Source organism: Pseudomonas shahriarae (assembly GCF_014268455.2).
Classification (GTDB): Bacteria; Pseudomonadota; Gammaproteobacteria; order Pseudomonadales; family Pseudomonadaceae; genus Aquipseudomonas; species Aquipseudomonas shahriarae.
In genome coordinates this window covers 3,084,090-3,545,462 of the sequence record NZ_CP077085.1, presented here as the reverse complement: position 1 = coordinate 3,545,462, position 461,373 = coordinate 3,084,090, and the positions used below count along the sequence as shown (strand labels likewise).

Annotated in this window: 380 protein-coding genes and 2 riboswitches (1 of these 382 cut by a window edge); of the genes, 178 read left to right on the top strand and 202 right to left on the bottom strand. The window is 61.4% G+C overall.

Annotated elements, in window-relative coordinates; all coding sequences use genetic code 11:
* The 3 genes from HU773_RS15680 to HU773_RS15670 all read left to right on the top strand — a co-directional run.
* Positions 1–188: the 3' portion of a CaiB/BaiF CoA transferase family protein gene (locus HU773_RS15680; RefSeq protein ID WP_057440908.1), read on the top strand. Its footprint begins 1,042 nt before the window's first position; only the last 188 of its 1,230 coding nucleotides appear in the window; its start codon lies beyond the left edge, outside the window; it ends in the stop codon at positions 186–188.
* The gene (gene scpB / locus HU773_RS15675; protein ID WP_186625656.1) at positions 185–979 is read left to right on the top strand and encodes a methylmalonyl-CoA decarboxylase; all 795 of its coding nucleotides are present in this window, start codon (positions 185–187) and stop codon (positions 977–979) included. Before HU773_RS15680 ends, scpB begins: the two co-directional genes overlap by 4 nt.
* An 88-nt stretch (positions 980–1,067) precedes the next feature.
* Positions 1,068–2,420, top strand: a complete 1,353-nt coding sequence (locus HU773_RS15670) for an SLC13 family permease (protein ID WP_057440912.1) — start codon at positions 1,068–1,070, stop codon at positions 2,418–2,420.
* Between the two features lie 3 nt (positions 2,421–2,423).
* Here the strand turns inward: HU773_RS15670 and HU773_RS15665 are convergent, their stop codons facing one another.
* Both HU773_RS15665 and HU773_RS15660 read right to left on the bottom strand, forming a co-directional pair.
* On the bottom strand, positions 2,424–3,044 hold the full coding sequence (locus HU773_RS15665; RefSeq protein WP_186625657.1) for an FMN-dependent NADH-azoreductase: 621 nt from the start codon (positions 3,042–3,044) through the stop codon (positions 2,424–2,426).
* Positions 3,041–3,487: a GNAT family N-acetyltransferase gene (locus HU773_RS15660; protein WP_115128400.1), complete on the bottom strand. Its 447-nt coding sequence runs from the start codon at positions 3,485–3,487 to the stop codon at positions 3,041–3,043. Before HU773_RS15660 ends, HU773_RS15665 begins: the two co-directional genes overlap by 4 nt.
* 87 nt (positions 3,488–3,574) lie before the next feature.
* Between HU773_RS15660 and pdxR the strand changes: the two genes are divergently transcribed.
* Together pdxR and HU773_RS15650 are read left to right on the top strand one after the other, a co-directional pair.
* Positions 3,575–4,978, top strand: a complete 1,404-nt coding sequence (gene pdxR, locus HU773_RS15655) for a MocR-like pyridoxine biosynthesis transcription factor PdxR (RefSeq protein WP_115128399.1) — start codon at positions 3,575–3,577, stop codon at positions 4,976–4,978.
* Positions 4,979–5,091: 113 nt separating this feature from the next.
* Complete coding sequence (locus HU773_RS15650; protein WP_057959289.1) at positions 5,092–5,586, top strand: DUF2165 family protein; 495 nt, start codon at positions 5,092–5,094, stop codon at positions 5,584–5,586.
* 148 nt (positions 5,587–5,734) lie between these two features.
* Here the strand turns inward: HU773_RS15650 and HU773_RS15645 are convergent, their stop codons facing one another.
* A complete protein-coding gene (locus HU773_RS15645; RefSeq protein ID WP_115128398.1) occupies positions 5,735–6,259 on the bottom strand; it encodes a ClbS/DfsB family four-helix bundle protein in 525 nt (174 codons plus the stop codon).
* Between the two features lie 351 nt (positions 6,260–6,610).
* On the opposite strand from HU773_RS15645, the gene HU773_RS15640 reads away from it, so the two are divergent.
* A complete protein-coding gene (locus tag HU773_RS15640) occupies positions 6,611–7,468 on the top strand; it encodes an SDR family oxidoreductase (RefSeq protein WP_057959291.1) in 858 nt (285 codons plus the stop codon).
* 154 nt (positions 7,469–7,622) lie between these two features.
* On the opposite strand, the gene HU773_RS15635 is transcribed toward HU773_RS15640, so the two are convergent.
* Together HU773_RS15635 and HU773_RS15630 are read right to left on the bottom strand one after the other, a co-directional pair.
* Positions 7,623–7,877: a DUF1652 domain-containing protein gene (locus HU773_RS15635; protein ID WP_115128397.1), complete on the bottom strand. Its 255-nt coding sequence runs from the start codon at positions 7,875–7,877 to the stop codon at positions 7,623–7,625.
* 178 nt (positions 7,878–8,055) lie between these two features.
* On the bottom strand, positions 8,056–8,997 hold the full coding sequence (locus HU773_RS15630; protein ID WP_057959292.1) for a LysR substrate-binding domain-containing protein: 942 nt from the start codon (positions 8,995–8,997) through the stop codon (positions 8,056–8,058).
* A gap of 249 nt (positions 8,998–9,246) precedes the next feature.
* Between HU773_RS15630 and ycaC the strand changes: the two genes are divergently transcribed.
* The gene (gene ycaC / locus HU773_RS15625; RefSeq protein ID WP_032861405.1) at positions 9,247–9,873 is read left to right on the top strand and encodes an isochorismate family cysteine hydrolase YcaC; all 627 of its coding nucleotides are present in this window, start codon (positions 9,247–9,249) and stop codon (positions 9,871–9,873) included.
* Between the two features lie 198 nt (positions 9,874–10,071).
* On the opposite strand, the gene HU773_RS15620 is transcribed toward ycaC, so the two are convergent.
* From HU773_RS15620 to HU773_RS15570, 11 genes are all read right to left on the bottom strand, one after another.
* Positions 10,072–11,409, bottom strand: a complete 1,338-nt coding sequence (locus HU773_RS15620) for a cation:proton antiporter (protein ID WP_057440923.1) — start codon at positions 11,407–11,409, stop codon at positions 10,072–10,074.
* A 24-nt stretch (positions 11,410–11,433) separates the two neighbouring features.
* Positions 11,434–12,906, bottom strand: a complete 1,473-nt coding sequence (locus HU773_RS15615) for an amidase (RefSeq protein WP_225923792.1) — start codon at positions 12,904–12,906, stop codon at positions 11,434–11,436.
* A 5-nt stretch (positions 12,907–12,911) separates the two neighbouring features.
* Positions 12,912–14,582, bottom strand: a complete 1,671-nt coding sequence (locus tag HU773_RS15610; protein ID WP_057959293.1) for an NAD(P)/FAD-dependent oxidoreductase — start codon at positions 14,580–14,582, stop codon at positions 12,912–12,914.
* 63 nt (positions 14,583–14,645) lie between these two features.
* Positions 14,646–15,287 (bottom strand): peroxiredoxin-like family protein, encoded by a 642-nt coding sequence (locus HU773_RS15605; RefSeq protein ID WP_057959294.1) that lies wholly within the window; start codon positions 15,285–15,287, stop codon positions 14,646–14,648.
* A gap of 19 nt (positions 15,288–15,306) precedes the next feature.
* Positions 15,307–16,071, bottom strand: a complete 765-nt coding sequence (locus HU773_RS15600; RefSeq protein ID WP_057440929.1) for a hypothetical protein — start codon at positions 16,069–16,071, stop codon at positions 15,307–15,309.
* 11 nt (positions 16,072–16,082) lie between these two features.
* Positions 16,083–17,705 carry an FAD-binding oxidoreductase gene (locus tag HU773_RS15595; RefSeq protein WP_186625219.1) on the bottom strand — a complete coding sequence of 541 codons (1,623 nt, stop codon included), beginning with the start codon at positions 17,703–17,705 and terminating at the stop codon, positions 16,083–16,085.
* Positions 17,695–18,561, bottom strand: coding sequence for a class I SAM-dependent methyltransferase (locus HU773_RS15590; RefSeq protein WP_057440933.1), 867 nt, complete (start codon positions 18,559–18,561; stop codon positions 17,695–17,697). Before HU773_RS15590 ends, HU773_RS15595 begins: the two co-directional genes overlap by 11 nt.
* Positions 18,562–18,595: 34 nt before the next feature.
* Positions 18,596–19,525, bottom strand: a complete 930-nt coding sequence (locus tag HU773_RS15585; protein ID WP_057959296.1) for a GNAT family N-acetyltransferase — start codon at positions 19,523–19,525, stop codon at positions 18,596–18,598.
* A gap of 50 nt (positions 19,526–19,575) precedes the next feature.
* Positions 19,576–20,088, bottom strand: coding sequence for a MarR family winged helix-turn-helix transcriptional regulator (locus HU773_RS15580; protein ID WP_057440936.1), 513 nt, complete (start codon positions 20,086–20,088; stop codon positions 19,576–19,578).
* A gap of 119 nt (positions 20,089–20,207) precedes the next feature.
* The gene (locus HU773_RS15575) at positions 20,208–21,953 is read right to left on the bottom strand and encodes an ABC transporter ATP-binding protein (protein ID WP_186625216.1); all 1,746 of its coding nucleotides are present in this window, start codon (positions 21,951–21,953) and stop codon (positions 20,208–20,210) included.
* Positions 21,950–23,671 (bottom strand): ABC transporter ATP-binding protein, encoded by a 1,722-nt coding sequence (locus HU773_RS15570; RefSeq protein ID WP_169989776.1) that lies wholly within the window; start codon positions 23,669–23,671, stop codon positions 21,950–21,952. Before HU773_RS15570 ends, HU773_RS15575 begins: the two co-directional genes overlap by 4 nt.
* 440 nt (positions 23,672–24,111) lie before the next feature.
* On the opposite strand from HU773_RS15570, the gene HU773_RS15565 reads away from it, so the two are divergent.
* Genes HU773_RS15565 through HU773_RS15555 form a run of 3 tightly spaced genes read left to right on the top strand, consistent with a single transcriptional unit; the run spans position 24,112 to position 30,272 of the window.
* Positions 24,112–24,996: an ABC transporter ATP-binding protein gene (locus HU773_RS15565; protein WP_029300575.1), complete on the top strand. Its 885-nt coding sequence runs from the start codon at positions 24,112–24,114 to the stop codon at positions 24,994–24,996.
* Positions 24,993–28,097 carry an ABC-2 transporter permease gene (locus HU773_RS15560; protein ID WP_169989777.1) on the top strand — a complete coding sequence of 1,035 codons (3,105 nt, stop codon included), beginning with the start codon at positions 24,993–24,995 and terminating at the stop codon, positions 28,095–28,097. Before HU773_RS15565 ends, HU773_RS15560 begins: the two co-directional genes overlap by 4 nt.
* A gap of 33 nt (positions 28,098–28,130) precedes the next feature.
* A complete protein-coding gene (locus tag HU773_RS15555) occupies positions 28,131–30,272 on the top strand; it encodes a TonB-dependent receptor (RefSeq protein WP_169989778.1) in 2,142 nt (713 codons plus the stop codon).
* Positions 30,273–30,391: 119 nt separating this feature from the next.
* Here HU773_RS15555 and HU773_RS15550 read toward each other — a convergent pair whose 3' ends face one another.
* A complete protein-coding gene (locus tag HU773_RS15550) occupies positions 30,392–32,419 on the bottom strand; it encodes a TonB-dependent receptor (protein WP_178118069.1) in 2,028 nt (675 codons plus the stop codon).
* A 256-nt stretch (positions 32,420–32,675) separates the two neighbouring features.
* On the opposite strand from HU773_RS15550, the gene HU773_RS15545 reads away from it, so the two are divergent.
* A complete protein-coding gene (locus HU773_RS15545; RefSeq protein WP_169989779.1) occupies positions 32,676–33,659 on the top strand; it encodes a helix-turn-helix transcriptional regulator in 984 nt (327 codons plus the stop codon).
* Positions 33,660–33,665: 6 nt separating this feature from the next.
* Here HU773_RS15545 and tatC read toward each other — a convergent pair whose 3' ends face one another.
* Genes tatC through tatA form a run of 3 tightly spaced genes read right to left on the bottom strand, consistent with a single transcriptional unit; the run spans position 33,666 to position 34,917 of the window.
* Entirely contained in the window at positions 33,666–34,412 is a 747-nt protein-coding gene (gene tatC, locus HU773_RS15540) for a twin-arginine translocase subunit TatC (RefSeq protein WP_169989780.1), read from the bottom strand.
* Positions 34,409–34,702 (bottom strand): Sec-independent protein translocase protein TatB, encoded by a 294-nt coding sequence (tatB, locus tag HU773_RS15535; RefSeq protein WP_057440939.1) that lies wholly within the window; start codon positions 34,700–34,702, stop codon positions 34,409–34,411. The genes tatC and tatB overlap by 4 nt, the downstream gene beginning before the upstream one ends.
* Positions 34,702–34,917, bottom strand: coding sequence for a twin-arginine translocase TatA/TatE family subunit (gene tatA, locus HU773_RS15530; protein WP_115128392.1), 216 nt, complete (start codon positions 34,915–34,917; stop codon positions 34,702–34,704). The genes tatB and tatA overlap by 1 nt, the downstream gene beginning before the upstream one ends.
* 161 nt (positions 34,918–35,078) lie before the next feature.
* On the opposite strand from tatA, the gene gspK reads away from it, so the two are divergent.
* Entirely contained in the window at positions 35,079–36,044 is a 966-nt protein-coding gene (gene gspK, locus HU773_RS15525) for a type II secretion system minor pseudopilin GspK (RefSeq protein WP_057440944.1), read from the top strand.
* Positions 36,045–36,503: 459 nt separating this feature from the next.
* Here gspK and HU773_RS15520 read toward each other — a convergent pair whose 3' ends face one another.
* Positions 36,504–38,534 carry a PhoX family protein gene (locus HU773_RS15520; protein ID WP_186625214.1) on the bottom strand — a complete coding sequence of 677 codons (2,031 nt, stop codon included), beginning with the start codon at positions 38,532–38,534 and terminating at the stop codon, positions 36,504–36,506.
* Positions 38,535–38,764: 230 nt separating this feature from the next.
* On the opposite strand from HU773_RS15520, the gene HU773_RS15515 reads away from it, so the two are divergent.
* From HU773_RS15515 to gspN, 12 genes are read left to right on the top strand one after another with little or no spacing between them, the layout of a single operon-like run.
* On the top strand, positions 38,765–40,417 hold the full coding sequence (locus HU773_RS15515; protein WP_115128388.1) for a bifunctional UDP-sugar hydrolase/5'-nucleotidase: 1,653 nt from the start codon (positions 38,765–38,767) through the stop codon (positions 40,415–40,417).
* Entirely contained in the window at positions 40,414–40,833 is a 420-nt protein-coding gene (locus tag HU773_RS15510) for a general secretion pathway protein GspB (protein ID WP_225923791.1), read from the top strand. The genes HU773_RS15515 and HU773_RS15510 overlap by 4 nt, the downstream gene beginning before the upstream one ends.
* 7 nt (positions 40,834–40,840) lie before the next feature.
* Entirely contained in the window at positions 40,841–42,790 is a 1,950-nt protein-coding gene (gspD, locus tag HU773_RS15505) for a type II secretion system secretin GspD (RefSeq protein WP_120733350.1), read from the top strand.
* Positions 42,791–42,795: 5 nt separating this feature from the next.
* A complete protein-coding gene (locus HU773_RS15500; RefSeq protein ID WP_081044222.1) occupies positions 42,796–44,244 on the top strand; it encodes a GspE/PulE family protein in 1,449 nt (482 codons plus the stop codon).
* Complete coding sequence (gspF, locus tag HU773_RS15495) at positions 44,244–45,446, top strand: type II secretion system inner membrane protein GspF (protein WP_120733348.1); 1,203 nt, start codon at positions 44,244–44,246, stop codon at positions 45,444–45,446. The genes HU773_RS15500 and gspF overlap by 1 nt, the downstream gene beginning before the upstream one ends.
* A gap of 29 nt (positions 45,447–45,475) precedes the next feature.
* A complete protein-coding gene (gspG, locus tag HU773_RS15490; RefSeq protein ID WP_269835616.1) occupies positions 45,476–45,934 on the top strand; it encodes a type II secretion system major pseudopilin GspG in 459 nt (152 codons plus the stop codon).
* 2 nt (positions 45,935–45,936) lie between these two features.
* A complete protein-coding gene (gene gspH, locus HU773_RS15485; RefSeq protein ID WP_169989783.1) occupies positions 45,937–46,386 on the top strand; it encodes a type II secretion system minor pseudopilin GspH in 450 nt (149 codons plus the stop codon).
* The gene (locus HU773_RS15480) at positions 46,383–46,748 is read left to right on the top strand and encodes a type II secretion system protein (protein ID WP_057440952.1); all 366 of its coding nucleotides are present in this window, start codon (positions 46,383–46,385) and stop codon (positions 46,746–46,748) included. Before gspH ends, HU773_RS15480 begins: the two co-directional genes overlap by 4 nt.
* The gene (locus HU773_RS15475) at positions 46,745–47,335 is read left to right on the top strand and encodes a prepilin-type N-terminal cleavage/methylation domain-containing protein (protein WP_057440954.1); all 591 of its coding nucleotides are present in this window, start codon (positions 46,745–46,747) and stop codon (positions 47,333–47,335) included. The genes HU773_RS15480 and HU773_RS15475 overlap by 4 nt, the downstream gene beginning before the upstream one ends.
* 14 nt (positions 47,336–47,349) lie before the next feature.
* On the top strand, positions 47,350–48,459 hold the full coding sequence (locus HU773_RS15470) for a GspL/Epsl periplasmic domain-containing protein (protein ID WP_186625212.1): 1,110 nt from the start codon (positions 47,350–47,352) through the stop codon (positions 48,457–48,459).
* Positions 48,456–48,887, top strand: a complete 432-nt coding sequence (gene gspM / locus HU773_RS15465; protein WP_115128383.1) for a type II secretion system protein GspM — start codon at positions 48,456–48,458, stop codon at positions 48,885–48,887. Before HU773_RS15470 ends, gspM begins: the two co-directional genes overlap by 4 nt.
* Positions 48,884–49,555, top strand: a complete 672-nt coding sequence (gspN, locus tag HU773_RS15460; protein WP_186625210.1) for a type II secretion system protein N — start codon at positions 48,884–48,886, stop codon at positions 49,553–49,555. The genes gspM and gspN overlap by 4 nt, the downstream gene beginning before the upstream one ends.
* Before the next feature lie 64 nt (positions 49,556–49,619).
* On the opposite strand, the gene HU773_RS15455 is transcribed toward gspN, so the two are convergent.
* Entirely contained in the window at positions 49,620–50,540 is a 921-nt protein-coding gene (locus HU773_RS15455) for a LysR family transcriptional regulator (RefSeq protein WP_057959324.1), read from the bottom strand.
* A 127-nt stretch (positions 50,541–50,667) separates the two neighbouring features.
* Between HU773_RS15455 and HU773_RS15450 the strand changes: the two genes are divergently transcribed.
* The 10 genes from HU773_RS15450 to HU773_RS15405 all read left to right on the top strand — a co-directional run bounded on the left by HU773_RS15450 (position 50,668) and on the right by HU773_RS15405 (position 66,572).
* Positions 50,668–52,419, top strand: a complete 1,752-nt coding sequence (locus HU773_RS15450; RefSeq protein ID WP_186625208.1) for a DUF1302 domain-containing protein — start codon at positions 50,668–50,670, stop codon at positions 52,417–52,419.
* Positions 52,420–52,453: 34 nt separating this feature from the next.
* Positions 52,454–53,815, top strand: coding sequence for a DUF1329 domain-containing protein (locus HU773_RS15445; protein ID WP_057959305.1), 1,362 nt, complete (start codon positions 52,454–52,456; stop codon positions 53,813–53,815).
* Between the two features lie 3 nt (positions 53,816–53,818).
* Entirely contained in the window at positions 53,819–55,123 is a 1,305-nt protein-coding gene (locus tag HU773_RS15440; RefSeq protein ID WP_120733338.1) for an MFS transporter, read from the top strand.
* Between the two features lie 35 nt (positions 55,124–55,158).
* Entirely contained in the window at positions 55,159–56,337 is a 1,179-nt protein-coding gene (locus tag HU773_RS15435; RefSeq protein WP_186625206.1) for a M20 aminoacylase family protein, read from the top strand.
* 44 nt (positions 56,338–56,381) lie between these two features.
* Positions 56,382–57,806, top strand: coding sequence for an amidase (locus tag HU773_RS15430; protein WP_057959308.1), 1,425 nt, complete (start codon positions 56,382–56,384; stop codon positions 57,804–57,806).
* Positions 57,807–57,810: 4 nt separating this feature from the next.
* On the top strand, positions 57,811–59,712 hold the full coding sequence (locus HU773_RS15425) for an acyl-CoA synthetase (protein WP_186625204.1): 1,902 nt from the start codon (positions 57,811–57,813) through the stop codon (positions 59,710–59,712).
* A 127-nt stretch (positions 59,713–59,839) separates the two neighbouring features.
* Positions 59,840–62,404 (top strand): bifunctional diguanylate cyclase/phosphodiesterase, encoded by a 2,565-nt coding sequence (locus HU773_RS15420; protein WP_186625202.1) that lies wholly within the window; start codon positions 59,840–59,842, stop codon positions 62,402–62,404.
* Between the two features lie 80 nt (positions 62,405–62,484).
* The gene (gene feaR / locus HU773_RS15415; protein ID WP_057440965.1) at positions 62,485–63,426 is read left to right on the top strand and encodes a transcriptional regulator FeaR; all 942 of its coding nucleotides are present in this window, start codon (positions 62,485–62,487) and stop codon (positions 63,424–63,426) included.
* Between the two features lie 113 nt (positions 63,427–63,539).
* A complete protein-coding gene (locus HU773_RS15410) occupies positions 63,540–65,639 on the top strand; it encodes a PQQ-dependent dehydrogenase, methanol/ethanol family (RefSeq protein WP_186625200.1) in 2,100 nt (699 codons plus the stop codon).
* An 87-nt stretch (positions 65,640–65,726) separates the two neighbouring features.
* Positions 65,727–66,572, top strand: a complete 846-nt coding sequence (locus HU773_RS15405; protein ID WP_186625198.1) for a transporter — start codon at positions 65,727–65,729, stop codon at positions 66,570–66,572.
* 43 nt (positions 66,573–66,615) lie between these two features.
* Here HU773_RS15405 and HU773_RS15400 read toward each other — a convergent pair whose 3' ends face one another.
* Positions 66,616–66,951, bottom strand: a complete 336-nt coding sequence (locus HU773_RS15400) for an ArsR/SmtB family transcription factor (protein ID WP_186625196.1) — start codon at positions 66,949–66,951, stop codon at positions 66,616–66,618.
* A 58-nt stretch (positions 66,952–67,009) separates the two neighbouring features.
* On the opposite strand from HU773_RS15400, the gene HU773_RS15395 reads away from it, so the two are divergent.
* The 3 genes from HU773_RS15395 (at position 67,010) to HU773_RS15385 (ending at position 70,604) form a co-directional block, all read left to right on the top strand.
* Complete coding sequence (locus HU773_RS15395) at positions 67,010–68,101, top strand: NADH:flavin oxidoreductase/NADH oxidase (RefSeq protein WP_186625195.1); 1,092 nt, start codon at positions 67,010–67,012, stop codon at positions 68,099–68,101.
* A gap of 337 nt (positions 68,102–68,438) precedes the next feature.
* Positions 68,439–69,608 (top strand): p-hydroxyphenylacetate 3-hydroxylase oxygenase component, encoded by a 1,170-nt coding sequence (locus HU773_RS15390; protein ID WP_186625194.1) that lies wholly within the window; start codon positions 68,439–68,441, stop codon positions 69,606–69,608.
* A gap of 63 nt (positions 69,609–69,671) precedes the next feature.
* Entirely contained in the window at positions 69,672–70,604 is a 933-nt protein-coding gene (locus HU773_RS15385) for a p-hydroxyphenylacetate 3-hydroxylase reductase component (RefSeq protein ID WP_115128375.1), read from the top strand.
* A gap of 10 nt (positions 70,605–70,614) precedes the next feature.
* Here HU773_RS15385 and HU773_RS15380 read toward each other — a convergent pair whose 3' ends face one another.
* Positions 70,615–71,508, bottom strand: coding sequence for a LysR family transcriptional regulator (locus tag HU773_RS15380; protein ID WP_186625193.1), 894 nt, complete (start codon positions 71,506–71,508; stop codon positions 70,615–70,617).
* Between the two features lie 131 nt (positions 71,509–71,639).
* Between HU773_RS15380 and HU773_RS15375 the strand changes: the two genes are divergently transcribed.
* On the top strand, positions 71,640–72,062 hold the full coding sequence (locus HU773_RS15375) for an ester cyclase (RefSeq protein ID WP_057440981.1): 423 nt from the start codon (positions 71,640–71,642) through the stop codon (positions 72,060–72,062).
* A 148-nt stretch (positions 72,063–72,210) separates the two neighbouring features.
* Entirely contained in the window at positions 72,211–72,864 is a 654-nt protein-coding gene (nfsB, locus tag HU773_RS15370) for an oxygen-insensitive NAD(P)H nitroreductase (RefSeq protein WP_186625192.1), read from the top strand.
* A gap of 159 nt (positions 72,865–73,023) precedes the next feature.
* Here the strand turns inward: nfsB and HU773_RS15365 are convergent, their stop codons facing one another.
* Both HU773_RS15365 and HU773_RS15360 read right to left on the bottom strand, forming a co-directional pair.
* Positions 73,024–73,905: a glycine betaine ABC transporter substrate-binding protein gene (locus HU773_RS15365; RefSeq protein WP_186625191.1), complete on the bottom strand. Its 882-nt coding sequence runs from the start codon at positions 73,903–73,905 to the stop codon at positions 73,024–73,026.
* 35 nt (positions 73,906–73,940) lie between these two features.
* A complete protein-coding gene (locus HU773_RS15360; RefSeq protein ID WP_186625190.1) occupies positions 73,941–75,104 on the bottom strand; it encodes an L-dopachrome tautomerase-related protein in 1,164 nt (387 codons plus the stop codon).
* Between the two features lie 402 nt (positions 75,105–75,506).
* Here HU773_RS15360 and HU773_RS15355 point away from each other — a divergent pair, with 402 nt between their 5' ends.
* A complete protein-coding gene (locus tag HU773_RS15355; protein WP_186625188.1) occupies positions 75,507–76,928 on the top strand; it encodes an FAD/NAD(P)-binding protein in 1,422 nt (473 codons plus the stop codon).
* A gap of 964 nt (positions 76,929–77,892) precedes the next feature.
* Here the strand turns inward: HU773_RS15355 and HU773_RS15350 are convergent.
* Genes HU773_RS15350 through HU773_RS15335 form a run of 4 tightly spaced genes read right to left on the bottom strand, consistent with a single transcriptional unit; the run spans position 77,893 to position 82,528 of the window.
* Positions 77,893–79,161: an efflux RND transporter periplasmic adaptor subunit gene (locus HU773_RS15350; RefSeq protein WP_057959327.1), complete on the bottom strand. Its 1,269-nt coding sequence runs from the start codon at positions 79,159–79,161 to the stop codon at positions 77,893–77,895.
* The gene (locus HU773_RS15345) at positions 79,151–80,632 is read right to left on the bottom strand and encodes a TolC family protein (RefSeq protein WP_057959328.1); all 1,482 of its coding nucleotides are present in this window, start codon (positions 80,630–80,632) and stop codon (positions 79,151–79,153) included. The genes HU773_RS15350 and HU773_RS15345 overlap by 11 nt, the downstream gene beginning before the upstream one ends.
* Positions 80,625–81,824 (bottom strand): ABC transporter permease, encoded by a 1,200-nt coding sequence (locus tag HU773_RS15340; RefSeq protein ID WP_120733315.1) that lies wholly within the window; start codon positions 81,822–81,824, stop codon positions 80,625–80,627. Before HU773_RS15340 ends, HU773_RS15345 begins: the two co-directional genes overlap by 8 nt.
* Positions 81,821–82,528, bottom strand: a complete 708-nt coding sequence (locus HU773_RS15335; RefSeq protein ID WP_186625186.1) for an ABC transporter ATP-binding protein — start codon at positions 82,526–82,528, stop codon at positions 81,821–81,823. The genes HU773_RS15340 and HU773_RS15335 overlap by 4 nt, the downstream gene beginning before the upstream one ends.
* 354 nt (positions 82,529–82,882) lie before the next feature.
* Between HU773_RS15335 and HU773_RS15330 the strand changes: the two genes are divergently transcribed.
* Complete coding sequence (locus HU773_RS15330) at positions 82,883–83,638, top strand: TetR/AcrR family transcriptional regulator (RefSeq protein WP_057445041.1); 756 nt, start codon at positions 82,883–82,885, stop codon at positions 83,636–83,638.
* A 141-nt stretch (positions 83,639–83,779) separates the two neighbouring features.
* On the opposite strand, the gene HU773_RS15325 is transcribed toward HU773_RS15330, so the two are convergent.
* Positions 83,780–84,844, bottom strand: a complete 1,065-nt coding sequence (locus HU773_RS15325) for an FUSC family protein (RefSeq protein ID WP_169989792.1) — start codon at positions 84,842–84,844, stop codon at positions 83,780–83,782.
* A 139-nt stretch (positions 84,845–84,983) separates the two neighbouring features.
* The gene (locus tag HU773_RS15320) at positions 84,984–86,609 is read right to left on the bottom strand and encodes an NADP-dependent glyceraldehyde-3-phosphate dehydrogenase (protein ID WP_186625184.1); all 1,626 of its coding nucleotides are present in this window, start codon (positions 86,607–86,609) and stop codon (positions 84,984–84,986) included.
* Between the two features lie 139 nt (positions 86,610–86,748).
* Between HU773_RS15320 and HU773_RS15315 the strand changes: the two genes are divergently transcribed.
* Positions 86,749–87,615: a Dyp-type peroxidase gene (locus HU773_RS15315; RefSeq protein WP_057959333.1), complete on the top strand. Its 867-nt coding sequence runs from the start codon at positions 86,749–86,751 to the stop codon at positions 87,613–87,615.
* Positions 87,616–87,656: 41 nt separating this feature from the next.
* Here the strand turns inward: HU773_RS15315 and HU773_RS15310 are convergent, their stop codons facing one another.
* Positions 87,657–88,178 (bottom strand): DUF3087 domain-containing protein, encoded by a 522-nt coding sequence (locus HU773_RS15310; protein ID WP_057959334.1) that lies wholly within the window; start codon positions 88,176–88,178, stop codon positions 87,657–87,659.
* Positions 88,179–88,328: 150 nt separating this feature from the next.
* Between HU773_RS15310 and HU773_RS15305 the strand changes: the two genes are divergently transcribed.
* On the top strand, positions 88,329–88,532 hold the full coding sequence (locus HU773_RS15305; protein ID WP_128592965.1) for a DUF6021 family protein: 204 nt from the start codon (positions 88,329–88,331) through the stop codon (positions 88,530–88,532).
* Between the two features lie 50 nt (positions 88,533–88,582).
* On the opposite strand, the gene HU773_RS15300 is transcribed toward HU773_RS15305, so the two are convergent.
* Positions 88,583–88,825, bottom strand: a complete 243-nt coding sequence (locus HU773_RS15300) for a DUF6555 family protein (protein ID WP_057436926.1) — start codon at positions 88,823–88,825, stop codon at positions 88,583–88,585.
* 159 nt (positions 88,826–88,984) lie between these two features.
* Between HU773_RS15300 and HU773_RS15295 the strand changes: the two genes are divergently transcribed.
* From HU773_RS15295 to HU773_RS15275, 5 genes are all read left to right on the top strand, one after another.
* The gene (locus HU773_RS15295; RefSeq protein WP_057959335.1) at positions 88,985–89,818 is read left to right on the top strand and encodes an arylamine N-acetyltransferase family protein; all 834 of its coding nucleotides are present in this window, start codon (positions 88,985–88,987) and stop codon (positions 89,816–89,818) included.
* A gap of 148 nt (positions 89,819–89,966) precedes the next feature.
* Positions 89,967–90,719, top strand: coding sequence for an outer membrane beta-barrel protein (locus HU773_RS15290; RefSeq protein ID WP_057436922.1), 753 nt, complete (start codon positions 89,967–89,969; stop codon positions 90,717–90,719).
* A 156-nt stretch (positions 90,720–90,875) separates the two neighbouring features.
* A complete protein-coding gene (locus tag HU773_RS15285; protein WP_169989796.1) occupies positions 90,876–91,244 on the top strand; it encodes a c-type cytochrome in 369 nt (122 codons plus the stop codon).
* Positions 91,245–91,321: 77 nt separating this feature from the next.
* Positions 91,322–92,650, top strand: a complete 1,329-nt coding sequence (locus HU773_RS15280) for a D-arabinono-1,4-lactone oxidase (protein ID WP_186625223.1) — start codon at positions 91,322–91,324, stop codon at positions 92,648–92,650.
* A gap of 68 nt (positions 92,651–92,718) precedes the next feature.
* Positions 92,719–93,930 (top strand): DSD1 family PLP-dependent enzyme, encoded by a 1,212-nt coding sequence (locus tag HU773_RS15275; protein ID WP_170044296.1) that lies wholly within the window; start codon positions 92,719–92,721, stop codon positions 93,928–93,930.
* A gap of 77 nt (positions 93,931–94,007) precedes the next feature.
* Here HU773_RS15275 and HU773_RS15270 read toward each other — a convergent pair whose 3' ends face one another.
* Positions 94,008–94,952 carry a SphA family protein gene (locus HU773_RS15270; protein WP_120733302.1) on the bottom strand — a complete coding sequence of 315 codons (945 nt, stop codon included), beginning with the start codon at positions 94,950–94,952 and terminating at the stop codon, positions 94,008–94,010.
* Positions 94,953–95,169: 217 nt separating this feature from the next.
* On the opposite strand from HU773_RS15270, the gene HU773_RS15265 reads away from it, so the two are divergent.
* Together HU773_RS15265 and HU773_RS15260 are read left to right on the top strand one after the other, a co-directional pair.
* Positions 95,170–96,195: an AraC family transcriptional regulator gene (locus HU773_RS15265; RefSeq protein ID WP_120733300.1), complete on the top strand. Its 1,026-nt coding sequence runs from the start codon at positions 95,170–95,172 to the stop codon at positions 96,193–96,195.
* A gap of 88 nt (positions 96,196–96,283) precedes the next feature.
* A complete protein-coding gene (locus tag HU773_RS15260) occupies positions 96,284–97,105 on the top strand; it encodes an aldo/keto reductase (protein WP_057959341.1) in 822 nt (273 codons plus the stop codon).
* Between the two features lie 56 nt (positions 97,106–97,161).
* On the opposite strand, the gene HU773_RS15255 is transcribed toward HU773_RS15260, so the two are convergent.
* A complete protein-coding gene (locus tag HU773_RS15255; protein WP_029291189.1) occupies positions 97,162–97,677 on the bottom strand; it encodes an Hcp family type VI secretion system effector in 516 nt (171 codons plus the stop codon).
* Positions 97,678–98,241: 564 nt separating this feature from the next.
* Between HU773_RS15255 and tssA the strand changes: the two genes are divergently transcribed.
* The 15 genes from tssA (at position 98,242) to HU773_RS15185 (ending at position 117,561) form a co-directional block, all read left to right on the top strand.
* A complete protein-coding gene (gene tssA, locus HU773_RS15250) occupies positions 98,242–99,795 on the top strand; it encodes a type VI secretion system protein TssA (RefSeq protein WP_169989798.1) in 1,554 nt (517 codons plus the stop codon).
* Positions 99,796–99,826: 31 nt separating this feature from the next.
* Positions 99,827–100,324: a type VI secretion system contractile sheath small subunit gene (gene tssB / locus HU773_RS15245; RefSeq protein WP_057959343.1), complete on the top strand. Its 498-nt coding sequence runs from the start codon at positions 99,827–99,829 to the stop codon at positions 100,322–100,324.
* Between the two features lie 27 nt (positions 100,325–100,351).
* Positions 100,352–101,827 (top strand): type VI secretion system contractile sheath large subunit, encoded by a 1,476-nt coding sequence (gene tssC / locus HU773_RS15240; protein WP_057959344.1) that lies wholly within the window; start codon positions 100,352–100,354, stop codon positions 101,825–101,827.
* Positions 101,828–101,841: 14 nt separating this feature from the next.
* On the top strand, positions 101,842–102,261 hold the full coding sequence (gene tssE, locus HU773_RS15235) for a type VI secretion system baseplate subunit TssE (RefSeq protein WP_115128358.1): 420 nt from the start codon (positions 101,842–101,844) through the stop codon (positions 102,259–102,261).
* Positions 102,251–104,020 carry a type VI secretion system baseplate subunit TssF gene (gene tssF / locus HU773_RS15230; protein WP_186625182.1) on the top strand — a complete coding sequence of 590 codons (1,770 nt, stop codon included), beginning with the start codon at positions 102,251–102,253 and terminating at the stop codon, positions 104,018–104,020. Before tssE ends, tssF begins: the two co-directional genes overlap by 11 nt.
* The gene (gene tssG, locus HU773_RS15225; RefSeq protein ID WP_057959347.1) at positions 103,984–105,000 is read left to right on the top strand and encodes a type VI secretion system baseplate subunit TssG; all 1,017 of its coding nucleotides are present in this window, start codon (positions 103,984–103,986) and stop codon (positions 104,998–105,000) included. The genes tssF and tssG overlap by 37 nt, the downstream gene beginning before the upstream one ends.
* A gap of 2 nt (positions 105,001–105,002) precedes the next feature.
* Positions 105,003–107,576, top strand: coding sequence for a type VI secretion system ATPase TssH (gene tssH / locus HU773_RS15220; protein WP_057959348.1), 2,574 nt, complete (start codon positions 105,003–105,005; stop codon positions 107,574–107,576).
* On the top strand, positions 107,576–109,102 hold the full coding sequence (locus tag HU773_RS15215; protein WP_120733288.1) for a sigma-54 interaction domain-containing protein: 1,527 nt from the start codon (positions 107,576–107,578) through the stop codon (positions 109,100–109,102). Before tssH ends, HU773_RS15215 begins: the two co-directional genes overlap by 1 nt.
* A 67-nt stretch (positions 109,103–109,169) precedes the next feature.
* Positions 109,170–109,307: a type VI secretion protein TagU gene (locus HU773_RS27440; RefSeq protein WP_115128353.1), complete on the top strand. Its 138-nt coding sequence runs from the start codon at positions 109,170–109,172 to the stop codon at positions 109,305–109,307.
* 15 nt (positions 109,308–109,322) lie between these two features.
* Positions 109,323–110,441 (top strand): type VI secretion system-associated FHA domain protein TagH, encoded by a 1,119-nt coding sequence (tagH, locus tag HU773_RS15210; RefSeq protein ID WP_128592972.1) that lies wholly within the window; start codon positions 109,323–109,325, stop codon positions 110,439–110,441.
* A 5-nt stretch (positions 110,442–110,446) separates the two neighbouring features.
* Complete coding sequence (gene tssJ / locus HU773_RS15205) at positions 110,447–110,947, top strand: type VI secretion system lipoprotein TssJ (RefSeq protein WP_186625180.1); 501 nt, start codon at positions 110,447–110,449, stop codon at positions 110,945–110,947.
* Complete coding sequence (tssK, locus tag HU773_RS15200) at positions 110,934–112,265, top strand: type VI secretion system baseplate subunit TssK (protein WP_186625178.1); 1,332 nt, start codon at positions 110,934–110,936, stop codon at positions 112,263–112,265. The genes tssJ and tssK overlap by 14 nt, the downstream gene beginning before the upstream one ends.
* Positions 112,266–112,269: 4 nt before the next feature.
* Positions 112,270–113,136 carry a type IVB secretion system protein IcmH/DotU gene (icmH, locus tag HU773_RS15195; protein ID WP_057959353.1) on the top strand — a complete coding sequence of 289 codons (867 nt, stop codon included), beginning with the start codon at positions 112,270–112,272 and terminating at the stop codon, positions 113,134–113,136.
* A 15-nt stretch (positions 113,137–113,151) separates the two neighbouring features.
* Positions 113,152–116,538 (top strand): type VI secretion system membrane subunit TssM, encoded by a 3,387-nt coding sequence (tssM, locus tag HU773_RS15190; RefSeq protein WP_186625176.1) that lies wholly within the window; start codon positions 113,152–113,154, stop codon positions 116,536–116,538.
* Positions 116,539–116,679: 141 nt separating this feature from the next.
* A complete protein-coding gene (locus HU773_RS15185) occupies positions 116,680–117,561 on the top strand; it encodes a serine/threonine-protein kinase (protein ID WP_225923882.1) in 882 nt (293 codons plus the stop codon).
* Here the strand turns inward: HU773_RS15185 and HU773_RS15180 are convergent.
* Positions 117,558–117,896, bottom strand: coding sequence for a DUF6388 family protein (locus HU773_RS15180; protein WP_057959356.1), 339 nt, complete (start codon positions 117,894–117,896; stop codon positions 117,558–117,560). The two genes, HU773_RS15185 and HU773_RS15180, sit on opposite strands and share 4 nt — an antisense overlap.
* A gap of 32 nt (positions 117,897–117,928) precedes the next feature.
* Positions 117,929–118,189, bottom strand: coding sequence for a hypothetical protein (locus HU773_RS15175; RefSeq protein ID WP_057436888.1), 261 nt, complete (start codon positions 118,187–118,189; stop codon positions 117,929–117,931).
* 366 nt (positions 118,190–118,555) lie between these two features.
* Between HU773_RS15175 and HU773_RS15170 the strand changes: the two genes are divergently transcribed.
* The 3 genes from HU773_RS15170 (at position 118,556) to HU773_RS15160 (ending at position 123,529) form a co-directional block, all read left to right on the top strand.
* A complete protein-coding gene (locus HU773_RS15170) occupies positions 118,556–120,658 on the top strand; it encodes an EAL domain-containing protein (protein WP_186625172.1) in 2,103 nt (700 codons plus the stop codon).
* Between the two features lie 818 nt (positions 120,659–121,476).
* Positions 121,477–121,986 (top strand): alkane oxidation protein activator PraB, encoded by a 510-nt coding sequence (gene praB / locus HU773_RS15165; protein WP_057436883.1) that lies wholly within the window; start codon positions 121,477–121,479, stop codon positions 121,984–121,986.
* Between the two features lie 100 nt (positions 121,987–122,086).
* Complete coding sequence (locus HU773_RS15160; RefSeq protein ID WP_186625171.1) at positions 122,087–123,529, top strand: outer membrane protein transport protein; 1,443 nt, start codon at positions 122,087–122,089, stop codon at positions 123,527–123,529.
* A gap of 100 nt (positions 123,530–123,629) precedes the next feature.
* Here HU773_RS15160 and HU773_RS15155 read toward each other — a convergent pair whose 3' ends face one another.
* The 11 genes from HU773_RS15155 to HU773_RS15105 all read right to left on the bottom strand — a co-directional run bounded on the left by HU773_RS15155 (position 123,630) and on the right by HU773_RS15105 (position 132,676).
* Entirely contained in the window at positions 123,630–125,090 is a 1,461-nt protein-coding gene (locus HU773_RS15155) for a cytochrome D1 domain-containing protein (RefSeq protein ID WP_186625169.1), read from the bottom strand.
* Entirely contained in the window at positions 125,087–125,920 is an 834-nt protein-coding gene (gene cobA, locus HU773_RS15150) for a uroporphyrinogen-III C-methyltransferase (protein WP_115128345.1), read from the bottom strand. The genes HU773_RS15155 and cobA overlap by 4 nt, the downstream gene beginning before the upstream one ends.
* Positions 125,921–125,987: 67 nt before the next feature.
* Entirely contained in the window at positions 125,988–127,166 is a 1,179-nt protein-coding gene (gene nirJ, locus HU773_RS15145; protein WP_115128344.1) for a heme d1 biosynthesis radical SAM protein NirJ, read from the bottom strand.
* Between the two features lie 57 nt (positions 127,167–127,223).
* Positions 127,224–127,754, bottom strand: a complete 531-nt coding sequence (gene ahbB, locus HU773_RS15140) for a siroheme decarboxylase subunit beta (RefSeq protein WP_169989810.1) — start codon at positions 127,752–127,754, stop codon at positions 127,224–127,226.
* Positions 127,729–128,172, bottom strand: a complete 444-nt coding sequence (locus HU773_RS15135) for an Lrp/AsnC family transcriptional regulator (RefSeq protein WP_169989811.1) — start codon at positions 128,170–128,172, stop codon at positions 127,729–127,731. Before HU773_RS15135 ends, ahbB (HU773_RS15140) begins: the two co-directional genes overlap by 26 nt.
* Complete coding sequence (ahbB, locus tag HU773_RS15130) at positions 128,165–128,680, bottom strand: siroheme decarboxylase subunit beta (RefSeq protein ID WP_057436868.1); 516 nt, start codon at positions 128,678–128,680, stop codon at positions 128,165–128,167. Before ahbB (HU773_RS15130) ends, HU773_RS15135 begins: the two co-directional genes overlap by 8 nt.
* A complete protein-coding gene (locus HU773_RS15125) occupies positions 128,677–129,135 on the bottom strand; it encodes an Lrp/AsnC family transcriptional regulator (protein ID WP_186625167.1) in 459 nt (152 codons plus the stop codon). Before HU773_RS15125 ends, ahbB (HU773_RS15130) begins: the two co-directional genes overlap by 4 nt.
* Before the next feature lies 1 nt (position 129,136).
* Positions 129,137–130,309 carry a cytochrome D1 domain-containing protein gene (locus tag HU773_RS15120; protein WP_115128341.1) on the bottom strand — a complete coding sequence of 391 codons (1,173 nt, stop codon included), beginning with the start codon at positions 130,307–130,309 and terminating at the stop codon, positions 129,137–129,139.
* Complete coding sequence (locus tag HU773_RS15115; RefSeq protein WP_169960664.1) at positions 130,306–130,632, bottom strand: c-type cytochrome; 327 nt, start codon at positions 130,630–130,632, stop codon at positions 130,306–130,308. Before HU773_RS15115 ends, HU773_RS15120 begins: the two co-directional genes overlap by 4 nt.
* 16 nt (positions 130,633–130,648) lie before the next feature.
* On the bottom strand, positions 130,649–130,963 hold the full coding sequence (locus tag HU773_RS15110) for a c-type cytochrome (RefSeq protein ID WP_057436867.1): 315 nt from the start codon (positions 130,961–130,963) through the stop codon (positions 130,649–130,651).
* A gap of 24 nt (positions 130,964–130,987) precedes the next feature.
* Entirely contained in the window at positions 130,988–132,676 is a 1,689-nt protein-coding gene (locus tag HU773_RS15105) for a nitrite reductase (RefSeq protein WP_186625166.1), read from the bottom strand.
* A gap of 188 nt (positions 132,677–132,864) precedes the next feature.
* Here HU773_RS15105 and HU773_RS15100 point away from each other — a divergent pair, with 188 nt between their 5' ends.
* From HU773_RS15100 to HU773_RS15070, 7 genes are all read left to right on the top strand, one after another.
* Positions 132,865–133,641: a CbbQ/NirQ/NorQ/GpvN family protein gene (locus HU773_RS15100; protein WP_186625165.1), complete on the top strand. Its 777-nt coding sequence runs from the start codon at positions 132,865–132,867 to the stop codon at positions 133,639–133,641.
* Positions 133,625–134,191, top strand: a complete 567-nt coding sequence (locus tag HU773_RS15095; RefSeq protein ID WP_120733274.1) for a cytochrome c oxidase subunit 3 — start codon at positions 133,625–133,627, stop codon at positions 134,189–134,191. Before HU773_RS15100 ends, HU773_RS15095 begins: the two co-directional genes overlap by 17 nt.
* Positions 134,188–134,409, top strand: a complete 222-nt coding sequence (locus tag HU773_RS15090) for a cytochrome C oxidase subunit IV family protein (RefSeq protein WP_057959367.1) — start codon at positions 134,188–134,190, stop codon at positions 134,407–134,409. The genes HU773_RS15095 and HU773_RS15090 overlap by 4 nt, the downstream gene beginning before the upstream one ends.
* Positions 134,410–134,562: 153 nt before the next feature.
* Positions 134,563–135,081 carry a sigma-70 family RNA polymerase sigma factor gene (locus tag HU773_RS15085; protein WP_057436856.1) on the top strand — a complete coding sequence of 173 codons (519 nt, stop codon included), beginning with the start codon at positions 134,563–134,565 and terminating at the stop codon, positions 135,079–135,081.
* Positions 135,078–136,013: a FecR domain-containing protein gene (locus tag HU773_RS15080; RefSeq protein ID WP_186625164.1), complete on the top strand. Its 936-nt coding sequence runs from the start codon at positions 135,078–135,080 to the stop codon at positions 136,011–136,013. The genes HU773_RS15085 and HU773_RS15080 overlap by 4 nt, the downstream gene beginning before the upstream one ends.
* Before the next feature lie 161 nt (positions 136,014–136,174).
* Positions 136,175–138,565 carry a TonB-dependent receptor gene (locus HU773_RS15075; RefSeq protein ID WP_128592979.1) on the top strand — a complete coding sequence of 797 codons (2,391 nt, stop codon included), beginning with the start codon at positions 136,175–136,177 and terminating at the stop codon, positions 138,563–138,565.
* 117 nt (positions 138,566–138,682) lie between these two features.
* A complete protein-coding gene (locus HU773_RS15070; RefSeq protein WP_003173733.1) occupies positions 138,683–138,898 on the top strand; it encodes a TOBE domain-containing protein in 216 nt (71 codons plus the stop codon).
* 33 nt (positions 138,899–138,931) lie between these two features.
* Here the strand turns inward: HU773_RS15070 and HU773_RS15065 are convergent, their stop codons facing one another.
* From HU773_RS15065 to HU773_RS15055, 3 genes are read right to left on the bottom strand one after another with little or no spacing between them, the layout of a single operon-like run.
* Positions 138,932–140,080 (bottom strand): MalY/PatB family protein, encoded by a 1,149-nt coding sequence (locus HU773_RS15065; protein ID WP_057959370.1) that lies wholly within the window; start codon positions 140,078–140,080, stop codon positions 138,932–138,934.
* 49 nt (positions 140,081–140,129) lie between these two features.
* Complete coding sequence (locus HU773_RS15060; protein ID WP_057959371.1) at positions 140,130–140,810, bottom strand: Crp/Fnr family transcriptional regulator; 681 nt, start codon at positions 140,808–140,810, stop codon at positions 140,130–140,132.
* Positions 140,811–140,857: 47 nt separating this feature from the next.
* Positions 140,858–141,745 (bottom strand): LysR family transcriptional regulator, encoded by an 888-nt coding sequence (locus tag HU773_RS15055; RefSeq protein WP_057436851.1) that lies wholly within the window; start codon positions 141,743–141,745, stop codon positions 140,858–140,860.
* Positions 141,746–141,858: 113 nt separating this feature from the next.
* On the opposite strand from HU773_RS15055, the gene HU773_RS15050 reads away from it, so the two are divergent.
* Complete coding sequence (locus HU773_RS15050) at positions 141,859–142,719, top strand: DMT family transporter (RefSeq protein ID WP_057445050.1); 861 nt, start codon at positions 141,859–141,861, stop codon at positions 142,717–142,719.
* Between the two features lie 89 nt (positions 142,720–142,808).
* On the opposite strand, the gene narL is transcribed toward HU773_RS15050, so the two are convergent.
* Together narL and HU773_RS15040 are read right to left on the bottom strand one after the other, a co-directional pair.
* Positions 142,809–143,456, bottom strand: coding sequence for a two-component system response regulator NarL (gene narL / locus HU773_RS15045; RefSeq protein WP_081044232.1), 648 nt, complete (start codon positions 143,454–143,456; stop codon positions 142,809–142,811).
* A gap of 11 nt (positions 143,457–143,467) precedes the next feature.
* Entirely contained in the window at positions 143,468–145,273 is a 1,806-nt protein-coding gene (locus HU773_RS15040) for an ATP-binding protein (protein WP_115128332.1), read from the bottom strand.
* Positions 145,274–145,583: 310 nt separating this feature from the next.
* Here HU773_RS15040 and HU773_RS15035 point away from each other — a divergent pair, with 310 nt between their 5' ends.
* The 13 genes from HU773_RS15035 to HU773_RS14975 all read left to right on the top strand — a co-directional run bounded on the left by HU773_RS15035 (position 145,584) and on the right by HU773_RS14975 (position 162,865).
* Positions 145,584–146,849 (top strand): MFS transporter, encoded by a 1,266-nt coding sequence (locus HU773_RS15035; RefSeq protein WP_081044233.1) that lies wholly within the window; start codon positions 145,584–145,586, stop codon positions 146,847–146,849.
* The gene (locus HU773_RS15030; protein ID WP_057959377.1) at positions 146,846–148,243 is read left to right on the top strand and encodes a NarK family nitrate/nitrite MFS transporter; all 1,398 of its coding nucleotides are present in this window, start codon (positions 146,846–146,848) and stop codon (positions 148,241–148,243) included. The genes HU773_RS15035 and HU773_RS15030 overlap by 4 nt, the downstream gene beginning before the upstream one ends.
* Positions 148,244–148,313: 70 nt before the next feature.
* Entirely contained in the window at positions 148,314–152,087 is a 3,774-nt protein-coding gene (locus HU773_RS15025) for a nitrate reductase subunit alpha (protein WP_186625163.1), read from the top strand.
* Position 152,088: 1 nt separating this feature from the next.
* Positions 152,089–153,627 carry a nitrate reductase subunit beta gene (gene narH / locus HU773_RS15020; protein WP_057959379.1) on the top strand — a complete coding sequence of 513 codons (1,539 nt, stop codon included), beginning with the start codon at positions 152,089–152,091 and terminating at the stop codon, positions 153,625–153,627.
* Positions 153,628–153,630: 3 nt separating this feature from the next.
* Positions 153,631–154,386 carry a nitrate reductase molybdenum cofactor assembly chaperone gene (gene narJ / locus HU773_RS15015; protein ID WP_057436843.1) on the top strand — a complete coding sequence of 252 codons (756 nt, stop codon included), beginning with the start codon at positions 153,631–153,633 and terminating at the stop codon, positions 154,384–154,386.
* Positions 154,379–155,056 (top strand): respiratory nitrate reductase subunit gamma, encoded by a 678-nt coding sequence (gene narI, locus HU773_RS15010; protein ID WP_057436841.1) that lies wholly within the window; start codon positions 154,379–154,381, stop codon positions 155,054–155,056. Before narJ ends, narI begins: the two co-directional genes overlap by 8 nt.
* Before the next feature lie 10 nt (positions 155,057–155,066).
* Complete coding sequence (locus HU773_RS15005) at positions 155,067–155,981, top strand: peptidylprolyl isomerase (RefSeq protein WP_186625162.1); 915 nt, start codon at positions 155,067–155,069, stop codon at positions 155,979–155,981.
* A 1-nt stretch (position 155,982) separates the two neighbouring features.
* Positions 155,983–156,969 carry a GTP 3',8-cyclase MoaA gene (moaA, locus tag HU773_RS15000; protein WP_186625161.1) on the top strand — a complete coding sequence of 329 codons (987 nt, stop codon included), beginning with the start codon at positions 155,983–155,985 and terminating at the stop codon, positions 156,967–156,969.
* Between the two features lie 120 nt (positions 156,970–157,089).
* Positions 157,090–158,142, top strand: a complete 1,053-nt coding sequence (locus HU773_RS14995; protein ID WP_128592999.1) for a PDDEXK nuclease domain-containing protein — start codon at positions 157,090–157,092, stop codon at positions 158,140–158,142.
* A gap of 96 nt (positions 158,143–158,238) precedes the next feature.
* On the top strand, positions 158,239–160,233 hold the full coding sequence (locus HU773_RS14990; protein WP_186625158.1) for a ribonucleoside triphosphate reductase: 1,995 nt from the start codon (positions 158,239–158,241) through the stop codon (positions 160,231–160,233).
* A gap of 64 nt (positions 160,234–160,297) precedes the next feature.
* Positions 160,298–160,453 (top strand): anaerobic ribonucleoside-triphosphate reductase, encoded by a 156-nt coding sequence (nrdD, locus tag HU773_RS27560; protein ID WP_038441552.1) that lies wholly within the window; start codon positions 160,298–160,300, stop codon positions 160,451–160,453.
* Positions 160,450–161,145 (top strand): anaerobic ribonucleoside-triphosphate reductase activating protein, encoded by a 696-nt coding sequence (locus tag HU773_RS14980; RefSeq protein WP_057436833.1) that lies wholly within the window; start codon positions 160,450–160,452, stop codon positions 161,143–161,145. Before nrdD ends, HU773_RS14980 begins: the two co-directional genes overlap by 4 nt.
* A gap of 100 nt (positions 161,146–161,245) precedes the next feature.
* The gene (locus HU773_RS14975; RefSeq protein WP_186625156.1) at positions 161,246–162,865 is read left to right on the top strand and encodes a methyl-accepting chemotaxis protein; all 1,620 of its coding nucleotides are present in this window, start codon (positions 161,246–161,248) and stop codon (positions 162,863–162,865) included.
* A 194-nt stretch (positions 162,866–163,059) separates the two neighbouring features.
* Here HU773_RS14975 and HU773_RS14970 read toward each other — a convergent pair whose 3' ends face one another.
* The 4 genes from HU773_RS14970 to HU773_RS14955 are packed head-to-tail and all read right to left on the bottom strand — an operon-like array spanning position 163,060 to position 166,132.
* A complete protein-coding gene (locus HU773_RS14970) occupies positions 163,060–164,385 on the bottom strand; it encodes a 4Fe-4S binding protein (RefSeq protein ID WP_186625222.1) in 1,326 nt (441 codons plus the stop codon).
* 32 nt (positions 164,386–164,417) lie between these two features.
* Entirely contained in the window at positions 164,418–165,260 is an 843-nt protein-coding gene (locus tag HU773_RS14965) for an FTR1 family iron permease (protein WP_115128327.1), read from the bottom strand.
* Between the two features lie 17 nt (positions 165,261–165,277).
* On the bottom strand, positions 165,278–165,601 hold the full coding sequence (locus tag HU773_RS14960; protein WP_057436827.1) for a cupredoxin domain-containing protein: 324 nt from the start codon (positions 165,599–165,601) through the stop codon (positions 165,278–165,280).
* Positions 165,602–166,132, bottom strand: a complete 531-nt coding sequence (locus HU773_RS14955; RefSeq protein ID WP_186625154.1) for an iron transporter — start codon at positions 166,130–166,132, stop codon at positions 165,602–165,604. It abuts the gene before it with no gap.
* Positions 166,133–166,308: 176 nt separating this feature from the next.
* Between HU773_RS14955 and HU773_RS14950 the strand changes: the two genes are divergently transcribed.
* A complete protein-coding gene (locus HU773_RS14950; RefSeq protein ID WP_057436825.1) occupies positions 166,309–166,518 on the top strand; it encodes a DUF3079 domain-containing protein in 210 nt (69 codons plus the stop codon).
* Positions 166,519–166,623: 105 nt separating this feature from the next.
* Complete coding sequence (locus HU773_RS14945) at positions 166,624–166,836, top strand: PLDc N-terminal domain-containing protein (protein WP_057959387.1); 213 nt, start codon at positions 166,624–166,626, stop codon at positions 166,834–166,836.
* A gap of 202 nt (positions 166,837–167,038) precedes the next feature.
* Here the strand turns inward: HU773_RS14945 and HU773_RS14940 are convergent, their stop codons facing one another.
* Together HU773_RS14940 and HU773_RS14935 are read right to left on the bottom strand one after the other, a co-directional pair.
* Positions 167,039–167,923: an alpha/beta hydrolase gene (locus HU773_RS14940; RefSeq protein ID WP_186625153.1), complete on the bottom strand. Its 885-nt coding sequence runs from the start codon at positions 167,921–167,923 to the stop codon at positions 167,039–167,041.
* Positions 167,924–167,997: 74 nt separating this feature from the next.
* Positions 167,998–169,167 (bottom strand): GGDEF domain-containing protein, encoded by a 1,170-nt coding sequence (locus tag HU773_RS14935; protein WP_057436819.1) that lies wholly within the window; start codon positions 169,165–169,167, stop codon positions 167,998–168,000.
* 183 nt (positions 169,168–169,350) lie between these two features.
* Between HU773_RS14935 and HU773_RS14930 the strand changes: the two genes are divergently transcribed.
* Positions 169,351–169,947 carry an NUDIX domain-containing protein gene (locus tag HU773_RS14930; RefSeq protein ID WP_186625151.1) on the top strand — a complete coding sequence of 199 codons (597 nt, stop codon included), beginning with the start codon at positions 169,351–169,353 and terminating at the stop codon, positions 169,945–169,947.
* Positions 169,948–170,044: 97 nt separating this feature from the next.
* A complete protein-coding gene (locus HU773_RS14925) occupies positions 170,045–170,632 on the top strand; it encodes a LysE family translocator (protein ID WP_057445062.1) in 588 nt (195 codons plus the stop codon).
* Position 170,633: 1 nt separating this feature from the next.
* Here the strand turns inward: HU773_RS14925 and HU773_RS14920 are convergent, their stop codons facing one another.
* The 11 genes from HU773_RS14920 to gloB form a co-directional block, all read right to left on the bottom strand.
* Positions 170,634–171,455: a helix-turn-helix transcriptional regulator gene (locus HU773_RS14920; protein WP_057436815.1), complete on the bottom strand. Its 822-nt coding sequence runs from the start codon at positions 171,453–171,455 to the stop codon at positions 170,634–170,636.
* A gap of 110 nt (positions 171,456–171,565) precedes the next feature.
* Positions 171,566–174,034: a TonB-dependent siderophore receptor gene (locus HU773_RS14915; protein WP_186625149.1), complete on the bottom strand. Its 2,469-nt coding sequence runs from the start codon at positions 174,032–174,034 to the stop codon at positions 171,566–171,568.
* 227 nt (positions 174,035–174,261) lie between these two features.
* Positions 174,262–175,230, bottom strand: coding sequence for a FecR domain-containing protein (locus tag HU773_RS14910; RefSeq protein WP_186625148.1), 969 nt, complete (start codon positions 175,228–175,230; stop codon positions 174,262–174,264).
* The gene (locus tag HU773_RS14905; protein WP_186625147.1) at positions 175,227–175,757 is read right to left on the bottom strand and encodes a sigma-70 family RNA polymerase sigma factor; all 531 of its coding nucleotides are present in this window, start codon (positions 175,755–175,757) and stop codon (positions 175,227–175,229) included. The genes HU773_RS14910 and HU773_RS14905 overlap by 4 nt, the downstream gene beginning before the upstream one ends.
* Positions 175,758–175,933: 176 nt before the next feature.
* Positions 175,934–177,544 (bottom strand): ABC transporter ATP-binding protein, encoded by a 1,611-nt coding sequence (locus HU773_RS14900; RefSeq protein ID WP_057959392.1) that lies wholly within the window; start codon positions 177,542–177,544, stop codon positions 175,934–175,936.
* 1 nt (position 177,545) lies between these two features.
* Positions 177,546–178,565 (bottom strand): ABC transporter permease, encoded by a 1,020-nt coding sequence (locus HU773_RS14895; protein ID WP_057436809.1) that lies wholly within the window; start codon positions 178,563–178,565, stop codon positions 177,546–177,548.
* A gap of 1 nt (position 178,566) precedes the next feature.
* The gene (locus HU773_RS14890; protein ID WP_057436807.1) at positions 178,567–179,640 is read right to left on the bottom strand and encodes a microcin C ABC transporter permease YejB; all 1,074 of its coding nucleotides are present in this window, start codon (positions 179,638–179,640) and stop codon (positions 178,567–178,569) included.
* A 1-nt stretch (position 179,641) separates the two neighbouring features.
* Positions 179,642–181,480, bottom strand: coding sequence for an extracellular solute-binding protein (locus HU773_RS14885; RefSeq protein ID WP_186625146.1), 1,839 nt, complete (start codon positions 181,478–181,480; stop codon positions 179,642–179,644).
* Entirely contained in the window at positions 181,477–183,306 is a 1,830-nt protein-coding gene (locus HU773_RS14880; RefSeq protein ID WP_057959395.1) for an extracellular solute-binding protein, read from the bottom strand. The genes HU773_RS14885 and HU773_RS14880 overlap by 4 nt, the downstream gene beginning before the upstream one ends.
* 168 nt (positions 183,307–183,474) lie before the next feature.
* Positions 183,475–184,887, bottom strand: a complete 1,413-nt coding sequence (locus HU773_RS14875) for a lytic transglycosylase domain-containing protein (RefSeq protein WP_057959396.1) — start codon at positions 184,885–184,887, stop codon at positions 183,475–183,477.
* Positions 184,888–184,985: 98 nt separating this feature from the next.
* On the bottom strand, positions 184,986–185,753 hold the full coding sequence (gene gloB / locus HU773_RS14870; protein WP_057959397.1) for a hydroxyacylglutathione hydrolase: 768 nt from the start codon (positions 185,751–185,753) through the stop codon (positions 184,986–184,988).
* 65 nt (positions 185,754–185,818) lie between these two features.
* Here gloB and HU773_RS14865 point away from each other — a divergent pair, with 65 nt between their 5' ends.
* Together HU773_RS14865 and rnhA are read left to right on the top strand one after the other, a co-directional pair.
* The gene (locus HU773_RS14865) at positions 185,819–186,577 is read left to right on the top strand and encodes a class I SAM-dependent methyltransferase (protein WP_057436800.1); all 759 of its coding nucleotides are present in this window, start codon (positions 185,819–185,821) and stop codon (positions 186,575–186,577) included.
* 84 nt (positions 186,578–186,661) lie between these two features.
* Positions 186,662–187,114, top strand: a complete 453-nt coding sequence (gene rnhA / locus HU773_RS14860) for a ribonuclease HI (RefSeq protein WP_057436798.1) — start codon at positions 186,662–186,664, stop codon at positions 187,112–187,114.
* Positions 187,115–187,169: 55 nt separating this feature from the next.
* On the opposite strand, the gene HU773_RS14855 is transcribed toward rnhA, so the two are convergent.
* Positions 187,170–187,475: a DUF2388 domain-containing protein gene (locus HU773_RS14855; RefSeq protein ID WP_057436795.1), complete on the bottom strand. Its 306-nt coding sequence runs from the start codon at positions 187,473–187,475 to the stop codon at positions 187,170–187,172.
* 200 nt (positions 187,476–187,675) lie between these two features.
* Here HU773_RS14855 and dnaQ point away from each other — a divergent pair, with 200 nt between their 5' ends.
* The 3 genes from dnaQ (at position 187,676) to HU773_RS14840 (ending at position 191,461) form a co-directional block, all read left to right on the top strand.
* Positions 187,676–188,416, top strand: coding sequence for a DNA polymerase III subunit epsilon (gene dnaQ, locus HU773_RS14850; RefSeq protein ID WP_162947798.1), 741 nt, complete (start codon positions 187,676–187,678; stop codon positions 188,414–188,416).
* 217 nt (positions 188,417–188,633) lie between these two features.
* Entirely contained in the window at positions 188,634–190,889 is a 2,256-nt protein-coding gene (locus HU773_RS14845) for an Orn/Lys/Arg family decarboxylase (protein ID WP_115128315.1), read from the top strand.
* An 8-nt stretch (positions 190,890–190,897) separates the two neighbouring features.
* Positions 190,898–191,461 (top strand): GNAT family N-acetyltransferase, encoded by a 564-nt coding sequence (locus HU773_RS14840; protein ID WP_057436789.1) that lies wholly within the window; start codon positions 190,898–190,900, stop codon positions 191,459–191,461.
* 19 nt (positions 191,462–191,480) lie between these two features.
* Here HU773_RS14840 and HU773_RS14835 read toward each other — a convergent pair whose 3' ends face one another.
* Both HU773_RS14835 and HU773_RS14830 read right to left on the bottom strand, forming a co-directional pair.
* Positions 191,481–192,380, bottom strand: coding sequence for a LysR substrate-binding domain-containing protein (locus HU773_RS14835; RefSeq protein ID WP_057959400.1), 900 nt, complete (start codon positions 192,378–192,380; stop codon positions 191,481–191,483).
* A 92-nt stretch (positions 192,381–192,472) separates the two neighbouring features.
* The gene (locus HU773_RS14830; protein ID WP_057436787.1) at positions 192,473–192,697 is read right to left on the bottom strand and encodes a hypothetical protein; all 225 of its coding nucleotides are present in this window, start codon (positions 192,695–192,697) and stop codon (positions 192,473–192,475) included.
* 227 nt (positions 192,698–192,924) lie between these two features.
* On the opposite strand from HU773_RS14830, the gene HU773_RS14825 reads away from it, so the two are divergent.
* The 6 genes from HU773_RS14825 to HU773_RS14800 all read left to right on the top strand — a co-directional run bounded on the left by HU773_RS14825 (position 192,925) and on the right by HU773_RS14800 (position 201,807).
* Positions 192,925–193,482, top strand: a complete 558-nt coding sequence (locus HU773_RS14825; RefSeq protein WP_057436785.1) for an NADPH-dependent FMN reductase — start codon at positions 192,925–192,927, stop codon at positions 193,480–193,482.
* A 366-nt stretch (positions 193,483–193,848) separates the two neighbouring features.
* Positions 193,849–195,363, top strand: coding sequence for a class I adenylate-forming enzyme family protein (locus HU773_RS14820; RefSeq protein WP_057959401.1), 1,515 nt, complete (start codon positions 193,849–193,851; stop codon positions 195,361–195,363).
* The gene (locus HU773_RS14815) at positions 195,353–195,964 is read left to right on the top strand and encodes an HAD family hydrolase (protein ID WP_057959402.1); all 612 of its coding nucleotides are present in this window, start codon (positions 195,353–195,355) and stop codon (positions 195,962–195,964) included. The genes HU773_RS14820 and HU773_RS14815 overlap by 11 nt, the downstream gene beginning before the upstream one ends.
* Before the next feature lie 57 nt (positions 195,965–196,021).
* Positions 196,022–197,374, top strand: a complete 1,353-nt coding sequence (locus HU773_RS14810; protein ID WP_152987929.1) for an FAD-dependent monooxygenase — start codon at positions 196,022–196,024, stop codon at positions 197,372–197,374.
* 117 nt (positions 197,375–197,491) lie between these two features.
* Entirely contained in the window at positions 197,492–198,349 is an 858-nt protein-coding gene (locus HU773_RS14805; RefSeq protein ID WP_128592989.1) for a polyketide synthase, read from the top strand.
* A gap of 41 nt (positions 198,350–198,390) precedes the next feature.
* Entirely contained in the window at positions 198,391–201,807 is a 3,417-nt protein-coding gene (locus tag HU773_RS14800; RefSeq protein WP_186625145.1) for a polyketide synthase family protein, read from the top strand.
* Positions 201,808–201,899: 92 nt separating this feature from the next.
* Here HU773_RS14800 and HU773_RS14795 read toward each other — a convergent pair whose 3' ends face one another.
* Together HU773_RS14795 and HU773_RS14790 are read right to left on the bottom strand one after the other, a co-directional pair.
* Entirely contained in the window at positions 201,900–202,394 is a 495-nt protein-coding gene (locus HU773_RS14795; protein ID WP_029291397.1) for a DUF934 domain-containing protein, read from the bottom strand.
* Positions 202,378–204,036, bottom strand: a complete 1,659-nt coding sequence (locus HU773_RS14790) for a nitrite/sulfite reductase (RefSeq protein WP_057959405.1) — start codon at positions 204,034–204,036, stop codon at positions 202,378–202,380. Before HU773_RS14790 ends, HU773_RS14795 begins: the two co-directional genes overlap by 17 nt.
* A gap of 452 nt (positions 204,037–204,488) precedes the next feature.
* Here HU773_RS14790 and HU773_RS14785 point away from each other — a divergent pair, with 452 nt between their 5' ends.
* Complete coding sequence (locus HU773_RS14785; protein WP_186625144.1) at positions 204,489–205,568, top strand: ABC transporter substrate-binding protein; 1,080 nt, start codon at positions 204,489–204,491, stop codon at positions 205,566–205,568.
* A gap of 6 nt (positions 205,569–205,574) precedes the next feature.
* Here the strand turns inward: HU773_RS14785 and HU773_RS14780 are convergent, their stop codons facing one another.
* Complete coding sequence (locus tag HU773_RS14780) at positions 205,575–205,790, bottom strand: DUF2970 domain-containing protein (protein ID WP_057959407.1); 216 nt, start codon at positions 205,788–205,790, stop codon at positions 205,575–205,577.
* Between the two features lie 136 nt (positions 205,791–205,926).
* On the opposite strand from HU773_RS14780, the gene HU773_RS14775 reads away from it, so the two are divergent.
* Positions 205,927–213,039 carry an NEL-type E3 ubiquitin ligase domain-containing protein gene (locus HU773_RS14775; protein ID WP_186625143.1) on the top strand — a complete coding sequence of 2,371 codons (7,113 nt, stop codon included), beginning with the start codon at positions 205,927–205,929 and terminating at the stop codon, positions 213,037–213,039.
* A 50-nt stretch (positions 213,040–213,089) separates the two neighbouring features.
* Here the strand turns inward: HU773_RS14775 and metH are convergent, their stop codons facing one another.
* The gene (metH, locus tag HU773_RS14770; protein ID WP_057959409.1) at positions 213,090–216,800 is read right to left on the bottom strand and encodes a methionine synthase; all 3,711 of its coding nucleotides are present in this window, start codon (positions 216,798–216,800) and stop codon (positions 213,090–213,092) included.
* 165 nt (positions 216,801–216,965) lie between these two features.
* Between metH and HU773_RS14765 the strand changes: the two genes are divergently transcribed.
* Positions 216,966–219,257, top strand: a complete 2,292-nt coding sequence (locus tag HU773_RS14765; RefSeq protein ID WP_186625142.1) for a fatty acid cis/trans isomerase — start codon at positions 216,966–216,968, stop codon at positions 219,255–219,257.
* A gap of 86 nt (positions 219,258–219,343) precedes the next feature.
* Entirely contained in the window at positions 219,344–219,928 is a 585-nt protein-coding gene (nfuA, locus tag HU773_RS14760; RefSeq protein ID WP_057436766.1) for a Fe-S biogenesis protein NfuA, read from the top strand.
* Between the two features lie 1,079 nt (positions 219,929–221,007).
* On the opposite strand, the gene cobM is transcribed toward nfuA, so the two are convergent.
* The 4 genes from cobM to HU773_RS14740 all read right to left on the bottom strand — a co-directional run bounded on the left by cobM (position 221,008) and on the right by HU773_RS14740 (position 223,146).
* Positions 221,008–221,754 (bottom strand): precorrin-4 C(11)-methyltransferase, encoded by a 747-nt coding sequence (gene cobM / locus HU773_RS14755; protein ID WP_057436764.1) that lies wholly within the window; start codon positions 221,752–221,754, stop codon positions 221,008–221,010.
* An 80-nt stretch (positions 221,755–221,834) separates the two neighbouring features.
* A complete protein-coding gene (locus HU773_RS14750; protein ID WP_057959412.1) occupies positions 221,835–222,248 on the bottom strand; it encodes a cobalamin biosynthesis protein in 414 nt (137 codons plus the stop codon).
* A complete protein-coding gene (locus tag HU773_RS14745; protein ID WP_169989672.1) occupies positions 222,245–222,946 on the bottom strand; it encodes a CbtA family protein in 702 nt (233 codons plus the stop codon). Before HU773_RS14745 ends, HU773_RS14750 begins: the two co-directional genes overlap by 4 nt.
* Before the next feature lie 11 nt (positions 222,947–222,957).
* Positions 222,958–223,146: a CbtB domain-containing protein gene (locus HU773_RS14740; RefSeq protein ID WP_057436758.1), complete on the bottom strand. Its 189-nt coding sequence runs from the start codon at positions 223,144–223,146 to the stop codon at positions 222,958–222,960.
* Positions 223,147–223,242: 96 nt separating this feature from the next.
* Positions 223,243–223,449: riboswitch (cobalamin riboswitch) on the bottom strand.
* A gap of 88 nt (positions 223,450–223,537) precedes the next feature.
* A riboswitch (cobalamin riboswitch) is annotated at positions 223,538–223,737 on the top strand.
* A gap of 93 nt (positions 223,738–223,830) precedes the next feature.
* Here HU773_RS14740 and cobW point away from each other — a divergent pair.
* Genes cobW through HU773_RS14720 form a run of 4 tightly spaced genes read left to right on the top strand, consistent with a single transcriptional unit; the run spans position 223,831 to position 230,310 of the window.
* Positions 223,831–224,892, top strand: coding sequence for a cobalamin biosynthesis protein CobW (cobW, locus tag HU773_RS14735; protein WP_057436756.1), 1,062 nt, complete (start codon positions 223,831–223,833; stop codon positions 224,890–224,892).
* 2 nt (positions 224,893–224,894) lie between these two features.
* Positions 224,895–228,656 carry a cobaltochelatase subunit CobN gene (cobN, locus tag HU773_RS14730; protein WP_186625420.1) on the top strand — a complete coding sequence of 1,254 codons (3,762 nt, stop codon included), beginning with the start codon at positions 224,895–224,897 and terminating at the stop codon, positions 228,654–228,656.
* Entirely contained in the window at positions 228,656–229,654 is a 999-nt protein-coding gene (locus tag HU773_RS14725) for a magnesium chelatase ATPase subunit I (RefSeq protein WP_115128301.1), read from the top strand. Before cobN ends, HU773_RS14725 begins: the two co-directional genes overlap by 1 nt.
* A gap of 53 nt (positions 229,655–229,707) precedes the next feature.
* Positions 229,708–230,310, top strand: coding sequence for a vWA domain-containing protein (locus tag HU773_RS14720; RefSeq protein ID WP_186625422.1), 603 nt, complete (start codon positions 229,708–229,710; stop codon positions 230,308–230,310).
* A gap of 125 nt (positions 230,311–230,435) precedes the next feature.
* Here the strand turns inward: HU773_RS14720 and HU773_RS14715 are convergent, their stop codons facing one another.
* Positions 230,436–231,383 (bottom strand): DUF1853 family protein, encoded by a 948-nt coding sequence (locus tag HU773_RS14715; protein WP_057959417.1) that lies wholly within the window; start codon positions 231,381–231,383, stop codon positions 230,436–230,438.
* A gap of 154 nt (positions 231,384–231,537) precedes the next feature.
* Between HU773_RS14715 and HU773_RS14710 the strand changes: the two genes are divergently transcribed.
* From HU773_RS14710 to HU773_RS14675, 8 genes are all read left to right on the top strand, one after another.
* Positions 231,538–232,428: an NAD(+) kinase gene (locus tag HU773_RS14710; protein ID WP_010210870.1), complete on the top strand. Its 891-nt coding sequence runs from the start codon at positions 231,538–231,540 to the stop codon at positions 232,426–232,428.
* A complete protein-coding gene (locus HU773_RS14705) occupies positions 232,425–233,402 on the top strand; it encodes a metallophosphoesterase (RefSeq protein ID WP_164844814.1) in 978 nt (325 codons plus the stop codon). The genes HU773_RS14710 and HU773_RS14705 overlap by 4 nt, the downstream gene beginning before the upstream one ends.
* Positions 233,395–234,264, top strand: coding sequence for a rhomboid family intramembrane serine protease (locus HU773_RS14700; RefSeq protein ID WP_115128297.1), 870 nt, complete (start codon positions 233,395–233,397; stop codon positions 234,262–234,264). Before HU773_RS14705 ends, HU773_RS14700 begins: the two co-directional genes overlap by 8 nt.
* A gap of 30 nt (positions 234,265–234,294) precedes the next feature.
* Positions 234,295–234,555 carry a YeaC family protein gene (locus HU773_RS14695; RefSeq protein WP_057436741.1) on the top strand — a complete coding sequence of 87 codons (261 nt, stop codon included), beginning with the start codon at positions 234,295–234,297 and terminating at the stop codon, positions 234,553–234,555.
* Positions 234,552–235,382, top strand: coding sequence for a DUF2797 domain-containing protein (locus HU773_RS14690; protein WP_186625418.1), 831 nt, complete (start codon positions 234,552–234,554; stop codon positions 235,380–235,382). The genes HU773_RS14695 and HU773_RS14690 overlap by 4 nt, the downstream gene beginning before the upstream one ends.
* Before the next feature lie 13 nt (positions 235,383–235,395).
* On the top strand, positions 235,396–238,053 hold the full coding sequence (pepN, locus tag HU773_RS14685; protein ID WP_186625416.1) for an aminopeptidase N: 2,658 nt from the start codon (positions 235,396–235,398) through the stop codon (positions 238,051–238,053).
* Entirely contained in the window at positions 238,050–239,156 is a 1,107-nt protein-coding gene (gene zapE, locus HU773_RS14680; RefSeq protein WP_057959421.1) for a cell division protein ZapE, read from the top strand. Before pepN ends, zapE begins: the two co-directional genes overlap by 4 nt.
* Positions 239,157–239,306: 150 nt before the next feature.
* Positions 239,307–239,798 (top strand): GNAT family N-acetyltransferase, encoded by a 492-nt coding sequence (locus HU773_RS14675; protein WP_057436733.1) that lies wholly within the window; start codon positions 239,307–239,309, stop codon positions 239,796–239,798.
* Positions 239,799–239,921: 123 nt separating this feature from the next.
* On the opposite strand, the gene HU773_RS14670 is transcribed toward HU773_RS14675, so the two are convergent.
* From HU773_RS14670 to HU773_RS14660, 3 genes are all read right to left on the bottom strand, one after another.
* Positions 239,922–240,143: a hypothetical protein gene (locus HU773_RS14670; RefSeq protein WP_057959422.1), complete on the bottom strand. Its 222-nt coding sequence runs from the start codon at positions 240,141–240,143 to the stop codon at positions 239,922–239,924.
* A 150-nt stretch (positions 240,144–240,293) separates the two neighbouring features.
* On the bottom strand, positions 240,294–242,027 hold the full coding sequence (locus HU773_RS14665; RefSeq protein WP_057959423.1) for a phosphoethanolamine transferase CptA: 1,734 nt from the start codon (positions 242,025–242,027) through the stop codon (positions 240,294–240,296).
* A gap of 105 nt (positions 242,028–242,132) precedes the next feature.
* The gene (locus tag HU773_RS14660) at positions 242,133–242,282 is read right to left on the bottom strand and encodes a DUF6026 family protein (protein WP_220172963.1); all 150 of its coding nucleotides are present in this window, start codon (positions 242,280–242,282) and stop codon (positions 242,133–242,135) included.
* 278 nt (positions 242,283–242,560) lie between these two features.
* On the opposite strand from HU773_RS14660, the gene gnd reads away from it, so the two are divergent.
* From gnd to HU773_RS14645, 3 genes are read left to right on the top strand one after another with little or no spacing between them, the layout of a single operon-like run.
* Positions 242,561–243,541 carry a phosphogluconate dehydrogenase (NAD(+)-dependent, decarboxylating) gene (gnd, locus tag HU773_RS14655; protein ID WP_057959424.1) on the top strand — a complete coding sequence of 327 codons (981 nt, stop codon included), beginning with the start codon at positions 242,561–242,563 and terminating at the stop codon, positions 243,539–243,541.
* Positions 243,538–245,061 carry a glucose-6-phosphate dehydrogenase gene (gene zwf / locus HU773_RS14650; RefSeq protein WP_057959425.1) on the top strand — a complete coding sequence of 508 codons (1,524 nt, stop codon included), beginning with the start codon at positions 243,538–243,540 and terminating at the stop codon, positions 245,059–245,061. The genes gnd and zwf overlap by 4 nt, the downstream gene beginning before the upstream one ends.
* Entirely contained in the window at positions 245,058–245,882 is an 825-nt protein-coding gene (locus HU773_RS14645) for a Cof-type HAD-IIB family hydrolase (protein WP_057959426.1), read from the top strand. The genes zwf and HU773_RS14645 overlap by 4 nt, the downstream gene beginning before the upstream one ends.
* A gap of 182 nt (positions 245,883–246,064) precedes the next feature.
* Here the strand turns inward: HU773_RS14645 and HU773_RS14640 are convergent, their stop codons facing one another.
* Entirely contained in the window at positions 246,065–246,331 is a 267-nt protein-coding gene (locus HU773_RS14640) for a hypothetical protein (protein ID WP_032861167.1), read from the bottom strand.
* Between the two features lie 340 nt (positions 246,332–246,671).
* Here HU773_RS14640 and HU773_RS14635 point away from each other — a divergent pair, with 340 nt between their 5' ends.
* Complete coding sequence (locus tag HU773_RS14635) at positions 246,672–247,997, top strand: sigma-54 dependent transcriptional regulator (RefSeq protein WP_057959427.1); 1,326 nt, start codon at positions 246,672–246,674, stop codon at positions 247,995–247,997.
* Between the two features lie 83 nt (positions 247,998–248,080).
* Here the strand turns inward: HU773_RS14635 and fapF are convergent, their stop codons facing one another.
* The 7 genes from fapF to HU773_RS14600 all read right to left on the bottom strand — a co-directional run bounded on the left by fapF (position 248,081) and on the right by HU773_RS14600 (position 254,129).
* A complete protein-coding gene (fapF, locus tag HU773_RS14630) occupies positions 248,081–249,367 on the bottom strand; it encodes a fibril amyloid transporter FapF (protein WP_120733208.1) in 1,287 nt (428 codons plus the stop codon).
* Between the two features lie 49 nt (positions 249,368–249,416).
* Positions 249,417–250,163 (bottom strand): fibril amyloid subunit FapE, encoded by a 747-nt coding sequence (gene fapE / locus HU773_RS14625; RefSeq protein WP_057959429.1) that lies wholly within the window; start codon positions 250,161–250,163, stop codon positions 249,417–249,419.
* A gap of 37 nt (positions 250,164–250,200) precedes the next feature.
* Entirely contained in the window at positions 250,201–250,881 is a 681-nt protein-coding gene (gene fapD, locus HU773_RS14620) for a fibril amyloid maturation endopeptidase FapD (RefSeq protein ID WP_186625415.1), read from the bottom strand.
* Positions 250,882–250,946: 65 nt separating this feature from the next.
* The gene (fapC, locus tag HU773_RS14615) at positions 250,947–251,705 is read right to left on the bottom strand and encodes an amyloid-like fimbrin subunit FapC (protein ID WP_057959430.1); all 759 of its coding nucleotides are present in this window, start codon (positions 251,703–251,705) and stop codon (positions 250,947–250,949) included.
* 68 nt (positions 251,706–251,773) lie between these two features.
* Positions 251,774–252,328 (bottom strand): fibril amyloid subunit FapB, encoded by a 555-nt coding sequence (gene fapB / locus HU773_RS14610; RefSeq protein ID WP_057436711.1) that lies wholly within the window; start codon positions 252,326–252,328, stop codon positions 251,774–251,776.
* On the bottom strand, positions 252,325–252,786 hold the full coding sequence (fapA, locus tag HU773_RS14605; protein WP_057959431.1) for a fibril amyloid chaperone protein FapA: 462 nt from the start codon (positions 252,784–252,786) through the stop codon (positions 252,325–252,327). The genes fapB and fapA overlap by 4 nt, the downstream gene beginning before the upstream one ends.
* Before the next feature lie 344 nt (positions 252,787–253,130).
* Positions 253,131–254,129, bottom strand: coding sequence for a FecR family protein (locus HU773_RS14600; protein ID WP_057959432.1), 999 nt, complete (start codon positions 254,127–254,129; stop codon positions 253,131–253,133).
* A gap of 151 nt (positions 254,130–254,280) precedes the next feature.
* On the opposite strand from HU773_RS14600, the gene HU773_RS14595 reads away from it, so the two are divergent.
* Both HU773_RS14595 and HU773_RS14590 read left to right on the top strand, forming a co-directional pair.
* A complete protein-coding gene (locus tag HU773_RS14595) occupies positions 254,281–254,550 on the top strand; it encodes a PepSY domain-containing protein (protein WP_057436705.1) in 270 nt (89 codons plus the stop codon).
* 339 nt (positions 254,551–254,889) lie between these two features.
* On the top strand, positions 254,890–255,921 hold the full coding sequence (locus tag HU773_RS14590) for an Ldh family oxidoreductase (RefSeq protein ID WP_186625414.1): 1,032 nt from the start codon (positions 254,890–254,892) through the stop codon (positions 255,919–255,921).
* Positions 255,922–255,960: 39 nt separating this feature from the next.
* Here the strand turns inward: HU773_RS14590 and HU773_RS14585 are convergent, their stop codons facing one another.
* Positions 255,961–256,281 (bottom strand): ElaB/YgaM/YqjD family protein, encoded by a 321-nt coding sequence (locus tag HU773_RS14585; RefSeq protein WP_186625413.1) that lies wholly within the window; start codon positions 256,279–256,281, stop codon positions 255,961–255,963.
* Between the two features lie 164 nt (positions 256,282–256,445).
* Between HU773_RS14585 and HU773_RS14580 the strand changes: the two genes are divergently transcribed.
* Complete coding sequence (locus HU773_RS14580; RefSeq protein ID WP_038441493.1) at positions 256,446–256,697, top strand: hypothetical protein; 252 nt, start codon at positions 256,446–256,448, stop codon at positions 256,695–256,697.
* Between the two features lie 18 nt (positions 256,698–256,715).
* Here the strand turns inward: HU773_RS14580 and HU773_RS14575 are convergent, their stop codons facing one another.
* Genes HU773_RS14575 through HU773_RS14565 form a run of 3 tightly spaced genes read right to left on the bottom strand, consistent with a single transcriptional unit; the run spans position 256,716 to position 259,173 of the window.
* Complete coding sequence (locus tag HU773_RS14575) at positions 256,716–257,264, bottom strand: GNAT family N-acetyltransferase (RefSeq protein ID WP_120733204.1); 549 nt, start codon at positions 257,262–257,264, stop codon at positions 256,716–256,718.
* A 5-nt stretch (positions 257,265–257,269) separates the two neighbouring features.
* Positions 257,270–257,737: an LEA/WHy family protein gene (locus tag HU773_RS14570; RefSeq protein WP_057959435.1), complete on the bottom strand. Its 468-nt coding sequence runs from the start codon at positions 257,735–257,737 to the stop codon at positions 257,270–257,272.
* 8 nt (positions 257,738–257,745) lie between these two features.
* Positions 257,746–259,173: a nucleobase:cation symporter-2 family protein gene (locus tag HU773_RS14565; protein WP_057444103.1), complete on the bottom strand. Its 1,428-nt coding sequence runs from the start codon at positions 259,171–259,173 to the stop codon at positions 257,746–257,748.
* 235 nt (positions 259,174–259,408) lie between these two features.
* On the opposite strand from HU773_RS14565, the gene HU773_RS14560 reads away from it, so the two are divergent.
* Positions 259,409–261,034, top strand: coding sequence for a methyl-accepting chemotaxis protein (locus tag HU773_RS14560; RefSeq protein WP_057959436.1), 1,626 nt, complete (start codon positions 259,409–259,411; stop codon positions 261,032–261,034).
* 181 nt (positions 261,035–261,215) lie between these two features.
* Here the strand turns inward: HU773_RS14560 and HU773_RS14555 are convergent, their stop codons facing one another.
* The 5 genes from HU773_RS14555 to HU773_RS14535 all read right to left on the bottom strand — a co-directional run bounded on the left by HU773_RS14555 (position 261,216) and on the right by HU773_RS14535 (position 266,352).
* On the bottom strand, positions 261,216–262,193 hold the full coding sequence (locus tag HU773_RS14555) for a 2-hydroxyacid dehydrogenase (protein WP_057959437.1): 978 nt from the start codon (positions 262,191–262,193) through the stop codon (positions 261,216–261,218).
* Complete coding sequence (locus HU773_RS14550) at positions 262,193–263,491, bottom strand: MFS transporter (RefSeq protein ID WP_057959438.1); 1,299 nt, start codon at positions 263,489–263,491, stop codon at positions 262,193–262,195. Before HU773_RS14550 ends, HU773_RS14555 begins: the two co-directional genes overlap by 1 nt.
* A gap of 57 nt (positions 263,492–263,548) precedes the next feature.
* Entirely contained in the window at positions 263,549–264,493 is a 945-nt protein-coding gene (locus HU773_RS14545; RefSeq protein WP_186625412.1) for a sugar kinase, read from the bottom strand.
* Positions 264,486–265,268, bottom strand: a complete 783-nt coding sequence (locus HU773_RS14540; RefSeq protein WP_057959439.1) for a sugar phosphate isomerase/epimerase family protein — start codon at positions 265,266–265,268, stop codon at positions 264,486–264,488. The genes HU773_RS14545 and HU773_RS14540 overlap by 8 nt, the downstream gene beginning before the upstream one ends.
* Positions 265,269–265,332: 64 nt before the next feature.
* A complete protein-coding gene (locus HU773_RS14535) occupies positions 265,333–266,352 on the bottom strand; it encodes a LacI family DNA-binding transcriptional regulator (protein ID WP_057959440.1) in 1,020 nt (339 codons plus the stop codon).
* Between the two features lie 257 nt (positions 266,353–266,609).
* Here HU773_RS14535 and HU773_RS14530 point away from each other — a divergent pair, with 257 nt between their 5' ends.
* From HU773_RS14530 to HU773_RS14520, 3 genes are all read left to right on the top strand, one after another.
* Positions 266,610–267,857 (top strand): hypothetical protein, encoded by a 1,248-nt coding sequence (locus tag HU773_RS14530; protein WP_057959441.1) that lies wholly within the window; start codon positions 266,610–266,612, stop codon positions 267,855–267,857.
* Between the two features lie 225 nt (positions 267,858–268,082).
* Positions 268,083–270,074 carry a hypothetical protein gene (locus tag HU773_RS14525; protein WP_057959442.1) on the top strand — a complete coding sequence of 664 codons (1,992 nt, stop codon included), beginning with the start codon at positions 268,083–268,085 and terminating at the stop codon, positions 270,072–270,074.
* A gap of 288 nt (positions 270,075–270,362) precedes the next feature.
* Positions 270,363–272,627 (top strand): autotransporter outer membrane beta-barrel domain-containing protein, encoded by a 2,265-nt coding sequence (locus HU773_RS14520; protein WP_057959443.1) that lies wholly within the window; start codon positions 270,363–270,365, stop codon positions 272,625–272,627.
* A 67-nt stretch (positions 272,628–272,694) separates the two neighbouring features.
* Here the strand turns inward: HU773_RS14520 and HU773_RS14515 are convergent, their stop codons facing one another.
* The 4 genes from HU773_RS14515 to HU773_RS14500 all read right to left on the bottom strand — a co-directional run bounded on the left by HU773_RS14515 (position 272,695) and on the right by HU773_RS14500 (position 278,407).
* On the bottom strand, positions 272,695–273,156 hold the full coding sequence (locus HU773_RS14515; protein WP_057959444.1) for a hypothetical protein: 462 nt from the start codon (positions 273,154–273,156) through the stop codon (positions 272,695–272,697).
* 260 nt (positions 273,157–273,416) lie between these two features.
* Positions 273,417–274,058: a DUF1345 domain-containing protein gene (locus HU773_RS14510; protein ID WP_186625421.1), complete on the bottom strand. Its 642-nt coding sequence runs from the start codon at positions 274,056–274,058 to the stop codon at positions 273,417–273,419.
* A gap of 80 nt (positions 274,059–274,138) precedes the next feature.
* Complete coding sequence (locus tag HU773_RS14505) at positions 274,139–277,231, bottom strand: multidrug efflux RND transporter permease subunit (RefSeq protein ID WP_057436669.1); 3,093 nt, start codon at positions 277,229–277,231, stop codon at positions 274,139–274,141.
* A gap of 18 nt (positions 277,232–277,249) precedes the next feature.
* Entirely contained in the window at positions 277,250–278,407 is a 1,158-nt protein-coding gene (locus tag HU773_RS14500; RefSeq protein ID WP_057959446.1) for an efflux RND transporter periplasmic adaptor subunit, read from the bottom strand.
* Between the two features lie 198 nt (positions 278,408–278,605).
* Here HU773_RS14500 and HU773_RS14495 point away from each other — a divergent pair, with 198 nt between their 5' ends.
* The 4 genes from HU773_RS14495 to nudC all read left to right on the top strand — a co-directional run bounded on the left by HU773_RS14495 (position 278,606) and on the right by nudC (position 282,398).
* Positions 278,606–279,307: a response regulator gene (locus HU773_RS14495; RefSeq protein WP_057436665.1), complete on the top strand. Its 702-nt coding sequence runs from the start codon at positions 278,606–278,608 to the stop codon at positions 279,305–279,307.
* A 4-nt stretch (positions 279,308–279,311) separates the two neighbouring features.
* Positions 279,312–280,607 carry an ATP-binding protein gene (locus HU773_RS14490; RefSeq protein ID WP_120733192.1) on the top strand — a complete coding sequence of 432 codons (1,296 nt, stop codon included), beginning with the start codon at positions 279,312–279,314 and terminating at the stop codon, positions 280,605–280,607.
* A gap of 138 nt (positions 280,608–280,745) precedes the next feature.
* A complete protein-coding gene (locus HU773_RS14485; protein ID WP_057959447.1) occupies positions 280,746–281,558 on the top strand; it encodes a crotonase/enoyl-CoA hydratase family protein in 813 nt (270 codons plus the stop codon).
* Positions 281,559–281,564: 6 nt separating this feature from the next.
* Positions 281,565–282,398, top strand: coding sequence for an NAD(+) diphosphatase (gene nudC, locus HU773_RS14480; protein ID WP_057959448.1), 834 nt, complete (start codon positions 281,565–281,567; stop codon positions 282,396–282,398).
* On the opposite strand, the gene HU773_RS14475 is transcribed toward nudC, so the two are convergent.
* Positions 282,366–283,145: a TSUP family transporter gene (locus HU773_RS14475; protein WP_057436653.1), complete on the bottom strand. Its 780-nt coding sequence runs from the start codon at positions 283,143–283,145 to the stop codon at positions 282,366–282,368. The genes nudC and HU773_RS14475 overlap by 33 nt on opposite strands.
* 267 nt (positions 283,146–283,412) lie before the next feature.
* On the opposite strand from HU773_RS14475, the gene sfnG reads away from it, so the two are divergent.
* Positions 283,413–284,519, top strand: coding sequence for a dimethylsulfone monooxygenase SfnG (gene sfnG / locus HU773_RS14470; RefSeq protein ID WP_057436652.1), 1,107 nt, complete (start codon positions 283,413–283,415; stop codon positions 284,517–284,519).
* Here sfnG and HU773_RS14465 read toward each other — a convergent pair.
* Positions 284,508–285,599, bottom strand: coding sequence for a GNAT family N-acetyltransferase/peptidase C39 family protein (locus HU773_RS14465; RefSeq protein ID WP_186625411.1), 1,092 nt, complete (start codon positions 285,597–285,599; stop codon positions 284,508–284,510). The genes sfnG and HU773_RS14465 overlap by 12 nt on opposite strands.
* Before the next feature lie 92 nt (positions 285,600–285,691).
* Between HU773_RS14465 and HU773_RS14460 the strand changes: the two genes are divergently transcribed.
* Positions 285,692–287,278: a RimK family ATP-grasp domain-containing protein gene (locus HU773_RS14460; protein WP_057959451.1), complete on the top strand. Its 1,587-nt coding sequence runs from the start codon at positions 285,692–285,694 to the stop codon at positions 287,276–287,278.
* A complete protein-coding gene (locus HU773_RS14455; RefSeq protein WP_057959452.1) occupies positions 287,272–288,213 on the top strand; it encodes a magnesium transporter CorA family protein in 942 nt (313 codons plus the stop codon). The genes HU773_RS14460 and HU773_RS14455 overlap by 7 nt, the downstream gene beginning before the upstream one ends.
* Before the next feature lie 33 nt (positions 288,214–288,246).
* Here the strand turns inward: HU773_RS14455 and map are convergent, their stop codons facing one another.
* Both map and HU773_RS14445 read right to left on the bottom strand, forming a co-directional pair.
* On the bottom strand, positions 288,247–289,002 hold the full coding sequence (gene map, locus HU773_RS14450) for a type I methionyl aminopeptidase (RefSeq protein ID WP_057436952.1): 756 nt from the start codon (positions 289,000–289,002) through the stop codon (positions 288,247–288,249).
* Positions 289,002–289,202, bottom strand: coding sequence for a ParD-like family protein (locus tag HU773_RS14445; protein WP_057436650.1), 201 nt, complete (start codon positions 289,200–289,202; stop codon positions 289,002–289,004). Before HU773_RS14445 ends, map begins: the two co-directional genes overlap by 1 nt.
* Positions 289,203–289,453: 251 nt before the next feature.
* On the opposite strand from HU773_RS14445, the gene ilvA reads away from it, so the two are divergent.
* The gene (ilvA, locus tag HU773_RS14440; protein ID WP_128593050.1) at positions 289,454–290,476 is read left to right on the top strand and encodes a threonine ammonia-lyase, biosynthetic; all 1,023 of its coding nucleotides are present in this window, start codon (positions 289,454–289,456) and stop codon (positions 290,474–290,476) included.
* Between the two features lie 363 nt (positions 290,477–290,839).
* Here ilvA and eco read toward each other — a convergent pair whose 3' ends face one another.
* Positions 290,840–291,322, bottom strand: a complete 483-nt coding sequence (gene eco / locus HU773_RS14435; protein ID WP_057436648.1) for a serine protease inhibitor ecotin — start codon at positions 291,320–291,322, stop codon at positions 290,840–290,842.
* 267 nt (positions 291,323–291,589) lie between these two features.
* On the opposite strand from eco, the gene HU773_RS14430 reads away from it, so the two are divergent.
* A complete protein-coding gene (locus tag HU773_RS14430; RefSeq protein WP_057436646.1) occupies positions 291,590–291,847 on the top strand; it encodes a DUF1652 domain-containing protein in 258 nt (85 codons plus the stop codon).
* Here the strand turns inward: HU773_RS14430 and HU773_RS14425 are convergent, their stop codons facing one another.
* Positions 291,848–292,228: a hypothetical protein gene (locus tag HU773_RS14425; RefSeq protein WP_057959453.1), complete on the bottom strand. Its 381-nt coding sequence runs from the start codon at positions 292,226–292,228 to the stop codon at positions 291,848–291,850.
* Positions 292,229–292,362: 134 nt separating this feature from the next.
* Between HU773_RS14425 and aqpZ the strand changes: the two genes are divergently transcribed.
* Positions 292,363–293,049, top strand: coding sequence for an aquaporin Z (gene aqpZ / locus HU773_RS14420; RefSeq protein ID WP_120733182.1), 687 nt, complete (start codon positions 292,363–292,365; stop codon positions 293,047–293,049).
* A gap of 6 nt (positions 293,050–293,055) precedes the next feature.
* On the opposite strand, the gene HU773_RS14415 is transcribed toward aqpZ, so the two are convergent.
* From HU773_RS14415 to HU773_RS14385, 7 genes are all read right to left on the bottom strand, one after another.
* Positions 293,056–293,997 carry a carbohydrate kinase family protein gene (locus HU773_RS14415; protein ID WP_186625410.1) on the bottom strand — a complete coding sequence of 314 codons (942 nt, stop codon included), beginning with the start codon at positions 293,995–293,997 and terminating at the stop codon, positions 293,056–293,058.
* 12 nt (positions 293,998–294,009) lie between these two features.
* Positions 294,010–295,491 (bottom strand): xylulokinase, encoded by a 1,482-nt coding sequence (gene xylB / locus HU773_RS14410; RefSeq protein WP_057959455.1) that lies wholly within the window; start codon positions 295,489–295,491, stop codon positions 294,010–294,012.
* Positions 295,492–295,542: 51 nt separating this feature from the next.
* Positions 295,543–297,015 carry a mannitol dehydrogenase family protein gene (locus tag HU773_RS14405; RefSeq protein ID WP_186625408.1) on the bottom strand — a complete coding sequence of 491 codons (1,473 nt, stop codon included), beginning with the start codon at positions 297,013–297,015 and terminating at the stop codon, positions 295,543–295,545.
* 17 nt (positions 297,016–297,032) lie between these two features.
* Positions 297,033–298,136 carry an ABC transporter ATP-binding protein gene (locus HU773_RS14400; protein ID WP_057959457.1) on the bottom strand — a complete coding sequence of 368 codons (1,104 nt, stop codon included), beginning with the start codon at positions 298,134–298,136 and terminating at the stop codon, positions 297,033–297,035.
* A gap of 27 nt (positions 298,137–298,163) precedes the next feature.
* Positions 298,164–298,994, bottom strand: a complete 831-nt coding sequence (locus HU773_RS14395; protein ID WP_057436636.1) for a carbohydrate ABC transporter permease — start codon at positions 298,992–298,994, stop codon at positions 298,164–298,166.
* A 10-nt stretch (positions 298,995–299,004) separates the two neighbouring features.
* Positions 299,005–299,892 (bottom strand): carbohydrate ABC transporter permease, encoded by an 888-nt coding sequence (locus HU773_RS14390; protein WP_057436634.1) that lies wholly within the window; start codon positions 299,890–299,892, stop codon positions 299,005–299,007.
* 100 nt (positions 299,893–299,992) lie between these two features.
* Positions 299,993–301,303, bottom strand: coding sequence for an ABC transporter substrate-binding protein (locus HU773_RS14385; RefSeq protein ID WP_128593054.1), 1,311 nt, complete (start codon positions 301,301–301,303; stop codon positions 299,993–299,995).
* Positions 301,304–301,563: 260 nt separating this feature from the next.
* On the opposite strand from HU773_RS14385, the gene HU773_RS27645 reads away from it, so the two are divergent.
* The gene (locus HU773_RS27645) at positions 301,564–301,845 is read left to right on the top strand and encodes a chitin-binding domain-containing protein (protein WP_081044227.1); all 282 of its coding nucleotides are present in this window, start codon (positions 301,564–301,566) and stop codon (positions 301,843–301,845) included.
* Positions 301,846–301,934: 89 nt separating this feature from the next.
* Here HU773_RS27645 and HU773_RS14375 read toward each other — a convergent pair whose 3' ends face one another.
* The 3 genes from HU773_RS14375 to HU773_RS14365 form a co-directional block, all read right to left on the bottom strand.
* Positions 301,935–305,690 carry a hypothetical protein gene (locus HU773_RS14375; protein ID WP_128593055.1) on the bottom strand — a complete coding sequence of 1,252 codons (3,756 nt, stop codon included), beginning with the start codon at positions 305,688–305,690 and terminating at the stop codon, positions 301,935–301,937.
* Between the two features lie 121 nt (positions 305,691–305,811).
* Positions 305,812–306,717, bottom strand: a complete 906-nt coding sequence (locus tag HU773_RS14370) for an AraC family transcriptional regulator (RefSeq protein ID WP_057436628.1) — start codon at positions 306,715–306,717, stop codon at positions 305,812–305,814.
* Between the two features lie 72 nt (positions 306,718–306,789).
* The gene (locus HU773_RS14365; RefSeq protein ID WP_169989687.1) at positions 306,790–308,082 is read right to left on the bottom strand and encodes a glycosyltransferase; all 1,293 of its coding nucleotides are present in this window, start codon (positions 308,080–308,082) and stop codon (positions 306,790–306,792) included.
* A gap of 167 nt (positions 308,083–308,249) precedes the next feature.
* On the opposite strand from HU773_RS14365, the gene tpx reads away from it, so the two are divergent.
* The 7 genes from tpx (at position 308,250) to HU773_RS14330 (ending at position 321,092) form a co-directional block, all read left to right on the top strand.
* On the top strand, positions 308,250–308,750 hold the full coding sequence (gene tpx, locus HU773_RS14360; RefSeq protein WP_057436626.1) for a thiol peroxidase: 501 nt from the start codon (positions 308,250–308,252) through the stop codon (positions 308,748–308,750).
* A 233-nt stretch (positions 308,751–308,983) separates the two neighbouring features.
* Complete coding sequence (locus HU773_RS14355) at positions 308,984–310,288, top strand: MdtA/MuxA family multidrug efflux RND transporter periplasmic adaptor subunit (RefSeq protein ID WP_057959461.1); 1,305 nt, start codon at positions 308,984–308,986, stop codon at positions 310,286–310,288.
* Positions 310,285–313,383, top strand: coding sequence for an MdtB/MuxB family multidrug efflux RND transporter permease subunit (locus HU773_RS14350; protein WP_120733168.1), 3,099 nt, complete (start codon positions 310,285–310,287; stop codon positions 313,381–313,383). The genes HU773_RS14355 and HU773_RS14350 overlap by 4 nt, the downstream gene beginning before the upstream one ends.
* Positions 313,380–316,487, top strand: a complete 3,108-nt coding sequence (locus tag HU773_RS14345; RefSeq protein WP_186625406.1) for an efflux RND transporter permease subunit — start codon at positions 313,380–313,382, stop codon at positions 316,485–316,487. Before HU773_RS14350 ends, HU773_RS14345 begins: the two co-directional genes overlap by 4 nt.
* Positions 316,484–317,935 (top strand): efflux transporter outer membrane subunit, encoded by a 1,452-nt coding sequence (locus tag HU773_RS14340; RefSeq protein ID WP_169989688.1) that lies wholly within the window; start codon positions 316,484–316,486, stop codon positions 317,933–317,935. Before HU773_RS14345 ends, HU773_RS14340 begins: the two co-directional genes overlap by 4 nt.
* 241 nt (positions 317,936–318,176) lie before the next feature.
* On the top strand, positions 318,177–320,258 hold the full coding sequence (locus tag HU773_RS14335; protein WP_169989689.1) for a putative bifunctional diguanylate cyclase/phosphodiesterase: 2,082 nt from the start codon (positions 318,177–318,179) through the stop codon (positions 320,256–320,258).
* Positions 320,259–320,345: 87 nt separating this feature from the next.
* On the top strand, positions 320,346–321,092 hold the full coding sequence (locus HU773_RS14330; RefSeq protein WP_169989690.1) for an SDR family oxidoreductase: 747 nt from the start codon (positions 320,346–320,348) through the stop codon (positions 321,090–321,092).
* A gap of 18 nt (positions 321,093–321,110) precedes the next feature.
* Here the strand turns inward: HU773_RS14330 and HU773_RS14325 are convergent, their stop codons facing one another.
* The 4 genes from HU773_RS14325 to HU773_RS14310 all read right to left on the bottom strand — a co-directional run bounded on the left by HU773_RS14325 (position 321,111) and on the right by HU773_RS14310 (position 325,002).
* Complete coding sequence (locus HU773_RS14325) at positions 321,111–321,470, bottom strand: hypothetical protein (RefSeq protein WP_225923789.1); 360 nt, start codon at positions 321,468–321,470, stop codon at positions 321,111–321,113.
* Between the two features lie 198 nt (positions 321,471–321,668).
* A complete protein-coding gene (gene mapR / locus HU773_RS14320) occupies positions 321,669–323,078 on the bottom strand; it encodes a GntR family transcriptional regulator MpaR (RefSeq protein WP_057436622.1) in 1,410 nt (469 codons plus the stop codon).
* Between the two features lie 73 nt (positions 323,079–323,151).
* Positions 323,152–324,567 carry a cytochrome c oxidase accessory protein CcoG gene (ccoG, locus tag HU773_RS14315; RefSeq protein WP_115128259.1) on the bottom strand — a complete coding sequence of 472 codons (1,416 nt, stop codon included), beginning with the start codon at positions 324,565–324,567 and terminating at the stop codon, positions 323,152–323,154.
* A 195-nt stretch (positions 324,568–324,762) separates the two neighbouring features.
* Positions 324,763–325,002 (bottom strand): DUF3203 family protein, encoded by a 240-nt coding sequence (locus HU773_RS14310; protein ID WP_057436618.1) that lies wholly within the window; start codon positions 325,000–325,002, stop codon positions 324,763–324,765.
* A 119-nt stretch (positions 325,003–325,121) separates the two neighbouring features.
* Between HU773_RS14310 and HU773_RS14305 the strand changes: the two genes are divergently transcribed.
* On the top strand, positions 325,122–325,616 hold the full coding sequence (locus tag HU773_RS14305) for an MgtC/SapB family protein (RefSeq protein WP_057959468.1): 495 nt from the start codon (positions 325,122–325,124) through the stop codon (positions 325,614–325,616).
* An 11-nt stretch (positions 325,617–325,627) separates the two neighbouring features.
* Here the strand turns inward: HU773_RS14305 and HU773_RS14300 are convergent, their stop codons facing one another.
* The 3 genes from HU773_RS14300 to HU773_RS14290 all read right to left on the bottom strand — a co-directional run bounded on the left by HU773_RS14300 (position 325,628) and on the right by HU773_RS14290 (position 327,543).
* Positions 325,628–325,786: a hypothetical protein gene (locus HU773_RS14300; RefSeq protein ID WP_162947732.1), complete on the bottom strand. Its 159-nt coding sequence runs from the start codon at positions 325,784–325,786 to the stop codon at positions 325,628–325,630.
* Between the two features lie 318 nt (positions 325,787–326,104).
* A complete protein-coding gene (locus HU773_RS14295) occupies positions 326,105–326,899 on the bottom strand; it encodes a M10 family metallopeptidase C-terminal domain-containing protein (protein ID WP_057959469.1) in 795 nt (264 codons plus the stop codon).
* A 485-nt stretch (positions 326,900–327,384) separates the two neighbouring features.
* Positions 327,385–327,543 carry a hypothetical protein gene (locus HU773_RS14290; RefSeq protein ID WP_169989693.1) on the bottom strand — a complete coding sequence of 53 codons (159 nt, stop codon included), beginning with the start codon at positions 327,541–327,543 and terminating at the stop codon, positions 327,385–327,387.
* Between the two features lie 200 nt (positions 327,544–327,743).
* Here HU773_RS14290 and HU773_RS14285 point away from each other — a divergent pair, with 200 nt between their 5' ends.
* The 4 genes from HU773_RS14285 to HU773_RS14270 all read left to right on the top strand — a co-directional run bounded on the left by HU773_RS14285 (position 327,744) and on the right by HU773_RS14270 (position 339,845).
* On the top strand, positions 327,744–329,717 hold the full coding sequence (locus tag HU773_RS14285; protein ID WP_057959470.1) for an alpha-1,4-glucan--maltose-1-phosphate maltosyltransferase: 1,974 nt from the start codon (positions 327,744–327,746) through the stop codon (positions 329,715–329,717).
* A gap of 92 nt (positions 329,718–329,809) precedes the next feature.
* Positions 329,810–333,124: a maltose alpha-D-glucosyltransferase gene (treS, locus tag HU773_RS14280; protein ID WP_057959471.1), complete on the top strand. Its 3,315-nt coding sequence runs from the start codon at positions 329,810–329,812 to the stop codon at positions 333,122–333,124.
* 146 nt (positions 333,125–333,270) lie between these two features.
* Positions 333,271–335,499, top strand: a complete 2,229-nt coding sequence (gene glgB, locus HU773_RS14275) for a 1,4-alpha-glucan branching protein GlgB (RefSeq protein WP_057959472.1) — start codon at positions 333,271–333,273, stop codon at positions 335,497–335,499.
* Between the two features lie 608 nt (positions 335,500–336,107).
* A complete protein-coding gene (locus tag HU773_RS14270) occupies positions 336,108–339,845 on the top strand; it encodes a hypothetical protein (RefSeq protein WP_217883904.1) in 3,738 nt (1,245 codons plus the stop codon).
* Positions 339,846–339,854: 9 nt separating this feature from the next.
* Here HU773_RS14270 and HU773_RS14265 read toward each other — a convergent pair whose 3' ends face one another.
* The 16 genes from HU773_RS14265 to HU773_RS14190 all read right to left on the bottom strand — a co-directional run bounded on the left by HU773_RS14265 (position 339,855) and on the right by HU773_RS14190 (position 360,344).
* Positions 339,855–342,431, bottom strand: a complete 2,577-nt coding sequence (locus tag HU773_RS14265; RefSeq protein WP_186625402.1) for an autotransporter family protein — start codon at positions 342,429–342,431, stop codon at positions 339,855–339,857.
* A gap of 247 nt (positions 342,432–342,678) precedes the next feature.
* Positions 342,679–343,440: a PIG-L deacetylase family protein gene (locus HU773_RS14260; protein WP_057959509.1), complete on the bottom strand. Its 762-nt coding sequence runs from the start codon at positions 343,438–343,440 to the stop codon at positions 342,679–342,681.
* 183 nt (positions 343,441–343,623) lie between these two features.
* Positions 343,624–344,283, bottom strand: a complete 660-nt coding sequence (locus HU773_RS14255) for a glycosyltransferase family 2 protein (RefSeq protein ID WP_057436603.1) — start codon at positions 344,281–344,283, stop codon at positions 343,624–343,626.
* Positions 344,280–344,879: an SAM-dependent methyltransferase gene (locus HU773_RS14250; protein ID WP_057959475.1), complete on the bottom strand. Its 600-nt coding sequence runs from the start codon at positions 344,877–344,879 to the stop codon at positions 344,280–344,282. The genes HU773_RS14255 and HU773_RS14250 overlap by 4 nt, the downstream gene beginning before the upstream one ends.
* The gene (locus HU773_RS14245; RefSeq protein ID WP_186625400.1) at positions 344,876–345,634 is read right to left on the bottom strand and encodes a PIG-L deacetylase family protein; all 759 of its coding nucleotides are present in this window, start codon (positions 345,632–345,634) and stop codon (positions 344,876–344,878) included. Before HU773_RS14245 ends, HU773_RS14250 begins: the two co-directional genes overlap by 4 nt.
* Entirely contained in the window at positions 345,631–346,632 is a 1,002-nt protein-coding gene (locus HU773_RS14240; RefSeq protein WP_186625398.1) for an acyl-CoA dehydrogenase family protein, read from the bottom strand. The genes HU773_RS14245 and HU773_RS14240 overlap by 4 nt, the downstream gene beginning before the upstream one ends.
* 1 nt (position 346,633) lies before the next feature.
* On the bottom strand, positions 346,634–348,775 hold the full coding sequence (gene glgX, locus HU773_RS14235; RefSeq protein WP_057436597.1) for a glycogen debranching protein GlgX: 2,142 nt from the start codon (positions 348,773–348,775) through the stop codon (positions 346,634–346,636).
* Positions 348,776–348,887: 112 nt separating this feature from the next.
* Positions 348,888–349,118, bottom strand: a complete 231-nt coding sequence (locus HU773_RS14230) for a DUF2934 domain-containing protein (RefSeq protein ID WP_057444084.1) — start codon at positions 349,116–349,118, stop codon at positions 348,888–348,890.
* Positions 349,119–349,141: 23 nt separating this feature from the next.
* Positions 349,142–351,895, bottom strand: a complete 2,754-nt coding sequence (locus tag HU773_RS14225) for a malto-oligosyltrehalose synthase (protein WP_186625396.1) — start codon at positions 351,893–351,895, stop codon at positions 349,142–349,144.
* A complete protein-coding gene (gene malQ, locus HU773_RS14220; protein WP_186625392.1) occupies positions 351,892–353,976 on the bottom strand; it encodes a 4-alpha-glucanotransferase in 2,085 nt (694 codons plus the stop codon). The genes HU773_RS14225 and malQ overlap by 4 nt, the downstream gene beginning before the upstream one ends.
* On the bottom strand, positions 353,973–355,730 hold the full coding sequence (treZ, locus tag HU773_RS14215; protein ID WP_186625391.1) for a malto-oligosyltrehalose trehalohydrolase: 1,758 nt from the start codon (positions 355,728–355,730) through the stop codon (positions 353,973–353,975). The genes malQ and treZ overlap by 4 nt, the downstream gene beginning before the upstream one ends.
* Before the next feature lie 14 nt (positions 355,731–355,744).
* Positions 355,745–357,304, bottom strand: a complete 1,560-nt coding sequence (gene glgA / locus HU773_RS14210; protein WP_186625390.1) for a glycogen synthase GlgA — start codon at positions 357,302–357,304, stop codon at positions 355,745–355,747.
* Positions 357,305–357,862: 558 nt separating this feature from the next.
* Positions 357,863–358,816: a D-2-hydroxyacid dehydrogenase family protein gene (locus HU773_RS14205; RefSeq protein WP_186625389.1), complete on the bottom strand. Its 954-nt coding sequence runs from the start codon at positions 358,814–358,816 to the stop codon at positions 357,863–357,865.
* Positions 358,817–358,849: 33 nt separating this feature from the next.
* The gene (locus HU773_RS14200) at positions 358,850–359,278 is read right to left on the bottom strand and encodes a YqaA family protein (protein ID WP_057436587.1); all 429 of its coding nucleotides are present in this window, start codon (positions 359,276–359,278) and stop codon (positions 358,850–358,852) included.
* A gap of 3 nt (positions 359,279–359,281) precedes the next feature.
* Positions 359,282–359,728 carry a DUF411 domain-containing protein gene (locus HU773_RS14195; RefSeq protein ID WP_057436586.1) on the bottom strand — a complete coding sequence of 149 codons (447 nt, stop codon included), beginning with the start codon at positions 359,726–359,728 and terminating at the stop codon, positions 359,282–359,284.
* A gap of 166 nt (positions 359,729–359,894) precedes the next feature.
* Positions 359,895–360,344, bottom strand: coding sequence for an SRPBCC family protein (locus HU773_RS14190; RefSeq protein ID WP_186625388.1), 450 nt, complete (start codon positions 360,342–360,344; stop codon positions 359,895–359,897).
* Positions 360,345–360,607: 263 nt separating this feature from the next.
* On the opposite strand from HU773_RS14190, the gene HU773_RS14185 reads away from it, so the two are divergent.
* Positions 360,608–361,033: a Coa1/Tim21 domain-containing protein gene (locus HU773_RS14185; RefSeq protein WP_170059165.1), complete on the top strand. Its 426-nt coding sequence runs from the start codon at positions 360,608–360,610 to the stop codon at positions 361,031–361,033.
* 51 nt (positions 361,034–361,084) lie between these two features.
* On the opposite strand, the gene HU773_RS14180 is transcribed toward HU773_RS14185, so the two are convergent.
* The 12 genes from HU773_RS14180 to arnC all read right to left on the bottom strand — a co-directional run bounded on the left by HU773_RS14180 (position 361,085) and on the right by arnC (position 374,106).
* The gene (locus HU773_RS14180; RefSeq protein WP_057436580.1) at positions 361,085–362,236 is read right to left on the bottom strand and encodes an acyl-CoA dehydrogenase family protein; all 1,152 of its coding nucleotides are present in this window, start codon (positions 362,234–362,236) and stop codon (positions 361,085–361,087) included.
* Between the two features lie 3 nt (positions 362,237–362,239).
* Positions 362,240–363,346 carry an enoyl-CoA hydratase/isomerase family protein gene (locus HU773_RS14175; RefSeq protein ID WP_169989701.1) on the bottom strand — a complete coding sequence of 369 codons (1,107 nt, stop codon included), beginning with the start codon at positions 363,344–363,346 and terminating at the stop codon, positions 362,240–362,242.
* 158 nt (positions 363,347–363,504) lie between these two features.
* On the bottom strand, positions 363,505–364,209 hold the full coding sequence (locus HU773_RS14170) for an HPP family protein (protein ID WP_120733143.1): 705 nt from the start codon (positions 364,207–364,209) through the stop codon (positions 363,505–363,507).
* Between the two features lie 200 nt (positions 364,210–364,409).
* Positions 364,410–364,616, bottom strand: a complete 207-nt coding sequence (locus tag HU773_RS14165; protein ID WP_225923788.1) for a type VI secretion system contractile sheath small subunit — start codon at positions 364,614–364,616, stop codon at positions 364,410–364,412.
* 190 nt (positions 364,617–364,806) lie between these two features.
* Complete coding sequence (locus HU773_RS14160; RefSeq protein ID WP_186625386.1) at positions 364,807–366,414, bottom strand: ArnT family glycosyltransferase; 1,608 nt, start codon at positions 366,412–366,414, stop codon at positions 364,807–364,809.
* A gap of 3 nt (positions 366,415–366,417) precedes the next feature.
* Positions 366,418–367,791 (bottom strand): UDP-glucose 6-dehydrogenase, encoded by a 1,374-nt coding sequence (locus tag HU773_RS14155; protein ID WP_186625384.1) that lies wholly within the window; start codon positions 367,789–367,791, stop codon positions 366,418–366,420.
* Entirely contained in the window at positions 367,788–368,192 is a 405-nt protein-coding gene (arnF, locus tag HU773_RS14150; protein WP_057959489.1) for a 4-amino-4-deoxy-L-arabinose-phosphoundecaprenol flippase subunit ArnF, read from the bottom strand. Before arnF ends, HU773_RS14155 begins: the two co-directional genes overlap by 4 nt.
* Complete coding sequence (gene arnE, locus HU773_RS14145) at positions 368,189–368,539, bottom strand: 4-amino-4-deoxy-L-arabinose-phosphoundecaprenol flippase subunit ArnE (protein WP_186625382.1); 351 nt, start codon at positions 368,537–368,539, stop codon at positions 368,189–368,191. Before arnE ends, arnF begins: the two co-directional genes overlap by 4 nt.
* A complete protein-coding gene (gene arnT / locus HU773_RS14140; RefSeq protein ID WP_186625381.1) occupies positions 368,536–370,191 on the bottom strand; it encodes a lipid IV(A) 4-amino-4-deoxy-L-arabinosyltransferase in 1,656 nt (551 codons plus the stop codon). The genes arnE and arnT overlap by 4 nt, the downstream gene beginning before the upstream one ends.
* The gene (arnD, locus tag HU773_RS14135; protein WP_169989721.1) at positions 370,188–371,075 is read right to left on the bottom strand and encodes a 4-deoxy-4-formamido-L-arabinose-phosphoundecaprenol deformylase; all 888 of its coding nucleotides are present in this window, start codon (positions 371,073–371,075) and stop codon (positions 370,188–370,190) included. The genes arnT and arnD overlap by 4 nt, the downstream gene beginning before the upstream one ends.
* The gene (gene arnA / locus HU773_RS14130) at positions 371,072–373,075 is read right to left on the bottom strand and encodes a bifunctional UDP-4-amino-4-deoxy-L-arabinose formyltransferase/UDP-glucuronic acid oxidase ArnA (RefSeq protein ID WP_057959493.1); all 2,004 of its coding nucleotides are present in this window, start codon (positions 373,073–373,075) and stop codon (positions 371,072–371,074) included. The genes arnD and arnA overlap by 4 nt, the downstream gene beginning before the upstream one ends.
* Positions 373,072–374,106: an undecaprenyl-phosphate 4-deoxy-4-formamido-L-arabinose transferase gene (gene arnC, locus HU773_RS14125; RefSeq protein WP_057959494.1), complete on the bottom strand. Its 1,035-nt coding sequence runs from the start codon at positions 374,104–374,106 to the stop codon at positions 373,072–373,074. The genes arnA and arnC overlap by 4 nt, the downstream gene beginning before the upstream one ends.
* Positions 374,107–374,559: 453 nt before the next feature.
* Between arnC and HU773_RS14120 the strand changes: the two genes are divergently transcribed.
* Both HU773_RS14120 and HU773_RS14115 read left to right on the top strand, forming a co-directional pair.
* Positions 374,560–375,345 carry a M949_RS01915 family surface polysaccharide biosynthesis protein gene (locus tag HU773_RS14120; protein WP_169989706.1) on the top strand — a complete coding sequence of 262 codons (786 nt, stop codon included), beginning with the start codon at positions 374,560–374,562 and terminating at the stop codon, positions 375,343–375,345.
* A gap of 108 nt (positions 375,346–375,453) precedes the next feature.
* On the top strand, positions 375,454–376,368 hold the full coding sequence (locus HU773_RS14115) for a site-specific integrase (RefSeq protein WP_057436550.1): 915 nt from the start codon (positions 375,454–375,456) through the stop codon (positions 376,366–376,368).
* Here the strand turns inward: HU773_RS14115 and HU773_RS14110 are convergent, their stop codons facing one another.
* From HU773_RS14110 to HU773_RS14070, 9 genes are all read right to left on the bottom strand, one after another.
* Positions 376,369–378,834: a fimbria/pilus outer membrane usher protein gene (locus tag HU773_RS14110; RefSeq protein WP_225923875.1), complete on the bottom strand. Its 2,466-nt coding sequence runs from the start codon at positions 378,832–378,834 to the stop codon at positions 376,369–376,371.
* Between the two features lie 196 nt (positions 378,835–379,030).
* The gene (locus tag HU773_RS14105; protein WP_186625379.1) at positions 379,031–379,777 is read right to left on the bottom strand and encodes a fimbrial biogenesis chaperone; all 747 of its coding nucleotides are present in this window, start codon (positions 379,775–379,777) and stop codon (positions 379,031–379,033) included.
* Positions 379,778–379,850: 73 nt separating this feature from the next.
* Positions 379,851–380,453 (bottom strand): fimbrial protein, encoded by a 603-nt coding sequence (locus HU773_RS14100; protein ID WP_057436544.1) that lies wholly within the window; start codon positions 380,451–380,453, stop codon positions 379,851–379,853.
* A 148-nt stretch (positions 380,454–380,601) separates the two neighbouring features.
* Positions 380,602–381,249 (bottom strand): response regulator, encoded by a 648-nt coding sequence (locus tag HU773_RS14095; protein WP_057436542.1) that lies wholly within the window; start codon positions 381,247–381,249, stop codon positions 380,602–380,604.
* Positions 381,250–381,322: 73 nt separating this feature from the next.
* Positions 381,323–384,511, bottom strand: a complete 3,189-nt coding sequence (locus HU773_RS14090; protein ID WP_186625378.1) for a hybrid sensor histidine kinase/response regulator — start codon at positions 384,509–384,511, stop codon at positions 381,323–381,325.
* A gap of 82 nt (positions 384,512–384,593) precedes the next feature.
* Positions 384,594–385,787: a response regulator cyclic di-GMP phosphodiesterase PvrR gene (gene pvrR / locus HU773_RS14085; protein WP_057959499.1), complete on the bottom strand. Its 1,194-nt coding sequence runs from the start codon at positions 385,785–385,787 to the stop codon at positions 384,594–384,596.
* Positions 385,774–388,584, bottom strand: a complete 2,811-nt coding sequence (locus HU773_RS14080) for an ATP-binding protein (RefSeq protein WP_186625377.1) — start codon at positions 388,582–388,584, stop codon at positions 385,774–385,776. Before HU773_RS14080 ends, pvrR begins: the two co-directional genes overlap by 14 nt.
* A gap of 64 nt (positions 388,585–388,648) precedes the next feature.
* On the bottom strand, positions 388,649–389,635 hold the full coding sequence (locus HU773_RS14075) for a fimbrial protein (RefSeq protein ID WP_186625376.1): 987 nt from the start codon (positions 389,633–389,635) through the stop codon (positions 388,649–388,651).
* A 23-nt stretch (positions 389,636–389,658) separates the two neighbouring features.
* Complete coding sequence (locus HU773_RS14070; RefSeq protein WP_186625374.1) at positions 389,659–390,384, bottom strand: fimbrial biogenesis chaperone; 726 nt, start codon at positions 390,382–390,384, stop codon at positions 389,659–389,661.
* Between the two features lie 483 nt (positions 390,385–390,867).
* Between HU773_RS14070 and HU773_RS14065 the strand changes: the two genes are divergently transcribed.
* Positions 390,868–391,242, top strand: a complete 375-nt coding sequence (locus HU773_RS14065; protein WP_225923874.1) for a C40 family peptidase — start codon at positions 390,868–390,870, stop codon at positions 391,240–391,242.
* A gap of 119 nt (positions 391,243–391,361) precedes the next feature.
* Here HU773_RS14065 and HU773_RS14060 read toward each other — a convergent pair whose 3' ends face one another.
* The 3 genes from HU773_RS14060 to HU773_RS14050 are packed head-to-tail and all read right to left on the bottom strand — an operon-like array spanning position 391,362 to position 393,653.
* A complete protein-coding gene (locus HU773_RS14060) occupies positions 391,362–391,622 on the bottom strand; it encodes a hypothetical protein (protein ID WP_128593072.1) in 261 nt (86 codons plus the stop codon).
* Between the two features lie 38 nt (positions 391,623–391,660).
* Complete coding sequence (locus tag HU773_RS14055; protein ID WP_186625372.1) at positions 391,661–392,053, bottom strand: hypothetical protein; 393 nt, start codon at positions 392,051–392,053, stop codon at positions 391,661–391,663.
* Between the two features lie 58 nt (positions 392,054–392,111).
* Positions 392,112–393,653, bottom strand: coding sequence for a catalase (locus tag HU773_RS14050; protein WP_057959504.1), 1,542 nt, complete (start codon positions 393,651–393,653; stop codon positions 392,112–392,114).
* A 448-nt stretch (positions 393,654–394,101) separates the two neighbouring features.
* Here HU773_RS14050 and HU773_RS14045 point away from each other — a divergent pair, with 448 nt between their 5' ends.
* From HU773_RS14045 to HU773_RS14035, 3 genes are all read left to right on the top strand, one after another.
* Entirely contained in the window at positions 394,102–401,379 is a 7,278-nt protein-coding gene (locus tag HU773_RS14045; RefSeq protein ID WP_217883903.1) for an Ig-like domain-containing protein, read from the top strand.
* Between the two features lie 124 nt (positions 401,380–401,503).
* Complete coding sequence (locus HU773_RS14040; protein WP_057959649.1) at positions 401,504–402,424, top strand: OmpA family protein; 921 nt, start codon at positions 401,504–401,506, stop codon at positions 402,422–402,424.
* A gap of 328 nt (positions 402,425–402,752) precedes the next feature.
* The gene (locus tag HU773_RS14035) at positions 402,753–403,691 is read left to right on the top strand and encodes an OmpA family protein (protein WP_057959642.1); all 939 of its coding nucleotides are present in this window, start codon (positions 402,753–402,755) and stop codon (positions 403,689–403,691) included.
* 167 nt (positions 403,692–403,858) lie between these two features.
* Here the strand turns inward: HU773_RS14035 and HU773_RS14030 are convergent, their stop codons facing one another.
* From HU773_RS14030 to HU773_RS14015, 4 genes are all read right to left on the bottom strand, one after another.
* The gene (locus tag HU773_RS14030) at positions 403,859–407,473 is read right to left on the bottom strand and encodes a transporter substrate-binding domain-containing protein (RefSeq protein ID WP_186626234.1); all 3,615 of its coding nucleotides are present in this window, start codon (positions 407,471–407,473) and stop codon (positions 403,859–403,861) included.
* A 181-nt stretch (positions 407,474–407,654) separates the two neighbouring features.
* Positions 407,655–409,466, bottom strand: coding sequence for a TolC family protein (locus tag HU773_RS14025; protein WP_225923787.1), 1,812 nt, complete (start codon positions 409,464–409,466; stop codon positions 407,655–407,657).
* A gap of 2 nt (positions 409,467–409,468) precedes the next feature.
* Positions 409,469–410,713 (bottom strand): HlyD family type I secretion periplasmic adaptor subunit, encoded by a 1,245-nt coding sequence (locus tag HU773_RS14020; RefSeq protein ID WP_057959644.1) that lies wholly within the window; start codon positions 410,711–410,713, stop codon positions 409,469–409,471.
* Positions 410,710–413,037 carry a type I secretion system permease/ATPase gene (locus tag HU773_RS14015; protein ID WP_202883633.1) on the bottom strand — a complete coding sequence of 776 codons (2,328 nt, stop codon included), beginning with the start codon at positions 413,035–413,037 and terminating at the stop codon, positions 410,710–410,712. Before HU773_RS14015 ends, HU773_RS14020 begins: the two co-directional genes overlap by 4 nt.
* Positions 413,038–413,534: 497 nt before the next feature.
* On the opposite strand from HU773_RS14015, the gene HU773_RS14010 reads away from it, so the two are divergent.
* Positions 413,535–414,236, top strand: coding sequence for a response regulator transcription factor (locus tag HU773_RS14010; protein ID WP_186626232.1), 702 nt, complete (start codon positions 413,535–413,537; stop codon positions 414,234–414,236).
* Between the two features lie 18 nt (positions 414,237–414,254).
* Here the strand turns inward: HU773_RS14010 and HU773_RS14005 are convergent, their stop codons facing one another.
* Positions 414,255–414,890 (bottom strand): response regulator transcription factor, encoded by a 636-nt coding sequence (locus HU773_RS14005; RefSeq protein WP_057959646.1) that lies wholly within the window; start codon positions 414,888–414,890, stop codon positions 414,255–414,257.
* Between the two features lie 195 nt (positions 414,891–415,085).
* Positions 415,086–415,460: a cell wall hydrolase gene (locus tag HU773_RS14000; protein ID WP_186626231.1), complete on the bottom strand. Its 375-nt coding sequence runs from the start codon at positions 415,458–415,460 to the stop codon at positions 415,086–415,088.
* Between the two features lie 478 nt (positions 415,461–415,938).
* Between HU773_RS14000 and HU773_RS13995 the strand changes: the two genes are divergently transcribed.
* Entirely contained in the window at positions 415,939–416,439 is a 501-nt protein-coding gene (locus HU773_RS13995; RefSeq protein WP_186626230.1) for a HEPN domain-containing protein, read from the top strand.
* Between the two features lie 377 nt (positions 416,440–416,816).
* Here the strand turns inward: HU773_RS13995 and HU773_RS13990 are convergent, their stop codons facing one another.
* Positions 416,817–417,341: a DUF3833 domain-containing protein gene (locus HU773_RS13990; protein ID WP_057959648.1), complete on the bottom strand. Its 525-nt coding sequence runs from the start codon at positions 417,339–417,341 to the stop codon at positions 416,817–416,819.
* A gap of 359 nt (positions 417,342–417,700) precedes the next feature.
* Between HU773_RS13990 and folE the strand changes: the two genes are divergently transcribed.
* The 3 genes from folE (at position 417,701) to HU773_RS13975 (ending at position 420,139) form a co-directional block, all read left to right on the top strand.
* Positions 417,701–418,261, top strand: a complete 561-nt coding sequence (gene folE / locus HU773_RS13985) for a GTP cyclohydrolase I FolE (protein WP_057436461.1) — start codon at positions 417,701–417,703, stop codon at positions 418,259–418,261.
* Between the two features lie 202 nt (positions 418,262–418,463).
* Positions 418,464–420,002: a cryptochrome/photolyase family protein gene (locus tag HU773_RS13980; RefSeq protein ID WP_186626229.1), complete on the top strand. Its 1,539-nt coding sequence runs from the start codon at positions 418,464–418,466 to the stop codon at positions 420,000–420,002.
* Positions 419,999–420,139, top strand: coding sequence for a DUF2256 domain-containing protein (locus tag HU773_RS13975; protein WP_186626228.1), 141 nt, complete (start codon positions 419,999–420,001; stop codon positions 420,137–420,139). Before HU773_RS13980 ends, HU773_RS13975 begins: the two co-directional genes overlap by 4 nt.
* A 146-nt stretch (positions 420,140–420,285) precedes the next feature.
* Here HU773_RS13975 and HU773_RS13970 read toward each other — a convergent pair whose 3' ends face one another.
* A complete protein-coding gene (locus tag HU773_RS13970; RefSeq protein WP_057959652.1) occupies positions 420,286–421,065 on the bottom strand; it encodes an EAL domain-containing protein in 780 nt (259 codons plus the stop codon).
* Between the two features lie 319 nt (positions 421,066–421,384).
* Positions 421,385–421,945 (bottom strand): chalcone isomerase family protein, encoded by a 561-nt coding sequence (locus HU773_RS13965; protein WP_225923786.1) that lies wholly within the window; start codon positions 421,943–421,945, stop codon positions 421,385–421,387.
* 168 nt (positions 421,946–422,113) lie between these two features.
* On the opposite strand from HU773_RS13965, the gene HU773_RS13960 reads away from it, so the two are divergent.
* From HU773_RS13960 to HU773_RS13950, 3 genes are read left to right on the top strand one after another with little or no spacing between them, the layout of a single operon-like run.
* A complete protein-coding gene (locus HU773_RS13960; RefSeq protein WP_186626227.1) occupies positions 422,114–422,578 on the top strand; it encodes a thiol-disulfide oxidoreductase DCC family protein in 465 nt (154 codons plus the stop codon).
* 10 nt (positions 422,579–422,588) lie between these two features.
* Positions 422,589–423,299: an SDR family NAD(P)-dependent oxidoreductase gene (locus HU773_RS13955; RefSeq protein WP_186626226.1), complete on the top strand. Its 711-nt coding sequence runs from the start codon at positions 422,589–422,591 to the stop codon at positions 423,297–423,299.
* Positions 423,300–423,313: 14 nt separating this feature from the next.
* On the top strand, positions 423,314–423,619 hold the full coding sequence (locus tag HU773_RS13950) for a DUF6482 family protein (protein WP_115128216.1): 306 nt from the start codon (positions 423,314–423,316) through the stop codon (positions 423,617–423,619).
* Here the strand turns inward: HU773_RS13950 and HU773_RS13945 are convergent.
* Both HU773_RS13945 and HU773_RS13940 read right to left on the bottom strand, forming a co-directional pair.
* On the bottom strand, positions 423,614–424,231 hold the full coding sequence (locus HU773_RS13945) for a dTMP kinase (RefSeq protein WP_120733108.1): 618 nt from the start codon (positions 424,229–424,231) through the stop codon (positions 423,614–423,616). The two genes, HU773_RS13950 and HU773_RS13945, sit on opposite strands and share 6 nt — an antisense overlap.
* Positions 424,228–424,557 carry a lysozyme inhibitor LprI family protein gene (locus tag HU773_RS13940; protein ID WP_057959657.1) on the bottom strand — a complete coding sequence of 110 codons (330 nt, stop codon included), beginning with the start codon at positions 424,555–424,557 and terminating at the stop codon, positions 424,228–424,230. Before HU773_RS13940 ends, HU773_RS13945 begins: the two co-directional genes overlap by 4 nt.
* Before the next feature lie 112 nt (positions 424,558–424,669).
* Between HU773_RS13940 and HU773_RS13935 the strand changes: the two genes are divergently transcribed.
* Positions 424,670–425,323 carry a TetR/AcrR family transcriptional regulator gene (locus HU773_RS13935; RefSeq protein ID WP_198799261.1) on the top strand — a complete coding sequence of 218 codons (654 nt, stop codon included), beginning with the start codon at positions 424,670–424,672 and terminating at the stop codon, positions 425,321–425,323.
* A 10-nt stretch (positions 425,324–425,333) separates the two neighbouring features.
* On the opposite strand, the gene HU773_RS13930 is transcribed toward HU773_RS13935, so the two are convergent.
* Genes HU773_RS13930 through HU773_RS13920 form a run of 3 tightly spaced genes read right to left on the bottom strand, consistent with a single transcriptional unit; the run spans position 425,334 to position 427,198 of the window.
* The gene (locus HU773_RS13930; protein WP_057438472.1) at positions 425,334–425,801 is read right to left on the bottom strand and encodes an Atu1372/SO_1960 family protein; all 468 of its coding nucleotides are present in this window, start codon (positions 425,799–425,801) and stop codon (positions 425,334–425,336) included.
* A 24-nt stretch (positions 425,802–425,825) separates the two neighbouring features.
* Positions 425,826–426,728 (bottom strand): glycine betaine ABC transporter substrate-binding protein, encoded by a 903-nt coding sequence (locus HU773_RS13925; protein WP_186626225.1) that lies wholly within the window; start codon positions 426,726–426,728, stop codon positions 425,826–425,828.
* Complete coding sequence (locus HU773_RS13920) at positions 426,728–427,198, bottom strand: VOC family protein (RefSeq protein ID WP_115128212.1); 471 nt, start codon at positions 427,196–427,198, stop codon at positions 426,728–426,730. Before HU773_RS13920 ends, HU773_RS13925 begins: the two co-directional genes overlap by 1 nt.
* Before the next feature lie 142 nt (positions 427,199–427,340).
* Here HU773_RS13920 and HU773_RS13915 point away from each other — a divergent pair, with 142 nt between their 5' ends.
* Both HU773_RS13915 and HU773_RS13910 read left to right on the top strand, forming a co-directional pair.
* A complete protein-coding gene (locus tag HU773_RS13915; protein WP_057438469.1) occupies positions 427,341–427,721 on the top strand; it encodes a RidA family protein in 381 nt (126 codons plus the stop codon).
* 94 nt (positions 427,722–427,815) lie between these two features.
* The gene (locus HU773_RS13910) at positions 427,816–429,819 is read left to right on the top strand and encodes a peptidase U32 family protein (protein WP_128593867.1); all 2,004 of its coding nucleotides are present in this window, start codon (positions 427,816–427,818) and stop codon (positions 429,817–429,819) included.
* 34 nt (positions 429,820–429,853) lie between these two features.
* Here HU773_RS13910 and HU773_RS13905 read toward each other — a convergent pair whose 3' ends face one another.
* Complete coding sequence (locus HU773_RS13905; RefSeq protein ID WP_186626224.1) at positions 429,854–430,768, bottom strand: DMT family transporter; 915 nt, start codon at positions 430,766–430,768, stop codon at positions 429,854–429,856.
* 131 nt (positions 430,769–430,899) lie between these two features.
* Between HU773_RS13905 and HU773_RS13900 the strand changes: the two genes are divergently transcribed.
* On the top strand, positions 430,900–431,343 hold the full coding sequence (locus HU773_RS13900) for an Lrp/AsnC family transcriptional regulator (protein WP_057438466.1): 444 nt from the start codon (positions 430,900–430,902) through the stop codon (positions 431,341–431,343).
* Positions 431,344–431,414: 71 nt separating this feature from the next.
* Here the strand turns inward: HU773_RS13900 and HU773_RS27555 are convergent, their stop codons facing one another.
* The 3 genes from HU773_RS27555 to HU773_RS13890 form a co-directional block, all read right to left on the bottom strand.
* Positions 431,415–431,546, bottom strand: coding sequence for a hypothetical protein (locus HU773_RS27555; protein ID WP_258571511.1), 132 nt, complete (start codon positions 431,544–431,546; stop codon positions 431,415–431,417).
* A gap of 4 nt (positions 431,547–431,550) precedes the next feature.
* Positions 431,551–431,778: a hypothetical protein gene (locus HU773_RS13895; RefSeq protein WP_081044249.1), complete on the bottom strand. Its 228-nt coding sequence runs from the start codon at positions 431,776–431,778 to the stop codon at positions 431,551–431,553.
* 85 nt (positions 431,779–431,863) lie between these two features.
* Complete coding sequence (locus HU773_RS13890) at positions 431,864–432,409, bottom strand: hypothetical protein (RefSeq protein WP_186626223.1); 546 nt, start codon at positions 432,407–432,409, stop codon at positions 431,864–431,866.
* 375 nt (positions 432,410–432,784) lie between these two features.
* Between HU773_RS13890 and HU773_RS13885 the strand changes: the two genes are divergently transcribed.
* From HU773_RS13885 to HU773_RS13875, 3 genes are all read left to right on the top strand, one after another.
* Positions 432,785–434,194, top strand: a complete 1,410-nt coding sequence (locus HU773_RS13885; RefSeq protein WP_057959664.1) for a circularly permuted type 2 ATP-grasp protein — start codon at positions 432,785–432,787, stop codon at positions 434,192–434,194.
* Between the two features lie 2 nt (positions 434,195–434,196).
* The gene (locus tag HU773_RS13880) at positions 434,197–435,147 is read left to right on the top strand and encodes an alpha-E domain-containing protein (RefSeq protein ID WP_029299950.1); all 951 of its coding nucleotides are present in this window, start codon (positions 434,197–434,199) and stop codon (positions 435,145–435,147) included.
* A gap of 621 nt (positions 435,148–435,768) precedes the next feature.
* The gene (locus HU773_RS13875) at positions 435,769–436,200 is read left to right on the top strand and encodes a nuclear transport factor 2 family protein (RefSeq protein WP_120733094.1); all 432 of its coding nucleotides are present in this window, start codon (positions 435,769–435,771) and stop codon (positions 436,198–436,200) included.
* Between the two features lie 3 nt (positions 436,201–436,203).
* Here HU773_RS13875 and HU773_RS13870 read toward each other — a convergent pair whose 3' ends face one another.
* From HU773_RS13870 to HU773_RS13860, 3 genes are all read right to left on the bottom strand, one after another.
* On the bottom strand, positions 436,204–437,139 hold the full coding sequence (locus HU773_RS13870; protein WP_186625760.1) for an alpha/beta fold hydrolase: 936 nt from the start codon (positions 437,137–437,139) through the stop codon (positions 436,204–436,206).
* A gap of 80 nt (positions 437,140–437,219) precedes the next feature.
* On the bottom strand, positions 437,220–439,472 hold the full coding sequence (locus HU773_RS13865; RefSeq protein WP_186625758.1) for an ATP-dependent DNA helicase: 2,253 nt from the start codon (positions 439,470–439,472) through the stop codon (positions 437,220–437,222).
* Positions 439,469–441,118: a VRR-NUC domain-containing protein gene (locus tag HU773_RS13860; protein WP_169960305.1), complete on the bottom strand. Its 1,650-nt coding sequence runs from the start codon at positions 441,116–441,118 to the stop codon at positions 439,469–439,471. The genes HU773_RS13865 and HU773_RS13860 overlap by 4 nt, the downstream gene beginning before the upstream one ends.
* Before the next feature lie 188 nt (positions 441,119–441,306).
* Between HU773_RS13860 and HU773_RS13855 the strand changes: the two genes are divergently transcribed.
* Positions 441,307–441,531, top strand: a complete 225-nt coding sequence (locus HU773_RS13855; protein WP_057438460.1) for a YgdI/YgdR family lipoprotein — start codon at positions 441,307–441,309, stop codon at positions 441,529–441,531.
* Between the two features lie 44 nt (positions 441,532–441,575).
* On the opposite strand, the gene HU773_RS13850 is transcribed toward HU773_RS13855, so the two are convergent.
* From HU773_RS13850 to HU773_RS13805, 10 genes are all read right to left on the bottom strand, one after another.
* On the bottom strand, positions 441,576–443,423 hold the full coding sequence (locus HU773_RS13850; RefSeq protein WP_186625756.1) for a polyurethane esterase: 1,848 nt from the start codon (positions 443,421–443,423) through the stop codon (positions 441,576–441,578).
* A gap of 101 nt (positions 443,424–443,524) precedes the next feature.
* Entirely contained in the window at positions 443,525–446,656 is a 3,132-nt protein-coding gene (locus HU773_RS13845) for an autotransporter outer membrane beta-barrel domain-containing protein (protein WP_186625754.1), read from the bottom strand.
* Between the two features lie 31 nt (positions 446,657–446,687).
* On the bottom strand, positions 446,688–449,612 hold the full coding sequence (gene eprS / locus HU773_RS13840) for an autotransporter serine peptidase EprS (protein ID WP_186625765.1): 2,925 nt from the start codon (positions 449,610–449,612) through the stop codon (positions 446,688–446,690).
* A gap of 66 nt (positions 449,613–449,678) precedes the next feature.
* Positions 449,679–451,016, bottom strand: a complete 1,338-nt coding sequence (locus HU773_RS13835) for a TolC family outer membrane protein (protein WP_057959670.1) — start codon at positions 451,014–451,016, stop codon at positions 449,679–449,681.
* 2 nt (positions 451,017–451,018) lie between these two features.
* Positions 451,019–452,341: an HlyD family type I secretion periplasmic adaptor subunit gene (locus HU773_RS13830; RefSeq protein WP_186625752.1), complete on the bottom strand. Its 1,323-nt coding sequence runs from the start codon at positions 452,339–452,341 to the stop codon at positions 451,019–451,021.
* A complete protein-coding gene (locus tag HU773_RS13825) occupies positions 452,338–454,089 on the bottom strand; it encodes a type I secretion system permease/ATPase (RefSeq protein ID WP_057959672.1) in 1,752 nt (583 codons plus the stop codon). Before HU773_RS13825 ends, HU773_RS13830 begins: the two co-directional genes overlap by 4 nt.
* Positions 454,090–454,266: 177 nt before the next feature.
* Complete coding sequence (locus HU773_RS13820) at positions 454,267–454,635, bottom strand: AprI/Inh family metalloprotease inhibitor (RefSeq protein ID WP_081044256.1); 369 nt, start codon at positions 454,633–454,635, stop codon at positions 454,267–454,269.
* A 72-nt stretch (positions 454,636–454,707) separates the two neighbouring features.
* Positions 454,708–456,156 carry a serralysin family metalloprotease gene (locus HU773_RS13815; RefSeq protein ID WP_057438454.1) on the bottom strand — a complete coding sequence of 483 codons (1,449 nt, stop codon included), beginning with the start codon at positions 456,154–456,156 and terminating at the stop codon, positions 454,708–454,710.
* Between the two features lie 428 nt (positions 456,157–456,584).
* The gene (locus tag HU773_RS13810) at positions 456,585–457,682 is read right to left on the bottom strand and encodes a DmpA family aminopeptidase (protein ID WP_057438453.1); all 1,098 of its coding nucleotides are present in this window, start codon (positions 457,680–457,682) and stop codon (positions 456,585–456,587) included.
* Between the two features lie 9 nt (positions 457,683–457,691).
* A complete protein-coding gene (locus HU773_RS13805) occupies positions 457,692–459,056 on the bottom strand; it encodes an APC family permease (RefSeq protein ID WP_057444785.1) in 1,365 nt (454 codons plus the stop codon).
* A 212-nt stretch (positions 459,057–459,268) separates the two neighbouring features.
* Between HU773_RS13805 and HU773_RS13800 the strand changes: the two genes are divergently transcribed.
* Positions 459,269–460,063 carry a helix-turn-helix transcriptional regulator gene (locus tag HU773_RS13800; protein ID WP_186625750.1) on the top strand — a complete coding sequence of 265 codons (795 nt, stop codon included), beginning with the start codon at positions 459,269–459,271 and terminating at the stop codon, positions 460,061–460,063.
* 200 nt (positions 460,064–460,263) lie between these two features.
* On the opposite strand, the gene HU773_RS13795 is transcribed toward HU773_RS13800, so the two are convergent.
* Positions 460,264–461,343: a polyamine ABC transporter substrate-binding protein gene (locus HU773_RS13795; protein ID WP_186625748.1), complete on the bottom strand. Its 1,080-nt coding sequence runs from the start codon at positions 461,341–461,343 to the stop codon at positions 460,264–460,266.
* Between the last annotated feature and the right edge of the window lie 30 nt (positions 461,344–461,373).

Genomic DNA, 461,373 nt, shown 5'->3' with positions numbered 1-461,373 from the left:
CCCCGGTGTTTGGCAGCACTGCCAGCGGTGCCAGCCGCCCACCGCCACTGCTGGGTGAACACACCGTCGAAATCCTGCGTGAAACCGGCTTCGACAGCGCCTCGATCAACGCACTGCTCGACGCAAAGGTCGTGTTCCAGAACTCCGTCGACAGCCCCTGCACCCAATCAACAGGAACCGCACAATGAATCCCGCTGCTACTGCCACCGTGACCGTCCACCCAGTCGATGAGCGCATCGCGCGACTGGTCTTCAGCAACCCCGCACAACGCAATGCACTCAGCGCACAACTATTGCAGTCACTCGATGAGAGCCTGCAGACCCTGGCGGCACAACGCATCCCGGTGGTGATCCTGGGCAGCGAAGTCGGCCACTCGGTATGGAGTGCCGGCCACGACATCCGTGAACTGCAACACGACCGCGACCCGATTGCCTACGGCAAGCCGCTGGAGCGGGTCATACGTCGCATCCGTGCTTATCCCGGTGTGGTGATCGCCCTGGTATCCGGCTCGGTGTGGGGTGGTGCGGTGGACCTGGTGATGAGCTGCGACCTGGTCGTCGCGGACCCCAGCGCCAGCTTTGCCATGACCCCGGTGAATATTGGCTTGCCGTACACCACCAGCGGCTTGCTGCGCTTTTTCAACAATTTGCCGATTCATGTGTTGAAGGAAATGTTCTTCACGGCGCACAAGCTTGATGCGCAGCGTGCGGAACGCTTTGGCCTGGTCAACCGCCTGGTCGACAGCGATGTATTGGAAGCGACTGCGCTGGAGCTGGCGCAAGGTATTGCCAGCAAGGCGCCCCTGGCGGTTGCGGCGGTCAAGGAACAGCTGCGCATCCTTGAAGACCTGCAACCGATGCCGGTGCAGGCGATGGAACAGATTGCCGAACTGCGCCGACAAGCCTGTGAAAGCGCCGACTTTGGCGAAGGCCTGGCAGCCTTTGCCGAGCGCCGGCCGGCGGTGTTCAGCGGTCGCTAGAACACGCGTGCGGTAGCGCCACATCCCGAAAAAATAATAACAAGGGCGGTACCTGCGGGGCCGTCCGACTGCGGGGAGTCAGATTGCAATGAATAATGAGCTTCTGTCGATTCTGGTGTTGGTGGTCATCTTCGGCATCGCCAGCGTGTTGCCCATCAACATGGGTGCGCTGGCCTTTGCGGCGGCCTTTGTCGTCGGTTCGGTGATATTGGAAATGACCCCGGCGACGATCTTTGCCGGGTTTCCCAGTGACCTGTTCCTGACGCTGGTCGGGGTCACCTATCTGTTCGGCATCGCGCAGAACAACGGCACCATCGACTGGCTGATCGAGCGGGCGGTGTTGATGGTGCGTGGACGCGTCGCCTGGATCCCCTGGGTGATGTTCGTGGTGGCGGCATTGCTGACCGGTTTCGGCGCGCTGAGCCCGGCGGTGGCCGCGATCCTGGCGCCGATTGCGCTGAACTTCGCCGTGCAGTACCGCATCAACCCGGTGTTGATGGGGCTGATGGTGATTCATGGCGCCCAGGGCGGCAGCTTTTCGCCGGTGAGCATTTTCGGTGGCATCACCAATCAGATCGTGGCGTCGTCCGGGCTGCCCTATGCGCCGTTCACGTTGTTCATCACCAGCTTGCTGTTCAACCTGGGGATTGCCATGGTGGTCTTCGTCGTGTTCGGCGGTTTGCGCAGCGCGCGCCTGTCGCTGGCACCGGTCTCGTTCGGCCCCACGTTGCATGCGGCGGGTGCATCCCTGGCGATTCTTGGCCATGGCGGTACGCCGGCTTCCCCGGCCTATCACCGCACCGACCTGACCGGCGCCGGTGCGCCGCTACAGGCTGTCAGTGGCCTGGACGGGGCCAAGCTGTCGACACTGATCGGCTTGTTGGCCCTGGCGATCTCGGCGCTGGTGTTCAAGTTCAATATCGGCCTGGTGGCGATGACGGTCGCGGTGGTGTTGGCCATGTTCGCACCCACGGCGCAGAAGGCGGCCATCGACAAGGTCAGTTGGTCGACGGTGCTGCTGATCACCGGGATCATCACCTACATCGGCGTGATGCAGACCATCGGCACCATCGACTATGTCGCCCATGGCATCTCCGGGCTGGGTGAGCCGCTGCTGGTGGCGTTGCTGCTGTGTTTTACCGCCGCGATCATCTCGTCCTTTGCGTCGTCCACGGCGTTGCTGGGGGTGATCATTCCCCTGGCCGTGCCCTTCTTGAGCCAGGGCCATATCAGTGCGGTCGGCGTGGTCGCGGCCATCGCCATTTCCACCACCATCGTCGACACCAGCCCGTTCTCCACCAACGGCGCACTGGTGGTTGCCAATACACCGCCGCAGGAGCGCGAAAAAGTCTTGCGCAGCCTGCTGATCTACAGCGCAGTGATTGCCCTGGTCGGGCCGTGTGTTGCCTGGCTGACCCTGGTGGTGCCGGGCCTGCTGTGACGATCAGGTACCCATCAGTGGGTTGAACAGTGACTCCAGTGACAGCCGGGCACGGCTCTCCTGGAGCGCTGCTTGGACCGCTTCCTCACCGAATACCAGGCCCTGGAGGTAGGTGAAGTGCGGGTCGAACAGCCCGAGGGTGCCCAGTACCTGGCGCAGGTAAGGTGTCAGGAAGTCCGGTTGCCGTGCCGACGCGCCCTGATGAAAACCACCGGAACCCACCAGCACATACACCGCACGGTTGTTCAGCAGACCGGTCTTGCCCTCGGGCCCTGAGCTGAATGTGCGGTGAATACGCAGGACGTAGTCGATCCACAGCTTGAGTGCAGCGGGCAGCGTGAAATTGTGCATTGGCGTGGCAATCAGCAGGATATCGCAACCTTCCAGCTCGCGGATCAGCGTTTCGGAAACCTCGAAAGCCGGCGCGTCGAACGGCGTGGTCGTCGCCAGGCCCCGGGCGTAATCCATGCCGAGCGGTGGCAGTGGGTGTGTGCCCAGGTCACGTTCGACCAGTTCGAGCGTCGGGTGGCGCTGGCGAAGGGTGTCCACCAGTTCCAGTGCCAACTGGTTCGCATGGGAAACCTGGCCATTGGGGCTGGCGTTGATCAATAGAACACTCTTCATGCCGGACTCTCTGTGTGAAGGCGTTGGGTGAAGTGCATGCCGTGGGCCAGCAGCCCTTGGCGAAAGTAGAAACGTTGGGCCAGCGGCATATGCAGCCCGGTGTCCAGCACAAAATGCGCGCAACCGCGCTGCACGGCTTCTTCGCGCACGGCGTCCAGCAGCCGTGCGCCGAGGCCACCGCGCTGCAGGTCGGGGTGTACCACCAGGTCATCGACGTAAATGAAGCGCCCGTAGAGCAGGTTCTCCAACTCGCGGTAACCGGCCAGGCCCACCACCTGCCCAGCTTCCCATGCAGCCAGTAGGCGGTAGCCTTGCCCGACCTGGCGCAGCAATTGCGCGACATAGTGGGCCGGGTTGGCGACATGGGGTCGCAGTACGCGCATCAGGTTGAAACTGGCCGCGAAGGCCTGCTGGTCCTCCAGATGCCCAAGGGTATAAGCCATGTCGGTCTTCCGCTGTAGGGAGGTAGCTGACCTTAAAGCCCCGATGACTTAAGCTACAGGGCCGAAAAGTGCATAAATGACTAGGCCATGATTCCTCCCTTTACGCTGGACCGTAGCCAGAGCGCGCCGATGTATCGCCAGCTTTACCAGCGATTTCGCGAATCCATTGCCGATGGCCGCCTGCGCCCGGGGGATCGCGTGCCTGCCGTACGCGCGTTGGCGGCGCAGTTGAACCTGGCGCGTGGCACGGTAGAAGCGGCTTACCAGTTGTTGATAGGGGAGGGTTACCTGATTGCGCGGGGCGCCGCCGGGACGATTGTCACGCCGCAACTGGCTGCCGTTGCCTCGCCCGTACTCCCGGCCCCGGTTGCTGCGCCGCAGTACTCGTCCAATCATTGCGGGGCGCTGCCGTTGGCACTGCAGATGGGGCTGCCCGCACTGGATGCATTTCCCCGCAAGCTCTGGACCCGGCTGGCCGGTCGTCAACTGCGCCAGGCCGGCCTCGAGGGGCTGGTGTACCCGGACCCGCGTGGCCATGCAGCATTGCGCACAGCCATTGCCAGCTACCTGGGGATTGCCCGAGGGATTGCCTGCCGCCCGGAACAGGTGTTCGTCTGCGCGGGCTATCGCGCGTGCCTGGACCTGATCAGCCACACGCTGATGCGCCCCGGCGATCGCTGCTGGCTGGAAGAGCCGGGCTACTTCATGGCGCGCAACACACTCCGGGAGGCCGGCGTGCAGTTGGTGCCGGTTGCCGTGGATGAGCAGGGGCTTGATGTCGTGCAAGGCATCGCCCGCTGTGCGGATGCACGCTTTGCCGTGGTCACGCCGACCCACCAGAGCCCGCTGGGTGTATCACTGTCCCTGCCGCGCCGGCTGGCACTGCTGGACTGGGCCAGTCGCCAAGGCAGTTGGATCATCGAGGATGATTACGACAGCGAATACCGCTATCAGGGCCGGCCCTTGCCTGCGCTCAAGAGCCTCGACCAGCAGGGGCGGGTGCTCTATACCGGCACCTTTAGCAAGGTGTTGTTTCCGGGCCTGCGCCTGGCCTATCTGGTGGTGCCGCAGGCGCAAAGCGACGCCTTCGCCCGCCAGGCTGACCGCCTGCACAACCACTGCCCGCAGCTTCTCCAGGCGACGGTCAGCGCCTTCCTCTACGAGGGGCACTTTGCACGGCATTTGAAAAAAATGCGCACGCTCTACGCGCGCCGCCGCCAGTGGCTGGTCGATGCGCTGCAGCAACAGTTCGGCGAACGGCTGTCGATCAACCTCCAGGCCGGAGGCATGCACCTGATTGCGGGCCTGAGTGAAGGGGATGATGTTGAACTCGCTCAGCGCGCCCGGGCCATTGGCCTCGCTGTCGAGCCGCTGTCGCAGTGGTACCTCGAGGCCAGGCCCAGGCACGGCCTGGTACTGGGTTTTACCAACATCGCCAGCGCTGAACAGGCTGCCGCGGTGGCGCTTCGATTGGCTCAAGTCATCACCTAGGTGGTGTGCCGGAAAAAAGGCTTTTATCGCTAGGTAAAACCCTACAACTGTGTGTCTCGAAGGCACTCAAAGGACGTGCTAGCGTAGCCCTTTCATTGCCCTGGGAAGCAAACATGACCACCCGCTACGCAAAAATCGTCCTGACCCTGATGCTGGCGGCCTTCGCCGCGCTGGTGGCGTTCAACAACCTTACCGATTACGGCTCCAACTTTGCCTTCGTCAAGCATGTGTTGAGCATGGACACCACCTTTCCGGGTAATACGGCCATGTACCGGGCAATCACCACACCCTGGCTGTGGCATGGCGCCTATGGGCTGATCATCGCCGGCGAAGCCTTGACTGCCGTATTACTGGCCCGTGGGGCGCTGGCAATGTGGCGGGCCAGGCTAGGCACTGGCCGGCAGTTCGATGCCGCCAAACAGGTGGCCATTGTCGGTTTTACTGCGGGCCTGCTGGTGTGGTTTTTCGGCTTCATGGTGATTGGCGGTGAGTGGTTCCTGATGTGGCAATCCCATCAGTGGAACGGCCAGGAAGCGGCATTCAAGTTCTATATGGCGCTGCTTGGGGTGCTGATTTTTCTCAACCAGGCGGAGGCTGATCGCGACTGAAGCGCCTCATACGGTCAGCGAACGAATTTGACGAACATCCGTTCAGGGACGTGTTCGTCAAGGTGCTCGATGCTCCCGCTGGGGACAAACCGGGCCTTTGCGATCAATGCCTGAGAGGCAATGTTGGAGACATGGTGCGACACCGTCCCTATGCAGGCTGAGAACTGGGGCCTTCTGCCTTAAGCCATTTGCGCAAGCGCCCACGTGCATTGTCATAGGGGGAGGCGGTGTTGAACTGGATCATCCGCCCCATCGTCCAGTGCTCGTACCACGGGCATTCATACAGCTCGGCATTCTCGCGGCTCTGGATGCTGGACACGATCCGCTGCTTTGCGCTGTCGAGCCGCTCGAGCAATTGCTCAAAAGGGATGCCTTGGTAGTCGCGGTAGAACTTCTGTGCAAGCTGGCCCAACTGGTTCCACTTGAAGCCGGTTTCCGGGAAGTCGATGACAGTGCCGGCGGCGTCCGCGTCCAGCCACTTGAGCACCAATTCATTCCAGCCCACCAGGTAGGCGACCAGATTGGCGACGCTCATCTGCGTCCCCTTGGCATGCCCCTCCAGGCTGCATTCGTTGACCCGGGGCATGGGTACCCGCCGGATGACGCTGAGTAATTTTTCATAGGTTGCATTAATGGCATCGAGCAACTCTTGTTTGTCTTGAGGGACCGCCATAACTCACCCGCACTGTAAAACTGCATCCTGCCTCAGCGTGGGGGGCGAGATCTACACCCACTGCCCTCGATCCTGCCCCATGACCGTCTGCGTGCCCCGTGCCCCGTGTGCCGGTCCGAGGCGCCTGTATCGGCCGGACTTGAGTCGGCCGCAGACGACTGCCTTTCTCAACGGCGTTTCGAGAGACTGCTGGTCGATGACGACCCATTGGTACTGATCAGCAGTGGGGCGATGCCGGATATGACGGGTAGACACCGGCCGCCCTGACGCTAATCCGGATTTCGCAATTTGATCTGAACTAACGCCCCCGGGGTGTCCTCGCAAGAAGAGGAAAACCCAGGAGGAACACTGATGATCAACTATCCAAAACCCCCTTTCGCACCTCAACAGCAACCTGTGCCGGGTGATCAACGCCGAATGGATCCCCAGCCCGATTGCGGTGAACAAACCTATAAAGGCTCAGGCCGGCTTGCCAACAAAATCGCCTTGATCACCGGGGCTGACAGCGGCATCGGGCGCGCCGTGGCCATCGCTTTTGCCCGGGAAGGCGCTGACGTAGCGGTGTCATACCTGGACGAACACGAGGACGCAAAAGAGACTGCGCGCTGGGTCGAGGCGGCCGGGCGCCAATGCCTGCTGCTGCCGGGAGATCTGAGGAACCTGGCGCAGTGTGCGGCCATCGTGAATGACACGGTGGAGACGTTCGGGCGCATCGACATCCTGGTCAACAATGCTGCGTTCCAGATGTCCCACGAAACCCTTGAAGAAATCAGCGATGAAGAATGGGTAATGACATTCGATGTCAACGTGACAGCGATGTTTCGCATCTGCAAGGCCGCGCTGCCCCACATGGCCGAGGGCAGTTCCATCATCAACACCAGCTCGGTCAACTCCGACACCCCCAACCCGACGCTGTTACCTTACGCGGCCACCAAAGGCGCCATCGCGAACTTCACCGCCGGGCTGGCGCAGTTGCTGGGTAAGCGCGGTATCCGCGTCAACAGCGTTGCACCGGGGCCAATCTGGACGCCCTTGATCGTATCGACTATGTCGCAGGAGGCGGTGAAGCATTTCGGTGCCAATACGCCCCTCGGTCGGCCAGGCCAACCGGTCGAGGTGGCGCCGATTTACGTACTGCTGGCGTCGGACGAGGGCAGTTACATCTCCGGTGAACGTTATGGCGTGACCGGCGGCAAGCCGATTCTCTGACGCGCCCCTGGTGCAGAACGAAGCGGCGCAGGTCACTGATCCGCCGCGACTTTCAAGGCCTCGGCGCACCCCCAATTCACCGCCGAATTGTGGGTGTGTATCGCCACCTCCGAGCCGGGGATCGGTCACTATCCGGGCATTCTCGCCAAGGCGATTACCCCTCCGGCGGCAGGTGGGATGATTGCCGGGATACCACCATTTCCTCGAGGATCTCCCGGACAAGCCTATTGATTCCCGACTCGGCGTGATACTGGGCACGATTGATGCTCGCGATGGTGAATTGATTGGCATCTGGCGCTAAAACAGTCACTGAGAGGCTGCCGTCCGGGTTGATCAGGCAGGTGACGACACAGTTGGGTAGGCGACTGGAAAGAGCACTTTCGATCTCTGTTTTGGTGAGCGTTTCCATGAGTTCACTGTGTAAGAAGGAGCGGCAGGGCAAGGCTAGCTCAAAAAGACGCTGCGTAAATACTGGCAGGGTAATGGCAGTGCCTGATGGCGCCACGGTGCGGATTTGTGTGGCGCGATAGTGGACGTTTCGTTGTGCCTCGCCCGGGAGTAAAACAGCGGCCAGGCGCTTCGTGGCTCTAGCTGGACTCATCGAAGTTTGACGTTCTCGCGGCCTGGCTTTGCTGGTGTTTTTCAAACGCCTGCGCCAGAAAGTCGATCAAGGTGCGCACCGACGGTAACAGCCCGCGCCTTGAAGGGAAGACAGCGCTGATCACACCTTCGGTGGGTTGCCAGTCGGGGAGCAGGCTGACCAGGCGGCCGTCGTCTATCTCATCCTTGACCACGGCCAGCGGCAGGTTGGCGATGCCCACGCCCAGCAGTACCGCGCTTTTCAGGGTCGGCATGTCGTCACTGACCAGCCGTGGGGTGTGGCAGATCTCAGCCCTCATGCCTTCTGGCCCGGTCAGCCCCCAGGTGTATTGCAACAGCGGGCTGCCCCAGTTGATGGTCGGCAGCCCGGATAAATCCGCAGGGAGTAGGGGCAGTGGATGCGCCTGCAAAAACGCCGGGCTCGCTACCAACACCTGGGGGCTCCTGGCGAGCAGTTTCATCACCAGGTCGCTGCTTTCCAGGGGCGGGAAGCACAGGTTCAGCGCAATGTCATAGCCCTCGCTGATCACATCGACCTTGCGGTTGAAACTCTTCACATTGAGTTCAACGCTGGGGCACTGCGCCATGAACTGGCCCAGCATCGGCGCTACCCAGTAATTGAGCAGCGCGGTGGTGCAACTCAGGCGAATCACTCCGCGCGGCTCGGCTTTGTTGAAGGCGATCAGCTCCTCGGCGGACTCTGCCTCGGCGGTCATTGCCACGCAGTGGCGGTAGTAGGCCTGGCCAATATCAGTGACCTGGAACTGACGGGTGGAGCGTTGTATCAGGCGTGCCCCCAGCCGCGCTTCCAGCTGGCTGACCCGGCGGCTCAAGGTCGACTTGGGCATGTTCAGCGCCCGACCGGCCGCTGCGAAACCACCATGCTCAACCACCTTGGCGTAGAGGAAGAGCTCATTCAGGTCGAACATGGGTATCGTTCCATTTTTGAGATGGTGAAGTTTAATTCAACCACTACCGAGCACCTAGTGTGATGACTAAAGTGGGACCCTGGTTTTTTCCTACAACCATCAGCGGGGCACGCGAGGACGGTCAATAGGCGGGTTTTGTCAGTGAAAGTGGTTCAGTGACGACGAGCTAGACTCCCAGCGCCATAAACACCGTTGACTCTTTCCGGTGCGGCCCATTTCGGGAAACACCTTTTTACCAGGAGCATCATGATGTCTAAACCCTACGTTCGCCTGGACAAAGACAACGCAGCTGTCCTGCTGGTTGACCATCAGGCTGGCTTGCTGTCACTGGTCCGCGATATCGAGCCCGACAAGTTCAAGAACAACGTACTGGCCCTGGCTGACCTGGCCAAGTACTTCAAGCTGCCGACCATCCTCACCACCAGTTTCGAAACCGGCCCCAACGGCCCGCTGGTGCCCGAGCTCAAGGCGCTGTTCCCGGACGCGCCGTACATTGCCCGCCCTGGCCAGATCAACGCCTGGGACAACGAAGACTTCGTCAAGGCCATCAAGGCTACCGGCAAGAAGCAACTGATCATCGCTGGCGTGGTGACCGAGGTGTGCGTGGCGTTCCCGGCGCTGTCGGCCCTGGCCGAAGGCTATGACGTGTTTGTGGTGACCGATGCCTCCGGCACTTTCAACGAACTGACCCAGCAATCGGCCTGGGCCCGCATGACCGCCAACGGCGCGCAACTGATGACCTGGTTTGGCCTGGCCTGCGAGCTGCACCGCGACTGGCGCAACGATATCGAAGGCCTGGGGACCTTGTTCTCCAACCACATCCCGGACTATCGCAACCTGTTCACCAGCTACAACGCGTTGACCGAGGGCAAGTAAGCCCCAGCCCCCACCTCCTGCAGGAGCCGGCTTGCCGGCGAAAATCGTCAACGATAATGCGGGCAACCTGCAGAAACGCAGCCAGTTTGCGTTTTTCGCTGGCAAGCCAGCTCCTACAAAAAGCCGGGGCTCATCTGACCCTGTAGGAGCCGGCTTACCGGCGAAAACCGTCGACGATGACGCCGGGTGTCAGGTCTCTTATTTCACCGCAGGTTGGCCCACCGGTATACGTCGCTCTTCACTCGTCAGCAGGCGGATCAGGGGCGAGGCGATAAAGGTACTGATGATGGCCATGATCACCAGCATGGTGAAGTACTCCTTGGGCAGCACGCCCAGGTCATAGCCCACGTTGAGCACCACCAGTTCCATCAGCGCCCGGGTGTTCATGCACACGCCGATCAGCGCGCTGTTGCGCGGTGTCTCGCCCAGCCAGCGGCTGGCGCCGTAAGCCCCGAAGAATTTGCTGGCGAACGCCACCAGGCACACCAGAAAGCAATTGAGCAGCGCCGTGTCGCCGTTGAGCGAGCCGATGTCGGTGCGCAGGCCGGTGTAGGCAAAGAACACCGGCAGGAAAAACGCATTGACCAGACCACTGACCTTGGCATTCCACTGTGTGACAAAGGGCCGGTGGGTGTGCAGGGCGACGCCGATGATAAAACCGCCAATGATCGAAAATACGCCGATCAGGTTGGTAATCACTGCACTGCCAAACAGCACGATCAGCATCAGGGAAATACCCTGGGCCGACAGCGGCTTGCGCTCCAGGTCGCCGATGATCCAGCGCAGCACCAAGGGCCGCACCACCCACAGCACCAACACGATAAACACCGCCAGCGCGAGGATCCTGCCCAGGGAGGCCCACACACTGAAATTGGACGCGATGATCGACGTTACCCCACCGAGGATCAGCCAGCCGCACACATCATCGATGGCCGCCGCGCCAATCGTCAGGGTGGCCACGCGGGAGCGGGACAGCCCCAGTTCCATGAAGATCCGCCCAAGGATCGGCAAGGCGGTGATCGACAACGCCGTGGCAAAAAACAGTTGGAAGGCCAGCAGTGGCGGCTTGTCGCCGACGATCTGTTGCCAGAAATACTCGGCCACCAGGAAGCCACTGGCAAATGGCACCAGCAGTCCACCCAGGCTGATCGCCATGATCGAGCGTTTACGCCCCTTGAGGTGGGCGCCGAATTCAAATTCCAGGCCCACCTGGAACATCAACAGAATCAGGCCGACCTGGGCCGTGGCGACAAAGGCGGTGGAGGTTTGCGGCACAAAGATACTGCTGAGCAGTTCCGGGAAAAAATACCCCAGCAGGCTCGGGCCCAGGACCAGCCCGGCGAGAATCTCCCCGGCCACCGGGGTTTGCCCCAGGCAGCGGGTGCTGAGCCAGGAGATCAGGCGGCTGGCGCTGAAAATCACGATCAGTTGGATCAGGAACAACAGGGTCAAATGCTCGGCCTGGGAGCCCACGGCCGATTGCCCGCCCGCAGGCGCAGGGGCTTGTAGCGTGATAGCGCTGGTGTTGGTTTGCATGGGGAGGTCCTAGTACTTGAGGTGTCAGAGCGGGGGCTTGCGCCAGCCGCCGAATTCCATTTCCAGAAAGCGCGCGGCTTCCAGTAACAACGCGTCCTGGCCCAGCCCGGCCACCAGTTGCACGGCCACCGGGCAGCCCTGGTCGAGGCGCCCCATAGGCACGCAAAGGGCCGGAAAACCGAGGACATTGAACAGCGCGCAATAGCCGATATCGAACGGGCGCTTCAGGGCACTGCCATGGGCCGGCGCCACGCTCGGGGTGGCCGGCAACACCAGAATGCTCTGGCCGTCGAACAACCCGGCCAGGGCCTGCTGCAAGTGATCGCGCTGCTTCAGGAACCGCGCGAGCCCCGGGTTGCCCAGCTGATCGCCGCAGCTGTCCATCAAGCTGGCAAGCAGTGGCCCCCGGGAGAACTGCGGCCTGCCAGCCAGGGCTGCATACAACGCCCGTGGATAATTCAGTGGCTGCCCATCCCCGAGGTAGTCGGCCAGGTGAATATGGGTCTCGCACTTGAGTACGGCCAGCCAGATAAAAAACGCGTTGGTTAAACAGCTTTCACTCCAGGCTTGCACCTCCACACCTTGGTCCGCATAACGCTGGCCGGTCTCGATCACCGCAGCAGTCACGGCGGGCGAGAGTGGCGTGCCCCATTTGACAGGGGCCGGCAGGCAGATGAATACGCGCTTGAGCGGTGTCGCCTGGGGCGGTTGCTGGTAGCCGGAGTGGATATTGCGGTCGATCCCGTCGCTGCCGGCGATGACCTCCAGCACTACGCCCAGGTCCTCTGCGTACCGGCACAGGGGGCCCGCTGCAAAGTGGCCGGCAACGGCTTGGGACACCGGCAATGACCACCGCTGGTCATCCAGCGGCAGGTGCCCACTCAGCGGCACCAGCCCCCGTGACGGCTTCAAACCAAAAATCCCATTGAACGCCGCCGGGATGCGGATCGAGCCGCCGCCGTCGGTGCCCAGGGCAAAGGGCACGCATCCGCTGGCGACCATCACTGAGTCACCGCCGCTGCTGCCACCGGCGGTGCGTGAGGTGTCGTAGGGGTTGAGTGTGCGGCCATACACCAGGTTGTCCGTTTCGGGCCACAACGCCATCTCTGCCTGATTGCCCAAGGCCAGGGGGATGGCGCCGGCCGCCAGCAGCCGCGTGGCCACCGTGGCGGTGCTGCGGGCGCGGGTGTTGCTGCGCAGGCGTGAGCCGCAGGTCTTGGGGGCCCCCGCAAGACCCAGGCCTTCCTTCATGGAGAAGGGCACGCCGTGCAAGCGTCCCAGTGGCCGCCCCTTGAGCACATCCTCTTCGGCCCGGCGGGCAGCGTCGCGGGCAGCCTCGAACAGGTCGACCGCCATCGCATTGCACAGTGGCTGGACCTGCTCCAGGCGCGCAATGCATTGCTCGATCAGTTCCACCGGCGATATCTGCTTGCCGCGAATCAACCACGCCAGTTGCACGGCACTCAGGTCCAGCAGGTCAGTGCGGACCTGCGCCATGCCGTTCATCCGCGACGTACCAGGTCGAGGAAGCCACCTTCCTTGCCAAACGGCGACTTCAGCAGCTCCGGCGACTCGCCATATTTGTAGAACAGTGAAGGGCGCAGGCGCAGGACCGCAGCCCGTGCCAGGTCCTGCACGGCGCCACCGCCATGGCGCAGCAACAACTTGAAGTGGCGTGCGGACAGCGACCACTTGACCATTTTCATCAGCCGCACCCGCAGCAGCGCCGAGCGCAGGTAATAGTTGGAGGCGTAGATCGGCCGTGCGCGGTTCTCCGCCCTGTACAGGTCGAAGTTGATGGTGCGTGAGTAGAGGTTGGGCATCATCTCCGGGCTCAAGCCCGGGTTCGAGCGACGGATCTCTTGCAGCAGGCAGGCAAACGGCAGGGGCGAGGGTTGCATCTCGCGGGTGTAGCGCGGCAGCAGGTCGGCAAATTGCTGGGCCTGATGACCATCGAGAAAATCCCCGGTCATGTACATCGGCAACACCACGTGGAAGTACGCCATGTTGGCGAACAGCAGGGTCCAGCCCATCATGAACGGGTCGTCCATCACCTCGTACCACTTGCTCCAGGTGTCCTGCAGGGCCAGTTGCGCCTGGATGTGCGACTCCAGGCAGTTGACGTAGGCGGGTGTCAGGCTGCCGTGGATATCCTTCTCGATCATCGCAGCGACTTGCGGGATCTGCTGCGCCACATAGGCCAGCCCGGCGCTGTTGGCCGGGTCGAAGGTAAAGGCTGCGTCGCCCAGCAGGAACCAACCTTCGGTCGAGTAGTATTGCCGCGCCTCGTACATGTAGTTGTGCATGGCCTGGGTATCGACCAGTTGGCCCGACTCGATCAACTCGGTAATCACCGGATGGTCGGCCATGACCTTTTCCTTGAAGGCCTCCAGGGTGCCGATTTTCTGCTCGATCATGTCCGGCCGGTAGGTGATGCCGATGCTGATCATCTCGTTGCCGTCGTCGCTGCGCATCGGGATCATCCAGATCCAGTAGCCCTTGCCATAAAAATGATGGGTCACGTAGTACGGGTCGTAGCAGTGATGCTTGTCCTTGTGCGCGGTGATGCTGGACAAGATGCTGCGGTCGAAGTCCTTGAGCCTGAGCCAGAAGGTACTGCGCTGGTACGTCGCTTCTTTGTGCAGCTTGAGCTTTTTCGCCATGAAGCGATTGCGGCCGGTGGCGTCCACCACCCAATCGGCGGTCAGTTGCTGTTGCTCATCGGCGGCACTGCGCAGGGTCAGCAGGTGGGTGGCGTGCTCACCGGCATTGAGGTCGACGGCAGTGACATCGGCCTCAATCATTTGTACCTGCTGATCACCGACAATCTGGCGCAGGTCCTTGTCGAAACTGAAACGGTTGAGATTGTAGGCCGGCATGCGGATCACGCCCGGAGCCTCGTGCACCACGTAGTTGCGGCACTCGGGGTTGTTGCGCAGCTTCAGGTAATAGGTCAGGCCGTACTTGTGGTAGTGCTTTTCTTCCAGCAGGCGCCCCAGCCCCAGGCCCTTGAAGAAGTGGGTAGTCAACTCGACTGTGGACTCGCCGACGATCGGGCGCTTGCGGTCCGGACGCCCGATCAGGATGACTTCGACACCCGGTAACCTTTTTTTGAAGTACAGCGCGGCCAGGTGACCGGCTACACCGGCCCCCATGATTGCGATTCGTTTCATGTCGTCAGTCCCTGAACAAGTGGGTTCGCCAAAGGCGTGGGTACCTTCGGCGAGGGTTGCCGGTTATACGCGGCTGGCGGCCGTGATCAATGCCTGTGGCTCTACCCGTTGCGAGTAGTCCACGTTGACGAAGGCGGCGCGGATCAGCCCGTCCTGGCCGATCACAAAGGCGCTGGCCAGGGGCAAGGTCAGGGCGTCGGAGCCGTTGAATAGCTTGAGGTCGGCACCCAGGGAGCGGTAGACCTCATCCAGCTCGTCTTCGAGCTTGAACACGATGCCGTACTGGCGCGCCAGCTGGTTATCGGTATCGCTGAGCAACAGGTATTTGATGCCGAGGGCTTCGCGGGTCTTGCGCGTGAACTCCGGCGTTTGTGCCGACACGGCCACCAGGGTGGCGCCCGAGGCGGCAAGGTCCCCGACCATCTGCTGGTAGGCGGTCAATGCCTGGCCGCAGAAGGGGCACCACAGGCCTCGGTAGAACACCAGCACCAATGGACCTTTATCCAGCAACTGGCGTAGGTCCACATCCTGCTCGTCAGCATCCTTGAGCACCGCCAGGGGCGCCTTGTCGTTGACCTTCAGAGCCTTGTCGCCCAAATGGCTGTCGAGCAGCGTCTGTAGCGATGCCTGGAACTTGTGCAGGACCTCGGCAGGCAGCTGGGCCATCTGGTCCTTGACGGTTTGTAGCTTTTCTTTGAGCGACATTTGTGACTCCTGTTCACATCTATTGAGAAAGGCTGCGGGTAGCCCGGGTAAAAATCCTGGTGGCGGCTTTGCCGCTGGGTGGGTAGCGCTCGAACAAATGCTGCACCCAATCCGGCCGGGTCTTGCTGGCGTCGTTGATCCAGTTGGCGACCGAGTCCTGGGCGTATTTGTCGGTTTCATCGAGCATGGCAATCAGCAAGGGTTCGGCCATCTGCGGCTCGGCTTTGAGCGGGGCGATGTGCTCGCACCAGACCCCACGCGGGCGCAGGATTTCAACGCAGAAACGGCGGATCAGCGGGTCATCGCTGCGGGCATGGCGGCGTAGCATCTCCAGTGCGCCCGTCAGGTCCCGGGCCAGCAACGGTCGCAAGGCAATCCAGGCCCATTCGCGCACGCCGAAATGCGGGTCGGTGGCGAATCGGAACTGGCTCAGCAAAGCCTGCTCCGGTTCGCTGTTGCGTTGGCAGTAGGCGTTGGCAAAGGCCGCCCAACTGCGCACGGTGTCCGACGGATGCTCCAGCAGCAGGCCCCAGGTCTGCTCGCGCAGGGGCAGGGCGGCGCTCTCCAGCCACTGCCCCAGCGCAAGGCCCAGGGCGGCGACTTTCTTGGAAATGCCCAGGGCCTGGCCGGCCTGGGCTGCGCTGTAAAGTGTTCGCGCCAGAGACGGCTCCAACTGCGCGCCAAGGGCCGCTGCCAGCGCTACCTGGTCAACGGCCAGACACTCGCCCAGATTGCGGGTGGCCAGGCGGCCCTGGTCAATCAGGTCCTTGCGTTCCTCACTCATCTCGATACCACCTACGCGGTCATGGCCTGGTCAGGCGTTGGGTTTGTGGCGCAGTAACGCCCTGGTGAAAGCAGGTTGCCCGGATCCAATGCGGCCTTGATCCGCGCCCCGAGCTGCCAGGCGGGCCCCTGAGCGTCGGTCAGCAGGTGCATGAAGCTGGCGGGCACGCGATACGGCAATACGCCCTGTGCCTTGCCTTGGGCGAACAGTTGGCGATAGCACTCATGGGCCCGGGTTGACGCCTGGGCGTCCGCACGATCGAACAGCAGCGGTACGGTGCAGTCGATGGCACGACTCGACAGGCTGGTCAGCGTCACCGGGCAAGGCATTTGCTGCTGGCGGCACCGACGCTCCATGGCGCGCACAAAATCGGCGACCTCCTGGATTTTCAGCGGCAGGATCGGTGCGTACCAGATCAGCCCGCAGTTATCCCGCGCCGGGTTCAGGGGCGCATCGGGCAGCGGCTTGGCGCCGGCAGTGTAGGCCAACGGCAGGGCCACTTCGCTGGGCTGGCCTTCCATCAGGTCGATGCCTTGCAGCATCTTGCCCAGGGTCCGCTGCCAGCGCCGGGACCAGCCGCCGGGCAGATGGCCTAGCAAGCGTCGAGCGGTGGTCAACTGACCACGGCTCTTGAACATCGATTTGCTGGCGAAAGCCTCAAGTTCACGGTTGATCATGTGTTTGAGCGGGGCGTACTGGGCTTTCTGGCAATAGATCGAACCGACGCCCATCCACGCCGGCAGGCCCAGGGCTTCGGCGGCGGCCCGTTGCTGCTCTTCACTCATGCCCACCACCTGGGTGTCTTCGCTGGCCATGGTCAATAGCCGTGTGCGGTTCATCAGGTTGATACCTCCAATCTGCCCGGGGGCCAGGTCCAGCATGCGCTTGATCCCTGCCAACGCGGCTTCCAGCCCTTGCTCTTCATCCACCCAGAAATAAAACGGCTGGATAACCTCGGGCTTGCGCACCAGGGCAATCGACATTTGCGTCACCACGCCCAGCCCGCTCTGGCTGAACAGCCCGTCCAGGTACGGCCCCACACCCCATTTGAAGCAGGGCGCCGTGACCCCCAGGGCCATTGGCGAGCGGTACAGCGTGCCGTCTGCCAGCACCGCTTCGATGCCGAGTACCGCCTGAAAGTGATCGGTATGGGGGGTGATGCCAAAACCGCGCTCCAGTGCATTGCCCAGCACGCTGCAGGTCGGGCCCGCGCCGGTGACGGGTGTCAGCCAGGGCAAGTTGTGCTCCTGTAGATAACGGGCGAGATCGCCCTGGGTCACCCCTGGCTCCAGGGTCACCACCGACAGCTCCTCATCGAACCCCAGAACCCGGTCCATCCCGGACAAATCCATCAGCACACAGCGGGCGTCGCTGGTCGAGGCGCTGCCATAACCCCAGTTGTGCCCGGTGCTGATCGGATGCACGGCAACCCCATGACGCTGTGCGATCACCATACATGCCGAGACTTGCTCGGTTGAGCGTGGCGCAATCACCACCCTGGCATACGCGGGGGAACACATGGTGTCTTGCCCGAAACGCTCGATGCTTGCCGGGTCGACGCGCACACCCGCGTCACCGAGAACCTCGCGCCATTGTTGCTGGGCAAATGTCAGGTGGGCGGATTCAAAAGGCACTGGCCAGGCCTCCCAGGCGCAGGAACAGGCGCAACTGGTTCACATCCGCCTGGCGACTGGCGGGTAGCGCAGTGTAGCGGCGGCGGAACTCGGGTTTCATTACCTTCACGCAGCGTCGCTTGGGCGTGCGAATCACCATCATCAACGGGCTGAACGCGGTGCTATAGACCTTGGCACACGGGCCCAGGTAACTGGCGGCCAGGGTCTGGAACTCTTCCAGCGAGAAAGCCGCGAGCAGCGAGTTTCGATAGTCCAACAGGGTTTCCGCGTCCGCGCCGTCGCTGGCGCGCTGGACAAAGTAGTCGACGGACTCGATGGTTTTCAGGCGCCCGAAGTCATTCAGGTAAATCGCCCGGTCATTGCGCAGTACCCGGGAGATATTGCGAAAAGTACCTTCCAACTGGCCAAGGTTTTCCAGGTGATGCAGGGCCATCGACGAGATCACTACATCCACGCTGCGGTCAGCGATCATGCTGAGCCGAGTCATGTCATCTTCAACCAGTTGCACGTTGTCGATGCCTTGCTGATGACACGCTTCACGCGCCACTTCCAGCATGTTCTGCGACAGGTCCATGCCAATGAATTCGGCCCGTGGGTTGAGCCGTGCGACTTGCAGCAACAGGGCCGCTGGGCCGCAGCCGATGTCCAGCACCACGTCGCCGGGCTTGATCAGCGCGCACATCTGCGCACAGTGATAAAGGTGGGTGCCGGACAAGGCCTGGCCCTGGGCCGCACTGTCGGCATAGGACGCCACACTCTGTTGTGCTTCCATGACCAAGGCCGGTTCGGGTATGCGCTCGAACGGTTGCTTGATCGTTATTTCCCTGAATATCGCGCGCAGCAATCCGCTGTCCATACTGCTTCCTCCATGAAATGACGTTTGAACGTGCTTACGCCAGGGCCAGTGCTCGCTGGACCCGTGGCGACAGGTTTCGGCCATGCACGCCACAGCGCGCCATATGCGTCAGCACTTCTTGCGCGTCCCAGCGGCGTACGCTGCCGGTAGCGGGCAGGCGGATATGGGCGTAGTCACTGCGGCAGAAAAAATCGAAGAAGTGCGTGCGCTGGCCTTCGACGGAAAACCCCAGGGTGGGGCGCTGATAAGCCTGCTGAAAAATCGCCGGCGCGTTGCCCAGATCCAGACACAAGGGCAGCGACAGGGCGTTGTTTAGCTTGGTGTAGGGCTGCACCCGGCCCATGGGGGAGAAGAACAATACATTGCGATAAAACGCCCCCGCCCGCGGATGCACGGCGATCAGCAAGCGCTGTACCCCGCGAAAATGCATGGCCCAGCGAAACATCGCATTGTAGAGCATCAAGGGCACCCCTTTGCCTCGGTAACCTGCAGCCACCGCCAGGGTGCCGACCTCTGCCAGCCGGCCGCCGGCCAGGCGCTGCATGACGACCTCGTTGCCATGGACTTCTTCCAGGGGCAAACCGAGCATGGAATCCTCGATCAACGAGACGGTGCCGACGATCTGTTGATCCTTGATAGCCACAAAGGTGGTGGTGCCCGGCAACAGGTGGAACGCCGAAAAGCGCATTCCGGCCCGGCACACTGTGGAGATACCGCGCCGTGCATAGCTGTCGTTGACCAGGCGCAAGGCCTCTTCCAGTTCGAACAGACTTTGCACCGGGCGAAACTCAAAGCCTTCGATGGCCAGGGAATGGCGGGCGATACGCTTGATAAACAAGCGCCGGTAAAGCGTGGGTGGGATGTAGCGTTCCAGGGAAACCATGCTGTGGCGGATGACATCGACGCCACTGTGGATCCGTGGCTTCCTGCCGAAATTGGTCATCACTCGCTGACTGTGCAGCATCAAACACCTCCTTGTGTGACTACCGCGATTGAAGCAATTGAAACCCGGGCCTAATGCTCATCCGGCAGTTGCTGGGACAGTGCGTGGCTGGCCGAGATGCAATAAATCGACTCGGACAATGCCTGGCGCTGCTCAATGCTCAAGCCCTGGATGATGCCGCTGATCCAATCCGTGTGTTCGGCAAACACCTCATCGACCACGCGTTTACCGTCGGTGGTCAGGCTGATAATCAGCTTGCGTCGGTCGGTCGGGTCGGTTTTGCGCTTGATAAACCCGTCGCCCTGCAAGCCATCGAGCAAGCCGGTAACGGTGCCGGTGGTAATTGAAAGGCGGGTCGCCAACTCCAGCGGCGACAGCTTCCCGCCGGCACTCTTGAGGGTGAGCATGATGACGAAGCGGCCCTCCGACAGGTTGTAGCGAGCCAGGCGGATGGCACACACACGATTGATCGCGGCCGCGGCCGACAGCAGCTCGAAGCACAGCTTGACACTGTCCCTGACCTCGGCTGGCACCCCATCAAGCTCGCGCAGCATGATGTGGTGTTTGTTCTCTAAAATATTCATAAGGCGCAGTTTATCTTGGCGCCTTACTAAGTCAACATTTTGTTTAATGTCGATGCTGGGCGCCTTCGTCACCGGGATGCGTGTCGCTTTATAGGGCGCCATCGCGGGTAAGCCGGCTCCTACAATGAGGGCCGCTCCTGTTTCAGTCGCCAGCCGCCGGCCCGTTGACGCTCGTGCCAAAAACCGGCGTAGCGCCCGTTGTGGGTGAGCAACTGACGGTGAGTACCCGACTCCACGAGGCGACCTTCATCGAGCACCAGGATCTGGTCGGCAGCCATGATGGTCGGCAAGCGATGGGCGATCACCAGCACGGTGGCACGCTGGATCAGCGTGCCAATGGCGGCTTGCACGTAAGCCTCATTCTGCGGATCGAGTGCTGCCGTGGCTTCATCCAGCAGCACAATCGGCGCGCGCTTGAGCAGGGCACGCGCCAGGGACACGCGTTGGCGTTCACCGCCGGACAGGCTGGAACCCCCTTCACCGACCGGGGTGTCCCAGCCTTGTGGCAGGCGCGCGACGATCTCATCGACGCCAGCCAATGTTGCCGCTTGCGCCAACTGCCGAGGGCTGGCATCCGGGTTGCCGACGCGGATGTTGGCCTCCAGGCTGCCGCCGAACAGATACACGTCCTGCATCACCAAAGACAGCTGCCCCATCAGGGCTTCGCTGGACAGCGCGCGCACATCCACGCCGCCCACCTTGACGCTGCCCTCGCTGGCATCGAAGAAGCGCATCAGCAGGCGGGTGACAGTGGTCTTGCCCGAGCCCGACGCGCCGACAATCGCTGTCATCGTGTTGGGCTGGGCGCTGAAACTCAGGTTCTTGAGCACCGGCGGGCCACTGGGGTAGGTAAAGCCCACGTGTTCAAATTCGAGGCTGCCGGGGGCGCTCATGGGTTGGCTGTGCGCCGGTTCCGCCAGAGGTGGTTGGCGCAGGATGCTCACCAGTTGCTCCAGGTCGTTGCCGGCCATACGCAACAAACCACTGCGCGCAGCGGCCTCCGCCAGGGGCCCGACAAACCGCGCGGCCAGGGCCAGCAAGGCCACCAACTCGATGGCGTCGATCTGTTGGGTCACGGCCAGGGCAATGCCCGCGCCAACCAGCAGGGCGAACGCCAATTGCACGCTCAGGCCTCCGGCCAGCAACTTGGGAAAGGTCTGCGCCAGCACCGAGCCCCCGGCCTGTTGTTGTGCGTGGTTGGCCGCCTGCAACGGCTGATAGCCGCCCTGGGCCCGGCCAAAGGCGCGCAGCACTTGCTGGTAGCGGGCAAATTCCACCACGCGGTTGCCGGCTTCGCTGGCGGCGGCTTCGACCCGCGCGTCATTGGCGCCAATGGCATTGGCCGACCAGTGATGGGTGAAATAGATCAGCGGCGCGCACAGCAGCGCCGTCAGCCCCAGTCGCCAGTCAAACACAAACAGGGTCAGCGCGACTGTGGCAGGTACCACCACGCCGGATACCACCGGGCCCAGATAATGGGCAAACAACCCGGTGACCATCAGCGTGCCGCTGGTGGCGCTGCGCGACAGTTGGCCGACCTTCTCGCTGTCGAACCAGCCCAGGGGCAGGCGCATCAGGTGCTGGCCAAGGCGCTCATGCAAAGTGGTAAGCACCAGCAGCGCCAGGGCGAACCCCTGCATCGCCTGCTGGTAGTGGGCAATGCAGGTCAGCACCACCATCGCCGCGAGGCCGGCGAGCCAGGTCATGGCCGTCGGCAGGTCGCCGGCAAACAGCGCGTGGAGGATCGGCACCAGTAACGCCACCGCCAAGCCTTGCAGCATGGCACTGGCCACCAGCCAGGCGAGGTAGCGATACAGGCGCGTGGCGTGGGCCGGGCCCAACAAGGTCGACAGGCTGCGGATCATAACGAGGCCTCCAGCGCACTGGCGTGCCATAACCGAGAGTAGGCGCCGTTGGCCTGCAGCAGTTGCTGATGGCGACCACATTCCACAACGCGACCCTGATCGAGCACGACGATTTGGTCGACATCGCGAATACTCGCCAGGCGATGGGCAATCACCAGTACCGTGCGCCCTCGCGCCAGCGCAGAAAGCGCATCCTGGATCAGCGCCTCGGATTGCGGATCGGCGTGGGAGGTGGCTTCGTCGAGGATCAGCACCGGGGTATCCGCCAGCAGCGTACGGGCGATTGACAGGCGCTGGGCCTCGCCGCCGGAAAGAATCGCGTCTTCGCCAATCACGGATTGATAACCTCGGGGCAGGGCCAGGATGCGCTGATGAATCTGCGCCGCGCGGGCGGCGGCCTGCAATTGCTCATCGCTGGCACCGGGGCAGCCCAGGCGCAGGTTATCGGCCACGCTGCCATGCACCAGTTGCGCATCCTGCAAAACAAAACCGACGTGCCGGTACAACTTGCCCGGGTCGATCTGCCGCACATCGACACCGCCCACCAGCACCCGGCCAGCGTTGACGTCATGAAAACGCGGCACCAACTTGGCCAGGGTCGATTTACCGGCACCGGAACTGCCCACTAACGCGGTGACCGTACCGGCCGGGCAATACAGGTCGATGCCCTTGAGGATCGGGTGCGCTGCGTCGTAGCCAAACTCGACCTGTTCGAACCTCACATCGTGCCCCGCCGGTTCGCGGCAGTGGGCTGGCGTGGGCAGTTCTTCTACGTTCAACAGGGCTTCGATCCGCCCGGCGGCGGCCTGGGCAGTACGCTGGGCGGCCAGGCTCTGGTTGATCACCAGCAGGGACTGTGGAATGACCACCGCCACCAGCGTTTCGGCAAACAATTGCAGTGGGGTGATCCAGCCGCGACTCAACCACAGGCTGCCCACCCCCAGGCTCACCAGCAGAATCACCGGCACGCTCAGGGCCATGGACGAAATGGCTTCCAGGCGCAGCAAGGGCCGCACCCAGTCGGCGTACTGCTGGCCGAACTGGCTGACTGCCTGTTGATAGCCGTGATGGGCCTGGCCGACGCGACCGAATGCCTTGACTACGGAAATCCCGTGGACGAACTCGACAATGGCTGCGCTGATACGGGTCATGCTCTGATCCAGCAACTGCATCTTGCTGCCGAAGCCGCGCATCATCAGGGCATAGGCCAGGCTATAGAGCGGCAGGGTCAGCACTGCCAGCAGCGCCAGTCGCCAGTTCAGGCTGGCCAGCCACACCAGCCCTGCCAGGGGCGTGACGATGGCGGCGGTACGTTCCACGGCGTGGTGGGCGATCAGGTGATGCAGGTCTTCAAGATCGTCCTGGACTACCTTGCGCACTGCGCCGGAACTCGACTCGGTGTACCAGCCCAGCGGCACGCGTGCGAGCTTGCCAACCAGCGCTTCGCGCAGGCTGGCTTGCAAGCGATGGTCGGCCAGGTGTGTCAGCCACAGGGCGGCGCCGCAGGCCATCCAGCCGACACTCAGGGCAATCACCACCCAGCTGGCGCACAGCCACAGGGCTTGCTGCTCAGCAGTGCCGGCCAGTAGCAGGCGCGCCAGCTCGGTCAAGGCAATAGAGGGCACCAGGTTCACCAAGGCCCCGACGGCGGCGAGCGCCACGCCAAGGCGAATCAGGTGGTTGACCGGGCGTTGCAGGGTGTCTAGGGCGCTAGTCATGGGGTTTCCGTTGGCGTTTACACGGGCAACGATGCTAATCGCTGTCACTTTGGCCGCTACCCGTATCGAGTCGATTGCCCCTCCAATCCGCATGCCGGTGTCGGGCTTGAGCACCTCTGCTGTGGGCCGCGGCGCTGGTGACTGCGCGATACGGTTGGAAATTGACTTGAATCGGGTAGAGCGCACCCGCGTGCGTGGCTACCGTCCCGGGCTGTCCCTCTTAAACATAGGTATCTACACAACTTTGCCGTAACGCCTAAATCCAGGCAGATAGCCCAGTTGTGGCAAGCCCGCTCGCCACAGGGGAGTTCGTCAGTTTCTGAAAGTTGTGTAGATACCTATGCCTCTTAAGGGCAATCATTCCCAAACAAGTGCCGCCCGGCAGGCCCGCTGTCCCTGGATCGGGAGCCGGTATCGGCGCGCTGCCCATGGAGTTGCAGATGTCAGTCGATTCGGGTTTGCAGGTGCGCGGCCTGCGCAAGCGCTACAACAACGGCGTACAAGCGCTGCGCGGCGTGGACCTGAGCGTCGGCCCCGGTATGTACGGGTTGCTCGGCCCCAATGGCGCCGGCAAAAGTAGCCTGATGCGCACCTTGGCGACCTTGCAGCAGCCCGACGCGGGCAGCATCCATTTGGATGGCGTGGATGTGCTGGCCGACTCCAACCACCTGCGTCGCCGCCTTGGCTACCTGCCGCAACAACTGGGGGCATATCCGGGCGTCAGCGCACGCGATTTGCTAGACCGCTTCGCCTGGCTCAAGGGCCGTACCGATAGTCGCCAACGCCGCGCAGAAATCGAAGGCCTGTTGGCCAAGGTCAATCTGCAGGATGCCGCGCACCGTGCGCTGGCCACTTACTCGGGAGGCATGCTGCGCCGATTTGGCATCGCCATGGCGCTGGTGGGTTCGCCGCGCCTGCTGATTGTCGATGAGCCGACGGCGGGCCTTGATCCGGCGGAGCGCAACCGGTTTCACCGGGTGTTGGCGGACGTGGCTGCTGAGTCGATTGTGTTGCTGTCGACCCATATTGTCGAAGACGTCGAGAACCTGTGCAGCCGCCTTGCGGTGTTGGCTGGCGGGCAGATCCTGGTGGAGGGCAGCCCTCAGGCGTTGCTGGGCGCGGAGCAGGGGCGCCTGTGGGCGGCGTCTTTTGGGCGTGGCGAAACCTTGCCGGCGGCCTTGCACGTGGCGGCCAGCCCCGAGGGCAGTCGGGTGATTGTGCAGGGTGAACGGCCGGCCGACCCACGCTTCATGCCCCACGCACCACGCCTGGAAGATATTTATTACCTGGCGCTGGCCCAGGCCGGCGAGGCGGTCGACGCATGAGCACCTTCGCCCTGATGATGCGTGAAGCCTGGGTGGAAGTGCGCGCCGGGCTGCGCAGTGGTATTCCCTTGCTGGTGTTTTTGGGCCTGGCCGGCTACCTGTTGATGTCCCTGACTAATGCCGATTACGTGCAGAAAATGGGCGCCAGCGACATCCCGCGCAATGCCCCGAGCCTGATCTACTTGATGGCCTGCGGCTGTATGTTTTTCCTGTTTTTTGCCTGGGCCTGGGTGTTCGCCCAGCCCGCCCTGCGGGACCGCAAGGCGCAACTGGAGGAGGTGTTGCTGGCTCTGCCGGTGTCGTTGCCGGCGTTGTTATGGGGGCGCTTCATCGGCGCCGCCGTGGTCGGTGGGCTGCTGGCCAGTTCGCTGATTGCCGGTTTCTTGTTGAGCCCGGTCCTCGCCTGGCTGGGTTGGGTGCCGGCGGCGAGTATCGGCGCACCGGCCTGGTCGGCACTGGGCTTTGCCTGGGCCGCGTTGCTGTTGCCGGTCAGTACCGGCGTGGGCGCTCTGTATTACTGGCTGGCGCTGCGCAGTCGGGGCCTGGCCGCGCCGTTTGCCCTGGCGACGGTGTTGATGTTGCTGTGGATGTTCGCGGTGGTGGTGCTCAAGGGTGGGCATATCAACCCGCTGCTGGCGGCCAGCCTCGATCCGTCGCTGTTTACTTTCGCCCAGGCCCAGGTGGAAACCTGGACCGCAGCGCAAAAATCCCAAGCTCTGCTGGACCTCACGCCGGGGTTCTGGCTCAACCGGGGCCTGTGGTGTGTACTGCCGTTGCTGCTGTTGGCCTGGTCCCTGGCCCGCGCGACGCGCCAGGGCTTGATGGGCCGGCGCAGCGGTGCGGTACTGGCAGAGCCACCGATGCAACTGGCCCTGGATGTGTGCTTGCCTGGTCCGGTGTTGGCCAGCCACTGGCCGCGGGCGCTATGGCGCGAAACCTGTTGGCAGACCCGCCAGGTGTTTGCACGCAAGGTCTGGTGGCTGGCCCTCGGCCTGCTGGTGGTGATGGGCGTGCTCAGCGGCCTTGTGCATGGGGTGTGGCATGCCCGTGGGCCGATGGTGCCGCGTGCTGACTTGACGTTGCCGCTGCTTGCCAGCGCGTTGTTCCTGGTGATTGCCTTTATGGTGGCGGCGCTGGTGGGCCTGATCTGCCGGCGTGATGATGTACAGGGGCTGGGGGCAATGCTGCACGCCACGCCGGCGCCCGTGTGGTTGCGTACCTTCGGTCAGGTGCTGTGTGTGGTGCTCGCCACGCTGGCGCTGGCCTTGGTGCCTGGCTTCGCCAGCCTGGTGATCAGCGCGGTGGTTGCGCCAGCCAGCCTGGCCCCAGGGTTTGCGCTGATCTACTCACTGTTGGTGTTCGCCCCACCATTGTTGGAGTTGGCGATGCTGACGGTGCTGGTGCATGCGCTGATCCGGCGGTCCGGCCTGGCATACGCCACGTCGATGTTGCTGACGTTTTTCCTGGTGCTCAATCACGAACTGGGACTGGTAAGTTACCCGGCCTATGAAATGGCGATCCCGGGTCACGTGGCGTTGTCGGCGTTGACCGGCTGGGCCCCATGGCTGGCCTATCTCGGCACGCTGGCCAGTTGGAAGCTTGCGCTGTGCCTGGTGCTGGTTGCACTGGCGGCGCTGGCAGTGCCCCATGGACCGGAGCGGCGGCGTCTTGCCGACCTGGGTGCGCGGCTACGCGGCGTGCCCGGTGTGTTGCTGGCAGTGGGTGTGCTGGTGATGTTCGGCAGCGGTAGCGTGTTGCACCGCCAATTGGTGGTACAGGGCGATTACCAGACCGCTGCCCAGGCCCGTGCCGACAACGCCGCCTGGGAGCAGCGCTGGCTGGGCGGCGCTGGTGCCTTCCAGTTGGCCGGCGGGCAATTGCAGTTACAGATCGACAGTGCCCAACGCCACGTGCAAGGGCAGTGGACCCTGGAGGGCGTGATCGCCGCCAATGGCCATCTGGATGCCGAGTTGCCAGCGGGCCTGCAGGTGACGGACGCCAGGGTGATGGGCCAGTCGGTGGTGGTTGAGCAAGCCCATGATCATCTGCGGCTGGCCCTGGGTGCCTGTGCGTCGAGCGGTTGCCAGGTGACCTTGCACTGGACCCTGAGTGCCAACGGTTGGTCGAGCGAAGGCGAGGGGATCTGGCTGAGCCCTCAGGCTGTATGGCTGCAAGCGCGGCGGGTGGTGCCGCGCCTGGGCCTGGACCCGGAACGTGGCTTGCGTGCGCCAGTGCAGCGTCTGGCCGCCGGCTTGCCTGCTGTGGCACCCGTGCTGCCCGAGGGGGCGGCGGTGGCCGCGCAAGCGGTCGCACCGGCCGGGGCCTGGCACTGGACCATCGATGCCCAGGGGCAGTCCCTCAGTGGTCGCAGTGAACAGCCGTTGGATTTCGCCTATGCCCTGACCTCGGCGACCGTGACCCATGAACTGGACGGTGTACGGGTGCTGGCCGATGCCAGTCGCCAGACCACCGCCCGCGAGGTGCGCGAGGATCTTACCGCCATGTCTGCCTGTGTCGCGCAGCATCTGGGCGCCAGTCCACCGGTCAGCGAAGTGAGCCAATGGCCCAGCGGCATGGGAGACAGTCGCCTGAGCAACGGCCACCTGCTGCTGGCCCAGACCCCGGACTGGGACGTGGCGCCAGCCGGCATCGGACGCTGGGCACGACGCGCCCACATCGCCGAACTGTTGGCCCGCCAGCGGCTGCTCAGCGCCAGCGACCTGCGCGAACAACCGGGTCATGTATGGCTGAGTCAGGGGGTTGCCGGAGCGCTGGGTTTGCTGTGTGTCGGCGAAGTCGACGGTCCCCAGGCCCGTGCCGCACTGATCGGGCTCAAGGCCGATGACCTGACCCGCTTGCTGGGCAGTGACGGCGAGCCGATCGGCACCCTGGCCAGTGCCCGGCAGCAGGGCTGGGCCGCGCCTTATGCGGCCCTGGCCAGCCTCGACTGGGCTGCCAGCCAGAGCGCTGCGCAACTGCTGGACATGACTGCACAAATCCTTACAGGCCAGGGATGGCCCCCCTTGATTCAAGGGCTGCTGGGTGCGCCCTCGGATCAGGTGATCGCCCAGGCGCGCCAGCGTTGGGGCACGTCGCAATGAACCTATCCCTCTCTTATCTGCCTGGAGTTTTGCATGCTTGATCAGTGGCTACTCAAACCGTTACACCACCCGCAGGGTTGGCGCGCCAACGTCCTCACCCAAGCCCTGGCGCTGGCCTTGTCCAGCCAGGCGTGCAGCGCGTTTGCGGCCGACTACCAGCCTCCCGCGCAGGCCCTGGAGCTGGCGCCGGTGACCGTCAGTGCGCGGTTGAACCAGGAAAGTGCCAGGGACATTCCCTTCGGCCTTTCGGTGCTTGACAAGCACACCCTGCAAACCCGGCGCCTGCGCACCCTGGAGGACGCGTTGCGCGGCACTCCGGGTGTGGATGTCAATTCCTGGGGTGGGGCGAATGACGCCAATGTGCGGATTCGTGGCGTGGGTTCGCTGAACCAGATGAGCATGGATGACGGCTCAGTGGTGCTGAACGTCGATGGCGTCCCGATGTCGGTGCGCAACGCAGCCATGGCCACCCTCGATGCGCAACAGGTCGAAGTGCTCAAGGGGCCCCAGGGCACCTTGCTGGGGCGCAACAGCGAGGCCGGGGCGATCAACGTCACCACCCGCAAACCCACCCGTGAGGTAGAAGGCTATGTGCGGGGTGAAGTCGGCCAGCAAGGCCAGTTCATGAGCGAAGGCGCGGTGGGCGGTCCCTTGACCGAGACCCTGGCCGGGCGCATTGCGGTGCGTCGCAGTGGCTTCGATAACTGGGTCGACAACCAGCAGGATGGCGACCCGATGACCACGCCTCGCGACCTGGCCTTGCGTGGCAGCCTGCTGTGGGACAACGACGCGGGCATCACTGGGCTGCTGGTTGCCGAACGCCAACGCGCCGAGCACTACGCCGGCCTGGAAATGCTGCGGCCCTTTGGCGACAGCCCACGCCTGGACTACACCCCCGGCGTATTTGACGGCAACCAGAAGGCCAATGAGCGCTATTCCTTTGAGCTCAACCACGATCTGGCGCAAGCGCGGATCACCTCGATCACTGCCCACACCAGCACCGACTTCAATGCCGTCAAGGGTTATGACCGCAACATCACTCGTGCACTGTACGGCTCACCCTTTGAGTACCTCATTGAGGACTCGGCCCACGAACGGGTCTGGAGCCAGGACCTGCGCCTGGGCTCTCTGCCAGAGGCCGAAGTGTTCTGGGTGGGTGGGGTCAATCTTTCCCGTTCCGAGCGCAATTTCGACTCGAGCAACTTCACCAACGGCGCGCTTCAGCAACGTGAGTTCAGTACCAACAGCTACGCGGCGTATGGCGAGATCACCTTCCCGATTGCCGAGGACTGGAAACTCACCACCGGCCTGCGCCACACCTGGGATCGCAAGACCTACGGCGGCGAATATACGAGTGCAGGCAATCGGGCCAGCGACAGCCGCCAACTGCAAGACAACTACAGCACCGGGCGCGTGGCGCTGGCCTATGCGTTGACGCCGCAGACCAATCTCTATGCGGTGCTTTCCCGTGGCTACAAGTCTGCAGGCTTCAATGATTACGCGACCTCGGTCGCGGACAGTGAGCCGTACAAGGCGGCTAAGGTCAGTGCGGCCGAAGTAGGGTTCAAGCATGAAAGCGAGGGCGGTGCGCTGAGCCTGGAGGGCGCGTTGTTCTTCACCCGGGTACGCGATGACCATTTGCTGGGGTATGACTTCAAGACCGTGGCCGTCAGTGCGGTGAATGCCGACACTCGCAGCAAGGGCGCCGAGCTGTCGAGCACCTGGCACGTTACTGATCAACTGACCCTGGGCAGTGCCCTGAGCTACACCAATGCGCTGGTGACCTCCGATGCGCTGGGTGTTTCTGGCGGCGACGTGGTGGCAGGCAGCCGGGTGCCGGACGTGCCGTTGTGGAGTGGTAATTTCAGCGTGGCCTGGCACAAGGATCTGCCCAACCTCCTGGGCCTGCCGGCACCGCGGCTCAATACATTGCTCAATTACCGCCTGCAGAAAAACCGTCCGGCAGACCCGCAGAACCACTATGACCTCAAGGGCTACGCCAAGCTGGACCTACACCTGGGCCTGGAAAGCGGCGGCTCGGAAGTCTACCTGTGGGGCGACAACCTGCTGGATGCACGCTATGACTTGTACGGTTCGTACTCCACCGACCAAGTACTGACCGGGATGCCGGCCAGGGGACGGTCGGCGGGCGTGGGTTACAGCTATTCGTTCTGACAGAGGCTTAGCCAACAAACCCTGTAGGAGCGGGCTTGCCAGCGATGGCGTCGGCCCTGCCAAGGATGTTGGCTGACCTGCCGTCTTCGCTGGCAAGCCCGCTCCTACAAGGGGATTGATCAGAACTGATAGGTGTAGCCGACGCCCAGGGTACGACGGCGCGCGGGTGCGCCGTAGGCCACTGGGTCGCTGTAGAAACCATAGGTGTCGTAGGTCTGGTTCAGCAGATTGTCGGCATAGGCATATACCTCGCCGAACTTGCTTTGCAGACCGGCGCGCAGGTCGAGTTTCTCGTAGTTATCCAGGTTGAAATGGTTCTGCGGATCGGCCGCCCGTTCGCCCACCAGGTGGTAGTTGAGGCTGGTGTTGAGGGTGGTGTCACCCAGGCCAGCGAAATTGCCCAATGGGTGCTCCCAGGCGACGTTGAAGTTGCCACTCCAGCGGGGTATATCCGGGGTCCGGTTGCCGGCGGCGACGTCACCGGCCTGAATGCCATTCACAGCACTGGTGATTTTCGCGTCGAGGTAGGTGGCACTGGCGGCCACGGTCAAGCCGTAGTCGAAGCGCCAGCTGCCTTCCAGTTCGGCGCCACGGCTACGGGTGTCGGCATTGAAGGCATTGGTGGCGAAGGTTGCGGCGTCGTACCCCAGCAGATGGTCGTCGTGTACGCGAGTGAAGAACAACGCGCCGTTGAGGCTGCCCCGATGGTCATCGGTTTGACTTTTGAAGCCCAGTTCGGCTGCCTTGCTGACAGCCGCCTTGTAGGGTTCGCTGTCGCTGACCTGTGACGCGTAATCATTGAAACCGCCGGATTTATAGCCTCGCGCTAATTGCACATACACGTTGGTTTGCGGGGTAAGCGCATAGCTCAGGGCGGCGCGACCGGTGCCGTAGTTGTCCGTGAGTTTGCGTGAGTCATTGACTGAAGCATTTCCAGAGAAATACTCGCCGTCATAGGTCTTGCGGTCCCAGGAGTGACGATAGCCGGTGGTCAGTTTCAACTGCTCGGTCAAGGGGAAAGTGACTTCGCCGTAGCCGGCATAGGTGGTCGTGGTGAAGTCGCGAAACTTGGCGCCCGAGGTGCCGTAGGTATTGCGCGGGGTGTCGTAGGTGCGCTCGTTGCGCGCGGCGGCCAGCCCTGTGACCCAGAACACCTCGACGCCCGGCAGGGAGCTCAGGTGCACGTCCTGGCTCCAGGAGCGCTCAAAGGATTTGTCCACCACCCAAAACTCGCTGGGGGTGCCATAGAGCGCGCCCATCAGCTTGCTGTCATAGGCGATCAGCCCTTCGAAGTCGGCGGTGGAGGTGGCGCTGGTTGAGGTCAGGCGGCTGTTGGCGAGGTCATGTTCGACCTTGATCGTATAACGTTCGGTGGTCTTGTAGTTGTCGTCGAACAGGCCGGGAGTGAGGTCCAGGCTCGGGTCGCTGCCGTATGGGCGCAGCACCAGGGAATTGGTGGCGCGCTTGGTCTTCTGGCGCTCGGCGCTGAACAGCGCGCGGGTGTCGTCGTTGATATCCCACAGCAGGCTGCCCCGGTACGCTTCGTTGCGGGGTTTGGTCTGGGGTTGATGGGTCTGGTCGTTGTCGATCCAACTGTCGTACCCAGCCCGGCGCACCGCCAGGCGGCCGCTGAGGTTGTCGGTAAGCGGCCCGCCCACCGCGCCTTCGGTGAGGAACTGGCCTTGCTGGCCGACTTCGCCACGCACATAACCTTCCAATTCGCGAGTCGGTTGGCGTGTGGTGATATTCACCGCGCCGGCTTGGCCAATCGCTCCGGACAAGGTGCCCTGGGGCCCCTTGAGGACTTCGATGCGGTCCACATCCAGGGTTTCAAAACCCAGGCTGCGTGATGAAACTGGCACACCATCGATATTGAACGCCACTGAGCTGTCATCCATTGACATCTGGTACAGCGAGCCCACGCCACGGATCAGCACATTGAAATCATTGGGCCCGCCGGAGGAGTTGACGCTGACCCCGGACGTGTTGCGCAGAGCGCTCTCCAAGGTATCGAGGCGCTGGGTGCGCAACTGTTCGCCGCTGATTACGCTGAGGCTGATCGGTACTTCCTTGGGATCCTCTTGCTCCATGCGCGCGGTGACGGTCGAAGCCGGCAACTGCACGGTTTGGCTGACCGTGTCGGCCAAGGTCGAATGAGTGAGTGTGCAACCTATAAGAGTTGTTATGGTATAACGAATGTACGGTGATCCACGGCTGGTCGTCGATGGGCTGGGTGCAGACATGATGGGGCCTTGACTGAGGTTTCGGGCAATGCGCGTCGCGGCGGGCGACGGCGGCTAAGGGAGCAACTGCAGCGCATCAGATGCTAGTGATTATCAATTGCGCGCCTCTACCCCGATGTGGTCTGATTCGAGCCGTATCCGGTCAGCAAGGAGATCCAAGATGTCAGCCACTGAGGAAGAGGCACGGGCGTTCATGCCGGTCTCGCGGATTATTGCCGACGGTTACGGGGGCGACTTCGGGCCCGGCAACCAGTGCCGGGTCACCCGCGTGACCCTGCAGGGCGGGCTGGATATCGTGCGCTGGCAAAGCACCTTCGAGCAGCCGGTAGAAATGCCCCTGCACGACGATAGCGAGCGCATCCACTTCAGCTTTACCAACCTGCTCAAGGGCAAGGCTTCCTGCAGCTTCCGCGATGGTAGGCGTCAGCGACGCTATGTCGTTGACCAGGGTTGCGGCAGCATCAGTTACGGTCGTTGCCGCGACGGCCTCTATCAGCAGCAGGGCGAAATCGACAACATCACGGTGATGATTCATCCCGACCTGTTGACCCAGTGGGACCTGGAGATCGATTCGAGCCTGTACAGCGCGCTGGCCTGTGACCATTGCTTTCTTGACGGCCACCGTAGCGGCGAAATGACTGCCACTGCCCACCAGTTATCCAATGCCCTGGAGTACGCGCCTGGCCAGCCTCGCAGCCGCTTGTGGCTGTACGGCCAGAGCGTGACTTTGGTCAGCCTGTTTCTGGAAGCGCGGCGCAGCGTGGACTGCGCCTGTCGCCTGAGCGCCCTTGATCGTCAACGCCTGCTGCGCGCCCGCGAGCGCTTGCTGCTTGACCTGGGCAAAGCGCCCAGCCTGTCTGAACTGGCCCGCGAATCCGGAATGAGCCAGCCCAAGCTGACACGCGGGTTCCGCCAGTTGTTCCTCAACAGTGTGTATGGGGTGTTCCAGCAAGCACGCATGACCCAGGCTCGCAGTCGCTTGCTGGAGGGTGATGAGTCGGTGATGCGCGTGGCCTCAGACCTGGGCTATGCCAACGCCAGCCACTTTGCCACGGCATTTCGCAAACAATTCGGGATCAATCCATCCCTGCTCAAGCAAGGCGGGCGCAGCACCTCGTTGCTGCGGCCTTCCCCTGAGCCGTAAGGCGCTCTACGGCGCCTCGGTACGCGGCTTGTTCACGGACCGACTGGCCAGCAGCCCCAGCTCAAACAGAATCCACATCGGCACCGCCAGCATGGTCTGCGAAAACACATCCGGCGGGGTCAGTAGCATGCCCACCACAAAGCAGCCGACGATCACATACGGCCGGCTCTTTTGCAGGGTCTGCACATCGGTGATACCGGCCCAGATCACCAGGAAGGTGGCCACCGGAATTTCAAACGCCAGGCCGAACGCCAGCAACAGTGCGAGGATGAAATCCAGGTACAGGGCGATATCAGTCATCATCGCCACGCCGTCCGGGGTCACGCTGGTAAAGAAGCCGAACATCATCGGGAACACCAGGAAAAACGCGAACGCCATGCCCAGGTAAAACAGCACCACGCTGGCGGCCAGCAACCAGGCGGCGGTGCGGCGTTCCTGGCGATACACCGCCGGTGCGATCATGCCCCAGGCCTGGTGCAGCAACAGCGGCATGCTGATAAACAGGGCAATCATCATGGTCAGCTTGAGCGGCGCCAGGAAGGGTGACGTCACCCCGGTGGCGATCATGGTTGCGCCGCTGGGCAAGAAATCGCGCAACGGTTGCGAGACGAAGCTGTAGAGCTGCTGGGCAAAGGGGAACAGCGCGCAAAACACCAGGAGGATCGCCAGGACGCAGCGCACCAGGCGTGAGCGCAACCGGGTCAGGTGGCCGGTCACCGACAGGCGCGGAGCAGGCAAGGGCAGGTCGCTCATGGGGCAGGTGGTCCTTTGGGAGTGGCGGTTTCTGGCAGCGGGGCGTCCAGGCGGATGCCGTCGCGCAGTTGCTGCTCCAGTTGCCGCAAGGGTTGCTGGTCGATGCTCTGCAACAGGTGTTCGTGGTCCAGTTCCTGGGTGACCTGGGCCTTGAGCGTATTCATCGCCCGCTTGGCCCGGCCCAGCCACAGCCCGGCATTGCGCGCGGCAATCGGCAGGCGCTCGGGGCCCAGCACCAGCAGCGCCACCAGGCCCACCAGCAGCAGTTCGCTAAAACCGATATCGAACATCAGAGTTTGCTGTCGGCAGGTCGCTGAGGTTCGGCTTGCACCTCAAGGCTGGTCTTTTCTGCCGCCTGGGCGCCGGGTTCGTTGCCCATGGAGGAGCGAAAGCCCTTGATGGCCTCACCCACATCACTGCCCAGGCCCTTGAGGCGCCGGGTGCCGAACAGCATCACCACGATCAGCAGCACGATGACCAGTTGCCAAATCCCTATACCGCCCATAACGCCACTCCAAGCCATTGATTTGAAATATGAAGGCGCAGTTTGCCGAGGCTTTATGACGGCGCGGTGACGGTTTTGCGGGAATTGTGTGAGTCTGCCACTTGGTTGAAACATCCACTGTGTTGACTGTCGCCAGGATCTCCATAAAAGGTGGCGTGGCAATGGACAAGAAACGGCAGCAGGGGGCGGCGTTGTTGATGGTGCTGGTGGCCCTGGCGATGCTGGCGGGGGGCATGGCCTGGATGGTCGAGCAGGGGCGCCAGCAGGTCGACAGCGTGCGCCTGGTGCAACAGCGGGTGCAGGCCCGCGCGATCGAACGGGCGGCGCTGGCCTTTACCGAACAGGCCCTGCAAGACCCGCTGTGGCGCGCCAGCCCGTTGTTCTGGCAGGCCATGCGCGGGCAGCCGTTGGCTTATGACTTCAAGGGGGGCAAGGCGAGCATCCAGATTCGCGACCTGCACACCTGCTTCAACGTCAACGCGCTGATCGGCCCCGAAGCCGAACGTGCCCAGCGCCAGTTGGTGCATCTGCTGGGGGCGGACATGGCCGCCGAACGCCTGGCCCAGACCCTGGCCGACTGGCTCGACGCCGACCAGCAGACCCGCCTGCAAGGTGCCGAAAGCAACGAATACTTGCGCCAGTCGCCACCGCGCCTGGCGGCCAATCAACGCATGCGCGATATCAGCGAGCTGAACCTGCTGGCGGTGCCCGACGCGCTGCGGGCGTTGCGTTACCCGCAGTTATGCAGCCTGGACGAGACGGCGGGCTGGCGCCTGAATGCCAATGCGTTGAACCTGGAAATGCTGCCGCTGCTGGATGCGTTGTACGAGGGCGAGGTGTCGCGTTCGGTGCTGACCCGCTTGGTCAGCGCGCGGCCGGCGGGGGGCTATCGCGATGCGGGCGAACTGCGCCAGGCCCTGGGGGCGATGGACGACGCGATGTTCGAGCGCTTGAGCGAAGGCCTGCAGCTCAACGGTGACCACTTTCTGCTGCTCCTGGACATAGACCTGGATGGCCAGCGCTTTCGCAGCCAGTACCGTGTCGAGGCCCAGGGGGTCGTGAAGTGGCATGCGCGGGTGCCGGCGCAGGGCATGCTGCTGCGCTCGCGCGAGCCTTTGCCGTTATAGCGCGTATGGGAGCGGATTTGTGTGGGAGCGGGCTTGCCCGCGATGACGGTGTATCAGTCGATAAATCTATTGGCTGACCTGCCGCCATCGCAGGCAAGCCAGCTCCCACATTTGATTTGTGGTGGTGCCAACATTCTCTGCCCCGCGCAGATCCCCTGTGGGAGCGGGCTTGCTCGCGAAAGCGGCAGTCCAGTCACTGTTTCTGGCGGCTGATCCACCGCCATCGCAGGCAAGCCCCCACATTTGCTGTGCAGTGTGGCGCAAACCCGAGATCCCACCTGTTGATTTTGAGATCACCACAAAGCAAATGTGGGAGCTGTCGAGCCCCGGCGAGGCTGCGATAGCGGTAGATCAGCCAACATCCATGCTGGCAATGACCTCGTCATCGCAGCCTCGCCGGAGCTCGACAGCCCCCACAAGGATCGTGATGCAGGAGCCGGGCCGGCTCCTGCCGCTGAATCAGATCGCCAATTCACCCCCGTCAGCACGCTGGATCACAACCGTGGAGGCGCGAGGGCGGACTGTGCCGACCGTGACGTCGGTAGCCACACCGGTGGACGGCCAGTTGTCCGGGTGTTGGATGTTGACGAACACCGTCTTGTTATCGGGTGTGAAGGTCACCCCCGTCACTTCAGAACCGTTAGGCCCGACGAAGAAGCGGCGCAGGTCGGCCTGGTTCTGCGCATTGACCGGCACTTGCTTGCCCTGGGCATCGACCATATTGGTCGGGATCACCACCAGCATCTGGTCGTTGGTGTAGTCGGTCAGGGTTTTTTCGCCGTTGTCGGTCTGGATCCACATTACGCCACGGCTGTCGAAGGTCATGCCATCCGGGCTGGCGAACTGGTTCAGTGTGGTCAGGCCTGAGCGGTTGATGTCCGGGGCGCCTGCGGCGTTGGCGCCAAACACAAAGATGTCCCAGGTGAAGGACACCTGGTTGTCCGCGTCATGCCAGCGAATGATGTGCCCGTGCTTGTTTTTGACGCGCGGGTTGGCGGCGTTGGCCACGGTGCGGCTGGTGTTGTTGGTGAGCGTCAGGTAGACGTCGCCATTGAGCGGGTTGACCGAGGTCCACTCCGGGCGGTCCATCGGCGTGGCGCCCACGGCGTCGGCCGCGCCACGGGTGTTGAGGATGATCCCCGGCAGGTCGGTGAACTTCGCGCCCAGGGTGCTGCCATCCACGGTCGGGCTGGCCACGTCGAGCAGCAACCAGTTGCCGCTGCCGTCGGCATTGAAGCGCGCCACGTAGAGCTTGCCGCTGTCCATGTACTTGGCGCCGGTGGCCAGGCGATCACTGGGGTTGGCATCGGCCGGGTCCCACAGCGCGGTGGAGACGAATTTGTACAGGTACTCGTTCTGCGAGTCGTCGCCGCTGTAGAACACCACTGGCTTGCCGGCGGTGGTCAGGCCCGGCCAGCAACCTTCGTGGCGGAAACGGCCGAGGGCGGTGCGTTTCACGGCGCGGGTCGAAGCGTTGTACGGGTCGATCTCAACGATGTAGCCATAGGTGCTGGCTTCGTTGCGGTAGTCATCAGTGGCGGTGGCGCCGCTTGGGGTCACGTCGAAGCGGCTGAACTCACCGTTGACCTCGCTTGGATCACCGGCAACGCTCTCCCAGCGATAGTTGCCGTTGCCGGTGCCCACGCCGATGCGTACCTGGTCTGCCGGGCGGGCGCCACTTTTATTGACGAAAATCCCTGGCCAGTTTTCTTCGCAGGTGAGGTAGGTGCCCCACGGGGTATAGCCGTTACCACAGTTGTTGTTGGTGCCGCGGGTCTGGGTGCCGGTCGGCGAGAATTTGGTTTTTACGTGCTCGGTGCCTTTCATCGGCCCCGCCAGGTCCATGACCGTAGCCGTGGTGAAGCGGCGGTTCAATGGATCGTTTTCCATCACCTGCCAACGGCCGTTGACCTTGCTGATGCGCATCACACCCGCACCGTGGGCGTTGATTTCCTTGCGCACTTCTTCGACCGGACGAACACCGCCGACCAGGGTCGGGCCCGCCGGGTGCAGGGCTTGTGCATCGATGTATTCGTGGTTGATCGCAAGCAGGCCGTCGGTGGAGCTGCCATTGATTGGAAAGAAGTGCATGCCGTCGTGGTGCATGCCTACCGCGTTGGCCTGGTCGGTCGAGGTGTTGCTGCCGTCGCTTTTCCAGGGGGCAGCGTTGCTGTTCAGCGGTGTACCCCAAGGGGCCAGCACGTGGGCGGTGTAGCCGGCGGCCACGGTGCAGGCATCGGTGAGGGAGCCGGGGATCGAGTTGAAGCCCAGTTTCAGTGCCGGCTTTGGCGGCTGGGTAGGGGTGTCGTTGTCCGAGCCACCGCCGCTGTCAAAACAGCCCGTCAGGCCGGTACCGGCAATCATGGCGATCGCGGCGCCGAGCCCGCCCCGTACCACACTGCGGCGGCTCAGGTAGGCAGTGAGTACCGATTCCATCGGCTCATTGAGGCTCAGGTTGCGATTCTGGTTGTCGCCAGTCTCTCGACTCATTTCATCAGGTCCTTTGTAGATCACGATTTTTGAAAGGAGCCCGAACTCTAAGAGCCGAATGTGATGATTCGCGGTCGGTTTTGTTAAAAATGTATTTAAGTTTAATTTTTTTATTTCCTTTTGTTGCAAATTTGCATATTTCACTCCTGTTAAAAAACTGACATTAAACCGTCATTAATTGACCCCCACTATGCCGCCCTTAAAGCAGTTAGCCTCAGGGTGAGAGATCAATGGTTTCAATGGTGCGGCGCGATGTATTGGGATGGATGACGCTGGGCGCCTGTGCCCCGTGGCTGGCCGGCTGCTCCAGCCGGGGGGCTGCGGCGGGGCCTGCGGACAGCCAGCCGGTCGACCTGTTGTATATCGCTGACACCCTCGATGCACGCCTGCCGGGTCGCCCGGTGGTGCCCGCCACACGCCTGGGGCCGGCGACGCGCATCGGCCAGGCACCTTGGATTACCGGGGCCAATGCGCGTTTTCGCCAGGCCGATGGCAGCCAGTTGGATGGCCTGCTGGATGCCTCCTTAAGTGACGGTGTGCAAACCGGCGGCTACGCGGTACTCGGCGCGGTGTTGCAACGCCTGCGCGATGAAGCCGGGCCTGAGAATAGCCTGACCCTGGAAAACGGCCAGTGCTGGAATGGCAGCGGCCTGGCCTACCTGACCCGTGGCCTGTCCGGGGTCCAGGGTAGCCAGTTGCTCGGCAGCGAAGTGCGAGTCAGCAGCGACGAGCGCGTGCTATGGCCCGAACAATGCCAGGGCCTGTACCAGCAATTCGGCCACCCGGTGCTGGGCGCCGGGCTGGCCAGCGCCAGCGCGCAACGCCTGGCCACCCCAGGCATGCAGGTGTTCCGCCGGGGCGGCGTGCGCATCGCTGTGGTTGGCATTACCGACCCTTATGCGCGGGACCAGCAAGGATCCTTGAAAGAGTGGTTGCACAGCCTGCAACCGGTGCTCACCCAGGCCCGCGAAGAAGCCGACCTGGTGGTGGCCCTGGCCGATGTCGGTACCGGCCCGGGCTTCTGGCTGGCCGAGCGCCTGAGTCAGGTGGACTTGATGTTGTGTGCCCGTGGCCAGGACCTGTGGCCGCAGCCGGTAGAAATCCTGCAAAGCTCCGGCAAGCGCGTCCCGGTGGTGCTGGGCGGGACCCGGGCCAGCGGCGCCTTCCGTATCCGCTGCCAGGCCCAGGCCGGGCAATGGCGCTTTGATGCGCGCTTTTTTGCGGCCCAGGCCAGTGCGTTGGACGCTCCCGCCCAGGCCCACGCCCAGCGCCTGCAACCACGCCTGCAACAACAGCGCGCAGCCCACGCGGCGTGGCTCGACCAACCCTTGGCCAAGGCCCCGGAAAACCTCTGGCGCCGCGATGTACGCGCCGGCAGTTGGGATCGCCTGTTGCACCAGGCCCTGGCCCGCGAGCCCAAGAGCGCGGTACTGCTGCCGGGCCTGCGCTACGACAGCCCCTTGGCCCGTGGCCAGATGATTACCCGCGAACACTTGATCAGCCTGAGCGCCAGCTACCCGGCGCCGGTCGTGGATGTCCCGGCGCAGCAGGTGCGCCAGGTCCTGGAAAACGGCGCCGAACAGCTGTTTGGCGAACCACTGCTATTGGATAACAGCCAGGACTTGCCACGCTGGCTCGGCCAACCCTGGCAGGTCACCTATAGCCCGGGCGGCAAGCGGGTCAGTGAGTTTGCCGAGCCGGTCGGCACCTGCCGCACCTTTGGCCTGGGCTTTGCCGCCGATGCCGGGCAACCGCTGTGGCAGCACCTTGAAGGCTGGTTGCGCGAGCAGCCGGCGGATTGGCAACTGGCGCCGCTGCAATTGCCCGAAGTGCGCTACGTGCAGGGGCATCCGGGATGGCATCCACGGAGCCTGGTCAGTTGAACCGTGCGGGCAACCTGCTGCTGGCAACGCTCCTGGCCTGGCTGGCAGCGCAATGTGTGCTGCAACTGTGGCACGGCATCGCGCAACCGATCGCGCTAAACCCGCCAGCGGCGCCGGTCGCCGACCTGTTGAGCAACCACTGGACACCGCGTCAGGCCCCCAGCGACGACCTGCCGTTGACCACCCTCAAGGTCGATTACCTGGGCAGCCTCAAGGCCACGCCGTTGCGCGCCACGGTACTGGTCCTGCGCTATCAGCAACAAGAACGCACGCTGACCCTGGGTCAGCGCCTGGCCCCCGGCATCGTCCTGCAAGACATTGATGACCAGGGGCTGATTTTCGACAATCAAGGGCAGCGCGAGCGCTTGCCATGGCCGACTGAGCGACCGGTGATCGGCCTCAAGCGCAAGGAATGAATCGACGATGCACATGATCAATAAATGCCTGGGCCTGAGCGCATTGTGCCTGGCCTTGAGTGTGACTCCAGCCCACGCCGAAGACGCGCCGGCCTTGTATGAAGTGAACTTCATCGACACCGAACTCACGGACTTTATCGACAGCGTGTCGCGCATCACCAACACCACCTTCATCATCGACCCACGGGTCAAGGGCAAGGTCACGGTGCGCAGCCTCGATATGCTTGGTAGCGAGGCCATCTATGACATCTTCCTCGCCCAGTTGCGCGCCCAGGGTTTTGCTGCGGTCAACCTGCCCAATGGCAGCGTGAAAATCGTGCCGGACCAGGCCGCGCGCCTGGAGCCGGTGCCGGTGGAGTCTGCACGCCAGGCCGTGCAAGCCAACGATGGCATGGCCACCCGGGTATTCAGTGTGCGCAACGCCGCCAGTGAACAGATGCTCAATATCCTCAAGCCGCTGATTGACCCCCGGGTGGGAGTGATCAGCCCGTACCCGTCGGCCAACCTGCTGGTGATCACCGACTGGCGCAGCAACCTCGACCGTATCGATGCGCTGTTGCAGCAACTCGACCAGGTCAGCCAGGAGCCCCTGGAAGTGCTGCCCCTGGTCAATGCCAGCGCCAATGACACCGCACAATTGATGACCCGCCTGCTGGCCCGCGAGCAGGGCGCCGATGGCGCGCAGGTGGTTGCCGACCCGCGCAGCAACGCGTTGCTGGTACGCGGCAGTGCCGACAGCCGCCAGCGGGTGCGCGCGTTGCTCAAGCAATTGGACCAGCCACAAACTGCCTTGCGACCTTCGAACACGGTGGTGATGTACCTGCGCCATGCCAATGCGGCTGAGGTGGTCAAGGTGCTGCGCGGCTTGAGCCAGGACACCCCGGGCGCCGGTGGCGAAGGCGTGCCCACCGAAGGTGCGCCCAAGCAGATGGCGGTCAGCGCCTCAGGCATTCGCATGGAATCGGAGGAGGGCACCAACGCCGTGGTGATGGTCGGCCCGGACAGCGAAATCGCCGCCTACCGCACCATCGTCGAACAACTGGATATCCGCCGCGCCCAGGTGGTGGTGGAAGCAATCATCGCCGAAGTCTCCGACACCCGCGCCCAGGAACTGGGGGTGCAATGGCTGTTTTTGGGCGATTCGTTTGGCGGCGGCGCGGTGAACTTTACCAATGGTGGGACGAGCATCGCTGGCCTGGCCGGGGCCGCTGGCAGCGGCGACACCGCAGGCCTGGGCAAGCTGTTGGCCAATGTGCCAGGGGCGACCGCCGGCTTCGGCAAGCTCAATGGCGGCGGGCTGAACTTCCTTGCGCTGCTCAATGCGTTGAAAAGCGAAAGTGGCTTCAACCTGCTCTCGACCCCGACCCTGCTGACCCTGGACAACGCCGAAGCGTCGATCCTGGTGGGCCAGGAAGTACCGTTTGTGACGGGCTCGGTGACACAGAACAACACCAACCCCTACCAGACCATCGAGCGCAAGGAAGTGGGGATCAAGCTGCGGATCAAGCCGCAGATCAATATCGACAACACCGTGCGCCTGGACATCGTGCAAGAGGTCTCGTCGATTGCCGAGAGTACCGGCGCCAGCGATGTGATCACCAACAAGCGCGAGATCAAGACCAAGGTCATGGTCGAAGACAACGGCCTGGTGGTGCTGGGCGGGCTGATCGGCGACGAGGCCAAGAACAGTGACCAGCGTGTGCCGTGGCTCGGCGATATCCCAGGGGTAGGGCGGCTGTTCCGCTCCAACGCCAGCCAGCGCACCAAGCAGAACCTGATGGTGTTTATCCGCCCGCGGATCATGCGCGACGGCGAAACCCTGGCCCAACTGAGCAGCGAGAAGTACCGCAACCTAAAGGTCAATTCGAACCTGGCATTGCCCGCGATCTCCGATAACAACGCCTTGCTGCGCCTGTTCCCGGCCAGCCGCGAGCGTCTCGACGAGGGCGTGTGGTGAGTACGTTGTTGCCCTATAGACTGGCACGCCAGGCGGGCCTGGCGCGGGCGCCGGGCGCGCAAGGCTGGACCTTGTGTTTGCGCGAGGATGTCGACACCGACGCCTTGCAGGAAGTGCTGCGCGTGCATGGCCTGCCGACGCTGGTCGAGCACCTCGATCCGGCCCAATACGAACTGCGCCTGGGGGCGTTGTACCAGGCCGGCGAGTCGGCCACGGCAGCGTTGATCGAGGGCATCGGCGAGCAGGTCGATCTCGACAGCCTGATCAACGAACTGCCACGGATCGAAGACCTGCTGGAGAGTGACAACGAAGCGCCGGTGATCCGCCTGATCAATGGCCTGTTCGCTGAAGGCCTGCGTTTGCGGGCCTCGGATATCCATATCGAGACCTTCGAACAGAGCCTGGTGGTGCGCTTGCGGGTGGACGGCCATCTGCGCGAGATCCTGCGCCCGCCACGGGCCTTGTCGGCCATGCTGGTGTCGCGGATCAAGGTCATGGCGCGCCTGGATATCGCCGAAAAACGCCAGCCCCAGGACGGGCGCATTACCTTGCGCTCCGGCGGGCGCGAGGTGGATATCCGGGTTTCGACCTTGCCCGGCATTCACGGCGAACGTGTGGTAATGCGTGTGCTGGACAAGCAGGCCAACCTGCTGGACCTGAACAACCTGGGCATGCCTGCAGAGGTCGAACAGGCCCTGCGCGCCTGCCTGTCGCGGCCCAACGGGATCTTGCTGAGCACCGGGCCCACCGGCTCGGGCAAGACCACCACGCTGTATGCCAGCCTGAATGCGCTGAACGATGGTTCGTGCAATATCCTCACCGTCGAAGACCCAGTGGAGTACGCGATTACCGGCATCGGCCAGACCGCGATCAACCCCCGCGCCGGCATGACCTTCGCCAGCGGCCTGCGGGCGATCCTGCGCCAGGACCCGGACGTGATCATGCTCGGCGAAATCCGCGACCAGGAGACCGCCCAGATCGCGGTGCAAGCCAGCCTCACCGGGCACCTGGTGCTGTCGACGCTGCACACCAACAGCGCGGTGGGCGCGGTCACGCGGTTGCGGGACATGGGCATCGAACCGTTCCTGATCGCCTCCAGCCTCAAGGGCGTGATGGCCCAGCGTCTGGTGCGGCGTTTGTGCCATTGCGCAACGCCGGCACCGTTGCTGGCCGCCGAGCGCCAGTTGTGGCCGGAGCTGGCCCTGCTGGAACACAGCTTTCACCCCCAGGGCTGCGACGACTGCCAGGGCAGTGGTTACCACGGGCGGATCGGCCTCTATGAATTCATCACCCTGGATGCCGGCTTGATCAGCCTGTTGTACGACGGCGCCAGCGAAGCGGCCATGCACGAATACCTCGCCGACAAGCGCCAGAGCCTGACCGCCATGGCCACCGAATGCCTGCGCCGTGGCGAAACCAGCCTGGAGCAGGTTCTGCGTGCGGTGCGCGACTGATGCCGACCTATCGCTACCAGGCGCTGGACCTGCGCGGCAATCGCCGCAAAGCCAGCATCCAGGCGGAAAGCGAGCGCCATGCCCGGCAACTGCTGCGTGAGCAGGGCCTGTTTGCCCGTGAGTTGCAGGTGCAGGGCGCAAGCCTGTCGAGCCCGCGCGGGCAACGGTTGAACCATGGGCAGCTGTGCGAATTGACCCGCCAGTTGGCCACGTTGTTGAGCGCCGGCATCCCCTTGGTGGATGCCTTGGCCACCCTGGAACGCCAGTTGGCGGAGCCGGCGATTCGCAACCTGCTGGTGGCGGTGCGCGGTGCCCTGGGCGAAGGTTTGAGCCTGGCCCAGAGCCTGCGCCGCCAGGGTGGGCAGTTCAATACGCTGTATTGCGCACTGGTCGAGGCCGGCGAGCGCTCGGGCAAATTGGCGCCGGTGCTGGAGCGCCTGGCCGAGCACCTGGAGCAAGTGCAGAAACAACGGCACAAGGCGCGCACGGCGTTGATCTACCCGGCGGTGCTGATCCTGGTGTCGCTGGCGGTGGTGATCGGCCTGATGACCTTTGTGGTGCCCAAGCTCACCGAGCAGTTCAGCCACACCGGGCAAAGCCTGCCGCTGATTACCCGGGTGCTGATCGGCGCCAGCGAGGGCCTGGTGATGCTCGGCCCGTGGTTGCTGGGGCTGGGCTTGTTGCTGGCGCTGGGCGCGCGGGTGTTGCTGCGCCAGGCGGTATGGCGCTTGCGCCGCGACAGCCTGGCCTTGCGCCTGCCGCGTATCGGCGTGCTGTTGTCGGTGCTGGAAAGCGCACGGGTCTCACGCAGCCTGGCGATTTTGCTCGGCAGTGGCGTGCCGTTGCTCGAATCCCTGGAGGTGGCCACCGCCACGGTTGGCAACCGGCAGATCCACCAGGCCCTGGAGGCGGTGCGTGAGCAGGTCGAAGGCGGCGTGACCCTGTACCGCGCCCTGAGTGCCAGCGGGCACTTCCCGCCAATGCTGCTGAACATGGTCGCCAGCGGCGAGGCCAGCGGCACCTTGCCCGACATGCTGGAGCGCGTCGCCGACAACCAGGAGCGTGGGTTTGCGCGCCAGGTCGACCTGCTGCTGGCGTTATTCGAACCCCTGATGATTCTGCTGATGGGCGCGGTGGTGCTGTTCATCGTGCTGGCGGTGTTGCTGCCGATCATGCAGCTCAATCAGGGCCTGAGCCTTTGAACAGACAACCTGAAAACGGAGAACTTGAAATGCAAAAGCACGCCATGCCTGGCAATCGTGCGGTCAAGCGTCGCGAGCGCGGCTTTACCCTGATGGAAATCATGGTGGTGATTTTTATCATCGGCCTGTTGATCGCGGTGGTTGCGCCCAGCGTACTCGGCAGCCAGGACAAAGCCATGCGCCAGAAGGCCCTGGCCGACCTGGCGACCCTGGAGCAGGCGCTGGATATGTACCGCCTCGACAACTTGCGATTCCCCACCTCGGAGCAGGGTTTACAGGCCCTGGTCAGCAAGCCGAGCCTGGAGCCCTTACCGCGCAGTTGGCGTGCCGACGGCTACATCCGCCGGCTGCCTGAGGACCCGTGGGGCAATGCCTATGGCTATCGCACCCCGGGGCAGCATGGCCGGGTGGACCTGTTTTCCCTGGGCGCCGACGGCCAGGAAGGCGGCGAAGGCACCGACGCCGATATCGGTAACTGGGACCTCTAGGCATGCAGCGCAGTCGCGGGTTTTCGCTCCTGGAAATGCTGGTGGTGTTGTTGATCGTCGGCTTGTTCAGTGCCCTGGGCGTGGCCTACCTGGACGCCGGCCAGGCGCCGATGCGCCAGGCCCTGGCCCAACTGGCCAGCGAGGCGCGCAGCCAAGCGGCCCAGGCGCGGCATGCCGGGCAGTTGCTGGGCTTGCGCTGGAATGGCCGCAGCCCGGAGTTCGTACGCTGGCAGGTGGGCCGGGGCGCGCCTGGGTGGCAGGTCGCACCCTCGCGCGGCGCGCCCTGGCCGGCCGGCTTGCAACCTGACTGGCCGGTGAGCCGCGAGCCCCAGGTGATGTTCACCCCGTCGGGGCTGGCCCGCCCGGTGTCACTCACCTGGCGCTGGGCCGAGGGCCGCCAGCGTTGGCAATGGCAAGCGGACAACACCTTGCATATCGCGACCCTGCCATGAAGCGCCAGCGCGGCTTTACCTTGCTTGAAGTCATGGTCGCCCTGGGGATTGCCGCGTTGATGGCGGTGATGGTCAGCCAGTTGTTGCGCCAGCGCATCGCCACCCATCAAGCGGTCGCGCAACATCGCCTGGGCAGTTTGTGCGCGCGGGAGCTGGAGACGCGGTTTGGCGTGGAACAGTACTGGCCGCAGATCAATGCGGTGAGCGGCGAGCTGCGTCAGGGGCCTGCCACCTGTTACTGGCAACTGACCCTGGGCAACACCGGGGTCAACCGCTTGCGCCGGGGTGAGTTGAGCTTATTTGCCGATCCCCAGCAGCGTCAGCCCCTGGGTCAGTTCAGCCTGTTCCTGGTGCGCCCATGAAGGCGGCGCAGCGTGGCCTGACCCTGATTGAACTGTTGGTAGCCATGGCCCTTACGGCGGTGGTCGGGGTGTTGCTGGCGGCCTTGGTCAATGGCTGGGTCAAGGTGCGTGAGCGCCTGGACGAGCCCGGCAGCGAACCCCAGGTATTGGAGTTCTGCATGGCCCTGGAGCGCCGCTTCGATGGCCTGGTGTTGCGCCAGTTGTACGAGCAGCGCTTGCCCCTGGACCTGGCGTGGCTGGAGTGGCAGCCGAGCCTTGGGCAATTGCAGTGGGTGGCCCTGGGCGCCTGGCCGCCGGCTGAGGGTGCGTCGCGCGTGCAACGTCAGCGCCTGCTGTTCGATGCGCGCCAGCAGCGCTTGAACCTGCTGGTCTCGGCCGACCTGTACGCCGCCGACAAGCCGCGCTGGCAACTCAAGGAGTCACTGGCGCCGGTCGAGCGCGCCACGTTCAGTTTTTACCAGGGCACGCGTTGGCTGGCCTTTCCTTCTACTGTTGCCGCCCAGCCCAATCGCGGCGTGCGGATCGAGTTCGAGCACCATGGAGCCCCTTATGTCTGTACTTTCGCCTTGCCCGATACCCAGCCATGAGCCGGAGCGCAGGCATGTTTGAGCGTCTGCGGGGCAAACCGCGGGAATGGTTGCTGGTGCGCCCACCGGCCACCGCCGAGGACCGTTGGCAGTGGTTGCATTACAGCGCGCACCGGGCTTGCGCAAGCGGCGCCTGGCCGCCACCGTCGGCGCTGCTGCAATTGCCGGGTGCCTTGATTATTCCAGCGCTCGATTGCAGTCACTTCTGCCTGCCGGCGCCGCCGGGGCTCAAGCGCCACGAGTGGCCGCAGTTGTTTGAAGAGTATGCGCAGCAGCCTGGCGAAGCGTTGCTGGTCAGCTGCCTGTCCCGCGAGGCCGGGCAGCTTGAGTTGTTGGTGATGCAACGCGAGCAGGTCCAGCAATGGCTGGCCGAGTGTGCCGCGCTTGGGCTGCAGATCACCCATGGCTGGGCGGAGTTGCAGTTGTTGCCGCCAGCAGAGCCTGGGCAGGTGGTGGAGTGGCGGCGCGAATCGCTGCGTTGCCTCAAGGCGCATTCCCGGCAATGGTTGGTGTGGCCGCCGGTATTGGGTGAGCGCTTGCCCCAGGCTTGGCGCGACCTGCCTGGCGAGACGCTCGAGGGCGACTGGCCGTCGCGCCTGGCGCGCCTGGAGCAGTTGCCCAGTGTGCTGGAGGGTATGCGGCCGACGCGTACACGGGGGCCGCGAGCGCCACGGGTGAGCCGCGTACAACGACACTTGCTGCTGGGTTGCGTGGCGTTGGCGGCGTGTTGGAGTGCGGTGTATCTGGTGCAGAGTCTGCGCCAGGTTGATGTTTGGAAAGCCCAGGTCAGGGCGCTGGCCGGGCCGGCCAACAACCCGCAACAGGCGCGTACGGCCCTGGCGCGGGTGCAGGGCGAGGCGACCGAATGGCAGGTGCGTCAACAAAAAATCGTGGCCCTGGAGCAGGCGCTCTCGGGTTGGTTGCAGCAGCAACCGGGCTGGTCGGTGTCGCGCATCGAGTTTGACGGCAGTCGTTGGCGCCTGGCCTTGCGCGGCAATGGCCCCCAGCCGCTGCCCGCCGAATGGCAGGCCATGGCCCAGGCTGCCGGCGCGCAATGGACTGACCAGGCGCAACATGTCGCCGGTCAACTGCACCTGAGTTTTGATCTGGGAGAACAACCATGAAAGCCCGGATGCTGGAGTACCTGGCCCACTTCAACCAACTGCCACCCAAGCGCCGCTATGGCCTGTTGGCCGGCTGGTCAACCGTCGGGCTGTTGTTGCTGGTGCTGCTGACACGGCCGCTGCTAGCGGCCTGGCAGGATGCCCGCCAGTGGCAGGCGTTGGCGCAACAGGCCGGCGCGCTGGTGCCGCCAGCGGCGTTCTCCAACGAGCAGTGGCAGGCCCTGGCCGTGTCGCGCCAATGGGTACTGACCCGCGTTGAACAGCAGGGCGACCGCTGGCAATTGCAGGGCGAGCTACCGGGGCCCCAGGCCCTGCAGCTGCTGCTACGGACCGTGCAAGAGCAGGGTGGGCGACCTGTGCAGTGGAGCCTGGAGCAGGGCGGCGGCCAGGGTTATGCCTTCAGCCTGGAAGTGGCGGCGCGGCCATGAGTCGCGCGGTCATCCTCTGGGGTATTTGGGTGTTCAGCCTGACCGTGCTGCTGGAACTGCCGGCCGCCTTCGTTGCCCGCCAGTTGCCATGGCCGACCGGCTGGCAGCCCAGCAGCGTTTCGGGCAGCCTGTGGACTGGCCGTGCGGCACGCGTCGGAGCCCTGGCGCCGGTGGACTGGAAGATCCGGCCGTGGGCGGCGCAAGTGAACCTGGGCTTTCAACAGCGCATCTGGGAGCTGTCGATCCATGGCTGGCCGTGGAACTGGCAGGCGCAGATGGCACCGCGTGCGGTCAGCGCCTTGCCCGCGCCGATGTTCGTGCTGGACGGACGTTGGGAAGGGCGATTGCAGGTCAATGGCGCGGGCATGAGTTGCCTTCGGGCCGAAGGTGAATTGCTGGGGCACGAGCTGGCGCTGTTGAGCCCGTGGCTGGTCAAGCTGGGCAATACCCGGATCGAGTTGCAGTGCCGGGATGGGGTGCAGTTGCTAGCGGATCTGCAACTGGCTGGCGAGCATCATTTCAAGGTCGAAGCCAAGCCACAGCGGTTGCAAGTAGACGGGCAGGTGGAGCCGGGTGCTGCCGTGATTCCGCTATTGGTGCAGGCGCGATGGCTGCAGCCCGCTGCCCAGGCGTTCAGCAAGGTGCTGGGTAAACCGTTAGTCCAGTAAGAGCCATTTTACCGGTGATGGCGCCGGGCTTGGGGGCCTCATGCCCATCGCCGGCACCTACAGATCACGCATTGGCAATGATCGAGTCCACCGCCTGCTGGGCAATTGGTGACAGTGTGCGCCCGGCCTGGCACACCATGGCGTTTCTGATGGTCAACAGATCCGCCGGCCAGCCAGGTTGGATGAACGGCATAAGGTCCACCAGCAACCCATCACGCAGGTCCTGCTCAAGCCAGGAACACCAGGTCAAGAGCAGCGAGTCGCTGGTCAATGTGGTTTCGCGTAACAGGTTCAGGTCGTTGGAGCTCAAGGTCCATGGCAGCCGCGTCCCGGGTTTCAGGTCAAACAGGGCATATAGCGATGCCTCGCTTGACGGTGTGACGCCGCTCCATGGGTACTCCAGAATCTGTTCCCGAGAGATCGGCCGGTCCTGTTGCGCCAGGGGGTGATCGCGGCGGCAAAAAATCGATGCCGCTTGCGGCGGCAGGTGGGTGATGGAAAAGCGTGGATCGAACTCCTGGTCGGCACGCAGTGTGGCGACGACAAATTCCAATTGATCCGTTTCCAGTTGATGGGACAGATGCTCCCAGAAATTTACCTGAACACTGAGCACCAGCCGGGGAATGCTTTTACGCAGCTTGACCAGTACGTCTGTGGTGTTGAGGTTGGCGGCCATCGGCGTCACGCCAAAGCGCAATTCGCCGCCTTCGGTACCTGCCAGGTCATTGGCCTGGGCCTGCATTTTTTTTGCACAACTGAGCAGTTCATGGGCACGCCCGATCAGTTGTTTCCCGGCCTCGGTCAGTGTCACTGAACGCGTGTCCCGGTCGAACAACCGTACGCCCAGATCAGCCTCCAGCGATTGAATACTGCGACTGAAAGCCGTTTGTGAAAGATGGGCTCGGGCCGCAGCGCGGGAAAAATGCAGTTCCTCGCTCAGATAGACCAGATGGCGAACCCGCTTTAAATCAATTGAGTCGTCCACTGCATTAATCATCCTTCATATTTGCATTGGACAGCTTTAACACGCTCCCAGAAGATTCTCCAGCGCCAACATCGCCCGGCAGGCCACGTGTACTGCCTTCAATAATAAAAAACGATGGGGAAGTTCTGTGGCAAACCACTTTCAGTTTGATCGAGTGCGGCCCTGTGCATTGACCGCCGTCCTCGCACTCGGTACCAGCATCCAGGCCCAGGCCATCAGCTTTCACGTTGGTGAAATCGAGGGGCAATTCGACTCTTCTTTATCCATCGGCAGCAGTTGGGCGCTACGCAATGCAGACTCGGCCTATGTGGGCACCTGGAACGGCGGCCATGCTTCGAGCCAGAGTGCCGATGATGGGCGCATGAACTTTCGCAAAGGCGAGACGTTTTCGAAGATCTTCAAGGGCGTGCACGATCTGCAGTTGAGCTACGGTGACAGCGGCGTGTTCGTGCGCGGCAAGTACTGGTATGACTTCGAGCTCAAGGACGAAAGCCGCCGCTCTCTGCCTATCAGCGACAGCAACCGCAAGGAAGCGGCCAAGGCATCGGGTGCGCAAATCCTTGATGCGTTTATCTATCACAACTATTTCATCGACGGCCAACCGGGCAACGCGCGGGTGGGCAAGCAGGTGGTCAGTTGGGGGGAGAGCACGTTTATCGGCAACGGGATCAATGTGATCAACCCCACCGATGTCGCCGCTTTGCGTCGCCCGGGCGCCGAGATCAAGGAAGGGCTGATCCCGGTCAACATGCTGTTTTTATCCCAGGGCTTGAGCGACAGTGTGTCCGCTGAAGTTTTCTATCAGTTGGAGTGGGACCAGACGGTCCTCGATAACTGTGGCACTTTTTTTGGTTCAGACGTGATGGCCGATGGGTGCAGCACGCGCATGGGCTTTTCGCCGCCCTGGGACCCCAGCGGCCAGTACCACTTCACGCGCGGGGCTGATCGCGATGCGCGTGACAGCGGCCAGTTCGGTGTGGCGCTGCGGTGGCAGGCCGAGGCACTGAACAATACCGAGTTTGGGCTTTACGCCCTGAACTATCACAGCCGCGCGCCCTTTGTTGGCGGCCGGGTAGGAGACAGCCCGTTTGCGGTCAAGCCCGGTACCCAAGCGTCGAGCGCTGAGTATTTCATCGAGTACCCCGAAGACATCCGCCTCTACGGCCTGAGTTTTGCCACCACCCTTGGCGGCACCGCTGTTTCCGGTGAGCTGAGCTATCGACCGAACATGCCGCTGTCCCTCAATGGCAGCGATGTGACGATTTCCGCCCTGGCCGGTTCGATGGCGGCGGACCTGGGGAGCCCGATTTTTGCCAGCGGTTTTGCGCGGCCGGTGCCCGGTGAAGATTTCCATGGCTATGTGCGCAAGCCCGTGAGTCAGGCGCAGGTCACGTTCACCCACTTTATCGACCAGCTGTGGGCTGCCGAGCGCCTGACGCTGATTTCCGAGGTCGGCTACAACCACCTCAGTGACCTCAACAGCAGCGCGCTGCGCTTTGGCCGTGACAGCATTTTCGGTAACGGCGAGCTGCCGGACAACCGCAATTGCCCAACCATGGCCAACCCGGTCAACCCGCAAAACTGCAATGGCAAAGGCTTCTACACCGCCAACTCCTGGGGATACCGGGCGCGCGCCATCCTCGACTATCAGAACGTGTTTGCCGGGGTGAATCTCAAGCCCAGCCTGTCCTGGTCCCACGACGTGCAAGGTTATGGCCCCAACTTCAACGAAGGCAGCAAGGCCATCAGCCTTGGCCTGGATTTGGATCTGAAAAATACCTACACCGCGAGCCTGTCTTACACCGATTTCTTTGGCGGTGATTACAACACCGCGACCGACCGCGACTTCGTGGCCCTGAGTGTGGGCGTGAGCTTCTGAACCTGCCAATCAAAATAAAAAAGGATTGAGTTCGATGAATTTTTCGACACCCGTTATATATGGCAGCACGTTGGCGCTGCTGTTGTGTACCTCGGCGATGGCCGCGGTTTCACCTGAAGAGGCGGCCCGGCTGGGTACCACCCTGACACCGCTGGGGGCAGAAAGAGCCGGCAACGCCGACGGCTCGATCCCGGCCTGGACGGGTGGGCTGGCGAAGGATGCAGGCGCAGTCGATAGCGCCGGGTTCCTGGCCGACCCGTTTGCCAACGAGCGTGCGCTGTTCACCATTACCGCGCAGAACGTCGATCAGTACAAAAGCCGCTTGTCCCCAGGCCAAGTGGCGATGTTCAAGCGTTATCCCGACTACACGATGAATGTCTACCCCACCCACCGCAGCGCCAATGTACCGCCAGCGATTGTCGAGGCGGCGCGCAAAAACGCGCTGAACACCCGGTTGGTCGCGGGCGGTAACGGTCTTGAGCATTTCACCAAGGCATTTCCCTTTCCGATTCCCAAGGACGGCCTGGAAGTGATCTGGAACCACATTGCCCGTTACCGGGGCGACAGTATGAAGCGCCAGATGGTGCAGATCGTTCCGGACGTACGAGGTGTGGGGACCCCGGTGACCTTCGACCACCAGTATGTGCTGCGCGAAAGCCTGGCCGATTACGATCCGGCCAAGCCGAGTAATGTGCTGTTCTACAACAAGCAGACCATCACTGCGCCGGCCCGTTTGGCGGGGAATGTCGAGCTGGTCCACGAGACCCTCGACCAGGTCAAGGAACCGCGCCAGGCCTGGATCTACAACGCCGGTCAACGGCGTGTACGACGGGCACCACAGGTGGCGTATGACGGCCCGGCCGGCAGTACCGACGGGCAGCGGGTGGTCGACAACTACGACATGTTCAACGGCGCTCCGGATCGCTACGACTGGCAGTTGGTTGGCAAACAGGAACTGTTCATCCCCTACAACAGCTACAAACTCGACTCACCCAAACTCAAGTACGCCGATATCACCAAGGCCGGCCATATCGACCAGGAGCTGGCGCGCTATGAGCTGCACCGGGTCTGGCATGTGGTCGCGACGTTGAAATCCGGCCAGCGGCATGTCTACGCCAAGCGTGATTTCTATATCGACGAGGACTCCTGGCAAGCCGCTGTGATTGATCATTATGACGGTCGCAATGTCCTGTGGCGCGTGGCTGAAGCCCATCAACAGTCCTACTACAACCATCAGGTGCCGTTCTACACCGCCGAAACCCTCAACGACATGGTCAGCGGGCGGTACCTGGTGCTGGGCCTGAAGAACGAAGAAAAGCGTAACTATCAGTTTGATGTGAAAGCCGTGGAAGGCGAGTTCACCCCCAATGCCTTGCGTCAGTCCGGGGTGCGTTGAGCCATGAAAACTACCTCGGCTCTTTCAGCTAACGGTGAATATGCTCCTCCTGTTGCGGCGCTACCGTCGCGCGCCAAGACGCGCCGCGTGGTCGTGGCTTCGGCCCTGGGCAACGGCCTGGAGATGTATGATTTCACGGTCTACAGTTTTTTTGCGGTGATTATCGGCCAGCTGTTTTTCCCGGCGGACTCTGCATTCGCGTCGTTGATGATGTCGCTGGTGACGTTTGCCCTGGGTTTTCTGATAAGGCCGTTGGGCGCTGTCTTGATAGGCCGGTTCGCCGACCGATACGGGCGCAAACAGGCCTTGTCCTTGACCATTGGCCTGATGACTGTGGGCACGGGCATTATCGCTTTCACCCCGACGTATTCCAGCATCGGGATCTTCGCCACCGTACTGCTGGTAATTGGCCGCCTGCTGCAGGGGTTTTCGGCAGGGGGCGAGGTCGGTGCAGCTTCGGCGTTCTTGATGGAGTCCGGGCGTACCGACAATCGCTGCTTCATGGTCTGCTGGCAGGGCGCGAGCCAAGGCGCTGCTGCGCTGCTGGGCGCGCTGTCCGGGCTGGTGCTGACCACCACGCTGTCGGAGGAGGCGCTGCACAGTTGGGGGTGGCGCATTCCCTTCGTGATCGGGCTATTGATTGGGCCGGTGGGCTGGTACATCCGCCGGCACCTGGATGAAACCCACGAAAACATCGACAAGCCGACGCCGTTTCGCGACTTCGTGCGCAATCACGCACGCACACTGGGGTTGGGCATCCTGTTGATGGCCAGCTCCACGGTGAGTTCATACATGGTGGTGTTCTACATGCCCACCTACCTGACCCGCACCTTGCATTACCCCAGCAGTTTCGCCTTTGGCCTGGTGGCCTTTGCCTGTGTGTTGCTGGCTGTAGTGCCGCCGTTAGCCTCGCGCTTTGCCGATCGCATGCCCCGGCGCAAGCCCTTGCTGTATTGGCTGTGTGGCCTACAGGTGGTGCTGACCTATCCCGCTTTTGTGATGCTCGGCCAGCAAAACACGCTGCTGTGCCTGGTGGCGGTGTCGTTGCTTATCCTGCCCATGGCGATCAGCGGCGGGGCAGGGCTGGCGTTATTGATGGAAGCCTTTTCCCGCGATGACCGGGTGACGGGGCTGTCGATCATCTACAGCTTCGGCGTCACGTTGTTTGGTGGTTTTTCTCCGCTGATCGTGACGTGGCTGATTGCACTGACCGGCAGCCCGCTGGTGCCGGCCTGGTACTTGTGTGGGGCCATTGCATTAAGTGGGGCTGCATTGCGTTTTTACCCTGAGTACCCAGGGCGTCCCTGATTGTCTGACCTCAAGCCAAGAATAAGGAATTTACCGTGAGCCACAGTCCTTTACATGTACGCCTGCAAGACAGTACCGAGCGTTTTGTCACGATCCGCCGCGACATTCACGCCCAGCCCGAGCTTGGGCAAAACACCCAGGACACCGCCGCACTGGTTATCGGGCTGCTTGAAAGCTGGGGCTACGCCGTACATAGCGGTATTGGCGGTTGCGGCGTAGTCGGTGTGTTGCGGCGCGGCAACAGCTCGAAAAGCCTTGGGCTGCGGGCCGATATGGACGCATTGCCAATCGTTGAGAGAAACGGCTTGCCCTGGGCCAGCCGCCGTGAAGGCGTGATGCATGCCTGTGGTCACGATGGGCACACGGCGACGCTACTGGCAGCCGCCGAGCAACTGGCGTTGCACAGCGAGTTCGACGGCACGGTGAACCTGATTTTTCAACCGGACGAAGAAGGCCTGACGGGCGCCAAGGCCATGATGGACGATGACCTGTTCCGGCGCTTTCCCTGCGATGCGGTGTATGCCTTTCACAATATGCCGGGCTTCCCCGTGGGCCACGCGATCATCAAGAACGGCGGGGTCATGGCCTCGTCGGAGCGGGTGTGCATCACGCTGACCGGCCGTGGTGGGCATGGCGCGATGCCGGAGCGCAGCATTGACCCGGTTCCGGCGTTGGCGGGCGTCATCAGTGCCCTGCAAACCGTGGTGTCGCGCAACATTGGGGTCAATGATTCGGCCGTGATCAGTATCGGCAAAGTGCAGGCCGGGACCGCCGTCAACATCATCCCCGAGACGGCGATGCTGGAGTTGAGCGTGCGCACACTTGACCCACAGGTGCGAGCGTTCGTCGAGCAAAGAATTCGCGAAATTGTCCAGGGCCAGGCCGCCTCATTTGGCGTGACAGCCCATATTGACTATCAGTTGCTGGCGCCGGTACTGGTCAATACGCCCGTCGAGACCCAGCACATGCTGGAGGCAGCCAAACGGGCCCTGGGCCCCGCCAATGTCATGGAGCAAGTGTCATTGAAAGCCATGGGCAGCGAAGACTTTGCCTGGATGCTGCATGAAGTTCCTGGCTGCTACTTCGGCCTGGGCAATGGCCTTGGCGAGTTCAACGGCTGTTCGGTGCATAACGATCACTATGACTTCAACGACGAGTTGATTCCCCTGGGCGCTGCTTGCTGGGTGGCGCTGGTGGAAGGTTATCTGCGCTGAGATCACGCGTTTACAGGGAATAACGCCATCACCAGGATTCTGTCATGACCCAACAGACCACTATGGCGCAGATGAGCGCCGTGGAGTTGCTCGAACATTTTCGCACTAAACGACTGTCACCCGTGGAAGTCACCCAGGATGCATTGGCCCGTATCGAGCGCTTCAACCCACTGGTCAATGCATACTGCTATACCGACCCACAAGGCGCACTGGACACCGCGCGAGCCTCTGAAAAACGCTGGCTCAAAGGCCAACCGAATGGTGCGCTGGACGGCGTGCCAACCTCAATCAAGGAACTGACGGCAACCCGCGGCATGCCCACCCGCAAGGCTTCGCTGGTGATTCCTGGCGATGGACCATGGGAGGTCGACGCACCGATCACCACGTTTTTGCGTGACGCCGGCGCGGTCATCCTTGGCAAGACCACCAGTCCGGAGTTCGGGTGGAAGGGCGTGACGGACAGTCCGCTCTACGGCATTACCCGCAACCCTTGGGATACGCGCATGACCTCTGGCGGATCATCTGGTGGCGCGGCGGTGGCGGCGTCCCTCAACCTGGGGGTGTTGCATCAAGGCAGCGATGCGGGGGGCTCGATTCGCATCCCCAGCAGTTTCACCGGGACGTTCGGGTTCAAGCCGACCTTTGGCTACATTCCCCAATGGCCGGCCAGCGCAACCACGCTGGTTTCACATCTGGGGCCCATGACGCGCACGGTGGACGATGCCGTGTTGTTTCTGCAGACCGTCGCCCGGCCTGACCCCAGAGATGGGTTGCTGGGGGCACCACGGCATACGCCCTGGTTGGCGCAGAGCACTGACCTGCGCGGTTTGCGCATCGCTTTCAGTGCGGATTTTGGCTATGTAACCGTTGACCCCCAAGTGGCCCGTACCGTGGCCCAGGCGGTGGAGCACCTGGCGCTGTTGGGCGCGCATATCGAGGCTGCGGACCCTGGCTTCAGTGACCCACTGGAGTTGTTCAAAACCGTGGTCTACGCTGGGGCCAGGGACTTGGCAACGCAGCTGAGCAGTGAGCAGAAGGGGTTGCTGGATCCGGGCCTGCTGCGTTTTACCGAGCAGTGCCAGCACACGACCCTGACGCATTTCACCGCAGCCCAGGAAGCACGGGCTGCGCTGGTAGCGCGGATGAGTGAGTTCCACAGCCGCTATGACCTGCTGGTTTGCCCGATGATGCCCATCACTGCATTCGAGGCAGGGCATGACGTACCGCCGGGCTCGGGACTGGAGGATTGGATGAAGTGGTCGCCCTTCAGCTATCCCTTCAACCTTACCCAGCAGCCAGCGGCTTCATTGCCTTGCGGGTTTTCCAGCGCGGGCCTGCCGATTGGCTTGCAGGTGGTGGGGGCACGGTTTGCAGACGATCAAGTGCTACGGGTGTGCCGGGCCTATGAACAGGCGTTTCCCAGCACCCATCCCCTGGCGCCCTTAGTAAAAAACACGGAAGAACAGTAAACCCATGAACAGCCCTGTTTCCCTTGCCCGGTTGAGCGATATCCAAGCCCTCGAGCAACACTCCCCGCTGGCCCAGCGTGACTTGCCTGGCAGTACCTATGAGTTGTTGCAGCGGGCCGCCGAACGCTTTGCCGATCTGCCAGCCTTGTGTTTCCTGCCGACGGGCAGCATCGAGGATCAGCCTTGGCGCATCAGCTATGCCGAGCTTTTCGCCAAGGTCACGCAAACCGCCAACGCCTTGCATCGCCTGGGTATACGCCCGGGCCAGGCGGTATCTTTCCTGTTGCCTAACCTGCCGCAGACGCACTTTGTGATTTGGGGGGCAGAGGCCGCGGGGATCGTCAATGCGATCAACCCGTTGCTCGAACCTGAGCACATTGCAGAGCTGATCCGTGCGTCCAATACCTCGGTGCTGGTCACACTGGCACCGTTCCCCGGTACTGACCTGTGGCAGAAAGTCGCCGCCCTGGCAGACTTCCTGCCACAGATGCCTACGATTGTGACGGTCGACCTCGCCAACCTGTTGCCGGAACCGCAACGCAGCGCCGTACGGGCCCAGCGGCCAACGATGCCCGCAGGCGTCCTGGATTTCGATGAGCTGCTCGCTGACTCCCCGGCCGATCATCTGGAAAGCGGGCGGGTTATCCAGCCTGACGATATCGCCTCCTATTTTCACACTGGTGGTACCACTGGCACCCCGAAACTGGCCCCCCACAGCCACTTCAACGAAGTGGCGATGGCCGAGATCATTGGCCTGCATGGGCGATATGTGCCGGACGATGTGCTGCTGTGTGGGTTGCCGCTGTTTCATGTCAACGGGGTGATGGTCACCGGTCTCGCCGCGTTCCATTACGGAGCCCAGGTGTTGCTCGCCGGGCCCCAGGGTTACCGCAACCCGGCCTTGATCAAGGACTTCTGGAAGTTGGTGGAGCGCTACCGGATCAGCAGTTTCAGTGGAGTGCCCACCATCTATGCCGCACTGCTGCAGATCCCTAATGACGGTATCGACGTCTCTAGCCTGCGCTTTGCACTCTGCGGTGCCGCGCCGATGCCGGTGGAGCTGATCCGCCAGTTCGAAGCCCGTACGGGGCTACGCATCATCGAAGGTTATGGTTTGACCGAAGGCACCTGCGCCACGGCCTGCAACCCTTATGAAGGCGAGCGTCGGCCCGGCTCAATCGGTCTGCGCCTGCCGTACTGCCAGGTCAAGATCGTGGTACTCGACAGCGCCGGCAACTATTGGCGCGACGCCGCGACCGATGAGCCAGGCACCCTGTGCCTGCGTGGCCCGACGGTGTTCAAGGGGTATCTGCAAGCGGACAAGAACGCAGGCATCTGGCTGGATGGTGACTGGTTCAATACCGGCGACCTGGGGCGCATCGATGCCGATGGTTACATCTGGCTGACCGGTCGCAGCAAGGATCTGATTATTCGCGGTGGCCATAATATCGACCCGCAAATGATCGAAGAGGCCCTGCATCGCCATCCGTCCGTAGCGTTGGCCGCCGCAGTGGGCAAACCGGATACCAGGGCCGGGGAACTGCCGGTGGTCTACGTGCAGCTCAAGGCTGGTGAGCACGCTAGTGAGGCCCAGTTACTGGAACACGCCACGCAGCATATCCACGAACGTGCGGCGGTACCCAAGAACATCTGGTTGGTAGAGCAGATTCCATTGACCGCCGTAGGCAAGACCTTTAAGCCCGCCTTGCGCCTGGACGCTATCCGACGGGTGTTCGAGGATGAGGTGCTGCAGGTCGCGGCGCCAAGCCGGGTGGAGGCCCACAGTGACGAGCGCCACGGGCAGCGCGTGGATATTCATGTGCCACAGCTTAGCGCTGTGCAACGCGAGCAATTGGATCAGCGCCTGAGTGGGTTTGCCGTGCGTTATGTGGTGCATTGCGCATAAGGCGGTTTTCGGGCTGTTCGACGCGCAAAAATTGTCTATCGTCTATGGGCAGGTAGTCTCGCACTTGCGTGTGCGTGGTGTGATTTTCGGTGCGGGTTGTTAGGGCGCCCTGGCGCCTGGAGCGCTCATGGAAAAGCTCAACGTTGGCCCCAAGTCGTCGCTGCAAGGCAAGGTTTCCAATCTTTCTACTGCACGGGCTTATCTGCTCGCCTGTTCGCTGCTGCTACTGGCCATGTTTCTGTTGGTCGGGGTGTTGCTGGTGTCCATTGCCGAGCACTTGAATCACGATGCCGGCGAGCACAGCCGCATTGATATCGAAAACGCCCTGCTGTCGGTTGAGCGCGTCGCTGGTTCGACGGTCAAGGACTATGCGTTTTGGGGGGATGCCTACGAACACCTGCATCAAAAGGTGGATGTGGACTGGGCGTTTGTCCGGCAAAACATCGGCACGACGCTGTTTTCCGACTTCGGTTTCCAGGGGGTGTTTGTTGTCGATCCAGCCGGTCGCACGGTGTATTCGCTGATTGAGGGCCAACTGCAGAGCGTCGCCGTGCAGGACTGGTTGCACCTGCCGATCGAGCCCCTGCTGGCCCAGGCCCGGCAGGCCGCGACCAACAGCCAATCGGTGACCCGTCTGATACAGGCCGATGGCATGCCGGCGGTGTTGGCCGCCGCTGCGCTGACGCCTGGCACCGATCCGAACGTAGAGGCCGATAGCGGTCCCGCTTCGGTGTTGATCTTCATTGCCAAGCTGGCGCCGCAACGGCTGGCTGCACTGGGCGAGGATTTTGGTGTGCAAGGTCTGCGGGTCGCCCCGGCCGGCGGGGCGGCGGCGGGCGCACCGAGCCTGAGCCTCAGGGACAATGCAGGTGTTGTGCAATGGACCGCGGAGGATCCTGGGCGCCAGTTGCTGGGGCTGGTTGTGCCGCTGGTGACAGTTGCCGGCCTGATCTTTGCCTTGATGGCCTGGGTTATCCAGCGCCGCAGTACCGCTGCCGCGCGGGTCATGGACCTTAATTACGCCACCCTGCAAGCCAGTCGTGCGGCGCTGGCGGTCAGCGAGGAGCGCTTTCGTGATGTGGCCGAAGCGGCGTCCGACTGGATCTGGGAAGTCGATACCCAACTGCGGTTTACCTACCTCTCGGAGCGCTTTGATGTAATTACCGGCCTTGTCGGGGCCAACTGCCTGGGGTTGGCGGTGGATCAGCTGCTGACCTCTGATCAGGGCCTGTTGGCCATCTGGTTCAAGGACCACGCCCATCGCCCGAATGCCATCGTGCAGTGCAGCTATGTGTCTGGCGAGGGTCAGCGACGCATTTGCCGGCTGTCGGTGCGCGAGATACCTGGCCAGGGTTATCGAGGCACCGCCAGCGACATCACCGAAGAGGTCGAGGCCCGGCGGCGCATTGAATATCTGTCGCAACACGATGCCTTGACGGGGCTGGCCAACCGCACGCGCATGCAGGAATTCCTCGAGGGCAAGCTCAAGGCGGTGCCGACCCTGGCAAGGCCGTTGGTCATGCTCAGTATTGATCTTGACCGCTTCAAGCCGGTCAACGACCTGCTGGGGCACGCGGCTGGCGATGATGTACTCAATCAGGTGTCCCGGCGTTTGCAGGGCTGCCTGCGTGGGGATGATCTGGTGGCGCGCATAGGTGGCGATGAGTTTATGTTGGTGGTGGCGGGCGTGAGCTCGCCGCTGGAGGTGGAAGGCCTGTGTCGGCGCCTGATCGACTGCATAGAACAACCGTTTTACATCACCGAACATGAAGTGTTTATCAGTGCCAGCATTGGTATTGCCATGGCGCCGGCGGACGCGACCCTGGCCGAAGAGTTGCTGCGCTATGCCGATATCGCTCTCTACGAAGCCAAGGAAGGCGGGCGTAACACCTGGCGCTTTTATGCGGGCGATATGAACGCACGCATTATTGAGCGGCGCCAACTGGAAGCCGATTTGCGCCAGGCGATCAAGCACGGTGAACTGCGCCTGGATTTCCAGCCGCGCTACCGCATTGAAGGCAAGCGCCTGGCCGGTGCCGAGGCCCTGGTGCGTTGGGAGCACCCAAGGCGCGGGCTGCTGGGCCCCGACGTATTCGTCCCCATCGCCGAAGAAACCGGGCTGATCCTGCCGTTGAGCAACTGGGTGCTGCACGCGGCCTGCCAGACGGCCGCAGGCTGGCCTGACGACGTGATGATTTCAGTCAACCTGTCCTCCACCGAGTTCCAGCGTGGGCACTTGGTGTCGCGGGTCAAAGCGGTGTTGCTGGAGACGGGCTTGAACCCGGCGCGGCTGGAGCTGGAGCTGACCGAAAGTGTGATGCTCAATGACGAGAAAGTCGCCTTGAGCATCATGCAAGGCCTCAAGGCCCTGGGCGTGCGCTTGCTGATGGATGACTTTGGCACCGGCTACTCGTCGCTGAGTTATCTGCGCTCATTCCCCTTCGACGGGCTGAAGATCGACCGCAGCTTTGTCGGCGGCCTGACCGCCGGTGGTGGCGATCAGTCGATCATCCAGGCGATTGTCGGCCTGGGCCGGGCGCTCTCGCTGACGGTGACCGCCGAAGGCGTAGAGACCCTCGACCAACTCACGGCGCTGAAGGACGTGCAGTGCGATGAAGCGCAGGGTTTCTACCTCAGCGTGCCGGTGGATGCCCAGGCCATCGGCGCGCTGATCACGGGCCGGACTGCTTAGCCGCTCCTGACCCTGCTTGCACTGACCGCATATAGATAATATGTTAACAATATAACTATAAATGGTCTGTGGGAGGGGGTATGCCTGCCTTGTTCAACCCTTGCGTTGAGTTCGCCAACTGGAATCGTGACTTGCGTGCAGTCTGCGGCAATTTCAGCACCGCGCAGTCAGATCGACACAGCCTGTTTATTGGCAGCGTCCACGGCCAGGACGTGTGTGGCCTGGAGTTGGCGCATATCCGCACCAATGCCGGGCTGATCAGCCGCCATCACACCCACGGCGATGGCGACGATGACCGCCACTGTTTTCTGATCCTGCAGGGCAGCGGCCATCAACGCATCCGCCAGCAGCACCGGGTGATTGACCTGGGGCCCGACGATATCGCCCTGGTGGACTCGGCCCAGGCCTTCGAGATTGAGCCCCAGGGACTGGTACAGAATATCTCGGTGCATCTGTCCCGCGCCGAGGTCGCCCGGCAATTCGGCCAGCAGCGCCTGTTTGGCAAGCTGGCGCGCAACAGCGTCGCCACCCATATGATTCGTGCATTGGTGCGCTCCCTGGAGGATGCGCAACTGAGTGAAGGCTATGGTGGCGAGAACGATGGCCCGGCCGTGGAGCAGGCCCTGATCGGCCTGGCGGTTGCCGGTCTGGACGAGCGCGCTGAGGGCCAGCCGGGCTTTGCCTGCGTGGGCCAGGACGACATTTATGGCCTGGCCACGCGCCTGGTGGAAGCCTCCCTGCAAGAGACCGAATTGAGCCCCGAATACCTGGCGCGGCACCTGAATGTCTCAGTGCGCCAACTCTACCGGCTGTTCGAGCAGCGGCATGAAAGCATCGCGCGCTACATCCAGCAGCGCCGTCTGGAGCGGGTGGCCCAGGACCTGCGTGCGCGGGATTTGCGGCATGAGTCAATCACCCAGATCGCCTTCAAGTGGGGGTTTGTCGATGCCGCGCATTTCAGTCGCGCCTTCAAGCGGCATTTCCAGCATGCGCCCCGGGACTTTCGCCAGCAGCCGCTATAGGCCGCGCTTTGGCAGGGAATGCCAAGGGCTTTGGCAGCCTCAGTCAAGTGGCCGCAGGTGGCAGACCCTCTAATAGCGTGGCCTGAGTCGATTAATGTTGGAGAACAATAACAATGAATACACGGAGCCTGCTGTTGGGCACGCCCCTGCTATTGAGCGCGTTCGCCACCCTGGCCTTGGCCGGGCCGGCCCAGGTCGATGGGCCGCGCATCATCGCCGCCGACCGTGAGCCCGGTAACTGGATGAGCCACGGTCGCACCTACGATGAACAACGCTACAGCCCGCTGGACAGGGTGAATGCCGGCAATGTCGGCCAACTGGGCATGGCCTGGACCACCAAGCTGGATATCGACAGTGGCACCGAGGCCACGCCGCTGGTAGTCGATGGGGTGATGTACACCACGGGTGCCTTCAGCATCGTCTATGCGATCAATGCGGCCACGGGTGAGTTGTTGTGGAAGTACGACCCCAAGGTCCCTGCCGAGAACCTTGGCCAGGGCTGCTGCGGTCCGGTCAACCGTGGCGTGGCGGTGTGGCAGGGCAAGGTCTATGTGGGCAGTTTCGATGGGCGCTTGATTGCGCTGGATGCCGGCACTGGCCAGCCGGTGTGGAGCGTCGACACCCTCATTGATCGCAGCAAAAGCTACTCGATTACTGGCGCGCCACGCATCGTCAAGGGCAAGGTATTGATCGGCAACGGGGGCGCCGAATTTGGCGTGCGCGGTTATGTCACCGCCTATGACGCCGACACGGGTAAGCAAGTCTGGCGCTTCTACACCGTGCCGGGTGACCCCAAGCTGCCGCCGGAAAATGCGGCGATGGCCAAGGCCATGAAGACCTGGGACGGTGACGGCTGGGTCAAGTGGGGCGGCGGCGGCACGGTGTGGGACTCGATGGCCTACGACCCGCAACTGGACCTGCTCTACGTGGGCACCGGCAATGGCTCGCCGTGGAACTACCAGTTCCGCAGCAATGGCAAGGGCGACAACCTGTATGTGTCATCCATCCTGGCGCTGCGCCCGGACACCGGCGAGTACGTCTGGCACTACCAGATCACCCCGCAGGACCAGTGGGACTTCACCGCGACCCAGCACATGATCCTCGCCGATATCGAGATGAATGGCAGCGTACGCAAGGTGATCATGCAGGCGCCGAAAAACGGCTTTTTCTATGTGCTGGATCGCACCAACGGCAAACTGTTGTCGGCAAAGAATTTCGTGCCGGTGAACTGGGCCAGTGGCATCGACCTGCAGACTGGGCGGCCGATTCTTACCGGCGCGGCGGACTATTCCAAGGAGCCCAAGGTGGTGCAGCCGAGTTTCCTTGGCGGGCATAACTGGCATCCCATGTCCTACAGCCCGAAAACCGGCTACGTGTACATTCCGGCGCAGTACACCCTGGCCGAGTTGAAGGCGGCCAAGGTCCCGCAGTTCCTGGCGAACAAGTCAGTGGTGAACTTCGGCCTGGATGTGCCGGACCTGCCGGAAGACCCGAAAGTCCTCAACCAGATCCGGGATGCGTGGAGCGGAGAGTTGATCGCCTGGGACCCGGTCAAGCAGAAGGCGGCCTGGAAACAACCCTATGTCAGCGCCGGCAACGGCGGCACCCTCGCCACGGCCGGCAACCTGGTGTTCCAGGGCACGGCCGATGGACGGGTGGTGGCCTATCGCGCCGACACCGGTCAGCCGCTGTGGGAGCACCGGGCCAACTCCGGGGTGATGGCGGGGCCGGTTACTTATACGGTCAATGGCGAGCAGTACGTGGCGTTTTCCGTGGGGTGGGGCGGGATCCTGCCGCTGTTGACCGGCCCGCTGACCAACAAGGGCAAGGTGCGCGCTGAATCGCGGGTGATTGCCTTCAAGCTCGGTGCCACCGGTGAGCTGCCACCCCCCAAGGCCGCGCCGGTACTGCCGACTACCCGCCAGGTACTCACGGCGACCCCCGAGCAACTGGTGCAGGCGCGTGGCATGTTCAATGGCCTGTGTGCCGGTTGCCATGGCCTGAACGCGATCAGCGGCGGGGTCGTGCCCGACCTGCGTTACCTGGATGACAACAAGCACGCGGCATTTCCGGCCTTTGTCAGTGGCGCGTTGATCAATAAGGGCATGCCGAACTTCTCCGACATTCTGCAGCGCGAAGACATGGAGTTGCTGCGCCAGTACCTGGTCAAGCGCACCCGGGATCTGCAGGCCGACCTCAACGCCATTCACTGATCTCCCCTTGTTTGAACTGTGCCGGGCGACGTCTTTTGACGTCGTCATGGCCGAGTGTTGCCTCCAATAACAATAACGGTACTTGCCATGAAAACACTTAGCATCCTGACCCTGCTCTTCAGCCTGGTTCCATTGGCTCACGCCGACGTCAAGCCGGACCCCGGCGACTATACCGCCTTGCCCCAGGGCACCGATGTGGTGGTGCTGTACCAGCAGAACCCACGGGGCGACAAGGTTTACTCGGGCGGCAAGAAAGTCGCCGACAACCTTGACCTGGACATGACCGTCGGGGTGTTGCGCCTGATCCACTTCACCGAGTTCTTCAACACCGGCCTGACCTGGGACCCGCAAATAGTCATTCCTTTCGGCTACCAGAAGACCGGCGCCAGCGACAGCAAGCACTCAGGGTTGGGCGACATTACGTTTGGCGGCACGCTGTGGACCCTCGCGGACCTGGCCAACAACCAGCACCTGGGCTGGTCGGCGTTTGTCACCGCGCCCACGGGCAGTGACAAGGACCAGGGTTTTGCCCTGAGCAACAACCGCTGGGCCCTGGATTTCCAGGTGGGCTATATCAAGGGGCTGACCGACAAAATCACCTGGGATGTGATTGCCGAGACGGAGTTCTACGGTGAACAGCGCGCCACCGATGCCAAGAAAGATCCGCTGCTGCAACTGCACAACCACCTGCGCTACAACTTCACTCCAGAGACTTACGCGGCCATCTCCTATCGGCACAATTGGGGCGCCCGCGAGACGCTGGACCATGAAACCCTGGCCACCAGCCGCAGCAATGGCACGCTGGGCTTCACCGTGGCCACGATGGTGGGCAAGCAGGTACAGGTGCTGGGGCAATTGATGCATGACACGGCGGTGCGCGAAGGGGTGAAGATCGACAATTCGCTGCAGTTTCGCCTGGCGTATTTCTACTGACGCTGTCTGTAGGCGCTGTCTCGCGGGGCGTGACAGCGCGGTCTTATTGTTGGGCGAGGATGCTTTCGAGCAACCCGGGAAATCGTTCGGCCAACACATCGGCCCGCAACGAATTCATATGGGTCGTGCCCACGCTGCGCGTATGCACCAGCCCGGCATCACGTAAAACCCGGAAGTGGTGGGACATGCTGGACTTCGGCCGCCCACCATCCAACTCGCCGCAACTGGCTTCTTCTACGCCGGCCAGGCAGCGCACGATGTCCAGGCGCACAGGGTCACTCAACGCATAGAGCAGGCGTTCGAGGGTCAAGTCTTCGGGGGAGGGGTGTTTAAAGGCTCGCATGAGCCGAATGATAACAGGGCTGGCATTGTTTACCATAGTTCGATTAAGATCGAACTATCGAATCAAACGTCACCCTCGTTTCAGGAGCTTTTTCATGTCTGCATTGTTCGAACCCTTCAAGCTCAAAGACGTTACGTTGCGCAATCGCATCGCCATTCCACCGATGTGCCAGTACCTGGCCGATGACGGCATGGTCAATGACTGGCATCACGTCCACCTCGCCAGCCTGGCCCGTGGCGGCGCCGGCCTGGTGGTGGTCGAGGCCACCGCCGTGGCTCCCGAAGGCCGGATCACGCCGGGTTGCGCGGGTATCTGGAGCGACGCCCATGCCCAAGCCTTTGTGCCCATGGTGCAAGCGATCAAGGCGGCAGGCGCGGTGCCCGGCATCCAGATCGCCCACGCCGGGCGCAAGGCCAGTGCCAACCGCCCATGGGAAGGCGACGACCATATTGCCGCCGACGATGTCCGTGGCTGGCAAACCCTTGCACCCTCGGCGATCGCGTTTGGCGCGAACCTGCCGAAAGTCCCCCAGGCCATGACCCTGGAGGATATCGCCCGGGTGCAACAGGACTTCGTTCAAGCCGCACGCCGTGCCCGTGACGCCGGTTTTGAGTGGATCGAACTGCATTTCGCCCACGGTTACCTGGGCCAGAGCTTTTTCTCGGAGCACTCCAACCAGCGCACCGATGCCTACGGTGGCAGCTTCGACAACCGCAGCCGTTTCCTCCTGGAAACCCTGGCCGCCGTGCGTGAAGTCTGGCCGGAAAACCTGCCGCTGACCGCGCGTTTCGGGGTGCTCGAATATGACGGGCGTGACGAACAGACCCTGTGTGAGTCCATCGAACTGGCCCGTCGTTTCAAGGACGGCGGCCTGGACCTGTTGAGCGTCAGTGTCGGCTTCACCATCCCCGACACCAACATCCCTTGGGGGCCAGCGTTTATGGGGCCGATTGCCGAGCGCGTACGCCGCGAAGCCGGTCTGCCGGTCACGTCGGCCTGGGGTTTCGGTACACCGCAACTGGCTGAAGGGGCGTTGCAGGCCGGTCATCTCGACCTGGTTTCCGTGGGCCGTGCGCACCTGGCCGACCCACACTGGGCATACTTCGCCGCCAAGGAACTGGGGGTGGACAAGGCTTCCTGGACCCTGCCGGCGCCTTACGCGCATTGGCTTGAGCGCTATCGCTAAGGGGTGACCGTGTTGTGTGTGGGAGCTGTCGAGCTTTAGCGAGGTTGCGATGGCGTCCTGTCGGCGATACATGTATCGACTGATCCAGCGCTATCGCAGGCAAGCCAGCTCCTACAGTGGAGAGTCTTTAATCAGCCGTCGCAGCCTCTGCGACGGCTTTTTTTGTGGGCCATGAAAAGTACAATCTTCCATCCGGAACGTGCATGTTGCGCTGCGACCAAGCGCCACATACTGGGCGTGTCTTTACGAACGTTCCCGGTTGTTTTAAGCCTCCTGCCGAGTGAGCAGGGCGCAGGCAGGCCAGGAATGGGGATATCCAATAATAAAGAGAGCACCCATGAAAAAGCCAAACCCTCTGCTGGAAGACCTCAAGTCGGTCTTGCCCGCCATTGCTGCCAATGCCTTCGCCGCCGAGAAAGATCGCAGCGTACCTGCCGAGAACATCGCGTTGCTCAAGGGCATCGGCATGCACCGGGCATTTCTGCCGAAAAAGTACGGAGGCATGGAAATCTCCCTGCCGCAGTTTGCCCAGTGCATCGCTTTGCTGGCCGGCGCTTGCGCAAGCACCGCGTGGGCCATGAGCCTGCTGTGTACCCATAGCCATCAGATGGCTATGTTCTCGGTCAAGTTGCAAGACGAGGTCTGGGGCGTCGACCCCGACGCCACCGCCAGCAGCAGCATCGCGCCATTTGGGCGTACTGAAGAAGTGCCGGGTGGCGTGACCTTCAGCGGTGAGATGGGCTGGAGTTCGGGTTGTGACCACGCCGAATGGGCGATCATGGGCTTTCGCCGCAAAAACGCCGAAGGCACCCAGGATTACTGCTTCGCGGTACTGCCGCGCAGTGACTATCAGATTCGTGACGACTGGTATGCCGTGGGCATGCGTGGCAGCGGCAGCAAGACCCTGATCGTCGATCAGGCTTTCGTGCCCGAGCACCGTATCCAGAAGGCCAAGGACATGATGGAAGGCAAGTCGGCGGGCTTCGGCCTGTACCCCGACAGCAGGGTTTTCTTTGCCCCGTACCGTCCGTATTTTGCCAGTGGTTTCTCCACCGTCGGCCTGGGAGTCGCCGAGCGCATGCTCGAGGTGTTCCGCGAAAAAACCAAAAACCGTGTGCGCGCCTACACCGGTGCGGCCGTCGGCGCCGCGACCCCTGCGTTGATGCGTCTGGCCGAGTCTACTCACCAGGTGGCCGCCGCACGCGCCTTGCTGGAAAAAAGCTGGGACGAGATCGCCGAGCACAGCGAGCGCCATGAATATCCAAGCCGCGGCACCCTGGCGTTCTGGCGGACCAACCAGGGCTACGCCACTAAAATGTGCATCCAGGCGGTGGATCGCCTGATGGAGGCGGCGGGCGGTGGCGCCTGGTTTGAAACCAACGAACTGCAGCGCCTGTTCCGCGACGTTCACCTCGCCGGCGCCCATGCCTACACCGACTATGACGTTTGCGCACAGATTCTCGGGCGCGAATTGATGGGCCTGGAGCCTGACCCGGCGATGGTCTGAGCACGCTACGCTTACCTATAAGAATAATCAGGGCAGGGCCTTCAGCCTGTCCGGGAGTCTTGCATGTCTATTGAAAACCAAGTCGATACCCGCGCCTTTCGCCGTGCCCTGGGCAATTTCGCCACTGGTGTCACCGTGGTCACCGCCGCCGACGCCAGCGGGCGCAAGGTCGGTGTCACCGCCAACAGTTTTAATTCGGTGTCTTTGGACCCGCCGCTGATTCTCTGGAGCATCGACAAACGCTCCACCAGCCACGCCGTGTTTGAAGCCGCCACGCACTTTGCGGTAAATGTGCTGGCCGCCGATCAGATTGACCTGTCGAACAACTTTGCCCGGCCCCGGGAGGACCGTTTTGCCGAGATCGAATACCAGGCGGGTGCGGGCGGGGCGCCGGTGTTGGCCGACTGTTCGGCACGCTTTGAGTGTGAGAAGTACCAGCAGGTCGATGGGGGTGATCACTGGATCATGATTGGCAAAGTGGTGGCCTTCGACGACTGCGGCCGCTCACCGTTGCTCTATCACCAGGGCGCCTATTCCATGGTCCTGCCACACACCCGCATGACCCGCCGTGAGGAGGGCCAGCCAGCGAGCAGCCATTTCCAGGGGCGCCTGAGCCATAACCTCTATTACCTGATGACCCAGGCGCTGCGGGCCTATCAGGCCAGCTACCAGCCCCGCCAACTGTCCACCGGCCTGCGCACCAGTGAAGCGCGGATGCTGATGGTGCTGGAGAACGATGCCGGCCTGAGCCTGGCCGAGTTGCAGCGCGAAGTGGCAATGCCGGTGCGCGAGATCGAAGAGGCGGTGAACAACCTCAAGCGCAAGGCGTTGGTACGCGATGATCAGGACCGGGTAAAGCTCACCACCAAGGGCATCGACGAAACCGAGTCGTTGTGGACCATCGCCCGAGAGCAGCAGGACACGGTCTTCAGCCAATTCAGCGAAGAGCAGTTGGAGACCTTCAAGACGGTACTCAAAGCAGTGATCCGGCACTGAGCGCGACGGGTCAATCCAGGGGTTGGAATTCTTTGACAATAAAGTCGATAAACACCCGGGTCTTGGCCGGCAGGTGGCGTCGTGAGGGGTAGACGAGGTTGATTTCCAGGCGAGGCAGGCTCCAGTCGCTGAGGATCGGCACCAGGCGCCCGGCGACGATATCGTCGTGGATCACATAAGTGGGTTGCGCGAGGATGCCTTGGCCCTGCAGCGCGGCCGCGCGCAACAGATAGCCGTCGTTGGATTCCAGCGCCGGAGTGGCGGGCACCGTGATGGTCTGGTCTTCGCGCTGGAACGTCAGCTCATAGGGATCGGTGGCGTAGGTGTAGAGCAACAGATGATGCTCGGCCAACGCCTGCGGATGTTGCGGGCGGCCGCAGCGCTCGAGGTAGTCCGGCGAGGCAGCCAGTATGCGTCGGGTATCGGTCAGGCGGCGGATCACCAGGCTGGAGTCCGGCTCACTGTCACGGGTGCGCAGGGCGACGTCGATGTTGTCGTCAATGATGTCGTGGTAGCGGTTCTCGGCCACGATATCCAGGCGTACATCCGGGTACTGCTCCTTGAACTTGGGCACCAGCGGCAGGATATGTTGCAGGCACAGGGATAAGGATGCAGTCACACGCAACACCCCATGGGGGTGGTTTTTGCTCGCGCTGACGGCCTCGGTCGCGCCTTGCATCGCCGTGAGGGCTGCCTTGGCGTTGGTGTAGAACACCTTGCCGACCTCGGTGACGAACAAACGCCGGGTGCTGCGCTCGATCAGCCTCACGCCCAGGCGATTCTCCAGTGCCGCCAAGTGCCGGCTGGCCGCCGCACTGGACAGGTCCAGGGCGTCTGCGGCCTTGGTCACGCTGCCCAGCTCCGCGACCTTTACAAACAACTCATATTCGGTCCAGCGATCCATCAGCATTGCTCCACTGCGCGCAAGGGTGTTTTCCAGTTACAGCATTTTTCAGGTGTATGCCGACCGTTAAGCTTTTTTTGCCCCTGCCAGTCTAGCCGTTGAGTGCAGGGAAAAACTTGATTGGAGTCGAAATGAGCAAGCATCTGGATGTGGTGAAAAAGTACTTCAAGTATTGCGTCGACGGTAAGGATGTTGAGCGCGTAGCGGAATTTTTTGCCGACGATGTGGTGGTTCACCGCCCCGATTGTCCGGCGCCTATCGTCGGTGTCGAACCGTTCAAACAGGCCTTGCGCCTGAACGTGACCGAGCGCTACGAGTCGATCGCGACAACCTTCCAGAAAGAAGTGGTGGCCGGTGATGTGGTGGTGGTTGCGTTGATGCATCACGCCAAGGGTTCCAACACCTGGCATGGTTTTGATGTGAGCGGTAAAGACCTGTCCTGGAGCGCGTTGACGTACTTCCGGTTCAATGCCGAAGGCAAAGTGGTCGAGGAAATCGTCGAGCGCAATGAGCTGTTCATGGCCAAGCAACTGGGGATTGTCGAGTACGACTGACCCGGGCGATTCCCCTGCAGGGACGCAGGCGCACAGCGCACTTTCACTGTGCCAGTGAAACTCTTGACGCGTGCGGGTGGTTTTTCTCGGCGGGGCGAAGGGTAACGATGGACTCGCTGTTTTTGCCTATTTTGATTGGAGTCCTTTTATGGATCTGGTAAGCCTGTCCAAGCGTCGTTATACAACCAAACTCTTCGATTCATCGCGCAAGATTCCCGTGGCAACCATTGAATTGTTGCTGGAACAACTGCGCAACAGCCCGTCTTCCGTCAACTCGCAGCCCTGGCACTTTATCATTGCCCACGAAGACGAGGGTAAAGCTCGGATTGCGGACAGTATGCAGGGTGGTTTTGAGTTCAATCGCGCGAAGACCCTCGATGCCTCCCATGTGATTGTGCTCTGCACGCGTACCCAGATGCCCGAGGAGTACCTGCAGGCGCTGCTGGAGCAAGAAGCCAGCGATGGGCGTTTTGTGGATGAGCAGGCCAAGGCCGGGCAGGACAAAGGCCGGCGGCGGTTTGTCGATCTGCATCGTTATGACTACAAAGACCTGCAACACTGGATGGAAAAGCAGACTTACCTGGCCCTGGGCACGCTGTTGCTCGGCGCTGCTGCCCTGGGCCTGGATGCCACGCCCATGGAAGGCTTTGACAGTAAGGCGCTGGATGCCGAACTGGATTTGCGCGAGCGCGGCTTTACCAGCCTGGTGGTGGTGAGTGTGGGTTACCACAGCCATGAGGATTTTAATGCGGGCCTGCCCAAGTCCCGCTTGCCGGCGCCGGTGTTGTTCGAATTTATCTAAGGGGGGCTGTGGCGAGCGGGGCAAACCCGCTTGCCGTTCAGCTAAGAGAGGTGCAGGCAATCGATAACCTGTGGCGAGGGCGCTTGCTCCCGTTGGGGCGCGAAGCGGCCCTAAAATGCGACTGCTACGCACAATAAGCCATAGGCTCCAAGCTTGCTGTCAGCTCACCGGTGCCAGCCACCCACGCAGCATCTGCGGATGGCGCGCCAGCCACTCCCTGGCCGCCTCATCCGCCGAGCGTTCACCCCGATTGAATGCATCATCCAGCTCGGCAACGATCGGGTTCGACAGACGAATATTATCCAGCACCTGAATCTCTGCCCGGGTCAGCAACGCCAGGCGATCTTCCCGTGCCAGCAGCACTGCCCGGTCCACATTACCGAGCAAACCCCTGGGGTCCTTCAGTTCGCGGATACGGTAGCGGTGGTGCAGGAACTGCGGATGCCACAAGGGCACGATGCCCCAGTGCCCTTGGCGATACAGGGCCTCAAAAGCGTCGACGCAATCGTCCTGAGTGCCGGTGCGGAATTGGTAGCCGGCGTCGCTCAAGCCGTACTCATCCATGATTTTCAGGGAAAACCGGGTAATTCCCGCACCCAACCCAATGCCCTGAATCAGCGGGTGCATGCGCGCGCGAACCTCGGGTTTGCGCAGGTCGTCGATGGATGCCACGTCAGCCTCGCTTACATAGTCGGGCACGCCCCACATGGCATAGGGCTGGTAATGCAGGCCCAGTTCACGGGCGGGCACGGCCTGTCGGTACACGCCATGGCTGCATGGCAGCCAGGCCGAGGCCAACATGTCGATGGTGCCTTCGCGCAAGCGCTCGAAATTCACTTCGTGCAGGGCATATTGCCGTTCGACAGTCAGGCCCATGCGCTGCAGGACCAGCGCCACCACGGCGGCAGTGGCGCGATGGAAGGACAGATCGGTGACGCCCAGGCGCACCACACGCGAGCCATTGGCGATATTGGCCAGGGAAAAATCCTGGTGGGTCACGGTCGGCGTTTTTGCTGGGCGCCGGGGTGGGGGTCTGCGCATGTTGCTTCCTTCAAGAGCTGCGGCTGATCACGGAGCTAGAGGGTGGGGGCCGGCGCTGCATCAATCTTCACGCGCAGCAGGCTGTAGGGCTTCTGGCGCAAGTCGCGACCTGCGTGGAAGATGCCCTGGCGATGCAACTGGTTGGCCATGAAGTACAGGTAGCCGTCCGGCCCGATGGACAGGGTGTCGGGCCAGAGCACACGCGGGTCGTGGACGATGGTCTGCCACTGTCCATCCGCCAGGCGTTTGCGCACGCTGTTGTGTTCGTAGTCGCCGGCATACAGGGCGCCGGAGGCATCGGCTTCGAGGCCATCGGAAGCGCCTTTTTCCCCCAGGTCCTTGACCGCCATATCCAGCCGCGCTTCGCTGACCGAGGTGTCACGCAGCAACGCGGTGGGTACCGAGTACAGATGGCGGCTGGACAGCGGGCAGAAGTACAGCGTCTGGCCGTCAGCGGACAGGGCGATGCCATCGGACGCTACCGCAAACGGACGGGTGCTGCCGTCGGCGTTGCGAACCTGCAAGACCTGGCCTTCGACCTTGGGCACGAAGTTCGGGTCTACCGAGGTCGAGGTGGCACCGCTGAGTCGGCGCAGGGCAGTGCCGCTGGCAATGTCCATGACGATGATCGCCCCGGGGCCGCTCAGGGAAGAGTCGGTGATGTAGATCACCCCTTCATCGCCCACCCGGAAGTCAAAACGCATATCGTTGACGTAGGTGCTGGGCAGCATCACGCTTTTCGGGAACACCAGGGTCTTGACCACTTTGTTGGTGGCCAGATCGACGGCTACCAACTTGGCACCGCCCGGCGTTGGTGAGGCGAAACCGGGGGCGGCAGTGTCCAGTATCCAGATCCGCCCGCGACCATCGGCCACCACACTTTGCACGCTGATAAAACCCTTGGCCGGGTCTTTCGGATCGGCCTGGTTCATAGCCAGGTCAGGGTAGGGCACGACCTGGCCATCGCGCAGTTCACCCACGGTGAACGGCACCGCGTCGCCCCAGCGTGGAAAATTGACAAAGATCCGCCCGTTTTCGGCAACGCTGACGCCGGTGGGCATGGCGTCGTGGAAGGCGAACACCTGCTCGAGGGTGCCAATGGTTTGCTCGCTGGGCATCGGTTGGGCCTGAGCCGCCTGGCTGCTGATGGCAATCGACAAGGCCAGGGCAGACCAGATAAAGGAGTGCTTGAAGTGCATGAAAAGCTCCGGGAATCCGCAGGAAGGGGCGCGTTGCAGCCCATGGTGTGCGTTCCCGGTCCATGGAAAAACCCACGAATGGCGCTAACAGTTTCATCGCAATCGAGAAAGTGCAGGGCGTTTGAGCCTTGATTTGCGGCGGTTCCAGGTAAATCTGCGGTTGCATGCGCCAGTGTTCGCCCGCCAACAGTCAATCAACAGTTTGCTGATTAACCGTGTGTGGCATGGCTATGGAGCTGTCGCAAAGTGAGGAATCATGGGGTTCTCAATCTTGGCGTAACTCGTGCAACGGAGCGCACCTGGCTATATAACTAACGCATCCACGTCGCTCTGCACGCGGGTTTACACCGGCGCAGGCGATGGCATGAGCATTCTTCGGGCAACCAGTAAGGGCGTATTTGCATGAGTGAAACCGAACGCGGACAGGCGACAAAGGCCATCCGCAACGCCGATGTGCTGATCATCGGCGGGGGCCTGAGCGGCACGCTGCTGGCCGTGCAGCTGTTGCGTTTGCCCGGCACGCGGAAGGTTCTGGTGATCGAGCCGCGCATGGAGCTGGGGCTAGGCGAAGCCTATAGCGCGGTGGAGCTGGGGCACACCCTCAATGGCAATGCGGCGCGCATGAGTGTGGACCCGGACAACGCCGATGACTTGACCCACTGGTTGAGCGAGTACATCGCCGCCGGCGGCTGGCCGGAATCGGACCAGCAGCACGTGCCGGTCAGCGAGCTGTTTCCACCCCGGGGGATCTTTGGCGTGTACGCGCAACAGCGGCTGGCGCAGGCTCGGGCGGGATCGGCGTCAACCGTGGAGCATATTCGCGCCGAGGTCATCGACGTGCAGGTAGAGCTGGGAGGCGTGCGCCTGACCCTGGATGACGGCCGGGCACTGCGCGGTGCCCGGGCCGTACTGGCCACCGGAATGTTTCCGGCGGCGCGCACGCCACAAACCCACTCCAGTGGTGTGAATGCGGCGGCGGTTGATCCGTGGGATGTGCGCGCCATGACGCAACTGGACCCACACGCCACGGTGTTGATCATCGGCTCCGGCCTGACCATGGTCGACGCCGTGGTGTCACTGGAACAGGCTGGCCATCGCGGGCCGATCGAGATCTTTTCGCGCCATGGCCTGTTGCCCCATGTGCGCCGGCAACCCCCTACGTGGGCGGACTTTCTCGCTGACGATCATGGCCTGCGCAGCCCACTGCAATTACTGCGGGCAGTGCGCCGCGAATGCCAGAAAGCCCTGGCCCAGGGCATCGACTGGCAAGCACCGCTGGACACCGTACGCGCCCATATCGGTCGTTTGTGGAGCCAGGCCAGCGAGCGCGAGAAACGCCAGTTCGTGCGCCATGTGCGGCCCTGGTGGGAGAGCCATCATCATCGCTCGCCACCCCTGAGCGCCGAACTGCTGGCGCGCCTGCACGGGGAGGGGCGCCTGCGTATCCACGCGGCCTCGTTCCTGGGCCTGGAGCCCACGGTAAACGGCGAAGTGACCCTGCGCCTGCGCCGTCGTGGCGAACAGCACACCACCCACTTCAGTGGCGCGGCGTTGATCAACTCCAGCGGGATCGAATACGACTGGCGCCGCGTGGCCCGGCCGTTGCCCAGGCAATTGCTGGCCCGCGGCTTGATCAAACCCGGGCCCTTGGCATTGGGGATAGCGGCGGATGCCTCGGGGGCGGTACTGGATGAGCACGGCGTTGTGAGTGAGCGACTCTTCGCCATGGGCCCGCCGCTGCGCGGTATGTGGTGGGAGAGCACGGCGGTGACGGATGTGGCGCTTCAGGCCAAGGCACTGGCGCTAAAGCTGGCGCAACTCTAAAGGTGGGAGCTGTGGTGCATCCAAAATCGCCCCGCCGACAAGGCCCCCTGTGGGAGCGGGCTTGCTCGCGATGGCGGCAGCTCAGTCACCGTTTCTAGCGACTGACCCACCGCCTTCGCAGGCAAGCCAGCTCCCACCTTTGATTTGTGGTGGGGCCAAAACTCTCTGCCCCGCGCAGATCCCCTGTGGGAGCGGGCTTGCCCGCGATAGCGGCAGTTCAGTCACTGTTTCTGGCGGCTGACCCACCGCCATCGCAGGCAAGCCAGCTCCCACCCTTGATTTGTGGTGGGGCCAAAATTATTTGCCTCAGTGAGATCCCCTGTGGGAGCGGGCTTGCTCGCGATGGCGGCAGTTCAGTCACTGTTTTTGGCGGCTGACCCACCGCCATCGCAGGCAAGCCAGCTCCCACATTTGATTTGTGGTGGGGCCAAAATCATCTGCTCCAGTGAGATCCCCTGTGGGAGCGGGCTTGCCCGCGATGGCGGCAGTTCAGTCACTGTTGCTGGCGGCTGACCCACCGCCATCGCAGGCAAGCCAGCTCCCACATTTGATTTGTGGTGGGGCCAAAATTATCTGCCTGAGTGAGATTCCCTGTGGGAGCGGGCTTGCTCGCGAAAGCGGCAGTCCAGTCACTGTTTCTGGCGGCTGACCCACCGCCATCGCAGGCAAGCCAGCTCCCACCTTTGATTTGTGCTGGGGCCAAAATTATCTGCTCCAGTGAGATCCCCTGTGGGAGCGGGCTTGCTCGCGAAAGCGGTAGTCCAGTTACTGTTTCTGGCGGCTGACCCACCGCCATCGCAGGCAATCTCCCACCTTTGATTTGTGGTGGGGCCAAAATTATCTGCCCGAGTGAGATCCCCTGTGGGAGCGGGCTTGCCCGCGATAGCGGCAGTTCAGTCACCGTTTCTGGCGGCTCACCCACCGCTATCGCAGGCAAGCCAACTCCCACATTTTGGATCTACGTTTATCTTGGGGCTGCATCCAGCCTGACAAACCCGGGCTTGAGCCCGAATACCTCTACGCCTTGGGCGGTAGACTGGCCCGTGGTGACTGTCATCCGTTCCACCGGCTGGTCCATTGCCGCCCGGTACTCCACGCTCATGGTCCCGGCATCATGGCTGATCGCCTGGGCCGGCACGATGATCGCCTGGTCATTGTTGTAGGTCACGACGGTCAGGCGTGCGCTCATGCCCAGGCGGACCCTTTGCAGTTGTTTCTCGGTCAGTTTGGGAATCGACAGGGTCACCGGAAATTGCGCGCTGCCCTGGCTGTCATTGGCGATCGCCAGGCCGCTGACGACGCTGACCGAACCGCTCAGGTGTTCGCCATCGAAACCGTCGCCCATGACTTCCACCGGCTGGCCCTGATGCAGCTGGTTGATATCCAGCTCCGAGACTTTGGCGACGATCTTCAGGCGTTCGATATTGGCCAGCCCGAACAACACCTGGCCCTGGCTGACCTTGCTGCCCGCCTGTACCGGCGCGTTGCTATTGCCGCTGCCTTGCGGGGTGGCGCTGCCCGGTGGCGGCACGACGATCCCGGAAAACGGCGCCTTGACCTCCTGACCTTCGAGCAGTTTGCGCAGGGCGTCGTACTTGACCGTGGCGTTGGTCAATTCCATGTCTGCAATCTGCCGGTATTCACCCTTGCCCTGATCAAGGGCCTGTTGCAGTTCACTGCGGGCGGCGGTCAGGTCCAACTGTTGCTGCTGGGCCTGTTGCTTGAGGTCGTCCAGTTCGTTGCGTGGGATGATGCCGCGCTTGAACAGGTTCTCGCTTTCAACCAGTTTGCGCTGGGTGTTGTCGGCGCTCATTTGCGAGGTGCGCAGGCTGCGTCGTGCGCGGCTGACGGTGGGGCCGCTGTCCCAGTCCTGCATTTCCTGCACGGTCCGCCGGGCCTTGAGCTGGGCGGAGAGCGCTTCACGCAGTTGCACTTCGAGGGTGGCGGGGTCCATGCGTAACAGAACCTGGCCGGCTTCGACCCGTTGCCCCTGTTCCACCAGGTTGGCCTGCACATTGCCGTCGAAGGGGGCTGTCAGGGTGACGGTGGTGTCCGGTTCGATCTTGCCCACCAGGCCGATCTGGTGCACCAGGGCTTCGCGCTTGACCTCCAGCCATTGCTCGGCCGTGCCGGTCTGATCGGCGGCAGGCGTTGGGCGACTGAGCAGCGCGAATCCGCCAGCGCCCAGCAGTATCAGCAGTGCAACGCCCAGCAGGGCTTTTTTAGTAGTCATTGAGGGCGATTTCCCAACTTTCCAAGGTCATGCCCAGCGTCAGGTCGAGCTGGGTCTGGGCATTCAGGTAAGCAATCAGGGCATTGAGGCGGGCGTTTTCGGCGTTGCGCAAGTCCGCTTCGAAACTCAGCACCTGGAAGTTGGTGGAGCGCCCGGCGCCGAGCTTGTCCCGTTCGATCTCGATCTTGCGCCGGGACAGTTCCACCGCCCGCTGGGCAATTTCATACTGGCGCCAGCGGGTGCCAAGGTCGCGCACCACGTTATTGACGCTACGCTCCAGTTCCTGGCGCGCGTCGGTGATCAGGATGGCCTGGTTCTCCACATTGACCCGTGCGCGCACTTCGGCCTGGCGGGTACTGATATCGCCGATGGGAATGCGCACCTGGACCCCGGCATAACTGTCCCAGCGCCGATTGCTGGTACTGCCCGCGTCGTTGTCGGTGTTGGCGCGGATCTGATTGGCGCCGCCCACCAGGTCGACCTGCCAGCGCCCGGAATCCTTGGCCAGCACCAGGTTGAGGTCGGCCTGTTGGCTGCCCAGCAGCGCCGAAAGGTATTCGGGCTGCTGGTTCTGCGCCAGGTTAAAGGCCTCACGCTTGTCGATGTCCATGCGCGTGGCCTCCAGGGCTTCGGTGGCACGGATCGGGGTCGCCAGGTCCAGGGCCAGCAGGCGCAGCAACGCCAGGCGGCTCATGTCCAGTTGGTTCTGGGCTTCCTCGACCCCCAGTTGCTGGGAGGCGATGTCGGCCTCGGTCTGCACGATTTCGAACTCGGCCATGCGCCCGGCATTGATCAAGGCCTTATTCACGTCCAGTAGGGTATTGGAGCGCTTGAGGGCTTCCTGGGCGATGCTCAGTTGCTCCTGGGCACGCAGCAAGTCGCGGTAGGTGGCGATGATCTGGCTGATGGTCTGCGCGACGTTGGCCTTGAGGTTCAGGCGGTTGGCTTGCTCGGACAGGCGTGACAGCCGTAGCGGGGCGGTGGTGGCATCCCAGCCGGCGCCACGCATCAGTGGCTGGATGATGGCCAGGTCCAGGCCGTCGCTGCGGTAGCGCCCGGCATGGTTGGCGTTGTTCAGTTGCTGGGTCCAGCCCATGCTCAGGCGGGTGCCGTACTCGCCGAGCAAGCTGGTGGTGGGTGACAGGTTGGCATTGCGGGCGCGGTCGTCGCTGCCCTGGGTGGTGCGGTAGGCACTGTTGAGCACCAGCTTGGGGTTGAAGGCATCTTCGGCCACTCGCAAGTCGAACTTCTGCGCCACTCGTTGCAGGTAGGCGCTGCGAATCGCCGGGTTGTTGCGCAGGCCCAGGTACACCGCGTCGCCCAGGGTCAGGGTGGTGAGCTGGGCATTGAGCGAGACACTGTGCTCATAGCCGCTGCGGGTGGTGGTCGGCGCCGAAGGGCGGATCACGATATCGGCGGCCACGCAGGGCAGGCTCACCAGGGCAATCAGCCACAGCAGGGGTTTATTCATCGCGCAGGGCCTCCACCGGCTGCAAGCGTGACGCCGAGACTGCCGGGTAGATCCCGAAAAACAATCCCACCAGCAAGGTGCTGCCCACGCCCAGGGGCAGGGCCGACACCGCCAGGGAAAACTGCCAGCCCGACAGCCAGGCATAGAGATAGGCGGCCCCCATGCCCAGCACCGCGCCGCACAGGGCGCCGACGGCGGTGAGGGTCACGGCTTCGAGCAGGAACAGGTTGCGGATGTCGCGCTGGCGAGCGCCGAGGGCCATGCGGATGCCGATTTCCCGGCGGCGTTCCGAAACGTTCATCAGCATCACATTCATCACCCCGACCCCACCGCCCACCAGGGAGATGGCGCCCAGGGCCAGCAACAGATAGGCGAAGGTGCGGCTTTGCCGGGTCATGCCGTCGATCATTTGCTGGGGGATCTGGATCTCGACGGTGTGCTCGGTAAGTTGCGCGCCCAAGGCCTTGGTGGTCTCGACGGCGATGTGCTCCATGTCCTGGCCGGCTGCTGCGCGCAGGACCACGCTGCCAACCTGCGGCGAGGAATAGATACGGCGCATACCGGCTGCCGGGATGAACAGTGACTCGTTGGTTTGCACCGGAATCAGCATCGACCGCGGCTGGTTCTGCAGGATGCCGATGACCAGGTACAGGTAGTCGTTGACCCGCACCCGATCGCCCAGGCGCAGCGGGTCACCGGGCGTGCTTAACGCCTGGGCGATCTGGTCGCCGACCACCGCGTAGGTTTCTCCGCTGTCGAACTCGGACAGGAAGCGCCCTTCGCGCAGCGCCAGGCGCATCGCATCCTTGAGGCCAGGGGTGCTGCCAATCAAGCCGGCGTTGGTGGTGCGGCCATGAAAGACCACCGGCCCGCTGAATGAGGAAATCGCGCCGATGTGGGCGATGCCCGGCACGGCCTGGCGTACGGCTTGTAGATCGAGGTGGGTGGGCATGTGCGCATTGCTGTTGCCTTTGGGCGGGAACTGCGCCACCAGGGTGTCGGTGCCCATGTCCTTGAAAATCATCGCGGCATCTTCGGCGGCGTTATGTCCGATATTGATCAGTGCGACTACCGATGAACTGCCAATGACGATCCCCAGCAGGGCCAGGATCGAGCGCTTGCCCAGGGTGCGCAGGCTGACAAAGGCTTCATGCAACAACTGGCTCAGGCTCTGTTCGACCCGCAGGCTCATACGCACTCTGCCTCGTGGACCACGCCGTTGCGCACCAGGATCTGGCGATCCAGGCGTTCGGCGATATGCGGGTCGTGGGTGACGATGATCAGCGTGACGCCTTGATCGTGGTTCAGGGCCAGCAGCAGGTCCATGATGTCCTGGGCGGTGTGGCTGTCGAGGTTGCCGGTGGGTTCGTCGGCCAGAATCACTGCCGGCGCGCCCACCAGCGCGCGGGCAATCGCCACCCGCTGGCGCTGGCCACCGGACAGGTCGGCGGGGCGATGATGGGCCCGTTCGGCCAGCCCAACTTGCTCCAGCAGATGCAGGGCCCGCGCCACCGACTCCTGGCGCGACACACCGCGATAGCCCAGGGGCAGGGCAACGTTGTCCAGGGCGCTGAGGCGCGGCAGCAGGTTGAAACTCTGGAACACAAAGCCGATCTGTTGGTTGCGGATCGCGGCCAGTTGATCCGGCGTGGCGTGGAAAATGTCATGGCCGGCGAAGTGATAGGCGCCGCAGTCGGGCAGGTCCAGCAGGCCGAGGATATTGAGCAGGGTACTTTTGCCGGAGCCCGAAGCCCCGAGAATGCCGCAGCTTTCTCCGCGGGTGATAGAGAGGCTGACGTCATTGAGAATGGCCAGGTGCTGTCCGGCCAATTGGTAGCTTTTGCCGATGCCTTGCAGAGAAATAAAGCCTGGGAGCGTTGGAGTATCTGTCATCATGACTACGCCTTGCGCTGCGGCTATCCGGCTTGCTCCTGAAAATCGTTGTAACATCTTCAGGGCCTGCGTCACGATTGCCAATAGCTGGTTTTTATTCTTTTTTTAAAAACATTGTTTGAATAGTAACTGTGATGCCACAGCTTCGCCAGCCACAGAAATAGAGCGGTTGTTCTGGTGGCAGAGCCTATACCGGTGGCTGGAAAACGCCTGGTCCTGCCCTGGGCAAGCCGTTTACAGGGCGAGCGGCAACGCGCTTGGATAGTATGGTGCAGTGTCACTACTTGCTTTCAAGCATCCGCCCCGGTATAAAAAATCAAATTTTTTTTTAAAACATATTTCCCCTGTGGAACTTATATGGTCGCGAAGAAACTCAGCGCTCCAAATGTAACCAAGACTCGACTGCTGGATGCGACAGAGGCTCTTTTCATCAAGTACGGCTACGACGCCGTGCTGTTGCGGCAAATCACCGAGAAGGCTCAGGTCAATCTCGCCGCAGTAAATTATCACTTCGGGGACAAGGACTCCCTGATGAAAACATTACTGATGCAACGCCTGGAGCCGCTCAACGAGCAGCGCCTGGAATTGCTCGCCCGGTGTGAGGCCGAGTCTGACGGCCCGCTCGACTGCGACACCTTGCTGGGTGTGCTGTTCGCCCCGGCCATGGGCCTGGAGCGCAGTGATCCGGCCAGCGGCGAGGGGCGGTCCTTTATTCGTTTCCTCGGGCGGGTCTACAGCGATACCTCACCGTTTATCCAGGAATACCTCAAGGTGCATTACCAGCCGGTGTTCCAGCGCTTCTTCGAAGCCTTCGCCCTGGCGTTGCCCGACCTGCCGCGCAATGAGCTGGGGGTGCGCCTGCAATTTGCCCTCAAGGCGATTTCCGGGGTGATGGCCGGGACCGAACTGCGCCTGCTGATGAACTCCATGAGCCTAGGGCGCCCGGCCACTGACGCCGAAGTCATGGCCAAGCTGATCACCCTGGTCTCGGCGGCCATTCGTGTGCCGCAGCAAAGCCCGGAAGCTGAAACAGCGCTGGCGCGGGTACTCGATACCCAGCGTGCGATTCGCGGCCAGTCGGCGCTGCCGGCAACCGGTAAAGTTGCGCGCTGAGCAAATCACGCGCAAAAAAAAGCCCGCTGGGGCGGCGGGCTTGATGTACAACGTTTGTAACGGATGAGGCTTCACAGTACGTCTGCGGATGTGAATAAAACGTGAAAAAAATGTGGATCCAATATTAAGTTGCAGCGTTTTTCAGATTTTCCACGCCTTGGCACTTTTCGCCAATCGGGCGTGCATCGCGTCGACATTTGCCGCCAGTTGCGCGGTCAATAACCGATAGCCATCCAACGCACTGTGCACTGGCGCCTCCAGGGCAGCTTGGGGATCAGGCGCAGCTAGGCTGGTTCGTTCCAAGCGTTGCGTGGCGCCGGATTGCAGGGCCCGCGCCATCCCGATCAACTGCACACGAATCTGCCGATGCTCAGCCTTGAGCGCCAGTTGCAAGCGTGCCATGGCCTGCTCATCCCGTGGGTCAGGGCGGGTATTGCCGAGAATTTCCAGGGTGCTGATGCACATCCGTAGATGGCGCTGGATCGCGTCCAGCTCGGTCATGGAAATCCGCACTTCCTTGGAGACCGACGGCATCAACGAACGCAGTTGCAACATCGCCGCATTCAAGCGATTGAGCAGCTTGAGGTGCTCGTCATCGGTGACCGACTGGCCACTGATGATCCGGCTGTAGATGGCGGCGCAGTCGCGCAGCGCGCTGGCCAGGTTGTAGCGCCAGGAGTACACGGCATACAGCGGCAGGGCGAAGGAAAACGCCAGGGCCAGGGCGATGCCGATCAGGATATCGACGGTGCGCCACAGGCCATCGGACAGCGGGTTGTCCCCGTGGCCGGCGACGATGAACACGGTGATCCCCGACAGCAACGCGGTGTATCCACCCTTGCCGATGGCGTGATAGGAAAAAAAGCCACACACCACCGACATCAACAGGTAGGTCAACAAGGGTTGGCCCAGATAAGCCTGTTGCGCCACCAGCAGCAGGCCGACACTGGCCCCGATCAGCGTGCCATAGGCCCGCTCCACCGCTTTCTTGCCGATATTGCCGTGGTGCTGCAGGCCGCCAATCACCACCAGCATGGTCACCGAGGCCCATTCACCGTGGGGCAGGTTGATACCCGTGGTCAGCAGGATGGTCGCGAGCAGACCGATGGAAACCCGTACCGCGTGGATCAGTTTGGCATGACGATAACGGCGATAGGGGTCGAGCAGCGGTCGCAACAGGCGGCGGGCGAAGGGAGGCAGATTCATCGGGATTAAGAAGGCCTCATCGTTAGATGTTATGAGGTCCAATGTGGGAGCTGGCTTGCCTGCGATCGCATCACCTCGGAGTCACTGACACGCCGAGGCACCTGCATCGCGGGCAAGCCCGCGCCTACATGGGAGCAGTTTAGAAAATATAGTCGGTGGTCAAAAAGCTCGACGCCCTGTCCCGAATGATATCGCTGATCAGTGCTTTGTTGCTGTCCTGGAACTTGGTTGCCACCAGGGTGCGGATCGAGAACACCCGCAGGGCGTCATGCACCGACAACGTGCCTTCGGCCGAGTTCTTGCGGCCATTGAACGGGAAGGTGTCCGGGCCGCGCTGACATTGGGCGTTGATATTGATCCGGCCCACCTGGTTGGCGAAGGTGTCCACCAGGCGCCCGACTTGCGCCGGGTCGGTGCCGAAGATACTCAACTGTTGGCCGAAATCCGACTCCAGGACGTAGTCGATCACCGTGTCCAGGTCGCGGTAGGGCACGATCGGCACCACCGGGCCGAACTGCTCCTCGTGGTACACCCGCATCTGTGGGGTCACCGGGTACAGCACCGCCGGGTAGAAGAACGAGCCACGGCTGGCACCGCCATTGGCGTTCACTACCTTGGCCCCGTGTTGCGCCGCGTCGGCTACCAGACCGTTGAGGTAATCCACCTTGCCTGCTTCCGGCAGCGGCGTCAGCGACACACCCTCGTCCCAGGGCATTCCCGGTTTGAGGCTGGCGAGTTTGTGGTTGAACTTCTCGATAAAACGTTCGACCACGGCTTCATGCACAAACAGGATTTTCAACGCGGTACAGCGCTGGCCGTTGAACGACAGCGAGCCGGTGACCGCTTCGTTGACCGCGTTATCCAGGTCGACCTCAGGCAATACGATGCCGGGGTTCTTCGCATCCAGCCCCAGGGCTGCTCGCAAGCGATGTGGGCGCGGGTGCAGCTTCTTCAAGTCACTGGCTGCCTTGTTGGTGCCGATAAACGCAAAGATATCCACCTTGCCGCTGGCCATCAGCGCACTGACGGTCTCGCGGCCGCTGCCATAAATCACATTGATGACGCCGGCCGGGAAGCTGTCGCGGAAGGCCTCCAGCAATGGCCGGATCAACAGGACGCCGAGCTTGGCCGGCTTGAACACCACGGTGTTGCCCATGATCAGCGCCGGGATCAGTGTGGTGAAGGTTTCATTGAGCGGGTAGTTGTAGGGGCCCATGCACAGGGCGACGCCCATGGGCACGCGGCGGATCTGCCCGAGGGTGTCCTGTTCCAGCTCGAAGCGGCTGGAGCGGCGGTCCAGCTCCTTGAGGGCATTGATGGTGTCGGTGATGTAGTCGCAGGTGCGGTCGAATTCCTTCTGGGAATCCTTGAGGTTCTTGCCGATTTCCCACATCAGCAGTTTCACCACGGCATCGCGCTGTTCGCGCATGCGCCGCAAAAACGCCTCGACATGCTGGATACGCTCGACCACCCGCATCGTAGGCCATTGGCCCTGGCCACGGTCGTAGGCCCGAACTGCGGCGTCGAGGGCGAGCAGGGCGGTCTCGGCATCCAGCAGCGGCGTGCTGCCGATAATCACTGGGGTGTCGCCGTCGGCACCGGCCAACTGGACAGGGCTGCGCACCTGGGCCAACGGGCCGTTCCAGGTGCATAACTGGCCGTCCACCAGATAGTCGCGTTGCTCGATGGGGGCGGCGAGGCGAAATTGTTCGGGAATGCCTTCGGCGGTTGGGAACAGATTGGCAAGCAGGTGAGTGGTGGTCATGTCGCTACCCCTGGAGTGGTTGCACAGCTTGAGTCAGAGATTCCCCCATCGGAGGGCTCTGTTGCAAGGCTTACACGCATTTCCCTACGCACACTGGGGCGCGGCGGGTAAACTACGCGGCTTTCTTGAAGGAGTTCATATGAGTCAGTACCAGCCGGGCATTCTTGCCGCACCGGTGCCGTTGCAGGCACGCCATCTGTTTTTCGCCATCGAGTCCATCGACGCCGTGCCGGCAGCGCTCGACGCGCTGGTGCAGTTGGTCGACTCGGCAGTGGTGGTGGGTTTGGGTGAGCCGCTGGTCAAGGCACTGGGCGCGCACATCGAAGGGCTGCGCAGTTTTGCGCCCATCTCGGCGCCGGGTGCCCACAACCCATCCACCCAACAGGCGCTGTGGTGCTGGTTGCATGGCGAAGACCGTGGTGAGTTGCTGTTGCGCAGCCGGGCCTTTGAAAAAGCCCTGGCGCCGGGCTTTCGCCTGGTGCAGATGACTGAAGGTTTCCGCTACAAGACCGGCTTTGACCTGACCGACTACGAAGACGGCACCGAAAACCCCCATGACGACGCCGCCGTCGAAGCCGCCGTTGCCGGCAGTGGCGCCAGCTTTGCCGCAATCCAGCAATGGCAACACGACCTGGACGGTTTCGCCGCCTTGCCGGCCCAGGAGCGCGACCACATCATCGGGCGTCGCCATGGCGATAACGAAGAGCTGGACGACGCCCCCGAGTCCGCCCACGTCAAGCGCACCGCCCAGGAGAGCTTCACCCCCGAAGCCTTTGTGGTGCGCCGTTCCATGCCCTGGGCCGAAAATGGCCAGGCCGGGTTGATGTTCCTCGCGTTCGGCCACTCCTTTGACGCCTTTGAAGCTCAGTTGCGCCGCATGAGCGGCCTGGAAGACGGGATTGTCGATGGCCTGTACCGCATCAGCACACCGTTGACCGGTGGCTACTACTGGTGCCCGCCGCTCAAGGATGGGCGTCTGGACCTGGGCGCGATCTTCGCGGCCTGAGCCAAACGCTTGTAGGAGCCCACAAACGGGCTCCTATGAGGTCAGGCGCCGCGCATGGCTTCCAGCCACGCTGGATCCAGGCGCGTTTGTTCAGCCTTGATTCCCAGCGCCTTCATCTGCGCCTTATGTTTCTCGATCTCCCCGACCAGTTGCGCCTGGGCGCTGGAATTGGCGTCCAGTTCATGCATCTGCGTCAGCCCCAGGTGATAGAACCGCAGCAGCTTCATCGCCGTCGGGTCGTTGGCCTGGACCCGCTCGGTCACCTTGTGCATCACATTGGTCACCCGCATCAGGCTGCGCTTGAGCTGCCAGCCATAGATCGCCGGCGCCAGCCAGGCCTGTGACCAGAGCGGACCGCGTACCAGGGCGATAGTCAGCACTACGCCGGCCGCCACTCCCCCGATATTGAAACGAAAGTTGTCGCCGCCGGGCTCGCCAAACAGCATCACGGCCAGGCTCGACAGCAGCATGGCCAGGGCGATGAAGATCACCGCGACAATCAGCGTGCTGCGGCGGGTCTGCTGGCGATAGGTTTGCGGATCGACAGGTTTGATCTCAAACATGCGGGATGCAGTCTCCATGAACTAAGTAGGGGTATTGCGCGGCGCGGCATCTTCTCATGGTTTGTGGGTGGGCGTGAGAAAGTTGAACGATGGCAGCCGGGGTTTTCTCTAACGCATGTGTGCATCGTCAGCAAAGCGAAGGAGAAGACTGTGACTGAACAATCGAAAAAGCCCGATGGCCCGCATTCGTCGGAACACGCCAGTGATCAGCACGATTTGGGGTTTGACCCAGACTCTCCGGATGTGGCCGACCCGCAGGTCGACCCGGTCGGCCCGGCCATTGCGCCGTTGGACAAGAAGCACAAAGCCGGCAAGCAGCCGGCTTATGATCCCTTGGGCGATCTGAAACCATAACTTCGCGCCCATCAGTGCAGGAGCCGGCAAACCAGCTCCTGCCGCAGCCCCTACAGGCGCTTGGGGGCGATCCAGGTGACGTCGGTGATGCCGTATTTCTCCGCCCATGGCCGCGTGGTCTTCTTGGTGCGCTCGTGGCCAGGACGGCCAATGCGCCCGACGTGGGCCACCCCGGCGTCACAGCTGGCCCAATGCCATGCCTCGGCGTTATTCATCACCTCCGCACGCACTACAAAAGACTTGGGCTCGCCATGCAGCCTGTATTGGATGGTGTAGATCGTTGCCGTGCCCATATTGCCTCCCTGTTTTGATATGGAGTTGATGCAATTAGGTTCAGAAAGGTTCAGAAAGTTTGCGCCCCATTCCTACGATCTATTGCCACAGATCAGTATTGGCAGCGGCAACGGTTACGGGTATTAGTGAAACCTTCGCCCGCGCCCAAGGATCGCGCCATGTCCCAGGATTCACCGAGCCTGACCCACAGCCGCCTGTACCTGCAACGCCTGGGGTATGACAGCCCGCCAGCACCCACTTTGGAAACCCTGGCGCAGTTGCAATTGCGCCATGTCTGTACCTTCGCCTTCGAAAACCTCTCGGTGCTGGCGCAACTGCCAGTGCCCCTTGATCTGGCCAGCATCGAGCAAAAAGTCCTGTTCGACGGGCGGGGAGGTTATTGCTACGAACTGAACCAGATGTTCCTAGCCTTGTTGCAAGAACTGGGCTTCGATGCTCGGGGCATCACCGGTCGGGTGGTCATAGGCGGGCCGCCTGATGCCCACACCCCGCGTACCCATCGCCTGAGCCTGGTGACCCTGGCGGGTGTGCGCTACATCAGCGATGTCGCGTTTGGTGGCATGGTGCCAAGCAGCCCGCTGCAACTGGACAATCTGGCGCCACAGGCCACGGCCCATGAACCCTATCGCCTGACCTTGAAGGACGGCAGCTACACCCTGTGGGCCCAGGTTGGCGAGGAATGGCGAGGGCTGTACGTGTTCGACCTGCAGCCGCAGTCGCACTTCGACTATGAACTGGGCAACTGGTATGTCTCGACCCACCCCGATTCGCCGTTCATCAAACAGTTGAAAGTGGCGCTGATCGGGCCCGGCCTGCGGCGTACGTTAAACAACGGCAACTACGCCGTTCATCACGTGGGCGGTGACAGCGAAAAACGCTCGATCACCGACGTCGACCAATTGCTGGAACTGCTGCGTGAAGCGTTTGGTTTGCGCGTGCCCAAGCACCCACAGCTACGCCCGCGACTGGCGCAACTATTGGTCGATAGCTGATAGGCCTACTCTGGAAGGCTTGATCCAGAGCCTTCGCTGAAGCGTTTTACCTCCAGCTCCAAGGCAAATTAAATCGAACCTTTTGCAAAGCAGGGGGTTCGAACCGTTTCTTGAATAATTTGCCCACCTAAAAAGGAGATGTAAAACGATGTCCAAACTATTCGGAAAAATCCTCAAGAATTCCTCGGTCCTGGCCCTGGTTGCCGCACCGGCGATGGTATTCGCTGCGCCGTCCACCGATCCGATTTCCACCTTCGGTATCCTCGGCAGCTACAACGACTTCAAGCTTGAAGGCGGTAGCGAAAGCGACAAGGATCATATGCCGGAAGCCGGCCTGTTCTATAACTTTGGCAACAAGCTGACTGCCGAGTCCGGCTTTATCTACCAGGCCGGCGTGGACGCCAAGTTTGGCAAGAAAAGCGACAACAAACTCAAGGAAGGCCAGGCCGACCTCGACCTGGGCTGGCGCGCCGCGCTGGATGCGCGCAACTTTGTCGATGTGCTGGTCGGCGGTGGCTACAGCTGGACCCGTTATGAGCCGGACTCTGGCGACTACGACATGAAACTCACCAACAAGTCGCCGTTTGCCAAGGCGGCGGTGGGTTACAACCATCAGTTCGACAGCATGACCATGCGCGTCGAAGTGGGCGCCCGCCATACCATTGACGGCCGCGCCAAGCTCAAGGTTGACGGCATTGGCAGCGACACCGTGGACCTCAAGGACCGCACCAATCCCTACGCCGAAGTCAGCTTGCTGATGAACCAGAACGGCGACCTGCCGGTGATGGCGGGCCTGTATTACACCCGTACCGAGTACAAGCTCGACGCGGACTCCGAAGTGGCCGATAACACCAAGCTCAAGCGCGATGAGTACGGCTTCAAGGTCGGTCTGGCTTTCTAAGTCGGCTGTTGCGGGCGCCGGCGTTCTGTAATGGAGCGCCGGTCGCCCGACCCTGTCCGCCCAAGTCCCCCTTTGTGTCCCCCAATACCCTCAACGCCGCGCCGTCCCTGACTTAGTGTGAACCCAACTGTTCATACTAAAAAAGAGAGGCTGGCTATGTGGTCTACGACCTCCCGCCGCATGGGTTTGCTGCTGGCCTTGCTTGGCCTGCTGGCCGCCTGTGACGACAAACCGCAACATCCCCCGCAGCTTGCCACGGCAAGCAACGCCATGCCTGCCGACCCGGCGCTGGCCCAGCTCTACGACACCAGTTGCAAACTGTGTCACGCCAACCCTGCCTCCGGCGCGCCGTTGACCGGCGACAGCCAGGCCTGGAGCCCGCGTGTTGCCCTGGGCGCGGACACCCTGCTGGACCACACCCTCAACGGCTACAACGGCATGCCGCCGATGGGCCTGTGCATGCAGTGTTCCGAGGACCAGTTCCTGGGGCTGATCAGTTTTATGGCCGGTGTTCATATCCAATAACAACAATGGGGTAGGTAATGGTGCTTTCACGCAGGCAACTGTTGCAGCGCTCGGCGGTGGCCGGCGCATTTCTGGCAATCAGCAGTAACCCGGCGCTGGCCCAATTGGCCCGGGCGCCGCGCTTGATCCCCTGGCGCAATTGGTCGGGCGCCCAAAGCTGCCTGCCCCTTGAGCGGCTGGCGCCCAAGGACCTGGGGGAGTTGGTGCAGATCATTCGCCAGGCACCGGGCAAGATCCGCCCGGTGGGCTCGGGCCATTCATTCAGTGCCCTGGTACCGACAGATGGCACGTTACTGTCGCTGAGTTTTTTCAATGGCTTGCTCGAGCACGATGCCAGCAGCCTGCAAGCCACCTTCGCCGCCGGTACGCCCATGTCACGCATGGGGCCGGCGCTCAAGGCTATCGGCCAGGCCCTGCCGAACATGGCGGACATCGACTACCAGACCCTGGCCGGCGCCATTTCCACCTCGACCCATGGCACCGGGGTTGGGTTTACCTCGTACTCAGCCGGTGTCACCGGCCTGCAACTGGTGACGGCGGAGGGCGAGGTGCTGGACTGCGACGCCGGGCGTGAGCGCGAGTTGTTCAACGCCGCCCGGGTGTCGTTGGGCGCGCTCGGCGTGACCACCCGCGTGCGCATGCAAAACCGCGCCCCTTACCGTCTGCGTGAGCGCCAATGGATAGCGCCGACCGAAGAGCTGTTGGAGGATGTGGCGAACAACACCCGCGAGAACCAGCATTGGGAGATGCTGGTGGTGACACATTCCGACTACGCGCTGTCCATCGCCCTCAACGAAACCACCGACGCGCCAACCCCGCCAATCGACCCGGCAGAGGCGGGCGGCAATGAGTTTGTGTCGATTATCGAGAACCTCGACAAATATGCCAGCGACTTCCCCGCAACCCGCCGCACGCTGCTGAACAGCCTGCGCTATTTCGCCAGTTTCCAGGACCGTGTGGCTGAATCGTTCGAGGTCTACGCCAACGTGCGCAATGTGCGGTTCAACGAGATGGAGTATTCGGTGCCCGCCGAACACGGTCCGGCCTGCCTGCGGGAAATCCTCAAGCTGATCCGCGAAAAAGACCTGCGCACCTGGTTTCCCATCGAGTACCGCTACGTCAAGGCTGACGATATTCCCTTGAGCATGTTTGAAGGCCGCGACAGCTGTTCGATCTCGGTGCACCAGCACTACACCATGGACCATCACAACTTTTTTGCCGCGATCGAGCCCATCTTCTGGAAATACGCCGGCCGGCCGCACTGGGGCAAATTGCACACCCTCAATGCCCGCGCCCTGCAGGCCCTGTATCCGCGTTGGAACGAGTTCGCGCGGGTGCGCCAGGCCCTGGACCCCGGCGGCAAATTCCTTAATGCACACCTGTCATCAATCCTGGGAGTAGCCTGATGAACCGCAGACACTTCATGGTCGGCACCCTCGGCGCCGGTGCGTTGCTGGTGGCGGGCGCGGCGCTGCTGCGTCCGGCTGACCGGGGCTCGCCCTACAGCGAATACTTTCGCCAGTTGAACCAGCAGCTCAAAGCCCATGGGCCGATGCGTCCGGTGCTGCTGATTGACCTGGATCGCCTGGATCACAATATCGACATCGTCATGCAGTCGGTGCAGCGCGGAGGTAAACACCTACGGCTGGTGGAAAAATCCCTGCCTGCGCCGGGCCTGTTGGCCTACATTGCCAAGCGCGCCGGCACCCAGCGCCTGATGTCGTTTCACCAACCCTTTCTCAACCATGACGCCCAGGTGTTTCCCGACGCCGATATCCTGCTGGGCAAGCCGTTGCCGGTGCGTTCTGCCGAGCTGTTCTATCAAGGCCATCAGGGGCCCTTCGACCCCGCCCGGCAATTGCAGTGGCTGCTGGATACGCCACAGCGCCTGCAACAATACCTGGCGCTGGCCCAGGGCCTGGGCACACGGCTACGGATCAATATCGAACTGGATGTGGGCCTGCACCGCGGCGGTATCAGCGATAACACGGTGCTGGGGCAGATGCTGGGGTTGATCAGTGCACACCCCAGGCACCTGGAATTTGCCGGCTTCATGGGCTATGACCCGTTTGTCGGCATGGGCGTGCCGGGCATCCTTGGCTCGCCCCAGACGTTGTTCGACAAGGTCATGCAGCGCTACAACGGCTTTGTCGACTTCACCCGCCAGCAGTTTGCAGGGCTGTGGCATGCCGGCCTGACGCTCAACACCGCTGGCAGCCCCAGCTATGGGATGCATGAGCAGGAGCAACTGAGCAGTGAAGTTTCCGTGGGCACCGCCATGCTCAAGCCAACGCACTATGATTTGCCATCCCTCAGCGAGCACGTCCCGGCGGCCTACATCGCCACGCCAGTGCTCAAAAGCACCGGCGCGGTCAACATCCCGGCGCTGGATGATAAATCCCGGTTGTTGTCCTGGTGGGATCGCAACCAGCGCGCGACGTTTTTTATCTATGGTGGCAACTGGATGGCCGAGTTCGAGTCGCCTTCGGGGCTGCAAAGTAATGGCTTGTATGGCCGCAGCTCCAACCAGGAGATGGTCAATGGCTCGCCGGGGGTTGGCTTGAACATCGACGATCAGGTGTTCATGCGCCCGACCCAGACTGAATCGGTGCTCTTGCAGTTTGGCGATCTGCTGGCGGTGCGCGGCGGCAAAATTGTCGACAGTTGGCCGGTTTACAGCGGTTGAAATGACGTATTTCTGCGCAGGAACTGGCCTGTGGCAAGTGGGCTTGTTGTAGCAAGCCCCCTCGCTTCAGGCGGATCCTACAACGCAAACGGAATCGTCAGCTTGGCCCACAACATATCGCCTTCCGGCCGGTTCTCTACATCAAACTCCTTGGCCCAACGAATCTCCGCACTGGCGTACTTGAGAAAGGTGAAGTACATCGCCGGCCCCACCGCAAACACTTGGCCCCGCACCCCATCGTCGACATCTTCGCCGTAGATATTGGTGACAGTGCGCCCGTACTGCTTATCGTCAGTCGTCTGCTTGAGATAGTAGCCATTGATACCCAGGCTCAGGTTGTCGGTCACTTTGTAGCTGGCCGAGTAGTCGAAGTGGAAAATCTGCCCGGAACGGTAGTCCGTGGCGTGGTTTTCCTTGTTGAAACTGTAGGTGGTCTTGATCGACAGCTCAGTGCGCTCGTCAGGCAGCCATGTCACCGACACCAGGGGCTTATAGGTGTAGAAATTGTTGCTGGTATTGGCCAGGCGGAAAGCATCGTACTCACCGGTAGGCACGGTGATTTCCACGGCGGCACCCAGGGTCAGGTTTTTGCCCAGGTCCCACAGGATTATCGGCGCGATGGTGGTGTCACCCATGCTTTCGCGCTGGTCAGACATGCCGAACAGCGCCACTTGTTGCTTGAGGTATGGCTGCGCGATGTAGCCGCCCAACCGCCCGCCAAACACCCGCAACGGGCTCAGGTAATCCAGGCGCGGGATGATCGCGTCCGAGCGGATCTTCACCTGCGGCACTTTGCCCCCCAGGGAACTGATGTCCAGTTTCGTCGCTTCATAGTGGTTGTAGTAAAGGTTGAAAGCGAACATGTGGTCCGGCAGGTGATCGACATCCAGGGGCAGGATGTAAAAGCCGTCGGTACCAGGGCCGATATTGTCTACGCCGCCCTCGGTGGCCAGGGTCGGCAGGCTGATGCTGATAAGCGCCAGGGCAAAGGGCAGGGGGGCAAGCGCACGGGTCGGATTCATGTCAGGGCTCATTATTATTGTTGGAAGGTCGGCCCTCACCGGGGCCTGGCCCATACAAATAAGCCCTTGGCGCCCTAGTGGGCAGGGTATTGGCGGCCACATAAGGGGGCTTTGCCGGACAGCGTTCATTCAGAGTGCGACGAGCCTTGCAAGCACCTATGATTGTCAGGATGTTTCTAAAACAATAACCGGGCATACAGTCGGGAATCGCAGATCCATGCACAGCAAAACCGTTGATCCACATTACGAATTGGCCCTGGTCTCGCCCTTTCTCCTGCAAACCCTGGGGCAGGTTGTGGCGCAAAAGGGCGCCAATGCCGAGCATCTTTGCCGTGGCCTGGGGTTTACCCTGGCGGACCTGGACGACCCGGCGCTGCGCATTTCCTACCGCCAGGCCGTGGCGATGATCCAGCGGGCCCTCAAGGTCATGCCTGAGCAGGGTCTGGGCCTGTGTGTCGGCAATCAGAATGTGCTGGGCACCCTGGGTTTGCTGGGGCATGTCATTTCGTTGTGCAAGACCCTGCGCGATGCCTTTGCCGTGGGCGAACGGCACCAGCACACCTCCGGCGGCATCGCCACCTCGCGCACCCTTGAAGGCGCGCTGGAGGTCATGGTCGAGGTCGAATGCCTGCTGCCCTATGCCGACGTCCAGGTTTTTGCCGCCGAAGAGTTCTTTGCCAGCCTCATGGTCTACGGTCGGACCCTGGTGGGCAGCGAATTCAAGCCATTGCGCATGGAGTTCATGCATGCGCCGCCGGTGTATGCCGCCGAGTACCAGCGCTTGTTCGGTGATGATGTGCGTTTTGGCTGTCTGCACAACCGCATGGTGCTTGAGGCCCGCTGGCTCGACGTGCAATTGCCCAATCACCATGCCCTGGCATTGCGCCAGGCCCTTGGCCTGCTGGAACTGGAAAGTGCCCAGTTGCACCGCAAAATGGACCTGATCCAGGCGGTGGAGCGCGCTATTTCCCGCGACTTGCAGGGCAGTCAATTGGAGAAGGTCGCCAGTGACCTGAACATGAGCGGGCGCACCTTGCGTCGGCGCCTGACCGACCACGGGCTGACGTTCGAAGCCTTGCTGGAACAGGTGCGTCGTGCCCGGACCATGGGTTTGCTGGGCAACCCCGGGCTGTCCATCGAGCGTATTACCCAAGAGGTCGGCTACAGTGACGTACGCAGCTTTCGCCGGGCGTTCAAGCGCTGGACGGGGCTCAGTCCCAGTGCGTTTCGCAGCGTGGGCTGAGGGCCGGCGCGTGGCCGTGGATTTGCATTGAACCCTGTGGCGCGGGCAGTGCCACATGATGGCAACGCACACTTATCTGGAGGTTGGCATGCGCACCATTGATCTGGCGGGTACCCCGGTTCCGGTCATCGGCCAAGGCACTTGGCGTATGGGGGAAGATTCTGCACGGCGAACAGCGGAAGTCGCTGCCCTGCAATTGGGTATTGACGAGGGCATGACCCTGATCGACACCGCCGAGATGTACGGCGAAGGCGGTGCGGAAGAAGTGGTCGGGGAGGCGATCCAGGGGCGCCGGGACCAGGTGTTCCTGGTCAGCAAGGTCTACCCGCACAACGCCAGTAAAACCGGGGTCCCACGGGCCTGCGAAGCCAGCCTCAAACGCCTGGGCACCGATCACATCGACTTGTATCTGCTGCACTGGCGCGGGCAATACCCTCTTGCAGAAACGGTTGAGGCCTTTGAGCGGCTGCGCGATGCCGGCAAGATCGGGCGCTGGGGCGTGTCCAACTTCGACGTATCGGATCTTCAGGAGCTGGCATCACCCGCCTGCGCCACCAATCAGGTGCTCTACAACATCGAACAGCGCGGCATTGAGTTCGATCTGCTGCCCTGGTGGCAACAACACAACCTGCCGTTGATGGCGTACTGCCCGATCGCCCAGGGAGGAGACCTGCTGAGCAGCCCCACCCTCAAGCAGATTGCCCGTCGGCACGAGGCCACACCGGCTCAAGTGGCCCTGGCATGGGTACTGCGGCAGGACCGCGTTATCGCCATCCCCAAAGCCGTGAGCCCCGAACACGTGCGCCTCAACGCGGCGGCGGCCAGGCTGGTTCTTGACGAGCATGACCTGGATGCCATCGACCGGGTATTCGGCGCGCCAATCCGCAAGCATCCGTTGGCGATGGTGTGACACACCCGACTGCTACGGCATCGCAGCTTGCGACGCCGTTGCCGCCGGGTCGGGCTTCAGCCGGCCACCGGGCTGCGCCAGTCGTCAGAGCCTGAAGTGCCCGAAACCTCATGGGTCCAGACGATTTTGCGGTAGGTAAAGTGCACATCTTCCAGGTGGGTGAAATGCGCATTTCCCGGATCCTGGCAGTTGGGCATCCGTGACTGGATGTCGACGATGATCGCGTCCTCCAACTCGATGGTGAAGTAGTGCTCCTGGGTACCGGCGGATGATGTGCGATACCACTCAAGGCGGCACTTGACCATTTCCCCGGACGTCAGCGCGCTGAAGAGCAGCGGCGAAGATTTATCGAATACCTTGCTGATCATCAGCGGCTTATGGACACGCTGGCCGGTGGGCTGGCCCGATTGCGGATCGCGGGGAATGATGACCTGATGCTGGAATGCCTCGACCAGGATCTGATCCTCGTGGCCTTCCTGATAGATGTTGCCTACCGAATCCTGGGTGAACGTGCCTGCCGTGATCAAACCTTGCTTGGTGCCGGTGATCGAGAGGTATGCGGGTGTTGGCATGACGGGTTTCCTTGCCTGACAGATAAGTTTGCGCCGAGGGGCGCCGTTGCCGGATGGGCGCTGCTTACTAACAAGAAGTGTGCCGGATTTCAGTCGGCCTAATAAAATAAGGGCGCTTGTTCAAGGTGGAGACTTAATAGGTGTCGAGTTAGAAGGGCTTTAGTCTTTGAAGTTGAGTTTGTTTGCGCAGTAGTGCGCAGTTAATTGCCTGGTCAGCGTACGTCGCAGTGTTGATAGGTGGATATATAGTTTTAATGCAGCTTGCTTGGAAAGTGTGCGCAGCTTTTTGCGCAAGGGTGCTGGCAGGTATGTCGCCCAATAAAATGGGCTGTTTTATTGGGTGGGAAGAGGGTCGTTGAGCACGCTTAGTTACAAAATTGCGGGCTGCTTTGATTTTGTAGGAATCTCCTTAAGTGCGCCTGGCTGACTTGCCCAATAAAATACAGCTGGCTATGGTTCGTACTTGTCGCTACACGGAAACGGAATTCAGTAAGTGAGGTGTTGGCGTTTATATAGATGCTTGCCCTACTTTAATTGAGCATTGATCAGCACACTGCGGCCATCATGGTTTATTCAGACAAACTTTCTGCTTATTACTTGAAACTTGCCCGGTCGCCGATTTCGGTTGACTGTTTTGCAGGGGAGGATATGCGTTTTTCGGCGGGATACGAAGCGCTGGAAAGTGAGCTGGAAAAAGCCCGCTCGATCCATGGCAACAGCCAGCCGGACTGGCAGTCCGTAGTGGACCAAAGTGAAGCCTTGTTGCGTCACGAATCCAAGGATTTGCGGGTGGTTGCCTGGTTGACATGGGCTCTGTATCAACGCGAGTCCTTTTCCGGCCTGCTCGCCGGGCTCGGCCTGTTGCGCGACCTGTGTGAGCACCATTGGGCGACGGTTCACCCCCTCAAGCAGCGTACCCGCATTGCGGCCTTTGGCTGGTTGGTACAGCGCATTGAACCGGTGTTGGCGCAGAGTTTTTCGCTCAAGCACCAGCGTTCCCTGTTCCAGTGCCTGGCCGAGCAATTGTCCGACCTTGACCAGTTGTGGGTCAGGCACCTGGGGGACGATGCGCCGTTGCTACTGGCTGCGCGCAGGCAACTGGCGGACAAGCTGCAACAGGCCCAGGAGAACGATCCGCCGCCATCCGGGGTGAGCGGGGTGGTTGCCCAGGTCAAGCAGGTCGCGACCCAACTGCTGGCGCCTGAGCCGGTGGTGAACAACGAAAAAGACGTTCACAGGCTCCTGCGTACGCTGCAGGACGGCGCTCGACCGCTGTGTACCTGGTGGCTGCGCCAGAACGCCACTGACCTGCGGGCCTTGCGCCTGAACCGGACGCTGGGCTGGCTGGGTATCACTGGTCTTCCCGACAGCAACAGCGAACAGATAACGCCGTTGCGTGGGTTGCTGCCCGACAAACTCAAGCGCTACCAGGAGCGCTTTGCCCAAGGGCATTACGCCGACCTGTTGCTGGAGCTTGAGGCCAGCCTGGCGGGCGCGCCTTTCTGGTTTGACGGCGTGCGCATGCTCTGGGAGTGCCTCCAGGCGCTGCAGGCCGAACTGGCGATGGTCGAGACAGAGATTCAGTTCGCCCTGTTGCTGCAACGATTACCGGGGGTCGCTCAATTGCGCTTCCACGATGGAACACCCTTTGCCGACGCTACCACTCGCGGGTGGATCGACAGCCAGGTCAGTCACCACCTGCAGGCAAGGGTGCCGCCCAGGAATATTGCCAGAGTTGGTCCGGCGCCATGGGAGGAGGCCTTGCAGACGGTCGCTCCGTTGCTGCGCAAGGAGGGGCTGAAGGCCGCTGTCCAGGCCTACAAAAACGCCATGCAGGCTGCGCGAGGTGACCGTGCCCGGTTTTATTGGCGCCTGGGCCTGGCTCGGTTGTGTATCCAGGGTGCCAAGCATGAGTTGGCCAGGATCCAGCTTGAACAGCTTGAGCAGGAGTTGCAGCACGGCAGCCTGCATCGCTGGGAACCGGACCTGACCCTGGAGGTGTTGCAACTGTTGTACGCCTGTTACGACGTATTGCCCCAGGGCCATGGTCTGCGCGAGCGCAAGGACGATGTCTATCGCAAGCTGTGCCAGGTCGATCTGGAAGCGGTACTCCAATAGGTTTTCCGTCATTACGCAAAGGAGAAACATCATGGCCAAAGAAGGTTCGGTCGCCCCCAAGGAACGCATCAACATCACGTTCAAGCCGGCCATAGGCGGTGCCCAGGAAGAGGTTGAGCTACCCCTGAAGCTGCTGGTCCTGGGTGACTTCACCCAGCGCGAAGACACACGCAAGGTCGAAGACCGCAAGCCCATCGGTATCGACAAAAACACGTTCGACGAGGTGCTGGCCAAGCAAGCCTTGAGTCTGCAGCTGGGTGTTCCCAATCGACTGCAGGAAACCGATGAAGCCGATGAGTTGCCCATCCAGGTCCGCATCAACGCCATGCGGGACTTCAACCCGGCCCAACTGGTCGAGCAGGTTCCGCAATTGAAAAAGCTGATGGAGTTACGTGAGGCGCTGGTCGCGCTCAAAGGCCCCCTGGGCAATACACCGAGCTTTCGCAAGGCCATAGAAAGCGCCTTGGCCGATGACCAGGCCCGTGCACGGGTATTGGCCGAACTGGGGCTGAACAGCCCCGACCCATGACTTTCTCAGTAAAAGGACACTGACCTTATGACCACTAGCCCTAGCGCCCAGGCCACCCCCCTGGATAGCGCATACAGCATTCTCGACGACATCATCGCCCAGACCCGCCTGACGGCCGATGATGGAACCTACGACATCGCCAGGCGCGGTGTGGCGGCCTTTATCGAGGAATTGATCAAGCCACAAAACCGAGGCGAGCCGGTCAAGAAACAACTGGTGGACCGCATGATTGCCGAGATCGACGCCAAGCTCAGCCGGCAAATGGACGAAATCCTCCACCATCCCGACTTCCAGGCACTGGAAGCGGCCTGGCGGGGTTTGCAGCTGCTGGTGGATCGCACCGACTTCCGGGAAAACATCAAGATCGAGCTGCTCAACGTCTCGCGGCAGGACCTGCTGGACGATTTCGAGGACTCGCCGGAGGTTGTGCAGTCGGGCCTCTACAAACATACCTACAGCGCCGAATACGGTCAGTTTGGTGGTCAGCCTGTCGGCGCCATCATCGCCAACTATTTCCTGTCGCCCAGCGCGCCTGACGTCAAGCTGATGCAATACGTATCCAGCGTCGCCTGCATGGCTCATGCACCGTTCATTGCCGCCGCCGGGCCGGGTTTCTTCGGTCTGGAGAGCTTTACCGGCCTGCCGGACCTGAAGGATCTGAAAGACCATTTCGAAGGGCCGCAGTTTGCCAAATGGCAGAGCTTCCGCCAGAGCGAGGATGCCCGTTACGTGGCCTTGACGGTGCCACGCTTTCTCCTGCGAACGCCCTACGACCCGGTGGACTGCCCGGTCAAGACCTTCGCCTATAACGAGCATGTGGTCAGCAGTCATGAGCATTATCTGTGGGGCAATACGGCCTACGCCTTTGCCACGCGCCTGACTGACAGCTTCGCCCGCTTCCGTTGGTGCCCCAACATCATTGGCCCGCAAAGCGGGGGCACGGTGGAAGATCTGCCGCTGCATCACTTCCAGAGCATGGGCGAAATCGAAACCAAGATCCCCACCGAGGTGCTGGTCTCCGACCGTCGTGAGTACGAGCTGGCGGAGGAGGGCTTCATTGCCCTGACGATGCGCAAGGGCAGCGACAACGCGGCGTTCTTTTCCGCCAGTTCCGTGCAGAAACCCAAGCGCTTCGGCATCAGCGCCGAGGGCAAGGCCGCCGAGTTGAACTACAGGCTGGGCACCCAACTGCCGTACATGATGATCGTCAACCGCCTGGCGCACTATTTGAAAGTGCTGCAGCGCGAGCAGTTGGGTTCATGGAAGGAGCGCACCGACCTGGAGTTGGAGCTCAACAAGTGGATCCGCCAGTACGTGGCCGACCAGGAGAACCCCAGCGCCGAGGTGCGGGGGCGACGACCGCTGCGGGCGGCACGGGTCGTCGTCAGTGACGTCGATGGCGAGCCGGGCTGGTATCGCATCAACCTCAGCGTACGCCCGCATTTCAAATACATGGGGGCGGATTTCACCCTGTTCCTGGTTGGCAAGCTCGATAAAGAATGAGCCGGGGGCCTGAGATGAGTCACTACAGCGGCTTCCTTGAGCGCCTTGCAGGCACCGCGCCTCAGTCGACGGGGCGCACGCCACTCGCCTGTGTCGCCGCGTCGGTGGCCACCCACCTGGGCAACATGCTCAGCACCCGAGCGGGCAGTGTGCAGACGCTGCCCGACTATGGCCTGCCGGACCTCAATGACATGCGTCTGAGCCTGCACGAATCCCTCAGCCAGGCACGCTTTCTGATCGAGCGGTTTATCGCGGCCTACGAACCGCGCTTGAGCAACGTACGGGTCGTTGCGTTGCCACGGGATCGCGACCCGCTAGCCCTGGCCTTTGATATCCAGGGCGCGTTGACCATCGACGGCGTCGTGCAAACCGTGGTGTTTTGCGCAAGCCTGACGGGCAACGGACGTGTCGAGGTCGCCCCAGGTGTCCTTTAACCGCTATTACCAGAGCGAACTCAATGCCTTGCGGCAGTTGGGGCGACGCTTCTGCGAACGCAATCCGGCGCTTGCCCCGTTCCTCGGGGACAGTGGCCGGGATCCGGATGTCGAGCGGTTGCTTGAGGGCTTTGCGTTCCTGACGGGCCGCTTGCGACAGAAGCTCGACGACCAGTTGCCCGAGCTCAGCCATTCGCTGATGCACCTGTTGTGGCCCAACTACATGCGCCCATTACCCGCGTTCAGCATGTTGCAGTTCGCACCGCTGCTGCGTGCCGGGCCGGCAGTCACGGTCGAGCGGGACACGCCGGTGGAAAGTGTGGCGATTGACGGTGAGCGTTGCCGTTTTCGCACCTGTTATGCAACGGATGTGCTTCCCCTGCAAATCAGCGCGCTGGATTACTCGGCCCAGGGGGAGGGTGCCTTGTTGAGCCTGCGCCTGGAGATGACCGCCGAAGGACATATGGGCGAACTGTTGCTTGAGCACCTGCGCTTGCATTTTGCCGGGGAACGCTACGTCAGCCAGATGCTGTACGTGAGTCTGCTGCGCCACCTGCACGGTATCGAACTGCTGCTACTCGATGGCCAGGGCGAACCGCTGCTGGCCCATGACGGGCAGGTGCGGTCACTGCAACTGCCGGCCTGCGAGGTTCAGCCAGCAGGTTTTTCAGAAGCAGAGGCATTGCTGCCTTATCCGCCAAATGCGTTCACTGGGTATCGGCATCTGCAGGAGTATTTTGCGTTTCCAGACAAGTATCTGTTTGTCGACGTCGGTGGTCTGGATGTTCTGCAAACCTTGCCGGTTGACGTGCTCAAACAGGTGCGGGGCGTTGAGTTGCGCTTCAAGCTTGGCCAGCGCAATCCCGAGCAGGTGCAGCCCACACTGGACAACGTGAAGCTGTTTTGCACGCCGGTGGTCAACCTGTTCAAGCACGATGGAGTGCCGATCCGACTGGATGGCCGGCAGGACGAGTATCTGCTGCTGGGGGCTGACTATGCGCCAGGTCATTGCGCGGTGTTCTCCGTCGACCAGGTCACGGGATGGCGTCCGGGTGGCCTGGGCTACCAGACGTATGTGCCATTCGAGTCGTTCGAGCACGATGAGCAGACCGCGTGCTACAGCATCCGCCAGCGGCCCTCCGTGCAACACAGCGGGCTGGATACCTACCTGAGCTTTGGCAGTCGCCAGTCCGGTGATCAGGAAACCCTGTCTGTCGAGATGACCTGCACCAACCATGATTTGCCGCGCAAATTGCGTATCGGTGACATCAATCAAGCGTGCGAGCAAACACCCGAATTCCTGTCCTTCAGCAATATCACGGCAGCCACCCCTGGCATTGCGCCCCCGCTGGACAGCGACTTTCTCTGGAAGCTGATCAGCAACATGTCGCTCAACTACCTGTCCCTGAGCGATATCAATGCGCTGAAAGTGGTGCTCGAGACCTATGACCTGCCGCGCTACCACGATCGCCAGGCGGAAAAAGTCAGCATCCGCAGGCTGGGCGGGTTGCGCTCGATCAGCCAGCGGCCGATTGACAGATTACACGGCGGTTTGCCGATTCGAGGTGTGGCAATCGACCTGACCGTCGACCTCCAGCACTTCCTCGGAGAGGGCGACCTGTTTGTGTTTGCCTCGGTCCTCAACGAGTTTTTTGCCCTGTATGCGAGCCTCAACTCGTATCACGAACTGCGTGTTACCAGCACACAAGGAGAGGTGTACCTATGGCCATCCCGGATGGGCCTGCAGGCTCTGCTTTAACCGAACTGTCGCGGACCATTCGCGAGTACTCGCTGTTCCAGGCGATCTCGCAGGTGATCGAGCGTTTGCGTGACGCCCATCCGTCCCTAGGCGATGAGGCGCTGTATGAACGCCTGGAGTTCCAGGCCAACCCGGGGTTGGGGTTTCCCGGCAACGATATTGACCGGGTGACGTTCTTTGTCGAGGGCGGGCAACTGCGCGCACGTTTGCGCCTCAACGTATTGGGACTGGTGGGGGCGAATTCGCCACTGCCGGCGTTTTATGGTGAACACGCATTGACCGAACGGGCGGGCGGTAATCCTGTCGGCGACTTTCTCGACTTGTTTCACCACCGCCTGCATCGGTTGATGCTGCCTTTGTGGCGCAAGTACCGCTACCGGGCGTGCTTTCGGGCGGGAGCCAGCGACCCGTTTTCCGAGCAGATGTTCGCCCTGATAGGCCTGGGCGGCCGTGCCGTTCGGGGCGCGACGCAACTGGACTGGAAGCGCCTGCTGCCCTACCTGGGCTTGCTGGGTATGCGCGCCCATTCGGCGGCGCTTATCGAAACGGTGCTGCGTTACTACTTCAAGCACCCGCAGTTGCTGATCGAACAGTGCGTCAAGCGCAAGGTGGTGATTGCCCGCAGGCAACGCAACCAATTGGGTCAGGCCAGCAGCCTTCTGGGCCAGAACCTGGTCCTGGGGCGGCAGGTCGTCGACCGTGCCGGCAAGTTCAGGGTGCATATCCAGAACCTCGACTGGCAGCGGTTTCATGATTTTCTGCCCACCGGCGCAAGCCACTCTCCGTTCGGCGCGCTGGTGCGTTTCGCCGTGCGCGATCCGCTGGACTATGACCTGCGTCTGGTGCTGCGTACTGAGGAGGTGCGGGCGCTGCATATAGGCCAGCGCAATGTGTGCCGGCTGGGATGGACCAGTTGGATGGGGCAGGCGCGCGCGGATGGCGTGCTCACCCTGGCCAATAAACTCGGTAGAAACGGATGACGATGATGAATGTGGACTTGCAACAACTGATTCGCGTGTTGACGACACACACTCGCCGAGACCTGGAGCGTGCCGCCGAACGCTGTGTGACCCGGGGCGGGACGCAAGTCCTGGTGGAGGACATGTTGCTGGCGCTACTGGAGCACCCGCAAGGATTGCTGGTGCGCGCGCTGCAAGATGCCGGTGTCGAACAGGGCGAGTTGCAAGCCACCCTGCAGCCCAGGGTGGGCCAGGGCACTTCACGCAATCCGGTGTTTGCGCCGTTGCTGGTGCAATGGTTGCAGCAAGCGCTGGTGGTTGCCCAACTGGAATTGGCGCAATCCCAGGTCGGTGACGCAGCCTTGATCCTCGCCTTGCTGCGTAACCCACAGTCTCACGCAGGCAGTCGTTATCAGGTGCTGCTGGCGCGCCTCGATGCGCAGCGCCTGCTTGAATTCGCCCTGAGCGCCGAGATTGAGGGTTCCCGTGGGACAGCCGGCGCCAACAATGAGTCGTTGTTGCAGCGCTTCACCCATGATCTGACTCAGCAAGCCTTAGAGGGGCGGGTTGACCCGGTATTGTGCCGCGACGCAGAAATCCGCCAACTGACCGATATCCTGGCGCGTCGGCGCAAGAACAATCCGATCATTGTCGGTGAGGCCGGTGTCGGCAAGACTGCGCTGGTCGAGGGTCTGGCCCGGCAGATCGCCTGTGGGCAAGTGCCGCCAGTGCTCAAGGATACGCGCCTGCTGGTCCTCGACATGGGGCTGCTGCAGGCCGGTGCCAGCATCAAGGGCGAGTTCGAGCGGCGGCTCAAGGGCGTTATCGACGAAGTGAATGCCTCACCGGTGCCGGTGATCCTGTTTATTGACGAGGCACACACCTTGATCGGTGCCGGCAGCGCGCCCGGCAGCGGCGATGCGGCGAACCTGCTCAAGCCGGCGCTGGCCCGTGGCGAGCTGCGTACCATCGCCGCCACCACCTGGTCGGAGTACAAGAAATACTTCGAAAAGGATCCGGCATTGGCCCGGCGCTTTCAGCCGGTGCATGTCCAGGAGCCCAGTGTCGATGACGCAGTGACCATCCTGCGGGGTCTCACTGCGGTGTATGAAGCCAGCCATGGCGTGTACGTGCGCGATGACGCCGTGGTTGCCGCCGCGCAGTTGTCTGCCCGTTACCTGGCGGGGCGACAGTTGCCCGACAAGGCCGTGGATCTGCTCGATACGGCCTGCGCCCGTGTGCGCATCAGCCTGGTGACAGCCCCGCCGGCGTTGCAGGCCGTGGCGGCGCAGCTGGCTGAAAGCACCGGCCAGCACCAGGCGCTTTGCCGCGATAGGGACGCTGGGTTACCTATAGATCCGGGCGCGCTGCAGGTTCTGGCTGCACGCCTGCAAACCATCGGTTGCGAACACGAGCACCTCAAGCAGTGCTGGACGCGCCAGCGCGAGATGGCCGAAGCGATACTGGCCCTGCGCATACAGGTGAGCCAGGCTCGTCAGTCGGGGCAGGCAATCGAGGTGCTTGAGCAGCAATTGTGCGAGGCCCACGGCAGTCTGCTGGCCGAGCAATCTCACCAGCGCCTGGTCAGCTTCGAAGTGTGCCCACGGCTGGTGGCGGAAGTAGTCAGCGCGTGGACGGGAATTCCGCTGAGCCAGGTGGCCTGCGAGCACAGCACCCAGGTCCGCGATTTCGCCACCGATCTGCGGGCGCGCATTCTTGGCCAGGCGCACGCCGTACAGGCGCTGGATCGCTCGATGCGTGCGGTTGCGGCAGGCCTGAACCGCCCCGATGCGCCCGTGGGCGTGTTTCTGCTGGTCGGCCCCAGTGGCGTCGGCAAGACAGAAACGGCACTGGCCCTGGCCGAGCTGTTGTATGGCGGTGAGCGGTTCCTGACCACTATCAACATGTCCGAGTACCAGGAGCCACACTCACTGTCGCGCCTGATAGGTGCTCCGCCCGGGTATGTCGGCTATGGCGAAGGTGGCGTCCTCACCGAGGCGGTCAGGCAAAAGCCCTATTCGGTGCTGCTGCTCGATGAAGTCGAGAAGGCGCACTCCGGTGTGATGAACCTGTTCTACCAGGTCTTCGACAAAGGGCGGGCCAATGACGGTGAGGGACGTGAGATCGACTTTCGCAACACCCTGATCCTGATGACCTCCAACCTTGGCAGCGAATGCACCATCGACCTGTGCCGGGCCACACCGCATCCCACCCCACAAGCGTTGCAGGAAGCACTTGCGCCGCTGCTCAAGCAGCATTTCAAGCCGGCGCTGCTGGCCCGTATGCGCGTAGTGCCGTACTACCCGATCAACGGAGCGGTGCTGCGGGAATTGGTAGAAAGCAAATTACAGCGCCTGGCTCAGCGTTTGTTGCAGCGCCAGTTAGCGTTCAGCTATTGCCCGCGGCTGGTCGATTACCTGGCAGAGCGCTGTACCCACACCGACAGCGGGGCGCGGTATGTCGATCAATGGATCGACGCCAATCTATTGCCCCTGGTTGTCGATCGCCTGCTTGAGGCAATGGCCAGGGACGAGCATCTGCAGCGTGCCCACGGGACGCTGGATGGCGACGGTCACGTAATCTGTGAGTTTGCGTGATGAGGGAGAACCCGTTGTCACAGGCGCTTGATCCTGCCGAACAGCTGGTGCAGTGGCTCTTGCACATGGGCATCGACAGCGATCGGGCAAGTATGCCTGGCCAACTTGCCCATGCCGCCGTGCAGTTGAGCCAGTGCTCGCTCAGCCAGGTGTACCTGGCAGATGAGGGCGACCGTGGTCTGGTGCTGGCTGCCGAATACCGGCGAGATGCAGGGCCTGGGGATATCGGCGCACGTGCAGCAGTTGATCAGCAGCACCAGCAATTGCTGCAGTTCGCCCTGGAGCACAAGCGCACCTTGAGCATCCGCGGCCTGCAAGACAGCATTTATGACACGACTTTTATTCCGTCAGGCCCGGCGCCCTGGCAATCGTTGCTGTGCGTCCCCGTCACCCATCGCCACCTTGCTGTGAAGGGCGTGTTGTTATGCGTAACCGAACGCAGCATCGACCTGCAGGGGTACGCCACGACACTGGGGCAGTTGGCGGTGTTTGCGCTGCGCCAGCGGTCGCTGTTACCGGAGCCTTGCCCGCCGCCGGCCCATTCGGCGCGCGATAACGTTCTGCGTCCCAACGGCTTCGGCCTGATCGGCAACAGTACGGCGATGGATGAGACCTGCCGCCTGATCGGCAAGGTGCTGGACAGTACCTATACCGTGCTTTTGCGCGGCGAGACCGGCACGGGCAAGGAGGTGGTCGCGCGGGCGATCCATGCCATGGGCCCGCGCCGGTCCAAGGCCTTTGTCGTGCAGAACTGCGCGGCATTCCCGGAAGGGTTGCTGGAGAGCGAACTGTTTGGCTATCGCAAAGGCGCGTTTACAGGCGCCGACCGGGACCGACCGGGGCTGTTCGATACCGCCAACGGCGGCACGTTGCTGCTCGATGAAATCGGCGACATGCCGATGTCACTGCAAGCCAAGTTGTTACGGGTATTGCAGGAGGGCGAAGTACGCCCGCTGGGCGCCCGCGTCGCCCATAAAGTGAATGTACGGATCATTGCCGCCACCCACCGCGACCTGCCTGCAATGGTGGCCCAGGGCAGCTTTCGCGAGGACCTCTACTACCGGCTGGCGCAGTTTCCAATCGAGCTGCCGGCCCTACGCCATCGCGAAGGCGATGCACGGCAATTGGCTCGCCATTTTGCGGGCCAGGCCTGCGCGACCCAGGGGCGAGCACCGGTGTCCTGGTCGGACCAGGCCCTGGATCAACTGTCCAGCCACAGCTTCCCCGGCAACGTGCGCGAACTCAAGTGCCTGGTGGAGCGCGCGGTGTTGTTGTGCGACGACGGGGTGATCCTGCCGCAACATTTGTCGTTGCCATTGGCGTCCTCCACACAGGCCAGCGACGCAACGCTGCGCCAACGCCTGGAGCGCGTCGAACGTGGCTTGCTGATTGATTGCCTGCACAAGAATCGCGGCAATCGCACCCGCACCGCCCGCGAGCTGGGAGTCGCCAGGCGCACCCTGTTGTACCGCCTCGCGCGGCTGAATATCCCTTTCGGTGAAGCATCAAGGGGGAGCGCTGAATGACACCAGCCCTGACTGACAGGCGCCGGCTGTTGCGCTCGGACGGATTTATTTCAATGGGAGAGGCGTGATGATTGTTTCTCGGTGGCAGGTATTAGTCCTTGTTCTGCTGATGTTGGTGCTGAGTGGTTGTACGGCAAATTACGTGTTTGACGACGATGAATATCGGCCGCTGGGAGATCCGCGGCCCGACCAGTACCCGCAATAAGCCCGGAGGCCCCGTATGCAGTTGATATTTGAGATCTGTGGCAATTGGCAAGGCATGCCCGGCTCGACCCGCAACAAAGTGTTTGACGGCGCCGGCGGGGTGATTGGCCGTGGTGCCGATTGTGATTGGGTCATTCCCGATCCCAGCCGTCAGTTGTCCAATCATCATGCCTTGATCAGCTTTCGTGACGATCAGTACTTTCTGACGGACATCAGCAGCAATGGCATTTGCCTGGGGGACAGCGCCGTGCGCTTGCGCAAGGGCCAGGCCCGGCCTATTGGTCAAGGCATGGTGTTTCGGATGGGCCCGTTTGATATTCGCACGCAGTTGGTGGCGGTGGCTGGCGCCGTGAGTCACAGCGACAACCTGATTCCGGATGACGCGTTCCTGCAGCTGGATCCGCTGTATGCCATGCCCGGCCAGGCCCATCAGTCAGAGGAAACGCGCTGGACGGACACCAGCACGGTCGAGCGCCAGCATGTGACTGTGCCGACCCTGGTAGAGCCTGCCCCGCAGATTGCACCAGCGGCAGAAAGCCCCCCGGCAGGTAACGACCACGCGCTGTTCTGGGGGGCGTTTTCCAAGGCGCTGGGCGTGTGCCTGGACCCGCTCGACGAACCAGGGCGGCAAGCGCTGGCAATCAAGGTCGCGGGCTTGCTCAGGCAGGCCGTCGAAGGGTTGCAGCAGAACCTGCACACCCACGAAGAGTTGAAAAGTGAGTTGAGCGCTTCGCTAGGGCGTCCGAGCGACCAGCCTCCCTTGATGGGCGGTGCCGATTCCCTGGAGGCCATGTTGGGCGGTGAGCGGCAGGGGCTGCCAGCCGAACTGGCGGTTATCCAGGCTTACCGCGATTTGCAGGTGCATCAGGTCGCGGTGCTCGCGGGTTGTCGTGCCGCCGTGCGCGGCGCACTGGCGGCGTTTGCCCCGGGCCAGTTGCTGGTGCGTTTCGAACAGCAGGGCAACACGCCGCGGCTCCCCACCAGCGGCGCCTATTGGCGCGCCTACCTGCGCCACTATCAGCGCCTGGTCGAGGACGAAGGCTGGAGTGAGCGCTTACTGAGCGAGGACTTTGCCAACGCCTACCGGGAGCAGGTGCGCCTGGTTTCCACCCTTCACAGTACTTGTTCTGGATGATCCCCATGTCACGCTTCACCTTTGTTCTGTTACTCGCTGTGATGGGCCTGTTGCCCGGCTGCAGCAACCTGTCCCCCTATTCGAAGCTGACCAAGCTGGACCTGACGCTGAATGCCAGCGATCAGGTCAACCCGGATCTGAATGGTCGGCCGTCGCCTATCGTGGTGCGTTTGCTGGAGCTCAGCAATCCGGTGGCCTTCGAGAACGCGGATTTTTTCAGCCTGTATGGACGTGCCGAAAGCACCTTGCCCAAGGACCTGATAAGCAGCGAAGAATGGGAGTTGCGCCCTGGTGAGCAGGTCCCGCTGAAGCTCAGGGCAACGTCGGGCGGCCGCTACATCGGGGTGTTGGCGGCCTACCGGGATTTGCCCCAGGCACGTTGGCGCTATGTCGTGCCGTTGGCCGTTGGCTCGCGGACCCGTGTCGAACTGTTGTTCGATGAAGCGGGCGTGCGCGCAGCCGATTGGCAGCCGACCCAGGCAGGTGACTCACATGCTGCTCGATAAAGTCACCTGGCAGGAGGGCATGTTGTTGCGCCCTCAGCATCTGCAGCACAACGACCGTTACTACCACCAGCAACTGGCCCGCCGCAGCCAGTTGTCACAGGGCTATGCCTGGGGCTTCCTGACCCTGGAAATCGACCCGCAGTATCTCGAGATGGGCAAGGTGGTGGTCAGCCAGGCCAGTGGCGTGCTGCCTGATGGGACGCTGTTCGATATGCGTGACCTGAGCGCGCCGCTGGTGCTGGAAATTCCTCCAAACAGCGGCAGCCAGGCGGTGTACCTGGCGTTGCCGATGGTTGCCGGCAATGCCGTCGAGGTTCGCCGCCCGGCGCAAGCTGATGTAGTGGCGCGCTACACCGCTTACGAAGTGGAAGTGGGAGACGCCAATGCCGGCGAAGACACACGCTGCGCCATAACCTGCGCCCGCCCGGATTTTCGCCTGCTGCTTGGCGACGACCATGACGTCCAGACCTACGTCAGGCTCAAAGTCGCACAGGTCCTGGACTGTAACGGCCAGGGCGTTGTAGCCCTCGACAGCCTGTTCTCGCCGACGTTCATGCACCTTCATGGGTCGCCCTTTTTACTGTCCTGCCTCAAGGAGGTGGTCAGCCTGTTGGCGTTCCGCGGGGACGCGATTGCCGAGCGTTTGCAGGACGCTGGCCAGGCGGCCGGGGCCGAGATGGGGGACTTCCTGATGTTGCAGTTGATCAACCGTACGGAGTTGATCCTGCGCCACTATCTGGACCAGACCCGCTTGGGCCCCGACGTGTTGTACCAGGCTCTACTGGCGTTGCTGGGGGAGCTTTCGACGTTTTCCAGCGCTACCAAACGCGCCGGTTTTGATGGGCGCTACCAACATAGCGAGCAGGGACCGTGCTTCCGTGAGCTGATGGCGGCAATTCGTGCGGTGTTGTCGATGGTACTCGAGCAACACGCCATTGAGCTGGTGCTGCAGCCCCGTCAATACGGGGTGTTGGTGTGCCCGGTCAACGACCTGAACCTGCTGGGCGCTGCGACCTTCATTGTGGCCGCCAGTGCCCGCAGCGATTCGGAGGTGTTGCGCCAGCGGTTGCCAGCGCACCTGAAAATCGGGCCGGTGGAGCGGATCCGCGAGCTGGTCAACCTGCACCTGGCTGGCATTAGCGTCAAGCCGTTGCCTGTGGCGCCCCGGCAGATTCCTTTCCATGCCGAAAAAACCTATTTCATGCTCGAACTCAGCCCCCGCGACCTGGAGCAGTTGGCACATTCAGGTGGATTCGCCTTCCATGTCAGCGGCGAGTTTGCCGATCTTGAATTGAAATTCTGGGCTATCAGGAACTGAACCGATGACGATGGAAAGGACATACCCGCAGGATGACAAGACGGTCCTGCTGGATCGTCATGGATTTGGCCCGGCGCAGGGCGCCATCACGGATTTCGAGGCACCACCGCGCTTTGAACAGCTTGAGGACCGGATGATGTACGCCGCCCATTTGCAGGGCGCAGAACACTTCAGGCTGGGGCTCAACCCGCTGGTGACAGCGGCCTGGGACCTGTTGTCGGAGGTGGTCCGGCTCAAGGGCGGCACGGCCCGTGAAGGCCTGCACGCGCTCAATGATCGGTTGTCATCGGGCATTACGCTGTTTGAAACCCGCGCCCGCCACGCCGCAATCCTCGACAGCCAGATCACGGCGGCGCGTTACGTGCTGTGTAGCGTAATAGACGAAGCGGTGGTGACCACGGCCTGGGGCAGTCAGAGCGACTGGTCGCAGATGAGCCTGTTGAGCCGCTTTCATAACGAAACCTTTGGCGGCGAAAAATTCTTCGAGCTGCTTGAGCGATTGTCCAGGGATCCGATCAAGCATCTGGCGCTGCTGGAGTTGATGTACGTCTGCCTGGCGCTTGGCTTTGAAGGCAAATATCGGGTGATGGAGCGTGGCCTGCTGCAATTGGACGGCATTCGCGACGCTTTATACCGGCAGATCATCCATGTGCGCGGCCACGCGCCTCTGGCCAGTGAGCCCCGGCCACCGTCCAGCCGCAAACCCCGGCAGGCGATGCGCATTGTTTCTGCAACCTGGGTCTGGGTCTTCGTCGTAATGGGCCTGGCCCTCATGTATTCAGGGTTCGCCTGGGTGCTTGGAGAACAGCGCGAGAGCGTGCTCAAAGCCTATCTGCCGACCACCACCGACATCATCCGGACACCGCAGTAGCGCAGGGAGCGATCCATGAAAAATCTATTCAAAATGCTGGCCTCTGCCTTGGGTCTGACCTGGGTCTGGAGCTTGCTGCTGGTACTGTTGCTAGCGTGGACCGTGTGGCGGTTCGGGCCGCTCCTGGCGGTCGATGACAAGCGTTTCTGGCTCGGTGCGACATCTCGCTTATTGACCATCAGCGGCTTGTTCCTGGCCTGGGGGTTGGCAATGGTCTTTGCCCAGCGGCGCACCCCCGCACAATCCCCCGCACAGGCTTGCGGCCCGGACCAGGCGCTGCCTAAGTCCCGCAAGGGCCTTGTGGAGCACGAACAGCACAACGTGCGTGGCCGCTTCAAGGAAGCGCTGCACACCCTCAAGGCAGCGCGGCGTTATGGCAAACGCAGCGAACGTTGGCGCAACGAATTACCCTGGCACCTGGTGATGGGCGCCAGCGCCAGTGGCAAGACCTGCCTGTTGCAGGCGGGTGGCATGCAGCTGCCATTGGACCGGACTGATTGCGGCGCCCCCCACACTGCCGGCGCAATACCCCATTGCGAGTGGTATTTTGCCGATGAGGGGGTCCTGATCGACACCCCGGCGCGCTACCTGGCCCATGCCGACAGTGAGGTCGATGGTGGCGGCTGGGCGACTTTGTTGACGCTGTTGAAAGCCCGGCGCCGTGCGCGCCCGCTCAGCGGCGTGCTACTGACACTGTCGGTGGATACCCTACTCAATGGCAGCGAGCAGGACCTGAGCGTTGCCGCGCGCCAGTTCAACAGCCGTCTTCACGATCTGCAGCAGACCTTGCATGTGGAGTTACCGGTCTATCTGGTGCTGACTCAGGCGGACCATTTGCCCGGTTTTGTCGAGTTCTTCGAGCGAACGGAGGGGCAGGGCAGCGACGGTCTGTTGGGCGAGCCCATCGTACCCGGCACGGCGGGAACCGATAACGCCCAGGTGCGCCAGGCATTTGAAGCCGTGCTGCAGCGTTTGAGCGGGGAACTGATACAGCGCCTGCATCTGGAGCGCAGCGGCGAGCGCCGCGGGCGTATGGTGGATTTTCCTCGGCAGGTGGCGCAGATCGGCGAGCGCCTGTGTCTGTTTACCGAACTGGCGTTTTCTGCCCATCGTTACCAGCGCGTCAACGCATTGCGCGGTTTCTACTTGACCAGCGCCGGTGAGCGTCCACGGTTTATCCAGGGCCTGTTCAGCCGGGTGGTGTTCGGCGAGGTCGACCTGGCCGGCCTGGACCACCGGGAGCGCGCGCAGATCCGCCGGCGCCAGCGAGGCCTGGCCCTGGCTGCCTTGCTGGTGCTCGGCGGCGCAGGTTCGCTGTGGATGTACAGCTATTCGCAGAATCATCAACGCCTGGAACAACTGCGGGAGTTGGCGCGGTCTCCGGCTCCTCGGCAGGCGGCAGAAGACCCGAGCGTGGCGATAGTTCCACTATTGGACCGTCGATGGGCGGCCACGCAGGTTTTTCCGGCACCGCAAGGTGCGGGATGGTTGCAGTTTTCAGGTTTGTACCAAGGTGACAGGAGCCGCCCGGTGCTGGACACCGCCTACCGCCAGGCATTGCTCCAGCACCTGATGGCACGGGTCAGCGACATGCTGGAGGAGCAGGTGCGCAGCAACTTGCACGACCGTCAGCAGTTGCTTCTCAGCCTGCGGGCCTATCTGATGCTCAATCTGCCTGAGCGGCGGGACACACAATGGTTGATGGATCGCGTCGCCGAGCTATGGTCGCTGCGCTACCCTGGCGACACTGCCCTGCAGAAGCGTTTGAATGCACATTTTGCACAATTGCTTGCGCAACCCTTTGTGGCACCCCTCAACGAAACCCTGGTGGCCCAGGCTCGCCAGGTCTTGAAAGCGCAACCTTTGGCTGGCGTGATCTACCGTCTGCTGCGTGAACAGGGCAGCGAGCTTGAACCCTATCGTTTCGCGCAACACCTGGACCCCCAGGAGCAAGTGTTCGCCGGCATTGACCAACCCATTCCTGGCTTCTTCACCCAGCAGGGCTACCGTCAGTTCTTTGCCGTGCAGGGCACTCGGATGGTCGCGGCCATCGTGCGTGATAACTGGGTACTGGGGGAGGGTACAGAACTGAGTGCCATGGGCCTGCGCCAACTGATGGTCGAGCTGGAGCAACAGTATTTCAGCGACTATGCCCAGGCCTGGGGGGCGGCGCTGGCCCAGGTGCGCTTGCAGGAAAACGATAGCCCCCGCGAAATTGCCGAGCAGCTGGCGGGCCTGACATCAGCCCGTTCACCGTTGTTGCAGTTGCTGCAGCAGGTCCGGGAAAACACCCGTTTTTCAAGCCCTGTCGAACGCCTGGAGGTGCTTCAGTCGGGTTCGCCGGTGGCCCAGGCGGCCGTGGACAGTGTCGCGCAACGGCTGCCCGACACCCCGCAGCGCGCAGTGCAGCGGCGCTTTGAATCACTGCATCAGTTGCTCGATGAGCAGGACAACCCTGGGCCAGAATTGTCCCAGGTGCTGCAAACCCTCAACCAGGTGCATCTGCAGTTGGCCGCCCTTGGGCGGGAGAACCGGCCTGAACGAGCCGCCTTTGAGCTGGTCAAGCGGCGCATGCAGGGACAACAGGACGCCCTGGGCAACCTGCGCAATGCTACGGCGCGCCTGCCGGCTCCCCTCAACGGCTGGCTCGCGGGTGTCACTGATGACACCTGGCGCCTGGTGCTTGACGAGGCCTACCGCCACCTGAACCGGCGCTATCAGAGTGAGGTGTATGGGTTCTATGCTTCGGCGATCAAGCAACGCTACCCGTTCAGCGCCCATGCCAGCAGCGACGTGGCCCTGAATGATTTTCGCGAGTTCTTCAAGCCCCAAGGGGTGATGGCGCGGTTTCTTGACGACGACCTGCGGCCTTTTGTGATGGGGGACGGCGACCGCTATCGGTTGCGCAGCCTGGATGGCCGCAGCCTGCCGATGTCGCGGGCGTTGCTGGACCAACTGGCAAAGGCGCGCACCATACGCCAGGCGTTCTTCGCCGATGACCCGAGTGAACCGGGGGTGCGCTTTACCCTGGCGCCATACAGCCTGGACCCCACGGTCAGTCGAGCGATTCTGCGGTTCGGCGACCAACAGATGGAATACCGCCACGGGCCGATTGTCCCGATGCTGTTCCAGTGGCCCACCGATACCGAGGACGGGCGCAGCAGCCTGGTGCTGGAAGGTATGGCGCAACGGCCAATGGGCATCGAGAAAAACAGCGGACCATGGTCGCTGTTCCGCCTGTTTGACTTGCTGCAAGGCGAACCCTCGAATGGCCGCGATGCGCGCCTGCTCAAGGCGGACATCGGCGGCCTGCGAGCCCATTATCTGTTGACCAGCCAGCGCACGCCGAACCCGTTCGAGATGGCGACGTGGCGGACCTTCCGCATACCGGAGCAACTATGAGCCCATGGCAAGACACCTGCCGCAACGCAATGGGCGAGGCGTTGAACCCGGAACACCCGAATTGATGCTGGATCGCGGGTTCGACGGGGCATTGCGTGGTCAGGCCAGGGATAATCTGACGGCCCTGGTGATGCAAGCATGATGGAAAACCAGCCCCAGCCTGGCGCCTGTGCCCCGCTCATATCGAGCCCGCTGCCGATGTTGCTGGGCGGCCGCTATCGCCTTGAACGGGTGCTCGGGGAAGGGGGCATGGGGATTGTCTATCGCGCCCGTGATTTGCTCCACGAGCAATTCGGCGAGCCAAGGCCCCTGGTGGCACTCAAGGTTCTCGGTGAAAGCCTTGCCCAGTCACAGGATGCGCACCTGCTGCTCTACAGGGAGTTTTCCCTGACCCGCAGCCTGGGGCACGCGCGCGTGGTACGGGTGTTTTCGTTTGATGTGGATACGGCGAGCGAAGTGGCGTTCTTCACCATGGAGCTGATGAGTGGCGCGACCCTGGACCAGTTGTTGCTCGACTGCCCGCGCGGGGTGCCTTGGCAAGAACTGCGGCGTATTGCAACGGGGCTGCTGGACGCGCTGGGTTACATCCATCGACAAGGTGTGTTGCACGGCGATGTGAAGCCCAGCAATGTCATGTTGGGCGATGACGGGGTGCGCCTGTTTGACTTTGGCCTTGCCCAGGCGCTTGCGCCGCCGCTGTCCGGGCTGCCGGCCTTGAACCCACAGCGCTTCACTGCCTGGACACCGGCCTATGCCGCCCCGGAACTGCTGGACGGCGCACCCCTGTCAGCCAGTAGCGAGGTCTATGGTGCAGCGTGTCTGGTGTATGACCTGGCGCTGGGCAGGCGTAGTACACAAGGCGCGCGACTGGCGCCTCCGCGACAACTGCCCCGGCGTTGCTGGCCGGCACTGAAAATAGCGCTCAATGGCGACCCGCAGCGGCGAACCATCACCCTCGACGAGTTGCAAGTGGCCATGCAGTGTGAACATTCGGTGGTGGGCCGCTGGTTCGCTGCCCGTTAAGGTGAACTGTCTGCCAGACCATGCAGCTGACAATACTCAGCCCACTCCAGTCCCGCCATCTGGGCCACTTCCTTGTGAACCTCCAGGCGCTTGGCCTCGAACTCCTGTGGCGACTGGCTGATCAGTTGCAGTGTCAGTTCCCAGGCAAACAGGTTGCGGGCTTCTGCCTCGGCCTCAAAGGCCTCATGCAGGCGCTCGGCCCGGTATTGCGCCATGGTTTCCCGCTTGGCCTGGGCCGCCAAGGGGTTCAGCGTGTCCAGTTCGGTGCGCAGATCGGGGTGCTGGCTCAGGAATATATCCAGGGCAAGCTGAAGGTTTTCGCCAGGTTCAGACAAGGGGGGACTCCGCAAATACAGGTTGCGCGACCTCAGGACGAGGCTTGTTCGTAACGGCTTTTGCGTCGGGCGCGTTTACGCAGCCGATTGGCTGTCCACTGTTGCAGTGGATCCAACAAGAAAAAAAACAGGTAGGCGGTCAGCACCAGGGTCAAGTCGATCCAGGTTTTGCTGATAGGCCCTTCGACGGCTTCAACGGCGGCCTTGATCAAAAACAGTACAGCGACCCCACACAACCAAAGCCCTACGGTGAAAACCAGAGGTCGCGCACGATTTGTAAGCCTGCGTTGCATGTTCAATACATCTCCCTGAGAACGCTGGGTCAGTCGGCGTACCGATGCCTGCGGGTGTAAACGTGGCCTGCGGATCGAGTCATTCGATGCCGGCCTGCGGGTCGACAGACCCGTACAGCTCATGACAGGAGCGGGTGGCAGTTGGTTCCGAAAACCTGCGGTACCCGCGTGGGCAGCAAGGCCCTCACGCACGGTATTGTTTCAAAAAGCGTAGGAAATTACACCCTTGTCTGCACGTCTGCTGGTATCCCAGGACGACGCATCGATGCCAAACGCGGCAAAATCCTTTCATTTTCGGGGCCCGGCCGTGTAGCGTTAAGCCCTCGTTGAAGACCGGTGTGATGGCCCGAGGGCAGGGAGATAGTCATGGCGCAGACGCTGTTCAAGCTGTTCTTCACCCAACGCCTGGCAGCCCTGGCCAGTACGGAGTCGCTGCGAGCCATCCGGGAAGGCCTGTTATGGATCTTGCCATGCTTGCTGGTCTCGGCGGGTTTTCTGCTGTTGTCCGAATGCGCCCGCATTCTCGACTTCCCATCGCCGGTCGTGGCATTCCTGGCCGGCCTGCATGCCAAGATCAGTTCCGTGATCCCGCTGCTGGTGGCCGCTTCCATCGGCTATATGCTGGCAATCCAGCACCGCTTAGCGCAGTTGCCAGTAGCGTTTTTGTGCCTGGCACACGTGGTCATTGCCTCCTTTGTCCTGCGGGACTATCCACGTGCGTCGGCAACCTTTGTCCTGTTTATTGCCATCGCCTCGCCGTTGATCAATGTCCCGGTGATTGCCTGGCTGCATCGCTACCGCTGGACCCGCTTGGTCAACGCAGACCTGGTGGGACACAACCTCAGGGGTACGATCAACATGGTGGTACCGGGAGCAATCACCGCATTGCTACTGGTGGTGACGTTGTCGTTGCTGTTGCAGGTTGCTCATGTGGCGCAGTTCCAGGGCCCGGTGATGCTCGATACGCTGCAGTCCCCTTATGGCACCGGTGTGTTTGTCACGGCGATCAATTCGCTGCTGTGGTTTTTTGGCATCCATGGCGTGTACGCGATCCAGCCGCTGTTTGATGCCCTGGACCAGGCCGTGATACTCAATGGCGCGGCATTGGCGGCGGGCGAGCCCGTCCTGTATGCGTTGAATGGCGGTCTGCTGGGGTGCTTTGCCTTTATTGGCGGGGCTGGCGGTTCCCTGTGCCTGTTGCTGGCGATTCTGCTGTTTTCCAAGAGCCAGTCCATGCGGTTGCTGGCGGTGGCCAGCCTGCCGCTGTCGTTGTTCAACGTCAGCGAAGTGCTGCTGTTTGGCTTGCCGATCATTCTCAACCCGCGCCTGTTTATCCCTTTTTTAGCCGTGCCGGTGATCAATACGGTGCTGGCATTGCTGGTGGTGCAGGCCGGCTGGGTCTCGCCAGCGGTGGCCAGCGTGCCGTTCACCGCGCCGGTGCTGCTCAACGCCTACCTGAGTACCCAGGGCGATCTGGCTGCGGTGGCGCTGCAACTGGTGCTGCTGGGAGTCGGGATACTGGTCTATGCGCCCTATGTCCGCGCGATTCATCGGCAGGCGGTGGAGGGCGGTACGGTTTACCTCAAGTCTTTCGACATGACCTTTCGCGGGCTCGAAGAAAAAGGGCGTCTGCTGGAACTGGACCCAGTGCTGACCGCGCACCGGGCGCTGGCACGCCAGGCCAGTGCATTGAGCAGGATCCAGCAGATCAGCGACTACGAGTTCTACCTGGAGTACCAGCCCCAGGTGTCCTCCCTGACGGGTTTGTGCACCGGCTGTGAAGCGCTGATGCGCGCGCGCGATAGCCAGGGCAAGGTGCATTCGCCGTGGGAGTTCCTCCAGTGGCTGGCCCAGGCCCGGTTGATGCCGGACGTGGACGTGTGGGTCGCCTCCCAGGCCGTGCGTCAGTACCAGAAGTGGCAGAAAATCGGCTTTGCCCTACCGATCACCATTAATGTCTCCAGCGCCACCCTGACGAACCCCGCCTATGGCAGGCAACTGGTGGACATCCTCTCCCTGGCCCACGGCCATGTGTCGGTGGAGATCACTGAGGATGCGCTGGTGGGCGATATCCAGGCGACCCGGCAGATGATCCAGAAGCTGCAGGCCATTGGTGCCAAGGTCTATATCGACGACTTTGGCACGGGGTTTTCGGCGCTGAGTTACCTGCACCAGTTCCCGGTGGACTTCATCAAGATCGACCGCAGTTTTGTGGTGGCCCAGCAGGACCCCAAGGGCGCGCAGGTCTTGACCGGCATGCTGCGCTTTTGTGAGGCGCTGAACCTGGGGGTGGTGGTGGAAGGGGTGGAAACCGCTGAGCAGTTGGCCTTCCTCCAGTCGGGCAGGGGGCACGCCGGGGCGGAGTTGATTATCCAGGGCTGGTATTTCAGCAAAGCGTTGCCCGGCGACGCGGTGCAACGATTTGTTCGCGAGCGGGCAGTCAAGATGAATGATGAGGCCGGTGCATAGCCACGTCTTGCATTGATCCTACAAATAAGTCCTGCAAATAATTCCACTCTATATTGTGCCTTGACTTCCCGTGCGCTGGCGCTTGCGCCGAAGTTGGCCGGTGGTTCGAGTTATTCGACTTTCCTACGAGTATAAAGCTGTTGCGTAGGACTTCTCGTAAATGGAGGGTGCCCCTCTGGCGTAAGTAATTTTTTCAGGTAGATTATTTGATACGAGTTTTAAAAAGAAATTTCTAAATATAGGCTCTTGTGGAGGCGATTGACTTGTCTGCAATGTTTTTAGGCGCAATTTTCTAGTTTAAGTTTTCGTACTTGCTTGGGGCCTTGTTTGATGTCGGCACTGCTCTGTATCTATGTTCTTTATGGAAGGTGTTGGCAAAGGGCTAATCAAGTCCTGCAGTATCGACCTGTCGCCAATGCCCACCCGGCAAGGCTCCTGGAGTGGGTGTAGCAGTACCAGCATCGTCTGGCTTGATCTGAATGTCGTGGGTTTTTTCGGAGTCGATGGGGCTCACAAACGCTTATTGCCAGAAATTTGTCTGCCTTGGGGTTAGGGACGTTACTGAGTGTATGTGGCGTTAAATAAAGATGCAGCGCGCCCTATGTAAGTGTTCGGCAAGCCAGAAACTAACGAGTGGTAATAAAACAGAGCCGCTCGGGGTTTTATAAGTTTAAAAAGGTTCCTGGATTGATAAGCGATTTAATGCCGTTATTTGAATTGAGATTTGGTCGGAGAGGGGGTGTCACAGCTTCAATGTGAACTCTTGCTCATGGCCATTACCCCGGCGAAATAGTTCGCCATCCATGTGAGGAAAAATAATGAAAAGTTTGAAAGCCCTCGTTCGTGTAAGTTCGTTTGCTCTGTTGTTCGGGGCGGCTTCCATGGCCAGCGCCGTGTCGATTATCCCGGAAGGTCCATTTACCACTGAGGCAGGCACGATTGTTGTAACGTCGCCATCTTCCTTCGGGGCTCCCATTACCTGCGGCGTCACTTTCGGCGGCAATGTATCCGCAGGCGTAGCCACCATCACTTCGGCAACGCTCACTGGCGGTGGCCTGTGCAATCTGCCGAAGATGAAAAACGTTCCGTCTCCGGGTTGGGTATTGACCGCGACCAGCTATAACGCGAGCACCGGCATCGGTAGCGGCACCGTCTCAAACGTGGGTTGGACCGTGGCGTTCCCTTCCTCCAACTGCGGCCCGGGTACCCTCAATGGCGAGTGGAACCAGGCGACTCGCACGTTGACCGGTAAAAACCAGCCGCTTTCCGGCAACTGCGCCGTCCAGTCCCTGACCGTCAAGGTCCCGAGCCTGAGCGTGGCGCCTTGAGCCATCGCGCTTGCTAGTGCAAAGGGCTGATCACCCGTGAAAGGCAGGTGCCTTATTCGAGGCACCTGCTGGGGTGGGTAACGATACGACGGAGTGGTGCATGAAACACAACAAACAGCAGGTCCTGGCATTCTTTGCCCTGGCAGTGTTGGGTGGGCTGACGGTTGCGGCGTGCCCGGTCCAGGCCGGCGGGTTCATGACGCCGACTGCCAACACCGCAGGCTGGGGCCGGGCGTTCGGTGGCGGTTCGCTGTTCAGGAACGACCCATCAGCGGCCTTCAACAACCCGGCGGCGATGGCCTTTATCGACCGGCCCGTTTCGCAGTTCACCCTCAACTACGCCAATGTCGACATCAAGTACAAAGGCTCGGCGTATGACTACGCGGGCAATCCCGCATCCATTACGGTCCTTGATCCTGATACCGGCCTGCCGACCTCGACGCCGCGCACCGGAGACGGTGGCCAGGGTGGGTTTGAAGCCTGGGCACCGACGGGCTTTACGGTTATCCCGATCAACGAGCGTTTTGCCTTTGGCCTGAGCCAAGTGGTGCCCATGGGGGCCCGCACGACGTGGGACGAGGACTGGAAGGGCCGGGACTTTGCGGTAGACACCAAAATCGAAACCGTGGGCCTGACCGGTTCGCTGTCGTTCAAGGTCAATGATCAGTTCTCCATCGGTGGCGGGGGGATTTTGCAGCACACCGCAGGCTTTGTAAGCCAGAACGTTGACCTCTACGCCGCCGCTGCGCAGTCACCGGACCTGGGCTACACGCCGTTTCCCGCCGGCCAGGGCCTGGCATTGATGCGGGTCAAAGTCGACAACACTTCCCTGGGCTGGTTTGCCGGTATGGCTTGGAAGCCGACCTCCCGGGATACCTTGGGCCTGAACTACCACGCCAAGATCAAGAACAAGCTGGAGGGCAAATACAATATCTACGCCGATGCACTCTCCAGAGATGTCATGACCACCCCTGTGCTGGATGGCAAGACCCTGGTCGAACTGGCCTATCCAGGCCTGCATCTGTATCCCGGTGGCGCCAATGCCTCGGCCCAACTGGACATCCCGGCCAATGCCTCCCTGGATTGGGTACACCAGTTCTCCGACCGCCTGACCTTGGGCGTGAGTGCCACCTGGACCCAATGGTCATCGTTCAAGGCCCTGACCTTGAAGTCGGATGGCAGCACCCTGGTGTCGATTCCCTACAACTACAAGAACACCTGGATGTACGCCCTCGGCGGCGACTACAAACTCTCCGATGACTTTACCCTGCGCAGCGGTGTGGCCTTCGACCAGACCCCGACCCCCAACTCCACCCGTGACCCGCGGATTCCTGATGGCGATCGGATATTTGCGTCCCTGGGGTTTGGCTACAACATCCGGGCGGTTCCGGGCTTGAGTATCGACGGTGCCTATTCACGGCAGTTTGTAGAAACCGTCAAGCTCAAGACCAAGAACGTTGATCGCCTTGGCGCGGCGTCGCTGGACGGCAAGGCCCAGCTCAAGGGCGAAGTGCTCAGCCTGGGGGCTACCTACGCCTTCTGATCCAGATCCCGTGTGGCAGCGGGCCTGCCCGCGATGGCGGCCCTTCAGTCACCGCCGTTATTGGCTGGCACGGCACTGTCGCCAGCCATCCAGCCCCCCATCAATGCGAAGTCCCCTCCGCAAACTCAATCTTGTTCCCCACGTTGTACTTGCCCGAAGGCTTGTTCATGGGGATCCGCTTGACCTCCTGCAACGTCTGGCTGTCATACACGATCAACGCGCCCTCGCGATCCCAGATGCTCAACAGCAAGTAGCGCCCATCCTTGGTGAACTCCACATGTGCTGCGGTCTTGCCCGGCATGGGCCGCAGGGTATGGGCGATTTCCAGGGTCTGCTTGTCGATCAAGTGGATCGCATCGTTGCCGGGTGCGAAAAACACATCACTCCACACATAGCGCGAGTTGCTGTGGCTGCGCATAAAGAACCCCGGCCCGAGGGTGGGAATTTCCTTGATCAGTTTCCAGGTCTTGAGGTCCAGCACCGAGATCTGCCCCTTGCTGATATTCGGCGTGGCAAACACCCACTGCCCATTGCGTTGCCAGTAGGTCCCCGAGCCCAGGTGCGGCATACCCGACAGCGCGATGTCGGTGACCACCTTCCCGGAGTCGAGGTCGATCACTTGCCCGCCACCGGCCTTGCGCGAAGTGGCGAGCAGTTGCCGGTAGTCAGGGGAAAAGGAAAAGTCATCGAGCACGTCCTGGGCCTGGATGTGCCGGGGCTCGAAGCTCGGGGTCGCGGCCGCGTAGGACAACTCCCAGACCTCATTCACATCCTTGAGGGCGACGATAAAACTGTTGCGCGGCGGTGCGGTGTACACCGCGCTGACCCGCGAATTCGTCGGTAGGGTCTTGACCAGCGACAGGTCGCGCGCATCCAGCACCACCAGGTTACCCGGCAGGTAATTGCCCACCAGCACCCAGCGCCCGTCCTTGCTCACCGCCAGGTTGCGGGTATTGAGGCCGGCGCGGACCTCGGCGATCAGCTTGAGGTTATGCAGGTCATACAGGCTGATCCAGCCGTCGCGCGAAGCAAAGTACACAAAGCGCCCGTCCGGGGAAAACTTCGGCCCGCCGTGTACGGCAAAGTGCGAGGCAAAACGGTCGAGCACCTCAAAACGGTCACCGTCGAGAATGTCGATGTGATGGTCACCGGATTCCACCACCACAAACAGGTTCAGCGGGTCGGCGTGATGCTGCGGGGTGCTCGGCAGTTGGCTGAGGTCGGCCAGTTGGCGGTGGCTGCTGCGGATATCCTGCTCGTTCCAGGTCGCGGGCGTGGCGGGCGGCTGTTGCAGGAACGTCACCAGGCCGTCGATCTGTTGCGCGCTGAGTTGACCGGCGAATGCCGCCATCTGGCTGGCCGGGCGCCCGTGTTCGATGACCTGGCGAATCTCGGCCGGCTTGATCCGCCCCAGGCTTTCCGGCAACAACGCCGGGCCGGTGCTGCCGACCCGGTTGAGGCCATGGCAGCTCTGGCAATGCTGCTGGTAATCGGCGGCGGCATCCGGCGCACCGTGGGCGGCGCTGGCCCAGAGCAGCGGCACCAGCCACAGGCGCTTCATACCGCCACCCTGGGCCGCGCGAGATGAGCGGGCGCGAGGCTGGCGGGGTAGTGCAGGGGCGCATCGGCAAACAGATCCACCACATGCCCGATCACCGTCAAGGTCGGCACGCCGGGCTCGCACATCAGGGCCAGGGCCGGCAGTTGGCGCAGGGTGCCGCGATGCACTTGCTGGTCGACGCGGGCCCCATTGCAGATCAGCGCCGCCGGCGTCTCGGCGGACAGCCCGGCGCCGATCAGGCGTTCGGCGATCATCGCCAGGTTCGACAGGCCCATGTAGAACACTAGGGTCTGGCTGCCGTCGGCAAGGCTGTCCCAGGGCAATTTCAACTCACCGTCGCGCTGCAAATGCCCGGTGACGAAGCGACACGAGTTGACCAGATCACGGTGCGTCAACGGGATGCCCGCATAGGCGCTGCAGCCGGATGCTGCGGTGATGCCTGGCACTACCTGGCACGACACCCCTTGCGCCAACAGGTATTCCAGCTCTTCGGCACCGCGGCCAAACACGAACGGGTCGCCGCCCTTGAGCCGCACCACGCGCTGTCCTTGCTGAGCCAGTTCGGCCAGCAATTCATTGATCTGCTCCTGGGGCAGGCTGTGATATCCGCTGGCCTTGCCCACGTAATGGCGGGCGCAGGTCAGCGGGATCAGGGTCAGCAACTCGGCACTGATCAGGCGATCGAACACCACTGCATCCGCCTGCATCAGCAGGCTCCAGGCGCGCAGGGTCAACAGGCGCGGGTCGCCGGGACCGGCGCCGACCAGGGCGACTTCGCCGGGGTGGAAGGGGCTGTGCAGCGCGTAGGGTAAGGCGTAGGTTGAGTGCATGAGACTTCCTTGGTTCATCATCAGGTTGGCGCTCCCCGGTTGTTTCACCAGGTGAGCGGCCGGTGGTTCAGCGTGCCGAGCAAGGAATCAAGGTGGGCGGGGTGCGGGCGATTTCTGCGTTGCTGAGGTAGCAACCGGGGTCCGGGCCCCAGAGATCGCCGTCGGCCCAGGCGCGGGTGCGCGTGTTGCCGTTGCAGATGTTCAGCCAGCGGCAGTCGGTGCAACGGCCACCGACCTCCCGCGGGTATTGGCGCAGGCGCAGCAGTAACGGGTCGGGGCGTTCCAGCCAGATTTCGCGAAACGAGGTGCGGCGCACATTGCCCACCGAGTGTTGCCACCAGTAAGTGTCCGGGTGCACTTCGCCGGTGTTGTCGATATTGGCGATACCGCTGCCCGAGGCATTGCCGCCCCAGGCATGCAGCAGGTGTTCGAGTTGCGGGTAGTGTTCCGGCAAATGCTGATGCACCCATTGCAGCAACAGCACGGCGTCGGCGTCGTTGTTGCCGCTCACAAAATCGCTGGCCACGCCGTTCTGGACGTCGTTCCAGGCCTGCTGGAAGATCATCAGCATGGCGTCGCGGCTCATCTGCTGATGGGCGTCCAGTTGCCGGCTGCGCTTGCCGCGCCCGCTGTAGTTGAGGTGCGAGAGGTAGAACTTCTGCACATCGTATTCGCGCATCAGCCCCAGCAGTTGCGGCAACTGCGCGTGGTTTTCCTGGGTCAGGGTGGTGCGCAGGCCTACACGAATGCCAGCCTGGCGGCACAGGCTGATGGCATGCATCGAGCGCTCGAAACTGCCCTCGCACTGGCGGAATGCATCGTGGGTGGCCTTCAAGCCATCAATGCTGATGCCCACATAGTCAAAGCGCGCATCGGCGATCTGCTGGATATTGCCTTCGTCAATCAACGTGCCATTGCTCGACAGCGCCACGAAAAAGCCCTTGGCGCGGGCATAGGCGCTGAGCTGGAACAGGTCATCGCGCAGCAAGGGCTCGCCGCCCGAGAGGATCAACACCTTGACCCCTGCGTCGTGCAGGTCGTCGATCACCTTCAGCGCGGCCTCGGTATCCAGCTCATCGCGGAACACACTGTCGGCGCTGGTGGCGTAGCAGTGCTTGCAGGTCAGGTTGCAGCGGCGCAGCAGGTTCCAGATCACCACCGGCGCGCGGTCGCTGCCCGGTTTGGCGCTGCGCGGTGGTGGGCATTGGCCGGCCAGGGTGCGCAGGTAATGACTGATCCTAAGCATGGGGTGGTCCTTGTGTGGGGGAGCTGTCTCGCCCTGCGAGGCTGCGTTAGCGGTGGGTCATCCAGCATCTGTGTGGGCAGCTTCCACCGTGGATCGTTGGGTCAGGCGCAGGCCGGTTTTTTTCAGGATGCGACTGCTCACCAACATCTCGTCCGCCCGGCTGGCATCGCCCAGCAAGAAGCGCAGGTGTTCACGGTAACTGTCGATTTCTTCGCGGCTGCGGCCATGGACCATGGCGAACAGGTTGTAGGGCCAGTCCGCGCGCCGGGGCCGGCGATAGCAGTGGCTGACAAAGGGTTGGGCGCCGATCAGTTCGCCCAGGCGCGGCATCTGTTCATCGCACACATCCCACACGGTCATGCCGTTGTGGCGATAGCCCAGGCGATAGTGATTGGGCACGGCGGCGATCCGGCGGATCGCGCCTTCACCCTGCAAGCGCTTGAGCAGGTCCAGGGTGGATTCGACGCTGATCCCCAATTGCTCGGCGAGCCAGGTCCAGGGGTCTTCCAACAGGGGCAGGCCGGCGTCGGTCAAATGGATCAAGCGCTGGGCCAGGGTCTCGTCAAACCGGGAAGTACAGACCGACATGGTAGGTTTGCTCCTTGGGCAGGTTAAGCACCTCAAGCCCGGTGATGGTGTGGATGTGCGAGAGGGTCTGCTCGAGGTCTTCGGCGGTGCCGCAGGCCAGCACAAACCACATGTTCCAGTGATGCTCGCGCCGGTAGTTATGGGCCACTTGCGGGAGTTCGTTGAGCTGCGTCGCGACCTGTTCAAAGCGTGCTTCAGGTACCGCCAGGGCGGCCAGGGTGAATGCGCCGCCCAGGCGCTCAATATCAAACATCGGCCCGAAGCGCGTCAGCACGCCGTCTTCGAGCAGCAGGTGCAGGCGGTCGAGCAGTTCGTCGGGCGTGCTGTGCAGCTCTGCAGCCAATAACTGCCACGGGTGACGAACCAGGGGCAGGCCCCGTTGCAGGCGGTTGATCAACTGACGGTCAAGTTCATCCATGGGCCCATACCTGGGATGGCGGTGGCGCAAAACGCCCGCCGCACTGCTTGAACATGCGTGTACTGAATAACAGGTGGTGGGGCAGGTCGCTGAGCAGGTGCTGTTGCAACAGTGCCTCGATCTGCGCCTGCACCGCTGCGCGCTCACGCCCGTGGACCATGCAGAACAGGTTGTAGCGCCAGTGCGGCAAGCGCCGTGGCCGCTGATAGCACAGGGTGATGCCCGGCGCGCAACCCAGGCGCTGGCCGACTTCGTCGATCAGCGCATCGGGCACATCCAGCACCAGCATCGCGTTGGCCACAAAGCCCAGGGCGCGGTGGTTGAGCACCAGGCCGACGCGGCGGAACAGGCCCTGCTCCTGCCATTGCTGCATCTGCCGCAACACTTGCTGGTGATGGGCGCCGATCTGCTCGGCCAGGTCTTCATAGGGCCGCGACACCCTCGGCAGGCCGCGCTCCAGGCATTGGCGCAGGTCGAGCAGTTGCTCGTGGTTCAGCGGCGCGATCACAGGTGGCCTCCCAGGGCAAAGCCCAGGTCGATGCGGTAGGAGGTGAGCATCGGCAGGTCCAGAGGGATCAGGCCGGTGTCTTTTTCCAGTTCGTCGAGAATCTGTTCCAGGTGCCGGCGATTGGGCCCGGTCAGCACAAACCATAGGTTGTAGTGATGCTCGCGGGCGTAGTTGTGATTGACCTCGGGATAGCGACTGATGCTCGCGGCCACCTGCTCCAGGCGTTCGGCGGGCACCGCCAGGGCGGCCAGGGTACTGGCCCCGGCGCGGCTGTGATCGAACACCGGCCCGACCCGTGACAGTGCGCCTGCCAGTTCCAGGCGTTGCAGGCAGGCCATCAACTGTTTCTCGCTGCAGCCGAGGGTGTTGGCCATTTCCATGTAAGGCTCGGCGCACAGCGGCATGCCATGTTGATAGCGGTCGATCAGGCGCGTGGTGAGCTCGTCAAGTTCCATCTCAATACCCCATTTTTTGCGCGCGGCTGCTGAAGAAGATTCCGCTGGGGCTTTCGGCCGGCAGGGTCTTGAGCAAGGTCAAGCGATAAGGATCCCAGACCTGCACCTGTTGGCCGTCGCGAACCGACAGCCACAGCTGCTCACCGCGCCCGGTGAATTCCATATGCAGCACACCAGGGCCGGGACGCAGGTCCGCGACCACCTGGTGGGTTTCAGTGTCGAGCACCTGTACCCGGTCGTTGTCCGGGTAGGCGAAGTTGACCCACAACTGGCGCCCGTCGGGCCGTGCGGTGACAAAAATCGGTTGGCCGGCCACGGCAATGGTGGCGGTCTGTTGCCAGGTGCGTGCATCCATCACCAGCACCTGATGGCGGCCCACGGCGGGCACGAAGGCCTGGTTATCGGCCACGGCCCAGCCTTCCAGATGCGGCATCTTGTACACCGGCAGTTTTTGCTGGCCGCGACCGTAGTCGGCGAGCACACGCTTGACCCCATGTTCGGGGTGCCACAGGTCGAGCTGGGCCATGCCGTCCTCGCCAAACAACCCGGCCATGTAGTAACGGCCATCGGCGGTGATCAGCGCGTCATAGGGCTGGCGACCAATGCCAGTGAAGCGGGTGATGGCCGGGGTGTTGCCCTGGCTGAAATCGGCGCTCCAGATCTCGTCGGTATCGAACAGGCTGAACACAAAGCGTTGTCCCGGCGCATCCACCAGGCCCACCACCCGCGAGCGTTTGCCGTCGGCCAGGGGCGTGGCCGGGATATCGGCCACCTGTTGCAGGGTCACGGCGTCGAACACCTTGACGCCACCGGGCTGGTAGTTGGAGACGGCAATCAAACGCCCGTCCTGGCTGATCGCGCCACCGATGCTGTTGCCCCCCTGGATCAGGCGTTTGTCGATGCGCTGGGTCAGCAGGTCGACCTTGGTCAGCCCGCCGTCACGGCCAAACAGGTAGGCGTAGCGCTGGTCCCGGGAAAACACTGCCGAGGCGTGGGACAGGTCGCCCAGCCCCTCGACCCGTGCCAGGCGGGCCTGGTGGCTGCTGTCGATAATCAGCAGGCTGCCGCTGGCGCGCTCCACCACCAGGCCCAGGTCGCCGCTGCCGCGCAACGGTGGCTGGGAGCAGGCGGTGAGCAACAGGCCGGCAATGCAGGCAAGCAGGGGACGGATCATGGCGCGGGGGTTCCTTGCAGGAGGCGATCCACCAGCCAGGCAATATCGCCGGCATTGAGCAACGGCGCCCAGCCGGGCATCGCCAGGGCAGGGCGGCCATAGGTCACGGTGGCAATCAGGCTGTCGCGGGTTTGCCCGGACAGGGCTTGCGGGGTCAGGGCCGGGCCCAGGCCACCGGTCAGGTGCAGGCCGTGGCAGGCGCCACAGTCCTGGGTCAACAGGTGTTCCAGTTGGACCTGGCGCGCAGGCGCCGGTGCTCCGTGCACCGGCGCAGGAATGAGGAAGAGCAGCGCCATGGCCGAACCGATCATCGAGATTTGCATGGCGCGCTCCTTGTGCTTATTTCAGACTCAACACCCATTGGGCGAGGGTCAGGGCTTCGGCATCCGTGACGGGGTTGGCCGGCATCGGAATCGGTCCCCAGTTACCCTGGGTGCCGTTCTTGATGTGGCTGGCCAAGGTTTTGTCAGCGTCCTTGACGCCGGCATTTTTTGCCGCCACTTCCTTGAGCGCCGGGCCCACCATCTTGCTGTCGATGGTGTGGCAGGCGGCACAGGGTTTGCTCTTGAACAGCGCCGCGCCGTCATCGGCCATTGCGGTGGACAGGCTCAGGGCCGCGCCCAGGGTCGCCAGTGCAAGCAGGATATTTTTCATTGGTTTGCCTCTTGTTGATGAAGCTCAATAAATGTCGAATTGGGTGTTGTAGACGTTGAACTTGCCGGTCGGGGTAATCAGGCGCTTGTCCCGGATCACGTTCTTGAGCTTGAGGGTCTTGTCATCGACCACCACCAGCGCCGACTCCTCTTCCTGGCCGTTCCACACCGAGAACCACACTTCATCGCCTGCCTTGTTGTATTCCGGCTGCACCACGCGCAGGGCGCCTTGCTTGATGCCCGACCATTCGGCAATCGGCAGTACGGTGTAGCCAGCGTCGAGCTTGTCGATGTTGAACGCCGCGACCGACTGGCTGAGCTTGGTGTCGGGGTTGAGCGTGGTGTCGACATACAGGTGCCGCGAGTTGGGGTGGGTCTTGATAAACAGCGAGCCACCGCCCTGGCCGTTGAGCGAGGTCACTTGCTTCCAGGCGTACTGCGGGTGCTTGACCGGGTCGGTGCCGATCACCGAAACCCCACCGTCACCCAAGTGACTGGTGGCCCACACCGGACCGTATTGCGGGTGTACAAAGTTGGCGCCACGGCCGGGGTGCGGGGTCTTGCCGACATCCACCAGAGCGGTGAGCTTGCGCTCCTTGGAGTCAATCACTGCAACCTTGTTGGAGTTGTTCGCCGCCGTCATGAAGTAGCGATGGGTGCTGTCCCAGCCGCCGTCGTGCAGGAAGGGCGCGGCGTCGATGGTGGTGATGGTGAGGTTTTTGATGTCTTGGTAATTGACCAGCATGACCTTGCCGGTTTCTTTGACGTTGACGATGAACTCGGGCCATTCGTGGGACGCGATGATCGCCGCCACCCGTGGTTCCGGGTGGTATTCCTGCTTGTCCACGGTCATGCCGCGGGTCGAAACGATCTGCTTGGGCTCCAGGGTCTCGCCGTCCATGATGGTGAACTGCGGCGGCCAGTAGGAACCGGCAATCGCGTACTTGTCTTCATAGCCTTTGAACTTGGAGGTCTCCACCGAACGGGCCTCGATGCCCACCTTGATCTCGGCGACTTTGGTCGGCTCGGCAGGCCACAGGTCGATCATGTCGATCTTGGCGTCACGGCCGATCACCAGCAGGTAGCGGCCCGAAGCGGAAATCCGCGAGATGTGCACGGCGTAGCCGGTGTCGATGAGCTTGACGATTTTCTTGCTGTCGCCGTCGATCAGGGCGATTTTGCCGTCGTCACGCAGGGTCACGGAGAACAGGTTTTCCAGGTTCAGCTGGTTGAGCTGCTTCTTCGGACGGTCTTCGGGTTTGACCAGCAGCTTCCAGGTCTTGAGCGTCTCGGCCATGCCCCATTCCGGTGGGGTGGGCGCGGTGTGCTGGATGAAGGTCGCCATGCTGGTGATCTGCGCCTTGGTCAGCGCATTGGAGGTACCCCAGTTCGGCATGCCGGCGGGGGAACCGTAGGTGATCAGGGCTTCCAGATACGCCTGGCCCCGGGCCTGGGTGATGTCCGGGGTCAGCGGCTTGCCGGTGGCGCCTTTGCGCAACACACCATGGCAACCGGCGCAGCGCTCGAAGTAAATCTGCTTCGAGGCATCGAACTCGGCTTGGCTCAAGTCCGGTGCGCCGGGGCTCTTGACCATGGCTGCAGCCGGCGCGGGAGCCGCGGCGAAGGCCTGTGTTGAGAGGGCCAGGGCCAGGGCCAGCGCGCAGCTGAGCCTGGCCAGCGTCAGTACGAAGGGTGTTTTGTTGCGAGTCAGCATTCCATATCTCCTCAGGCAAGACCTTTGCGATCTGGGTAGAGCGCAGGTTCTTAGTGCCAGCAGAGACTATGTCGCGGCGGGTGAATGACCGCTTGACGGCGATCAAGTTTGCCCTGAGTACGGCTTGCCAGGTTGTCGCAGGCCCCCGTAGCGTGGCTGCCAAACCCGCTGTCCATGCAAGGTGCGCTATGACCGAACCCTTCTACCAAGCCGTCAACAACGAACATGAGTTGTTCGAGCACGCCTGGCGTCACCGCATGCCGGTGCTGATCAAGGGCCCCACCGGCTGCGGCAAGACCCGCTTCGTCCAGCACATGGCCCACCGTCTGCAATTGCCGCTGTATACCGTGGCCTGTCACGACGACCTCAGCGCCGCCGACCTGATCGGCCGCCACCTGATCGGCGCCCAGGGCACCTGGTGGCAGGACGGCCCGTTGACCCGCGCAGTGCGTGAAGGGGGCATTTGCTACCTGGACGAAGTGGTCGAGGCACGGCAAGACACCGCCGTGGTCCTGCACCCGGTGGCCGATGACCGTCGCGAGCTGTTCCTGGAACGCACGGGCGAAGTCCTCAAGGCGCCGCCGTCGTTCATGTTGGTGGTGTCCTACAACCCCGGTTACCAGAACCTGCTCAAAGGAATGAAACCCAGCACCCGCCAGCGGTTTGTGGCGATGCGCTTTGGTTATCCCGCGACAGCCGAAGAGGAGCGCATCGTCGCCCGCGAAGCTCAGGTGGATGGCGCCTTGGCGGCCCAGGTGATGCGCCTGGGGCAGGCCTTGCGCCGGCTGGACCAGCATGACCTGGAAGAAGTGGCGTCCACCCGCTTGCTGATCTTCACCGCCCGCCTGATTGCCGCTGGCATGCACCCGCGCGAAGCCTGCATGGCCTGCCTGGCGGAAGCGCTGAGCGACGACCCGCAAACCGTCGCGGCCCTGATGGACGTGGTTGATGTTCATTTCAGTTGAGCGGCGGCTGCCGGGTGATTTGGCGATGTGGTTCTTTATCCTCGCCGAACTCTCGGTGTTTGCGATTCTGATCCTCGCCTTTGCCGTGACCCAGACGCTGCGGCCCGAGGTCTTTGCCGAGGGCCGCGCACAGTTGGATACCTCCACCGGCCTGGCGATGACCCTCAGCCTGCTGACGGCCGGCCTACTCGCCGCGTTGGCACAGCAACAGGTCATTGCAGGTCGCCCACGGCGGGCAGGTGGGTTATTGGCGTTGGGACTGGCGGTGGCGGCGGTTTATGTGTGGATCAAACTTGGCGAGTACGGGCACCTGGCTGCGGCCGGCCTGGGCCTGGAGCGCAGCACGTTCTTTACCCTGTACTGGATTTTGACCGGGTTTCATTTTCTGCATGTGCTGTTGGGCATGGTGATCCTGGCGTGGTTGGCGTTGCGCTGCTGGCGCCGGGCCTATGGTCCGGGGCGTCAGTCGGGGTTCGAGTCCGGGGTGTTGTACTGGCATATGGTGGATCTGGTGTGGGTGGTGCTGTTTCCGTTGGTGTACGTGTTGTGAAGTTGCTGGCGTGCTGGGCCGGGCTGGTGCTGCTCAGCGTGGGCACCGTCATGTCCGGTGCGGCGGGCTGGTGGTGGCTGGTGGTGTTGGCAGCGGTGGCCAAGGCCTGGGTGATAGCCGATGGGTTTATGGAACTGCGGCATGCGCCTTGGGGATGGCGGGCGGCGATGTTGGCGTGGCCGGTGGTGCTGGTGGCAGGGATGGTCGTGATGCGTTGATGACGATGATGAACCTCCTGGCTGTGGGAGCGGGCAAAGACTTCAGGGAGAGCCGGCGGTCTGCCCGGTAAAAAGATCATGGTGTGGCGCGGGGATATTAAATAGAATTAATCTCATTTGAGACTCACTCGCGCCGCCCAGGGTTCGCTTGCCATGAATGATGCCGTATTGCCAACGACCGCCGCAGAACCCAGCCTGAGCACCTTGTACCGCGACCATCGCAGCTGGCTGGAAAGCTGGTTGCGCCGGCGCCTGGGCAACGCCTGGGATGCCGCCGACCTGAGTCAGGACACTTTCCTGCGGGTGCTGGCCAGCGCCCAGCCAGTGGCGCAATTGCAGGAACCACGGGCCTATCTGGTGACGGTGGGCAAGCGCCTGCTGGTCAATTTCCACCAGCGCCGCAGCCTGGAGCAGGCGTATCTGAATGCCTTGGCACGCCTGCCTGAAGAGTGCGTGCCGTCGCCGGAGCAACGCTGGTTGCTACTGGAAACCCTGCAGGCCCTGGATGAATTGCTTGACGGTCTGGCGCCGGTGGTGCGCCGGGCGTTTCTCTGGAGCCAGCTCGAAGGCCTGGGCTACCGGGAGATTGCCGAGCGCCTCAAGGTCTCGGAGCGCACGGTCAAGCGCTATATGGCCCAGGCCTACGAACATTGCCTGCTGGTGGAACTGTGAGCCGTACCCCAGCGGATGTGGCCCGGGCCGCGGCGCACTGGCTGGCGCTGTTGGAGTCCGGCACCGCTGGCGAGCGCGACCATGCCGGCTTGCAACAGTGGCGCGACAGCCATCCCCAGCACGAACAGGCCTGGCAAAAAGCGCAACTGCTGCGCCAGCGCTTTGCCGACTTACCATCCTCCCTGGCCATGGCCAGCCTCGACCGCCCGCAACCGGGCCGGCGCGCCGTGCTCAAGCGTGCCCTGGGCGTGGCTGCGCTGGTGCCGGCGGCCTGGTTGCTCAGTCGCCAGTTACCCCTCGACGTATGGCGTGCCGACCTGCATACCGCCACTGGCGAGCGCAAGCGCGTGCCGCTGGTCGATGGCAGCACCCTGCAACTGAACACCGCCAGCGCGGTGGATGTGGACCTCGCTGCGCGGCGCCTGACCCTGGTCGAAGGGGAGATGGCGCTGACCGTACCCGGTACGACGGCATTGACCGTACACAACCGTTATGGCCAGGTTATCGCCAGCCAGGCCGAGGTCTGCGTACGCCAGTTGGCGGATGCTTGCCTGGTGTCGGTGCTCAAGGGCCGGATACAAGTACTCGACGGGCACGGGCGTGCTGCCTGGGTGCAGGGAGGGCAACAAATACGGCTGCAACCTGTGGGGCTGGGGGCGCCGATGCCGTTCGACGTGCAGCAACTGGGGTGGCGCGACGGTGTACTGACGGCGCAGAACCAGGCGCTGGGTGACTTCCTGCGCGAACTGGATCGCTACCGCCCGGGCGTCCTGCGCTGGGCCCCGAGCCTGGAAACCTTGCGCGTCACCGGCAGTTTCCGCCTGGACGACACCGACTCCATCCTCAGCCTGTTGGCCACCACTCATGGGCTGCAGGTGCAGTTCCGCACACGCTATTGGGTCACGCTGCAGCCGCGCAAAACCCTGGGCTGATCGCGATCTTATTGTCCAGGCAGATCCCATGGGAGAGCTGGCTTGCCCACTCCCACACAAGCCCTTTCCCACTTTTTTATCGGCCAGTTCGCAAGACCGTGGCCCTTTTTTTCGGCTCGCCTGTCATCCAAGGCAAGTGAACGAAAACAGAGAGCCTTTTAATGCCCGTCGTCCCGCCATCATTGTTGCGCCTGAGTTTGGTGCTGAGCCTGAGTGCCAGTCCGTTGTTTGTTCCTGTGAGCTGGGCCGAGGACGCGGCCCGACGCAGTTATCAGGTGCCGGCCGGCACCCTGGGCAGTGCGTTGACCCGCTTTGCCGGGCTGGCCGGGGTCAATCTGTCGGTCGATCCGGCCCTGGTCGGCGGCCGCCAAAGCGCCGGGATCTCCGGTGAGTTTGCCGTCGAGGAAGGCTTCGCGCGTCTGCTGCAGGGCTCGGGCCTGCAATTGCAGGCGGTGGGTGAGCGTGCCTACACCTTGATCCCCGCGCCGCAGGGCGGTACCTACCAGTTGCCAGCCACCTCGATTCTCGGGGCCGCGAACACACCCGTCGCCGAAACCTACGCCGGTGACCAGGTCACGCGCAAAGGTGCGCAGGGCATGCTCGGCGACGGCGACTTTATGGATACGCCGTTCAACCTCACGTCCTATACCGCCAAGGCAGTGAAAAACCTGCAGGCGCGGACCCTCGGCGAGATGGTTGCCAGCGATCCTTCGGTGCGCATCACCAACCCGGCCGGCGGGCGTTTCGAGCAGTTCTCGGTGCGCGGTTTCAGCCTGTTCAACAGTGATGTGTCCTACGGCGGCCTGTATGGCGTGCTGCCGACCTACGCCATCGACATGGAAATGGTCGAGCGCGTCGATATCCTCAAGGGCCCCGGCGCCTTGCTCGGTGGCATCGCGCCTCGGGGCAGCGTCGGTGGCGGGATCAATATCGAGCCCAAGCGCGCCGGCGACACACCGCTCACCGAGTTCACCGGCAGCTATGCCTCGGCCGGGCAGTTCGGGGGGGCGGTGGATATCGGTCGGCGGTTTGGCGATGAGCAGCAGTTTGGCGTGCGCTTCAATGGCGTGAAGCAGTCCGGCGATACCGAATGGGATCACCAGGAGGTGGACCGTGAAATGACAGTGATCGGCCTCGACTACCGCAAGGAGCGGGTGCGCCTGTCCCTCGACCTCGGGCGCCAGGAACGCACCGGCGACGCACCTCAGGAGCGCGTGGAAATCGCCAAGGGTAGCGTGATGCCCAAGGCCAAGGACATCCGTGACAACTTCGCCCAGTCCTGGACCTACTCCCATACCAAAGACACCTTTGGCGCGGTGCGTGGCGAGTTTGATGTCAGCGATTCATTGATGGTCTATGCCGCAGCCGGGGCGCGCAAAGGCAACTACGACTTCCTGCGCCACGGCGTGCAGGCAACCCAGAGCAATGGCGACTTCACCGTGGTGCCGCGCAGCTTCCGTCGCGACGAAGACGTCAAGACCGTCACCGTCGGCGCGCGCAGTTGGTTCGACACCGGCCCGGTAGGGCACACCCTCAATGTCAGCCTCAATCAGTTCAATATGGATTTCGACAATGCCGGCGAGCGCTACACCCCCGGCAAGAGCAACCTCTACAACCCGGTGGTTTTGCCCCACCCAGGCAAGGCCGTGCGCTGGGACACCAGCACCCACACCGAAAACCGTTTCACCAGCCTGGCCCTGGCCGACACCCTGGCGTTTTTTGATGAACGGGTGCTGCTGACCCTCGGCGCCCGCCTGCAAAAGGTCCAGGTCACCTCCTGGAGCAATGGCATCAAGGATCAGCCGGAGTACGACGAACAAGCTACCTCGCCGGCCCTGGGCCTAGTGGTGAAAGTCACCGATCAGTTGTCCCTGTACACCAACTACATGGAAGGCTTGAGCCAGGGCGAGACCGCGCCATCGAGCGGGGTGCGCAATGAAAACGCGATCTTCCCACCGACCAAGAGCAAGCAGGTGGAAGTCGGCGCCAAGTACGACATGGGCAGCTTCGGCATGAGCGCCAGCGTGTTCCGGATCAAGCAGCCGGCCTATGGCATCGACAGCCAGGGTTTCTTCAAGCCCAACGGCGAATTGCGCAACCAGGGTGTGGAACTGAACGTGTTTGGCGAGCCCCTGACGGGCGTGCGCCTGCTCGGTGGGGTGATGCTGCTCGACAGCGAACAGACCAAGACCGCCCAGGGCCTGACCGACGGCAAGCGCGGCACCGGTGCGCCGATTGCCAACGTCAACCTGGGCGCCGAATGGGATATCCCACGCCTGCAAGGCGTGACCCTGACCGCCCGTGCGATCCATACCGGCGCGCAGTACCTGGATGCGGCCAACCAGCAGAAAATCGACAATTGGGAACGCTATGACCTGGGCGCGCGCTACACCTTCAAGGTCAAGGAAAACCCGGTGACCCTGCGCGCGACCGTGGAGAATGTGCTGGACACCACTTACTGGGCGTCGGCCGCGACCTCCAGCGACAGCGCGCCGGGCCTGACACTGTCGACGCCGCGAACGTGGCTGGTGTCGGCAACAGTGGGTTTTTAATATTCAAAAAAGGAATAAATAAATAGTTATTTATTCCTTTTATTGTTGGTGCGGAGGGCGCATTTTAAAGGCCTGCGCATTCGTGCGGATTGACCCAACAGTGAAAGGAAAACCCACATGACCATCAAAGCGATCAACGTGCGCAACCAGTTCAAGGGCGTGATCAAGGAGATCCTGCTCGGCGAAGTGGTGTCCGAGATCGACGTGCAGACGGCGTCCGGAATCGTCACTTCGGTGATCACCACCCGCTCGGTGCGCGACCTGGAGTTGAAGGTGGGCAGCGAAGTGATTGCCTTCGTCAAATCCACCGAAGTGTCCATCGCCAAGCTCTGAGTCCAGCCCTTGCAGGCGTCGGCAAGCCGGCGCTTACAAGGTTTTCAGCGCACGTTCCAGGCGTGAAATACCTTCTTCGAGCAACGCCCGCGGGCAGCCGAAGTTCAAGCGCACGAACTGCTGGCTGTCATCGCCAAACTCCACACCTGCACTCAAACCCACCTTGGCCTGTTCCAGGAAAAACCGCTGTGGGTCGTCCAGGCCCAGGGCGCTGCAATCCAGCCAGGCCAGGTAGGTGCCTTGCGGGGCATGGATGACCACGCCGGGCAGGCGTTTTTGTACGGCATCCAGCAGGTAGTCGCGGTTGTCTTGCAGGTACGCTACCAACGCTTTCAACCATTCATCACATTGGCTATAGGCCGCCCAGGTGGCTTCCAGGCCCAGGGGGCTGACGCTGTCGACCATGCCGCAGCGCGCCTTGTTGAAGCGTTCGCGGATGAGCGGGTCCTGGACAATGGCAAAGCAGGTTTTCAGGCCGGCGACGTTGTAGGCCTTGCTGGCTGACATCAGGGTAATGGTGCGGCGGGCGATTTCTGCGCTCAGCGACGCGGTGGGGATATGCCGGCGCCCGTCAAAGCACAGCTCGGCATGGATTTCGTCAGAGATAATCAGCGTGCCCTGATCCAGGCAGGCGTTGGCCACGGCCAGCAGCTCCTCGCGGGGGAACACCTTGCCCAGTGGGTTGTGGGGGTTGCTCAACAGCAACGCACCGGCGCCTTTCAAGGCCTGGCGCAAGGCGGGCAGGGGGGTGAGGTATTCGCCCTGGTCGTTCAGTTCGAAGGGCACTTCGATCTTGGGCAGGTTCCAGTTGCCCGCGGCATGGCGCAGCGGCGCATAGTTGGGGGTTTGCAACACCACCGACTGGCCTGGCTGGACAAAGGCGTGCAGGGCCATGTTGAAACCGGGCTCGACGCCCGGCAGGAACAACAGTTCATCGGGCTGCACGCGCCAGGCGTACTTGTCCCACAGGTCGCGGATGATCGCTTCGCGCACTTCTGGCCGGGCGACGCTGTAGCCGAGCATCTGCTGGTCCAGGCGTGCGTGCAGGGCCTTGAGGATCGCCGGTGGCGCGGCGATATCCATGTCGGCAATCCACATCGGCAAGACATCTTCTGGGTAACGGCTCCACTTGGTACTGCCGGTGCCGAGGCGAGGGTGGATCGTGTCGAAATCAAAGCTCATGGGGGCGCTCGTGTCAGGAAGGCGGGCGAAGAATGCCGTCGATTCTAAGTCAGCCGGCCTGATAGGTCATCAATTGCTCCTCGCACATAATGCGGATGGTGCGCCGTTGCACTTCAATCAGCCCGGCGTCCACCAGCCGATGCAGAATCCGCGAAAACGTTTCTGGCTGAATCCCCAGTTTGGAGGCCACCAGGCGCTTGGGCACTTGCAGCACTACATCGCCACTGGCCAGATCGCGCTCCTGGATCAGGAAGCTGATGACCCGGCGGCTGGCGTTGGCCAGGCTCAGGGTGTCGATGTCCTTCAGGCGTTGATGCAGGTGGATGCTCATCGTGCCGAGGATCGCCAGGCAGATCTGCGGCTGGTCCTCCAGGGCCTTGCGGTAATGATGGCCCTCGATGCTCACCAGCACGCTGTCCTTGAGCGCCGTGGCACTTACCGGGTACGCCTTGGCCTGGCTGAACAACAGGGCTTCGGCAAAAGTCTGGCCGGGGCGGATGACTTCCACCAGATGCTCCTGGCCTTCGCCGGTGACCCGGTGCAACTTGACCTGGCCGCTGACCAGCAGGAAAAACCGATCGGCAGGGTCGCCCTGGTGCATCAGGGTCACATGCCCGGGCAGACGCTTGAGGTTGGCCAGGGTGCAGACGTCCTGGAAGATCTTCTCCGGCAACGGACTGAACAGATGATGCCGGCGCAGGGTTAAGACGATGGATGGGTGGGTCAACATGGCGTACCTCCGCTCCCGCCCATGGTAGGGCGTGCGGCCGGCGGGGCCTATGCCTCGTTGGAGGTAGCTCCGTAGAGGGAGTGTTCGCGCAGCAGTGCCGAAAATGCGTCCCGGGCCGGGTGACAACCTGCATGGGCGTGCCAGTAAAACCGGTTGTCGATGTGCGTCAGTTCCGCGAACTCATGGCCTTGCCAGTTGGCACCCTGGCGGTATTGCTCGTAGATCCCCCGAGGCACCAGCGCGGCGCCGCTGCCAGCACTGACACAACCGACAATCGTGCCGTAGCTGGCGATGCTGACGATGGGGCAGACCTGGTCGTGGCGAGACAACCACTGCTCCAGCGCCAGGCGATAGGGGCAACCTGAGGGCCACATAAACAGGGTCAGGCCCTGCAGATCCGCGACGCTGCGCACCGGGCCCAGCGACGTGGGGGCAATCAGTACCAGGTCTTCGCTGTACAGCACCGCGCTTTCCAGCCCCGGGCGTTGCACATCCACGGCGACAATCGCCGCGTCCAGCCGATGGTGCTGGATATCATCGAGCAACTGCGACCAGGTGCCGGTGCTCAACTCCAGCGACACTTGGGGGTACAACGCGTGATAACGCGCCAGCAGCTGTGGCAAGCGCCCGGTTGCACTGGACTCGATAGCACCGATGCGCAGTCGCCCATGGGGCGCGCCACCGGGGGCGACGGCACGCCGGGAGGCTTCGGTCAGGTCGAGGATTTTCGTCGCATATTCGATAAACACTTCGCCGGCGGGGCTGACCCGCAGACCCCGGCCCTCGCGCACAAACAGCGCGACGCCGAGTTCCTGCTCGAGGGACTTGAGCCTTGCGGTGATATTGGACGGCACGCAATGCAGCTGCTGCGCCGCACGGGCGATGCTGCCCAGTTCGTAGACCGCCTTGAACATGCGCAGTTGGGACAGTTCCATGGTTCACCTGGAGTGAAGAGTGGGCTCAGTTTAAGTCACTTTTTTCCGGGGCTGGGGTTTCTCATACTTTTGCCAGGCAGTGCCTGTGCGCTGCCACGTCCCTGAGAACGCTCATGCCCCGTGCAAAAATTATCCTGGCAACACTCTTCGTCATTCTCTGCTGGGCGTATTCGCCGATCGGCATCCATATCGCGTTGCAGGCTTATGCGCCCGATAACCTGGCGTTGTTGCGTTTTTTGATCGCCTCCGGGTTCATGGCCGGTGTGGCCTGGATCAAGGGGATTTCCCGGCCCCGACTGCGGGATTTGCCTTTGTTTGCGGTGCTGGGATTGTTTGCCGTGACACTGCACCACATCGCCCTCAATTACGGCCAGCGCGGTGTGAGTGCCGGCGCTGCCAGCGTCCTGGCGCAATCCACGCCCTTGTTCAGCGCGTTACTTGCCAGCACGCTGTTCAGGGAGCGGCTCGGGGCCTGGCAGTGGGGTTGCGTGCTCGGCGGCCTGCTCGGCGCCGGGGTGGTGGCGGTAGGGGATCGCGGCTTGGGCGAGCTGGATGGGCATGGGTTGTTGATCCTACTGGCGGCGGCGTCCTGGAGCCTGTATTTCGCTCTGCAAAAGCGTTATTCCCAGCATTACGACGGGCTGACCCTGGTGTGTTTCACCCTCTGGTCAGGTACGGCGTTGCTGCTGGTGTATCTGCCAGGGCTGCCGGCGGAGTTGGCCCAGGCTTCGGTGTCGGTGAACCTGGCAGTGCTGGTGCTGGGCATCTTTCCCAGTGCGCTGGCGTACCTGGCCTGGGCTTATGTGCTGACGCATAGCCAGGTCAGTCGGGCAGCGATTGCGCTTTATCTCATACCGCCGGTGGCGATGCTGATGGCGTGGGTGATATTGGCGCAGCGGCCTTCGGTGATGGTGATTGTGGGGACGGTGATTGTCCTGGCGAGTGTGGGGGCGTTGACGGTGAAAGTGCGGTGACGTAACTGACTGTCGCCGTTGGGTGGCTGGCGATGGCCATGTTTGGGGTGGGGTACAGATCCGTTGTTGCGATGGCGGTACATCAGTCCCTACCCAGCCTGACGCAAATGCTCCATCGCCCACACCGCCGCTTCCACCCGCGAGCGCAACCCCAGCTTGTGCAGCAAGTTCTTCACATGCACCTTCACCGTGCCCTCGGTAATCCCCAGTTTGTGCCCGATCACCTTATTGCTATACCCCCCGGCAATGGTCTTCAACACCTGCCGCTCGCGCTCGGTCAGTTCCACCGCCGCATGGGGCTGGGGCGAGCGCAGGGCCTGGGCCAGCACCCGAGTCAGGCCGGGGCTGATCACCAGGGCGCCGTGCAGGGCATCGCGGATGTACTGGATCAGCAACTCCGGCTCCATGTCCTTGAGCAGATACCCATTGGCATCCAGGCGCAGGGCGTCGCGGATGTCGTCTTCGGCATCGGACACGGTAAACAGCAAGACCTTGCCGCCATAGGCCATGGCCCGCAGGCGGCGCAGGGTTTCCAGGCCGTTCATCTGCGGCATGTTGTTGTCCAGCAGCACCAGGTCCGGTTGCAGCGATTCGATCAGGCCCAGGGCTTCTTCGCCATTGCCGGCTTCGCCCACCACGTGCAGGTCATCTTCCAGTTCGAGCATCTGGCGCATGCCGTGGCGCATCATCGGATGGTCGTCGACGAGCAGGATGCGGTGGCGGACTGATGGGTTGATGAGCGCCGTGTTCATGACAAGCTACCTTCTTGTAGGGAGGGCCCGAGAAATTCCGGGCGAAACAGCAAGTGCACCCGGGTGCCCTGGGGCTCGCGGGAGGAAATGTCCAGCTGGCCGTGCAGGCTGCGGGCGCGTTCGTCCATGATGGTCAGGCCGTGGTGTTCACGTTGGTCCACCGGCTCGCTGAAGCCGCGGCCATCGTCTTCAATGCTCAGGCTGACGGTTTCGCCATGCTGGCGCAGTTGCAGCCAGGCATTCTCGGCATGGGCATGGCGCAGGCAGTTGGACAGGGCTTCGCGGGTCACCTGCAACAGGTGGATCTGTTCACTGGCCGACAGCTGGAAGGCCAGGGCATCCACGTGCAGGTGTACCTGGAACTCGCCACGCCGGGAGAATTCCTCGGCGGTGTCTTTTAGCTCCTGGACCAGCCCGGCATCGTGAATTTGCAGGCGGAAGGTGGTGAGCAGCTCCCGCAGTTGCCGATAGGCATTGTTCAGGCCTTCGCGCAGTTCGCCGGTGACGGTTTCCAGGGTGGCCTTGGGTTCGTCGCGGCGCAGCAGGGTCTGCATGCGGCTGACTTGCAGCTTCATATAGGACAGGGCCTGGGCCAGGGAATCATGCAGTTCGCGGGCGATGATGGTGCGTTCGTCGAGCAGCAGCAGGCGGTGGTCCTGCTCGCGCTGGCGTTTGAGGGACAGCGAGGTGCCGATCAGGTTGGCCAGGGCCTGGATCAGTTGTTGCTCCCAGGCCTGGGGCGCATGGCCGTCGACAAAGTGCGCCTTGAGTTCGCCCAGTTCCGCGCCCTGGTTGCTGATGCTGAACACCTGGGGCGGGGCCACGTGATGGCGCTCGCAGGTGGCGCAATCGCCAATGGCGCAGACGTTGCGGCTGTTGCCGCCGTGCAGCGCGAGCATCTGTTGCGCCGGGGCGAGGAAGTGCCCTTGCAGGCACAGCGACAGGCGCAGGCCCGGCAGGCGTTTCTGGAAGCGCCGGATCAACTCGTCGAGACCTTCGGCGTTGGCCAGGCGCGTGGCCAGGCTGCGACTGCTCTCGTAGAGCAATTCCAGGGCGGCGTTGGCCTGTTGCAAATTGAGGGTTTTTTGCTGCACCTGGCTTTCCAGGGTGCGGTGGGACTGCTCGATGGTTTCGGCCAGGGTGTTGAAGCTCAGGGCCAACTGCCCCAGCTCATCCTGGGAGCGGTGATTGACCCGGGTCTGGTAATCCCCCTCACGAAAGCGCCGGGTGGCGTCCACCAGTTCCTTCAAGGGGGTGACCACGCCGTACTGCAATTCATACAGCCCAAGCAGCAGGATGATCAGCGTGCTGAACAGCGCCAGGCCCTGGATCAACTGTTGCCAGCCTTGTTTGTGCTCGCTCTGTTGCTGCAACAGGCTGACGAACTGGTTCAGTTGCTCGACAAAGGCCGGCGCGCGTTCGCGGAAGAGGGCGCCGTCGTCGCGCTCGATGGCCGGGCGCAGCTCCTGGTTCCAGTGTTGCTGGATCTGCCGGTAGCTCTGTTGCAAGGCGCTGTGGGGGCCGTCTTCCAGTACTGCTTTCAGCGACTGGCTGTCGAGGCGCCGTTGCAGGCTTTGAGTGATGGCCTGGATCTCGTTGGCGGGGGCATGGTCGGCGAGCTTCCAGCTCAGGTGGTAGGTCTCCATGCGCACCGAGCCTGCGGTGTTGATGGCCGCGCCATCGCCCTGGCTGAACCAGGCGATCAGCCCGGCGCTCAGGGAACTGGCCAGGGCCAGGATTGCAATCAGGATCACCGCGACACCGGCGCGTGCGGGCAGGGAGCTGCGCAGCCAGTTAAACATCACGGCGTAATCGAAGGGGTAAGAACAGCAGCATGACGGCACCTGGCACGGGAAACAGCATTGAATTGTGCATTCCCTGGCGCACTACCTCTAAAGAGTTGCCGGCGGACCCTCCCACGGGAAAAAGCCGGCACAAGAGATCAATCCATTGATAAATAAAGACTTTCTCTTGTTATTGGGCCTACCTCCTTAGAGGTAGACGGGCTAAGCATAGGCCAATACCCCCCAGGCGGACGTTGATCTGGGTCAAGTTCCTGGAGGGCCTCGCCCCTAACCTGCGCTCATGGAATCACTTCTGGGAGCGCAAACCGTGACTCAACCCCGTGTAAGACAGGGCCTGGTGCTGGGCATGAGTACACTGGCCTTCACCGTGTGCTTTATGGTCTGGATGATGTTCGCCGTCCTCGGCGTGCCGATCAAAGAGCTGCTGCAACTCAACGAAACCCAGTTCGGCCTGCTGGCCGCCACCCCGGTACTGACCGGCTCCCTGGTGCGCCTGCCCCTGGGCCTGCTGACTGACCGCTTCGGCGGGCGCATCGTGTTCTTTGTCTTGATGCTCACCTGCGTGCTGCCGCTGTACTTGATCACCTACGCCACCGCTTTCTGGCAATTCCTTGTGCTGGGGCTGTTTGTCGGCCTGGCCGGCGGCTCGTTCTCGGTGGGTATCGCCTACGTCGCCAAGTGGTTCGACAAAGACAACCAGGGCTTTGCCATGGGCGTGTTCGGCGCCGGCAACGCGGGGGCTGCAGTCACCAAGTTTCTGGCGCCGGCCCTGATTGCCCTGGGGACCTGGCACCTGGTGCCGAAAGTGTTCAGCGCGATCCTGTTTATCACCGCGCTGCTGTTCTGGTTCCTCACCAGCGAGAACAAGGCCCACCGCAGTGCCGGTGGCGCGACCTTGCGCGAGCAACTGCTGTGTCTCAAGGACCCGGCCGTGTGGCGCTACTGCCAGTACTACTCGATTGTGTTCGGCGGCTACGTGGCCCTGGCGCTGTGGGCGACCAAGTACTACGTGCAGGAATACGGCTTCAGCCTGCAAAGCGCCGCGCTGTTGGCCGCGTGCTTTTCCCTGCCCGGTGGCGTGCTGCGCGCTGTGGGCGGCTGGATGTCCGACCGCTGGGGCGCACAGAGCGTGACCTGGTGGGTGCTGTGGGTCAGCTGGATCTGCCTGTTCCTGCTCAGCTACCCGCAGACCCAGTTGCAGGTGCAAACCGTCAATGGCCCGCTGGACTTCCATATCGGCCTCAACGCCACCCTGTTCACCGTGCTGCTGTTTGTGATGGGCATCGCCTTCGCCTTCGGCAAGGCCTCGGTGTTCAAGTACATCGCCAATGACTATCCGCAAAACATGGGCGCGGTGTCCGGCATCGTCGGCCTGGCGGGCGGCCTTGGCGGCTTTGTCCTGCCAATCATGTTCGGCGCCCTGGTGGACCTCACCGGCGTGCGCTCCTCCTGCTTCATGTTGATGTACGGCGTGGTCTGGGTATCCCTGACCTGGATGTACTTCAGCGAAATCCGCAAGCAACCGCTGCTTGGTAAAGCGGCGGCCCAGCCTCTCCAAGGAGAATCCGCATGACTATCGCGCAAAAGCCCAACTCGGGCCCGGTGATCCACGACTGGCGCCCTGAAGACCCGGCGTTCTGGGGCGCCAGCGGCAAGCAGACCGCGACCCGCAACCTGTGGATCTCGATCCCGGCGCTGCTGTTGGCCTTCGCCGTGTGGATGGTGTGGAGCACGGTGATCGTGCGCCTGAACGCCATCGGCTTCAGCTTCACCACTGACCAGCTGTTCTGGCTGGCGGCATTGCCCGGCCTGTCTGGCGCCACCTTGCGCGTGTTCTATTCGTTCATGGTGCCGATCTTCGGTGGCCGCCGCTGGACGGCCCTGAGCACTGCGTCGCTGCTGATTCCATCACTGTGGATGGGCTTCGCGGTACAAGACCCGAGCACCTCCTACAGCGTGTTTGTATTGATCGCGCTGCTGTGCGGCTTCGGTGGCGGCAACTTCGCCTCGAGCATGTCCAACATCAGCTTCTTCTATCCCAAGTCCCAGCAAGGCACGGCCCTGGGCCTGAACGCCGGCCTGGGTAACCTGGGGGTGTCGGTGATGCAGTTCTGCGTGCCGCTGGTGATTACCTTCGGTGTGTTCGGCCTGATTGGCGGCCAGCCACAGACCCTGGAAGACGGCAGCCAGTTGTGGTTGCAGAACGCCGGGTTTATCTGGGTGCCGTTCATCATCACCGTGACCCTGTTTGCCTGGTTCGGCATGAATGACCTGTCCAGCGCCCGCGCTTCGTTCAGCGAGCAGGCGGTGATCTTCAAACGCAAGCACAACTGGCTGATGTGCTGGTTGTACCTGGCCACCTTCGGCTCGTTCATTGGCTTCTCGGCCGCCTTCCCGATGCTGATCAAGACCTCGTTCCCAGACGTCAACGCCTTGAAATTCGCCTTCCTCGGCCCGCTGGTAGGTGCCCTGGTACGCCCATTGGGTGGCTGGCTGGCCGACAAACTGGGCGGTGCGCGGGTGACCTTGTGGAACTTCGTGCTGATGATCGTGATGGTGTTCGGCGTCCTGCACTTTTTGCCCCTGAACGGCGAGGGAGGCAGCTTCTACGGCTTCCTCGGCATGTTCATGCTGCTGTTCATCACCACCGGCATCGGCAATGGCTCCACCTTCCGCATGATCCCGGTGATCTTCCGCACCCAGCATGAAAAGGCCAGCGCCGGCAAACCTGCCGCCGTGCGTGAGCAAGCCCTCAAGGATGCCAGCAAGGAGTCGGCAGCAGTGCTGGGCTTCAGCTCGGCAATGGGCGCCTTCGGTGCGTTCTTCATCCCCAAGACCTTTGGCTCGTCCATGGCCTACACCGGCAGCCCGGCCATGGCGTTCTACATGTTTGTCGGCTTCTACCTGACCTGCATCGTCGTGACCTGGTGGTGGTATGCGCGCAAAGGCGCCGAGACCCCCTGCTGAGTCGACCCCGAATTCAAACCTTGCGTGGGCGGGGCACAGAACCCCGCAGCAAGCCTGAGAGGAAAGCACCATGAGTCATTTACTGGATCAACTGCGGTTCTTCAATCGCAAGCAAGACGAGTTCTCCGAAGGTCACGGCGAGACCCGCAAGGAGTCCCGCGACTGGGAAAACGTCTACCGTTCGCGCTGGCAGTACGACAAGATCGTGCGCTCCACCCACGGGGTGAACTGCACCGGCTCGTGCTCGTGGAAGATCTACGTGAAGAACGGCCTGATCACCTGGGAAACCCAGCAGACCGACTACCCGCGCACCCGTAACGACCTGCCCAACCACGAGCCGCGCGGCTGCCCCCGTGGTGCGAGCTACAGCTGGTACATCTACAGCGCCAACCGCCTGAAATACCCGAAAATCCGCAAGCCATTGCTCAAACTGTGGCGCGAGGCGCGCCTGACCCTGTCGCCGGTCGAGGCCTGGGCGAGCATTGTCGAGGACAAGGTCAAGGCCGACGCCTATAAAAGCAAGCGTGGCATGGGGGGCTTCATCCGTTCCAACTGGGATGAAGTCAACGAGATCATCGCCGCGTCCAACGTCTACACCATCAAACAATATGGCCCGGACCGCATCGTCGGCTTCTCGCCGATCCCGGCCATGTCCATGGTCAGCTACGCCGCCGGTTCGCGTTACCTGTCGCTGATCGGCGGTGTGTGCCTGAGCTTCTATGACTGGTACTGCGACCTGCCGCCAGCCTCGCCGATGGTCTGGGGCGAGCAGACCGACGTGCCGGAATCGGCCGACTGGTACAACTCCAACTACATCATTGCCTGGGGTTCCAACGTTCCGCAGACCCGTACCCCGGACGCACACTTCTTCACCGAGGTGCGCTACAAGGGCACCAAGACCGTGGCGATCACGCCTGACTATTCGGAAGTGGCCAAGCTCACCGACCTGTGGCTCAACCCCAAGCAGGGCACCGACGCGGCACTGGCCCAGGCCTTCAACCATGTGATCTTCAAGGAATTTCACCTGGATAAACCGAGCGCCTACTTCACCGAATACGCCAAGCGCTATACCGACTTGCCGGTGCTGGTAATGCTCAAGCCGATGACCGGTTTTGCGCCGGGTGCAGGCTTCCAGCCGGACCGCTTCCTGCGCGCCTCGGACCTGGTCGACAACCTGGGCCAGGACAACAACCCGGAATGGAAAACCATCGCCCTCGACGAAAGCGGCGAGCTGGTTTCGCCACAAGGTTCCATCGGCTATCGCTGGGGCGAGAAGGGCAAGTGGAACATCCTGGCCAAAGAAGGCGGTGAAGGTCGCGAGATCGACCTGAAACTGAGCCTGATCGGCGATGACGTCGCCGAAGTGGCGTTCCCGTATTTTGCCGGTGAAGCCCACGACTACTTCCAGCACGTGGCCGGCGATGCCGTGCAATTTCGCCGGGTACCGGTACACAGCGTGACCCTGGCCGATGGCACGGTGGCCAAAGTGGCGACGGTGTTCGACCTGTCGGCGGCCAACCTGGCCATCGACCGTGGCCTGGGCGGCAACAACGTGGCCAAGGACTACAACGACGCCAGCGTGCCGGGCACGCCAGCCTGGCAGGAGGCAATCACCGGGGTCAGCCGCGAGAAGGCCATCCAGATCGCCCGTGAGTTTGCCGACAACGCCGACAAGACCCGTGGCCGCTCGATGATCATCGTCGGCGCGGCGATGAACCACTGGTACCACATGGACATGAACTACCGCGGGCTGATCAATATGCTCATGCTCTGCGGTTGTGTCGGCCAGACCGGCGGCGGTTGGGCGCACTACGTGGGCCAGGAAAAACTGCGTCCGCAATGCGGCTGGCTGCCCCTGGCATTCGGCCTGGACTGGAACCGTCCGCCACGCCAGATGAACGGCACCAGCTTCTTCTACGGCCACAGCTCGCAATGGCGCCACGAGAAGATGAGCATGCACGACATCCTCTCGCCGCTGGCCGACAAGTCGCAGTTCCCGGAACACGCCCTGGACTACAACATCCGTGCCGAACGCGCCGGTTGGTTGCCCAGCGCGCCACAACTCAATACCAACCCGCTGCATATCTGCCGTGATGCGGCGGCTGCCGGTATGGACCCCAAAGACTACGTGGTCAAATCCTGGCAGGACGGCACCCTGCGCTTTGCCTGCGAGCAGCCGGACAGCCCGGTGAACTTCCCGCGCAACATGTTTATCTGGCGCTCCAACCTGCTCGGCTCGTCGGGCAAGGGCCACGAGTACATGCTCAAGTACCTGCTCGGCACCAAGAACGGGGTGATGAACGAAGACATCGGCCACAGCACCGAATGCAAGCCAACCGAGGCCGAATGGGTCGAAGACGGCGCCATCGGCAAGCTGGACCTGGTGACCACCCTGGACTTCCGCATGTCCTCGACTTGCGTGTATTCCGACATCGTCTTGCCGACCGCCACCTGGTACGAAAAAGACGACATGAACACCTCGGACATGCACCCGTTCATTCACCCGCTGTCGGCGGCGATTGATCCTGCGTGGGAGTCGCGTTCGGACTGGGAAATCTACAAAGGCATCGCCAAGGCGTTCTCGGCCATGTCGGTCGGCCATCTGGGTGTGGAACAAGACCTGGTCACCGTGCCGTTGATGCATGACAGCGTGGGTGAATTGGCCCAGCCGTTTGGCGGCACTGACTGGAAAAGCGCCGGTGTGGCGCCGGTACCGGGCAAGAATGCGCCGAACATGGCGGTGGTGGAACGGGACTACCCGAACATCTACAAGCAGTTCTCGTCCCTCGGCCCGATGCTGGAAAAACTCGGCAACGGCGGCAAGGGCATCAACTGGAACACCGATGAAGAAGTGCAGTTCCTCGGTGAACTCAACCACCACGAAGGCGACGCGGGCATCAGCCACGGCCGGCCAAAAATCGACACGGCGATTGACGCGGCCGAGGTGATTCTGTCCCTGGCTCCGGAAACCAACGGCAAGGTCGCCTTGAAAGCCTGGGCGGCGCTGTCGGAATTCACCGGCATCGACCACAGCCACCTGGCGATTTCCAAGGCCCACGAAGCAATCCGCTTCCGCGATATCCAGGCACAGCCGCGCAAGATCATCTCCAGTCCCACCTGGTCGGGCCTCGAAGACGAACACGTGAGCTACAACGCCGGCTACACCAACGTCCATGAAAACATCCCATGGCGCACCATCACCGGCCGCCAGCAGTTCTACCAGGATCACCCGTGGATGCAGGCGTTCGGCGAGCAGTTGATGAGCTACCGGCCACCGGTCAACACCCGCACCATCGAAGGCGTGAAGGGCAAGCGCAGCAATGGCGAGACCGAGATCGTCCTGAACTGGATCACGCCGCACCAGAAATGGGGGATTCACAGCACCTACAGCGACAACCTGCTGATGCTCACCTTAAGCCGTGGCGGCCCGATTGTGTGGCTCTCGGAAATCGACGCCAAGCGCGCCGGGATCGAGGACAACGACTGGATCGAATGCTTCAACGTCAACGGCGCGCTGACCGCCCGTGCGGTGGTCAGCCAGCGGGTCAAGGAAGGCATGGTGATGATGTACCACGCCCAGGAACGCATCGTGAACGTACCGGGTTCGGAAACCACCAAGACCCGCGGCGGCCACCACAACTCGGTCACCCGCGTGGTGCTCAAGCCGACCCATATGATCGGCGGCTATGCCCAGCAGGCCTACGGTTTCAACTATTACGGCACGGTCGGCTGCAACCGCGATGAATTCGTGGTGGTGCGCAAGATGGTCAAGGTCGATTGGCTCGATGGCTCCAGCGGTGATGATCTGCCGCGTCCATTGCCGACCGATATCGAGGAGAATTGAGATGAAGATCCGCTCACAAATCGGCATGGTCCTGAACCTGGACAAATGCATCGGCTGCCACACCTGCTCGATCACCTGCAAAAACGTGTGGACCAGCCGTGAAGGCATGGAATACGCCTGGTTCAACAACGTCGAGTCCAAGCCCGGTATCGGCTACCCGAAAGAATGGGAAAACCAGGACAAGTGGAAAGGCGGCTGGATCCGCAACGCCAACGGCTCGATCAACCCACGCATCGGCGGCAAGTTCCGCGTGTTGGCGAACATCTTCGCCAACCCCGACCTGCCGAGCCTGGACGACTACTACGAACCGTTCGACTTCGATTACCAGCACCTGCACACCGCGCCTTTGGGCGAGCACCAACCGACTGCGCGGCCGCGCTCGGTGGTGTCCGGCAAGCGCATGGAAAAAATCGAGTGGGGCCCCAACTGGGAGGAAATCCTCGGCACCGAGTTCGCCAAGCGCCGCAAGGACAAGAACTTCGACCAGATCCAGGCCGACATTTATGGCGAGTACGAAAACACCTTCATGATGTACCTGCCGCGCCTGTGCGAGCACTGCCTGAACCCGGCGTGCGCGGCATCGTGCCCCAGCGGCGCGATCTACAAGCGTGAAGAAGACGGTATCGTGCTGATCGACCAGGAAAAATGCCGCGGCTGGCGCATGTGCATCAGCGGCTGCCCGTACAAGAAAATCTACTTCAACTGGAAGAGCGGCAAGTCCGAGAAGTGCATCTTCTGCTACCCACGGATCGAAGCCGGCATGCCTACCGTTTGCGCAGAAACCTGCGTCGGGCGTATCCGCTACCTCGGCGTGCTGCTGTATGACGCCGATCGCATCAGCGAAGTGGCCAGCACCGCCAACGAGCACGACCTGTACGAGAAGCAGCTGGAAATCTTCCTCGACCCGAACGACCCGGCGGTGATCCGCCAGGCCCTGGCCGATGGTGTACCGCAGTCGGTGATCGACTCGGCCCAGCGTTCGCCGGTGTACAAAATGGCCGTGGACTGGAAGCTCGCGCTGCCGCTGCACCCGGAATACCGCACCTTGCCGATGGTCTGGTACGTGCCGCCACTCTCGCCGATCCAGAACGCGGCCGCCGCTGGCACCGTGGGCATGAACGGGGTGATCCCGGATGTCGACAGCCTGCGTATCCCCCTGCGTTACCTGGCCAATATGCTCACAGCCGGTGACGAAAAACCGGTCAAGCGTGCCCTGAAACGCCTGCTGGCCATGCGCGCTTTCAAGCGTTCGCAGCAAGTGGATGGGGTTGAAGACCTGCAAGTGCTGACCGACGTGGACCTGAGCGTGGCCCAGGTGGAAGAGATGTACCGCTACCTGGCGATTGCCAACTACGAAGACCGTTTTGTGGTGCCCAGCGCCCACCGTGAAGACGCGATGAGCGATGCGTTTGCCGAGCGTTCCGGCTGTGGTTTCAGCTTCGGCAGCGGCTGCAGTGGCAGCTCCGACACCAATATGTTCGGCGCCAAAAAGGCTAACCGCCGCGACGTGTTGAAAACCGTCCAGATCTGGGAGGACTGAGCCATGCGCATTCTTAAAGTGATCTCGTTGCTGCTGGACTATCCCACCCAAATCCTGGTCGACGGCCATGATGAGCTGGAAAAGGCGATTATCGAATCGCGGGAAATCAGCCCCAAGCAGCGCGGTGCGCTGTTTGAGCTGCTCGAACTGATCTGCAGCAATGACCTGATGGACGGCCAGGAGCACTACGGCGCGCTGTTTGGCCGTGGCCGCTCGCTGTCGCTGCTGTTGTTCGAACACGTGCATGGTGAGTCGCGGGACCGTGGCCAGGCCATGGTCGACATGATGGCCCAGTACCAGGAAGCCGGGTTTGCCATCGGCGTCAAGGAGCTGCCGGACTACATCCCGCTGTACCTGGAGTTCTTGTCCACCCGCGAAGACATTGAGGCCCGCGAGGGCCTGGCGGATGTGGCGCACTTGCTGGCCCTGCTGGCGGCGCGCCTGGATGAGCGTGAAAGCGCCTACGCGAGTTGCTTCCGTGCGCTGTTGCAGATCAGCGGCGCCGAGCCGCACCAGGCCATCGCCGAGTTGCGCGCCCAGGTCGCCGCTGAAGTCCGCGACGACTCCCTCGAAGCCCTGGACAAGGTCTGGGAAGAGGAGGCCGTGGACTTTATGCAGGCCGAGCAGCAGGACCGTTGCAGCTCGATGCCCAGCGCACCGGGCAAGGCCCGCGAAGAAAGTGCGGTGCCCTTGCACTGGGTGGATTTTCAGCACGAAGGGCTGGCCGCTGTGCCAGCCAAGGAGGTGGGTAATGTCTAAGTGGAATTTGTTGGTATTTGGCGTGTATCCGTATGTCGCCCTGGCCATTTGCCTGTTGGGCAGTTGGGCGCGGTTTGACCTGTCCCAGTACACCTGGAAGGCCGGTTCCAGCCAGATGCTCAGTAACCGTGGCATGCGCGTGGCGAGCAACTTCTTCCATATCGGTGTGCTGTTCGTGCTGGCCGGGCATTTTGTCGGCCTGCTGACCCCGGCGTCGATCTACCACCATGTGATCAGCACTGAGCACAAGCAACTGCTGGCGATGGTTTCCGGTGGTTTCTTCGGCCTGCTGTGCCTGGTGGGCCTGCTGATGCTGGTCAAGCGCCGCCTCACCGATCCTCGGGTACGGGCCACGTCGAGCCCGTCGGACATCTTGATCCTGCTGGTGTTGCTGGCGCAGCTGGTGCTGGGCTTGCTGACCATCGTCGCCTCCACCGGGCATATGGACGGCTCGGTGATGGTGATGCTCGCGGACTGGGCGCAGAACGTCGTGCTGCTGCGACCTGTGGAAGCGGCCGCCGCGATTGCCCCGGTGAGCCTGATCTACAAGTTGCACGTGGCGCTGGGTTTGACCCTGTTTGTGCTGTTCCCGTTTACCCGTCTGGTGCATATGGTCAGCGCACCGATCTGGTACCTGGGGCGTCGTTATCAAATCGTGCGGCAGAAGTGAGGAGAACGTCATGACTACAGGATGCGGATGTGGTGGCGGCGGTGCAGGCGGTGGCGGCTGCAGTTCTTCGGCCAAGGCTGTGGACGTTGTGGTACCCGAGGTCGAGGTGGCGGATGAGCCCCAACTGATCGCCAGTAGCGAGCAGGAATGGCCGATTGTCAGCGTCAACGGGGTGGTGATCACCCCGGAAAACATGGCCCAGGAGTTGCAATATCACCCGGCTGAAAGCCGCGAGGAGGCGGTGTTCCTGGCTGCCCGCGCGCTGGTGATCCGTGAGCTGTTGCAGCAGCGGATTCGCGAGTTGGGTGTGCAACTGGAAGTCGGCGCCGGCGAGAACGAAGAGGAGGCGGCGACCCGCCTGTTGCTGGAGCGCGAAGTCCAGGTGCCGGACTGCGACGAGGCCACTTGTGTGCGCTACTTCGAGAGCAATCGCGGGCGCTTTCACAGCGCGCCGTTGCTGGCGGTGCGCCACATCCTGCTGGAGTGCGCGCCGGATGATGCTGAGGCGCGCCATCAGGCCCATGCCCAGGCCGAGGTGCTGTTGCAGAAGCTGGAAGAGTCGCCCGGCAGCTTTGCCGAGCTGGCGCTGCAGTATTCGGCGTGCCCCTCCAAGGCCCAGGGCGGCTCCCTGGGGCAGGTCAGCAAAGGCCAGACCGTGCCGGAACTGGAGCGCCAGTTGTTCACCCTGGCCCCGGGCCTGGCCGGCAAACCCCTGGAAAGCCGCTACGGCTGGCATGTGATCTGCGTCGATCAACGCATCGAAGGCCAGGCGCTGCCATACGAGGCGGTGGCTACGGCGATCCGCACCCAGTTGCAGCAAGGGGTATGGCAGAAGGCACTGGTGCAATACCTGCAAACCCTGATTGGCGCGGCCGATGTGCGTGGCATCGCGTTGCAGGGCGCCGACTCGCCGTTGGTGCAGTGACATGAGCCTGGTGGATGGTGTGGGCCGTTCCATTGACTACCTGCGGTTGTCGGTGACCGATCGTTGTGATTTGCGCTGTGTGTATTGCATGGCGAAAAACATGACGTTCCTGCCGCGCCAGCAGGTCCTGACCCTGGAGGAGCTGCAACGGCTGGCGACGGTGTTCGTCAGCCAGGGTGTGCGCAAGATCCGCCTGACGGGGGGCGAACCGCTGATCCGTCCAGGCATTGTCGAACTGTGCCGCCATATCGCCGCGTTGCCCGGCCTGCGTGAGCTGGTGATGACCAGCAACGGCACGCAACTGGAGCGCCTGGCCCGGCCGCTGGTAGAGGCTGGGGTCAAGCGTATGAATATCAGCCTCGACAGCCTCGACCCCGAGCGCTTTCGCGCGATTACCCGCAACGGTGACCTGCGCCAGGTGCTGGACGGCATCGAGGCGGCGCGGGACGCGGGGTTCGAGCGGGTCAAGCTCAACTGCGTGGTGATGAAGGGGCGCAATTTCGATGAAGTCCCGGCGCTGGTGCAGTACGCCATCGACCAGGGCATTGATATCAGCTTTATCGAAGAGATGCCGCTGGGCGATGTAGGGCGCTCGCGGGGCGAATCCTTTTGCTCCAGCGAACAGGTGAGGGCGGTGATCGCCGAGCATCATGGCTTACTCGACAGCACCGAAAACAGCGGCGGCCCGGCGCGCTACGTGCGCCTGGCCCGCCATCCGCGCACGCGCATCGGCTTTATCTCGCCCAACTCCCATAACTTCTGCGCCAGCTGCAACCGGGTGCGGATGACGGTGGAAGGGCAGTTGCTGTTGTGCCTGGGGCAGGACAATGCGGTGGATTTTCGGGCGTTGGTACGCCGTTATCCACTGGATGACCGGCCGTTGGTGGAAGCGCTGCACAAGGCGTTGCGGGGCAAGCCATTGCGCCATGATTTCACCGGGCAGGGCGAGGTGCAGGTGGTGCGGTTTATGAATATGAGTGGGGGGTGAGGCTGGCCAACGGTAGTTCCCATTGTTTTGTATCAAGGGCATTCCGTTGGCCCGCGTGGCTTTTTTCGGTCGTTACCATTGCCGGTTTCTACAACGAGCACTATCGAAAAGGAGTTAGGTATGAATCGACCCCCTGACGGCCTCACCGCACCACCTGAGGGATATGGCGACTGGTTGAAAGAACTGAAAAGCCGCATCCACTCTGCCCAACTGCGTGCATCTCTGGCGGTAAACCGTGAACTGGTGCTGCTGTACTGGCAGATTGGCCAGGACATATTGACCCGACAGGCGCAGCAGGGATGGGGAGCAAAAGTCATCGAGCGTCTGGCGCGGGATTTGCGTTCAGCTTTTCCTGATATGAAAGGTTTTTCGCCACGCAACCTCAAGTACATGCGCGCATTTGCTGAAGCCTGGCCGGACGCTGAGTTTGTGCAAGGGGTGCTTGCACAATTGCCTTGGTATCACCAATTAGCGTTGCTCGATAAGCTACCCGGCCCCGAAACCCGTCGCTGGTACGCCGCCCAAGCCATTGAACACAACTGGTCACGCAACATTCTGGTCATGCAGATCGAGACCCGTTTGCTCGAGCGCAGTGGCAATGCTGTCAGCAACTTCGAAACCCTGCTGCCCAAGCCCCAGTCGGACTTGGCCCGCGAGTCGCTGAAAGATCCTTACCGTTTCGACTTTCTGGGACTGACCCTGGACGCGCAGGAGCGCGAGATCGAAAGCGCACTGATCAGGCATGTCACCGACTTTCTACTGGAGCTGGGGGCAGGCTTTGCCTTTGTCGGCAAGCAGGTGCTGCTGGATGTGGGCGGCGAGGAGTTCTTCCTTGACCTGCTGTTTTATCACCTGAAACTGCGCTGTTACGTCGCGATCGAGCTCAAGGCGGGCAAGTTCAAACCAGAACATCTGGGGCAGTTGGGTTTTTACCTCGCTGCGGTGGACGCCCAACTCAAGCACCCACAAGACAGCCCCACCATCGGCCTGCTGCTGTGCAAAAGCAAAAACAAGATAGTGGCTGAATACGCTTTGCGTGACAGCGCTCGCCCCATCGGGGTGGCGGAGTACCAGTTGGTCGACTCCCTCCCGGCAGAACTCCAAATCAGCTTGCCCAGCATTGAACAGATTGAACGTGAACTGGCCTGTGACGATACGTCTTCGCAAACTTGACCCTGGTCAATTGCAACCCGGCATTCACTGCGTACCATCACTGCATCTTGTGTTTATACGAACTATTAAATCTATATGTAGTGTTTGGAGCCCCCAATGCAGATCACCTCAAGCCCGCTGGTCAGTACCCGCCTACACAAGCGCGATGGCACCCAGGTCGCCTTTGACGCCGAAAAAATCCGCCGGGCGATAATCGCCGCCGGTAACGCCACCGGCGAGTATCAGGAGGCCGAGGTCGATCTGTTGTTGGGGGCGGTGCTCGCCAGGTTGCGCGGGATCGCCCGGCTGGATGTGGAGCAGATCCAGGACAGCGTCGAGCGGGTGTTGATGGATGCCGGGTACTTTATGGCGATGCGCGCCTATATCGTCTACCGCGAGCAGCACGGGCGCCTGCGCCGGGATCGCAAGACCCTGGTGGAGGTCGCCACCTCGATGAACGAGTACCTCGACCGCGAGGACTGGCGCGTGCAGGCCAATGCCAACCAAGGCTATTCCCTGGGTGGGCTGGTGCTTAATGTGTCGGGCAAGGTCACGGCCAATTACTGGCTGGACGAGGTCTACAGCCAGGAGATCGGCCAGGCTCACCGTGAGGCGGACTTGCATATCCACGACCTGGACATGCTCGCGGGATACTGCGCCGGCTGGTCCCTGCGCACGCTGCTGCACGAAGGCCTCAATGGCGTGCCTGGCCGTGTCGAAGCCGGGCCACCCAAGCATCTGGGCAGCGCCCTGGGGCAGATGGTCAACTTCCTCGGCACCCTGCAAAACGAGTGGGCCGGCGCCCAGGCATTCAGTTCGTTCGACACCTACCTGGCGCCCTTTGTGCGCAAGGACCAACTGACGTTCCCCGAGATCCGCCAGGCGGTGCAGGAGTTCATCTACAACCTCAATGTGCCGTCGCGCTGGGGCACCCAGACACCGTTTACCAACCTCACATTCGACTGGGTCTGCCCGGAAGACCTGCGCGAGCAGATCCCGATTATCGGCGGCGAAGAAATGCCGTTTGCCTACGGCGATCTGCAAGTGGAAATGGAGCTGATCAACCGCGCCTATATCGAAGTGATGCAGGCGGGCGACGCCAAGGGCCGGGTGTTTACCTTCCCGATCCCGACTTACAACATTACCCATGACTTCCCGTGGGACAGCGAAAACGCTGACCGCCTGTTCGAGATGACCGCGCGCTACGGCCTGCCGTACTTCCAGAACTTCCTCAACTCCGATATGCAGCCCAACCAGGTGCGCTCGATGTGCTGCCGCCTGCAACTGGACGTGCGCGAGTTGCTCAAGCGTGGCGGCGGGTTGTTCGGCTCGGCGGAACAGACCGGTTCATTGGGGGTGGTGACGATCAATTGCGCGCGCCTGGGCTACCTGTTCAAGGGCGATACCAGTGGCCTGCTGCAACGCCTGGACCACTTGATGGAACTGGCGATGGAGAGCCTGGAGGTCAAGCGCAAAGTGATCCAGCACCATATGGACGCCGGCTTGTATCCCTATACCAAGCGCTACCTGGGCACCTTGCGCAATCACTTCTCGACCATTGGCCTGAACGGCATGCACGAGATGCTGCGTAATTTCACCGGCGACGAGGAGGGCACCCATACCGCCCGTGGCCGCGAGTTTGCGCTGCAGGTGCTGGACCATGTGCGCGCCACGTTGCTGCGCTTCCAGGAAGACACCGGCCACCTGTACAACCTGGAAGCCACACCGGCCGAAGGCACTACCTACCGGTTTGCCAAGGAAGACCTCAAGCGCTACCCCGACATTCTCCAGGCCGGCAGCCTTGATGCGCCGTACTACACCAACTCCTCACAACTGCCGGTGGGCTTTACCGAAGACCCCTTCGAAGCCCTGGAGCTGCAAGACGAACTGCAATGCAAATACACCGGCGGCACCGTGTTGCACCTGTACATGGCCGAACAGATTTCCTCGGCCCAGGCCTGCAAGCAGCTGGTGCGCAAGGCCCTGGGACGCTTCCGCCTGCCATACCTGACGGTAACCCCCACGTTCTCCATCTGCCCGGTGCACGGCTACCTGGCGGGCGAACATGAATTCTGCCCCAAGTGCGACGAAGCCCTGGGCCTGCCCCATTAATCAGTGGTTACCACAAGTGCCTGTTGCCGGTTTGGCAATAGGCTTCACCCCAAGGAGATTGACCATGCAAACCTCTCAGCCCCAACGCCAACGCTGTGAAGTCTGGACCCGTGTGATGGGCTACCACCGACCGGTTTCGGCCTTCAATCCCGGCAAGCAATCGGAGCATCGCGAGCGTGCGCACTTTACCGAAAGTGCCGCTGCGGCCGGGCGCCAATGAGCCGAGCGCTACGGGTCGGGGGCCTGGTGCCCCTGACCACCCTCGACTACCCCGGCATGCTCGCCTGCGTGCTGTTTTGCCAGGGCTGCGCCTGGCGTTGTCGGTATTGCCATAACCCGGACCTGATCCCCCCTCGCGGCAGCGATGAGGTGGATTGGCGCCGGGTTTTGCTGTTTCTGCAACGCCGCCAGGACCTGCTGGACGCCGTGGTGTTCAGCGGCGGCGAACCGACCTTGCAGGAAGGCCTGCCGGCAGCCATGGACGAAGTGCGCCATATGGGCTTTCGCATTGGCCTGCACAGTGCCGGGATCAAGCCTGCCGCGTTCGGCCACGCCCTGGTTCATGCCGACTGGGTCGGGTTTGACGTTAAGGCCCTGGCCGAGGATTGCCAGTTGATCACCCAGGTCAAAGGCAGCGGCGCCGCCAATTGGCGCAGCCTCGACCTGCTGCTGCACAGCGGCGTGGACTATGAGTGCCGCACCACCGTGCACTGGCACCTGATTGACCCGCAGCGCCTGCTGCTGCTGGCCCAGCGTTTGCAGGAACGAGGGGTCAAGCGTTTCGCCGTGCAGTTGGTGCGCACCGCGCGCATGCTCGATGAGCAGTTGCCGAGCGTTTCAGCGCAAGCCTTGCTGCCGGAACTGTGGGAAAAAATGCGGGCACTGTTCCCGGCATTTGTTTTACGGGGTTGATCCTTTCGCACAACCCCTTTCAAGCGTGGCGACTGAACTCCCACCGGATCTACAAAGATGCTGCCCCTTGTGGGCAGGTATTCATCAGGGAGCTTATGACATGACTCGATTAACCACCGCCCGCCGCATCGCCATCGGCTTTGCTATCGCCCCCCTGGCCCTGGCCGGCATGGCGTTGTACGCCTTGCACGACCTGGGCACCCTCAAACAACAGTCGGAGCTGATCGTGCAGCAGGACTGGCCGAAAATCGCCCCGATCATGGTGATTGCCACCGGCGTGCGCGATAACGGCCGCAACACCCGAGACTTGCTGATCGACCAGGATAACCAGGCGGCCCAGCAGGCCATTGGTACTACCCGGCAACGCATCACCGACGCCTTTACCCAGTTAGAGCCGTTGTTCGATACGGCCGCCGGCCAGGCCGCCTACGCCGACCTGAAGAAACACCGCGAAGCCTATGTGGGCGCCTTTACCCAGGTGCAGGCACTGATTCGCCAGGGCGCCCATGCCGAGGGTGTGGCCCAGCTCAAGCAAAACGTACAACCCGCCGAGCAGGCGGTGTTCAAGAGCCTGGAGGCGATGATGGCCCTGCAGGGGCAGATTTTTGCCGAGCGCGAACACGCTGCGCATACCCTGTACAGCGACGCGCGGCGCAATATGCTCGGGCTGTTCCTGCTGTGCGTGGCCCTGGTGGTGGCGGCAGCGGTGATTGTCACCCGCAGCGTGACCCGGCCCCTGGGCGGCGAGCCCGACGAGGCGGCGCGGGTGTTGAGCCAGATTGCCCAGGGCGACCTGACCACGGTAGTGCCAACGGCAGGCAGCGCTGACGGCAGCGTGATGAAGAACCTGCAGCACATGCAGCACAACCTTAACGAAATGGTGCGCCAGATCGCCGCGTCGGTGGACCGCGTGGCCAGTTCGTCCGAGGAGTTGAGCGCGGTCAGTAGCCAGACCAGCAGTAGCCTGCAGTCGCAAGGTATGGAGATTGAACAGGCGGCCACCGCGGTCAACGAGATGACGGCGGCGGTGGATGAGGTGGCGCGCAATGCCGTCAGCACCAGCGAAGCCTCGCGTATGTCGGCGCAGACCGCCCAGCTTGGGCGTGATCAGGTGCAGGAAACGGTCGCCTCGATCAGCACCCTGGCAGAGGGTGTGAGCGGCACGTCGGTGCGCATCCAGCAACTGGCCGGGCGGGTGCAGGACATCAGCGGCGTGCTGGAGGTGATCCGCAGTATTGCCGACCAGACCAACCTGCTGGCGCTCAACGCGGCCATCGAAGCGGCACGGGCCGGGGATGCCGGGCGTGGTTTTGCGGTGGTGGCTGATGAAGTGCGGGCCCTGGCCCATCGCACCCAGGCCTCGACCCAGGAGATCGAGCAGATGATCGGCAATATCCGCCTGGACACCGAACAGGCCGTGACCGCGATGCAGGGCAGCAGCGACCTGGTGCGAGCCACCTTAAGCGTGGCACAACGCTCTGGCGAGGCGCTGGAAGCGATTACCCAGTCGATCTCGCAGATCAACGAACGCAACCTGATGATCGCCAGCGCCACCGAAGAACAGGCATTGGTGGCGCGGGAAGTGGATCGCAACCTGGTGGGCATTCGCAACCTGTCCGAGCAGGTGTTGCTGGGGGCCCGGCATACCGATACGGCCGGGCATGAGCTGGCGCAGATGGCTAGCGAGTTGCACCTGACAGTCGCCAGGTTCCGCGTTTAGCGCTGGGCCTGTGTGCGGGCTTGCCCGAATGCCGTTCAGTTAAGCGCAGATCCCCTGTGGGAGCGGGCTTGCCCGCGAAGACGTCGGCCCAGCAACCATTGATGTTGACTGACCCACGGCTTTCGCGAGCAAACCCGCTCCCCCATTTGATCTGCGCCGCTTTGAGTATTGCGTTCGCTTGACTGAACGGCGTCTTACAGGTTCCAGCCCCAGAACTGTAGCCACCAGCCATACGCCACCAGCCCATTACCCAGTAGCAGGCAAGCCGAGGCAGCGTAGCGTCGCGCCAGGGGTAGATCGGCCAGCTGTGTCCACGCCAGCCACACACACCAACCAACAGCCCCGACCAGCAATGCGCCGCGCGCCGGTTGGACCCATTCGAGCAGCAACCCTTCGTAGCGCAACAACTTCACCGTGGTGGCCGACAGCCCGAGGAACAGCCCCGCACCGCCCAGGGGCGTCAAGGTCAACGCCAGGGCCCAATACCGTGCACGATCACCGCTGATTCTTGCGGCCAGGCGCACCAGCCCCATCAAGGCGCCGCCGATCAGCAGGCCGCTGGCGCCCAGGTACGCGACGATGCAAAAGCCGTCCAGCCAACTGAAACTGTCGTTGGCCTGGGGGTAATGGGTCAACAGCCACCAGGGCGCGCTGTCCTGCAATGGCCACAGCCAGTCGCGCTCCACCAGCCACTGCGCCAGGGACTGCTTGAGCGTGATAAACCATGGGCTGACGGTCCACTGGAAGGCGCCCATCGCCAGGCCGATCACCCCGAACAGCAACAAGCGCGTATCCCAGGCCAACGCGGGTTTGCGTGGGGCCTGGAGGATTTCGCTATTGCATGAGCGGGCAATCAACTGCACCGCGCCCCGTTGCCCGCTGCAGCGCCCGCAGGCGTGGCAATCGCTGGCGCCTTGCAGGCGGCGGATGTCCAGCAGCGGCGCGCAGTTGGGCAAGGGCAGGCGCGGGCCGTCGTTGGCTTTCCAGCGTTGTTCGTCGACCTGGAAATGCACCGGTGCCAGGCGCGCGAGCAGGGCGAACACACCGCTGACCGGGCACAGGTAGCGGCACCACACCCGTTTGCCGCGCACGAACAACAACCCCACCAGCACGGCGGCCACGGTCGAACCGCCGAGAATCAGCAGGGCCGCCTGGGCGTAGTCGTAGACACTGATCAACTGGCCGTAGAGGGTGGTCAGGCAGAAGCCTACCGTGGGCCAGCCGCCCCAGCGGATCCAGTTCGGAATGCCCAGGCCACGTCCATGGCGGCTGGCCCATTCGCTCAAGGAGCCTTCGGGGCAGAGCACGCCGCACCACACGCGGCCGAACAACACGATGGACAGCACTACGAACGGCCACCACAGGCCCCAGAACAGGAACTGTGCCAGCAGCGTCAGGTTATCCAGCAGGCGTGCCTGGCTGTCGGGTAGCGGCAGCCACGCCGGCACTACCAGCAGCCCGGCGTAGAACAGCACCACGGCCCATTGCACGCCACGAATCACCCGCCCATGGCGGCGCATGCCATCCCCCAGGCGTTGCAGCCAGGGGGTGTTCACAACGGCGCTCGCCGGGCCCGGTACAGCCCGCGGCCGACCAGCAACCAATACCCCGCCAGCACCAGTAGGGTGATAGTGCTGGGCGTCGCGCGGTAGCCGGCAAACCCTGCGAGCACGGCGCCCAGGCCGTGGCTGTCACTGAGCAGCACGCTGCTGTCCCACCAGGCTTCGCCGACCAGGGTGTAGACCCAGTTGGGCATGTCCATCGCCAGCAGTTGCCCGCCGATACGTTCCACGGCGGCCACTAGCAAGGAGGCTGCCAACAGCAGTAACAGAGCCTCGCTGAGGGCGAAAAAACTCGACCAGGAAATCAACCGGCGTGTACTGCGCAGCAGCATCACTGTGAGCCCGGCCAACACCAGGCCCAGCCCGCCGCCAATGGCGAACAGAGCCAATGCCGGGCCGTCCAGATGGGCGCCGGCGCCGTACAGAAACACCACGGTCTCGCTGCCTTCACGGCTGACCGCCAACAGCGCCAGCAACAGCAACCCCAGGCCACCCTGGCGTGCCGCGCGCTGATCGGCTTCGCGCAGCAGGGTATGGCGCAGGCCCGGCCCGTGGCGATGCATCCAGAACACCATCTGCACCATCAGCAGGCTTGCCAGCAGGGTCATGCCGGCCTGGAACCATTCGCCGCCAGGCCCGCTCATGGCTTCGCCGGCCCACAGCATCAGGCCGGCCAGCCCGGCAGAACACAGCAGGCCCAGCACCACGCCAGCCCACAGGAAGCGCCCCAGGCGCGAGTCCTCGGGCTGCTGGCTGATCCAGGCCTGAAGGATGCCGATCACCAGCAACGCCTCGACGCTTTCGCGCCAGACGATAAACATCGATTGATTCATCAAATGCTCCTGGGCCGTTATTCGGCGAGGATGCTGCCTTCGGGCAGCTGTGAGTTGAATTCGTCGAAAAACGGATAGGCGCCCGGTTTGAGCGGGTGGATCACCACGAAGGTGGTGACCCCCGGTGACAGCACCTTTTCCACGCGCAGTGGTGTGCTCTCGAACTCGGCCGGGCCCTGGCCGATGTTTTTCAGCACGATCTTGAAGCGCTGGCCGGCCGCCACCTTGAGTTGCGCCGGGGTGAAGTGGCCGTCTTGCAGGGTCAATTCATAGGTGGGCAAGGGTGCGGCCAGGGCCGAGCCACAGGCCAGCAGGGCGCAGAGGGCGAGGGGGCGGCGCATTCAGTAGCCGCCTTTTTTGCCGATCCCCGCGTAGACGAATTCGTAGTGCACTTCACATCGCTCGAACCACGGCGCGACCCCGGTTTCCTTATCGGTGTGCCGGCCCAGTGAGCCATGGCCGCTGGGCGGAATCACGGTAAAGGTCAGCTGATATTTGCCCGGGCCCAGCAGCTTGACGTTGTCGCCGTAGTGTGGCCCGTCGTTGGCCACCATGGCGTGGAACTCACCGATGATCGGGCTTGCGCCGCCTTGTTTCTGCAGGCGGAACGATACGTTGAGGTAGGGCACGAAACTGCCCTCCTGGAAGCCCTGCTGGTTGTCGGCGGTGGCGCGGATATCGGCTTCCAGATGCACATCCGAATCGGCGGTGGCGCGCATCATGCCTGGCGGTGCCATCTCGATCGGTTGCAGATAGACCGCGCCGACTTCCAGGCCAGGGCACATTTGTGGCTCGCCGATCGGGTATTCCTTGGCGACGGCTGCGCCAGTCGACAACAGCAGGGCCAGTGACAGCGTGAAGGGGATACGCATGGGTACTTCCTGACAGGGCAAATGAGAAGTCGAGTCTAGAAAGCTTTGCTGTAAATAATAATGATTCCTGTCAAGTTTCCAGGGATATACACATAACCATTCTTGACGTTGGTCAAGGCCGTGGGGCGGCGCCAGCCGTAGGATCCAATCACTGCCCACCGCTGTGGAGCCTGCTCATGGCCAAGCCATTCCCGCTCAACCCCAAACACCCCGAACGTATCTGCTGGGGCTGTGACCGTTACTGCGCAACCACCTCCCTGGCCTGCGGCAACGGGGCTGACCGCACCATGCATCCGGCCGAGATGATCGGCGACGATTGGTACCTGCATGGTGATTGGGGGATTGAGTTGCCGATTGCTACGGACAAAGTGCCGGAAGCTGGCTGACCGGTGGTGAGGGGACTTGCCAGGTGCCTGAGCAGTCGTTGGCATTTTTTCTGAACCCTCACGTTCACCCCTGGCCCTAAGGTATATGACCTCAGGAGGTGAACCATGCAAATCGAATACATCTGGATTATTTTGGCAACGCTGTTGGTGCTGGCTGAGTTGTGGGCGATCAACTGCGTATTGCGCAGTGCCAGTCGAGCCGAAACCAAGATGCTGTGGGTCGTGGTGATTGTATTCGTGCCGCTGCTGGGCATGATTCTGTGGGCGATCACCGGGCCCAAGGCGATTGCCAAGGAAAACGCCGGCGCCAATCGGTGAACCTCCCGCGTAAAAAAATCGTTTAAATGCCAAAAGAGTTGTCCACGAAAACCGTGGGTATCTCTGTGGATAACCTTGCGCGGGCCCGGCAGCGCTGGCGATTCAACCCGCGGTTAATATTTGATCAGGATCGTTCGCAAGCCTTTTGGCGTGCGGCTTGCGCTTGACACGCGTCGCTGAAATCGGTGCCGGATCCGCAGTTCTACAGCAAACCCTGGAGCGCCTGGCGATAGCTGCGACCACCCAGGCTCAGGCTGTTGTTATGACTCGCCCCCGGCACCAACAGCAGGTGCTTGGGCTCCAGGGCCGCATCAAACAGTTGCTGGCTGAAGCGCGGCGGCACATAGCGGTCGTCAAGGCCATGCACCACCAGCAAGGGCATATGGATCTCGGCGATCTTGTCGATGGAATCAAACTTCTGCGACAGCAACCAGCGCACCGGCAGCGAGGTATTGGCCACGGCCGCCGCCACGTCGGCCAGGGAGGTAAAGGTGGACTCGATCACCAGCCCGCGCACCGGCGGCGGCAGCTGTTTATTGGCGGCCTGCTGGCCCAACTCGGCCGCCAGGTCGATAGCGACGGCGCCGCCCAGGGAATGGCCGTAGATCAGGCGCTTGCCTGGATCAGGTTGCAGCAACTGGAAGCGCTCCCAGGCAATCCGCGCATCTTCATAGACGCTGGTCTCTGACGGCAAGTCGCCCTGGCTCTGGCCAAACCCGCGATAGTCGATGGCCAGCACCGAGTAGCCCTGGGCGTGCAGTTGCTCGATGCGAAACAGCTGGCCAGTGAGGTTCCAGCGCACGCCGTGCAGGTACAGGATCGCCGGCGCGTCTTTTTTCGCCGCCGGCCACCACCAGCCATGCAGGCTCTGCCCGGACTTGAAGCTGGCCGGCTTGAGTTCGAACTCCTGTAAGCCTTGCGGCAGGCCGCGGTACCAACTGGCGGTGCCGGGCTCGATGCGAAACACCAGCTCGCGCTCCTTGTGTTGAAGCACATTGCAGCCCACGGGCAGGCCGATGATCAGCAATGCCATGCACAGCAGGGGCAACCAGCGCAAACGCAGGCGCGAGAGAAAACGTGAGGCCATGGAGGTTCCAGGACAGGAGCGAAGCCGGATTTTTACCAGATGCCTGGCCAGTGAGGGGAATATTCATACCACCGTCAGGGGGCGATTGCTTGCAAAGTGTTACAGGCGGTCTGCACGCGATTGCGCCCCTGATCCTTGGCGCGATACAGCGCCTGGTCGGCCTGGGACAGCAGGCGCGACAGATCGTGGCAGGCCGGCGTGGTGGTCACCACCCCGATGCTCACACTGAGGAACCCCGGTGCCAGCAGGTCCAGCTCGGCGAACCGCTGGCGAATGCGTTCCGCCACTTGCACGGCGCCTCGTTCATCGGTATTGGCCAGCAGGCAGGCAAACTCTTCGCCACCAATACGCGCAAACAGATCGTGCTTGCGCAAGATCGACGCGGTCAGTTGGCTGAAGGCGATTAACGCCTGGTCGCCCATGGGATGGCCAAAACTGTCGTTCAGGCGCTTGAAGTAGTCGAGGTCACACAACAGCAATGTCACCGGCTGCCCGCGCTGCATGCTGTCGGCCAGCAGTTGTTCGCCATGGAGCATGAACGCCCGGCGGTTGCCGATACCGGTCAGCACGTCGGTGAAGGCGGCCGCCTTGAAGTTGAGTTCGGCGCGCTCCTTGACCATCGCCAGGGTGACGTAGGCGATGCCGATGGCATACAGCATGGATTCGAACAGCATGAACGAAAAAAGCTGTACGCCGTCGTTCATCAATGCGTTCGGGTCCTTGTACGGCATGCCGGGATCGAGCACGCCGCGCACGCAGTAAAAGGTCGTATGCAACAGCATCAGCACCACGGCTGGCAGATAGGCCACTTCCAGGTGTTGACGGTGGCGCCACAACTCCAGGGCCGACAGCACGCCGTAGCTCGCGGCTATCAGGGAATACAGGGTCACCCGGCTGGACATCGAGCCATAGAACTGCGGGACCAGGCACATCACCAGCCACAGCGCCGGCCCCGCAAGGATGCCCGGCAGGTGTGGCTTGCCCTGGACAAACAGGCGCATGGCGGTCCAGTTCATTGCCGCGCTCATCAGGAGCACCACATTGCCTATCACCAGCGCGACGAAGTCCACGCCCACCCCGCGCACGACCATCAACGCCGTGCCGAGGGAGGCCAGCAACAGCATCACGCCAAGATAGCCCAGGGTGGGCTCACGTACGCGATGCCAGGCATGCACGGTGAGCAAGCCCATCAGGCAAAAAACGAAGACGGCAACTATCAGGAGCGTCGGTATGTGCAGCATCATGTCCTTGACCCCGAAGGATGCACTGTCGAGATCACCCCGTCGGACACATGCCTGGGCGGTGATCCGGTGCACAAAGGGCGCAATTGTAGCTGGATAACGCATAACAATGCTGGCCTATGGACAGCTTGACGCTGGCAGGGCGTCACCGACATGCTGCGCGACCCTGCGACCAAAAGGCCCCCCATGGACAACAGCCCCGTACGCATCACCGCCGAAGAGTTGCTCTCGGACAACTGGTACCTGCTGAAAAAATACAGCTTCGACCTGCGTCGCCGGGACGGCAGCTGGCAAGCCCAGACCCGCGAGGTGTACGACCGTGGCAACGGTGCAACCATCCTGCTGTACAACACCTTGCAGCGCACAGTGTTGCTGATTCGCCAGTTCCGCATGCCGACCTTCGTCAATGGTCATGACGGCTACCTGATCGAAACCGCCGCTGGCTTGCTGGACAACGCCAGCCCCGAGGAACGTATTCGCCTGGAAGTCGAGGAAGAAACCGGCTACCGCGTCGGCCACGTGGAGAAAATCTACTCGGCCTTCATGAGCCCGGGCTCGGTGACCGAGCGCATTCATTTCTTTATCGGTGAGTACCAACCTGGCGACCGCGTGGGCGAGGGCGGCGGGCTGGAGCACGAAGGCGAAGATATTCAGGTGCTGGAGTTGGGATTCGACGAGGCCATCGCCATGGTTGGCCGCGGCGAAATTGTCGATGGCAAGACCATCATGCTCCTGCAATACCTGGAGCTGCGGCTGCTCAAGGCGGCGCTGACCCGCGCGTAGAAGCCAGCGCCTCCAGGGGCATTTTCTTCAATACGCACTGGCTACAGGGACGTAGCGTACAGGCCTGTCCACCTGTCATTACAAAAAAGGAAGTGCAATGAGTTTGATCATGTCCATGGCCGCCTTCGCCTTGGCGACGTCCATCACCCCCGGCCCGGTCAATGTGGTCGCCCTTGGCTCGGGCGCGCGCTTTGGTTTTGCCGCCAGCCAGAAACACGTGGCCGGCGCGGCCTTGGGCTTCACCTTGCTGCTGGTGTTGATTGGCCTGGGCCTGCACGAACTGCTGGTGCGCTGGCCGATCCTGACCCAGGGCATCCAGTGGGGCGGGGTGGCCTTTCTGCTGTACATGGCCTACAAGCTGGCGATGGACGACGGCCGGCTGGATGCGCAAGACGCGGCTGTTGCGCCGTCGATGCTCTATGGCGCGGTCATGCAATGGCTCAACCCCAAGGCCTGGCTGGCGTGCGTGGCGGGCATGGGCCTGTTTGCGGCCGATGGCGAGGCCGCGCGGGTCTGGCAACTGGCGGCGGTGTACCTGGTGATTTGCTATCTATCAGTGGCGTGCTGGGCGTATGTCGGCACGTTCTTTCGTCGTTACCTGAGCAATGCCCGGGGCATGCGCCTGTTCAATCGGGCCATGGCGCTGTTGCTGGTGATCAGCGTGGTGTACCTGTTGCTGGCGTGAGTCAGCCGCGATATTGCCCCGGCGTGGCCGCCAGGTGTTGCTTGAACGTGCGTTGCAGATGCGCCTGGTCGGCAAAACCGGCGGCCAGTGCCACATCGGCAATCAGGTGGCCGCTACGCAACTGGTTGCGGGCGAACTGGACGCGCTGGTTGATCAGGAACGCATGGGGCGTCATGCCGTAAGCCTGCTTGAACGCGCGGATCAGGTACGACGGCGACAGCTGCGCTGCCTGGCAGATTGCTTCCAGCTTCAGCGCCTCGGTGCAATGCGCGCGGATGTACTCGGCGGCGTGTTCCAGCTTGTGATTGACCTCGCGTACAGGCTCGGCAGCCGGGTTCAGGCGCAGTTGCACCTCAGTGAAAAAACTCACCACGGCGCTGTGTTTCTGCAGGTGTTCGGTGTGCTCGTCGACCAGCACGGTGTACAGCTCCAACAGGCCGGCAAACAGCAGCGGGTCGTCGGTATGGGTCGCGTCGAAGCGGCGAAAGCCCAAGTCACTGGCAAACCCCAACTGGTGTTGCAGATCGGTCAGCCAGGGCGTGTCGATGTAGAGCATGTGATACGACCAGGGTTGGTCGTCGATGGGGTTGCAGGCATGCACATCGCCCGGGTTCATCAGCACCACAGTGCCGGCGCGGATGTGGAAGGTGTCCGGGCCATGGAGATACAGGCTTTGCCCGGCGGTGATCGCGCCAATCGAGAAGTGGTCGTGGGCATGCCGGGTGTAGCAGACCTTGCGCCCATCCTCGATGGTACGCGCCTCGATAAACGGCAGGCTGGCATCACGCCAGAAGCGTGGGGCGGCGAGGTCGGGCAGCGCCATGGTGCAATCTCCGGGGGACCTTGTAGGACCACGATGATTGCACATAAATACGCCGCCGACCTTATCTAGGCGCCGGCAAGCCCCCACATTTTTCAGGGGACGCCCCAGGCTTAGAAGTCCCAGCGCGTCGCCAGTTGCAGGCTGCGCGGCTCGCCGTAGAACCCGGTGCCGAAGTTGCCCAGGCCGGTGTAGTACTTTTTATCCAGGGCATTTTTCACGTTCAACGTGGCGCTCAAGTGCTCGTTGAAGCGATAGCGTGCCATCAGGTCCACCAGGTAGTAGCTGTCCTGGGTGATGCGCGCGTATTGGCCAAAGTTGACCGTGTCATTCGGGTTGGGCTGGAACACATTGCCGAAGAACTCGCTCTGCCAGTTGACCCCGGCGCCGAGGGTCACCTTGTCCAGCGCGCCCGGCAGGCGATAGGTGTTGAACAGGCGCACCACTTGTTGCGGCGTGGTGGTTTGCAGCACCGAGCTGTAGACGTAATCGTCGTTGGCATCGCGGGTGTGCTGGTAGGTGTAGCCGGCCGAGACATTCCAGCCGTCCAGCACTTCGCCGGCCAGTTCCACCTCAAAGCCCTTGGTGGTGGCGCCGGCAATCGGGCGATAGATCGAGTCGCTTTCAAAGCCCGAGACGTATTGCGCGACATTGTCCTGTTCGATGCGGAACGCGGCGAAGCTGGCGTTCAGGCGGCCGTCGAAAAAGGCCGCCTTGAGCCCGGCTTCGTAAGTGTCGCCCTCAATCGCGTCGAGCAATTTGCGGTCGGCATCCTTGCTGTTTTGCGGGCGGTAGATCTTGGTGTAGCTGCTGTACACCGACCAGATGTCGTTGAGGTCATAGACCACCCCGGCGTAGGGCGTCACCACCCCGGTTTGCTTGTAGCTGGTGCGGGCGTCGGTACTCGTCGCAGCGTAGAAGTCGGTGGTGTCGGTGTTGCTGAAATTGCTGACGCGGGTACCCAGGATCACCGACAGGTCATCGGTAGGCTTGAGGCGGGTCGCCAGGTAGGCGCCGGTTTGGCGTTGCACAATATCGTTCTGGCCGCTGCGCGGGATATCCGGCTTGGCGTACTCACCACGCCAGTCATAAATGCTGCCGCCCACCGGCGGGTAGATCGAACCGTAGACCGGCACGTCCTGTTTCGAGCGTGTTGCCATAAAGCCCATGATCAACTCGTGCTCGCGACCCAACAGGCTGAACGGGCCGCTGAGGTTGACGTCGAGGGTGTTCTGCACCTGGTCGCCCTTGTACTTGCCCATGAACATATACATGCCCTCACCAGTGACCTGGTCCGGGTTGCCGCCACTGGCGGAGGCGAGCAAGGTGTCGTGCTGGCTGCGCTTGCGGTCCAGGCTGACTTTGAGCGACCAGTCGTTGGCCAGCTTTTGCTGGACCGAGGCGAAGATCGTCTGGTTCTGGAAGTCGCGGCGGCTCCAGTCGGCGGCGGGGTTGAACGAGCGCGAGAAATTCGTGCGATTGCCATTGCTGAAATACATCGGGAAACCGGTCCAGCTGGCGCCACGGGAGCGGGTGTCCTGCTGGTCGATACCGAAGGTCAGCAGGGTGTCGGGAGTCAGATCGGCTTCGAGGATGCCGTAGGCAATGTCCTTGGTGTGCTGGTAGTGGTCCAGGTACGACGAGCGATCCTGATAAACCCCGACAAAACGCCCGCGCACATTGCCCGACTCGGTCAGCGGCCCGGAGATATCGCCTTCGGTGCGGTAGTTGTCCCAGGAGCCCACGGTGCCGGTAACCGAGGCCTTGAAGTCCTTGGTGGGCTTTTTACGGATCAGGTTGACCGTGGCCGACGGGTCGCCCGAACCGCTCATCAGGCCCGATGAGCCCTTGATGATTTCCAGGTGGTCGTACACCGCCATGTCGGTGCTGGTGGTGCCGTAGTCATACACGCCGTCATAGGTGGAGTTGACGCCGTCGTACTGGAAATTGGTGATCGGCAGGCCACGGCTGGAGAACTCCCAGCGCTCGCTGTCGTAGTTCTGCACGCTGACGCCAGGGGCGCGGCGCAGGGTGTCGGCGATGTTGTTGGAACCCTGGTCATCCATCTGCTGGCGGGTGATCACGGTGACCGACTGCGGCGTCTCGCGGATCGACAGCGGCAGGCCGGTGGCCGAGGCCATCGAGCCGGTGGTGTAGGAATGACTGTCTTCGGTGGTGGCGCCCAGGGCCACGCCGGAAATGGTGGTGGCACCCAGCTCCAGCTCGCCGGTATTGAGCGGCACCAGCTCCAGCACATAGCCATTGTCGCCCTGGGGCTGGGCCTGCAAACCGCTGCCTTGCAACAAACGCTGCAAGCCGGCTGCGGGGGTGTAGCTGCCACTGAGTCCAGGGCTGGTCTTCCCGGCTGCCAGGCTGTTGTGGCCGGCGATAAACACCCCGGACTGCTCGGCAAAGCGATTCAGCACGCTGACCAGCGACCCGGCGCCAATGTTGTAGCTGCGCGTGGTTTCCTGGGTCGACGGCGTTTCCACCGCCTGCACATTGAGCGGGCCCAGGCAGAGCAGGGTCGCGGTGATGGCCAGCGCCAGGGGGCGCAGCGTGAAAGCAGTGGGTTGCGACATGGAAGGTTCCCTACGGATTCGGCGAATATGAAAGCGTCTGCTGGGTTAACCGAACGAACGTCGAAAAGGGGAACAGGTGGAGCCAAAAAAACTGCTCGCCTTGAGCCAGGCCTGTTGTGGCGAGCGGGCTTGCCCGCGTTGGACTGCGCAGCAGTCCCATCTTTTGGGGCCGCTACGCGACCCAACGCGGGCAAGCCCGCTCGCCACAACAGCCCGGACGGTTGGCGTTAGGTAGCGTGTGTTTTGGGCCCCACGCTGACCCACCACGGCAGCACTCTGTCCACCTGGATCGGCAATGCCGCCTTCAGCAGCCGCAACGCATGCTCGCTGTCCTTGAGCGGGAACGAGCCCATCACTGGCAGATGGGCCACGGCCGGATCACAACCGAGGTGGCCGGGCCGGTAGCGGTTCAGTTCACCGATCAATTGGCCCAGGGGCAGGTTGTCGGCCAATAGCACGCCGCGGCTCCAGGCCTCGCGGGTGGCGGATGCGGGCACTGTGCTGCGGATCGTGTGCCGACCGAACACCGCCTGTTGTCCGGACTCGATAATGCGTACCTGCTGGCCGTCGGCGGTGCGCACTTCTACCCGGCCGTCGAAGACATTCAGGGTGGTGCTGTCTTCGCTGTGCAGCACACTGAAGCGCGTACCCAAGGCACGCAGGTGGCCGTGCGCGGTGTCGACCAGGAACGGGCGCTGGAGGTCCTTGGCGGTGTCGATCAACACTTCGCCAAAACGCAGGTGCAGCAGGCGCTGCTGCGCATCGAAGCGTACATCCATGGCGCTCAGGGCGTTGAGCCAGATATGTGTGCCGTCGGCGAGCAATGCGTCGCGGATCTCGCCGCTGGCCGTGGCGTAGTCGGCGCTCCAGCCGCTGATCACCCGGGGCAGGGCAGTGCCGCGCCAGGTACCCCAGGCCAAGGTCGAACCGGCGCACAGTACCAATAATGTCTTGAGGGTTTGCCGCCGCGTGCTGCGCAGGGCGCGGCCGGCGCCGATGGGCTCGTCGGTCAAGGGCGCGAAGCGTTGGCTGACGCGCTCGACATAGCGCCAGGCAGCCTGATGCTCGGGGTTCTGCCCCAGCCATGTCTGCCAATGCTGTTGTGCCTGGCTGCCGTCTTGCGGGTCCTGTAGGCGCACATACCATTGGGCTGCCTGCTGCAGGCTGGCGTGGCTGAGTTTTCCGCTGGGGTTCATTCCACCAGCACCCCGTCGAGCTCGGCTTCCAGCACCGCGCAGTGCAACAGCGCCTGGGCCATGTATTTTTTCACCATGCGCTCACAGACCCCCAACTGCAGGGCGATTTGCTTGTAGGTCAGGCCATGCAGTTGCGCCAGCAGGAAGGCGTCGCTGACCTTGCGCGGCAGGCGCGCGAGCATGGCATCGACCTCGTACAGGGTTTCGACAATGATCGCCCGCTGCTCCGGCGATGGCTGCACCGCCTGTGGGCGGTCGGCGAGGCTTTGCAGCCAGGCCTGCTCCAGTTGGCGGCGGCGCCAATGGTCGATGCACAGGCCACGGGCGATGGTGGCCAGGTACGAGCGCTCGCGCACGGCGTCAGCCTGGTCAGGCGGGCGCTTGAGCACGCGGATAAAGGTGTCTTGCGCCAGGTCGGCGGCATCCCAGCGGTTGCTCAGGCGCCGGCGCAACAGGCCGAGCAGCCAGGAGTGGTGGCTGCCGTAGAGCTGACTGAAGGAAGCGGGGGAAGTCGACACAATATCCAACCGGCGCTGGCGCCACGACGTGAATAGGAATTGGTCGCGATTAAAGCAAAGGCCTGCGGGCAGCGCAAATGATATTGGTTTGCTTTTGCGAAAGGCTTTGCCTGCAGAGCTGCACAAATCAAATGGGGGAGCTGGCAAGCCAGCTCCCACAAGGCGTCTCCGGCCTAAACTCAAGATCAGCTACGTGAGGTTGGCACCAGAAACGCGGCCTCCAGCAGCTGCCGGGTATAGGCATGCTGGGGATCGGCGAAGATGGTCTTGGCATCCCCCTGTTCCACCACTTGCCCCTGTTTGACCACCATCAACTGATGGCTCAGGGCTTTGACCACCGCCAGGTCATGGCTGATAAACAGGTAGGTCAGGTTGTACTTGGCCTGCAGGTTACGCAGCAGTTCCACCACCTGGCGCTGCACCGTGCGGTCCAGGGCCGAGGTGGGTTCATCCAGCAGGATCAGGCGTGGCTTGAGCACCAGGGCGCGGGCAATGGCGATGCGCTGGCGTTGACCTCCGGAGAATTCGTGGGGGTAGCGGTGGCGGGTCTGCGGGTCGAGCCCCACCTCCTTGAGCGCGGCGATAATCGCTGCTTCCTGCTCGGCCGCGGTGCCGATCTTGTGGATGCGCAAACCTTCGCCAACGATCTCGCTGACGCACATACGCGGGCTCAGGCTGCCAAACGGGTCCTGGAACACCACCTGCATTTCCCGGCGCAATGGCCGCACCTGTTGCTGGGTGAGTTGGTCCAGTTGCTGGCCCTCAAAACGGATCCCGCCCTTGCTGCCGATCAACCGCAGGATCGCCAGGCCCAGGGTGGATTTGCCCGAGCCGCTTTCGCCGACAATGCCCAGGGTCTGGCCCTGGGGCAGGCTGAAGTGGATGCCGTTCACCGCCTTGACGTAATCGACGGTATTGCGCAGGAAGCCTTTTTTGATCGGGAACCAGACTTTCAGGTCGTCGACTTCCAGCAGTGGTGGGCCAACCGCGTTGCTCGCCGGACCGCCACTGGGCTCGGCGGCCAGCAGTTCCTGGGTGTACGGATGCTGCGGGGAGCGAAACAGTTCTTCGCAGGACGCCTGCTCGACAATGCAACCGCGCTGCATCACACACACGCGGTGGGCAATGCGCCGCACCAGGTTCAAGTCATGGCTGATCAGCAACAGCGCCATGCCCAGGCGCGCCTGCAACTCCTTGAGCAGTTCGAGGATCTTCAACTGCACGGTCACGTCCAGGGCCGTGGTCGGCTCGTCGGCGATCAGCAGTTCCGGCTCGTTGGCCAGGGCCATGGCGATCATCACCCGCTGACGCTGGCCGCCGGACAACTCATGGGGCAAGGCCTTGAGGCGCTTGTGCGGTTCGGGGATGCCCACCAGGTCCAGCAGTTCCAGGGTGCGCAGGGTCGCAGCCTTGCCGGTCAGGCCCTTGTGCAGGCCCAGCACTTCGTTGATCTGCTTTTCGATGGAGTGCAGCGGGTTCAGCGAGGTCATCGGCTCCTGGAAGATCATCGCAATGCGGTTGCCGCGAATCTGGCGCAGGGGCTTTTCTTTCAGGGTCAGCAGATCCTGCCCGGCATACTTGATCGTGCCGGACGGATGCCGCGCCAGGGGGTAGGGCAGCAGGCGCAGAATCGAGTGGGCGGTCACCGACTTGCCGGAGCCGCTTTCGCCGACCAGGGCCAGGGTTTCACCGCGGCGGATATCGAAGCTGATATTTTCCACCACGCGCTGATGCTGCTCGCCGGTGACGAACTCGACGCTGAGGTCGCGGACTTCGATCAGATTGTCCTGATTCATCTCATTTCCTCGGGTCGAAGGCATCGCGAGCGGACTCGCCGATAAACACCAGCAAACTCAACATGATCGCCAGCACCGCAAAGGCACTGATGCCCAGCCATGGCGCCTGCAGGTTGGATTTGCCCTGGGCCACCAACTCGCCCAGGGACGGCGAACCGGCGGGCAGGCCGAAGCCCAGGAAGTCCAGGGCGGTGAGGGTGCCAATCGCGCCGGTGAGGATGAAGGGCATAAAGGTCATGGTCGAGACCATGGCATTGGGCAGGATATGGCGGAACATGATCGCGCCGTTCTGCATGCCCAGGGCGCGGGCCGCGCGCACGTATTCCAGGTTACGGCCGCGCAGGAACTCGGCGCGCACCACGTCCACCAGGCTCATCCAGGAAAACAGCAACATGATCCCCAGCAGCCACCAGAAGTTCGGCTGCACAAAGCTGGCGAGGATGATCAGCAGGTACAGCACCGGCAACCCCGACCAGATTTCCAGGAACCGCTGGCCGGCCAGGTCGACCCAGCCGCCATAAAAACCCTGCAGGGCCCCGGCCGCCACACCGATGATCGAGCTCAACACCGTCAGGGTCAGGGCAAACAGCACCGAGACTCGAAAGCCATAGATCACCCGCGCCAGCACGTCGCGGCCCTGGTCGTCGGTGCCCAGCAGGTTATCCGCCGAGGGCGGCGCCGGCGCCGGGACTTTCAGGTCGTAGTTGATGCTCTGGTAGCTGTAGGGGATCGGTGCCCAGAGCGTCCAGGCATCCTTGGCCTTGAGCAGTTCGCGGATGTACGGGCTTTTGTAGTTGGCTTCCAGGGGGAATTCGCCGCCGAAGGTGGTTTCCGGGTAGCGCTTGAGCGCCGGGAAGTACCAGTCGCCGTCGTAATGCACTGCCAACGGCTTGTCATTGGCGATCAACTCGGCGCCCAGGCTCAGGCCAAACAGGATCAGGAACAGCCACAGCGACCACCAGCCACGTTTATTGGCCTTGAAACGCTCGAAGCGGCGGCGATTGAGGGGGGATAGCGTCATCTCAATGCTCCCGGCTTTCGAAGTCGATACGCGGGTCGACCAGGGTGTAGGTCAAATCACCGATCAGTTTCACCACCAGGCCCAGCAGGGTGAAGATAAACAGCGTGCCGAACACCACCGGGTAATCGCGGTTGATCGCCGCTTCAAAGCTCATCAGGCCCAGGCCGTCGAGGGAGAAGATCACTTCGACTAGCAGCGAGCCGGTAAAAAAGATGCCGATAAACGCTGAAGGGAACCCGGCGATCACCAGCAGCATGGCGTTGCGGAACACATGGCCGTAGAGCACGCGGTGATTGGTCAGGCCCTTGGCCTTGGCGGTGATCACGTACTGCTTGTTGATCTCGTCGAGAAAGCTGTTTTTGGTCAGCAGGGTCATGGTGGCGAAGTTACCGATGACCAGGGCCGTGACCGGCAGCGCCAGGTGCCAGAAGTAGTCGAGGATTTTGCCGCCCCAGCTCAGTTCGTCAAAGTTGTTGGAGGTCAGTCCCCGCAACGGGAACCAGTCAAAATAACTGCCGCCGGCAAACACCACGATCAACAGGATGGCAAACAGGAACGCCGGGATCGCATAGCCGACGATGATTGCCGAACTGGTCCACACGTCAAAGTGGCTGCCATGGCGAGTGGCCTTGGCGATCCCCAGGGGGATCGAGACCAGGTACATGATCAGGGTGCTCCATAACCCGAGGGAGATGGACACCGGCATTTTCTCCTTGATCAGGTCGATGACCTTGGCGTCGCGAAAGAAGCTGTCGCCAAAGTCCAGCTGGGCGTAGTTCTTGACCATGATCCACAAGCGTTCCGGCGCCGACTTGTCGAAGCCGTACATCTTCTCGATTTCCTTGATCAGCGTCGGGTCCAGGCCCTGGGCCCCGCGGTAGCTGGAGCCGGCCACCGAGACTTCGGCACCGCCACCGGCGATGCGGCTGGTAGCACCTTCAAAGCCTTCGAGCTTGGCGATCATTTGTTCCACCGGGCCGCCGGGGGCGGCCTGGATAATCACAAAGTTGATCAGCAAAATGCCGAACAGCGTGGGGATGATCAGCAGCAACCTGCGAAAAATATAAGCCAGCATGTCAGTCGCCTCCGCTCGCCGGAACGGCCGTGGTCTGGGGTTGCGGCGTCACGGCCGGGGCCTGATCGGGCTTGATCCACCAAGTGGCAATGCCCACGTCATAGCGCGGCGGGACTTTAGGGTGGCCAAGGTGATTCCAATAGGCCACGCGGTAGGTCTTGATATGCCAGTTGGGGATCACGTAGTAGCCAAACTGCAAGACCCGGTCCAGGGCCTTGGCGTGGGCCACCAGGCTGTTACGCGAGTCGGCGTTGATCAATTGTTCCACCAATTCGTCGATGGCCGGGTCCTTGAGGCCGATGTAGTTGCGGCTGCCGGGCTTGTCGGCACTGCTCGATTGCCAGAACTCACGCTGCTCGTTACCCGGTGAAGAGGACTGCGGAAAGCTGCCGACCATCATGTCGAAGTCCCGCGAGCGCACGCGGTTGACGTATTGCGAGACATCGACCCGGCGGATCACCAGTTCGATGCCCAGGTCCGCCAGGTTGCGCTTGAACGGCAGCAGGATGCGCTCGAAGTCGGTCTGGGCCAGCATGAACTCGATGCTCACCGGCTTGCCGGTGGTGTCGACCATCTTGTCGTCAACAATGCGCCAGCCGGCCTCTTGCAACAGTTGGTAGGCTTCGCGCTGCTGGGTGCGGATCATGCCGCTGGCATCGGTTTTTGCCGGGGCGAAGGCCTGGGTGAAGGCTTCGTCAGGGATCCTGCCGCGCAGCGGTTCGAGAATCGCCAGTTCGGCAGGGCTGGGCAGGCCGGTGGCGGCCATGTCCGAGTTCTCGAAATAGCTGCGGGTACGGGTGTAGGCGCCGTTGAACAGTTGCTTGTTAGTCCATTCGAAGTCCATCAACAGGCTGATCGCCTTGCGCACCCGCACGTCCTGGAACATCGGCTTGCGGATATTGAACACAAAACCCTGCATCCCGGTGGGATTGCCGTTCGGCAGTTCTTCCTTGATCAGCCGGCCCTCGGCCACGGCCGGGACGTTGTAGGCGTTGGCCCAGTTCTTGGCCGTCATTTCCTGCCAGTAATCGAACTGCCCGGCCTTGAGCGCCTCTAGGGCCACGGTGCTGTCGCGGTAGTAATCGCTGACGCGGTAATCGAAGTTGTACAGGCCCTTGTTGACGGGCAGGTCCTTGCCCCAGTAATCCTTGACCCGCTCGTAGCGGATCGAGCGCCCTGGCTTGACCTCGGCCACTTTGTACGGGCCGCTGCCCAGGGGGATCTCCAGGCTGCTCTTGGCAAAGTCACGCCCGGCCCACCAGTGTTTGGGCAACACTGGCAATTGGCCGAGGATTAACGGCAGCTCGCGGTTACTGGTGTGCTTGAACTTGAACAGCACGCGCAACGGGTCTTCGGCGATCACTTCGGCGACGTCGGCGTAGTAGGTGCGGTAGATCGGGCTGCCCTGGGTGATCAGGGTTTCAAAGGTGAACACCACATCTTCGGCATGCACCGGATGGCCATCGTGGAAGCGCGCTTCGGGCCGCAGGTAGAAGCGTACCCAGCTGTTATCCGGGGCCTTTTCGATCTTGCCGGCGATCAGGCCATATTCAGTGATGGGCTCGTCCAGGCCCTGCTGGGCCAGGGTGTCGTAGACCAGGGTGATGTTATCGGCGGGCACGCCCTTGCTGATAAACGGATTGAGGCTGTCGAAGCTGCCCATGGCTGCTTCGCGAAAGGTGCCGCCTTTGGGCGCATCCGGGTTGACGTAGTCGACATGCTTGAAATTGGCCGGGTACTTGGGCGGCTCGTCATACAGGGTCAGGGCATGTTGTGGGGCAGCAACGGCCTGGGCGCAAAACAACAGGCCACTGATAATCGCAGTACGCAAAGGCATCATTGGGGTTTCTCCGAAGCTTTCAGCCACCACGCTCTCAGGCCCAGGCTGTAGGGCGGCGTGGTGACGAAGGCGAACCGGTTACGGTACGCCAGGCGATGATAGTTGAGATACCAATTGGGAATACTGTAGTGCTGCCACAGCAGGACCCGGTCCAAAGCCCGGCCGGCGGCGACTTGTTGGTCGCGGGTCTGCGCGGCGAGCAGTTGCTCCAGCAGGTGGTCGACCACCGGGTTGGCGATGCCCGCGTAGTTCTTGCTGCCTTTGATCGCGGCCTGGCTGGAGTGGAAGTACTGCCACTGCTCAAGGCCAGGGCTCAAGGTCTGGTTGAGGGTCATCAGGATCATGTCGAAATCAAACTGATCGAGGCGCTGCTTGTACTGCGCGCGGTCTACCGTACGCAGGCGGGCATCGATGCCGATGCTGCGCAGGTTTTCGACGTAAGGTTGCAGGATGCGCTCCAGGTTCGGGTTGACCAGCAGGATTTCGAAACGCAGCGGCTGGCCATTGCTGTCGAGCAGGCGCTGGCCAGAGAGTGTCCAGCCACCTTCGGCCAGCAGGCCGAGGGCACGACGCAAGGTTTCCCGGGGGATGCCGCGCCCGTCGGTCTGCGGCAGGCTGAAGGCCTGGGTAAACAGATTGGCCGGTAGTCGGTCGCGATAGGGTGAGAGCATCAGCCATTCATGACCCACCGGCAGGCCGCTGGCTGCGAATTCGCTGTTGGGGTAGTAGCTCAGGGTGCGTTTATAGGCGCCGCTGAACAGGGTGCGGTTGGTCCACTCGAAATCGAACATCAACCCCAGCGCTTCGCGCACCTTGGCCTGGCTGAAAGTGGCGCGCCGGCTGTTCATGAACAGGCCCTGGCTCTGGGTCGGAACCTGGTGGGCAATCTGCGCCTTGATGACTTCGCCACGGTTCACCGCCGGGAAGTTGTAGCCATTGGCCCAGTTTTTGGCCTGGTGTTCGATATAAATGTCGAATTCGCCGGCCTTGAATGCCTCGAAGGCCACGTCGCTGTCGCGATAGAACTCCACCTCGACCTTGTCGTAGTTGTAGAACCCGCGATTGACCGGCAGGTCTTTGCCCCAATAGTCCTTGACCCGCTCGAACACCAATTGCCGGCCCGGTTGGACCTGGCTGATGCGATAGGGCCCGCTGCCCAGCGGTGGCTCGAAGGTGGTGGCCTTGAAGTCGCGGTTTTTCCAGTAGTGCTGAGGCAGCACCGGCAACTCACCCAGGCGCAGGATCAACAACGGGTTGCCGGCGCGCTTGAACACGAAGCGGATGCGATGGGGGTTGAGTACATCCACCCGGGCCACTTCCTGCAGGTTGGTGCGGTATTGCGGATGGCCTTCGGTCAGCAACGTGCGGTAGGAAAACGCCACGTCGTCGGCGGTAATGGGCTTGCCGTCATGGAAACGCGCTTGCGGGCGCAGGTTGAACACCACCCAACTGCGGTCCTCGCTGTACTCCACAGATTGGGCAATCAGGCCATAACTGGACGTGGGCTCGTCGCCGGACGGGGCGTACTGGCCGGTGCCGACCATCAGCGGCTCGTTGAGCTCATTGACGCCGTATTGCAGGAAATTGGCGGTTGAGACTGGGCTGGAGCCCTTGAAGGTATAGGGGTTGAGGGTATCAAACGTGCCAAATGCCATGACCCGCAAGGTGCCGCCCTTGGGCGCTGCGGGGTTTACCCAATCGAAGTGGGTGAATTTGGCCGGGTACTTGAGCGTACCGAACTGCGCATAACCGTGGTTCTCGGTAATGGTCGCATTCGCACAAAAGCTCAAGGCCAGACTTATTAGTAGAAGGAGGGGACGCTTCAAGTCAGAGATCCGATCCGGGCGGCTTGGGCTTTATGATCGGTACAGTAACAGCTTGTTCCACTTGGAAAAAGACTGTTGAAAAGGCCATTTTCAGGCTCGGAGGGATCTTGAGCGGTACGCAGGGCAGATATGGGAGCTGGCTCCCATACAGGCCTGCGTGCACTCGGTTTATCTTGGCCCGGAGACCACCAGCATCTGCCCCGGCTTCAAGGCCTGGCCAGTGCGAGGGTTCCAACGCTTGAGATGTTGCATCTCGACGTTGAAGCGCTTGGCAACCAAGTACAGCGAGTCACCTTTCTTGACCTTGTATTGCACCGGCTTCTTGCCGCGAGCCTTGGCCACCAGTTTACGGGTGTCCTGCATCACCAGGGTCTGGCCGACCTTCAAGGCCTGGCCATTGAGCTTGTTCCAGCGCTGCAGGTCATGCACGTTGACCTTGTTGGCCTTGGCAATCAGCGTCAGGTTGTCGCCGCTCTTGACCTTATAGCTGCGCGAGCGCCCGGCCACGGCCTTGTGCTCGACTTCGTCAAACACCGGCTTTTTCGGGCGCAGGCTCAACAATTCCTCGGGGTTCATCGAGGACAGGCTACTGGCCAGTAACTGCGCCTTGGAGGTGGGCACCAACAAATGCTGGGGACCGTCCAGGGTGGTGCGTTGCTTGAAGGCCGGGTTGAGCTGGAACAGTTCGTCTTCGTCGATCTCGGCCAGCGCGGCGACCCGGGACAGGTCCATGCTTTGCTTGACTTCGACCATTTCGAAGTATGGCGTGTTGGCAATCGGGTTCAGGTTGACGCCGTAGGCCTCGGGGGCCAGCACCACCTGGGACAGCGCCAGGAACTTGGGCACGTAGTCCTTGGTTTCCTGGGGCAGTGGCAGGTTCCAGTAGTCGGTGGGCAGGCCGAGCTTCTCGTTGCGCTCGATGGCCCGGCTGACGGTGCCTTCACCCGCGTTATAGGCCGCCAGGGCCAGCAGCCAGTCGCCGTTGAACATGTCATGCAGACGTGTCAGATAGTCCAGGGCGGCGGTGGTGGAGGCGGTGATGTCGCGACGGCCGTCGTAGGCACGGGTCTGGCGCAGGTTGAAGTAGCGCCCGGTGGAGGGAATGAATTGCCACAGGCCGACCGCATCGCTGCGTGAATAGGCCATTGGGTTGTAGGCACTTTCAATCACTGGCAGCAGTGCCAGTTCCAGGGGCATGTTGCGTTCTTCAAGGCGTTCGACGATGTAGTGAATATAGAGGCTGCCGCGTTCGCTGGCGTTCTCCAGGAAGGACGGGTTGCTGGCGAACCACAGGCGCTGTTGCTCGATACGCGGGTTGACGCCGACACCGTCCTGCAGTTGGAACCCCTGGCGCATGCGCTCCCAGACATCCTGGGGTACCTGCGGGCTTGGCTTCTCTGAGAGCCAAAGGGGTTTTTGCTTGATCTTGGCTGTGAGTACGGGTTTGGGTTGCACGGTGGATTGTGCAGCGAAATGAGTGGTTTGGCAGCCCGCCAGAGTTGCGGATACGGCCACCGCAATGGCTTGAGCCAGGCGGGTCAATGCGTCTGAATGGTTGGACTTACGAATAGATGACGACATTGGCTGGAAGTTAGTTCCGGGCAAAAATGTCGGGCGATTCTAGAAAGCGCTTGGGTTCCGGTCAACCATTCAGAAATTTCGTATCAGAACCTGTCTGCTTAGAACGTGTCTTTCCACGCTCGCAAGCTAGCAAAAACCTCGCTCCCGGCGCGGTTATCGCGGTTCCCCCACTCGTCCGCTTTTTGTTTAACGGATGTTTCAGCGGTGCGCAAAAACGGGTTGGTGAGTTTTTCCAGGGCCAGGGTCGAGGGCACCGTCATCTTGCCGGCTGCCCGAAGTTGGCTGACTTTAGCCACCCGTTCGGCGATATCGGCGTTGTGCGGTTCCACGGCCTGGGCAAAGCGCAGGTTGCTTTGGGTGTACTCGTGGGTGCAGTAGACCAGTGTGTCGGCCGGCAGCGCGGCCAGGCGCTCCAGGGAGTTGTACATCTGTTGCGGCGTGCCTTCGAACAAACGCCCACAACCGGCGGCGAACAGGGTGTCGCCGCAGAACAGCAAGCCATGATGATAAAAGGCTATATGTCCCAGGGTGTGTCCCGGCACGGCGAGCACGTCGAAGCCCCAGCCCAGCACCTCGATCCGGTCGTTATCGTTGAGCGCGACGTCACGGGCCGGGATTTTTTCGCTGGCCGGGCCATAGACCTTGGCGCCTGTGGCTTGCTTGAGCTGCTCTACACCGCCCACGTGGTCATTGTGGTGGTGGGTAATCAGGATGTCGCCGAGGGTCCAGTCCGGATGTTGCGCAAGCCACGCCATGACAGGCGCGGCATCGCCCGGATCGACCACGGCACAACGATGGCTGCGATGGTCCTGTAACAACCAGATGTAGTTATCGGTGAAGGCGGGCAGGGCACTGATCTGTATCATTCTTCTATTCGCCAAGCTGAACACATTGGTGCATCTTAGAACGTCTTGGCGAGTTGGAGAATGCAATGACTGATAAAGCGTTCGCCCAGGCCGATCCCGAGTGGCTGGCGTTGATCAGCGCAGCCCGTGAGTGGCTGTCCGGGCCGATCGGGCAATTTCTGCTGGAACAGGAGCGGCTTATGCTCGAAGAAGAGCTTGAGCGCTTCTTTGGCGGCTACCTGGTGCACTACGGCCCTTCGGCACAAACCCCGCCGCCCGCGCCCCAGGTGCAGCGCAATGTGCGCCTGGGCGCGCCGTTGCCGGGGGTCGAGATTGTCTGCGAAGAACAGGCCTGGCCTTTGAGCGAGCACGCCGCCGATGTGGTGGTGATGCAGCATGGCCTGGATTTCTGCCTGTCGCCCCATGGCTTGCTGCGTGAAGCGGCCAGCGCGGTGCGCCCGGGTGGCCATCTGTTGATCGTCGGCATCAACCCCTGGAGCTCCTGGGGCCTGCGGCATGTCTTCGCCCATGATGCGCTGCGCCAGGCGCGCTGCATCTCGCCCTCGCGGGTCAGCGACTGGTTGAACCTGCTGGGCTTCGCGCTGGAGAAACGTCGCTTCGGGTGCTATCGTCCGCCGCTTGCTTCGCCCAAGTGGCAGGGCCGGTTGGCCGGTTGGGAGCGCCGTGCCGGGGCCTGGCAGTTGTCCGGGGGCGGTTTCTACCTGCTGGTAGCCCGTAAGATCGTGGTCGGGCTGCGACCGGTGAGCCAGGTCCGGCGCGAGCCCATCGGCAAACTGGTGCCAATGCCCCTGGCCAAGGTCAACCGGCGCTCCAGCGAGCAATAACTCACTTTTTGGCATTCAGGTCGTCGTGTGCGACCTCGGGAGCTGTCGGTCGATTACCGGCAACCCGCTTTGATGGATAGCGTAATGACCGATAGCGTAGAACTCTTTACCGACGGCGCCTGCAAGGGCAATCCTGGTCCGGGCGGCTGGGGCGCCTTGCTGGTGTGCAAGGGCGTGGAGAAGGAGTTGTGGGGCGGCGAACCCAACACCACCAACAACCGCATGGAGCTGATGGGCGCCATTCGCGGCCTGGAGGAACTCAAGCGCCGTTGCGACGTGCTGCTGGTGACGGACTCGCAGTACGTCATGAAAGGCATCAACGAGTGGATGGTCAACTGGAAAAAGCGCGGTTGGAAAACTGCAGCCAAGGAGCCGGTAAAGAACGCCGACCTATGGCAGTTGCTGGATGAACAGTGCAACCGCCATAACATCACCTGGAAATGGGTGCGCGGGCATATCGGCCACCCGGGCAACGAGCGGGCCGACCAACTGGCCAATCGTGGCGTGGATGACGTGCGCGGTTACAAGCAGAGCTGAGGTTCCCCATAGCCCTTGTTGGCGGGCGCGGTCCTGGATCTGGCAATCGCTGAAATCACAACGCCAGAATCCCCCGGGCGAGTTGCTCGTCCGTATCGCGTAACGCCGGCAAGGTGCGGCGAATGTGCTGCAATGCCGACTCCAGCTGGACACCGCGTATCTCGCCGTGGCTGGCAACAAACGCCGCGGCATCGTCCTTGGCCGCCAGTACGATCTTGTCATCCTTGAAGTTGCTGCTGGTGCCCTTGGTGGCACTCATCGACAGGCTGACCAGGGCGTCGGTGGTCATCACAAAGCTGGTGGCCTGGGCATGGGCAGCGCCCATCAGGCATAGGGCGAGCAGATAGTTTGGCTTGAGCATGGGTAGATTTTTACGCATCTGTAAGGAGCGGCGCAGGCTAACAAGGCGCTTGATAGCAAACTGCGCAAGCTTTGCTAAACCTTGTAAAAAACTGTTGGGCGAGGGCTCGCGGCGTTCCTCCAGGGGGCGCTCCGGTTATAGAGCGTGCTAATATCCCGCCCCTTGAAATACACACCGTTGAGAGCTGAACCCTGATGGCCATCCGATCCGTTGTACTCGATACCGAAACCACCGGCATGCCGGTGACCGATGGTCACCGGATCATTGAAATCGGCTGTGTCGAGTTGATGGGCCGCCGCCTTACCGGCCGGCATTTCCACGTGTACCTGCAACCGGACCGGGAAAGTGACGAAGGCGCCATTGGCGTCCACGGTATCACCAACGAATTCCTGGTGGGCAAGCCGCGCTTTGCGGAAGTTGCCGATGAGTTTTTCGAGTTCATCAACGGCGCGCAGTTGATCATCCACAACGCGGCGTTCGACGTGGGTTTCATCAACAACGAATTCGCGCTGATGGGCCAGACGGATCGGGCGGACATCACCCGTCACTGCTCGATCCTCGACACCCTGATGATGGCCCGTGAGCGCCACCCAGGCCAGCGCAACAGCCTCGACGCCTTGTGCAAACGCTATGGCGTCGACAACTCCGGCCGTGAACTGCACGGCGCCTTGCTCGACTCCGAGATTCTCGCGGACGTCTACCTGACCATGACGGGCGGGCAGACCAGCCTGTCCCTGGCCGGCAACGCCTCCGATGGCAACGGTTCGGCCGAAGGCTCGGGCAACCGACCTTCGGAAATCCGTCGCCTGCCGGCGGACCGCAAGCCCACGACCATCATCCGCGCGAGCGAGCAGGACATGGCCGAGCACGCGGCACGCCTGGAAGCCATCGCCAAGTCGGCGGGTGCGCCGGCGTTGTGGACCCAGTTGACCCAACACTAGTCGGGCCCGGCACGGTCTAAACATGTCGGAGCAGGCTTGTGTGGGAGCGGGCTTGCCCGCGATTACGGTTTGACAGCCAGTGCAGCTGTTACTGATCCACCGCCATCGCGGGCAAGCCCGCTCCCACATTGGTTCTGTATAGGCTTCGAAATCTTCATTCGCGACATTCGCTGCCAGCTTCTACCCTGAGTACATCGCTCTCAGGACGCCAAGCCCCATGTACAAAGACCTGAAGTTCCCTATCCTGATCGTGCACCGTGATATCAAGGCCGACACCGTCGCCGGTGATCGGGTCCGGGGCATCGCCCGGGAGCTGGAGCAAGAAGGTTTCAGTATCTTTTCTGCCGTGGACTATGCCGAGGGCCGGCTGGTGGCCTCGACCCATCATGGGCTGGCGTGCATGCTGATCGCCGCTGAAGGCGCCGGGGAAAATACCCATCTGCTGCAGAACATGGTCGAGCTGATTCGACTGGCGCGCCTACGTGCGCCCAACCTGCCGATCTTTGCCCTGGGTGAGCAAGTCACCCTGGAAAATGCCCCGGCCGACGCCATGAGTGAACTCAACCAGCTGCGCGGCATTCTCTACCTGTTCGAAGACACCGTGCCATTTCTGGCCCGGCAGGTGGCCCGGGCGGCGCGTACTTACCTCGATGGACTGCTGCCGCCATTCTTCAAGGCTCTGGTGCAGCACACGGCCGACTCCAACTACTCCTGGCATACCCCCGGTCACGGCGGCGGTGTTGCCTATCGCAAAAGCCCGGTGGGGCAGGCGTTTCATCAGTTTTTCGGGGAAAATACCCTGCGTTCGGATTTGTCGGTGTCGGTGCCGGAACTCGGCTCGCTGCTGGATCACACCGGCCCCTTGGCCGAAGCTGAAGCCCGTGCGGCGCGCAACTTTGGCGCCGACCATACCTTTTTTGTGATCAATGGTACGTCCACCGCCAATAAGATCGTCTGGCATTCCATGGTCGGCCGCGATGACCTGGTGCTGGTGGACCGCAACTGCCACAAGTCGGTGCTGCACTCGATCATCATGACCGGCGCGATCCCGCTGTACTTGTGCCCGGAGCGCAATGAGCTGGGGATCATCGGCCCGATTCCGCTGACCGAGTTCAGCCGCGAGTCGATTCTCGCGAAGATCGAGGCCAGCCCCTTGACCCGGGGCCGCGAGCCCAAGGTCAAGCTGGCGGTGGTGACCAACTCGACCTATGACGGCCTGTGCTACAACGCTGAGCTGATCAAGCAACAATTGGGCAACAGTGTCGAGGTCCTGCACTTTGACGAGGCCTGGTATGCCTACGCGGCCTTCCACGAGTTTTTCGCCGGGCGCTATGGCATGGGGACTTCACGTACGCCCGATAGCCCGCTGGTGTTCACCACGCATTCGACCCACAAGTTGTTGGCGGCCTTCAGCCAGGCGTCGATGATCCATGTACAGGACGGCGGGGCACGGCAACTGGACCGTGACCGGTTCAATGAAGCGTTCATGATGCACATCTCTACCTCGCCGCAGTACAGCATCATTGCCTCGCTGGACGTGGCATCGGCCATGATGGAAGGGCCGGCAGGGCGTTCGCTGCTCCAGGAGATGTTCGATGAGGCCCTGAGTTTCCGTCGGGCCCTGGCCAATCTGCGCCAGCATATTGCCGCCGATGACTGGTGGTTTTCCATCTGGCAGCCGCCTTCGGTGGCGGGCATTGACCGGGTGGCGACGGCCGACTGGTTGCTGCAGCCCGAGGCCGACTGGCATGGCTTTGGTGATATCGCCGAAGACTATGTGTTGCTCGACCCGATCAAGGTCACCCTGGTGATGCCCGGCCTTACGGCGGGCGGTGCCTTGAGTGACTGCGGAATCCCGGCGGCGGTGGTCAGTAAATTCCTCTGGGAGCGTGGCCTGGTGGTGGAAAAAACCGGGCTCTATTCATTCCTCGTGCTGTTTTCCATGGGGATCACCAAAGGCAAGTGGAGTACCCTGCTCACGGAATTGCTGGAGTTCAAGCGCAGTTACGACGCCAATAGCAGCCTGGCCAGTTGCCTGCCATCGGTGTTCGAGCAGGGCCCGACGCGCTACCAGGGCATGGGTTTGCAAGACTTGTGCGACCAGTTGCACGGCTGCTATCGCAGCAACGCCACGGCCAAGCACCTTAAGCGCATGTACACGGTGTTACCGGAAATCGCCATGAAACCGGCCGATGCCTATGACCAGTTGGTACGCGGTGAAGTCGAGGCCGTGTCCATAGATGCCTTGCCAGGGCGTATCGCCGCCGTGATGCTGGTGCCTTATCCGCCGGGCATTCCGCTGATCATGCCGGGGGAGCGCTTTACCGAATCGACGCGCTCGATCATCGACTACCTGGCCTTTGCCCGTGAGTTCGATAGCAGCTTCCCGGGGTTTGTCGCCGATGTGCATGGTTTACAACACGAAGACGACGGCAACGGTCGTTGTTACACCGTCGATTGCATCAAGTGTTAAGGATGGTTATGCAAGCTGTAGTGAATCCGAAGTACCCGGGGCTCAGTGTGCGAGTCGCCGACGAGGGATTTGACGCCTACGTGTGGGGCAATGATTTCAGCTTTGAGGTGTGCGTATATGGCACGCCGGAACTGGGCAAGCCAGTTGATCAGTGGGCGGTGGAGCAGATCCTGCCGTACCGCAAATGCTACGGCATTGATCCCGAGGAGTTCGCCAGCTATCGCGATGCCGCCGACAGCGCGGTATTCATGGCTTATCTGGATGATCGGCCGGTTGGCCATATCGTCGTCAGTACCAATTGGAACGGCTATGCCCATGTCGATGAGTTGGCGGTGGTGCTGCCGGCACGCCGGCATGGCGTGGCCAAGGCTTTGCTCGACGTGGCACAGTTCTGGAGCCGCAAGAAAAACCTGCCGGGGATGATGCTGGAGACCCAGAACAACAACCTCGGGGCCTGTCGGCTGTATGAACGCAGCGGCTACGTCATGGGCGGGATCGACCATCTGCGTTATCGCGGGATTGATCCGCAGACGCGTGAGGTGGCGATTTTCTGGTATCGCTTGTTCGGCTGAGCCCCACCCGTGGCGGGGGCTAATTGACCGGCGACAACAGGCCCTGCGCTTTGTGCGTGACAATCTCCAGCAACGCATTGAGCGCCGGGCTCGGGCTGCTGTCCTTGACCGTCAAGCCATACAGGCTTACCAGGATTGGCGGTGATAACGGGCAGGTATCCAGCCCGGCCTCACGCGCGCCACTGGCGGTGAAGGGATCGACCACCGCCAACCCTTCGCCGGCCTCGACCATGCTGCGCATCATCTGATAGGTCTGCACCCGTGTCTGGATTACCGGCAACGGGCGCAGCGCCTGTAATTTGCTGTCCAGCAACTGGCTCAACGGGTCCTGGCCCTCCAGGCCGATCATCGACTGGCCGGCCAATTCTTGCAGGGCGATGTATTTCTGCCGTGGCTTGAGCCAGCCATGGGGCGCCAACAACTGCAACTTGCCCTGGGCCAGCACGGTACTGGTGATTTGCGGGTGTTCGGGATCATGCAGGCTCAGGCCCAGGTCGGCCTCTTGCAGCAACAGGCTCCTGACGATGTCGCGGGTCGGCTGGCTGGACAGGTTGCAGGGGGTGTCCTGGAAACGCCGACGCAACAGCGCAATGCTTTGCGGCAGCAATTGATTGGCCAACGGCGGTGTACAGAGCGTGCGCAGTGGCGGCGCATGATGATGCTTGAGGCTGCTGGCCAGGCGTTGTATCGGTTCCAGGGCTTCGTAGAGATGGGCGATCTGTGCCTGCATCGCCAGGGTTTCCCGGGTGGCCTGCAACCGCCCGCGGACGCTGGCAAACAGCATGAATCCCAGTTGCTGCTCAGCGTCCTTGAGGGTGGCGTCCACGTCGGACACAGCCAATTGCAACCATTCGGCGGCGGTGCCGAGGTGTCCGGTTTGCAAAATGGCTTGAATCACTTCGATATGACGTAAACGCATGCATGAAGTCCATGTTCAGCAGGTAAGGGATTCACCGGGTGAATCCTAACCCAAGTCCGCTCATATGACTTCTGCCTGGAGGCACAGCCTTATCAAACAGGCGTGTTTTCGGGTTCGCGGGTCAGTGAAACCTGCGACTGGACCAGCACAAAGGTATTGTCATCGACTTTGTTGACCCGATCACCAATCGCCAGCTTGTAGGAAATGACAGGTTCTGAACCGCCGTCTGTCGAGGTGGACTCCTGGAATTCATGCACGGAATAAACGCGGCCTTCCGCGTCGCGGGCATGGAATTGTCCGACAAGTACTGCTGCCATCTGTTTAGAACCTCTGGAGAAAAACACCGATTTGCGGTTCTGTAGACCGTCATTAAGGCGGGTAGTTTACCTACATAGAAAAAATACTATTCGATGATGTGCCGCTTATTTTTCCTACAGGTAGATCACGGCGCAAAACAGCCGCCGATTGGCCACAACCTGCTGGTGATAGGCCGGCTAAGGCTCTATAACTACAGGTTCCTTTAGTCAGATGTCGGGAAAGCCCCATGAGCAAGGTCTACACGATTGCCGTACTGGTCGGCAGCTTGAGAAAACAGTCGATCAACCGCAAGGTCGCCCAGGCATTGGCGCAATTGGCGCCTGCAAACCTCAAGCTCAGCATCGTCGAAATCGGCGAATTGCCGCTGTATAACGAAGACCTTGATGGCTCAGCGCCGCCTGCCGCCTACAGCACCTTCCGCCAGCAGGTGGCTGCGGCCGATGCGGTGCTGTTTGTCACCCCCGAATACAATCGCTCGGTGCCGGCGGCCTTGAAGAATGCCATTGATGTGGGTTCGCGTCCTTATGGCCAGAGCGTCTGGAGCGGCAAGCCAGGTGCGGTCATCAGCGTTTCACCGGGGGCCATTGGTGGGTTCGGCGCCAACCACCATTTGCGCCAGTCCCTGGTGTTCCTGGATGTGCCGTGCATGCAGCAGCCAGAAGCCTACCTGGGAGGTGCGGGCAGTGCGTTCGATGAGGCGGGCAAACTGTCGGAGAAAACCAAACCGTTCCTGCAGGCGTTTATTGATGCCTATGGCCAGTGGGTAACGAAACAGAAGGGCTGACCGATCGGCAAGACCCAGGCATCGCGGCTGGGTCTTTTGCTACGGTCAGCTCAATTGGTCGGCCAGGTGCAACGCCTGCCGCCCGATAAACTTGAGCCTGGCTTGCATGCAGGGGTTCTGGAAGCCCAGGGTCTGCGCCTGGCACTGTTGCGTTGGTGAAAAGAGGGCTATGGGGGTTCCCTGGACTGGAACTTAAAAGTGTTTCAAAGATAATTCGGCATTACATGTTGAAGTGTCCTACATGTATTCGAGCCTCAGATGAGTAAGATCCAAGCGCCCTGGAAGTATAAACGGCCTCGTCACTCTACCTGTGCCTAAGGTGCTTTAGTCCAATTCACTGGTTTGAAACGTCAGGAGTATTAATAAATGGAATCCTTGCTGTGTCAGGACGGTTTTCTACACCGATTTTTCGGGATCTCAGAGTCCTTCCCTGAACATATCGCTATCAGGAATCTGGATGTCGACACAGGGGTTGTGACATATCGCGAGTTACGACTAAAAGCCGAGCAGTGTAACGGTGCGCTCGGCACTTTAAATATCTTGCCGGGCGAAAAAGTTGCACTTGTTCTACCCAGCGGTGTTGAATTTATCGCTTATTTTTTAGCGATCGTTGGACGTGGTGCAATTCCGGTCATCCTTAACTACAAGTTGACGCCATTTGAAATGGCGAGTGTGGTGGGCAGCGCCAGGCCTGTGCTGGTTGTGACAACAGCTGCGCTCTTCGAAAAACACAGCGAAATATTCCAACTCGCCAACGGCGTTCGTCACTCCTTGTTATTGGAAGTGGGTGAGTCCTCATCCCTGTCTGAAAATGCGACGCCTGATGTTCAGCTTATGTGTCGCAACGAACCGCTGGTATTGCCTGAAGGCAACCCAATCGTCTCGATACAGTTCACTTATCGGGGCACCGGCAAACCGCTGGCGGTTCCTCACCGCTACCTTGACGTGACGCATGCAATCGATGGCATGCACGAGCATATTCATCGCCAGGGGGTCGGCTCCGTCCATCTGGTCACGCTGCCGCTGCACGCCATCTTCGGGCTGTCGGCGATGATGATCTTTCCATTGAGCGTGGGCGCCACGCTGTTGATGACCGATACCGTGCTCAACAGGGACCTGGCAGAAGTCCTGTCCCGGCATAAGGTCACCTATACCTGCCTGGTGCCCGATGTCATTCGCTATTTCAATAGCCGACTGGCCAAGCGCAAAGGCGCGCTGTTGCCGATGCACCCTCAACTGATGATTTACTCAGGCGGTAGCCATCTACCCGCGGACGAAGCGGAGAAACTGGGGCGGTTGCTGGGCTGCAAACCGGTATTGCAGGGCTACGGCTTGACCGAGAGCATGCCCGTGCTGCTACAGAGTACGCTTGGCGTCGCGCAGCGCGGTGCCATGGGGCAGCCGATCAGGGGTGTGGAACTGCGCGTCGTCGACGCTCAAGGGCAAGACGTCGCGCCAGGGCGGATCGGCGAATTGCTGGTACGCGGGTCGATGGTGATTGACGGTTACGACGATGCAGAAGAAGCCAATAAGCGGTTCTTCCGTGACGGCTGGCTGCACACGGGTGACCTGGTTTGGCGCGATGACGATGGACATGTGTTTTTCTATCGTCAACGCTTACGCATCTCAAAGATCAAAGCGCAGATGGTCGATCTGTTGGAGGTCGAATCCGTCGCCATGCAACACCCCGATGCGGTGCGTGCAAAAGCCTACATCGTTCCCGACCACAAAGAGGTCAACGCATTGCACCTGTGTGTCGAGGGGCGTGCCGGGCTGACTCAGAGCGCAATTTCCACGCTGCTTTCTCAGCACCTCTCGGGGTTCAAACTGCCCAAGACCATTGAGATCATCGTCCTCAAGGAGCACAGCCATGCAAGCTGATGGCACGCCACCGGTATTGGCGGTGTTTGACTTTGACGGCACGCTCTCCGACCGGCATACGTTCTGGCGCTATATGCGTTACGTCGCGGGAACAAAAATGTTCTGGCTCAAAATGATCTGGCTGCTGCCAAAAGTGTTCAGCGTGATTCTGGGCGTGACCCCGTTGATGCAGGCTCGATTGGCGTTTATTGCGCGTTACCTGGGTGGCGTGTCGGTGGAGAAGGAGCGTGAGCACGCGCGGCATTTCGTGACTGAGCAATTGCCACGCTGGATCAGGCCCGAGGCGCTGCGCCGGCTGCAATGGCATCAATCCATGGGGCATGTCACGGCGCTGGTCAGCAACTCGCCAGAGAACTACCTGGCTCCCTGGGGGGCGGCAGTGGGGTTCGACTATGTGTGCGGCACTCGCCTGGAAACCGAGAACGACAGGCTGACGGGGGGCATCTCAGGCACCAACTGTGTTGGGCCGGAGAAAGTCATACGGCTCAGAGGCTGCCTGGCCAACCTTGATGACTACTACATTTACGCCTACGGCGACTCATCCGGCGACGATGCCCTGCTCGGTATTGCCAACGCCCCCTTTTATCGGAACTGGTACTGACTTATGGGCGCCTCGAACACTTCAGTCCCCGGGCCATGCGCTGTGCCGACGACGGTCATGATCGTGGGTGCCGGACCTGTTGGCCTGCTACTGGCAAACCTACTGCAGAAATGGGGCGTTTCTTTCCGCCTTATTGACAAGAATGCCGGCCCTTCGACCGCCACCACGTCGCGGGTCGTGCATTCAAGAACCCTGGAAATGCTCCGGCACCTGGGGGTTGCCGAACAGGCTGTCAGCAACGGTTTTACGCTCAAGCAGTTTTCGCTGCAGGCGAACAGCAAACGGGTACCGAACGATAACTTCTCCTATCTGGATGCCTGTTACCCTTTTTTACTCAGCTTGCCAGCGTCGACGCTAGAGCAAATCCTGCTTGAGCGTCTTGATGCATCGGGCCTGGGTGTTGAGTGGAATACCGAACTGGTCGAACTGCAGAACCAGCCGCAATCCGTGCAGATGCTCCTGCATCATGCTGATGGCCGCGACGAACGTTTGAGCGCTCGCTGGATGGTCGCCTGCGACGGTGCTCATCGCCGCATTGCCACGTCCCAGCCGCGTCGTGTGCAGGCACTGCAGCACGATGCCGTGTTCCTGGCAGGCGATTCGGCGCCTATCGGCCACCCTCTGGCGGATCAGGCGATTAACCTGGGGATGGGCGAGGCCTATAACCTGGCGTGGAAAATCGCCTATGTCGATCAGGGCCTGGCAGCCCCCGCATTGCTGCAGAGCTATAACGAAGAGTGCTTCCCGACAACCTTGCGAGCCGAGAGCATGGTGCACCGAGTGCTTGTCTGGCTGCGGGATAACATCCTGCCACTGCTGGGTGACTGGCGCCCGCTCCAGCGCACGTTGGCCTCGATGATTTGTGCTCATCACTACCGCTACGGCAAAAGTACCGGTATTCAAGAGTCCCTGACGAACAAGCAGCGCGCGCATTGGAATAAAAAGGGCAGGAAGTCGCGGTTCCCGACCGCAGCGCCTCGCGCCGGCCAACTGGCTCCCGATATCGAGTTATGGCAACCCCCAGGTACGCCGCCAAGACGCTTGATGGATCTGTTCCAGGGAACGTTCACGTTACTGGTCTTCAGTGCGGCCGATCAATTTTCCTCTTTACTGCCGGGTTATTACGTACTGGCTGATGCAGTGCAGACGGATTACCCAGGTATCAAGGCCTATTGCGTTATTGATGCCCTCGGCAGTGCAGGGGCGCCGTTTCAACATTCGACGTTATTGGACCCGGACTGGCGCTTGCACAAGCGTTATCACGCGCGGGCAGGCACATTGATGCTGATTCGTCCTGACGGCTATATCGCTTTTCAGGGGCTGGATATAACTACGCTGATGACGTATCTGCACGTGCGATCCGGGCTGGTCAAGGTGAAAAAAAAGCAACTTCCAGCAAGAATGATTTAACGGCGCTGCCGATTTAAACCTGTGTGCGCAGTTCATTAGTTTGCGCAAGGCCCGCGTTGGCGATGAACTGATAGTTTGTTTTAAATAACCAAATTTAACTTCGGTTGGGAGGTCTCCATGCGCCTTGAACTTGGCGATGTTGTGCAGGAATTTATCGTGTCCAATGGAAAAATGGTCCAGAGTTATTTCTCTCTATCAGAGAGGATCATTGATTCGCTGGGCGACTCGGATACAGCGAAAGAATCAATATTGATGCGTTTGCTGGCTCAGGCCGAAACCATCACGGTGCAGTATCTCAATGCTCACAAACAAGTACTTGAGGGCGCGTTTTCCCGTCGGGTTGAAGTACCGCTTAATCCAACTGTTGCACCGCTGGAAACGTCGTACTTGAACTCAGCCACACTGGCAACGGCCACTCTTGATGAGCCAGGCAGTGCGCAATTGCCAGCTGTGGATGTCGAAGCCTCGGTGCTTGAACAACTGGCAATTATCACCGGTTTTACCGTAGATCAGATCGACCAGGAACAACCCTATGAAAGCCTGGGGCTGGACTCTTTGGTGCAGATGGAATTCCTCGAGTCGCTCGTCGACCTGTGGCCGGAACTCAAAGCCAGCGGCACTCAATTGCTCAACGCCAAGTGCCCGCAACACACTATCGCACTGATTAAAGCGGCTCTGGCCGCGCCCGAGTCGCCCCCCGCGCCGGCAAGTGCTGCGCAAACGCCTGAGGCCCAGAGCGCCGAGCCGGCCTTCAGCCAACAACTGTTCGACGCCTTGGTACCGCTGATCCCGGGCGAGCCAAAAGCGTTCGATATTGATACGCCCTTCACCGAGCTGGGACTCAATGGTTTTGCCCGCGAAGCATTTTGCCAAGCACTGGCACAGCAGTGCTCTGCCAGCCAGTTTGCCGGTGAAGCGTTGATGTCATGTCGTACGCCGCGGGACACGCTGTGGTTTTTGGAAAGGCTGAGCTGAGACACGCCCCGCTGCAATTTTGGCAATCAGGAGGAAACGACATGCAGAGCACGGTGACACCAGAGGGGGATTTTTGCTTCAGCGCCATGGCTGGCGAGTTCCCTGGGGCGCCCTCAGTGGATGCGCTTTGGCACTTGCTGGCACAAGGGCAGATCGCGCCTCTGAATTCGATGCTGCCACGCTGGGAGCTGGATAAAGCGTCGATCTATTCAGCCACGGTCGGGGAAAAAAACCGCACCTACCTGGACAGTGCCTATTGCCTGTCTGATAGCGCAGCGACCCCTTCACGGTATGAAGGAAGGCAGGTCGCCATTGGCCGGAAAGTGCTGCAGGCACTCCTTGCCCAATTGACTGCACAAGGTTCGGCGTTGATCAGGGAGCGCACGGCGTTGGTCGTCGCGACGTCCTGGAGCGACGAGAGTTTTTTCCTTGCCCCCACATCGACTGACGCCCGTGCGCCACAGGGCTATGCGCCCGGCGAACAAGTGGCGGAGCTGGCGTTGGCGCTGGGGCTGGGAGGGCCGGCGTTGTCCGTCGATACCGCCTGCAGTTCGTTCCCTTACGCGCTCAACATGGCCCAGGCCCTGGTCAACAGCGGGCAGGCGGATAACGCTATCGTGATGGCGTTGAACACGGTACTGCCGCTTCCACTTTTCCTGGGGTTTTCCCAGTTGACGGCGTTTTCACCCAGGGCCCGGATGCAGGCGTTCGGTCGCGACGCGGACGGTATTGTGCCGGGTGAGTGCGCGGTGGCTTTCCTGGTCGAGCCGGTATCCCAAGCCCTGCAGGCGCAGCGCCGCCCCCTGGGCATACTGCGCGCATTGGGGCTGTCGGCCGATGGCGCAGAGGGTTCAGTGTTTGCACCCGGCAAACAGGCCCAATATACGGCGTACCAACGCGCCTATCTCGGCCTGGACCCCGGCGCGGTGGACTATATCGAGACCCATGGCACGGGCACCCCGCTGGGTGATGCGACAGAACTCGACTCGCTGAACAGTTTCTTCGGTGCCTATCGGACCGAGGGTAAAAAATTACCCATAGGCTCGATCAAATCTGTCATTGGGCATCCCTTGGCGGCCGCAGGAGGTGCTTCGCTCGCCAAGACGTTGATGATACTGGCTCAAAAAACCATTCCACCCCAGCCCGACTACTCGCCAAGCGCCAAGGTCGATGAATCCTGTCTGCAACTTGCGAGCGGGCAGGGACAGCCCTTGGCTGATCGCCAGTCGGCGATTCGCATCGGTATCTCCAGCTTTGGTTTTGGCGGTGCCAACGCGCACCTGGTGGTGGATCAATACCTGCCCGGCAACCAGCCCATGGCCTCCCGAGTCAGCCCCGGCGTGCTGCTACTGGACCTGGGCATTGTCGAGGCGGAGGCGGCGATCGGCAGCCACCTCTCGTTACACTCACTCAAGCAACAACTTGATCAGCCTGCGGCCCCCTTGGTTGGTTTTCCCCACGGGCGCTTTGTTGATTACCCGGCCACTTCGGTTCAGCCGTTGCCAGGGCGATTCTTGGCGCAGGACCACGTCATTGATATCGATGGCTTCGGCATGGGCCCCAAACTGCTGGCCAGTGTCGATCCGTTCAAACTGTTGATCACCGATCGCGTCAATCACTTACTGCGCCGCCTGCCGGGGGTAGCCGGCTCACCCGAGACCGCGATGGTCATGTGCTGTAACTTGGGCGGCGCGCACTTCAGTAACGCCTATAGCCGTATTCACAACTTCTTCGGCCGGGCACAGGGCATGCCACCCGAGCAGGATGCGGCGGACGTGGCAACCAGTTTGCCGAGCATGTTGTCGGGGTACCCGGCGAAAATTTTTGACCTCAAGGGATTTCATCAGACATTGGTCGGCACGCCTGGGGTGTTCTGGCACGCCCTGCTGGCCTCGCAACAATGGTTCAACGAAGGCATCACCACGCTGTTGCTCGGTGCGGGGCGCTTCATCAGTGCGCCAGCCGAAATCGAGCGCGTTCGGCAGTCACCGACCCTGCAGGGGGAGGGCATGGGGGTGTTCGCTTTGCGGCCCTATCGAGCGCAAACCAGTGACACACCTGTGCTGGTGATCCGCGCAGCGGTCTTGGGCCATGTCGCCACCTCCCTGGAAGCGGCGTGCGCACGTCTGGGCCGGGCGCGAAGCGATGTCCAGCATATTGAGGTGTGTGAGTTGCAGCCGGCGGCAGCCCCTGTCGGCGGTTCATGGCAAGGCATGACCGGTTGCCTGGCTGAAGCCACCGGCGTCGAAACCCTGTTGGCCGTGATGATGAATGCGTCGGTTCACTCGGTGATCGAGGTGCGCCAGGCCGGCAAGCCGGTGATGTGGTTATTCACCGAGAAACTGCGGGAGTGGGGGATCACCGCCCCCGAATGCCCGCCAGCCATCAAGCGCCCCTTTGAATTGCGCTTCGCGCACCCGCAGCCTCAGGCGTTGCAGTCGTGCATCGGGCCTGACGGTCCTGCCAGCCCTGTGGCTGATTTGCAAAACGATGAGACAGGCGTGCTGGCACTCAGCGATCAACTGACAGAGACACTGCTCTCGGCGCTGCGTGTCAGGGTGCGTGCCATCGAAGCGCTTTGCACCCTGCGCCGTGACGCTCACGCCCGGCCTGCCGAGCACTGGCAGCGCAGCCCGGAAAACATCGTGATCAGCAATGTTCAACGCAGTGCGCAGTCACTGCACGCGCAATTGCTGGTAAATGAAGCGCACCCCTATTTTTTTGATCACCCACTGGACCATGTCCCCGGCATTTTATTGATCGAGGGGGTATTGCAGTTGACCGAACTCGCCATGCCTCCACGCAGTGGCCGGGTCGCGTATGTCAACGACCTGACGATCAAGTTCCAGCGGTACGTACAAAAACAAGGGGCAATTGACCTGCAACTGGAATACGACCAAGAACTCCAGGTATTTCGCGCGAAGGTCCGGCAAGCCGGCAAGCTCATGTGCACCTGCACCCTGGGCATTGCATACAGCTCGGCACACGAGGCGTTGCCCGCCGCCCCGTTCACTGCGACCGCCTGCCGCGACAAGGCTCTGCTGCACAAGGACAGACAAGAAAACGTTCTGGTCAGCGACATGAGCGATGTCGCTCGGGGCTTGAGCGTCGAAACCCTTCAACCGGCCAACGAGCACTTTTTCCGCAAGGGCGGCCCCAAGCATTACTCGATGGTGTATTTCCTTGAAGTTGCGCGCCAGTGCTTCATGCAGATTGCTCACACCCACCGACGCATCCCGCTGGGCACCCCGATGAACCTGCTGGCCTTGAGTTTCACGCTGGATCGACCGATTCCGACGAACAGCCCCTTGCTACTGGCGCCACAAGGCAGCTTCGAGGCGCCTGAGCCGTCATTCAAAACCAACCAGGTCTGTATTGATCTGTTCAATCGGGGAGAAAAAATCGGTCAAGCCGTCATTACCGCTCAATTGCTGAGTCGGGCTCACGCTGGCGCATAACCGCGCTTGCCCTCAACCCCGGCAAAGCCGTGTCCGCACGGCGTAAAACCAAAAAAGCCCTGACAGGTCAGGGCTTTTTCATTGGCTGGCGCTTAGCGCCGACGGAACAGCGGCAGCGGTTCATCCGTAGCCGCCTGGTACGTCACCGAAAAGTCCTTGAGACTTTCCAGCGCTTCATACGGGTCTTTGTCAGCGCGCAAGGCGTAGGCATCGAAGCCGCAGCGATGCAGGTAGAACAACTGGTCGCGCAGCACATCGCCAATCGCCCGCAGTTCGCCCTTGTAACCGTAGCGGTCACGCAGCAGGCGCGCGTTGGAGTAGTTGCGCCCGTCGGTGAAGGCCGGGAAATTCAGGGCGATGACCTGGAAGTGTTGCACGTCATCGCCGATTTCCTCGGCTTCTTCATCGGCGTCCAGCCACACACCCAGGCCGCCATCGCGGGCCTTGAGCGCATGACCATGCTCGCGCCACAGGGCCAGTGGCACGATCAGGTCGTCGCAGTTGGAGATGCCATCGAACGTCGCGTCCTTGGGCAACAGGTGCCAGGTTTCGTCGACGACTTCGTTGTTCTTAATGATTCGCTGCATAGACGCGCTCCTTGAACAGGTCAATGCCAATGCGCTGGTAGGTGTCGATGAAGCGCTCATCTTCGGTGCGCTGTTCGATATAAACGTCGATCAGCTTGCCGATCACCTCGGGCATGGCTTCCTGGGCGAAGGATGGGCCGAGGATCTTGCCCAGGCTCGCATCGCGGCTGGCGCTGCCACCCAGGGACACTTGGTAGAATTCTTCGCCTTTCTTGTCCACCCCGAGGATGCCGATGTGGCCGACGTGGTGGTGACCACAGGCGTTCATGCACCCGGAGATGTTCAGGTCCAGCTCGCCAATGTCGAACAGGTAGTCCAGGTCGTCGAAACGGCGCTGGATCGACTCGGCAATCGGAATTGACTTGGCGTTGGCCAGGGAGCAGAAGTCGCCACCCGGGCAGCAGATGATATCGGTCAGCAGGCCAATGTTCGGCGTGGCGAAACCGCCTTCGCGCAGCTCACCCCACAGGGTGAACAGTTGGCTCTGCTCAACGTCCGCGAGGATGATGTTCTGTTCGTGGGACGTACGCAGTTGGCCGAAGCTGTAACGCTCGGCCAGGTCAGCGACGGCGTCCAGCTGCTTGTCGGTGATATCGCCAGGTGCTACGCCAGTCGGCTTGAGCGACAGGGTCACGGCCACATAGCCCGGCTGCTTGTGCGCCAGGGTGTTGCGGGTACGCCAGCGGGCAAAGCCCGGGTGCTGCTGGTCGAGTGCGGCCAGTTCGGCGTCCTGGTTGTCCAGGGCCTTGTAGTGCGGGTCGACAAAGTGCTTGGCCACGCGATGCACTTCGGCTTCGGTCAGAGTGGTCTGGCCGCCGCGCAGGTGTTCCATCTCGGCGTCGACCTTCTGGGCAAACACCTCGGGGGTGAGGGCCTTGACCAGGATCTTGATGCGCGCCTTGTACTTGTTGTCCCGACGGCCATAGCGGTTGTACACACGCAGGATGGCGTCGAGATAGCTCAACAGGTCTTGCCAGGGCAGGAATTCATTGATGAATGCGCCCACCACCGGGGTACGCCCCAGGCCGCCGCCCACCAGGACGCGGAAGCCCAGTTCGCCGGCAGCGTTGTACACCGGCTCCAGGCCGATATCGTGGACTTCGATCGCGGCACGGTCGGAAGCCGAGCCATTGATGGCGATCTTGAATTTACGCGGCAGGTAGGCAAATTCTGGGTGGAACGTAGTCCACTGCCGAACGATCTCGCACCACGGGCGCGGGTCGATCACTTCATCGGCGGCCACGCCGGCAAACTGGTCTGTCGTCACGTTGCGCAGGCAGTTACCGCTGGTCTGAATGGCGTGCATCTGCACGGTGGCCAATTCAGCCAGGATGTCCGGCACGTCTTCCAGGGCCGGCCAGTTGAACTGCACGTTCTGGCGGGTACTGATATGGGCATAGCCCTTGTCGAAGTCACGGGCGATCTTGGCCATCATGCGCGTCTGGCGCGAAGTCAGTTGGCCGTAAGGCACGGCCACCCGCAGCATCGGCGCAAAGCGCTGGACATAAAGGCCATTTTGCAGGCGCAGAGGGCGGAACTCTTCTTCGCTCAGTTCACCTGCCAGATAGCGTCGGGTCTGATCACGGAACTGCTTGACGCGGTCCTCGATGATGCGCTGATCGTATTCGTCGTATACGTACATATAGGTCCTGTTCTCGGCAAATCTGCGCGCACGGCCGCGCACTCCCAACGGAGCCGGCGAACGATACCAGCTTGCGTTTATGCGCAAAAGTGATGTTTTAGTATATGCACATAACCAAATAGCCTAATGAGAACGGTTATTGCGATACCCACATTTGTCATGCGGGCAATCATCGACTTTACTGTGGTCGAGTCTTAATGCAATCAGCCATAAAACCGACAAGAGGCGATGCGATGAGCAATCCAACCAAAGCCCGCAAACCCGACAGCAGTGTGGATGCCTGGGCAATTCTGTTCCTGATTATCCTGGTGGTTGCCACCGCCGTGTTCTGGGTCAGCCATCAATAGGGAGCGCTGATCGCCACGCAACTGTCCTACTATCTGACAAATAGCCAAGATCAAAAGGCTCATTGCCATTATTATGATCGGTCAATTTCCAGGGTGCGGGCAGTAATGTTGAAGGTTCTCTGTGGGTGCTTGTGGTGGGTGGGGCTGACGTTCGGGACGATCGCTCATGCCACATCGGTGGTGTTTCTCAACCCCGGCCTGTCCACTGAAACCTTCTGGGTCAGCTATTCGCAATTCATGCAGGCCGCAGCCAAGGACCTCGGCCTGGATTTGCGTGTGCGCTATTCGGAGCGCAACGGGCAGAACACCTTGCAACAAGCCCGCGAAGCACTGCAAGGCCCCAGTTACCCGGATTACCTTGTGGTGGTCAATGAGCAGTACATCGCCCCGCAGATTTTGCGGATGGCCCAGGGCAGCCCGGTCAAGTTGCTGATCGTCAACAATGCCCTGACCCCGGACCAGGTGCAGTTGCTGGATGCCGGCAAATACCCCAACTGGATCGGCAGCATCACCGCCAACGACGAGGAGGGCGGCTACCTGATGCTCAAGGAGCTGCTGCGTCAGCACGGCCCGGTTCCGGCGGGCGAAACCCTCCAATTGCTGGCATTTTCCGGCGCCAAGAATACCCCCACTTCCCAGGCCCGTGAGCAGGGCCTGCGGCGGGCCTTGGGCGAACACCCGCAAGTGCATCTGCGCCAGTTGGTTTATGGCGAATGGAGCCGCCAGCGCGCCTTCGAGCAAGCAACCCTGATGTTCAAGCGCTACCCGCAGGCGACGCTGGTCTGGTCGGCCAATGATGAAATGGCCTTCGGCGCCATGCAGGCCTTGAATGGCAGCGGGCGCACGCCCGGCAAGGAGGTGTTGTTCAGCGCGATCAACAGTTCCCCAGAGGTGTTGCAGGCGCGCCTGCAAGGGCAGATCAGTGCGCTGGTGGCCGGGCATTTTACGCTCGGTGGCTGGGCCATGGTGCTGCTGCATGACGACGCCAGTGGGGTGGACATTCAACGCCATGGCGGGCGCGAGCGTCAGGTGAGGTTATTTCAGTTGATTGACAGGCCACAGGCCCAGCGCCTGCTGGACCTGCGTAACCACGAGGGCGACGGGGTGAATTTTCGCGCACTGTCGGCTCAGGGCAAGCCGGCGGCCTACCAGTACCCCTTCAGCTTGAAGATGCTGTGGAAGTAAGCGCGACTAGACCCCGGCCAGGTGCAGCACCAGCTTGACGATGGCAAAGAGAGTCAGGGCAAACACGGCGGTAAACAGGATCCCCAGCACTACAAAATGGCTGGGCTTGCCATGGGTGAAGTCCCGCGCGCGGTTTTTGCCGCTCTGCACGCCAAAAGCGGCAGCCATCACGCTGTGAAGCATCTGCCAGAAGGTCGGTGGTTTATCGTCCGGTGCGTCCATGAGTCCTCCTGCGAGGTCTGGGTGACATGATGTCTCCCAACAGGATAGCCAAGGCCGGGGGAATAGGTAGACGTAGTTACCGCTGTCGCGCCTGACCTGCGTGATGTGCTGGAGCTCCTTTTCCTGGAGCTGCATCATGCCCGACTCTCCCGTAACGCCCGTGCGCCTTGCGCCGCCAACCCCCAGTATCCATCGACAATTGTTGATCGGTGTCACCCCGCAATGGCTGATCGAGAGCACTGCCCCACGACGGGCGGCGCTCAAACACGCCGATACGTCACTGCCGCCGGCCTATTGGCGCGCCACCCCCGAGCAACGCCAGCAGTTGCATGCCTGTTTTACCGCAAGCTTTTCCACGCAGACGGCGGTGGACAAGACCCTGTCTGCCTTGCAGGGGATCGACGCGTTTGCCAGGCCGCTGTTGGTCAATGCGCTTAAAGAGCAATATGACGTCACACTGGCCCCCCACGTCGACACCTGGTTGAGCCTCAGAAAATCCCTGCTGGTCAGTGACTTCAAGATAGCGGCGCGGACCTACGACTTCTTGAAACTGGAACTACTGCAGGCTGCGCTGCATAACTTCGAGGAATCCGAATGCGAGGAGGGGGCCTTTCACCCCTCGTCCGGTTTCCGCTGGCACGTGTCGTCTTCCGGTTCCTCACCTGACGAGCCGTTGCTGCCCGTGCGCTTGGGCAGGCTCAAGGTCCATGAGTTTGTGCAGCTGTGCCGCAGCCTGGATCTGGGCGGAAAGTACCAGGCCTATATCAGCGATTTCTTTGCCTCGGTCGAAACCACCCTGCGCCAGCAATTCATTGCCAGTCAAAAGGCGGCAATGAGGGCTGCGGCCGAGCTGGCACGCTTATGCCAGGACATTACCGAGGACGACTACACCATGATCCTGTCGGTGATCAACGGCGAGCGCGCGCCGCAGATGGATGGGCAACCGGTGTGGATCTGCGACCTTGGCCTGATGAAATTACGCATGACGGGGTGTGTGTTGTTTCTGGCCTTTGACGATGAGCATCTGGATTCGCCGATCCTCTATGTGCCCCAGGACCCGTATCACCCCCTCAAGCGCTATAAAGATCACGCACAGTTGCTGGGGACTTTGCAGCGCCGCTTCACCACGCCTGGCGCGGCCACCACCCGGGTCGAGCGGCCAACCGCGTATCAGGCCTTTTTCAGTCAGTTCGTCGAGGCCGCCGACCACCCTTATTACTTCAGGCAATTCACCCAGGATGCGCCCGATGCCACCTTGCGCGAAAAAATCGGCTCGAATTTCCCCGGCATCGGGCAACTGTATGAGCTGGTCAGCAAGCTGACGCCTTTGAGGCTGAAGAATTTCCCGCCGCTGCCTTTGGCCCCCCAGGTGCCGAACCCGGATCCGTTTTTGGCGCCCAAGGCCATGGCGTTCAAAGGCCAGGCGTTCGGCAGCCATAAAGTCGATCTGTGGACCTACCTGTATGAGCAACATCGGCACAAGTGCATCGCCGACGCGGCCAGCCGCGCCGTGCCCACCGCGCAGGTCGATGCCCGGGTGCGTAAACAGAAACTGGCCATGGTGCTCAATATCGAGATGTTTGCCCTGGGTGCTGTGGCAGGCTTCGTGCCCGTGTTGGGGGAGCTCATGCTGGCCGTGATGGTCGAGCAATTGTTGACGGGGGCGATTGAGGCAACCCAGGAGTGGAGTGCGGGCGACCGCCAGGCGGCCCGTGCGCACTTGATCGACCTGGCGCAGAACCTCGCCTTGATCGGCTTGATGGCGGCGGGTGGTTCGGCGCTGCGCCAACTCAGGCCCGAGCCGGTGATCGAAGGCCTGGTGCCGGTAACGCTGCCGGACGGCCGGAAGCGCTTATGGCGGCCCGACCTGGCGCCCTACAAGAAGCACCTCACCCTTGCGTCAGGCCGCCAGCCCAACGCCTTGGGGCAGTATGAGGTCGATGGGCAGCTCCACATCCATATGGATAACGCGTTCTACGAGAAAACCTTCGATCCGCAGATCAACAAATGGCGCATCAAACACCCGCAAGACCCCATGGCCTATCAGCCGATCCTTGAGCACAACCGGGCGGGGGCCTGGCGCCATAGTCATGAGCAGCCCTTGGCGTGGGACCGCCCGACGCTGCTGCGGCGCCTGGGGCATATCACCGACGGGTTCTCTGATGAGACTTTGGGGCTGATCGGCGATGTGAGTGGTGTCGATGACGACCTGCTGCGCCAAGTGCATATGGATGGCCTGCCGGTGCCGGCAGGACTGGCTGACACCCTGGAGCGATTCCGGGTCGATCAGGAGGTCGACGACCTGATCGGGCGGCTACGCCGTGGAGCCGGCCTGGACAGCCGCCACGAATACGCCTTGCCCCTCACGGTTGAGTTGGACGGCTGGCCGCCAGGGCGGGTATTGGAAGTGTTTGAGGAGGTAGCCTTCGTGGCGCGCGCGCAGGGCCAGACGGGGCTGGGCGAGGAGGAGGCCAGGCGTCTGCTGGGCACGCCGCAGCGCGGCGAGCAGCCTGGCGCGCCGCTGATCGATGAGTGGGAAGGCGGGCGTTGGGAACCGGCGGGGCGCTCCATTCGCTATGGCAGCCATGCCTTGGCAGATGATGAGTTGCCGACCCTGAAAATCAGCCGGGCCGATTTACAGCACGGCAAGCTCGCTCAGGTGCTGTTGAATGGCCTGAGCGAACAGGAAATCACCGGCCTGCTGGGCAGTGCGTCCAGTTGGAGGGGGCGGCCCAGGGAGCAGGTGTTCAACGAGCGCCTGGCCGATCATGCCCTGCACCGCCAGTCAGCGCTGTTCGACGCTCGGTTATCTGCCAAGGGTGACCCGGCGGTTGACCGGGGGCCATTGCAACGCCGGTTTCCCTCGCTGTCTGCGCGGGCCCGGGAGGAACTCCTGAATAGCGCCAGCCCCCAGGAACTGCGGCGCTTGCAAGACAGCGCGCGGCTGAGCGAGCGTCTGGATCACCAGGCCCGCAGCAGCCTGCACCAGGGGCGCTTGAGCCGAGCGATCAGTGGCCTGCACCGCGACCGACTCGCCAACGCCGACAGCGACCGGCTCGCCTTGCATACCCTGGAGCGCCTGCCCGGATGGCCTTCAGGCTTGCGCCTGGAGATGCGTGTAGACAGCATTCAAGGGCCCTTGGTCGACAGCATTGGCGAGGCGCACGCCGCCACGCGTCGCTACCTGATCAAACGCGGCAATCGTTTCCAGGCCCAGGATCAAGCCGGCAAGCCGCTCAATAGCGCACCGGCCCAGGGCCGTAATCTATTCCCGTCGATCGTCGATGCCTTGCCCGAAGCGGCGCGTCAAGCGCTGGCGCTGACCCCTCATGGGGCGGACTTGCAGCCGGTGTTGGCAGCCTACGCCAGGCGCCACCGCGACGTTATGGCCGATGACATCTTAAAGTTGCGCAGGCCCAGGTCCCGGCCGGCGCTGCGCCTGCCCAGCGGGCGCCTGGGATATGAGTTATCGGGGCGCGGCGGGCCTTTTGCAGCGGATGACTCTCTGATCGCCCAGGTTCGCACGGCGTATCCAAATATCAGCGACACCCAGGCGCAAGAGCTGATCTGGGCGCGCCGACGTGACGGTGAAAGCAACCCGCAAATCTGGCGGTTGTTCGCCAATCGCCAGCGAGAGTTGTTGGGGTTGCGCAACACCCTTGAGCAATGGGCGGGGGCAGATGCGCAGCGCTTGCGTTCGGTAGAGGACGTCATCGAATGCTGGCGCCAGGGCTATGACCGAGACCGCAGCGCCCATGCCACCCTGAATCTGCGCGGGGAGCACGCGCTACCGCAGATGGAGGCCGACTTTTCCCATGTGCGATCCCTGCACCTGTCAGGGGCCAGATTGCTCGCCCAACAAGCCAGCGATTTATTTCGGTCATTTCCCAATGTGCAGTATCTGGAGCTCTACGTGCGCCCCAACAATCTTGGCCAGGTGGCTGAACGGCTGGCGAGCGTGCCCGGCATCACCCGGCTGTCGCTCACCGGGCCATTGCTGACCTATTCGCCTGAAGTGCTGCTGGCGCTCAATCGCATGACTGCGCTTGAACGATTGTCCCTGGCCGGCAACCTGGAAACCCTGGATATCCAAGGCCTGACGGCGTTGCGCCGCCTAACCGTGTCCGGAACCCTGGAAACCTGGCCCCAAGGGCTCCTGGCACTTGAGCACCTGGAGTTTCTCGACCTTGCCCAGACCCAGTTGCGTTCGGTGCCGGCCGAGATGCTGGTCGGGCATCAACGGTTGTGGCGCGGGTTGCAAATGAATTGGGCGGCGTATGAGCCTGAAGACTTCATGCGGGTTTTTGAGTACCTGCATGACAATCCGGCCCATCTGGTCGATGAGCAGCGACTGGTGCAGGCCTACTGCGAAGGGGCCTTGGCTCGCTTGCGACGCGCGGACCCGACATTCGCCGAAAGGGTGTTGCTCAGCTTCAGAACGCAGGGGCTGACGGCCCGCCAACGTCTGGAGAGTGTCAACGCGGTGCAGGCGCAATACCGTAGATTGGTCGATGAGCTGGAGCAATGGTCGGATCGCGATTCAAGCACTGGCCGGGTCGAGGTGGATCGTCAGCTAGCCTCTGAAAAACTCCTGGATTGCTGGCGCGAAGGCCTGGAGCAACGCCTGGTAGCAGAGGCTGAGCCACTTCCTGCCGGGGCGGCGGTGTTGGACCTGTCAGGCGCCAACCTGATTGATTTACCGCGGGTGCCGGCCAACGGGTTTGCCCATGTGCGCAGCTTGATCCTGGAGGATATCGGCGTTTCCCTTGAAGGCATCAATGCCTGGCTCGACCAGTTTCCCCAGGTCGAAACATTGAGGCTGGCCCGCAACAACCTGACCGAGCCGCCTGCGGTACTGCTTACCCATTCGTCCCTGCGCCACCTCGACCTGTCTCACAATTGGCTGGTGATCAACCCGGCGATCCAGGCGCGTTTGAGCAGGTTGACCGGCCTTTTATCATTGCGCCTGCAGTACAACCCGATCAGCCGCCTGGATGTCAGCGGCTTCCACGACTTGCGTACGTTGGACCTGAGTCACAGCGCAATCAGCGAATGGCCCCAGGGTGTGCTTGAGTTGTCGTCGTTGCAATGCCTGGATCTGAGCCACAGCGCCGTAACGGCAATCCCCGAAGCGGCGCTGAGCGGGCATGATAGTTTGCTTTCCAACACCCATCTGCGCGGTTGTCGCCTCAGCGTGACGGCGCGTACCGATGCGCGGACGTTTGCGCGACGCTACGCGATTGAACACCCATCCGTTGCCCTGGAAAACCCGTTGGGCATACCCCGTGAGTTGCTTGCCCAAGGCCTGACCGGGGGGGAGCCTGAGTATTTTCCCGAGAATGTCTTGCGCCGCCCCGACTTGCTCGTGGCACTCCCCACGGCACTTGCCTCGGCTGCACTGGCTCCCGCAGCCCGCATACAACGCCTGGTCCCGGCGCTGGACGAGTTGCAGGCGGTGGCACGGCTAGCCGAGCTGCAAGCCAGCGGCCTCGACTCCGGGCAGATCCAGGCACGCCTCGATGAGTGGGAAGGGCAGTACAGCCAGTGGGTGCAACTGCTCAATGAATGGATAGATGTCCATGGCTACCTTGATGGCGGTTGGGTCAGTGTATTGGATCGTCGTCGCGCAGCGGACCGTGTGCTGGAAAGCTGGCGTCACACCCTACGTGCCACGCCCGGCCTGCCTGAAGTGAATAGCGCCAGCCTGCTGGATTTGTCCGGCCTGCTGTTGGGCGACCTGCCGAAGTTGCCCAAGTATTTCGCTCACGTCACCGAACTGAACCTGAGTCGCGTCAGGCTCACGGCCCAGGGTTCCAACGAGTTCCTGCGGGCCTTCAGCCACGTGCGTACGTTGACCCTCAGTGACAACGGCCTGCGAGCCTTGCCCGATGCCCTCGCAGAGTTTCACGGGTTGAGACGCTTGGACCTCAGCAGAAATGAACTACAAAACGCCTCCCAGCTTCAGGGGCACCTGGTGCGCCTGCAGGCGCTGGAATGGCTGAACCTGGGCGAGAATGTGTTGAGCGAATTGGACCTCGGTGGCCTGTCCAGGCTCGAAACGTTGTACCTGCATACCAACCTGTTGGACGAGTGGCCCATGACAGTGCTTGAGCTTGGGCGCCTGCGCACCCTGGACCTGCACGACAACTGGATCGAGACCCTGCCAGATACAGCCTTTGAGCCGCAACACCGCGCCTTGATGTCGGGGACTGACCTCTCGGGAAACCGCCTTGAGCAGGAAAGCTGTGAGCGTTTGCAGGGGTATCTGGCGCAGACCGGCAATGGCTTGGGGTTTTCCGCCGAGCAGCTTGAGGAAATGATCCAGGGATACCGGGAGCGCGATGAGCGGGGGGCTTTTGACTCCCCTGACTACTCGCTGGATCATCCGGATATCGAAACGCCGCAAATCCAGAAGGCGCGCTGGTTTGCTGATGTCCTGCCCGATTCGCCAAGGCACCGGATCTGGGACGACCTCAACGCACAGCCGGGGAGCCACGATTTCTTCTTCACCCTGTCGCAACTGCGCAATACCGAGGACTTCCTTGAGGCGCCAGGCGATCTGACCCAGCGCGTATGGGCGGTGTTGGAGGCCATTGGCGGCAACCCGGCCATGCGTCGGGACGTGTTCGCCCGGGCGACGGCGTTGATGCCCGAGGTGACCTGTGGGGATGGCAGAATCCTGATGTTCAACGCGTTTGAAACCCGCGTTCAGGAGTTCGCTGCGTTGAGATTGGCCGAGGCTGGTCAGGATGGCGCCGCCCTGTTGAAGTTCGCCCGTGGCATGCTTCGCCTGGAGGCGGTTGAAGGCATCGCCGAGGACATCATCAAGGCCCATGAGGATATTGACCCGGCGGAAATTCGTTTAGCCCTGCGCATTGGCCTTGCCGAGCGCCTGGACCTGCCCCGGCAGCCCTCTGGCATGCTGTATAGCGAGTTATCGGAAGTGACCCAGGCCGACCTCGACCGGGCATACGCCACTGTCCTGGAGGGCGAGAGCACGCCGGGCTTTGAAGAAAAGCTGGTGGGCCTTGAGTATTGGCGCAATTACCTGAAGAAAAAGTACGCCACGGATTTTGCGACCCTGGCGCGCGAGCTGGAACACCAGACCGATCGCCTGGATGAGCGCTACCCCGAGAGCGGTGCCGACTACTTGCGTGAATACGCGGCATTGGGTGCCTGGATCAAGGAGCAGCGCAGGGCGCTGGCGATCCGCCTGACCCGGCAGGAACGGGCCGAGCTGAAGCTATAAGGCTGCCAGCGGTGTGCCAGGCACCCGAACAGAGTGCCTGGCAATCGCCCCTAGTTGTCGTAACCCAGGTTCGGCGCCAGCCAGCGTTCGGTCACGGCCAGATCCTGGTCTTTACGTGCGGTGTAGCTGGTCACCTGGTCCTTGTCGATCTTGCCTACAGCAAAGTACTGCGCCTGTGGATGGGCGAAGTACCAGCCGCTGACCGCTGCGGCCGGGAACATCGCGTAGTGCTCGGTGAGGAACACGCCGCTGCGGCCCGCATGCATCTCGTGGGCCTCGGGGTCGAGCAGTTGGAACAACTGGGCCTTCTCGGTGTGATCCGGGCACGCCGGGTAGCCGGGGGCAGGGCGGATACCGCTGTACTGCTCCTTGATCAGCGCCTCGTTGTCCAGTTCTTCATCCTTGGCATAGCCCCAGTAGTCTTTACGCACTTGCTGGTGCAGCCATTCGGCGCAGGCTTCGGCCAGGCGGTCGGCCAGGGCCTTGACCATGATCGAGTTGTAGTCGTCGCCCGCATCCTGGTAAGCCTTGGCCACTTCCTCGGCGCCGATGCCGGCGGTGGTGATAAAACCACCGATGTAGTCGGTTACGCCGCTGTCCTTGGGCGCAACAAAGTCGGCCAGGGAGAAGTTCGGCTTGCCGTCGGTCTTGATGATCTGCTGGCGCAGGTGATGCAGTTTGGCAATCGGCTGGCCGTCGTCGCCGTAGACTTCCAGGTCATCCTCCTGCACCTGGTTGGTCGGCCAGAAACCGAACACGGCGCGGGCGCTGATGAGTTTTTCGTCGATCAGCTTGTTGAGCATTTCCTGGGCGTCGGCGTACAGCGCGGTGGCCGCTTCACCCACCACCTCATCGGTGAGGATGCGCGGAAACTTGCCGGCCAGGTCCCAGGAGATAAAGAACGGCGTCCAGTCGATGTACTCGGCCAGCACCTTGAGGTCGATATTGTCCAGCACCTTGGCCCCGGTAAACGTCGGTTTGACCGGGGTGTAGGTGCTCCAGTCGAACTGCGGCTTCTTGGCGATGGCCGCCGCGTAGCTCAGGCGCTCGGTGCGGGCGCTGCGGTTAGAGGTGCGCTCACGCACGTCGATGTATTCCAGGCGGGTCTTCTCGACAAACCCGGCCTTCAGCTCCTTGGACAGCAACTGGGTGGCCACGCCCACCGCGCGTGAGGCGTCGGTCACGTAGATCACCGCATCGTTGCTGTACTTGGGCTCGATCTTCACCGCCGTGTGCGCCTTGGAGGTGGTGGCGCCACCGATCATCAGCGGCAGGTGGAAGTCCTGGCGCTGCATCTCGCGGGCCACGTGCACCATTTCATCCAGGGACGGTGTGATCAGCCCGGACAGGCCGATGATGTCGCACTTCTGCTCCTTGGCCACCTGCAGGATTTTCTCGGCCGGGACCATCACGCCCAGGTCGACAATGTCGTAGCCGTTGCAACCGAGCACCACGCCGACAATGTTCTTGCCGATGTCGTGTACGTCACCCTTGACCGTAGCCATGAGGATCTTGCCCTTGGCTTCCGGCTTGTCGCCTTTTTCCAGCTCGATGAAGGGGATCAAGTGGGCCACGGCTTGCTTCATTACCCGTGCCGATTTCACCACCTGGGGCAGGAACATTTTACCGGCGCCAAACAGGTCGCCGACGATGTTCATGCCGGACATCAACGGGCCTTCGATCACCTCGATCGGGCGCGCGAACGACTGCCGGGATTCCTCGGTGTCTTCAACGATATGGGTGGTGATGCCCTTGACCAGCGCATGCTCCAGGCGCTTGTTGACTTCCCAGCCACGCCATTCCTCGGTCTCGGCTTCCTTGACGCTGCCGTCGCCCTTGTACTTGTCGGCGATGGCGAGGAGGGCGTCGGTGCCTTCCGGGGTGCGGTTGAGGACCACGTCTTCCACGGCGTCGCGCAGCTCGGCCGGGATCTGGTCGTAGATCTCCAGTTGGCCGGCGTTGACGATACCCATGGTCAGGCCGTTGCGGATCGCATACAGCAAGAACACTGAGTGGATCGCCTCACGCACCGGGTTGTTGCCGCGGAACGAGAACGACACGTTGGACACGCCACCGGAGGTCAGCGCATACGGCAGTTCATCGCGGATATAGGCACAGGCGTTGATAAAGTCGACGGCATAGTTGTTGTGCTCTTCGATACCGGTGGCCACGGCGAAGATGTTCGGGTCGAAGATGATGTCTTGCGGCGGGAAGCCCACTTCATTGACCAGAATGTCGTAGGAGCGCTTGCAGATCTCTTTCTTGCGCGCCTCGGTGTCGGCCTGGCCGGCTTCATCGAACGCCATCACCACCACCGCCGCGCCGTAGCGCTTGCACAGTTTGGCGTGATGAATGAACTGCTCGACACCTTCCTTCATGCTGATGGAGTTGACGATGCCCTTGCCCTGGATGCATTTGAGGCCGGCTTCGATCACTTCCCACTTGGAGGAGTCGATCATGATCGGTACACGGGAGATGTCCGGCTCGCCGGCAATCAGATTGAGGAAGGTCACCATGGCCTTCTTCGAATCGAGCATGCCCTCGTCCATGTTGATGTCGATCACCTGGGCGCCGGCTTCCACCTGCTGCAGGGCGACTTCCAGGGCTTCGGTGTAGTTGTCCTCGCGGATCAGCCGGGCGAATTTGGCGGAACCGGTGATGTTCGTACGTTCGCCGACGTTGACGAACAACGACTGGCGATCAATGGTGAAAGGCTCCAGGCCCGACAGGCGGCAGGCCTTGGGAATGTCCGGGATCTGGCGCGGCGCGTAGCCGGCCACGGCCTTGGCGATGGCCTCGATATGGCCCGGCGTGGTGCCGCAGCAACCGCCGACGATATTGAGGAAGCCGCTCTGGGCGAATTCTTCGATGACCTTGGCGGTTTGCGCTGGTAGCTCGTCGTACTCGCCGAACTCGTTGGGCAGGCCGGCGTTGGGGTGGGCGGACACGTAGGTGTCGGCCTTGTTCGACAGTTCTTCCAGGTACGGCCGCAACTCGCTGGCGCCCAGGGCGCAGTTCAAGCCCACGGAAATCGGCTTGGCGTGGCTGATGGAGTTCCAGAACGCCTCGGTGGTCTGGCCCGACAGCGTGCGGCCGGAGGCGTCGGTGATGGTCCCGGAAATCATGATCGGCAGTTCCACACCCAGTTCTTCGTACACGCCTTGCACGGCAAAGATCGCAGCCTTGGCGTTGAGGGTGTCGAAGATGGTTTCGATGAGGATCATGTCCGCGCCGCCTTCGATCAGGCCTTTGGTGGCCTCGGTGTAGTTCTCCACCAGTTCATCGAAGGTGACGTTGCGGTAGCCGGGGTTGTTCACGTCGGGCGACAGCGAGCAGGTGCGGCTGGTCGGGCCCAGCACGCCCGCGACAAAGCGCGGTTTGTCCGGGGTTTCCAGGGTCTTGGCGTCGGCGACCCGGCGGGCCAGGCGTGCGCCTTCCAGGTTCAGCTCGTAGGCCAGCGCCTCCATGCCGTAGTCGGCCTGGGACACTTGGGTGGCGTTGAAGGTGTTGGTCTCGAGGATGTCGGCACCGGCATCCAGGTACGCTTTCTCGATCCCGCCGATCACGTCCGGGCGGCTCAGGATCAACAGGTCGTTGTTACCCTTGACGTCGCTGGGCCAGTCGGCGAAGCGTTTGCCACGGTAGTCCTCTTCCTCCAGCTTGTAGCTCTGGATCATCGTGCCCATGCCGCCATCGAGGATCAGGATGCGTTCCTTGAGGGCTTGGTGGAGGGCTTGCAGGCGAGTGCTACGATCGGACATGGGACTACTCTAATCAGGCATTACGGAGGGCGTGGATCATAGCAAACCTGTGCGCTTTTAGAGCATGCCTGGGTTTTGCATGAATATCGCTCATGTTGAGGGCGCCTCGACATCGGTAGAATCGCGGCAATTTTTCAGCGCTCGCATCGACTCGGGACCGGATACATGCAACTTCGCCTCATCACCGGCGCCGCCTTGGCGCTGGTCGCCTGCCTCGCGCAGGCCAACGGACCCGCCCCGGCGCTTTCCTATACCCGCGATATTCAACCGATCTTCACCGAGAAATGCGTGGCCTGCCATGCCTGCTACGACTCCGCCTGCCAGCTCAACCTGGGCAGTGGCGAAGGTGCGGCACGCGGCGCGAGCAAGCTGCCGGTGTATGACGGCGAGCGCAGCCAGGCGTCGCAGCCGACCCGGCTGTTTTATGACGCCTTTGGCAAGGCCGCCTGGCAGCGCCACGGTTTTGCCTCGGTGCTAGATGCCCAGGGCACCCAGGCGGCGCTGATGGCGCGCATGCTGGAACTGGGTCATAAAACCCCATTGGCGCCCAATGCCAAGCTGCCCGAAGAGATTGTGCTGGGCCTGAACCGCGAGAATATGTGCCCATTGCCGGGGGAGTTCGACGCCTACGCCGGCGCGCACCCCAAGGAAGGCATGCCGTTGGCCGTCACCGGCCTGACCGATCAGCAATACCAGACCCTGCAGCGTTGGCTGGCGTCCGGTGCGCCTATTGATGAGCAGGGCCTGGCGCCGAGTGCCCAGGAAGCCTTGCAGGTACAGCAATGGGAAAACCTGCTGAACCAGCCCGGCGCCCGGGAAAGCCTGGTGGCGCGCTGGTTGTTCGAGCATCTGTTCCTCGCTCATATCTATTTCGAGGGCGGTGAGCCGGGGCATTTTTTCCAGTGGGTCCGCTCGCGTACGCCCAGCGGCCAGCCCATCGACCTGATCAACACCCGTCGTCCGAATGACGACCCTGGCACCCGCGTGTACTACCGCCTGTGGCCGGTGCAAGGGGTGATCGTGCACAAGACCCACATTACCTACCCCTTCAGCGCGGCGAAGATGGAGCGGGTCAAGTCGCTGTTCTACAGTGGCGACTGGCAAGCCACGGCGCTGCCGGGCTACGGCCCTGGCCGTCGGGCCAACCCGTTTGAAACGTTCGAGGCGATCCCGGTCAAGGCGCGCTACCAGTTCATGCTGGATAACGCCGAATACTTCGTGCGCACGTTTATTCGTGGGCCGGTGTGCCGTGGGCAGATTGCCACGGACGTAATCCGCGACAACTTCTGGACCCTGTTCCAGGACCCGGACCATGACCTGTACATCACCGATGCCCGCTATCGCGGCCAGGCCACGCCGCTGCTGGCGATGCCGGGGCAGAACGATGACGTGGGCAGTGTGTTGAGCCTGTGGCTGGCCTACCGTGACAAACGCAATGAATACGAGGTACTGCGCCGCGACAACTACGCTGATTTGCCGGCGCCGGGCTGGTCGAGCCTGTGGCAGGGCAATGACAACGCGTTGCTGAGCATCTTCCGCCACTTCGACAGCGCTTCGGTGAACAAGGGCCTGATTGGCGAAGTCCCACAGACGATGTGGCTGTTCGACTACCCGCTGCTGGAGCGCACCTATTATCAGTTGGCGGTGAATTTCGACGTGTTCGGCAATGTCTCGCACCAGGCCCAGACCCGTTTGTATTTCGACCTGATCCGCAATGGCGCCGAGCAGAACTTCCTGCGCCTGATGCCGGCGGATTCGCGCGATGGCTTGCTCGACGACTGGTACCAGAACAGCGGCAAGGTCAAGCTGTGGCTGGACTATGAAGCCATCGACAATGACAAGCCCAGCGGCCTGAAGCTGGACCCGCAGGACCCGAAACGGGACTTTGCCAACCAGTTGCTGGCCCGGTATGCCGACTTGAACGCCAGCCCGGACCCGATCAACCGTTGCATCAGTGCCTACTGCTCACGTCTGGGTATCGACCCGCAACTGCGCGACGTCGAACAAACCCTCAGCCGCCTGACCTCAAGGCCGGCGGCCGGGCTCAAGGTGATCGAGCAGTTGCCGGAAGCCACCTTGCTGCGCATCCAGACTCCGAGCGGCAAACGCGAGGTCTACAGCCTGCTGCGCAACCGCGCCCACAGCAACGTGGCCTTTATGCTCGGCGAGGCTTATCGCTATCAACCGGGCCTGGATACCCTGACGATCTATCCGGGCGTGCTCAGCAGCTACCCCAACTTCATCTTCAATGTGCCGGCCGAGGATGTGCCCGAGTTTGTCGAGGACATGGAGCTGGCCAGGGACGCTAAGCGCTTTGAACGGATTGTCGAACGCTGGGGCATTCGCCGCAGCCACCCGCAGTTCTGGGAGTACTTCCACGATTTATCGCAATACATCCGCGAAACCACTCCGGTGGAAGAGGGTGTGCTGGATATGAATCGCTACGAGAACCTGTAGGTGTGGATTTGCCTGACAAAAATACTAGGACTTTGTACCGTCGCGGCGATTGGCGTAAACTGCCGGCAAGCCTGTGAGGAGTTCCCATGACTGCCATAACCATTACCGACGCCGCCCACGATTACCTGGCTGATCTGCTGTCCAAGCAGAACACCCCGGGTATCGGCATCCGCGTCTTTATCACCCAGCCTGGCACCCAGTACGCCGAGACGTGCATTGCCTACTGCAAGCCGGGCGAAGAAAAGCCTGAAGACACCGCCCTGGGGCTCAAGAGCTTCACCGCGTATATCGACGCCTTCAGCGAAGCCTTCCTTGACGATGCCGTGGTCGACTACGCCACTGACCGCATGGGTGGCCAACTGACCATCAAGGCGCCCAACGCCAAGGTGCCGAACGTCAATGCCGATAGCCCGATCAACGAGCGTATCAACTACTACCTGCAGACCGAGATCAATCCGGGCCTGGCCAGCCATGGCGGCCAGGTCAGCCTGATCGACGTGGTGGATGACGGTATCGCCGTGCTCAAGTTCGGTGGCGGCTGCCAGGGCTGTGGGCAGGCTGACGTGACCTTGCGTGAAGGTATTGAGCGTACGTTGCTGGAGCGGATTCCCGAGCTCAAGGGCGTCCGTGACGTGACTGACCATACGCAGAAAGAAAACGCCTACTATTAAGGTGTTCGCTGCAAACAAAAAAACGGCGTCCGTGAGCGCCGTTTTTTTATGCTTTAAAGTTAGCAAGTTACACGATTTGTCTAACAAATAAGATGAGCTTTTTGAGCTGGCTTGCATGCGATAGCCGTAGGTATCTATACATCTCTTTTATCCAGTGCTTGTTGGGTTTGTGAACATATCCGTTGCTGCGGTCATGGCGGCTATTGGTTCCGCTCTTACAGCGGGTCACTTTTGGAAAAGAGCCCGGAGTGCCGGCCCAGCCAAAAGTAACCAAAAGGGCTCTTGCCCCACCACTCGGCACCTCGCCTAGGCTCGGTGTGCCCGTCATCCGACATTGATTTGGGGGGCCGCCGCGATGGGCCATCCATGGCCCAGCGCGGCTAAACCGGCGTCCTGCCGGTTTACCCCCCCAAATCAATATCGGATGACGGCCAGCGTGGTTTAACGGGGCGCCTCAGATCAAAAGCAAAGCGAGGCGGCCTGACAGCCGACCTGATCGTCGAGGCGTGCGCGTACCTCTGTGGGAGCTGGCTTGCCTGCGATGGCGGTGTCTCAGCCAATACATTTATCGACTGATACACCGCCATCGCAGGCAAGCCAGCTCCCACAGGGGAATGCAGCTTCGCGCCCCGGCTTTGGCATTGCTGTCGATGTTGCTCTGCTTTTGATCTGGTTTTTGATCTTAGGCGCCCCGTTAAACCACGCTGGCCGCAGGCAGGTATTGCGCAGTGGGCACCCCGGCATGGATGCCGGGTTAGCCGCGACACGGCCATGGATGGCCGATCGCGGCGGGCCCACGGAGCAATGCCTGACTGCGGGCATGCCGAGCCTAGGCGAGGCACCGAGTGGTGGGGCAAGAGCCCTTTTGGTTACTTTTGGCTGGGCCGGCACTCCGGGCTCTTTTCCAAAAGTGACCCGCTGTAAGAGCGGAACCAATAGCCGCCGTAACCGCAGCAACGGATATGTACACACCCCCCAGAAGAGAACTATGTAGAGACTCATGCCGCGATAGCGGAGGGTCAGGCGACTTCTCTACAGCCGGTTAAACCGCAATCGCAGGCAAGCCAGCCCCCACAGTGTCAGGGTCGGTAGAGGTGGGCGTGCCCTGCGCGATACAGCGAGGATTCGCTGAAGCTGTCACTGGCCAGCACTCGACCCACCACAATCAGCGCGGTGCGCCTGAACCCCTTGGCTGCCACCTTACCGACAATATCCGCCAAGGTGCCAATCGCCCAATCCTGATCCGGCCAGGTCGCCCGGTGTACCACGGCAATCGGGCAATCTGCACCGTAATGCGGCAGCAGCTCGGCGACGATTTTCTCCAGGTGATTGACCCCCAGATGCACGGCCATGGTAGTGCCGTGGCTGGCCAGGCTGTCGAAGGACTCCCCCGCAGGCATCGTGGTTTTATCGGCATAGCGGGTCAGGATCACGCTTTGGGCGATATCCGGTAAGGTCAGCTCCGCCTCCAGCAACGCGGCACAGGCGGCCACGGCGGTGACGCCGGGAATGATCTGGAAGGGAATTCCCAGTGCGCGCAAATGGCGGATTTGCTCGCCAATCGCGCCATACAGGCTCGGATCGCCAGAATGCACCCGCGCCACGTCCTGGCCCTGTTCATGGGCATGCTTGATCAACTCAATGATCTGCTCCAGGTGCAGTTCGGCGCTGTTGACCAGGGTTTCGGCCTGATGGCCTTCAAGCACGGCGGCCGGCACCAGGGAGCCGGCGTAGATAATTACCGGGCAACTGCGGATCAGCCGCTGGCCTTTGACGGTGATCAGTTCCGGGTCGCCGGGGCCTGCGCCGATGAAGTAGACGGTCATGGAGGATTCCTGTGAAAAAGCCGGCGAGGCGGGCTGCAGATGAAGACCGCTCATGATCAAGGAGGCGGATTATCGGGAATTCAGCCCGCGCACGCCAATGCAAAGGTGGCTTGCGGGCTTTTCTGGCGGTTGATCAACAGGCGGGCAGGGCGCTGGGCCAAGTGCTCGGCCAGGGCCAGGGCGGCGCTTTCGGCGATGCCGTGGCAGCCGGTATGGGCAAACGCGACAGCAGAGCGGTGGCTCAATTGCGCTTCGTGGATCGCCAGCTGTTCGGCACTGAAAAACTGCAGTGGCAACCTCAAGTGTTCGGCCAGGGCCAGTAACCCTGGCTCATCCTGTTTACGGTCGATACTCGCCAGTGCGCTGATGTGCCGAGGGTCGATTCCCGCGCCAGCCAAGGCTTCATTGAACAGCGCCAATAGCGCCGCGACGCTGCAGCCACGCTGACAACCCAGGCCGACCACCAGGGTCGGCGCGGTGGTGGCTGCTGTCATGCCGAGTGCTGGTCGTCGCGATTGCGTCGGAACAACCAGGCGCTGATCAGGCCCAGGGCCAGCCAGAACGCAACATTGGTCAGCTGCGACGCGATCTTGAACTGCGCTTCCAGGGCCTGCGGGGCGAGCATCGAGTGCACTTCGGGCTGTGGCGCGCCAATCACATGGGGCACCGCCAGGATCGCCACGCCGAGGATCTTCAGCAGCCAGTTGCGACCAAACACAATCAGCGCGATACCGGCGGCGGTGGAGGCTGCCGCGCCGATCCACCAGATCTGCCGTTGCGCCAGGTCCGCCGCAGCGGTGCCGGGCAGTTCCGGTGGCAGGCCGAGGGTCGGTGCCAGCACAAAGGTGGCGTAACCGGCCAGGCCCCAGAGCAGGCCCTGGGCGGTGCGGGTCGGGGCGCGCAGGGTGTACAGGCCGGCGAGCATCAGCGCAAAACCTACGGCGACCACCAGGTTACCGCCAGTGGTGGACAGCACGCGCTGCCAGCCGTCTTCCGGTTCCCAGGCCTCGGCGTCGTGGCTGTGGGCCGCAGCACCAGGCGCATGCTCATGCACTTCGGTCGTGGCCGGGGCGTTTTCGTAGGTTTCCGCCTGCTGAATCAGCGGAGCCACCCAGAAACTTTGCAGCAGGGTCAGCAGCAGGGCGGCCAACAGGCCGGTGAAACCTGCGGTTTGCGCAATTCGCTTGATCATGGTTGCAGGTCTCAATGGCACGGGAAGGCGGCGCTGTGGCGCGTATCGTGGGCGGCGTTGTGCACGGCCTCGATATGGGAGAACCCGGCGAAATACACCAGGCACGCACCGAGGATCGACGCGCCGATAGCGGCGGTCAGGCGTTGGCTCAAGGTGGCGGAGCGGCTGGCGGTGTGTGAGGTGCTGCTGATGATCGACATGGCACGTCCCTTTCGAGTGGCAGGGTGACACGAGCGCATGAAAACCCCGCGAGCCGGGCACGCAGGGTTCTGAACAGCGCCCGCCCACCGCGGGTTTGTTATTTGATTTTTCGGGCCGGTCTCCGGGCTTGCGAGGGGGCTCTCCTGAGTCCTGAAAGCATCGCCTTCCCATGCCAGAAGCACAGTGGCTGTGACGCTTCGCTCGCTTACCGTTGCGGGGGCAGCACCGGATTGGTCATGCATGCATGATTGACCGGTTTCCCGTTTCACCCTGTAAAGGGCACCCGAAACAAGATGTGTAGGAGAGCATGGGCGCGGGATGGCCGTCAATCTGTAGCTGGGCACCGCGGCTCTTCGCATGGTTTTGAATTGACCGTCCCTCAAGCACTGCGTAGCCTTGCACCTTCGAGGTTCTTCGGCTGCGGTCGAAGCTAAGAAGGGAACGCGGTCCAAGCCGCGGCTGCCCCCGCAACTGTAAAGGGTTTATCTGACTGCCACGCCACTGCCAATACGGCGGGAAGGCGCAGCCAGCGCCAGCCGCAAGGCCGGCAAGCCCCAAGCCAGGAGACCTGCCTCGCAACCGATTTTCCATTTCAACCGGGCGGGGTGATCCGGTGACGAATCCAGCACCTGCACGCCGCTGCAGGGCCAGTCGTCCCGTATGCCCGCCCCAAAGGGCATCCGATGAAAACACTGGCCAAACTCCCCGTCACTATCGTCACCGGCTTTCTCGGCTCGGGCAAAACCACCTTGCTGCGGCACATGCTGGACAACGCCCAGGGTCGGCGCATTGCTGTGATCGTCAACGAATTCGGCGAACTGGGTATCGACGGCGAGATCCTCAAGCAGTGCTCCATCGGTTGCACCGAAGAAGAAGCCAGCGGGCGCGTGTATGAACTGGCCAACGGCTGCCTGTGCTGCACCGTACAGGAAGAGTTCTTCCCGGTGATGCGCGAGCTGGTGGCCCGTCGTGGCGACCTCGACCATATCCTCATCGAAACCTCTGGCCTGGCGCTGCCCAAACCCCTGGTGCAGGCCTTCCAGTGGCCGGAAATCCGCAGCGCCTGCACGGTTGACGCAGTGATCACCGTGGTCGACAGCCCGGCCGTGGCCGCTGGCACCTTTGCCGCGTTCCCGGACCAGGTCGACGCCCAGCGCAAACTGGACCCGAACCTGGACCACGAATCGCCACTGCACGAGTTGTTCGCCGACCAACTGGCCAGCGCCGACCTGGTGATCCTCAACAAAACCGACCTGATCAGCCCTGAAGACCTGGCCCGTGTACGCCTGGAAGTCGCCGAAGAACTGCCGCCAGCAGTGAAAATCGTCGAAGCCAGCAGCGGCCGCCTGCCTCTGGATGTGCTGATTGGCCTGGGTGCCGGCTCCGAGGAGCATATCGACGGGCGCCATAGCCATCACGATCATCACCACGAAGGTGAAGATGACCACGATCACGATGCGTTTGACTCCATCTCCATCGACCTGCCACAGGCTGATGAAGCGCTGCTGCTGGACGCCCTGACGCAATTGGTGGTGCAGCACGGCATCCTGCGGGTCAAAGGCTTCGCCGCGATCCCCAACAAGCCGATGCGCCTGTTGATCCAAGGCGTGGGCACGCGCTTCGACAAGCACTTCGACCGGGCCTGGGGCGCTGACGAAGCGCGCATCACACGGTTGGTGCTGATCGGTCAGGACCTGGATGCGGCGGGCCTTGAAGCGCAATTGCGCGCCGCGCTCAGCGTTTAACCATGCACCTGCTCAGGACCCAGCCCGGTGGCTTCGTCTCCGATGACAACATCGCCGACCTGGGACAAACCCCCGCCGAGCTGGTGATCCTGTGCAGCGGCGATTCCAGCCTGGCGTTGCTGGCCGAAGCCGCCCAGCAACTGCCCGACGACTACCCGAGCCTGCGCCTGGCCAACCCGATGCAGGTGCAGAACCACGCCTCGGTGGACCTGTATGTGGATGAGGTGCTGCGCCACGCCAAGGTCATCCTGATATCCCTGCACGGCGGCATCGGCTATTGGCGCTACGGCATCCAACGCCTGGTGGAGCTGGCCGAGCAGGGCGTGCAGTTGATCCTGGTGCCGGGGGATGATCGCCCCGATCCCGAACTCAGCGGCCTGAGCACCGTGGGTGCGGTGGAGCGTGACCGCCTGTGGCACTTTCTGCGCCAGGGCGGGCTGGGGAATGCGCTGGATTTCTATCGTTGCCTGGCCAGTAGCTTCCTGGGCCGCGATTACCCGTGGGCCGAGCCGCAAACTCTGCCGCGCACCGCGATCTATCACCCGCGCGCCGCCAATGCCCGCCTCAATGACTGGCAGGCGGACTGGAACACCGATTGGCCGGTGGCAGCGGTGCTGTTCTACCGCTCGCACTTGCAGGCGGCCAATACCGGTTTTATTGATGTGTTCTGCCAACGCTTGCAGGCAGCGGGCCTTAACCCGCTGCCGATGGCGGTGGCCAGCCTGAAAGAGCCCGGCTGCCTGACAGTGGTCGAGGATTTGCTGGATGAGGTCGGGGCGGCGGTGATTCTGAACACCACCGGCTTTGCCCAATCCAGCCCCGAAGCGCCCCATCTGCGGCCGTTTCGCCGCAATATCCCGGTGATCCAGGCGATCTGCGCCCAGGACAACCAGCCCGGCTGGGAAGCCAGCGAGCAGGGCCTCGGCCCGCGTGATCTGGCGATGCACATTGCTTTGCCGGAGCTGGACGGGCGCATCATCAGCCGCCCGATCAGCTTCAAGGACCTGGCCTGGCGCAGCGAGCGCAGCCAATCGGACGTGGTGTGCTACCGCGCGGCCCCCGAACGCATGGACTTTGTCGCCGAACTGGCGCGGCGCTGGGTCGAGCTGGCACGGGTGCCGCATGCCGACAAGCGCATTGCGCTGATCCTCGCCAACTACCCGACCCGTGATGGGCGCATCGGTAATGGCGTGGGCCTGGACACCCCGGCCGCGGCCTTGAATATCCTGCGGGCCCTGCAGGCCGAGGGTTATCCGCTGCCGGATGCATTGCCGGCCAGCGGCACTGCGCTGATCCATGACCTGCTCGGCGGTGTCACCAACGACCTGGACAGCCTCGACCTGCGCCCCTGCCATCAAAGCCTGGGCCTGGACGAATACCAGGCGATGTTCAATCGCTTGCCCGAGGCCAACCGCCAGGCCGTGCTGGAACGCTGGGGCACGCCTCATAACGATCCGATGTGCCGCGACGGGCGCATGATGATCGCCGGCCTGCGCCTGGGCCTGACCTTTGTCGGCATCCAGCCGGCGCGGGGCTACCAGGTGGATGCCAGCGCGGTGTACCACGACCCGGACCTGGTGCCGCCCCACGCTTACCTGGCGTTCTATTTCTGGCTGCGCCACACCTACGGCGCCCATGGCGTGATCCACGTCGGCAAGCACGGCAACCTGGAATGGCTGCCGGGTAAAGGCGTCGGGCTGTCCGAGAACTGCTGGCCAGATGCATTGCTGGGACCGCTGCCGAACATCTATCCGTTTATCGTCAATGATCCGGGCGAGGGTGCCCAGGCCAAGCGCCGGACCCAGGCGGTGATCATCGACCATTTGATGCCGCCGCTGACCCGCGCCGAAACCTATGGCCCATTGCGCAGTCTGGAATTGTTGGCGGATGAGTATTACGAGGCGCAGTTGCTCGATCCGCGACGCGCTCTGGAGCTGCAAAAGGACATCCTCAAGCTGGTGCGCGAAACCCGCATCGATCAAGAGCTGGAACTGGATAACGAGGCTGACGCTGCCGTCTGGCTGCCGCGCCTGGACACCTACCTGTGCGATCTGAAGGAGTCGCAGATCCGCGACGGCCTGCATATCTTTGGCGAGTCGCCCGAAGGCCGCCTGCGTATCGACACCTTGCTGGCCCTGCTGCGCATTCCGCGTGGCGATGGGCGGGGTCCGCAATCAAGCCTGCTGCGGGTATTGGCCAAGGCCTTTGAGCTGGGCTTTGACCCGCTGGACTGCGCGCTGGCCGAACCCTGGACCGGGCGCCGCCCCGAGGTGCTGCAGAAGATCGACGGGCAGTTGTGGCGTACCGCTGGCGATACTCGCGAGCGCCTGGAGTTGTATGCGGCGCGGTTGATCGAACAGGCGCTGGAAGGCCCGCTCGAACAGCTTGAGGAGCCGGGCTGGGAGGAGGTGAAATCGGTGATCGAAAGCCTGCGCATCGTCGTCGCACCGCGCCTGGATGCCTGTGGCCCGGCCGAAATGCATGGCTTGCTGGAGGCGTTGAGCGGTCGTTTCGTGCCGGCGGGCCCCAGTGGTGCGCCGAGTCGTGGGCGCCTGGATGTGCTGCCGACCGGGCGCAATTTCTTCACCGTCGACGTGCGTAACCTGCCTACCACGACTGCCTGGCGTATCGGTTTCCAATCCGCAAACCTGATGCTTGAGCGGCACCTGCAGGACCATGGTGACCATCTGCGTCAGTTGGGGCTTTCCGTGTGGGGCACCGCGACCATGCGCACCGGCGGTGACGATATCGCCCAGGCCATGGCACTGATGGGCGTGCGACCGGTGTGGGCCACGGGCAGCCAGCGTGTCGATGATTTTGAGATATTGCCCATCAGCTTGCTCGACCGCCCGCGAGTTGACGTCACGCTGCGGGTGTCGGGGTTCTTCCGCGATGCGTTCGCCAACCTGATCCGCCTGTTCGATGCTGCGGTGCAGGCGGTCGCGGCGCTGGATGAGCCGGACGACCTGAACCCCCTGGCGGCCAAGGTGCGCAGCGAGCGCGAGGCGCTGCGCAAGTCGGGCCTGGATGAAGAGGCTGCGGCCAAGCAGGCCGGCTGGCGCATTTTCGGCGCCAAGCCTGGGGCCTATGGCGCGGGTGTGCAGGGCGCGATTGACGGTCGCCTGTGGCAAAGCCGCGAAGACCTGGCCGAGGTCTACCTGAATTGGGGGGGCTACGCCTATGGCGGTGCGGATGAAGGCACCGCCGCCCGTGAACAGTTCGCCCAGCGCCTGAGCCAGGTGCAGGCCGTGCTGCAGAACCAGGATAACCACGAGCACGACTTGCTCGACTCCAATGACTATTACCAATTCCAGGGCGGTATGCTCGCCGCCGTGGAAACCCTCAGTGGCGCCAAGGCCGCCAGCTACCATGGCGATCATAGCCAGCCGGACTTGCCGAAAATCCGCACGCTGAAGGAAGAGCTGAACCGGGTGATCCGTTCCCGCGCCGCCAACCCCAAGTGGATCGAAGGGGTCAAGCGCCACGGCTATAAAGGCGCGTTCGAGATGGCGGCGACGGTGGACAATCTGTTCGCCTTCGACGCGACCACGGCGCTGATCGATGACCACCAATATGCATTGCTGGCCGATGCTTACCTGCTCGACCCCGACACCCGGGCGTTTGTGCAACAGCACAACCCCGCGGCCTTGCGCGACATGACCGAGCGCATGCTGGAAGCCCAGCAGCGCGGTATGTGGCAGGCACCGGGGGCGTACCGCGAGGCATTGGAAAACCTGTTGCTGGACATAGAAGAAGACAGTTGATGACTGACATCCCCCATTTCCCACTGTCGGCAGTGGTCGGTGCCGACGACCTGAAGCTTGCCCTGTGCCTGACCGCCATCGACCCGAAGATCGGTGGCGTGCTGATCGAAGGCCCGCGCGGCATGGCCAAGTCCACCCTGGCTCGCGGCCTGGCGGACCTGTTGGCCAGCGGGCAATTCGTCACCTTGCCGTTGGGCGCCACCGAAGAGCGTTTGGTCGGCACTCTGGACCTGGATGCGGCGCTGAGCGAAGGCCGTGCGCAGTTTTCCCCTGGGGTGCTGGCCAAGGCCGATGGCGGGGTACTGTATGTGGATGAGGTCAATCTACTGCCTGATCATCTGGTGGACCTGCTATTGGATGTAGCCGCCAGTGGCACCAACCTGATCGAACGCGACGGTATATCCCACCGGCACTCGGCGCGTTTTGTGCTGATCGGCACGATGAACCCGGAAGAGGGTGAATTGCGTCCGCAGTTGCTGGATCGGTTCGGTTTCAACGTGGCATTGAGCGGGCAGACTTTGCCGACCGAGCGCGGGCAGATCATCCGTCGGCGCCTGGATTTCGATAGCGACCCTGGGGCGTTCTGCGCGCAGTGGGCTGACCAGCAAGCGGCGCTGCGTGCGCGTTGCACCCAGGCCCGTGCACGCCTGGAAAGCATCGCCCTGGATGACCAGGCCCTGGCGCAGATTACCGAGCGCTGCTTTGCCGCTGGTGTGGATGGCCTGCGCGCCGATCTGGTGTGGTTGCGCGGGGCGCGGGCCCATGCGGCGTGGCGTGGGGCTGCGGCCATCGCTGAAGAAGATATAGAGGCCGTTGCCGAATTTGCCCTGCGCCATCGTCGCCAGGAGCATTCATCTGCCGCCCACCCGCCGGAAAATGCGCCGGCGCCCAAACCCACTGACCCCAGCAGCGGCCAGGGACAGTGGGGTGAAATGCCTCCGTCTACACAAGTAACGGGTGCCCGCCGTGAAATACCCACCTGGCCAAAAAAGCCCTAGGCATTCGCCCCCGACCTGACGCGGGGGCGGATGCCCGGCCCAAGGCGGGTCGACTGGATCAAGGCAGGCAAGGGCGGGCGCGCAACGGCGCCGAGGGGATGGTCAATTGGCCGGGCACCTTGTTGGGCGGGCGACCACAATCGCGTAAAGACCTGGTGTACTGCAACCGCAGCCGTGCCTCCCATGAGCTGTGGCTGGTGATTGTCGATGCCTCGGCGTCCACTCGGCGGCATCAGGCGCTTAGCGATGCCAAGGGCTTGCTCGCGCAGGTGTTCGACGACGCCTATCGGCAGCGGGCGCGACTGGCGTTGTTGACCGCCAGCGGGCAAGTGCCGAGCTGGCAGGTACAAGGCTTGAAAGCGGCCAAGGGCCTGGGGCGTTGGCTGGATGGCCTGGGCGCCGGCGGAGGGACGCCGCTCCTGGCGGCGTTGACCGAGGCCGGGCATTGGCTGGCGGCGCGGCGCAAGCGCTATCCGGCTGAACAGCAGCGGTTGCTGGTGATTACCGATGGCCGATTGAAAAACATTGGCGCGTTGCCATTGCTGGAGTGCCAAGGCTTGCTGGTGGATATCGAACGTGGGCCGATCCGGCTGGGGCGGGCGCGGGAGCTGGCCGCCGGGTTGCAGGTGGATTATCGGCATATTGATAGCCTGTAGCGCTGCTGCTATCGCTATTGCGAGCAAGTCCGCTCCCACATTTGGCCGCGTACATCCTTTGGAATGCGCTTGAATGTGGGAGCTGGCTTGCCTGCGACAAGGCCCTCAAACCCACCGCAAAACGATCAGCTAGCCCCCGGCACATTCGGCCAAAGATCCGCCACCAGAAACAGCCGCTCCGCTTCCTCCCAATCCCCGCCGTTCTGCATCATGCGCACCAACAATTGCGCCGGCGCCATCGGGTCAAGGTCGACCAACCAGTGCTGCATCTGCTCTTCACTCCAGATTTCTTCCGCCGGGTAATGCGCCGGCGCCAGCCAGGCATGGCGCGGCAGGGGCTGCCAGCGGCCCGGCGGGCTGGCCTGGATAAAGTCCTGCCAATCGCGCTGATGCAACCAGCGCCCGCGCAAATGCTGGGGGTGGGCGCCGAAAGGCGGGGCGGCCTCGCCGGGCCAGGGGTACAACAGGTAGCCGCCGAGCCACAGATGGGCGGTGAACTCCTGGATATCCAGCGTCGCCAGCACCTCCCGGCTTTGCGCCCTGGCCGAGATGGGCAGTTGGTGGTCTGCCAGATGCGCCAGCTTGCGATCCAGGCGGTCGTGACAACCCGGGCCCAGCCATTGCGCGGTGTCCTGGCCGTTGCCGTCCTGGGGGCCGAGGTAAAGCTTGATCGCCAACTCCAGATGATGCACGCCGTCACGGTCGCGCAGCAGCATGTCCAGCTCACCCAGGGTGTGCCCGGCCTGGCGGATCGGCAGGTTGGCCGCCAGCAACTCCACGCCAGGGGCGTGCTGCACGGCAAATTGCCACAGGCGTTCGTAATACAGGCCCAGGCGCCGGGTGCGTGCCAGGCTCAGCCAATGCAGCAGGGCGCTGCTGTCCTGGTCCAGGCGCCTGAGCCATTGCTCCAGGGCCGCAGGCTGCTGCACCCAGTCACTGCCGGCCAGGGGGTGACGTTGTGGCCAGGGCGTCTGCGCGAGCATCGGCGGGGCGAGGATCACCCACGCCAGATCCCGCACTGCGGGATGACGCAATTGACGGGGCAGAGGCTGCAGGTCGGGAAACGGATTCATGGTCCGAGCATAGCTGTTTCCTACTCGCCGCGTGCCCCCTGGAAGTGTTGAGAACCGTTGTCGTCTGGGGCCTGGGGCGACAAAGGATTTTGTCTAATGCGGCCTTTCGCCCATAATCGTTCTTTTTGCCAGACCCAAACCCTGCAGGAGCCCCATGGAGCAATTTCGCAATATCGGCATCATCGGTCGCCTGGGCAGTACCCAGGTTCTGGACACGGTCCGCCGGCTGAAAAAGTTTCTGCTTGAGCGCCACCTGCATGTGATCCTCGAAGACACCATCGCCGAGATTCTGCCGGGCCACGGCCTGCAGACCTCGTCGCGCAAAATGCTCGGTGAAGTCTGCGACATGGTGATTGTGGTCGGCGGCGACGGCAGCCTGCTGGGCGCCGCCCGGGCCCTGGCGCGGCATAACGTGCCGGTACTGGGGATCAACCGGGGCAGCCTGGGGTTCCTCACCGATATCCGCCCCGACGACCTGGAAGTTGAAGTGGCCAAGGTGCTGGACGGCCACTACCTGGTGGAAAACCGCTTCCTGCTGCAAGCCGAAGTGCGCCGCCATGGCGAAGCCATCGGCCAGGGCGATGCCCTCAACGATGTGGTGCTGCACCCCGGCAAGTCGACGCGGATGATCGAGTTCGAGCTGTATATCGACGGCCAGTTCGTCTGCAGCCAGAAGGCCGACGGCCTGATTGTCGCCACGCCCACCGGGTCCACGGCCTATGCGCTGTCGGCCGGCGGGCCGATCATGCATCCCAAGCTGGATGCCATTGTGATCGTGCCGATGTACCCCCATATGTTGTCTAGCCGACCGATTGTGGTCGATGGCAACAGTGAGTTGAAAATCGTGGTCTCCAAAGACATGCAGATCTACCCGCAAGTTTCCTGTGACGGGCAGAACCACTTCACCTGCGCCCCCGGTGACACCATCACCGTGAGCAAAAAGGCGCAGAAGCTGCGGTTGATCCACCCACTGGATCACAACTACTACGAAGTGTGCCGCACCAAGCTGGGCTGGGGCAGCCGCTTGGGGGGTGGAGGCGACTGATGCTCGATCCCGCGCGTAGCTACGACCTGATTGGTGACGTGCACGGTTGCGCTCATACCCTTGAGCACCTGCTCGACCAGATGGGTTACCACAAGCAGGGCGGCGTCTGGCGCCACCCATCACGCATGGCGGTGTTCCTCGGCGATATCATCGACCGTGGCCCGCGCATCCGTGAGGCGCTGCATATCGTCCACGACATGGTCGAAGCCGGCCAGGCGCTGTGCATCATGGGCAACCACGAGTTCAACGCCCTGGGCTGGAGCACCCTGGCGCCGCCCGGCAGTGGCAAGCAGTACGTGCGCGAACATTCGCCACGCCACGCGCGGCTGATCCACGAGACCCTGACCCAGTTCGAACACCACCCCGGCGACTGGCATGACTTCCTCGGCTGGTTCTACGACATGCCGTTGTTTGTCGATGCCGGGCGTTTCCGCGTGGTGCACGCCTGCTGGGATTCGGGGTTGATCGAACCGCTGCGCCGGCAATTCCCCGACGGCTGCATCGACGAGCATTTCCTGCAGGCGGCGGCGGTGCCGGGCAGTTTTGCCTGCAACGCCTTCGATCGCCTGCTGCGCGGCACCGATATGCGCCTGCCGGACGGCCTGACGCTGACCGGCGGCGATGGCCTGACCCGTTCGTTCTTTCGCACCAAGTTCTGGGAAGACGACCCGAAGACCTACGGCGATATCGTGTTCCAACCCGATGCCTTGCCCGATCCGGTGGCCCGTACGCCGTTGTCTTCGACCGAGAAAAACTCCCTGTTGCGCTATGGCGTCGATGAACCCTTGCTGTTTGTCGGCCATTACTGGCGCAGCGGCAAACCGGCGCCGATCCGCTCGAACCTGGCCTGCCTGGACTACAGCGCAGTGCTCTACGGCAAGCTGGTGGCGTATCGCCTGGATCAGGAAACCTGCCTGGACCCCAACAAGTTCGTGTGGGTCGATGTCGAGCGCCCTGAGGTGATTCATGAGTAACGTGGCCGTTTTACGCTTGCCGCTGACGGTCGACCTGGCTGGCTTCGTCAAACTGTTGCAGCGCATGCAGGTGCCCCATCGCGTCAGTGAAGAGGCCGGCGAGCAGGTGCTGTGGGTGCCGGACGCGATCAGCGAAGACGTGCGCAGTCTATATCAGCGTTTCCCGGCCGGCGATCCGGACCAGCAGCTGGATATTCCCCAGGAACCGGTAGCCAAGCGCCCCGGCTTCCTCCAGCAACTGCGCCACAGCCCGCTGACCGCGGGTGTGTTGCTGCTGAGCCTGGTCGTCGCTGCGGTCACGATGCTCGGCGACAACTTGCAAGCCATGAGCTGGCTGACGTTCCTGAATTTCCACGTGGCCGGTGAGTACCTGTATTTCACGCCCCTGGCCGACAGCCTGGCGGCAGGGCAGTGGTGGCGGTTGATCACGCCGATGCTGATCCACTTCGGCATCCTGCACCTGGCCATGAACGGCATGTGGTACTGGGAGCTGGGGCGGCGCATCGAGGCGCGCCAGGGCAGTATCAACCTGCTGGGCCTGACGATGCTGTTCAGCCTGGCCTCCAACTATGCGCAATACACCTTTGGCGGGCCCGGCCTGTTCGGTGGTCTGTCCGGCGTGTTGTACGGCTTGCTCGGCCATTGCTGGATCTACCAATTGCTTGCGCCCAACCCGGCGTATCGCCTGCCGCGCGGCGTGCTGGTGATGATGCTGGTGTGGCTGGTGCTGTGCCTGTCGGGCCTGGTCTCGATGATCGGCTTCGGCGAAATCGCCAATGCGGCCCATGTCGGCGGCCTGGTGGCGGGTTGCATCACCGGTTTGCTCGGCGGGTTGTACAGCCGCCATAAACGTAACGCTTGAATCTCTGCCCATTATTGAAGGAAGAGTCTTATGTCCTCTTTTGCTGAAATGATCGAAAACATCACCCCGGATATCTACCAGAGCCTCAAGCTCGCCGTGGAAATCGGTAAATGGGCCGACGGCCGCAAGCTCACTGCCGAACAGCGCGAGCTGTCGTTGCAGGCCATGATCGCCTGGGAGCTGCAAAACCTGCCGGAAGACCAGCGCACCGGCTATATGGGCCCGCAGGAATGCCAATCGAAGTCGACCCCGGTGGAAAACATCCTGTTCAAGTCGGATGCCATCCATTGATTGAGATTGGCCGTGGTGCAGTCAGCAAGATGTCGGCGCAACTGGGTTCGCCGACCGTTCAATACGCTTTTCGCCTGGGCGACACCGAGGTGCCGGTCAACCCGTTGATTGGCACTCATATACGCCTGGAATACCTCGGTGCGATCCACTGCACCCATTGCGGACGCAAGACCAAGACCAGCTTCAGCCAGGGTTTTTGCTACCCGTGCATGACCAAGCTGGCCCAGTGCGACCTGTGCATCATGAGCCCCGAGCGCTGCCATTTCGATGCCGGCACTTGCCGCGATCCGGCCTGGGGCGAGAAATTCTGCATGACCGACCATGTGGTGTACCTGGCGAACTCGTCGGGGATCAAGGTCGGCATCACCCGCGCCACCCAGTTGCCCACGCGCTGGCTGGACCAGGGCGCGAGCCAGGCATTGCCGATCATGCGCGTGGCCACGCGCCAGCAATCGGGCTTTGTCGAAGATGTGCTGCGCAGCCAGGTCGCCGACAAGACCAATTGGCGCGCCTTGCTCAAGGGCGACGCGGCAGCGGTAGACCTTGCGCAGGTACGCGACGAGCTGTTTGTCTCCTGCGCCGACGGCCTGCTGCAATTGCAGGAACGCTTTGGCCTGCAGGCCATCCAACCGGTAACCGATATCGAGCCCCTCGAAATCCGCTACCCGGTGGAGCAATATCCAGCCAAGATCGTCAGTTTCAACCTGGACAAGAACCCGATTGCCGAAGGCACGCTGCTGGGGATCAAGGGCCAATACCTGATCTTCGATACCGGCGTTATCAATATTCGTAAATACACGGCTTACCAGCTCGCCGTGCATCAGTAGAAGGATTTCACGCATGCGCACCGAACAACCGAAGATGATTTACCTGAAGGACTATCAGGCGCCCGAGTACCTGATCGACGAGACTCACCTGACCTTCGAGTTGTTCGAGGACCATAGCCTGGTCCACGCGCAGCTGGTGATGCGCCGCAACCCCCAGCGCGGCAACGGCCTGCCGCCGCTGGTGCTCGATGGCCAGCAGTTGGAATTGCTGAGCGTGGCCCTGGGTGACCAGGAACTGAGCGCCACCGACTACCAATTGAGCGACAGCCACCTGACGTTGCAGCCGACCAGTGACAGCTTCACGGTCGACACCAGCGTGCGCATCCACCCGCAAACCAACACCGCCCTGGAAGGCTTGTACAAGTCCGGTGGCATGTTCTGTACCCAATGCGAGGCCGAGGGCTTCCGCAAGATCACCTACTACCTTGACCGCCCGGACGTGATGAGCACGTTCACCACCACGGTGATCGCCGAGCAGCACAGCTATCCGGTGCTGCTGTCCAACGGCAACCCGATTGCCAGCGGCCCCGGCGAAGACGGTCGGCACTGGGCGACCTGGGAAGACCCGTTCAAGAAGCCGGCCTACCTGTTCGCCCTGGTGGCTGGCGACCTGTGGTGCGTCGAAGACACCTTCACCACCATGAGCCAGCGCACCGTCGCGTTGCGCATCTATGTCGAGCCGGAAAACATCGACAAGTGCCAGCACGCCATGAACAGCCTGAAGAAGTCCATGCGTTGGGATGAAGAGGTCTATGGTCGCGAATACGACCTGGATATTTTCATGATCGTCGCCGTCAACGACTTCAACATGGGCGCCATGGAAAACAAGGGCCTGAACATTTTCAACTCCAGCGCCGTGCTGGCCCGTGCCGAAACCGCGACCGATGCCGCGCATCAGCGCGTCGAGGCCATCGTCGCCCACGAATACTTCCACAACTGGTCGGGCAACCGCGTGACCTGCCGCGACTGGTTCCAGCTGTCGCTCAAGGAAGGCTTTACGGTGTTCCGCGATTCGCACTTCTCTGCGGATATGAACTCGGCCACCGTCAAGCGTATACAGGATGTGGCCTACCTGCGCACCCACCAATTCGCCGAAGATGCAGGGCCGATGGCCCACGCTGTGCGCCCGGACAGCTTTATCGAAATCTCCAACTTCTACACCCTGACCGTGTACGAAAAGGGTTCGGAAGTGGTCGGGATGATCCACACCTTGCTCGGCGCCGAGGGCTTTCGCAAAGGCAGTGACCTGTACTTTGAACGCCACGACGGCCAGGCCGTGACCTGTGATGACTTTATCAAGGCCATGGAAGACGCCAACGGTGCCGACCTGACCCAGTTCAAACGCTGGTACAGCCAGGCCGGCACGCCACGCCTGCTAGTGAGCGAGTCCTACGACGCTACCGCCAAGACCTACAGCCTGACCTTGCGCCAGAGTTGCCCGCAAACCCCGGACAACGTAGAAAAACTGCCATTCGTGATTCCGGTGGCCCTGGGCCTGCTGGACGCCAATGGGGCCGACTTGCCGTTGCGTCTGGCCGGTGAAGCGGCGGCGCAGGGCACCTCGCGAGTGTTGTCGGTGACTGAGGCCGAGCAGACGTTCACCTTCGTCGATATCCCTGAACAACCCTTGCCGTCGCTGCTGCGTGGCTTCTCGGCGCCGGTGAAGCTGAGCTTCCCCTACAGCCGTGACCAGTTGATGTTCCTGATGCAGCACGACAGTGACGGCTTCAACCGTTGGGAGGCGGGCCAGCAACTGGCGGTGCAGGTGTTGCAGGACCTGATCAGCCAACACCAGCAGGGCCAGGCCTTGGTGCTGGATCAACGGCTGGTCAATGCGCTGCGCAGCGTGTTGAGCGACGAAAGCCTGGACCAGGCCATGGTCGCGGAAATGTTGTCGTTGCCGGGTGAAGCCTACCTGACCGAAATCAGCGAAGTGGCTGACGTCGATGCGATCCACGCTGCACGCGAGTTTGCGCGCAAGCAGTTGGCCGATAACCTGTTCGAAGGCCTTTGGCTGCGCTACCAGGCCAACCGCGACCTGTCGCGCAACACGCCCTACGTGGCGTCGGCCGAGCACTTCGCGCGCCGCGCCCTGCAGAACATCGCGCTGTCGTACCTGATGCTCAGCGGCAAGCCCGAAGTACTGGCGGCGACCCTGGAGCAGTTCGACGCGTGTGACAACATGACCGAACGCCTGACGGCATTGGCGGTGCTGGTCAACTCGCCGTTCGATGCCGAGAAGGCCAAGGCCCTGCAAGTGTTTGCCGAGAACTTCAAGGACAACCCCCTGGTCATGGACCAATGGTTCAGCGTCCAGGCCGGGAGCGTGTTGCCGGGCGGGCTTGCACGGGTCAAGGCCCTGATGCAGCACCCGGCGTTCAATATCAAGAACCCGAACAAGGTGCGCGCGCTGGTCGGCGCCTTTGCCGGGCAGAACCTGATCAACTTCCATGCAGCCGATGGCTCGGGCTATCGCTTCCTGGCGGACCTGGTGATCGAGCTGAATGCCTTCAACCCGCAGATCGCCTCGCGGCAGTTGGCGCCACTGACCCGCTGGCGCAAATACAACAGCGCCCGTCAGGCGCTGATGAAGGCTGAGCTGGAGCGCATCCGTGGTTCGGGCGAGCTGTCCAGCGATGTGTTCGAGGTGGTCAGCAAAAGCCTCGCATGACGGCCGACTCACCACTGGCCGCCTACCAGCGGGCCCTGGCCGATGGTTTTGTGGCAGACGACGCGCAACGCCGGGCGGTCGAGGCGTTGCAGGCCTGCCATGGGGCATTGCACCAGGGCGCCGATGCACCGGTCACCGGCGTTTATCTGTGGGGGCCGGTGGGGCGGGGCAAGACCTGGCTGATGGATCAGTTCCATCAGAGCCTGCGGGTGCCCGCGCGGCGCCAGCACTTCCATCACTTCATGGGCTGGGTCCATCAACGTCTGTTCCAGTTGACCGGCACCCCGGACCCTTTGCAGGCCCTGGCCCGCGAGTTGGCCGGGGACGTGCGGGTGCTGTGTTTCGACGAGCTGTTCGTCAATGACATTGGTGACGCGATCATCCTCGGGCGCCTGTTCCAGGTGATGTTCGACGAAGGGGTGGTAATGGTCTGCACCTCCAACCAGCCGCCCGGGCAGTTGTACGCCGACGGTTTCAACCGCGAACGCTTCATGCCGGCTATCGAGGCGATTGAGGCCCATATGCAGGTGGTGGCGGTAGACGGCAGTGAGGATCACCGCTTGCATCCGGGCACCGCCGAGCAGCGCTACTGGGTCGATCAACCACAAGCATTGGCTGCGGTTTTCCAGCGTCTGAGCGCTGGACAAGCCTGCAGCGAGGCGCCGGTTATGGTCGGTTCGCGGCGCATTGTTACGGTGCAGTCCAGCGAAACGGTGTTGTGGTGCCGCTACGCTGATCTGTGCGAACAACCGCTGGCGGCCATGGATTTCATGCAGCTGTGTGATCGCTATAGCGCCATATTGCTCGGCGAAGTGCCCGGGCTGAGCGCCTCGACACGTCCTGGGCGGATTGCCCGTGGTACCGAGGATGGTGCCCAGCGTGTAGAGGCGGGCGACCGCGAGCTGCCGGCGTTGTCGGTGCACGATGACAGTGTGCGCCGGTTTATCGCCCTGGTGGATGAGTGCTACGACCGCAAGGTCCCGCTGTACATCGAAGCCAGGGTGCCCTTGGCCGAGTTGTACACCGAGGGTTACCTGGAGTTTGCGTTCCGCCGCACCCTCAGCCGTTTGCAAGAAATGCAGTTGCAACGCTTTGGTCAGTAGTGGCCATTGGCCCACTGACACAATCATTTGCCTGATGGCTTTTTCCCGCGCCAAGTTGTAGTTAATCTCCTTCATCTAACCCCTACACCCCGCTTACAATCGAGCTTTTGCGGGGAGCTCATCCCTGCCGGGCAGTTATCGAGGAAGGAAATGGAAGCCGCAGAAATATTGGTGCTGCAAGCCAGCTACAGCAACTCCGTGCACGCCGAGGCCATTGGCCTGTTGCTCAACCACTATGCACAAGACCCCATGGGCGGTGGCCATGCCCTGTCCGCCGACCTGCTGCAACAATTGCCGGCGGAATTGGCCAAGCGTCCCCATGCCTTCAGCGTGCTGGCCTTTGTTGGCGGCGAGCCGGCCGGGCTTGTTAACTGTTTTGAAGGGTTTTCGACCTTTGCCTGCCGGCCGCTGGTCAACGTGCATGATGTGGTGGTCAAGGAACCGTTCCGAGGCCTGGGCCTGAGCCAGAAAATGCTGCAAAAGGTCGAGGAAATCGCCCGCCAGCGCGGTTGCTGCAAGATCACCCTGGAAGTGCTGGAAGGTAATCCAGTGGCGCAGGCGTCGTACCGCAAGTTTGGCTTCGATGACTCGATCTTCGACCCAGCCCATGGCCGCATGCTGTTCTGGAGCAAGGCCCTCTAAATCCTCAGGTCGTTCCCGCGCTCCCCTTGGGAAGTTTCGACCAGGCAAAAAAAAGCGCCCTGTACAGGGCGCCAAATTGACCTTCACCACCAGAGCATAATGGTGCCGGGTATTACTCGTGCATCAGCCTTTGGGTTGCTCAGCATCCCGCGTGTGTTGGGTGGACCCGGATTCAGCACCCTTGGCGTCGGCAGCCGCCGTCTGTTCGGTGTCGTTGTGGATTTGTTTCTGGGTGAAGCTGAAATTATCGAAGTGCTCCTTCACGCGCTCAGCGCCGCCTTCGGCGAAGGCGGCAGCGGAGGTCAGGCCCAGCAGGCCAGCAAGCATCAAGGTTGAAAGTTTCATCGCAGGTATTCCCATTAAAAGTGATCGTGTCTGCACCGTCCCTGGTCAGATTTATGGGAATAGTCTGTAGGAAGCTAATTAAGTGGGGGTTAACGTCAAGCACATCCAAAGTTAACCGCAGGGGTTAACTCTGGACGGGGCGCGGGTCGTTTACTTCTGGACCACACTCCGGGGTGCAGTACTGGCTTTGGGCTTGATCAGGCTGAAGTCGATCAAGGCCTTCTGTGAACGCTGGTAGGGATCGCCGATCAGCAATGGCCGTGGCTTGAAGCTGTCGCTGACCAGGCTGCGGCTGCGGTCCAGTTCGTCGAAACTCAAGCCGGCCAGGTCGGCCCAGGTATGAATCAACTGCGAGCTGCTGTAGGGCCGTTGTATATCGCCCTGCATGTTCCAGTCGTGGGTGGCGCGCCACTTTGGCGAGGCCCAGGTCATGAAGGGGATGGTGTACATCGGGGCTGTCGGCTTGCCCTCGTTGCGGCCCAGGGTGTCATGGCCCGCCGAGTCGAACACATCCTCGCCGTGGTCGGAGAGGTACAGCAGGAAACCATTGGGGTCGGTCTTGGCGTAGTCCTTGATCAGGCTCGACACCACGAAGTCGTTGTAGCGCACTGCGTTGTCATAGCTGTTGTAGGTCGGCAGCTGGTCGTCACTGACCGCGTCCGGGACACCCTGGCGGTCGGTAAAGGTGTCGAAGCTTGGCGGGTAGCGGTACTGATAGCTCATATGGGTACCCAGCAGGTGCACCACGATCAGCTTGCGCTCGGCCTTGTCGGCCAGGGCCTTGGAGAACGGCTCCAGCACGTCGCCATCGTACTGGCGGGCGTTCTGGTTACGGTTGTTGTTGAGGTACACCTGCTCGTCGGCCTGTTCGGAGAACGTGGTGAGCATGGTGTTGCGCTTGGTCATGGTCTGCTGGTTGGTGATCCAGAAGGTCTTGTAGCCAGCCTGTTTCATCATGCTGACGATGGAAGGGGTCTTCAGATACAGATCCGGATTGTCTTCATCGGCAAAGGTCAGTACCTGTTGCAGCGCCTCGATGGTGTAGGGGCGCGGGGTGATGACGTTGTCGAACACATCCAATTGGTCACGCAGCTTGTCCAGTTCCGGCGTGGTCTTGCGCGGGTAGCCGTAGAGGCTCATGCGCTGCCGGTTGGTGGACTCGCCGATCACCAGCACCAGGGTCGACGGTTGGCCGGCCATGCTGTCCTTGAAGTTGCTCAGGGGCGGGATCTTGCTGACGTTGTCGAGCATGCCCTGCATGTTGTTCAACTGCTGGGTGTAGCGGCGATAGGCAACAATCATCTGCCACGGCACGGCAGGTTCGACTCGGGTTTCGAAGCCATCGATGGCCCGTTCCAGGGTGTCGTTGGTGGCAATCTGCTTGACCAGCGGATAGCCGACAATCGCCAGCACAATGGCCGTCGCCGCGACCATTGCCCGGCCCCGGGGCAGGTAGACCGGGCGCACACGGGTCCAGAGGAAGACGGCCAGGGCGGTGTGGGCAATAAAGGCCAGCACGATCCACCAGGCAAAGTATTGCGTTGCATACTCGCCGGCTTCAGAGATGTTCGACTCGAACATGATGAAGATGACGCTCTGGGAAAATTCCTGCTGGTAAATAAAGAAGTAGCCCAGGCTGGCCATGGAACAGGCCCACAGCACCACACCGATCAGCGCGGCGAGTAGCCGGGCGCGACGCGGGAACAGCAGCATGGGTGCCAACCACAGCGCACTCATGAAGAACGCCTGGCGGAAACCACTGAAGCCCGAGGTGCCGGTCAGTTGGATCAGCAGTTGGGTAATACCGGAGAAATACCAGAAAAACAGGAACATCCAGCCCAGGCCGGCCCAATCAAACCCTTTTGCAGACTTCGTGCTCGCCATGCAGCGCTCCAACCCGATAATTGCCGCCGCCCATGCGTGAGGCGGCGTTCTGGCGCAGGATTATCGGGATGGGCGGGTGAAAAGTTTGTGAGTTGGACCCGGGGTTCAGCAGGTAATGGCTTGGTTTGCCAACTGAGCCTGCAACTGCGCCCGCAGACGGATCACTTCCTGCTGCAACTGCTCGCGTTCGTCTTTCAGCTGGCGCAATTCGTCACGGCGGACGGTGACGTAGAGGGTCTGTGGCGGGCGTGTCATCTGTGCTGTGCGCATTGCTTACCTCGCAAATAGCCGGTGTATCGCGGTGCCAGAGCGCTTGAGTCGAGGCCCTCGGCAGGAGTCAGGGGCGATTCTGATTTCTTTTTGGGCTCAAGGGAACTTTTTTATTTTTCAGGGTCGCTGTGACTTTTCAGCCAGTGATGGTGAAACGATGGCCTCTTTTTGTGATGAAACTAGTGCGATTGGCGCCGGACTAATTCGTCATTGCGCTATAAACTGTGTCACACATTTTTATTTGTAGTTGGGAGCATCAATACATGCAACTGGGGATTATCGGACTAGGCCGCATGGGCGGGAATATTGCGCGCCGCTTGATGCTCAATGGGCATACCACCGTGGTCTACGACCGCAATGAAGCATTCGTCAAAGGCTTGAGTGAAGAGGGCGCGACCGGCGTTGCCGATCTGCCTGCCCTGGTCGCGGGCCTGCAAAAGCCGCGGGCTGTCTGGGTCATGTTACCGGCGGGCGAGCCCACCGAAACCACGATCAACGACCTGAGCGAACTGATGGAACCCGGCGATGTGATCATCGACGGCGGCAACACCTTCTATAAAGATGACGTACGTCGCGGCAAGGCCCTGGCGGAAAAAGGCCTGCACTACATCGACGTCGGCACTTCCGGTGGCGTGTGGGGCCTGGAGCGCGGTTACTGCATGATGATTGGTGGCGACGCCGAGACCGTCAAGCATCTGGATCCGATCTTCGCCACCCTCGCGCCGGGCCTGGGCGATATCCCGCGCACCAAGGACCGTACCGCTACCGACGACCGCGCCGAACGTGGCTATATCCACGCCGGCCCTGCCGGTTCCGGGCACTTCGTGAAGATGATCCACAACGGCATCGAGTACGGCATGATGCAGGCGTTTGCCGAAGGCTTTGACATCCTCAAGACCAAGAACTCGGAAAACCTGCCGCCAGAGCAGCGTTTTGACCTGAACGTGGCCGATATCGCCGAAGTCTGGCGTCGCGGCAGCGTTGTGTCCTCCTGGCTGCTCGACCTCACAGCCGATGCCCTGGCGACCGACCCCAAGCTCGACGGTTACTCCGGTTCCGTGGCCGACAGCGGCGAAGGGCGCTGGACCATCGAAGCGGCCATGGAGCAATCGGTACCGGTACCGGTGCTGTCCAACTCGTTGTTCGCCCGGTTCCGCTCGCGCCAGCAAAGCACTTACGGTGACAAGCTGCTGTCGGCCATGCGCTTCGGCTTTGGCGGCCATGTGGAGACTTCCAAAAAATGACGGCCACCGGCAAGAAACCCAAGGCCGAACCCGCTCCACCCACTACCTTGTTCCTGTTCGGCGCCCATGGCGACCTGGTCAAGCGCCTGCTGATGCCGGCGCTGTACAACCTCGGTCGCGATGGCTTGCTGGGTGAGGGGCTGCGGATTGTCGGGGTGGATCACAACGCTATCAGCGATGCAGACTTCGCCAAGAAACTCGAAGACTTCATCCGCACCGAAGCGGCGAGCAAGGTCAAGGGGAATGCCGAACATGCACTGGACCCACAGTTGTGGGCCCAGTTGGCCAAGGGCATCAGCTACGTGCAGGGCGATTTTCTCGATGACGGCACCTATGCCGACATTGCCAGCAAAATCGCCGACAGCGGCACGGGCAACGCGGTGTTCTACCTGGCCACCGCGCCGCGCTTCTTCAGTGAAGTGGTGCAGCGCCTGGGCCGGGCCAACCTGCTGGAGGAAACCCCCGGGGCTTTCCGCCGCGTGGTCATCGAAAAGCCGTTCGGCTCCGACCTGGTCACCGCCGAGGCGCTCAACGCCTGTCTGCTCAAGGTCATGACTGAGAAGCAGATCTATCGCATCGACCATTACCTGGGCAAGGAAACGGTGCAGAACATTCTGATCAGCCGTTTCTCCAACGTGCTGTTCGAGGCGTTCTGGAACAACCACTACATTGACCACGTGCAGATCACCGCTGCCGAAACGGTCGGTGTGGAAACCCGGGGCAGTTTCTTCGAAAACACCGGCACCCTGCGCGATATGGTGCCCAACCACCTGTTCCAGTTGCTGGCGATGATTGCCATGGAACCGCCGGCAGCCTTTGGCGCCGATGCGGTGCGTGGCGAGAAGGCCAAGGTGATCGGGGCCGTGCGCCCCTGGTCGCTGGAGGATGCACGGGCCAACTCGGTGCGCGGCCAGTACACCGCCGGCGAGATCGGCGGCAAGGCGCTGCCGGGCTATCGGCAGGAGGCCAATGTGGCCCCGGACAGCAGCACCGAAACCTTCGTTGCGCTCAAGGTGATGATTGATAACTGGCGTTGGGTCGGCGTGCCGTTCTACCTGCGCACCGGCAAGCGCATGAGCGTGCGCGATACCGAAATCGTTATCTGCTTCAAACCAGCGCCCTATGCCCAGTTTCGCGATACCGAAGTCGACGAGGTCAAGCCGACGTACCTGAAAATCCAGATCCAGCCCAATGAAGGCATGTGGTTCGACCTGCTGGCGAAAAAGCCCGGGCCGACCCTGGACATGGCCAACATCCAGCTGGGCTTTGCCTACAAGGACTTCTTCGAGATGCAGCCTTCCACCGGCTACGAGACGCTGATTTATGATTGCCTGACCGGCGATCAGACCCTGTTCCAGCGTGCCGATAACATCGAAAACGGCTGGCGTGCGGTGCAACCATTTCTCGATGCCTGGCAGAAGGACGATGGCATCCAGGCTTACAAGGCCGGGGAAGATGGCCCAGCGGCAGCGGATGCGTTGCTGGCCCGTGATGGCCGCGCCTGGCATAGCCTCGGATGAGTGAGGAGACGATTCACCCCATCCGTTTTTTGTTGAGTGATATGGACGGCACCTTGTTGCTGCCCGATCACAGCCTCAGCCAGCGCACCATCGCTGCCGTGCGGGCGCTGCGCGAAGCCGGGGTGTTTTTCAGCCTGGCCACCGGGCGGCCGCCGAGGGCGATGTTGCAGCAGATCGAAGCCCTGGGCGTCGATGTGCCCACGGCGGGGTTCAACGGCGGCACCCTGGTGAACCCGGATGGCAGCATCCTGGTAGCCCACCACTTGCCGGCAGAGGCGGCGCTGATCACCCTGGCACTGTTGTGCGACCAGCCGGAGGTGGAAATCTGGGTGTTTGCCGATGGTGAGTGGCTGCTGCGTGACCCCTCGGGCCCGATGGTGCCTCGGGAGCAGCATGGCCTCGGTTATGCGCCGGTCGTGGTGGAGAGTTTCGAGCCGTTCCTGGGGCGGATCGACAAGATCGTCGCCGCCAGCGCCAATGCACAGTTGCTGGTCGAGCTGGAAGCGCGCTTGCAGCCCAAGGTTGCAGGCTTGGCTCAGGTTTCGCGTTCGCAGCCGGTCTATCTCGATATCACCGCAATGAAGGCCAACAAGGGCGATGCCCTGAAAACCCTGGCTGCGCACCTTGGGGTGGCGCTGGAGCAGACGGCAGCCATCGGCGATGGTGGCAATGATCCGGCGATGTTTGAAGTGGCCGGGTTGTCGATTGCCATGGGGCAGGCAGAAGAGGTGGTCAAACGTCAGGCCAACCTGGTCACCGGCAGCAATGTCGAGGACGGTGCTGCCGAAGCCATTGAACGGTTGATCCTTCACCGCCAGTAACTGAAGGCTCACTGGAAGATCAAGTGATCATGCCATGGCTGCTATATAAAGAAGGGCGCTACGAAAGTTGCAGGCACGCAAAACCCGTGGCGAGGGTCGAACTCACTCGCCACGGGTTTAATAGTTTTAACAAGTTGCAGCCAATATAAGAAGCGACGGTATGTCGCAGTAGCTGCGTTAACTTACTTGGGCATTGCCCAGGACTGTAGCTGATAGCCTTCGCCATTGAGTTCGGCGCGGGCTTGCAGCAGCAGGGTTTCCAATTGTTTTGGATCGGAATAAGTGCTGCAAGGAATCTGTTTGCGCCCGATGCGGTTTTCGGTGCGGTCGATCACGGTCAGGCTCAGCTCGCCAGTGCCGTCTTGTGGGGCCCAGGCCACGCAGTGAAAGGGTTGGAAAGCACGGTCTGCGATCAGAAGAGCTTCGTTGATACGGAGCGGGGCGTTCATGGGGTCTTCTCTCTAAGTGCCCAATCAAAAGATGTGCCGTCGGTTGGGCTTACCGTTCGGCTAGTACCTGTACTGATGCTCGATGACGGGGTACGGGTCACATGCTAAAACAAGAAAATTCAACTTTTCGTGATTAACGTCATGTAAGCGGCGCTTTTGAAAGGCCGGGAAAGATTCAAATCGCCGCACTAAAGCGGGTTGATCGCCAAATGCCGTATCCCGAGATCTTTTATCGCGAAACGATACAAGCGTAGTGTCAAGATCTTGCTAGGGTTATGAGCAGCTCGCCCAAACTGTTGTTTCTAAATAACTTTAATGTTTTTGACGCCAAGGAACAGTCATGGTTGTTACACCAGCCCTGCGTCGCTTGCTTGTGGTCGATCCCTGTGACGACTGCCACCAGTTATTGCCTGGTTTGCGGGCGGCTGGATGGGCAGTGGACAGCTGTGCCCTGGATGCCTTGGGCGATCGCACCTGTGACGTAGGATTATTGCGACTCCAGCCCAAACACCTGGAGCGACCCGAGGCGGTCAAGGAGCTGATCAGTCGCAGCGGTACCGAATGGATAGCCGTGCTCAGCCCCGAGATGCTGCGCCTGCAGAATGTCGGCGACTTTGTCTGTGAATGGTTTTTTGACTTCCATACCTTGCCGTTCGATGTGGCGCGCGTCCAGGTCACCCTGGGCCGGGCCTTTGGCATGGCGCGCTTGCGGGGTAAAGGCTGCGCCTATGTGGCCGAGCCCGAACATGAACTGTTGGGTGACAGCCGGCCAATCCGCGAACTGCGCAAACTGCTGGCGAAACTGGCCCCTACCGAGTCGCCGATTCTGATCCGTGGCGACAGCGGCACCGGCAAGGAACTGGTGGCCAAGACCTTGCACCGGCAATCCCAGCGGCACGCCAAGCCATTCGTGGCGATCAATTGCGGGGCTATTCCGGAACACCTGATCCAGTCCGAACTGTTTGGCCATGAAAAAGGTGCATTTACCGGCGCCCACCAACGCAAGATCGGGCGCATCGAAGCGGCCAATGGCGGCACCCTGTTCCTCGACGAGATCGGTGACCTGCCGATGGAGTTGCAAGCCAACCTGTTGCGCTTTCTCCAGGAAAAACATATCGAGCGTGTCGGTGGCAGCCAGCCGATCCCGGTGGATGTCAGGGTGTTGGCCGCGACACACGTCGATCTGGAAGCGGCCATCGAAAAGGGCACCTTCCGCGAAGACTTGTACTACCGGCTCAATGTCCTGCAAGTGCTCACCGCACCGCTGCGTGAGCGCCATGGCGATGTGGGGATGCTGGCCAATCATTTTTCCCGGTTCTACAGCCAGGAAACCGGGCGCCGTCCGCGCAGTTTCAGCGAGGACGCGCTGCTCGCCATGGGCAAGCATGGTTGGCCGGGCAATGTGCGCGAACTGGCCAACCGGGTGCGGCGCGGTCTGGTCCTGGCCGAAGGGCGGCAAATCGAAGCGGCCGACCTGGGTTTGCAAAGCCAAAAGGCAATCGCGCTGCCCATGGCTACACTAGAAGACTATAAGCACCGCGCCGAACGCCAGGCGCTGTGCGATGTGCTGAACCGCCACAGCGACAACCTGAGTGTTGCCGCCCGGGTCCTGGGGGTTTCCCGGCCCACCTTCTACCGGTTACTGCACAAACACCAGATCCGCTAGGGCGGGTAAAAAAAGCCCCGTCGCGACCCTTATCGCGGCGGGGCTTTTCCTTATCTCAAACTCGCCATTCCCTGTAGGCGCGTTTAGAAGTAGTACGGAAATTTCAGGCTGAAGGTGAAGTCCGGCGCGTCATCTGTCATGCCGATGGCCAGGTTGGGCACGATGGTCAGGTTTTCGCTGGCGGCAATGGTCATGCCGACGTTGAAGTAGCCCGCGTTGGCGTCACTGGACACAATCGACTGCCAGTCGCCACCGTCGGGTTTGAGCTTACTCTTGCGCTGGATCAGGTCAGACACCGAGAACGACATACTCATACGCTCGTTCAAGGCAAATGCCACGCCGACACCGAACTGGAAGCTGTCGCCCAGGCGTACCTTGCCGCCGACTTTTTCGTTGACCGTGGAGCTGATGTCGTCAAACGAATCTTCGAAGTTGTGGGTGTAGGAGAGCGAGCCGAACAGCACGGCCGGATCGAAGGTCTTGACCAGGGAAATCCCCGGGGTCACCGACCATACGCCATTGCCGGTTGGCAGGTTCTCCGGCACATAGAGGTTGGTGTTGGACGGCGAGCGTACCAGCTTGATACCGAACGGCTCCTTGCCGGTCGGCGCCTTGACCCGTACCGAGAGTACGGCGTCCGGCAGGGTGGGGGATTCATCGAGGAACTTGTAGGCAACCCCGAAGTTGACGTCGCCGATGGTCGGGTCGCGACTGACCGACTCCTCTGAAGTCGCTGTTCCCGCGCCACCATTGGCGCCCCCGGACTGATAGGTCGATTCGCGGTACACCACGGGGACGTTGACGTCGAACTGCCAACGGTTATCGACGTTGTAGCGGCCCGTCATGTCCAGGGTCCAGTTATCCGCCTTGATGCGATCCAGGTTGATATTGCCGAGGAAGATCGAGTCCAGTGCCAGGAAACCATTGAGGGTCAATTGCCGGGCATCGTAGCGAGCGTAGGTAATGCCCGTCTCAAAGCTGAACTTGCCATTGCCAAAGAACCCGCTGGCCTCGTTATAGAGGTTGCTGACACTCTGTGCCGGCGCCGAATCATCCTTGAGGGCCTGCCCATAGGAGCTGCCGGTTGCACCGCCGGTGCCACTGGCGGCCACCGTACTGCCGCTTTGCTTGAAATCTGCAGGTGACTTGGCCAGGCGCTTGGGCGCGGGTACTGCGGGCTGGTCCTCGACCTGGCGCACCCGTTGCTCCAGGACCGCCAGGGCTTTTTGCTGTACTTCGTAGCGTTGCTTGAGTTCCAGCAGTTCCTGTTTGAGGGTTTCGATATCGGCGTCTGGCGCTGCGTACAACAAACTCGCCGGCAAGAGCGTACTTAAACAAACAACGGCGCGTAGCGATAACGTTCGATGCATGAAATAAGCCGTCCTTTTCTAATGCGTAAGTGTCGAGGGTCAGCGTAGTTCAATAACCGAGAGTGCGTAGACCCTTGAGTTGGTCCAGGTTGCAGTTCAGTGCCACGTTGTTTAGTCCGTTGCTACCGAGCACGACATTCAGTTGGGTCATGTTATTAACGAAGTTGCTATTGCCTTGCAGAATCGTGCCTTGCAGCACATTGCCGCCGCCGATCTGCTGCACGGCGCTGCCCTGATTATGGTTGGCCTGAATCGCCATCTGCAGGCCGCCGTTATTGGCAGAAACACTCACCTTGCCAGCGGCGCTATTACCAGAGATCGAACCGCCGGCGACCAGTACCTGGCCCGACTGCACCAGATTGGCGGGCGCCAGGCCGTTCTCACTGACATTGATCCCGACGTTGTTATAGGCCGTATTGCCATCGCCCGCGGCGCGTACGGTTTGTGTCACGCCGGCGCCGGTACCCAGTCCGGAGCCGCCGATGACCGTACCGGTACCCGTGGGGCGGTCGCTGCCCTTGCCGGTCTCGCCAGTGGTCTGCACATAGAACTGCGGCGTGATGGTGGAGGAGTCGATCTGCATGTTGGCCTTGACGGTGCTGGTATCGCCTGCAGCGTTGGTCCAGGTGGTGCTCATCACAATACCGAAGCTGACAATCCGCCCCGGCATGACGAAGCGGCCGCGCAGTTCGGCCAGTTCAGCGTCATTTATTTCAATCGGCTTGAACGCCGAGGCTGCATAAGCGGGCATTGAGGCTGCCAGGCACAGGACCGTCAGCCAACGGTAAGTGTTCATCATCTGCTCCCGGAGCTTCCTGCTCCTTATGGCGCTTCTAGAAGAAGTCGCTCTGGATGAAACCGAAGTCCATCAGCTCGGCGTCGCCCACGGGCCGGAACTCGTTCATTTTGCCCTTGGCGGTCAACGGGATCGGCGGATCGAGCAGGGCGTTGGCCTTGTCGTAGCCTTCACCCAGCACCGCAAACACGATGCCGTTCCATCCGGCGAGGAAGTCGTCCCGCGAGTAGCGTTTGTTACCCAGTACCGGGTCGCCGATATAGATCCAGTCTTTCTCTGCGCGCTGCATCACCACAAAGTGCTTGTAGCCACGGATATCCAGGAGCACCACCACCGGAATCTTCACCGTTGTCAGGGTGTCCGCCCCGATCTTGTAGCCCCTGGCCCGCATGCCAATGCTTTCGAGGTAGCGCTTCATGTCCAGCATGGAAAAGCCCTGGGTGCGTACCAGGTCCTGGTCGGCGTTGACCAGCATGCCCTTGATGACGTGTTCTTCGTCAACATCCAGCCAGTAGCCCTGGCGCAGGATGGTGGCGAGTGCTGCGGCACCGCAGCTGAAATCGGTTTTCTGTTCCACCAGGTTGGCGAACCGTCGCTCGCGGATGCTCTCGACCTTCTTGAAAATCACCGCACCGCCGGGCATGGCGGAAATCGCCATTTGCCCTGCCCAGGAAGGGCCGGTGAGGATTAACAGCAGGCACAGGGTCGCGAGGCGCATGATCGAATGACCGGGTGGACACGGGAATAGAAAAGGGCCTTGTTGCCAAGGCCCTCTGCGTCAGGTCAGAAGCGTACGCCGCTGCCAGCTGCGCACTGGGTGCAACCGCTGCCCAGGGACAGGGAGTTGGATTGCTGGTTGCCAGAACCCGCGGACACGTTGATTCCGATGTTGCCGGAAGCATTGTTACCCGAGTGGTTGATGGAGGCATCGTTGTTGACGTAGGTCTTGCCCCAGTTGCCGTAGCCTTTGCCAGCCGAAGCAGTGTTGAGGAAGGTGTTGTTCAACGATTCCTGGCTGGTGACGGCCGCAGCGCCAATGTTTTTGCCGTCTGAGGTTACGATTGCCAGGTTGTTTTTCTGCTGGTTGCCTTGGCCTGCGGTGACGTTGACACCCACGTTACCCGAGCTGTTGTTCGCCGAGTTGTTCAGCGAAGCATCGTTTTGCGTGCCTTTGTTGGTGAACTTGTTGTCTTTGGATGTTTGCTCGACGTCTACGATCGCGAAAACCGCCAGGGCATCCTTGGCAGCACTGCTGGTGATGGCTGCGCTGTTGTCTTGTTGGTTACCGCTGCCTGCGGCAACGTTGGCGCCCAGGTTACCGTCGCTGTTGTTCAGCGACTGGTTGGCCGAGGCGTCGTTGTTGGTTTTGGTGTCGTCGAACTTGTTGTCTTTGCTCAGTTGAGAGTCGGTCACAACCGCTGCAACGGTGCCGCTAGGGGCAGGGGTTGGCGTCCACTTGTTTTCGTTACCCGCTTGTGCAGCAACAGCCATGAGCGCAGCCAGAGCAAAAACCAGTGGTTTGAGAGCCATTGTAGGTTTCATGGTGTATCTCCTTGCTTCTAATTAGTTGGTTAAGTGTTGGTACGGCCTAACAAACACCTATCAAGCAGTTACTTGATAGTGATACCGAGGGTGTTAGCCATGCGGTTCCCCACCCCTGCACTCTGATTCACCTGTACCACTCCACGGCTGCCGGTGAAGGCCTGGTCGCTGGTAACGACCTGGCGGCTGCCAGTGGTAGAGGAGGATCGGGAGTCTGGTAGCAGCGTCATGTTCTGTTGCGACAGGACGCTGTCATCAATGCTTTGCGGGCCTGGGTTGATGCTGATCCGCACCGCATTGATTGTCTGGTTGTTGGCCCCGGCCGACTGGTTGACGCCCAGTACACCGTTGCCATTGCTGAAAGATGAACCCTGGATCGCCGCGCTGGCATTCAGGGACGGGTCGACCTGGCCATCGAGCCGCTGCACCAGTACGTCAGTGGATTGGCCACCGACCGTAATCGCACGGCTATTGATCTGCTGTTGCTGGTTGCCAGCGGCCTGGTTGATGGAAGCGACGCCGCTGTACTGCTGGCCTGAGCTGTCGATAAGTGCGTTGTTATTGCTGTCTGCCATCGCGGCGCAGCTACCCAGCACGGCGAGCATCAGCCACGAGCGCTTCATTGCTGGCCTCCCATCAGGCTGCCGATGTTGTTCAGCGGGGCCATGCCACGCTCAATCGTCCCGCTGATCTGTCCGCCGAGGCTGCTGCCACCGCTATGGCCCGCAGCCGCGCCGGCACCCAGCCCGGAGGCGCTGCTGCCATGGGTGGTGCTCAAGCCAGGGAGGGTGCCATTGGGCAGGATGGATCGAGTGATGCTGGAACCACTGCTGACCCCTGCGAAGTCGTTGTCGCTGAGTTCGCCGTTAGTCGTCGAGCGTAGAATCTGCGCGCCAGGATTGGCATTGGCCGTAGTGGGATAAGGATCCGGTCCGAAGGAAGAACGCCCGGCCATATGGCCTTGGACGTTGCGCCCGGTAACGATGACGCCGTTTTCGGCGAGGGCGGGCACGCTCACACTGGCGCTGAGTACACAGCTGATCAGCAGGAGGCTCAGTGAGCCTTGATTGAGAGTTGCCACGGCATCATTCCTTGTTCTGTGACGCTGACCCTAAACAGCGCTGTAAGGAATAGAGCAGGAGCTGTGCCGCTTTTTATATTGACTTGTTTTTCAATGGCTTGGGGCTTCTGGCGGGGCGGGCGTAGGGCGAGGTGTATCAGGCCTGAGACGGGACATCGGGGAATGACCGGTACCTGGCATAAGCAGACTGGGGGGAAGAGGGTGTTTCAGCAATGCAACACTATTGATGACGAACCGATGAATCCACAGCCAGAGGGGCGTTGCGCGGTGATGGGTGTTTCAAAAGTGGACAGTGCGGCGCGCACAGTTGCCCGGCAATGCACGCCGTGCTGCCTTGGCGAAGGTCAGGTCTTGGGGACTTTGCGCGGTATCGAGTTGAGGACGGTGTTGCCATCCTGGTTCTGGGTCAGGTAGACCGGCAGTACCTTGGGCAGGGACGACACCAGGTGGGTGACTTCATGGATATCGTAGATCCCGCCAATACGGATATTGCCGGTACCGGTATCGGCCAGCATCACCGGTTTGCTCAGGTAACGGTTGATCAGGGGCAGGGCATCCACCAGTGCCAGGTTGTCGAGGATCAACTTGCCGGTGCGCCAGGCCAGCGCCGGATCATGGGGGTTGAATGCCTGTAGCTGTGGTTGCGCATCGCCCCCGTGGTAACTGGCCTGCATTCCGGGAGTGAGGCTCACGCCGCTGTGGCTGGCATCGCTGCTGATCTTCACCGAACCCTCCAGCAACATGACCCGCACCTGGTCGTCGTATTTCCAGACGTTGAACTGGGTGCCTGTCACTCGGATCTGCCCGGTACCGGCGCGCACCACAAACGGGTGTTCGCGGTCATGGCTGACCTTAAAGAACGCTTCACCTTTTTTCAGGGTGGCCCGGCGCTCATCTTTATAGTTGCTGTAGACCAACTCGGTACCCAGGTTCAGTTCCACTTCGCTGCCATCGGCCAGGGTCACCTGGCGCAAGCCGCCTTCGGCGAGGTAATGCTCATAGGAACTGGGCAGCCAACCCGCTTCCCAGCCCGTGAAAGCGGCCAGGGGCAGGGCCATCAACGAGATGGCGGCAGCCACTGCATAGGTGCGCCAGCGGCTGGGTGGCGGGACCTGCACCGGGGGCGGGGAGGGCACGTTGCTGCGTGGCAAATGGTCGGCCACATCCCAGATTTCCAGCATGGCCGCATATTCGAAAGCATGCAGGGGATGCGCGTCGTGCCACTCTTCGAACGCCTGGCGTTCGGCCGCCGTGCAATCAAAAGCATGCAGGCGCATACACCAATGCGCGGCAGCATCGGTGACGGCGTCATATTCGGCTTCTGAAAGGGGCTGCTGGGTCATTGGTGCTTCCTGATTTCCTACATTCTAACCTTCCGGGCAGGGTGCCGAGAACAGCCATCATGGCGAATGAGCATCAATGTGGAACTAAATCGTCCTGCAAACACCCTAAAAATCTGGATCTGTAAGTCATTCTCTATAACGGAGTAAGAAAATGCTGAAGAAAACCCTCACTGCCATGCTTGCCACTGCCACTTTGCTCGGTGCAGGCGCCGCCCTGGCCGACAAGCCGGGAGCCGGCTGGATTACCATCGAGAAAGCCATTGAAACCGCCAAGACCAAGGCCGGTTACATTGAGGTCTACCAGGCCGAAGCGGACGACAACGGTTACTGGGAAGTAAAAGGTCGCAAGGCGGACGGTGTTGTCTATGAGGTCCGCATCGACGGTGCTTCGGGCAATGTGTTGCGTGACCAGAAAGACTGACCCCCACCGGATCAGTTCATCGAATCCCTTCGATTGAAGGCGTCGGGTCCCACTGACGTCCCGGGCGACTGATCATGAGCGCCGCCGAGTCAACATTCGCTTGCCAGGCGGCGAACTCAGCACATAGACGGAACCGTCGAGCACCCGCTTGACGGTTTCCCATCGTGCCTTTACGGCCTTTTTCCCATGGTGTGCTAACGCTCTCCGGCAGTGCCCGGCGTTTGTTAAATAGCGCTGAAGCCGCGTCGGTGGTTGACAGCCCACTTGTCGCGCGTTGTTAATCAACGAGCGAAATCCAGCAGGCTGTTGCCCCCTCCAATAACAATTCCGGAGCTTCAGATGTCAGCCACACCCACCACTGCCGTGACTACTTCAATTGGCTTCACTGAGCTTGTGACGCTGCTCAAGGATATTTTCAGCCGGCATGGCGCCTCGCCTGAGGTTGCCCGCGTATTGGCCGACAACTGCGCCCGCGCCGAGCAGGATGGGGCGCACAGCCACGGGGTGTTTCGCATACCGGGCTATGTCTCGACCCTGGACAGCGGCTGGGTCAACGGCCAGGCGGTGCCAGTGGTCGAGGATGTGGCCTCGGGTTTCGTGCGTGTAGATGCCGCCAATGGTTTTGCCCAGCCGGCCCTGGCCGCCGCCCGCCCGTTATTGGTGGCCAAGGCCCGCAGCGCCGGTATCGCGGTACTGGCGATCCGTAACTCCCATCACTTTGCCGCGTTATGGCCGGATGTCGAACCGTTTGCCGAAGAGGGCTTGGTGGCCCTCAGCGTGGTCAATAGCATGACTTGCGTGGTGCCTCATGGCGCCGATCGCCCGCTGTTCGGCACCAACCCCATCGCGTTCGCCGCACCACGTGCCGATGGGCCGCCGATTGTGTTTGACCTGGCCACCAGCGCCATCGCCCATGGCGATGTGCAGATTGCCGCCCGTCAGGGTGAGCGTGTGCCGCCGGGCACTGGGGTCGACAGCCTGGGGCAGCCGACCCAGGACCCCAGGGCGATTCTTGAAGGCGGCGCGCTGTTGCCGTTTGGCGGGCACAAGGGGTCGGCGTTGTCGATGATGGTGGAGTTGCTGGCGGCGGCCCTGACCGGGGGGAATTTCTCGTTTGAATTCGACTGGTCGAACCACCCGGGCGCCAAGACTCCCTGGACCGGCCAGCTACTGATTGTGATCGACCCCAGTAAAACCGCGGGGCAGGATTTTGCCCAGCGCAGCCAGGAACTGGTGCGACAGATGCATGCGGCAGGGTTGCGGCGCTTGCCCGGCGACCGGCGTCATCGCACACGGGCCAATGCAGAACGGGAGGGGATTAGGCTCGATGGGGACGAACTGGCCCGGTTGCGCGAATTAGCGCGGGGCTGAAGGGCGGTGCGGGCTGACCCGCACCGACCCAGGCATCCATCAGTTGCGACGGCCCAGCAGCAGGCCAACCACCAAGCCGAAGCCGGCGGAAATGGCTACGGTCTGCCAAGGGTGGCCACCGATATAGGTTTCGGTGGCATCCACCACCGGCTTGGTGCGCTCACGCACGTTGGACACCGAATCCAGGGCTTGCTTGAGTTTGATCGCGACCTGCTCGCGCAGGGTTTCACCTTCTTCTCCCACCAGCGACGCGCTGCTCTTGAGCAGTTTGTCGGACTCTTCGATCAGGGCCTGGAGTTCGCTGAACGCCTGGTCCTTGATTTGCTCTTCGACAGCTTGGGCGGCGGTTTTACGGGCCATTGAGTAGCTCCTTGCGGGTAAGTGGGCAGTGAACAATGGAGTCTTGCAGCAGGCTAAAAGTTGCAGTTTTTTTTCGCCCGGCATCGGGCCGATGAAAAATCCGAATTCGGACCTTTCGACCTACAGTGTAAGATGTCACCTATTTGTGCAGCAGGTAAATCCACATGAGCTTCAATCTGGCCAACAAGCCCCTCGCCGAGCGCGCCGCGCTTGAAGATGAAAAGTCCCGTCTGTATGACCTGTGGCAAAGCAACCTGGGCAAGGCCAAGGGCGAGGGCGCACGGTTGTTTGGCGAGCGCGCCAAACGCAAGGGGAAATGGGCCGAATGGGTGCGTTCCGAGCTGGACGGCATGTCACCGCCGGAATTTGCCAACATGGTGCGCAGTGAAGTCAATCGCCTGATGGCCGCCAAGTAAGCACGGGCTGATCGGTGCCTACAGGGGGTGTTTCAGCCATTCTTCGCGGGTGATTTCCCAGATGTCCTTGGGGAACGCCCCCTCCACGAATTGCCCTTCTTCCGTGCGGATCAAGCGCATCCCGGTTTTTTCGGAAAGCCTGCGTGAGCCCAGGTTAGGCGCTGCCTTGGGCACCCGCAGCACGGGGCGCCCAAGCACCGTGAACCAATACGCGGTCACTGCCGCGCTGGCTTCGCTCATCAATCCCTGGCCCTGCCATTGCGGCCCGAGCCAGAAGCCCCGATTGTTGTCCTGCTCATCCATCAGGCTCACATTGCCGATCAACTGCCCGGGGGCCTCGCGCAGGCGGATCGACCAATGCCACTCGCGGCCCTGGGCCATGGCAGGCAAGACCACCTGTTCCAGGTAACTGCGCGCACCATCGGCCGGGTAGGGCCAGGGCACCAGGGCATTGAGGTAGCGCACCACTTCCCAGTGGGGAAACTGCTGCTGTATGCCCTCGGCGTCGTCCAGGGTCAGCGGTTGCAGGATCAGGCGTTCGGTGTACAGAGTGGGCAAGGTGTCCATGCTATTTACCAGGTCACGGTGTTGGGCAGGTCCAGGGTGCCACGATCGACAAAGCGCATCGTGCCAAACAACCCGCCCGCCAGCTTGCCGCGCAATACATAGGGCAGGTTGTTCAAACGCTGGGTCTGGCTCAGGCCCAGGGTCTGACGCAACACCGAAAACGCTGAAACGCTGACCGGGACGGTCAGAACGGTCTCGGAAAAGCGCGGGATGGATCCCTGTTGATCACTCACCCCAGCCGCCAGCGGCCGGCCATTGACCTCCAGGTCCAGCGCCACGCCGTTGTAGTCGATCGCGGTTTCGTTGGGGTTCTGCACCCGCAACTTGACCGCGAAGCGCACTTCCAGATCCTGGCTTTGCAGCGGCTCGATTCCCACCACATTGATATGCAGCGGGTCGCGGTTGGGGAACAAAGCGCAGGCGCTCAGGCTGAGCAATATCAGAGACAGGGTCAGGCCGATCAATCTGCGCATAAGGGTTCCTATTTCGTGGGTTCCGGATCCTGCATGACCTTGAGGGTAGAGGCTTCCGGGTCAAATTCATCTTCTTCCAGCTCTATGAACTCTTCAGGCAGGAAAATGTTCAGCAGGATCGCACAGAAGGCACCGACGGTAATCGGCGACTCGAAGATGTTGTGCAAGGCCTTGGGCAGCTCGCGCAGCACTTCCGGTACTGCCGCCACGCCCAGGCCCATCCCCAAGGAAATCGCCACAATCAGCACATTGCGCCGATGCAGGCCGGCTTCGGCAAGGATCTTGATCCCGGCCACCGCCACCGTGCCGAACATGATCAGGGTCGCGCCACCCAGCACCGGCTTGGGCATCAATTGCAGCACCGCGCCAATCATCGGAAACAGACCCAGCAATACCAGCAGCCCGGCAATGAAATACGCCACATAGCGGCTGGCCACGCCGGTCAACTGGATCACCCCGTTGTTCTGGGCGAAGGTCACCATCGGCAGGCTATTGAAAGTGGCGGCCATTACCGAGTTCAGGCCATCGGCCAGCAGGCCGGACTTGATGCGCTTGATATACAGCGGGCCCTTGACCGGTTGCTGGGAAATCATCGAGTTGGCGGTCAGGTCGCCGGCTGCTTCCAGGGGGGAAATCAGGAAGATCACCGCAACCGGAATAAACGCCACCCAGTCGAACGAGAACCCGTACTTGAACGGCACCGGCACGCTGACCAGCGGTACCTGGGGCAATGCCGCCAGATCGACACGCCCCAGCCACCAGGCCACCACAAAACCCAGGGTCAGGCCGATGACAATCGAGCCCAAACGCAGGAACGGGTTATTGAAGCGGTTAAGCACCACGATGGTCAGCAACACCAGGGCCGCCAGCCCCATATTGCCGGCTGCGCCCAGGTCTGCCGCGCCATAGCCGCCGGCCATGTCGGTCACGGCGACCTTGATCAGCGATAGCCCCATCAAGGTGATGATGGTGCCGGTGACCACCGGCGTGATCAGCTTGCGCAACTTGCCGATGAACTGGCTGAGCACCACTTCGATAAATGCGGCAAAAAAGCAGATGCCAAAGATCGTTGAGAGAATTTCATCGGTACCGCCGCCCCGGGCCTTGACCATGAAGCCGGCACTGAGGATCACGCTGATAAACGAGAAGCTCGTGCCTTGCAGGCACAGCAAGCCCGAACCCACGGGGCCGAAGCGCCGCGCCTGGACAAACGTGCCCAGGCCGGAGACGAACAGCGCCATGCTGACCAGGTAGGGCACTTCGCTTTCCAGGCCCAGCACACCACCGACGATCAGGGTCGGGGTAATGATCCCGACGAAGCTGGCGAGCACGTGCTGCAGGGCGGCAAATACCGCAGCGGTGAAGTGCGGGCGGTCTTCCAGACCGTAGATCAGGTCCGATTTATAACGGGGGCGGGGGGCTTGAGCGTCAGACAAGATACGTGCTCGGGTCAGAAAATGGACGCGCAGGATGCCAGAAAGCGTCCACTGTCAAAAGTGTGAAAAAATATTTCTCCAAGCCCCGCAAAAAAACCTCAAGTCTGCCGATACCTCCTATAGGCCCACACAACCTTTATAACAGTGGCGCCGAACCGTTATCTCCGCGCGTTGACGCTGAGTGACCGTGTCGCGGCAAGGACGCTCGCAGCCATCCCTTCTTGAGAGCTTTCCTATGTCCCTCCGTAATTTGAATATCGCACCTCGGGCGTTTCTCGGTTTTGCGTTTATTGCGTTGCTTGTGATTGTTCTGGGGGTGTTTGCCGTCAACCGTATGACGCTGATTCGCCAGGCCGCGCTGGATATGGGGGCTAACCAACTGCCGAGTGTCGGTTACCTGGCCAATATGACCGAGAACGTGTTGCGCCTGCGCATTCTGTCGTTTCGGGTCCTGGTCAATCGCGAACCGGTCGCCTTGCAGGAGGCCCAGGTGCGCATCGGCGTGCTGGTCGACAAGGCGCGCCAGGCCCAGGCGGGTTATGCCGCGCTGCCGGCCGGCGCTGAAGAAGCCGCGCTGTACAAGACTTTTGCCGCCACGCTGGACAACTATCTCAAGGCCCAGGCTGAAATGCTGACGCTGTCCCAGCAGAACAAAGTCGAGGAGATGCGGGCCCTGATCAACAGCCGGATCAAAGACGGTACGGATCAGATGGGCGAGCAACTCAATAAGCTGATTGCGATCAACGCCGCCAATGCCAAACAGGCCGGGGAAGACGCCGGGCGCAGCTACAGCGATGCCATCAGCGGAATTGTCGTGGTGTCGGTGGTGGCGGCGCTGATGACCGTATTGCTTGCCTGGTTGTTGACCCGCAGCATCGTCACACCGCTGCGCAAGGCGGTGGCCGCCGCCGAAACCATCTCCAGCGGCGACCTGAGCAAGGTCATTGCGGACGACGGCCAGGATGAGCCGGCGCGCCTGATCGGTGCCCTGGCTACCATGCAGAACAACCTGCGCCAGACCATCCAGCATATTGCCGGTTCAGCCACTCAACTGGCGTCGGCGGCCGAAGAGCTGAGCGCGGTGACCGAGGAAGCCTCCAAGGGCTTGCAGCAGCAAAACAATGAAATCGACCAGGCCGCCACTGCCGTCAATGAAATGACCGCGGCCGTGGAAGAAGTCGCGCGCAATGCGGTGTCCACCTCAGAAGCCTCGACCCAGTCGAACCAGGCCGCGCGGGAAGGGCGCGATCGTGTGGTGGAAACCGTGGGCGCGATCCAGACCATGACCCAGGACGTGCAGGATACTTCGGTGCTGATCGAAGGCCTGGCGACCCAGGGCCGGGATATCGGCAAGGTGCTGGACGTGATCCGCGCGATTGCCGAGCAGACCAACTTACTGGCCCTCAATGCCGCCATCGAAGCGGCACGTGCCGGTGAGGCCGGGCGCGGGTTTGCCGTGGTGGCCGACGAAGTGCGTGCCCTGGCCCATCGTACCCAGCAGTCGACCCAGGAGATCGAGAAAATGGTGGCCGGGATCCAGAACGGCACGGGGGAAGCGGTGCAGTCCATGCAGCAGAGCAACCAGCGCACCCAAAGCACCCTGGAAATGGCCCGCGCCGCCGGCGTGGCACTGGAGCAGATCACCCAGTCCATCAGCCTGATCAACGAGCGCAACCTGGTGATTGCCAGCGCGTCCGAAGAGCAGGCCCAAGTGTCCCGCGAAGTGGACCGTAACCTGGTGAATATCCGCGACCTGGCGACGCAGTCGGCGGCCGGAGCCAACCAGACCAGCGCCGCCAGTCATGAACTGTCGCGCCTGGCGGTGGATTTGAATGCGATGGTGGCGCGGTTTGTGATCTAAGCAGGGAGGACTTGGGTGGCTGGCATACCGCTATCGCAGGCAAGCCAGCTCCCACATTTGATTGATGGTGTGGCCCAGACTTCTGCCCCGCCGAACATCCCTGTGGGAGCGGGCTTGCCCGCGATAGCGGTGGTCCGGTCACTGTTTTCGGTGGCTGACACACGGGCATTGGGTCGGGCTGTCAGGCTTTCCATACGCTGGAATTGACCAGGTTTTTCGGCCGCTCGCCCGCCAACGCCGCCAGCAGATTATCCACCGCACACCGCGCCATCGCTTCACGGGTCTCGTGGGTGGCCGAGCCGATATGCGGTGTCGCCACCACGTTGTTCAAACGCAGCAACGGCGAGTCGTGGTTCAACGGCTCACGCTCAAACACATCCAGCCCCGCCGCGCGGATCGTGCGCTGTTGCAGGGCTTCGATCAGTGCCGCCTCATCTACTACCTTGCCCCGGGAGATATTGATGAAAATCGTCTCCGGGCCCATCTGGGCGAATTCCTTGGCGCCAATCAACCCCTGAGTCTGTGCAGTCAACGGCAACGTCAGGCAAACAAAGTCAGCGTGTTGCAGCAACTCCGGCAAGCTGCAGTACCGCGCGCCGAAACGCTGCTCCACCAAAGGTTTGGGCGAATGGCTGTGGTAAATCACCGGCATGCCAAAGCCAAAGTGCCCACGCTGGGCCAGGGCTTCACCAATGCGCCCCATGCCAATGATACCCAGGGTCTTGCCGTGCACATCGCTGCCAAAGTGCAGGGGGCCGATGTTCTGGTTCCAGTTGCCGGCGCGCACCAGATTGGCCAGCTCCACTACGCGTCGGGCGGTGGCGAGGATCAGTGCAAAGCCGGTATCGGCCGTGGTTTCGGTGAGTACATCCGGGGTGTTGCTGAGCAAAATGCCGCGTTGGGTCAGGTAGTCGATGTCGTAGTTATCGACGCCCACCGAAACACTGGCCACGGCTTCCAGGCGCGGCGCCAGGTCCAGCAGTTGCGCATCCAGGCGCAAGCTGGCCCCCAGCAGGCCGTGGGCACTGGGCAGTGCCTCACGCAGTTGCGCCAGGCCCGCGGGGTCGAGGGATTCGATCAAGGTCACCTGGGCCGCTTCATGCAAACGGGCCATCAACGGTGCGGACAGTTTCTTGTACAGCACGACATGCTTTTTCATCAGGTTCTTACCTTCAAATCCAGGGAGTGCAACGGTGCTGCCGGGGACGGCTCCCGGGCACCGGTCTTGAGGAAAATCGTCAGCACCACCGACAGCAGCAACGCGCCGCTCATCAGCAGGTACGACGCACCGGGCGAGCCGGTGCTGCTATTGAGGTAGCCCACCAGGTAGGAGCCGCCAAACGAACCGAGGGCGCCCATGCTGTTGATCAAGGCCATGGCGCCGCCGGCGACGTTGGCCGGGAGGATTTCCGGGACGATGGCAAAAAACGGCCCGTAGGGCGCATACATGCAGGCGCCGGCGATCACCAGCAGGGTGTAGGACCACCAGAAATGCTCGGCCCCCAACAAGTAGGAACCATAAAACGCCACGGAGGCGATCAGCAGCGGTGGCCATACAAAGCGCTTACGCTTTTGCAGCTTGTCCGAGCCCCAGGACACCACCAGCATGCCGATCACCGCCGCCAGGTAGGGCAGCGCCGACAACCAGCCGGCTTCGACCATGTCCATTTTCAGGCCGGCCTTGAGGATTGACGGCAGCCACAGCACAAAGCCGTAGACGCCGATGCTCCAGCAAAAGAATTGCAGCGCGAGGATGATCACCTTGGGCGAACGGAAGGCTTCGGCATAGTTCTTCACAGCCTTGAGCCCGACCTGTTCGGCGGCCAGGGCGGTTTCCAGGTCGTGTTTCTCGCCAGCGCTCAGCCACTTGGCATCGGCTGGGCGCTCATCGGCCAGGCGCCACCAGATAAAGGCCCAGAACACCGCCGGCAGGCCTTCGATGATAAACATCCAGCGCCAGCTGTAATGCTGTACCAGGTAGCCGGATACCACCGACATCCACAGCATGGTCACCGGGTTGCCGAGGATCAGGAAGGTGTTGGCCCGCGAGCGTTCGGCACGGGTAAACCAGTGGCACAGGTACACCAGCATCGCCGGCATCACGGCGGCCTCGACCACCCCGAGCATAAAGCGGATGGCGATCAACATATAGGCGTTGGACACCACGCCGGTGAGGGTCGCCAGGCCGCCCCAGAGGATCAGGCTGACGAAAATCAGTTTCTTCACGCTACGCCGCTGGGCATAGATCGCCCCCGGTACCTGGAAGAAAAAGTAGCCGAGGAAGAACAGCGCACCGAGCAGCGAGGACATGCCCGGGGTGATCATCAGGTCTTCGGCCATCCCGGAGGCGGCGGCGAAGCCGTAGTTGGCACGGTCCAGGTACGCCAGGCTGTAGGTGATAAACACGATGGGCATGATGTACCACCAACGGCGGGTGGCGAGTTTCAGGTTGTTCATGGGGTTGCTCCTGAGCTTGTTGTAGTTGTGGCAACAGGTAACGGTTGTCGGTCCGGATCAGCCGGCTTTTTGCCAGGCGGGCAGGTCGGCGCGCAGGGGCAGGCCTTCCATATCGCCGCGACTCTGTACTGCGCGGCTGCCGATCCAGTTGGCGCGCTGTACCGCCTGGGCCAGGCTGAGGTTTTCCAGGAGGGCGCTGATCAGGCCCACCGCAAAGCCGTCGCCGGCTCCCACCGTGTCCACCACCTTGGCCACCGGCACGGCGGCGACAAAGCCCTGGTCCAGCTGGCTGCGGTAGTAGGCACCGTGGGGGCCGAGCTTGATGGCTACGGCTTCCACGCCCAGGTCGAGGTAGAAGGCGGCAATATCCCCGGGATCTTCGAAACCGGTCAGCAGCCGACCTTCGCTCAGGCCCGGCAATACCCAATGCGCCAGGCCGGCCAGGGCGTTGACTTCGCGGATCATTTTTTGCTCGCTGGGCCATAGCGAAGGGCGCAGGTTCGGGTCAAAGGACACACTGCGGCCGGCCGCGCGCATCTGGCTCATCAACTCGCGCGACAGTTCGGCGGTGGCGTCCGACAGCGCCGGCGGAATCCCGGTGGCGTGCAGATGGCGCGCCGTTAGCAATTCTGGAGTGATTGCGGCGCTGGACAAGTGACTGGCCGCCGAGCCACGCCGGAAATACTCGACCTGAGGATCGTCGCCGCTCTCTTCCCGGGACTTGAGCTGAAAGCCGGTGGGGTGCGCGGGATCCACCGCCACATGCCGGCAATCCAGGCCTTCACGCTCCAGGGCCGCGACCACAAACCGCCCCAATGAGTCATGACCGACCCGGCTCAGCCAGGCGACGTTGAAGCCCAGGCGTAACAACCCGATCGCCACGTTACTGTCGGCCCCGGCGATGCGCTTTTCGAAGTGGCCGACCTGGGCCAGGTCGCCGGTTTGCTCGGCGACAAACATCGCCATGGTTTCGCCGAACGAGAGGATATCGATCTCAGACATGGGCATTCTCCACACGCGGTTGGCCAAGGTGGGCGAGGGCGGTGACCTGCTCGGCGGTGACCGCCACCAAGTCGTCGCCTTGCAGCGGGAATTCCACCGCGCGGCTGATACCTTGGGGCATCAACTGCAGCAATTGTTCCCATAGATGCAGGTCGGCGCTGCCGGGCGGCAGGGCTACCAACTTGCCGTCGGCGCGGCGGGCCACGGCCTTGCAATGCAGGTAATCCACATGCCGGCCCAGCAAGCGAGCGGCGGTACGTGCGGACTGGTCTTGCCAGTGCCAGTTGCCGATATCGAAGGTCATTTTCACCGGCACCGCCAGGCGCTCGGCTTCATCGAAGAAGCGTTGCATCGGCTCGATGCGCCCGCCGTGCAGGGTCTGGTCGTTTTCCACCAACAAGCGCACCGGGTGGCGGTTGAGCAGGGCGCTGAGGCTGTGCAGGTCGTTGGTGTCGGTGAAGTAACCCAGCGAAACCTTCAACCAGCGCGCACCGAACGCCTGGGCCCGGTCGAGGGTGGCGGCCAGCTCCGAATTGGCTTGGGCACGCCCGGCGACCCACAGCTCCAGGGGCGACGAAAACACACACTCCAGATCTTGCGCGGCGGCGGCCTGGGCCAGTTCGCCGGGTTGTTCGCTGGTCAGCAGTTCTTCACGCCATTCAATACGCCTGGCCCCGGCAGCGGCCAGCAGCTCGACGAAACTCAACTGGCCGCGCTGGCGAACCAGGTCGGCGCCGTAGCTGGAAAGGCTGATGGAAACGGGATATCTATGCATTTTTATTGATCTCTGAAACCGGTTTCATTTGTAGATAAAAAAATGCCCGTGCAGGCGGTTATGCCTACACGGGTTGGGTTGAGCCTCGCACGATCAGTTGCGGGGCAAAATCCAGGGAACGGGTCGCCGAGGTATCGCCGCGCAACCGCTTGAGCAAGCACTCAAAAGCGCTGGCGCCAATGGCTTCGGTCGGCTGGGCCAGGGCGGTGATGCCGCTGCCTACCAGTGGGTACCACTCCAGGTCATCCAGGGCGATCAAGCCAACGTCCTCGAACAATCGGCAACCCAACTCGCGCAGGGCTTTGCTACAGGCCAGCGCGGCAATGCCGTTGGCACAGAACAAGGCTTTGGGCCCGGCTTGGCCTGCGCCCAGAAACGTCTGCAAACGCTGGGGCAGGTCGAGGTCTATCTCCAGTACAGCGCCGTGCATTTTTTTGCGACGGCTGATCTGGGCCTGGAAACTGTCCATGCGCTCAATCCGCGAGCTGGTGCCATCGGCGGCCTCGCTGATCAGCAAAATATCCCGATAGCCCTGTTGCTCCAGGTGATCCAGGGCCATGCCCACGGCCAGTGGGTTATCCAGGCCCACCAGGTCGCTGTGCAGCGCCTCGACCTTACGGTCCACCAGCACCAGGGGCATTTCCCGTTGCAGCTCCAGTAACTGGTCGCGGTGATGGCCCAGGGTATTCACGATCAGGCCTTCGATGTTATAGGCGCGCAACGCCGCCAGGTGCTGGCGCTCCTGCTCGTCATCGCGGTCGGTGTTGCACACCACCAGGCTGTAGCCGTGCTGTCGGCAGGCGGTTTCCACGCCATGCATCACGGCAATCGAATAGGGGTTGCGGATATCCGCTACCAGCATGCCGATCAGGCGCGTGCGTCCACGTTTCAGGCCACGGGCCATCTGGTTGGGGCGGTAGCCCAGGTCATCAATAGCCTGTTCGATACGTTGGGCGATGGCGTCGGACAGCAGGGCGCGGTCGTCGCCGATAAAGCGCGACACACTGGCCTTGGATACGCCGGCGCGTTGGGCTACATCAAGCATGGTCACGCGGCTGCGCTGGGCGGCGGAGAATGAAGTCACGGCGGGGCCTTTCTTATTAGTGTGAGGTGGCAGTGCGCTGGGCATTGAAACCGGTTTCAGAAAACACCAGTCAGCCACTCTCGTCAAGAAAATATTTGTTGGGATCGGTATGAAGTCAGGCCGCTCAAACCGACGAGCGGCGAGCGCACCTGTTAGTTCTGACAGTATCCGCAGTACCACAGGAGGTGTTCAATTGCCCCAACAGAGCCGCAAGCGCCGTGATCAGGTGATGCATAGGCGTGTAGAGGGAGGTTTGGATGAGCACCCACAATGCTGGCCAATCGAGCGCGAATGGCCCCCAAGGCCCAGGAGGCAGCCTGGCGATTGACGCGCCCATCGTCGTCGACGCGCTGCCTGATGGGTTGGTGCCGGTGCAATTTTACTTCTCTGATCTACAGCTTTTGATTCCCACTCCCTGGGCGTTTCTACCGGGTCCGGGCAGAGACCAATATGTGGTGTTCGAGTGGAGCGTCCGCGGTGCCCGCCCGGTCGACACGCCACCGGTGTTGCTGCCTAACCCGATGACGGCCGCCGACTTTCCCTACCCGATGCAGATACCCCAGGCATTCCTGCTGAACAGTGCAATTATTGATCTGACGTTTCGCATCCATAACGGCACGCCGAACAGCCCCAGCGTCGATAGCTCTGAGGTTGTGACGATCAGGATCGACCGCGATGCGCCCGGTGGCGGCGCGTTGCTGCCACCGGCCATTTTTCCCATTGATCCGATTACCGAGGCCTACCTGGTCGCCAACCCGCTGGTGCCCATGGAAATCCCGCAGGGATATTTGGGGCGTGAGGTGGGTGATCAGGTGCCGATGTATTTTTCAGACATGAATATCTTGCCAACCGGCGCGCCGACCCTGGTTTCTGCACCGTTGGCCAGCGCCACCGGCCGCATATTCGTGGACGTGCCCAGCGAGGTGTTCCGTCGTTTTCCGGGGGCGCTCTGGATCTTCTGCTTCTATCGCCTGCAAGACCGTGCCGGCAACATCAATCCGATGTTTTCACTGGTGGCGCAAGTCAGGCTGCAAACCGACCTTCCGCCCTCCAACTACCCTCGGCCCCGTTTCCCGCAATCGGAGTTGCATCCTAACGGCTACTTGACCTGCAGCACCCAGCCTCCGATCTGGTTCGGTGTCGAGGTGTTCATAGCCCCTCACGCGGACATCCGTTCTGGTGATCTGATTACGCTGCGGTTCCAGGGGTACGGGCTGTACCCGGATGTCAATCCAGACCCCAATATCGTGGAAACCCTCACGCATTACTGGGATGAGGTCAGCGATGCGTCCGGCTATGCCTTCTGGATACTCGATGTCGAGCGCTTGATTCGGCCCCTGAAAAAAAACGCCGGAGGAGAAGCTCATTACACGGTGTCCAGGGGAGGCGTGATCATTGGCCGGTCTGCTTCTAGGTATGTGCCCTTCGATCGGGTAGTGAATACCTCGCCCCCCCCGCCAAACCCCATCTACTGCTGGATTGACGGCAATGGCCCAGAACCCTGATTGCGAGTGCTTTGCGTCATGAGTGTTGGAACACCGCGTACGTTTCACTGAACTTCTGACGGGTAAATCCAAAGTTGGTTTGTTTGGCCGCATGTCATACGGCTGGGAAGAGTGTTGCTGCGATTTCAGTCACCTGGCAGTCACTCAAGCAGCGGGGCGATGGCCGTCCGGCCACTTCATGAGTGTTTGTGCGATGCCTACATTAAGTACTAAGGAGAGACTGATATGAGCAGCAACCCTGACGTCACCATTACATCCGAAACTTTGGTTATTGATGCGCCCACGATTGCAGAGGCACTGGATAATGCAACGGGTCTTATTCCAGCGGCCGTTGCTCGTGCGGGTATCACCGTGGAGTGTCGAACCGGGCGGATCTCGGTACCGACCGACTGGCTGGGTATTCAAATTCGCACAACCACCGATCCGGTGCCCACTTGGCGGCCCTTTCTGGAACCATTCCAGATCAACTTGGACCCCGTGCCTGCAATCATCGATAGATACATTCCGGCGCCGTCTCCCGAGTTTGAGTTCCCGCATGGCTTTTATGAGATCAAAGTCGTGCAATACCGCAATTCCAATGGCGCACCAGGTGCTGCGCGGGACGAGTCCAACCCTGCCGCGTTTCGCGTCGATCTGATTGCGCCCTACGCTGTAGCGTCGTCACGTGAACAACCCACCGTTCCGATGCTGGCTAATGCGCCAGCGGGGACCATTATCGACAATGCGTTCCTGATAAATCATGGCGGCGTGGAGATTGTTATTCCCCGCAACACCTTCAGTCCCCAGCCTGGGCGATTCGAACCGGGGGACATAGCTAACGTTTACTTCAGCCCGGTAATGGACCCACGACCAGAGTATCTGGTGAGCGGCCCAGGTGTGCCTCTGCTACCACCACCCGACAACAGCACCTTCTTCCTGCCCGCCGGCCAGATCATCTTGAGTGGGCTTTATTATTTTTTCTACACCATGGTTGACCGGGCAGGGAATATCAGTCGCCCATCGTTCAATGAGTTTCGCACGGTCTCGTTACTGACCGACCCCGTACTATTGGAGCCATTCCTACCGCTTGCGCCGGCCCCACGTGACGGTAGCACTGATGATGTGCTCAGCATTGCGGACTTTGTGCTGGGCATTAAACTCCATATCGAACAGTATCTTAATTTCGCTACAGGACTGGACAAGTTCGAGACGCAATGGGAAAGCCAGCCCTTTGGCCCGCAAACCACTGAACTCACGGGCTTCCCGGTAGTTTTCAGTAATATGAATGATGCGATCAAGGCCGCCTATACCGCGACGCTAGGTCCTCAGACGGTAAGCGTGCGTTACCGGACTGATCGCAACGGTGTGTTCTTCCTCTCACCCGCTAAAAACGTCCGGCTCGACTTGTCGGTAGAAGGGCCTGTACTGCCGGGCACACTGGAACCAGGCGATATGAACCCTGGGCTGAACCCGGCACAAGTGTTTGGCGAGGACTCACAGGAGTTGAATACCCTGCGCATTGGCGATGCGGACCGACCTGTGACTATTGTGATTCGACTCTGGACCATTGCGGCACTGCCTCATCCAGACAATGAGTTTTACCTGTATTGGGGCGCCTCCAAAGAGCGTGTCGGGCCTTTCCCTTTAAGCACTACGGTTCCTGGCGAGGACGCGAGGTTTATCATTCCCTGGGCGGTGGTTGCCCGCCACGGGAACAATCTGCAGCCTGTCAGTTATTCTGTCATTGGCCCCGGCACTATCAATGAGAACCCGTCGCCCCTTACCACGGTCAATGTGATCGATGCCGTGACGGTGGAACTGGCGCCGGCAAGGTATGAGAATCTCATCGCTGGCGAATGGACCTGTCAGTCGCTGGTACAACGGATGCCTGGCTCGCCGCCGGTCCTGGCTGCCATGCTTTTCATTCCGGGCGATGTCAGGCTGGTAGTGGGCAATACTGTGGAGGTTACGGTCACTATCACCAACCAGTACCCCCAGCTCCCACCGGGCCCCTTTGTAGAGCCTATTACAACTGCGCCCTTGACCGCTGCCGATGTGGCCAACGGTTTTTATGTCGATATCATTTACCGTCCATTCCTGGCTCAAGCGCCGTTCGGCCCTTGCGAGGTCACCTACACCACGAACGTGGCGGGTGGAGGCATCGGTCGCGGGCGGTTGGCCGAAGTATTCACGATATTCTCCAACCCTGACTCTTTCTGTGATGGCATACCTGCTTAACCTACGAATCAACGCCTCCAAGTCTACAAACTGCTGAAAGCACAAAAGGGAAGCATGGCTTCCCTTTTGTGCATCTGGTAGCAATGGACTACGGCTTGTGGACGGATCAGTTTGCCAGTTGTGCAGTTTTCCATACCACTGCGGTGTCTATACCTAAGCTTTGCTCGGATTAGTCCTACAGTCATCAGTACGTTCACTACGTAACCTCTGCGCCTTACAGGTGAGGCTTCATTCCACGGGAACGAGCCAAGCCGTTTTTACAGGCGCTACCCAGAGAGTGAACCCCCGATGTCATTACCTACCAAATTCGAGCTCAAGCCCTTGAGCAAGATGATGCATGTTCCAGCCATTAGCGTGCTTCTGCTTGCAGCGATGCACACCAGCGTCCAAGCGGATCAACTGATCGGTGAGTCAAGGACCATTGGCCCCCATGAGATGAAAAATGACTGGCAGTTGGATCATAAGTCCGAGCTGACCGTCAACGGTGCTCGCGCCGGAAATATCCTGGCCAACGACTCGACGCTGAATGTCAATACCGGCAGCCGGATCGAAGATATCCGTGCGACGCAGGGCTCCACCGTCAACGTTGACGGCGCCACTGTTGAATCCAACCACTCGATATGGGGGGCGGTGCGCCTGGATGACAGTGCGGCCATCATCCGAAACAGTGCCATCATCAGCCACACAACTTTCGGTCTGCAGGCGTACCAGAGTTTCAATTCCGACAAGGGCGGCATTGCCCAGGTGTTCAACAGCATCATCCGGGGGGAAAAGAGTGGGGCAGTAGCCACGGGCAATGCTGAGTTGCACTTCAATCAGAACACTGTGGTCGAAGGCACCGGCGCCGATAGTGATGGCGTGTGGCTCGACGGTGCAACGGCGACTGCCAGCCAAAGCAGCATCATCGGCGGCAAGAATGGCGTGTTGTTTACCAACGACGCTGGCAGCAGCGATGCCGGCAAACTGGTGCTGGATAACTCCAGCGTCGAAGGGCGCAACGGCTCGGCCATTGTCGTGGAAGGTCACCCTGGCGCGGAGATGGAAGTTGAAATCGACGTGCGCAACGGCTCAACCCTGACCGGTGGCAATGGCGTGCTGCTGGAAGTCAACGGCGGTGCCCAGGCGAGCATGAATGTCGATAGCAGCCGGTTGAAAGGCGACGTCATTGTCGAAGATGGCAGCACGGCACATTTGAACCTGGAAAACAGCTCCGGGCTCAAAGGCCAGCTGCAGAATGTCACCAGCTTGAACGTAGGCAATGGGTCGTACTGGGAGTTGACCGCCGACAGCCAGGTGGGTGCCTTGAACCTGGTGGACGGTACGGTGATATTCGGCCACACCGATGCGTTCTATCAGTTGGACCTGGACAGTCTCGACGGCAACGGCACCTTCGTCATGGGTACCGATTTTGCCAACGGCGTCACGGACTTCCTGAACATCAGCGGCGAAGCCCACGGCAGTCACAGCCTGTTGCTCGCAGCCAGCGGTACAGAGCCGGTCAGCCCCGAAGCGATTCGTATCGTGCATACCGGCGGCGGTGACGCGCAGTTCTCACTGGCGGGCGATGTCGTCGACGTGGGTGCCTATTCCTATGGTCTGAAAAAGGATGGCACCGATTGGTTCCTCGACCCGAACAACCGCGTGATCAGCCCGGCTACTCGCTCGGTCATGGCGTTGTTCAATACCGCCCCCACGGTCTGGTACGGCGAGGCGACTTCCCTGCGTACGCGCATGGGCGAGCTGCGTTTCGAGCCTGGTCAGGCGGGTGTGTGGATGCGTGGTTATGGCAACAAGTACAAGGTGGCCGAGAGCACCGGGGTTGGCTACAACCAGAACCAGCAGGGCTTTACCCTGGGTGCTGACACGCCGTTGGCCGACAGCCAGTGGCTGGTGGGTGTGATGGCCGGCCATAGTACTTCGGGCTTGAACCTAAAGCGCGGTACGTCGGGCACAGTGAAGAGCTACTACGTGGGTGCTTACGCAACCTGGCTGGATGAAGAGAGCGGTCTGTATTTCGACGCCGTGGCCAAGCTCAACCGTTTCCATAACGAGTCCAAGGTCGGCTTGAGTGACGGCACCAAGTCCAAGGGCAAGTACGCCAACACCGGCGGTGGCCTGTCGGCAGAGTTCGGTCGCAATATCAAGCTGGACGACGGTTACTTCGTCGAGCCGTATGCCCAGCTGTCCACCGTGGTGATCCAGGGCGCCAACTACAACATGAAAAATGGCCTGCACGCCGATGGCGAGCGCACCCGCTCGATCATGGCCAAGGCCGGTGCGACGGTGGGGCGTGACATCCAGCTCGACAGTGGCAGCGTACTCCAGCCTTACCTGCGGGCGGCGATGGTGCATGAGTTTGCCAACAACAATAAGGTCGCGGTGAACAACCATGAGTTCAACAACGACCTATCGGGTTCACGCGCCGAGTTCGGTGCGGGCGTCGCGGTTAAGTTGTCGCAAAACCTGCAACTGCACGCCGACCTAGAGCACAGCAGCGGTGGCCGGGTCGAGCAGCCATGGGGTGCCAACGTAGGTGTGCGCTACAGTTGGTAAAGACTTGACGCTTATTAACGCCCGTATCGAAAGATACGGGCGTTTTTTTTTGCTTTTGCATAATCGATCAACTGGTTACGTCGAAACCGACTTCCAGTGTGTGTGGGTTCCCGTTGACATCTTCATCGGTGGTGCCATTCAGCGTGCCGCTGATTTTGATGATGCCGGCTTCCAGGTTGTTAATGATCAACGTTCCTGTGGAGCAGCGCACGGCGTAATGAATCGTAGGCGACTTGACGGCATACCAGACATTGACCTTATTGGACTGCCACTTATCCAGCTCTAATACCTGCCCATTGCGAATGGTGTCGGGCAGTTCAATCGTGATTTTTTTCACGGTGACTGCATTATCAGCATGTCGTGCTAGAAGGCGGTAGATGGCCGCGTCATGGTCATGCACCAGGGTCAAAGTCTGAAAGTGGACCGATATCGTATCGATAAATGCGTCGAATGTACCGGTGGCGCTGAGGGCCTTGGGGTACAGTGCTTTTTGTTGCGCAGGGGACAACTGTTGCGCTTGTACGCTCATGATCGCTTCTCCATCGCTGATGATTGTGCGAATAACAGAGGTTTCGAGGGCTCTGTTCGAGTCATGAAATAGCAGTGTGCGTGGGCTGTAAACTGTCAGAACTAACAGTATACGAAGGCAGCGACTCATGAGTGATGCGTGGCCTGACTCGGCACCTGGCCTGAAAGCATCAGACGCCTTTGCACGGGATTTTCTACTGTGAGGAGTGACAGTCTAATAACCTGCCATTAATACGCTTTAGTTCTAAGCCCGATGCAATTTCAAGCAAAAAGACCCGCCGCAATATTGATCGAGAACCCCAATATCGCCGTATTGAACAGAAACCCGATCAGCGACTGCCCCAGTACCACTTTGCGCATGGCGCGGGTAGCCACTCCCACATCCGAGGTCTGCACGGCGACGCCGATGGTGAAGGAGAAATACAGAAAGTCCCAGTAGTTGGGGGTCAGCAGCCCCTCGGCAAAGCGCAACGCCGGCGCCTTGCCCTCCCAGGTGTAATACAGGCGAGCATAGTGCACGCTGAAAATCACCCCGATCAGCAGCCACGAACCAATCACCGTCACCCCGGTAAAGCCGTAATGCAGCAGGCGTTCGGCAGTGTCCAGGTCCTTGCTGCCGGCCAGGCCAACGGCAATCGTCGCCAGGCTGGCAATCGCCGCAATGCACACCATAAATAACACCAGGCCGGCGTTTTCATCCTCGACCTCGGCGATGCGCTTGACGTCCTCGGCCTTGGCACGGATGGTCAGGCGCAGCATCAGCACCAGGTAGGTCCAGACCCCGACGTTCCAGCCGATCAGGATTTTGCTGAGGATTGAGTCGAAGGGCGCCAGGATGCCGATTGCCAGGCCCAGGACGGCGGCAGCGGACAGGCGAGGGTGGGTTCGGGCGAGGAAGGGCATAGTGCTCACAAATGCGGGATGTTTGAGCACCATAGCCTATTCCTGCAGGAGCCGGCTTGCCGGCTCCTGCAGGGGGCTGATCAATCTTTGCGTTTGCGCACCAGTTTCATGACGACCACAAAGAACACCGGCACAAACACCACCGCCAGTGTCGCCGTGATCATGCCGCCAATCACCCCGGTCCCAATCGCCTGCTGGCTCGCCGAACTGGCGCCGGTGGCAATCGCCAACGGCACCACGCCCAGAATGAACGCCAGCGAAGTCATGATGATCGGTCGCAGACGCAAGCGTGCGGCCTTCAATGTCGCGTCAATCAGGTCTTCGCCCTGGTCATACAGGTCCTTGGCGAACTCGATGATCAGGATCGCGTTTTTCGCCGACAGCCCGATGATCGTGATCAAGCCGACCTTGAAGAACACGTCGTTGGGCATGCCGCGCAGCGACACCGCCATGACCGCGCCCAACACGCCCAACGGCACCACCAGCAGCACCGAAGTGGGGATCGACCAGCTCTCATACAGCGCCGCCAGGCACAGGAACACCACCAGCAGCGACAGCATCAACAGCAGCGGCGCCTGGGAGCCTGACAAGCGCTCCTGCAAGGACAACCCGGTCCATTCCTGGCCCAGGCCGGCTGGCAATTGGCTGACCAGACGCTGGATTTCTTCCATCGCCTCGCCGGTGCTATGACCGGGTGAGGCTTCACCCGAAATAGCGATGGCCGGGTAACCGTTGTAACGGGTCAACTGCGCCGGGCCCTGGACCCAGCGCGCTTCGACAAATGCCGACAGCGGCACCATCTTCCCGGCGTTGTTGCGCACATGGATCTTCATCAGGTCTTCGACCTGGCTGCGCTGGTCGCCTTCGGCCTGTACCACCACGCGCTGCATGCGGCCCTGGTTGGGGAAGTCGTTGATGTAGGCCGAGCCAACGGCCGAGGACAGGATATTGCCCACATCGGCAAACGACACGCCCAGGGCATTGGCCCGCTTGCGGTCCACCTCCAACTGCACTTGCGGCGCCTCGGCCAGGGCACTTTCGCGCACATTGGCCAGGATCGGGCTTTTTTCCGCAGCCGCCAGCAGTTCGGTACGGGCTGCCATCAACGCGGCATGGCCGACGCCGCCCCGGTCCTGCAAGCGGAACTCAAAGCCGCTGGAGGTACCCAGGCCATCCACCGGTGGTGGCAGCACGGCATAGGCCATCGCATCCTTGAGTTCGGTAAAGGCCATGTTGGCGCGATCGGCAATCGAGGCCGCCGAATCGTCGCTGCTGCGCTCGGACCAATCCTTGAGCGTGGTAAACGCCAGCGCCGCATTCTGCCCGGAACCGGAGAAGCTGAACCCCATGATCATCGTCGTATCACCGACGCCCGGCTCGGTGGCGTTATGCGCTTCGATCTGCTCGGCCACCAGCACCGTACGGTTCTTGCTCGCGCCCGGCGGCAACTGGATATCGGTGATGGTGTAGCCCTGGTCTTCCACCGGCAGGAACGAGGCGGGCAGGCGGCTGAACAGGAAGCCCATGCCCACCAGCAGGACCAGGTAGATCAGCAGGTAGCGGCCGCTGCGCTTGAGGGCATAGGCAACCCAGCCTTCGTAGCGGTCGGTCAGTTGTTCAAAGCGCCGGTTGAACCAGCCGAAGAACCCACCCTTGGTATGGTGCTCGCCCTTGGCAATCGGCTTGAGCAACGTGGCGCACAGGGCCGGGGTCAAGGACAGGGCGAGAAACGCCGAGAACAGGATCGAGGTGGCCATCGACAGCGAGAACTGCTGGTAGATCACCCCCACCGAACCCGACATAAAGGCCATCGGCAGGAACACCGCCACCAGCACCAGGGTAATGCCGATGATCGCCCCGGTAATCTGGCCCATGGCCTTGCGTGTGGCTTCCTTGGGCGACAGGCCCTCAGTCACCATGATCCGCTCGACGTTCTCCACCACCACAATCGCATCGTCCACCAGGATGCCGATGGCCAGCACCATGCCGAACATGGTCAGCACGTTGATCGAGAAACCCAGCAACAGCATGGTGGCGAAGGTGCCCATCAGTGCAATCGGCACCACCAGCGTCGGGATCAGGGTGTAGCGGATGTTTTGCAGGAACAGGAACATCACCGCAAACACCAGCGCCATCGCCTCCAGCAGGGTGTATATCACCTTGGTGATCGAGACCTTGACGAACGGCGAGGTGTCGTAAGGGATCTTGTACTCGACATTGGCCGGGAAGTAGCGCGACAGCTCATCCATCTTTGCCCGCACCAGGGTCGCGGTGCTCAAGGCATTGGCGCCGGGCGACAGTTGCACGCTGACGGCGGTGGAGGGCTTGCCGTTCAGGCGCGTGGAGAACTGGTATTCCTGGCTGCCGATCTCGACCCGCGCCACATCACCAATACGCACGGTGGAACCGTCCGGGTTGGCCTTGAGCACAATGTCGGCAAACTCGGCCGGCGTGGAGAGCTGGCCCTTGACCAGAATCGACGCGGTGATTTCCTGGGTATTGGTGCCCGGCAGATCACCGATGCTACCGGCCGAGACCTGGGCGTTCTGCGCGGTAATCGCCGCATTGACGTCGGCCGGGGTCAGGTTGAAACCGATGAGTTTCTGCGGGTCGATCCAGATCCGCATCGCCCGCTCGGCGCCGTACAGCTGGGCCTTGCCCACGCCGTCGAGGCGCTTGAGCTCGTTCATCACGTTGCGCGCCAGGTAATCGCTGAGCGCCACGTCGTCGAGCTTGCCGTCGCTGGAGGTCAAAGTCACCAGCAGCAGGAAGCCGGCGGACACCTTCTCCACCTGCAAGCCTTGCTGGGTCACGGCTTGCGGCAGGCGCGGCTCCACGGCCTTGAGGCGGTTCTGCACATCGACCTGGGCCATTTCCGGGTCGGTGCCCGGCTGGAAGGTCGCGGTGATGGTGGCCGAGCCGAGGCTGCTCTGGGATTCGAAATACAGCAGGTGGTCGGCGCCGTTGAGCTCCTGCTCGATCAGGCTGACCACGCTTTCATCCAGGGTTTGCGCCGAAGCGCCCGGGTACACCGCGTAGATTTCCACTTTCGGCGGCGCGACGTTGGGGTACTGCGCCACCGGCAACTGCGGGATGGCGAGGGCGCCGGCCAGCAGGATAAACAGGGCGACCACCCAGGCGAAGATCGGGCGGTCAATAAAGAACTGCGGCATTGTCTCTGATCCCTTTGATTACTGGCCGGCTGCCTGGGCGACAGGCGCGACGCTGGCATCCACTTCGACTTTTTCGCCGGGGCGTGCGTGTTGCAGGCCTTCGACGATGATGCGGTCCCCAGCCTTCAGGCCGCTGTTGACCACCCAGCGATCATTGATCGCCGCGCCCAACTCCACCGGCTGCTGGCTGACGTTCTGCTCGGCGTCCACGAGCAACACCATGGGGATGCCGGCGCTGTCACGGGTGATTGCGCGCTGCGGCACGCTCAGGCCTTGCTGGTCGACCGCCTGCTCCAGGCGTACGCGGATAAAGCTGCCGGGCAATAGGTCGAGGTCCGGGTTGGGGAATTCGCTGCGCAGGATGATCTGCCCGGTACCGGGGTCTACGGAAATCTCCGCGAACAGCAACTTGCCCGGCAGCGGATAGAGGCTACCGTCATCCTGGATCAGCGTGGCCTTGGCCTGGTCCTGGCCCACTTGCTTCAAATGCCCGGCGCGGAAAGCGCGGCGCAGGTCATTGAGTTCGCGGGTGGATTGGGTCAGGTCGGCGTGGATCGGGTCCAGTTGCTGGATCAGCGCCATGGGCGTGGCTTCGTTCTGCCCCACCAGGGCGCCTTCGGTCACCAGCGCGCGGCCGATACGCCCGGAGATCGGCGCGGTCACGGTGGCATAGCCAAGGTTGAGCTTGGCGCGTTGCACCGCTGCCTGGTTGGCCGCGACATCCGCGGCGGTTTGCCGGGCGGCGGCGCGGGCGTTGTCGTAGTCCTGGGCGCTGATGGCATTGCCTTCGACCAACTGGCTGTAGCGCTGCTCTTGCAGGCGCGCCTGGAAGGCATTGGCCTCGGCCTTGCGCAGGCTGGCCTGGGCGCTGTCGAGGTCGGCCTTGAACGGCGCCGGGTCAATACGGAACAGCACGTCGCCCTGTTTGACGTCATGGCCTTCCTTGAACACCCGTTGAAGCACCACGCCCGCAACCCGGGCGCGCACTTCGGCGATGCGCGGTGCGACGATCCGCCCACTCAGCTCGCTGCTGATGGACAGGGGCTTGGCTTCGAGGGTTTCGATCCGCACCTTGGCCAGGGGCATTTCGGGGGTGTCGCCTGCGGAGTTGCCACACGCACCCAGGGCCAGGGTCAGTGCCAGCAGGCAAAACGGCGCAAACAGATTCTTTGACATGCTCTTATCCCAATATTGACTGGCGCATCCTACGGGCGCCCCCGACTCGGTGCTGTGAAGCTGTGTAGGTGGTCTGTGAAGAAATGTAAGGTACGGCGCACGCCGAGGCGCGTGCGTATATCCTTCACGGCTGTGGATCCTAACAAGCTCTTCTGATCAATGACGATCTAATGTGAAACTGTATTATTTGGAAACACCATGCCCAACATCCTCCTGGTCGAAGACGACGCCGCGCTGTCCGAGCTGATTGCCAGTTACCTTGAACGCAATGGCTATCACGTCAATGTGCTCAGCCGTGGCGACCATGTGCGTGAACGGGCGAGGCTCAACCCACCAGACCTGGTGATCCTCGACCTGATGCTGCCTGGCCTCGATGGCCTGCAAGTCTGCCGCCTGCTGCGCGCCGATTCGGCCGGCCTGCCAATCCTGATGCTCACCGCCCGCGATGACAGCCATGACCAGGTGCTGGGCCTGGAAATGGGCGCCGACGACTACGTGACCAAACCCTGCGAGCCACGGGTGCTGCTGGCCCGGGTGCGCACCCTGTTGCGCCGCAGCAGCCTCAGCGAGCCACAGGCGGCCAACGACCAGATCCTGATGGGCAACCTGTGCATTGACCTGTCGGAACGCGCCGTGACTTGGCGCGAGCAGACGGTGGAGCTGTCCAGCGGCGAATACAACCTGTTGGTGGTGCTGGCCCGGCATGCCGGCGAAGTACTCAGTCGCGACCAGATCCTGCAGCGCCTGCGGGGCATCGAGTTCAACGGCACCGACCGTTCGGTGGATGTGGCCATCTCCAAGCTGCGCCGCAAGTTCGACGACCATGCCGGCGAGGCGCGCAAGATCAAGACGGTATGGGGCAAAGGCTACCTGTTCAGTCGCTCCGAGTGGGAATGCTGACACCATGTTCCGCGCCCTGATCCGTCTCTACCTGCTGACCATCGTGACCTACAGCGCAGCGATCTACTTGATCCCCATGGGCATCATCGAGGTCTTCCACGACCGCTACATGAACTACAACATCGAGCAGTCCCGTGGCTTGCAGAGCCTGATCGTGCGCCAGTACCACAGCCGGCCGGTGGAGCGCTGGTCCGAGGTCACCGACCAATTGGCACGGGATTTTGCGCCGCTGAAGGTGCAACTGATGCATCGCCAGGACGCCCGCTACACACCCGACGAGGAGCGACTGCTGGAGCAGGGCAAGCCGGTGATCCGCCTGGGGGAGTGGGGCTGGATGGAGGAGATCAGCTCGCCGCTCAATGGGCAGTTGGCGGTTAAATTGACCATCCCCCCCGACCCGCTGGACATGAACCTGCTGTACTGGACCATGAACGTGCTGATCGGCGCGGCGTTGCTGGGCGGCCTGTTGATCTGGCTGCGCCCGCATTGGCGCGACCTGGAGCGCCTCAAGGTCACCGCAGCGCAGTTGGGCCGGGGCCGCCTGGAGGAGCGTACGCATATTCCCCCCAGCTCCAACATCGGCAGCCTGGCGGCGGTGTTCGACACCATGGCCAACGACATCGAGCACCTGCTCAACCAGCAGCGGGACTTGCTCAACGCGGTGTCCCACGAACTGCGCACACCGCTGACCCGCCTGGATTTCGGCCTGGCCCTGGCGTTGTCCGAAGATCAGCCGGCCGCCAGCCGCGAGCGCCTGCAAGGCCTGGTGGCGCATATCCGCGAGTTGGATGAGCTGGTGCTGGAGTTGCTGTCCTACAGCCGCCTGCAAAACCCGGCGCATCTGCCCGAGCGGGTGGAGGTGGTGCTCGATGAGTTTATCGACAGCATCCTGGGCAGCATCGACGACGAGCTGGAGAACCCGGAGATCGTGATTGATGTGGTACTGGAGTGCGCCGTGGAGCGTTTTACCCTCGACCCACGCCTCACCGCCCGTGCCCTGCAAAACCTGCTGCGCAATGCCATGCGCTATTGCGAGCGACGGATCCAGATCGGCGTCAAGGTCTGCGCCAAGGGCTGTGAAATCTGGGTGGATGACGATGGCATCGGCATCCCCGAAGAGCAGCGCGCCCGGATCTTCGAGCCGTTCTACCGCCTGGACCGCAGCCGCGACCGCGCCACCGGCGGCTTCGGCCTGGGCCTGGCGATCAGCCGCCGGGCGGTGGAAGCACAAGGCGGCACACTCACGGCCCAGGCCTCGCCACTGGGCGGCGCACGCCTGCGGCTATGGTTGCCCACCTGAAAACACCGGCAACTGTCTGCCTGGAGCGGGTTTGTGTTTTTATGCAGTCCTGCTTTTGGCACATGCACAGCCTTACCGGCCCTGATACACCCTTGCTATAGTTCGGCCCTTATCAGCCGCCAGTCAAGGATCACTGCCATGTCCGAATACCAAGCCTTTGTCGTCGAACTCCACGGCAACGTCGCCCATGTGCAGATTAATCGCCCGGAAAAGATCAACGCCATGAACGCGGCGTTCTGGAGCGAAATCGTCGAGATTTTCCAATGGATCGACGACACCGACGCTGTACGCGCCGTGGTGTTGAGCGGCGCCGGCAAGCATTTTTCCTCGGGCATCGACCTGATGATGCTGGCCTCGGTGGCCAACGAATTTGGCAAGGACGTGGGACGCAATGCGCGCCTGCTGCGGCGCAAGATCCTGCAACTGCAGGCCTCGTTCAATGCCGTGGATAATTGCCGCAAGCCGGTACTGGCGGCGATCCAGGGCTATTGCATCGGCGGCGCCATCGACCTGATCAGCGCCTGCGACATGCGTTACGCCGCTGACGACGCGCAATTCTCGATCAAGGAAATCGACATCGGTATGGCCGCCGACGTCGGCACCCTGCAACGCCTGCCACGTATCATCGGTGACGGCATGCTGCGCGAACTGGCCTACACCGGGCGCACCTTCGGCGCCGAAGAAGCGCGCAGCATCGGCCTGGTCAACCGCACCTTTGCCGACCACGCCAGCCTACTGGCCGGGGTGATGGACCTTGCCGCGCAAATCGCCGCCAAATCGCCGATTGCCGTCACCGGCACCAAGGCCATGATCAGCTATATGCGTGACCACAGCATCAACGACGGCCTGGAATACGTTGCCACCTGGAACGCTGCTATGTTGCAATCCAACGACCTGCGCGTGGCCATTGCGGCCCATATGAGCAAGCAGAAACCCGAATTCGTGGATTGACTGAATATGACCCCAGGCTGGATCACCACAACGCTGCTGGACAACGACGCCCCCGGCGGCTGGGCTGTGGCCCGTAGTCGCGAAGGTTTTTTACTCGATGACAACGGGCCGCTGTTTCCCCGGGAATGGCTCAAGCGCCAGGACCTGTCGGTGATGGCCGAACATGGCATCGGCCATCTGGACGGCGAGCCGGTGTACCTGCTGGAGCTGAACAGCCCTGGCGATGTGCCGGGTTGCCGCTGGCAGGGCCTGCGGGCGTTTATGCTGCAGGGCGATCACCGTCTGTACAAAGTCCTGGGTTATGCCGCGCAAATCGGTACCTGGGCCCGCGAGCACCGCTTTTGCGGCAGTTGCGGCCAGGCGATGGTGCAGGTGCCCCGCGAGCGCGCAATGTTCTGCCAGGCCTGCGACCTGCGCAGTTACCCGCGCATCTCACCGAGCATGATTGTGCTGATCACCCGTGGCGATGAGATTCTGCTGGCGCGTTCGCCGCGTTTCGTCACTGGGGTCTACAGCACCCTGGCCGGGTTTGCCGAGCCTGGGGAATCTGCCGAAGACTGCCTGATCCGCGAAGTGCACGAGGAAGTGCAGGTGCGGGTGCAGAACATCCAGTACGTGGGCAGCCAGTGCTGGCCGTTCCCGCACTCCATGATGCTGGGCTTTCACGCCGAGTATGCCGGTGGCGAAATCGTGCCCCAGGCCGACGAGATTGAAGATGCGCAGTGGTTCAATATCCACCAGTTGCCACCGTTGCCGGCCTCGCGCTCGATTGCCCGCTACCTTATCGACCTGTATGTGGCGCGCCGTCTAGGCCACGCTGAACCAGTGCTGCCAGGCTAGGCGCACGGTCAGGCCGAGGACTACGGTGATAAACACCGGGCGAATGAATTTGGCGCCGCCGCTGATGGCACTGCGTGCGCCAAAGAACGCGCCCACCATCACCGACAGGCCCATGCTCAGGCCGACAATCCAGTCCACCGAACCGTTGAAGATAAACACCGACAGCGCCGCCGCGTTGCTGACGAAGTTCATGCTGCGCGCCACGCCGCTGGCCTTGACCAGGTCCACGGGGTACATCAGCAGGGTGCTGACGGTCCAGAATGCGCCGGTGCCGGGACCGGCCACGCCATCGTAGAAGCCCAGGGCCAAACCCTGGGTCGACTGCCACTTCTTCTTGATCGGCGCATCGGCGTCCAGCGGCGCCTTGGGCGTACCGCCAAACAACAGATAGATACCGCAGGCGAAGACGATCACCGGCAGCATCTTGTTCAGCCATTCGGCGGGCAGGTAATGGGCGACGATGGCCCCCAGCAGCGCGCCGACCAGGGTGCCCACGATCGCATGGACCCACTGGCGCGGATGGAACAGCTTGCGCCGGTAGAAGGTAAAACTGGCGGTGGCCGAACCGAAGGTCGAACTCAGTTTATTGGTGCCCAGTACCAAATGGGGCGGCATACCGGCGGTGAGCAGGGCCGGGGTGGTGAGCAAACCACCGCCGCCGGCAATGGCGTCGATAAAACCGGCAATAAAGGCAACCACGGCCAGAATGGCCAGGGTGGTGAGGTCAACGCTGAGTTCAAAAGGCATGGAGGCGACTTATTTTCGGCGAGGCGCAGAAGGGGTTGCGCGAAAGTCCGATAGCTTACCTATAACCGAATGTTACGGCGACTGTTGCACACGCTCCATCCCTCGCCACGGTGTTGCGCTACCAACAGTGATCTGACAAATAGCCCGCCCGGGCAACATGGCCGATAGGTCGGTCGGCACGCAAACGCCCCAGCCCAGGGGCTTTGCCAACCCTGGCACGTTTGCTGCTCTACCCCTGTACATTCCCTGTGTGCGAGGTGCCGAACGATGACTCAGCAAGCCGTGAAATTTGCCTATTGGGTGCCCAATGTCAGTGGTGGCCTGGTGGTCAGCAAGGTTGAACAACGTACCGACTGGGGCATCGACTACAACCGCAAGCTGGCCCAGTTGGCCGAGGCGGCGGGGTTTGAGTATGCCCTGACGCAAATCCGTTTCACCGCCGGCTATGGTGCTGAATACCAACATGAATCCGTGGCCTTCAGCCATGCGTTGCTGGCGGCCACGACCCAACTCAAGGTGATCGCCGCGATCCTGCCGGGGCCCTGGCAACCGGCGCTGGCGGCCAAGCAGTTGGCGACCATTGATCAACTGACCCAAGGCCGGGTGGCGGTGAACATCGTCAGTGGCTGGTTCAAGGGCGAGTTCCAGGCCATTGGCGAGCACTGGCTGGAGCATGACGAGCGCTATCGGCGCTCCGAAGAGTTTATCCGCGCGTTGAAAGGCATCTGGACCCAGGACGATTTCACCTTCAAGGGTGACTTCTACCGGTTCAACCATTACAGCCTCAAGCCCAAGCCCCTGACTCAGCCGCACCCGGAAATTTTCCAGGGTGGCAGCTCCCGGGCTGCGCGGGACATGGCGGCGCGGGTGTCGGACTGGTATTTCACCAACGGCAACACGCCCGAGGGGATCAAGGCCCAGGTCGATGATATCCGCGCCAAGGCTGCGGCCAATCACCATTCGGTAAAAGTCGGGGTCAACGCGTTTGTGATCGCCCGCGACACCGAGCAAGAGGCCCAGGCGGTGTTGGCCGAGATCATCGACAAGGCCGACCCGCAGGCCGTCAACGCCTTTGGTGATGCCGCCAGGCAGGCGGGCAAGGCCTCGCCCGAAGGTGAGGGCAACTGGGCCAAGTCCAGCTTCGCCGACCTGGTGCAGTACAACGACGGCTTCAAGACCAACCTGATCGGCACCCCTCGGCAGATTGCCGAGCGCATCGTCGCGCTCAAGGCGGTGGGGGTGGACCTGGTGCTGGCGGGCTTCCTGCACTTCCAGGAGGAGGTGGAATATTTCGGCCAGCGCGTATTGCCCCTGGTGCGCGAACTCGAAGCCAAGGCCGCGGCGACCGGCAGCGCCAGGGCGTTACCGGTATAGCACCACCGCCGCCCGCAGCTGACGGCTGCCAAAACGGCACATCCGCTCGAACTCCCCGTGGCTGACCGGCAAATGCTGGCAGTCCATGGGGCGGCGATGCTGGCTATGGTCCACGTCGGGATCATGCAGGTAGACAAACTCTTGATCGCAGTCGGTCACGATTACCCAGTGCGGTGACTTGGAGCGCGTCAGCCGGTAGCTGCTGATCAGCACCAGTGGCTGGCCGCCATCACCGAGGACCTGCGCCAGGTCCAACGCACCGCCGAATACCTGCTGCACATCACTGTTGGCCAAATCCTCCTCGAACCCCTCATGCACCAGGCGCATCACCTCTTTTTTATGCGGGTCGCGCACCCCATCGAGAAACAGCGGCCCGCGCACGTTGACCTGCATGCGCACCTTAAACCCCCGGCGCCAGGCGGCCAGGGCCAGGCCTTGGGGGCTGCAGCCGCCGTGGCCGGCGGTCATGAACACGGTGGTTGCTTCGCGCCAGATCTGCAGCTCTTCGCGGCGCAGAGACTCACGCCCAGGTAACAGGGCGCCCATGGCCATCAACAGGCAGGCTGCGCCGCAGGTGAAGTCGGTGGTCTGCGGGTAGTAGGGCACACTCAAGGCCCGTGCGTCAGTGTGCTGGAGGATGCGTTTTTCCAGGCGCAGGGCGTCGGTATGGTCGGCGTAATAGTCGTTGATCAGGGCAAAGCGCCGGTAGCCACTGTGTTCATACAGGGCAATAGCGCCAGGGTTGTCGGTGCGCACCTCAAGGCGCAGGTACGCACAGTCGTGCGCCACGGCGCAGGCCTCGATGCGCGCCAGCAATTGCTTGCCCAGGCCCATGCCCCGGGCCGGCGCGGCAATGGCCAGGGAGTACAGGCGCGCCAGCGAGGTGCCGCGATGGAACAGCACCAGGGCATAACCCAGCAATTGCCCGGTATTTTCGGCCACCAGCAGCTGCGCATGGGCGCGGCTGATCATCCACTGGAAACTGCGGGCAGACAGCCGGTCTGTGGTGAAACAGTGCTGTTCCAGGGCCACCAGTGCTGGCAGGTCATCCAGGGTTGCAACGCGAAAGAAAAGAGTCATATAACCGCCGTAAAAGTTGCGTAACTAAACGAGACTTCCGTGAAAGATCGTGCTTAATAGAAAAGGTCAAGTTCTCTAGCGGATCAATCAATATGTCAGCGGTACAAAGTCATTGGCGAGAAGTATCCGAGCAAACCGTCGCGGCGACAATAACTTCCGGCGGATATTTTTCTACACCGCCCAAGAGTGCAAGCCAAGTTGTGATTATTGTAGAACGCAAGGAAGACTGGGCCTCGTACTTCCCCAGTGAAGATATTGTCACTGCCCAGGAATACCTCGAACACCCCCGGGAGAACGAGGCCGGCAAACGGGTCCAGGTCATCAACCTGTGCCGCAGCTACAAGTACCTGGGGCATGGCTATTACTGCTCGCTGCTGGCCGAGGCGCGGGGGCACAAGGTGATTCCGTCGGTGCGCACCATCAGCGAATTGACGAAAAAATCCTTGTATGGCCTGGCCCTGGATGACCTGGATAAAACCCTCGACAAAGCATTGAGTCATCACCTCTACAGTAATACCGAAGGTTTTACCCTGACCCTTTATTTTGGTCGAACCAATATTGAGCCGTTGCAGGATTTGGCCCGGCAGTTGTTTGAAGCGTTTCCTTGTCCGATCTTGTTAGTTGAGTTTCGCAAGCATAACGGCTGGCATATCGAAGGCATCAAGTCCGGGGTGCTGCATAAGTTGCGCGATGATCAGGAAGATCAATTCGCCCACGCCCTGGACAACTTCAGCCGCAGGATCTGGCGTCAACCGCGCTCCCGGCGCCTGGCCCGTTATGACCTGGCAATCCTGCATGATCCCCAGGAGCAGCTGCCGCCGTCCAATGCCAAGGCCCTGGAAAATTTCGTGCGGGTGGGCAGGGGTTTGGGGATTGATGTCGAGCTGATTGAGCGCAAGGACTACGCGCGACTGGCCGAATACGACGCCTTGTTGATCCGCGAAACCACCAGTGTCGACAACCACACCTATCGCTTCGCCAAAAAGGCCGAGAGTGAAGGGCTGGTGGTGATGGACGACCCGGCGTCGATCCTGCGTTGTACCAATAAGGTCTACCTCACGGACCTGCTCAACAGCCATCAATTGGGCATGCCCGCTACCGAAATTCTGTACAAGGAGCGACCGGAAGATTTCGAACGGGTTGGCGAGCGCCTGGGCTTCCCCCTGGTGCTGAAAATCCCCGACGGTTGTTTCTCCCGAGGGGTGATTAAAGTGGAAAGCCAGGAGGCGCTGCTGGCCGCCACGGCAGAGTTGTTCGAACACTCGGTGTTGCTGCTGGCCCAGGAGTTTTTCTATACCGAGTACGACTGGCGCATCGGCGTCCTCAACCGCAAGCCGATCTTTGCCTGCCAATACTTTATGTCCAAGGGCCATTGGCAGATCTACAACCACAAGGCCATCGGCCAGGATATCAACGGCGAGTGCCGGACCCTGGCGGTGCACGAGGCGCCCAAGGCCGTGGTGGAACTGGCGGTCAAGACCGCTAACCTGATCGGTGACGGGTTATACGGCGTGGACCTGAAGCAGTCCGGCAACAAGGTGGTGGTGATCGAGGTCAACGACAACCCGAACATGGACGCCGGGATCGAAGACGCCTACTTGCAGGACGACTTGTACTCCCTGGTGCTGGAGGAGTTCGTGCGCCGCCTGGAGCTCAAACGCCAGGGCCAGGTCTGGTGATCTGCTTTGAGCTCAATGAGGGCGCGCTGCGCCGCACCGAGCGCGAAAGTGCCGAGGTCCTGCTGTTCAGCAACCCCGACAGTGATGAGCGTGAATTGCTGCGCGAGCGCTACAAGGTCGATGAGCATGCGCTGGCGTCGGCACTGGATCCGGACGAGGTGTCGCGTATCGAGTTCCATCCAGACAACCTGTTTCTGATCTGGAAGCGCCCGCAAAACTACTCCGGGGGCAGCAACCTGGTGTTTGAAGTGTCGTCTTGCGGCTTGCTGTTTTCACCGGACCGTCTGCTGGTGATCGCCACCGACGACAGCCAACTGTCCGGCCTGGGCGCGCGCCGGCCGCTGCATACACCGTTGGATGTACTGCTAGACCTGCTGCTGAACAACATTCACCACTATCTGGGCCACCTCAAGGTGATCAAGCTGGTCGCCCGGGAATTGCAGCAGCAGTTCAACGCCTCCATGAGTAACCGCCACCTGATGCAAATGTTCAGCCTCAGCGAGAGCCTGATCTATTACATCAACGCGCTGCACAGCAACGGCGCGGTCTTGACGCGTTTGCGCAACCATGGCGAGAAGGAGCATTTCAGCCCGCAGACCCTGGGCTTGATCGACGACCTGATCATCGAGAACAACCAGTGCTACAAGCAGGCGGAGATTTATTCCAATGTGTTCTCCGGGCTGATCGACGCCCGGGGCAACCTGATGAACAACAGCATGAACAACCTGCTGCGCAAGCTGACACTGATCAACGTGGTGTTCCTGCCGCTGAACCTGATCGCCAGCATTGGCGGCATGTCCGAGTTCAGCATGATGACGGCCGGCACGCCGTGGTGGGTGGCGTACCCGCTGTTTTTGCTGGCGATGGCGTTGGGCGCCGCAGGGATGGTGCTGGGGCTCAGGCGGATTGCCAGGGGCGGCGACAAAGCAGGGTGACTGGGCCCCACTTTGCTGCCGGTGTGGGAGGCTTCAGGCACCCGCCTGCAGCGTCAGCACTTCAAAGCCATCCGCAGTGACCGCCACCGTATGTTCCCACTGGGCCGACAGGCTGTTGTCGCGGGTCACCACGGTCCAGCCGTCCTTGAGGCTGCGCACTTTGGCGCTGCCCTGGTTGAGCATCGGTTCGATGGTGAACACCATGCCTTCGCGCAGGGTGAGGCCGGTGCCCGGGCGGCCGAAGTGCAGGATTTGTGGCTCTTCATGCATTTCCCGGCCAATCCCGTGGCCGCAATACTCGCGCACCACGCTGTAGCCATTGGCTTGGGCATGGCTTTGAATCGCATGGCCGATATCCCCCAGGCGCGCGCCGGGTTTGACCTGGCGAATACCGGCCCACATCGCCTCGAACGTCTGCTCCACCAGGCGCCGCGCCTTGGGCGCGACAGCGCCGACCATGTACATCTTGCTGGAGTCGGCGATAAACCCGCCTTTTTCCAGGGTGATGTCGATATTGACGATATCGCCGTCCTTCAACACATCCTTGGCATTTGGCATGCCGTGGCATACCACTTCATTGATGGAGGTGTTGATGCAGAAGGGGTAGTCATACTGCCCGAGGCTGGCGGGGCGGGCCTGCAGGTCCTGGCGGATAAACGCCTCGACGGCCGCATCCAGTTCCAGGGTGGTCTGGCCGGCCGCGACCCGGCTGTCGAGCATCGTGAACACCTGGCCCAGCAGGCGCCCGGCTTCGCGCATCACGGCGATCTGTGCAGGGGTCTTGATCATCAGCTGCGCCCCCGGATCAGGTCGGGCTTATCGAGCAACAGCTTGTTGATCAGATCGTTGTAGGCCAGGTGTGGATTGAGTTCGGCCAACAGGCCGATCTTGATCCAGAACTCCGCCTGGGCGTTGATGGAGCGGTCCATGGCGGCGCTGGCCAGACGCAGTTGTTCATGCAGTTGATCGGTGATCTTGACGATGCCCATGAGCTTCACTGTGTAGGATTGATATACAAAGCGTATATGTTTCGTATATCGCCCGTAAAGCCCCGCAGTTGACTTGCCACAGAGCGCCGGTTAGTTTTGCGCCATGACCGTTCAAACCTATCGTTCCCAGCCAAGCATTATTACCGCCATTCCTCATTTGGCGGGATAGCGTTCGGCTGTACCCAAACCCGCCCTAGAGGCGGGTTTTGTTTTTCCGTCTCCAGGGCCCCGTAAAACGCCAGGAGACACCCATGAGTAGCCCCTTGCTGCTTGAGCAATACGTGAAGAAGATCCTCGCCGCGCCGGTCTACGACCTGGCGGTACGCACCCCCTTGCAGGCGGCCCCGGCACTCTCGGCGCTGCTCGGCAATCAGATCCTGCTCAAGCGTGAAGATCTGCAGCCGACGTTCTCCTTCAAGATCCGTGGCGCCTACAACAAACTGGTGCAACTGAGCGATGAGCAAAAAGCCCGCGGCGTGATCACGGCCTCGGCGGGCAACCATGCCCAGGGTGTGGCGCTGGCGGCGCGTGAGTTGGGAATCAAGGCGACGATAGTCATGCCCAGCACCACGCCTGAATTGAAAGTGCTGGGCGTGCGCTCACGAGGCGCTGAGGCGGTGTTGCAGGGCGCGAGCTTCCCGTTTGCCCTGGCCCATGCATTGCAGTTGGCTGAACAGTCGGGGGGCACCTTTGTATCGCCCTTCGACGATCCCGACGTGATCGCCGGGCAGGGTACCGTCGCCATGGAAATCCTGCGCCAGCAGCAAGGTGCGCTGGACGCGATCTTCGTCCCGGTCGGCGGGGGTGGGTTGATCGCCGGCATCGCGGCCTACATCAAGTATTTGCGCCCGCAAGTGCGGGTGATTGGCGTGGAACCTGAAGGCTCCAGCTGCCTGCTGGCGGCCCTGGATGCCGGTGAGCGGGTGATACTGCCCAGCGTGGACAGCTTTGCCGATGGCACCGCAGTGGCGCAGATCGGTGCCCACGGTTTTGAAATCTGCCGTCATTATGTTGATGAGGTCATCACCGTCAGCAATGATGAACTGTGCAGTGCGATCAAGCTGATCTACGACGACACCCGCTCCATCACCGAACCCTCCGGCGCCCTGGCGGTGGCCGGTATCCGCCGCTACGTGACACGTACCGGGGCCCAGGGGCAGACACTGGTGGCGATCAACTCCGGGGCTAATATCAACTTCGACAGTTTGCGCCACGTGGCCGAGCGGGTGGCGGCGCGAGAGCACCGATTGAATGTGGAAGTTGCCGAGCTTTAGCAAAGTCGCCCCCTGTGGGAGCGGGCTTGCCCGCGATGGCGGTGGTTCAGTCACTATTCTCGGCGGCTGACAGACCGCCATCGCAGGCAAGCCAGCTCCCACATTTGATTTGTGGTGTGGCCATACTTTCCTGCTCGCAGAGCCCCCAGTGGGATGGTTCAGTCATTATTTTCGGGGGCTGACAGACCGCCATCGCAGGCAAGCCAGCTCCCACATTGGGTTTGTGGTGGAGCCATACTTTTCTGCCCGCTGAGCTCTCCCTGTGGGAGCGGGCTTGCCCGCGATGGCGGTGGTTCAGTCACAGCAACTGGTGGCTGACGCAGCGCTGTAGCAGGCAAGCCCACACACATTCTGGCTGTGGCGTTACTGCGCGCTCGCCTTCTCGACGGTAGGCGATGCCGACCAGATTCGGTAACGCACTTCGACATCTTTTGGAACATATAAAACGATGGGCAATTTGCTGTTGTAACGCAGCACAAAACCGTCACCGACCACCGGCACAAAACCCTCGTGGGTCTTGCCTTCGGGGCAGGCCATCAGGGTGCTCATGGGGCCGCTGACCTTCTCCAGGCGGTAGAACGGGTAGCCCCAGCCTTCGAGGTTTTTCTCTTCCAGTACACCACCGAGCCGCTGCTGGTTGCAGTCCACCGGCAAGGTTTTACCGGCGAGGATTTCAACCTTGAAGTCCTGTTCCTGGGGCTTTGCCGGCAAGTGGATGACCTGGCGAACCTGGCCGGCATCGGCCTTGGGGTAGGGCGCGATATCTTCCAGCTTGGCGGCATTGGCCTGGGCGGCCAGCACGCTCATGGCCAAAACGGAAAACAGAGTGAAGGGCGAAGAAGTCATGGGACGTCCTTATCTTGGGGTCAATAAAACAGTCGCGGCCACGATGCACGCCAACGTCCGGCAATGCAAACCAGCAGCAACGCATATAAGGGTAGCGGGTGCTTATGAGGAAAGGATCCTACGCCGACAGGCACAAGGAGTAGGCTTTGCAGTTGAACGCGCCTGCCAGGGTTGGCAAGGCGTGCAGTCAACCGTCCTGACGCGGCGGTCAGACTATTGATAGCTATAAAAATTCATTGGCGGTCTCAAAAAAGGAGAGGTTTAGCCATGTTTTCGGAATTGGAGTTACGCGGCCTTATTGAAGGAAGCTTCCTGCCCAGACGTTGTGAATGCATCAAGGCCCAGGATGCGTCATTGACCATCAAAATCTATGACGACGATGGTACCGACCTGACTGTCACCGGCATCCAGGCCAATAAACTCGACAGCAGTCGTGCCATCTGCAATCTGATCACCGAGTTGCGTGAGGATCTCAAACACGCCCATGCACCCGCCCCGCGCAGGGCGGGCGCCAGGCTCTACTGATCAGCCCACGGTTGGTTTGCGGGCCTGGATAAACCCCAGGCCCAGCACTAACTCCGTGCCCACGGCCAGCAGAATTCCCGGGCCGGCATGGCCATTGAGCCATTCGCCAATCCCTAGCGCGGCCAATCCCAGGCAACCGACAATAAACCCCGATACCAGCGCGCTGCGCGTGGGTGACGGGGCGGTATGGCGCAGGCGATAAAACATGATGCCGATTGCCAGGAACAGCATGGCATTGCGTCGCGCCACCAGGCCGCTGGCATCGGTGTATTCCACTCCCCAGAGCCACAGTAGCAGGTCGGGCCGCACTCCCCAGGCAATCGCAAGGGCCAGGCACAGCGCGGCGGTGAAGGTGGAGAGTGCGTGGAAACTGATGCGCATGGCGAGTCCTTTCGGCCGTTTCAGAAGGGCCCAAGCCTACGCTGTGAGGTAAGCCTCAGACAAATCCGATACGGCAGCTTCCCTTCTCACTGCTAGTGTTTCGCCACATTTTTCGCCAGTGGCTGAGGTAGTGCGTGCAGCAAAAAATCGCAGCAGAATTTCTCGGCACCTTTTGGTTAACCTTTGGCGGCTGTGGCAGCGCCATCCTGTCGGCCGCGTTTCCGGGCCTGGGTATTGGGTTTAGCGGGGTCGCCCTGGCGTTTGGCCTGAGCGTGTTGAGCATGTCCTATGCGGTGGGCAGCATCAGTGGCGCGCATTTCAACCCTGCGGTGACTGTCGGCCTGTGGGTCGGTGGACGGTTGCCGGGGCTGGATGTGCTGCCCTATATCATTGCCCAGGTCGCCGGGGCGACGGTGGCGGCGGCGATTCTCGCACTGGTCGCCAGTGGCCGGCCGGGCTTTGAAATCGGCGAGTTTGCCGCCAATGGCTATGGCGCGCTAAGCCCGGGGCAGTACAGCCTGTTGGCCGCCGTGGTGGTGGAGAGCGTGGGCACCTTCTTCCTGGTGTTTATCGTGATGCGGGTGACTGCCCCCGGTGTGGCGCCGGGGTTTGCGCCGATTGCCATCGGCCTGACGCTGACCCTGATTCACCTGGTGTCGATTCCTGTGACCAATACCTCGGTCAACCCGGCCCGCAGCACCGGGCCGGCATTGTTTGCCGGCCCTGATTACCTGATGCAGCTCTGGCTGTTCTGGCTCGCGCCCCTGGCTGGCGGTGTGATCGGCGCGTGGGTGGCCCGGGCAATACGGGAGCGCCCCTAATCGCGATTACCCGTGCAATTGATGGCGGTAGGGCAGGTCTGGCCCGGTCTTGCCGCAGGTCAGCGCCGCAGCGCTGATGGCAAACCTGAGCATTGTGTCGATCTGTTCCCTGGTCAGGCTGCGCACACCCTCCACGCAATCCAACTGCTGTTCGGTGAGCCAGGCAATCAGGGCGGCCTGGAAGGTATCGCCGGCGCCCACCGTATCAGCCATCACCACCTTGAGCGCCGGCGCCGACCAGTTGCCATGCTGGCGACTGAACACACTCGCGCCATCGCCGCCACGGGTCAGGAAAACCAGCTGGCAACGGTGCTGCAACCAGTCTTGCAGCACGCTTTCGGGGGCCTGGCCTGGGTAGAGCAGGTGCAGGTCTTCATCGCTGACCTTGATCAGGTCGGCATGCTGTACCCACTCGGCCACGCGCTGGCGCCATAGTTCGATATCCGGCTGCGGGTTCAGGCGCACATTCGGATCGAGGCTGATCAAGCGCTTGCCGCTTTCCCGGCGGGCCAGGGCCAGCAGGCTGTCGGCGACCGGCTGCACCACCAGGGAAAACGAACCGAAATGCAGGCCGCGTACCCGAGCATCGAGGGCAGGCAGATGCTCGAGCTGCAACTGCCGATCGGCACAGCCTTCACCCCGGAAGCTGTATTGCGGCGAGCCATTGGCCCCCAGGGCGACCATCGCCAGGGTGGTCGGTGCGGCAAACTCCACCAGGTACTCGTCGCTGACCCCTTCATCCCTGAGCACCTGGCGCAGGCGTTGGCCCAGGTAGTCGCTGGACAACCCGGCGAACAGCCCGGCCTCGATCCCCAGGCGGCGCAAACCTACGGCCACATTGAACGGCGAGCCGCCGGCAATCGCCTTGAAATCGACTTTGGAAGCCTGCCCGCCGGCATCCTCCTGGCTGAAAAAATCAAACAGCGCTTCGCCACACACCAGATACATAGTTACTCGCTCTTAAAGGGTTGCCACATGCTGTTGATAGCGTTCATAGGCCTGCTGGTAAGCCTTGACGCTGGCGGCCACAGGCTGAGTGCGGCTGGCCGGGTCGAGACTGACGCAGCGTGTACACAGTGCCTGCAGGCTTTCGCCGGACTGGCACCACGCGGCCTGGATCGCCGCGCCCAGGGCTGCCGCTTCGCTTTGTTCGGTACAGATCACTTCGGTGTCCATGATATCGGCGACCATCTGCCGCCACACCGGGCTTTTCGAGCCGCCACCGATCAGGCGGATACTGTGGCTTTGCAGGCCGGTCTGGCGCAACAGGTCCAGGCCCTGGCGCAAGCCGAAGGTGGTGCCTTCGACCACCGCGCGGCACAGGTTGGCACGGGTCAGGTTGGTCATGGTCAGGCCGTGCAGGCTGCCGGTTGCGTGGGGCAGGGCGGGCACGCGCTCGCCATTGAGAAACGGCAGCATGCTCACGCCCTCGGCGCCAATCGGCGCCTGGGCCACCAGGGCGTTGAATGCCACCAGGTCCAGCTCGAACAGTTCGCGGATGACCCCGGTGGCATTGGTCAGGTTCATGGTGCAGATCAGCGGCAGCCAACCGCCGCTGGAGGAACAGAATGTCGCCACTGCAGCCTGGGCGCTGACATTCGGTTGGTCGGCAAACGCGTACACGGTGCCCGATGAACCGAGGCTCATGGTAATCACCCCGGGAGCAATATTGCCGGTGCCAATCGCCCCCATCATATTGTCCCCGCCGCCACTGGACACAATGGCACCGGGATTGATCCCCAGGCGCTCGGCGATCGCCGGCAGCACAGTGCCCAGTGCCTGATTGGCTTCGATCAGGGTTGGCAACGCCGCTTCCAGGCGCCCGCTGGGGTCGATATGCCGCAGCAACGGCAAATCCCATTGCCGGGTGCGCACATTGAAATAACCGGTACCCGAGGCGTCGCCATACTCGGCGCAGGCACGGCCGGTGAGCCAATAGTTGAGGTAGTCGTGGGGCAACAGGAGATGGGCGATCCGCGCAAACACCTCCGGGTGTTGCTCCAGGGTCCATAACAGTTTGGACACGGTGTAACCCGGTGCGATCGCCACGCCAAGCCGCTCCAGGGCGCCGCTTTCACCGCCCAGGTGCTGCAGCAGTCGGGCGTTTTCCGCGCTGGTTTCGGTGTCGCACCACAGCTTGGCCGGGCGCAACACCTGGCCCTGATCGTCGAGCAGCACCAGGCCATGTTGCTGGCCGGAAACGCCGATGCCGAGAATGTCCTGCCCGTCCACGCCGGCTTGCTGCAAGGCGCGGTGGGTGGATTCGGTCAAGGCGTCCAGCCATTCCTGGGGGGGTTGCTCGCGACGGCCGTTGGCGCCGCTGATCAGGCTGTGTGCAGCAGCGCCCAGGCCCAACACCTTGCCGCTGGCGGCATCGAGGACGATGGCTTTGGTGCCTTGGGTGCCGCAGTCGATGCCCAGAAACAGAGATTGGCGAGTCATGGTGGTTACTCAGCAGGCAGTAGGGTGAAAACCCGATCAATGTGGGTTTCTTCAGTGGGTAAGTCGTTTCAGGGTCTCTGTGACACCGTTATCGCGCAAACTGGCAAAACACCGCTCAAACGCTGCCACAAATTCCGCCGAGTTGGGAATCGCCGTGCCAAAAATCTCTCCTACACCCAGCAACCGCTGACTGATCAATGCGTCATCCGCCACCAGCTCCTCGCAGAAATCGGCGCGGGGGTCGGGGATTCGGTAGCGCACGCCGTTCTCATCCACGCCCTGCAGGTACAAGGCCCAGGCCGCCACCACCAGTGCCGCCCGCTCGGTGTCGCGGCCCTCGGCAATCAGGCGGTTGATGGTCGGTACGGTGAATTTGGGAAACTTCGACGAACCATCGGAACACACCCGCTCCAACTGATCGGCAATCGCCTGGTTGGAAAAACGCTGCACCAGGGTCTGCTTGTACTCGGTCAGGTCAATGCCCGGCACTGGCGCCAGGTGGGGGGTCACGTCCAGGTCCATGTAGGCACGCATATAGGCGACAAACAGCGGGTCGTTCATGGTCTCGTGGACAAACCGATAGCCCTTGAGAAACCCCAGGTAGGTCAGGGCCAGGTGGCTACCGTTGAGCAGGCCGATCTTCATTTCTTCATAGGGCGTGACGTCATCGGTGAACTGCACGCCCACCTGTTCCCAGGCCGGGCGGCCGTTGACGAACTTGTCTTCCAGCACCCATTGCACAAAGGGTTCGCACACCACTGGCCAGGCATCGTCGACGCCGTGTTCATCATGCAATTGCAGGCGGTGCGCGGTGCTGGTCATCGGTGTGATGCGGTCGACCATGGCGTTGGGAAAACTCACATTGGCCTGGATCCAGTCGTGCAGGTCGGCGTCGCGCAGCGCGGCGAAGGCCAGCAGCGCCTTGCGGGTCACGGCGCCGTTGTGCGGCAGGTTATCGCAGGACATCACCGTGAACGCCGGGATGCCTGCAGCACGGCGCTGGGTCAGGGCTGCGCAGATAAAGCCGAACACCGTGGTGGGGGTGTCGGGGTGGGCCAGGTCGTGCTGGATCTGCGGCAGATGGGCCATAAACTCGCCGTTGCTGTCGTCGATGCAGTAGCCGCCCTCGGTGATGGTCAGCGAGACGATGCGAATCTGTGGGCTGGCCAGTTTGTCGATCAGCGCCTGGGCCCCGTCTTGGGCCAGCAGCATGTCGCTGATGGCACCGATTACACGCACTTCGGTGTCGTCGGTATCGCCCAGTTCGTACAGGGTGAACAGATAGTCCTGGCCGGCCAGGTCATCCCGCGCCTTGCGGTCTTCGGCGCGCAAGCCAACGCCGCAGATGCTCCAGTCGAGGCCGACCCCAGTGTTCATCAGGGCGTCGGTGTAGTACGCCTGGTGCGCGCGATGGAAACCGCCGACGCCGATATGGGCGATGCCCTGGCGCGTATCGGCGAGGGTGTAGGCGGGCAGGCGCACTTCGGGCGCCAGTTGCGTGAGGTTTTGCTTATTGAGTTTCATCAACGGTTCTCGCGAAATCAGGCGGCGGCGCGCAGTGGGCGAGCCACGGCAACACCGTCGGTGTCGAACAGATGGCAGTGCGCCGGGTTCAGGTGCAGTTGCAGGGTCTCGCCATACTGGCTGGCCATATCGCCACGGATCCGCAGGGTCAGCGGCTCGCCATTGGCGGTGAGCACATGGCAGAAGGTGTCACTGCCCAGGCGTTCGCCAACGTCGGCGGTGACGGTCAGGGTGGTATCGCCCGGTGCCGCCAGCTCCAGGTGTTCGGGGCGAATGCCCAGGGTCACTGCGCTGCCGACGCTCAAACTGGCGCTGCTCAATGGCAGGCTGATCAGGGTCCCGGCCTCCAGCTGCACGTCGCAGCCCTGGCCGTCGACACGGGTCACCCGGCCCTTGAGAAAGCCCATTTTCGGCGTCCCCAGAAAGCCCGCGACAAACAGGTTGGCCGGCTGGTGATACAGCTCCAGCGGCGAGCCGACCTGTTCGATGCGCCCGCTATTGAGCACCACCACCTTGTCCGCCAGGGTCATGGCTTCGACCTGGTCGTGGGTCACGTAAATCATGGTGGCCTGCAGTTCTTTATGCAGGCGCGCCAGTTCCAGGCGCATTTGCACGCGCAAGGCGGCGTCGAGGTTGGACAGCGGCTCGTCGAACAGGAAGATCTTCGGGTTGCGCACAATCGCCCGGCCGATGGCCACGCGCTGGCGCTGGCCGCCGGACAGCTGCTTGGGCTTGCGCTCCAGCAGCGGCCCCAGCTCGAGGATGCGTGCTGCTTCACTGACTTTGCTATCGACGATCTGCTTGTCCACACCGGCCAGGTCCAGGGCAAACGACATGTTCTTGCGCACGCTCATATGCGGGTACAGCGCGTAGGTCTGGAACACCATGGCCAGGTCGCGCTTGGCCGGGGTCACTTCGGTGATATCCCGGCCATCGAGCTCGATGGTGCCTTCTGTCACTTCCTCAAGGCCGGCAATCAGGCGCAGCAGGGTTGACTTGCCACAGCCCGACGGCCCGACGAACACCACGAACTCCTTGTCGTTCACTTGCAGGTCGATGCCCTTGATGATGGAGAAGCCTTCGAAGCCTTTTTGCAGATTCTTGATTTTCAGGTTGGCCATGATGGGCCTCCTTTTTATAAGGGGTCGTTATTTCACTGCGCCGAAGGACAGGCCGCGCACCAGTTGCTTCTGGCTGATCCAGCCGAAGATCAGGATCGGCGCGCAAGCCAGGGTCGAGACGGCGGACAATTTGGCCCAGAACAAACCTTCGGGGCTGGAGTAGGAGGCGATCAATGCAGTCAACGGCGCGGCATTCGAGGAGGTCAGGTTCAGCGACCAGAACGCCTCGTTCCAGCACAGGATCAGCGACAGCAACACGGTGGAGGCCAGGCCGCCCTTGGCGATGGGCAGCAGCACCCGCACCATTTCCTGCCACAGGGTGGCGCCGTCCAGGCGGGCGGCTTCGAGGATGTCCTTGGGGATATCCTTGAAGTAGGTGTAAACCATCCACACCACAATCGGCAGGTTGATCAGGGTGTAGATGATGATCAGCGCGATGCGCGTATCCAGAAGGCCCATGCTCTTGGCCAGCAGGTAGATGGGCATCAGCACGCCCACCGGGGGCAGCATCTTGGTCGACAGCATCCACAGCAGCGTGCCCTTGGTGCGCTGGGTTTCGTAGAACGCCATGGAGTAGGCCGCCGGCACCGCAATCAGCAGGCACAAGGCGGTGGCGCTGAAGGAAATCACCACCGAGTTCCAGGCGAAGCTTGCGTAGTTGCTGCGCTCGTTGATGTGCAGGTAGTTCTCAAGGGTGGGCGTGAATATAAATTGCGGCGGCGTGGCAAAGGCGTCGATTTCGGTCTTGAAACTGGTAAGCACCATCCAGAAGATCGGGAAGAAAATCACGATCGCGATGGCCCAGGCCAGGGTGCCGAGCAACAGGCTTTGCAGGCGGCGGGATTGTTGAAGTGTCATGGCGCGGCCCTCAAGGCTTGTCAGTCAGGTTTTTGCCGAGCATCCGCACCAGGATGATCGCCGCGATATTGGCAATGACCACGGCAATCAAGCCGCCGGCCGAGGCCATGCCCACATCGAACTGCACCAGCGCCTGGTTGTAGATCAGGTAGGCGAGGTTGGTCGAGGCGTAGCCAGGGCCGCCGTTGGTGGTGGTGAAGATTTCGGCGAACACCGAGAGCAGGAAGATGGTTTCGATCATCACCACCACGGCGATGGGCCGGGCTAGGTGCGGCAGGGTCAGGTGCCAGAAGATCGCAATCGGGCCGGCACCGTCCAGGCGTGCCGCTTCTTTCTGTTCCTGGTCCAGGGACTGCATGGCAGTCATCAGGATCAGGATGGCGAAGGGCAGCCATTGCCAGGACACGATGATGATGATCGACAGCAGCGGGTAGTGCGCCAGCCAGTCCACCGGCTGCGCGCCAAACAGCTTCCACAGCGCCGCCAGCACGCCGGACACCGGGTGGAAAATCAGGTTCTTCCAAATCAGCGCACCGACGGTGGGCATGATGAAAAACGGCGAGATCAGCAGCACCCGTACCAGCCCGCGGCCGAAAAACTCACTGGCCTCCAGTAAGGCACTGATCAACACCCCCAGCACCACGCTGATCAGCAGTACGCTGCCCACCAGCAACAAGGTATTGGTGGCGCCGGGCAGAAAGCCCGAGTCGGTGATGAAGTAAGTGAAGTTCTCCAGGCCCACGAATTGGTTTTCGCCGGGGTAGAGCAGGTTGTAGCGGATCAGCGAAAAGTACAGGGTCATGCCCAGCGGCACGATCATCCACAGCAGCAACAGGGCCACCGAGGGGCTGACCAGGAACCAGCCGGGGTTGCGCAGGCGGCTTTTAGACGTATTCATGACAATCAGAACCCATTGGAGGCAAACAGAATCGGCCTTGGAATGCGGTCAATGTAGGCGCTGGCTTGCCAGCTCCCACATTGACGGTGGTGAGCCTGGGCTATTTGGGGTAGCCGGCGCGCTTCATTTCCCGCACGGTGGTGGTTTGCGCCGCCGCCAGGGCCTGGTCCACGCTCTGCTGGCCGGTCAGGGCGCCGGAGAAGAACTTGCCCACCTGGGTACCAATGGCCTGGAACTCGGGAATGGTCACCAACTGGATACCGATGTAGGGCACGGGCTTGACGGTCGGTTTGGTCGGGTCCGCGACTTTCAACGACTCCAGCGTCACCTTGGCAAAGGGGGCGGCCTGCATGTATTGCTCGCTGTAGGTTGAGGCGCGGGTGCCTGGCGGCACATTGGCGATGCCATCGGTCTTGGCCGCCAGCGCGCCGTACTCCTTGGACGTCGCCCAGGCACTGAAGACCTTGGCGGCGTCCTTGGCCTTGGAGCTGGCCGGGATCGCCAGGGACCAGGAATACAGCCACGAGGTGCCTTTGTCGGTGACCTGCTGCGGGGCAAAGGTGAAACCCACGTGGTCGGCGACTTTGCTCTGGGTCTTGTCGGTGACAAACGAGCCGGCGACGCTGGCATCCACCCAGATCGCGCATTTGCCGCTGTTGAACAGCGCCAGGTTTTCATTGAAGCCGTTACTCGAGGCGCCGGGTGGGCCGGACTTCTTCATGTTGTCGACATAGAAGTTCAGCGCGTCCTTCCACTCAGGACCATTGAATTCGGGTTGCCACTTCTCATCGAACCAACGCGCGCCATAGCCATTGGCCAGGGTGGTGATCAGGGCCATGTTCTCACCCCAGCCGGCCTTGCCGCGCAGGCACAGGCCGTATTGCTCCTTGCTCTTGTCGGTGAGCTTTTGCGCAAACTCGCCAATCTGCACCCAGGTCGGATGCGCTGGCATGTTCAGCCCGGCAGCCTTGAACAGGTCAGTGCGGTAGTAGGTGATGGAGCTTTCGGCATAGAACGGCAGGGCGTACAGCGAGCCCTTGACCGAAAGGCCGTCGCGCACCGAAGGGAACACGTCGTCCAGGTCGTAGGAGGCCGGCAGATCCTTCATCGGCTCCAGCCAGCCCTTGGCGCCCCAGAGTGCGGCTTCGTACATGCCGATGGTCAGCACATCGAACTGCCCGCCCTGGGTCGCAATGTCAGTCGTCAGGCGTTGGCGCAGCACATTCTCTTCGAGCACCACCCAGTTCAACGTGATGTCCGGATGCTCGGCCTCGAAGGTTTTCGAGAGCTTTTGCATGCGGATCATGTCGCTGTTGTTGACGGTGGCAATGGTCAGGGTTTGCGCGCCAAGGCTGACGGCGCTGAGGGTCATGCAGGTACAGGCAAGCAGAGCTTTTGCTGAGAAATTCATCGCGCACTCCATTTCTGCGCCCAGGGGCTGCAGAAGGACAGTTTTTGTTGTTGTGTCTTCCCAGGCGGCAGGAAGAGTGTGCGTCGATTACAGCCTTCTGCAGGCGCGGTGACAAATCCTTGGGAGCACTTGAAGTGATACTTTTTTGCACTGGGCTGCAAAGCGTTCAATATCTAGCAGGGGAGCGGCGACCTGTTATTTCTGACAGTAGACGGGAAAGAACAGGAGAGGGTTAATAGTTTGGTAAACCTAACCAGGAGATGTTTATGAACTGCTCTCGCGTCAATCCCCAAGGCCACACCCTCTATAAAATCGCATTGGGCTTACTTATGGCGGTTTTTATCGGGGGCTGTAAAACACCACCTCCGGAACCACGCGAACCTCCTTGTACTCAGGCGGGGTATTTTAAAAGTACTGACAGAGTCGGGGGGTTCTACCGATGTGTGTATGACAAAGAGATCCAGCGTTGGATTCAGTATCCTTTTACATGTCCCGTCGGGCTGGAGTTTGACGAGCGTGTGACCGCATGTGTGAGGCCCTGATATTTTCGGAAAGCACTGTCTGTTGGGTGAGCCAACGCATAAAAACCAGGGGATAAGTGCATTGCACCTATCCCCTGGTTTGCGGTAGCTCAACCCGGAAAGTGTCGCTGTTGGATCCAGACGTCATCTATATCGTAGACCCCGCCAGTTGTCGGATTCATAACCGCGATTGAGGCTTGAAAATTACCGCCTTTCCAATAACCCATGTACTCATCGACATAGTTCCATGTATTAAGGTTTGTTACGGTAATGTTGCGCGTCAAATTAGCCAGATGAATATACATGCTGGTTGGCCCACCAATGCTTGCAAACTTGTTGACCCTGTATTTGAACCTGACTCGATAATACCCGTAGTCGACCGGGGTATATATTTTGTAGATTCTGACACCATCCCCTGTCATGGGTCCGTGCCGCAGGTAATAGTTGCCGTCCGCCTCGCGCTGGATGCTTTTCTGTTCGGGGTACTGGCTGATCCAGCCATTCATGAACCCACCGGTAAAGGGCGTTTTGTCTGAGATCAGCAGGCTCAATATGGAATACGTAACCACGGGAAACTCAAGTGCTTGCCACTCATCAGTACTGTGATTGAGGGCCACTTTGAACTGCATTGTCAGTCGAGTGCCGTTCCCCAGGTCTCTCAGGTAGGTATTGAGTACCGTCAGCAATTGATACCCTTGATTCAACCACCCATCACTCACCCGTGCACCCTGGGTACCATCCAGCAGGGTCAAGTTGTGTGCCGTGCCGTCGGGTTTGTTACCGATCAGGCGCAGCCATACGGGCTGGTTCCTGGCAATGAACGGCCAAGTCCCCAACCTTGCTGTTGCATCACCGATCAACTCGTCCACATTGAGTACGCCGTTAGCTGCTTCATCAATACGGATCACGGTTTTGTTCAGTTCGGCCGCAGGAATAGCCTTCAGCGTAACGGTCAACACTGCAGACGAACGGAGTTCGCCATTGCGCCAGACCGTATATTTCAAGGTGAAGGTGGTGTCATGGTTGCCAATATTGGCTGCAATCAGCGCCGCCGGCAGGTCGAAGGTGACCGTTCCATCCGTTTCTCCGTCTTTTGGTCCGATCAGCCCTGAGCCTGCTCCCGGCGCGCCGACCACCTCCAGGGTGAGTCTGTCGGAGGTATACATCGGGCTATACGTCGCGTTTACCTTGGCCCCGTACTGTGCGACGAGTGGCAACAGGGTCACCGAGCTGCCAGAGCCGGTAGCCCCCATCAATTCGGGTAGCGGAAACTGCGCCGGGACGGCCTGGACGGTATACCTGCGTTCCGGGAACCACAGGGCATTGGACTTGTTGTTGGTTTGGTCGAACGTCGCGCCAAAACGCATGAGAAATTGCGAGCCATCCTTGAGCTGGCGCAGCTCAAGTACCGGTGCCGGTGACTGGATACCGTTCTGTTCGCCGGTATAGGTCACCAGATCGCCGTCGAACAGCACAGCGTAGAACGGTGTGTCATTGGCATACGTGCCACTGAGTTCAAACCACATCCGTTGATAGCGACTGATAAAGCTCCAGCGTTCGACCATGGCGCGTTCGGTACCGATCAACCGGCTGATGTCCAGCACGCTGGTGGTATGGCCTTCGAGGTAGGGCAGGGGCAGCACAGGCGCCAGCAGGTACAGGCTCAGCACCGGCGAAGGTTTTTGATGGACACCTAACAAGACGAAGTACTGCACCTCGATGTAGCGCCCGTAGCCATTGAGGTTGGCCCCAATCACCTCTGGGGGCACCTCAAAGTGCACGGTCTTGGAGGTATTGCCATCCTTCGTTTCACAATGGGTCCCAATCTCCGGGATACCGGTCCAACACGCGAGCACCCGATGGCTGGACAGCATCTGCGGGTAGGTGACGGCAATGGTCGCCCCGTGCAGCGCGGCCTCGGGCACCAGTTGGTCGGGATAGCGCTGGGCTTGCAACACTTCCGGCCGCAGCAGGTCCAGGGCTTCACCGACGGTGACGGTCAACACTTCCGAGTAGCGCGTGGCACCGCCACTGGCAGGCACCAGCGAATAGCTGAAGCGAATTTCGCCATTCCTGCTGGCAACGATCAGCGCCTCATCCAGGTTGAACAACACGGGTTTGCCCGCCGTTGCGGAGTTGAGGGAAATCTCGTCACTGGCCGAACCGTTGCTGGTAGCCCCCAGCAAGGTCCACTTGAACACATCGCCTGGGATCGTTCGTGTGTACGGCAGGGTCGCCTGGACCAGGCCGCCTTTTATGCGCGCCGGGTCCAGATTGTTGAACTCGTCCACATATTGCATCTGCGGCGCTGGGAGATCGGCATAGCGCAGGCCAAAGGTCACTTCCAGTACCTCGGACTTGCGTATGGCCTGGATGGCGGGGTTCATGACCTGTGTCGTGCCGTTATCGACGAGGTAGAACACCCGGACGGGGCCAAGCCCGACGAAACGTTCGAATTTTTCCTGGAGGACAATCCGATACCGCTCTGGCGGCGGCTCGGCGCCTGCCAATAAGGTCTCTTCATAAAACACCAGGCCGCCTCCTGACCGCACCGCCTCCATACGCAGTGTCACGTTGTAGTTGCGGTCGTAAGGGGTGTAGCGCGGAAAGATGACTTTGATATAGGGATGTTCAGGGTCAATGTTGCCGCCTTCGTTCTGCTCGATGGTCATCGCCGGCATCGTGCTTTTCGTACCATGAACCGTAATGTTCCGGCGCTGGGAGCGGGCGAGGAACACGCCACCGGCTGTTGTCAGGGTGTATTCGAACTGCATGTGCCCATTGAGCACTGCTTCGAGGTCTTTCAGGTCTATCGGGACGGTGGACGACAGCTCGATTCGCGCTGGAAACGGCGCCAGGGTCCTCTCAAAGGACGCGCCCGCAGCATCGGCCCCGCTCAACGTCACGACAATCAAGGCCCCGGCCGGTGTCAGCGTGCCATCAGGCAGCCTTCTGGGCACCACCATTTCCAAGAAGAAGCCTGAACTATGGATATCGAGATTGACGTCAATGACGGAGTACCCGCCTACCACGAAGTGCGCTGCCGGGAGCAGTTTACGATCCAGATTGCTCACCACCGTGACGGCCTGCGACCACTGCTGCAGCTCACCGGAATAGTTGAACACCTTGTCATACAGCCGGAAGCGAATAATGACCTCGCCACTGCCGCCCAAATAGATGGTTGACTCAGGGATCACCACGGTAATGGGCTTGATGCCGGCGACATGCTCGTCATCAATCCGCAGCTTGGTCGGATGGCCGTTCCAATGCACTTCGGCAGTGTCACCTACCGTGATATTGGGGTAGGGGTCGATTGTCAGTTCCACGTTCTCCTTGGCGCGTTCGGGGTCAAGATCATTGCCCACCAGGTCGGGCGGCAGGTGTATCACCAGCTCGGTGTGATAGGACAATGCAGGATCTTTACTGACCCCGCCCGGGCGAGTGGTCTTGACATACCAGGTCTCACGAGGGGAAGTACTGGGGATGTCAGTGCCTCTGCGAGTGACCTCGACAAAACAGGGATAGATAAAGTTTTCCGGAATAAGCTCCGGAAAGATGACCAGCTGCAAAAGATGTTTGTCCAGATCCTCATCCCTGACCTGATCCGAGGCGATGGCAAAGTGATCGCTGCCCATATAGAACTTGTAGGAGTCACCTACCTCGAGTTTGGTCCAGCGCTGTAAATGCAAGGTCATCCAAGGCCGGGTTGAGCTGATGCCGAGCCCACGCGCAGCTCCCGGCAGCGGGATCACCTGGTCGCTGACAAAGGGTGGGGCCAACTCGTCTGCATCAGTCGGTTGCCCAGGTTCGGGGTTATGCGGCAGGCGAGGCAAAGCGGGCGGAGTAGGTGGCGCGGGCTTCTTCATCGAGGGTGCTCCTTGTGCAGGAAAACTGGACAAAGACATCACACACCCAAGGTGGTCGTGCAGGTAACTGTCAAAATTGACAGTGGCGACGGGCGGTTGTGAATGAAGCGTTCTCAGCCGCTCAGGCCAGGTTCTGCTCGGTCAGGCGCTGTACCGCCAGGCGTCGGTAATGCGACGGCGTCATGCCTTTGAGCTGCTGGAAGCGCCGGTTGAAATTGGAGATGTTGTTGAAGCCCGACTCGAAGCACACATCGGTCACGGCCTTATCGCCATCGGCCAGCAGTTCGCAGGACTTGCTGATCCGCAGGCGATTGACGAACTCGATGAAGGTGCGGCCGGTGGCTTGCTTGAACACCCGGGAAAAGTAGGTGGGTTTCATCCCCAGGTAGTGTGCGACTTCTTCCAGGGACAATTCCCGCGCGTAATGGGCAAAAATGTAGTCCACCGCACGGTTGGTCCTGTCGATGCTGTGCTCATCGGCCAACTGCGCGGTGGCTCCTCCCGACAGCACTTGGTAGTCCTCGCAGGCACAGAGCGCCTCCAGCAGCACAAAAAAATGCCCCAGCCGCGCCATCCCATGGGTGTCTTCGATGCGCTGCATCAAGGTCAACGCCTGGGCGATGGTCTTTTGGCAGCGGAACTCAATGCCGTATTGTGCCCGCTCCAACAGCGGCGAGAGGCTCTTGAGTTCAGTGAAGACCTGGCTGCCGCCTTCCAGCAACTCATCGGTGAAATTCACCAACATGTCGCGCTTGGGCACCACTTCGTCTTCCTCCACCTGGCTGATCCAGTTGTGGGGCAAGTTGGGGCCGGTAAGGAACAGGCTTTGCGGGTGGAAGTTGCCGATATAGTCGCCGATAAACACCTTGCCGGAGCTGGCGACAATCAGGTGCAACTCGTACTCCTTGTGGAAGTGCCAGCGCACCAGCGGGCAGGGGAAGCCATGCTGGCGATAGATGATGGACAGGCCGTTGTGATCGTCCATCAACTCGTAGGAAGGGTCGGTGATGCGCGTTGCTCGGCTCATGCTGGCGTCGCTTTTATTGTGGTTGCGCAGCCGATAATGCCCCGTTGCGCGCCACCTCGCCAGCGTCGGTGTTTAAAGAGCGCGGTTTTTTGCCTCGATCCACTGCGCCATGTACTGGGTACTTTTATGCAGGTGGTGGCGCAACATGCTGCCGGTAAAGTTGTTGCGCCGGTGCTGCGCCAGTTCGCCCAGGCAATGTTGCAGGCGTTCAACCAGTGCGGGCCCGTGGACCTGCGGGGCAAAGCGACGGGCCAGCAGCGCACGGCCATTGGCCTGGGCCTCGGTCCAGGCTTGCCGATCTTCGTATAGCGCCACGGCGGCGGCGGCCAGGGCCGTGGCGCTCTGGGCGACCGTCCCGGGCCAGGGCTGCCCGTCGGTCATGCCTTCGGCGCCGATGGGGGTGGTAATGCTCGGGGTGCCGCAGAGCATGCCATCGGCCAGCTTGCCCTTGATCCCGGCACCGAAGCGCAACGGGCCCAGGCAGATGCGCGCAGCCGACATCACTTGCAGGGCGTCCTCGGCCCAGTTCATCACATGAAAACCCTGGGCCGGATTGTGCAGCGCGGTGGCCTTGGGGGGGGTGTAGGCACCATAGATGTGCAACTGGGCGCCGGGGAGCTGCTGGCGAATCAACGGCCAGAGGCTGTTTTTCATCCAGAGCACCGCATCCCAGTTGGGGGCGTGGCGGAAGTTACCGATGCTCAGGAAATGCGCGCGGTCCTCATAGGGGATAAACCCCTCGCTGGGGGCGTCGATCATCAACGGGCACCAGTGGAGCAGGGCGGCGGGCACCTTGAACTGTTCGGTGAGCAGTTGGATCTCCACATCGGAAATCATCAGGCTGATATCACAGCGGTAGATCGCCGCGATCTCGCGCTTGGCCAGGTCGGTATCGGCCATCCTCTGGAACTCTTCGTCCAGGGCCGGGGCGAACACGGGGCTGAAGTCATCCGCGTGTGGCTGCTGCTTCAGGTAGTCTTTCAGGCGCTGCTGGCGGGCATCGCGCAGGCTTTGCAAGTCCGAGGTTTCCAGGACGCGCAGGGCATCCGGGCAATGCTTCTCCACCCGCCAGCCGAACTGCTCCTCCATCATAAAGCGATCGAACAACACGATATCCGGGGCCAGTTCACGGATAAAGTCGTCGAAACTGCAGTTATTGAGCTCGATGGCGCATTCGCGGATACCCAGTGCCGCCAGGTCAGCCTTGTGTTCACCGATAGCGGCCGGGCTGCTGAAGGTGATGGCCCAGCCTTGCGCCAGAAAACTTTCCAGGATCTGCATCATATGCCCGCCGGCGGCCGAGGAGCGGGGCTCCGGCCAGACGTAACCGATAACCAGGACGTGGGTGGCAGGCTGACTTTTCAACGGTGAATTCCTTCAAGGGCAGGCAAACGCGGCGCAATTAAACCACAGCAGCCCGGCGCGGGCGCAGTCATGACATTTTGTGTTCGGCCATAGGTGTCATTCGCACTTTGTGGTTAACTTCCGCCTCTCGAATTCGTTTCGTCTAACCCAGCATAAGGATTCCGTTCATGGCTCAAGTCACCCTCAAAGGCAACCCGGTCCAGGTTGAAGGCCAGTTGCCGCAAATCGGTAGCCAGGCCCTCGACTTTTCCCTGACCGCAGGCGATCTGTCGGACGTCACCCTGGCGACTTTCGCCGGCAAGCGCAAAGTACTGAACATCTTCCCAAGCGTTGACACCCCGACCTGCGCCACGTCGGTACGCAAGTTCAATGCCCAGGCCAACGAGCTGAACAACACCGTTGTACTGTGCATCTCCACCGACCTGCCATTTGCCCAGGCGCGTTTCTGCGGCGCCGAAGGCCTGGAAAACGTGAAGAGTCTGTCGGACTTCCGCAGCGCCGATTTTGCCGTTGACTACGGTGTATCCATTGCCGACGGCGCCCTCAAGGGCCTGACCGCCCGCGCCGTGGTGGTACTGGACGAAAACGACAAGGTGCTGCACAGCGAGCTGGTTGGCGAAATCGCCGAAGAGCCAAACTACGAAGCGGCCCTGGCTGTACTGAAGTAATTGCGGCAGCGCGTTACTGTCGCTTTGCAGTAACACGTATGATGCATGCTTGCGGCCTGGCCTAGTCCAGGCCGTTTTTATTTGTGCTTCAGCGGTTTAGGCCAAATAGCTGATGTTGCCCCACGAAAAGTAAATGTTTGTAAGCCTGAAGGTAAATAGCCGGTAAAGGCGCTTTTCTAAACGCGCCCCAGTGCTTATCTTTCAGCCTCCCACAGTAGAAGCCCTCGCCTCCAATGGTTGATCAATCCATGCAATCGTCCCCCCGTAGTTCCCGCCGCTGGCTGTTTGGCTTGCTCGTCCTGTTGGTTGTTGCCTTCCTGTGCTGGAAATTCTGGCCGACCGGCACCGCCCAGAAGGAGGCCCCGGCAGCCAGGACCAGCAAGACCGGGATGATGCGTCCCGGCTTCGGCGGCTCGGGTGCGGCGGTGCCGGTACGTGTCGCACCCGCGGTCGCAGGGGATTTCCCGGTGTACTACAAGGCACTGGGGACGGTGACGGCCTTGAACACCATCAATGTGCGCAGCCGGGTCGGGGGGGAGCTGGTCAAGATCGCCTTTGAAGAGGGGCAGATGGTCAAGGCCGGCGACCTGCTGGCGGAAATCGACCCGCGCAGTTATCAGAATGCCTTGCTCCAGGCCCAGGGCACACTGATGCAAAACCAGGCGCAATTGAAAAACGCTCAGGTTGACCTTGAGCGTTATCGCGGCCTCTACGAACAGGACAGCATCGCCAAGCAGACCCTGGACACCGCTGCCGCGCTGGTCCTGCAATACCAGGGCACGGTCAAGACCAACCAGGGGGCGGTGGATGACGCCAAGCTCAACCTTGAGTTCACCAAGATCCGTGCGCCGATTTCCGGGCGCGTTGGCTTGCGCCAGTTGGACGTCGGTAACCTGGTGGCGGCTAATGACACCACCGCCCTGGCGATCATCACCCAGACCCAGCCAATCAGCGTGGCGTTCACCTTGCCGGAAAACACCCTGCAAACCGTACTGGCCCGCTATCGCGGTGGCAACAAGCTGCCGGTGCAGGCCTGGGACCGTGGCGACCTGCAACTGCAAGCCACCGGTGTGCTGCAAAGCCTGGACAACCAGATCGACGTCACCACCGGCACCCTGAAATTCAAGGCGCGCTTCGATAACCACGACCAGGTGCTGTTCCCCAACCAGTTCGTCAACGTGCGGCTGCTGGCCGACACCCTGAAAAACGTGGTGCTGGTACCTTCGGCCGCGATCCAGTTCGGCACCAATGGCACCTTTGTCTACGCCCTGGACGGTGACAAGAAGGTCAAGATTCGCACCCTGGTGATTGGTGAGACCGATGGCCAGAACACCGTGGTCAAGGAAGGCCTGGCCGCCGGCGATCGCGTAGTGCTGGAAGGCACCGATCGCCTGAAAGATGGCACCGATGTGGAAGTGGTCAACGACAGCAACCAGGTGCCCACCGGCCCGACCGAACACTTGCAGGGCAAACCCGCGGCACAAGGCGAAGGCAGCCCGGCGGCTGACGCCGGCAAGGCGCAAAAGGCCGGCGCATGAACCTGTCACGGCTGTTTATCCTCAGGCCCGTTGCCACCACCCTGAGCATGCTGGCCATTGTCCTGGCTGGCCTGATCGCCTATCGCTTGATGCCGGTGTCGGCCTTGCCCCAGGTGGATTACCCGACCATCCGCGTCATGACCCTGTACCCCGGCGCCAGCCCGGACGTGATGACCAGCGCGGTCACCGCGCCCCTGGAACGCCAGTTCGGGCAAATGCCGGGCCTGACGCAGATGGCCTCCACCAGTTCCGGCGGGGCCTCGGTCCTGACCCTGCGCTTCAACCTCGACGTCAATATGGACGTGGCCGAGCAACAGGTGCAGGCGGCGATCAACGCGGCCAGCAACCTGTTGCCCTCGGACCTGCCGGCGCCGCCGGTGTACAACAAGGTCAACCCGGCCGATACCCCGGTACTGACCCTGGCCGTCACCTCCAAGACCATGCTGTTGCCCAAGCTCAATGACCTGGTCGATACGCGCATGGCGCAAAAGATCGCGCAGATCAGCGGCGTGGGCATGGTCAGCATCGCCGGCGGCCAGCGCCAGGCCGTGCGGATCAAGGTCAACCCCGAGGCCCTGGCGGCCAATGGCTTGAACCTGGCCGACGTACGCAGCCTGATCGCCGCCTCCAACGTCAACCAACCCAAGGGCAACTTCGACGGCCCGACACGGGTGTCGATGCTCGATGCCAACGACCAGTTGGTATCGCCCGAGCAGTACGCCGAACTGATCCTGGCCTACAGCAACGGTGCACCGCTGCGCCTCAAAGACGTCGCGCAAATCGTCGATGGCGCAGAAAACGAACGCCTAGCCGCCTGGGCCAATGAAAACCAGGCCGTATTGCTCAATATCCAGCGCCAGCCGGGCGCCAACGTGATCGAGGTGGTGGACCGGATCAAGGCGCTGCTGCCGAGCATCACCGACAACCTGCCAGCCGGTCTCGACGTGACGGTACTCACCGACCGCACCCAGACCATCCGCGCCTCGGTCACCGATGTGCAGCATGAACTGCTGATCGCCATTGCGTTGGTGGTAATGGTGACGTTCCTGTTCCTGCGCCGTTTCAGCGCCACCATCATCCCGTCGATTGCCGTGCCGTTGTCGCTGATCGGCACCTTTGGCGTGATGTACCTGGCTGGCTTCTCCATCAATAACCTGACGCTGATGGCCCTGACCATCGCCACCGGGTTTGTGGTGGACGATGCCATCGTGATGCTGGAGAACATTTCCCGCTATATCGAGGAAGGCGAGACGCCGATGGCGGCCGCGCTCAAGGGCGCCAAGCAGATCGGCTTCACCCTGGTTTCCCTGACCCTGTCGCTGATCGCGGTGTTGATCCCGCTGCTGTTCATGGCCGATGTGGTCGGGCGGCTGTTCCGCGAATTTGCCATCACCCTGGCGGTGGCGATCCTGATTTCCCTGGTGGTGTCCCTGACCCTGACGCCGATGATGTGCGCACGCCTGCTCAAACGCGAACCCAAGGAAGCAGAACAAGGGCGTTTCTACAAGGCCAGTGGCGCGTGGATCGACTGGCTGGTTGCCGCCTACGGGCGCAAGCTGCAATGGGTGCTCAAGCATCAGCCGCTGACCCTGTTGGTGGCCATTGCCACCCTGGGCCTGACGGTGGTGTTGTACCTGGTGGTGCCCAAGGGCTTCTTCCCGGTGCAGGACACCGGGGTGATCCAGGGCATTTCCGAGGCACCCCAGTCGATATCCTTTGCGGCCATGAGCCAGCGCCAGCAGGAGCTGGCGAAGATCATCCTCGAAGATCCCGCAGTGGAAAGTCTTTCTTCCTACATTGGCGTCGATGGCGATAACGCCACCCTCAATAGCGGCCGCCTGCTGATCAACCTCAAGCCCCATAAAGAGCGGGACTTGAGCGCCGTCGAGGTGATTGCACGCCTGCAACCGACACTGGACAAACTGGTGGGGATCCGTCTGTTTATGCAGCCGGTGCAGGACCTGACCATCGAAGACCGTGTCAGCCGCACCCAGTACCAATTCAGCATGTCCTCCCCGGATGCCGACCTGCTGGCCCTGTGGAGCGGCAAGCTGGTACAGGCCCTGAGCCAGTACCCGGAACTCACCGATGTGGCCAGCGACCTGCAGGACAAAGGCTTGCAGGTGTACATGGTGATCGACCGCGACGCGGCCTCGCGCCTGGGCGTGTCGGTAGCCAATATCACCGACGCCCTGTACGACGCCTTCGGCCAGCGGCAGATTTCCACGATCTACACCCAGGCCAGCCAGTACCGCGTGGTGCTGCAGGCCCAGTCCGGCGAAAGCCTGGGGCCGGACGCGCTGAACCAGATCCATGTGAAAACCACCGATGGCGGCCAGGTGCGCCTGTCCAGCCTGGCCCGCATCGAGCAGCGCCAGGCGCAGTTGGCGATTACCCATATCGGCCAGTTCCCCGCAGTAATGATGTCATTCAACCTGGCCCCCGGCGTGGCCCTGGGCAAGGGTGTGGAGCTGATCAACCAGGTGCAGAAGGACATTGGCATGCCGGTCGGCGTGCAGACCCAGTTCCAGGGCGCCGCCCAGGCGTTCGAAGCCTCGCTGTCGAGTACGTTGCTGCTGATCCTGGCGGCAGTGGTGACCATGTATATCGTGCTGGGCGTGCTGTACGAGAGCTATATCCACCCGATCACCATCCTCTCGACCTTGCCATCGGCAGCGGTGGGGGCCTTGCTGGCGTTGCTGCTCACGGGCAATGACCTGGGGATGATCGCGATCATCGGCATCATCCTGCTGATCGGCATCGTGAAGAAGAACGCGATCATGATGATTGACTTCGCCCTCGACGCCGAACGCAACCAGGGCCTGGACCCGCAGACCGCAATCTACCAGGCGGCGTTGTTGCGTTTCAGGCCGATCCTGATGACCACCCTGGCGGCGCTGTTCGGTGCGGTGCCCTTGATGCTGGCCACCGGCTCCGGCGCAGAGTTGCGCCAACCCCTGGGCCTGGTGATGGTCGGTGGCTTGCTGTTGAGCCAGATCCTCACGCTGTTTACCACGCCGGTGATCTATCTGTACTTCGACCGCCTTGGCCGTCGCTGGCGCAAGTCCGAAGCGCTGGAGCCGGTTGAGCCATGAACCTGTCCGGACCTTTTATCCGCCGGCCGGTAGCCACCATGCTGCTGAGCCTGGCGATCATGTTGCTGGGTGGCGTCAGTTTCAGCCTGCTGCCAGTGTCGCCGTTGCCGCAGATCGACTTCCCGGTGATTGTGGTCTCTGCCAGCCTGCCTGGCGCGAGCCCGGAAGTGATGGCGTCTACCGTGGCCACGCCGCTGGAACGGTCCTTTGGCGCGATTGCCGGGGTCACCACCCTCAGCAGTTCGTCCAGCCAGGGCTCGACCCGGGTGATTCTGGCGTTTGACTCCGACCGTGATATCAACGGCGCGGCGCGGGAAGTGCAGGCGGCAATCAACGCCTCGCGCAACCTGTTGCCCAGCGGCATGCGCAGCATGCCCACCTACAGGAAGATCAACCCGTCCCAGGCGCCGATCATGGTGCTGTCGCTGACCTCGGACGTGTTGCCCAAGGGCCAGCTCTACGACCTGGCGTCCACCATCCTCTCGCAAAGCCTGTCCCAGGTACCGGGTGTGGGCGAGGTGCAGATCGGCGGCAGCTCCCTGCCGGCGGTGCGCATCGAGCTGGAGCCCAAGGCCCTCGACCAGTACGGCGTGTCCCTGGATGAGGTGCGCGACACCATTGCCAATGCCAACGTGCGCCGGCCCAAGGGCTCGGTGGAAGATGGCGAGCGCAACTGGCAGATCCAGGCCAATGACCAGCTGGAAAAGGCCAAGGATTATGAGCCGCTGCTGATCCGCTACCAGGACGGTGCCGCCTTGCGCCTGAGCGATGTGGCGAAGATCAGCGATGGCGTCGAAGACCGCTACAACAGCGGTTTTTTCAACAATGATGCAGCGGTGTTGCTGGTGATCAACCGCCAGTCCGGCGCCAACATCATCGAGACCGTCAAGCAGATCAAGGCCCAGTTGCCGGCGTTGCAGGCGGTATTGCCGTCCAGCGTCAAGCTCAACCTGGCCATGGATCGTTCGCCGGTGATCACCGCCACCCTGCATGAGGCAGAAATGACCCTGCTGATTGCCGTGGCCCTGGTGATCCTGGTGGTGTACCTGTTCCTCGGCAACTTCCGCGCCTCGCTGATCCCGACCCTGGCGGTGCCGGTGTCGCTGGTGGGCACTTTTGCGATCATGTACCTCTATGGATTTTCCCTGAACAACCTGTCGCTGATGGCCCTGATCCTCGCCACCGGCCTGGTGGTGGACGATGCCATCGTGGTGCTGGAGAACATTTCCCGGCATATCGACAACGGTATCGCGCCAATGAAGGCAGCGTACCTGGGGGCCAAGGAGGTCGGTTTTACCCTGCTGTCGATGAACGTGTCGCTGGTGGCGGTGTTCCTGTCGATCCTGTTTATGGGCGGGATTGTCACCAGCCTGTTCCGTGAATTTTCCATCACCCTGGCGGCGGCGATCATTGTGTCGCTGGTGGTTTCGCTGACCCTGACCCCGATGCTCTGCGCGCGCTGGCTCAAGCCCCATGTCAAAGGGCAGGAGACCGGTTTGCAGCGCTGGAGCCAGAAGGTCAACGACCATATGGTCGCGGGTTACGCCCGTAGTCTGGACTGGGTGCTGCGGCACAAGCGGCTGACCCTGCTCAGCCTGTTCGTGACCATCGGGGTGAATATCGCGCTGTATGTGGTGGTGCCCAAAACCTTTATGCCGCAACAGGACACCGGGCAATTGATCGGTTTTGTGCGCGGCGATGACGGCCTGTCATTCAGCGTCATGCAGCCGAAGATGGAGATCTTCCGCAAAGCCGTGTTGCAAGACCCGGCAGTGGAAAGCGTGGCGGGTTTTATCGGTGGCAGCAACGGCACCAACAACGCGGTGATGCTGGTGCGCCTCAAGCCGATCAAGGAACGCCAGCTGTCGGCCCAGGCGGTGATCGAGCGCTTGCGCAAGAACGTGCCCCTGGTACCCGGTGGCCGCTTGATGCTGATGGCCGACCAGGACCTGCAATTTGGTGGTGGCCGCGACCAGACGTCTTCGCAATATTCCTACATCCTGCAAAGTGGCGACCTGGCGGCCTTGCGCCTGTGGTACCCGAAAGTGGTCGCCGCGCTGCGCGAGTTGCCGGAACTAACCGCCATCGACGCCCGCGAAGGGCGGGGTGCGCAACAGGTGACGCTGATTGTCGATCGCGATCAGGCCAAGCGCCTGGGCGTAGACATGAACATGGTTACCTCGGTGCTGAACAACGCCTACAGCCAGCGGCAGATTTCCACCATTTATGACAGCCTCAACCAGTACCGGGTGGTGATGGAGGTCAATCCGAAATACGCCCAGGACCCGATCACCCTCAATCAGGTGCAGGTGATTACCGCTGACGGCGCGCGAATTCCGCTGTCGACCATTGCCCACTACGAAAACAGCCTGGCCAACGACCGCGTCAGCCACGAAGGGCAGTTTGCCTCCGAAGACATTGCCTTCGACATGGCGCCCGGGGTCACGGTGGAGCAGGGCACGGCCGCCATCGAGCGGGCGATTGCCAAGGTCGGCTTGCCGGAAGACGTGATCGCCAAGATGGCCGGCACCGCCGATGCCTTCGCCGCCACCCAGAAAAGCCAGCCCTTCATGATCCTCGGCGCATTGGTCGCGGTGTACCTGGTGCTGGGGATTCTCTATGAAAGCTACATTCACCCGCTGACCATCCTCTCGACCCTGCCCTCGGCCGGGGTCGGCGCGCTGTTGTCGATCTACGTGCTGGGCGGCGAGTTCAGCCTGATCTCGCTACTGGGTCTGTTCCTGCTGATTGGCGTGGTGAAGAAAAACGCGATCCTGATGATCGACCTGGCCCTGCAGCTGGAGCGCAAGGAAGGCATGCAGCCCCTGGAATCCATACGCAGTGCTTGTTTGCTGCGCTTGCGGCCGATCCTGATGACCACCCTGGCGGCGATCCTCGGGGCCTTGCCGTTGCTGCTGAGCACCGCCGAAGGCGCGGAAATGCGCCAGCCCCTGGGCCTGACCATTATCGGCGGGCTGGTCTTCAGCCAGATCCTGACCCTTTACACCACCCCGGTGGTTTACCTCTATCTCGACCGCCTGCGCCACCGTTTCAACGGCTGGCGCGGGGTGCGTACCGACGCTGCCCTGGACACTCCGCTATGACCGAATCAATTGTTTTCCGGGCCCCTGCACTGACGGTGATGTTTTGCGCCGTGTTCCTCAGCGCCTGCGCCATCGGCCCCGATTACCAGCGCCCGCAAGTTGCCGAGCCGGCGCAGTACAAAGAAGCCCAGGGCTGGCGCCAGGCCGCCCCCAGCGATGCCCTGGCCCGTGGCGCCTGGTGGGAGCTGTATGGCGACCAGCAACTCAACAGCCTGGTGGACAAGCTCAACAACGCCAACCAGACCGTGGCCCAGGCCGAAGCCCGCTACCGCCAGGCCCAGGCCACGGCACGCAGCTCCCGTGGCGCGTTCTTTCCGACCGTCGACCTGAGCGCCGGGAAAACCCGCGCCAGCCAGGGCACGGGTAGCAGTAATGCGAGCTTGAGCAGCTCCAGCAGTGGTATCCGCGACACCCTCAACACCCAGTTGGGGGTGAGCTGGGAAGCCGATATCTGGGGCAAATTACGCCGAGGCCTGGAAGCCAGCGACGCCAGCGCCCAAGCCAGCGCCGCCGACCTGGCGGCCATGCGCCTGAGCCAGCAGTCGGAACTGGTGCAGAACTACCTGCAATTGCGGGTCATGGACGAACAGACGCGCTTGCTGCAAACCACCGTCGAGACCTATCAGCGCTCGCTGCAAATGACCCAGAACCAGTACCGCGCCGGTGTCTCAGGCAAGGACGCTGTCGCCCAGGCCCAGACCCAGCTCAAGAGTACCCAGGCCAGTCTGATCGACCTGGTTTGGCAACGGGCGCAACTGGAAAACGCCATCGCGGTATTGATCGGCGAACCTCCTGCCATGTTCAACCTGGCGGTGAGCAAGGACATACCGGCACTGCCGCAGATTCCTGCCAACCTGCCATCGCAACTGCTGGAACGCCGCCCGGATATTGCCTCGGCGGAGCGCGCAGTGATTGCCGCCAACGCCAATATCGGCGTGGCGAAAACCGCCTACTACCCCGACCTGACCCTGAGTCTGGCCGGTGGTTACTCCAGCAGCACCTATGCCGACTGGATCAGCCTGCCCAACCGCTTCTGGTCGGTGGGGCCGAAACTGGCGATGACCCTGTTCGACGGCGGGCAGCGCTCGGCAGAAGTTGACCGCGCCGAAGCGTCCTACGACGAAACCGTGGCCAAGTACCGCCAGACCGTACTCGACGGTTTCCGCGAGGTGGAAAACTACATGGTCCAGCTCAAGGTTCTGGAAGACGAGGCGGGCGTGAGCAACGAGGCCCTGGAGTCCGCGCGGGAATCTCTGCGCCTGACCCAGAACCAGTACAAGGCCGGCCTGATTGCCTACCTGGATGTGGTCAACGTCCAGGCGACGGCGTTGAGCAACGAACGTACCGTGCTGACCTTGCTGCAAACCCGGCTGGTGGCCAGCGTGCAACTGATTGCAGCGCTGGGTGGTGGTTGGGATGGCCAGTTGGAGCCAAACGAAAAACCCTGACCCTGTCGGCGATGGTCGTCAACGATAACGGATGAACAGCTGATAAACCCTCAGGGGTTATTGCTGACGCCATCGCGGGCAAGCCCGCTTCCACCGACTGTAGTTTCGCCCCTCCCCAGGCCATACATTTTCAGTAATGGCCTTGTGACAATATTCCACCTGTACGAGAATTATTCTCGCTACAATCCCCGACTTTCCCCCGGCACGGACGCCGTTCGCATCGTCATCCATGAGACGTCACATGCTTACCGGCAGTTATTCCCCCGCGTTGGTCCTGATCTCCCTGTTTGTGGCCATCCTGGCGTCCTATACCGCTCTGGACCTGACCGGTCGGATTGCCACCGCCAAGGGCCGGGCTGTGTACCTGTGGATGGCCGGCGGCGCCCTGGCCATGGGGATTGGCGTGTGGTCGATGCACTTTATCGGGATGTTGGCGTTTCGCCTGCCGATTGCCCTGGGCTACGACATCGGCATAACGGCGCTGTCGCTGTTGATCGCCGTCCTGTCCAGTGGCTTCGCCCTGTGGCTGGTCAACCAACCGCGTCTGCCGGCCTGGCAACTGGGGTTTGGCGCCTTGATCATGGGGGCGGGGATCAGCACCATGCACTACACCGGCATGGCCGCCATGCGCATGATGCCGGGCATCGACTACGACCCCACCTTGTTCATCGCCTCATTGCTGATTGCCGTGGGGGCCTCGGCCGCCGCGTTATGGATTGCCTTCAAACTGCGGCGCAACACCCCCTATGTACGCCTGGCACGGAGCGCTGCGGCGGTGGTGATGGGCGTGGCCATCGTCGGCATGCATTACACCGGCATGGCGGCGGCGCGTTTTGCCGATGGCAGTTTTTGCGGGGCGTCGGTGGATGGCCTGAGCGGCACCGGCCTGGACAATCTAGTGTTGGTGACCACCCTGGCAATCCTGGCCTTCGCGCTATTGACCTCCTTGCTCGATGCGCGCCTGGAAGCACGCACCGCTGTGTTGGCCGATTCCTTGAGCCTGGCCAACCAGGAACTCACCCACCTGGCCCTGCACGACACGCTGACCGGCCTGCCAAACCGTACGCTGCTGGCCGATCGCATTCAGCAGGCCACCCAGTTGGTGGCGGAGCAAGGTGGGTGTTTTGCCCTGATGTTTATCGACCTCGACGGTTTTAAACCGGTCAATGACGCCTTCGGCCATCATCTGGGTGACCAATTGCTGCGCGAGGTGGGCCTGCGCCTGCGCGAAGACCTGCGCGGTCAGGACACCCTGGCGCGGATCGGCGGCGATGAGTTCGTGTTGCTGGTGCAGTTGAGCCAGCCCGACGATGCGCTGCGTCTGGCCGAACGCCAGGTGGGATTGATCAACCAATCGTTCCGCGTAGCCGAGCATGACTTGAGCATCTCTGCCAGTGTCGGCATTGCCCTGTTCCCCGGTAACGGCGCAACGCCCCAGGAACTGTTGATGAATGCCGATGCGGCGATGTATCACGCCAAGAGCATGGGCAAGAACGGCTACAGCTTTTTTGATGTGTCAATGAACACCAATGCGCGCAAGCAACTGCAACTGTTGCAGGATTTGCGCAAGGCGGTTGAACAGCAGCAGTTGCGCCTGTACTACCAGCCCAAGTTCGACGCCCTCAGCGGTCGCGCCATCGGTGCCGAAGCCCTGTTGCGCTGGGAGCACCCACAACACGGCCTGTTGCTGCCGGACAAGTTTATCGAGTTGGCGGAAAAAACCGGGGTGATCATCGCCATCGGCGATTGGGTGCTCAACGAAGCATGCCGGCAAATGCAGGTGTGGTTTGCCCAGGGGTACCGGGACTGGCGTATTGCGGTGAACCTGTCGGCCCTGCAGTTCTGCCATGCCGGGCTGGTCACCAGTGTGGCCAACGCCCTGCAGCGCCACCAGTTGCCGGCCAATAGCCTGACCCTGGAAATCACCGAAACCACGGCTATGAGCGATGCCGATGCGAGCATGCGGGTGTTGCAGGAACTCTCGGAAATGGGCGTGGATTTGTCCATTGACGACTTTGGCACCGGCTACTCCAGTCTGATGTACCTCAAGCGCCTGCCGGCCAATGAGCTGAAAATCGACCGTGGCTTTGTGCGCGACCTGGAGCACGACAGCGACGATGCCGCCATCGTCTCGGCAATTGTCGCCCTGGGCCAGGCCCTGGGCCTGCGCATCGTTGCCGAGGGGGTCGAGACCGACATGCAGCAGGATTTCCTCACGCGCCTGGGCTGTAACTCGCTGCAAGGCTACCTGCTGGGCCACCCACTGCCGGCGGATACCTTTATGAGCGCCATCGTGGCCAGGGAGCGCTTGACCCCACCGTGAGATCAATTGACCCCGGTCCATGCAAAACCTGGCAGGCGCAGGTATTCTTGGATCCAACAGCTCAGGTTGAATGGGGAGTCACTACGCATGGACAAAGTCGTCATCATCACCGGTGGCAGTCGTGGGATCGGCGCCGCCACAGCCTTGCTGGCGGCCCGACAGGGCTATCGCATCTGCATCAATTTCCAGTCCGATGAAGCCGCCGCTCTGCGGGTACTGGAGCAAGTGCGCGCACTCGGTGCCCAGGCCATTGCGGTGCGCGCCGATGTCAGCATCGAAGACGAAGTGATCAGCCTGTTCAACCGCGTCGACACCGAACTGGGGCGCGTCACCGCGCTGGTCAACAATGCCGGGACCGTCGGGCATAAATCACGGGTCGATGAGATGTCCGAATTCCGTATCCTGAAAGTCCTCAAGACCAACGTGCTAGGGCCGATCCTGTGTGCCAAGCATGCGCTGCTGCGCATGTCGCCCAAGCATGGCGGGCAGGGTGGCAGCATCGTCAACGTCTCGTCGGTGGCCTCGCGCATTGGCGCGCCCGGTGAGTATGTGGACTATGCGGCGTCCAAGGGCGCGCTGGACAGCTTCACCGTTGGCCTGTCCAAGGAAGTGGCGGGCGAGGGGATTCGTGTCAATGCCGTGCGCCCCGGCTATATCTACACCGAGTTCCATGCCCTGAGCGGCGACCCGGATCGGGTCAGCAAGCTTGAGTCCGGCATTCCCATGGCCCGCGGCGGGCGCCCGGATGAAGTGGCGGAAGCGATTGTCTGGCTGTTGTCGGACAAGGCGTCCTACGCCACCGGGACGTTTATTGACGTGGGGGGCGGCCGCTAGCAGGCCTGCCGTAACGCGTCAAAAGGTGGGCAGCACCGAGTAGCCTTTGCGGGCGAACTGGTCCAGGCGGTCAGCCTCGGAGTTGTGCAGGATGACCACACCCCTTTCGGAAAACCCGTCTATCTTGCCGTTGCGCTCCTCACTACCGTCGAGCTTGCACTCGTCCAGGTTATCAATGAAGCGCAACACCTTATCCAGATCGTAGGCGGCGTTGGCGCGAGCGTCCGGGTCCGGATTGGCTTGCGTCCAGTCGCCCAGATGCCGCTTGAGATCCCGGTCCAATTGCCAGCGATCGTTGCCGTCGACGTAGTCCGTCAACACCGCACTCTGTTCGATAATCCTTTCCGCCGAACGGTGATCCCCCGCAGGGCGTCCCATGGGGCCAGTCAGTTGGCGGACTGCGCGCTGTTCTGCGACCCGCATGTAGTTGGGCGGGATGGGCAATGGAAAATGAAAAAATGGTGGTAGGACATTGTTCATGGCACCTCTCTTTTTTGAGTGAAAAGAGGCGAATGTTAAACCGCGCAATCACGCGGTCCAACGGCACCGTTGAGCTGATCTATTTCAAGGCGTTTTTCAAAACGAACGCACAATCCGCCCCAGCGTCTCCATGGCCTTTTCCGCTGTTTCATCCCAGGGGCTGCCGTAATTCAGACGGATACAGTTACGAAAACGCTGGGTCGGCGAAAAGATCGGCCCCGGTGCAATGCTGATGCCCTGGGCCAGGGCCATCTGGAACAGTTTCAGCGAGTCGGTCTGCTCCGGCAGCTCCAGCCACAGGAAATATCCGCCGGCGGGCTGACTGACCCGGGTTTGCGCCGGAAAGTAACGGGCGATGGCCGCGAGCATGGCACTTTGCTGTTCTTCCAGGGCATAACGCAATTTGCGCAGGTGGCGGTCGTAGCCGCCGTGTTGCAGATAGTCGGCAATGGCCGCCTGGGCCGGCATCGAGGCGCATAGCGAGGTCATCAGCTTCAGACGTTCAATCTTTTGCGCGTAGCGGCCTGCCGCAACCCAGCCCACGCGATAGCCCGGGGCCAGGCTCTTGGCGAAGGAACCGCAGTGCATCACCAGGCCTTCAGTGTCGAAGGCCTTGGCCGGCTTGGGCGCCTGTTGACCGTAGTACAGTTCGGCGTACACATCGTCTTCAATCAGCGGCACCTGGTGCCCGCGCAACAACTCGACCAGCTCCTGCTTCTTGGCCTCGGGCATGGTCGCACCCATGGGGTTCTGGAAGCTGGTCATACACCAGCAGGCCTTGATCGGGTAGCGCTCCAGGGTCTGGGCCAGCACCTTCAGGTCAATGCCATCACGCGGATGCACCGGAATTTCCACGGCCTTGAGCTTCAAGCGCTCCAACACTTGCAGGCAGGCATAAAACGCCGGGGCTTCGATGGCCACCAGATCGCCAGGCTCAGTCACCGCTTGCAGGCACAGGTTCAGCGCTTCCAGGGCGCCGTTGGTGATCAGCAGCTCTTCCATGGGCAGCATCAAGCCACCGACCATGTAGCGCAGGGCGATTTGCCGACGCAGTTGCGGGTTGCCCGGCGACATGTCCGTGACCACCATGCGCGGGTCCATTTCGCGGCTGGCGCTGGCCATGGAGCGGGCCAGGCGTTGCAGGGGGAACAGCGTCGGGCTGGGGAAGGCCGAGCCGAAGGGCACGGTCTGCGGATCCTTGATCGAATCCAGTACCGAGAACACCAGCTCACTGACGTCCACCTCGGTGGATTCGTGAACATGGGCGCTGACTGCCGGCTCCGAAAACGGGCTGGGCGCGTGGGTATTGACGAAATACCCGGAGCGCGGCCGCGCCCGGATCAGGCCGCGGCGCTCCAGCAGGTAATAGGCCTGGAACACCGTGGAGGGGCTGACGCCATAGGTCTGGCTGGCATAGCGCACCGACGGCACCCGCTGGCCCGGCCCGAGGACGCCGGAGCGGATCAGTTCAGCGATGTCGTCGGCAAATTTCTCGTAGCGTTTCATCGTGATCCTAATGTTCTACAGCGGTCAAAATGTGGGAGAGGGCTAGCCTGCTCCCACAGGGGGATTGCGTGGGTCAGCGGTTCAGCGGCGCGACAAAACGGCTGTCGGCGACACTATAAACACTTGGCTCGTCGATATCCGTCACCTTGAAACGGATGGTTTGCGAGCTGCTGGTCGGCTTGTCACGGGTCAGCGCCACAGACACCGGCACATCCGTGATCTCTCCTGGCTCCAGGCTGATCTCGGTCTTGCCCTGTAGCTGGAAGCCTTCACCATCCACCAGTTGTACGCGGTAATCCTGGCGCTGCTGGGTCTTGTTGATGATCTTCAAACTGTAGATGTTCTCGATCAACCCCTGGCTGTTCTCCCGGAACATGCCACGGTCCTTGGTGACGTCCAGCGAGACCATGGGCCGTTGCACCAGTGCCATCACCAGGGCGGCGATCATCACCAGCAGCACGGCACTGTAGCCGATCAGGCGTGGCCGCAGCAGGTGGGTCTTGCCACCCTGCAACTGATGTTCGGAGGTGTAACTGATCAAGCCCCGGGCATAACCCATTTTATCCATGATCGAATCGCAGGCGTCGATGCAGGCGGCGCAGCCGATGCACTCCATCTGCAGGCCATCGCGGATGTCGATGCCGGTGGGGCAGACCTGCACGCACAAGTGGCAGTCGATGCAGTCGCCCAGACCCACATCGGCCGGGTTCACATCGCGTTTGCGCGGGCCACGGCTTTCGCCACGGGCGGCGTCGTAGGAAATGGTCAGGGTGTCCTTGTCGAACATCACGCTCTGGAACCGTGCATACGGGCACATATGCATGCACACCGCTTCCCGCAGCCAGCCGGCGTTGATGTAGGTGGCGCCGGTAAAGAACAGCACCCAGAACAGGCTGACACCGCCCATCTGCCAGGTCAGCAGCTCCTCGGCCAGGGGCCGGATCGGGGTGAAATAGCCGACAAAGGTCAAGCCGGTCAGCACACTGATTGCCAGCCACAGGGTGTGTTTGGCGGCGCGGCGCGCCAGTTTATTCACGCTCCAGGGCGCGGCCTGCAGCTTGATCCGCTGGTTTCGCTCACCTTCGGTGACTTTCTCGCACCACATGAACAGCCAGGTAAACGAGCTTTGCGGGCAGGTGTAGCCACACCAGACGCGGCCGGCAAATACCGTAATGGCAAACAGCCCGAAGGCACAGATGATCAACAGCGCCGACAACAGGATGAAATCCTGGGGCCAGAAGGTTGCGCCAAAAATATGGAACTTGCTTTCAGCCAGGTCCCACAACACCGCCTGGCGTGAGTCCCAGTTCAGCCACACGGTGCCAAAAAACGCCAGGAACAGAAAGCCTGCACCGCTTATGCGCAAGGTCCGGAACAGGCCGGTGAAACTGCGGGTGTGAATCAGGTTGTCGCTGGATTTGGCCTTCATCTTCTTTGGATGTGCAGGCTCGAAATTTTCTACTAATCGGACGGGGATTCTATCGCTCATGGTCTTTCGCTCATCAGCCTCCATCAGGCGGATGAACTATGGGCCGCGATCTGTTTGCATAACAGACTCAGGTAAAACCATAAAAAGCGGATCAGATGAGTTTTTAGCGCGCCGCTGCGACAATGTGCAGCACCCCGCAAGCCGCGGGGCCGGTGCCTGGATCAACAGCACGCAAGGCATGCTGATCCAGGTCAATCAAATCACCGAATCACCGGTGCTGGCCTTGAGGTGCTTGCGCCCGTCAATGGCACCTGCGACGGTCAAGGCGTCGGCCTCGGCTTCGGTGATGTAGATCCGTTGGCCGTCGATCTCGACCGCCGACATGGATTTGTCGCTGTCGGTAATCACCGTCACCTCCAAAACGCTGCAGCGTTGTTCTTCACCGTTGTCGTCGGTCTTGAAATAGCAGGTCTGGTTTTCGATACGTACGGGCATGGTCTTCTCCTGGTTGTTCGGTGCTGTTCATTAGGTGACGCTCACCGGCCAATGGTTCGGCGCAACTGACTGGCGGTCGTTGCTGTCCATCTTCTATCTCCCATGAAAAGGACAGGACCATGGACGCCTGGTGGCAAGAAGTCTGGCAAACCCTGCAAAGCGAATTCGCCGATATCGGCGATGCGCGGCAACTGACGCAAATCACCCTACGCCTGCTGATCGCCGCGATTCTGGGTGGCATCCTGGGCTTTGAGCGCGAACAGAAAGGCAAGGCCGCCGGTGTGCGCACCCATATGCTGGTGGCGATGGGCGCTGCCTTGTTTGTGCTGGTGCCACAGATGTCCGGCTCCCAGGCAGACGCCATGAGCCGGGTGGTGCAGGGGGTGATCGCCGGTATCGGTTTCCTCGGTGCGGGGACGATTCTCAAGGGCAAGGAGGAGGACACTGACCAGCACGTCAAGGGCTTGACCACCGCAGCCGGCCTGTGGATGACCGCCGCCATCGGGGTGGCGGCGGGGTTGGGCAAGGAGTCCACTGCGGTACTGAGCACCGTGCTGGCGCTACTGGTGTTCAGCGTGATGCCAAGGATTGTGAAACTACTGGACAAGCCTTAGCTACGGGGCTCCTACACGATAACCGGCGGCATAGTCGTAGGCGGCTCTTCCTTTGCCGGTGGCACGCTTTCCGGCGGTTCCTGTTCAGGAATCGGCGCAGGCTCGGTCGGCGGCAAGGTCGGTGTATCAATATTCGGGTCGGGTGTTTCAGCAGGAATCGGGATGTTCATCGCGGTGGCCTCGTTTGTGTTTTTCTCAATCGGTGGACAACCGCCACGGCCGATTGATTCCCGCCCGGTGGCGGCACACCCCTCTGAACGTTCCGCCGGCCATCGGGCTCGGACCTTATGTGGCCGGCTCAGGAAGAGCCCGCCTGCAGCACTGACAATCAAGCACAAGAGCGTCCTACCCGGATTAGCTCAGGGTCTTTCGCTCATCAGCCCCCGCAAGCCGCGGGGCCGGTGCCTGGATCAGCACGCAGGGCGTGCTGATCCAGGTCAGTCAAATTACCGAATCACCTGTGCGGCCCTTTAATCACCGCCGCCTGCTCAGGTCACCAGATCGCTGTAGGTCACTTCACCAAACACCTTGACCACGAACGGTGGCTTCCCGGGATCGCCTGCGATCATCACCACGCTTGTGTGGGTACCCGGGAGGTAGTGAATCTGCATTTCACCGCTGGCGCCTGAGAAGTTCTCTACCAGGTCAAGGGGTTTATTACCCAGTTGGGCACGAACTCCCGAGACATCGAGCTTGTCACGGCCGTGGGCAAAGTTCATGACTTCACTCGGCGCTGCCAGGATCGATTCGCCAATATTGCCGAAGGTGAAGGTTTGGCTGCTGCCTTGGGCAGGTGGATTGTCCCTGGGCTGGGGTGTCTGGGTTGTCTGTATCGGCGGGTTATTCTCCGGTGTTGGCTTTGCCTGGGACGGTGTCTCATCCGTTGGCGTGTCCTGGGGGAGCGCGTTCAATGATTGGCCGAGGCCGGAAAGGGCCTTGGCGGTGCCTGCGCTATCGCGCTTGCGCTGCTTGATATTCACTTCCTCCAGACGCAACTCTTGCTCGACTTCCTGGCTGGCCCTGAAATCCGCCTCGGGGTCGCCGGTGTTCATGCGTGATCTGATTTCATTCTTACTCAACCCAGGGACCTCCACGGCTGCCGCAGTATCTTGCAGGTGCTCGAGGTTTGTTTGGCTCAAGAGTGTCTTGAATTCGTTGAGTTGCCTGATCGTTCCGGCGGCATTGGGGCCATTCTGCATCGTGCGGATATTGGCCGGGCTCAACAACGTGCGCAGTTCGCTGAGACGGCTCCTGGTCTCCATGGAAAACGGCTCGCGCAACATTTGTATGACACTGTCGCGGTTCAATAACCTGCCAACTTTGTCGGCTATTACAGAGCCTGCGTCAGGCGTTTGTGGGCGAGGCTTGGCCTGTGCAGTGGCTGCCTCGGACTGCCGGGGGGGATAGCCACGCTCGGCAGGCTTTGCGTCAGGTTGGCGCGTGGTTTTGAACTGTGAGGTAGGCGTTGGCTGCTGACGCGGTCTGTCAGGCGTTTTTGTTCGTGAGGGGGCACTTGGGCCGGCCTTGAGCAAGCGCAGAATCTCTTGAGAATGATTAAGTGGCACTTTTTCAGGAAGCGACGTGATAGGTCGGTACGGCTGATGATTAGCGGGTTGAATTGACATGATGAGCCCTCGCATGGGTTTGACGTGATGCATGCGCAAGTCAGCCTATCTATGGGCGAGGGCGATCGACTTCAGTGCTTTCGGGCTGGTTGGTAGGACGTATCTCTAATGCTTGCCCGATCGCGGGCAAGCAGCGACGCTTTTCAGGCGACGACCGGTGGCGCGGTTTGCGGTGGGTCCTCCATCGGTGGTGGCAGGTTTTCAGGTGGCTCCTGCTCGGGAATCGGTACTGGCTCAGTGGGCGGCAGTGGTGGCTTGTCTATATTGGGCTCTGGGGTTCGTGCGGGGATCGGGCTACTCATCGGTATGGCCTCCTTTGTGCTTTGTTGTATCGGGGACAATCGGCACGGCCGATTGATTCCCGCCCGGCGGGCGGCACATCCATCTGAACTTTCCGCCGGCCACCGGGCTCGGACCTTATGTGGCCGGCTCAGGAAGAGCCCGCCTGCAGCACTGACAATCAAGCACAAGAGCGTCCATGGGGCGTAAGGGGAGATGCTCGATGACGGCTGAAATACCCGGATTACCATTGTCCCAGGCACTGTTGCTGCCCAGGATCGCCATTGAAGACACGATGCCGGTGATTGATGCCGGCGCATTCGCGGTCAAGGCCGTGCAAGGGCAATCCATCCACGTTACCAGCAAGGTGTTCGCCGACGGCCATGACCAGTTGGCCGTGTTGATTCGCTGGCGGTCGCTGAGTGAAGACAACTGGCATCGCGAGGTCATGGCAGACAAGGGCAACAACACCTGGGAAGGCACTTTCGACGTCACCCTGCAGGGCCCGCACCAATATTGCATCGAGGCGTGGATCGACCATTTCGCCAGTTTCTGCTACGAACTGGGCAAGAAACACACCGCCGGGGTTCCCGTCAGCCTGGAGCTGCAGGAAGGTCGCCAGCAGGTCTTGCAAGCCGCTGAACGCAGTGAAGGTGAGCTGCAGGAGCACTTGCAGCAATTGCATCAACAATTGTCCGGGCTGCTGGAAACCGAGCAGGTCGCGTTGTTTCTGCACGAACACAGTGCACAGCTGATGGCCGAGGCCGATTTGCGCCCCTACCTGAGTATCAGCCCGGTGTATCCACTGGATGTGGAACGGCCACAGGCGCTGTTTGCCAGTTGGTACGAGCTGTTTCCGCGCTCGATCACCGACGATGCGGCGCGCCACGGCACCTTCAATGACGTGCATGGGCGCCTGGCGATGATCCATGACATGGGCTTTGACGTGCTGTACTTCCCGCCGATCCACCCCATCGGCCGTAGTCACCGCAAGGGCAAGAACAACTCACTGACCGCCGGCCCCGAGGATCCCGGCAGCCCGTATGCCATCGGCAGCGAGGAGGGCGGCCATGACGCCATCCATTCGCAGCTGGGCACCCGCGAGGATTTCCGCCGCCTGGTAGCCGCCGCCGCCGAGCACGGCCTGGAGATCGCCCTGGACTTTGCCATCCAATGTTCCCAGGACCACCCCTGGCTCAAGCAGCATCCCGGCTGGTTCAACTGGCGCCCGGACGGCACGATCAAATATGCGGAAAACCCGCCGAAGAAATACCAGGACATCGTCAACGTCGACTTCTATGCCACCGATGCGATCCCCAGCCTGTGGCTGGAGTTGCGCGATGTCGTGCTGGGCTGGGTCGAGGAGGGGGTCAAGACCTTCCGCGTCGACAACCCTCACACCAAGCCGCTGCCGTTCTGGCAATGGTTGATCAGCGATGTACGGGCCCAGCACCCCGAAGTGATCTTCCTCGCCGAGGCCTTCACCACCCCGGCGATGATGGCGCGGCTGGGCAAGGTCGGTTATTCCCAGAGCTACACCTATTTCACCTGGCGCAACACCAAGGCCGAATTGAGTGAGTACTTCACCCAGTTGAACCAGTCGCCCTGGCGTGAATGCTACCGGCCGAACTTTTTCGTCAACACCCCGGACATCAACCCGGGCTTTCTGCATGAGTCCGGGCGCCCCGGCTTTTTGATCCGTGCCGCGCTGGCCACCATGGGCTCGGGCCTATGGGGCATGTACTCGGGTTTTGAGCTGTGTGAAAGCGCGCCGGTGCCGGGCAAGGAAGAGTACCTGGACTCGGAAAAGTACGAGATCCGCCCCCGGGACTTCAGTGCCCCCGGCAACATCATTGCCGAGATTGCCCAACTCAACCGCATCCGCCGGCAAAATCCGGCACTGCAGACACACTTGGGCCTGACGCTCTACAACGCGTTCAACGACCACATCCTGTACTTCGGCAAGCGCAGCGAGGATGGCAGCAACTTCATCCTGGTCGCCGTCAACCTCGACCCGTTCAACGCCCAGGAGGCGCATTTCGAGCTGCCGTTGTGGGAGATGGGCCTGCCGGACGACGCCCAGGTGCAGGGCGAAGACCTGATGAACGGCCATCGCTGGACCTGGTACGGCAAGATCCAATGGATGCGCATCGAGCCCCATATGCCATTTGGCATCTGGCGCGTAACCCAGTCTTGAGTCGGATGCAGATCAACTGTGGGAGCGGGCAAGCCCGCACACATTGATCCAGTCCAGTCTGTAAGTTTTCTTGAATTTTCCAGGAGTTTCCAATGGCGAAGAAACCCAAGGCTGCCACCTTTATCAAAGACCCGCTCTGGTACAAGGACGCGGTGATTTACCAGGTTCACGTCAAATCCTATTTCGACTCCAATAACGACGGCATCGGGGATTTCCCCGGGCTGATCGCCAAACTCGACTACATCGCCGACCTGGGCGTGAACACCATCTGGCTGCTGCCGTTCTACCCTTCGCCACGCCGTGACGACGGCTATGACATTGCCGAATACCGTGGTGTGCACAGCGACTACGGGACCATGGCCGACGCCAAGCGTTTTATCGCCGAGGCGCACAAGCGCGGGCTGCGGGTGATTACGGAGCTGGTGATCAACCACACCTCGGACCAGCATCCGTGGTTCCAGCGCGCGCGCAAGGCCAAGCCTGGCTCCAGTGCCCGGGACTTCTACGTGTGGTCCGATGACGACCAGAAATACGACGGCACCCGCATCATTTTCCTCGACACCGAAAAGTCCAACTGGACCTGGGACCCGGTCGCCGGCCAGTACTTCTGGCACCGCTTCTATTCCCACCAGCCGGACCTCAACTTCGACAACCCGCAAGTCATGAAGGCCGTGCTGTCGGTGATGCGCTACTGGCTGGACATGGGCATCGACGGCCTTCGCCTGGACGCGATTCCTTACCTGATCGAGCGCGACGGCACCAACAACGAAAACCTTCCCGAAACCCACGATGTGCTCAAGCAGATCCGTGCCGAAATCGACGCCAACTACCCCGACCGCATGCTGCTGGCCGAAGCCAACCAATGGCCGGAAGATACCCAGCTGTACTTTGGCGACCAGAAGGGCGACGACGGCGACGAATGCCATATGGCCTTCCATTTCCCGCTGATGCCGCGTATGTACATGGCCCTGGCCCAGGAAGATCGCTTCCCGATCACCGATATTCTGCGCCAGACCCCGGAAATTCCCGCGAACTGCCAATGGGCGATTTTCCTGCGCAACCATGATGAGCTGACCCTGGAAATGGTCACCGACAAGGAGCGCGATTACCTGTGGAACTACTACGCCGCCGATCGCCGCGCGCGCATCAACCTGGGGATTCGCCGACGCCTGGCGCCCTTGATGGAGCGCGACCGCCGCCGCATCGAGCTGCTCAACAGCCTGTTGCTGTCCATGCCTGGCACACCGACCCTGTATTACGGTGATGAAATTGGCATGGGCGACAATATCTACCTGGGCGACCGCGACGGCGTACGCACGCCGATGCAATGGTCCATCGACCGTAACGGTGGTTTTTCCCGCGCCGACCCGGCCAGCCTGGTACTGCCGCCGATCATGGACCCGCTCTACGGCTACCAGTCGGTCAACGTCGAAACCCAGGCCCAGGACCCCCATTCCCTCCTGAACTGGACGCGGCGCATGCTGGCGATCCGCAAGCAGTCCAAGGCGTTCGGGCGCGGCACCCTGAAAATGCTCTCGCCGAGCAACCGCCGGATCCTCGCTTACACCCGCGAGTACACCGGCGTCGACGGCAAACAGGAAATCATCCTGTGTGTGGCCAACGTGTCGCGTACCGCCCAGGCGGCGGAGTTGGACCTGTCGGCCTTTGCCGGCATGGTTCCGGTGGAAATGCTCGGCGGCAATGCCTTCCCGCCCATCGGTCAGCTGAATTTCCTGCTGACCCTGGCACCCTACGGCTTCTATTGGTTTGTGTTGGCCGCGGAAAACCAGATGCCCAGCTGGCATGTGGAGCCGGCCCAGAGTCTGCCGGACTTCACCACCCTGGTCTTGAAAAAACGCCTCGAAGAATTGCTCGAAGCGCCGTGCCGCACCACTCTGGAGCAGACTTCACTGCCCAGCTGGCTGGCCAATCGGCGTTGGTTCGCCAATAAGGACTCAACCATCGACCGCGTGCATATCGCCTATGGCGTGCGCTTTGGCGATGCCCAGCATCCGGTGCTGCTCAGTGAGATTGAAGTGACCAGCGGCGGGCAGACCAGCCGTTATCAGTTGCCCTTCGGCCTGCTGGGCGAAGATCAGTTCAGCAGCGCCTTGCCGCAGCAACTGGCCCTGGCACGGGTACGCCGGGTGCGCCAGGTGGGCCTGATCACCGATGCGTTCAGCCTCGACAGCTTCATCCGCGCGGTGATCGAGGGCCTGCGCGCCGAGACCGTGCTTACCAGCAGCGATGGGGAGATCCGTTTCGAGCCGACCCCACAATTGCCCGACTTGCCCCTGGGCGACCAGTTGCAAGTGCGCTACCTGGCGGCCGAGCAGTCCAACAGTTCGGTGGTGGTCGGCGAAAGCCTGGTGCTGAAGTTGATCCGCAAGGTCAGCACCGGGATTCATCCGGAACTGGAAATGGGCGCCTACCTGACCGCCGCCGGCTACGCGCATATCTCGCCGTTGCTGGGTTCGGTGATCCGCCGCGATGCCGAAGGCCAGGACAACCTGCTGATGATTGCCCAGGGCTATCTCAGCAACCAGGGCGATGCCTGGGGCTGGACCCAGAACAACCTGGAACGGGCGATTCGCGATGAATTGGCCGAAGCGATTTCCGAACAGGAACAACACTACAACGCCCTCGGCGAACTGGCGGATTTCGCCGGGCTGCTCGGGCAACGGCTGGGGGAAATGCACAACGTGCTGGCCGCGCCAACCACCAACCCGGACTTCCAGCCCGAAGTCACTACCGTCAAGGACAGCCAGGGCTGGGCCAAGCAGGTGGGCGCGCAGATCGAGCGTGCATTGCAACTGCTCAAACAGCATCAAAACCAATTGAACCCCGCCGACCAGGGGTTGGTCACTCAACTGCTGGCACAGAAAAAGGCGATTGCCAGCCATGTGCAGGCCTTGGCAAAAGCCACGATGGGCGGCTTGCGCATCCGGGTCCATGGGGATTTGCACCTGGGCCAGGTCCTGGTGGTCAAGGGCGATGCCTATCTGATCGACTTCGAGGGCGAGCCCGCGCGGCCGTTGCACGAGCGCCGAGGCAAGCACAGCCCGTACAAGGACGTCAGCGGCGTACTGCGTTCGTTCGACTACGCCGCCGCCATGGCCCTGAATGTGCAAGGGCAAGGGCTGGATCACTCGGCCGATACCGATGCCTCGCGCCAACGCGTGGTAGATCGCTACCTGACTGAAGCGCGCCAGGCATTTATCCAGGCGTATCAACAGGCTACGTCTACACTGGCGCATGACTGGCAGGATGCCAAAGGAGCAGAAGCGGCTCTCGCATTGTTCAGCCTGGAGAAGGCGGCGTATGAAGTGGCCTACGAGGCAGAGAACCGCCCGACCTGGCTGGCAGTGCCATTGCGCGGATTGCACGGGTTGCTGGACGGGCGTTAAAGGCGTACGTCAAAACAAAGCAGATCGAATGTAGGAGTTGTCGAGCTGTCGCCAGGCTACGATGGCGGCGTTAGCTGACACTGCGCCAGCGCTGGCAAGCCAGCTCCCACATTTGATCCTTAGTGTCACAAGCGGTGGGAGAAATCATGAGCTTTACACATAAAGAACCGCTGCAATCGAAATTCGCGGTCATGCCGGCACCCAAGGATATTGAAGCCCTGGTGCGCGCCGAACATCCGGATCCGTTTGCGCTCCTCGGCCCCCACGACGATGAGCAGGGCGGCCAGGTTATCCGCGCATTCCTGCCTGAGGCCTTGAGTGTCGAGGTGCTGGCCCGTGACAGCGGCGACGGGCTTGGCAGCCTGGATGCCACCCCGGTTCCCGGCTTGTTTATCGGGCATTTCTCTACACGCCAAAGCTACCTGCTGAAGATCCAGTGGGCCGGCGGCGAGCAAATCACCGAAGACCCCTACAGCTTCGGCCAGTTGCTCGGGGAAATGGACCTGTACCTGTTTGCCGAAGGCAATCACCGCGAGTTGAGCAATTGCCTGGGCGCCCAAGTGACGAGCGTCGATGGTATCCAGGGCGTGCGCTTTGCCGTGTGGGCGCCGAATGCCCGGCGGGTCTCGGTGGTGGGCGACTTCAATATCTGGGACGGGCGCCGCCACCCGATGCGCCTGCGGCATCCCGCCGGGGTCTGGGAAATCTTTATCCCGCGCCTGCAACCGGGCGCGGCCTACAAATACGAAATTCTCGGCGCCACCGGGATCCTGCCGCTCAAGGCCGATCCCATGGCCCTGGCCACCCAGTTACCGCCCGACACGGCGTCGAAGGTCGCCGCGCCATTGCAAGTGGCGTGGTCGGACGAAGCCTGGATGCAGACCCGGGGCGAACGCCAGGCGCCGAGTGCGCCCCTGTCAATCTACGAACTGCACGTCGGTTCCTGGCAATGCGAGCTGGACGAGTTGGGCGAAGTGTCGCGCCAATACGGCTGGCGCGAGTTGGGGGAGCGGCTGATTCCCTATGTGCAGCAACTGGGTTTCACCCATATCGAACTTATGCCGATCATGGAGCATCCGTTCGGTGGTTCCTGGGGTTACCAGCCGTTGTCGCAATTTGCACCCAGCGCACGCTTTGGTTCGCCCGACGAGTTTGGCGCGTTCGTCAACGCCTGCCATCAGGCGGATATCGGCATCATTCTCGACTGGGTGCCGGCGCATTTTCCTACCGATACCCATGGCCTGGCCCAGTTCGACGGCACCGCGCTGTACGAATACGGCAACCCGCTGGAAGGCTTTCATCAGGACTGGGACACGCTGATCTACAACCTGGGGCGTACCGAGGTCCATGGTTTTATGCTGGCGTCGGCATTGCACTGGCTCAAGCACTTCCATATTGATGGCCTGCGGGTGGATGCGGTGGCGTCGATGCTGTATCGCGACTACTCACGCAAGGCCGGGGAGTGGGTGCCTAACCGCCACGGAGGGCGCGAGAACCTCGAAGCCATTGAGTTCCTGCGCCACCTCAACGATGTAGTGGCCCTGGAAGCTCCCGGCGCCCTGGTAATCGCCGAGGAATCCACCGCCTGGCCTGGCGTCAGCCAGCCGACCCAGCAGGGCGGCCTGGGGTTCAACTACAAGTGGAACATGGGCTGGATGCACGATTCGCTGCATTACATCCAGCAGGACCCGGTGTACCGCGCCCATCATCACAATGAGCTGAGTTTCGGCCTGGTGTATGCCTGGTCCGAGCGTTTTGTGCTGCCGATCTCCCATGATGAGGTGGTGCATGGCAAACACTCGCTGATCGACAAAATGCCCGGCGACAGGTGGCAAAAATTCGCCAACCTGCGGGCCTACCTGAGCTTTATGTGGATGCATCCGGGCAAGAAGCTGCTGTTTATGGGCTGCGAGTTTGGTCAATGGCGTGAGTGGAACCACGACCAGCAACTGGATTGGTACCTGCTGCAGTACCCGGAACACCGGGGTGTGCAGAAACTGGTGGGCGACCTCAATCGCCTTTACCGCGAAGAACCGGCCCTGCACGAGCAAGACGACGCACCGCAAGGCTTCCAGTGGTTGATTGGCGACGATGCAATCAACAGCGTCTATGCCTGGCTGCGCTGGAGCAAGGACGGCAAGCCGGTGCTGGTGGTGGCCAACTTCACCCCGGTGCCCCGCGAGGCGTACAAGGTGGGAGTACCGTTTGCCGGCAGTTGGAAGGAGGTGATCAATAGCGATGCCGACACCTATTCCGGTTCCAACTACGGCAACGGCGGTGAAGTGTTCACCCTCGACGAGCCGCACCATGGGCAGCCGGTGTCGCTGGCATTGAATCTGCCGCCACTGGGGGTACTGATTCTGCGCCAGGAGTAAAGGCGCGCCGCATGGCCATCGTGGCCTGACCACGATGGCCTGACCAACGCTGTTACCAAACCGTCTGGAACATTTTCTTACGTGTGCGCCACACAAGGATGTCAGCGATCAGGCGCAGTTTCCCAGTCCCCCTTCGTTTCGTCGCTGTGCCTGTGTATCACTGCCAGAGACGAACCATCATGACGCCTGTCCACCTCAACACACGATTTGCGCCTGCTGCTCCCACCTTGTCACGCTCCGACACGCCACCACCCAGCGAAGGCAGTGCCGGCCTGACGCTGGTGCAACCGCCTGCGCTGGCGACTCCCTCACACCAGGTGCACGTGCGGGGAAAGCTCGGTGATCTGGACGAAATACTGCGGGTGCTGCACGCGCTGCAAACCCCGAATGCCGTCGTCAATAAAAGCTTGTTTCTCAACAAAGACTCGCCGCTGATACCCGCCAATGGCTCGACCCAACCGGGGACCAATCGGCTGGATAACATGCTCGCGTTTTACGGGATAGTGCCCTCCAACCCCAAGACACCGGAGCAGGTGCAAGCGGCGATTGACGCTGCGCAAGATGCGCGTAGCGAAATCAGCCTGGGCCTGGGTGATCCGTCCAGTGACATGGATGGCTTGCTGGACAAGCGCAATGAGCCCGCTATCCAGGCCTGGGTTGCCGAGCAAGAGGCCAAGTACAGAAAACCATTGCTCAGCCAGCTGACCGAAGACCTCCCACCCCAGGCTCTGAAAAAAGCCCAGGGCACGCCGGCCGCCGTGCTGGAGCTGATACTCAAATCGCCCAAGGCCAATGAACGGGTTCAGCAGTTGTTAAAAACCCTGGGCGGGGCCGAGTTCCCCCTCGATGGCGTCATAACGCCCGAAGTCAAGGTCAAGCTGTTGCTCAAGGCCCTGGCCTTGAGTCTGGACCCGCTGCAGACGCGCCAACCCGGGCAGGTTGCCGGCTTTAATCTGGCCTCGAGTGACCAGTGGGGCCAAAGCTACCCGTCGATAAAGTCCGCGTTCAGGAAACACCTGGTCGATTCACGGCAGCTTTCCGGGGATCAGGCCCATCTGGCGGCCTATATTCTGCAACCCCTGTTCCCGCCCGACTTTGCCGTGCGTGATACGCCAGCGGATCTACCTTACCGAGGGTCGGCGGTGTGGGTGAACTTCCAGCAAGGCGTCAGTCTGGCTGAAACGATCGCGCCGGGCTCGTCGCGGCGCATGGGCTTTCAACAACTGGTCGATCTGCCTGGCAAGCTCAGCGAGCAAGCTACAACGGACGGTGAGTGGGCGCTCATAACCTCGACCCGTACCCCGGCGGTTCTGGCGTGGGCGGTGACGCAAGGGGTGCTCCCACAGAAGGAAAGCTATTCGCAGGAAGATATAAATAAGGCAGCCACTGCACTGGACGCCCATATCGATAGCGTGGTCGCGGCAACCCAACAGATGGCGGCCGATGTGCCGATGCGCAAAGACTATTTCGAACGGATGCAGAAGGGCACTTCCCGGACCGAGGTGCTGAGCCTGATCAGTCCTGTTTTTGCTCTGTACAGGCACATGAGTGGTGAGAAAATCACCCCCTCGGACGTCAACTATCAATACCCTGTTTATGATGAAGGCCAGTTCCAGGGGGCGTTTGACAAATACCTGGCCGATACCAAGGTCGCCTACGGAACGCTTGTCCGCAGCCAGTTGACCCAGTTGCCGCTAAAGGACCGCGAGGCGATTGAACGGGGTGACGTAACGCTGTATGCCCTGCGGACAAAACCCGGCAGCCCCAATGAAACCGCCGAGGAGAAAAAGGCCGCTGTCACACGCCCGGCGTTTATTCTCAAAGCCAAATACAAGGGCGAGACAAGCTACTACGAAGTGAATCCGGTCAAGGGTATCGCCCGGCGGCGCGACGACTTGAAGCCGATCCTGGAGTCCTACAACCCCACCGATAAACGCTATGGCAAGGATTTCATTTCAATTGACCATTCCGCTGAGGGTGAGCCTTCTGAAGAGCTGGTAGTCCGCCACACCCGCCCCGACAGCAGGGCCGAGTTCAAGCAACAGTGGACGGATTACAAGGCCGGCAAAGGCCCCAAACCCAAGAGCTTTTCCATCGTGGTACCGCAACAGCTCGCGCACTTTTCAGCGGCGAGCAATCCATCGACAGGTGCGGTGCCGCACACCCTGGCGTCCGAACGCTCAGTGGAGATCGCCAAGGCCATTACCACGGATCTGTTTTATGTCGATGAAACCACGCTCAAGCAGTGGGCGGAGTCGGACCCGGCCCGGGAAAGCGCGGCCCATAAAAACGACGACGCCTTTTGGGATCGGGTCAAAGGCGTCGGTCAGATGGTTGTTCCGTTCTGGAGTGGCATCGAAAACCTGGTCAAAGGCAATACCAAGGAGGGCATCAAGGATCTGGTGGTCGACGGCCTGCTGACCTTCGCCGGGCCGGCGGGCAAGTTTGCCGCGGGCTCGGTGCGCCTCCTGTCCACGGCCGGCAAGATTGGCGTAAGGGCACTGCTGCCAAAATTTCTGCCCCTGGTGAAGAAGTTCGCGGTTTCCGTGGCGCACAATCTCAACCCGCTTGACCCGGTGATGCCCGCGATCAATGGCCTGGGGGGCAGGCTCATGAAGTCTGGGCGCGCGGGCCTGAGCAATCTTCAGGCCGGTATTGCCAAGGTCAAGCAATCCGGCTTCCTTAAACTGCCCGGCAGAGGCCGCTACGACATTACCCCGAAGATCCCCCTGACCCCCAGGCCCGTCGCGCAGGGCCTGACCTTGCGGGTCCCCGAAGGCCTCTCCAGTGACCAGGTCCGAGTCCTGCATCGGCACACGTACAGCGACCTGGTTATCGGTGATGATGTCTATCGCTATAACCCGAAAAAGCCCGACAGCCTGATCAAACTGGGCGGCCCGGAGGATACCGAGCCGCTTGAAGGTTTGGTGATGAGCTGTGGCGGCGGGGGCCGGCGATCCAAGCGGGACCTGAATGACCTGTGCTACACCAAACAGATCGAGCCAGGAGGCACGCCGGTCTTTCAGGACGCACAAGCACTCGAGCATCGCCGACTGATCCCGCGGGCCGGCCCAGGAAAAGGGCCGCGCACGGTCATCCATGAGCACCGTCGTTACCGCGTCAATGAGGCGGGCAACCAGGAGCTGCTACCGATGGCGAGTGTAGGACCTGTGACCTACAAACCTCGCACGACCGGCAGCGTGGTCAACGAAGCGGATTTTGGCTATGACGATTTTGGTGTGCCCCGGGCGATCAACCAGGAAACGGTGGTGGTCAAGATGGATGCGATCAGCGACCTGAGTAATGACCAGCGTGTCATCAGGGGGGTCAAGGTCAACCATAATGGCCACCAGTACGTGGTGGTCGAGGCTGATACTGGCGTGCACTATTACGCTGAGCTGACAGGCAACGGGCAACTGGATTTTCACCGGATGACCCGCAGTGATGCGCTGGATGTCGAATTCATCAAGTTCTACGACCAATACAAGGATATCTACGGTTTCGCGGCGCAGGGGCTCCCGGACAATCAGTTGGTGGTACTGCCCAGCCTGGAGACGCTGATCAAGAAAATCGTCGCCGACGAGCCTATGTCACCTGCCGAAATCAACCACCTTGCCAGCGTACTGCAGGGTCTGTCCCCCGAGAAACAACGCGAAGTCCTGATGGCGGTGTACGCATCGGGAAACAACCCCGGACATGTGGTAGTGGCGGCCAAACCGATCCGCCTGGCGCCGATCAACAAGCCTGCTGACTTCGCCCAGTTGCCGGCTGAACAACAGAACCGCGTGTATGCAGAAGGTGCGAGAAAAGCGGTAGACGAGCAGTTTCAGGCCACGGGCATTCGCTCAGCCAATCAACAGGTGCCCGGGCTTGCCGGTGAGGCCACGCGCAACGCCACGGCCACAGAAGTGGTGGGTTGGCTGTACACCCGCACGGGGGCGCCCAATTATTCCGAAATGGTCCTGAAGACCGGCGCCGGCAATTGTGACCAGATGGCCAAGGTCGCCGTTGATACGATCAATGCCAGTGGCGGCAATGCCCGTATCGCGCAAGTCAAAGGACATACCTTCGCGGTCGTCGGCGGGCCCCCGGGCCAGCCCCGCAGTAAAGGGTTTGTGGGGCCGGAGTGGGATCAGGCATGGGTCGTCGACCCCTGGGCCGGTATCACCTGCCGGGCGGCAGACTACCCGGCCCAGTTCAAGGCGCGGATGCAGGAGTGGAGCCAGTCTGGCAGACGCATCCTGATCAGCGATGGAGGAACGCCGCCGCGCTCGGTGTGGAGCGACCCCATGGACCCACGCTGGATAAGCGCCACCGTCGATGGTGAAGCCCAGGTGTTCCAATAATCCGTTGCGCTAAAACTCCATCCTGAGGCCCAGGGTGCCCTTGCGCCCATCCAGTGCATTGCTGTCGAGGTTGCGCGCATAACCCACCTCGCCATACACGCTGACACTGCTGGAAACCTGCAGCGTGGCGCCGGCACTCAGGTCCAGGGTGGTGGATTTCTGCTCGGTATCAATGTCCGTGGCGTCATTGAATCGCACACGATGGGTCCCGGATGCACCGTGCCAGAGGTTGGTGCGGATATAGGGCTGGACTGGCATCGCGGCCAGGGTATAGCTGCCGCGCAATCGGGCCCCGAGCCGGGTGGTGATGGCGGTGTCCGCGGAAAACCCGACCTTGGACACCCCATCATTCTGGCTATCGAGCCTGGTTTTATTGGCGATCAGTTGCACCTGCGGCTCCAACACCCAGTGTTGCCCGACCTGCAGCGGTATGCCGGCTTCTACCGAGCCCAGCACATCGTGACCTTTGGTCTTGAGCTTGAGCCCCCGATCGGATTCGCTGCTGCCATTGAGGCGGGTGCCCATCAGCACCACATCGACGTACCAGCCATACGGGTCGAGCAACGTCCAATACAGGCCCAGGCTGTCGCCGCGTAATGTGGTGTTGCCAGCATCCAGGTGCTGCCATCCGCGGTTGAACCCATCGACATTCCCCCTCAGGCGGCTATGCCCGACGAAGAAGCCCAGCCGCTGGGTCTGGCCATTGCCAGTGGTCCAGGCATGGACATCGCTGCCCACCTGGAAGCCGCTGACCGAACCGTCCAACCGTGGGTTGACCGTGCCGGCGTAGGTCTGGCGGCTACTGCTGCCGTAAACCCGGCCCCAGCCTGCCGGGAATGAGCCGGTGGCGGTCTGGCGACTCTGATCGCCCATGCGTTCGTGGTAGGTCCCGAGCATGGCCCGGACGGTCTGCTGCGCCGCCGGAAACAGCGTCGAATACACCGGTACCTCGGGGCGGTAGATCGGGATCGGCGGTTCACCGGGCACCGGCGTTGGCAAGTCAACCGGCGTGCCTTCGCCAGGCACCGGCAACGGCACCGGGGGCTGCTCCGGCTCGGGCAGGGGAGGCGCGACAATGGCTGAGCGCAGGTACCACTGTTGTTCGGAGCCGGCACTGACACCGCCCTTGAACAGGAAGTACTCAAAGGCCCCGGCGGACACCGAACCGCCTGCCAGGCTGAAGGCCCGGTCGCTGCCCGTCGCACCGTTGCGCGCTTCGACCACCTGGATGCCGTTGCTCAAGGTCTCGGCGCCGGCCCCGCCCAGATTGCTGACGTTGAGGGTCGTGGTGCCCAGTAGAGAGCCCTGGTTCACCACCAGTTTGTCACTGGCGGCACCATCGCCGGCCAACACACTTTGCAGCGCCATCTGCCCGTTGTTGCCGGTGTAGGTGCCATTTACCGTCAGGCTGTCGGTGGCGCCGGTACTGCCGGTTGTCATGTCGATCAGGCCGCTGTTGTTGAGGCTTGCCAACTGGCCGGCCGTGAATGGGCTGATGGCCCCCTGGCTGACCAGCAGCACACTGCTGCCGTCGATATTCAAGCTGCCGGTACCGCTGCCGCTATCCCCCAGTTTGAAATCCTGCGCCAAGGTAAAGCGCGAGCCGTTGTCCAGGTTGACCGTTTCCCAGTTGACGTAGCGTTCTGCGGTGGCTGCCTGGGTGTTATCGAAGACCAGGGTGTCGGTGCCCACGCCGCCATCGACCAGGGGCGTGGAAGAGAGCAGGGCCTGTGTCAGGTTTTGCAGCAATGCCCTGTCGTTATCCGCGCCCATATTGACCGCTGAATTGATCGTGCCTGCCCCGATCCAGTTGAACTGATCGTTGCCGAAGCTCATCAGCACCTGCCCATTGACCACGCCGCCGGTCAGGGTGAACAGGTCGTCGCCACCGCTGACACTGACGTTGCCGCCGATATACCCCCCGGAAACAGCGATGGTGTCCAAGCCAAAGCCAGTCACCAGGTTGCCGTTGATCCGCCCGCCGAGCAGGGTGTAGAAGTTGTTGTCGAGCTTCATATCCACCCGGCCGATGGTGCCGGCGGATTGGGTGGCCACGTCGCCATCCTCGAATGCCCCGACGATCTCGCCACCGCTCATATAGAACGTATCGCGGCCATCGCCCTGGGCCACGCTGGCCACGCGCCCGCCGCTTTGCGCATAGTTGTCGATGCCGTTGCCCTGATTGATCGCGCCCACGGTGCCGCCGCTGATCTGCACCGTGTCGGCACCATCGCCCTGGGTCACTGCACCCACCACCGCATTGAGGTCCGCGCGGAAAATATTCGCGCCATTGCCCATGTTCAAGGCGCCCATGCTGCCTGACTGGGTTTCCACCTGATCATGGCCGTCGCCAAACGTGACAGTGCCGGTGATCGCGCCATTACCACCGCTGGGAAGACTGAGGGTGTTATTGCCATTGAGGTCGGTAAAACCGGGTGCTGTGCCACTGTCGCAGAGGGTGGTGTCGTCACCCGCAGTGATCACCGGGGTACAGGCCGCATAGGTAGCTGGCGGGAAGGTCCCCATCAGGGCCGCGCTGGTTAGCCAGGCGCCCAGGTACCGCCGCACATATCGCCGTGTGCTCATGATCTATCCTCGCTCGATGGAAGATGACGTCCCGCCGCCCCCAAGGGCAGGCACGGTCCGGACCATGACAACGCAAAAAAGCACGATAACGATAAGGGACAACCGGTTTCCTGTTTCGTAAAACATCGCCAATGCAAGGGGTTGGCATGGCTATCTCGACTGCACCTGAACCTGTGCAGTGCTGGTTCCACGTTAGCAACCGCCGGGAAGGGCCGCCACTGTCAGAATTAACAGGTATAGACCTGTGTCACAGGAACACGATCTCATAGGGCTCACGCATACGCTCCAGCAACACCGGTGGCAGCATGGGCGCCAGGCCGATCAGCGGGTCGCCGAGCAACTGACTGGCGTAGGCGTGGGCGGCATGGCGTTTGCGCGCCACGCTCCAGGTGTCGAGGCGCACCTTGCGCGCGCACTGCCAGGGCATGCGCCCGGCTTCGCGGGCGGGCCAGTGCCAGGCCCAGATCGGCAACTCCAGCAGGCGCGCGCCCGTCAGCGCACAGGCGATGGCGGTGGCACGACCAACCGCATCGTGGTCGTCATTGCCATCATTGCGCCAAGTGGTAAACACCACATCGCCGGGTTGCAGGTAACGCGCAATAAACTGGCTCAAGGGCTGTTCGTGGGCGGCCAGGGCGTTGTCGCAAAAGCCACCACGGATCCATTTCAGGCTGTGCAAGGGCAAGCCCAGGCGGCGCAGGGCCTCGACACTTTCCTGGGGCCGGAACACGCTCAGGCGTTGCGCCGACCATTGGTTGGAGCCCGGATGGCTGGCACTGCCGTCGGTGATCGAGATCAACTTCAGAGGGTAGTCCAGGGCACTGAACAGCTGCAGCAAACCGCCGCAGGCCAGCACTTCGTCCCCAGGATGCGGAGCAACTACCACCACGCGTGAGCCTGGGGGCACCAGCAGAGAAGGGCTGATGGTCGGGATTTGCGCCAGCTGAGGCGCACTGTTCCAGATTTGCGCCGGCACGCGGCGCCCGTCGTGCAGGGGGGCGGGTTTGATCAATGTCACGTCCTTGTCCGTTTGATGCAGGTCGTATCCCGTTGACGGGTCGACTCTCCTTTTTGTCGCGCAGGCGCCAGGCCCGTACGGCACGCTGGCGTTCCGAATCCTGGATTGCCATACCTGAGTATTGTTCATTGGCGGGGATTCGTCGCGCTCCGGCCGGGTAAAATCGTATTTATTTCAGGAAGGCTGCATCAGCCCCTTCAAATAGTCGCCAAATCCGCCTTGCGCACGGCACTCCAGGCGCGCACTGGTAATGACCTGGGGCGCGTGGCTCCAGGCAATGGTTGCGCCGCAACGCTCCAACTGGCGTACCAGTTGCACATCTTCATGACAGGGCAGGGGCTCGAACCCGCCAGCCCGCACATAGGCGCCAGCGCTGACCCCCAGATTGGCCCCATGGATGTGCCGATGCCCGTCACAGGCCTGGTAGGACTGGTGATAGCGGATCTGCGCCGCCTGGTCGAAACCATCGCTCCAGGCGTCCACCGTGACGGTGCCGCACACCGCATCCACGCCCAGCGCCAGTTGCGCCACCAGCCAATCGGTGGCAACACGACTGTCGGCATCGGTACAGGAGATCCAGCGGGCGCCATTGTTAAGCAGGTGCCGAGCGCCCATGCCCCGCACCTGGCCGACATTGCGCGCCTCGACGCTCAGGCTGTGTACGCCGAACGTCTCGGCAATGGCCGCACTGCGGTCGGTACAACTGTCGAGCACCACCAGTATCTGCACTTCTTCACCGAGCAACCCGGGATGGCTGGCGGCGATCAACGCGGCCTTCAGACATTCAGGCAGCAGCGCCTCTTCGTTATGCACCGGGATCAGAATGCCGATCATCGCAAGCCCTCGAGATGGGCGACCGAGGCGCTTTCGCGAGACCACAGGTCGAGTAGGAAATCACTGTCAGCCACCTGCGCCAGGCGGGACATACCCAGGCGTTGGTGCAACACCTGGTGGACCTGTTCCGCAGTTTGCGGGCAACCGTCGATAGCCGGGCGCCAGTGACAGGCCAGGACCTGGCCATCGTCGGTCAGCGCGGCCAGGATCTGCTCGACGAGCAGGCACAGGTCGTCATGGTCGAGGTAATAGCACCACTCGCTCAGCACGATCAGTTCGAACCTGCCGCCCGGCCATTGGGCAGGCAAGCGACGTTGCTCGACCTGGGCATGGGCGAACCCTTGCAGGCGCGCTTGCGCCAGGCTCACTGCGGCAGCGGCGGTGTCGCAGCACAGCAGACGTGCGCAACGTGGCGCCAGTTCGGCGCTAAGCTCTCCATTGGCGCAGCCGGGTTCGAAAATCGAGGCATAGCGGGGCTTGGTCAGCAGCCCCAGGGTCAAGGCGCGCTTGCGCTGCTCGTACCAGCGCTGGCGAAAGGCCCAGGGATCGTCGTTATCCACAAACAATTGGTCGAAGTAAGCCGTGGCCACACTCATACAAACACCACTTCAAAAGGTTGCAACAGCCGCTCCAGCACGTGGGGCGGCAAGACGGGCGGCAAGTCGATCTGAGGGTCACCTTCCATCTGGCTGGTGAAGGCGTTCAGGGCATGACGCTTGCGCGCGACGGCGGCGGGCGCCAGGGCAATTTTGCGGGCGCGCTGCCACGGCACCCGTGGGTCTTCGGGGGTTGCCCAATGCCACGTCCACACCGGCAGTTCAATCAAGCGCGCACCGACCGCCAAGGCCGCCTGGGCACTGGCGCGGCCTACCGCTTCGTGGTCGCAATGCCCGTCTTCGCGCCAGGTGGTGAACACCACATCGTCCGGTTGCAGGTGCCGCTGGATAAATTCAGTCAGCGCCGATTCCCGGGCCTGCACCTGACTGTCGCTAAAACCGCCGCGCAGCCAGGTCAGGCGTTGCTGATGCCAACCCAGGCGCTGCAAGGCCTCGGCCGACTCCTGCGGGCGCACCTCGCGCAAACGCTGCTGCGGCCAACGGGGCGAGCCGGGGTGGCTGGCACAGCCATCCGTCACCGAGATCAGCAGCAGTTCGCGGCCCAGCGCGGCCAAGCCTTGCAACAGGCCGCCGCAGCCGAGCACTTCATCATCCGGATGGGGCGCGATTATCACGGCGCGGCAACCATCAGGCACCAGTTGCGCCACATTGACCTCGGGCAGGCCGGCGACCCGGGCTGAACCTTGCCAGGCCCGCAGCGGGGTGCCTTGGCCGACAATGGGGTTGGCTTTCATAATTGCCACGTCCCTCCGGACTGGATCGCCACCTGCTTGCCAAGGGCCGCCAGGTCACGCTCGGCATGGCTTTGGCGCAAGTACACCGGCAAGTCGGCCATCAGCCGGGCGAAGTGTTCATCCTTGCAGTAAGGCCCGGCGCCCAAAGCCCGGCCTGTGTGATGGATGACCTGGTTGGCTGCCGCCTCAATCACCGCCCGCGCGCGGCGTGCCAGCAGTTGGGCATTGGCCTGGGGCTGATCGTCGATTTGCCGCGCAGCCGTGCGCAGCACCGTAGCGGCCGCGTACAAGGCCATGTCCACCGCGCCCAGATGCGCCAGCGCATGGGGCTCTTCGCGTTGGTCGCAGTGTTCACGCAGGGCCTCGGCCAAGCGCTGCGCAGCGCCGTACCAACAGGCGGCAATACCAACCCCGCCGTGCCAGAAGCCGGGGCGTTGCAGGTAATCCCCTGGGGCGCCTACGGCCAGCGCCACGGCGTGCTCGAACGTCACATCGACACTCGCGCAAGCGCCCATGCCCACGGCGTTCCAGCCTTCGGCGGTCACAGTTACCCCCGGCTGGTCCATTGGCACCGCGACCAACTGCTGGCGCTCCTGCGCATCCCAGGCGGTCAATAACCCGTGGCTGACCACCCCGGCCCCGGAACACCAGGCCTTGCGGCCATGCAGCAGGTACTGCGAGCCCTCACGCCTGACCTGCACCCGTGCCGTCGGCGGTTCGGCGGCCCACATGCCCCAGGTGCTGCCCGCCGGCGGCGCCGCGCTGTTGAGGTCGGCCATGATTGCCAGCGCGTCGGTGTGCCCTTCGAACAGTTTGCACAGGCTAAGGTTGTGCCCGGCCACCTGGGCCAGCAGGCTGAAGCGCAGCAGGGTCTGCCCGCCACCCGGCAATGGCAATTGATCCAGGCCAGCCGCCACCATGGCGCTCAGGGTCTGACCAAGGCCCTCGGTATCGGCCAGACCCTGACGATTGCGTTGCAGGAACCCGTGTAAATCCATTTCACACCTCTTCCTCGTGTTGCAGCTCGAACAGCAGCAGCGAGCGCCCGGTCACGGCATATTCATGGTCAAAATCGAAACGTTCCTGGCCGCGCACGGCCGGCTGGTTGGTATCGACCATGCAGGTCCAGAAACCGCCATCCGGCACCTGGGGCAAGCGGAAGTTCACCAGGTCATGGTGCGCATTGACCACCAACAGCAGCGTAGCATCGGCCCCCGGCCGGCGGATCCCGGTTTCCTGGGCGCGCCCATCCATCAACATGCCCAGGCAACGGCCCTGGCTGTCTTCCCATTGCTCGATGGTCATTTCATTGCCATCGGGGGCCAGCCAGGTCACGTCCTTGACCCCGATGTCCTCGTTATAGTCGCCCACCAGGAAGCGCCCGCGACGCAGGATGGGGTAGGCCAAGCGCAACTTGATCAGGCGTTTGACGAACTTGAGCAGGGACTTGCCATCCTCATCCAGCTCCCAGTTGACCCAGCCGATTTCGCTGTCCTGGCAGTAGGCGTTGTTATTGCCGTGCTGGGTGCGGGCGAACTCATCCCCGGCCACCAGCATCGGCGTGCCCTGGGCCAGCAGCAGGGTGGCGAAGAAGTTGCGCATCTGGCGCAGGCGCAGCGCGTTGATCTCCGGGTCTTCGGTCGGTCCTTCGACGCCGTGGTTCCACGACAGGTTGTTATTGCTGCCGTCCTGGTTGTTCTCGTCGTTGGCTTCGTTGTGCTTGTCGTTGTAGGACACCAGGTCATGCAGGGTGAAGCCGTCGTGGGCGGTGATGAAGTTCACCGAGCTGTAGGGGCGGCGCCCGCGCTGGTTGAACATTTCGCCGGAGGCGGTCATGCGCCCGGCAAAGTCCGCCAACTGGCCGTCATCGCCTTTCCAGAACGCGCGCACGGTGTCGCGGAAACGGTCATTCCACTCCACCCAGCCCGGCGGGAAGTTGCCCACCTGATAACCGCCGGGGCCCACATCCCAAGGCTCGGCGATCATTTTTACCTGGCGCAGCACCGGGTCCTGGCGGCAGGCCACAAGGAAGCTGTGACGCTCGTCGAAACCGTCGTGATAACGCCCGAGGATGGTCGCCAGGTCAAAGCGAAAGCCATCCACATGCATCTCGGTGGCCCAGTAACGCAGGGAGTCGGTGACCATTTGCAGTACACAAGGGTGGCTCAGGTCCAGGGTGTTGCCGGTGCCCGAGTCATTGATATAGAAGCGCTTGTCGTCAGGCATCAGGCGGTAGTAGGAGGCGTTGTCGATGCCGCGCATCGACAGGGTCGGGCCTTGCTCGTTGCCTTCGGCGGTATGGTTGTAGACCACATCGAGGATCACTTCCAGCTTGGCCTCGTGCAGGTGCGCGACCATTTCCTTGAACTCGGCGATCTTGCCGCTGGCCAGGTAGCGCGGGTCGGGGGCAAAGAAGGCGATGCTGTTGTAACCCCAGTAGTTGGTCATGCCTTTTTGCAGCAAATGCTGGTCATTGACGAAGGCATGCACCGGCAGCAACTCCACCGAGGACACCCCCAGTTGGCGGATGTGCTTGAGCACATCGTCCACCATCAACCCGGCGCAGGTACCGCGCACCGCTTCAGGGACCGAAGGATGGCGCATGCTGATGCCGCGCAGATGGGTTTCGTAGATGATCGTGCGGTCCCACGGGGTGCGCACCGGCTGGTCGTTGCCCCAGGTATGGGCCGGGTCGATGACTTTGCATTTGGGCACGAAGGGCGCGCTGTCGCGCTCATCGAAACTCAGGTCGGCGTCCGGGTGGCCGATGGTGTAGCCAAACAACGCTTCGGACCATTTGAGCTCGCCCACCAATTGCTTGGCATAGGGGTCGATCAGCAATTTATGGTGGTTGAAGCGATGGCCGTTGGCGGGATCGTAGGCCCCGTATACCCGGTAGCCATAGATCAGCCCGGGGTGGGCATCGGGCAAGTAGCCGTGGAAGGTCTCGTCGGTGTATTCCGGCAGTTCGATACGTTCCAGCTCGACTTCGCCGGTATCGTCGAACAGGCACAACTCAACCTTGGTGGCGTTGGCCGAGAACAGCGCGAAATTGACCCCCAGACCATCCCAGGTCGCGCCGAGGGGGAAGGGCAAGCCTTCACGAATGCGCGATGGCTCGGTAGCGGGTGTCTTGCTCATGGTGTTGCTCCTGCAGGGTTTTTCAGGCCGAACGGGGCCGTGCTGACATCAGGTCAGATCAATCGTTGAGTGTGCTGCAGGAGCCGGTGGCCGGCTCCTGTGGGAAGGTGGATCAGCCGGCAGGCTTACGCGCCGCCCGTGGTTTTTTGGCGACCGCCGGTTTTTCCGCAGCCGGCTTTGCCTTGGCCTTGGTGCCTGTCTTGGGTTTACTCGGGGTCAGGGCCTCGGCTTCGGCCAGCTTGCGGGCCATTTCCCAATGACGGGCTTCCTGGCCCTCAGGTTTACCTTCGGACTCCCATATCTGATACGCGAATTCACGAACGCGTTTGTCTTCGGTGCTCATCGCAATGCTCCTCACAGAAAATTTCAGCTTTCTTGATCGTCAGAATGGATAAAGACATTTACCGGGAGTACCCCCAGGGCAGCGCTGATCAGTAGCTCCTTGTTGGGTGTGACTGCGCCTGTTTGCAAAAGTCCCTTCCAATTTTGCAGCGTGGCGTCGAACGGTAATGTGATCCGGGTATCGCCCCAAACCTGCGCATCCACCCGGGGCTGGGCGCTGTTTTCAAGCAGAGCGTGGGTCCAGCGTGGCACCACCACCAACAGCCACTGGCCTTGATATTCGCGGCTGAAGGCGACAATCCGTTGGGCATGCCGGCCCAGCACTTGCAGCGGTACATAGCGTCCCCTGGCAAACAACAACGGGTAGGCCTTGCGCAGGTTCAACACCTGGGCAATCAGCGCCTGCTTCAAGTGCCCGTCACGCCAGCGCTCAAGCAAGGCGCCGGGTGCTGCCGCCAATGCCTGTTGCCGGGCATTGAAATCCACCGGCCGCCGGTTGTCCGGATCCACCAGGCTCAAGTCCCAGAATTCGTCGCCCTGGTACAGGTCCGGCACGCCTGGCACGGTGTTGCGCAGCAAGGATTGCGCCAGCCCGTTCAACGCGCCGGCGGGGGCGATGGCCTCGGCCGCCGCGTGGATCGCGGTGCGCAAGGTCAGACCAACGGGCTCGAGCAACAAGCGCCTGAGGAAGGCTTCGACACCTTGCTCATAAATATCGTTGGGGGCGCTCCAGCTGCTGTGCAGCTTGGCTTCGCGCAGGGCTTTTTGCTGCCACTGCCAGAGGCGCTGCTGATAGTCGTCGGTGTTCTCAATGCCCAGGTCCAGGGGCCAACTGCCCAGCAGCACCTGATACAGGATCAGCTCATCACCGGCCGAGGGGATGGCCGGATCATCGCGCAAGGGCGCCGCCAGCCTGCGCCACTGTTGCACCTGCTCGGCATACCAGGGCGCGCACTCGCTGAGCACCGCCAGGCGCGCTCGGCTGTCTTCGCCGCGTTTGTGGTCATGGGTGGCGGTGGCCAGCAGGTTATCGGGGAAGGTCTGCAGGCGCTGCTGGTTGGCGGCATGGAACTCGGCCAGGGGCGCGCTGAACTGTTCGGTACTGAAGCCCACGTCATTGCGCGAGAGCAGCACTGCCGAGCGATAGAAAGCGGTGTCTTCCACGGCCTTGGCGGCTGCCGGCGAGGTCAGTTGCTGGAAGCGCACGCAGGCATGCTTGAGGATCTTGCGCGGCTGCCCCACCGGGCGTTCGCGCCAGAGTTGGCCGCCGAGCCACTGTTGCAGGTAGTCGAGCACTGGCCAGTCGGCTTCGCTCAAAGTCCCACGGGCACCGGCCAGCGCCTGCTGGAACAGCGCCTCGTCAGCGGCGCTGCGGCCACAGGCGCTGATGTAGGTGCGGTACACCGGGAAGTGCACGATCAGCTCCTGCAAGGCGCGGCGGATCGCGCCCAGGGTCAGGTCACGGCTCATCACATCTGCGCGGGCCACTTGCAGCAGGGCCTGGGCCACGCTCTCAAAATCCCCGGCCAGGGAGCCGTTGAGGATTTGTTGCCGGGCCAGCCAGGCTTCCTCGATAAACGCCGACGGCCGCTCGCTGGCCTCGCTCCACAGCTGGGCCAACGCCTCGAACCCCTGGGGGTCGTGCTGTACCAGCGACACCTGGTTCATGAACTCATAGCCGGTGGTGCCATCCACCCGCCAGTCTTCGCGCAGGGTTTCCCCGGTGCCGAGGATTTTCTCGACAAAGATCGGCAAGTGCCGGCTCGGCGACAATCCATCCACCCGGCGCCGCAACTTGCGGCAGTAGCCACGGGGATCGGCCAGGCCGTCGATATGGTCGATGCGCAGGCCATCCACCAGGCCCTCGCGGATCAGCTGGAAAATCTTGCGGTGGGTGGCCTCGAACACCGTGGCCCGCTCCACCCGCAGGCCGCCCAACTCGTTGACGTCGAAAAAGCGCCGCCAGTTGATGTCATCCGCCGCCGTGCGCCAACTGGCGAGGCGGTAGGCTTGCTGCTCCAGCAGTTGGTGCAACCGGGAAAACCCCTCGGGCTGGCGCGCATCAAACAGCGCCAGGATGTGCTCGATGGCTGTCAGGTTCAGGGGCTCGCGCGCCTGTACGGCCAGTTCCTGTTTCAGGCTGGCGGCCAGGGGCCAGGCATCAGCCTGATAGGCCAGGGCGCTGAAGCGGTCGGCCAGCTCTTTGAGGGGCGGATGCAGGCGCAGGATATCGCCGTAGTCCCTGGGGCAGATCGGGAAGCGGTGCTCGTAGTGCTCGACAAAGAAGCTGCCCTGGGCCGGGTCAAACCGCAGGGGCAGGTTGCCGCTTTGCAAGGCCTCGCCGTAATCGCTGCCGAGGAAGGGCATCAGCAGTTGGCCCTTGAGCAGCGGGTCGGGGGAGTGCCACTGGATATCGAAGAATTCGCAGTAAGGGCTCAGGCGCCCCCATTCCAGCAGATCCAGCCACCAGGGGTTGTCGCTGCCACCGACGGCCATGTGGTTGGACACGATATCCAGAATCAGCCCCATCTCATGGGCGCGCAGGGCCGCCACCAGGCGACGCAAGGCGGGTTCGCCGCCCAGTTCCGGGTTGACGGTGGTCGGGTCGACCACGTCGTAGCCATGCATTGAACCGGCTCGGGCCTTGAGCAGGGGCGACGCATACAGGTGGCTGATGCCCAGGCGGGCAAAATACGGCACCAGCGGCACCGCATCGTCGAGGGTAAAGCCTTTGTGAAATTGCAGGCGCTGGGTGGCTCGTAGCAAGACGCTGTTCATCGGTCACGCTCTAGGGCTTGATTACGGGCGACCGCCAGTAACTCCAGGCGGCGCGCAGCGTTGTCATCGTCGAGCAGGTGCGCGGCGTCCCCCGGCAGGCGCCGTCGCCAGTTGGGATGGGTGTCGGTAGTGCCGGGCAGGTTGGCTTGCTCTTCGACGCCCAGGGCATCTTCCAGGGGCAGCAACACCAGCGGCGCACGGGTGTGGCCGAGGTAGCGCACGCTGGCATCGAGCATGTGGTCGGTTTCGTTGCGCAGCTCATCGAGAAAGTTCTGCGGGTCTTGAACCAGGGCCCGGCGCAGTGCTTCACGCTCGCGCTGGCGGTGCTCACTCCATTGCTCCACCGTCGGCGCGTCGATCAGTCCCAGTTGCACATTCCAGTCGATATCGCGGCTGTGCCACCAGCCATTGAGCGTCGGCAGGTCATGGGTACTGGTGGTGGCCAGGGCGTTATCCGGCCAGTCGAGGATCGGCGTGAAGCGCCCGCCGTGGTCCTGTTCGAACAGCAATACGCGCATGCCCAGCATGGCCCGGGCGCTGAGTTTTTCCCGCAGGCCCTCGGGCACCGTGCCCAGGTCTTCGCCGAGCACAATCGCTTGGTGCCGGCTGGATTCCAGGGCCAGCAGGCGCAGCAGGTCGTCCACCGGGTAATACAGATAAGCGCCTTGTTTGGGTGAAGCGTCCCTGGGGATCACCCACAGCCGTTGCAAGCCCATCACATGGTCGATACGCAAGCCGCCAGCATGGGCGAAGTTGGCCCGCAGCATTTCGATAAACGCGCGAAAACCGTTGCGTTTCAGGCCTTCGGGAGAGAACGCGGAGATGCCCCAGCCCTGGCCGGCACGGTTGAGGATGTCCGGTGGCGCACCCACCGTCAGGTCGGCCAGCAGTTCATCCTGACGGCTCCAGGCCTGGCTGCCGGCGCCATCGGCACCCACGGCCAGGTCGGCAATCAGGCCGATGCCCATGCCACTGCCGCGGGCGGCTTGTTGCGCACGTTCAAGGCAGCGGGCGATCAGCCATTGGTTAAAAGCATAGAAGCCAATGGCTTCGCCTTGCTCGGCGGCAAATTGTGCCAGCGCGGCGCTGCCTGGATCGCGCCACTCCTCGGGCCACTGGCGCCAGTCGAGGCTTTCGCCGTTGGCGGCGCGCTCGGCCTGGATGGCTTCGAAGCGGCAGTGGTTTTCCAGGGCCTCACCGCCGGCCTGGCGAAAGCTCAGGAAGTCCGCCTGCTGCGGGTGCTCGCCCTGGCAGAAGTCCTCATACAGGGCACGCAGCAGGCGTTGCTTGGCCTTGGCGGCGGCAGGCCAGTCGATCAGGCTTTGTTGTTCCAGTTCGTGCAGCTGATCGGCCAACCCGGTGGACTCGATAGCGCTGCGCACTGCGCGCTCGCCGAGGATGCACCCCGGCGAGGCGTACAAGCTATTGAGGAACAGCCGGCTGGACGGCGAGTAGGGGCTGTAGCGCGTGGTATCGGCGCTGAACATTGCGTGCAGCGGGCTGATAGCCAGGGCATCGACGCCCCGTTCAGCGGCGGCGCGGGCCAGTTGTTCCAGGGCCTGGGTGTCGCCAAAACCGCCGTCGCCGCTACGGCGCAAGGCATACAACTGGGCGCTCAGGCCCCACGCACGGGCAGGCTGGCTGTCCACCGCCTCGGCCACGCTGAAACAGCGCAGGGGCGCGACAGCCAAGGTGAAGGACTGGCCGCCGATCTGTACCCGCTGGTAGCCCACGGGCAAGGTGCCGGGCAGGTTGGCCTCGGCGTCCAGCTCAAGGCTTTGGGTACTGCCATCCTCCAGGTAAACCTGGCACGGCGTGCCGGGAGCAAAGTATGCGGCCAGGTCGAGGCTGCTGCCGACATCCACGGTTAACAGTGGCGCCAGGTGCCGGTCTCGTTGCACACGTTCCAGGTCTTGCAGGCTGGCAGCGATGGCTTCATCGGTGTCGGCGGGGTGGCCAAGGCCGTTGAGCACGGCGCGCAAGGCGTCGGCGCTGACATGTTGCGGACGGCCATTGGCGTCGATCCAATCCACCGCCAGGCCCGCGCGGCTGGCGAGTATTTCCAATTGCGCTTCGCTCAAGGGTGCTCTCCAACAGGTGATGAGGTGTCGCCCGGCGTCAGGCTGACGCGGGCGCAGAAGGGCGTGAGTGACCCAGGGTCGCTGCTGGTGCTGAACAGCTCAGTGATGCTGGCCGGATGGTGCAGGGTGGCCGCACTCAGGTTGAGGTCTATCTGCAGGATGCTGCCATTGCCCATCCGCCAGCGGGCCGATACCGCGCCCTGGCCCAGGACCTGCGCGCCGAGGGCCATGCTGCCGGGCAGGTGGGGCACGATATGTTGCCGGCGCAGGCCCAGCAGCTGGCGATACAGCGCCGCAGGCGCCTGGCTAAACTGCGGGATGCAGCGCTCGAAGGTCTGCAGCGCGTTGGGGTCGGGAATCTGCGCGCGGCGCTCGGGGTCGCTGAAGGCGGCGAAGTCAGCAAACTCATTGCGTCGGCCTTCGCGCACGGCCTCGGCCAGTTCGCCGTGATGGTCGGTAAAGAACAGGAAGGGCTGCTCGGCGGCGATCTCATCGCCCATGAACAGCAGCGGGATCATCGGCGACATCAGCAACAAGGTGGTCGCCGCCTGCAACGCCTGGGGCGAACACAGTTGATGCAAGCGCTCGCCAAGGGCGCGGTTGCCGATCTGGTCGTGGTTCTGCAAAAACAGCACAAAGGCACTGGGCGGCAAGTGCTCGCTGGATTCGCCACGCCGGGTACCGTGGCGCGTGGTTTCACCCTGATAGATAAAGCCTTCGCCCAGGCAGCGCCCCAGTTTGGCGGTGGGTTCGTCGGCAAAGTCGGCGTAATAGGCGTCGGTCTCGCCGGTCAACAGCACGTGCAGGGCGTTATGCCCGTCGTCGTTCCATTGCGCATCGAAACCCTGCTGCAACAGGCTGGCCTGGTTGAATTCGTTTTCCAGCACCAGCCACACATGGCGGTCCGGGTCCACCTGCTCACGCACCCGTTGGGCCAGCTCCTTGAGGAACGACGGGTCGTCGATGGCATGCACGGCATCCAGGCGCAGGCCGTCGAAGCGGTATTCGAGGAGCCACATCAGCGCATTGTCGATAAAGAAGTCGCGCACCTCGCGGCGGCGAAAGTCGATCCCGGCGCCCCAGGGGGTGTGGGTGTCTTCGCGGAAAAAGCCTTTGGCGTACTGGCCCAGGTAGTTACCGTCGGGGCCGAAGTGGTTGTAGACCACATCCAGAATCACCGCCAGGCCATGCTCATGGGCCCTGTCGATCAGCTGTTTCAACTGCTCCGGTGTGCCCAGGGAGGCTTGCGGCGCGTAGGGCAGCACCCCGTCGTAGCCCCAGTTACGCTCGCCAGGACACTGCGCCAGCGGCATCAGCTCAATGGCGGTGATGCCCAACTCGGCCAAGCGTGGCAGGTGTTGCTCTACAGCGCTGTAGCCTCCCAGGACCCCCACATGCAGCTCGTAGATCACCGCTTCATGCCAGGGTCGGCCCTGCCAGGCGCTGTGGCGCCAGGGGTAGGCCAAGGGATCGACCACCACGCTGTCGCCATGTACATCCGCGTGCTGGAGGCGCGATGCCGGGTCCGGCACATCGCGCTCGCCATCAATATTAAAGTGGTAGCGGGTACCGGCCCCACAGCGCACGTCAGCCACAAACCAGCCGGCTGCCTGGGGCAGCATGGGCACCGACTGCCCCCCTTGCAGCTCGACGCTGACATAAAACGCATCAGGCGCCCACAGGGCGAAGCGGGTGTGTTGCGCATCCTGCATGATCGCGCCGTGGGGCCATGTTTCCAGAGTCCGTGACGGCATCTATCCTAACCTCTTTATACTTTTCCTGATTTTCCCAGCGCTTTCGCTACCAGTTGTTCGTAAAGTTCGGCATAGGGCTCCACCGCCTGGCACCAGTTGAATGGCGCGGACATGGCCCGGCAGCGCATGGCGTTGAGCAGGCCGGGGAAGGCAAACACCTTGAAGGCACGGGCGAGGGCGGCTTCGTAGCTTTCGACGGTAGATTCGTCGAACAAAAAGCCGGTCACGCCATCTTCGATGGTGTCAGCCAGACCGCCAGTATTGCGCGCCACCGGCAGCGAACCGAAGCGCTGGGCGTACATCTGGCTCAGGCCGCAGGGCTCGTAGCGCGAGGGCATCAATAAAAAGTCGCTGCCGGCAAACATGCGGCGGGCGTCGGTTTCGTTAAAGCCGATCCGCACGCCGATGCGGCCGGGGAAACGCAGGGCCAGGGCGCGCATGGCTTGTTCTTCTTCCGGCTCGCCACGGCCGATAATAGCAATTTGCCCGCCGTTTTCGACGATAAAGCCGGCGACGGCTTCGGTCAGGTCCAGACCTTTTTGGTAGACCAGGCGAGACACCACGGCAAACAGCGGGCCGCTGGACGTGTCCAGGCCGAACAGCTTGCGTACGTGGCTGGCGTTGACCGCCTTGCCTTGCCAGTCGCCGATATTGAATGGGTGGTCCAGGTGTGGGTCGGTGGACGACTCCCAGCTTTCATCAATGCCGTTGGGGATGCCACTGAGCAGGCCTTGCTGGGTCTTGCTGGCAAGGAAGCCATCCAGGCCGCAGCCGAACTCGGGGGTGGTGATCTCCCGGGCGTAGGTGGCGCTGACCGTGGTGATATGGCTGGAATAGGCCATGCCGGCCTTGAGGAACGACATCTTGCCGTAGAACTCCATGCCTTCCTGTTGCAAGGCATGTTCGGGAATCCCCAGTTCCGGGCACGAGGCCAAGCTGACCACGCCCTGATAGGCCAGGTTATGGATGGTAAACAGCGTGGGGGTGCGCGAACCCCGCCAGTGCATGTAGGCCGGCGCCAGGCCGGCTGGCCAGTCGTGGGCATGCACCAGGTCCGGGCACCAGTGGATTTGCGCGAGGTTGGCGGCGATATCGGCGGCGGCCAGGCCCAGGCGGGCGAAGCGGATATGGTTGTCGGGCCAGTCGCGGCCGTTGTTGGCGCCATAGGGCGTGCCTTCACGCTCGTACAGTTCGGGGCAGATCAGCACATAGATGACCAGGCCGTCCTTGAGGTCCATGCGCCCGATCTTGCACGGTGGCAGCGCGGCATGCCCACCCAGTTCGCCAATGATATGGATCGGGTTGTCGCTGTCCAACACCTGGCGGTAGCCCGGAATCAGCACCCGTACATCGTGCAGGTGGGCCATGGCTCGGGGCAGGGCAGCGGACACATCCCCCAGGCCGCCGGTTTTCACCAGATCAGCCAGCTCCGAGGTCACAAACAGTACTTTCTTACGATTGGGATTTTGCGACGACACCGACCGCACTGGGCCGGGAAGGTCAACCAAGGTGGTTGGTCCATCGACCGGCTGACTAAAACGCTGTCCCTGAGTTCCCGAAGCGGCACTTATCATTGTTCTCTCCCATGTGTTGGTCAACTGAGCGCCTGAGGCCCCAGCGAAAATCAACCGCGTCCTGCGGTCACGCGCACTAGCACTGCACAGACTGGCAAGGCTTATGCCAATTGCACCGAACTGATAAATAGATTGGATGGGCGGACGTCCGGCTGGCGCCGGTGGCGTGCGTCCTACCTTAAACCTGACCTACGGCAGAGTTGGAAAGTTTCGATTTATTGCGGGGGCTTTTGTTCTGATCGTGACCCATCGGTCATCAGTCTAGGACACAGCCCAGAGCCTGCAAGGGCTGTGGGAAAAATTTGTAGGACAATATCTTTTTTGCGGCGGTGTGGTGGGTGGGGATCGTATCGATGGCTGGGTGTGTAGAGGCACGAGAGGGGGACTGCTGCGCAGTCCAACGCGGGCAAGCCCGCTCGCCACAGGGGATGGGTGCCTCTTGGCGGGGCGCCGAGGCAGTGCTGCTCGATAGTGGTGCGCGGTCGTGCTTAAAGTAATTTATTAAGAGTTAATATAGTTATATATCAATGAGTTATAGGTGATATCTAATGTTTTTTATCAGTTCAGGCCGCGCCGTATCTCCCCCGCAGCCCATGCCTGGATGTCTTCAATCATCTGCCCATAGAACTGCCGGTAGTTCTGCTCGCTGACGTAGCCCACATGGGGTGTGGCCAATACATTGGGCAGATGGCGGAACCCATGGTCCACTGGCAATGGCTCCTGCCCGAACACATCCAGCGCTGCGCCGGCCAATCGGCCATGGCGCAGTGCATCGACCAACGCCGCTTCATCAACGATCGGCCCGCGTGCCGTGTTGACCAGGCGTGCACTGGGCTTCATCCAGCCCAGGGCCTGGGCATCCACCAGTCCACGGCTGCGCTCGCTGAGCACCAGGTGAATCGACAGCACATCGGCTTGCTCGAACAATTGGCGCTTGCTGACCCAGGTTACCCCCACGGCGGCGGCGCGTTCCGGGGTAAGGTTTTCGCTCCAGGCAATCACGCGCATGCCAAACACCTGGCCAAACTGCGCCACGCGCTGGCCAATACTGCCCAGGCCGAGGATGCCCAGGGTCTTGCCATGCAGATCGCCGCCCAGCCCTTGTTGCCACTGGCCGGCGCGCAGGGCGTTGGATTCAGCCAGCAGATTGCGCGTGGATGCCATGATCAACGCCCAGGTCAGCTCCGGCGCCGCGTGCTTGTAGCTGTCGGTGCCGCACACCTGGATGCCCAGGGCCTTGGCCGCGGCCAGGTCGATGGCCGCATTGCGCATACCACCGGTGACCAGCAGTTTAAGCGCCGGCAACCCTTGCAACAGCGCCTGATCGAAAAGCGTGCGCTCGCGCATCACGCAAATCACCTCAAACCCCTGCAAACGAGCGATCAGGGTGGCGGTATCAGCCGGATAGTCGTGCAGGAAATGCACCTGGCCGACCGCCTCCAGCACGGACCAATCCACCACGTCCCGCGCGACGTCTTGCCAATCATCTATGACTGCGATCTGTACTGACATACACACCTGCCTTGCGTTAACTGGGGATGACCGTTACACCCAATGCACAGCCATTGCCACCACCGCGTAACGGGCCGCCTTGGCCAGGCTGACGATCAATATAAAACGCCAGAGCGGCTCCCGCATCACGCCGGCCACCAGGGTCAGTGGGTCGCCGATGATCGGCAGCCAACTGAGCAGCAGTGACCAATGGCCCCAACGACGATAATGGCCGCGGGACTTTTCCAACTGTGCAGCGCTCACAGGAAACCAGCGACGGTCCTTGAACAGCTCGACCGAACGGCCCAGCAACCAATTGACCAACGAGCCCAATACGTTGCCCAGGGTCGCGATGCCGAGCAGTAGCCACAGCGAGTAGCTGCCATTGAGCAGCAGCGCCACCAGCACCGCTTCCGATTGCAGCGGTAGCAGCGTAGCCGCCCCGAAAGCGCTGAGAAACAGCCCGGCATAGCCTGCAAACATAGATCAGTGGGCCGGGTATTCGGCTACCACCACATCTTTGCCGGCGCGGGTCAGGCCAATGACTTGATAGGCGTCGCTCATGCCCTGGGTTTCCATCCCTGGCGAGCCCATGGGCATGCCAGGTGCGGCGATGCCCAACAGATCGTCGCGTTTGCGCAGGGCCAACACTTGATCGGCCGGCACATGGCCTTCGACGAACTTGCCGTCGATCACCGCGGTATGGCAGGACGCCAGGCGCGGAGCCACGCCCAGGCGCTGCTTGACCGAGCTCATGTCGGCTTCCACATGATCGTTGACCTTGAACCCGTTGGCTTCGAGGTGGCTGATCCATTTTTTGCAGCAGCCGCAGTTGGCATCGCGATGCACGTCAATCGGGATCAGTTCGGCGGCCTGGGCCAGGCTGGTCATGAACAGGGCGGACAGTAAAGTCAGGCGCAGGGCGGTTTTCATAGACAGGTCCCATCGGTTACGGAGTGCGCAAAGAGCGCGCATTGTCCGCGCTTTTGCGAAGCAGGTGAGGTGGTTATGTTTCGAAATTATACGCGCACGCGACAGTCTCGGAGCTTAGCGTCCGCTGCTGTCAGCAAACTGAGAGAAAGATGACAAGTTTGTCAGCTCAGAACGACTCCAGGCGTTGCTTGAGTTGGTCCATGGCCTGGTTCGACACCGCCACCATGCGTGCTTGCAAGGTATCGAGCTGCAGCTCGGTCTCATAGCTGAGCACCCGGGTAAACAGGGTGCCGCTGCCGCGCGTCTGGAGAAAGTAGTGAATGCTGCCATCCACGGCGAGGGAGGTGAACACGGTCTTGAACTCCCGGGGCGGCACGGCGATCTGCACCCGGTAGCTCATGGGCACTCGTACCCCCAGCAGGTCGATCATTTCGGTGAAGCGCTGGCCAACGGGCAGTGAACCGCTGGTACCGGTGTCTGCGCTCAACGAGGTGGGGTGCCATTCGTGCCAGCGGTCGGGCTGGGTCACATAGTCGTAGACGGTTTCGATGGGGGCTTGGATGTAGCGCTCCTGGCTGATCCGCTCGGCGCGGATCCGGTGATCGACGACACTCATGACACACCTCCTGTGTGGTGAGAACGGGCACTAGGAGCTAGACAGATTAGTCGGACTTACGGGCATTGCACTGGGTGATCAATCTTATAAGCAGGCTAACCACTGGGCATCACCCGCAGAGGGACCGTCATGCACTCATTACACGGGGTAAAAAGAAATAAAAGCCAACGTTTTAGACTGTCAGATTTGACAGTTTTTTATATTCACGACTCGTTATCTAATGAGCACGCAACTTATTAATCAGTCATTTGGATGGCGAGAAAATGTCTAACGATACGCGCACAAGAATTGTGAAGGGCAATGCCCGCTCAACCGGCACCATGCAAGCGACAGTCACCATAGACAATACGCCCGGCACAGACTTTGTTGCGGACTTTGTTTGGTATGGCCGCCTCCAGGATTCAGTTCACCTATACGGTGACCAGGGGACTGCACCCAACCCCACGGCCATCGAAGCGGCTTTGCAGGCTGGCACTCCCTCCGGTAAGTATCAGCTTGGAGACGCGGAGCTGCGCGTCCTGGACTTTTACACGCTGGATTCATCCACGCCATGGATCACAAGAGAGGGCCACGTTGATGTTACGTTTTCTCCAGACGGAAAACGTGCTGAAGGAACGATGTTTATCAAGGCCATACGTGAAAGAAAAACACTGACGGCGTCTGTGAAGTTCGACATGAAAAACCTATGACAGTCTCTTGTTTGCCGATTGCTCCCCTACAAAGGGAGCAATCGTTAGTGATCAGAGCTGATAGTGCTTCAGTTCCCGTGCAATCACCATGCGCTGGATCTCACTGGTACCCTCATAAATCTGCGTAATCCGCGCATCCCGGTAGTAGCGTTCCACCGGGTAGTCTTCCAGGTAGCCATAGCCGCCATGGATCTGCATCGCCGAAGAGCAGACTTTCTCGGCCATTTCCGAAGCAAACAGCTTGGCCTGGGAGGCTTCGGACAGGCACGGCTTGCCCGCACTGCGCAACCGTGCGGCATGCAGGATCAGCAAGCGTGCGGCATTGAGGCGGGTCTGCATGTCGGCCAGCAGGTTGGCCACGCTCTGGTGCTCAATAATGGCCTTGTCGAACTGCACCCGGTCACGGGCGTAGGCCAACGCCGCTTCAAAGGCCGCGCGGGCAATGCCCAGGGCCTGGGCGGCGATACCGATGCGCCCACCCTCCAGGTTGGACAGGGCAATGGCCAGGCCCTTGCCGCGTTCGCCCAGCAGGTTGGCTTCGGGCACGCTGCACTGGCTGAGGGTCACGGCGCAGGTGTCCGAGGCGCGGATGCCCATCTTGTGTTCGGTACGGTCCACGGTGAAACCTGGGGTGTCGGTGGGCACCAGGAACGCCGAAATGCCCTTTTTGCCCAACTCCGGGTCGGTCACTGCAAACACAATCGCTAATTTGGCCCGTTTGCCATTGCTGACAAACTGCTTGGCGCCGTTGATCACCCACTGGCCATCACGCAATTCGGCGCGGGTGCGCAGGTTGTGGGCTTCGGAGCCGGCCTGGGGCTCGGTCAGGCAAAAGCAGCCGATGGCCTGGCCGCTGGCCAGTTCGGCCAGCCAGGTTTCTTTCTGTGCCTGTGTGCCGTAGTTGAGGATCGGCCCGCAACCCACTGAATTATGGATACTCATCAGCGCGCCTACCGCGCCGTCACCCGCAGAAATCTCCTCGACGGCCAGGGCGTAGGCCACGTAATCCACATAGGTGCCCCCCCATTCTTCCGGCACTACCATGCCCAGCAGGCCCAGTTCTCCCATCTTGGCGACCAGGCCGTCGTCGATCCAGCCGGCCTTTTCCCAGGCCTGGGCATGGGGCGCGATTTCGCCACGGGCAAAGTCGCGCGCCATGTCGCGAATCATGACTTGTTCTTCTGTAAACTCAATATCTTGCATGAGTTAGTTCCCGTTCTTCGCGAAGTCTTGGAAGAAGCTGTCGACGTGGTGCTGGTCCAATGCCGAGAGCGTTGGCGGGTTCCAGCGCGGGGCTTTGTCCTTATCGATCAACAACGCGCGCACGCCTTCGATCAGGTCGCCCCGGGCGAACCACTGGCGGTCCAGGTGCAGTTCCAAGGCGAAGCAATCTTCCAGTGCCAGGTGGCGACCGCGTCGCAGCATCTGCAGGGTGACGGCCATGGCCAAGGGGGAGCGGGTCTGCATCAACTGCGAGGTGCTCAGCGCCCATTCATGGCTATCGGCGACGGTCACTTGTTGCAGTTGTTCGACAATGCTCGGCACATCCGGCTGGGCAAAGAAGTGGTCGATGGCCGGGCGCAGGGCGGCCAGTGGCGCATCCGGCAATTGTTGCACCGCAAGCTTGGCCAGCAAGCCTTGCAGGTCCTTGAGTGGCGAATCGTGCCATTGCAGGCGGTCGAGTTTCTGATCCAGTTCCGCCAGCCTGGCGCTGTCGAGGTACCAGTCGGCGAGCCCGCAGTACAGGGCGTCGGCGGCGCGGATCTGCACCCCGGTCACCCCCAGGTAAATCCCCAGCTCGCCAGGAATGCGCGGCAGGAAGTAGCTGCCGCCCACATCCGGGAAGTAACCGATGGCCACTTCCGGCATGGCCAGGCGGCTGCGTTCGGTGACAACCCGCAGGTCGGCCCCCTGGACCAGGCCCATGCCGCCGCCCAGGACAAAGCCGTCCATCAGGGCGAGGACCGGCTTGCGGTAATGATGAATGGCCAGGTCGAGGGCGTATTCTTCGACGAAGAAGTCTTCATGCAGGGTGTCGCCACCCTTGAAGCTGTCGTACAGCGAGCGGATATCGCCACCGGCGCAGAAGGCTTTCTCGCCGGCGCCGCGCAACACCACGGCATGCACCTGGGCATCCTCGGCCCAGGCGCGCAAATGCGCCGAAAGGCTGCGGACCATGTCCAGGGTGATGGCGTTGAGGCCGGCGGGGCGGTTGAGGGTCAGGTGGCCGATATGGTTGCGTACTTCGGCCAGGACGCTGTCCTGGGAGGACTGGGTGCTGCATGTCGCCTGGGACTGAGCCTGAGCAGTCATCTGTAACTCCCTGCTTTTATTGTTCTTTATCAAAATGTTCGCGGGCGAACCATCTCCGGATCGTACCAGTGCAAATTTGCCCAGTACAAGCCGGAATCCTGCAGGTCATCTTTGCATTTATGCAGGGGGTATTCGATAAAAAACCAGGGTGGGTGCGCCTACACCCGGCTGGCCAGCACTTGGCCAATGCTGCGGCGGCGCGCATGGTCTTCAGCGATGTGGATCAGCTCTTCCAGTTCGCTGGGGGTGACGTCGAAAAACTGCTCCATTTGCGCCAACGCCTGCTCCAGGTCCACGGCGGTGATTTTGGCGTCCACCTCCCGAGCGTGCGGTTGCACCATCACCGGCACCTCGGCGGGGCCCTTGGGGTAACGGGTGCGGGTCAGGTTGTTATAGGCCAGGGCCGAGAGCAGCAGGGTGCCAGCCCCCAGCATGACCGGCCCGACCTCCTGCCAACCCAGGGCGATGCTGGCCGGGTCGGCAAGGACCAGGGTCATGGCCAGGCCACCCGAGGGCGGGTGCAGGCAACGCAGCCAGCACATCAGCATCAACGCCATGCCCGCCGCAAGGCAGGCACTGCCCAGGGTCCGGCCCAAGACCCGGGCTACCAGCAAGGCCACCACACTGGCGCATAGATAGCTGCCAATAATCGACCATGGCTGGGCGAGGGCCCCCGATGACACCGCAAACAACAGCACGGCAGAGGCCCCCAGCGGACCCAGCAGGTGCATGGCCACTTCCAGGCCATACACCTGGGCGCAGAGCCATACGCTAAACAGGGTGCCCAGGGCCATGCCGATGGCGGCGCGGCTCCATTCGGCGGGACGGGTATTGATAGCAGCGGGTAACCAACGAGCGAGCATTGCGGGGCAGTCCAATCTTCAAAGGCGAGCAGGAAATAATGCGGGATCAGGCAAAAAGAAGGGCTTTGCGGTTTCCCGCAAAGCCCTGCGAAAGTTCCAACATTTGGGGGAGGAACCGGCGAAGTGTGCCGATCAATCAAACCCCTCGCCAATGCATATTAATGCAGGTTAAGTGCAGTATTTTTGCATCAACATCGCTCCTACCCCAGGCTGACCTTGCCCAGCACCCGCTCGTGGTTCTCGGCATTGATCAACGACTTCTGCACACTTTCCCGCAGCCGTGGGTCATTGGCCAGCGGCCCCTTGAGCGCGACCAGGGCGTCGCGCAACTCCATCAGCCGATCAAGGGTGGGCATGGGGATATAGCCGACATGTACCTGCTCAATAGGCAATTGCTCTTTAGCCATGGCGGCGATCCTCTGAGGCGTCTTTTGAACGTTTGGCGGTAACTATGCAGCACAGATGTAAAACCAGTTTAGCGCCGGGGTTATGGGGCTGATAGGGGCGCTGGTACCGGCATTTACGGATACAAACGTAGGAGCTTTCTTGATAGTGCGTGTGGCGCTTATGACCACCCCACAGGGCTTTAAATGCCTGCTATGGCCCAGCCCGCTCCAGACGCAGCAGCACATAGGTGTTTTTATCGAAGGGCCCCGTCAGTACCGGCGTCAATCCGCGCCAGCGTGGCTCATCGAGGCGCTGGAAATCAGCCTGGTCCATCACCAGCCACGCTGGCGCCGGCAACGAGGCCAGGTCGGCAGGTGCCTGGGTAAACAGCGGCACCCGGTCACATTCCACATTGACCATGAACTTGATGGCCTTGGCGTCTTTACCCAAGCCATGCAATACCAGCGGCGCCGGGTGCTGCTGGATCAGCGCATGGGCCTCGCGGGCAAAGGTGCGGGTGTCGTAGAGACGGCGCTCCACCGGTTCGACCACCAGGATGTACAGGCCCCAAACCGCCAGCACCGCGCAAAACGCCGGCCCCACCGGGCGCCAGCGCCACTTGAGGAGCATCCCCACACTCAGGAGCTGCAAGCCGATCAACAGGCCCAACACGCCCTGGAAATGCTCCAGCTGCGCAGCAAAGCGCTGGCGCGCCACCAGCAGCGCGCCGATCAACAGCCCCGGGGTCAGCGCCCACAGCCCCAGCATCAAGCCCCGCAGCCCCTTGAACAGCCGCCCGTCCACCCTGTGGAACGGGTACGCGGCGATAATCGCCACCATCGGCATCATCGGTAACACATAGCGGGCTTTTTTCGCCTCGGGGATCGACAGGCCAAGCAGCACGATCAAACCCGCAGCCGTGCACCCCAGCAACAACTGCCATGCGCTATCAGCGGTGCGCCGGGCACTGAACAGCACCGCCAGTAGCGCCAGCAGGGCCAACGGGTAGGCCGGGGCGTAGTTGCCCAGGGAGCTGCTGAAGTAATACCAGACGCTGCCGGAGCCTTCGCGGCCGTCCAGGCGCCCGAGGAACTGCATGCGGATCACGTCCTGCATAAAGCTTTCGCCACCACTGACCTTGGCCAGCAACAGCAGCAAGCCGACACACGCCAGCAGCAGCGCCAAGGCCAGCACGCCGAAGCTGAACAACCGGCGCCACTGACGATTGAGCAGGTAATAGCTGCACAACACCCCGGTGGGGATCACGAGGCCGATGGGCCCGCGAATCGCAAAGCCGAGCAATAACAGGAGCAACAGCCAGGGCAGGCGCCGAGGGCTGGCGAAGTGATCGTGGGCGTAGCCCAGGTAAAACAGCGCCAGGGTCACCGCCGCGAGCATCTGATCCAGGGAGACCGCGCGGGTTTCGCTGATAAATGTGCTGCTGAGCAACAACAACGCGATGCTCAGCAGCGCCCAGCGCTGGGAGTAGGGCGCGGTCAGGCGGTAGACCAGGGCGACGATGACCGCCGAGGCAACGGCGGTCGGCAGCCAGGCACTGAAGCTGGTGACCCGCCCCAGGGGCAGCGACAACAGCCAGGTCAGCAGGGTTGAGGTCGACAGGTAATCGGCATACGGCTGGCCATAGGTGGAGGGGAAAAACCCCGGGCCGTGGCGCAACATCTCCTGGGCGAACAGCACAAAGCGCGAGTCAAAACCGATAATTGCCTGGTCCCAGTTGCCGGCGACAAACAGCAGCAGCGCCAGGAGCCCGACGCCCCAGGATTGGCGGTGCAGGGCCGGGCTGGCTAGCGTGTCCACGCCTCAGGCCTCCAGCAGCCGGGGTACCCACTGTTGCTGGGGGATCGGCAAGTCGCAGGACTGCCCACGCCCCATCGGGAAGTAGTGGAAGCCCTTGCGCGCCAGGCGCTCGGCGTCATACAGGTTGCGCCCGTCAAAGATCACCGGCGCCTTGAGGCGGGCGTGCAGCAGGTCGAAATCCGGGGCTTTGAACTGCTGCCACTCAGTGCAGATGATCAAGGCATCGGCGCCGCCCAGGGTCGATTCCGGGGTGCCCATCAGCATCAGGCGCGGGTCATTGCCGTACAGCTTCTGGGTTTCCTGCATGGCCTCGGGGTCGAAGGCCCGCACGTTGGCCCCGGCGGCCCACAGCGATTCCATCAGCACCCGGCTGGGGGCATCGCGCATGTCGTCGGTGTTGGGCTTGAACGCCAGGCCCCACAAGGCGAAGGTTTTGCCGCGCAGTTCGCCCTTGTAGAACGCCCGGATCCGCTCGAACAGTTTGCTTTTCTGCCGCTGGTTGATGGCTTCCACCGCTTCGAGCAGGTCACTGGAGCAATTGGCTTGGCGAGCGCTGTGGATCAGCGCGCGCATGTCCTTGGGGAAGCACGAGCCGCCGTAGCCGCAGCCCGGGTAGATAAAGTGGTAGCCGATCCGCGAGTCGGCGCCGATGCCCAGGCGCACCGATTCGATATCGGCCCCCAGGTGCTCGGCCAGCTCGGCGATCTGGTTGATAAAGCTGATCTTGGTCGCCAGCATGCAGTTGGCGGCGTACTTGGTCAGCTCGGCGCTGCGCACATCCATAAAGATAATGCGGTCGTGGTTGCGGTTGAACGGCGCGTACAGGTCACGCATCACCTCACGCACTTCTTCGCGTTCGCAACCGATGATGATCCGGTCGGGGCGTCGGCAGTCGGCCACCGCAGAGCCTTCCTTGAGGAATTCCGGGTTGGAGACAATATCGAACACCAGGCTGCGACCGGCCAGGGCCTTGTCGATATGGGCGCGCAGGGTGTCGCCGGTGCCCACCGGGACCGTGGATTTTTCCACCAGGATTACCGGCTCGACGCGATGGCGGGCCACCGCATCGCCCACCGACAGCACATACTTCAAGTCCGCCGAGCCGTCTTCGTCCGAAGGCGTGCCAACTGCGATAAACAACACTTCGCCATGCTCGACCGCGAGTTTTTCCTGGCTGGTGAAGGTCAACCGGCCGTTTTCCAGGTTTTCCCGGACCAGGCTGGCAAGCCCCGGCTCGAAAATGCTCACATGGCCTTGTTGCAGCAGGCGCACCTTGTTTTCGTCAACGTCCATGCAGATCACATCGTGACCGACCTCGGCCAATACGGTGGCCTGTACCAGGCCAACGTAACCACTACCAAATACGCTGATTTTCATGGGGTATTCCTGGGGCTTGTGTTGCCGATACGACGGGAGTTGATGGTCAGCACACCCAGGATGACCAGAGCCACCCCCAAGGTCCGTGACAGGGAAAAGGGTTCGTTGAAGCCCGGCAGGCTGGCCGCCAGCAGGTACACCAGGACGTAGCTGATACTCAGCAACGAATAGGCGCGACCCAGGGGCAGGTGCTGCAGCGCGCCGAGCCAGCACAGCATTGACAGGGCGTAGGCCACGATGGCCAGGGCGACCACGCCCAAGGCCACGGGATCAACCATGGGCGCGGCGAGCCACTCCGCCGGCAATGGCAGGCGCGTCATGCTCCAGCGCATGCCCAACTGGGCCGCGCTGACCAGTGCTACGCTGGATAACGCCAGGGTGAAACCGCGCAACCGGCTCATACCTGACCTCCCAGCAGCAGCAGCACGCCGGCCATCACCAGGGCCACGCCCAGCCAGTGGCGGCGATCCACCGGCTCATGGAACACAAAGCGCGCCACCAGGGTGATCAATACAAAATTCAGGCTGAGCATCGGGTAGGCAATCCCCACTTCCAGGCGTTGCAGCACCAGTAGCCACACCAGCAGGCCCAGGCCCAGGCACAGCAGGGCCGACCAGAGCCAGGGCGAGCGCAGTTTCAACGCCCAGCCCGCAGGCTGGCCGCGCCAGCCTTCCACGGCATACTTTTGCGCGATCTGGCCCATGCAGGTCAGCAGGCACGCGGCCAGAAGCAGCAGCAGGGTGATCAAGGCGCCACCTGCGGGAACAGCAGAATCACCATATTGCCTTGCTCGTAGCGCTTGCCGTCTGCGGGCAGCAATGCCAGTTCGCGTTGCTCAGATGCGCCCTTCACGCGCATTACCACGCCCACCGAACCCTGTTTGCGCGCGTCGCCCAGCCACTGCTGGACGCTTGCGAGTTTGACCCGTCGGGCGGCGCTGTCGGCATAGGCCAGGCCGTATTTGACTTCTCCGGTGGTGTTGTACAGCGCCACGTCCGGACGCTTGAGCCGCCACGCCAGGGCCGAGGCTGCGCCCAGGTCGTTGCTCAGCAGGCGCTGGGTAGTCGCCAGTTCTACGGCGTGATCGATAATGAACTGGTCCGGTGTCTTGTTATTCACCACCGAGTGCGGCAATGCCGCCGGCACCAGGGCCACCAGTAACCAACTGCCCAGTGCCGGCGCCGCCCACAAACGCAACGGGCGTAACGCCTGCAGCAGGTTGGCGATGATCCAGCCCAGCAGCACGCTGAATACCAGCACCAGGCTCAGCAGTTCCTGCTGCGGGGCATAAATCGGCTTCTTCAACTGGAAGTACACGATTGCCAGCAGGCCCAGCACCCCGATGATCAGGTTGAGCCAGCCATTGACTTGCAGCACCCGGCCACGGGCCTGGGCCAGCTTGTCGGTCAGGGTATGGCCCATCAGCAATGCCAAAGGCAGCAGGCACGGCAGGATATAGGCCGGCAGCTTGCCCTTGCTCAGGCTGAAAAACGCCAGGGGCATCAGCAGCCAAAACAACAGGAAGCCGATCTTGTGCGTGCGTTTTTCCTGCCACGCCTGTTTCAGGGTGGAGGGCAGCAGGGCCAGCCACGGCAAGCTGAACGCGGCCAGCAACGGCAGGTAGTACCACCAGGCTTGTTCGTGCTGGGCATCTTCACCGGCAAACCGCTGGATGTGCTCGTGCCAGAAGAAGAAGTTCCAGTAGTCGGGCTCCTGGGCATGCACCATCAGCGCCCAGGGCAGGCTGACCGCAATCGCCACCGCCACGGCAACCAGACCATAGGCCAACAGTTCACGCAAACGCTTTTGCCAGACCATATAGGGCAGGGCGATCAATACCGGCAGCAGCCACGCCAGAAAACCCTTGGTCATGAAGCCCATGGCGCAGGCAAACCCCAGCAAGGCCCAGGCGCCCAGGCGGGCGCGTCGGGTCTGGCTGTCGATACATAGCCACAAGGCCACGCCGCTGAGGTTGACCCAGAAACTGAACTGCGGGTCGAGGTTGGCGTAGCCACCGGACATCGCCACGCTGATAAAACTCATGTACAGCACGCTGCAGACCAGGCTCTTGCGCGGATCGTTCCACAGGCGCCGGGCCATGAAGTACACCAGCAATATGCTCAAGCCCGTGGCCAGCGCAGAGGCTACGCGCACGCCGAACAGGTTCTGCCCGAACAGCGCCTGGCCGAGGGCGATCATCCAGTAGCCGGCCGCCGGTTTTTCGAAATAGCGGATGCCCATAAAGTGCGGCGACGCCCATTTGCCGGTCAGCAGCATTTCCTGGCTGATCTGCGCATAACGGGTTTCGTCCGGGATCCACAGGCCATGGGTGACCATCGGCAACAGATAGCACAGGCCGAAGACCAACAGGAGCAGGGGCAGGGCCCAACGTCGGATCATGCCTGTTGCACTCCCAGCCAGCCTTCGCGGCCGCCGAGTACGCCGCGTGTCAGATGCGCCAGGGGCAGGCTGGCCGGATCGGCCGGCAGCAGGTTGCCCAAGGGTTGGAACTGGATGCCGCGCTGTCCTGCCTGGGCGAGCAGCTGGCGAAATTCATTGGCCATCAGAATCCCTTCTACTTCTGCGTGGATCGTATAGACGTTGAGTGTCGATTCGGTGAACCGATCAAGAATAAAGCGATTGAAGTCCTTGGACGCGACCTGTGGCCCGACCACCTCATCGAAAGTCGGCAAGTCCACCGGGACCTGCGGCGTGCCGGCGCTGCCATCGGCGAGGATCGGGCGGAACAGGCTGGTGCCGCGACAGTCGCTGTTGTAGCGCAAGCCAAAGCCTTGCTTGGCCTGCACCACACGCTCATCGGCCCGCCAGCCGGCGGCGGCAGAACACTGCACCGGGGCGCCGAGGATATCGCCCAGGGTGTCGAGCCCACGGCGTACCTGCTCCACCAATTGCGCATCGCTCCAGCGCCCGGCATTGGCTTGCCAGCCATGGTGATCCCAGGCGTGCAGGCCCACTTCGTGCCCGGCGGCCTTGGCCTGGCGCATCAGGTGCCCCAGGTCGCGGCCAATCGGCTTGCCCGGCCAGGCGGTGCCGGCCAGCAGAATGTCCCAGCCATACAGCCCGGCCGCGTTGGAACGCAGCATCTTCCACAGGAACTGCGGGCGGATCAGGCGCCACAAGTGGCGGCCCATGTTGTCCGGGCCGACACTGAAGAAGAACGTCGCCTTGATGCCGGCCTCATCCAGCAACTCCAGCAACCGTGGCACGCCATCACGGGTGCCGCGGTAGGTGTCGACGTCGATGCGCAGACCTGCCTTCATTATTTGCCTGCTTCGCTGGACTGGGCGATTTCCAGCATCGCTTCACGCAGGAAGAAGTCCAGGGTGTTGCCGATGGTTTCGCTCATCGCCACGCTCGGCTCCCAGTTCAACAGGCGCTTGGCGTTGGCAATGCTCGGCTTGCGGTGCGCCACATCCTGATAACCGGCGCCGTAGAACGCCTTGCTTTCCACTTCGCGAAAGCCCGCGAATGGCGGGAAGTTACCGCGCAACGGGTGGGCCTCGAACTGACGCAGCAGCTCTTCGCCCAACTGGCGGATGCTGGCTTCGTTGTCCGGGTTGCCGATATTGATGATCTGGCCGTTGCACGCGTCGTTATCGTTGTCGATGATCCGCGCCAGGGCCTCGATGCCGTCGGCAATGTCGGTGAAGCAGCGCTTCTGCTCGCCGCCGTCAAACAGGCGGATCGGCGTGCCTTCCACCAGGTTGAGGATCAACTGGGTAATGGCCCGGGAACTGCCGATGCGTGCCGAGTCCAGGCGATCCAGGCGCGGGCCCATCCAGTTGAATGGGCGGAACAGGGTGAAATTCAGACCCTTGGCGCCATAGGCCCAGATCACCCGGTCCAGCAACTGCTTGGAGACCGAGTAGATCCAGCGCTGTTTATTGATCGGGCCGACCACCAGGTTGGAGGTGTCTTCGTCGAAGTTCTGGTCCTGGCACATGCCATAGACTTCAGAGGTCGACGGGAAAATCACGCGTTTGTTGTACTTGACGCAGTAGCGCACCAGCTTGAGGTTTTCTTCGAAGTCCAGCTCGAACACGCGCAGCGGGTTGCGGGTGTATTCGATGGGCGTGGCGATGGCCACCAGCGGCAGGACCACGTCGCATTTCTTGATGTGGTACTCGATCCACTCGGAGTGAATGCTGATATCGCCTTCCACATAATGGAAGTTGGGGTGGCTGCGCAGGCGCTCGATGGCGTCGGAGCCGATATCCAGGCCGTAGACTTCGTAGCGATCGTCGCGCAACAGGCGCTCGGACAGGTGGTTGCCGATAAAGCCGTTGACCCCCAGGATCAGCACGCGGGTACGCCGTGGTTTACCGCCCGATTCGGCGCCGCGCAGGATCGAGCCATCCACCAGGCCCAGCTCATCGGCCAGGGCCGGGCCGGTCAGGTACAGGCCATGGTCATTGCGCTGGCCGAAGTGGATGACCAGAGAGTCTTCACCGCAGGCAATGCGCAGCGGGTTGACGCTGATCACACGGCCGGGCGCCTGGCCTTCGTTGCCCTTGAGTACTTCGGCTTGCCACACGATCAGCTTGTGTTCGCCCACGGCACAGAAGGCGCCAGGGTACGGCTGGGTCACGGCCCGCACCAGGTTGAACAGCTCTTCTGCAGGTTTGCTCCAGACGAGCTTGCCGTCCGCCGGGGTACGGCGGCCAAAGCAGGTGGCCTGGCTTTCGTCCTGGGCGGTTTCGCTCAACGTGCCCTTGGCCAGTTGCGGCAGGGCATCGCGCAGCAACTGGGTGGCCGCCTCGCGCAGCTTGGCGTGGAGTGTCAGGCCGGTGTCGCTGCGTTCGATCATGACTTTTTGCTGGGCGAGAATCGCGCCAGCATCCGCACGCTTGACCATGCGGTGCAGGGTCACGCCGGTTTCGGTTTCGCCGTTGACCAGCACCCAGTTGGCCGGCGCACGGCCACGGTATTTGGGCAGCAGCGAACCGTGCAGGTTGAACGCGCCCTGGCGCGCGGTGGCCAACAACGCCTCGCCCAGCAGGTTGCGGTAGTAGAACGAGAAGATGAAGTCCGGGTTCAGCTTGGCCACACGCTCGACCCACAGCGGGTGGTTGGCGTCTTCCGGGGCGTGCACCGGGATGCCGTGGCGGGCGCACAGCTGGGCGACCGAGCCGTAGAAGGTGTTTTCCTTGGGGTCATCGGCATGGGTGAACACGGCAGCAATCGGGTAGCCCGCAGCGAGCAGGGCTTCGATGCCTGCACAGCCAATGTCGTGGTAAGCAAAAACAACAGCTTTAGAACTCATGACGAAACCTGACTGGAAGAGGAAGGGGAAGACGGGGAGGACGGCAGGCCATCAACGATGACCGTTGGCGCAGGGGCTGTCGGCTCGTTGCGCAGCACCTTTTCAATAAAGAAGCGGGGGCGGGCACGCACATCGCTGTACATCCGCCCGAGGTATTCGCCCAACAGGCCCATGCCGATGAACTGGCCGCCGGTAAACACAAACAGCACGGCGAACAGCACGAACAAGCCATCGCCGGCCCAATCGGCACCAAAGGCCAGGCGCAGCACGATCAAGGCAAACGCAAACAACATGCCCAGGGCCGCCAGGCTGAAGCCGACGATGGACAACAGGCGCAGGGGCGTGGTGGTCATGCAGGTCAACAAGTCGAACATCAGGCTGATCAGGCGCATGGCGCTGTATTTGGATTCGCCGTGTTCGCGCTCGGCGTGGTGCACCAGGATCTCCGTGGTATGGCGCGCAAAGCCGTTGGCCAGGATCGGGATAAAGGTGCTGCGCTCACGGCAGGCGAGCATGGCATCGACGATGGTGCGCCGGTAAGCGCGCAGCATGCAGCCATAGTCGGTCATGGCCACGCCGGTGGAGCGCTGCACGGCCAGGTTGATCAGGCGCGAAGGCCAGCGGCGAAAGGCCGAGTCCTGGCGATTATTGCGCACGGTAGCGACCACGTCGTAGCCCAGGGCCGCTTGCTCGACCAGGCGTGGAATTTCTTCGGGCGGGTTTTGCAGGTCGGCATCGAGAGTAATCACCACCTCGCCCCGGCACTGCTCGAAACCGGCCATGATTGCCGCGTGCTGGCCGTAGTTGCGGTTAAGGATCACGGCCACCACAGGGCTGCCGGGCTCGGTTGCCGCGTCTTCGAGCAGTTGGGCGGAACTGTCGCGGCTGCCGTCGTCTACCAGGATGATTTCATACTCATAGGCCAACTGCTCGCACGCCGCACGGGTACGGCGCAGCAGTTCGGGCAGGCTCTGTTCTTCGTTGTAGACCGGGATAACGATCGACACGCAATGAATAGGGTAGGGTTTCAAAGATTCATGACCTCGGATTAGAGCAACTTTGAGCGTAGAGATGACAACAAACATGGGATTAAAGTGCAGGCGACTCAATAAAAAATGGCCGATAGCATACCCATCCTGAGTAAAGCCCATTACGGCCAAAGATAAAGCATTATCAAGGGGTTAGTCAGCAAAGCAGGGCATTCCCTCAAGTATTGCGGCCAAGGTTAAGCGCAAATTTGTCCAGCGAATATGAAAGGCCGATGAAAAACTCGTTTATTTGGTGGGCAGACAGCGAGTGTTCAGCTAGACAATAAGGAACGCAGACAAACGATAACTGTTTGCGCTGTAGTCATTATCTGTAAGTAATTTAATGCGTATTCACGCTGAATCACTCGGTTTGTTAATCCGTAGCGCCTGAAGAATCTTCTCTGCAACCCTCTGCAAGTCCCGGTAAAGTAAGCGATCTCTTGCCTGGGTAGTCGGATGAACAGCGTGCAGATACGGCCAGTCTTGATGATGTTGTGGATGACGCTCGGCACGGCCCATGCCACCGGGGCGGACGAGGGGCTGAGCCTGACGCCGGTCGCTCAGGTTCCCGCCGGGGTCGAAGTCAGGGGCCGGCAGGTGGCCGCGTATAGCTGGGATGACCGGCAGGGCCACAACCTGTTGGTGTTGGCCGAGCAGGAAGCCGGCGAGCGCGATGACGACGGCACACAATCGGCGGCGATCTATGCTGCGCAGTACCTGCTGGAGGGTGATCGGCCCAAGCGTCTGTGGATGCTGCATGACGATGTGCAGCGTTGCGAATTCGACGCCGGCCTGCATTTCGATAGCGCCGCGACTCACGTCACCGACCTGCTGGGGGATGGCCCCAGCCAAGTGACCGTGGGCTATTCGCGCACCTGCACCAGTGATGTCAGCCCCCGTGAATTCAAGCTGATCATGCATATCGGCAAATCACACAAATACGCACTGCGCGGGGTTGACCGCTATGGCGCCAGTTGGTGGGACGAGGAAGCCGGCGCCCTGCGCGGCATGCCGCTGCCCACCGATTGCAGTGTTGCCGGGCAGCAGGCGTTGCTCAGTCAATACCAGGAGCAGGGCACCGACCTGCCATTGCCAGGCTGCTACAACGACGAGCAGGACTTCGCCAAGGCGCCCGCCCAGTTGTTGGCTTTCATGCGTCAGCAGTGGTTTGCGCTGATGCAAAAACAGAACGCCGACTGGAGCCAGCAGCAAAGCCCGGCACCCGCCGAGGATGAGCCCTAGTTTGGTATGCGGCGCCGACCTGGGTTAGACTCGGCGCTCGCTAAACCACTAAATACTGATATTAAACATAGGCTTAGTCTCTATATTTAATCTCAAGGCTGATCTATTTTGACCGAGATTTCCCGCAACCCCCTGACCCTGTATCTCGCGCGCCTGGCGCCTTCCAGCCAACTGACCATGCGCTACGTGCTGCAAGATGCCGCCGACCGCCTGGGGTTCGAAGAGATCAACCTCGAAGATATCGACTGGCATCTGTTGCAACCGGAACACGTAATGGCCCTGGTCGCCGTGTTGCGCGAAGACGGGTATGCACCCAACACCTCATCGCTGTACGTCAACGCCGTGCGCGGGGTAATGAACGAAGCCTGGCGCATCAGCCTGATCAGCCAGGAACACCTGCTGAAGATGCGTTCGGTCAAAGCCACCGCCGGCACGCGCTTGAGCCAGGGGCGTAACCTGCGTCGCACCTTGATCCGCGAACTGATGGATGTCTGCGCCGCCGACCCACGGCCACAGGGCCTGCGGGACGCGGCGGTGATCGGGATCCTCTACGGTTCGGGGATGCGCAAGTCAGAGTCGGTCAACCTCGACCTGGCCCAGGTGAACTTTGCCGAACGCAGCCTGCGGGTGACGGGCAAGGGCAACAAGGAGCTGCTCAAGTACGCACCGGCCTGGGCATTTGCCAAATTGCAGGCATGGCTGGAGTTTCGCCGCGAGCAGTTAAAGGAAGGGGAGCAGGACGATAGCTTCCTGTTCAACCGCATCCGCCGCGGCAGCCATATCACCCGCGAACGCATCACCAAACATGCGATTTACTACATTGCCCGCCAGCGTGGTGAACAGGTCGGTGTGAAGATCATGCCCCATGATTTCCGCCGCTCGTTTATTACCCGGGTGATTGAAGAACATGACTTGTCCATTGCGCAGAAACTGGCGCACCACACCAATATCCAGACCACCGCCAGCTACGACGTGCGCGATGACAACGAGCGGCGGCGGGCGATTGATCGGTTTGATCTTTGATCAACGGTCACCAGCGGGTTCGCTGCTACACACCAACGCCTGGCGCTCGTAGTTCAGCGCCTTGTCTTGCGCGGGCAGTGCATACGCCGCAGTGCATTGCTGGCCCCCCCACTTGATAGTCAGGCTGCCCTGGTCCTCTTCAACCAGCACCAAGGCGTTACCGCTGGGGTCGGCGATGGCCAACTGCTTGCCGCTGGCGTCTTCCAGTGAGGCGCCAAACGTCAGGCGCTGGTGCTGTGCATCAAACAGCTCAAACAGCACGCGACGCCCGGTTTTGCCGCTGTAGCGGGCCAATACCACCGCACCACGGCGCGGCACCACTTGCTGTGTGGCCTGGGTGATTTCTACATCACCGCCCAGGTCACGGGTGTCGAGGCTGATCCAGTTCACTCGATAAGGTTGCGCCGAGGGGATGACGGCATAGCCGTTGCGTCCGGTTTCGACGCCGCTGTAGCTGCTGATTTTTGCCCCACTGATGCCCGGTACCTGTACCAGGGCGAAGGTCTCGCTGACGGTCTGCCCCAAGTTGATGCCACCCGCATGCGCCACTACCGAGCCGGAAACGTTGAGGTTTTGTGAGTCATAACCACGCCCCTGGCTGTACCCCAGGCTGATATCGGCCATGGAGGTGCGGCTGTTGATGTTGGCCGATCCCGATTGGCCGCCGGTGCTGCTATGGCCGGCCTGGACTGAATAGAACACATCGCTGGTATCTGCCACATAACCGTTGATACCGGCCTGGTTGCTGGTGTCGCCTTGCTGCGTACTGGTGGTGACAAAAGCGCGGGGTGCCCGAGGCTGGCTGCCCAAGGGAAACGAAACAGACAGGTTGAACTGGGTGTCGGAGTCGGGTGCGCCCCAACTGGCGATCTGCTTGGTGCGTGTCACGCCCAGGTTGTAGCTCAGGTCCCCCCAGTTGTTGTTATAGCCGGCCGAAAAGCTCTGGGAGCCGCCACGGTTCCAATAGCGCTGATCGCTGGCGTTCACATACAGGCTACCGAACTCACGGTTGCGCCCGAGACTTTGGTTGATCGTCAGGTCGGTACGGGTTTTCGAGTTACCGGTACGTTTGACTGCATCTTCGCTGGTGTCCTCGACGTGGTCGGTCAGGGTGCGGTAACCCTCGGTCGAATACCGATACGCCGCCAGCGTAAAGTTGGTGTCAGTGCCAGCAAAGGTCTTGGCATACAACGCACGCACACTGTTGCCCTGGGTGGTTTGCCCCTGGGCGGCGCTCGACGAGTGTGTGACGTCCATGGACACGGCACCCAGCGATGTGTTGCGGCCAACCCCCAGGGAGAACGCCTTGTAGTCTTCACTGACTTGCAGGCCGACAATCCCGCTGAGGTTGCTGGTGAGGCCGTAGGCGAGGGTGCTGCTGACAAATTGCGGGCTCGCCAAACCGTCAGTATTGCTGCTGAATTTACCGGCCGAAACGCTGTATTTGACCTGCCCTTCACGCACCATGATCGGCAGGCTGGAGAACGCCTGCGTGGTCACACGCCGACGGCCATCGGCCTCGATGATGGTGATTTCCAGGTCGCCGTTCGAACCGCTGGGGTAGATATCGTTGATCTCGAAAGGCCCGGGTGCGACGTTGGCGGTGTACAGGATGTAGTCGTTCTGGCGGATTTCCACCGTGGCGTTGGTCTGCGCCACGCCACGAATCACTGGCGCATAACCACGCTCGCTGTCGGCGCGCATGCCTTCGTCGGACGCCAGCTTCAGGCCCCGGTAGCGCACGCTGTCGAACAGGTCGGTATCGGAAAAAATCTCGCCGGCACTGAACTGCCCCTTGAGCGCCGTCACGTCATGCTGCACGTAGCTGCGATTGCTGGTGAAGGTGCTCGGCCTGCCGGTGCCGCTACTCAGGTTCGACTCATTGCGCAGCCGCCAGGCGCCCAGGTTAATGCCGTTGCGCAGCCCCAGGTTGTTGTTGATGCGCGTTTCATAGTCGCCGGCAGTGCGGCTGCTGTTGAGTTGATAGTTGATAAACGCCGCCGGCACACCATCCTCCCACAGCTGGGGATCGACATAGCCACGCATGCCACGTTGCATCGCGACCTGCGGAATGCTCGCCGCCAGGCGCAGGCGACTGGCGTCATAGCGCAAGGTCGCCTGGTCGATCAGTGTCGGCAGGTCGTAGCAGTCCTGGGGCTGGTTGGGGTCGAGCTTGCCCTGGGCCTGCAACAGGCTCATGTCGATGCCCAGTTGCTTGAGCAGGTCCAGGGTCAGGCACGGATCGACCCGGCCGGTCTGTGGGTTGCGCTTGAAGTCGATGTCGCGCCGGCCCACCAGGACCTCGTTGCTGTACAGGTCGACCCGGTAGTTGCCGGGCAGCACGCTGTTGGCCGAGAGCAATTGCTGCAGGTCTACCGACGATTGCGCACCCTGCAAGAAGGTGGTGTTGAAGACGTTCACGGCGGGCTCATCGGCAATCGCCAAAGACGGCGAACCGGCAAGCATGGCCAGTGATAGCGTGCTCAACTTGAGTGATGTGCAAGTTGTCGACACGCGTGAAGTGCGCTCGCTTGATATGTAATGATTGGGCCTGCTGCCTAAAAGAAAAAACATGCAAAGAACCTATATCATTCCTGTTTATCGAACAGGCGAGGCACGCGAGTACGCACTCGAATCGAACCTGAGGGTTTAAGGGAGCTACTTATGGCTTGGCGCGAGTACCCGTAGCCTTGGCCGCCAAGTGCTGTACAAGTTGGGCACTGTATTTATCTTGTGCGCCATAGTCGTTAATACTGGAAAAAGACAGTTGTACTGAATCCTGGCGACTCAGTTGTTTAATGCTGAACTGTTTCTCGGCACCTGGCGCAATCATTGTCGAGTCGGCAGCCAGTTCCGTTTGTTGGCCGGCCTGTAGTTTTATATCGGCCATGGACACGTGATACAGCGTCGGGTTTTTTACCGTCAGTACTGACCCGGCATCGCGCTTGACCAGTTGCCACTCCAATTGCGCGGGTGCTGACAGGGCATCGCCAGGCAACCCGGATGGGCGGAAGAAAATCTTGATGCGCTGGCGTACGGCCAGTTGCAACGTGTTGTCGGAGGCGGCGGCTTGTGGGATCTCCTGCACATTGAGCCAGACCACGGACTCACGATCCGTTGGCATTCCGGCACCCTGGTAGAGAACTCGCAGTAACTGCTGCTCCTTGGCAAAAATGCGTGCCAGTGGCGGGGTTACGGCGAACGGCGCGGCACTGTCTTGTGCATCGCTGGTATCGACCCAAGACTGAATCAAGACGTCCTGATTACCGTTGCGCACGGTGATATTGGCCTCCTTGTGATCGCCATCGAAGACGATACGGGTGGCACTCAGTGAAATGCTGGCGGCAGCCTGGGTCGCCATAAGCAGGGTCAGCAGCCCCAGGCCTGTGGCAATGGAACGAGGTAACATGATGTCTACCGTTTAGTGGTCGGATAAGTGGCGAGGTCCGAAGACCTCGCACGTGACAGGCGCTGCGTGTCGTTTATTCGTATTGCAGGATGAACGGCAGGGTAGCGTCACCGCGACCCGCGGTGGAGGCGCCGGCTGCACCGGTGGTGACGTAGGCTGCGGCAAAGCTCAAGGTTGCATCGCCGCCGTCGCTGCCTTGGCCGTGCATGGCGCTTTCGATACGGGCGGTGGCCGGGGAGCTGAGGTCGATCAGCGCGCCAGTGCTGTCGAGCAGTGCGATACCGACGTTGCTTGCGCTGCCGTTACCAGGGGTCAGGGCGAGGACTTTTTTACCGGTAACCAGGCCTGAACCGCCACTTTTGGCGTCAAAGATCATTGCCACTTTAGTGCCCAGGTTGCAGTTCACGCTGAGGTTGAAGTCCTTGGCGGTCACACGGCCCGAAGCTGGGTTTTCAGCGGTGCCCATGTCTTTGATAGAGACAGTGCCCATGTCGACGGAGATCACGCGATCGGCGTTGGCACCATCAACCGAGCAAGCGTCGTTGTTGATCAAACCGGTGAAGGTGATTTTGCCGCCGCCGCCCGGGGTACCCGTACCCGGGGTAGTTTCGGCAAACGCGCTGCTGCTGGCGGCGATAACTGACACAGCGATAAGGGCCAGGGAAAACTTCTTCATGATGATGTCCGTTAGTGTTGGTTGTGATGATGGGTTGAAACTGCCAACGAACAATAGTTAATCTGGGCTTTATAGAGAATAAGACGATTCTTATAAAGCACTTAAAGTGAGGGGTAGTCGGTTTTATAGCGGACTGAATAAAAGAAGATTAGTTAAAAATATTGTATTCCAGGCAGTAGGCCAACAAGTCCTGATCGCTGCTTACTTCAAGTTTTCGCATGGCGGAAATCTTCTGCGCGCTGATGGTTTTTGAACTTCTATTTTGGCTGCGCGCGATATCACTGACACTTTTTCCTGAAATAAATAAGCGCAGTATTTCAAATTCTTTGGGCGACAGCGTAGAGAAGCGTTCATCAATAGCGGTCAACGACTCGATAACCGAGGTCTTGGCCGGCTCCAGGCTCCGGTAATGCGCCTGCTGGGCAATGGACTTGAGGGCGACCTGGATTTCCGTATGCAACTGGCTTTTCTGGATCACGCCCACCACGCCCAATTCCTGCAGGCGGGTAAGAATCAGGTGATTGGAGATCATGGTCAGAATCAGGATTTGCACGTCGGGGAAATGCCGCTTCAGGTACTCCACCAGCTTCAAGCCATCGCCGTAGGGCGAATCACCGGGCATGTTGTAATCGGTGATCACAATGTCGATGGGCTGCTGCTCAAGCAATTTGATGAGGCCCGCCGAACAGATCGCTTCGCCGATGACTTGAAAACGCTCGTCTCTCTCGACGAGTTCACGTACCCCCAGAAGCACGATGGGGTGATCGTCTGCAATTACCACAGTGAATGTCTTCATAGGGTGGAGCCGTAATCCTGGTTTAGTAAGTGAGGTGATCCCATGCGCGTGTACACAAGGGCGTGCGGTGCGCTCATAGCTGCGCCCCGAGCAAGGCCGACAGCCTGCCGATAACCTGCGTTATCCGCAGTTCCAGCCCGGCATTGAGCCGCCCGACTGCCAACTGGCTTTCCAGCTCGATGCACGCCTGGGCCAGGTCGAGTGCCTGCACGGCACCCAATGCGCCGGCAACCGAGTGCAGGGTTTCAGCCAGGCACCGGCAATCACGCTGCTCAAGAGCGGCACTGATGCGCTGCAAGTCTTGCTGCACGCTGCTGATAAACAACGGGCGCATTTTGTCCGACAGCTGCACCGTGTCAATCACCAGCAGCTCGGCGCGCAATGTCGGTTTGCACAGTTTGATCAATTGCGCACGCAGGGTTTGCAGGCTCAAGGGTTTTACCAACCAGGCATTCATCCCGACCGCCAGACAACGAATGCCTTCCTCGCGCATGGCATTGGCGGTGACACCGATGATAGGCAATTGGGGGTCATGCTCCCTGAGGATGCGGGCCAGTTCATAGCCGTTCATCAACGGCATATTGATATCCGTCAGCACCAGGTCAAAGGCCTGGGGTTGCCACAGGTGCATGGCTTGCTCGCCATTGTCTGCCAGCGTCACCGTGCAGCCGAGGGCCTCGAGTTGCTCCTTGATGATTTCCTGGTTCACCGGATTGTCTTCGGCGACCAGAATGCGCAGCTCCAACTGCCCCGCGCTCTGTTGCTCGACACGCAGCGCTGACGCCTGTTTACCTTGCTGTGCCAGGGCAACCACTGACGCAATGGCGCGCACATCATGCATATCCACTTCCCAGCCCTGCGCGGTGCACAGAGGCGGGCTATGCGCGCCCGGCACACACAGCACCCGCGGTCCATCCCATGGCTGCAGGGGGCCGGCAGGCAGCATATCCACCAGCACCGCCTGCGCACTCTGTTGCTCCAGGGGCAGCGCCGCCAACGTGGCCTGGATACCCAAGCGGTTGAGCCAGTCGCACAGGGACTCCGCCAACTCGCGCACGGGTGCCTGCACATACACAGGTGAAGTACTCGGTTCAATGGGCGTGAGGCCCGGCAGCTCGCTGGTGCCGAGCGGCAAGCGCATCTTCAAGGTAAAACTGCTGCCCAGGCCGGGTTCGCTGACGACCTTGATCTGGCCGTCCATCATCTCGGCCAGCCAGCGACAAATTGGCAGCCCCAACCCTGCGCCGCCTTGGCCGGCGGTGTCCGGGGCCTGGTAGAACAAATCGAACAGCTTGGCTTGCTGCGCCTGGCTGATGCCCACGCCAGAATCGGTCACCTGCCATTCGAGGTCGACGCGATCGTCGCCGCGACGCACGGCCCTGGCCCGAATCACCACGCGCCCGATGTCGGTGAACTTGACGGCATTGCTCACCAGATTGTTGAGGATCTGGCGGATACGCATGGGGTCGCCGACTACGCAGTCCGGCAGTTGCGCGTCAATGCAGCCATACAGTTGCAGGCCCTTGCGCTGGGCGAAGGCGGTGTAGGTGTGCAGCGTGTCTTCCAACATGTCCAGGGGGCAGAACTCGATGGATTCGATTGCCATCTGCCCGGATTCTATTTTCGACACATCCAGCACGTCGCTGATCAGTTGGAACAACGTCGCAGATGAGCGCTGGATCGTGTGCAGGTAGGTTTTCTGGCGTGGGTCCAGGGGCGTCAACCCGAGCAATTCCAGGGTGCCCAGCACGCCATACAAAGGCGTGCGAATTTCATGGCTCATGGTCGCCAGGAACAGCGTCTTGGCTTCGTTGGCCGCGTCGGCGGCCCGCCTGGCATCTTCCAGGGCCAAGGCATCCTCGACATGGCGGGTGACGTCGCTGAACGCATACAGGCGCACATCCTGGCCCTGGTAACGGGTCGAGACAAAGCCAACCTGCAAATGCCGGCCCTCGATCTCCAGGTAGGTTTCGCCGCTCTCTGCACTCTCTTGGATGCGGCTGAGGGCAGCCACCAGCCTGGTCGTGCCCGGCCATTGCTGCGCCCGCTGGTTCTCGATCAACACCTGGCCATCTGCGCGGCCCACCACACACAGCCCAGTGGGCGCGGTGTCGATGATCACACGGCTAAAGGCCACGCTCTCTGCGATGCGTTCATGGGCCTGGCGCGCCGGGCGAATGACTTGCTTGCGATACCAGCGGGTGCCGGCCCAGGAGATCGCCAGCACCGCACAGATAAACAGCGCCAGGCTGGTCAGCGGCCAAAAGGCATAGCGAAAAAAATGCTTGTAGCTGATCCCATAGATCGCGGTCCACTGCTGCTCGGTGTCGTGGGTAATTTTGAACTCCAGGCCGTTGGCCCGAAAGTTGAGTCCCTCACTCAGCGAAGAGGCCAGGACAGACGGCCCCGCCAGCGTCTGGCCGCTGGGTGAGAGCAGGGTGAAGCGGTCGTAGACGGACGACTCGATCGTGCGCTCCACATCGTTGACTTGCGCCATATCCAGCAGGGTGGCCACCAGCACCTGTTTATTGCCTTCATGCCTGCGCATCACCTGGGGGTTCAGGGTAATGCCGATGTAGGCCAGCAGACGCGGAGGCGCAGGGTCTTCGCCGGACGTGACGTAGGCTTCCCAGTAAAGCTGATTGTCCGCCAGAGGCTGAGGCAGTTGCCCCAGCCTTTGTTGCACGGCGTCGGCCCGCTCGGCGGAGGGGCCGTTGTAGGCGGTCTTCCCGCCGCGCTGGTAGCCGACCGCCGGCACCGTTATGTAGTAGTTGACGAGCCTATTGAAGACAAACGCATGGGGTGAAGGGTAGGGCGACGATGACCAGAATGCGCTGTAGTAACTGGCCAGGTGGGTCCCCAGGGCAAATATCTTCTGCTGCTCGCCAGCGCTGACCCGTTGCTCATCGAATCGGCTGCTGAAGGGCACCGAAAAGGCGAACTCGCGGCCTTCAAAACGCGTGTTGTACGCATCCAGCCTTTGCCCCTTGAGGCTGGCCTGGGTGTTTTTGTCACTGATCAGATCGCGCTGGATAGCGGGCTGCGCCAGGGTTCTCAAGAACGTTTCCTGTTCCTGGATATTTTCCATCAGCCGGGCAAAATGAAAACGCACGGCGGCGTACTGCTCGTCGATCACTCGCTGCAGTGCCCAGTAACTGGTGCCCGCCAACAGCAATGCGAGACCGAGCACCACCATCAGCCCTTTATTCAGGCGCAGTGAGCTGCGGGTGAATGCTTCAAGGATGGCGTCGTTGTGCTTCATTAAGGGGTTTCGCAGGCGGATGAGAAATCGGCACTGAATGGAGCTTACTCCTGATAGAGGTTAGACAAATTCGGGCCGCAGGCTAATGAGATGTCGCGGGGCCATCATTGTTCAACAGTTGCTGAAATTGTTCCGAGGAGACTGCCTGAGAGATCAGGAAACCCTGAACTTGAGTGCAATCAATTTTGCGCAGAAGGGCCAGTTGCTGGGGCGTTTCGACGCCTTCGGCAACCACGGTCAGCCCCAGTTTACGGCCCAGTGCGATGATACTGGCCAGGGCCGACGTCATGCCTTCGTTATCGTGGCAGCCTTGTACCAGCGCCTGGTCGATCTTGAGCTCGGTAAAAGGGGTCGAGACCAGGTTCAGGTATGAGCTGTAGCCTTTGCCGAAATCGTCCTGGGACAGGCCAAACCCCTTGATACGCAGGCGGCAGGCTCCGGCATAGAAGTTACTGATGTCCTGGGGCACCGAGCACTCCATCAGTTCGAAGCAGATCATCCCCGGAATACCCTGGTTATCCAGGACAAAATCCAGCAGGCGGTCTGCCAAGTCATGGCTATTGAGCAGGTGGGTCGGCAGGTTGATCGACACTGGAACATCGTATCCGCGCTGACGCCATCGCTCCTGCGCATGAATGGCCTGCTTGAGCACCAGCCACAGCAAGCGCTCCTCCAGTTCGAAGGTCTTGATTGCCGGCAAAAACGCCGCGGGCAACATTAGCCCTTGTTCGGGGTGCATCCAGCGCACCAGCGCTTCAGCGGCGACGATACGGCCGTTGGCCAAGGATTTCTTGGGTTGGAACCACGCCTGGATTTGCCCGTTACCCATGGCCTGGAGCAGCGTATGCCGACCAATTTCCGCTGCGGCGGGGAGCGACGGGTCAGGGCTGCGATCCTTGTGATTGAGTTGGCCGACCAGGCTGCGCAGCGCGTCGGCGGCGACGGGTTTTGAAATCAGACCGATGACTTTCACATCAAGGTTTTTCGCCACCAGGCTGGCCGCCATCAACATGCGCCGCGACGCGGCACTCATAATGGCCAGGGCGGGCTTGCAGCGCAGGGTTGCCAGGCTCTGGATAAACTGCACGCCATCCATGCCGGGCATCAGCAGATCAGTCAGCACCAGGTCGAAATCCCGCTGGCGCAAACGCTCCAGTGCCTCGTTCCCATCCTGGGCGGCTTCAAGCATGAAGTCTCCCAATTCATTGAGCAGGTTCTGCAGGTACAAGTGCTGCAGAGGATGGTCCTCGACGATCAAAATACTATAGCGCTTCATGGGGGATCCGTGCGTAAGGCTCCAGGTAATTAAAGAGGGCCCGCAACGCAAAGGGTTTGACCAGGCAATAGTTCATACCTGCGGCCAGGCACAAGTCGGCCTCGCCGCGCATGGCGTTGGCGGTAGCCCCGATGATGGGCAGCGAGCAACCTTGGCTGCGTAACTCCCTGGCTAATTCATAGCCGTTGACTCTGGGCATATTCACATCCGTCAGTACCACATCGAAGTGTGAGGCCTTGCACAGCAGCAGCGCTTCATGACCATCGCAGGCCAACTCCACGGTGCAGCCAAGTTCCTCAAGCTGATCGCGCAAAATCAATTGATTGATAACGTTGTCCTCGGCCACCAGCACATGCAGGTTGAGCTTGCGCAGTTCACGCGTGTGCGCCTGCTCGTCGACCCTGGCCACCCACAACCCTTGCGCCTGGCTGACAGCCTGGTGAATCGCGCTCAACTGATTGAGGTTGGCATGCCACGCGCCGGTCTCGCTCTGCTGGCCATTGCTGCTGTTGCTGCTCACCAGGATTACCGGCCCCGGCCAGGCGGGCACCAGTGGCTGTTCGAAACTGCCTGGATGCAGTTCCAACAGTAACTGGCCCTCGGGGTGGGTCGGCTGGCCGATCTGTGCGCGGGCGCCCCAACGGCGTAACCAGCCGCCGATGGATTGAGCGAGTTCGGGGATCGGCGAAACCACATAGATCGTCTCTGCCAACAAGCTGCTCATGGGCGTACAGGGCGCCTCTTCCAGGGGCAGGGTCAGGCTGAAACTGCTGCCCAGGCCCAGTTCGCTGACCATACGGATATGCCCGTTCATCAATTGCGTCAGGCGCTGGCAAATCGGCAAGCCGAGCCCGGTCCCGGCCACCACGTTGGTGTTGCCTTCGGTTTGGTAGAAAGGTTCGAAAATCATCGCCTGGTCTTCCTGGGCAATCCCTTTGCCGGTGTCGGACACTTGCCACAGAACGCTGGAGCGCTCGTCGTCGCGGTCCAGCAACTTGACCCTTAGCACCACGCGCCCGTAGTCGGTGAACTTCACGGCGTTGTTCAGCAGGTTATTGAGGATCTGGCGAATGCGCGTGACATCCCCGATCAACCGCTCGGGCAACTTGGGGTCAAAGCAGGCGTAGAGCTGCAAGCCCTTGCCCATGGCAGCGGCGGCATAGCCCTGGATGATTTCATTGACCAGGTCCAGCGGCGAGAACTCACTCAGTTCCAGAGCCAGTTGCCCGGCCTCGATCTTCGACACGTCGAGTACGTCGCAGATCAGTTGCAACAAGGTGGCCGAAGAGCCTTCTATTGCATGCAGATAGTCTTTTTGCTGGTTGTCGAGCTGGGTGCGGGCCAACAGCTCCAGGGTGCCCAGTACGCCATACAGCGGCGTGCGTATTTCATGGCTCATGGTCGCCAGAAACAGGGTTTTCGCGGCATTCGCTGCGTCGGCCGACTGCCGGGCCTCTTCCAGGGCGGCTTCAACTTGCTTGCGCGCACTGATATCACTGAAGGCGCAAAACAGCACGTCCTCGCCTCTATAGCGGGTAGGCGCGCTGCTGAGGTAAAGGTGGCGGCCGTCGAGGGTCTCGAAGTAGTCGCAATGCCCGGACGGAGCGCTATCGAACGCCTGGCGGATCCAGCCGGTGCACAGCGCTTCGCGCTCCAGGCCGTTACCCAGCCAATGCTGGGCCAGGGTGTTTTCCAGCACAACCTGGCCATCGGTGCGACGCAGCACGCACAAGGCGACCGGCGCGGTCTGGATCACGTCGCGACTGAAGGCCTCGCTTTCAATCAGTGCCTGAATCCCGTTGATCGAGGGGATGATGAAGCGCTGGTTGACCCGGCGCATCACCAGCCAGATCAGCGTCACACTGAACAGGCAAAACACCAGCGAACCGAGCAGTTCGCGCCACAATCCGCGGACCACATCCCGCAGGTTGATCGAGTACATCAGTTGCCAGTCCGACGACTTGAGTTGCTTGCGAATGACCAGATGATCCGGCAGCAGGCCACTGCCGACAAAACCGAAAAAGTTCGCACCCTGGGGCTCGAGCAATGACTGGTTCAACTGGGGTTCGTGGCTATTGGTAAAGACCAGCATGCCCTTGGAATTGAGCATCATGAACTCGCCCGCACTCTGGTCATTGAGGGTCATGGACACTTCGTGGCTTTCCATTTCCAGGCCCAGCCAGCCGGAATTGGGGTCACGCGCATCCAGCAGAATGAATAGATACAAATGTGAATGCCCTTCGCTCTGGTCACTCAGCCAGAGTTCGCCAGGGTCCACTGGGTTGCGTTTCTTCAGCGTCCTGAGGCGATTGAGCATGCATTGGGAGAACGGTAATACCTGCGCCGTCGAATCGTAGAGTCGGGTTAATTGCGGGTTGGGGCCGGCGGTCACGTAAAGCAGGTTGACCTGTTTGACCTTCAGGTAGTTGCGCATGCGTGAGGTCAGCCAGATGCTCCACTGGTTGCCCGGTGTACTGCCCAACTGCAGGCGCTGCTCTTCGCTGGAAGCCGGATACGCTTGCGCTTTGGCCTGCATGGATTTGCGCACCGCCGACAGGCTCAGGCTTTCGAGCAAGGCTTCGCGGGTAGTGAAAAACGTATGGGCTTCGGCAATCGCGGTGCTCATGTAGCCACGCCGCTGAGAGATGTCATTGTTGAATGTGGACAGCAGAAACGTGTAGACACCGCTAAAGATGCCAATCAACAACACGATGGCGAAAAGACGAAGCAGCCTTCTGGCTGCTTCGGGTCGGGACAGGACGGGATTGATCTGGAGCAGATAACTTTTAAATCGCATCGGCGGATTTTAATGAGCCATCCGCCGCCTGGGCATAAGACGATCCTTAAAAGCGCCCATGGGCTTACTTGTAGAACATATCGACGACCACCGCGGCATCGAACGCACCAGGCTGAGGCAGGGCGCGCCACTTCAAATCAGCCCTGAAGTCTTGGCGGAAGGTCTGGTTGGCACCATTCATTTTGGCCAAGGGGAACCATTCATTGAATGGCAGGTTTTGATGGGTGTAGTCCCAGGATAACGCGATGCCCACGGAGCTGTTATTAGCGGGCACCAACAAACCATCGATCACGCTCCCGCCGCCCGGTGTCGTGGCGAAGCGAGCGCTCACCGTGTACGGAGTGTCACAGGCTTTGCGCAGGCTCAGATTGAAGGTAGCGGTGCTCGCCACTTCACCGACCTTTGCCAGGCGCGAGGGTTTGGGAAAGTTGACGACGCTGGGGGTAATCGTCAGGTCTGGCGTACAGGGCACAAAGCGGATGTCGTTCACGCCGGTGACAATGTAGTTGAGGTTGCTGTTGGGCCGGCTGTTGAGCCCCGTAATCCCGTCCAGTTGAAAGACCCGGTATTGCGACAGGGTGCTGGCCTGGCCGTTTTGCGGCGTGCTACCAAACTTCTCGATAAACACGCTGAAGTTGAGGGTGAACCGGGCCTTGTCCCAACCGACGCAATTTGACAGGTTGCAACCGCGGTCGGAGTAGAACCCTGTACCGTACTTGCCACTGCTTTGGGTGATGGGCACTGAGTTATAGCGGATCCCGGCGCGAATGCCCTTGCCGATACTGACGCTTGCCGGGTTCAGGTAAAAAAACACTTCTTCGCGGCCGTGCTCAAAGTCATCCTTGCAAATCACGTTGACCGAGCGTGGGCCCGACTCCCAGATAATCGTGCCATCCGGCGCATCGGCCGCCACCGCCAATGCGGTACCCAGCGGTGCGGTGTCGGCGACCGAGCCGCTACCGTCCACCCGGCAGGCCAGCGCATAGCTGGTAGCGGGGAGGGCAGCGCAGGCAAGCAGGGTGGCCACGAGTAGGTATTTAAGAGGTGACATAGGTCGGTATTCCCCGCGTTCCATCACTTGAGAACCGCGCGATGGCGGGCCTGCAAGCCGATATCGGTGATTTCGGTAAAGTTGATTTGGCTCCCGACGCTGATGGGGGCCTGGGTGCTGAAGACTTTGCGCTCACCGGGCTTGAGCAATAGGTAGTCATCCAGCACTTGAACCTGGCCGCCTTTGTCGACTTGCACATCCACCAGGGACAGATGAAACGCACTGGGATTGGTGACGGTCAGGGTTTGCCCATCGGTGCGGCTCCATACCAGTTGTGGCACGGCCTCTGACGAACTGCCTGCCAGCCCGGCCGGGCGATAGAACAGCTTGAGGCGCTGGCGCACGGCAAATTGCACACTGTCGGCGGCTTCCGGCTTCAGCGGGATTTCCATGACGTTAAGCAAGAACATCGACTCCACATCGCTGGGCAAGCCTGCGCCGGCGTACAGAATGCGCAGCAGGTGATGCTGTTGAGCATCCAGGCGAACCAGCGGCTGGACCACGGCAAAGGGCACCGGCGACGTTGCATCATCGTCCTCGCGGGTGACCCAGCTTTGCACCGCCAGTTCGCTGGGGGACTGATTGACGATATTGATGCTGGCTTCTTTATATTGGCCAAAGTAGATCAGGCGCGTGCCTTCAATCTTGACCGTCGCCTGCGCACAGGGCGCCAGGGCCAGCAACGCTGCAATCAGCGCACTGATCCAAAGCAGGGAGCGGCAGAATGGCAAGTGGTTGAGAGGTGACATGAGGGCCCGTAGCTTTCCTGGGTGTGTTGGAGTGGCTTCGGGGTCTATGGTAGGAGGTGGGCGTCAGGGATTCTCTCAGGCGATTCTTAAAAGGGAAAATTGCTGGCTCAGGGCTGGGAGGCTTTGTGTTTGTCACCGCCAAACGTCTCGCGTTGGGATGAGTATTGGAAGCGTTGCCACAGGCCATGGGCAAAATCCGAGGGCAACTCACGACACAGAATCGCCCCCCGTTCGTCGATTCCTACACGCCAACGGGCACGACTGAGACAAATCCTATGTGTTGGTCATCGCCTCCTGAATACCATTGCACCCCAGCTAACTTACCTCTATTTTTCGGTGCATAACGTGTCAAAGTTTACATTTATGATAGTGCTCAGCTATTTGTTTTCGGATTATCTTTTTGCTTCCACAAAACAAAGTACCTCTGGCAAATCCAAATGGGCGAATCAGGATAATAGCGTTGTCAATAAGCCGTCAGGCCATATGGACAATCTTGTATCGCGAGCCCACGAGTTGATTGGTACGCCCTACAAGTGGGGTGGTGCTTCAGTGAGCAAAGGGTTTGATTGCAGCGGGTTGATTGTTTATCTGTTTCGCAGTGAAGCAGGCATCAATATTCCGCGTACGACCGCCTCAATGCTCAGCTCACCGGCTAAAACGATCTACCGTAATCAACTAAAGTCCGGAGATGCTGTTTTTTTCAAGCATAATGGCGCGAACCGCATGCGGCATGTGGGGATTTATATCGGTGGTGGTCGGTTTATTCATTCGCCCAGAACAGGTAAAAGTATCCGCATCGACTCGTTGAACAATAGCTACTGGAATAAAAGTTATTACACAGCGAAACGCTTTCATTGATTCGCCCCATCTAGGTGCGCGGCAGGAGCTGGTCTGGCGACGAATCACCGACCCATCCCCCTATAAAAGCCCGCTCGCGGGCTTTTTTTCATACTGGCATCCTTTCCCCATTGCATAAATCACTCGGACTTGCGCGCGATAATCGCTTGTTCTGCAAGCGCTATTTTTTGCATGGCCAGTCGCGAGAGCTGGCTGACCTCGGGCGCGTCGATATCGGTATTGGATAACAGGTCGGCCTGGATAAGTACGGCAAATGCATCCTTTACTTCATCGACGACCAATGTAAACGACTCGGGTTTATTCTGAAGTTGGGTAAACCGCTCGCGTGCTTCTATGAGGTCAGGCTGTATCGTTGGCTTGGCACATCCGGCCAGGCTCAAGGCATACACGCTAATGATGGGCAGACACCTGTACCACATCATTGCCTGCTGCCCCTGGGTGCACCTTTTGCCCACGGCAGATCTTTCAAACACGCCCAGGGAGAGGGGGGATCAATCTCCGTCATAAAGCGTTCGATCAGTTCAATGTCGGGTGGCGAATGCAGCCAGTCATACAGCAAGGTAGGGCGTGTTTTCCCGGCGGCGGGTTGAGGCTGCGCCGAGGGAGTGCTTTTGACAGACGAAGCCAGCACCTGGTTTGCAATCAGCAAATCAAAATAGTCGATCAGGCTATGACTCATGACCTGAAGGTCTTGACTGCTTTGCAAGGCAAGGAGCCTGTAGTAGCCAAGCCTGTTCAAGCATCTTTCGATCCGGATCAGCCTGGGCAGGCTGGGGTCTGCGACCAGTATTCTCAATTCTTTATTGGGCATGTGGATCACCTTGTTCAGCGCGGTTTTCGCTGCCCGTAGCGGGCAGCGAAACACTTGCTCAGTCGCTCAACGTCGAAGCCAATGCCTGGACGCGTAACAGGTCGCCTTTCACCGCTTTGGTGACGCCGGTGCCGTACTCAGGGTCGGCCTTGTACAGGAAGGACAAGATCAGGTGCTTGCTCTTGTCGTCCGCACTGGCCAGTGAGCCGCCGAAGCTTTCGATCAGGTCCTGGCGCTCTTTATGGCTGAAGGAGCGATACAGGTCGCCGGCCTGCTTGAAGTTCTGTTCGCGCTGGATCTTGGCCTGCTGCGTAGTGCCGGTCAGGGGCAGGATGCTGTAGCGCGCCTTGGCCGGCTCTTCACGCGGGAGCAATCGGCTCGGCTGGTAGTTGATGCCCGTCGTGGTGCTGGCGGTGTTCATCGCACCATCCTGGTTACCATTGTTGACGGGTTTCTTCGGGGCGTTGATCGGCAGTTGCAGCGCGTTGACGCCCAGGCGATGCATCTGGGTATCGGCGTAGGAGAACAGGCGACCCTGCAGCAGACGGTCTTCGGAAGGCTCGATGCCCGGGATCAGATTGGAAGGCGCCATGGCTACCTGCTCGGTTTCCTGGAACACATTGGCCGGGTTGCGGTTCAGCACCATCTGCCCGACTTTGCGCAACGGGACGTCCGGCCAGACCTTGGTCGCGTCAAGCGGGTCGAAGGCGAAGCTGCCCAACTCTTGTGGTTTGAGCACCTGGATATACAGGTCCCACTTCGGGAAATCGCCCTTGTTGATATGGCTGACCAGATCCTGGGTCATATGGCTGTAATCGGCACCTTGTACCTGGGCCACCTGTTTAGGTGAAAGGTTGCGGGTGCCTTGCAGGCTTTTCCAGTGGAACTTGACGTAGTGCACTTCGTTTTTGGCGTTGACGAACTTGTAGGCATGTACGCCGTTGCCGTCCATCTCCCGATAGCTGGCCGGGATGCCGGCGTTGGAATACAGCTCGGTCAGGGTGCGGGTGGCTTCCGGGACATGGGAAAAGAAATCGAAACGACGTGAGTCGTCGTCAAGGTTGGTGCGTGGGTCTGGCTTGAAGGCGTGGACCATATCCGGGAACTTGATGGCATCACGGATAAAAAAGGTCGGGAAATTATTGCCGACCAGGTCCCAGTTACCGTCCGCGGTGTAGAACTTGGTGGCGAAACCGCGTGGGTCGCGCAGGGTTTCCGGGGAGTGAGTGCCATGCACCACCGATGAGAAGCGCACAAATACCGGGGTGACCGTGCCGCTGTCAAAGACCTTGGCCTGGGTCAGTTCGCTGAGGTTATCGGTGGCGGTAAACACCCCATGAGCCCCGGTGCCGCGGGCATGCACCACACGCTCGGGAATGCGCTCGCGGTCAAAACGCTGCAACTTCTGGATCAGGTGCACGTCTTGCAGCAGCACCGGCCCTTGGGCGCCTGCCGTTTGCGAGTTCTGGTTGTCGCCGACCGGGGCCCCGTTGTCACGGGTAAGGTCAACGGCCAGCGCCGAAAACGACAGCGTGCCGGTGGTAACAATGCACAACAAGCGTCGCGGGGTAAAAGCATGGAGGGGGAAGGGGGGCTTCATTCTGAATTCCTGGTTATTGGCTGAGAACACCACCGCCCACCCGAATAGATGCCTTGCCGACATGAGAGCCTCAAGCCGTAGTACTTCTATTTAATGGGAAGAGTGCCTTTAAAGGTTTACTCAGAACGACACACTATCAATGTAAGACTTGTCTCAATTCCCGATAATCAAATGTTAAGTGGCTAGCGATCAACGGCCGGGCAGCTTCGGCTCTGATTAAAGACATTATTAGATTGGATGAGGAAGTTACTTTTAGTTAGCGGGTGCTTGTCGCGAACTGCGTAGGAATATTCCCAGTTTTGGGACATGTCTCATATCGACAAAGGTCAACGAGGGCCAAGATTCGTCCTATCCCCTGGTACCGCTTTTTTGAATAGGCGGGCCTTGGATAATTAGGACGTGTCGAAACTTCGGCGCGGTGACCAATCTGACGAATGAAGGCATCACAGTGAACAAAAACGCAGTGAACGTCGCCGTAGTGGACGGCAAAACGATTACCGAATCGGTGGAGCTTCGCACCACCAAACAAGGCGATCCGGTCCGAATCAAAGCGGTCAAGGACGGTAAATACATTATCGCGGAGGCCGGTGAAAAAACCGTTGCCCCCGAGAACCTGACCATCAAGCGCGTCGGCAACGACCTGCATGTGGCCACCGAAGGTACCGACCCTGATCAGCCACAACTGATTATCGAAGGTTTTTACGAGCACCCCGGCCAGTTGGTCGGTGTAGCCGAAGACGGTGCCTACTACGAGTACATCTCTTCCGACGCCGAAGACGATCACGCAGCGGCATTTCTGGCCGATGGCGTGTCGTCGCCACAAGTACTGGGTTCCGAGGAACTGGTAGGTTTCGGTGAAGGCCTGGTTGCCGGTAATGGCATCGGCTGGTTCTGGCCAGCTCTGCTCGGTCTGGGCGCGCTCGGTTTGCTGGGCGCCGCTTACAAGCTGACCCGCGACGATGACAATAACGATAACAAGGATGGCGGTTCGGCTATCGCTCCGAGCGCCCCAACCTTGTCTGACGTCACCGACGATGTCGGCGATGTGCAAGGCCCAATCAACAAGGGCGACTCTACTGACGACCGTACCCCGACCTTCAGCGGCGAAGGCACCCCCGGCAACACCATCATCATCGAAGACAACGGCAAGCCGATCGGCGAAGTGGTGGTGGGTGATGACGGCAAGTGGGAGTTCACGCCTACCACGCCGCTGCCGGAAGGCGAGCACTCGATCATCGTTGTCGAGAAGGACAAAGACGGCAATACCAGCGGGCCTTCGGACGAATTCGATTTCATCATCGACATCACCGCGCCAGGCAAATCGATCATCGACGCCATCAGTGATGACGAGGGTGATCAGCAAGGTGTGATCGCACCAAATGGCCTCACCGACGACAAAACCCCGACGCTGACAGGTACCGCCGAGCCAGGTGCCACCCTGGAAATTTACGCCAACGACGAAAAAATCGGCGAGACCACCGTCGAAGCCGACGGCAGCTGGACGTTCACCCCATCGCCAGCCCTGGAGGATGGTGAATACAGCTTTACCACCATCGCCATTGACGCGGCGGGCAATGCCGGCCTGCCGTCAGACCCTTACATTGTCACCATTGACACCACTGCCCCGGTCAAGCCAGGCATTGGAACCGGTGGCATCGAAGAAGCCATCGACAACGTTGGCCCGATCATCGGCGATATCGGTAATGGCGGCGTCACCGACGACGGCACCCCGACCTTTGGCGGTGGCGGCCTGCAACCTGGCGACAAAGTCACCATCATTGATGACGGCGTGGAAATCGGCGAAGTCATTGTTGGCGAAGACGGTCGTTGGGAGTTCACTCCGGACCCTGAGCTGATTGAAGGCCCGCACCCGATCACCGTGATTGTCACGGATCCTGCAGGCAACAAAAGCGAACCGTCCGATCCGTACATCGTGATTGTCGACACTACCGCGCCAGTCAAACCAGGCATCGGTACCGGTGGTATCGAAGAAGCCATCGACAACGTTGGCCCGATCATCGGCGATATCGGTAATGGCGGCGTCACCGACGACGGCACCCCGACCTTTGGCGGTGGCGGCCTGCAACCTGGCGACAAAGTCACCATTATTGATGACGGCGTGGAAATCGGCGAAGTCATTGTTGACGAAGACGGTCGTTGGGAGTTCACTCCGGACCCTGAGCTGATTGAAGGCCCGCACCCGATCACCGTGATCGTGACCGACCCGGCGGGCAACGCCAGCGAGCCGTCCGATCCGTACATCGTGATTGTTGACACCACTGCACCGGTCAAACCAGGCATCGGCACCGGTGGCATCGAAGAAGCCATCGACAACGTTGGCCCGATCATCGGCGATATCGGTAATGGCGGCGTCACCGACGACGGCACCCCGACCTTTGGCGGTGGCGGCCTGCAACCTGGCGACAAAGTCACCATTATTGATGACGGCGTGGAAATCGGCGAAGTCATTGTTGACGAAGACGGTCGTTGGGAGTTCACTCCGGACCCTGAGCTGATTGAAGGCCCGCACCCGATCACCGTGATCGTGACCGACCCGGCGGGCAACGCCAGCGAGCCGTCCGATCCGTACATCGTGATTGTTGACACCACTGCACCGGTCAAACCAGGCATCGGCACCGGTGGCATCGAAGAAGCCATCGACAACGTTGGCCCGATCATCGGCGATATCGGTAATGGCGGCGTCACCGACGACGGCACCCCGACCTTTGGCGGTGGCGGCCTGCAACCTGGCGACAAAGTCACCATTATTGATGGCAGCGTGGAAATCGGCGAAGTCATTGTTGGCGAAGACGGTCGTTGGGAGTTCACTCCGGACCCCGAGCTGATTGAAGGCCCGCACCCGATCACCGTGATCGTGACTGACCCGGCGGGCAACGCCAGCGAGCCGTCCGATCCGTACATCGTGATCGTTGACACCACCGCCCCTGTGGCCCCGACCATCGACAGCGTATTCGATGACCAGGGCACCTCGACCGGCAATATCATGCCGGGCGACATCACCGACGATTCCCAGCCGGAAATCCGTGGTCAGGCCGAGCCTGGCACGACGGTGATCATTTATGACAATGGCCGGGAAATCGGCCGCGTACCCGTCGCTGCCGATGGCAGTTGGACCCACACCCCGGTGCCGCCACTGCTCAATGGCCCGCATGACCTGACGGCAGAGGCTGTCGATGCTGATGGTAACACCAGCGCGCCGTCCAACAGCGTCGACTTCGAGCTGGTTGCCGGTGGCCTGCCGCCAGCGCCAAGCATCACCGGTGTGTTCGACGATATCGCCGATAACGTCGGCAACATCATGCCAGGCGAAAGCACCAACGATACCGAGCCACAAGTGAGTGGTACCGCTGAGGCCTTCTCCACCGTCACTCTGTTCGCCAACGGTGTCCCCGTCGGTAGCGTAGTGGCAGACGCACTCGGCAACTGGACTATCACCCCAAGCCCGGCCTTGGCGCCAGGTCTGAACAACCTGACTGCAACCGCGACCAACTCGGCCGGCAATGTCAGCCCGGCGACTGGCGATTATCCGATCACCGTGGATATCACTCCACCGGCGGCGGCAGATGCCAGTCAGCTTGAAGACAACGTGGGTGCGATTACCGGTCCGATCAACAGCGGCGATATCACTGACGACAATACCCCGACGTTCAGCGGTACTGCCGAGCCCAACACCACCTTGATCATCTATGACGGTGGCGTCGAGATTGATCGTGTACCGGTGGATGGCGCTGGTAACTGGAGCTACACCCCGGCACGACCGCTGGCCGATGGCCCGCATAGCTTCAGCACCGAAGTCGTGGACGCAGCCGGTAACCGTAGCCCTGAAAGCACGCCGATCGACTTCACCGTCGATACCAGTGCCGTTGCCATCAGCATCGAACAGGCGCTGGATAACGTGGGCCCGAACCAGGATCCTCTGGCCAGCGGCAGCGTGACCGACGACGCCACACCGACCCTGCGTGGTCAGGCAACACCGGGATCGACCGTCAATATCTACCTCGATGGCGTGCTGTTGCAGGAGGGTGTAGCGGTCAACAATGCCGGTCGTTGGGAGTACGAAGTTAACCCGCCGCTGCCCGAAGGTAGCTATGCGTTCACCGCAACAGTGGTCACCGCCGCAGGTGGTGAAAGCGCACCGACGGCTGAATTCAACCTTGAAATCGACCTGACGCCCCCGGCGGCCCCGACCATTGATGAAATCCGCGATGACGTGGGCGATATCCAAGACCCGCTGGTGGATGGTTCGACCACCGACGACACCACACCGACCCTGGTGGGCAGTGGCGTAGCCGGCGACACGATCATTATCCGCAACAACGGTAATGAACTGGACCGCGTCACCGTGCAGCCGGATGGTAGCTGGACCTACACGCCAAACCCGCCGCTGAACAATGGTTCGACCAATCAGTTTGACGTAATCGCCGAGGATCCGGCCGGCAACCAAAGCGCGCCGTCCGATCCATGGACCATCATCATCGACACCGCAGCCCCTGTGGCCCCGACCATCGACAGCGTGTTCGATGACCAGGGCACCTCGACCGGCAATATCATGCCGGGCGACATCACCGACGATTCCCAGCCGGAAATCCGTGGTCAGGCCGAGCCTGGCACGACGGTGATCATCTATGACAATGGCCGGGAAATCGGCCGCGTACCCGTCGGTGCCGATGGCAGTTGGACCCACACCCCGGTACCGCCACTGCTCAATGGCCCGCATGACCTGACGGCAGAGGCTGTCGATGCTGCTGGTAACACCAGCGCGCCGTCCAACAGCGTCGACTTCGAGCTGATTGCCGGTGGCCTGCCGCCAGCGCCAAGCATCACCGGTGTGTTCGACGATATCGCCGATAACGTCGGCAACATCATGCCAGGCGAAAGCACCAACGATACCGAGCCACAAGTGAGTGGTACCGCTGAGGCCTTCTCCACCGTCACTCTGTTCGCCAACGGTGTCCCCGTCGGTAGCGTAGTGGCAGACGCACTCGGCAACTGGACTATCACCCCAAGCCCGGCCTTGACGCCAGGTCTGAACAACCTGACTGCAACCGCGACCAACTCGGCCGGCAATGTCAGCCCGGCGACTGGCGATTATCCGATCACCGTGGATATCACTCCACCGGCGGCGGCAGATGCCAGTCAGCTTGAAGACAACGTGGGTGCGATTACCGGTCCGATCAACAGCGGCGATATCACTGACGACAATACCCCGACGTTCAGCGGTACTGCCGAGCCCAACACCACCTTGATCATCTATGACGGTGGCGTCGAGATTGATCGCGTACCGGTGGATGGCGCTGGTAACTGGAGCTACACCCCGGCACGACCGCTGGCCGATGGCTCGCATAGCTTCAGCACTGAAGTCGTGGACGCAGCCGGTAACCGTAGCCCTGAAAGCACGCCGATCGACTTCACCGTCGATACCAGTGCCGTTGCCATCAGCATCGAACAGGCGCTGGATAACGTGGGCCCGAACCAGGATCCTCTGGCCAGTGGCAGCGTGACCGACGACGCCACACCGACCCTGCGTGGTCAGGCAACACCGGGATCGACCGTCAATATCTACCTCGATGGCGTGCTGTTGCAGGAGGGTGTAGCGGTCAACAATGCCGGTCGTTGGGAGTACGAAGTTAACCCGCCGCTGCCCGAAGGTAGCTATGCGTTCACCGCAACAGTGGTCACCGCCGCAGGTGGTGAAAGCGCACCGACGGCTGATTTCAACCTTGAAATCGACCTGACGCCCCCGGCGGCCCCGACCATTGATGAAATCCGCGATGACGTGGGCGATATCCAGGACCCGCTGGTGGATGGTTCGACCACCGACGACACCACACCGACCCTGGTGGGTAGTGGCGTAGCCGGCGACACGATCATTATCCGCAACAACGGTAATGAACTGGACCGCGTCACCGTGCAGCCGGACGGTAGCTGGACCTACACGCCAAACCCGGCGCTGAACAATGGCTCGACCAACGTGTTCGACGTGATTGCCCAGGATCCGGCCGGTAACCAGAGTGCACCGTCTGCTCCATGGACAGTGATCATTGACACCACGGCGCCGATCACGCAGATCACGTCTGTGATCAATGACGACGGCACCCCGACCCCTATCAATCCGGGCGACGAGACGACGGACCGTACCCCACTGATCAGTGGTACCAGCGAGCCTGGCAGTACCGTGACCATCTTCGACAGTGGCGTGCCAATCGACACGGTACAGGTTGATGAGTTCGGTAATTGGAGTTACTCGGTTGTTACACCGCTGAGTTCAGGTTCTCATGGTCTGACGGCTTCGTCGGTCGACCTAGCCGGTAATCAAGGGCCGGTCAGTGATCAATTTGATCTTCGTATTACGTCGGTTTTTGGCACCTATAGCAACATCGAGAGTTTTGATGGTGCGCCACTCGGCGGTATTGCAGTGGGAAGTGTTCTTGATCTTAAGGCGATGGCGATCACGAACATAAGCGGCTCGAGCGATGTGGTGCCTGTTAACCCTAACACTATCAGCGACCCAATGTTGCGGATCTACGGTAAACTTGATTTTGATTTGAAGGGGGATTCTTCAAGTGTACTTGTTATGGAAGCGTCCGGTCTTGGTGCACAGCATATTAACGAAATTCGATTTTATGACGCGAATGGCGTGCTGATTCATACGGATACCGTTTCTAAAGAGCCAGGCTCGCAGCAGTTTATAATGCCTGGAGGCATGGAGTTTAGCCGATTTGAGATTGAGACTGACGTTAATGCAGGGAGTGGCCTGTTCGTAGACAATCTCATCTTGGCAAATGGCCCGATCAAGACCGAAGGTTTTGAGGGGCTGCCGCTGAATCATAAATTTGATTTGGGTGTTCCGTTTGAGCTCGATTTGTTTACGCTCACAAGGATAGAAAATAATGTTCCGAGGGGGGCTGGTGTTGGCCTTATTAACCAGGGGCATGCTGCTGGGCAGCAACTGGCGATCCTTGGGGCCAAGGTTGAGTTCGACCTGAAAGGCGAAACGGCAAGTACACTCAATTTTAAATTAACGCTTCAAGCCGGTCGTGTGTTGGATACCATTATTACTTTTTACAATGCGGACGGGGAGCTGATTCATACTGAGATTATGCTGGGGGGGTCAGATGGACTGCGGCATATCTCGATGCCTGACGGTTTGGAGTTTTCTAGCTTTGTAATAGACAATCCTGACTCAAGACATTTATATATTAACGAGATATCTTTCGCAGACTTAGCCCTTCCTAACTTGCCGTTGGCGGACGAGTCAAATACAACTTCTGACCATGTCATCTATGTCACCGAGGGTGACGAAGCGGCACTGGTAGCCGAAGGCAGCGATGCCATCGATACGCTGGTGTTGACGGGCGCCAACCAGCTCCTGGACCTGTCGGCCCTGGGCAACCAGGTCTCGTCCATTGAGGTCATCGATCTCACGGGCACTGGTGACAACACGCTGAACCTGTCGCTGTCCGATGTGCTGTCGCAAGGGGGGGACAGCCTGTTCACCGCGGATGACACCACGCAGATGATGATCAAAGGCAACGCTGGCGACGTCGTCAACCTCGACGACCTGCTGGCCGACGGCACCGACCCGGGTGATTGGGCAGGTCAGGGTCAGGTGATCGTGGAAGGGGTGACGTACAACGTGTTCCAACACTCCAGCCTCGATGCTCAATTGCTGGTTCAGGACGGGGTAACCACCAACCTGGTGTAAACGCGAACACCGTGTGCAGGCCCAGCCTGTACACGGCTCGCGCTGCCAATCGGTTGGTTCGCTCCAGCCTTAATCCATTCAATATCTGCGGGCACCTCACGGTGTTCGCGGTGGAGTCATGATCATGTTTAAACGTATCACCGTCTTTAACGCTGCACTGCTGAGTTTGGCGTTGGCCAGTGCCCCGTTCGCCACGGCCGAGGGTTTCACCCCTGGGGCTGTCTCGAGCAAGGTGTTTGGCAATCAATACATGCCTGTGGCCCCGGTCTCTGACCGTCAGGTGCAAGTGGTGTATTACCGCTCAAGTGCCATGGGCACCCAACAGGGCGCCGCCCACGTGTATGTGGACCGCGAGTTTCATGCCGGCCTGTTGCCAGGCGGTTACAGCGCGTTTTGCGTGGCACCGGGCAATCACAGCCTAGGCGCTTATGTAAAAGATGCGCCGCAGTACAAGGGCAAGACCACCGACGTGTTCTCGGCCTCCCTGGACGGCGGCAAGACGTACTTCCTGCGGGTTCGCGAAGACGGTTACGGCGCTCCCCAGGCGGTAACACGCGTAGAAGCCGAGCGCGAGCTGGCCGGCATGCGCAAGCAGGTCCAGGCACTGTCCCGTGCCTCGACCGTGCAGGCGTGTGACTACCAGGCAATGCCGGTGGCGCAGTTCAAGGATTACGCGGTCTCTGGCGACGTGCTGTTTGCCTTTGGCAAGTCGGGCTACCAGGACATCACCCATCAGGGCCGCGAAGCCATCCGCCAGTTGGTCACCCGACTGAAGCAGGAAAACGCCAACCTGGACCGTATCGAAGTGGTTGGCCATACCGATGCCATCGGTTCTGCCGCCGCTAACCGTACGTTGGGCCTCAAGCGCGCACAAACCGTGCGTCGTTTGCTGCTCGACGGCGGCTTGCCGTCTTCGGCAGTCAGCGCCAGCAGTGCCGGCGCGGATCAACCGGTAAGCAATGGCTGCTACGGTTCGCGCTCCGAGCAGATTGCCTGCTACGCCGCCGACCGTCGCGTCGTGGTGCGGGTCGACACGCGTAACTGATACTTCCCAGGCAGATTCCCCTCTCCTGGCTTTTGGCCCGACGCACGGATAGCGTCGGGTTTTTTTTGCCTGTTGAACAGGGAGGGCAGGCCCTTGAGCGGTTTTTGCTCTGTGGAGGAGCGAGCAAGCTCGCTCCTGCAGTGAATTACGGCATTAGGCACTTAACCCCCGTTTTGTCTGGCCATGTGGGCCATTTCTGAGACGGGTCTTATAGCTGCGCAGCGCGGCCTTTCGGATAATTCTGACTCGAACGGTTGGCCATCATTGCCAATCCCATTCCGTTTGTTTTTCCAGGTGCCCGATGGCTGGCGCTGGCGATGGAACCCAGATGAACTTCATGCGAAACACACATCGAGTAGCGCTGCTGGTCGGCGCTACCTTACTCATCAGTTGTCCTGCATTGGCGCAAGAGCCCAAGGCCGGCCAGGTAGCGGGGCGGGTATTTTATGCCGCGTATATCGGGTTGCCGCCAGTGGCGGTGGACCAGGCGCAAGTGGTGTATTACCGCAACAAGGCAGGGGTGCAGCGCAACGGCGCCGCCCACGTCTACATCGACCAGCAATTCCACACCGGCTTGTTGCCCGGCGGGTTCACCAGTTTCTGCCTGGCGCCCGGCAATCATACGCTGGGCGCTTACCTGAACGATGCCCCGACCTACAATGGCAAGCGCACGGACCTGTATCAGGCCAACCTGGAAGGCGGGCGCACCTACTACCTGAAAGTGCGCGAGGACGGTAATACTTTCCCCATGCCGATCGAGCGTACCCAGGCTGAACAGGAGTTGAGCACCACGCGTATGCAGATGCATGCACTGTCCCGCGCCACCAGTGTCGAGGCTTGTCGCTACTATGCGCACTTGAAGGACGATGAACGCTTCAAGCATTACACCTTGGCCAGTGATGTGCTGTTTGCCTATGGCAAGTCGGATTACCGCGACATCAGCCTCGCCGGACGCACGGCCATCGGCCAGTTGCTCGCTGAACTGCAGAGCGATGATGCACAGCTCAAACACGTGCAGGTGACCGGGCACACCGACCCATTCGGCAGTGCCTCCGACAATCAGTTGCTGGGGGAGCGGCGGGCCAATACCGTGCGGCAGATGTTGCTGGATGGTGGCATCGCCGAATCCATCCTCAGCGCCGACAGTGCCGGCAGCCGCGAGCCTGTGGTGCACACCTGCTACGGGCCAAGGCTCGAGCAGATCAGTTGCTATGCACCGAATCGCCGGGTGGCCATCCGCGTGGAGCTTGACCGCCCCCAGCCATAAAGAATTGATCCCCTCTCGAGAAGCTGTGCTTCTCGTCTTTTACGTCGTGCCTGGACCGCGGGCACGGCGTTTTTTTTGCTTGAAATCCAGCCCCTCGATGCATAGGTCTCTACCCGAGTCTTTTGGTGTTGCTTGGGGACGTGTGTAGATGGCCAGCCCTGGCACGCCTACAGGCTAGCTAACAGGTCGACTTCCAGTGACATCATCTCGCTCAACAGGTGGTTGACCTGTTGCTGGCAGACCGTACTGTCGCCCCGCGACGCCGATTCTTCCAACGCCGTGCAGGCCGCAATCAGCGCCTGGGCATCAGCCATTTGTGCACCGCCCCTGATCTTGTGGGCCAGGCCCATGACTTTCTCGAAGTCGTTTTCGTGGGCAAGCGCCTCCAGTTGTGCACCGTCAGCACGGTTGGTCCTGACCAGTTCGTCCACCAGGCCGGGATACGCTTCGGGCGCCAGTACTTTGAGCTTGCCCAGTTCGCCGCCGGTGGTGGCGGCAGCGCTTGCCCGGCGCTCGACCTGGGCCGAGACCACACCGATGTGCTGCGTCAGGGCTTCGATGCCCAGAGGCTTGAACAGGCATTGGGTCATGCCAGCGTCCAGGCAGTCCTGAATGATCTGCGATTGGGCATTGGCGGTGAGGCCGAACACAGGATGGGCGCCCAGGGCACGGGATTGCTCGATGTCGCGCATGCGCCGGGTCAGCTCGTAACCACTCATGTGGGGCATGTTGCAGTCGGTGATGGTCAGGTCGAACGGTGGGACGGCCTTTTCCCATTCCGCCAGCGCGGTGACGCCGTTATCGCAGGCCACGGCGCAATGGCCCAGGTATTCGATTTGCTGGCAGAGCAACAGGCGATTGGCCGCGTGGTCTTCCACCACCAGAATGTTCAGGCGCCGGCCGGTCTGGGCCGTGGTCGCCGCAGGGGCCTGCACGGGTGCCAGCTCAGTGCGTTCGGCAAGAAACTGCAGGCGCAGGCAAGACCCTTCGTTCGGCCGGCTGTCGACACTTAACTGCCCACCGATCATCGGCGCCAGGCGCGTGCAAATGCTCAACCCCAGGCCGGTGCCGCGTCCTTCCCCACCCGTGGGGGCAATTTGAACGAACGGTTCGAAAATCGCTTTTTTTTCCTGCTCGTTCAAGCCACGTCCAGAGTCACGCACCTCGATCACGTAACTGCCCAGGCCAGACTTGGCTTCATCGGGGAGTTGTTTCAGGGATAGCTCGACAAAGCCGTGCTCGGTGAACTTGATGGCGTTGCTGACCAGGTTCGCGACGATCTGGTTCAGCATCAGCGCGTCGATGATCACCTGCTGGTCAGCGGCCTCGATCAGCAAGTCGAACCTGAGGTGTTTGTTGTGTGCGTTGATCTGGAACAGGTGATGAATGGCGCGCAGCACTTCACCGAGGTGGGTCGGTCGCGGTGAGGGGTGCATGGCGCCGGCTTCGATCTTTGACAGGTCGAGGATGTCGCCGATCAACGACAGCAGCGACTGCGCGGACTGATGCGCGACTGTCAGGTTTTCCTCGATCTGCTGCGGGCTGCCACCTCGCACGCGCAGCATTTCGATCAAGCCGATCAGCGCGCTGATCGGCGTGCGGATTTCATGGCTCATACTGGCCAGGAAAATCGACTTGGATTCATTGGCTTCATCGGCCGCTTCCTTGGCCCGATGCAGCTGCGCTGTCAGTTGTTCACGTTCACTGATGTCCAGCCAGCCGCCGATCACCCCGGAGAATTCGCCGACACTGTTCTGAAAGGGGAGGGTCCAGTGATAGATCCGATGCTGCTGGCCCTTCACTTCAATCTCCAGGTCTGCGTAGGTCGGCTCCCCGTGCCGTTGGGTGTCTTGATAGATCTGTTGGTACTGGCGGCCCAGTTGCGGTGAGACCACCCCGGCTTCGAGCAATGTCTTGCCGATGATCTCTTCCTGGGTTGTCTGTAAAAACTCCAGATAGGCCCGGTTGCAGTGGGCCAGTCGGCCGGCTTTATCCCGTACATACAGGGCGATCGGGGACCCGTCGATCAGGGTCTTGCTGAAGGTCAATTGGTCGCTGAGGGCCAACTCGGCGCTGCGTCGTTTCTTGATCTGGATTTGCAGGTAGTAGTTCCAGACCAGAAACGCCAGGACGAAGGCGATCGCGACCCCAATGACCGTGTAGACACTGTCCTTGTAGGTGCTCCAGGAGCTGGAGACAGCCGGTGCCGCATGATTACGCCAGCGATCGCTCAGGGTCTTGAGCTCTTCGGGAGGGATGCCAAGCAGCACCTTGTTGATGATGTTCTTGAGCGGCATGTCGGCGGCGTCGACGGCCATCGCGATACGTCCGGGCGTGGGGCCGATAACCGCTGCAATCTTCAGGTCTGTGCGAAAATGGTGCTTGATGAAGTAGTCGGCGCCAAAGCGGGTGTGCACGCTGGCATCCACATTGCCGTTGGAGAGTTCTTCAACGCCGCGCACTGCTGTGGCGACCGGAACCTGGATGATCTCGGGATAGTGCCGGGAAAGCCAATCGGACAGTGGATTGCCGGACGGGATGGCCAGGCGCTTGCCATTGAGCTCTTCAAGACGCTGAAGGGTCGCGTCCGACTGTTGGGTCACCACCACAAACGGGCTAATGAGATACGGCCGGGTATATTGTTCAGGCGCCAGGCGCAAGTCACCAATGCTCAAGGCGAGGATAAGGTCTGCCTGTTCGCTCTTTAGCTGCTGGAGCATGTCGGGAATGCTGTTGTTGCGAATGATCTCGAACTGCAGGCCAGTGCGTTGCCCGATGATTTTCAGCAAGTCGGCACTCAAGCCCTGGAGTCGATCATGCTCATCGAAAAACGTCAGCGGCGCATAAGACCCGGCGACCAGCACCTTGATCTTGCGATGGGCGGCCAGCCAAGCGGTCTCGGCCGCATCCAGGTGGAGTGGTGGTTGCTCGACCACAAAATTATTGCTCAGCCCCCAACGCGTGGTAATTCGCATCGTGTCGACAGGGGGGATGGCATCCAGCGTGCTGTTGATGGCAGACAACAACAGGGGCTTGCGATCACTGACGGCGAAGTTGATGTCGGCCGAGGTGGGGAGGGCATCGCCGGCAATATAGACGTCGTTGCTGTAAAGCAACCTGATCAGGAATTCAGCGGTAATTGCATCGGTCCACAGGGCGTCAGCCTGGTCGTAGACCAACGAGGTCAGGCTATTCAGATCGTTGCTGTGCTGGATCAGGGTGGCCTGGGGGTATTGCTTGTGCAAAAAAGCGCCGACCTTATCGTCACCGACGTAGGCCAGACGCTGTCCTCGCAGATCCGCAGTGGGCAGCAGGGTCTCGCTAATGCGCCGAACCATGACCTTGCGGTTCAGCAGATAGGGCCTGGATTGGGTAATGGCACCGTCCTGGCCCTCGCTGACGTCATGCAGTGCCAGCATGTCAACCTGGCCTCGCTCCAAGGCTTCCCGCGCCTCGGCGCGGGACGAGAAACGCCAGATTTTCAGGTGTACCCCGGTAGTCTCCTGTATCACGCCCAGGTAGTCCGCGGTAACACCCTCGAATTGGCTTTGCTCAAAACCCATGTGCATGGGGGGAAGCGCGCCGCTCCAGATGGCGACGTTCACCTGCGGGCGTGTGGCGAGCCAGGCCCGGGTTTGCACATCGAATGTGACAGGCGGTGCGGTGATTGGCGCATTGACCAGCAGCTCAACCGGTTGGGGGGTTTGTGCTTGCAGGTTTGCAGCACACAGCAATATCAGTAATCCCAGCAGCCTGGGGAATGAAAAAAAGCGAGTGTTCAAGGGGGGGCGTTCCATTGACAGCACGGCTAGTCGGGCCCGATATGGCATTCACCTGAAGGGAGCCACGGGCATTACACCTTTGAAAATAGCAACCTTGTGCACGCTTGTCCCGGAGTCAATTGCAGAGGGCCGGGCCCGGTGGGGGTGACCGTGAAGCGCTGGCCCTGCGGCGATGGGTTGGTCAGCTCCCCGTACGCAGCCAGCGGGCCAGTGTGCCGGCCCCTGCGTATTGACGCAGAATGGCCTGGTAGCCGTCGAAGCGATTGTTGATCTCGTTGACCTGATTGCCGTAGTGCTCGTTTTCGGCGGTCAGCACGTCGAGCAGCGTACGCTTGCCCAAGTGGTGCCATTGCTGGAAAAAATCCTCACGGATCCGTCCCGACTCTTGCCCCAGGTCCCGGTACAGCTCGGACCTTTCCAGCATCGTGCGAGCATCGTGATCGGCGGTCCGAATCCGAAACTCCAGGTCCCGACGCTGTTGATCGTTGGCGTAACGACTGGCATCGGCGCGTTGCAGGGCTGCACGCTCGGCGGCGCGGGTGGAGCCTCCGCGAAATGCTCCCCAGGTCATTGACAGGTTGGTTTGCCATGGCTGCTCGCGCCCCAGTGAGTCCTCCGCCGTGCTTTTGCTGATCACCCAATTCAATTGCGGCAGCCCGCTTGCACGGACGGCCTTGGCTTGCGCCACGGCGGACTCTGTTTCGGCGATGGACTTACGGATGGTCGGGTGCTCCTTGGCAGCGTCGAGCAGCAAATCCAGGTTGGCCAGGCGAATATTCCATTCCCGTGTGACTGGGATCGGCACCGGGCGTTCACCGACCAGTTTGCTCAGGTTGATTTCGGCGTCACGAGCCTTGGCCGCGGCCGCGTCACGCAAGGCTTGAGCCTGGAGCAGACGCGCCTTGGCCTGAGTCAATTCGCTGGTGCGGCCTTTATCGACCGCCACGATACCGGCGAGCATCTTGACCAGATCATTCATGCGGTCGGCGAATTGCTGGCTAAGGTCCACAATGATGCGCTGTTTGCCCAGTTCGATGATGGTAGTGGTGACTTCGTAGCCCAGGGTTTCCTTTTCTGCCTCGAGGTTTTCCTCGGCGGCGGTCAAAAGACGTTCACGGCTGTCGATCGAATGACCGATTCGCCCCCAATCGTAAACCGGGGTAGTGACCGCTAAATTGATCCCGCTGCTGCCTGAGTCGACATCGGAGCCTTTGCCGATATTGACCGGTGAGGTTTGTGTGCCGACATCCACTTGCGGCCAGCGTTGCCCCTTGGCTTCGTCGATGTCTTCTACGGCGGCTTGTTGTTCGGCTTTGGCCCGGGAAATAGTCGGTGCCCGCAGGATCGCAGCTTCCACAGCGCGATTGAATACCTGGCGCAGCTCGAATTCGGAGGGGCCGAGGAGGGTGCCTCTTTCACTGCTGCGGGCGGCCAGGCGCGGTGGCAATGCGGCCAACGATAGGGCGGAAACGCTGTGGACCTGTTGTTCCGCTTCCCGGGCGACCCTTGAGGTCTGGGTGAATTGCGCAAGGCCGTTGCCCGCGCCAGGCTGAGGGCTGGTAGCCGCAGCTGCCGGTATTGGCCGGGCCGGGGTGACGGTTCGAACAACCGGGGGCGAGGCTATCGGCTCGAAGGTGAGCAAGTCGTTGCTTTTACGACTGACAGACGCCGCTTTAGGCGCCGCGGGTTCAGGCCGGGCGAGGGCAGGAGCCGGCTTGAACACTGGCGTAGCCGTTGCGACCGGAGCGGGCGGCGCTGCCGGTGCCGGTGCCGGGTTTGGGCTGAATGAAATCAGATCGTTGTCGCGACGACGGGGGGCGGCGCTGCCAGGTTGGGTCGCCACGGCGGCGGCAGGCGGCTGCGGTGCAGCCGGCATAAAATTGAGCAGTTCCTCAGCGAATGCCTGCTGAGCGCCCAGACTGCCGAACAGGTAGCAGGAAACCAGCCACGCTGCCGGGGTCAGTCGAAAACGGCGATGCTTGAAAGGCGTCATGCTTATCGCTCCCGGAACGCTTCCCGTGCCTTGAGCACGGGCTTGAGCAGGTAGTCGAGAATGGTTTTTTCACCGGTGCGCACTTCCACCGAAGCGACCATTCCCGGGATGATCGGCAACGATCGGCCACCGGCTTCCAGGCTGCTGCTTTCAGTCAGGACCAGGACGCGGTAGTAGGTATCGTCCGGGCGTCCTGCCGCGGCTTTTTGATCGTCTTTCAAGGTGTCGGGACTGATATGCTCGACGTGCCCCTTGAGCCCGCCATAAATGGCGTAGTCATAGGCCGTGATCTTCACGGTCGCCGGTAAACCGGGGCGCAGGAATGCCACATCGGCGGGGCGAATCTTGCCCTCCACCAGCAACTGGTCCTCCAGGGGGACGATTTCCAGAATGGGTTCGCCGGGCTGGATCACGCCACCCCGGGTGTTGACCCGGACGTTCTTGACGGTGCCATGCACGGGCGCATTGATAGTGGTGCGCTCGACTACGTCCGCACGCCCCACCAGGTTCTCACTGGTCTGCGACAGCTCCAGCTCGAACTTGGCCAGCTCTGAGTTGGCCTCGGCCTGGTAGCGGTTAATACGTTCGACGATTTGCGATTTGATTTCATTGGCCGAACGGCGCATACGCAGAATCTCGACTTCAGACATCAGCCCCTTGGCAGCCAGAGGTTCGGCCAGTTGAATCTCCCGGGCCGACAAGGCATAGCTGCGCTGCAGTGCGTTGATACTTTCGTCCAGGGCGTTTTTGCGCGCCTTGTAGGCTTGCTGTTCCTGCAGAACCACCGCGGGGTCAGTCATGACCATGTCGTCGAACTCTAACGGCTGCTGGTACGCTTCGGCCCGCAAACGGGTAATGCTTGCCTTCAGGCCGATCACCTTGGACAAGGTTTCGCGGTAGCTGGCCTGGGCACGGGTGGGGTCGATCTTGAGCAGAATCTGACCCTTTTCCACCACATCGCCTTCGCGCACATTCATCTCGGCAAGGATCCCGCCTTCCAGGCTTTGAATGATTTGCTCGCGGCTCTTGGAAATAATCTTCGCCTCGCCCAGGGTGATTTCTTCGACTCGCGCGAAGTAGGCCCATATCAGGCCGCCGATCAACACGGCGGCAATGAGCTGGAGGATCAGCCGTGAACCCGGAGTGGTTTGCGCCAGCAGCGACTCCTGAACATCGTTCATGAAGGCGGCATCACCGGGCATAAGGTCCGAGGCAGGTTGGCCCCGACCAAAGAGTTTCTTGATCATTGTGGAGTCACCGCAGGTTGTTCCGGGGGTTTGGCAGGCTCTGCCTTGGCGTCGTTTCTGCTGGAGGCATCAGGTGTCGAGACACGCTGAGGGGCAACCGGCCGCGCCGGGCCGATCTTCACGCCGGCGGGTGGCTTGGCCGGCGTGGAAGCACTCGGTTTTTCCGGGTTTTTGGCGCCGTTGCCATTCAGGGCCTCGAGGATCTTGTCTTTGGGGCCATCGGCGCTTACTTTGCCGTCGTCGACAATAATGATTCGCTCCACCAAGGCGAGCAGGGAGGGGCGGTGTGTCACCACCACCAGGGTCTGGCCTTCGGTGGCACGCTTGAGGTGTTCGAGAAACTGCACCTCGGTCTGGCCGTCCATTGCACTGGTGGGCTCATCGAGCAACAGCAGGCTGGGACGTGCGAGCAGGCTTCGTGCCAGCGAAACCAGCTGACGCTGGCCGCCCGACAGGCCTTCGCCCATTTCGCCGATGGGCAGGTTGATGCCCTTGGGGTGGCGCCCGGCAACATGGTCGAGGCCTGTCAGGCGAATCACCCGCAGGAACTCCTCGGCCGTGGCTTCAGGGCGCCCGATCATCACATTTTCCCGCAGAGTGCCGTAGAACAGGCGCGCATCCTGGCCGACATAGCCAACGGCTTTGCGCCAATCGGCCGGATCAATCTGATTGACGTCCAGGCCGTCAGCGAACATCTGCCCGCTGACCGGCAGATAAAGACGTGCCATGACCCGTAGCAACGTGGATTTGCCACTGCCGATACGACCCAGAATAGCGACGCGCTCACCGGGCTTGATCGCGAGATTGATGCCTTGCAGCACGGCCGGGTTGGGTTGCATGGGAGGGGCGGGATACGCGAAACCGATGTTCTTGAGGCTGATCTGGCCACTGATATCGGGCTTGGGCAAATATTCGCGGGTGACATCACGGTCGACGGGCATCGCCATCAGGCCATTGAGCGAACTCATTGCCGCCTTGGCCTGCTGGAAGCGCAACGCCAGGCCAACGACTTGGCTCAAGGGCGCAGTTGCCCGCCCGGCCAGCATTACGGTGGCGATCAGTGCCCCCATCGTCAGGTCGCCGGCATCAATCAGGTAAACACCGATGACAATCAGCGCCACGGTCTGGATCTGTTGAAAAAACGCCACGCTGCCGGACGCCATGCTGGACAGTTCGCGTGATTTCATCGAGGTGTTGGAGGCCAGCGCGCTGAAGGTTTCCCAGCGACGTTGCATATAGGCTTCCCCACCGATGGCCTTGAGGGTTTCCAGGCCTTCCACGGACTCAATCAACACCCCTTGCTTGAGAGACGCCTCACGCAGGTTTTCTTTCATGGTGCGCGCCAGTGGCCACTGGATGCCCACGCTGATAATCAGAATCAAGGGGATCAACAGCAGCGGCACCCAGCCCAATGGACCGCCGACGGCAAAAATCACTGCCACGAACAGCAGCACGAAGGGCAGGTCGGAAATGGTCGCCAGAGTGGCCGAGGTGGCGAAGTCACGCACCGATTCGAATTCGCGCAGTTGGTTGGCGAATGAGCCCGAGGAGGCGGGCTTGTGTTCCATCTGGATGGACAGGGCCTGGCGAAACAACATCGTGCCCAGTACCAGGTCGGCTTTCTTTCCCGCGAGATCAAGCAAGTGTGCCCGCACATAACGGGCGATGGCCTCGAAGACCATGGCCACGACCACGCCGATGGCCAGCGACCAGAGCGTCACAAACGCCTGGTTGGGGACGACACGGTCATAGACGTTCATGGTGAAGAAAATGCTGGCCAGGGCCAGTACGTTAATCAGCACAGCACCGATAGCAGCACTGCGGTAATAACGGCGATAGCGCCACAGTGTCGAGAACAGCCAATGACCGGCGGCTTGCGGCGTTTCATCGCCGGCGCGCGCATCGATCTTGGCTTTGGGCTTCACGAGAATGGCGAAGCCGGTGTACATCTCGTCCATGGTGGCTTGATCGATGTCCACCGGCGTAGTGCTGATCTCCGGTAGGATCACCTGGTAGCGGCAAGCGCGCTTGTCCTCGGCTTCAGTGTCGGGATGGTATCCGAGTAAGATGCAGCCACCGCGATCCTTGCGCAGCAGAATGATCGGCATCAGTTGTTTTGGGAGCGCTCGTACAGGGCGCTCTACCATGCCCGCGGTCAACCCGGCGTTGGCCAGGCTGCGCATCGCCAGTGAGGGCGTCAGCAGGCCGACTTTGGGTAATCCCGCTGTCAGGGCCTGTGGTGACTTCCCCAGGTTGTAGTGATCGCATGTCCAGGACACGCTCTGCAACAGAGTGTCCTGGATCTGTGTTTGAGGGGCAGGCATCGCCTGTGCGTCCACGTCTTTTTCAACGAGCGCGCTATGAGTAGCCATCAGATATAGTCCTGGGCTGGGCTCGCCTTGTGGCGAGCTTATCGGCGTGTTTGTGCAGGGGGACGCTGGAGTGCAACAGCATTTTGATGAGACCTGGAACGTCTCCCGACCATTGAGATAAGTCTGAGTGTTGAGGGGACATGTGTGAACGAGACTTGTCCCAAAAGCCGCGTAGGCCTGGCCGCCAATACAGGCTCTGGGGACGTCGAAGGAGGGGGTGGATCAGGTCGTTTTCAAAGGCGGTCGGTGGGGCATGTTGGCGCTGTAATACTATGAAAAATCAGGGCTTAACCTATCCATGCTGCGTCGTTGAATTTTTTTTTCAATGGGGGAGATAGGCAAAACTATTTTAAGTTTTCTTTCATTCCACATTTAGGATAACGTTCTTCTGGCGAGGTGAATCTGTAGGAATATTCCTACAGCGCTATCAGAGTTATGGAGTCCTGAGAATGAAGTGGTCGGTTGTTTCACCTCTGCGAATTGTCCTGCTCGATGATCACGCGTTGATTCGAGAAGGTTTGAAAATCCGCCTTTCCTCTGAGTCAGACTTCAAGGTTGCAGGGGTTTTTTCGGGAAGCCCCGAATTGCTCGAAGCGCTACGCAGCGAAACGGCCGATCTGCTGATACTGGATTACCAGTTATCGGACGGCGAACTGGATGGCCTGCGCTTGATCCAGCTGTTGCGTAGTCATTATCCGGATTTACGGATCCTGATTTTTTCTTCAGTGGAGCGACCTGCCACCGTCAATATGGCAATTCGTGCCGGAGCCAATGGTTTTTTTGGTAAGTCCCAGCCGACTGAAGACTTGATGTTTGCAATTCGCACAGTGGCGCTGGATCGGCTGTATCTTTCGCCGTCCATGGCGGCCGAGCTGGACTCGACCCCCAAGGCTCCCGCGGCAGTATCACTTGAAGAGGGAGAGGGGACTGCGCAGAGCAGTGATCCACTGGTCAATTATCCAGCGTTGTCACCCAAGGAGCGCGAAGTCTTGCGTTGTTGCCTGGGAGGGATGTCTGTCTCTCAAATCGCCGCCAAGTTTCTGCGTAGTCGCAAGACCATCAGCGGGCAGAAGCAGGCCGCACTGCGCAAGCTGAATGTGCGCACAGACACCGAGCTGTTCAAGCTGCACCAGGAACTTAAAGACGTTTGAGGGGGCAGGGCCGAGGGATCACGGCTCTGTCAGGCCATTGCGTTTTGCCAGGTCGTAGAGGTCAAGTACGGTGTTTGCATTGAGCTTGGTCAGGATGCGGGTTTTATAGGTACTTATGGTTTTGCCGCTCAACAACATGCGTTCGGCTATTTGCTTGTTGCTCAGCCCCTGAGTCAAATACTGTAAAACCCCGAGTTCCCGTACAGAAAGTGTTCTTAACCTTTCATCTTCGTGATCGGTACCGGCTTCGCGACGCGTGAGGCAAAACGCCTTTTCCGGAAAGTAATTCTGCCCACTCCCCACCGCCCGAATGGCACTGACCAGCTCACACAAATCCTCTTGCTTGCTGACGAAGCCGTGGGCACCCGCTTCCATGCAGCGTATCGCGATGTGGTTCGATATCTGAGCGGTCAGTACGATGATCTTTATCTGGAGATGTAGCGCGGCCAAGCGACTGATAACCGTCAATCCATCGACTTTTGGCAACCCTATGTCGAGTACCACTGTCCCAGGTTGAAACTCGCGGATGAGTTCAATCGCATCCGCCCCATTTTCTGTCTCCCCAACAACCTTGTAGCCTTCACCCTCCAACAGGATGCGGACAGTCATGCGCACCACTGGGTGATCATCGACAATAATTACCTGATTGTTCATGTTGGTCACTGGCGAAAGAAATTTGATTGATTCTTGACGGAAAGTCTGGCAGTTAGCAATTGCTTGAGAGCTTTTTGAGACAAGTCTTGAATTTACAGTTCGGAATGAAAGAGGCGTTTTGTGTGCAAAGAGAAACAACGAAACTTTATTAATGAATTAAACCAATTAAATCAGCGCAAGAAACATCATTGATATTTAACGTTGCACGTAAAATACATGCTGCCCAATGGTTGCTGTTTTCTTTAATGAATTACGCCATACAGGCCGCACTGCGCGGCTATGAAAGTGCGTAGCCCCATAGGTAATATCGTCATGACGCCCCTCAATGACCCGGGTTGCCACACGTTTCGCCTTCGCCCAGGCATCGTGTTCCTCTGGGGGGAAACGGGAAGCACGATTAGTCCAGGAAAACTGATTGCGTTCATACACAACTTGGCAAATCCCCGAGGTTTGCCAGTCGGCACGGTTCATCGTAACCATCGCCACCGCGATCTGCCCCTCAAGCGGCTCACCGCGTGCCTCATGATAAATATTGAGCGCCAGGCACATCAGCGCGTTCTGCAATGTCATTTGGAAGCTCTCTGATCTGAATGGGAAGTCCATCAGGATTAAGGGCCGTGTAATTGACAGCACCTACAGCAATCGATTTTGTAGACCGAGCTATCGGCCAGCCATAGGACCTGTCTCAATTTAAAATGGCACTCCACTCAGTCAGATGGCTAGCGAGCAGGCACGCACTGGCCGTGCCAACAGTTTGGGAGTTGGCTTCTGTTTAGGTTTAACTTCGGATGATTTAATTAAAAGGGTGGAGGGGTTAGCTATCATCATGTGACATCTAATTAACTAAACTAAATAGTCATTTAGTTTAGTTATAATTATCCGCTATTAATGGAGGAGGGTAGCGCATTAAATGAACCAGAGGGCGTTCATCCTTGGTCGCTATCTTCCATAGCATGTGCGGTATCTTGCAAAGCTGCAAACAGACACGTGTAATCGGTAACAAGCCACGTATGCCGTGGCTTTCACTAAATATCTGGAGCAATGAATCATGGATTCTGAGCCTTTGCCAAGCACCTGGGTCATCGAGGAAGCACGTGCTTTTCTGAGAGCCGCACAGATCCTCGAACAAGGTGCTTCAAACGGAGATTTTCATCTGTATTGGCCAGCCGTCATGAATTCGGCGCTCGCAGCGGAGCTGCTTCTTAAGTCATTCCTTGTCGAGGCTGACCCTCGGTTTCCAAGGACTGAATCTGATCCCGAGGGGCACCTTCGTTTGATCGCCGGCTTGCCTGGAAACAGGCATGGCTTGATCGATCTGTACAACGCCATTCCTGCAAAGTTGGCCAACAAGCTGCGTGAAACCTCAGAGCGATTGGCTCCAGGCTTTCCACTGGAAAAATGGATCACGGCTTGTTCGAAGCTTTTTGTTGGCACTCGATATCCATACGAAGCCAATTCGGTTCAAGCTGTTGACCTTGATGTGCTGAAGCTCGCGCCGCACCTGGACCAGGTGCTGGAGGAAATGACTCGTCGACCAGTCAGCAGTTGATTATCAGGGTTTTGATTCTCGCGTCCGCGAAAACGCCGACAGGAGGCAGTGCCAGGCTTCAAATCTGACCGCCAGAGCCCCCCAGCTCCGTATAGGACGGTTCGCATAATGTATATTATGTTAAACGACAGGTCATGTCATAGATGTTCATGAGCCACCTAAACCACTGATTCGACAAACCTGCTTCTGACGTCCACTCTGTCAACGGGCCATGTACGTTGTGTTCATGGTGAGACATTGAATGCGGCACATCTGCGTGCGATCCTCGCTTTCTACTCCTATGCCAGAACCCGAGATTTGGATCAGGCTGGAGTTACTTCCACAGTGGGTTGAACACCGGAAACGTGGAGGATGTACCTGCCGCCGGCCCTGACTACTCAAGGTTGCTTACGGAAGAACAAAGTGATCTGGCCTACCTCCACTCCGAATTTGGTCATGAACGAGCGATTGATCATGGTGTTCTTGTCCATAAGGTACATCCAGTCGTCTAATTCAACCTGATACTCCTTACCATCCACAGGAAGGCTAAGTACGTATTTCCAGCGCAGGGTATTGCCTGCCATCTCACCACGCGCTTCCCCCACCACGTCGTCAGCGGTTCCGCGCCATTGGTTATGACCAACTGGCGTTAGCGTCCACACCCGTTTTTGTTTAGTGCCATCGCTGTAAGTAAATGACTCATCGAGTATTAACTTATTGCCTTCGGACTGGCCATTGATCTCCACGTGGAAGCGCTTGACCACCTCACCTGATCGCTTTTGAAACATGCCCCAAGCTTCGACCCGCCCCTCGAAAAAATCGCGTAGCTCAAGGATGGGCATCTCCTGGCGGTAAGTATGCACATCTACCCGGCTGCAACTCGCGAGACCAATGCTTAGCAGAACTATCAATACCTTTAACATGTGCAACTCCTCAACGGTCTCAGGGATTTAGAACCGCCCAGCAATTGGGATCGCAGCTGCGGGCACGCCAAAAGCTATACAAAACAATTAATTTGTACAGCTGAATCCTCAGGTCGGCGCTACAGCCACACAAACGGACTCCGACGGTCTGTCCAAGGGGGGGCACGCGCATCGCGCAGAAATGGTGCCTGCGACAGCCACCCATACGCATCACGCCTAGGAATGGCGCACATTGTCAGGCGGTTTTTTTAGGCCTACCCTATACAGAACCTATACAGCGCATTAGATAATGTACAATAAAAGCTGACCACTGGCGCTGCAATTTGACGGTGAGAGCAGCATGGCTTCGAGGAATCTTAATGAACACATCAATAGCCGAGCATTACCGTGAAATTCTCGTCGGCGTCGGCGAGAACCCTGAGCGTGAAGGACTGCTGGATACTCCCAAGCGTGCAGCCAAAGCGATGCAGTACCTGTGCAATGGCTACACGATCAGTCTAGAGGATTTGATCAACGGCGCATTGTTCGAATCGCAAAACGACGAAATGGTCATCGTGCGCGACATCGAACTGTATTCGTTGTGTGAGCATCACCTGCTCCCCTTCATCGGCAAGGCTCATGTCGCCTACATCCCCACTGGGCGGGTGCTGGGCCTGTCAAAAGTCGCCCGGGTCGTCGATATGTTCGCCCGCCGCTTACAGATCCAGGAAAACCTTACAAAGCAAATTGCCGACGCTATTGCACACATCACTGATGCGGCCGGCGTGGCCGTGGTCATTGAGGCAAAGCACATGTGCATGATGATGCGGGGCGTGGAGAAACAAAACTCGGTGATGACCACCTCCGTGATGCTGGGCGCCTTTCGCGAGTCGTCCGCTACGCGGCTGGAGTTCCTGCAACTGATTGGGCAACGCAGTTAACGCTCGGAGCTCGCGCAGGCTTGCAGGAGAGACTCAATGAACAGTTCCTTTGAAATGAACGCCTTGGTGATAGGCGCCAGCGGTGCGCTTGGCGCAGCGTTTGGAATGGCTGAAAGCAGATCCATGACGATATCGAGTCGTTACGCATTCCTTTCTCGCTGGCGGCACCCTGGTGAGTCACGTTGCACCGGGGACCTGGCAAATGAGTAAGATTCGCCGACTGTGCCTGGTGCTGGGCGACCAACTGTCTTGGGACTTGGCTTCATTACAGGGGCTGGATCCCGAGCGCGATGCGGTGTTGCTGGTCGAGGTGATGGAGGAAGCAAGCCATGTGCCCCATCACCCACAAAAAATCGCGCTGATCTTCAGTGCGATGCGCCATTTTGCCGAGGCGTTGAAGAAGAGCGGTATCCGTGTGTACTACGTCAGCCTGGATGATCCGCACAACAGTGGATCGGTGCCCGGCGAGTTACGGCGCTGGCACTCACGGCTTCAACCACAGCAACTGCACCTGACTGAATGCGGTGACTGGCGCCTGGAGCAGTCGCTCAAGGACTGTCGCTTAACGATCCAGTGGCATAGCGATAGCCGTTTTCTCTGCACCCGCGGCGAATTTTCGTCTTGGGCCGAGGGCAAAAAGCAGCTGCGGATGGAGTTCTTCTACCGCGAGATGCGGCGCAAAAGTGGCTTGTTGCTTAATGGCGACCGCAGCCCGGTCGGTGGCGCCTGGAACTTTGATGCCGAAAACCGCAAGGCGTTGCCCAAAGGTGTGAGAGCGCCCTCACCCATGCGCTTTTCGGCCGATGCCATCACCCAGGAAGTGCTGGCGCTGGTGGCAAAAAACTTCTCCGGCCACTATGGCGCCCTAGACACCTTCGACTACCCGGTAACCCACGCCGATGCCCAAGCCTTGTGGGATTACTTTCTCGATTGGGGCCTGGCTGCGTTCGGCGACTACCAGGATGCGATGGCCAGTGACGAACCCTTCCTGTTTCATGCGCGGATCAGCGCCGCGCTAAATATCGGCCTGCTGGATCTGCGCCAGTTGTGCAGCGACGTCGAAGCCGCGTACTGGGCGCAGCGGATTCCGCTGAACGCTGCCGAAGGCTTCATTCGTCAACTGATCGGTTGGCGGGAATACGTCCGAGGCATCTACTGGTTGAAGATGCCTGAATATGCCGACGGAAATGAATTCAGCAACACAAGGTTGCTTCCAGAGTTCTACTGGACAGGCGAAACGAAGATGAACTGCATGCGCCAAGCCATTAACCAAAGCCTTAAGCATGCCTACGCTCATCACATCCAACGGCTAATGGTTACCGGCAATTTCGCTTTGCTCGCAGGTATCGCGCCGAGTCAAATATGTGAGTGGTATCTGGCAATCTACATGGACGCGTTCGACTGGGTGGAGTTGCCCAACACACTTGGTATGGTCATGCATGCAGACGGCGGCTACATGGGATCTAAGCCTTACTGTGCGAGCGGCCAATACATCAAACGCATGTCCGATTATTGTCGTGGCTGCGCATACAAGGTGAGCGAAAGCACCACAGATGACGCCTGCCCTTTCAATGCGCTTTATTGGCACTTCCTGATACGTCACAGCGATCGCCTGCGCAGCAATCACCGTATGGGCATGCAGTATAAAAACCTCGACCGAATGCCTGAATCAAAGCAGCAAGCGCTCTGGCAACGTGGTCAATTGTTGCTCGCAAACTTAGATGACGGTGAATCACTTTGAAAAAGAGTGAACTCCCGGTCAAAACCTGCATGACTTGCGGCCTTCCCTTCCTATGGAGGAAGAAATGGGCGCGCTGCTGGGAGGAAGTTCGTTACTGTTCTGAGCGCTGCCGGCGTAGTAATCCTGCCCAGTGCTGAGCCAAAAAATGGCCATCACAGGCCCTTTTGTACTCAAGCCAAAATCACTTGCTTAGCCAGGAGGTCGATGTGATGTTAGGCGTTTTAGAAGGTCACACCAAAAACACAACCTGAGCCTACAACGATGTGCGCCATGAAATTTTCAGTTAGGAATAAATTGGGAGCGGTAGTTGAAATGTATCAGGTCGTGCGAAGAGGTACCCTTGCATAAGATCTATGCCTAAGCGGAGTAATGCATCACTCTCATCACGGGTTTCAATACCTTCGGCCACAACCACTATATTTAAACGGTTTGCGACTAAAACAATACCTTCGACTATTGCAATTCTAACTGGGTCTTTGTCAATGTTTCTTGTGAGAGCCATGTCAATTTTTAGCACATGAGGTTGGAACATCGCCAATAAATTCAACCCCGAGTAACCCGAGCCGAAATCGTCGATAGATGTAGTGAAACCTTGACGATTGTACTCTTCGAAAATCCCCTTTAGATGCATAGGGTCATCAACACGCTCACCTTCGGTCACTTCGAACATTAGCCTCTCTGGAGGGAACCCAAACAGCCTGGCAGCCTCCAGAGTGGCTCGAATGCAGGTTTCGGGTCGATACACAGCATTTGGCAAAAAATTGATACTGAGCTTGCAGTCTGGAATGCCCAGCAAACCTAGTTCCGTCGCTCTCTCGATAGCCTTGACTCGGCATGCTTGGTCAAAGCGGTATCGGTTGTCGTCATTAACCTGATCCAAGATGCTCGCCGCCGACTCACCGTTCACCCCGCGTACAAGGGCTTCATAGGCGAAGGTTGTGCGCGTTCTTACGTTAACGATTGGCTGGAATGCCATTATGAAATCGAACCCCAACCCTTCTAGATTTCGGCACTCTGCGCAGCCGACTGATACGAACGTAGAGAACGCAATATTACGGGGCATGGCTGATCCTCCAGATTTTTAGCAACCCTACCCTATAATTTTCGAGCTTTCAGTATGTATCGGCACTGATCTGGCTTCGTTGAAGGCGCATGTTCATCGCGCGCAACGCGCCAGCCTAATAGTGAGGTGTCGTTCGCCATAATATTGATGAGAAGCAGGCCGAAAACCAGCATGGATAAAGGCAATGCCCGTTTTTCGCCACGCCAATATCTTGTTTTGCGCATTTCCAAGCAGAGCCAGCATCACTGGCACCAGCGCGATGAATGCCGGCGTCAGGACACCGATTCGACAAACCCGGTTTATCCAATTGTGCAATTCCTCAACGCCCCCCGGGTTTGGATCCACCCAGCAACTGGGCTCGCAGCTCCGGGTTGCGTGTTCGGGGGTCAAGCCAGATGGCAAAAAAGGCTTTGGCGAAAGCTTCATCCCTCACCACGCGCCTTAGGTTGTCGCCGAAGTAAAACCGTACGCCCTCTCCAGGAACATAAACGCCCGTGATGCGGTCGCCTGCGCGCACATTGACGAACGCGTGCTGCATTTCCCGCTCCCAGCGGCCCATCAGCTCTGAGTTCAGGCCGTAGGGTGACAAGCGACGGATTTCCTTGATGCTGGCCTCGACTAGATCGTCGCGGCTAATAGCGCGGCTGTAGGTGAGTTCAAGCGCAAAAGGTGCATCTGCAACCAGCGGCTCACCGGCGATCAGGCGTGGGCTCCAGAACTGCGCGCTGTAGACCGAGAAACCGAATACTCGCATATCCCCGCTGCCCAACAGATGGGCATTGGGGACCGCCTCACGCCAATCGGCAAATATGTCCGCGCTCTGGAGCATAAGAGCAATACAGATAAGGTGGCGGACCAAGCTATCGTTGCGCGTAGCCATGCAAATACCTCGATAAGACTCTTGGATACCTATGCGCTCGCCACGCGTCAATTGCGGGTGCGTAGCCGGATGGCATTGGCCCGTGGTTAACACGCATAAGCATTGCGCACATTGTCAGGTGGTTATTTTAGGCCTATCTTAGATAAAACCTATACAAGGTATAGTGCAATGTACAACAAAAATCCTTGGCCACTGACGCTGTACTTTGACGGTAACTGTCCATTGTGCGCGCGGGAAATCAAGATCCTGCGCCGACACGCCACAGAGGGCCGACTGCTATTTATTGACTTAAACAGCGCTGAATTTGACGCCAAGGCCCTTGGCTTTACGTTCGAGCACATGCAGTCCGTACTTCACGCCCGTTTCGCCGACGGCCGCTGGGTTGAAGGCTTGGACGCCACCCTATGGAGCTGGCGTGCCGCCGGCCTGGGATTCTGGGCCAGCCCCCTGACCTGGCGTGCACTTCGACCGCTGCTGGCGTTCGGTTATCAGCTGTTCTGCCGCTTGCGCCCCCATTTGGCGTGGTTGCCTCACCCGGATGGGCGACGTCGATGTGTCGATAACCGTTGCGCAGTGCCGGAATCACAACACGCACCCGACGCGTCGGACACCTTGAAAACGAGGCAGCCTTAGAGCGCTACTCATGAACAGCCCCTTCGAAATGAACTCCCTTGGCGACGGCTATCGCGCCTTAGTGATAGGCGCCAGTGGAGCCCTTGGCACGGCGTTTTGTCGGTTGCTCAAAGAAGATCCACGCTGCTCGGTTGTTCGCGAACTGACGCGTCATAGTCTTCCGGAGTTGGATCTGGAAGAGCCCGAGAGTATCGCCAAAGCCGCCGCCGAATTAGCTGGAGAAGCCCCGTACCAGTTAATCCTGCATGCTGCGGGCCTGCTCCATCGCAAAGAAATCAAGCCGGAAAAGAGTTACTCCGCCATTGAGGCGGATGCGTTTCAGGCAGTGTTCCAGGTCAACGCCCTGGGACCAGCGCTTGTTTTGCGTCACTTTTTGCCATTGCTCGACCCTCGTGGCGCGATGGCGGTGCTTTCGGCCAAGGTTGGCAGCATCGGCGATAACCGTTTGGGCGGCTGGTATGCATATCGCGCCTCCAAGGCCGCGTTGAACATGTTGATTAAAACCGCGGCGATCGAACTGGCGCGAACCCGCCCGCAAACCCGCTTGCTGAGCCTGCATCCAGGCACCGTTATTTCAGGCCTTTCACAGCCCTTTCGTGGTGCATCGGCAGCCAGGCCGGCACACATTGCTGCCCGCGAGTTGTTATCGCTGATTGACCGTCTGACTGCTGCCGACAGCGGCAATTTTTTTGCTTATAACGGCGAGCGCCTACCCTGGTAGGCAAGGAGTAAACCTTGAATTTGCAAGCACTGACCGAGCGGGCCGCGAAGGGCGAAATACGCGAGCTGGAGTTGCTGTCACTCGAAGGTGGTTTTTATCTGGCACGAATCCGCCTGGATCACGGCCAGTTCACCCTGCTTGATGATGCGGCCAAGCCGATGCGCCTGCGGTCGACCACCCACCTGCGCGACTTGCTGCAGACCGTGCCGGCATTTCCTTGCGTGCTGGTGCAGCAATGCGCGCACGACGAAATGTGCGGCCGGGATTCAGGGCCTGTCGAGGAGCTGCGTATCCCGTTTTCGCTCACCACGCCATTATGAGCAGGCAAGCACGCGATAAATCTCAGAAACAACCTGCAATGTTGCCTCTTCAAGCGTTCCCTCGTTGCGGCATAAAACCCAGCCTTGATCTGCAACCGCTCGCTCGAACGCCTGGGTACAGGCAACATGTTCTTCCAGCGTATGCATCACAGTACTGCTCAGCCCGCGCCGTCGTGCTGCGGCCCTCGCCCATGAAACTTCAGGGGCGGTGACAATCCCGACGTGCAAGTCTGGCACTTGCACGTTGCGATCAATGTTCAACTGGAGAATGTCTGCAAACGGGACTATGCGCCGAAACGCGGCATCAGACGGGTACCAGCGATCAATCAACACAATGCTGCCCGGAGGTTGTTTAGTCAGCACCTGTCGGGAAATCCATGCACGGCTATCCGCAAGGCGTTCACACACCTGCAACTCCAGATCCCGGCAGGGATTTCTCACCAGCTTGTTAACGAGGGTCATTGTTTCCCGTCTAAAGGGATCGCTTTTTTTCTCGCAAAGTCGGATTACCGTTTTGGCGTCTGCCCTCAGTACTTTCGTAACGGCTTCCAACAGTGTGGTTTTGCCGGTGCCCTTGGGCCCATCCAGAGAAACAAACAGCGGAGGATTCATTGTTGCAGTTCAACCAACCGCTGGTTGTAACTGTCACGAATGCAGGCCTGTTTGTCGTCAGCTTTCCAGCAGTCGTTGCGCCCCTTGATCCAGCCACGTTGCTCGGCCTTGAGCATCTTGGCCTGGCTGCCGGCCTTTTTCAGCGCGGTGTTGTAGGTGCTCGCCATCTGGCGATCCAGGGCGGAAAGCGCTTCGCTGCCGCAAATCAGCGTTTCCACGGAGCTGGCCATGTTTGCGCTGCACTTGAACGAAGGTCCGGTCTGGGCCTGTGCGCTAATGGCGAAAATGGCGACTGGCAACAGCGCCGCGCGGATGAATGAATGCATAGGAGTCTTCCTGTAAAGGTGTCGATGGCCACATCGATGCGGGCCCACGTTGACCGCTGCAACGCGTATGATTCTGTCACGCTTTCTAGATGTGGCACTGCATAGGTCAACAATGGCAAAAATCAGCGTTAGCAACAAGGCGACCACGCCAGGCCGAAAAAATCTCACGGCCGCCGATCGTCAGCAGCAGATGGTCGAACGGGCGATCACCCTCTTCGCCCAGAAAGGCTTTGCGCTGACCACCCGCGAGCTGGCCGAGGGGCTGCAGGTCACCCAGCCCCTGCTCTACCGCTACTTTCCCAGTAAGCAATTACTCATCGAACAGGTGTACCAGCAGGTGTTCATGAACCGCTGGGACCCTGAGCTGGAGCAGCAGCTCAAGGACCGCACGCGTCCTTTAAGGGAACGGCTGATTGATTACTTTATCGGTTATACCCGCACCATCCTGAGCAATGAGTGGGTGCGGATCTTTCTGTACGCCGGCCTGCAGGACCCGGAGTTGAACCAGCGCTATCTCAAACAATTGCACGAGACGGTGTTCCTGACGATCATCGAAGAGCTGCGTCATCAGAAGCAACTGAGCGCCCCGCTGGATAAACACGCGCTGAGTCTTGAGATCGAAGTGCTGTGGGGCTTCCACAGCAGCTTCTTTTACCTGGGGGTGCGCAAGTGGGTGTATCAGATGCCCGTCCCTGAGAATCTGACCGAACTGATTACCCTGCGGGTCAATGCCTTCCTCGATGGCGCCCTGCATAACGAGGCGTAGTGAAGGCCGTTTACGGGGCGTCGATTTCCGCAAAGAGATACACCAGGCAAAAGCCATCCATGGGTATGACCGGGTTGGTCCAGATCATGCGCGAATGCCGGGCCTGTTCGGCGAAGACTTCGACCAGCACGTCAGACGCGCCATCCAGGGCTTTGGGGTGCTCATGGAAATCCTCCGCCACATTCAGTACGCCTTCCAGCCGATAGACCTGGCGGATACGGCTCAAATCCCCCACCGCATCCTTGAGCTGGGCAATTGCATTCAATGCCGCCAGGCGACAGGCCGCATACCCTTGCTCCAGGTTCAGGTCGCGGCCCAGGCGCCCACGGTACAGCAGCCGGCCATCAATCCAGGGGAATTGCCCGGAGGTCATCAAGGTATTGCCAACAATGCTCCAGGGCACGTAGTTACCCAGGGCCGGGGCGGGAACAGGCAAGGTGATGCCGGCGGCCTGCAGACGCGATTCAGGGGTGGTCATGATCGGTTCCTGTTTTGATTGTGTTCAGGCCAATGGCGCCAGCCAGGAGGCGAGAGTCTGCGGGTTGTTCAGTAGCCAGCCCTCAGCCGCCTGGTCCGCACTTTTACCCTGGCGATTGAGGGCGTAATCCAACTCGGCGACAATCGCATTGCTCAGACGGATGTTATCGAGCACCTGCAATTGCGCCTCGCTGAACCGCCCCAGGCGATCAACCCGCGCCAACAGCACCGCACGGTCGACACTGCCCAGCAGCCCCTTGGGATCATTGAGATCACGGATACGATGGCGGAAATGCAGGAACTGCGGATGCCAAAGTGGCACCACGCCCCATCTGCCCTCCTCGACCAGCGCCTCGAACGCCGCCACGCATTGTTCCTGGGTGCCGGTGCGGAACTGGTAGCCCGCCGCCGCAAGGCCGTAGTCCTCCATCATCCGCAGCGAAAACCGGGTAATCCCGGCGCCCGGGCCAATCCCCTGGATCAGCGTGTGCATACGGGCGATAACCTCAGGTTTGCGCAGGTCATCCACGGAGTCCACCTGCGACACCGGCACATAGTCGGGCACACCCCACAACGCATACGGGGTGTAATGCAGGCCCAATTCGCGGGTGGCGACCACCTCTTCCACCCGGGCTTTGTACATCCCATGGCTGGACGGGATCCATGCGGAGGCAATCATGTCGATGCTGCCAGCACGCAACTGCTCGAAATTGGCCTCGTGCAGCGCATACGAACGCTCCACCCCAAAGCCCATGCGCTGCAATACCGAAGCAACCACCGCGGCTGTCGCACGATGAAAGGACAGATCAGTCACACCGAGTCGTACCATGGTTGGGCTCCTCTCAGGGTTATTGCCACGGGCCAGCAGCGGCGCCAATAACGCTGCGCTGCCCAGGGCTTGAATCACACGTCGACGTTTGAAGTCCATCAGCGACCTTCCGCAGACGGGCCAATGGCAAGGCTCGCCATGGCCTCGCCGACAATCCGGGTTCCTGGCACATAGTCAAAGATCATTTCGATGGTGATGCCGTTGGGGTCTTCAAGAAACAGCTGGTGCTCGCCAATCTGCGGAATCACCCGTTCGCGAAAGGCGATGCCCAGGGATTGCAGGCGGTTCTGCACGGTTTCCAGCCCTTCACAACGCAGCGAGACATGGTCAAGGGCGCCCGACCCGTAGCCGCCCGGCTTCTCGCCCAGATAGGCCTGCAGATCCTTGTCACCGCCCACGATACTGGCGATGTGCAAGAGCGGACGGCCGCCGGCGTACATCCAGCAGCCAGGGAAACGAAAATCCGGGCGCGGCCCAGGTGACAGGCCAACCACTTGTTCAAAAAACTCGGCGGTCTTGCCCCATTGTTCGGTGCGAATGGTGAAATGGTCGAGCGCTAGGACTCCCATGTTCTCTCCTGACAGTGCGGATTAGAGACGGTACAGCTGCATATTTTATCATTCGATAATTTATTTCAAGGGATAATTTATCGACCGATAACTAGTGCGTAGCGTTTACTATCCACGCTGTTCCATTCACCTAGGGCTCCCCATGAGCAACCACGACCTCAGCTTCACCCCCGACCTCGACCCGGATTCGATTTCCTCCGACGTCATCGGCTTCAACGGCATCCTGGTCTCCACACAAATCCCGGTACGCGCCGATGGCAGCCTGGAATTGGGCGATGTCACTGCGCAAAGCGAATGCACCCTGCAAGCCCTCAAAGTCGCCCTCGAACGCGCCGGCAGCAGCATGGACCGGGTCATGCACTTGACCATCTACCTCACTGACATGGCCGACCGCGCCGCATTCAACGAGGTGTACAAGCGCTTCTTCGCCAAACCCTGGCCGGTACGCGCGGCGGTTGGCGTGGCGTCGTTGGCGGTCGAAGGCATGCGGGTTGAAGTCACGGCGATGGCCGCCAAGGGCTGAGCCCGGCGCGTCATTGGGCATCCAGCGGGTGCCCGCCAGGCGATTCACGGCTACAATGCGCGCCTCAACCGTGACAAGCCTGACTAAAAAAACTATGTCCTTGCCCAAGCATCATCTGGAATTGCTCAGCCCTGCCCGCGATGTCGCCATCGCGCGCGAGGCCATCCTGCACGGCGCCGACGCCGTGTACATCGGCGGCCCAAGCTTCGGTGCGCGCCACAACGCCTGCAACGACGTGAGCGAGATCGCCCAACTGGTGGAATTCGCCCGTCGTTACCACGCCCGGGTGTTCACCACCATCAACACCATCCTGCACGACGACGAACTGGAGCCGGCCCGCAAGCTGATCCACCAGTTGTACGATGCCGGCGTTGATGCGCTGATCGTCCAGGACCTGGGGGTGATGGAGCTGGATATCCCGCCCATCGAGCTGCATGCCAGCACCCAGACCGACATCCGCACCTTGAACCGGGCCAAGTTCCTCGACCAGGCCGGGTTCTCCCAGTTGGTGCTGGCCCGCGAGCTGAACCTCCAGGAAATCCGCGCGATTGCCGATGAAACCGATGCCGCCATCGAGTTCTTCATCCATGGCGCGTTGTGCGTAGCGTTCTCCGGGCAATGCAATATTTCCCACGCGCAAAATGGCCGCAGCGCCAACCGTGGCGACTGCTCCCAAGCCTGCCGCCTGCCCTACACCCTCAAGGATGACCAGGGCCGCGTCGTGGCCTTTGAAAAGCACCTGCTGTCGATGAAAGACAACAACCAGAGCGCCAACCTGCGCGCTTTGGTAGACGCCGGCGTGCGCTCGTTCAAGATCGAGGGCCGCTACAAAGACATGGGTTATGTGAAGAACATCACCGCCTATTACCGCCAGCGCCTGGACGAGATCCTCGAAGACCGCCCGGACCTGGCTCGCGCTTCCAGCGGGCGTACCGCGCATTTCTTCCTGCCAGACCCGGAAAAAACCTTCCACCGTGGCAGCACCGACTACTTCGTCAGTGACCGCAAGATTGATATCGGCGCCTTCGACACCCCAACCTTTACCGGCCTGCCGGTAGGTGTCGTGGAAAAAGCCGGCAAGCGCGACTTGCAGGTGATCACCCATGAGCCGCTGTCCAACGGCGATGGCCTCAACGTGCTGATCAAGCGTGAAGTCGTGGGTTTTCGCGCCAATATCGCCGAGCCTAAAGGTGAGTTCGAAGAAGACGGCGAAAAGCGCTACCGCTACCGTGTCGAGCCCAACGAAATGCCGGCGGGCCTGCATCAACTACGACCGAATCACCCGCTCAACCGCAACCTCGACCATAACTGGCAGCAAGCGTTGCTCAAGACCTCCGCCGAGCGGCGGGTTGGCGTGTCGTGGCAGGCCACCCTGCGCGAAGACCAATTGCAACTGACCGCCACCAGTGAAGAAGGCGTGAGTGTCTGCACCACCCTGCCCGGCCCGTTCGGCGTGGCCAACAAGCCGGAACAGGCGCTGGACACCTTGCGCGACCTGCTTGGCCAACTGGGCACCACCCAGTATCACGCCACCGCAATCGAGCTGGACGCCCCCCAGGCGTTTTTCATTCCCAACTCGCAACTCAAGGCCCTGCGCCGCGACTTAATCGAAGCGCTGACGGTTGCGCGTGTCGAGGCCCACCCCCGTGGTGGTCGCAAGGCCGAAACCACACCGCCGCCGGTGTACCCGGAGTCGCACCTGTCGTTCCTGGCCAACGTCTACAACCAGAAGGCCCGCGACTTCTACCATCGCCATGGCGTGAAGTTGATCGATGCGGCCTACGAGGCCCACGAAGAAACCGGTGAAGTGCCGGTGATGATCACCAAGCACTGCCTGCGTTTCTCCTTCAACCTGTGCCCCAAGCAGGCCAAGGGCGTGACCGGCGTACGCACCAAGGTCGCACCGATGCAGTTGATTCACGGCGACGAAGTACTGACCCTGAAATTCGACTGCAAACCGTGCGAAATGCATGTGGTGGGCAAGATCAAGGGGCATATCCTCGATCTGCCGCTGCCGGGCAGTGGTGTGCAACAGCAAGTCGTGGGGCATATCAGCCCGGCGGACTTGCTCAAGACCATTCCCCGCGCACCACACTGAGTCCCCCTCTGTAGGAGCTGGCTTTGGCTGGCTCCTACAAGGGGCGCTTAGCATGAGAGGGCGAAACATCCGACTTCCAGCGCCACCACCATCCCCGCTGCAACCCCGCCGCAGCCAGCAGAATCGCCGCAACACCCAGCCATTGCGTCCAACCCAGACGATGCCCATAGGCCATCCAATCAACCAGGATCGCCGCAATCGGGTAGATGAACGACAACGCCCCAGTCAATGCCGTCGGCAGTTTTTGGATCGCGCCATACAGCAGCACATACATCAGACCGGTGTGCACCATACCCAGTGTCAACAGCGCCGCCCAGGCATCAACCGGTGCTGAAAGGCTGTGCCATGAAACCAGTGGCACCAACAGCACCGCACCGGTACTCACTTGAATCAGCGCCAGCAGATGGGGCGGCACAGCCTTCAGGCGCTTGATAATCAGTGCAGCGATGGCATACAAAAGAGCCGCGCCCAGCGCCTGAGCCACGCCCCACAGGTATTGATCACCGCTGCCCTGCTGCTCGCCATGGGCGGTGACGATAGCCAGCATGCCCATGAATGACACGCTCAGCCACGCCAGCTTCTGTACGGTGATTTTCTCGCCAAGCAACAGCGCCGCGAGGATCACCAGCATAAATGGCTGAACGTTATAGACCGCCGTGCTGATGGCAATCGACGCCTTGGCATAGGACGCAAACAGCAACAGCCAGTTACCCACGATGGCCACGCCGCTCAACATGGCCCAGCCGAGTGTCGAATAACTCAACCAGGCACTGCGCAGATACCCCAGGTGCCAGCACACCAGCAACAAGGTCAAGGCGCCAATGACGCAACGCCAGAACACCACCTCAATGACCGGCACCCCAGACACCAGCACAAACCAGCCGATCGTGCCGGAGATCAGCATGGCGCCAACCATTTCCCATGAGCCGCGACGTATGGATTTGTCCATGATTAAGCTCCTCGAATGAGGCTAAATTATGGCAATCTGCGTCGATCAGGCTCCAGCGCCTGAGAAAGGCCAATGGCGGTGTTTGCCTATTCTTATTAGGCAAAAATTCAGGTTTACCTAAGGAGCCCAGGATGATTGACGTTATCGACCAGCAACTGCTCGCTGCCTTGATGGACGACTCGCGTTGCTCGCTCAAGACCTTGGCCGGCATAACCGGCCTGTCCTCGCCCAGTGTCGGCGAGCGCTTGCGCCGCCTGGAAGAGCGCGGGGTGTTGAAGGGCTATACCGTGGAGGTCGACCCCAAACATTTTGGCTACTTGCTGCAAGCCATCGTGCGCATCCGCCCCCTGCCCGGCCAATTGCAGGAGGTTGAACGACAGATCCAGGCGATCCCGGAATTTACCGAGTGTGACAAGGTGACCGGCGACGACTGCTTTATCGCGCGGCTGCACGTGCGCACCATGGATCAGTTGGACACCTTGCTTGACCGCCTCAACGGCTATGCCGAAACCAACACCGCCATCGTCAAGAAAACCCCGGTCAAGCGCCGGCTGCCGCCGTTGGCAGGTGGGTGATACCAGAGTTGATGCACGCTCCTCTCGCTTTGGATCACATAACAAGCTGGCTAACTGATGCGGCGCTGACGCTAGGCATCAGCACTGCCTTCGTCAGCCACCTCTTCCTCCTCGATCAGCGGCACTTGCGCATCATCCATCAACGATCCGGGGTCTTCATTGCCCGGATCATTGATCGGTTCCTCTTCGGCTGGAATATGCATGGCCTTAGCCGCCCGGGGTATCAATGTCAGCGTCGGTCTGCGGCTTGGGCTCGCGCTCTGGCTTGAAGTCCGGGCTGTACTCATTGTCCCTGGCCACCTTGTCGGTAGCGGGTTGCGGGTCCTTGGGGGCGGCGGCTGCGGTGCCGGGAGCGGGCACTTGGCGAGTCTCGTCATCGATGGCCGGATCGTTCCTGCCGCTGACGTGTGGGTCTGGGCTGTGACGGGTGCTCATGGGAACCTCTTTATCCGATGGTGTAAGGTTAAGGTGCCGCACTGGTGGACGAAGTTCAGTCCGGATGACCTGTACTGATCAATGGTCACGCCCCCGGATTGTCCACCTGGATATAGAACGCAAACGCCGCCAGCAGTATCCAGAACACCATGAACAGCCACGGCGTGCGCACCGAAAACAGCAAGGACTTGCGATAACCCTTGTGCGACGACTCGGTCTCGCAGAACAACGGTGACTCATCGTAGGCCAGGCCCATCACCGGCTCGCTGCGCAACAACTCGCTTTGCTTGAAGTGCCAGTGATCAATGATGTCGTAGGCTGCGCGGATGCCCGGCCAGGCATTGAGCGAGCTGAACACCCCGAGCATCGACAACAGCAGCGGAACCACCAGGGTAAACAGCTTGCCCCACTCCGGGTTGAGGTTGCCCATGCACGACACAAAGGCAATCACCAAAAACGACTGCGCCGTCAGGTAGGCATCGGTGCGGTTGGCGAGGATGGTGGTTTCGTACTGGATTTCCCGGCGATAGAAGTCCAGCCGGTCCTTGGGCGAACCGAAAATCTTGGCGTTGTGTTCGGTGTGGTCAGTCAGCGCCGATTCCGGGCTGTGCGGGGAGATGATTCTGGGCACAATCGTTGATCCTCAGAGTGCTTAATCTCCTTAGAAGAACCGCCCATGGCCGAAGTTCAGGTCAATCGCCTGCACCGTTATAGGGCGCAGACTGCGCATATCACGCACTGCACTTGCGCAGGCTGCTCCAGTAACGGGCTGATACACCGTGTAATCCCAATAAACGCGGTTCCGGCACAGCCATTGCTTTACTCCTGTAATCCCCTGCCTGCCCAGGTGAACACAGGAGCAACTGTTACCCCCCGACTCAGAGCCGACTCCAAAAGAAAGTAAGGACCCGGTCCGTTGGCGCCAAAAGCCACGGGCTCATAACAATGCGTTTTCTAAAGCGGCAGTGCCTGCAGCCTTTCACCCGGCACTGACAAGGTAATTGGAATGGCTCGATCTTTCTTTGATGAGATGAATGACGCAAACGGCGTATGCCGTGCGCACTACCAGGATTTTTCCCGCTGGCTGGCCAACACCCCGCCGGAACTGCTGGCCCAGCGCCGCCGTGAGGCCGACCTGCTGTTCCACCGCGCCGGCATCACCTTCACCCTGTACGGTGACGAGCAGGACACCGAGCGCCTGATCCCCTTCGATATCATCCCGCGCAGCATCCCCGCCAGTGAATGGAGCGTGATCGAACGCGGCTGTATCCAGCGGGTCAATGCGTTGAACATGTTCCTCGCCGATATCTACCACGACCAGCGCATTATCAAGGCCGGGATCATTCCCGCCGACCAGGTGCTGGGCAATGAAGGCTATCAGAAGGCCATGGTCGGCCTGGACCTGCACCGCAATATCTACTCCCATATCTCCGGTGTCGACCTGGTGCGCGATGGCGATGGCACCTACTACGTCCTCGAAGACAACCTGCGCACCCCCAGCGGCGTGAGCTACATGCTCGAAGACCGCAAGATGATGATGCGCCTGTTCCCGGAAGTGTTTGCCAAGCAGCGCATCGCGCCGGTGGATCACTACCCCAACCTGCTGCTCAAGACCCTGAAAAGCGCCAGCCGCCTGGACAACCCCAATGTCGTAGTACTGACCCCGGGGCGCTTTAACAGCGCGTTCTTCGAACATGCGTTCCTGGCCCGGGAAATGGGGGTGGAGCTGGTCGAAGGTGCCGACCTGTTCGTGCACGACCTCAAGGTGTTCATGCGCACCACCGACGGCCCGAAAGCCGTGGATGTGATCTACCGGCGCATCGACGATGCCTTCCTCGACCCCCAGGCGTTCAACCCCGAATCCATGCTCGGCGTGCCTGGCCTGGTGGCCGCCTACTGCGCCGGCAATGTGGTACTGGCCAATGCCATCGGCACCGGGGTGGCCGACGACAAATCCATCTACCCCTATGTGCCGGAGATGATTCGCTTCTATCTGGATGAAGAACCGGTGTTGCAAAACGTGCCGACGTTCCAGTGCCGCAAACCTGAAGAACTGTCCCATGTACTGGCGCACCTGCCCGAGCTGGTGGTCAAGGAAACCCAGGGCTCCGGCGGCTACGGCATGCTGGTGGGCCCAGCCGCCTCGGCGGCCGAGATCGAGGACTTCCGCCAACGCATCAAGGCCCGGCCCCATGCCTATATCGCCCAGCCAACCTTGAGCCTGTCGACCTGCCCGACCTTTGTCGAAAACGGCATCGCGCCACGGCATATCGACCTGCGTCCGTTTGTGCTGTCGGGCAAGGAAACCCGCCTGGTGCCAGGCGGCCTGACCCGGGTGGCATTGCGTGAAGGCTCATTGATCGTCAACTCGTCGCAAGGCGGCGGAACCAAGGACACCTGGGTGGTGGAGGGCTGAGTATGCTGAGTAGAACCGCCGCAGATCTGTATTGGATGTCGCGCTACCTGGAACGCGCGGAAAACCTGGCGCGCATGCTGGAGGTCAGCTACTCGCTGTCGCTGATGCCCCAGGCCGGGCGCAGTGATGGCCTGGACGAACTGGCGATGTCGCTGCTCAGCAGTGGCACCCTCGACAGCTACCTGGAGCGCCATCAACAACTGGACGCCGAGCGCATGCTGCACTTCTTCGCCCTCGACGAAGAAAACCCGGCCAGTATCTACAACTGCCTGCGCGCCGCCCGGGGCAATGCCCATGCGGTACGTGGGCGGATCACCGCCGACATGTGGGAAAACCTCAACGCCACCTGGCTGGAAATGCGCAGCATCGCCGCCGGCGGCCTGGCGCGCCATGGCATCAGCCACTTCTGTGACTGGGTCAAGCAACGCTCGCACCTGTTCCGAGGGGCCACGTCCGGCACCATCATGCGCAACGATGCCTATCGGTTTATCCGCCTGGGTACCTTTGTCGAGCGCGCCGACAACACCCTGCGCCTGCTGGATGCACGCTACGAGATGTTTGGCGAAGAGTCCGAAGAAGTCAGCGACCTGTCCGCCCGCGGCTACTACCAGTGGAGCGCTCTGCTGCGTGCCTTGTCGTCGTTCGAGGCCTACACCGAGCTGTACCCCAATGCGCTGAATGCGCGTTCGGTGTCGGAACTGCTGCTGTTGCGCAGCGACGTACCGCGCTCGTTGCATGCATGTATCGAGGAGTTGAGCCATATCCTCGCCGACCTGCCGGGCAGTTACGGCCGTACGGCCCAGCGCTTGGCGGCCGAGTTTGAGGCGCGGCTGCGTTACACCGGTATTGATGAGATTCTCGAAGAAGGCTTGCACAGCCGGCTGACCGAATTTATCGACACCGTGCGCGAACTGGCGCGGGCGATCCACAGTTCCTACCTGGAGGTGGTTTGACCCCCCATATCCCGCTGTAGAGGTGGGCCCGTTATAGCCATAGGTATCTATTTTTTTAGTGTTTCTTGGGTTTGTGTACATATCCGTTGCTGCGGTTACGGCGGCTATTGGTTCCGCCCTTACGGCGGCTCACTTTTGTAGAGCGCAAAAGTAAGCAAAACACTCTTGCCCCACCACTCGGTGCCTCGCCTAGGCTCGGCATGCCCGCAGTCAGGCATTGCTCCGTGGGCCCGCCGCGATCGGCCATCCATGGCCGTGTCGCGGCTACCCCGGCATCCATGCCGGGGTGCCCACTGCGCAATACCTGCCTGCGGCCATCGTGGTTTAACGGGGCGCCTAAGATCAAGATCAAAAGCCAGATCAAAAGCAGAGCAACAGCAACAGCAATCCCAAAGCGCGAAACTGCATTCCCTGTGGGAGCTGGCTTGCCTGCGATGGCGGTGTATCAGTCGATAAATGTATTGGCCGGTACACCGCCATCGCAGCGATGCGGCGACCCGACAATCCCGCTCCCACAGGTGTGGTGTTTGCTCCAGACATATAACTGTCAGTTTGGATCATTGATCCCACCTCGCGGCGGCTCTTATGGTTGTTCGACACTCATAAGAACAGGTACAAACCATGTCCGACGCTCTGCAATTATCCACCCCGGCCGCCCATACCCTGAAACGCTGGCACACCATGCTGGCCACTGCCGATCTCAAAGCCCTGCCCGAACTGCTGGCGCCGGAGGCGGTGTTTCGCTCGCCCATGGCGCATACGCCCTACCCCGGCGCGCCCGTGGTGTCGATGATCCTCAACACCGTGTTTACCGTGTTTGAAGACTTCCAGTACCACCGCGAACTGGCCAGCGCCGACGGGCACAGTGTGGTGCTGGAGTTCAGCGCGCGGGTGGGCGACAAGCAGCTCAAGGGTATCGACCTGATCCGCTTCAACGAACAGGGGCAGATCATCGAGTTTGAGGTGATGGTCCGCCCCCTGAGCGGGCTACAGGCTCTCGGTGAAGAAATGGGCCGACGCCTGGCGCCGTTCCTGGCCAAGGCCAAGGGTTGATAGTCAACGCCCGAGGAATTCCAGCAACCGGGCGTTGACCTGCGCCCCTTGCTCCACCTGGATCCAGTGCCCGCAGTTGGCCAGTACCTGCTGTTCCAACTGCGGTACCACCTCAGGCATGCGCTTGAGCGTATGCGCCTCGAATACCCCCACCGGATCGCGGTCGCCGATCAGGAACAGCGTCGGTTGTAACACCTGCCGCCCGGCCAGGAACTCGGTGCGCTGCCAGTTGCGCTCGAAGTTGCGGTACCAGTTCAACGGCCCGCGAAAACCCTGGGCGAAGGTTTGCACATAGATCTCCAGGTCGTGCTGGCTGCACCAGGCCGGCAAGGCGCCCGGCAGCGCGACACCCTCGAGCAAGGTGGCCGTGGCCGGCTTTTGCTGCAGGAATACATCCTGGTCCTGCATAAACAGGCGCAAGGTGCGTTCGATGTCCGCTTCCAGCTCCTGTTCGGCCACGCCGGGCTCCTGGAAGTACAGGATGTAGTTGAACCGCTCGGCGTACAGCTCGCGCATGATCTCGATCACCGGCCTGCGGGAGCGACCGGCAAAGGGCACCGACATTGTGACCAGGGCGCGGATGCGCTGCGGTTCCAGCAAGGCCAGGTGCCAGGCCACCACGGCGCCCCAGTCATGACCGACCATCGCCACCCGACGATGCCCGAACAGGTCCATGGCGCCCTGGATATCTGCGCACAGGGTCAGCAGGTCGTAGTCAGCAATGTCTGCAGGGGCACTGCTTGGCCCGTAGCCGCGCATCTGCGGGACGAACACCCGATAGCCGGCTGCCGCCAGCGCCGGTATCTGCAGTCGCCAGGAGTGCCAACACTCGGGAAAGCCATGGAGCAACCACACCGGCGGGCCGTTCTCGGGGCCGGCGATATGCAGGCTCAATTGAATACCGTTGACCTGGATCGTCTGTTGCTCGATAACACTCATCACGCGGCTCCATCAGGGGACTGCTGCAGACTGCCCCACGCAGCACGGCCTGCGCCAGCATCATTGATCGGGCAAATACCTCAGGTCACCGACCACCAGCGCGGCAGCAGTGGCCGCACCTTGGGCTCGGCAAAACGGTCATCAATCAGCATCACTACCCCCTGGTCCTGCCGGGTGCGAATAACCCGGCCGGCCGCCTGCACCACCTTCTGGATCCCGGGATACAGGTAGGTGTAGTCATACCCCGAACCGAAGATCGCGCCCATGCGCAGCTTCATCTGCTCGTTGACCGGATTGAGCTGCGCCAGGCCCAGGGTGGCGATAAAGGCCCCGATCAGACGCGCCCCCGGCAGGTCGATACCCTCGCCGAACGCCCCGCCCAGCACGGCAAACCCCACGCCCTGGCTATGCTGGGTGAACTGCTCAAGGAAGGCCTGGCGCTCGGCCTCGGCCATGCCCCGTGATTGATGCCAGGTCGGGATCGCCGGATGCCGCTCGGCCAGTAATTGCGCCACTTGCTGCTGGTAATCGAAGCTGCTGAAAAACGCCAGGTAGTTGCCCGGGGTACGCGCAAATTGCTCGGCGATCAACGCCACGATGGGCTCCAGAGACGCCTGGCGATGCACAAACCGCGTGGAGATGCGATCGATGATGCGCACCTGCAACTGCGCGGCCTCGAACGGTGATTCGACGTCAATCCACGCGGTATCCGCCGGTAGCCCCAGCAGGTCGGCGTAGTAATGCCGGGGGCTCAGGGTCGCGGAAAACAGCACGCTGCTGCGGGCTGCGGTCAAACGTGGGCGGATAAATTCGGCCGGCACCACGTTGCGCAGGCTCAAGCGCGAGAAGCGGCGCTTGGCCAGCGGGTCGCGCTGGCTGATATCAAAAATAAACTGCTCGTTGAACAGCTCCGCCACCTTGGCGAACTGCAAGGCCTCGAAGTAAAAGCTTTGCAGTTCGCCCGTGAGCGCCTGCGGGTGGTCGTTGAAATACTCGCCCATGGCGCTGGTGCACAGGGCCAGGGCCTGCAACAGCTTGTCCGGTTTGCTGGCATAGGCCTGGTACACCGTGACCTGTTCCTTGTGCAGCGTATTCCATTCACGGTTGAGCCGCTGCAATGGCTTGTGCAAAGGCTCGGGGGCGCTATCGCGCACGCTCTTCAGGGCAAATTGATCAAGGTCGGCGCTGTACATCGCCCGGCCCCGCTCCACCAGGTTATGGGCCTCGTCCACCAGCACCGCGACCCGCCATTGGTTGAGTTGGGCGAGGCCAAACAGCATCGCGCCAAAATCGAAGTAATAGTTGTAGTCTGCGACCACCATGTCGCACCAACGCGCCATCTCCTGGCTCAGGTAATACGGGCACACCTCATGGGCCAGTGCCACTTCGCGCAGCGTGGGTTGATCCAGCAGGCGCACCTTGGCTGCGGCCTCGCGCGCGGCGGGCAGGCGATCATAAAAGCCTTTGGCCAGTGGGCAGGAATCACCGTGACAGGCTTTGTCCAGGTGTTCGCAGGCCTTGTCCCGCGCCACCAGCTCCAGCACCTGCAATGGCAGGTCGGCGCTGGCGTGCAGCACTCGCACCGCGTCCAGCGCCAGTTTGCGGCCGGGGGTCTTGGCCGTGAGAAAGAACAGCTTGTCCAACTGTTGTGGCGCCAGGGCCTTGAGCATCGGAAACACCGTGCCAATGGTTTTGCCGATCCCCGTGGGTGCCTGCGCCATCAGGCAGCGCCCGGTACTGACGGCCTTGTACACCGACTCGGCGAGGGTGCGCTGGCCCAGGCGAAAGTCCGCGTGGGGAAAGGCCAGGGCCCTGGTTGCGGTGTCACGGGCCAGGCGCTGCTGCGCCTGCTGCTCGGCCCAGCCGAGAAACAACGCGCACTGCTGATTGAAGAACTTCTCCAGTTCATCCGCAGGGCACAGCTGGTTGATCACGGTTTCGCGCTCGCTGACGATATCGAAATACACCAGCGCCAGCCCGATCTCAGGCAACCCCAGCTTGCGGCACATCAGCCAGCCATAGACCTTGGCCTGGGCCCAGTGCAGTTGCCGGTGGTTGGCCGGCTGGGCATCCAGGTCGCCACGGTAGGTCTTGACCTCTTCCAGCACGTTGCGATCCGGATCATAACCATCGGCGCGGCCGCGCACGCTCAGCTGTTGGTAGCCCCCTTCCAGCGCCACCTCACTCTGGTAATGCGCGCTACGGCGGGACGCCACCGTGCGGTGGCCGAGCATGCCTTCCTGGGCACTGGGCGAAGGGGTAAACCGCAGGTCGAGGTCACCGACCTTGGCCGTGAACTCGCACAATGCCCGCACGGCGACCGTATAGCTCAAGCGCCCTGCTCCGCCCAGCGGACATAACAGACGGTGACCGGCATCTGGTGCTCGCCACAGAACTCCAGCCAGCGCAATTGGTTGTCCTGCAGGCGGTCGCCCGGGCCTTTGACTTCGATCATGCGATAGGTTTTTTGCGCCGGCCAGAACTGGATCAGGTCCGGCATCCCGGCGCGGTTGGCGCGGATATCCAGCAACAGGCGGTCGAACCAGTGCCGCAGGTGCTCGGCGGGCAGGCAATCGAGGGCCTGCTCGAGCAACTCTTCGCTCAATACATTCCAGAACACAAAGGGTGACTGGATCCCCCATTTTTCGGCGTAGCGCTGGCGGATCGTGGTCTTGTAGCGCTGGTCGTGCAGTTGATCCAGGCAGGCGGCAAACAGTTCGGCGCGGCGCTGCTGGAAGTCCTCACTGTGCAAGTCCACCGGCCCGCGCTGGAACGGGTGAAAAAACGAGCCGGGCAACGGCGCGAAGATCGCTGGCCAGCACAACAGGCCGAACAGCGAGTTGATCAGGGTGTTTTCGACGTAGTGCACCGGCCCCGCGTCATCTCCCAAGTGCGCCTGCACGCAGAACTCCACGGCGGCCAGCGGTTGCGGGAATGGCAGTTCCAGGTCCAGGCGCTGGATCACCGGGGGTTTGGCCTTGGGCAGCGCCGGTTCGCCCAGCTTGCGCCGCAACCGTGGCAGCACCCGCAACAGGTGCTGCTGCTCGGCCGCACTGTGGGGCGCTGCCTGGGCCTCCAGGGCCAGGTCCATGGCCTGGGCGAACGCCTCTTGACGCTCCAGCACCCGGATCAGCCGTGCACGCGCGCCGGGGTAGGCACAATCGCGGTAGATCGCCTCGGCCAGGGCCAGTTCGGCGAGCCGTTCGCAATGCTGGCCGACCTGGAACAGCAGCTTGGCCCGGCGCTTTTCCAGCCAGGGGTTATCAGTGGTCAGCGTGGCGATCTGCGCCAGCACCTCCGCCAACGGTTCACCGGCCTCGAAGGCCTGCTGGCATTGGTGCAGGAACAGCAGGCCAGACACATCGTCGCGATGGCGCAGGCCACGGGATTCGGCACAGAACTCAACCTTTTCGTAGGTGTAGATCCCCAGGTCCGCCAGTACAAACTCCGACCAGTCCTGGTACAGGTTGCCGAAAAACATCAGCCGCAGGCGGTCACACAGGTCCATCACCGTAAGGCTGTACAGCCGGTCGTCCAACTGCGGACACCACTGCGCAAACGTCCGCGGCTCGGTAAATTGGCTGGATAAACCGGGCAGCCAATCGGACTTCTTGCCCCTGGGCTGCTCGATCCACGGCTTGAACGCTTGCAGCACCTCGCCTTTTTGCAGTTGCCCCCACACCTCATCAAGCGCCAGCAGGCCCTGCTCATTCACCCAACCGTGAGCCAACAGTGGCTGCACGGCCACGTCGACCGGGCCGATCTCGAGGTAATTGAGCTTGCTCGCCCGAAAATGCAGGCCCTTGCGCATCACCATGCGCACCAGCAACGCCTGGGCCGGTTGCGGCAGCTGGGCGAACTGCGTAACGAAGCGCTGCTCTTCATCGTCCAGCACATCCGCATAGCGCTGCTCCAGCCAGTCGAGCACTTGCTGGAAATTATGCAGGTAGTAAAACGGGTCTTCGAGGGGATTGGACATGACGGGCACTTGGGCAAACACTGGTTATGCATACAGATTGCCGCTGCCAGGCCTGCGTTGCAATCGCTAATAGATCAGTGGCGCACGCAACTTTTTGCATAAAAGTGATCAGATGGGGGTGGATCCGCGTAACATTTGTTGCCCGCAGCCGTTGAGCACGGGGTTTTCGAAGGATGAGAGTAAGGGTTATGAACATGAAGAACTGGGGCCTGCCGCTGGCTGCACTGACGTTTCTGGCATTGGCCGGTTGCTCGACGCCGACCGTCGTGACCTTGCAGAACGGTACGCAGTACCTGACCACAGACACGCCGAATGCCAAGACTCCCGATGGTTTCTACGAATTTACCGATATCGCCGGCAAGCGCGTACGGGTCAAGGCGGCGGATGTCGCGACCGTGCGCAAGGAAGACTGACCGAATCACCGTAGGAGCCGGCGAACCGGCGCCTACGGTTTGTTTCAGGTAATCACGAACGCCTCCGCCGACAGGCTGCCCAGCCCTACCCCCACCAGCGTCACCGAGTTATCGCCGAAGGTCAGCAGCGTATCGCTGCCCACTGCCTTGGCATGGTCGAGGTAGTTGTACTGCCCGCCCACCCCCGCCACGCCCATAAATACCAGTTTGTCCGTCGACTGGTAGCCCAGGATCCGGTCCTGGCCGAAGTCGCCGTCGAACAGGAAGGTATTGCGCCCGCCACCCGCTTCCAGCAGGTCATTGCCGGCCCCGCCCACCAGAACATCGTTGCCTTTACCGCCGATCAGGTGGTCATTGCCGTCCAGGCCAAACAACCACTGCCCGCTATCGCCGGCCTTGAGAACATTGGCGCCGGCATCGCCCTTGAGCGACGCCGCATAGGCGGTCAGGTCCTTGCCCGCCAGCAACCCCTTGTCGGTCACGCTGTGGGTCACCTCTTTGCTGAACAGCAACAGATAGCTTTCCTTGCTCACTATCGCGCCCATATCGCGGGTCATGCTGATACCGCCTTGGCCGTCGCGGATGTACAGGGTGCCTGCGCCATCGTTGGCCACTTCGACGTTTTTCAGCGACTGCTGCAAGTCCAGGGTGTTGAACCCCTTGCCGCCCAGCAGGATGTTGTAGCCGCCGCCATCACGGAAGGTATCGTTGCCGGCGCGACCTTCCAGGTAGTCGTTGCCCCGGCCACCCTGGATCAGGTCATTGCCGTCGCTGCCGATAATGAACGTACTGCCCTGGTGGGCTTCGGCGTTGCGGTTGAGGTCCTGCACCCAGGTGTTGGCGCGCGCCGGGTCCGACAGATTGGCGACGATGATCGTCGAATCACGGCTGGTCAGGTCATAGAACTTGGATTCGAGGATGCGGCTCATGCCATCGCCATAACCCGTGGGTAAATGGGAAATCCACGTCGGCAGGTTGAGAATGGAAAACGGCAGGATATTCCAGAGCGTCGAGGCGTAGTGGTCGTTGAAGCTGACGATGTTATCGGTGCTGGAGGCATGCGGTTGGTCATGCACCCCGAGGGACGACAGATTGAACGACGAACCGTCGAGGGCGCGATAGACCGGGTCGTTTTCATAACCGATGTTCAACACCTTGTCGCCGCTGCTCTGGGTCGGCGAGGCATAGGCCACGTAGTTGGCGTCCTTATAGAAACCCGCCCAGGTGGTGTTGCTCAAGTCGGCCATGCTGTTGACCGCCAGGCCACCGAGGCTATGGCCGCTGACCAGTACATCCTGGCCACTGAGCCCCTGCGCGCTGGCATACGCGGCGACTTTGCCCAGCAAGTTGCCAAACGCCTGGCCCGCGTAGTTTTTCGCATAGTCCGCAGGGCCGAAGGCTGCCAGCAAGTCGCTGATCACATCGCCGATGGAATCAACAATCAGGTTCTCCCTGGGCCCCGAGGTGCCACGGAAGGCAATGCCGATTTCCAGCAGTTTGCCGGCGTCATCGTATTTGCCCAGGACTTCTACCTGGGCACTGGTATAGCCGGTTTTCTCACCAAAGAAGGTGCCCCGGGCATCGACCTTGCCGCCGTAGTCGAGGGTGCTGGCGCTGATGGGGGTCCAACCGGCCTTTTGCACCGCGTCGAGGGCGGCCTTTTCCGAGTCGGGGTTCCATGGGATACCGGGGATCACGCCCTGGGAGTCGGTGCTGCCCAGCAACGCCTGCACCAGGGTCACCGGCAAGCCAAGCCCCAGGCCATGCTGCTGGTAGCCCACGGCAAAGCCGTTATCCAGGTTGTGGTAGGAGTACAACGTGATCGCCATGGCATCGGCGAACAGTGCTTTGGAGTCCTCGGTAGTAAGGTTTTTGTAGTCGTAGACACCCATGGTATTGCCTCTCTTTTGTTGGAATTGTCGAGAAAGCCAAAACAGTTGGAATGCTGTAACTGTGGGAGCAAACCTGCTCCCACAGTTTGGAGCTGCGGTGTTTAGAAGGCCCAGTCCAGGCTCAAGCCCACACCGTGGATTTTCTCCTTGCTGGCCAGCAGGCCGTTGTAGTCAAAGTTCAGCCGCGCATCCTTGGTCAGCGCCAGGCTGGCCCGCGCACCGACCAACGCCGCATCGCGCACCATCGGCGAGCTTTCCACGGCAAACGCAGTGCTACCCGAAGCAAACGCCAGGTGGCGCTCGGAATCAGTGGCGCTGAGGTTGTGCTGCCAGCCCAGGGTGCCGGAAACGTCGAGGGCCTGATGGTCGGTGACGTTGAAGGTCTTCAAGGCCCGTACGCCCAGGGTGCTGAGCACCAGGTCGCGGGTGTCATCGCCGCCCTTGAGCGCCGCTGCATCGCCTTTCTCGCTGAAGCCATCGCTGTCCAGATGCACATAGGCCAGGTTGGCGAATGGCTCCAGCGCCAGCGGTTGCAGGTTCAGGCGGTAAGCCGCTTCGGTAAAGACCTGGGTGCTGCGGGCATCGACCTTGGCTTTCTGCTTGCCGGCGACTTCGCCGTATTGCAGCTCACGCGTCACATCAGCACGGTGCCAGCTGTAGGTTGCCCCGCCGCTCAGGCGCCAGGCGCCGATGTCGTGACCGGCATAGGCGCCAAAGTGGTAACTGTCCACCGATGCCCGCGAATGGGTGCCATCGCCCATGTTCAGCGAGGTATCGCTGTAGCCCGCGACCAGGCCCAGGCGCGTGTTTTCATCCAGCGCACCGTCCACACCCGCCAGCAGGCCGCCGATGGAGGTGGTGTAGCCCGCCGTATCGCTGGCGCTGTCGGTTTTACCCCAGGCGCCGAGGGCCTTGATCCAGACGTTGCCACGCGAGTCGAGGGTTTGCGCTGAAGTGCCCATTTCCCCCTGCTGCAGGCGCTCGCCTACGGCTTCACGCAGGTAGCGGTTGTCGTTGACCAGCGCGGTTTCCAGGGCGGGGTAGATTTCCCCCGACAACTGTTGGAACGCCCCTTGCGCCGAGGCCGCACTCGGCGCCAGCAGCAGGCTTTCATACACCCCGTTACCTGCACCCAGTTGCTCGGCAGCCGCCGCCACCGCACGTTGGTTATCGGTCGCCGCGACGCTGGCGAAGCTGTTGGCCGTGCGCGCGACATCCAGTTGCACGCCGTTGGCGCCATAGTTCAGGTTGCCGCCGACAAACAGGTAATTGGGCAGTACCGAGGCAAAACTACCGGTAATCCCCCCGGCCGCCTGCAGAATATTGTACTGGCGACCAATCAGGCTTTGCGCTTCGGGCTGGCTAAGCAAGGTCGGGCTGTTCTCCAGGGCCAGGGTCACAGTGCCGCCGTTGAGGGTCGCCTTGCCACCGGCGACGATGCGGTCGCTGCTGGTCGTGGACAGCTCTACCGCATAGGTGGAGCCCGCATCGAAATTGACATCCCCAGCCACATTCAAGGTGCCGATGGAGTTGCCCGGCGCGACCGTACCGCCGCTTTTCGCGTTTAGCGCGCCGATGCTACCGGCCCCGCCCAAGACCCCGCTGTTGCTGACAGTGACCTGCGATGTAAGCGAGCCATTGACCGCCAGCAAGCCTTGATTGACCAGGGTCGGCCCGCTGTAGGTGTTGCTGCCGGTCAGCACCAGTGTGCCGATGCCCTGCTTGGTCAGGCCGCCGTGACCGGAAATGTTATTGCTCCACACGTCCCGCCCGCAGTGCACATCGGTGCACAGGCGCTCGGTGGGCTTGCCGGCATCGACCACCGCCCCAACCCCGGGCAAGTCCGCGACAAACTGGCCGCTGCCATAGCCACCGTCGATGCGAAACTCGGCCGGAATATCCTCGGCGGTGATAAACATCCCCGGGCCGTTGACCGCCTTGCCCAGGTTGATCATGCCCCAGCCGTACAGGGAGTCGATGCCCGGTGCGCCAAGGTCGGTGGCGGTGGTCTTGAGCAGCGTGGAAATCTGCTCGCCGCTCATATACGGGAAACGTTCCATCAACACCGCGGCCGCGCCCGCCACATGGGGCGCGGCCATGGAGGTACCGCTTTTATTGTTCCAGCCCAGGTTCATGTTATCGACGGTGGTGCCGACCATCACCGAGCTGTAGATCGCCGTGCCCGGTGCCGATACGCAGATGCTCGCGGCATACCCGCAGCGCGAGGAGAAGGTGCTGATCACATAGGGGTTGGGGCTGTTGACGTCCGGGTTGCGCTGCAACGCCGCCACCGACAGCCAATTGGGTGCGATCTCGGGGACAAAATACGCCAGGCCGGAAATCGCATCGGGGTTGTTCAGGTTGTAGTCGTTGCCGGCGGCAAAGATTGTCAGCACGCCGCTACGCGCCGCATTGATCGCGCCCGAATAAGCACCCCCAGCAGCGGTGCCCAGCAAGGGTTTGATCTGGTCGAACTGCGCCTGCGCCTCGCTGAGGCCGAAATGGGGGGACGCCGGGTCCTTGCCGCCCTGGGCAAACTGATCGCCAATGCCGATGCCCCAGCTGTTGTTGATGATGCGCGCACCATTGGCCACCAGGCTGTCCCAGCCGGCCTGGTACACCGCGCCGTCGTTGCCCAGGATGATCCCGTCTTCGGGGCCGGGGTCGCCGTTCTCGGCGCTGAGGATCTGTGCGTTGTAGGCCACGCCGTGCATCGGCCCACCGTTACGGTCGCCGGCGGCAATGCCACCGACATGGGTGCCGTGGTCGCCCAGCTTGCCATTGGAGCCCTGGGACGGTGTGCCGTCATAGCGGAACGGGTCACCGGCCTTTACCGGGATGTACGGGTCGGTGTACTGGCGGATCCCTTCAGTGACCAGGGTCTGCACCTTGCCCGGGCTGGAGAACTCAGGGTGCAAGGCGTACACAGGCTGGTCGAAAATCCCCAGCTTCACGCCCTTGCCGCTGTAACCGGCGGCATACGCCACATCGGCATTCACCGCCCCCAGGCCCCAGTCGGCCTTGAACTCATTGCTGCGCCAACTGGCGATATCCCCCAGCTTGCCGGTTTCGACGTAGGGTGCGGCCTGGGCGGTACCCAGGCTGGCCAGGCAACACAGCAACGCGCCGTATGGCACGCGACTCAGGGCCTTGAGCGGGTAGCCCGGGCCTGTTGGGATGGCGGAGTGAAACCCTCGTTGTTTTACGTTCACGGTGACCTTCCTTAGTTTCATTGCGTTTGTTGTTCTTTTTGTTGGCGCCGCTTCAGAACTGCCAGTCGAGGCTCAGGCCCACGCCCTGGTTGTTCTCCTTCGCACCCAATTGGCCGCTGTAATCGAGGTTGACCCGCGTGGTCTCGCTCAATGCCAGGCTGGCCTTCAAGCCCACCAGCGCGGCGTTGCGCTGCAACGGCGTGCTTTGCACGGCAAACGATGGGCCGCCGGCAACAAAGGCCAGGTGCTCCTCGGATTCAACCGGTGTCAGGCTGTGCTGCCAGCCGAGCGAGCCGGAGAGTTCCAGTTGCTGGCGGTCATTCAGCGGCACTGTTTTAACGGCGCGCAGGCCCAGGGTGCTCAGGGTCGCGTCGCGGCGATCACTGCCGCGCTGCAGGGCGGCGGCATCGCCTTTTTCATGGAAGCTTTCGCTGTCCAGGTGCACATAGGCCAGGTTGGCAAACGGTTCCAGGGCCAGCGCTTGCAGGTTCAAGCGGTAGGCCGCCTCGGTGAACACCTGCAGGCTGCGTGCATCCAGCTTGGCCTTTTGCTTGGCGCTGACGTCGCCGTATTGCAGGTCGCGCTGCACATCGCCGCGATGCCAGCTGTAGGCGCCGCCCACACTCACGCGCCAGTTGCCCAGCTCACGCCCGGCATAGGTGCCCAGGTGGTAGCTGTCGACATCGGCCGACGAGTGCGTGCCATCGCCCATGTTCAGCGAGCTGTCGCTGTAGCCCGCCATCACGCCGACGCGGGTCTGTTCGTCCCACTGGCCATCGACCCCCAGCAGCATTCCGCCGATAGAGCGGGTGTACCCCGCGTATTCGCTGCTGCTGTCGGCCTTGCCCCAGGCGCCGAGGGCCTTGATCCAGAGGTTGCTTTCGCCGGTCGCCGGCACATGGCGCAGGCGCTCACCGACGGCCTCGCGCACATGGCGGCTGTCGTTGATCAGCATCGCGCCCACCGCCGGGTAGATTTCGCCAGACAACTGCTGGAAGGCCTGGCGCGCGACCACTGCGGAGTCGGCACTCAGCACGCTTTCATACACCGGGTTGCCGGCCCCCAACTGCTCGGCAGCGGAAGCCACGGCAAGCTGGTTGCGGGTCGCCGCGACGCTGGCAAAGCTTGCGTCATTGCGCGCGATAGCCAGTTGCACGCCGTTAGTGCCGTAATCGAGGTTGCCGCCCAGAAACAGATAGTTGGGCAATACCGCAGCAAAACTGCCGGTCACTCCGCCCGCCGCCTGCAAGATGTTGTACTGGCGGCCGATCAGGCTTTGCGCCTGGGGCTGGCTGAGCAGGGTCGGGCTGTTTTCCAGGGCCAGGGTCACGGTGCCGCCGTTGAGGGTAGCCTTGCCGCCCGCGACGATACGATCGCTGCTGGCGTCCGACAGCTCCACCGCATAGGTGGAACCGGCGTCGAAGCGCACATCCCCGGTCACGTTCAAGGTGCCGATGGAATTGCCCGGCGCAATCACACTGCCGCTGTTGGCCTGCAATGCGCCGATGCGCCCGGAACCGCCCAGGGTCCCGCCAGGGTTGACCGTGACCGCCGAGGTCAACGAACCATCGACCTTCAATACACCGCCATTGACCGTGGTCGGGCCGCGATAGGTGCTGTCGCCACTGAGCAGCAGGCTACCGGCGCCGGACTTGATCAGGCTGCCTTGGTAAATGCGCTGGGCCGCCGCCGCATCCCGGGCCATGCCTACCGCGTAGTCGGTCTGCTCCTGCTGGCTGGCGCCGGCGCCAGGACCATTTTCCCAGCCCTTGTCCTGCACGGTCTGTTGCCATGCCAGGTGTTCGGCGCTGTCTTCCGCCTGGCGCTGCAGCAGCGCCTTGTCGGAAATGCCATTGCTCCACACATCGCCCTGCCCGGCCGCCAGATTGACGTCCATGGCGCCCAGTAACTGCCCCGGTCCATGCATCGCCCGGCCAAGGTCCGGCACGCCCCAGCCGACCTTGGCGTTCGGCGCGTCGGTCACCGAACCGTCCAGTTGCGTGGCCGTCGTCAGCAACACCTGCAAGGCCTGCTCGTTGTTCAAGTACGGGTAGCGCTCCATCACCAGCGCCAAGGCGCCCGTGGCATGGGGCGCCGACATCGAGGTGCCGGACTTGACCGCATAACCGCCGCCAGGGATGGTGCTGTCGATCTTCGCGCCGGGGGTGGAGATACACCAGTACTTGGCGATGCCGCACTGGTTGTACTTCTGATTATTGGCCTGATCCAGGCCCGACACCGCTAGCCAGTGGCCTTCCAGCGCCGGCTCAAAGTACGGCAAGGCCGAACGCACGCTGGCGTTGGCATACCCGCTGTTGCCGGCGCTGAACACGTTGATCACCCCGGCGCGGGCCACATCGGCGGCGGCGTCCAGCCAGGTGCCCTGGTTGAAGTGTTGCGCGTAGGCGGCGTGTAGATCACCCAGGGTCTGGTAGCTGACATCCTTGGGCTGGCTGCCCCAGCTGTTATTGATCACGCGTACCCCGGAATCGACCATGGCGCTGTACACCGCCTTGAAGTACTTGGGGTCGGGCGTCGGGCCAAACAGGAAGCTGTCGTTGGCGTTGGTATTGCCCACATAGATCTGCGCGTTGTATGCCACGCCATGCATACCGTTGCCGTCCCGCGCAGCCGCCATGGTGCCGGTGACGTGGGTGCCATGGGAGTCGTTGTTGGGATTCAGCGCGCCGGTGGTGGAAAACGGGCTGCCATCCACGTAAGTGCCGCTGGCGGTCACCGGGTGAAAACGCTGCGGGGAGGCTTCCGGGTGGCTGGCATCAAAACCCGAGTCCAGCGCGCCGATCTTCACCCCGGCACCGCTGATCCCGGCGGCATAGGCTTGATCAGCCTGCATGCGGCCCAGGCCCCAGTCCCTTTGATATTCCGCCGAGCGCCAACTGGCGGGGTCGCCCAGCTTGCCGGCCTCTACATAGGGCGCGGCCTGGGCAGTGCCCAGGCTGGCCAGCCCACACAGCATGACGCAGTGATAGCCTCGTTGTTTCGCGTTCACGGTGACCGTCCTCACTTTTATTGTGTTTTTTATTCAGCGCGGGCCTGGGCCAAAGGCTTCGTCGACCTTGGCCAGGTCGGTGTCGCGCAGGTTGCCCGCGTAGTAATGCAATTTGGTCCAGGCCATCAGGTAGTCGTAACGGGCCTGGGCCAGGTCGCGACGGGTGCTGTACAGCTGCTGCTCGGCGTTGAGGGCATCGAGGTTGACGCGCTCGCCGCCAAGGATGCTTTGCTTGGTCGACACCACCAGCGCTTCAGCCGAGGCCAGGGCCTTTTGATAGGCGCGCAGCTTGCTGACCCCCGACAGGCAGGCGCTGAACTGGCGCCGTAGCTCGATCAGGGTTTCGCGGGTCTTGCCCTCCAGTTCGTACTCGGCCTGCTCCATGGAGCGACTGGCCTGGCGGGTGGACGCCGAGACGCCGCCCCCGGCATACAACGGCACGCTGACTTCAATGCCGATGGTGTTGGTGTCGTAGCGCTGGTTGTAGGTGTTGCCACTGTCGGACTCCTGCTGGCGCGAACTGGCATACGCGGTGATGCGTGGCAGGTGCCCGGCGCGGTTGCGTTCCACCTCATAGCGCGCCACTTCCACGGCCTGGCGCTGGGAGGCCAGGGTCGGGTTGTTGGTCAATGCCAGTTCGTGCCAGCTGTCGTAGTTGGCAGGGGCCAGGGTCAAGGCGGCGAAGTCCTGGTTCAGTGGCGCCAGGTCGGCAATGTCGACACTCTGTACGCCAAGCAAAGCCCCCAGTTCGCGCAGTGACGCGTCCTGCTCGTCGAGCGCCTGGATCTCTTCGGCCGTCGCCAGTTCATAACGGGACTCGGCCTCCAGAATGTCGGTGCGGGTGCCCTCGCCCTGCTGGAACAGGTGCTGGTTCTGCTGGAACTGTTGCTCGTAGGCCTTCTTTTTGGCCCGGGCGATGTCGATCTGGTCCTGGGCGAACAGGGCCTGGGTGTAATAGGTCAGCACCCGCACCAACAGCGCCTGGCTCTTGTCGCGAAAGCTCTCATCGGCAAACAGCGCCTGGGCCACGCCCTTGCGGTAATTGGCATAGGCTTCGTAGTCGAACAGCGGCTGTTGCAGGGTGAAGGTCGAACCGAAACTGTTGTAGTTGCGGTCGTCGTGGTAGTGGCCGCCACGGCCATCGGGCAGGTTGGCCTGGGAGTTGTTGCGGCCCTTGTTGTAGTTGTACGACAGCCGGGGCAACAGGCCGGCGCGGCCGATGGTGCGGTTTTCCAGGCCGGCGTCACGCTCCTTGATTGCGCCGAGGAAGGCTGGATCGTTACGCAGGGCCTGTTCATACACATCGAACGGGCCCATGGCAGCCTGGGCGCCGGTGCAGGCGAGAAACAAGGCGATGAACACAGGCTTCATGCTCATTCCTCGGTCAACGCAGAGCCGGCACGGTCGAGCAGCGGCTTGAACAGGTAGTTGAGCAGCGAGCGCTCGCCCGTGCGCACGAACATCTCGGCGGGCATGCCCGGCTTGATCACCAGGCCCTGGAGTTTTTCCAGGGCGTCATCGCTGACCGTGGTGCGCAGCACGTAATACGGCACACCGGTTTTTTCGTCGAGCAACTGGTCGGCGGAGATCAGGCTCACCTCCCCCGGCACCCGGGGCGTACGGCTCTGGTTGAAAGCGGTGAACAGGATATCCACCGGCAGATCGGTGCCGACCTTGTCCACCAGGTTCACCGGCAGCCGCCCTTCGACTTCCAGGCGCGTGCCCTGGGGCACGATTTCCAGCAGGGTTTCCCCGGCCCGCACCACCGCACCGATGGTGTGCACCCCGAGGTTGACCGCAATGCCATCGGCCGGCGCGTTGATTTCACTGTGTTGCAGGTCAAAGCCGGCGGAGGTCAGTTGCTGCTCCAGGGTCAGGCTGCGCAGTTGCGCGTCGGCCAACTGGCTGCGGACTTCCTTCTGGTACTCCTCGCTGTGCTGTTGCAACTTGAGGCGCGATTCGAGGATGCCCTGCTCCAGGCGCCCGCTTTCGCCGCTGTTCTGCGCCAGGTCCTGTTGCACCTGGGACAGTTGGCGCTGGTACTCCAGCAGGCGGTTGCGCGGGATATAGCCGTTGTCGGCCAAGGGCTGCAGGTTGCCCAGTTGGTCACGCAGGGATTGCGCCTGGGCGCTGAGGTCCGTGCGGGCGCGGCGCATGCCGTTGAGCTGGGCGCTGGCGCCTTCGATATTGGCGCGGATCCCCGATTGCTCGCGGGCAAAGGCCTCGCGCCGGCTGCTGAACAGTTGGCGCTGGCCTTCAAGTACCAGGGCCAGCGCAGGATCGGGGTTGGCACTCAGTTCAGCGGGAAAGGTCACGGCCGGCAAGCTGTCGCGCTCGCTCTGCCAACGGGCGACGCTGGCCCAGGCCATGCGGTACTGGGCTTGCAGGGAATGCACATCGGCCTGGCTTTGGGTCTGGTCGAGGCGAAACAACGGCTGGCCCTGTTTGACCGCCTCGCCTTCGCGCACCAGGATCCGGCTGACCACGCCGGGGCTCAGGGTTTGCACGGCCTTGCGCTTGCCGGACACCACCACCGTGCCCTGCACCGGGATCCCCTGGTCCAGCGGCGCAAGGCTGGCCCAGAGGAAGAATCCCCCAGCGCCAACCACCGTCATCAGCCAGCCCAGGCGGGAGAAAAAGCGCGCATCGCGCTCGGGAAAGGTATGCTCGAGTGGCAGGCTGTTATCGGTACTCATTGGCCTGGATTCCTTGCCGCAGGATATTGACGGTTCAAGCTGACGCCGGCCTTTTCACGGGGGGGCTCCGTGTGGCCGGACAGTGCCCGCAGCACCTCCTGGCTGGGGCCAAAGGCTTGCAGGCGGCCTTCATTGAGCACCAGCAATTTGTCGGCCTGGGCCAGGGCCGAGGAGCGATGGGTCACCAGGATCACGCTGCTGCCCTGGGCTTTCATCTGCATGATGGCGCTGGCCAGGGCGGCTTCGCCTACGGTGTCGAGGTTGGAGTTGGGTTCGTCGAGCACGATCAGGCGCGGCCCGCCATACAGCGCGCGGGCCAGGGCCACCCGCTGTTTCTGCCCGCCGGACAAGCCGCTGCCGTCGTCGCCCAACACCGTGTCGTAGCCCTGGGGCAAGCGCAGGATCAGGTCATGCACCCCGGCTTGCTGGGCGGCCTGCACCACCCGTTCGGGGTCAGCCTGGCGAAAACGTGCAATGTTGTCGGCGATGCTGCCGCTGAACAGTTCGATGTCCTGGGGCAAGTAGCCGATATGGGGGCCGAGGTCGTCGCGGTCCCAGCGATGGATATCGGCGCCGTCCAGGCGCACCGTGCCGGCCAGGGTTGGCCACACCCCCACCAGTACCCGCGCCAGGGTCGACTTGCCGGAGCCGGAGGCGCCCAACACCCCCAGCACTTCACCGGCCGCCAGCTTGAAGCTGACCTGATGCAAGGTCGCCGCCCGCCGCCCCGGCGGCCCGGCGCTGACCTGCTCGAAACTCACCTGGCCCTGGGGCGCCGGCAACGCCATGGCCTGCGCCCCAGGCGGGAACTCCTGCAACAGCTCATCGAGGCGTTGATAGGCCAGCTTGGCCGAACTCCATTGCTTCCACACGGCGATCAACTGGTCAATCGGGCTCAGCACCCGGCCCATCAGAATGGTGCCGGCAATCATCATCCCCGCCGTCATCTGACCCTTGATCACCAGCAAGGCGCCCAAGCCCAGCACAAGGGATTGCAGGAGCAGGCGCAGGGATTTGCTCAAGGAACTGATCACCGAACCGGTGTCGCTGGCCCGGTTTTGCAGGCCGAGGAATTGTGAATGCACCTGGAACCAGCGACTGCGCAGCGCCCCCAGCATGCCCATGGCCTGGATGGTCTCGGCGTTGTGCAAGTGGCTGGTGGCCAGTTGGGTGGACTGCTGGGAGTAGCCGCTGGCTTCGCGCAACGGCTTTTTGGTCAGGTATTCGTTAAGGCACGCCAGGCCGATCAACAGCACCGCACCCGCCGTGGCCAGCACGCCCAGCCACACGTTGAACAGGAAGATCACCAGCAAGTAGATCGGGAACCACGGCGCATCGAAGAACGCAAACAACGCCGGCCCCGTGAGGAACTGGCGGATATGGGTCAAATCCCCGAGCGATTGCCCGGCGTGCCCCTCACCCCGTTGCAGGTTGCGTTCGAAGGCGGCCTTGTACACCTGCAGGTTGAACCGCCGCTCCAACTGGCTGCCGATACGGATCACGATAAAGCTGCGGACGATTTCCAGGGTGCCGATAAAAGCAAAGAAGCCCACCACCATCAGGGTCAACATCACCAGGGTGGTTTCATTCTGCGAGGACAGTACCCGGTCATACACTTGCAGCATGTAAATGGACGGCACCAGCATCAGCAGATTGATCAGCGCGGTAAAGCAACCGACGCTGATCAGGATACTTTTATAATCGCCGAGGGCTTTAAACAGTGGTGCAGTGGGAGTGGTCTTCGCCATGTTGCCTGATCTTCCCTGGACTGAAATACGCGCAATAGTCTGCCGAGCACCCCAAACAATGGGGCGGGCAACTATTTCAATAGTGTTTAATGCGTTGGAAGTGACAGGTCGATAAAGGTCACGACCAACAAATGTCTCTATACCCGGCAGTTATAAGCATATAACCGCAATACTTAATTAGTGTGTGCGTCGCAGTAACAGCTCTACTCCAGAAGCAGAACGCGCGGTGTATTCGCCTTCTTTCTGTCGATTCAAATGGGTAATACCGGTGCCCTCGGTATTCATCAGCCAAATGCCATCCGGGGTGGGCAGCCAAGTCAGGGGTTTTTGCCCCAGCCACTGTTGCGCGCACTCAATATCACCGGCCAGGCTGTTGGGTTCGGCGATCAGATCCAGCTCGCACACCTGCTCCTGCTGGCGCAGTTGCCAGTGCCCCGCCAATTGCGTGGTGCTGGGTAAAACAAGACTGCTTGCCATTGCGTTGGCTCCTGCCGACACGAGCAATGCCAGGATCAACCAGGCGATTGCGTTGCGAAAATTAGTCATCACCATTACCCGTTTACGGGGCTGTTGCAAGGGAAGAGCAGCGCCGGGGCGCCACCCTTCGTTACGCCTTGATCAAGCCACGATGTCGCTATACATCGCCTGGCCTACGGTGGTGACGAGGAAATCCGCCACGCCGTGCCCGGAGAAGTCCACCGCCAAGGTACCCAGGTTGGTACCCGAGGCATAAGTCAGCACGGCATCACCGATAGCGCCAGTAAAGGCGTTGACGAAATGCAGGCCGCTGCCGTTGGTGATGCCGGTCAGGTCGATCTTGTCCGAACCCGAGGTGAAATCAAGAATCTGATCCGCCGCACCCGGCTTGGAGTCAGAGCTGGCACCGAACACAAAGGTGTCCGAACCCGCGCCGCCCCAAAGTTTGTCGGCACCGCCACCGCCGTAGATCAGGTCATTGCCGGCGCCACCCTTGAGGGTGTTGGCCACGGCGTTGCCGATCAGCAGGTCGTTGCCCGAGCCACCAAAGGCGTTTTCCACGGTCACGCCCTGGGCGATCGACACGTTACCCACCAGGCCACCCACGTCGGAGAACGAAGTCGCGTTGAGGTTGATTTTCTGGTTCTGGGTAAAGCCGGAGAAGTCCAGGGTGTCGTTGCCGCCACCGTCCCATACCGAGAACACCAGCTTGTCGGCGTTGGACGTGGCGCTGAGGTGATCGCGCCCGGTGTTGGAGTTGAAACCGTAGGTGGTGTCACCGGCACGGGTGTTGTAGTTGGCACCGTAGAGCTTCTGGATCGCCGCAATATCGTCGATCAGCGGGCCGGACGCATAGGCCTCGACCCCGCCTTTGGTGAAGTTCTGGTTGGTGTTGTTTTCGCCCCAGTAGCTCATGACGCTGTAGCCACGGGTGTCCTGGCCGTAGTCCGCGTCTTTGTAAGACGGGTTGCCGGTCCCGGCGTTGTAGTCGCCAGGGTGATCCAGGCCCAGGGTATGGCCGATCTCGTGGGTCAGGGTCTGACGCCCGTAGTTGTTCAGGCCAGGGTTGATGTTGGCGGTGTAGCTGTTGTTGATCAGGTACCACGAGGTGCCATCCGTGCCACTCGTGTGGTACTTCTCATTGGTGCCAGGCAGGTAGGCAAACGCTGCGGCGCCGTCCTGGCCTGCGCTGTAGTTGCCGAAGGTCATGTGGAAGTCGCCGCCCGAGGCTTTCTCGGTGAAGGTGACATTGGCCACATCGGCCCAGGATTGCATGGCCAGTACGGCTTGGCCTTTTTGCAGGTTGCTGAACTGGCTGAACCCGGAGATACCATGCTTGTTCATGGTCGCCGAGGAAGCCGAGGTCAGGAAGGTGTAGGTCAAGTCGATCCTGCCGTTACCGTCAACGTCCCGGTATGCCGCGTTTTCGCGCAGCAAATGGTCGGCTGCCTGGTCGACAGAGAACGAGGGTTTGCCATTGACCGTGAGATTGCCGCCACGGTCATACAAATGGCTAAAGCTATCGACTTGTGAATAGGCACTACTTGCTTGAGCTGCCGAGACAATAGCTTTGTCTTTTACTTTCGACATAAACGTACTTCCTTGTTTGCAAGTGGAACAGTTTTTGTCCGATAGCGACGTTCTCGGGCGAGATCGTCCTATCACTCGCCTCTTATGAAGGCGAAAGGAAACTGACACAATTCGAAATCACACGTCCAGTATTTTTTTTGTTGGAAAAGTGCGTGGACGGAATAACGACTGCAAACATTGGGAATTAAGTGTTTATATTCTTTGCTTTGGGCTGGATGGCGGCAAGCGGGCTATTTAAATATTAAATAGTGCTAAATAGTTAAATGCCAGACACGTCACACTTTAGAGTGATAAGTGGATCCAATATATTGAGTGGGGTGCACTTTTAAAGTGCCACCGTGTCATTGGTAAATATTAAATAGCCACTGTTTAAATATCGACAGCTTGCGCCCGCTATCACCGGCAAGCCGGCGATAGCGAGGTCACGACTAGCCACGCCACCCTGTTTGGCGCAAGGCCTCCAGCAGCGTCTGCCCCTCCAGCCCTGGTACCAGCACGCCATCGGCGGTGGTCATGTCCTCCCCGGCGAGTATCGCGTTGATGATCGCCTCTTCCACCGCCTCGGCCGCGGCGCTGAACAAGGGCGAAATATGATCGTTATTGACCATGCTCAGCGTTGTGCTCAGGGGCAGGTCCTTGCGCCCGTAATCCGCCGGCGGCAGGTCGTGGTTGCCGGTGGCAAACGCGAGGAACAGATCACCACTGGAATCCTCGGTGCCACCGCCGGTGCGGGCAATGCCGATGGAGGCGCGTTGCGCCAGGCGCTGGCACTGGTGCGGCAGCAGCGGCGCATCGGTGGCGATAATCACCACGATGGAGCCCATGCCCGGCGTACCACGCTCGGCAAATGGCGAGGCGATTTCCATCAGGTGCCGCCCCACCGGGTAGCCATCCACCCGCAGCTCCTGGCGCTTGCCGTGGTTGGCCTGTACCAGCACGCCGACAGTCCAGCCGCCCTGCTCTGCTGCCAGCTTGCGCGAGGCGCTGCCGATACCGCCCTTGAATTCATGGCAGATCATCCCGGTGCCACCGCCCACGGCACCCTCCTGTACCGGGCCGGATTCTGCGTTGGCCATGGCCTGCAGCACATGCTCGGGGCCGATATGCTGGCCCCAGATATCGTTGAGCAGGCCGTCGTAGGTTTCCATCACCACCGGCATGCACCAGTACACCGCCGGGTCCGCCAGGCTGTCGCGCTCCAGGGCAATCAGGGTGTCGCGCACAATGCCGATACTGTGGGTGTTGGTGATCGCCAGGGGCGTGGTCAGCAGCCCCGCTTCGCCGATCCACTCAAGGCCGGTGGCGTCGCCGTTGCCGTTGAGCACGTGGTACCCGGCAAAACACGGCTGCAGCCGGGCTGCACCAGCCCGCGGCTGGATCAGTGTGACCCCGGTGCGCACCTGTTTGCCGTCGATCTGCTCCTTGAGCGTGCTGTGGCCGACCCGAATCCCGGGGACGTCGGTAATCGCATTCAATTCGCCGGGCGTACCCAGCCCCAACGTGATGCCCAATTGACGTGCGCGCATAACCACTCCTTACAGTTTCTGAAACGCCGGACTCGACCGGCCGCTGATGCAGTACAGGATCACCGACAAGGCCAGCAGGCCGATGATAATCATGATGTCGCGCATGGACGCCGCGCTAAACAAGGTAAATAACAGATAACCCGCGCCCGCCACGGCCAGCAGTGCCGGCACCGGCCACAGGGGCATGCGGTACGGGTGCTCGCGGTCGCGCAACAGCACGCGGCTCATCAGCGCGCTCAGGGCGACGATCAGGTACACCAGCATGATCAACAACACGCTGAAGGACGTCAGGTCTGCCAGGTTGGAGCTGAAGCTGAGCAGTGCCGATGGGATCGCCAGGAACAGCGTGGCCAGCCATGGCGAATCCCAGCGCGGGTGGATGCGGGTGAAGAGTTTATTGATGGTCGGCGTCCACAGCGCATCGCGGCCGCTGCTGAACACCACCCGGCCGATCTGGATCACGATGGCAACGATGGCGTTGAACACCGAGAGGAAGATCCCGGCGCTGACCAGGCGTGACAGGGTTTCATTACCATGGCTGGTCAGCAGGTAGCCGATGGGGTCCGGGCTGCTGATCATCTCGCTCAGGGAGGGCGCGCCGATCAACAGCGCGGTGATTGGCACCAACTCGATCACCACCACCAGGCCCAGGGACCACAGCACCGCCTTGTGCACGCCCTTGCCGCCGCACTTCATGTCTTCGGCCAGCAACACCGCCGGGCCGTAGCCGTTGAACGAGAACAGGCCGATGCCCACCGCGCCGATCACCAGGGCCCAGGGCGCCAGGTGCAGCACGCCGTTTTCGACGATCTGCGGTTGGAACAGCACACTGGCCGGCTGCACCGGATTGCCAAAGCCGATAAACACAATCACCAGCAACGCCGCCACTTCCAACAGCAGGCAAGTGCCGGTGATCCAGGCGTTGAGCTTGATATTGAGAATGCCCAGGGCGTAACTGCACACCACAATCACCAGGGCCACGGTTTGTGAATCGAATTTCGTGCCCAGGGCGTTATTGAGGTAGGTCGCGGCGCCGGTGGCCAGGACCGGCGGGATAAACAGCAGCATCACCAGCACCGTGAGGAACGTCGCGTAGCCGGCCATGCCGCCAAACACGCGCTTGGCGTACACGTATTCGCCACCGGCACTGTTATGGGCACGCCCCAGTTCCGCGTAGCAAAAGGCGAACATCAGCGCCAGTAGCCCAGCCATCACAAATGCCAGGAACACCCCGCTGCCCGCTTGCTGGATCGCGAACGGTGCAATAACAAATACGGAACTGGCCGGGGTGACCGCCGAAACGGTAATGGCCACCACATCGAACACACTCAAGGTAGGTTTCAGCACGCCGTCGGGTGCGGGGGTTGCGCTCATGTCGTTATCCTCGTGGTTATTCTTTTTATTGGAAAGCTGGTTGAGGCAGGAACGAAAAGGGAATGCGTGTGCGGGATATGTTTCCCGCTGAATGCCAGGGAATCTAGGCGCTGCGCCGGCACCCGCCAATTCCCCTATTGGAGTACTCCCCTTGACGGGCTCGTGCAAAAGCCGAACCCTTGGCCGATCTTTCAGCCATCGGAACCCATCACATGAGCCTGTTCAGGGAAATCGGCATGCATGCGGGGCTGGGTCGGACGGTGTCGCAAATTGGCACCGAGCGTTTCTGGAAGCAACTGGTGTTGCTGCTGCACCAGAACCTGGCGTTCGATAACGCCCTGGCAATCTTCTACCCGCTGGATGGCCCGCCCCAGGCGCTGGAGGAGTACGACGCGCAGCCCACCAGCAAGCCGGCGTCGATGCTGGTGTACCTCAATGGTTTGTACTTGCTCGACCCGTTCTTCCAGGCCTGCCGCGAAGGCTATGCCTGCGGCGTGTATCGCCTGGAAGAGGTGGCGCCGGACCATTTCCGCCAGAGCGAGTACTTCCTCAATTACTTTCACGACAATGTGCTGGAGGATGAGGTGCAGTTCATCCTGCAACTGCCGGGGGTGGGCACCTTGTCGTTGTCCCTGGGGATGCAGCGGGTGTTTACCGCGTCTGAAACCGGGCTGCTGACCCTGCTGGCGGCGTGGGTGCTGCCACTGATGCAGCAGCACTGGCAGCAGAGCACCCGGCGCGCACCGGCCGGCGAGGCCATGGCCAGCCAGATTCGCGATGCGTTGAGCCATTTTGGCAGTGGGGTGTTGTCCGAGCGCGAACTGGAAATCGCCCGCCTGGTATTGCGCGGGTTCTCATCCAAGGCCATGGCCGAACGCCTGAGCATCTCGCCGGACACGGTCAAGGTGCATCGCCGGCACCTGTACGCCAAGCTGGATATCTCGTCGCAGCCGGAGTTGTTTTCGTTGTTTATCCAGTCGTTGGGGCATGACCTGGATAACCCATAGGGCAGGCACGCGGGAGTGGTGGATCAAGTAAGGATGTGTCGACTGGCCTACCGCTATCGCAGGCCAGCCAGCTCCCACATTTGACTTGTGGTGTGGACACAATTCTCTGCTCGCCGAGTTCCCCCTGTGGGAGCGGGCGGTGTGTCAGTCACATTTATCTAACCTGACACTCCAGCCCCCTCCAGGCTAAGCGTGCTGCCTTAGCGCCCGGTACGGATAGTGTTCCATATCCGCGTGCGAACACGGTCGATCTTCATCGGCATGGCTTCGAGGGCGAAGAGCTTGCCCATCATTTCCTCGCTCGGGTACACCTTGGTGTCGCTCTTGATCAACGGGTCTACCAGGCTGTCGGCGGCGCTGTTGCCGTTGGCGTAGTGCACGAAGTTGGTGATGTCGGCCATCACGTCCGGGCGCAGCAGGTAGTTCATAAAGGCATAGCCGGCCTTCTCATCCGGGGCATCGGCGGGCATGGCGACCATGTCGAACCAGATCGCGGCGCCTTCCTTGGGGATGTTGTAGCCGATCTTCACGCCATTCTTGGCTTCCTTGGCGCGGCTTTCGGCCTGCAGCACGTCACCCGAAAAACCCACTGCCACGCAGATGTCGCCATTGGCCAGGTCGCCGGTGTATTTCGAGGAGTGGAAGTAGGCAATGTACGGCCGCACTTTGATCAACAGCGCCTCGGCCTTTTTATAGTCTTCGGGGTTCTTGCTGTGGTGCGGCAAGCCCAGGTAATTCAGGGCAATGGGCAGCAGTTCCGGGCCGTTGTCGAGGATCGCCACCCCGCATTTACTGAGTTTTTCCATGTATTCGGGCTTGAAGATCAAGTCCCAGGAGTTGACCGGCGCGTCGTCGCCCAGCACTGCCTTGACCTTGTCGATGTTGTAGCCGATGCCGGTGCTGCCCCACAGGTACGGGAAGCCGTGTTCATTGCCCGGGTCGTTGGTTTGCAGGGCCTTGAGCAGCACCGGGTTGAGGTTTTTCCAGTTCGGCAACTGGCTCTTGTCGAGCTTTTTCAGGGCCCCGCCCTGGATCTGCCGGGCCATGAAGTGGTTGGACGGGAACACCACGTCGTAGCCCGAGTTACCGGTCATCAACTTGCCGTCCAGGGTCTCGTTGCTGTCGTACACGTCGTAGCTGAAACCGATCCCGGTTTCCTTCTGGAAGTTCTTGGTGGTGTCCGGCGCGATGTAGCTCGACCAGTTGTAGATTTTCACCGTCTCGGCGGCCTGGGTCAGGGACGCCACCAACATCAAGGGCAACAGGGCAATGGGTCTCATGGTTCGATTTCCTGGCGGTTATAGGGCTGT

Bases quoted from the DNA above. Each gene is read 5' to 3' on its own strand.
- HU773_RS14925 (WP_057445062.1), top strand. From the start codon at position 170,045: ATGAGTTTGATCATGTCCATGGCCGCCTTCGCCTTGGCGACGTCCATC.
- HU773_RS14105 (WP_186625379.1), bottom strand. From the start codon at position 379,777: ATGTTACCTCGTTCCATTGCCACAGGCCTGGGGCTGCTGACCCTGCTT.
- HU773_RS14875 (WP_057959396.1), bottom strand. From the start codon at position 184,887: ATGTCGTCATCTATTCGTAAGTCCAACCATTCAGACGCATTGACCCGC.
- HU773_RS15255 (WP_029291189.1), bottom strand. From the start codon at position 97,677: ATGCCAACACCCGCATACCTCTCGATCACCGGCACCAAGCAAGGTTTG.
- tssK (WP_186625178.1), top strand. From the start codon at position 110,934: ATGCTGCTCGATAAAGTCACCTGGCAGGAGGGCATGTTGTTGCGCCCT.
- zwf (WP_057959425.1), top strand. From the start codon at position 243,538: ATGACGGCCACCGGCAAGAAACCCAAGGCCGAACCCGCTCCACCCACT.
- HU773_RS14785 (WP_186625144.1), top strand. From the start codon at position 204,489: ATGTTGAAGGTTCTCTGTGGGTGCTTGTGGTGGGTGGGGCTGACGTTC.
- HU773_RS14855 (WP_057436795.1), bottom strand. From the start codon at position 187,475: ATGCTCAAGCCAAACTATCTGCTCGCCCTATGCCTGATGGGCGCTGCC.
- HU773_RS13955 (WP_186626226.1), top strand. From the start codon at position 422,589: ATGAACAGCCCCTTCGAAATGAACTCCCTTGGCGACGGCTATCGCGCC.
- HU773_RS14055 (WP_186625372.1), bottom strand. From the start codon at position 392,053: ATGCCCAATAAAGAATTGAGAATACTGGTCGCAGACCCCAGCCTGCCC.
- treZ (WP_186625391.1), bottom strand. From the start codon at position 355,730: ATGCCGTCACGGACTCTGGAAACATGGCCCCACGGCGCGATCATGCAG.
- HU773_RS15425 (WP_186625204.1), top strand. From the start codon at position 57,811: ATGAACAGCCCTGTTTCCCTTGCCCGGTTGAGCGATATCCAAGCCCTC.
- HU773_RS14190 (WP_186625388.1), bottom strand. From the start codon at position 360,344: ATGAGTGTCGTCGATCACCGGATCCGCGCCGAGCGGATCAGCCAGGAG.
- HU773_RS13920 (WP_115128212.1), bottom strand. From the start codon at position 427,198: ATGGGAGTCCTAGCGCTCGACCATTTCACCATTCGCACCGAACAATGG.
- HU773_RS14635 (WP_057959427.1), top strand. From the start codon at position 246,672: ATGGTTGTTACACCAGCCCTGCGTCGCTTGCTTGTGGTCGATCCCTGT.
- HU773_RS14350 (WP_120733168.1), top strand. From the start codon at position 310,285: ATGAACCTGTCACGGCTGTTTATCCTCAGGCCCGTTGCCACCACCCTG.
- nfuA (WP_057436766.1), top strand. From the start codon at position 219,344: ATGACTGCCATAACCATTACCGACGCCGCCCACGATTACCTGGCTGAT.
- arnA (WP_057959493.1), bottom strand. From the start codon at position 373,075: ATGAGTTCTAAAGCTGTTGTTTTTGCTTACCACGACATTGGCTGTGCA.
- tssG (WP_057959347.1), top strand. From the start codon at position 103,984: ATGGCCATCCCGGATGGGCCTGCAGGCTCTGCTTTAACCGAACTGTCG.
- HU773_RS13825 (WP_057959672.1), bottom strand. From the start codon at position 454,089: ATGGCGAAGACCACTCCCACTGCACCACTGTTTAAAGCCCTCGGCGAT.
- HU773_RS14500 (WP_057959446.1), bottom strand. From the start codon at position 278,407: ATGTCAAAGAATCTGTTTGCGCCGTTTTGCCTGCTGGCACTGACCCTG.
- tssB (WP_057959343.1), top strand. From the start codon at position 99,827: ATGGCCAAAGAAGGTTCGGTCGCCCCCAAGGAACGCATCAACATCACG.
- HU773_RS15390 (WP_186625194.1), top strand. From the start codon at position 68,439: ATGAAAAAGCCAAACCCTCTGCTGGAAGACCTCAAGTCGGTCTTGCCC.
- xylB (WP_057959455.1), bottom strand. From the start codon at position 295,491: ATGACTCGCCAATCTCTGTTTCTGGGCATCGACTGCGGCACCCAAGGC.
- HU773_RS15335 (WP_186625186.1), bottom strand. From the start codon at position 82,528: ATGATGACAGATACTCCAACGCTCCCAGGCTTTATTTCTCTGCAAGGC.
- HU773_RS15380 (WP_186625193.1), bottom strand. From the start codon at position 71,508: ATGGATCGCTGGACCGAATATGAGTTGTTTGTAAAGGTCGCGGAGCTG.
- HU773_RS14915 (WP_186625149.1), bottom strand. From the start codon at position 174,034: ATGTCGCAACCCACTGCTTTCACGCTGCGCCCCCTGGCGCTGGCCATC.
- HU773_RS14805 (WP_128592989.1), top strand. From the start codon at position 197,492: ATGCGCCTTGAACTTGGCGATGTTGTGCAGGAATTTATCGTGTCCAAT.
- HU773_RS14670 (WP_057959422.1), bottom strand. From the start codon at position 240,143: ATGAAACTTTCAACCTTGATGCTTGCTGGCCTGCTGGGCCTGACCTCC.
- HU773_RS15580 (WP_057440936.1), bottom strand. From the start codon at position 20,088: ATGAATATTTTAGAGAACAAACACCACATCATGCTGCGCGAGCTTGAT.
- HU773_RS14965 (WP_115128327.1), bottom strand. From the start codon at position 165,260: ATGAATCAATCGATGTTTATCGTCTGGCGCGAAAGCGTCGAGGCGTTG.
- HU773_RS15065 (WP_057959370.1), bottom strand. From the start codon at position 140,080: ATGAGCTTTGATTTCGACACGATCCACCCTCGCCTCGGCACCGGCAGT.
- HU773_RS14600 (WP_057959432.1), bottom strand. From the start codon at position 254,129: ATGACCCAGCAGCCCCTTTCAGAAGCCGAATATGACGCCGTCACCGAT.
- HU773_RS15575 (WP_186625216.1), bottom strand. From the start codon at position 21,953: ATGATCCGCAGCCTGTCGACCTTGTTGGGCCCGGCCCACGCCACGCGC.
- HU773_RS14890 (WP_057436807.1), bottom strand. From the start codon at position 179,640: ATGCTGGCTTATATTTTTCGCAGGTTGCTGCTGATCATCCCCACGCTG.
- HU773_RS14750 (WP_057959412.1), bottom strand. From the start codon at position 222,248: ATGACAGCAGCCACCACCGCGCCGACCCTGGTGGTCGGCCTGGGTTGT.
- HU773_RS14545 (WP_186625412.1), bottom strand. From the start codon at position 264,493: ATGTCTGAGATCGATATCCTCTCGTTCGGCGAAACCATGGCGATGTTT.
- HU773_RS14250 (WP_057959475.1), bottom strand. From the start codon at position 344,879: ATGAGTGTGGCCACGGCTTACTTCGACCAATTGTTTGTGGATAACGAC.
- HU773_RS15400 (WP_186625196.1), bottom strand. From the start codon at position 66,951: ATGGTAAACAATGCCAGCCCTGTTATCATTCGGCTCATGCGAGCCTTT.
- HU773_RS14540 (WP_057959439.1), bottom strand. From the start codon at position 265,268: ATGCATAGATATCCCGTTTCCATCAGCCTTTCCAGCTACGGCGCCGAC.
- HU773_RS14940 (WP_186625153.1), bottom strand. From the start codon at position 167,923: ATGGCCTCACGTTTTCTCTCGCGCCTGCGTTTGCGCTGGTTGCCCCTG.
- HU773_RS14230 (WP_057444084.1), bottom strand. From the start codon at position 349,118: ATGAGCACCGAAGACAAACGCGTTCGTGAATTCGCGTATCAGATATGG.
- HU773_RS15285 (WP_169989796.1), top strand. From the start codon at position 90,876: ATGTGGTCTACGACCTCCCGCCGCATGGGTTTGCTGCTGGCCTTGCTT.
- HU773_RS15070 (WP_003173733.1), top strand. From the start codon at position 138,683: ATGACCATCAAAGCGATCAACGTGCGCAACCAGTTCAAGGGCGTGATC.
- HU773_RS14840 (WP_057436789.1), top strand. From the start codon at position 190,898: ATGCAAGCTGTAGTGAATCCGAAGTACCCGGGGCTCAGTGTGCGAGTC.
- HU773_RS14665 (WP_057959423.1), bottom strand. From the start codon at position 242,027: ATGGCGAGCACGAAGTCTGCAAAAGGGTTTGATTGGGCCGGCCTGGGC.
- HU773_RS14120 (WP_169989706.1), top strand. From the start codon at position 374,560: ATGAACAGCGTGCAGATACGGCCAGTCTTGATGATGTTGTGGATGACG.
- HU773_RS14185 (WP_170059165.1), top strand. From the start codon at position 360,608: ATGTCTAACGATACGCGCACAAGAATTGTGAAGGGCAATGCCCGCTCA.
- HU773_RS14555 (WP_057959437.1), bottom strand. From the start codon at position 262,193: ATGAAAAAGCATGTCGTGCTGTACAAGAAACTGTCCGCACCGTTGATG.
- metH (WP_057959409.1), bottom strand. From the start codon at position 216,800: ATGTCCGATCGTAGCACTCGCCTGCAAGCCCTCCACCAAGCCCTCAAG.
- HU773_RS15610 (WP_057959293.1), bottom strand. From the start codon at position 14,582: ATGAAACGAATCGCAATCATGGGGGCCGGTGTAGCCGGTCACCTGGCC.
- HU773_RS14020 (WP_057959644.1), bottom strand. From the start codon at position 410,713: ATGATCAAGAAACTCTTTGGTCGGGGCCAACCTGCCTCGGACCTTATG.
- HU773_RS27645 (WP_081044227.1), top strand. From the start codon at position 301,564: ATGTTTATGAACTGCTCTCGCGTCAATCCCCAAGGCCACACCCTCTAT.
- HU773_RS15545 (WP_169989779.1), top strand. From the start codon at position 32,676: ATGTCAGCCACTGAGGAAGAGGCACGGGCGTTCATGCCGGTCTCGCGG.
- gspK (WP_057440944.1), top strand. From the start codon at position 35,079: ATGGACAAGAAACGGCAGCAGGGGGCGGCGTTGTTGATGGTGCTGGTG.
- HU773_RS14695 (WP_057436741.1), top strand. From the start codon at position 234,295: ATGTCCTCTTTTGCTGAAATGATCGAAAACATCACCCCGGATATCTAC.
- HU773_RS14520 (WP_057959443.1), top strand. From the start codon at position 270,363: ATGTCATTACCTACCAAATTCGAGCTCAAGCCCTTGAGCAAGATGATG.
- HU773_RS14465 (WP_186625411.1), bottom strand. From the start codon at position 285,599: ATGACTCTTTTCTTTCGCGTTGCAACCCTGGATGACCTGCCAGCACTG.
- HU773_RS15605 (WP_057959294.1), bottom strand. From the start codon at position 15,287: ATGTCGCTCAAAGAAAAGCTACAAACCGTCAAGGACCAGATGGCCCAG.
- map (WP_057436952.1), bottom strand. From the start codon at position 289,002: ATGATCAAGACCCCTGCACAGATCGCCGTGATGCGCGAAGCCGGGCGC.
- fapE (WP_057959429.1), bottom strand. From the start codon at position 250,163: ATGAACACTTACCGTTGGCTGACGGTCCTGTGCCTGGCAGCCTCAATG.
- nrdD (WP_038441552.1), top strand. From the start codon at position 160,298: ATGCAAACCTCTCAGCCCCAACGCCAACGCTGTGAAGTCTGGACCCGT.
- HU773_RS14005 (WP_057959646.1), bottom strand. From the start codon at position 414,890: ATGAACAATCAGGTAATTATTGTCGATGATCACCCAGTGGTGCGCATG.
- HU773_RS14345 (WP_186625406.1), top strand. From the start codon at position 313,380: ATGAACCTGTCCGGACCTTTTATCCGCCGGCCGGTAGCCACCATGCTG.
- HU773_RS15185 (WP_225923882.1), top strand. From the start codon at position 116,680: ATGGAAAACCAGCCCCAGCCTGGCGCCTGTGCCCCGCTCATATCGAGC.
- HU773_RS15570 (WP_169989776.1), bottom strand. From the start codon at position 23,671: ATGACTAGCGCCCTAGACACCCTGCAACGCCCGGTCAACCACCTGATT.
- HU773_RS14090 (WP_186625378.1), bottom strand. From the start codon at position 384,511: ATGAAGCACAACGACGCCATCCTTGAAGCATTCACCCGCAGCTCACTG.
- HU773_RS14955 (WP_186625154.1), bottom strand. From the start codon at position 166,132: ATGCGTATCCCCTTCACGCTGTCACTGGCCCTGCTGTTGTCGACTGGC.
- HU773_RS15600 (WP_057440929.1), bottom strand. From the start codon at position 16,071: ATGAGTGAGGAACGCAAGGACCTGATTGACCAGGGCCGCCTGGCCACC.
- narJ (WP_057436843.1), top strand. From the start codon at position 153,631: ATGCGCATTCTTAAAGTGATCTCGTTGCTGCTGGACTATCCCACCCAA.
- gnd (WP_057959424.1), top strand. From the start codon at position 242,561: ATGCAACTGGGGATTATCGGACTAGGCCGCATGGGCGGGAATATTGCG.
- HU773_RS15040 (WP_115128332.1), bottom strand. From the start codon at position 145,273: ATGTTTAACTGGCTGCGCAGCTCCCTGCCCGCACGCGCCGGTGTCGCG.
- HU773_RS14935 (WP_057436819.1), bottom strand. From the start codon at position 169,167: ATGATGCTGCACATACCGACGCTCCTGATAGTTGCCGTCTTCGTTTTT.
- HU773_RS13930 (WP_057438472.1), bottom strand. From the start codon at position 425,801: ATGACCACCCCTGAATCGCGTCTGCAGGCCGCCGGCATCACCTTGCCT.
- fapF (WP_120733208.1), bottom strand. From the start codon at position 249,367: ATGCATCGAACGTTATCGCTACGCGCCGTTGTTTGTTTAAGTACGCTC.
- HU773_RS14095 (WP_057436542.1), bottom strand. From the start codon at position 381,249: ATGAAGACATTCACTGTGGTAATTGCAGACGATCACCCCATCGTGCTT.
- cobM (WP_057436764.1), bottom strand. From the start codon at position 221,754: ATGACCGTCTACTTCATCGGCGCAGGCCCCGGCGACCCGGAACTGATC.
- HU773_RS14645 (WP_057959426.1), top strand. From the start codon at position 245,058: ATGAGTGAGGAGACGATTCACCCCATCCGTTTTTTGTTGAGTGATATG.
- HU773_RS13925 (WP_186626225.1), bottom strand. From the start codon at position 426,728: ATGGACTTCAAACGTCGACGTGTGATTCAAGCCCTGGGCAGCGCAGCG.
- HU773_RS14920 (WP_057436815.1), bottom strand. From the start codon at position 171,455: ATGGCGCTGCCCGACCTCGCCGCCCCACGCTTCTGGCGTGATGCCAGC.
- HU773_RS13805 (WP_057444785.1), bottom strand. From the start codon at position 459,056: ATGAGCGCAACCCCCGCACCCGACGGCGTGCTGAAACCTACCTTGAGT.
- glgA (WP_186625390.1), bottom strand. From the start codon at position 357,304: ATGATAAGTGCCGCTTCGGGAACTCAGGGACAGCGTTTTAGTCAGCCG.
- HU773_RS15350 (WP_057959327.1), bottom strand. From the start codon at position 79,161: ATGACTACTAAAAAAGCCCTGCTGGGCGTTGCACTGCTGATACTGCTG.
- HU773_RS14425 (WP_057959453.1), bottom strand. From the start codon at position 292,228: ATGCGCATCAGTTTCCACGCACTCTCCACCTTCACCGCCGCGCTGTGC.
- tpx (WP_057436626.1), top strand. From the start codon at position 308,250: ATGGCTCAAGTCACCCTCAAAGGCAACCCGGTCCAGGTTGAAGGCCAG.
- HU773_RS14710 (WP_010210870.1), top strand. From the start codon at position 231,538: ATGGAGCAATTTCGCAATATCGGCATCATCGGTCGCCTGGGCAGTACC.
- HU773_RS15095 (WP_120733274.1), top strand. From the start codon at position 133,625: ATGTTCATTTCAGTTGAGCGGCGGCTGCCGGGTGATTTGGCGATGTGG.
- HU773_RS14800 (WP_186625145.1), top strand. From the start codon at position 198,391: ATGCAGAGCACGGTGACACCAGAGGGGGATTTTTGCTTCAGCGCCATG.
- HU773_RS13860 (WP_169960305.1), bottom strand. From the start codon at position 441,118: ATGTCCAATCCCCTCGAAGACCCGTTTTACTACCTGCATAATTTCCAG.
- folE (WP_057436461.1), top strand. From the start codon at position 417,701: ATGAACACATCAATAGCCGAGCATTACCGTGAAATTCTCGTCGGCGTC.
- HU773_RS13935 (WP_198799261.1), top strand. From the start codon at position 424,670: ATGGCAAAAATCAGCGTTAGCAACAAGGCGACCACGCCAGGCCGAAAA.
- HU773_RS13800 (WP_186625750.1), top strand. From the start codon at position 459,269: ATGAGCCTGTTCAGGGAAATCGGCATGCATGCGGGGCTGGGTCGGACG.
- HU773_RS14530 (WP_057959441.1), top strand. From the start codon at position 266,610: ATGAGCACCCACAATGCTGGCCAATCGAGCGCGAATGGCCCCCAAGGC.
- HU773_RS15085 (WP_057436856.1), top strand. From the start codon at position 134,563: ATGAATGATGCCGTATTGCCAACGACCGCCGCAGAACCCAGCCTGAGC.
- HU773_RS15025 (WP_186625163.1), top strand. From the start codon at position 148,314: ATGAGTCATTTACTGGATCAACTGCGGTTCTTCAATCGCAAGCAAGAC.
- HU773_RS15440 (WP_120733338.1), top strand. From the start codon at position 53,819: ATGAAAACTACCTCGGCTCTTTCAGCTAACGGTGAATATGCTCCTCCT.
- HU773_RS15055 (WP_057436851.1), bottom strand. From the start codon at position 141,745: ATGGAACTGTCCCAACTGCGCATGTTCAAGGCGGTCTACGAACTGGGC.
- HU773_RS15170 (WP_186625172.1), top strand. From the start codon at position 118,556: ATGGCGCAGACGCTGTTCAAGCTGTTCTTCACCCAACGCCTGGCAGCC.
- HU773_RS14370 (WP_057436628.1), bottom strand. From the start codon at position 306,717: ATGAGCCGAGCAACGCGCATCACCGACCCTTCCTACGAGTTGATGGAC.
- HU773_RS15670 (WP_057440912.1), top strand. From the start codon at position 1,068: ATGAATAATGAGCTTCTGTCGATTCTGGTGTTGGTGGTCATCTTCGGC.
- pdxR (WP_115128399.1), top strand. From the start codon at position 3,575: ATGATTCCTCCCTTTACGCTGGACCGTAGCCAGAGCGCGCCGATGTAT.
- HU773_RS14595 (WP_057436705.1), top strand. From the start codon at position 254,281: ATGCTGAAGAAAACCCTCACTGCCATGCTTGCCACTGCCACTTTGCTC.
- HU773_RS15640 (WP_057959291.1), top strand. From the start codon at position 6,611: ATGATCAACTATCCAAAACCCCCTTTCGCACCTCAACAGCAACCTGTG.
- HU773_RS15385 (WP_115128375.1), top strand. From the start codon at position 69,672: ATGTCTATTGAAAACCAAGTCGATACCCGCGCCTTTCGCCGTGCCCTG.
- HU773_RS14255 (WP_057436603.1), bottom strand. From the start codon at position 344,283: ATGATCGGCATTCTGATCCCGGTGCATAACGAAGAGGCGCTGCTGCCT.
- HU773_RS15475 (WP_057440954.1), top strand. From the start codon at position 46,745: ATGAAGGCGGCGCAGCGTGGCCTGACCCTGATTGAACTGTTGGTAGCC.
- HU773_RS14715 (WP_057959417.1), bottom strand. From the start codon at position 231,383: ATGAATCCGTTTCCCGACCTGCAGCCTCTGCCCCGTCAATTGCGTCAT.
- HU773_RS14205 (WP_186625389.1), bottom strand. From the start codon at position 358,816: ATGTCAGTACAGATCGCAGTCATAGATGATTGGCAAGACGTCGCGCGG.
- HU773_RS13895 (WP_081044249.1), bottom strand. From the start codon at position 431,778: ATGAGCACCCGTCACAGCCCAGACCCACACGTCAGCGGCAGGAACGAT.
- HU773_RS14960 (WP_057436827.1), bottom strand. From the start codon at position 165,601: ATGCGCCGCCCCCTCGCCCTCTGCGCCCTGCTGGCCTGTGGCTCGGCC.
- HU773_RS13835 (WP_057959670.1), bottom strand. From the start codon at position 451,016: ATGAAGCCTGTGTTCATCGCCTTGTTTCTCGCCTGCACCGGCGCCCAG.
- glgX (WP_057436597.1), bottom strand. From the start codon at position 348,775: ATGAGCAAGACACCCGCTACCGAGCCATCGCGCATTCGTGAAGGCTTG.
- HU773_RS15565 (WP_029300575.1), top strand. From the start codon at position 24,112: ATGTCAGTCGATTCGGGTTTGCAGGTGCGCGGCCTGCGCAAGCGCTAC.
- HU773_RS14375 (WP_128593055.1), bottom strand. From the start codon at position 305,690: ATGAAGAAGCCCGCGCCACCTACTCCGCCCGCTTTGCCTCGCCTGCCG.
- HU773_RS15115 (WP_169960664.1), bottom strand. From the start codon at position 130,632: ATGCAAATCTCGATGATCGGTTCGGCCATGGCGCTGCTCTTCCTCATT.
- HU773_RS15260 (WP_057959341.1), top strand. From the start codon at position 96,284: ATGCGCACCATTGATCTGGCGGGTACCCCGGTTCCGGTCATCGGCCAA.
- HU773_RS14195 (WP_057436586.1), bottom strand. From the start codon at position 359,728: ATGAAAACCGCCCTGCGCCTGACTTTACTGTCCGCCCTGTTCATGACC.
- eco (WP_057436648.1), bottom strand. From the start codon at position 291,322: ATGACTTCTTCGCCCTTCACTCTGTTTTCCGTTTTGGCCATGAGCGTG.
- HU773_RS14570 (WP_057959435.1), bottom strand. From the start codon at position 257,737: ATGCGCAGATTGATCGGCCTGACCCTGTCTCTGATATTGCTCAGCCTG.
- HU773_RS14790 (WP_057959405.1), bottom strand. From the start codon at position 204,036: ATGTACGTATACGACGAATACGATCAGCGCATCATCGAGGACCGCGTC.
- HU773_RS15005 (WP_186625162.1), top strand. From the start codon at position 155,067: ATGACTACAGGATGCGGATGTGGTGGCGGCGGTGCAGGCGGTGGCGGC.
- HU773_RS14865 (WP_057436800.1), top strand. From the start codon at position 185,819: ATGACTGATAAAGCGTTCGCCCAGGCCGATCCCGAGTGGCTGGCGTTG.
- HU773_RS15430 (WP_057959308.1), top strand. From the start codon at position 56,382: ATGACCCAACAGACCACTATGGCGCAGATGAGCGCCGTGGAGTTGCTC.
- HU773_RS13830 (WP_186625752.1), bottom strand. From the start codon at position 452,341: ATGAGTACCGATAACAGCCTGCCACTCGAGCATACCTTTCCCGAGCGC.
- HU773_RS14740 (WP_057436758.1), bottom strand. From the start codon at position 223,146: ATGTCGATCATCAGCAGCACCTCACACACCGCCAGCCGCTCCGCCACC.
- HU773_RS14525 (WP_057959442.1), top strand. From the start codon at position 268,083: ATGAGCAGCAACCCTGACGTCACCATTACATCCGAAACTTTGGTTATT.
- HU773_RS15420 (WP_186625202.1), top strand. From the start codon at position 59,840: ATGGAAAAGCTCAACGTTGGCCCCAAGTCGTCGCTGCAAGGCAAGGTT.
- HU773_RS15160 (WP_186625171.1), top strand. From the start codon at position 122,087: ATGAAACACAACAAACAGCAGGTCCTGGCATTCTTTGCCCTGGCAGTG.
- ahbB (WP_169989810.1), bottom strand. From the start codon at position 127,754: ATGTCGGTCTGTACTTCCCGGTTTGACGAGACCCTGGCCCAGCGCTTG.
- HU773_RS13940 (WP_057959657.1), bottom strand. From the start codon at position 424,557: ATGCATTCATTCATCCGCGCGGCGCTGTTGCCAGTCGCCATTTTCGCC.
- HU773_RS14180 (WP_057436580.1), bottom strand. From the start codon at position 362,236: ATGCAAGATATTGAGTTTACAGAAGAACAAGTCATGATTCGCGACATG.
- HU773_RS15320 (WP_186625184.1), bottom strand. From the start codon at position 86,609: ATGACCACCACTCACCTGCTTGCCAATCTGTTCCCAACCGCCGAAGGC.
- HU773_RS15445 (WP_057959305.1), top strand. From the start codon at position 52,454: ATGAATTTTTCGACACCCGTTATATATGGCAGCACGTTGGCGCTGCTG.
- HU773_RS14910 (WP_186625148.1), bottom strand. From the start codon at position 175,230: ATGAACCCCAGCGGAAAACTCAGCCACGCCAGCCTGCAGCAGGCAGCC.
- HU773_RS14575 (WP_120733204.1), bottom strand. From the start codon at position 257,264: ATGGACACCTTGCCCACTCTGTACACCGAACGCCTGATCCTGCAACCG.
- tagH (WP_128592972.1), top strand. From the start codon at position 109,323: ATGCAGTTGATATTTGAGATCTGTGGCAATTGGCAAGGCATGCCCGGC.
- HU773_RS13960 (WP_186626227.1), top strand. From the start codon at position 422,114: ATGTACAACAAAAATCCTTGGCCACTGACGCTGTACTTTGACGGTAAC.
- HU773_RS13915 (WP_057438469.1), top strand. From the start codon at position 427,341: ATGAGCAACCACGACCTCAGCTTCACCCCCGACCTCGACCCGGATTCG.
- HU773_RS14325 (WP_225923789.1), bottom strand. From the start codon at position 321,470: ATGGGACGCCCTGCGGGGGATCACCGTTCGGCGGAAAGGATTATCGAA.
- HU773_RS14335 (WP_169989689.1), top strand. From the start codon at position 318,177: ATGCTTACCGGCAGTTATTCCCCCGCGTTGGTCCTGATCTCCCTGTTT.
- cobN (WP_186625420.1), top strand. From the start codon at position 224,895: ATGCACCTGCTCAGGACCCAGCCCGGTGGCTTCGTCTCCGATGACAAC.
- HU773_RS15295 (WP_057959335.1), top strand. From the start codon at position 88,985: ATGTCCCAGGATTCACCGAGCCTGACCCACAGCCGCCTGTACCTGCAA.
- HU773_RS14810 (WP_152987929.1), top strand. From the start codon at position 196,022: ATGATCGTGGGTGCCGGACCTGTTGGCCTGCTACTGGCAAACCTACTG.
- HU773_RS14080 (WP_186625377.1), bottom strand. From the start codon at position 388,584: ATGCGATTTAAAAGTTATCTGCTCCAGATCAATCCCGTCCTGTCCCGA.
- HU773_RS13905 (WP_186626224.1), bottom strand. From the start codon at position 430,768: ATGGACAAATCCATACGTCGCGGCTCATGGGAAATGGTTGGCGCCATG.
- tssA (WP_169989798.1), top strand. From the start codon at position 98,242: ATGGTTTATTCAGACAAACTTTCTGCTTATTACTTGAAACTTGCCCGG.
- cobW (WP_057436756.1), top strand. From the start codon at position 223,831: ATGAAAACACTGGCCAAACTCCCCGTCACTATCGTCACCGGCTTTCTC.
- HU773_RS15470 (WP_186625212.1), top strand. From the start codon at position 47,350: ATGTTTGAGCGTCTGCGGGGCAAACCGCGGGAATGGTTGCTGGTGCGC.
- HU773_RS15215 (WP_120733288.1), top strand. From the start codon at position 107,576: ATGAGGGAGAACCCGTTGTCACAGGCGCTTGATCCTGCCGAACAGCTG.
- HU773_RS15345 (WP_057959328.1), bottom strand. From the start codon at position 80,632: ATGAATAAACCCCTGCTGTGGCTGATTGCCCTGGTGAGCCTGCCCTGC.
- HU773_RS15050 (WP_057445050.1), top strand. From the start codon at position 141,859: ATGCCCCGTGCAAAAATTATCCTGGCAACACTCTTCGTCATTCTCTGC.
- HU773_RS13795 (WP_186625748.1), bottom strand. From the start codon at position 461,343: ATGAGACCCATTGCCCTGTTGCCCTTGATGTTGGTGGCGTCCCTGACC.
- tssH (WP_057959348.1), top strand. From the start codon at position 105,003: ATGATGAATGTGGACTTGCAACAACTGATTCGCGTGTTGACGACACAC.
- HU773_RS15520 (WP_186625214.1), bottom strand. From the start codon at position 38,534: ATGAGTCGAGAGACTGGCGACAACCAGAATCGCAACCTGAGCCTCAAT.
- HU773_RS14330 (WP_169989690.1), top strand. From the start codon at position 320,346: ATGGACAAAGTCGTCATCATCACCGGTGGCAGTCGTGGGATCGGCGCC.
- HU773_RS14725 (WP_115128301.1), top strand. From the start codon at position 228,656: ATGACTGACATCCCCCATTTCCCACTGTCGGCAGTGGTCGGTGCCGAC.
- HU773_RS14010 (WP_186626232.1), top strand. From the start codon at position 413,535: ATGAAGTGGTCGGTTGTTTCACCTCTGCGAATTGTCCTGCTCGATGAT.
- pepN (WP_186625416.1), top strand. From the start codon at position 235,396: ATGCGCACCGAACAACCGAAGATGATTTACCTGAAGGACTATCAGGCG.
- scpB (WP_186625656.1), top strand. From the start codon at position 185: ATGAATCCCGCTGCTACTGCCACCGTGACCGTCCACCCAGTCGATGAG.
- HU773_RS14155 (WP_186625384.1), bottom strand. From the start codon at position 367,791: ATGAAAATCAGCGTATTTGGTAGTGGTTACGTTGGCCTGGTACAGGCC.
- HU773_RS15155 (WP_186625169.1), bottom strand. From the start codon at position 125,090: ATGAAGCGCCTGTGGCTGGTGCCGCTGCTCTGGGCCAGCGCCGCCCAC.
- tssE (WP_115128358.1), top strand. From the start codon at position 101,842: ATGAGTCACTACAGCGGCTTCCTTGAGCGCCTTGCAGGCACCGCGCCT.
- HU773_RS14590 (WP_186625414.1), top strand. From the start codon at position 254,890: ATGTCAGCCACACCCACCACTGCCGTGACTACTTCAATTGGCTTCACT.
- HU773_RS13910 (WP_128593867.1), top strand. From the start codon at position 427,816: ATGTCCTTGCCCAAGCATCATCTGGAATTGCTCAGCCCTGCCCGCGAT.
- pvrR (WP_057959499.1), bottom strand. From the start codon at position 385,787: ATGAAGCGCTATAGTATTTTGATCGTCGAGGACCATCCTCTGCAGCAC.
- HU773_RS13855 (WP_057438460.1), top strand. From the start codon at position 441,307: ATGAACATGAAGAACTGGGGCCTGCCGCTGGCTGCACTGACGTTTCTG.
- HU773_RS15060 (WP_057959371.1), bottom strand. From the start codon at position 140,810: ATGTTGACCCACCCATCCATCGTCTTAACCCTGCGCCGGCATCATCTG.
- nudC (WP_057959448.1), top strand. From the start codon at position 281,565: ATGACCCCAGGCTGGATCACCACAACGCTGCTGGACAACGACGCCCCC.
- tatA (WP_115128392.1), bottom strand. From the start codon at position 34,917: ATGGGCGGTATAGGGATTTGGCAACTGGTCATCGTGCTGCTGATCGTG.
- HU773_RS15560 (WP_169989777.1), top strand. From the start codon at position 24,993: ATGAGCACCTTCGCCCTGATGATGCGTGAAGCCTGGGTGGAAGTGCGC.
- HU773_RS14295 (WP_057959469.1), bottom strand. From the start codon at position 326,899: ATGTTGCGCGAGCCGTTTTCCATGGAGACCAGGAGCCGTCTCAGCGAA.
- HU773_RS14385 (WP_128593054.1), bottom strand. From the start codon at position 301,303: ATGAATTTCTCAGCAAAAGCTCTGCTTGCCTGTACCTGCATGACCCTC.
- HU773_RS14580 (WP_038441493.1), top strand. From the start codon at position 256,446: ATGAGCTTCAATCTGGCCAACAAGCCCCTCGCCGAGCGCGCCGCGCTT.
- HU773_RS15375 (WP_057440981.1), top strand. From the start codon at position 71,640: ATGAGCAAGCATCTGGATGTGGTGAAAAAGTACTTCAAGTATTGCGTC.
- praB (WP_057436883.1), top strand. From the start codon at position 121,477: ATGAAAAGTTTGAAAGCCCTCGTTCGTGTAAGTTCGTTTGCTCTGTTG.
- HU773_RS14310 (WP_057436618.1), bottom strand. From the start codon at position 325,002: ATGCCCGTACGTATCGAAAACCAGACCTGCTATTTCAAGACCGACGAC.
- HU773_RS14390 (WP_057436634.1), bottom strand. From the start codon at position 299,892: ATGAATACGTCTAAAAGCCGCCTGCGCAACCCCGGCTGGTTCCTGGTC.
- HU773_RS14660 (WP_220172963.1), bottom strand. From the start codon at position 242,282: ATGACACGCCCGCCACAGACCCTCTACGTCACCGTCCGCCGTGACGAA.
- HU773_RS14395 (WP_057436636.1), bottom strand. From the start codon at position 298,994: ATGACACTTCAACAATCCCGCCGCCTGCAAAGCCTGTTGCTCGGCACC.
- narH (WP_057959379.1), top strand. From the start codon at position 152,089: ATGAAGATCCGCTCACAAATCGGCATGGTCCTGAACCTGGACAAATGC.
- HU773_RS15480 (WP_057440952.1), top strand. From the start codon at position 46,383: ATGAAGCGCCAGCGCGGCTTTACCTTGCTTGAAGTCATGGTCGCCCTG.
- HU773_RS14025 (WP_225923787.1), bottom strand. From the start codon at position 409,466: ATGACGCCTTTCAAGCATCGCCGTTTTCGACTGACCCCGGCAGCGTGG.
- HU773_RS27440 (WP_115128353.1), top strand. From the start codon at position 109,170: ATGATTGTTTCTCGGTGGCAGGTATTAGTCCTTGTTCTGCTGATGTTG.
- HU773_RS14775 (WP_186625143.1), top strand. From the start codon at position 205,927: ATGCCCGACTCTCCCGTAACGCCCGTGCGCCTTGCGCCGCCAACCCCC.
- HU773_RS14990 (WP_186625158.1), top strand. From the start codon at position 158,239: ATGCAGATCACCTCAAGCCCGCTGGTCAGTACCCGCCTACACAAGCGC.
- HU773_RS14035 (WP_057959642.1), top strand. From the start codon at position 402,753: ATGAACTTCATGCGAAACACACATCGAGTAGCGCTGCTGGTCGGCGCT.
- HU773_RS14285 (WP_057959470.1), top strand. From the start codon at position 327,744: ATGACGGCTGAAATACCCGGATTACCATTGTCCCAGGCACTGTTGCTG.
- HU773_RS15515 (WP_115128388.1), top strand. From the start codon at position 38,765: ATGGTTTCAATGGTGCGGCGCGATGTATTGGGATGGATGACGCTGGGC.
- ycaC (WP_032861405.1), top strand. From the start codon at position 9,247: ATGTCTAAACCCTACGTTCGCCTGGACAAAGACAACGCAGCTGTCCTG.
- zapE (WP_057959421.1), top strand. From the start codon at position 238,050: ATGACGGCCGACTCACCACTGGCCGCCTACCAGCGGGCCCTGGCCGAT.
- HU773_RS15030 (WP_057959377.1), top strand. From the start codon at position 146,846: ATGACTATCGCGCAAAAGCCCAACTCGGGCCCGGTGATCCACGACTGG.
- HU773_RS14200 (WP_057436587.1), bottom strand. From the start codon at position 359,278: ATGTTTGCAGGCTATGCCGGGCTGTTTCTCAGCGCTTTCGGGGCGGCT.
- HU773_RS14225 (WP_186625396.1), bottom strand. From the start codon at position 351,895: ATGAACAGCGTCTTGCTACGAGCCACCCAGCGCCTGCAATTTCACAAA.
- HU773_RS14495 (WP_057436665.1), top strand. From the start codon at position 278,606: ATGCCCAACATCCTCCTGGTCGAAGACGACGCCGCGCTGTCCGAGCTG.
- HU773_RS14300 (WP_162947732.1), bottom strand. From the start codon at position 325,786: ATGAACATCCCGATTCCTGCTGAAACACCCGACCCGAATATTGATACA.
- feaR (WP_057440965.1), top strand. From the start codon at position 62,485: ATGCCTGCCTTGTTCAACCCTTGCGTTGAGTTCGCCAACTGGAATCGT.
- HU773_RS13810 (WP_057438453.1), bottom strand. From the start codon at position 457,682: ATGCGCGCACGTCAATTGGGCATCACGTTGGGGCTGGGTACGCCCGGC.
- HU773_RS13980 (WP_186626229.1), top strand. From the start codon at position 418,464: ATGAGTAAGATTCGCCGACTGTGCCTGGTGCTGGGCGACCAACTGTCT.
- HU773_RS14745 (WP_169989672.1), bottom strand. From the start codon at position 222,946: ATGATCAAGCGAATTGCGCAAACCGCAGGTTTCACCGGCCTGTTGGCC.
- HU773_RS14460 (WP_057959451.1), top strand. From the start codon at position 285,692: ATGTCAGCGGTACAAAGTCATTGGCGAGAAGTATCCGAGCAAACCGTC.
- ilvA (WP_128593050.1), top strand. From the start codon at position 289,454: ATGAGTAGCCCCTTGCTGCTTGAGCAATACGTGAAGAAGATCCTCGCC.
- HU773_RS13990 (WP_057959648.1), bottom strand. From the start codon at position 417,341: ATGTTAAAGGTATTGATAGTTCTGCTAAGCATTGGTCTCGCGAGTTGC.
- HU773_RS15555 (WP_169989778.1), top strand. From the start codon at position 28,131: ATGCTTGATCAGTGGCTACTCAAACCGTTACACCACCCGCAGGGTTGG.
- HU773_RS14825 (WP_057436785.1), top strand. From the start codon at position 192,925: ATGAGCAAGGTCTACACGATTGCCGTACTGGTCGGCAGCTTGAGAAAA.
- HU773_RS13965 (WP_225923786.1), bottom strand. From the start codon at position 421,945: ATGGCTACGCGCAACGATAGCTTGGTCCGCCACCTTATCTGTATTGCT.
- HU773_RS14995 (WP_128592999.1), top strand. From the start codon at position 157,090: ATGAATCGACCCCCTGACGGCCTCACCGCACCACCTGAGGGATATGGC.
- HU773_RS15650 (WP_057959289.1), top strand. From the start codon at position 5,092: ATGACCACCCGCTACGCAAAAATCGTCCTGACCCTGATGCTGGCGGCC.
- HU773_RS14270 (WP_217883904.1), top strand. From the start codon at position 336,108: ATGGATGGCTTGCTGGACAAGCGCAATGAGCCCGCTATCCAGGCCTGG.
- HU773_RS15310 (WP_057959334.1), bottom strand. From the start codon at position 88,178: ATGTTTGAGATCAAACCTGTCGATCCGCAAACCTATCGCCAGCAGACC.
- HU773_RS15135 (WP_169989811.1), bottom strand. From the start codon at position 128,172: ATGGATGAACTTGACCGTCAGTTGATCAACCGCCTGCAACGGGGCCTG.
- HU773_RS15395 (WP_186625195.1), top strand. From the start codon at position 67,010: ATGTCTGCATTGTTCGAACCCTTCAAGCTCAAAGACGTTACGTTGCGC.
- gspF (WP_120733348.1), top strand. From the start codon at position 44,244: ATGCCGACCTATCGCTACCAGGCGCTGGACCTGCGCGGCAATCGCCGC.
- HU773_RS14815 (WP_057959402.1), top strand. From the start codon at position 195,353: ATGCAAGCTGATGGCACGCCACCGGTATTGGCGGTGTTTGACTTTGAC.
- HU773_RS14040 (WP_057959649.1), top strand. From the start codon at position 401,504: ATGTTTAAACGTATCACCGTCTTTAACGCTGCACTGCTGAGTTTGGCG.
- tatB (WP_057440939.1), bottom strand. From the start codon at position 34,702: ATGTTCGATATCGGTTTTAGCGAACTGCTGCTGGTGGGCCTGGTGGCG.
- HU773_RS14945 (WP_057959387.1), top strand. From the start codon at position 166,624: ATGCAAATCGAATACATCTGGATTATTTTGGCAACGCTGTTGGTGCTG.
- HU773_RS14100 (WP_057436544.1), bottom strand. From the start codon at position 380,453: ATGAAGAAGTTTTCCCTGGCCCTTATCGCTGTGTCAGTTATCGCCGCC.
- HU773_RS13870 (WP_186625760.1), bottom strand. From the start codon at position 437,139: ATGAGTGTTATCGAGCAACAGACGATCCAGGTCAACGGTATTCAATTG.
- HU773_RS14405 (WP_186625408.1), bottom strand. From the start codon at position 297,015: ATGAAACTCAATAAGCAAAACCTCACGCAACTGGCGCCCGAAGTGCGC.
- HU773_RS15290 (WP_057436922.1), top strand. From the start codon at position 89,967: ATGTCCAAACTATTCGGAAAAATCCTCAAGAATTCCTCGGTCCTGGCC.
- HU773_RS14640 (WP_032861167.1), bottom strand. From the start codon at position 246,331: ATGAACGCCCCGCTCCGTATCAACGAAGCTCTTCTGATCGCAGACCGT.
- narI (WP_057436841.1), top strand. From the start codon at position 154,379: ATGTCTAAGTGGAATTTGTTGGTATTTGGCGTGTATCCGTATGTCGCC.
- HU773_RS13900 (WP_057438466.1), top strand. From the start codon at position 430,900: ATGATTGACGTTATCGACCAGCAACTGCTCGCTGCCTTGATGGACGAC.
- HU773_RS14515 (WP_057959444.1), bottom strand. From the start codon at position 273,156: ATGAGCGTACAAGCGCAACAGTTGTCCCCTGCGCAACAAAAAGCACTG.
- HU773_RS15585 (WP_057959296.1), bottom strand. From the start codon at position 19,525: ATGCTGCACAGTCAGCGAGTGATGACCAATTTCGGCAGGAAGCCACGG.
- HU773_RS14835 (WP_057959400.1), bottom strand. From the start codon at position 192,380: ATGCGTTTACGTCATATCGAAGTGATTCAAGCCATTTTGCAAACCGGA.
- arnF (WP_057959489.1), bottom strand. From the start codon at position 368,192: ATGAGCCGGTTGCGCGGTTTCACCCTGGCGTTATCCAGCGTAGCACTG.
- HU773_RS14485 (WP_057959447.1), top strand. From the start codon at position 280,746: ATGTCCGAATACCAAGCCTTTGTCGTCGAACTCCACGGCAACGTCGCC.
- cobA (WP_115128345.1), bottom strand. From the start codon at position 125,920: ATGCACTCAACCTACGCCTTACCCTACGCGCTGCACAGCCCCTTCCAC.
- HU773_RS14475 (WP_057436653.1), bottom strand. From the start codon at position 283,145: ATGCCTTTTGAACTCAGCGTTGACCTCACCACCCTGGCCATTCTGGCC.
- HU773_RS15405 (WP_186625198.1), top strand. From the start codon at position 65,727: ATGAAAACACTTAGCATCCTGACCCTGCTCTTCAGCCTGGTTCCATTG.
- HU773_RS15645 (WP_115128398.1), bottom strand. From the start codon at position 6,259: ATGGCGGTCCCTCAAGACAAACAAGAGTTGCTCGATGCCATTAATGCA.
- HU773_RS15175 (WP_057436888.1), bottom strand. From the start codon at position 118,189: ATGCAACGCAGGCTTACAAATCGTGCGCGACCTCTGGTTTTCACCGTA.
- mapR (WP_057436622.1), bottom strand. From the start codon at position 323,078: ATGAAACGCTACGAGAAATTTGCCGACGACATCGCTGAACTGATCCGC.
- gspM (WP_115128383.1), top strand. From the start codon at position 48,456: ATGAAAGCCCGGATGCTGGAGTACCTGGCCCACTTCAACCAACTGCCA.
- HU773_RS13880 (WP_029299950.1), top strand. From the start codon at position 434,197: ATGCTGAGTAGAACCGCCGCAGATCTGTATTGGATGTCGCGCTACCTG.
- HU773_RS14820 (WP_057959401.1), top strand. From the start codon at position 193,849: ATGGAATCCTTGCTGTGTCAGGACGGTTTTCTACACCGATTTTTCGGG.
- HU773_RS14780 (WP_057959407.1), bottom strand. From the start codon at position 205,790: ATGGACGCACCGGACGATAAACCACCGACCTTCTGGCAGATGCTTCAC.
- HU773_RS15620 (WP_057440923.1), bottom strand. From the start codon at position 11,409: ATGCAAACCAACACCAGCGCTATCACGCTACAAGCCCCTGCGCCTGCG.
- HU773_RS14585 (WP_186625413.1), bottom strand. From the start codon at position 256,281: ATGGCCCGTAAAACCGCCGCCCAAGCTGTCGAAGAGCAAATCAAGGAC.
- HU773_RS14895 (WP_057436809.1), bottom strand. From the start codon at position 178,565: ATGACGCTATCCCCCCTCAATCGCCGCCGCTTCGAGCGTTTCAAGGCC.
- tatC (WP_169989780.1), bottom strand. From the start codon at position 34,412: ATGAGCGACCTGCCCTTGCCTGCTCCGCGCCTGTCGGTGACCGGCCAC.
- HU773_RS15105 (WP_186625166.1), bottom strand. From the start codon at position 132,676: ATGCTGACTCGCAACAAAACACCCTTCGTACTGACGCTGGCCAGGCTC.
- fapB (WP_057436711.1), bottom strand. From the start codon at position 252,328: ATGAAGCGCTCGTGGCTGATGCTCGCCGTGCTGGGTAGCTGCGCCGCG.
- HU773_RS15355 (WP_186625188.1), top strand. From the start codon at position 75,507: ATGAGTGAAACCGAACGCGGACAGGCGACAAAGGCCATCCGCAACGCC.
- nirJ (WP_115128344.1), bottom strand. From the start codon at position 127,166: ATGCTTAGGATCAGTCATTACCTGCGCACCCTGGCCGGCCAATGCCCA.
- HU773_RS14550 (WP_057959438.1), bottom strand. From the start codon at position 263,491: ATGAACAACCTGAAACTCGCCACCCGCCGTTGGTGGTACATCATGCCC.
- sfnG (WP_057436652.1), top strand. From the start codon at position 283,413: ATGACTCAGCAAGCCGTGAAATTTGCCTATTGGGTGCCCAATGTCAGT.
- HU773_RS15365 (WP_186625191.1), bottom strand. From the start codon at position 73,905: ATGCGCAGACCCCCACCCCGGCGCCCAGCAAAAACGCCGACCGTGACC.
- HU773_RS14765 (WP_186625142.1), top strand. From the start codon at position 216,966: ATGCAACTTCGCCTCATCACCGGCGCCGCCTTGGCGCTGGTCGCCTGC.
- HU773_RS14305 (WP_057959468.1), top strand. From the start codon at position 325,122: ATGGACGCCTGGTGGCAAGAAGTCTGGCAAACCCTGCAAAGCGAATTC.
- HU773_RS14245 (WP_186625400.1), bottom strand. From the start codon at position 345,634: ATGAAAGCCAACCCCATTGTCGGCCAAGGCACCCCGCTGCGGGCCTGG.
- HU773_RS13815 (WP_057438454.1), bottom strand. From the start codon at position 456,156: ATGTCGAAAGTAAAAGACAAAGCTATTGTCTCGGCAGCTCAAGCAAGT.
- fapC (WP_057959430.1), bottom strand. From the start codon at position 251,705: ATGAAACCTACAATGGCTCTCAAACCACTGGTTTTTGCTCTGGCTGCG.
- HU773_RS14050 (WP_057959504.1), bottom strand. From the start codon at position 393,653: ATGAAGCCCCCCTTCCCCCTCCATGCTTTTACCCCGCGACGCTTGTTG.
- HU773_RS14975 (WP_186625156.1), top strand. From the start codon at position 161,246: ATGACTCGATTAACCACCGCCCGCCGCATCGCCATCGGCTTTGCTATC.
- HU773_RS15360 (WP_186625190.1), bottom strand. From the start codon at position 75,104: ATGCACTTCAAGCACTCCTTTATCTGGTCTGCCCTGGCCTTGTCGATT.
- HU773_RS14430 (WP_057436646.1), top strand. From the start codon at position 291,590: ATGTTTTCGGAATTGGAGTTACGCGGCCTTATTGAAGGAAGCTTCCTG.
- moaA (WP_186625161.1), top strand. From the start codon at position 155,983: ATGAGCCTGGTGGATGGTGTGGGCCGTTCCATTGACTACCTGCGGTTG.
- HU773_RS13995 (WP_186626230.1), top strand. From the start codon at position 415,939: ATGGATTCTGAGCCTTTGCCAAGCACCTGGGTCATCGAGGAAGCACGT.
- gspD (WP_120733350.1), top strand. From the start codon at position 40,841: ATGCACATGATCAATAAATGCCTGGGCCTGAGCGCATTGTGCCTGGCC.
- HU773_RS15100 (WP_186625165.1), top strand. From the start codon at position 132,865: ATGACCGAACCCTTCTACCAAGCCGTCAACAACGAACATGAGTTGTTC.
- fapD (WP_186625415.1), bottom strand. From the start codon at position 250,881: ATGCGCCTCGCGACCCTGTGCCTGCTGTTAATCCTCACCGGCCCTTCC.
- HU773_RS15120 (WP_115128341.1), bottom strand. From the start codon at position 130,309: ATGATCCGTCCCCTGCTTGCCTGCATTGCCGGCCTGTTGCTCACCGCC.
- HU773_RS15615 (WP_225923792.1), bottom strand. From the start codon at position 12,906: ATGGCGCAGGTCCGCACTGACCTGCTGGACCTGAGTGCCGTGCAACTG.
- HU773_RS15630 (WP_057959292.1), bottom strand. From the start codon at position 8,997: ATGTTCGACCTGAATGAGCTCTTCCTCTACGCCAAGGTGGTTGAGCAT.
- tssJ (WP_186625180.1), top strand. From the start codon at position 110,447: ATGTCACGCTTCACCTTTGTTCTGTTACTCGCTGTGATGGGCCTGTTG.
- HU773_RS15110 (WP_057436867.1), bottom strand. From the start codon at position 130,963: ATGAAAAATATCCTGCTTGCACTGGCGACCCTGGGCGCGGCCCTGAGC.
- treS (WP_057959471.1), top strand. From the start codon at position 329,810: ATGGCGAAGAAACCCAAGGCTGCCACCTTTATCAAAGACCCGCTCTGG.
- HU773_RS13885 (WP_057959664.1), top strand. From the start codon at position 432,785: ATGGCTCGATCTTTCTTTGATGAGATGAATGACGCAAACGGCGTATGC.
- HU773_RS14675 (WP_057436733.1), top strand. From the start codon at position 239,307: ATGGAAGCCGCAGAAATATTGGTGCTGCAAGCCAGCTACAGCAACTCC.
- HU773_RS15075 (WP_128592979.1), top strand. From the start codon at position 136,175: ATGCCCGTCGTCCCGCCATCATTGTTGCGCCTGAGTTTGGTGCTGAGC.
- HU773_RS13820 (WP_081044256.1), bottom strand. From the start codon at position 454,635: ATGACTAATTTTCGCAACGCAATCGCCTGGTTGATCCTGGCATTGCTC.
- HU773_RS15665 (WP_186625657.1), bottom strand. From the start codon at position 3,044: ATGAAGAGTGTTCTATTGATCAACGCCAGCCCCAATGGCCAGGTTTCC.
- HU773_RS14490 (WP_120733192.1), top strand. From the start codon at position 279,312: ATGTTCCGCGCCCTGATCCGTCTCTACCTGCTGACCATCGTGACCTAC.
- glgB (WP_057959472.1), top strand. From the start codon at position 333,271: ATGAGCTTTACACATAAAGAACCGCTGCAATCGAAATTCGCGGTCATG.
- HU773_RS14980 (WP_057436833.1), top strand. From the start codon at position 160,450: ATGAGCCGAGCGCTACGGGTCGGGGGCCTGGTGCCCCTGACCACCCTC.
- HU773_RS14795 (WP_029291397.1), bottom strand. From the start codon at position 202,394: ATGCAGCGAATCATTAAGAACAACGAAGTCGTCGACGAAACCTGGCAC.
- HU773_RS14560 (WP_057959436.1), top strand. From the start codon at position 259,409: ATGTCCCTCCGTAATTTGAATATCGCACCTCGGGCGTTTCTCGGTTTT.
- HU773_RS15330 (WP_057445041.1), top strand. From the start codon at position 82,883: ATGGTCGCGAAGAAACTCAGCGCTCCAAATGTAACCAAGACTCGACTG.
- HU773_RS14165 (WP_225923788.1), bottom strand. From the start codon at position 364,616: ATGGCTAAAGAGCAATTGCCTATTGAGCAGGTACATGTCGGCTATATC.
- HU773_RS14175 (WP_169989701.1), bottom strand. From the start codon at position 363,346: ATGACTGCTCAGGCTCAGTCCCAGGCGACATGCAGCACCCAGTCCTCC.
- HU773_RS13850 (WP_186625756.1), bottom strand. From the start codon at position 443,423: ATGGGTGTCTACGACTACAAAAACCTTACTACCGAGGACTCCAAAGCA.
- HU773_RS15265 (WP_120733300.1), top strand. From the start codon at position 95,170: ATGCACAGCAAAACCGTTGATCCACATTACGAATTGGCCCTGGTCTCG.
- HU773_RS15325 (WP_169989792.1), bottom strand. From the start codon at position 84,844: ATGAATCTGCCTCCCTTCGCCCGCCGCCTGTTGCGACCGCTGCTCGAC.
- HU773_RS14445 (WP_057436650.1), bottom strand. From the start codon at position 289,202: ATGGGCATCGTCAAGATCACCGATCAACTGCATGAACAACTGCGTCTG.
- HU773_RS14400 (WP_057959457.1), bottom strand. From the start codon at position 298,136: ATGGCCAACCTGAAAATCAAGAATCTGCAAAAAGGCTTCGAAGGCTTC.
- HU773_RS14000 (WP_186626231.1), bottom strand. From the start codon at position 415,460: ATGACATTGCAGAACGCGCTGATGTGCCTGGCGCTCAATATTTATCAT.
- HU773_RS14830 (WP_057436787.1), bottom strand. From the start codon at position 192,697: ATGGCAGCAGTACTTGTCGGACAATTCCATGCCCGCGACGCGGAAGGC.
- HU773_RS14885 (WP_186625146.1), bottom strand. From the start codon at position 181,480: ATGATGCCTTTGCGTACTGCGATTATCAGTGGCCTGTTGTTTTGCGCC.
- HU773_RS13970 (WP_057959652.1), bottom strand. From the start codon at position 421,065: ATGCCCCGTAATATTGCGTTCTCTACGTTCGTATCAGTCGGCTGCGCA.
- HU773_RS15635 (WP_115128397.1), bottom strand. From the start codon at position 7,877: ATGGAAACGCTCACCAAAACAGAGATCGAAAGTGCTCTTTCCAGTCGC.
- HU773_RS14415 (WP_186625410.1), bottom strand. From the start codon at position 293,997: ATGTATCTGGTGTGTGGCGAAGCGCTGTTTGATTTTTTCAGCCAGGAG.
- HU773_RS14265 (WP_186625402.1), bottom strand. From the start codon at position 342,431: ATGAGCACACGGCGATATGTGCGGCGGTACCTGGGCGCCTGGCTAACC.
- HU773_RS14075 (WP_186625376.1), bottom strand. From the start codon at position 389,635: ATGTCACCTCTTAAATACCTACTCGTGGCCACCCTGCTTGCCTGCGCT.
- HU773_RS14950 (WP_057436825.1), top strand. From the start codon at position 166,309: ATGGCCAAGCCATTCCCGCTCAACCCCAAACACCCCGAACGTATCTGC.
- HU773_RS14970 (WP_186625222.1), bottom strand. From the start codon at position 164,385: ATGCGCCGCCATGGGCGGGTGATTCGTGGCGTGCAATGGGCCGTGGTG.
- HU773_RS14355 (WP_057959461.1), top strand. From the start codon at position 308,984: ATGGTTGATCAATCCATGCAATCGTCCCCCCGTAGTTCCCGCCGCTGG.
- HU773_RS14510 (WP_186625421.1), bottom strand. From the start codon at position 274,058: ATGCCCTTCCTCGCCCGAACCCACCCTCGCCTGTCCGCTGCCGCCGTC.
- rnhA (WP_057436798.1), top strand. From the start codon at position 186,662: ATGACCGATAGCGTAGAACTCTTTACCGACGGCGCCTGCAAGGGCAAT.
- HU773_RS14015 (WP_202883633.1), bottom strand. From the start codon at position 413,037: ATGCCTGCCCCTCAAACACAGATCCAGGACACTCTGTTGCAGAGCGTG.
- ccoG (WP_115128259.1), bottom strand. From the start codon at position 324,567: ATGAGCGATAGAATCCCCGTCCGATTAGTAGAAAATTTCGAGCCTGCA.
- HU773_RS15340 (WP_120733315.1), bottom strand. From the start codon at position 81,824: ATGAGCCTGCGGGTCGAACAGAGCCTGAGCCAGTTGTTGCATGAAGCC.
- HU773_RS15315 (WP_057959333.1), top strand. From the start codon at position 86,749: ATGAGTCAGTACCAGCCGGGCATTCTTGCCGCACCGGTGCCGTTGCAG.
- arnT (WP_186625381.1), bottom strand. From the start codon at position 370,191: ATGATCCGACGTTGGGCCCTGCCCCTGCTCCTGTTGGTCTTCGGCCTG.
- HU773_RS15270 (WP_120733302.1), bottom strand. From the start codon at position 94,952: ATGAATCCGACCCGTGCGCTTGCCCCCCTGCCCTTTGCCCTGGCGCTT.
- HU773_RS13845 (WP_186625754.1), bottom strand. From the start codon at position 446,656: ATGAAACTAAGGAAGGTCACCGTGAACGTAAAACAACGAGGGTTTCAC.
- tssC (WP_057959344.1), top strand. From the start codon at position 100,352: ATGACCACTAGCCCTAGCGCCCAGGCCACCCCCCTGGATAGCGCATAC.
- HU773_RS15125 (WP_186625167.1), bottom strand. From the start codon at position 129,135: ATGGAACTTGACGAGCTCACCACGCGCCTGATCGACCGCTATCAACAT.
- HU773_RS14110 (WP_225923875.1), bottom strand. From the start codon at position 378,834: ATGCTTGCCGGTTCGCCGTCTTTGGCGATTGCCGATGAGCCCGCCGTG.
- gspN (WP_186625210.1), top strand. From the start codon at position 48,884: ATGAGTCGCGCGGTCATCCTCTGGGGTATTTGGGTGTTCAGCCTGACC.
- HU773_RS14930 (WP_186625151.1), top strand. From the start codon at position 169,351: ATGGACAACAGCCCCGTACGCATCACCGCCGAAGAGTTGCTCTCGGAC.
- nfsB (WP_186625192.1), top strand. From the start codon at position 72,211: ATGGATCTGGTAAGCCTGTCCAAGCGTCGTTATACAACCAAACTCTTC.
- HU773_RS14700 (WP_115128297.1), top strand. From the start codon at position 233,395: ATGAGTAACGTGGCCGTTTTACGCTTGCCGCTGACGGTCGACCTGGCT.
- HU773_RS14240 (WP_186625398.1), bottom strand. From the start codon at position 346,632: ATGGATTTACACGGGTTCCTGCAACGCAATCGTCAGGGTCTGGCCGAT.
- HU773_RS14070 (WP_186625374.1), bottom strand. From the start codon at position 390,384: ATGTCACCTCTCAACCACTTGCCATTCTGCCGCTCCCTGCTTTGGATC.
- HU773_RS27555 (WP_258571511.1), bottom strand. From the start codon at position 431,546: ATGCATATTCCAGCCGAAGAGGAACCGATCAATGATCCGGGCAATGAA.
- tssM (WP_186625176.1), top strand. From the start codon at position 113,152: ATGAAAAATCTATTCAAAATGCTGGCCTCTGCCTTGGGTCTGACCTGG.
- HU773_RS15410 (WP_186625200.1), top strand. From the start codon at position 63,540: ATGAATACACGGAGCCTGCTGTTGGGCACGCCCCTGCTATTGAGCGCG.
- HU773_RS14845 (WP_115128315.1), top strand. From the start codon at position 188,634: ATGTACAAAGACCTGAAGTTCCCTATCCTGATCGTGCACCGTGATATC.
- gspG (WP_269835616.1), top strand. From the start codon at position 45,476: ATGCAAAAGCACGCCATGCCTGGCAATCGTGCGGTCAAGCGTCGCGAG.
- HU773_RS15300 (WP_057436926.1), bottom strand. From the start codon at position 88,825: ATGGGCACGGCAACGATCTACACCATCCAATACAGGCTGCATGGCGAG.
- gloB (WP_057959397.1), bottom strand. From the start codon at position 185,753: ATGATACAGATCAGTGCCCTGCCCGCCTTCACCGATAACTACATCTGG.
- HU773_RS14065 (WP_225923874.1), top strand. From the start codon at position 390,868: ATGGACAATCTTGTATCGCGAGCCCACGAGTTGATTGGTACGCCCTAC.
- HU773_RS14340 (WP_169989688.1), top strand. From the start codon at position 316,484: ATGACCGAATCAATTGTTTTCCGGGCCCCTGCACTGACGGTGATGTTT.
- HU773_RS14505 (WP_057436669.1), bottom strand. From the start codon at position 277,231: ATGCCGCAGTTCTTTATTGACCGCCCGATCTTCGCCTGGGTGGTCGCC.
- HU773_RS14900 (WP_057959392.1), bottom strand. From the start codon at position 177,544: ATGAATCAGGACAATCTGATCGAAGTCCGCGACCTCAGCGTCGAGTTC.
- HU773_RS15590 (WP_057440933.1), bottom strand. From the start codon at position 18,561: ATGGACAGCGGATTGCTGCGCGCGATATTCAGGGAAATAACGATCAAG.
- HU773_RS14290 (WP_169989693.1), bottom strand. From the start codon at position 327,543: ATGAGTAGCCCGATCCCCGCACGAACCCCAGAGCCCAATATAGACAAG.
- HU773_RS13875 (WP_120733094.1), top strand. From the start codon at position 435,769: ATGTCCGACGCTCTGCAATTATCCACCCCGGCCGCCCATACCCTGAAA.
- gspH (WP_169989783.1), top strand. From the start codon at position 45,937: ATGCAGCGCAGTCGCGGGTTTTCGCTCCTGGAAATGCTGGTGGTGTTG.
- HU773_RS13945 (WP_120733108.1), bottom strand. From the start codon at position 424,231: ATGAATCCTCCGCTGTTTGTTTCTCTGGATGGGCCCAAGGGCACCGGC.
- HU773_RS15660 (WP_115128400.1), bottom strand. From the start codon at position 3,487: ATGGCTTATACCCTTGGGCATCTGGAGGACCAGCAGGCCTTCGCGGCC.
- icmH (WP_057959353.1), top strand. From the start codon at position 112,270: ATGACGATGGAAAGGACATACCCGCAGGATGACAAGACGGTCCTGCTG.
- HU773_RS14170 (WP_120733143.1), bottom strand. From the start codon at position 364,209: ATGCTCGCTCGTTGGTTACCCGCTGCTATCAATACCCGTCCCGCCGAA.
- eprS (WP_186625765.1), bottom strand. From the start codon at position 449,612: ATGCTGTGTGGGCTGGCCAGCCTGGGCACTGCCCAGGCCGCGCCCTAT.